The organism is Rhodococcoides fascians NBRC 12155 = LMG 3623, assembly GCF_001894785.1.
In the GTDB taxonomy this organism is placed as follows: Bacteria; Actinomycetota; Actinomycetes; order Mycobacteriales; family Mycobacteriaceae; genus Rhodococcoides; species Rhodococcoides fascians.
In genome coordinates, this window is record NZ_BCWW01000008.1 from 1 (window position 1) to 330,977 (window position 330,977).

316 protein-coding genes, 4 tRNA genes, 1 other RNA gene, 1 pseudogene and 1 riboswitch are annotated in these 330,977 nt (G+C 64.7%); of the genes and pseudogenes, 198 read left to right on the plus strand and 124 right to left on the minus strand.

Translation table 11 applies throughout. The annotated features are described in order from the left end of the window. The first annotated feature begins 162 nt into the window (after window positions 1-162). Window positions 163-1,170 (plus strand): NAD(P)H-dependent flavin oxidoreductase, encoded by a 1,008-nt coding sequence (locus RFA01S_RS16950; protein WP_032370235.1) that lies wholly within the window; start codon window positions 163-165, stop codon window positions 1,168-1,170. Between the two features lie 10 nt (window positions 1,171-1,180). Here the strand turns inward: RFA01S_RS16950 and RFA01S_RS16955 are convergent, their stop codons facing one another. Beyond that, the gene (locus tag RFA01S_RS16955) at window positions 1,181-3,226 is read right to left on the minus strand and encodes a glycoside hydrolase family 15 protein (protein WP_027497515.1); all 2,046 of its coding nucleotides are present in this window, start codon (window positions 3,224-3,226) and stop codon (window positions 1,181-1,183) included. Between the two features lie 94 nt (window positions 3,227-3,320). Here RFA01S_RS16955 and RFA01S_RS16960 point away from each other — a divergent pair, with 94 nt between their 5' ends. The 6 genes from RFA01S_RS16960 (at window position 3,321) to RFA01S_RS16980 (ending at window position 7,742) form a co-directional block, all read left to right on the plus strand. Then, entirely contained in the window at window positions 3,321-3,551 is a 231-nt protein-coding gene (locus RFA01S_RS16960; RefSeq protein ID WP_027497514.1) for a hypothetical protein, read from the plus strand. Between the two features lie 150 nt (window positions 3,552-3,701). Next, window positions 3,702-3,791: an Ms4533A family Cys-rich leader peptide gene (locus RFA01S_RS28550; RefSeq protein ID WP_310180897.1), complete on the plus strand. Its 90-nt coding sequence runs from the start codon at window positions 3,702-3,704 to the stop codon at window positions 3,789-3,791. A gap of 197 nt (window positions 3,792-3,988) precedes the next feature. Next, window positions 3,989-5,011, plus strand: a complete 1,023-nt coding sequence (locus RFA01S_RS16965; protein WP_032368180.1) for a sulfate ABC transporter substrate-binding protein — start codon at window positions 3,989-3,991, stop codon at window positions 5,009-5,011. Next, the gene (gene cysT, locus RFA01S_RS16970) at window positions 5,012-5,905 is read left to right on the plus strand and encodes a sulfate ABC transporter permease subunit CysT (RefSeq protein WP_027497512.1); all 894 of its coding nucleotides are present in this window, start codon (window positions 5,012-5,014) and stop codon (window positions 5,903-5,905) included. It abuts the gene before it with no gap. After that, a complete protein-coding gene (cysW, locus tag RFA01S_RS16975; protein ID WP_027497511.1) occupies window positions 5,902-6,702 on the plus strand; it encodes a sulfate ABC transporter permease subunit CysW in 801 nt (266 codons plus the stop codon). The genes cysT and cysW overlap by 4 nt, the downstream gene beginning before the upstream one ends. Continuing rightward, window positions 6,702-7,742 (plus strand): sulfate/molybdate ABC transporter ATP-binding protein, encoded by a 1,041-nt coding sequence (locus RFA01S_RS16980; RefSeq protein WP_032370236.1) that lies wholly within the window; start codon window positions 6,702-6,704, stop codon window positions 7,740-7,742. Before cysW ends, RFA01S_RS16980 begins: the two co-directional genes overlap by 1 nt. Before the next feature lie 23 nt (window positions 7,743-7,765). Here the strand turns inward: RFA01S_RS16980 and RFA01S_RS16985 are convergent, their stop codons facing one another. From RFA01S_RS16985 to RFA01S_RS17005, 5 genes are read right to left on the minus strand one after another with little or no spacing between them, the layout of a single operon-like run. Next, window positions 7,766-8,506 (minus strand): sirohydrochlorin chelatase, encoded by a 741-nt coding sequence (locus tag RFA01S_RS16985; RefSeq protein WP_032370237.1) that lies wholly within the window; start codon window positions 8,504-8,506, stop codon window positions 7,766-7,768. Next, complete coding sequence (locus RFA01S_RS16990; protein ID WP_052060562.1) at window positions 8,503-9,843, minus strand: sulfate adenylyltransferase subunit 1; 1,341 nt, start codon at window positions 9,841-9,843, stop codon at window positions 8,503-8,505. Before RFA01S_RS16990 ends, RFA01S_RS16985 begins: the two co-directional genes overlap by 4 nt. Continuing rightward, window positions 9,843-10,787 (minus strand): sulfate adenylyltransferase subunit CysD, encoded by a 945-nt coding sequence (cysD, locus tag RFA01S_RS16995; protein ID WP_032370238.1) that lies wholly within the window; start codon window positions 10,785-10,787, stop codon window positions 9,843-9,845. The genes RFA01S_RS16990 and cysD overlap by 1 nt, the downstream gene beginning before the upstream one ends. Further along, on the minus strand, window positions 10,784-11,494 hold the full coding sequence (locus RFA01S_RS17000; protein ID WP_032368442.1) for a phosphoadenylyl-sulfate reductase: 711 nt from the start codon (window positions 11,492-11,494) through the stop codon (window positions 10,784-10,786). Before RFA01S_RS17000 ends, cysD begins: the two co-directional genes overlap by 4 nt. Next, on the minus strand, window positions 11,491-13,209 hold the full coding sequence (locus RFA01S_RS17005; protein WP_032370388.1) for a nitrite/sulfite reductase: 1,719 nt from the start codon (window positions 13,207-13,209) through the stop codon (window positions 11,491-11,493). The genes RFA01S_RS17000 and RFA01S_RS17005 overlap by 4 nt, the downstream gene beginning before the upstream one ends. A gap of 368 nt (window positions 13,210-13,577) precedes the next feature. Here RFA01S_RS17005 and hemW point away from each other — a divergent pair, with 368 nt between their 5' ends. Continuing rightward, window positions 13,578-14,789, plus strand: a complete 1,212-nt coding sequence (gene hemW, locus RFA01S_RS17010; RefSeq protein WP_032370239.1) for a radical SAM family heme chaperone HemW — start codon at window positions 13,578-13,580, stop codon at window positions 14,787-14,789. Window positions 14,790-14,831: 42 nt separating this feature from the next. Here hemW and RFA01S_RS17015 read toward each other — a convergent pair whose 3' ends face one another. Beyond that, on the minus strand, window positions 14,832-15,137 hold the full coding sequence (locus RFA01S_RS17015) for a type II toxin-antitoxin system VapB family antitoxin (protein ID WP_027497503.1): 306 nt from the start codon (window positions 15,135-15,137) through the stop codon (window positions 14,832-14,834). Between the two features lie 133 nt (window positions 15,138-15,270). Here RFA01S_RS17015 and hrcA point away from each other — a divergent pair, with 133 nt between their 5' ends. The 8 genes from hrcA (at window position 15,271) to era (ending at window position 23,143) form a co-directional block, all read left to right on the plus strand. Then, on the plus strand, window positions 15,271-16,314 hold the full coding sequence (gene hrcA / locus RFA01S_RS17020) for a heat-inducible transcriptional repressor HrcA (RefSeq protein ID WP_027497502.1): 1,044 nt from the start codon (window positions 15,271-15,273) through the stop codon (window positions 16,312-16,314). Window positions 16,315-16,408: 94 nt separating this feature from the next. Beyond that, window positions 16,409-17,566 carry a molecular chaperone DnaJ gene (gene dnaJ / locus RFA01S_RS17025; protein ID WP_027497501.1) on the plus strand — a complete coding sequence of 386 codons (1,158 nt, stop codon included), beginning with the start codon at window positions 16,409-16,411 and terminating at the stop codon, window positions 17,564-17,566. Window positions 17,567-17,569: 3 nt separating this feature from the next. Then, on the plus strand, window positions 17,570-18,343 hold the full coding sequence (locus RFA01S_RS17030) for a 16S rRNA (uracil(1498)-N(3))-methyltransferase (protein WP_032370240.1): 774 nt from the start codon (window positions 17,570-17,572) through the stop codon (window positions 18,341-18,343). Further along, window positions 18,340-19,095, plus strand: a complete 756-nt coding sequence (locus tag RFA01S_RS17035; RefSeq protein WP_032370241.1) for an alpha/beta hydrolase family protein — start codon at window positions 18,340-18,342, stop codon at window positions 19,093-19,095. The genes RFA01S_RS17030 and RFA01S_RS17035 overlap by 4 nt, the downstream gene beginning before the upstream one ends. Before the next feature lie 114 nt (window positions 19,096-19,209). Then, on the plus strand, window positions 19,210-20,253 hold the full coding sequence (locus RFA01S_RS17040; RefSeq protein WP_032370242.1) for a PhoH family protein: 1,044 nt from the start codon (window positions 19,210-19,212) through the stop codon (window positions 20,251-20,253). Between the two features lie 53 nt (window positions 20,254-20,306). Continuing rightward, window positions 20,307-20,849, plus strand: coding sequence for an rRNA maturation RNase YbeY (gene ybeY, locus RFA01S_RS17045; protein ID WP_032368173.1), 543 nt, complete (start codon window positions 20,307-20,309; stop codon window positions 20,847-20,849). Between the two features lie 40 nt (window positions 20,850-20,889). After that, entirely contained in the window at window positions 20,890-22,212 is a 1,323-nt protein-coding gene (locus tag RFA01S_RS17050; protein ID WP_027497496.1) for a hemolysin family protein, read from the plus strand. A 16-nt stretch (window positions 22,213-22,228) separates the two neighbouring features. Then, complete coding sequence (gene era / locus RFA01S_RS17055) at window positions 22,229-23,143, plus strand: GTPase Era (RefSeq protein WP_032406753.1); 915 nt, start codon at window positions 22,229-22,231, stop codon at window positions 23,141-23,143. Between the two features lie 18 nt (window positions 23,144-23,161). On the opposite strand, the gene RFA01S_RS17060 is transcribed toward era, so the two are convergent. Then, window positions 23,162-24,583 (minus strand): amidase, encoded by a 1,422-nt coding sequence (locus RFA01S_RS17060; protein ID WP_032406752.1) that lies wholly within the window; start codon window positions 24,581-24,583, stop codon window positions 23,162-23,164. 72 nt (window positions 24,584-24,655) lie between these two features. On the opposite strand from RFA01S_RS17060, the gene recO reads away from it, so the two are divergent. From recO to RFA01S_RS17080, 4 genes are read left to right on the plus strand one after another with little or no spacing between them, the layout of a single operon-like run. Continuing rightward, the gene (recO, locus tag RFA01S_RS17065; RefSeq protein ID WP_032368171.1) at window positions 24,656-25,489 is read left to right on the plus strand and encodes a DNA repair protein RecO; all 834 of its coding nucleotides are present in this window, start codon (window positions 24,656-24,658) and stop codon (window positions 25,487-25,489) included. After that, a complete protein-coding gene (locus RFA01S_RS17070; RefSeq protein WP_045841262.1) occupies window positions 25,446-26,264 on the plus strand; it encodes an isoprenyl transferase in 819 nt (272 codons plus the stop codon). Before recO ends, RFA01S_RS17070 begins: the two co-directional genes overlap by 44 nt. Continuing rightward, window positions 26,257-26,661, plus strand: coding sequence for a hypothetical protein (locus RFA01S_RS17075; protein ID WP_032406751.1), 405 nt, complete (start codon window positions 26,257-26,259; stop codon window positions 26,659-26,661). The genes RFA01S_RS17070 and RFA01S_RS17075 overlap by 8 nt, the downstream gene beginning before the upstream one ends. 33 nt (window positions 26,662-26,694) lie before the next feature. Beyond that, window positions 26,695-27,702, plus strand: coding sequence for an iron-siderophore ABC transporter substrate-binding protein (locus RFA01S_RS17080; protein ID WP_230592967.1), 1,008 nt, complete (start codon window positions 26,695-26,697; stop codon window positions 27,700-27,702). A 7-nt stretch (window positions 27,703-27,709) separates the two neighbouring features. Here RFA01S_RS17080 and RFA01S_RS17085 read toward each other — a convergent pair whose 3' ends face one another. Both RFA01S_RS17085 and RFA01S_RS17090 read right to left on the minus strand, forming a co-directional pair. Next, window positions 27,710-28,150 (minus strand): Fur family transcriptional regulator, encoded by a 441-nt coding sequence (locus tag RFA01S_RS17085; protein ID WP_027497490.1) that lies wholly within the window; start codon window positions 28,148-28,150, stop codon window positions 27,710-27,712. Next, window positions 28,147-28,557, minus strand: a complete 411-nt coding sequence (locus RFA01S_RS17090; RefSeq protein WP_032368439.1) for an ArsR/SmtB family transcription factor — start codon at window positions 28,555-28,557, stop codon at window positions 28,147-28,149. The genes RFA01S_RS17085 and RFA01S_RS17090 overlap by 4 nt, the downstream gene beginning before the upstream one ends. A 245-nt stretch (window positions 28,558-28,802) precedes the next feature. On the opposite strand from RFA01S_RS17090, the gene RFA01S_RS17095 reads away from it, so the two are divergent. Continuing rightward, window positions 28,803-30,188: a glycine--tRNA ligase gene (locus RFA01S_RS17095; protein WP_032368169.1), complete on the plus strand. Its 1,386-nt coding sequence runs from the start codon at window positions 28,803-28,805 to the stop codon at window positions 30,186-30,188. 69 nt (window positions 30,189-30,257) lie between these two features. Here the strand turns inward: RFA01S_RS17095 and RFA01S_RS28405 are convergent, their stop codons facing one another. Continuing rightward, window positions 30,258-32,309, minus strand: coding sequence for a TPM domain-containing protein (locus RFA01S_RS28405; RefSeq protein WP_032370246.1), 2,052 nt, complete (start codon window positions 32,307-32,309; stop codon window positions 30,258-30,260). Window positions 32,310-32,431: 122 nt separating this feature from the next. Between RFA01S_RS28405 and RFA01S_RS17105 the strand changes: the two genes are divergently transcribed. The 7 genes from RFA01S_RS17105 to dnaG are packed head-to-tail and all read left to right on the plus strand — an operon-like array spanning window position 32,432 to window position 39,904. Continuing rightward, window positions 32,432-33,346 carry an ABC transporter ATP-binding protein gene (locus tag RFA01S_RS17105; protein ID WP_032406750.1) on the plus strand — a complete coding sequence of 305 codons (915 nt, stop codon included), beginning with the start codon at window positions 32,432-32,434 and terminating at the stop codon, window positions 33,344-33,346. Then, window positions 33,343-34,137 carry an ABC transporter permease gene (locus tag RFA01S_RS17110; RefSeq protein ID WP_032389212.1) on the plus strand — a complete coding sequence of 265 codons (795 nt, stop codon included), beginning with the start codon at window positions 33,343-33,345 and terminating at the stop codon, window positions 34,135-34,137. Before RFA01S_RS17105 ends, RFA01S_RS17110 begins: the two co-directional genes overlap by 4 nt. Window positions 34,138-34,183: 46 nt before the next feature. Next, window positions 34,184-35,293: a sensor histidine kinase gene (locus tag RFA01S_RS17115; protein ID WP_032382908.1), complete on the plus strand. Its 1,110-nt coding sequence runs from the start codon at window positions 34,184-34,186 to the stop codon at window positions 35,291-35,293. Further along, window positions 35,290-35,898, plus strand: coding sequence for a response regulator transcription factor (locus RFA01S_RS17120; protein WP_027497483.1), 609 nt, complete (start codon window positions 35,290-35,292; stop codon window positions 35,896-35,898). Before RFA01S_RS17115 ends, RFA01S_RS17120 begins: the two co-directional genes overlap by 4 nt. Before the next feature lie 55 nt (window positions 35,899-35,953). After that, window positions 35,954-36,670, plus strand: coding sequence for a YdcF family protein (locus RFA01S_RS17125; RefSeq protein ID WP_032382766.1), 717 nt, complete (start codon window positions 35,954-35,956; stop codon window positions 36,668-36,670). Continuing rightward, on the plus strand, window positions 36,671-37,945 hold the full coding sequence (locus tag RFA01S_RS17130; RefSeq protein WP_027497481.1) for a deoxyguanosinetriphosphate triphosphohydrolase: 1,275 nt from the start codon (window positions 36,671-36,673) through the stop codon (window positions 37,943-37,945). Between the two features lie 42 nt (window positions 37,946-37,987). After that, entirely contained in the window at window positions 37,988-39,904 is a 1,917-nt protein-coding gene (gene dnaG / locus RFA01S_RS17135; RefSeq protein WP_032384555.1) for a DNA primase, read from the plus strand. Here dnaG and RFA01S_RS17140 read toward each other — a convergent pair. Next, a complete protein-coding gene (locus RFA01S_RS17140) occupies window positions 39,901-40,146 on the minus strand; it encodes a hypothetical protein (RefSeq protein ID WP_027497479.1) in 246 nt (81 codons plus the stop codon). The two genes, dnaG and RFA01S_RS17140, sit on opposite strands and share 4 nt — an antisense overlap. Before the next feature lie 182 nt (window positions 40,147-40,328). On the opposite strand from RFA01S_RS17140, the gene RFA01S_RS17145 reads away from it, so the two are divergent. Then, window positions 40,329-40,401: transfer RNA gene (locus RFA01S_RS17145), tRNA-Asn, on the plus strand. Between the two features lie 273 nt (window positions 40,402-40,674). After that, window positions 40,675-41,589, plus strand: a complete 915-nt coding sequence (locus tag RFA01S_RS17150) for an AfsA-related hotdog domain-containing protein (protein ID WP_072692126.1) — start codon at window positions 40,675-40,677, stop codon at window positions 41,587-41,589. Here RFA01S_RS17150 and RFA01S_RS17155 read toward each other — a convergent pair. Next, window positions 41,567-42,208 carry a ScbR family autoregulator-binding transcription factor gene (locus RFA01S_RS17155; protein ID WP_027497477.1) on the minus strand — a complete coding sequence of 214 codons (642 nt, stop codon included), beginning with the start codon at window positions 42,206-42,208 and terminating at the stop codon, window positions 41,567-41,569. The genes RFA01S_RS17150 and RFA01S_RS17155 overlap by 23 nt on opposite strands. Window positions 42,209-42,370: 162 nt before the next feature. On the opposite strand from RFA01S_RS17155, the gene RFA01S_RS17160 reads away from it, so the two are divergent. From RFA01S_RS17160 to RFA01S_RS17165, 3 genes are all read left to right on the plus strand, one after another. Next, window positions 42,371-42,838: an NUDIX hydrolase gene (locus RFA01S_RS17160; RefSeq protein WP_032399938.1), complete on the plus strand. Its 468-nt coding sequence runs from the start codon at window positions 42,371-42,373 to the stop codon at window positions 42,836-42,838. Window positions 42,839-42,909: 71 nt separating this feature from the next. After that, window positions 42,910-43,062 (plus strand): hypothetical protein, encoded by a 153-nt coding sequence (locus RFA01S_RS27840; RefSeq protein ID WP_155288446.1) that lies wholly within the window; start codon window positions 42,910-42,912, stop codon window positions 43,060-43,062. Between the two features lie 55 nt (window positions 43,063-43,117). After that, window positions 43,118-44,584 carry an MFS transporter gene (locus RFA01S_RS17165; protein ID WP_027497475.1) on the plus strand — a complete coding sequence of 489 codons (1,467 nt, stop codon included), beginning with the start codon at window positions 43,118-43,120 and terminating at the stop codon, window positions 44,582-44,584. Window positions 44,585-44,595: 11 nt separating this feature from the next. On the opposite strand, the gene RFA01S_RS17170 is transcribed toward RFA01S_RS17165, so the two are convergent. Then, window positions 44,596-45,318, minus strand: coding sequence for a GAF and ANTAR domain-containing protein (locus RFA01S_RS17170; RefSeq protein ID WP_027497474.1), 723 nt, complete (start codon window positions 45,316-45,318; stop codon window positions 44,596-44,598). A 110-nt stretch (window positions 45,319-45,428) separates the two neighbouring features. Between RFA01S_RS17170 and RFA01S_RS17175 the strand changes: the two genes are divergently transcribed. Genes RFA01S_RS17175 through RFA01S_RS17190 form a run of 4 tightly spaced genes read left to right on the plus strand, consistent with a single transcriptional unit; the run spans window position 45,429 to window position 48,723 of the window. Beyond that, window positions 45,429-45,896 carry a universal stress protein gene (locus RFA01S_RS17175; RefSeq protein ID WP_027497473.1) on the plus strand — a complete coding sequence of 156 codons (468 nt, stop codon included), beginning with the start codon at window positions 45,429-45,431 and terminating at the stop codon, window positions 45,894-45,896. Between the two features lie 60 nt (window positions 45,897-45,956). Next, on the plus strand, window positions 45,957-47,795 hold the full coding sequence (locus tag RFA01S_RS17180) for a TIGR03767 family metallophosphoesterase (RefSeq protein ID WP_052060561.1): 1,839 nt from the start codon (window positions 45,957-45,959) through the stop codon (window positions 47,793-47,795). Beyond that, entirely contained in the window at window positions 47,792-48,142 is a 351-nt protein-coding gene (locus RFA01S_RS17185) for a hypothetical protein (RefSeq protein ID WP_027497472.1), read from the plus strand. The genes RFA01S_RS17180 and RFA01S_RS17185 overlap by 4 nt, the downstream gene beginning before the upstream one ends. Next, a complete protein-coding gene (locus RFA01S_RS17190; RefSeq protein ID WP_139278462.1) occupies window positions 48,139-48,723 on the plus strand; it encodes an EI24 domain-containing protein in 585 nt (194 codons plus the stop codon). Before RFA01S_RS17185 ends, RFA01S_RS17190 begins: the two co-directional genes overlap by 4 nt. A gap of 24 nt (window positions 48,724-48,747) precedes the next feature. Here the strand turns inward: RFA01S_RS17190 and RFA01S_RS17195 are convergent, their stop codons facing one another. The 3 genes from RFA01S_RS17195 to RFA01S_RS17205 all read right to left on the minus strand — a co-directional run bounded on the left by RFA01S_RS17195 (window position 48,748) and on the right by RFA01S_RS17205 (window position 51,770). Then, window positions 48,748-49,368, minus strand: a complete 621-nt coding sequence (locus tag RFA01S_RS17195) for a YdeI/OmpD-associated family protein (RefSeq protein WP_032406748.1) — start codon at window positions 49,366-49,368, stop codon at window positions 48,748-48,750. Between the two features lie 120 nt (window positions 49,369-49,488). Then, a tRNA-Ile gene (locus RFA01S_RS17200) sits at window positions 49,489-49,565 on the minus strand. A gap of 69 nt (window positions 49,566-49,634) precedes the next feature. Beyond that, the gene (locus RFA01S_RS17205) at window positions 49,635-51,770 is read right to left on the minus strand and encodes a molybdopterin-dependent oxidoreductase (protein WP_032406747.1); all 2,136 of its coding nucleotides are present in this window, start codon (window positions 51,768-51,770) and stop codon (window positions 49,635-49,637) included. Window positions 51,771-51,855: 85 nt separating this feature from the next. Here RFA01S_RS17205 and RFA01S_RS17210 point away from each other — a divergent pair, with 85 nt between their 5' ends. From RFA01S_RS17210 to RFA01S_RS17220, 3 genes are all read left to right on the plus strand, one after another. Next, on the plus strand, window positions 51,856-52,659 hold the full coding sequence (locus tag RFA01S_RS17210) for a serine hydrolase domain-containing protein (RefSeq protein WP_032406746.1): 804 nt from the start codon (window positions 51,856-51,858) through the stop codon (window positions 52,657-52,659). Window positions 52,660-52,803: 144 nt separating this feature from the next. Then, window positions 52,804-53,316 carry a DUF3145 domain-containing protein gene (locus tag RFA01S_RS17215; protein WP_032406745.1) on the plus strand — a complete coding sequence of 171 codons (513 nt, stop codon included), beginning with the start codon at window positions 52,804-52,806 and terminating at the stop codon, window positions 53,314-53,316. Between the two features lie 88 nt (window positions 53,317-53,404). Continuing rightward, window positions 53,405-53,854 carry a cold-shock protein gene (locus tag RFA01S_RS17220; RefSeq protein ID WP_032406744.1) on the plus strand — a complete coding sequence of 150 codons (450 nt, stop codon included), beginning with the start codon at window positions 53,405-53,407 and terminating at the stop codon, window positions 53,852-53,854. A gap of 178 nt (window positions 53,855-54,032) precedes the next feature. On the opposite strand, the gene RFA01S_RS17225 is transcribed toward RFA01S_RS17220, so the two are convergent. From RFA01S_RS17225 to aceE, 6 genes are all read right to left on the minus strand, one after another. Beyond that, window positions 54,033-55,466: an acyl-CoA carboxylase subunit beta gene (locus tag RFA01S_RS17225; protein ID WP_032406743.1), complete on the minus strand. Its 1,434-nt coding sequence runs from the start codon at window positions 55,464-55,466 to the stop codon at window positions 54,033-54,035. A gap of 132 nt (window positions 55,467-55,598) precedes the next feature. Then, window positions 55,599-56,849 (minus strand): KasA/KasB family beta-ketoacyl-ACP synthase, encoded by a 1,251-nt coding sequence (locus RFA01S_RS17230; protein WP_027497449.1) that lies wholly within the window; start codon window positions 56,847-56,849, stop codon window positions 55,599-55,601. An 8-nt stretch (window positions 56,850-56,857) separates the two neighbouring features. Continuing rightward, window positions 56,858-57,202: a meromycolate extension acyl carrier protein AcpM gene (gene acpM, locus RFA01S_RS17235; protein WP_045841363.1), complete on the minus strand. Its 345-nt coding sequence runs from the start codon at window positions 57,200-57,202 to the stop codon at window positions 56,858-56,860. 88 nt (window positions 57,203-57,290) lie between these two features. Further along, entirely contained in the window at window positions 57,291-58,199 is a 909-nt protein-coding gene (locus tag RFA01S_RS17240) for an ACP S-malonyltransferase (protein WP_032406742.1), read from the minus strand. A 128-nt stretch (window positions 58,200-58,327) separates the two neighbouring features. Beyond that, window positions 58,328-59,752 (minus strand): PucR family transcriptional regulator, encoded by a 1,425-nt coding sequence (locus RFA01S_RS17245; protein ID WP_238325069.1) that lies wholly within the window; start codon window positions 59,750-59,752, stop codon window positions 58,328-58,330. An 87-nt stretch (window positions 59,753-59,839) separates the two neighbouring features. After that, a complete protein-coding gene (gene aceE / locus RFA01S_RS17250) occupies window positions 59,840-62,674 on the minus strand; it encodes a pyruvate dehydrogenase (acetyl-transferring), homodimeric type (RefSeq protein WP_032374556.1) in 2,835 nt (944 codons plus the stop codon). A 256-nt stretch (window positions 62,675-62,930) separates the two neighbouring features. On the opposite strand from aceE, the gene RFA01S_RS17255 reads away from it, so the two are divergent. The 3 genes from RFA01S_RS17255 (at window position 62,931) to RFA01S_RS17265 (ending at window position 64,005) form a co-directional block, all read left to right on the plus strand. Beyond that, on the plus strand, window positions 62,931-63,353 hold the full coding sequence (locus RFA01S_RS17255; RefSeq protein ID WP_027497444.1) for a DUF3052 domain-containing protein: 423 nt from the start codon (window positions 62,931-62,933) through the stop codon (window positions 63,351-63,353). 31 nt (window positions 63,354-63,384) lie between these two features. Next, window positions 63,385-63,846, plus strand: a complete 462-nt coding sequence (locus RFA01S_RS17260) for a peroxiredoxin (RefSeq protein ID WP_027497443.1) — start codon at window positions 63,385-63,387, stop codon at window positions 63,844-63,846. Window positions 63,847-63,933: 87 nt separating this feature from the next. Next, a tRNA-Val gene (locus tag RFA01S_RS17265) sits at window positions 63,934-64,005 on the plus strand. A gap of 58 nt (window positions 64,006-64,063) precedes the next feature. On the opposite strand, the gene RFA01S_RS17270 is transcribed toward RFA01S_RS17265, so the two are convergent. Then, window positions 64,064-64,492: a tyrosine-type recombinase/integrase gene (locus RFA01S_RS17270; protein ID WP_081371359.1), complete on the minus strand. Its 429-nt coding sequence runs from the start codon at window positions 64,490-64,492 to the stop codon at window positions 64,064-64,066. A gap of 107 nt (window positions 64,493-64,599) precedes the next feature. Here RFA01S_RS17270 and RFA01S_RS17275 point away from each other — a divergent pair, with 107 nt between their 5' ends. Together RFA01S_RS17275 and RFA01S_RS17280 are read left to right on the plus strand one after the other, a co-directional pair. Next, the gene (locus tag RFA01S_RS17275; protein ID WP_139278463.1) at window positions 64,600-65,088 is read left to right on the plus strand and encodes a hypothetical protein; all 489 of its coding nucleotides are present in this window, start codon (window positions 64,600-64,602) and stop codon (window positions 65,086-65,088) included. 51 nt (window positions 65,089-65,139) lie between these two features. Next, the gene (locus RFA01S_RS17280) at window positions 65,140-65,796 is read left to right on the plus strand and encodes a hypothetical protein (protein ID WP_139278464.1); all 657 of its coding nucleotides are present in this window, start codon (window positions 65,140-65,142) and stop codon (window positions 65,794-65,796) included. A 332-nt stretch (window positions 65,797-66,128) separates the two neighbouring features. Here the strand turns inward: RFA01S_RS17280 and RFA01S_RS27845 are convergent, their stop codons facing one another. Further along, on the minus strand, window positions 66,129-66,296 hold the full coding sequence (locus tag RFA01S_RS27845) for a hypothetical protein (RefSeq protein ID WP_169879452.1): 168 nt from the start codon (window positions 66,294-66,296) through the stop codon (window positions 66,129-66,131). Between the two features lie 159 nt (window positions 66,297-66,455). Here RFA01S_RS27845 and RFA01S_RS17285 point away from each other — a divergent pair, with 159 nt between their 5' ends. The 4 genes from RFA01S_RS17285 to RFA01S_RS17300 all read left to right on the plus strand — a co-directional run bounded on the left by RFA01S_RS17285 (window position 66,456) and on the right by RFA01S_RS17300 (window position 69,262). Continuing rightward, window positions 66,456-67,655 (plus strand): hypothetical protein, encoded by a 1,200-nt coding sequence (locus RFA01S_RS17285; RefSeq protein WP_052060559.1) that lies wholly within the window; start codon window positions 66,456-66,458, stop codon window positions 67,653-67,655. A gap of 328 nt (window positions 67,656-67,983) precedes the next feature. Continuing rightward, entirely contained in the window at window positions 67,984-68,211 is a 228-nt protein-coding gene (locus RFA01S_RS17290; RefSeq protein ID WP_139278465.1) for a hypothetical protein, read from the plus strand. Between the two features lie 13 nt (window positions 68,212-68,224). After that, on the plus strand, window positions 68,225-68,968 hold the full coding sequence (locus RFA01S_RS17295; RefSeq protein WP_139278466.1) for a hypothetical protein: 744 nt from the start codon (window positions 68,225-68,227) through the stop codon (window positions 68,966-68,968). 54 nt (window positions 68,969-69,022) lie between these two features. After that, window positions 69,023-69,262 carry a hypothetical protein gene (locus RFA01S_RS17300; RefSeq protein ID WP_169879454.1) on the plus strand — a complete coding sequence of 80 codons (240 nt, stop codon included), beginning with the start codon at window positions 69,023-69,025 and terminating at the stop codon, window positions 69,260-69,262. Window positions 69,263-69,277: 15 nt separating this feature from the next. Here RFA01S_RS17300 and RFA01S_RS17305 read toward each other — a convergent pair whose 3' ends face one another. Together RFA01S_RS17305 and RFA01S_RS17310 are read right to left on the minus strand one after the other, a co-directional pair. Further along, window positions 69,278-70,012, minus strand: coding sequence for a hypothetical protein (locus RFA01S_RS17305; RefSeq protein ID WP_032406737.1), 735 nt, complete (start codon window positions 70,010-70,012; stop codon window positions 69,278-69,280). 283 nt (window positions 70,013-70,295) lie between these two features. Continuing rightward, window positions 70,296-70,482, minus strand: a pseudogene (locus tag RFA01S_RS17310) (5,10-methylene tetrahydromethanopterin reductase); the annotation flags it as partial. Between the two features lie 167 nt (window positions 70,483-70,649). Here RFA01S_RS17310 and RFA01S_RS17315 point away from each other — a divergent pair. The 4 genes from RFA01S_RS17315 to RFA01S_RS17330 all read left to right on the plus strand — a co-directional run bounded on the left by RFA01S_RS17315 (window position 70,650) and on the right by RFA01S_RS17330 (window position 74,040). Further along, the gene (locus RFA01S_RS17315) at window positions 70,650-71,657 is read left to right on the plus strand and encodes a methionine ABC transporter ATP-binding protein (protein ID WP_032406736.1); all 1,008 of its coding nucleotides are present in this window, start codon (window positions 70,650-70,652) and stop codon (window positions 71,655-71,657) included. Continuing rightward, window positions 71,654-72,358, plus strand: a complete 705-nt coding sequence (locus tag RFA01S_RS17320) for a methionine ABC transporter permease (RefSeq protein WP_032406735.1) — start codon at window positions 71,654-71,656, stop codon at window positions 72,356-72,358. Before RFA01S_RS17315 ends, RFA01S_RS17320 begins: the two co-directional genes overlap by 4 nt. A 26-nt stretch (window positions 72,359-72,384) precedes the next feature. Further along, window positions 72,385-73,272 carry a MetQ/NlpA family ABC transporter substrate-binding protein gene (locus RFA01S_RS17325; RefSeq protein ID WP_032406734.1) on the plus strand — a complete coding sequence of 296 codons (888 nt, stop codon included), beginning with the start codon at window positions 72,385-72,387 and terminating at the stop codon, window positions 73,270-73,272. A gap of 96 nt (window positions 73,273-73,368) precedes the next feature. Then, entirely contained in the window at window positions 73,369-74,040 is a 672-nt protein-coding gene (locus RFA01S_RS17330; protein ID WP_032406733.1) for a nitroreductase, read from the plus strand. A 12-nt stretch (window positions 74,041-74,052) separates the two neighbouring features. Here RFA01S_RS17330 and RFA01S_RS17335 read toward each other — a convergent pair whose 3' ends face one another. After that, on the minus strand, window positions 74,053-74,994 hold the full coding sequence (locus RFA01S_RS17335) for an NAD(P)/FAD-dependent oxidoreductase (RefSeq protein ID WP_032406732.1): 942 nt from the start codon (window positions 74,992-74,994) through the stop codon (window positions 74,053-74,055). A 113-nt stretch (window positions 74,995-75,107) separates the two neighbouring features. Here RFA01S_RS17335 and RFA01S_RS17340 point away from each other — a divergent pair, with 113 nt between their 5' ends. Then, window positions 75,108-76,517 (plus strand): amino acid permease, encoded by a 1,410-nt coding sequence (locus RFA01S_RS17340; protein ID WP_027497435.1) that lies wholly within the window; start codon window positions 75,108-75,110, stop codon window positions 76,515-76,517. Here the strand turns inward: RFA01S_RS17340 and RFA01S_RS17345 are convergent. Both RFA01S_RS17345 and RFA01S_RS17350 read right to left on the minus strand, forming a co-directional pair. Next, the gene (locus RFA01S_RS17345; RefSeq protein WP_032406731.1) at window positions 76,514-77,680 is read right to left on the minus strand and encodes an iron-containing alcohol dehydrogenase; all 1,167 of its coding nucleotides are present in this window, start codon (window positions 77,678-77,680) and stop codon (window positions 76,514-76,516) included. The two genes, RFA01S_RS17340 and RFA01S_RS17345, sit on opposite strands and share 4 nt — an antisense overlap. An 82-nt stretch (window positions 77,681-77,762) precedes the next feature. Beyond that, a complete protein-coding gene (locus tag RFA01S_RS17350) occupies window positions 77,763-79,292 on the minus strand; it encodes a CoA-acylating methylmalonate-semialdehyde dehydrogenase (protein ID WP_032406730.1) in 1,530 nt (509 codons plus the stop codon). A gap of 75 nt (window positions 79,293-79,367) precedes the next feature. Here RFA01S_RS17350 and RFA01S_RS17355 point away from each other — a divergent pair, with 75 nt between their 5' ends. From RFA01S_RS17355 to RFA01S_RS17360, 3 genes are all read left to right on the plus strand, one after another. Then, a complete protein-coding gene (locus RFA01S_RS17355; protein ID WP_032384613.1) occupies window positions 79,368-80,270 on the plus strand; it encodes a LysR family transcriptional regulator in 903 nt (300 codons plus the stop codon). Window positions 80,271-80,470: 200 nt separating this feature from the next. After that, window positions 80,471-80,596, plus strand: a complete 126-nt coding sequence (locus RFA01S_RS28200; protein ID WP_255032530.1) for a hypothetical protein — start codon at window positions 80,471-80,473, stop codon at window positions 80,594-80,596. 47 nt (window positions 80,597-80,643) lie between these two features. Next, window positions 80,644-81,612: a cobalamin biosynthesis protein gene (locus RFA01S_RS17360; RefSeq protein ID WP_032406729.1), complete on the plus strand. Its 969-nt coding sequence runs from the start codon at window positions 80,644-80,646 to the stop codon at window positions 81,610-81,612. Here the strand turns inward: RFA01S_RS17360 and RFA01S_RS17365 are convergent. Genes RFA01S_RS17365 through RFA01S_RS17375 form a run of 3 tightly spaced genes read right to left on the minus strand, consistent with a single transcriptional unit; the run spans window position 81,553 to window position 83,651 of the window. Next, on the minus strand, window positions 81,553-82,470 hold the full coding sequence (locus RFA01S_RS17365; protein WP_032406728.1) for an SURF1 family cytochrome oxidase biogenesis protein: 918 nt from the start codon (window positions 82,468-82,470) through the stop codon (window positions 81,553-81,555). The two genes, RFA01S_RS17360 and RFA01S_RS17365, sit on opposite strands and share 60 nt — an antisense overlap. A gap of 18 nt (window positions 82,471-82,488) precedes the next feature. Then, window positions 82,489-82,962, minus strand: coding sequence for a low molecular weight protein-tyrosine-phosphatase (locus RFA01S_RS17370; RefSeq protein ID WP_174557281.1), 474 nt, complete (start codon window positions 82,960-82,962; stop codon window positions 82,489-82,491). After that, window positions 82,959-83,651, minus strand: a complete 693-nt coding sequence (locus RFA01S_RS17375; RefSeq protein ID WP_032406727.1) for an HAD-IA family hydrolase — start codon at window positions 83,649-83,651, stop codon at window positions 82,959-82,961. Before RFA01S_RS17375 ends, RFA01S_RS17370 begins: the two co-directional genes overlap by 4 nt. A 42-nt stretch (window positions 83,652-83,693) precedes the next feature. Between RFA01S_RS17375 and cobC the strand changes: the two genes are divergently transcribed. From cobC to RFA01S_RS17395, 4 genes are all read left to right on the plus strand, one after another. Further along, window positions 83,694-84,731 (plus strand): Rv2231c family histidinol phosphate aminotransferase CobC, encoded by a 1,038-nt coding sequence (gene cobC, locus RFA01S_RS17380; protein WP_032406726.1) that lies wholly within the window; start codon window positions 83,694-83,696, stop codon window positions 84,729-84,731. A gap of 14 nt (window positions 84,732-84,745) precedes the next feature. Then, window positions 84,746-85,867 (plus strand): Nif3-like dinuclear metal center hexameric protein, encoded by a 1,122-nt coding sequence (locus tag RFA01S_RS17385; RefSeq protein ID WP_032406725.1) that lies wholly within the window; start codon window positions 84,746-84,748, stop codon window positions 85,865-85,867. A gap of 106 nt (window positions 85,868-85,973) precedes the next feature. After that, window positions 85,974-86,711: a zinc ribbon domain-containing protein gene (locus RFA01S_RS17390; protein ID WP_027497425.1), complete on the plus strand. Its 738-nt coding sequence runs from the start codon at window positions 85,974-85,976 to the stop codon at window positions 86,709-86,711. Next, window positions 86,708-87,820: a bifunctional RNase H/acid phosphatase gene (locus RFA01S_RS17395; protein ID WP_032406724.1), complete on the plus strand. Its 1,113-nt coding sequence runs from the start codon at window positions 86,708-86,710 to the stop codon at window positions 87,818-87,820. The genes RFA01S_RS17390 and RFA01S_RS17395 overlap by 4 nt, the downstream gene beginning before the upstream one ends. Window positions 87,821-87,839: 19 nt before the next feature. Here RFA01S_RS17395 and RFA01S_RS17400 read toward each other — a convergent pair whose 3' ends face one another. Continuing rightward, entirely contained in the window at window positions 87,840-89,090 is a 1,251-nt protein-coding gene (locus RFA01S_RS17400; RefSeq protein ID WP_032406723.1) for an SLC13 family permease, read from the minus strand. Next, entirely contained in the window at window positions 89,087-89,611 is a 525-nt protein-coding gene (locus RFA01S_RS17405; RefSeq protein WP_032406722.1) for a DUF1697 domain-containing protein, read from the minus strand. The genes RFA01S_RS17400 and RFA01S_RS17405 overlap by 4 nt, the downstream gene beginning before the upstream one ends. Window positions 89,612-89,682: 71 nt before the next feature. On the opposite strand from RFA01S_RS17405, the gene RFA01S_RS17410 reads away from it, so the two are divergent. The 5 genes from RFA01S_RS17410 (at window position 89,683) to RFA01S_RS17430 (ending at window position 93,816) form a co-directional block, all read left to right on the plus strand. Then, on the plus strand, window positions 89,683-90,261 hold the full coding sequence (locus RFA01S_RS17410) for a TetR/AcrR family transcriptional regulator (protein ID WP_238325068.1): 579 nt from the start codon (window positions 89,683-89,685) through the stop codon (window positions 90,259-90,261). 35 nt (window positions 90,262-90,296) lie between these two features. Beyond that, window positions 90,297-91,661: an MFS transporter gene (locus tag RFA01S_RS17415; protein WP_371829106.1), complete on the plus strand. Its 1,365-nt coding sequence runs from the start codon at window positions 90,297-90,299 to the stop codon at window positions 91,659-91,661. Window positions 91,662-91,686: 25 nt separating this feature from the next. Beyond that, window positions 91,687-92,126: RNase P RNA component class A (rnpB, locus tag RFA01S_RS17420), an RNA gene on the plus strand. A 59-nt stretch (window positions 92,127-92,185) separates the two neighbouring features. After that, window positions 92,186-92,368, plus strand: a complete 183-nt coding sequence (locus tag RFA01S_RS17425; RefSeq protein WP_027497419.1) for a hypothetical protein — start codon at window positions 92,186-92,188, stop codon at window positions 92,366-92,368. A gap of 2 nt (window positions 92,369-92,370) precedes the next feature. Continuing rightward, window positions 92,371-93,816: an RNB domain-containing ribonuclease gene (locus RFA01S_RS17430; protein ID WP_032406720.1), complete on the plus strand. Its 1,446-nt coding sequence runs from the start codon at window positions 92,371-92,373 to the stop codon at window positions 93,814-93,816. Here the strand turns inward: RFA01S_RS17430 and pip are convergent. The 4 genes from pip to RFA01S_RS17450 all read right to left on the minus strand — a co-directional run bounded on the left by pip (window position 93,806) and on the right by RFA01S_RS17450 (window position 97,974). Then, window positions 93,806-94,762, minus strand: a complete 957-nt coding sequence (pip, locus tag RFA01S_RS17435) for a prolyl aminopeptidase (RefSeq protein ID WP_032406719.1) — start codon at window positions 94,760-94,762, stop codon at window positions 93,806-93,808. The genes RFA01S_RS17430 and pip overlap by 11 nt on opposite strands. Before the next feature lies 1 nt (window position 94,763). Further along, a complete protein-coding gene (locus RFA01S_RS17440) occupies window positions 94,764-95,213 on the minus strand; it encodes a hypothetical protein (RefSeq protein ID WP_045841259.1) in 450 nt (149 codons plus the stop codon). A gap of 41 nt (window positions 95,214-95,254) precedes the next feature. Continuing rightward, window positions 95,255-96,106, minus strand: coding sequence for a 3-methyl-2-oxobutanoate hydroxymethyltransferase (gene panB / locus RFA01S_RS17445; RefSeq protein ID WP_032368131.1), 852 nt, complete (start codon window positions 96,104-96,106; stop codon window positions 95,255-95,257). 143 nt (window positions 96,107-96,249) lie between these two features. Continuing rightward, entirely contained in the window at window positions 96,250-97,974 is a 1,725-nt protein-coding gene (locus RFA01S_RS17450) for an NAD+ synthase (RefSeq protein ID WP_032406718.1), read from the minus strand. Between the two features lie 83 nt (window positions 97,975-98,057). On the opposite strand from RFA01S_RS17450, the gene RFA01S_RS17455 reads away from it, so the two are divergent. The 3 genes from RFA01S_RS17455 (at window position 98,058) to RFA01S_RS17465 (ending at window position 104,261) form a co-directional block, all read left to right on the plus strand. Next, a complete protein-coding gene (locus RFA01S_RS17455; RefSeq protein ID WP_032406835.1) occupies window positions 98,058-99,629 on the plus strand; it encodes an alpha/beta hydrolase in 1,572 nt (523 codons plus the stop codon). A gap of 101 nt (window positions 99,630-99,730) precedes the next feature. Then, entirely contained in the window at window positions 99,731-101,071 is a 1,341-nt protein-coding gene (gene glnA / locus RFA01S_RS17460) for a type I glutamate--ammonia ligase (RefSeq protein WP_027497412.1), read from the plus strand. 142 nt (window positions 101,072-101,213) lie between these two features. Continuing rightward, entirely contained in the window at window positions 101,214-104,261 is a 3,048-nt protein-coding gene (locus tag RFA01S_RS17465; protein WP_032406717.1) for a bifunctional [glutamine synthetase] adenylyltransferase/[glutamine synthetase]-adenylyl-L-tyrosine phosphorylase, read from the plus strand. Here the strand turns inward: RFA01S_RS17465 and RFA01S_RS17470 are convergent. From RFA01S_RS17470 to glnA (RFA01S_RS17490), 5 genes are all read right to left on the minus strand, one after another. Then, window positions 104,258-105,241, minus strand: coding sequence for a glycine betaine ABC transporter substrate-binding protein (locus RFA01S_RS17470; RefSeq protein ID WP_027497410.1), 984 nt, complete (start codon window positions 105,239-105,241; stop codon window positions 104,258-104,260). The genes RFA01S_RS17465 and RFA01S_RS17470 overlap by 4 nt on opposite strands. Next, window positions 105,241-106,026, minus strand: a complete 786-nt coding sequence (locus RFA01S_RS17475; RefSeq protein ID WP_027497409.1) for an ABC transporter permease — start codon at window positions 106,024-106,026, stop codon at window positions 105,241-105,243. Before RFA01S_RS17475 ends, RFA01S_RS17470 begins: the two co-directional genes overlap by 1 nt. Next, on the minus strand, window positions 106,023-107,219 hold the full coding sequence (locus RFA01S_RS17480) for an ABC transporter ATP-binding protein (protein ID WP_027497408.1): 1,197 nt from the start codon (window positions 107,217-107,219) through the stop codon (window positions 106,023-106,025). The genes RFA01S_RS17475 and RFA01S_RS17480 overlap by 4 nt, the downstream gene beginning before the upstream one ends. Continuing rightward, window positions 107,212-107,862: an ABC transporter permease gene (locus RFA01S_RS17485; RefSeq protein ID WP_027497407.1), complete on the minus strand. Its 651-nt coding sequence runs from the start codon at window positions 107,860-107,862 to the stop codon at window positions 107,212-107,214. The genes RFA01S_RS17480 and RFA01S_RS17485 overlap by 8 nt, the downstream gene beginning before the upstream one ends. Window positions 107,863-108,069: 207 nt before the next feature. After that, window positions 108,070-109,506 (minus strand): type I glutamate--ammonia ligase, encoded by a 1,437-nt coding sequence (gene glnA / locus RFA01S_RS17490; RefSeq protein ID WP_027497406.1) that lies wholly within the window; start codon window positions 109,504-109,506, stop codon window positions 108,070-108,072. A gap of 169 nt (window positions 109,507-109,675) precedes the next feature. Between glnA (RFA01S_RS17490) and RFA01S_RS17495 the strand changes: the two genes are divergently transcribed. Further along, on the plus strand, window positions 109,676-110,140 hold the full coding sequence (locus RFA01S_RS17495) for an RDD family protein (RefSeq protein ID WP_032406716.1): 465 nt from the start codon (window positions 109,676-109,678) through the stop codon (window positions 110,138-110,140). A gap of 37 nt (window positions 110,141-110,177) precedes the next feature. Here the strand turns inward: RFA01S_RS17495 and RFA01S_RS17500 are convergent, their stop codons facing one another. The 5 genes from RFA01S_RS17500 to sucB all read right to left on the minus strand — a co-directional run bounded on the left by RFA01S_RS17500 (window position 110,178) and on the right by sucB (window position 115,665). Further along, window positions 110,178-110,933, minus strand: a complete 756-nt coding sequence (locus RFA01S_RS17500) for a DUF4191 domain-containing protein (protein WP_027497404.1) — start codon at window positions 110,931-110,933, stop codon at window positions 110,178-110,180. A gap of 61 nt (window positions 110,934-110,994) precedes the next feature. Next, window positions 110,995-112,008: a lipoyl synthase gene (lipA, locus tag RFA01S_RS17505; RefSeq protein WP_174557282.1), complete on the minus strand. Its 1,014-nt coding sequence runs from the start codon at window positions 112,006-112,008 to the stop codon at window positions 110,995-110,997. Between the two features lie 10 nt (window positions 112,009-112,018). Further along, window positions 112,019-112,810 carry a lipoyl(octanoyl) transferase LipB gene (lipB, locus tag RFA01S_RS17510; protein WP_032370282.1) on the minus strand — a complete coding sequence of 264 codons (792 nt, stop codon included), beginning with the start codon at window positions 112,808-112,810 and terminating at the stop codon, window positions 112,019-112,021. A gap of 21 nt (window positions 112,811-112,831) precedes the next feature. Beyond that, window positions 112,832-113,722, minus strand: coding sequence for a TIGR01777 family oxidoreductase (locus RFA01S_RS17515; RefSeq protein ID WP_032406715.1), 891 nt, complete (start codon window positions 113,720-113,722; stop codon window positions 112,832-112,834). Window positions 113,723-113,871: 149 nt separating this feature from the next. Beyond that, complete coding sequence (sucB, locus tag RFA01S_RS17520) at window positions 113,872-115,665, minus strand: 2-oxoglutarate dehydrogenase, E2 component, dihydrolipoamide succinyltransferase (protein WP_032387845.1); 1,794 nt, start codon at window positions 115,663-115,665, stop codon at window positions 113,872-113,874. Window positions 115,666-116,043: 378 nt separating this feature from the next. On the opposite strand from sucB, the gene RFA01S_RS17525 reads away from it, so the two are divergent. After that, a complete protein-coding gene (locus tag RFA01S_RS17525) occupies window positions 116,044-116,385 on the plus strand; it encodes a hypothetical protein (protein WP_032368429.1) in 342 nt (113 codons plus the stop codon). A gap of 48 nt (window positions 116,386-116,433) precedes the next feature. On the opposite strand, the gene RFA01S_RS17530 is transcribed toward RFA01S_RS17525, so the two are convergent. After that, window positions 116,434-117,957: a leucyl aminopeptidase gene (locus RFA01S_RS17530; RefSeq protein WP_032368123.1), complete on the minus strand. Its 1,524-nt coding sequence runs from the start codon at window positions 117,955-117,957 to the stop codon at window positions 116,434-116,436. A gap of 129 nt (window positions 117,958-118,086) precedes the next feature. Here RFA01S_RS17530 and gcvT point away from each other — a divergent pair, with 129 nt between their 5' ends. Together gcvT and RFA01S_RS17540 are read left to right on the plus strand one after the other, a co-directional pair. Then, on the plus strand, window positions 118,087-119,187 hold the full coding sequence (gene gcvT / locus RFA01S_RS17535) for a glycine cleavage system aminomethyltransferase GcvT (protein WP_032406834.1): 1,101 nt from the start codon (window positions 118,087-118,089) through the stop codon (window positions 119,185-119,187). A 41-nt stretch (window positions 119,188-119,228) separates the two neighbouring features. Next, the gene (locus RFA01S_RS17540; RefSeq protein ID WP_027497396.1) at window positions 119,229-120,332 is read left to right on the plus strand and encodes a branched-chain amino acid aminotransferase; all 1,104 of its coding nucleotides are present in this window, start codon (window positions 119,229-119,231) and stop codon (window positions 120,330-120,332) included. Here RFA01S_RS17540 and RFA01S_RS17545 read toward each other — a convergent pair whose 3' ends face one another. From RFA01S_RS17545 to RFA01S_RS17560, 4 genes are read right to left on the minus strand one after another with little or no spacing between them, the layout of a single operon-like run. After that, complete coding sequence (locus tag RFA01S_RS17545; RefSeq protein WP_081371360.1) at window positions 120,333-121,094, minus strand: adenosylcobinamide-GDP ribazoletransferase; 762 nt, start codon at window positions 121,092-121,094, stop codon at window positions 120,333-120,335. Between the two features lie 2 nt (window positions 121,095-121,096). Then, window positions 121,097-122,131, minus strand: coding sequence for a nicotinate-nucleotide--dimethylbenzimidazole phosphoribosyltransferase (gene cobT / locus RFA01S_RS17550; protein WP_307718872.1), 1,035 nt, complete (start codon window positions 122,129-122,131; stop codon window positions 121,097-121,099). A gap of 44 nt (window positions 122,132-122,175) precedes the next feature. Next, window positions 122,176-122,745 (minus strand): bifunctional adenosylcobinamide kinase/adenosylcobinamide-phosphate guanylyltransferase, encoded by a 570-nt coding sequence (cobU, locus tag RFA01S_RS17555; RefSeq protein ID WP_032406713.1) that lies wholly within the window; start codon window positions 122,743-122,745, stop codon window positions 122,176-122,178. A gap of 5 nt (window positions 122,746-122,750) precedes the next feature. Beyond that, window positions 122,751-123,410, minus strand: a complete 660-nt coding sequence (locus RFA01S_RS17560) for a DUF3043 domain-containing protein (protein WP_027497392.1) — start codon at window positions 123,408-123,410, stop codon at window positions 122,751-122,753. A gap of 100 nt (window positions 123,411-123,510) precedes the next feature. On the opposite strand from RFA01S_RS17560, the gene RFA01S_RS17565 reads away from it, so the two are divergent. The 3 genes from RFA01S_RS17565 (at window position 123,511) to RFA01S_RS17575 (ending at window position 126,094) form a co-directional block, all read left to right on the plus strand. Then, complete coding sequence (locus tag RFA01S_RS17565) at window positions 123,511-124,590, plus strand: glycerate kinase family protein (protein ID WP_032406712.1); 1,080 nt, start codon at window positions 123,511-123,513, stop codon at window positions 124,588-124,590. Between the two features lie 60 nt (window positions 124,591-124,650). Further along, window positions 124,651-125,016, plus strand: a complete 366-nt coding sequence (locus RFA01S_RS17570; RefSeq protein WP_027497390.1) for a HesB/IscA family protein — start codon at window positions 124,651-124,653, stop codon at window positions 125,014-125,016. 103 nt (window positions 125,017-125,119) lie between these two features. Next, complete coding sequence (locus tag RFA01S_RS17575; protein ID WP_032406711.1) at window positions 125,120-126,094, plus strand: carbohydrate kinase family protein; 975 nt, start codon at window positions 125,120-125,122, stop codon at window positions 126,092-126,094. A 90-nt stretch (window positions 126,095-126,184) separates the two neighbouring features. On the opposite strand, the gene asnB is transcribed toward RFA01S_RS17575, so the two are convergent. After that, window positions 126,185-128,113, minus strand: a complete 1,929-nt coding sequence (gene asnB, locus RFA01S_RS17580) for an asparagine synthase (glutamine-hydrolyzing) (RefSeq protein ID WP_027497388.1) — start codon at window positions 128,111-128,113, stop codon at window positions 126,185-126,187. 222 nt (window positions 128,114-128,335) lie between these two features. On the opposite strand from asnB, the gene ctaC reads away from it, so the two are divergent. The 3 genes from ctaC to RFA01S_RS17595 all read left to right on the plus strand — a co-directional run bounded on the left by ctaC (window position 128,336) and on the right by RFA01S_RS17595 (window position 130,432). Further along, the gene (gene ctaC, locus RFA01S_RS17585) at window positions 128,336-129,415 is read left to right on the plus strand and encodes an aa3-type cytochrome oxidase subunit II (protein WP_027497387.1); all 1,080 of its coding nucleotides are present in this window, start codon (window positions 128,336-128,338) and stop codon (window positions 129,413-129,415) included. A gap of 18 nt (window positions 129,416-129,433) precedes the next feature. Then, on the plus strand, window positions 129,434-129,850 hold the full coding sequence (locus RFA01S_RS17590; protein WP_027497386.1) for a cytochrome c oxidase subunit 4: 417 nt from the start codon (window positions 129,434-129,436) through the stop codon (window positions 129,848-129,850). Between the two features lie 216 nt (window positions 129,851-130,066). After that, window positions 130,067-130,432 (plus strand): VOC family protein, encoded by a 366-nt coding sequence (locus RFA01S_RS17595; RefSeq protein ID WP_032387838.1) that lies wholly within the window; start codon window positions 130,067-130,069, stop codon window positions 130,430-130,432. A 114-nt stretch (window positions 130,433-130,546) separates the two neighbouring features. Here the strand turns inward: RFA01S_RS17595 and RFA01S_RS17600 are convergent, their stop codons facing one another. The 5 genes from RFA01S_RS17600 to ctaE form a co-directional block, all read right to left on the minus strand. Further along, window positions 130,547-130,822, minus strand: a complete 276-nt coding sequence (locus RFA01S_RS17600) for a helix-turn-helix domain-containing protein (RefSeq protein WP_032368116.1) — start codon at window positions 130,820-130,822, stop codon at window positions 130,547-130,549. A 306-nt stretch (window positions 130,823-131,128) separates the two neighbouring features. Next, window positions 131,129-132,919, minus strand: a complete 1,791-nt coding sequence (gene qcrB / locus RFA01S_RS17605; RefSeq protein WP_032368115.1) for a cytochrome bc1 complex cytochrome b subunit — start codon at window positions 132,917-132,919, stop codon at window positions 131,129-131,131. Further along, on the minus strand, window positions 132,916-134,109 hold the full coding sequence (gene qcrA, locus RFA01S_RS17610) for a cytochrome bc1 complex Rieske iron-sulfur subunit (protein WP_230074373.1): 1,194 nt from the start codon (window positions 134,107-134,109) through the stop codon (window positions 132,916-132,918). Before qcrA ends, qcrB begins: the two co-directional genes overlap by 4 nt. After that, complete coding sequence (gene qcrC, locus RFA01S_RS17615; protein ID WP_027497381.1) at window positions 134,106-134,954, minus strand: cytochrome bc1 complex diheme cytochrome c subunit; 849 nt, start codon at window positions 134,952-134,954, stop codon at window positions 134,106-134,108. The genes qcrA and qcrC overlap by 4 nt, the downstream gene beginning before the upstream one ends. Before the next feature lie 83 nt (window positions 134,955-135,037). Beyond that, window positions 135,038-135,649 carry an aa3-type cytochrome oxidase subunit III gene (gene ctaE, locus RFA01S_RS17620; RefSeq protein WP_027497380.1) on the minus strand — a complete coding sequence of 204 codons (612 nt, stop codon included), beginning with the start codon at window positions 135,647-135,649 and terminating at the stop codon, window positions 135,038-135,040. A gap of 151 nt (window positions 135,650-135,800) precedes the next feature. Here ctaE and RFA01S_RS17625 point away from each other — a divergent pair, with 151 nt between their 5' ends. Together RFA01S_RS17625 and trpD are read left to right on the plus strand one after the other, a co-directional pair. Continuing rightward, complete coding sequence (locus RFA01S_RS17625) at window positions 135,801-136,277, plus strand: hypothetical protein (protein ID WP_032370292.1); 477 nt, start codon at window positions 135,801-135,803, stop codon at window positions 136,275-136,277. A gap of 51 nt (window positions 136,278-136,328) precedes the next feature. Further along, the gene (gene trpD, locus RFA01S_RS17630) at window positions 136,329-137,390 is read left to right on the plus strand and encodes an anthranilate phosphoribosyltransferase (protein WP_032406710.1); all 1,062 of its coding nucleotides are present in this window, start codon (window positions 136,329-136,331) and stop codon (window positions 137,388-137,390) included. Between the two features lie 11 nt (window positions 137,391-137,401). On the opposite strand, the gene RFA01S_RS17635 is transcribed toward trpD, so the two are convergent. Both RFA01S_RS17635 and RFA01S_RS17640 read right to left on the minus strand, forming a co-directional pair. Continuing rightward, a complete protein-coding gene (locus RFA01S_RS17635; protein ID WP_032370294.1) occupies window positions 137,402-137,677 on the minus strand; it encodes an Lrp/AsnC family transcriptional regulator in 276 nt (91 codons plus the stop codon). A gap of 187 nt (window positions 137,678-137,864) precedes the next feature. Further along, window positions 137,865-139,580 carry a DEDD exonuclease domain-containing protein gene (locus RFA01S_RS17640; protein WP_032406709.1) on the minus strand — a complete coding sequence of 572 codons (1,716 nt, stop codon included), beginning with the start codon at window positions 139,578-139,580 and terminating at the stop codon, window positions 137,865-137,867. A 169-nt stretch (window positions 139,581-139,749) separates the two neighbouring features. On the opposite strand from RFA01S_RS17640, the gene RFA01S_RS17645 reads away from it, so the two are divergent. The 5 genes from RFA01S_RS17645 to RFA01S_RS17665 all read left to right on the plus strand — a co-directional run bounded on the left by RFA01S_RS17645 (window position 139,750) and on the right by RFA01S_RS17665 (window position 144,849). Then, window positions 139,750-140,031, plus strand: a complete 282-nt coding sequence (locus RFA01S_RS17645) for a hypothetical protein (protein WP_027497376.1) — start codon at window positions 139,750-139,752, stop codon at window positions 140,029-140,031. A gap of 115 nt (window positions 140,032-140,146) precedes the next feature. Beyond that, window positions 140,147-140,309, plus strand: a riboswitch (cyclic di-AMP (ydaO/yuaA leader). Window positions 140,310-140,325: 16 nt separating this feature from the next. Continuing rightward, window positions 140,326-140,880, plus strand: a complete 555-nt coding sequence (locus RFA01S_RS17650) for a C40 family peptidase (protein ID WP_027497375.1) — start codon at window positions 140,326-140,328, stop codon at window positions 140,878-140,880. A gap of 390 nt (window positions 140,881-141,270) precedes the next feature. Then, the gene (locus RFA01S_RS17655; RefSeq protein ID WP_081371364.1) at window positions 141,271-142,254 is read left to right on the plus strand and encodes a C40 family peptidase; all 984 of its coding nucleotides are present in this window, start codon (window positions 141,271-141,273) and stop codon (window positions 142,252-142,254) included. A gap of 29 nt (window positions 142,255-142,283) precedes the next feature. Beyond that, window positions 142,284-143,666, plus strand: a complete 1,383-nt coding sequence (locus RFA01S_RS17660; protein WP_052060555.1) for a hypothetical protein — start codon at window positions 142,284-142,286, stop codon at window positions 143,664-143,666. Window positions 143,667-143,724: 58 nt separating this feature from the next. Then, window positions 143,725-144,849 carry a glycosyltransferase family 4 protein gene (locus RFA01S_RS17665; protein WP_032406708.1) on the plus strand — a complete coding sequence of 375 codons (1,125 nt, stop codon included), beginning with the start codon at window positions 143,725-143,727 and terminating at the stop codon, window positions 144,847-144,849. Between the two features lie 39 nt (window positions 144,850-144,888). On the opposite strand, the gene RFA01S_RS17670 is transcribed toward RFA01S_RS17665, so the two are convergent. Continuing rightward, on the minus strand, window positions 144,889-146,694 hold the full coding sequence (locus tag RFA01S_RS17670; protein WP_032406707.1) for an AMP-dependent synthetase/ligase: 1,806 nt from the start codon (window positions 146,692-146,694) through the stop codon (window positions 144,889-144,891). A gap of 133 nt (window positions 146,695-146,827) precedes the next feature. Here RFA01S_RS17670 and RFA01S_RS17675 point away from each other — a divergent pair, with 133 nt between their 5' ends. From RFA01S_RS17675 to RFA01S_RS17700, 6 genes are all read left to right on the plus strand, one after another. Continuing rightward, complete coding sequence (locus tag RFA01S_RS17675) at window positions 146,828-147,220, plus strand: hypothetical protein (RefSeq protein ID WP_027497371.1); 393 nt, start codon at window positions 146,828-146,830, stop codon at window positions 147,218-147,220. Window positions 147,221-147,353: 133 nt separating this feature from the next. Beyond that, window positions 147,354-147,788, plus strand: a complete 435-nt coding sequence (locus RFA01S_RS17680; RefSeq protein WP_027497370.1) for an SRPBCC family protein — start codon at window positions 147,354-147,356, stop codon at window positions 147,786-147,788. Between the two features lie 41 nt (window positions 147,789-147,829). Next, complete coding sequence (locus RFA01S_RS17685; RefSeq protein WP_081371362.1) at window positions 147,830-149,044, plus strand: ArsA family ATPase; 1,215 nt, start codon at window positions 147,830-147,832, stop codon at window positions 149,042-149,044. A gap of 43 nt (window positions 149,045-149,087) precedes the next feature. Next, window positions 149,088-149,507: a hypothetical protein gene (locus RFA01S_RS17690; protein WP_032406705.1), complete on the plus strand. Its 420-nt coding sequence runs from the start codon at window positions 149,088-149,090 to the stop codon at window positions 149,505-149,507. 39 nt (window positions 149,508-149,546) lie between these two features. After that, the gene (locus RFA01S_RS17695) at window positions 149,547-150,521 is read left to right on the plus strand and encodes an ROK family protein (RefSeq protein ID WP_027497367.1); all 975 of its coding nucleotides are present in this window, start codon (window positions 149,547-149,549) and stop codon (window positions 150,519-150,521) included. Between the two features lie 177 nt (window positions 150,522-150,698). After that, on the plus strand, window positions 150,699-151,427 hold the full coding sequence (locus RFA01S_RS17700) for a lysophospholipid acyltransferase family protein (protein WP_032370300.1): 729 nt from the start codon (window positions 150,699-150,701) through the stop codon (window positions 151,425-151,427). A 9-nt stretch (window positions 151,428-151,436) separates the two neighbouring features. On the opposite strand, the gene RFA01S_RS17705 is transcribed toward RFA01S_RS17700, so the two are convergent. Beyond that, window positions 151,437-152,645: a glycosyltransferase 87 family protein gene (locus tag RFA01S_RS17705; protein WP_238325071.1), complete on the minus strand. Its 1,209-nt coding sequence runs from the start codon at window positions 152,643-152,645 to the stop codon at window positions 151,437-151,439. Window positions 152,646-152,809: 164 nt separating this feature from the next. Between RFA01S_RS17705 and RFA01S_RS17710 the strand changes: the two genes are divergently transcribed. Both RFA01S_RS17710 and RFA01S_RS17715 read left to right on the plus strand, forming a co-directional pair. Continuing rightward, window positions 152,810-153,301, plus strand: coding sequence for a polyadenylate-specific 3'-exoribonuclease AS (locus RFA01S_RS17710; RefSeq protein ID WP_032370301.1), 492 nt, complete (start codon window positions 152,810-152,812; stop codon window positions 153,299-153,301). Between the two features lie 45 nt (window positions 153,302-153,346). Continuing rightward, the gene (locus RFA01S_RS17715) at window positions 153,347-154,732 is read left to right on the plus strand and encodes a class II 3-deoxy-7-phosphoheptulonate synthase (RefSeq protein ID WP_032406704.1); all 1,386 of its coding nucleotides are present in this window, start codon (window positions 153,347-153,349) and stop codon (window positions 154,730-154,732) included. Between the two features lie 54 nt (window positions 154,733-154,786). On the opposite strand, the gene pknB is transcribed toward RFA01S_RS17715, so the two are convergent. Then, window positions 154,787-156,763: a Stk1 family PASTA domain-containing Ser/Thr kinase gene (gene pknB / locus RFA01S_RS17720; RefSeq protein ID WP_052060553.1), complete on the minus strand. Its 1,977-nt coding sequence runs from the start codon at window positions 156,761-156,763 to the stop codon at window positions 154,787-154,789. Window positions 156,764-156,947: 184 nt separating this feature from the next. Here pknB and RFA01S_RS17725 point away from each other — a divergent pair, with 184 nt between their 5' ends. Further along, window positions 156,948-157,319 (plus strand): Rv2175c family DNA-binding protein, encoded by a 372-nt coding sequence (locus RFA01S_RS17725; protein WP_027497362.1) that lies wholly within the window; start codon window positions 156,948-156,950, stop codon window positions 157,317-157,319. A gap of 18 nt (window positions 157,320-157,337) precedes the next feature. Here the strand turns inward: RFA01S_RS17725 and RFA01S_RS17730 are convergent, their stop codons facing one another. The 4 genes from RFA01S_RS17730 to RFA01S_RS17750 all read right to left on the minus strand — a co-directional run bounded on the left by RFA01S_RS17730 (window position 157,338) and on the right by RFA01S_RS17750 (window position 162,838). Further along, complete coding sequence (locus tag RFA01S_RS17730; protein WP_032368109.1) at window positions 157,338-158,318, minus strand: phytoene/squalene synthase family protein; 981 nt, start codon at window positions 158,316-158,318, stop codon at window positions 157,338-157,340. A gap of 11 nt (window positions 158,319-158,329) precedes the next feature. Further along, complete coding sequence (locus RFA01S_RS17735; protein WP_052053202.1) at window positions 158,330-159,907, minus strand: alpha-(1->6)-mannopyranosyltransferase A; 1,578 nt, start codon at window positions 159,905-159,907, stop codon at window positions 158,330-158,332. A gap of 223 nt (window positions 159,908-160,130) precedes the next feature. Beyond that, window positions 160,131-161,714 (minus strand): phytoene desaturase family protein, encoded by a 1,584-nt coding sequence (crtI, locus tag RFA01S_RS17745; protein ID WP_174557283.1) that lies wholly within the window; start codon window positions 161,712-161,714, stop codon window positions 160,131-160,133. 11 nt (window positions 161,715-161,725) lie between these two features. Further along, window positions 161,726-162,838: a polyprenyl synthetase family protein gene (locus RFA01S_RS17750; RefSeq protein WP_441344190.1), complete on the minus strand. Its 1,113-nt coding sequence runs from the start codon at window positions 162,836-162,838 to the stop codon at window positions 161,726-161,728. A 185-nt stretch (window positions 162,839-163,023) separates the two neighbouring features. On the opposite strand from RFA01S_RS17750, the gene metF reads away from it, so the two are divergent. Then, complete coding sequence (gene metF, locus RFA01S_RS17755; protein WP_032368108.1) at window positions 163,024-163,950, plus strand: methylenetetrahydrofolate reductase [NAD(P)H]; 927 nt, start codon at window positions 163,024-163,026, stop codon at window positions 163,948-163,950. A gap of 13 nt (window positions 163,951-163,963) precedes the next feature. Here metF and RFA01S_RS17760 read toward each other — a convergent pair whose 3' ends face one another. The 5 genes from RFA01S_RS17760 to RFA01S_RS17780 are packed head-to-tail and all read right to left on the minus strand — an operon-like array spanning window position 163,964 to window position 168,966. Continuing rightward, window positions 163,964-165,112: a glycosyltransferase family 2 protein gene (locus RFA01S_RS17760; protein ID WP_032406703.1), complete on the minus strand. Its 1,149-nt coding sequence runs from the start codon at window positions 165,110-165,112 to the stop codon at window positions 163,964-163,966. 37 nt (window positions 165,113-165,149) lie between these two features. Continuing rightward, the gene (locus RFA01S_RS17765) at window positions 165,150-165,884 is read right to left on the minus strand and encodes an LppM family (lipo)protein (protein ID WP_045841254.1); all 735 of its coding nucleotides are present in this window, start codon (window positions 165,882-165,884) and stop codon (window positions 165,150-165,152) included. A gap of 31 nt (window positions 165,885-165,915) precedes the next feature. Continuing rightward, on the minus strand, window positions 165,916-166,740 hold the full coding sequence (locus RFA01S_RS17770; RefSeq protein ID WP_032368106.1) for a carotenoid biosynthesis protein: 825 nt from the start codon (window positions 166,738-166,740) through the stop codon (window positions 165,916-165,918). Then, window positions 166,737-168,344: a phytoene desaturase family protein gene (locus tag RFA01S_RS17775; protein WP_072692129.1), complete on the minus strand. Its 1,608-nt coding sequence runs from the start codon at window positions 168,342-168,344 to the stop codon at window positions 166,737-166,739. Before RFA01S_RS17775 ends, RFA01S_RS17770 begins: the two co-directional genes overlap by 4 nt. 4 nt (window positions 168,345-168,348) lie before the next feature. After that, window positions 168,349-168,966, minus strand: coding sequence for a GNAT family N-acetyltransferase (locus RFA01S_RS17780; RefSeq protein ID WP_027497355.1), 618 nt, complete (start codon window positions 168,964-168,966; stop codon window positions 168,349-168,351). Between the two features lie 202 nt (window positions 168,967-169,168). Between RFA01S_RS17780 and RFA01S_RS17785 the strand changes: the two genes are divergently transcribed. The 25 genes from RFA01S_RS17785 to RFA01S_RS17900 all read left to right on the plus strand — a co-directional run bounded on the left by RFA01S_RS17785 (window position 169,169) and on the right by RFA01S_RS17900 (window position 197,598). Then, window positions 169,169-169,618, plus strand: coding sequence for an SAV_6107 family HEPN domain-containing protein (locus tag RFA01S_RS17785; protein WP_230074380.1), 450 nt, complete (start codon window positions 169,169-169,171; stop codon window positions 169,616-169,618). Between the two features lie 238 nt (window positions 169,619-169,856). Next, window positions 169,857-170,291 (plus strand): SCO2097 family morphological protein, encoded by a 435-nt coding sequence (locus RFA01S_RS17790; protein ID WP_027497353.1) that lies wholly within the window; start codon window positions 169,857-169,859, stop codon window positions 170,289-170,291. Window positions 170,292-170,832: 541 nt separating this feature from the next. Then, on the plus strand, window positions 170,833-171,264 hold the full coding sequence (gene mraZ / locus RFA01S_RS17795; RefSeq protein WP_027497352.1) for a division/cell wall cluster transcriptional repressor MraZ: 432 nt from the start codon (window positions 170,833-170,835) through the stop codon (window positions 171,262-171,264). 219 nt (window positions 171,265-171,483) lie between these two features. Beyond that, entirely contained in the window at window positions 171,484-172,524 is a 1,041-nt protein-coding gene (gene rsmH, locus RFA01S_RS17800) for a 16S rRNA (cytosine(1402)-N(4))-methyltransferase RsmH (protein ID WP_027497351.1), read from the plus strand. Beyond that, window positions 172,521-173,303, plus strand: coding sequence for a cell division protein FtsL (gene ftsL, locus RFA01S_RS17805; RefSeq protein WP_230074472.1), 783 nt, complete (start codon window positions 172,521-172,523; stop codon window positions 173,301-173,303). The genes rsmH and ftsL overlap by 4 nt, the downstream gene beginning before the upstream one ends. Continuing rightward, window positions 173,300-175,171 carry a peptidoglycan D,D-transpeptidase FtsI family protein gene (locus RFA01S_RS17810; protein ID WP_032368105.1) on the plus strand — a complete coding sequence of 624 codons (1,872 nt, stop codon included), beginning with the start codon at window positions 173,300-173,302 and terminating at the stop codon, window positions 175,169-175,171. The genes ftsL and RFA01S_RS17810 overlap by 4 nt, the downstream gene beginning before the upstream one ends. A 157-nt stretch (window positions 175,172-175,328) precedes the next feature. Continuing rightward, a complete protein-coding gene (locus tag RFA01S_RS17815; protein WP_032406827.1) occupies window positions 175,329-176,930 on the plus strand; it encodes a UDP-N-acetylmuramoyl-L-alanyl-D-glutamate--2,6-diaminopimelate ligase in 1,602 nt (533 codons plus the stop codon). Further along, the gene (locus tag RFA01S_RS17820) at window positions 176,927-178,450 is read left to right on the plus strand and encodes a UDP-N-acetylmuramoyl-tripeptide--D-alanyl-D-alanine ligase (RefSeq protein WP_032382815.1); all 1,524 of its coding nucleotides are present in this window, start codon (window positions 176,927-176,929) and stop codon (window positions 178,448-178,450) included. Before RFA01S_RS17815 ends, RFA01S_RS17820 begins: the two co-directional genes overlap by 4 nt. Beyond that, window positions 178,447-179,532 carry a phospho-N-acetylmuramoyl-pentapeptide-transferase gene (gene mraY, locus RFA01S_RS17825; protein WP_027497347.1) on the plus strand — a complete coding sequence of 362 codons (1,086 nt, stop codon included), beginning with the start codon at window positions 178,447-178,449 and terminating at the stop codon, window positions 179,530-179,532. The genes RFA01S_RS17820 and mraY overlap by 4 nt, the downstream gene beginning before the upstream one ends. A 3-nt stretch (window positions 179,533-179,535) precedes the next feature. After that, window positions 179,536-180,996: a UDP-N-acetylmuramoyl-L-alanine--D-glutamate ligase gene (gene murD, locus RFA01S_RS17830; RefSeq protein ID WP_032382816.1), complete on the plus strand. Its 1,461-nt coding sequence runs from the start codon at window positions 179,536-179,538 to the stop codon at window positions 180,994-180,996. Beyond that, window positions 180,993-182,573, plus strand: coding sequence for a putative lipid II flippase FtsW (gene ftsW / locus RFA01S_RS17835; protein ID WP_027497345.1), 1,581 nt, complete (start codon window positions 180,993-180,995; stop codon window positions 182,571-182,573). Before murD ends, ftsW begins: the two co-directional genes overlap by 4 nt. Beyond that, entirely contained in the window at window positions 182,570-183,712 is a 1,143-nt protein-coding gene (gene murG, locus RFA01S_RS17840; protein ID WP_027497344.1) for an undecaprenyldiphospho-muramoylpentapeptide beta-N-acetylglucosaminyltransferase, read from the plus strand. The genes ftsW and murG overlap by 4 nt, the downstream gene beginning before the upstream one ends. 65 nt (window positions 183,713-183,777) lie before the next feature. Beyond that, window positions 183,778-185,280, plus strand: coding sequence for a UDP-N-acetylmuramate--L-alanine ligase (gene murC, locus RFA01S_RS17845; protein ID WP_045841252.1), 1,503 nt, complete (start codon window positions 183,778-183,780; stop codon window positions 185,278-185,280). A gap of 122 nt (window positions 185,281-185,402) precedes the next feature. After that, on the plus strand, window positions 185,403-186,071 hold the full coding sequence (locus tag RFA01S_RS17850) for a cell division protein FtsQ/DivIB (protein ID WP_230593424.1): 669 nt from the start codon (window positions 185,403-185,405) through the stop codon (window positions 186,069-186,071). Between the two features lie 175 nt (window positions 186,072-186,246). Then, complete coding sequence (gene ftsZ / locus RFA01S_RS17855; RefSeq protein ID WP_027497341.1) at window positions 186,247-187,521, plus strand: cell division protein FtsZ; 1,275 nt, start codon at window positions 186,247-186,249, stop codon at window positions 187,519-187,521. Beyond that, window positions 187,518-188,279, plus strand: a complete 762-nt coding sequence (gene pgeF / locus RFA01S_RS17860) for a peptidoglycan editing factor PgeF (protein WP_052060552.1) — start codon at window positions 187,518-187,520, stop codon at window positions 188,277-188,279. Before ftsZ ends, pgeF begins: the two co-directional genes overlap by 4 nt. After that, complete coding sequence (locus RFA01S_RS17865) at window positions 188,276-189,013, plus strand: YggS family pyridoxal phosphate-dependent enzyme (protein WP_032368102.1); 738 nt, start codon at window positions 188,276-188,278, stop codon at window positions 189,011-189,013. Before pgeF ends, RFA01S_RS17865 begins: the two co-directional genes overlap by 4 nt. 81 nt (window positions 189,014-189,094) lie before the next feature. Then, window positions 189,095-189,745 carry a cell division protein SepF gene (locus tag RFA01S_RS17870; RefSeq protein ID WP_032368101.1) on the plus strand — a complete coding sequence of 217 codons (651 nt, stop codon included), beginning with the start codon at window positions 189,095-189,097 and terminating at the stop codon, window positions 189,743-189,745. An 82-nt stretch (window positions 189,746-189,827) separates the two neighbouring features. Beyond that, window positions 189,828-190,115 carry a YggT family protein gene (locus RFA01S_RS17875; protein ID WP_027497338.1) on the plus strand — a complete coding sequence of 96 codons (288 nt, stop codon included), beginning with the start codon at window positions 189,828-189,830 and terminating at the stop codon, window positions 190,113-190,115. Between the two features lie 160 nt (window positions 190,116-190,275). Further along, window positions 190,276-191,130: a DivIVA-like cell division protein Wag31 gene (gene wag31, locus RFA01S_RS17880; protein ID WP_032368100.1), complete on the plus strand. Its 855-nt coding sequence runs from the start codon at window positions 190,276-190,278 to the stop codon at window positions 191,128-191,130. Window positions 191,131-191,207: 77 nt separating this feature from the next. Next, on the plus strand, window positions 191,208-191,384 hold the full coding sequence (locus RFA01S_RS27850; protein WP_032368099.1) for a hypothetical protein: 177 nt from the start codon (window positions 191,208-191,210) through the stop codon (window positions 191,382-191,384). 326 nt (window positions 191,385-191,710) lie between these two features. Continuing rightward, on the plus strand, window positions 191,711-194,848 hold the full coding sequence (ileS, locus tag RFA01S_RS17885; RefSeq protein ID WP_032406825.1) for an isoleucine--tRNA ligase: 3,138 nt from the start codon (window positions 191,711-191,713) through the stop codon (window positions 194,846-194,848). A 10-nt stretch (window positions 194,849-194,858) separates the two neighbouring features. Next, window positions 194,859-195,551: a peptide deformylase gene (locus RFA01S_RS17890; RefSeq protein ID WP_080729221.1), complete on the plus strand. Its 693-nt coding sequence runs from the start codon at window positions 194,859-194,861 to the stop codon at window positions 195,549-195,551. Between the two features lie 2 nt (window positions 195,552-195,553). Beyond that, on the plus strand, window positions 195,554-196,915 hold the full coding sequence (locus RFA01S_RS17895; RefSeq protein WP_052060551.1) for a DNA polymerase IV: 1,362 nt from the start codon (window positions 195,554-195,556) through the stop codon (window positions 196,913-196,915). A 197-nt stretch (window positions 196,916-197,112) separates the two neighbouring features. Continuing rightward, entirely contained in the window at window positions 197,113-197,598 is a 486-nt protein-coding gene (locus tag RFA01S_RS17900) for a WKL family lipoprotein (protein WP_174557287.1), read from the plus strand. 94 nt (window positions 197,599-197,692) lie between these two features. On the opposite strand, the gene RFA01S_RS17905 is transcribed toward RFA01S_RS17900, so the two are convergent. Together RFA01S_RS17905 and RFA01S_RS17910 are read right to left on the minus strand one after the other, a co-directional pair. Then, the gene (locus RFA01S_RS17905) at window positions 197,693-198,433 is read right to left on the minus strand and encodes a hypothetical protein (protein ID WP_032368098.1); all 741 of its coding nucleotides are present in this window, start codon (window positions 198,431-198,433) and stop codon (window positions 197,693-197,695) included. Beyond that, entirely contained in the window at window positions 198,430-199,392 is a 963-nt protein-coding gene (locus tag RFA01S_RS17910; RefSeq protein WP_230592093.1) for a hypothetical protein, read from the minus strand. The genes RFA01S_RS17905 and RFA01S_RS17910 overlap by 4 nt, the downstream gene beginning before the upstream one ends. Before the next feature lie 92 nt (window positions 199,393-199,484). Here RFA01S_RS17910 and lspA point away from each other — a divergent pair, with 92 nt between their 5' ends. From lspA to dnaE, 4 genes are all read left to right on the plus strand, one after another. Further along, window positions 199,485-200,117, plus strand: a complete 633-nt coding sequence (gene lspA / locus RFA01S_RS17915) for a signal peptidase II (RefSeq protein WP_032368097.1) — start codon at window positions 199,485-199,487, stop codon at window positions 200,115-200,117. After that, complete coding sequence (locus RFA01S_RS17920) at window positions 200,114-201,040, plus strand: RluA family pseudouridine synthase (protein WP_027497328.1); 927 nt, start codon at window positions 200,114-200,116, stop codon at window positions 201,038-201,040. The genes lspA and RFA01S_RS17920 overlap by 4 nt, the downstream gene beginning before the upstream one ends. After that, entirely contained in the window at window positions 201,040-201,699 is a 660-nt protein-coding gene (locus RFA01S_RS17925; protein WP_032374345.1) for a hypothetical protein, read from the plus strand. Before RFA01S_RS17920 ends, RFA01S_RS17925 begins: the two co-directional genes overlap by 1 nt. A 145-nt stretch (window positions 201,700-201,844) precedes the next feature. Further along, window positions 201,845-205,381, plus strand: a complete 3,537-nt coding sequence (dnaE, locus tag RFA01S_RS17930; RefSeq protein WP_027497326.1) for a DNA polymerase III subunit alpha — start codon at window positions 201,845-201,847, stop codon at window positions 205,379-205,381. Here the strand turns inward: dnaE and RFA01S_RS17935 are convergent. Further along, on the minus strand, window positions 205,352-205,621 hold the full coding sequence (locus RFA01S_RS17935) for a hypothetical protein (protein WP_051365162.1): 270 nt from the start codon (window positions 205,619-205,621) through the stop codon (window positions 205,352-205,354). The genes dnaE and RFA01S_RS17935 overlap by 30 nt on opposite strands. A gap of 164 nt (window positions 205,622-205,785) precedes the next feature. Between RFA01S_RS17935 and RFA01S_RS17940 the strand changes: the two genes are divergently transcribed. Both RFA01S_RS17940 and ilvA read left to right on the plus strand, forming a co-directional pair. Further along, a complete protein-coding gene (locus RFA01S_RS17940; RefSeq protein ID WP_027497325.1) occupies window positions 205,786-206,220 on the plus strand; it encodes a nitroreductase family deazaflavin-dependent oxidoreductase in 435 nt (144 codons plus the stop codon). A gap of 69 nt (window positions 206,221-206,289) precedes the next feature. Next, window positions 206,290-207,645, plus strand: coding sequence for a threonine ammonia-lyase IlvA (gene ilvA, locus RFA01S_RS17945; RefSeq protein ID WP_027497324.1), 1,356 nt, complete (start codon window positions 206,290-206,292; stop codon window positions 207,643-207,645). A gap of 1 nt (window position 207,646) precedes the next feature. Here the strand turns inward: ilvA and RFA01S_RS17950 are convergent, their stop codons facing one another. Further along, window positions 207,647-208,171, minus strand: a complete 525-nt coding sequence (locus RFA01S_RS17950) for a TetR/AcrR family transcriptional regulator (protein WP_027497323.1) — start codon at window positions 208,169-208,171, stop codon at window positions 207,647-207,649. Between the two features lie 110 nt (window positions 208,172-208,281). Here RFA01S_RS17950 and RFA01S_RS17955 point away from each other — a divergent pair, with 110 nt between their 5' ends. After that, window positions 208,282-209,841 carry an MFS transporter gene (locus RFA01S_RS17955; protein ID WP_051365161.1) on the plus strand — a complete coding sequence of 520 codons (1,560 nt, stop codon included), beginning with the start codon at window positions 208,282-208,284 and terminating at the stop codon, window positions 209,839-209,841. Here the strand turns inward: RFA01S_RS17955 and treZ are convergent. The 6 genes from treZ to RFA01S_RS17985 form a co-directional block, all read right to left on the minus strand. Next, the gene (gene treZ, locus RFA01S_RS17960) at window positions 209,814-211,589 is read right to left on the minus strand and encodes a malto-oligosyltrehalose trehalohydrolase (protein WP_072692130.1); all 1,776 of its coding nucleotides are present in this window, start codon (window positions 211,587-211,589) and stop codon (window positions 209,814-209,816) included. The genes RFA01S_RS17955 and treZ overlap by 28 nt on opposite strands. Beyond that, the gene (gene treY / locus RFA01S_RS17965; RefSeq protein WP_032406700.1) at window positions 211,586-213,961 is read right to left on the minus strand and encodes a malto-oligosyltrehalose synthase; all 2,376 of its coding nucleotides are present in this window, start codon (window positions 213,959-213,961) and stop codon (window positions 211,586-211,588) included. The genes treZ and treY overlap by 4 nt, the downstream gene beginning before the upstream one ends. Window positions 213,962-213,964: 3 nt before the next feature. Continuing rightward, window positions 213,965-216,256 (minus strand): glycogen debranching protein GlgX, encoded by a 2,292-nt coding sequence (gene glgX / locus RFA01S_RS17970; protein ID WP_032374340.1) that lies wholly within the window; start codon window positions 216,254-216,256, stop codon window positions 213,965-213,967. A gap of 56 nt (window positions 216,257-216,312) precedes the next feature. After that, window positions 216,313-218,439, minus strand: a complete 2,127-nt coding sequence (locus tag RFA01S_RS17975) for an acyltransferase family protein (protein WP_032406699.1) — start codon at window positions 218,437-218,439, stop codon at window positions 216,313-216,315. 237 nt (window positions 218,440-218,676) lie between these two features. After that, window positions 218,677-219,276, minus strand: coding sequence for a hypothetical protein (locus RFA01S_RS17980; RefSeq protein ID WP_052060550.1), 600 nt, complete (start codon window positions 219,274-219,276; stop codon window positions 218,677-218,679). Next, window positions 219,273-220,073: a MerR family transcriptional regulator gene (locus RFA01S_RS17985; RefSeq protein WP_032406698.1), complete on the minus strand. Its 801-nt coding sequence runs from the start codon at window positions 220,071-220,073 to the stop codon at window positions 219,273-219,275. Before RFA01S_RS17985 ends, RFA01S_RS17980 begins: the two co-directional genes overlap by 4 nt. 101 nt (window positions 220,074-220,174) lie before the next feature. Here RFA01S_RS17985 and RFA01S_RS17990 point away from each other — a divergent pair, with 101 nt between their 5' ends. Next, window positions 220,175-221,083, plus strand: coding sequence for a sensor domain-containing diguanylate cyclase (locus RFA01S_RS17990; protein ID WP_139278467.1), 909 nt, complete (start codon window positions 220,175-220,177; stop codon window positions 221,081-221,083). A 6-nt stretch (window positions 221,084-221,089) separates the two neighbouring features. On the opposite strand, the gene RFA01S_RS17995 is transcribed toward RFA01S_RS17990, so the two are convergent. Then, window positions 221,090-221,686 (minus strand): CHAP domain-containing protein, encoded by a 597-nt coding sequence (locus RFA01S_RS17995; protein WP_032386934.1) that lies wholly within the window; start codon window positions 221,684-221,686, stop codon window positions 221,090-221,092. Between the two features lie 146 nt (window positions 221,687-221,832). Here RFA01S_RS17995 and RFA01S_RS18000 point away from each other — a divergent pair, with 146 nt between their 5' ends. Further along, window positions 221,833-222,537 carry an SIR2 family NAD-dependent protein deacylase gene (locus RFA01S_RS18000; protein ID WP_230074499.1) on the plus strand — a complete coding sequence of 235 codons (705 nt, stop codon included), beginning with the start codon at window positions 221,833-221,835 and terminating at the stop codon, window positions 222,535-222,537. A gap of 57 nt (window positions 222,538-222,594) precedes the next feature. Continuing rightward, window positions 222,595-222,879: a hypothetical protein gene (locus RFA01S_RS18005; RefSeq protein WP_032406696.1), complete on the plus strand. Its 285-nt coding sequence runs from the start codon at window positions 222,595-222,597 to the stop codon at window positions 222,877-222,879. Window positions 222,880-222,895: 16 nt separating this feature from the next. Here RFA01S_RS18005 and RFA01S_RS18010 read toward each other — a convergent pair whose 3' ends face one another. From RFA01S_RS18010 to RFA01S_RS18020, 3 genes are read right to left on the minus strand one after another with little or no spacing between them, the layout of a single operon-like run. Further along, a complete protein-coding gene (locus tag RFA01S_RS18010; RefSeq protein WP_032406695.1) occupies window positions 222,896-223,963 on the minus strand; it encodes an ABC transporter permease in 1,068 nt (355 codons plus the stop codon). After that, on the minus strand, window positions 223,963-224,820 hold the full coding sequence (locus RFA01S_RS18015) for an ABC transporter ATP-binding protein (RefSeq protein WP_032406694.1): 858 nt from the start codon (window positions 224,818-224,820) through the stop codon (window positions 223,963-223,965). The genes RFA01S_RS18010 and RFA01S_RS18015 overlap by 1 nt, the downstream gene beginning before the upstream one ends. Then, window positions 224,817-225,254, minus strand: a complete 438-nt coding sequence (locus RFA01S_RS18020; protein ID WP_238325067.1) for a GntR family transcriptional regulator — start codon at window positions 225,252-225,254, stop codon at window positions 224,817-224,819. The genes RFA01S_RS18015 and RFA01S_RS18020 overlap by 4 nt, the downstream gene beginning before the upstream one ends. Window positions 225,255-225,439: 185 nt before the next feature. On the opposite strand from RFA01S_RS18020, the gene secA2 reads away from it, so the two are divergent. Both secA2 and RFA01S_RS18030 read left to right on the plus strand, forming a co-directional pair. Continuing rightward, a complete protein-coding gene (gene secA2 / locus RFA01S_RS18025; RefSeq protein WP_032406693.1) occupies window positions 225,440-227,743 on the plus strand; it encodes an accessory Sec system translocase SecA2 in 2,304 nt (767 codons plus the stop codon). Then, window positions 227,736-228,143, plus strand: a complete 408-nt coding sequence (locus tag RFA01S_RS18030; RefSeq protein ID WP_052054876.1) for an META domain-containing protein — start codon at window positions 227,736-227,738, stop codon at window positions 228,141-228,143. Before secA2 ends, RFA01S_RS18030 begins: the two co-directional genes overlap by 8 nt. Here the strand turns inward: RFA01S_RS18030 and RFA01S_RS18035 are convergent. Continuing rightward, on the minus strand, window positions 228,130-228,726 hold the full coding sequence (locus RFA01S_RS18035) for a TetR/AcrR family transcriptional regulator C-terminal domain-containing protein (protein ID WP_027497309.1): 597 nt from the start codon (window positions 228,724-228,726) through the stop codon (window positions 228,130-228,132). The two genes, RFA01S_RS18030 and RFA01S_RS18035, sit on opposite strands and share 14 nt — an antisense overlap. A 125-nt stretch (window positions 228,727-228,851) precedes the next feature. Between RFA01S_RS18035 and bioB the strand changes: the two genes are divergently transcribed. From bioB to RFA01S_RS18050, 3 genes are read left to right on the plus strand one after another with little or no spacing between them, the layout of a single operon-like run. Further along, window positions 228,852-229,844 carry a biotin synthase BioB gene (gene bioB / locus RFA01S_RS18040; protein ID WP_032406692.1) on the plus strand — a complete coding sequence of 331 codons (993 nt, stop codon included), beginning with the start codon at window positions 228,852-228,854 and terminating at the stop codon, window positions 229,842-229,844. A 22-nt stretch (window positions 229,845-229,866) separates the two neighbouring features. Further along, the gene (bsaP, locus tag RFA01S_RS18045; RefSeq protein WP_032382834.1) at window positions 229,867-230,091 is read left to right on the plus strand and encodes a biotin synthase auxiliary protein BsaP; all 225 of its coding nucleotides are present in this window, start codon (window positions 229,867-229,869) and stop codon (window positions 230,089-230,091) included. Next, window positions 230,092-230,694: a DUF2567 domain-containing protein gene (locus tag RFA01S_RS18050; protein WP_032406691.1), complete on the plus strand. Its 603-nt coding sequence runs from the start codon at window positions 230,092-230,094 to the stop codon at window positions 230,692-230,694. 13 nt (window positions 230,695-230,707) lie between these two features. On the opposite strand, the gene RFA01S_RS18055 is transcribed toward RFA01S_RS18050, so the two are convergent. Next, window positions 230,708-231,406 carry an NUDIX hydrolase gene (locus tag RFA01S_RS18055; protein ID WP_032406822.1) on the minus strand — a complete coding sequence of 233 codons (699 nt, stop codon included), beginning with the start codon at window positions 231,404-231,406 and terminating at the stop codon, window positions 230,708-230,710. A 79-nt stretch (window positions 231,407-231,485) separates the two neighbouring features. Between RFA01S_RS18055 and nadA the strand changes: the two genes are divergently transcribed. From nadA to RFA01S_RS18075, 4 genes are read left to right on the plus strand one after another with little or no spacing between them, the layout of a single operon-like run. Continuing rightward, on the plus strand, window positions 231,486-232,544 hold the full coding sequence (gene nadA, locus RFA01S_RS18060; protein WP_048318691.1) for a quinolinate synthase NadA: 1,059 nt from the start codon (window positions 231,486-231,488) through the stop codon (window positions 232,542-232,544). Continuing rightward, window positions 232,541-234,109, plus strand: coding sequence for an L-aspartate oxidase (locus RFA01S_RS18065; protein ID WP_032406690.1), 1,569 nt, complete (start codon window positions 232,541-232,543; stop codon window positions 234,107-234,109). The genes nadA and RFA01S_RS18065 overlap by 4 nt, the downstream gene beginning before the upstream one ends. 1 nt (window position 234,110) lies before the next feature. After that, window positions 234,111-234,986: a carboxylating nicotinate-nucleotide diphosphorylase gene (gene nadC, locus RFA01S_RS18070; protein WP_032406689.1), complete on the plus strand. Its 876-nt coding sequence runs from the start codon at window positions 234,111-234,113 to the stop codon at window positions 234,984-234,986. Between the two features lie 33 nt (window positions 234,987-235,019). Next, the gene (locus tag RFA01S_RS18075; protein WP_032368080.1) at window positions 235,020-235,394 is read left to right on the plus strand and encodes an RNA-binding S4 domain-containing protein; all 375 of its coding nucleotides are present in this window, start codon (window positions 235,020-235,022) and stop codon (window positions 235,392-235,394) included. A gap of 23 nt (window positions 235,395-235,417) precedes the next feature. On the opposite strand, the gene RFA01S_RS18080 is transcribed toward RFA01S_RS18075, so the two are convergent. Beyond that, window positions 235,418-236,401 carry a LysR family transcriptional regulator gene (locus RFA01S_RS18080; protein WP_032370322.1) on the minus strand — a complete coding sequence of 328 codons (984 nt, stop codon included), beginning with the start codon at window positions 236,399-236,401 and terminating at the stop codon, window positions 235,418-235,420. 78 nt (window positions 236,402-236,479) lie between these two features. Between RFA01S_RS18080 and RFA01S_RS18085 the strand changes: the two genes are divergently transcribed. Further along, a complete protein-coding gene (locus RFA01S_RS18085) occupies window positions 236,480-236,896 on the plus strand; it encodes a DUF5997 family protein (RefSeq protein ID WP_081371363.1) in 417 nt (138 codons plus the stop codon). Here RFA01S_RS18085 and RFA01S_RS18090 read toward each other — a convergent pair. Genes RFA01S_RS18090 through rhtB form a run of 3 tightly spaced genes read right to left on the minus strand, consistent with a single transcriptional unit; the run spans window position 236,893 to window position 238,060 of the window. Continuing rightward, window positions 236,893-237,276 (minus strand): YchJ family protein, encoded by a 384-nt coding sequence (locus RFA01S_RS18090; protein WP_032370323.1) that lies wholly within the window; start codon window positions 237,274-237,276, stop codon window positions 236,893-236,895. The genes RFA01S_RS18085 and RFA01S_RS18090 overlap by 4 nt on opposite strands. After that, the gene (locus RFA01S_RS27855) at window positions 237,273-237,437 is read right to left on the minus strand and encodes a hypothetical protein (protein ID WP_169879459.1); all 165 of its coding nucleotides are present in this window, start codon (window positions 237,435-237,437) and stop codon (window positions 237,273-237,275) included. The genes RFA01S_RS18090 and RFA01S_RS27855 overlap by 4 nt, the downstream gene beginning before the upstream one ends. Beyond that, window positions 237,434-238,060: a homoserine/homoserine lactone efflux protein gene (gene rhtB, locus RFA01S_RS18095; RefSeq protein ID WP_027497297.1), complete on the minus strand. Its 627-nt coding sequence runs from the start codon at window positions 238,058-238,060 to the stop codon at window positions 237,434-237,436. Before rhtB ends, RFA01S_RS27855 begins: the two co-directional genes overlap by 4 nt. Before the next feature lie 83 nt (window positions 238,061-238,143). Here rhtB and RFA01S_RS18100 point away from each other — a divergent pair, with 83 nt between their 5' ends. From RFA01S_RS18100 to hisI, 12 genes are all read left to right on the plus strand, one after another. Then, on the plus strand, window positions 238,144-238,611 hold the full coding sequence (locus RFA01S_RS18100; protein WP_027497296.1) for an SRPBCC family protein: 468 nt from the start codon (window positions 238,144-238,146) through the stop codon (window positions 238,609-238,611). 49 nt (window positions 238,612-238,660) lie between these two features. Then, on the plus strand, window positions 238,661-239,179 hold the full coding sequence (locus RFA01S_RS18105; protein ID WP_032406820.1) for a DinB family protein: 519 nt from the start codon (window positions 238,661-238,663) through the stop codon (window positions 239,177-239,179). An 89-nt stretch (window positions 239,180-239,268) separates the two neighbouring features. Beyond that, on the plus strand, window positions 239,269-240,621 hold the full coding sequence (gene hisD / locus RFA01S_RS18110; protein WP_032374524.1) for a histidinol dehydrogenase: 1,353 nt from the start codon (window positions 239,269-239,271) through the stop codon (window positions 240,619-240,621). Continuing rightward, complete coding sequence (locus RFA01S_RS18115) at window positions 240,618-241,748, plus strand: histidinol-phosphate transaminase (RefSeq protein ID WP_032406688.1); 1,131 nt, start codon at window positions 240,618-240,620, stop codon at window positions 241,746-241,748. Before hisD ends, RFA01S_RS18115 begins: the two co-directional genes overlap by 4 nt. Further along, entirely contained in the window at window positions 241,745-242,368 is a 624-nt protein-coding gene (gene hisB, locus RFA01S_RS18120) for an imidazoleglycerol-phosphate dehydratase HisB (protein ID WP_027497292.1), read from the plus strand. The genes RFA01S_RS18115 and hisB overlap by 4 nt, the downstream gene beginning before the upstream one ends. 61 nt (window positions 242,369-242,429) lie before the next feature. Further along, window positions 242,430-243,536 carry an MFS transporter gene (locus RFA01S_RS18125; protein ID WP_032386917.1) on the plus strand — a complete coding sequence of 369 codons (1,107 nt, stop codon included), beginning with the start codon at window positions 242,430-242,432 and terminating at the stop codon, window positions 243,534-243,536. Window positions 243,537-243,545: 9 nt separating this feature from the next. Continuing rightward, the gene (hisH, locus tag RFA01S_RS18130; protein ID WP_032386916.1) at window positions 243,546-244,175 is read left to right on the plus strand and encodes an imidazole glycerol phosphate synthase subunit HisH; all 630 of its coding nucleotides are present in this window, start codon (window positions 243,546-243,548) and stop codon (window positions 244,173-244,175) included. Beyond that, window positions 244,172-244,387 (plus strand): hypothetical protein, encoded by a 216-nt coding sequence (locus tag RFA01S_RS18135; protein ID WP_027497289.1) that lies wholly within the window; start codon window positions 244,172-244,174, stop codon window positions 244,385-244,387. The genes hisH and RFA01S_RS18135 overlap by 4 nt, the downstream gene beginning before the upstream one ends. An 83-nt stretch (window positions 244,388-244,470) precedes the next feature. Continuing rightward, complete coding sequence (priA, locus tag RFA01S_RS18140; protein WP_032370327.1) at window positions 244,471-245,205, plus strand: bifunctional 1-(5-phosphoribosyl)-5-((5-phosphoribosylamino)methylideneamino)imidazole-4-carboxamide isomerase/phosphoribosylanthranilate isomerase PriA; 735 nt, start codon at window positions 244,471-244,473, stop codon at window positions 245,203-245,205. A 6-nt stretch (window positions 245,206-245,211) separates the two neighbouring features. Next, entirely contained in the window at window positions 245,212-246,042 is an 831-nt protein-coding gene (locus RFA01S_RS18145; protein ID WP_032406687.1) for an inositol monophosphatase family protein, read from the plus strand. After that, on the plus strand, window positions 246,039-246,812 hold the full coding sequence (hisF, locus tag RFA01S_RS18150) for an imidazole glycerol phosphate synthase subunit HisF (protein ID WP_027497286.1): 774 nt from the start codon (window positions 246,039-246,041) through the stop codon (window positions 246,810-246,812). Before RFA01S_RS18145 ends, hisF begins: the two co-directional genes overlap by 4 nt. A 14-nt stretch (window positions 246,813-246,826) precedes the next feature. Continuing rightward, window positions 246,827-247,180, plus strand: a complete 354-nt coding sequence (gene hisI, locus RFA01S_RS18155; protein WP_027497285.1) for a phosphoribosyl-AMP cyclohydrolase — start codon at window positions 246,827-246,829, stop codon at window positions 247,178-247,180. On the opposite strand, the gene RFA01S_RS18160 is transcribed toward hisI, so the two are convergent. Further along, the gene (locus RFA01S_RS18160) at window positions 247,171-247,677 is read right to left on the minus strand and encodes a MarR family winged helix-turn-helix transcriptional regulator (protein ID WP_052060595.1); all 507 of its coding nucleotides are present in this window, start codon (window positions 247,675-247,677) and stop codon (window positions 247,171-247,173) included. The two genes, hisI and RFA01S_RS18160, sit on opposite strands and share 10 nt — an antisense overlap. Before the next feature lie 88 nt (window positions 247,678-247,765). Further along, window positions 247,766-248,227, minus strand: a complete 462-nt coding sequence (locus RFA01S_RS18165) for a peroxiredoxin (protein ID WP_027497283.1) — start codon at window positions 248,225-248,227, stop codon at window positions 247,766-247,768. A gap of 104 nt (window positions 248,228-248,331) precedes the next feature. Between RFA01S_RS18165 and RFA01S_RS18170 the strand changes: the two genes are divergently transcribed. From RFA01S_RS18170 to RFA01S_RS18225, 12 genes are all read left to right on the plus strand, one after another. Beyond that, entirely contained in the window at window positions 248,332-249,888 is a 1,557-nt protein-coding gene (locus tag RFA01S_RS18170) for an anthranilate synthase component I (protein ID WP_228139413.1), read from the plus strand. After that, on the plus strand, window positions 249,885-250,550 hold the full coding sequence (locus RFA01S_RS18175) for a TIGR02234 family membrane protein (protein WP_027497281.1): 666 nt from the start codon (window positions 249,885-249,887) through the stop codon (window positions 250,548-250,550). The genes RFA01S_RS18170 and RFA01S_RS18175 overlap by 4 nt, the downstream gene beginning before the upstream one ends. A gap of 79 nt (window positions 250,551-250,629) precedes the next feature. Beyond that, a complete protein-coding gene (gene trpC, locus RFA01S_RS18180) occupies window positions 250,630-251,439 on the plus strand; it encodes an indole-3-glycerol phosphate synthase TrpC (RefSeq protein WP_027497280.1) in 810 nt (269 codons plus the stop codon). A 120-nt stretch (window positions 251,440-251,559) separates the two neighbouring features. Then, a complete protein-coding gene (gene trpB / locus RFA01S_RS18185; protein ID WP_045841352.1) occupies window positions 251,560-252,831 on the plus strand; it encodes a tryptophan synthase subunit beta in 1,272 nt (423 codons plus the stop codon). Then, window positions 252,828-253,631, plus strand: a complete 804-nt coding sequence (trpA, locus tag RFA01S_RS18190; protein WP_027497278.1) for a tryptophan synthase subunit alpha — start codon at window positions 252,828-252,830, stop codon at window positions 253,629-253,631. Before trpB ends, trpA begins: the two co-directional genes overlap by 4 nt. Then, window positions 253,628-254,614: a prolipoprotein diacylglyceryl transferase gene (lgt, locus tag RFA01S_RS18195; protein ID WP_032406686.1), complete on the plus strand. Its 987-nt coding sequence runs from the start codon at window positions 253,628-253,630 to the stop codon at window positions 254,612-254,614. The genes trpA and lgt overlap by 4 nt, the downstream gene beginning before the upstream one ends. Continuing rightward, the gene (locus RFA01S_RS18200; RefSeq protein WP_052060548.1) at window positions 254,607-255,500 is read left to right on the plus strand and encodes a TM2 domain-containing protein; all 894 of its coding nucleotides are present in this window, start codon (window positions 254,607-254,609) and stop codon (window positions 255,498-255,500) included. The genes lgt and RFA01S_RS18200 overlap by 8 nt, the downstream gene beginning before the upstream one ends. Window positions 255,501-255,537: 37 nt before the next feature. Next, window positions 255,538-256,170 (plus strand): TM2 domain-containing protein, encoded by a 633-nt coding sequence (locus tag RFA01S_RS28205; protein WP_052060547.1) that lies wholly within the window; start codon window positions 255,538-255,540, stop codon window positions 256,168-256,170. A 247-nt stretch (window positions 256,171-256,417) separates the two neighbouring features. After that, window positions 256,418-261,001: a glutamate synthase large subunit gene (gltB, locus tag RFA01S_RS18210; RefSeq protein ID WP_032406816.1), complete on the plus strand. Its 4,584-nt coding sequence runs from the start codon at window positions 256,418-256,420 to the stop codon at window positions 260,999-261,001. Continuing rightward, window positions 260,994-262,499, plus strand: coding sequence for a glutamate synthase subunit beta (locus tag RFA01S_RS18215; protein WP_032406685.1), 1,506 nt, complete (start codon window positions 260,994-260,996; stop codon window positions 262,497-262,499). Before gltB ends, RFA01S_RS18215 begins: the two co-directional genes overlap by 8 nt. Before the next feature lie 122 nt (window positions 262,500-262,621). Further along, window positions 262,622-264,040 (plus strand): pyruvate kinase, encoded by a 1,419-nt coding sequence (gene pyk, locus RFA01S_RS18220; RefSeq protein WP_072692131.1) that lies wholly within the window; start codon window positions 262,622-262,624, stop codon window positions 264,038-264,040. Continuing rightward, window positions 264,041-264,970: an acyl-CoA thioesterase gene (locus tag RFA01S_RS18225; protein WP_032370334.1), complete on the plus strand. Its 930-nt coding sequence runs from the start codon at window positions 264,041-264,043 to the stop codon at window positions 264,968-264,970. Here the strand turns inward: RFA01S_RS18225 and RFA01S_RS18230 are convergent. Continuing rightward, window positions 264,936-265,457, minus strand: coding sequence for a DNA-deoxyinosine glycosylase (locus RFA01S_RS18230; protein WP_032368067.1), 522 nt, complete (start codon window positions 265,455-265,457; stop codon window positions 264,936-264,938). The genes RFA01S_RS18225 and RFA01S_RS18230 overlap by 35 nt on opposite strands. A gap of 56 nt (window positions 265,458-265,513) precedes the next feature. Between RFA01S_RS18230 and RFA01S_RS18235 the strand changes: the two genes are divergently transcribed. Next, window positions 265,514-265,717 carry a hypothetical protein gene (locus RFA01S_RS18235; RefSeq protein ID WP_027497271.1) on the plus strand — a complete coding sequence of 68 codons (204 nt, stop codon included), beginning with the start codon at window positions 265,514-265,516 and terminating at the stop codon, window positions 265,715-265,717. On the opposite strand, the gene RFA01S_RS18240 is transcribed toward RFA01S_RS18235, so the two are convergent. Continuing rightward, complete coding sequence (locus RFA01S_RS18240; protein WP_027497270.1) at window positions 265,693-266,184, minus strand: anthrone oxygenase family protein; 492 nt, start codon at window positions 266,182-266,184, stop codon at window positions 265,693-265,695. The genes RFA01S_RS18235 and RFA01S_RS18240 overlap by 25 nt on opposite strands. A 122-nt stretch (window positions 266,185-266,306) precedes the next feature. On the opposite strand from RFA01S_RS18240, the gene RFA01S_RS18245 reads away from it, so the two are divergent. Then, window positions 266,307-267,296 (plus strand): AraC family transcriptional regulator, encoded by a 990-nt coding sequence (locus RFA01S_RS18245; RefSeq protein WP_032406683.1) that lies wholly within the window; start codon window positions 266,307-266,309, stop codon window positions 267,294-267,296. Here RFA01S_RS18245 and RFA01S_RS18250 read toward each other — a convergent pair. The 3 genes from RFA01S_RS18250 to RFA01S_RS18255 form a co-directional block, all read right to left on the minus strand. Further along, on the minus strand, window positions 267,281-268,012 hold the full coding sequence (locus RFA01S_RS18250; protein WP_032406682.1) for an AAA family ATPase: 732 nt from the start codon (window positions 268,010-268,012) through the stop codon (window positions 267,281-267,283). The two genes, RFA01S_RS18245 and RFA01S_RS18250, sit on opposite strands and share 16 nt — an antisense overlap. 3 nt (window positions 268,013-268,015) lie before the next feature. Further along, window positions 268,016-268,192, minus strand: coding sequence for a hypothetical protein (locus tag RFA01S_RS27860; protein ID WP_165430221.1), 177 nt, complete (start codon window positions 268,190-268,192; stop codon window positions 268,016-268,018). 247 nt (window positions 268,193-268,439) lie between these two features. Then, the gene (locus tag RFA01S_RS18255; RefSeq protein ID WP_032406681.1) at window positions 268,440-269,207 is read right to left on the minus strand and encodes a hypothetical protein; all 768 of its coding nucleotides are present in this window, start codon (window positions 269,205-269,207) and stop codon (window positions 268,440-268,442) included. Between the two features lie 187 nt (window positions 269,208-269,394). Between RFA01S_RS18255 and RFA01S_RS18260 the strand changes: the two genes are divergently transcribed. Together RFA01S_RS18260 and RFA01S_RS27475 are read left to right on the plus strand one after the other, a co-directional pair. Next, complete coding sequence (locus RFA01S_RS18260; RefSeq protein ID WP_052060546.1) at window positions 269,395-270,081, plus strand: hypothetical protein; 687 nt, start codon at window positions 269,395-269,397, stop codon at window positions 270,079-270,081. 304 nt (window positions 270,082-270,385) lie between these two features. After that, window positions 270,386-270,598, plus strand: coding sequence for a hypothetical protein (locus RFA01S_RS27475; RefSeq protein ID WP_139278468.1), 213 nt, complete (start codon window positions 270,386-270,388; stop codon window positions 270,596-270,598). Window positions 270,599-271,136: 538 nt separating this feature from the next. Here RFA01S_RS27475 and RFA01S_RS18270 read toward each other — a convergent pair. From RFA01S_RS18270 to RFA01S_RS18290, 5 genes are all read right to left on the minus strand, one after another. Next, a complete protein-coding gene (locus tag RFA01S_RS18270) occupies window positions 271,137-271,793 on the minus strand; it encodes a hypothetical protein (protein ID WP_139278469.1) in 657 nt (218 codons plus the stop codon). Between the two features lie 29 nt (window positions 271,794-271,822). Further along, on the minus strand, window positions 271,823-272,404 hold the full coding sequence (locus tag RFA01S_RS18275) for a hypothetical protein (protein ID WP_032406678.1): 582 nt from the start codon (window positions 272,402-272,404) through the stop codon (window positions 271,823-271,825). A gap of 60 nt (window positions 272,405-272,464) precedes the next feature. Continuing rightward, entirely contained in the window at window positions 272,465-272,965 is a 501-nt protein-coding gene (locus tag RFA01S_RS18280) for a hypothetical protein (protein WP_032406677.1), read from the minus strand. Beyond that, complete coding sequence (locus tag RFA01S_RS18285) at window positions 272,958-274,118, minus strand: hypothetical protein (protein ID WP_139278470.1); 1,161 nt, start codon at window positions 274,116-274,118, stop codon at window positions 272,958-272,960. The genes RFA01S_RS18280 and RFA01S_RS18285 overlap by 8 nt, the downstream gene beginning before the upstream one ends. A 259-nt stretch (window positions 274,119-274,377) precedes the next feature. Next, a tRNA-Leu gene (locus tag RFA01S_RS18290) sits at window positions 274,378-274,454 on the minus strand. 120 nt (window positions 274,455-274,574) lie between these two features. Here RFA01S_RS18290 and RFA01S_RS18295 point away from each other — a divergent pair. Together RFA01S_RS18295 and RFA01S_RS18300 are read left to right on the plus strand one after the other, a co-directional pair. Continuing rightward, window positions 274,575-275,207, plus strand: a complete 633-nt coding sequence (locus tag RFA01S_RS18295; RefSeq protein ID WP_027497267.1) for an ANTAR domain-containing response regulator — start codon at window positions 274,575-274,577, stop codon at window positions 275,205-275,207. 174 nt (window positions 275,208-275,381) lie between these two features. Beyond that, complete coding sequence (locus RFA01S_RS18300; protein WP_032374321.1) at window positions 275,382-276,716, plus strand: ABC transporter substrate-binding protein; 1,335 nt, start codon at window positions 275,382-275,384, stop codon at window positions 276,714-276,716. Between the two features lie 151 nt (window positions 276,717-276,867). Here the strand turns inward: RFA01S_RS18300 and RFA01S_RS18305 are convergent, their stop codons facing one another. From RFA01S_RS18305 to RFA01S_RS18320, 4 genes are read right to left on the minus strand one after another with little or no spacing between them, the layout of a single operon-like run. Further along, on the minus strand, window positions 276,868-277,671 hold the full coding sequence (locus RFA01S_RS18305) for an ABC transporter ATP-binding protein (protein ID WP_027497265.1): 804 nt from the start codon (window positions 277,669-277,671) through the stop codon (window positions 276,868-276,870). Beyond that, on the minus strand, window positions 277,671-278,765 hold the full coding sequence (locus RFA01S_RS18310) for an ABC transporter ATP-binding protein (protein WP_027497264.1): 1,095 nt from the start codon (window positions 278,763-278,765) through the stop codon (window positions 277,671-277,673). Before RFA01S_RS18310 ends, RFA01S_RS18305 begins: the two co-directional genes overlap by 1 nt. Continuing rightward, a complete protein-coding gene (locus RFA01S_RS18315) occupies window positions 278,758-279,747 on the minus strand; it encodes a branched-chain amino acid ABC transporter permease (RefSeq protein ID WP_027497263.1) in 990 nt (329 codons plus the stop codon). Before RFA01S_RS18315 ends, RFA01S_RS18310 begins: the two co-directional genes overlap by 8 nt. A gap of 7 nt (window positions 279,748-279,754) precedes the next feature. Next, complete coding sequence (locus RFA01S_RS18320; protein ID WP_051365155.1) at window positions 279,755-281,095, minus strand: branched-chain amino acid ABC transporter permease; 1,341 nt, start codon at window positions 281,093-281,095, stop codon at window positions 279,755-279,757. A 259-nt stretch (window positions 281,096-281,354) separates the two neighbouring features. Here RFA01S_RS18320 and polA point away from each other — a divergent pair, with 259 nt between their 5' ends. Further along, window positions 281,355-284,096, plus strand: coding sequence for a DNA polymerase I (gene polA / locus RFA01S_RS18325; RefSeq protein ID WP_032406675.1), 2,742 nt, complete (start codon window positions 281,355-281,357; stop codon window positions 284,094-284,096). Between the two features lie 73 nt (window positions 284,097-284,169). On the opposite strand, the gene trxA is transcribed toward polA, so the two are convergent. The 3 genes from trxA to RFA01S_RS18340 form a co-directional block, all read right to left on the minus strand. Next, window positions 284,170-284,541 carry a thioredoxin gene (gene trxA, locus RFA01S_RS18330; RefSeq protein WP_027497260.1) on the minus strand — a complete coding sequence of 124 codons (372 nt, stop codon included), beginning with the start codon at window positions 284,539-284,541 and terminating at the stop codon, window positions 284,170-284,172. 88 nt (window positions 284,542-284,629) lie between these two features. Next, window positions 284,630-285,628, minus strand: coding sequence for a helix-turn-helix domain-containing protein (locus RFA01S_RS18335; RefSeq protein ID WP_032406674.1), 999 nt, complete (start codon window positions 285,626-285,628; stop codon window positions 284,630-284,632). Between the two features lie 210 nt (window positions 285,629-285,838). Further along, window positions 285,839-286,345, minus strand: coding sequence for a 2'-5' RNA ligase family protein (locus tag RFA01S_RS18340; protein ID WP_027497258.1), 507 nt, complete (start codon window positions 286,343-286,345; stop codon window positions 285,839-285,841). Between the two features lie 9 nt (window positions 286,346-286,354). On the opposite strand from RFA01S_RS18340, the gene RFA01S_RS18345 reads away from it, so the two are divergent. After that, window positions 286,355-287,452: an isocitrate/isopropylmalate dehydrogenase family protein gene (locus RFA01S_RS18345; RefSeq protein ID WP_032406814.1), complete on the plus strand. Its 1,098-nt coding sequence runs from the start codon at window positions 286,355-286,357 to the stop codon at window positions 287,450-287,452. Window positions 287,453-287,464: 12 nt separating this feature from the next. On the opposite strand, the gene RFA01S_RS18350 is transcribed toward RFA01S_RS18345, so the two are convergent. Then, complete coding sequence (locus RFA01S_RS18350; RefSeq protein WP_032386905.1) at window positions 287,465-288,292, minus strand: class I SAM-dependent methyltransferase; 828 nt, start codon at window positions 288,290-288,292, stop codon at window positions 287,465-287,467. Between the two features lie 214 nt (window positions 288,293-288,506). Between RFA01S_RS18350 and rpsA the strand changes: the two genes are divergently transcribed. Beyond that, entirely contained in the window at window positions 288,507-289,985 is a 1,479-nt protein-coding gene (gene rpsA / locus RFA01S_RS18355; protein ID WP_027497255.1) for a 30S ribosomal protein S1, read from the plus strand. A 148-nt stretch (window positions 289,986-290,133) separates the two neighbouring features. Here the strand turns inward: rpsA and RFA01S_RS18360 are convergent, their stop codons facing one another. Then, the gene (locus tag RFA01S_RS18360; protein ID WP_027497254.1) at window positions 290,134-290,343 is read right to left on the minus strand and encodes a hypothetical protein; all 210 of its coding nucleotides are present in this window, start codon (window positions 290,341-290,343) and stop codon (window positions 290,134-290,136) included. 129 nt (window positions 290,344-290,472) lie between these two features. On the opposite strand from RFA01S_RS18360, the gene coaE reads away from it, so the two are divergent. Continuing rightward, window positions 290,473-291,690 carry a dephospho-CoA kinase gene (gene coaE, locus RFA01S_RS18365; RefSeq protein ID WP_032382944.1) on the plus strand — a complete coding sequence of 406 codons (1,218 nt, stop codon included), beginning with the start codon at window positions 290,473-290,475 and terminating at the stop codon, window positions 291,688-291,690. A 16-nt stretch (window positions 291,691-291,706) separates the two neighbouring features. On the opposite strand, the gene RFA01S_RS18370 is transcribed toward coaE, so the two are convergent. Next, entirely contained in the window at window positions 291,707-292,252 is a 546-nt protein-coding gene (locus RFA01S_RS18370; RefSeq protein ID WP_032365527.1) for a ribonuclease FAU-1 family protein, read from the minus strand. A 78-nt stretch (window positions 292,253-292,330) separates the two neighbouring features. Between RFA01S_RS18370 and uvrB the strand changes: the two genes are divergently transcribed. Continuing rightward, on the plus strand, window positions 292,331-294,493 hold the full coding sequence (gene uvrB, locus RFA01S_RS18375) for an excinuclease ABC subunit UvrB (protein ID WP_027497251.1): 2,163 nt from the start codon (window positions 292,331-292,333) through the stop codon (window positions 294,491-294,493). 64 nt (window positions 294,494-294,557) lie between these two features. Further along, entirely contained in the window at window positions 294,558-295,424 is an 867-nt protein-coding gene (locus RFA01S_RS18380; protein WP_032365526.1) for an SCO6745 family protein, read from the plus strand. Between the two features lie 6 nt (window positions 295,425-295,430). On the opposite strand, the gene RFA01S_RS18385 is transcribed toward RFA01S_RS18380, so the two are convergent. Continuing rightward, the gene (locus RFA01S_RS18385; protein WP_032365525.1) at window positions 295,431-296,288 is read right to left on the minus strand and encodes an ABC transporter permease; all 858 of its coding nucleotides are present in this window, start codon (window positions 296,286-296,288) and stop codon (window positions 295,431-295,433) included. Beyond that, entirely contained in the window at window positions 296,285-299,155 is a 2,871-nt protein-coding gene (locus tag RFA01S_RS18390) for an alpha/beta fold hydrolase (RefSeq protein ID WP_032406673.1), read from the minus strand. Before RFA01S_RS18390 ends, RFA01S_RS18385 begins: the two co-directional genes overlap by 4 nt. A gap of 182 nt (window positions 299,156-299,337) precedes the next feature. Between RFA01S_RS18390 and RFA01S_RS18395 the strand changes: the two genes are divergently transcribed. Next, a complete protein-coding gene (locus tag RFA01S_RS18395; protein WP_008715916.1) occupies window positions 299,338-299,790 on the plus strand; it encodes a universal stress protein in 453 nt (150 codons plus the stop codon). Between the two features lie 78 nt (window positions 299,791-299,868). Here RFA01S_RS18395 and RFA01S_RS18400 read toward each other — a convergent pair whose 3' ends face one another. The 3 genes from RFA01S_RS18400 to RFA01S_RS18410 all read right to left on the minus strand — a co-directional run bounded on the left by RFA01S_RS18400 (window position 299,869) and on the right by RFA01S_RS18410 (window position 304,357). Continuing rightward, window positions 299,869-302,190 (minus strand): HelD family protein, encoded by a 2,322-nt coding sequence (locus tag RFA01S_RS18400; RefSeq protein WP_032406672.1) that lies wholly within the window; start codon window positions 302,188-302,190, stop codon window positions 299,869-299,871. A 146-nt stretch (window positions 302,191-302,336) separates the two neighbouring features. Beyond that, on the minus strand, window positions 302,337-303,527 hold the full coding sequence (locus tag RFA01S_RS18405; protein ID WP_032406671.1) for a DoxX family protein: 1,191 nt from the start codon (window positions 303,525-303,527) through the stop codon (window positions 302,337-302,339). A 140-nt stretch (window positions 303,528-303,667) separates the two neighbouring features. Further along, window positions 303,668-304,357: an MBL fold metallo-hydrolase gene (locus tag RFA01S_RS18410; protein WP_032374317.1), complete on the minus strand. Its 690-nt coding sequence runs from the start codon at window positions 304,355-304,357 to the stop codon at window positions 303,668-303,670. Between the two features lie 258 nt (window positions 304,358-304,615). On the opposite strand from RFA01S_RS18410, the gene uvrA reads away from it, so the two are divergent. After that, window positions 304,616-307,540 (plus strand): excinuclease ABC subunit UvrA, encoded by a 2,925-nt coding sequence (uvrA, locus tag RFA01S_RS18415; protein WP_032406813.1) that lies wholly within the window; start codon window positions 304,616-304,618, stop codon window positions 307,538-307,540. A gap of 81 nt (window positions 307,541-307,621) precedes the next feature. Here the strand turns inward: uvrA and RFA01S_RS18420 are convergent, their stop codons facing one another. After that, window positions 307,622-308,002, minus strand: a complete 381-nt coding sequence (locus tag RFA01S_RS18420) for a DUF1844 domain-containing protein (RefSeq protein ID WP_032406670.1) — start codon at window positions 308,000-308,002, stop codon at window positions 307,622-307,624. Between the two features lie 379 nt (window positions 308,003-308,381). Between RFA01S_RS18420 and infC the strand changes: the two genes are divergently transcribed. The 17 genes from infC (at window position 308,382) to RFA01S_RS18505 (ending at window position 327,085) form a co-directional block, all read left to right on the plus strand. After that, window positions 308,382-309,122 carry a translation initiation factor IF-3 gene (infC, locus tag RFA01S_RS18425; protein ID WP_045841242.1) on the plus strand — a complete coding sequence of 247 codons (741 nt, stop codon included), beginning with the start codon at window positions 308,382-308,384 and terminating at the stop codon, window positions 309,120-309,122. Between the two features lie 116 nt (window positions 309,123-309,238). Further along, complete coding sequence (gene rpmI, locus RFA01S_RS18430; protein ID WP_008715923.1) at window positions 309,239-309,433, plus strand: 50S ribosomal protein L35; 195 nt, start codon at window positions 309,239-309,241, stop codon at window positions 309,431-309,433. 86 nt (window positions 309,434-309,519) lie between these two features. Continuing rightward, complete coding sequence (gene rplT / locus RFA01S_RS18435) at window positions 309,520-309,909, plus strand: 50S ribosomal protein L20 (RefSeq protein ID WP_008715924.1); 390 nt, start codon at window positions 309,520-309,522, stop codon at window positions 309,907-309,909. A 38-nt stretch (window positions 309,910-309,947) separates the two neighbouring features. After that, window positions 309,948-310,754: a TrmH family RNA methyltransferase gene (locus RFA01S_RS18440; RefSeq protein ID WP_032406669.1), complete on the plus strand. Its 807-nt coding sequence runs from the start codon at window positions 309,948-309,950 to the stop codon at window positions 310,752-310,754. A 70-nt stretch (window positions 310,755-310,824) separates the two neighbouring features. Then, a complete protein-coding gene (gene pheS / locus RFA01S_RS18445) occupies window positions 310,825-311,892 on the plus strand; it encodes a phenylalanine--tRNA ligase subunit alpha (protein ID WP_027497240.1) in 1,068 nt (355 codons plus the stop codon). Between the two features lie 55 nt (window positions 311,893-311,947). After that, window positions 311,948-314,434 (plus strand): phenylalanine--tRNA ligase subunit beta, encoded by a 2,487-nt coding sequence (gene pheT / locus RFA01S_RS18450; protein ID WP_032406668.1) that lies wholly within the window; start codon window positions 311,948-311,950, stop codon window positions 314,432-314,434. A gap of 69 nt (window positions 314,435-314,503) precedes the next feature. After that, window positions 314,504-315,058 (plus strand): hypothetical protein, encoded by a 555-nt coding sequence (locus RFA01S_RS18455; protein WP_032406667.1) that lies wholly within the window; start codon window positions 314,504-314,506, stop codon window positions 315,056-315,058. Between the two features lie 52 nt (window positions 315,059-315,110). Continuing rightward, window positions 315,111-316,166 (plus strand): N-acetyl-gamma-glutamyl-phosphate reductase, encoded by a 1,056-nt coding sequence (argC, locus tag RFA01S_RS18460; protein WP_032406666.1) that lies wholly within the window; start codon window positions 315,111-315,113, stop codon window positions 316,164-316,166. Then, on the plus strand, window positions 316,163-317,401 hold the full coding sequence (gene argJ, locus RFA01S_RS18465; RefSeq protein ID WP_048318716.1) for a bifunctional glutamate N-acetyltransferase/amino-acid acetyltransferase ArgJ: 1,239 nt from the start codon (window positions 316,163-316,165) through the stop codon (window positions 317,399-317,401). The genes argC and argJ overlap by 4 nt, the downstream gene beginning before the upstream one ends. After that, complete coding sequence (gene argB / locus RFA01S_RS18470; protein ID WP_032406665.1) at window positions 317,398-318,312, plus strand: acetylglutamate kinase; 915 nt, start codon at window positions 317,398-317,400, stop codon at window positions 318,310-318,312. The genes argJ and argB overlap by 4 nt, the downstream gene beginning before the upstream one ends. Further along, on the plus strand, window positions 318,309-319,514 hold the full coding sequence (locus RFA01S_RS18475) for an acetylornithine transaminase (protein ID WP_032406664.1): 1,206 nt from the start codon (window positions 318,309-318,311) through the stop codon (window positions 319,512-319,514). The genes argB and RFA01S_RS18475 overlap by 4 nt, the downstream gene beginning before the upstream one ends. Beyond that, entirely contained in the window at window positions 319,511-320,446 is a 936-nt protein-coding gene (gene argF, locus RFA01S_RS18480) for an ornithine carbamoyltransferase (RefSeq protein WP_032365513.1), read from the plus strand. The genes RFA01S_RS18475 and argF overlap by 4 nt, the downstream gene beginning before the upstream one ends. After that, window positions 320,443-320,958: an arginine repressor gene (locus RFA01S_RS18485; RefSeq protein WP_032365512.1), complete on the plus strand. Its 516-nt coding sequence runs from the start codon at window positions 320,443-320,445 to the stop codon at window positions 320,956-320,958. The genes argF and RFA01S_RS18485 overlap by 4 nt, the downstream gene beginning before the upstream one ends. Before the next feature lie 52 nt (window positions 320,959-321,010). Beyond that, entirely contained in the window at window positions 321,011-322,210 is a 1,200-nt protein-coding gene (locus RFA01S_RS18490) for an argininosuccinate synthase (RefSeq protein WP_032370344.1), read from the plus strand. Beyond that, window positions 322,207-323,655, plus strand: coding sequence for an argininosuccinate lyase (gene argH, locus RFA01S_RS18495; protein ID WP_027497230.1), 1,449 nt, complete (start codon window positions 322,207-322,209; stop codon window positions 323,653-323,655). The genes RFA01S_RS18490 and argH overlap by 4 nt, the downstream gene beginning before the upstream one ends. 101 nt (window positions 323,656-323,756) lie before the next feature. Continuing rightward, window positions 323,757-326,774: an AMP-binding protein gene (locus RFA01S_RS18500; RefSeq protein WP_032406812.1), complete on the plus strand. Its 3,018-nt coding sequence runs from the start codon at window positions 323,757-323,759 to the stop codon at window positions 326,772-326,774. 104 nt (window positions 326,775-326,878) lie between these two features. Further along, window positions 326,879-327,085 carry a Trm112 family protein gene (locus RFA01S_RS18505; RefSeq protein WP_027497228.1) on the plus strand — a complete coding sequence of 69 codons (207 nt, stop codon included), beginning with the start codon at window positions 326,879-326,881 and terminating at the stop codon, window positions 327,083-327,085. A 10-nt stretch (window positions 327,086-327,095) separates the two neighbouring features. On the opposite strand, the gene RFA01S_RS18510 is transcribed toward RFA01S_RS18505, so the two are convergent. Both RFA01S_RS18510 and RFA01S_RS18515 read right to left on the minus strand, forming a co-directional pair. Beyond that, window positions 327,096-327,851, minus strand: a complete 756-nt coding sequence (locus tag RFA01S_RS18510; protein WP_032406663.1) for an ABC transporter permease — start codon at window positions 327,849-327,851, stop codon at window positions 327,096-327,098. Beyond that, window positions 327,848-328,579 carry an ABC transporter ATP-binding protein gene (locus tag RFA01S_RS18515; RefSeq protein WP_032406811.1) on the minus strand — a complete coding sequence of 244 codons (732 nt, stop codon included), beginning with the start codon at window positions 328,577-328,579 and terminating at the stop codon, window positions 327,848-327,850. The genes RFA01S_RS18510 and RFA01S_RS18515 overlap by 4 nt, the downstream gene beginning before the upstream one ends. Before the next feature lie 73 nt (window positions 328,580-328,652). On the opposite strand from RFA01S_RS18515, the gene RFA01S_RS18520 reads away from it, so the two are divergent. Then, entirely contained in the window at window positions 328,653-329,306 is a 654-nt protein-coding gene (locus RFA01S_RS18520; RefSeq protein WP_032391054.1) for a DNA-3-methyladenine glycosylase, read from the plus strand. A gap of 38 nt (window positions 329,307-329,344) precedes the next feature. After that, window positions 329,345-330,619 carry a tyrosine--tRNA ligase gene (gene tyrS, locus RFA01S_RS18525; RefSeq protein ID WP_027497224.1) on the plus strand — a complete coding sequence of 425 codons (1,275 nt, stop codon included), beginning with the start codon at window positions 329,345-329,347 and terminating at the stop codon, window positions 330,617-330,619. The last annotated feature ends 358 nt before the right edge of the window (window positions 330,620-330,977 follow it).

The window sequence follows — 330,977 nt, forward strand, 5'->3', positions numbered from 1 at the left end:
CTCGCTCAGTTGCCAGATCTCCGTTGCCATGGACCAAGTGTATCGAACAAGTGTTCGACTGGCAACCATAGTGCAATCGAAAACTATTGCTGTGCAAAAGGATTCGGGAAGAGGAAGGTGTCGGTGGTCCGTGATATCGCTCGGAGAGTACATTTCGAATCTGTGACGACACCGATCCTGAAGAAATTGCGTGTTCCCGTTGTCGGTGCGCCCATGGCGGGCGGTCCGAGTACTCCCGAGCTCGCCCGGGCTGTGTCCGAGGCCGGCGGACTCGGAATGATCGCCGGCGCGTTGCTGACGCCGGATGCCCTTGCTGCGCAGGTGGATTCGATGCGTGGCCTGGTGTTCGGCGTCAATCTTTTTCTACCCGAGGAGCCGTCGGGCGCGGATGTCGACTCCTACGCCCAGCATCTGGCATCGTGGTTCGAGCGATTCGACGCCGAACCCGGCGTGCTGAAACGCCGCGATGATTACTACCCGGAGAAATTCGCCTGGCTGCTTGCCCATCCGGTGCCGGTGGTGTCGAGTACTTTCGCCACCTTCGATGCCGACGAGGTTGCCCAGCTGCATTCGGTGGGAACCGAAGTGTGGGCAACGGTAGCAACCGCCTCCGACGCGTCCATCGCCACCGCGAACGGTGTGGACGCGCTGGTGGTGCAGGGTCCCGAGGCGGGCGGACACCGAGGCACGTTCGACGGATCGGCCCCGGAAGAGCCGTTGACGGAGTTACTGGTCGCCGTACGTGAAATTTCGGATTTGCCCCGAATCGCGGCCGGCGGGCTCATGGACGGCAACGACATTGCGCCGCTGCTGGATTCGGGTGCCGCGCATGCAGCCCAGCTGGGTACCGCGTTTCTGAACACTCCCGAGGCAGGAACGAAGCCCGTGCACCGCGAGCAGCTGTCCAGTGCGTCGGGTACCGCCGTGACGAAGGCGTTTTCGGGCCGTCCTGCGCGGGGCTTGGTGAACGAGTTCATGCGCGAGAACTCCGACGCCGCTCCGCTGGCGTATCCCGATCTGCACTATCTGACCGCGCCGATGCGCGCGAAGGCCGCAGCTGCGGGTGACCCGTCGGGACTGTCGATGTGGGCCGGGACCGGCTATCGCCGCGCTCAGGCGAAACCGGCGGCCGAGCTGGTCGCCGAATGGGCGAGACAACTCGGCCGCTGAACCAGACCGCTCAGGGGTTGGCGTGGGCGGGCTGGAAGTGTCCCGATGCCTGCGCTTCCTCTGCTCGGATGACGTGCACCACGGCGTTGATCAACGCCAAGTGCGTGAATGCTTGCGGAAAGTTGCCGAGGTGACGGCCGGTGCGATGGTCGATCTCTTCGGCGTAGAGCTTGAGCGGGCTCGCGTAGGCAAGCAGGCGTTCGCACAGGTGCTTGGCGCGCGGGAGTTCGTCGATCTCGACCAGAGCGGACACGAGCCAGAACGAGCAGATCGTGAACGTGCCTTCCTCGCCGGACAAACCGTCGTCGGTGGTGTCGGTTCGATAGCGCAGAACCAAGCCGTCCTCGGTCAACTCGTCGGCGATGGCGAGCACTGTTGCACGAATGCGTTCGTCGTCGGCCGGCAGAAATCGCAGGAGCGGTGCGAGTAGCAACGACGCGTCCAGAGAGGGATCTCCGTACCGCTGCGTCAGCACGCCGCGCGAGTCCACGCCGTTGTCGAGGATGTCGGCCTTGATCTCGTCGGCGATTTCGTTCCACTTGGTCGAGTAGTCCTTCTCGCCGTGGATATCGGCGAGCTTCGCACCGCGATCGAGCGCAACCCAACACATCAGCTTCGAGGACGTGAAGTGCTGGGGCTCACCGCGGACCTCCCAGATGCCACGGTCGGGTTTGCGCCAGTTCGCGATCGCTTCCTCGACCTGCCGTTTGAGTAGAGGCCACAGGAACTCCGGGACGTGTTCACGCGACTTGACGTGTAAGTACACCGAGTCGAGCATGGTGCCCCAGATGTCGTGCTGCTCTTGGTCGTAGGCACCGTTGCCGATACGTACCGGTCGGGCACCGTCGTACCCGGACAAGTGCGGTAGCTCGGCCTCGTCGAGGGTCTTCTCACCGCCGATGCCGTACATCACCTGAAGCGGGTTGACCTCCCCGTCTGCACTGGTGGCTACATCGGACATGAAGGCGAAGAAGTCGTTGGCCTCACGGTCGAGCCCGAGCGTGTACAGACCCCACAAAGCGAATGTCGAGTCGCGGACCCAGGTGTAGCGATAGTCCCAATTGCGTTCCCCACCAGGTGTTTCGGGTAGCGACGTGGTCGACGCGGCGAGCAGTGCTCCCGTGGGTGCGTAGGTCAGTCCTTTGAGGGTCAGAGCGCTGCGCTGGAGGTAGCCGCGCCACGGATGATCGGGGAATCGGCCGATCGTGATCCACTGCCGCCAGCATTCGGAGGTCTGCCACATCTTGCTGGCCGCTTCCTCGAACGTCTGCGGTGCGGGAAGATCGGACCACGACAGCGCGACGAAGATGTTGTCGCCCTCCGTCATTCGTGTTCGCGCGCGTGCTTCGCGGCCCTCGATGCCGATCCGAAGATTGGTGGTCAATTTCAGGGTGGGCTGGTCGCCGTCGGCGCTCGCCTCGCAGGTCGCGGTGGTCTCCTCGTACACCTTGCCGGTGTACTCCCATGTCGCGGGTGCCCGATGGTAGTCGAAGGCGGGCTCGCAGCTCATCTCCAATTCGACTGTGCCGCTGACACATTTGATGGTCCGAAGCAAGATGTGCTCGGCATCCCAGTCGCTCGGTGCGCGCTTGTGAGTTCGAGAACGCTGGTCGGTGTTGTGCCAGGGGCCCATCACCAACGCGTCACGCACGATGAGCCACCCGGTCTCGGTCTGCCAGGTCGTCTCCACGATGAGGCCGCCGGGCAGGTATCGACGGGCGGCGGGTACCGACTGTCCGTACGGCCCGACGCGGAAGTGGCCCGCGCTTCGATCGAGGACGGCACCGAAAATACTGGGGGAGTCCGGCCGCGGTACACACATCCATTCGACGGAGCCGTTTCGGGCGATGAGGCACGTCGTCTCGCAGTCCGAGAGAAATGCGTAGTCGTCGATGGGCGGAAACGCGCTGCGGTAGGAGACCAACGTGGACACCGGCGCATCGGTGCTGCCCAACGCACCTTGGACTTCCGTTCCGCCCAGGCCTGGATGTCCTGAGCCCATGGCCGGCTCCTCGGCGACCGGGGGCACGGGCGAAACCTCATCGAATGCCGTCATGGCGTAATCATCGACCGATCCGTGGCAGCCGTCCACTGAGAGGCCGTACTCGGCGTGGCGCGGCTCAGGTGGAGCCCTGGTTTAAGCTGCGAGGATGGAATCGTTCGCGCGGTGGTGGGACGGCGTCGAGCTGTGGGTGACGGGCCTTCCGTTCGTTCCGCAGTCGGTGGTCGTCCTCGCAGTGCTCGTTCCGGTTGCGTTCGTCTCGGCTCGGGTGTTCGATCGCGTGCTGGCAGTGATCCTGCGCGTGTTGGGCCGTGACGCCAGCGCAGCACGCGAGGCCGAGCTCTCGGCCTCGACGTCTACGACGAAGGATGGACTGTAATGCCGCGGTCTCGGGTGACATGGGCTCTGATCGCGCTGCTGGCGTTGGTCGTCATCGCGTGGTTGATCACCCGCTGACACGCGCCCCGTCGTGCACATGCACGACTCCTCTGATTAGAGTCGGTCCGGAACCTCTGCTAGATTCCTGACCGTGTCTTCTGCCGCCGAGTACCGCGTCCGCCACCAGTTGGCGTTGATTGCTGTCGGCATGCTGGCAGTCGCCGATATCGACTGTTGTTGATTCTTTCCTTCGCGAATCGGTTTCGTCGATCCACTGTCGCCGCGTAGCGCAGTGTGTCCGCACGACGGACCGGAGTCCGTGCCGCCAGTTCGCTGCTTCGCCGGCCGGGTCCTGACTGCTACGGCGCTCAGCGCGAATCTCCTTGCGTGTCTTGTGTTCTTTCCTCATCGTCACACCACCATGAAAGGCCTTTCGCAATGAGGCATCGTTCTCGTTATCTGCTCACCACGTTCGCAGCTGTGGGAACTCTTCTGGTCACCGCCTGCGGCGGCGGTTCCAGCGATGTCGTCGGGGGCGGGTCGGACACTGCCAGTGGCCCGGCACTGACACTCGTCGGCTACGCAGTGCCGAAGAACGGCTGGGACGCAATCGGTCCGGCGTTCGCAGCCACCGAGGATGGAGAGGGTACGGCGATCAACGCCGATTACGGCGCATCGGGAAACCAGTCGCGCAAGGTCGCCGACGGCGCGCCTGCGGACATCGTCAACTTCTCCGTCGAGCCGGATGTCACTCGACTTGTCAAGGCGGGCAAGGTCGACGAGGACTGGAACCAGAACGCGTACGGCGGGGTGCCGTTCGGCTCGGTGGTGACCATCGTCGTCCGCGAGGGCAATCCGAAGAACATCCAGACGTGGGACGACCTGATCAAGCCCGACGTTCAGGTCATCAGCCCGAGCCCCCTCAGCTCCGGATCGGCGAAGTGGAACCTGCTCGCGCCGTACGCCGCCAAGAGCAACGGTGGCCAGGACAAGCAGGCCGGTCTCGACTTCGTTCGTACGCTCGTCGCCGATCACTTCCCTGTGCAGCCCGAATCCGGTCGCGCCGCAACCGAAGCGTTCCTGCAGGGACAGGGCGACGCGCTACTGAGCTACGAGAACGAGGCACTGCTCATCGAAGAGCAGGGACAGAAGGTGGAGCACGTGGACGTTCCCGTCACCTTCCGCATCGACAACCCGGTGGCAGTGATCAACAGCAGTGCGAACCTCGAGCGTGCGAATGCTCTGAACGATTTCGTCTACTCCGACGAAGGCCAGAAGATCTGGGCCGAGGCGGGTTTCCGGCCGACCAACCCGGAGATCGCCTCCGAATACTCGGACAAGTTCTTCACGCCCGAAAAGCTGTACACCATCGATGATCTCGGCGGCTGGACTCAGGTCGACGCCGACCTGTTCGGAGACAACGGCGCAATTGCGACGATCTACCAGGAAAGTACTCGGTAGATGTCGTCGTCGACCGGTGAACCCGCCGCCCCTGGTTCGATCGTCCCGCCCAGTGCGACACCTCGGTTTCGTGCTGGGCGGGAAGGTCGCAAGTTCCGGGGCCCCGGTTCGGTGGGTCCGCTGGGCCTCGGTGTCGCCGTTCTGTGGCTCAGTGTCATCGTGCTGCTGCCGTTGGCGGCGTTGACGGTTCAGTCGTTCGACGGCGGCCTCGGTGGTTTCTGGGATGCGGTCACCGAGACACGTGCCATCGCCACGTTCAAGGTGACTCTGCTGGTGTCGGTGGCCGCCGCCGTGATCAACCTCTTTCTCGGCACTCTGATCGCGTGGGTTCTGGTACGCGACGAGTTTCCCGGCAAGCGTTTCGTCAATGCCCTGATCGACCTGCCGTTCGCACTACCGACCATCGTGGCGAGCTTGGTGTTGCTGTCGCTGTACGGACCGTCGAGTCCGATCGGCATAGTCTTCAACGCCACCAAGCCTGCGGTCATCGTGGCGCTGCTGTTCGTCACGCTCCCGTTCGTGGTGCGTGCGGTGCAGCCGGTGCTGATAGAACTCGACAAGGACGTCGAAGAGGCGGCCGCATCGCTGGGTGCGAACAACTGGACCATCTTTCGGCGCATCGTGTTGCCGGTACTGCTTCCGGCTGTGCTCTCGGGCGGTGGGCTCGCGTTCGCCCGTGCCATCGGCGAATTCGGGTCGGTGGTGTTAATCGGCGGCAACATCCCCAACGACACGCAGGTCGCTTCGCAGTACATCCGTGAACTCATCGAGTACGACCGGCCGATCGACGCAGCCGCAATCTCTGTGGTGCTGTTGGCAATCGCCTTCGCTGTGCTGTTCGTGCTCCGCATCATCGGCAACAGGTTGGCCAGACGGGAAGAGCAGATCTCGTGAAAATCGGTCTCCCGATCAAACTGTCCCTGCGTGCCGTCGCACTGATCTATCTCGCTGTGCTCGTGCTGTTCCCCCTCGGTGCCATCCTGTTTCGCACGTTCGAGGACGGGGTGGTGGCGTTCTGGGAGCAGATCACCACTCCCGCCGCGCAATCCGCTCTCCAACTCTCGCTGTTGATCGTGGCGATCGTCGTTCCCATCAACGTCGTGTTCGGAATCGTCACAGCGTTGGCATTGGTACGCGGACGGTTCCGCGGCAAGGGGATACTCGAAGCGATCGTGGACCTGCCGTTCGCGGTGTCGCCGATCATCACCGGCGTCGCGCTCATCCTGCTGTGGGGTGCCAACGGATGGTTCGGTGGCATCGAAAGCCTCGGTTTCAAGGTCATCTTCGCGCTACCCGGCATGGTCATCGCGACGATATTCGTCACCTTGCCGTTCGTCGTTCGCGAAGTGGAACCGGTCCTGTACGAGATCGGTGAAGAGCAGGAAGAGGCTGCCTCGACCCTGGGTGCGAGTACCTGGCAGACGTTCTGGCGCATCACGTTGCCTGCCATCCGATGGGGACTGACCTACGGCGTGGTGCTCACCGTCGCACGTTCGCTCGGAGAATTCGGCGCCGTCATCATGGTCTCCACCAACCTGCCCGGCATTTCCCAGACGCTCACACTGCTGGTCAATTCACGGTACGAGGACTTCAATCAGCAGGGCGCATACGCGGCGTCCACCTTGCTCATGGCGATCGCCGTCATCGTGCTGCTGCTGATGACGGTTCTCGACAAGAAGAGGACGAAGTAATGACCGAGACATCTTCCGAGATCGAGATCTCCGTGGTCGGCGCGAACAAGCGCTACGGCGATTTCGCCGCCCTCGACGACGTCAGCATCGACATCCCGAAGGGCTCGTTGACGGCGCTGCTCGGACCCAGTGGCTCGGGCAAGTCCACGCTGCTTCGATCCATCGCAGGCCTCGAGCAGCTCGATACGGGCCGAGTGGTGCTGGCAGGCCAGGACGTCACCTGGGTGAGCCCGCAGCGTCGCGAGATCGGGTTCGTGTTTCAGCACTACGCCGCGTTCAAACACCTGACGGTGCGCGACAACGTGGCGTTCGGCTTACAGATCCGCAAGCGGCCCAAGGCCGAAATCGCCAAGAAGGTCGACGAACTGCTCGAGATCGTCGGTCTGGCGGGTTTCCAAAGCCGCTACCCGGCGCAGCTGTCCGGAGGACAGCGTCAACGCATGGCGCTGGCACGTGCACTCGCCGTCGACCCGCAGGTTCTCCTCCTCGACGAGCCCTTCGGTGCCCTCGATGCCAAGGTGCGCGCAGATCTACGGACGTGGCTGCGCCGATTGCACGACGAGGTGCACGTCACCACCGTGTTGGTGACCCACGACCAGGAAGAAGCGCTCGACGTCGCCGATCGAATCGCGGTGCTGAACAAGGGCAGAATCGAACAGGTCGGCACCCCGGAGGATCTCTACGATCGCCCTGCCAACAACTTCGTGATGTCGTTCCTCGGTCAGGTGGCCAGGCTGAACGGACTTCTGGTGCGCCCGCACGACATTCGTGTCGGACGCGACCCGTCGTTGGCACAGGCGCAGGCAAGCGGCACGGCAGAATCTGCCGGGGTGACGCGGGCCGTCGTCGAACGGGTCGTACGCCTCGGCTTCGAGGTGAAGGTCGAGCTCAAGAACGCGGCCACCGGCGAGTTGTTCGCGGCGCAGATCACGCGCGGCGACAGCGAGGCGCTGGGGCTGCACGAGGGCGAAACCGTCTACGTCCGCGCGACTCGGGTTCCGACGATCACGGATACGACCGAATCGGCTCCGGTGCACTGATCGGACGAGCAGTACCGTTCGTGCTACGCGATCGAGCGATCGTGCGCGAGAGCTGCGTCGTACCGCCGGGAGGCGAGCTCGGCGACTGCCGGATGAGGGCCCAGAACATCGGCGTACGTCACGTTCGGGACGCCGTCCAGCACCTGTGAGATGCGGTCGGTGAGCCTCCCGGGTGCCAGGAACCAGGGAGCCACCACGATCCGGGTGGCTCCCAGCGCCTGCAACTGCGCGACCGCGTCCAGTGGAGACGGATCGACGGACGTGGCGAAACAGGTGACAACTCCCGCCCAGCCGGTGCCGGACACCACTTCGTTCGCAACTCGACGGCTACGGTCGTTCGCCGAGAAATCGCTCGATCCGACGGCAGCCAAGGCGACTCCGACGGTCGAATCGCCGAGCACCGCGCCGGCGTCGAGGACACGGTCACGAACGGCGTCGACGAGAAGTGGGTCGTCGCCCAGCACTTCGGACTGACCGATCGATACGTGCGGATGCCGCACCCGCGCTGCACCCAACAGCGCGGGCAGGTCCACTTTCGCGTGAAAAGCTTTGCCCAACAACAGTGGAACCGCGACGATGCGGGCATGCCCGGCATCGGCCAAATCGTCGAGTGCCTGCTCGACACTGGGCTCACTGAGGTCGAGAAACGACACGCGGACATCGAGATCCGGACGCCGTCGACGCAGGACGTCGACGGCGCGGTGGATCGTCTCGCTCGAGCGGGGATCGCGGCTGCCGTGCGCTACCGCGAGCAGAGCCGTCACGTCGGAACTGCCGACCCCAGCTCGACGGCGGCCAGTGCGTTGCCCACCAGACCGGCAGCCAGTGTGTTGCCACCGGCCGGATCGATCAGCAAGAAGCTGCCGGTGTGCCTGTTGACGGCGTAGTCGTCGGCCACGATCGGCTCGGCAACGCGAACAGAGATGCGTCCGATTTCGTTGAGCTCCAACGATTCCGGGCCCTCGTGTGCAGTGAGGTCCTGTTCGTCGAACCGCTCGACGAGAGCCCCGACGATGGCCTGGGTGGTACGAGTGCCGTGTTTGAGCAGCAGACGAGCGCCCGGGCGAAGCGGCTTCTCGGCCAGCCAGCACACCGTGGCCTCGAAGTCGCTGATCGGTTCCGGTGCGTCCTGCGGGGAGGCGATGGTGTCGCCGCGCGAGACGTCGACATCGTCGGCGAGGACGAGGGTGACGCTACGGCCGGCATGCGCGGTACGCAGCTCGCCGTCCGCGGTGTCGATGCGCTCCACTGTCGTTCGGGTGCCCGAGGGCAGGATGACGACCTCGTCGCCGACGTCGACGGAGCCCGCTGCGACCTGGCCGGCATATCCGCGGTAGTCCGGGAATTCCGCTGTGCGCGGCCGGATCACGTACTGCACGGGGAATCGCAGACCGACCCGGTGAGGTTCGGCGTCCACCGGGACCGACTCGAGGTGCTCGATGAGGGTGGGCCCGTCGTAGTACGGGGTCTTGTCGGACTTCACTGCCACGTTGTCGCCGTGCAACGCCGAGACGGGGATTTCGATGACGTCCTCGGTGGACCAGCCGAGCGAGGAGGTCAGTGAATTGAATTCGGCCGAGATGTCGGCGAACACCGTCGCGGGGTCTTCGACCAGGTCGATCTTGTTGACGGCGAGCACCAGGCGCGGAACGCCGAGGAGGGCCAGAACCGCTGCATGCCTTCGGGTCTGAGTGATCACGCCTTTGCGGGCGTCGACGAGCAGGATGACCAACTGCGCCGTCGACGCGCCCGAGACGGTGTTGCGGGTGTACTGCACGTGGCCGGGGGTGTCGGCCAAAACGAAGGAGCGATTGGGCGTCGCGAAGTACCGGTAGGCAACGTCGATCGTGATGCCCTGTTCGCGCTCGGCACGCAGGCCGTCGACGAGCAGCGACAGATCGGGAGTGGACAATCCTTTGTCCACCGAGGCCCGAGTGACGGCGTCGATCTGGTCTGCCAGAACGGATTTGGTGTCGTACAACAGCCGTCCGACAAGAGTGGACTTGCCGTCGTCGACGCTGCCCGCGGTGGCGAGGCGAAGAAGCTGGGTGCCGCGAGTGGAGCCTGCGGAATGACCAGTGGATATGCCGGTGCTGCTCATCAGAAGTATCCTTCTCGTTTGCGATCTTCCATGGCAGCCTCGGAGACGCGGTCGTCGCCGCGGGTGGCTCCGCGTTCGGTCAGCCGTGACGCGGCCACCTCGGCAAGGATCGCCTGGTTGTCAGCGGCCTCGGACAGGACGGCGCCGGTGGTGGATCCGTCGCCGACGGTGCGGTAGCGCACCGACAAGGTCTGCAGTTCCTCGTTCTCGGCCGGTCCGCCCCACACTCCTGGCGTCATCCACATGCCGTCACGCTGGTAGACGGGACGCTGATGGGCGTAGTAGATGCTCGCCAGTTCCACGTCGTCACGGGCGATGTAACGCCAGATGTCGAGTTCGGTGAAGTTGCTGAGCGGGAACACGCGCACCTGCTCACCGGGGGAATGCTTGCCGTTGTACAGGTTCCACAGTTCCGGGCGCTGTTTCTTGGGCTCCCACTGTCCGAATGCATTGCGCAGCGAGAAGATTCGCTCCTTGGCGCGGGCGCGTTCCTCGTCGCGTCGGGCACCGCCGAACACGGCGTCGAACCGGTTCTCGGAGATCGCGTCGAGGAGAGGAACGGTCTGCAGAGGGTTGCGGATGCCGTCGGGGCGCTCGGTGAGACGTCCGTCGGCGAGGTACTCCTCGACGCTGGCCACGTGCAGGCGCAGGTTGTACTTCGCAACCACGTGGTCGCGGAAATCCAGCACCTCCTGCAGGTTGTGCCCGGTGTCGACGTGCAGAAGTGCGAACGGCAGGGGAGCGGGCCAGAACGCCTTGATGGCCAGATGCAGCAGAACCGTCGAGTCCTTGCCACCCGAGAACAGGATGACTGGGCGCTCGAATTCGCCGGCCACCTCTCGGAAGATGTGGATGGCTTCGGATTCGAGTGCGTCGAGGGTGTCGAACCGATCTGCATCGAGATGGGTGCGTCCGACGGTCGCCGTCGTGAGGTCGAGTGTCATGAGGCGTGCAACCCACATTCGGTCTTGGCCTTGCCGGCCCAACGACCGCTGCGCGGGTCGGCTCCGGGGGCAGGTTTGACGGTGCACGGTGCGCACCCGATGGACGGATATCCCTCGTCGACGAGAGGGTTGACCAGGATCGAATGTTCGTCGATGTAGGCCTGCATCTCCTCGTCCGACCACGGTGCGATCGGGTTGATCTTCACGAGGCCGAAGGCGTCGTCGAACGAGATCAACGGAGCGTTGGCGCGTGTCGGGGCCTCGACTCGCCGGATGCCGGTGACCCACGCGCTGTAGTTCGCCAGTTCCTTCTTCAGCGGCGCCACTTTGCGCATCGCGCAGCAGCGGTTCGGTTCGCGGGCGAACAGGTCCTTGCCGTCGATCGCATCCTGTTCTGCGACAGTCTTCTCGGCGCGGGCGTTGACGACGTGCACGCCGTAGACGGCCTCGACGGCATCGCGCGTTCCGATGGTCTCGGCAAAGTGGTAGCCGGTGTCGAGGAACAGGACGTCCACTCCGGGGTGAACCTGTGCGGCGAGGTGAACGAGAACCCCGTCCTGCATGTTGGAGGCGACGATGAAATCGCTACCGAAGGTGTCCTCGGTCCATTGCAACAACTCGAGCGGGCTTGCGCCGTCGAGTTCGCGGGCACCGCGCTCGGCGATGTCCTTCAGTTGGTCGACCGTCAAATTCAGTCTGGTACTCATCGCAAATCCGCCTCGTCTGCTCGCACGGCCCATTGAGCGAACCGTTCGCCGTCTTCGCGGTGCTTGTCGAAATTGCGCACCACTCTGTCGATGTAATCTCCCAGCTCGGAGCTGTTGACCTTGTGCTGACGCAACTTTCGGCCGAACGCACTGTCCAGGCCGAGGCTGCCTCCGAGGTGAACCTGGAAACCCTCGATCTGATTCCCGTCCCCGTCGTCGACCAACTGTCCCTTGAACCCGATGTCGGCGATCTGCGACCGCGCGCACGAGTTGGGGCAACCGTTGATGTTGATCGTGATCGGAACGTCGAGTCGACTGTTGATGTCGGACAAGCGCTCTTCGAGCTCGGGGACGAGAACCTGTGAGCGCTTGCGGGTTTCGGCGAACGAGAGCTTGCAGAACTCGATGCCACTGCACGCCATCAGATTCTTGCGCCAGTGCGAGGGGCGGGCAGGCAGGCCCAGCGCGTCGAGGTCCGAGATCAGCTGCTCGAGCGTCTCGTCCGGAACGTCGAGGACGATCAGCTTCTGGTACGGCGTGAATCGGACGCGATCCGACCCGGCCTTCTCGGCGGCGTCGGCCACCGCGGCGAGGATGGTGCCGGAGACGCGGCCCGCGATGGGGGCAACGCCGACGGCGTTGAGGCCGTTCTTGAGCTTCTGGATCCCGACATGATCACGGGGCCGAGCGGGCTTCTCGGGCGCCGGGCCGTCGATGAGCTTGCGGTGCAGGTACTCGTCCTCGAGGACCTGGCGGAACTTCTCGATGCCCCAGTCCTTGATGAGGAACTTCAGGCGCGCCTTGGTGCGAAGCCGACGGTAGCCGTAGTCGCGGAAGATCGAGACGACGCCCTCCCAGACGTCGGGGACGTCCGCGAGCGGAACCCAGACACCGACGCGCTGCGCGAGCATCGGGTTGGTGGACAGGCCGCCGCCGACCCACAGGTCGAGTCCTGGTCCGTGCTCGGGGTGGTTCACACCGATGAAGGCGACGTCGTTGATCTCGTGCACTACGTCCTGCAGACCCGAGATCGCGGTCTTGAACTTGCGTGGCAGGTTCGAGTACTCGGGCTTGCCGATGTACCGCTCGACGATCTCGTCGATGGCCGACGTCGGGTCGAGAATCTCGTCGACCGCTTCGCCCGCGAGCGGGGAACCGAGCACCACACGCGGGCAGTCTCCGCATGCCTCGGTCGTCTTCAGGCCGACTGCCTCGATTCGACGCCAGATCTCGGGGACGTTCTCGACCTCGATCCAGTGAAACTGGACGTTCTCGCGATCGGAGAGGTCCGCGGTGTCGCGGCCGAACTCCTTCGAGATCTGCGCCAGAGTGCGCAGCTGCTCCAGATTCAATGCACCGGCATCGCACCGGATGCGCATCATGAAGTACTTCGCCTCGAGCAGGTCGATGTTGTCGTCACCGGTGAAGGTGCCGTCGTAGCCCTGTTCACGCTGGGTGTAGAGACCCCACCAGCGGAACCGGCCGCGCAGATCGCCCTTGTCGATGCTGTCGAAACCCTGCTTCGAGTAGATGTTCTCGATGCGGGCGCGCACGTTGAGCGGGTTGTCGTCCTTCTTGGACTGCTCGTTGGCGTTGAGCGGCTCTCGATAGCCCAGAGCCCACTGGCCTTCGGCGCGACGCTTGGTCGGCCGCGGCGCTCGGTCTCGCGGTGTGGCGGAGGCAGCGTCGGTGGTCGCGTCGCTGGTCGACGACATGCATTGCTCCTGCATCTTTGTGCTGGCCGGTACCCGGGACCGAGGGCGCAGGCAATTGCGCTTTCGACGACGGTGGGAAACCGGTGGATCGAATGGACGTGCTCGAAGGAGGCTGGTCAGCAGCCGGTCGTGTGTCGACACGACGCGCTGCAGACACGGCCGAGATCGACATGGCGGCGCGCCACGAGTCGAATTCCTGAGTCGGTCACGGGTGCCATTGTGCCACGTCATCGACCGGGTGCCGACCGCGGCGGCCTATTTACCCCAAAATTCCGGTAAATGGGCTGGCCGGGTGCGAGTCGTGCGTGCACAGCGCCCTGGGCGGCGCGTGGATCGGGCCGCCGGTGAACTCTGGGACACTGGAGTCCGTGAATACCGTCGTCGATACCTCCTCAGTCTTCGAGCTGCCGTCCGGCGCATTCGACGGAGTGGGGGAACGTGCGTTCGGGATCTACGTGCATGTGCCCTTCTGCGCCACGCGATGCGGGTACTGCGACTTCAATACGTATACGGCCGGGGAGCTGGGCACGTCGGCGTCGCCGCAGTCCTGGTTGGAGGGTCTGCGCAGAGAACTCGACGCTGCGGCGAACCTGATCGGAACGGGCGCGGGTCGAGTACCGACAGCCGACACCGTCTTCGTCGGAGGTGGGACGCCGTCGTTGCTCGGAGGAGACGGCCTCGCGGACGTATTGGGCGCGGTCCGGTCGAGCTTCGGGCTGTCCGACGGGGCGGAAGTGACCACGGAGTCGAACCCGGAATCGACGTCGCCTGCATTCTTCGAGCGGCTGCGCGACGCCGGGTTCACGCGGGTGTCTTTGGGCATGCAGTCCGCGGCGCCGCACGTTCTGGTGGTTCTGGATCGCACCCACACTCCGGGGCGAGCGGTGGCCGCAGCGAAGGAAGCGTCCGCAGCCGGCTTCGAGCACGTGAACCTCGACCTCATCTACGGAACGCCGGGCGAGCGAGACAGCGATCTCGACCAGTCCCTCGCTGCGGTGCTCGACGCGGGTGTCGACCATGTCTCCGCGTACGCACTGATCGTCGAGGACGGCACCGCCATGGCGCGAAAGGTGCGTCGAGGTGAGTTGCCCGCACCCGACGACGACGTGTTGGCGAGCCGATACGAGCGCATCGACACGGCCATGAACGCAGCAGGCCTGTCCTGGTACGAGGTATCGAACTGGGCCGCCGATGCCGATGCGCGTTGCCGGCACAACATCGGCTACTGGGACGGCGGCGATTGGTGGGGTGCCGGGCCGGGAGCGCACAGCCACATCGGCGGCACGCGATTCTGGAACGTCAAACACCCGGCCACTTACGCAGATCGGCTCGCCGCGGGCGAGCTGCCGGTGCAGGGCAGTGAGCTGCTCACCGCGCAGGACCGTCATCTCGAAGAGCTGATGCTGACCGTGCGTCTGCGCTCAGGAGTGCCGATGAGTCTGCTTGGGCCGACCGAGCTCGCAGCCGCCGAGCAGACCGTGGCGGACGGGTTGATGGTGCAGCGAGGCGATCACCTCGTGCTGACCGACCGCGGCCGGTTGCTCGCCGACGCCGTGGTGCGCACCATCGCCGCGGCCTGAACGATCTGTTTGAGGCTGCAGTGTTCTCGGGCCTTCGAACCCTCAGGCACCCAGGGCGTCGTAGTCGAACACTCTGGCGTGCAACACCGTTCGACTGCGCAGCGCAGCCCGGACAGCGCGGTGCAGGCCGTCCTCGAGGTAGATGACGCCTCGGAACTGCACAGCGTGGGGGAACAGGTCGCCGTAAAAGGTGGAGTCCTCGGACAACAACCGGTCGAGTTCGAGCACCTTGGTGGTGGTGACGATCTCGTCCAAACGCAGTTGGCGTGGAGGAATTCTCGACCAGTCCCTGATGGACAGGCCGTGCTCCGGGTAGGGCTTTCCGTCTCGTACACCCTTGAAGATCATCGCGAGCCTCGAACCGCTGGACCGAATCGAAAGACAGTTTCCACTCGGACCACAGTAAGGCCTTGCACGAGCATGCGTTCCTCGGCTACTAGACTCGAGCGACGATTGGCAACGAGAACGGAGGTGGGCACCGATGTCGAGCACCGACGACAGGCGGTTCGAGGTTCTGCGAGCGATCGTGGCGGACTACGTGTCCACTCAGGAGCCCGTCGGATCGCGTGCTCTTGTCGAGCGTCACAACTTGGGTGTGTCGAGTGCGACCGTGCGCAACGACATGGCGGTCCTCGAGGCCGAGGGCTACATCGCCCAACCGCACACCAGCTCCGGGCGGGTGCCGACCGACAAGGGCTACCGCCAGTTCGTGGACCGGATCGCCGACGTCAAACCGTTGTCAGCGGCCGAGCGCCGCGCCATTCTGGAGTTTCTCGAGAACGGCGTCGACCTGGACGATGTGCTGCGCCGCGGGGTTCGACTGCTCGCTCAGCTGACCCGGCAGGTAGCCGTGGTTCAGTACCCGACGCTGTCGGCGTCCTCGGTTCGACATCTGGAGGTCGTCGCTCTCACACCGGCTCGGCTGCTGTTGGTGCTCATCACCGACTCCGGCCGGGTCGATCAACGCATCGTCGAACTCGGCGACGTCATCGACGACGAGAACTTGGCCCAGTTGCGGCGGTTGCTCGGCGGCGCACTGGAAGGCAAGCGGCTGGCGGCGGCGTCCGCAGCCGTGGCCGAGCTGGCCGAGAATGCACCTCCCGCCCTGCGTGACGCGATGATTCGTTCGGCCACGGTGCTGGTGGAATCGCTCGTCGAACATCCCGAGGAGCGGCTGGTTCTCGGCGGAACGGCCAATCTGACGCGCAACGCGGCGGACTTCGCGGGAGACGCAGGGTTTCCGGGATCGCTCCGAGCGGTACTCGAAGCGCTGGAAGAGCAAGTGGTGGTACTCAAGCTGCTCGCCGTGACGCAGGACACCCGCACCGTCACCGTGCGTATCGGCGAGGAGACGCAGGTCGAGGAGATGCGCGGAACATCGGTGATTTCCACCGGATACGGCTCTGCTGGCATGGTCCTGGGAGGGATGGGCGTTCTCGGCCCCACCCGAATGGACTATCCAGGAACAATCGCGTCGGTCGCGGCGGTTGCCAGGTACATCGGCGAGGTCCTGGCCGAGCGCTGACGCGAGCCGACGATCCATCGTCGGCCGCGGGGGCACAGCGGCCGTGACACAGCATCAACGAACGAGATCCATCTTCTAGGACGAAAGAGACGACGTGGCACGGGATTATTACGGGACTTTGGGCGTCGGCCAGCAGGCGACGGACCAGGAGATCAAACGCGCGTACCGCAAATTGGCGCGAGAGTTGCACCCGGACGTGAACCCGGACGAGGCCGCACAGGCCAGGTTCAAGGACATTTCCACCGCATACGAGGTGCTCTCCGATCCGGAGAAGCGTCGAATCGTCGACCTCGGCGGCGATCCTCTGCAGCAGGGCGGCGGTGGTGGAGGCGGCGGATTCGGTGGTGCCGGATTCGGCGGTGGCCTCGGCGACGTCTTCGAAGCGTTCTTCGGCGGCGGCGCAGGCGGTGGACAGCGCGGACCCAAGGGACGCGTACAACCCGGAGCCGATTCGCTGCTGCGAACCAAACTCACCCTCGACGAATGCGCCACCGGCGTCACCAAGCACATCACCGTCGACACGGCGATCCTGTGCGACCTGTGCACCGGCTCGGGCACCAACGGCGATTCCAAGCCCGTTCGGTGCGAGACCTGTGGCGGTGCCGGCGAAGTGCAGTCGGTGCAGCGCTCGTTCCTCGGCCAGGTCATGACCAGCCGTCCGTGCCCCACCTGCCGCGGTGCAGGCGAGACCATCCCGGACCCCTGCCGCAAGTGCGGCGGCGACGGCCGGGTGCGTTCGCGTCGGGACATCTCGGTGAAGGTGCCGGTCGGCGTCAGCAACGGCATGCGCATCAGGTTGGCCTCGCAGGGCGAGGTCGGGCCGGGTGGCGGCCCCGCAGGCGATCTCTACGTGGAAATCGTGGAGCAGCAGCACGAGGTGTTCGTCCGTGACGGCGACGATCTGCACTGCACCGTTCGCGTCCCGATGGTCGACGCGGCACTCGGTACGTCGGTGACGGTCGACGCCATCATCGACGGCCCGACCGAGATCTCGATCGAGCAAGGGACACAACCGAACTCGACGACGGTGCTGCGCGGGCACGGGATGCCCAAGCTCCGTTCCGGTATCCGCGGTGACCTGCACGCCCACCTCGAGGTCATCGTGCCGACCAAGCTGGACAGCAAGCAGACCCACCTGCTCGAACAGCTCAAGACCATGCGCGACCGCGATTCGGCGGAGGTCGTCACCACCGGTTCGGCACACAGCGGTGGCCTGTTCTCGCGGTTGCGGGAAGCCTTCAGCGGGCGCTGATTCATGGCCCCCACGGTCTTCTATCTCACGCCGCTGCCGGCCGTGGGAGAGCTCGCCGTGCTCGACGGCAAAGAAGGTCATCACGCCGCGACCGTGCGGCGGATCCGAGTCGGCGAGCGCCTGCTGCTCAGTGACGGTGCCGGCGGTCTGGCCGACACGGTCGTCGTCGGTGCCGAGAAGAACCGACTCGAACTGACGGTGCAGTCGCGCACGGACATGCCGCGAGCCACTCCCACGGTGACGCTGGTTCAGGCACTGCCGAAGGCGGACCGCTCCGAACTGGCGATCGAGCTGGCCACCGAGGCCGGGATCGACGCAGTGGTGCCATGGCAGTCGGCGCGATGCGTCGCTCGCTGGGAAGGGCCCAAGGCGACCAAGGGGGTCGCGCGCTGGCGCAGCACCGCCGCCGAGGCGGCCAAGCAATCGCGTCGCGCATACATCCCCGAGGTCTCCGAGTTGCACGATTCACGCTCGGTGTACGCACTCGTGCACCGGATCGTGGCGGGCGGCGGCATCGTCGCCGTCCTGCACGAAGCGGCCACCTCGGCATTCCGCGACCTGCCGTTCGATTCGGTGCCCGAGGTCGCGATCGTCGTCGGACCCGAGGGTGGCCTCGACGACAGAGAGATCGCGGCTCTGACCGAGGCAGGCGCGACCCCGGTGGTGCTGGGGCCGACGGTGCTGCGAACCTCGACGGCCGGAGCTGTTGCGTTGGGAGCTCTCGGCGTTCTGACGACGCGGTGGGCGCAACTTCCGCCCGATTTCCCGAACGCATGAGCGTTCGCATCAAGATCGCGTACGGCGCGCATCCGGAACAGTTCGGTCACCTCTATCTGCCGTCCGCGCCGATCACGCCCGCGACACCGGTGGTCGTGATCGTGCACGGTGGATTCTGGAGTGGGCAGTACGCGTCGAATCTGGGCACCCAGTTCGCCCGAGCTGTCGCCGGAGCCGGTGCGGTGGCTTGGAACATCGAGTACCGACGCGTCGGTGCGGGCGGGCACTGGCCGGAGATGCAGGCCGACGTGCGCGCCGCACTCGACGCCGTGGCCGGGGTGGTACAGCACCACGCCCCGGTCGGTGTCGACGATGTCCGCGTCATCGGGCACTCGGCGGGCGGCCACCTCGCAGTGTGGCTCGGCGGCGAAACCGACACGACGGTCCGGCCGTCGCGCATCGTCTCGCAGGCGGGTGTCCTCGATCTGGAGCCGCGCGGGGCGTCGGGACGTACCAATCCGGCGGTCGAGGCCCTGCTGCAGGCCCGCTACGAAGACGAGCCCGAGCTGTACCGGTCGGCCTCACCTCTGGCCCGACTACCCATCGGAATCCCGACGATCTGTCTGCACGGATCCGATGACCTTCAGGTCCCGGCTTCGCAGAGCTCGAGGTACGTCGAGGCCGCACGAGCCGCGGGCGACGACGCGGAGCCGGCGATCGTGCCGGGCGAGGACCACTTCGCCTTCCTGAACCCGGATTCGCGGTGCTGGGCGCTCTCGCTCGAGGCCGTCCTGGGCGAGCGCCGTGGGTAATAGGAATGCGCATCGATCCTGCGGCGTTAAACTTGGTCCGAGCGCGACCTGACGGACGCGTTCGAAAACATCAGCGTCACCGGTCGAAACAAGAGAGCAGGCCATAGCCACCACGTGAGTGAACACAGCGAATTTCCCGCCGAGCGCGACGTTCGGTCCACCTTGGAGCTCGCCCCCGAAGCAGTGATGCCGCTGCTGGGACAGTCCGACGAGAACCTCCGGGCGCTCGAGCAGATGCTGACGGCCGACATCCACGTACGAGGAAACGCCGTGACGCTCACCGGGAAGGTGCCCGATGTGGCGTTGGCCGAGCGGGTGATCACCGAATTGGCGGCATTGGCCAAACGTGCTCAGCCACTGACTCCCGACGCAGTGCGCCGGTCGATCGCCATGCTCACCGAGGGGGTGTCGGATTCTCCCGCCGAGGTGCTGAGCCTGGACATTCTGTCGCGTCGAGGCAAGACCATTCGGCCCAAGACGTTGAACCAGAAGCGCTACGTCGACGCGATCGATTCCAACACGATCGTGTTCGGAATCGGTCCTGCCGGAACGGGCAAGACCTACCTGGCCATGGCCAAGGCAGTGCAGGCATTGCAGACCAAGCAGGTCAGCCGCATCATCCTGACGCGGCCTGCGGTGGAGGCGGGTGAGCGTCTGGGCTTTCTGCCCGGAACCTTGCACGAGAAGATCGACCCGTATCTGCGTCCACTGCACGACGCCTTGCACGACATGATGGACGACGAGGCTATTCCCAAGCTGATGCAGGCCGGAGTCATCGAGGTCGCGCCGCTCGCCTACATGCGTGGCCGTACGCTCAACGACGCGTTCATCATTCTCGACGAGGCGCAGAACACCACGGCCGAACAGATGAAGATGTTCCTCACGCGTCTCGGATTCGGATCGAAGATCGTCGTCACCGGAGACGTGACGCAGGTCGACCTACCCGGCGGTGCCCGCTCGGGCCTTCGTGCGGCGTCGGAGATTCTCACCGATGTGGACGACATCCACTTCGCGCAACTGACCAGTAGTGACGTGGTGCGGCACCGGCTCGTTTCGGAAATCGTCGACGCCTACGAGCGCTTCGAGTCCGCATCGGAAGGCGTCATCGCGAACCGCGCGCAACGCCGTGCCGGTGGGCCGCGTTCGGCGAGAAGATGATTCAGGCGTACGGAAACGGTAATGCAGGCAACGAGAGCGTGGGTAGTGGCTAGATGAGTATCGAAGTGTCCAACGAGTCGGGGATGGACATCTCCGAGCCCGAACTGGTCTCGGTCGCACGGTTCGCGATCGCAGGCATGGACGTGCACCCCGCTGCGGAACTGTCCATGGTGCTGGTGGATTCGGCAACCATGGCAGATCTGCACATGCGCTGGATGGATCTGCCCGGCCCCACCGACGTGATGTCGTTTCCTATGGACGAGCTCGAACCGGGCGGTCGTCCCGATGCTCCCGAGCCCGGACCGGCGATGCTGGGAGACATCGTGCTGTGCCCGTCCTTCGCGGCGGATCAGGCCGCGGCAGCAGGACATTCGCTCGAACACGAGCTCGCGCTGCTCACCGTGCACGGCGTGCTGCACCTGCTCGGCTACGACCACGCCGAGCCGGACGAAGAGAAGGAAATGTTCGAGCTGCAGAACCGTCTGCTGGCCGAATGGTACGAGGACGCCAGGCGGGCGGAGCAGGCAGCCGAACAGGCCGTTCGAGACGCTCGGCTGCTCGGCAAGGCCGGCTTCGTCGACGGTCTCGACCGATGATGTGCGTGTTCGGACCAGCGGGAGTGCGGGGTCCTAGCGCGTGAGCAGTGCTGCCGCACTCATCGTCTTCGCCGTTCTGCTGGTTCCTCTCGGCGGCTTGTTCGCCGCAGTCGATTCGGCCCTGAACACCGTCTCGCGGGCGCGAATCGAAGACATGGTCAAGGACGAGCGACCGGGTGCCACCGGCCTCGTCGTCGTGGTTGCCGACCGCCCGCGGTACGTCAATCTCATGGTGCTGCTTCGTATTCTGTGCGAAATCGGCGGCACGGTGCTGCTCGCAGGCGGCCTGACCCAATTGATCGACTCGACCACCGCGCTCGTGATCACCGCTGTGGCAATGGTTTTGGTCAGTTACGTCGTGATCGGCGTCGGTCCGAGAACGCTGGGTAGGCAGAACGCGTACTCGATCGCGCTCGCCGCAGCGTTGCCGTTGCGCGCCCTTGGCTGGCTCCTCGGGCCGATCAGCAGGCTGCTCATCCTCATCGGTAACGCGATCACCCCGGGCAAGGGATTTCGCAACGGCCCGTTCGCATCCGAGATCGAGCTACGTGAGCTGGTCGACATGGCTCGCGAGCGCGGAGTCGTGGCCGACGACGAACGCCGAATGATTCAATCGGTGTTCGAGCTGGGCGATACCTCGGCCCGCGAGGTCATGGTGCCGCGGCCTGAGATGGTGTGGATCGAATCCGACAAGTCGGCGGGGCAGGCGACGTCGCTGGCCGTGCGCAGTGGGCACTCTCGCATCCCGGTGATCGGCGAGAACGTGGACGATATCGTCGGCGTGGTGTACCTCAAAGACCTTGTGCAGCAGACGTATTACTCCACCGACGGTGGGCGAGGCGTCCAGGTCTCCGAACTGATGCGTCCGGCGGTGTTCGTACCGGACTCCAAGCCGCTCGACAGTCTTCTCGCCGAGATGCAGCGAGACCGAAACCATATGGCGTTGTTGGTCGACGAGTACGGCGGCATCGCGGGCCTGGTGACCATCGAGGACGTCATCGAGGAGATCGTCGGCGAGATCGCCGACGAATACGACTCGGACGAGGTAGCACCCATCGAGCAACTCGAAGACGGACGGTTCCGGGTGTCCTCGCGGGTACCGCTCGAGGATCTGGGTGAAATCTTCGGTATCGACATCGAATCCGAGGAGGTCGATACCGTCGGCGGACTCCTCGGCTACGAGCTCGGCCGCGTGCCGCTGCCCGGTTCCGAAGTAACCACTCACGGGCTGTTGCTGCGCGGCGAGGGCGGAGCCGACCCGAAGGGCCGCGTCCGCATCACCACCGTGCTGGTCGAAAAGCTCGAACCCGACGAAGAATCCACCGAGGACGACGACTCGTCGGACGTCACTCACCAACACTGAAATCTGGAGGTGCTCGATGTCCGAGCAACACACCGAAGAGTTCCGATCCGGATTCGTCTGTTTCGTAGGCCGGCCCAACACCGGCAAGTCCACCCTGACCAATGCACTGGTGGGGTCGAAGATCGCCATCACGTCCTCGCGACCCCAAACCACGCGCCACACGATCCGCGGCATCGTGCACCGCGACCACGCGCAACTGATCCTCGTCGACACCCCGGGGCTGCACCGACCGAGAACGCTTCTGGGCCAACGCCTCAACGACCTGGTGCAGGACACCTACTCCGAGGTCGACGTCATCGGACTGTGCATCCCCGCCGACGAGAAGATCGGACCGGGCGACCGATGGATCCTCGAACAAGTGCGGCACATCGCGCCGAAGACCACCCTGATCGGCATCGTGACCAAGATCGACAAGGTCAAGAAGGAACGCGTCGTACATCAGTTGATGTCGTTGTCGAAGCTGCTGGGCGAGAATTCGCACGTCATCCCGGTATCGGCCGAATCCGGTGAGCAGATCGAGAAGCTCGTCGACCTCCTGGCCTCCGAATTGCCGCCGGGTCCCGCCTTCTATCCCGACGGGGAACTGACGGACGAGCCGGAGGAAATCCTCATGGCCGAGCTGATCCGCGAGGCAGCGCTCGAAGGTGTCCGCGACGAGCTCCCGCACTCGCTGGCAGTGGTCATCGAGGAGGTCGTGCCGCGCGAGGGCCACGACAACATGCTCGATGTGCACGCGATCCTGTACGTCGAACGGTCCAGCCAGAAGGCCATCATCATCGGCAAGGGCGGTTCGCGACTCAAAGAGGTCGGCACCGCGTCGCGACTGCAGATCGAGAAATTGCTCGGTACCCGCATCTACCTGGATCTGCACGTCAAGATCGCCAAAGACTGGCAGACCGACCCCAAGCAGATGGGCAAGCTCGGTTTCTGACGTGCCCTGACGAGCAGGCTACGAGGTGTCGCTCACCTGGGTCCACCACGGCTCGGGGCGTCGGCGATGCCACTGCAGTACGTTCTCGAGTTGAGCGGCCACCGAGACCAGCAGTGGCTCCGTGGACTCGTGACCCATCAGCTGCAGACCGATCGGTAGACCGGCTTTCGTCAGTCCCGCGGGGACGTTGACGCTCGGCCAACCGAGGACGTTCCACGGCCACGTGTACGGGCAGTGTTCGGTGATCACACGGTCGGTGTCGGCGTTGGAGATGCCGTCGATGGCGTCGACCCGCGGAGGCGGCGTGGCCGTCGTCGGGGCGAGCACGATGTCGTAGTCGTCGAAGAACTGGCCGATGCGGCGGGCAATCCGTGGCTCCGCCGCGCGGGCCGCCCGCAGTGGTGCGCCGGCGAGGGCTCGTCCGCTCCGGGCGTTGGCTCGGGTGCGGGGGTCGGCCAGAGACGGGTCGGGCAGGCGGTCGAGCCAGGCCGCGACCCCGGCCAACGACCGCGGTAAGAAGTTGAGCCCCAACAACATTCCGTACGCAGGATCGTCGACGACCACGCGGTGACCGAGCAACCGCAGCACGGCAGCCATCTCGTACGCCGCAGCCGTGATCTCGGGATCCAGTGCCGCGGGTGTCGGAATGAACGGCTTGCGCAGACTCAACGCGATGCGCAGGGAACCGGGGTCGCGGCCGACGGCGTCCGAGACGGTCAGCGGAGTGGGCCGGTGCAGATCGCCGTCGTGCCCACCGGAGACCACATCGAGAAGCAGGGCTGCGTCGGCCACCGTTCGGGCGAGTGGTCCGATGACGGTGATGCCGTTGAACGCCTCGGCATCGGGCCAGGTGGAAATTCGGCCGCGCTGCGGCTTGATGCCGACGAGGTTGGTCCACGACGCCGGGATGCGCACCGAACCGGCACCGTCGGAACCCAAAGCGGCGGAAACCAATTCGGCTGCTACCGCGGCAGAACTACCACCGGAGGAGCCCCCCGGAGTCCGGTCTCGATGCCACGGATTTCTCGTGTGGCCGAACGAGCCGCCCGTGAACGGCCATTGCCCGAGTTCGGGACTGTTGGTCTTTCCCACGATGATCGCCCCTGCCGCACGCAGTCGGCGGACCACCTCGGAGTCCTCGGTGGCAGGAGGAAACCGGCCCGCGCAGCCGAAGGCGGTCGGTTCGCCGACGATGTCGACGTCGTCCTTGACTGCGATAGGAACGCCGAGCAGGGGAGCGGACGAGCCCGCAGCGATCAGCCGATCGGCCTTGGCGGCTTCGGCGAGGGCGGCATCTCGTCGCACGATCCGGAACGCGTTGAGGGTGGGTTGACTGCGTTCTATGCGATCCAGCGCAGCGGTGACCACCTCGACCGAGGTGACGCGTCTCGACGCGAGTTCGGCAGCCTGAGCAACGAGTGTCGACCGATGGAAATCCACGTGTGCACAGTATCGACTCACCGTCAGCGCGGGAACGATCTTCGTCGACGCCCACGTGGGACACTGGAGAGCGTGAGGCCATACCGTGACAACGCAGTCGTCCTGCGCCAGCACAAGCTGGGTGAGGCCGATCGCATCGTCACGTTGCTGACCAGGGAGAACGGTATCGTTCGTGCGGTGGCCAAGGGGGTGCGCCGCACCAAGTCCAAGTTCGGCGCACGGCTGGAGCCGTTTGCGCACATCGACGTGCTGCTCTATCCGGGACGCAACCTCGACATCGTCACTCAGGTGCACACGGTGGACGCGTTCGGCGGGGACATCGTTGCCGATTACGGCCGGTACACGACCGGCTGCGCTGTCCTCGAAACCGCCGAGCGTCTGGCAGGCGAAGAACACGCCCCCGCGCAGCGCCTGCATCAGCTGACCGTCGGCGCGCTGCGTGCCCTTGCGCAGCACGTGCGGCCGCCCGAGTTGGTACTCGACGCGTATCTGCTGCGTGCGATGGGTTTCGCCGGATGGGCTCCCGCACTGACGGACTGCGCTCGATGCGCTGCGGTGGGGCCGCACCGTGCGTTCCACGTTGCCGCAGGTGGCGCTGTGTGCGTGCATTGCCGACCGCCGGGATCTGCGACGCCATCGAGCGGTGTTCTGGATTTGATGGTGGCCCTCGAACGAGGGGAGTGGGACTACACCGTCACCACCTCCGATGCGGTCCGAAAGCAGGCCAGTGGCCTGGTGGCGGCTCATTTGCAGTGGCATCTCGAACGCCAGCTCCGCACACTTCCGCTCATCGAGCGCTCGCATCCACACCAGGTGCCGCTGGCCCAACCTGACTCCGTGTTCGCCGACACCGTCGGGCAGGATGGGGACCGTGATTCGACGACGCGAGCCGCAACACCGGCCTGACGAACGGCCGGCGGTTCGCCCGCCGGACCCGCACCCCTCGGGTGCGCGGCCGCCAATCTTGCAGCCGGAGCTGATTCCTCGTCACGTCGCTCTGGTCATGGACGGTAACGGCCGGTGGGCTCAGGATCGTGGATTGCCGCGAACCGCAGGGCACGAGCAGGGCGAAGCAGTACTGATGGATGCCGTCTGTGGCTGCATCGAAATCGGTGTGCAGTGGTTGTCTGCGTACGCTTTCTCGACGGAGAACTGGAAGCGCAGTCCCGACGAGGTCAAGTTCTTGATGGGCTTCAATCGCGACGTGATCCGGCGTCGACGAGACGAGATGAACGAGATGGGTGTGCGGGTGCGCTGGGCAGGTCGGCGACCGCGACTGTGGGGCAGCGTCATCAAAGAACTCGAAGTGGCCGAGGAGCTGACGAAGCACAACACGGTGATGACGCTGACCATGTGTGTCAACTACGGCGGGCGAGCCGAAATTGCCGATGCCACAAGAGAAATCGCGCGTCAGGTTGCCGCCGGAAAGATCAACCCGGAAAAGATCACCGAGGCGACCGTTGCGAAGTACCTCGACGAGGCGGACATGCCCGACGTCGACCTGTTCCTGCGTCCCTCGGGGGAGCAGAGAACCTCCAATTTCCTGCTGTGGCAGTCGGCCTACGCGGAGTTCGTGTTCCAGAAGAAACTGTTCCCCGATTTCGATCGTCGAGATCTGTGGGAGGCCTGCATCGAATTCGCGTCGCGGGACCGACGATTCGGTGGAGTGAAATATGAGTGACGATGTATCTGGCCTCACCTTGCAGACGCGGGCTCAGTTGGCGCTGACGCAGTTCGCCACTGTCACTGTGGGGGAGGAAGGCTCTCTGGGGTTCGACTATGCAGGTGCGCTGTGCTCGCTACGCGCGGTGCAGCTCTCGCCGGAGCTCGAGGTGCTTTCGCTCACCGCGGTACTGGCCTGGGATCGACCGCTCAAGCCCGCACTGCACAAGAAGGTAGCCGACCGCAACGCCGATTCGCAGTTCGGCGCGATTTCGGTCAACACCCACGACAAGCTCGCAGATGTGTTGTTGCGCTACACCTTTCCGGCCAACGGGTTGGACGACGAAGCGATGTTGACGATGTTGATTCTGGTGCTCGCCGGGGTCGAGAAGGCCCGTGAGGGTTTGCTGCCCTGAACGGTCGTCTAAGGTAAGCCTTTACTTACTCACGTGAAGGCGGTAGCAATGGCGGTTCGAGTGTCCAGAATGCTGACGGCAGTGGTGGCGGTGATGGCCATCGGCGCGTCCGCAACTGCCTGCTCCACAGCAGAACCCGACAACAGCGCGGCCCAGTCTGCGGACGGTGTATTCCCGGTGGTCATCGACCACATCTACGGCAGCACGACCGTTCCGGAGAAGCCCACCCGCATAGTCACACTCGGAGTGTCCGACGCCGACGCCGTCATCGCGCTCGGAACCGTCCCGGTCGGAAACACCGGATACACCTTCTACGAGACCGGACTCGGTCCGTGGACCGACGAGTTGGTGGGCGACGCACCACTGACGCTGCTGGGCTCGGAGTCCGAACCGAACTTCGAGCTGATCGCTTCTCTGCAACCGGATCTGATCACCGGGCTGAACGCCGGCTTCGACGAGGCCACCTACGCGCAACTCAGCGATATCGCCCCGACCGTCGCTCGACCGGCCGGATCGGCGGCATACGCCGTCGATCGCGAGGTGGCCACCGACACCATCGCCCGGGCGATGGGCGAATCCGATCGTGGCAAGGAGCTGAACACCCAGACCACGGCTGCACTCGAACAGGTTCGAGCCGCACATCCGGAGTTCGCGGGTAAGACTGCCGCCGTGGTACTTCCGTACGACGGTCAGTTCGGCGCATATCTGCCGGGGGACGCGCGGGGGACGTTCGTCACGTCATTGGGCTTCGGGATTCCGGACCCGATCCTGGCCGAGGACAACGGCACCAACTTCTTCGTTCCGGTCTCGGCCGAGAACATTTCCACGCTCGACGCCGATGTGGTGCTCTATCTCGGCACCGGCGACGACATCGACGTCGTGGCCGAGAACCCGATCTTCGGAACACTGACAGCCGCCCGCAACGACGCGATCGTTCCGTTGTCCACCGATCAGCGTGGGGCGATCACGTACAACTCGGTGCTGTCCATTCCGTTCGCCATCGATTCGGTGGTGCCTCGCCTGGCGGGTGCGGTGGGGTGAGAGCTGTTCAGTGACCGGCCGTGCTGCACTGACTGCAGGTGCCGAATATCTCGATGGTGTGGCTCACGTCGCTGAAGCCGTTGGACTCGGCGACACTCTGCGACCACTTCTCGACGGTGGGACCCTCGACCTCGACGGTGAATCCGCATGCTCGGCACACCAGGTGGTGATGATGGCCCGAGGAGCAACGCCGGTAGACCGACTCGCCGTTGTCGGTACGCAGAACGTCGACCGTTCCTGCGTCGGCAAGGGTCTGCAGTGTGCGGTATACGGTTGTCAGGCCGATCCCCTCACCGCGCTTGCGCAGCTCGTCGTGCAGATCCTGCGCGGACTTGAACTCCTCGATGGTGTCGAGCAGATCCGAGATCGCACTGCGTTGCTTCGTGGCTCGTACTCCGACTACGACGGGTCGTCTCGGAGTGGCGGTATCGGTCGTCTTCTCGGTCACAGGTTTCGGCCTTCCTCGGCGTGAGCCACGGCGTCGACGACGATGTGGGAGAGATGGTCGTCGACCAGCCGGTACAGGACCTCGCGGCCGTTACGTTCTCCGCGGACCACGCCGGCCGCCTTGAGAACCCGCAGATGCTGGCTGATCAACGGCTGTGTCACACCGAGGGCGACGACGAGTTCGTGAACGCAGCGCTCGGATTCTCGGAGCTGCAGCACGATGGCGATCCGAACCGGTGCGGCCAGTGCACGCAGGATGTCACCGGCCGCGGCCAGGGTCTCCTTCGGCGGAAGTAACGCCGGGGGAGCGGCGGCGAACGGGTCGTCGTGCACCGGGCGTTCCGGATCCTGCAGATGCGCCGCCGTCTCCATGGACGAGTCGGTTCTGTGGGTGTGCACCGTGGACATGGCTGCGGCTCCTTCGGTCACCGGTCGGTTGTCGAATTCTCCCTGCACGGTCGACGTCATGAACTCAGGCTAGTGCAGTCATCGTTATTGCAAATCATATTCATTGTGATATGCACAGGTGCGCATGTCAATTTCGGTGCCCGACCGCTGTTCGGAATCGACGACCGAGCCAGATAGTCTGATCAGGGCGAAAACCGCCCACGTCACCTCTTACACGATGTAACCGAAGATGGAGAGCTCCGCCAGTGGCACCCAAGTCCAAGGTCGAAACCGTCGCCAACCTCGCCAAGCGCAGAGGTCTCGTCTACCCGTGCGGCGAAATCTACGGCGGTACGAAGTCGGCCTGGGACTACGGTCCGCTCGGCGTCGAGCTCAAGGAGAACATCAAGAAGCAGTGGTGGCGCAACATGGTCACCAGCCGCGACGACACCGTCGGGCTCGACTCGTCGGTGATTCTGCCGCGCCAGGTGTGGGAGGCCTCCGGCCACGTCGAGACGTTCTCCGATCCGCTCGTCGAGTCGCTGCACACCCACAAGCGCTACCGTGCCGATCACCTCATCGAGGCCTACGAGGAGAAGCACGGCCACCCGCCCGAGAACGGACTCGCCGATATCCGCGACCCGGAGACCGGTGAGCCCGGTTCGTGGACCGAGCCGCGCGCATTCTCCGGCCTGCTCAAGACCTTCCTCGGCCCGGTCGACAACGAAGAGGGGCTGCATTACCTTCGCCCCGAGACCGCCCAGGGCATCTTCGTCAACTTTGCCAACGTGCTGACGACCTCACGCAAGAAGCCGCCGTTCGGCATCGGCCAGATCGGCAAGAGCTTCCGCAACGAGATCACGCCGGGAAACTTCATCTTCCGCACTCGCGAGTTCGAGCAGATGGAGATGGAGTTCTTCGTCAAGCCCGGCGAGGACGACGAGTGGCATCAGTACTGGATCGACTACCGCATGAAGTGGTACACCGATCTCGGCATCGATCCGGAGAACCTGCGGCTGTACGAGCACGCCAAGGAAAAGCTGTCGCACTACTCCAAGCGCACCGTCGACATCGAGTACCGCTTCGGCTTCCAGGGCAGCGCCTGGGGTGAGCTCGAGGGCGTCGCGAACCGCACCGATTACGACCTGACGGTGCATTCGAAGGCGTCGGGCCAGGACCTGAGTTACTACGAGCAGGCCACCGATACCCGATACACCCCGTACGTCATCGAGCCGGCCGCCGGCTTGACTCGGTCGCTGATGGCGTTCCTCGTCGACGCGTACACAGAGGACGAGGCACCCAACGCCAAGGGCGGCGTCGACAAGCGTGTCGTGCTCAAGCTCGATCGTCGTCTTGCCCCGGTGAAGGTCGCGGTGCTTCCGCTCTCGCGTAACGCCGATCTGACGCCGAAGGCGAAAGATCTTGCGCAGCAACTGCGTCAGTACTGGAACGTGGAATTCGACGATGCCGGAGCCATCGGCCGTCGCTACCGTCGCCAGGACGAGATCGGTACCCCGTTCTGCATCACCGTCGACTTCGACACCCTCGACGACCACGCCGTCACCATTCGTGAGCGCGACACGATGGCACAGGAGCGCGTGGCTCTCGATCAGGTCGAGGGCTACATCGCCGCCCGTCTGATCGGCGCGTAGGGCTGTAGGCAATACACAGGGCCCGATCTCTCGGTGAGAGATCGGGCCCTGTCGCATGTCTGGGTCGAATCAGAAGCGGCCGCCGCCGCCACCGAAGCCGCCGCCTCCACCGCCGCCGAAGCCCCCGCCGCCGCCTCCACCGCCGCCGAAGCCCCCGCCGCCGAATCCACCACCGAATCCGCCTCCGCCTCCGCGCAGCACGCTGTTGATCAGGATTCCGCCGAGCACGGCGCCTGCTACGTTGCCGCCGCTACTGCCGCCGCGTGGGCCGTGCCGATTTTCCCAGTTCTGCACATCGGACTGGGCGATCTGCGATGCGCGCGAAGCCAATTGGCTGGCGGCATGCGCGTGCTTGAGAGCCTCGTCGGGATTGTCCGGCTCGAGCTGACGAGCTGCACCGAGATGCCGTTCGGCTTCGGACAAACGCGTTCGAGCATCGGCACCCACGCCGCCGCGGCGCGTCGAGATGTAGTCCGCGGCAGCAGTGATCTGCGCCTGAGCAGCCGCAATATCGCGTTCCAGACGCGCACGCAGCTGATCCTCGGCGGCCTTCTCCGCCGACGCTTCGTCGACGATCTTCTCGAGTTCGGAATCTGCTGCGGCAAGGGCGGTGTAACTACCGAGCGGATCGCTCGACTGTGCCGTCTCGGCGTTCTTCAATGCCGTCTGTGCCGCAGTCATCGCCGCCTGCAGTTCGGTGCCGCCGTGTTCGGCCAGTCCGCGAGCCTGCTCGATGTCCCGGCGGACGTCCGCGATGGCGTCGGGCAGGGTGGCTATTGCGTGCCGTATGTCGTCGCGGGCGTGGTCGACTCCGTCGAGCAGTGACTTCGCCTGATCGACGGCTCGTTCCGCGGTCCGAATCGCTGTGACGGCCGGGCCCTGCTTACCGGGCGGCAGTGCTGCGGCCTTGCGGCCGGCTTCGATGTTCTCCTCGGCCAGGGAAACTCGATCCTTGGCCATCGTGACGTTGTCGGCAATCGATTTCAATGCGGTCTCGGAGAATTCCGAATGCAGTTGAGCGAGTACGGCTTCGGACTGCGGAATGCGCACCGTCAAGCCGATGATGGCTTGGGTGAGCTCGTCGAGATGCGAACCGGCGTTCATGACGAGGTCGCGGAATCCGTCGAATTCCTCGACCCGAGAGTCGAGTTCGCGATCTGCCTGGCCGCACGAGGAGATGATTTCGACGAGCATCGCCCGTCGCTGATCGGGGGTTTCAGGAATGGCGTCGTCGAGCCGCTGACGGATCTCGAAGGCAGAGGCCAGAGCTTTCTTTGCGTTGTCGTACGCCGTGATGAAGGGAGCGGCTGCCGAATCGCCGAATTCGCCTCGGGCGAGGGTCAATTCCTCCTCGCTGGCTCGCACGGCGTTGTCGGTCTCGATCAGAATTTCCTTGGCGCGGGTGTCGAGAACGTCGATCGGGAATTGGGCCAATGCTGCCGGGTCGCTCGGGTCGATCTTCGCCACCGCTTCCACCTCGGCGGCCACTCGAGCCTTCTTGCGCCGTGAGGAGTAGACAACAGCTCCGCCGCCTGCGACGGCCAACACCCCGACACCGATCAGCAGCGGTGCCGACGACCCACCTCCGCCGCTCGACGCATAGGCCTCGCCGAGAGCGCCGGCCGCAGCTATGGCCGCTCCCGACCAATCCTCTTCGCCCAGCGCAGGTTCGACGTCGTTGACACGAATGTCGTCCTGCTCCGCCGTGGTGATCTGCGAGAGCCCGGTGTTGACGCCGAGGTAGTACGACCGATCGACGGTCGCCACTGCGAGCAGGACGTCACGCTGGCCGAGATCGCTCCGTTGGTATGTCTGTTCGGCCCAGTTCGCCGCCGACATGTTGTCGAAATCCGCAACGTAGGTGACCCACAGCCTGACCTGGCTGCCGCCGTACAGGTCGTCGATGGACGTCTGCACCTCGGCCAGCGAGTCGGGATCGAGTGCCTGCACGTTGTCGGTGATCTGGGTGGCGAGGCGCGACGGTGCCTCGGCGGAGGCGACGCCGGGGGCGAGGAGAACCGCAGCGAACAAGGTCAGAGCACCTGTTGCGGTGAGGCGACGGAATCGATGGACCGACCTACGGACTGTGGCGCTGGAGTGCCGCCGGTGCTGGACTGCCATGCGCTGAAATCTACCGGCTCCAGGGTGTCCGAAACGAGCAGGTCGATCCATGACAGTTGTCATCGTGCAATCGTGACGCTCGGTCGAGGTGGTCGGGCTCGGATCGCAGCAGAGTAACTGTCATGACCACAATGAAGGCAGTCGAACTGCGAGGCGTCACGAAGACATACGGATCGGTCCGTGCGGTGGACGGGATCGACCTGTCCATCGAGCCGGGCGAGGTAGTCGCTTTTCTCGGACCGAACGGTGCCGGGAAGACGACGACCATCGACATGATGCTCGGCCTGGCCACACCCACCACCGGGACGGTGTCGGTGTTCGGCGGAACTCCGGCCGACGCCATCGCTCAGGGGCGCATCTCGGCGGTGATGCAGACCGGCGGACTTCTTCGCGACCTGACCGTCCGCGAAACCGTCGAACTGACCGCGGCGCTGTTCGCCCGAACTCGGTCGGTGAAGGAAGTCCTGACTCGGGCCGGCATCGCCGACATCGGCGACCGGCGAGTGGCCAAGTGCTCCGGCGGCCAGCAACAGCGACTGCGATTCGCACTTGCACTGTTGCCCGACCCGGATCTGCTGGTGTTGGACGAGCCGACCACCGGCATGGACGTCGAGGGTCGACGTGACTTCTGGAACGCCATTCGCCAGGACGCGAGTACCGGCCGAACAGTGCTGTTCGCAACGCACTACCTCGACGAGGCCGATGCCTACGCCGACAGAATTGTCCTGGTGCGGCACGGCAAGATCGTCGCCGACGGCAGCGCCGCCGAGGTCAAGAACCTCGCGGCGGGACGCACGGTCACCGCCACTCTGCCCGGTGTCGACCGGTCAATGTTGCTCGCTCTTCCCGGAGTCGACCGGGTCGAGACGCGCGGCGACCGGGTGATCGTGCACGGACGCGACTCCGACTGCGTTGCCCGCTACCTGCTCAACGACGCGCACGCGACCGATCTCGAAATTGTCTCGCGGAACCTCGAGGACGCGTTCCTCGCTCTGACCACCGATGCCGACACCGAACTCGCCGGGAGTATCCGATGACCACGACCTCGCCCCGCCCCACCGCTGCCAGAGCCGTTGCGTACGGCGGATTTTCGCCCACGTTCCTCGGACTCGAAGTCCGTCGCCTGTTCCGGAACAAGCGCACGTTGGTCTTCACGTTGGTCATGCCGCCGGTGTTCTTCGTCATCTTCGGTACGCAGTCGGACTACCGGACCAACTATCCTTTCGCGCACGGCAATGTCACGGGCTACATCGCCATCAGCATGGCCGTCTACGGAGCGATGCTGGCCACCACCAGTGGGGGAGCGATGGTCTCCGTCGAACGCGCTCAGGGCTGGAGCAGGCAGCTGCGACTGACTCCGCTCAAACCTGTCGCTTACATCGTCACCAAGATGCTCGTCGCCATGACGATGGGTGCTGCAGCGATCGTCGTGGTGTTCGTCGTCGCGGCATTCTTCGGAGCCGACATGCCGATCTGGGTGTGGCTCGCGTGCGGAGTGATCGCGTGGCTCGGATCTGCGGTGTTCGCCGCATTCGGGTTGTTCATGGGGTACCTGCTGCCCTCGGAGAACGTCATGCAGATCCTCGGACCGGTACTGGCCTTCCTCGCCCTGGCCGGCGGATTGTTCGTCCCGCTCGGTGACAGCGGCTGGTTCCCGATGCTGGCGAAGTTCACCCCGCTGTACGGTCTGGCGACTGTGGCCCGGGCTCCGTTCACCTCGGCCGACGCAGGCATCCTCGCCGTCGCAGTGGTCAACCTGGTGGTGTGGGCGGTGGTGTTCATCGCAGGAGCGGCGCTGCTGTTCCGGAAAGACACCAAGCGTGCCTGACGCGGAAACCACCGATCGTGTCGCCCACGGAGATACCGTGGGCGACATGACCACGTTCACCGCCGACCTCCCCGAGGGCAGGGTTTGGCGGTACGGCTGGATGTTCGGAGCCATCTGGCTGATATACCTGATCTATCCGTTGAACGAGATTCTGTCGTTGGAATTTGTGGCGGCACGGGTCCTCGGTATTGCCGCGATCGTCGGGTTCGGAGTCGTGTTCACGGCCACCTTCTGGCGCTTTCGCAACGGTCACCGCCGCGGACACCCGCTGCCGGTACGGCAGGCCTGGATTGCGCTCGCGGCAATGCTGGCCCTGACCGCGGCGATGAGCGCGCTGATCGGAACCACCGGATTCGGTGCAACGATCTACATCGCGGTGCTGGCGATGATGACGCTGCCGGTTCGGCAGGCGTGGACGTTGGTCGCGGTGATGGTGGTGGCCATCGAAGTGGCACCGCGGGTCATCCCGTCCTGGGAGCCCGACAACTTTTTCGCGTTTCAGTTGCTGATCAGCTCGGCCGCCGCGTGGGGTATCACCCAGGTCTTCCAGCGCAACCACGAATTGGCCGTGGCGCGGCAGCAATTGGCGGATCTGGCCATCGTCGCCGAACGTGAGCGGATGAGCCGAGACGTGCACGACATTCTCGGGCATTCCCTGACCGTCATCACTGTCAAGAGTGAACTGGCCGGCAGATTGCTCGAGATCGATGCTGCCCGAGCAGCTGTCGAGATCGCCGAGGTGGAAACCCTTGCAAGGCAAGCACTCGCCGATGTGCGCAGCACTGTCGGCGGCATGCGGCAAATCGACATCGGCACCGAACTGGCAAGCGCACGAACAGCTCTGGTGGCCGCCGCCATCGACGTCGAGCTGCCCGCGGATGCCGACGTCGTTCCACTGCGACACCGCGAACTGTTCGGCTGGGTCCTGCGCGAAGCGGTGACCAACGTGGTGCGACACTCCCACGCACGCCACTGCCGAGTGATGCTGACGCCCTCGAGCATTTCCATCGTCGACGACGGATGCGGGCCGGCCGAGGAACACTGTGGAGGAAACGGGCTCCGCGGGTTGGGTGAACGCGTGAGCGCTGCCGGTGGTTCACTGACGGTCGCCCGGGTTCCGACCGGCGGATTCAAGGTGGAGGTCTCGGCACCATGAGTATCAGACTGTTGCTGGCCGACGACCAAGCGCTGGTGCGCGGTGCCCTCGCAGCATTGTTGGGGCTCGAACACGACCTCGACATCGTCGCCGAGGTGGGACGAGGCGACGAAGTGGTGGCGGCGGTTCTCGAACATCGACCCGACGTCGTGCTGCTCGACGTGGAAATGCCGGGCAAGAACGGCATCGACGTCACCGCCGAGCTGGCTCAGGTGGTACCGGAGTCGAGAGTGCTGATCGTCACGACGTTCGGCCGGCCCGGATATCTGCGCCGTGCGATCGATGCCGGAGCCTCCGGATTCGTCGTCAAGGACACTCCAGCCAAACAGTTGGCCGACGCCGTACGACGGGTCCACATGGGACTGCGCGTCGTCGATCCCGCGCTGGCGACCGAGACGCTCACCGAGGGCGTTTCCCCGCTGACCGCCCGTGAGCAGGAAGTTCTTCGCGCAGCGTCGAAGGGTGGAACGGCCGGTGCCATCGCGGCGCAGGTGCACCTGTCGGAGGGGACGGTGCGTAACCACCTGTCGTCGGCGATCGGAAAGACCGGCACCAGCACCCGGGCCGAAGCGGTCCGAGTCGCCGAGGACCGTGGGTGGCTCTGACCTCCCGAGGCGCGCCGTGAGCGCCGAAGATGCGCGGGCCTGGCAAACTCGAGGGGTGAATTCAACTCTCGACCGAGATTCGTACGGCGACCCGTACGACGACCGGTATGCCCCGGACCCCGGTCCCGAGCGGCTGGGCTTCTTCGGAACGCTCGGACGCTGGACGGGTCGGTTGGTCGCGGGAGTGATACTGATGGCCCTCGTCCTGGTGGCAGGTACCGCGGTGCGCGTGTGGCAGGTGGCTCGGATCGACGACCATACTGCGGCGGACGCCATCGTCGTACTCGGTGCTGCGCAGTACAGCGGTACGCCCTCGACGGTGTTCGAGGCACGCTTGGCGCAGGCCGCGTCGTTGTACGAGCAGGGCATCGCTCCCGAGATCGTCACCGTCGGCGGCAAGCAGGAAGGTGACCTGTTCACCGAGGCGGCGTCGGGTCGCAATTACCTGATAGATCAGGGCGTGCCTGCCGACGCGATCGTGGCCGTCGAAACCGGATCGGACACCCTCGAAAGCATCGAAGCCGTCAGCGCCACGCTACGAGATCAGGGCAAGACATCGGTGGTGCTGGTCAGCGATCCGTGGCACTCGCTGCGCACCCGAACCATGGCGCGCGACGCCGATCTCGATGCGTGGACCTCGCCCACCCGCACCGGGCCTGCCGTCTACACCCGCGAGTCGCAGGCGCACGGAATAGCCAGGGAGACAGGCGCTCTGCTGTGGTACCAGTTGACGCACTTCACCGCTGATTTCTCCTACACGGCAGGCCAGTAGATGACCGGCACATACTCCGAGCACGACGTCGAACGATTCGTTCCCGAACCGCCCAAGACCGCTGGGCTTCGATCCGGGGCGGACAACGCCTCGCATCGGAGTGCGTTCGCGCGAGATCGAGCGCGGGTCTTGCACTGTGCTGCCCTGCGTCGTCTTGCGGACAAGACCCAGGTGACCGGGCCCCGCGACGGCGACACCCCGCGCACCCGGTTGACGCATTCGCTCGAGGTCGCGCAGATCGGGCGCAGCATCGCGGAGGGGCTCGGCAGCGACCCCGATCTGGTCGATTTGGCGGGCTTGGCACACGACATCGGTCATCCTCCCTACGGACACAACGGCGAGCGAGCCCTCGACGAGGTGGCCCAGGACTGCGGCGGATTCGAGGGCAACGCGCAGAACCTGCGCATCCTGACCGGCCTCGAGCCCAAGATCCTCGACTCCGACGGCAACAGCGCGGGGCTCAACCTCACCCGCGCCGCCCTCGACGCCGCGATGAAGTATCCGTGGACCAGGCCCGCGCCGGGCGCGAAATTCGGTGCCTACGACGACGACTCGGCCATTCTCGGCTGGGTACGCGACGGTGCACCGGACAAGCACAAGTGCCTCGAAGCGCAGACCATGGATTGGTCCGACGACGTCGCCTACTCGGTGCACGACGTCGAGGACGGCGTCATCGACGCCAGAATCGACCTGCGTGCACTATCCGATCCGATCGAGCAGCGGGCACTGGCCGAACTCGGTGTCTCGGAGTTCCGCGGACTCGACGTCGACGAGTTGATCGAGGCGGCGAGCCGGCTGTCCAAGATGGACGTCGTCGTCGCGGTCGGCAGATACGACGGCACCCTCACCGCATCCGTGGCGCTCAAGCACATGACGAGCGAGCTGGTCGGGCGATTCGCCACGGCTGCCATCGACGGAACCCGCCAGAAGTACGGCACGGCAGCGTTGACGCGATACGACGCCGACCTCGTGGTGCCGTCGATCGTCGCGTCCGAAGTGGCTCTGCTCAAGACGATGGCACTGCGGTACGTCATGTCCGACGCCGGGCACAAGATTCGGCAGGAACGTCAACGTGACCGGATCCATCGCGTCGCCGAGTGGTTGATGCGCTCGGCGCCGGGCGAACTCGATCCCATCCTGGTGCCCGCGTGGCAACGCGCGAACAGCGACGCCGAACGGACTCGCGTCGTCGTGGATCAGATCGCGTCGTACACCGAGAGTCGACTCGAACTGGTGGACAAGCGGTCGCTCGGGGCTCAGGCCAGCTGGGGTTGATCGACGGGTGTCGGGCGTCTTGTTCGACGCTAGACTCCAGTCGTGGCCGGCCGAATTCCTGAACGTGACATTGCCGCCATTCGCGAACGCACACGGATCGAAGACATAGTCGGCGACTACGTCTCGCTCAAGCGCGCGGGCGGCGACTCCATGAAGGGGTTGTGCCCCTTCCACGACGAGAAGTCCCCGTCGTTCCATGTTCGGCCCAATCATGGCCATTACCACTGCTTCGGCTGCGGCGAAGGTGGTGATGCCTACTCCTTCCTCCAGAAGATCGAGCACATTTCGTTCGTCGAGGCCGTCGAGCAACTCGCCGATCGGCTGAACTACTCGATCTCCTACGAGGGCGGAGGGCCCTCGGTCCAACGTGATCGAGGGACCCGCGCGCGCCTGATCGCCGCGAACGCGGCGGCTCAGGAGTTCTACGCCGGCCGGCTCAGCGGGCCCGATGCCCAGGCCGCACGGGACTACCTGACCGAACGCAACTTCGACGGCCACGCCGCGCTGGCCTACGGCTGTGGATACGCACCCGACGGCTGGGACACCCTCACCAAACATCTGCTGGGCAAGGGCTTCGAAGCCAAGGAGATAGTCGACGCCGGCCTGGCAACCCCGGGCAAGCGCGGCACACCCATCGACCGATTCCGGCGCCGGTTGGTGTGGCCGATTCGCAGTCAGAGCGGCGACGTCATCGGCTTCGGCGCACGCAAGCTGTTCGACGACGACACGATGCCCGGAAAGTACATCAACACTCCGGAAACGATGCTGTACAAGAAGTCTCAGGTGTTGTTCGGGCTGGATCTCGCGCGCAAGGAGATCGCGAAGTCGCATCAGGCCGTCATCGTCGAGGGCTACACCGACGTCATGGCGATGCACCTCGCCGGCGTCAAGACCGCGGTGGCGTCCTGTGGCACCGCGTTCGGCGAAGACCACCTCGCGATGCTGCGCCGACTGATGATGGACGACAGCTACTTTCGCGGTGAGGTGATCTACACCTTCGACGGTGACGACGCCGGCCAGGCCGCGGCCATGAAGGCGTTCGAGGGGGATCAGAAGATCGCCGGGCAGACCTTCGTCGCCGTCGCACCCGACGGAATGGACCCGTGCGACCTGCGCCTGAAATCCGGTGACAACGCCGTTCGCGATCTCGTGGCCCGGCGGACCCCGATGTTTGCCTTCGTCGTCAAATCGCTGCTCCGAGAGCATGATCTGGACACGCCCGAGGGGCGCGTCGAAGCGCTCAAGCGCACTGTTCCGGTGGTCGCGCGAATCAAGGACGCCTCACTGCGGGACGAGTACGCCAGGCAGCTCGCCGGGTGGACCGGCTGGGACGACACTGCGATGGTGCTCGCCCGCGTGCGCGACGAGGCGAAGAAGGGTGCCCGAGGCGACACGAGCGGTAAACGCGTGCCCTTCGAGAAGCGTCAGGCAGCGCCGACGGAAGCCCCCACCGGGCCGCCGCGTCCGAACCCCACCGATCCGACGCTGTGGCCGCAACGAGAGGCCCTCAAGGCGGTGCTGCAGATGCCCGCGGTCGCCGGCACCGTCTTCGATTCGCTGCCACCCGAAAGCTTTCATCATCCGGCGTACGCCGCGGTGCGTGATGCCGTGGCCGCGGCCGGCGGCACTGCCGCGGGCCTGGGCGGTGGGGAGTGGGTCGACGCAGTGGCCAAGCAGGCCAAGGACGCCGTGGTGGTGTCGTTGGTGACGGAGTTGGCCGTCGATCCGATGCGCGTGGCCGACGACGCTCTCACGCGCTACATCTCCGGTGTGCTCGCCCGGCTTCAAGAGGTGTGGGTGGGCCAACAGGTCGCCGAACTGAAGTCCAAGCTGCAGCGCATGTCGCCTGCGGAGAAGCCGGACGACTACAACGCCCTGTTCGGTGATCTCATCGCCCTCGAGCAGTACCGCCGCAGCCTGCTCGAACTCGCCGTGGGAAGCGTCGCCGAGGTCGGTTAGCGCCGCAGCTGATCGCGCGGGACGAAAACCTGGTCTTCGTCGTCGACCGGCTTCATCGGCTCGAGTCTCGGCTGCGTGTTCAGAGAGTCGGACAACTTCTGACGGCCGACCTCGATTGCCTTCTTGGTGGCCGGGCTCGACGCGACGGCGCTGGCCGTCTTGCGAATCTGCTCGTAGCGGCCCCGTCCGGCCTTGGCTCCCAGTACATATGCAGCTCCAGCCGCCAGTACCAAACGAATCATCAGTGGGTCCTTCCGTAGAGCGTGCGGCCGTTCTTCCATCTTGCCCGACGAACCTCGAGCAGGGCGATTCGGTACACAGCGGAAGCTGTTCCGGCGCTCTCGTGGGCCCGATTTGGTACTCACAAGGGGGTGTGCGCTATTGTTTCCAACGGCTCGCACGAGAGTGTGACGCCGCAAGGTAATCCCCCATAGCTCAATTGGCAGAGCATTCGACTGTTAATCGAAGGGTTCCTGGTTCGAGTCCAGGTGGGGGAGCGCAGTCCCCGTCCGGCTTGTCCGGGCGGGGATTTTTGCTGTCCGGGGTCGCTCGCCCGTGACCGGGTCGGTCGGCGAGAACGTACCGCACATGTGGTACCGAGAGTCCCGGACAGCTATCAGATCGTGACCGAATCTTCTGTATATCGATCGAATGAATCAGGTCGACGGATGCCAGTTTTGTCGGTGTCTCGCGACATACTGTTCGTGCGATCCGGGACGCTCGGAAGTGCTGGAAAAAGACGGATCGGTCGGGTTCTAAGGGGCTTTGAAGTGAGTTTGAGTTACGCATCCACCGTTCCACGCCAGCTCGTGCATCGACGCTCTCCGGCGGACGTGCTGTTGACCGACTACGAGACGGTCGACGGTATGCATCGTGCGGCGGTACAGCTGCCGACGTCGCATCGCATGTTCGTGCCGGTACGTCGCACCCACGATTCGTTGATGATCGCCGAGGCGCTGCGGCAGGCAGTGAGCCTGTTCTGTCACGTCGAACACGACGTCCCGCTCGACCACGTGGTCTACATCGAGCACTTCCGGTTCGACATTCTCGACCTGCTGTCGGTCGACAACATCGACGATTCGCTTGTCGCCGAGTCGATCACGACCGACCGCACATTCGAGGACGAGTCGCTGGACAACCTGAAGCTGTCGGCTCGACTGCTCAACCGCGGTCAGGTCGTCGCCTCCGGAACGGCGTCCGTGCGTCCCATCGGACCGGACGTCTACTCCAAGGTCCGCAAGCCGACCATGGCCGACCCACACTTTCGGTACCTTCCCGCCGGAACCGAGGTGGCAGAACCGGCCGGAGTCGGCCGTCTCGACCCCTCAGATGTCGTACTGGCTCGTCATACCTCGGACGGGACGCTCGTGGTGGCTCCGGATCCGCGGAACCTGGCGATGTTCGATCATTCGGTGGAATACCTACCGGGCGTCACCATGCTCGAAGCCGCCCGTCAGGCGTTGCGTTTGGCCACCGGTTGCGTGGGACTGGACTTCACGTCCCTCGAGGTCAGGTTCTTGGGGTTCGCCGAATGGGCCAACCCGTGCACGGTCATCGTCGACAGCGACACGACCGACGGCATTCACCGCATTCAGTTCGAGCACGACGGGGTCGTGCTCTCGGCGATGTCCGTCACGGCGACACCCGAACCGTGGCTACCGCTCAGCGATCGTTCCAGTCGATGAGCGGTGCATCGGCTACCGCTCGTATCCGGGCCAGTCGCCGGCGAGGGGCGATCGACGGTAGCAACAGGTGCCACATCTCGGTCATCCGAAGCTGGAGGTCGGCGCGTCCGGTGAGCATCTCCGAGACGGTCTGAACTCCCGTGAACGATGCAACGATCATCCTGGCGAGTGCGGCCGTGTCCACGTCGTCGACGATGTCGCCTTCGGTCCGGGCGCGCTCGGTCAACTTCGCGATCATTCCGATCCAGTCGTCGAACGATTGCGCATTCGGATTCTGAGCCGTCGTCGATTCCAACGTCAACCGCATGCCGCCACGTGCGATGGGGTCGGTCTGCAGCTGACGCGCCAACTCCTTGGTGATTAGGATCAGGGCATCGATGGCCTTCGGTGTGCTTTCGATGATGGTGACGGTGGCAGCGGTGGCAAGAGCCATCTGTGCCTCGATCACGGCCTGCGCCAGATCTTCCTTCGACGAGAAGTGGAAGTACATCGCACCCTTGCTGACGCCGGCGTTGGCGATGATGGTGCTCAGACTGGCTGTGCCGTAGCCGAACTTGTCGAAGCTCGATGCGGCTCCCACGAGTACGGCCTGCCTGGTCGATTCTGCGCGCTCTTGCATCGGTAGACAATAGCTGGTACCCGCTTTCGCGGCACTCTCCGAGTCAAAAGACGGCAATTCAACGAAAATCGGTGTCGATGCCCAAGGGGCGAACCGTGCGCGCCTGCTCGAATGGTGATGGGGGATAACGGTGAGCGTGCAAATTGATGGCACGCTCATCACATGGTCAACAAGAGCGCGGGCATTCTGCTGTTTCGGGTGAACGCCGACGTGGTGGAGGTTCTGATCGCCCATCCCGGCGGCCCGTTCTGGGCGCGGAAGGACGACGGTGCGTGGTCGATAGTGAAGGGGGAGTTCACCGAGGCCGAAGACCCGTGGACCGCGGCTCAGCGCGAGTTCCGAGAGGAAGTCGGCATCGAGGTGCCTGCGGGCAACCCCATCGAGCTCGGCACCGCCACACAGCGCGGCGGGAAGATCGTCACCGCGTTCGGGATCGAGTCCGACCTCGATGTCTCCACTGCGATGAGCAACACATTCGAGATCGAATGGCCGCCGAAATCCGGAAAGATGCAATCGTTTCCCGAGGTAGACCGCATCGAATGGTTTTCGGTGCCGCTGGCGAGGACAAAGCTACTGGCCGCGCAGCACCCATTTCTCGACGCGGTGGAGGCCTTTGTGGAGTTGCGCTAGTTTCGGCGTCGAATCCGGGGGTATCCGGCGGCCGGAAACGACGGCCGCGGATGCAGGGTGGGAAGTGGAACATGACACCGATGGAGACGACCGACGCCGACACGGCTCGCGTGGAAACGGCTCTGCTGGAAGGTCAGTGGGCAGGTCGAATCGTGGCCTCGGGGTTCGTGGCTCTGGCCACCGGCCTGTCCTGGATGTTCGCCGCGTCCGCAATGATCGGCTAGCAATACCAGACCGTTCGGTCGATACTGCTCAGCGACTACTACGAAGGGCAGTGCAGTGACCGACGGTATTGCGTCAGCGACCCCACCGGCGATCGAGGTACCCAAGCGCGCCTGGCAAGCCCTGGTGGTTCTGTTGCTCGGCATGTTCATGGCCCTGCTCGACACCACCATCGTCAACGTCGCATTGCCGACGATCAGCACGACGCTGGAGGCATCGGAATCCGTTCTGTCGTGGATCATCTCGGGCTACGCGCTCGCGTTCGGTCTCGCCCTGATTCCGGCGGGCAAGGTCGGGGATCGGATCGGGCACAAGTGGGTGTTCTTCACCGGTCTCGCTCTGTTCACGGTGGCCAGCTTTGCCTGCGGACTCGCTCAGGACGATCTGCAGTTGGTGGTTGCCCGAGTGGTTCAGGGTCTGGCAGGCGGAATGTTCGTGCCCGCTGTCACAGCGTTCATTCAACTGCTGTTTCCAGGGCCTGTGCGCGGCAAGGCATTTGCGATCATGGGTGCGGTCATCGGAGTGTCGACTGCGTTGGGGCCGATCGTCGGCGGGTTGATCATCCAGGCTTTCGGTGAGGAGAACGGCTGGCGGTTGGTCTTCTGGGTCAACCTGCCGATCGGCATCGTCGGTCTGATCGCGGCGGCGGTTCTGCTGCCGAAGAAGGATGAATCCGAGCCGACTGCAAGGCCGGGCATCGACTGGCTCGGGTTGGTGCTGATCTCCGCCGGCCTCATCGCGCTGCTCGTACCGCTGATCGAAGGCCAGGAGCTCGGGTGGCCGTTGTGGACCTACGTGACCATTGCTGCAGGCGTGGGCCTGATTGCAGTGTTCGGCTGGTGGGAGGTGATCCACAGCGGTCGTGGACACAATCCGCTCGTGCCGCCGCGACTGTTCACCCGACCGGCATTCACCGGCGGTGTGATTCTCGCGCTGGTGTACTTCGCAGCGTTCACCAGCATCTTCTTCACCATCTCGTTGTTGTGGCAGACCGGGCTCGGCAATACGGCCCTCTCGTCCGGGTTGGTCTCGATACCGTTCGCGATCGGCAGCATCATCGCGTCCTCGCAGAGCAACAAGCTCACGATCCGACTCGGCCGCACCGTACTGATCCTCGGCGCATCGCTGGTGTCGATCGGCTTGATCTGGCTGTGGATCATCTTGGCGACCAGTTCCGCCGACACCATCTCCCATTGGACTCTGCTGGTCCCGCTGTTCATCGCGGGCTTGGGCAACGGCGCGTTCATCGCTCCCAACGCGCAGTTCATCGTCGCAACCGTCGACCGCGACGACGCAGGGGCCGCGAGCGGCGTCATCTCGACGATGCAGCGCGTCGGCTCCGCAATCGGTATCGCAGTCATCGGTAGTGTGCTGTTCGGCTCACTCACCATCACCGGCCCCGATACCGTGGGATCCGGCTTCCTGCACGGTGCCGCAATGGCCATGGCCGTCAGTGCCGCGTTCAGCGTCGTTGCGTTGGCGTTGGTGTTCGCTCTACCGAAGAAGGTGCAGAGCGGTCACTGATCTCGGCTCGTTCAGCTCGACAGGCCCTTGCCGTGCCGCTGGACGACCGTCGATGCGAGATCGGCGATCTTGACGTTGAGATCCTGCGACGATTTGCGGAGCAGTGCGAACGCTTCTTCGTCGGATACTTTGTGCAGCGCCATGATGAGGCCGATCGCCTTGCCGATCTCACGGTTACTCTCGAGGCCGTCGCGCAAGGTCGATGCCTCTTGGCCGTTCAGCATCGCCCCTACCGTCACAGAAGTGAATGCAGTCAGGATGACGGCTTTGTCGGCGGTGTCGGCATCGAAGGCACCTGCGGTGTCGGTGAACAGGTTGAGAGCACCCACCTTCTGCTCGTCGACCTTGAGGCGGAACCCCATCGCTCCCCGGACCGGCGTGCGGTTCAGGACACCCCGAGCCATTGCGGGCCACTGGGTGGGGCTGCTGAAATCCGGCTCGAGTTGGACGGCCTCGGTGGTCAGCGCATCCAAGCACGGTCCCTGACCAGTGGCGCGTTCGATGTCGTCGACGACGCGTGCCACGTCATCCGAGGCCGCGACGGTGACGGCCTTTCCGTGGCGCAACAACATGAGACTCGCGTGATCGCAGTGAGGGACAACCATCGTCGCGGCGTTGCAGATAGCGGTGTAGACCTCTTCTGCGCTACTGCCGCGATACACGATGTCGGCCAGAGCGGCGAATACAGTTGCCGGGTCGGTCGACGGAGCGTCGAACTGTTCGTCGTCGGTCATTGCTTCTCCCGTCGTGTGGCGCATGCCGGGCAAACCGGTTGCGCAGCACATCAACCGTACCGCCCTGCGCCGGGGTCCCTGCACCAATGGGCTGGCAGTAGCCTCATGTCGTGAGCAATGCGCAGGAATCTACGGGGTTCGAGTACGGCCACGACGGCCCGAAGTCCATCGTGGTGGGCGTCGACGGCTCGGATTCGTCCTGGCGGGCCGCCGCATACGCGGGAGGACTGGCCCGTAGGCAACAATCGCTTCTGGTGCTGGTCTACGTGCAGCCCATCGCCACCGCGTCGTGGGGCCAGGCGGGGATCTCGATGGTGGAAACGGGCCGACAGATCGCCGACGAACTCCTCGACTACATCAGAACCTCGGTGGCCCGCTTCGGGGAGCGAGAGCAGGTTCGCTGGGAATTCCGCACTGCGCAGGGTGATCCTTATAACGGACTCGTCGCGGTTGCCGATGGACTCCGCACCGACGCCGTCGTGGTGGGGGCCTCCGAACGCGCCGGGCACCGATTGGCGGGATCTGTGGCAGTGCGACTGGTCAAGGCGGGCCGCTGGCCGGTCACAGTGGTGCCATGAAGGCTCGAATTCCAACCAGTCCGCGGTTTTCCCTGTAAAAATTGGCAGTCACCTCGTCGGATGCGAGGCGCATGTGGTGCGGTTCTCGGATTCGGGGAGTTCTATGGCGGTCTGTCGCGTCGTCAATTCGTCACTCGGGTGGGCACCCTCGCCGCGGCATGGGGAATCGCACCGCAGGTTCTGGGCCACGTCCTTGTCGCTCGGGCGCAGCCGGCGTCAGGAGAGACCGATGTCGGCGGAACGCTGGCGCAGACCATCCTGAGATCGTCGACCGGCCCCGGTCGGTACCGGGTGCTCGCTGCGGGGCCGGGGGAGCCCTACGTCCCTCGCCTCGACATCCTCGGGCGGGCACCCAGCGCGTCTCGGGTGCAGGCCAGACGCTCGTTGCTCTACTTGGGGCACCTGTCGGACATGCATGTCATCGATGCGCAATCGCCCGGCCGGATCGAGCCCATGATCGTCTCCGACCATGCAGCGTGGGGCTCGGCCTTCCATCCGCAGGATCCGCTGACCGTGCACGTCACCGCCGCGATGGTGAAGGCATTTGCGGATGCGCGAATCAGTTCGGTCACCGGCGCTCCCATGGGAGCCGCGGTTGTCGCCGGTGACAGCGCCGACATGCATTCTCATCTCGAACTTCGTTGGTACATAGACGTTCTCGACGGCGTCGCGGTCCGGCCTACGAGTGGCGCATCCGACGTCTTCGAGGGCGTGCAAGCGTGGCCCGAGGCGCAGTGGGCGTATCGGCCGGGCGATCCGTCGGGAGGGTCGTTCGGGGACTACGGATTTCCGACGCTTCCCGATCTGTTGACGCAGGCGATGTCGGGGATCGTCGAATCGGTGGGGCTACCCGTCCCGTGGTATTCCGTCTACGGCAATCACGACACGTTGTTGCTCGGCACGTTCGATCTCTCCTCTCAGCTGCATGCCCTCGCGGTCGGCGGACGCAAGGCGTACACACTCGAAGCGACGGCCACCTCGGCATTGGCCGGGTACGCATCGACAGGTAGTCCGCTGCAGAGGATGCTCGATGCGCTCGGGGTCGGATCCGGTGCCCGGCCCGGGTTTCGAGCAGTGTCGGCAGATCCGGCTCGGTACCTCTTCGAGCAGCGTGAGTTCATGCAGGAGCACTTCGAGACGACTCCCACCCCAGGGCCGATCGGGCACGGTTTCACCCAGCACAACCTCGACTCGGGTGAAACCTGGTGGGCGGCGGACCCGACTCCGAACGTTCGCACGTTCGGACTCGACACCTGCAACGCCGTCGCCGGGCCCGACGGTGCGGTGCCCGAGGACCAGTTCGACTGGCTCACCCAGCAATTGGAGAAGGCGCAGGCCGAACGCAATCTCGTCCTGATCTACACCCACCACAACAGCCTGACCCTGGAGAACCGTGCACAGCGGCCGGGACAGTCGGTGAAGCTGTACGGCGCAGACGAATTCATCGATCTGCTTCTGAAATATCCTGTGGTGATCGGTTGGCTCAACGGTCACACCCACCAGAATCAGATCCTGGCGCATTCGCGAGACGGACGAGGGTTCTGGGAGATCACCACCGCGTCGTGCATCGACTTTCCGCAGCAACAGCAGGTGGTGGAGATCGTCGACAACAGAGACGGGACATTGTCGCTGTTCACGACCGTGCTCGATCACGCGTCGCCGATCACGCCCGGGAACAGCGGCAGCTACCTGGACCTCGCCTCGCATAGTCGTGAGTTGGCTGCGAACGACTGGGCCGAGAATCCGCTGATGCGACGAGGTTCGCGCCTCGACCGCAACACCGAACTCCTCCTGCCCGCGCCGTTCGACCTGAGCGCCATCACCGACGCTGCTCTGGAACAGCAACACCTCGACGAGCACGCCAGACTGATTGCGTACGAGACGAGGCAGGGACGATGAACGGTGTTCGTAGACAGCTCTTCACGGTGGCGGCAGTGCTGGCCTGCGCGGGGTGCTCGCAGACCGCCGCGCTCGCGCCGGTCGGGGGAGCCGAACTCGGGAATCTCCGCTACGCGGTGAACGACGTTCTGTTCGAGCAAGGAATCGAGATCCTGGTTGCGCCCGTGTGCTCGGGCACCGGGGCGGACATCGAATGTGCCGGGACGACAACCGGTAACGAGACGATTAACGGTACGGCCACGTCCGACGATGCCAGTACCGTCGAAGTGAAGGTCGGCGCAACCGTTCTCTACTCGGGTTCGGTGCAGGACGTACTCGACCGCAATTCGACGGTCGGTGCGCCGTGAGAGGGGTGCTACTGCTCGCATCGGTGGTTATCGTCTCGGCTCTGATTCAGGCGCTGACCGTGGTGGGGGATCCGGCTCCGACGTCCTCCCTGAGATTCGCTGCGCTGGTCGTCGGTTCCGCCGCAACGGTGGTGTGTGCGCTGTGGTTCACCGCCTCGATAGCACTCGACGTGGTGGACGGCAACGCGTCGGGTGCATTGAGCCGGACGTGGCGACGACCGCGGGTACTGGCCTGGTGCGTGGTGCTGACCGTGGCGGCCGTTGCGTTCGCAATTCTCTTCCCCCTGCTCCCGGCTGTCGTGATTGTCTTTGCGCTGCTGATACTTCCAGCGGCGGTCGACGGTCGCCGAAACCCTCTGCGCGCTGCACTACACACCGTGAAGCAATCCCCGTGGCGCTGTACCGCAGCGGCGGTCATCACGATCCTCGCCTACCTACTCGGCTGGGTGGTGGCACTCGTGCTGGGATTCTTCGTCACCGGCGTGGTGGCGGCATTCCTGACGTGGCTGTGGTTCGGGGCCACTGCTGCTGCACTGCTGGTGTATTGGTCGGCTTTGTATCGCAAGGTGGTAGGGACTTGATCGGCGCTCGCGAAACGGCTCCAGTCAGCCGCGGGCACGTCGACCGATCGCGGCGTCGGCCACGATCTGATCTATTCGACCTGCACGAGTGTCGTCTCGAACGGCGCTGACAATCCACCACAGCATCTGTTTACGGGCGCTGGGAGGGAAGTCGTCCCAGTTGTTACGAGCGTCTAGGTCACGGTCGAGTGCCGTCTTCAACTCGAGCGGTTCTTCGAGGTTCTCGACCGGATCGGAGATTGTCCACCACCCGTTCGACTGCGCGGCAGCAATGGCGTGGCGACCTGCGTCGGTCATGAGGCCGCGTTCTTCCATATCGGCTGCGCGTTCTCGGTTGAGTTTGGTCCAGGGGCTCTTGGGTCTGCGCGGTGTGAACAGCTGCAGGCCGCGGGCCTCGTCGAGAATGCTGCTGGTGGAGTCGATCCAACCGAAACAGATGGCTTCCTCGACAGCCGCGGGATATGGGCAACGGGGTCGGTCGGTGCCGGTCCGCCATGAACAGAGCCAGACGCCTCGGGTCGAGCTGTGATTGTGCGACAACCAGGATCGCCACTGCGCCCGCGTTTCGGCATGGATGATCGGGTAGTCGAACTTCCACGTCGGGGGATGGGCTGACGCGGGCGACGGCGATTCCGACGCAGTCATGCGCTCGCGCGATCGACTCGACCCGGTAATGCCTCGCTCTGGTTCCACATCGCTTCAGTGTCCCCACAATCGAGGACATCCGCTGTCCGCGATGGCTCGCACATTTCGACGGCCGGCTCGTGGTGGGGCGGGCGGGGCTCGAACCCGCGACCAATGGATTATGAGTCCACGGCTCTAACCGACTGAGCTACCGCCCCAATCCCGTACCAGGTACGAGCCAGCAGAATCGTACAGAATCACGCCGTCTCGTGGTTCCATCGGGGGCGCTACTTGGCCCTCACCTGCACCGGAACGCCGTTGAGAATCGCGTTCGCCGAGACCGCGTCGACTCGGGCGGGGTCGGTGATGTCGTTGACGCTCGGTCCGGTGACAGTGGTGGCGACCGAGAGCTGCACTCCGGGGCGCTGATGTCCGAATCCGTGCGGCATGCTCACCACCCCGGGCATCATCTTTTCGGACGCCGCGACCTCGATGTCGACGGTACCGGCCGCGGAGGTGACCGACACCATCGAACCGTCCTCGATCCCGCGCTGGAAGAGATCGTTCGGGTGGGCCAGAAGCTGATGTCGCGCTTTGCCTTTGGTGAGCCGAGCGGTGTTGTGCATCCACGAGTTGTTGCTACGTAGATGTCGTCGACCGATCAGCAGGAGCTCGTCGTCCTTGGGGACAACGCTCGAGTTCATCAGGTCCACCAGGGCAGGCAGTTCACCGACCACGACGTCCTGGATCAATTGAATGCGCTTGTCCTTGGTCTTCAGCTTCTGGGGAAAGCCCGGACGCAGCGGTCCCAGATCGATGCCGTGCGGGTTGGCTCGAAGCTTCCTCAGCGACAAACCTTTTCGTCGGCTACGGAGCAGGATATCCAGAGTACGAGCAGGAGACAGGCGTAGACGGGCCTCGCCGATGACGCTCTTCGGCGTCAATCGTGCCTTCAGGCGATCGACGGTGGAGCCTGCCATGCGGTTCTTGTAGCGCAGTGACAGGTCTCGGAAGATCTCCCAATCATGCTTGGCGTCAGCCTGTTTGGGTAGGACTGCGGGCATGTACTTGGCAGTGTTGTGTACCGCGAAAGAATTGAAGATCAGATCGTAGTGATCGCGTTCGAGGGACATCGTCGGCGGCAGAATTACGTGTGCGTGCCGCGAGGTCTCGTTGATGTAGAAGTCGAACGACACCATGAAATCGAGTCCCGCGAACGCGTCGTTCAGGGTAGTGCCGCCGGGCATCGACAGCACCGGATTGCCGGACAGGACGGCCATGGCACGAATCTGGTCCTTGCCCTCGGTGGTGATTTCGTCGACGAGCGTCGAACAGGGATACTCGCCGGCGAACTCGGGAAGATCGCGAACGCGGCTGCGCCACTTGTCGAAATGTCCACGACTGACGATGCCCTGCGAGATCAGATCGATCGCCGGATCGGTCACCATCGCACCGCCCGGGCGGTCGAGATTGCCCGTGATGATGTTGAGTACCTGGATCGCCCACTGGCACACCGTGCCGAACTGCTGCGTCGACACTCCCATCCTGCCGTACGCCACCGCAGACTTCGCCGCAGCAAAGTCCCGTGCGAGAGAAGAGATGTCGTCTGCCGACATGCCGACGATCGGTGCCACCGCCGTCGGCGTGAATTCGGCGACGAGATCGGCAAGTCGATCGGCACCATCGACGTAGTCGGCGACACGGACGGAGCCGTCGGCGACGATCGTGTGAATCATCGCCAGCAACAGCAGCGCGTCGCTGCCGGGACGAACGAAGAAGTGGGTGTCGGCAATATCCGCCGTTTCGGTCTTACGTGGATCGACCACTACCAGTCGGCCACCCCGCTTACGGAGTGCGCGTGCTCTTTTGGCGAAGTCGGGCACCGTCATCATGCTGCCGTTGGAGGCCATCGGATTGCCGCCGAGGACGAGGAAGAAATCGGTTCGATCGATATCCGGAATCGGCAGCAGGAGCTGGTGGCCGTACAGCAAATGGTCGACGAGCTGGTGCGGCAACTGATCCAAGGACGTCGCCGAGTACCGATTGCGGGTGCGCAGCAGCGACGTGAACGGAATGCCGTGGGTCATCGCGCCCATCGAATGCACGTTGGGATTGCCCTGATAGAGGCCGACCGCATTGGATCCGTACTTCTTCCGCGTCGAGACGAGGCCGTCGACGACGAGGTCGTACGCCTCCGCCCAACCGATGTTCTCCCACTTCTCACCCACCCGCTTGACCGGCGTGGTGAGCCGATCGGTGTCGGCATGAAGGTCGATCAACGACAGAGCCTTCGGGCAGATGTGGCCCCGGGAGAGTGGGTCCTTCTCGTCGCCGCGGATCGAGACCACCGCGTTGTTCTCCACCGTGAATTCGAGACCACAGATCGCCTCGCACAGATTGCACGATCCATACACAACCGACATCGCATTTCTCCCATTCCTGTCGTCCGAGACTAGCCCGGCAGGGGACCGATCCACGGGCATCGACAGACAATTAGGCTCTGGAGTCGTGACTACCCTCGATCTCACTGCCTCGTGGCCCGTCGACCATGTCAGTGCCGCCGTCGTCACCGACGCCGGAGTGCGGGAGGAGGTGGGGGACACCGCGCGCGTCTTCGAGCTGGCGTCGGTCACCAAATTGCTCACCGCCTACGCGGTGTTGGTTGCCGTGGAAGAAGGCGCTGTCGAGCTCGATCAGCCGGCAGGGCCGGAGGGGTCGACTGTGCGGCATCTGCTGGCGCACGCCTCGGGACTGGCGTTCGGCGAGCGAAAGGTGCAGGCACCTGCCGGCACCAAGCGGATCTACTCGAGCGCGGGATTCGAGGTCTTGGCCGAACTCATCGAAGCAGAGTCGGGAATTACCTTTCCCGACTACCTGGATGAGGCCGTCTGCGGACCGCTCGGGATGGTCGACACGTCGCTGCCCGGGTCGGCCGGTCACGGTGCCCGTTCGTCCGTTGCAGACCTGACCAAGTTCGCCGCAGAGCTGTTGGAACCGACTCTTCTCGCGTCGCAGACACTGTCTTCGGCCGTCGACGTGCAGTTTCCCGGCCTGAACGGAATCGTGCCCGGGTACGGATCGCACAAGCCCTGCGACTGGGGTCTGGGGTTCGAGCTGCGCGATGACAAGACCCCGCACTGGACTGGGAGTAACAACTCGAGGGCTACGTTCGGCCACTTCGGACAGTCCGGGACGTTCCTGTGGGTGGACCCGTCGGTGAGGATCGCGTGCGTGGTGCTGACCGATCGGAACTTCGGAGATTGGGCCAAACCGCTCTGGCCCGAGCTCTCCGACGCCGTCCTGGCCGGGTGAAACACCACCGTTCACAGATTGCACTGGCGCAACAGGGGCAACTCGGGGCACACTAGTACACACACGCGTTGAATCGCTGCAACCAGTTCGAGCATGTCGAGGTCGTTGGGGAAGACGTCCCTCGTCGAAGCTGGAGGTAGTGCAATGCGTGGATCGAACCAATTCGCAGATGCGACATCGGGTGTTGTGTACATCCACTCGTCGCCCGCTGCGCTGTGCCCGCATGTCGAATGGGCGTTGTCCGACGCCCTAGATTGCCGTGCCAATTTGAAGTGGTCCGCGCAGCCGGCCTCCGACGGACAGCTGCGTGCCACCACTGACTGGATCGGGCCCGTGGGCACCGGGGCGAAGCTCGCCCGCATCCTGCGGTCCTGGCAGATGCTGCGCTACGAGGTGACCGAGGATGCCAGCGAAGGCGTCGACGGCGAACGGTTCTCGCACGTACCCGGCCTGGGTCTGTGGCGCGGATCGACGAGTGCCAACGGGGACGTGGTGCTCGGCGAGATGCGACTGCGCGCGCTGATGGACAACAACCAAGGCAACCTCGCCGCCGCAGTGGAGCACGCGCTCGGCTCGGATTGGGATGCCGCACTCGAGCCGTTCCGCACCGGAGGCGCAGGAGCAGAAGTGACCTGGCTCAGCCGCAACGTCGGCTAGCAGCGGTTGCCGGGGATTCGTCGCGGCGGTAGTTTCGCGTTCGTGCCTGGGGTAGGCATGTGGGAACGACCGTGGAGTGGTGAGTTCGATGTTGTCGACCGGAAAAGTGATTCGATTCGACGAGTTCAAGGGGTACGGATTCGTAGCGCCGGACGAGGGCGGCGAGGACGTGTTCATCCACGTCAACGATCTGGACTTCGACAAACGACTGTTGGCACCGGGAGTACGCGTCGAATACGTTGCCGTAGACGGTGACCGTGGTCTGAAGGCCACCGAGGTCCAGATCATCGACGGGCCGACGTCCACCGCTCTGGTGACCCGGCACAAACCCGACGTCCCATTTCACAACACCGCACCCGTCAGTGGTCACCAGCGCCACGACGACGCAGGCGCGGACCTCCTGTCCGAGGCGGACTTCACCACAGAGCTGACCGAACAACTATTGACGTCGAACGGCACGCTGACGGCTGCGCAGATACTCGACGTGCGATCGGCCGTCGTTCGACTGGCCCACGATCACCGATGGATCCAGGGCTGACGGACCTCGATCGACCTCGTTTGCCCGTCCCCGGTGTGAATCAATGTGGCTTTCTTGCACATGGAGTGCCTGAAAGGCGCATTGATCCCAACCGGGGTGGGTTCCCAACCGGGGTGGGGTCTCGGGGTGGGGTCGCGGGGCAGGGCCGACGACCGCAGTAGGTAGTGGTCGGGGTCGATCAGAGCGGAATGTTCTTGTGATTTCCGCGAGCCGCCGGTGCTGCGGCGAGAGCCTTGGCAACCGTGCTGCGGGTCTTGCTGGGCTCGATGACCTCGTCGACGACGCCGATGGCCACGGCGCGATCGACACCGCCTGCGATGCTTTCGTGCTCGACGGTGAGGCGGTCGTGCAGTGCCTCTCGCTCTTCTTCGGGTGCGGCGGCGAGCGCCTTCTTGTGCAGGATGCCGACAGCCGCCTTCGCGCCCATCACGGCCACCTCGGAGCCGGGCCAGGCATAGACCGCAGTGGCACCGAGTGCGCGGGCATTCATGGCGATGTACGCGCCGCCGTAGATCTTGCGAGTGACCAGCGTGACGCGGGGGACGGTGGCCTCGGCGAACGCGTGCAGCAACTTCGCTCCGCGGCGAACGACGCCTTCCCATTCCATGCTGACGCCGGGCAGGTAGCCCGGCACGTCGACGACCACGATGAGCGGTATACCGAAGGCGTCGCACAGGCGAACGAATCGCGCTGCCTTCTCCGCACTTTCGGAGTTCAGGCAGCCGCCGAGGCGGATGGGGTTGTTGGCGATGACACCGACGGTGCGGCCGCTGATGCGGCCGAGCCCGATGACGATGCTGCGAGCCCAGCCGCCCTGGAACTCCTCGTACGTCGATTCGCCTTCGACGTTGTCGAGCAGTTCGTGAATGATCGGGTGCACGTCGTAGGCACGTCGGTTGGATTCGGGCATCAGTGCGCGTAGATCGGTGTCGCCGTGTTCTGCGGCGGCGATGTCGAACACGCCCTGCTCGCAGAACATCGACACCAGACGGCGGGCGCGGGTGAACGCGTCCATCTCGCTGTCGGCGACGATGTGGCAGACCCCGGACTTCTTGTGGTGCGTGTCGGGGCCGCCGAGCGACTCCATATCGACCTGTTCGCCGGTGACGCTGCGAACGACGTCGGGTCCGGTGACGAATACGCGTCCCTCGGGAGCCATGATGACGACGTCGGTCAAGGCGGGACCGTACGCTGCACCACCGGCTGCGAAACCGAGGACGACGGAAATCTGTGGGACGAGGCCGGACGCTCGGACCATGGCCTCGAACACGAGTCCGACGGCATGGAGAGCCTCGACGCCCTCGGCGAGGCGAGCACCACCCGAATGCCAGACGCCGACGATCGGGGCGCGCTGTTCGATGGCGGTGTCTATTGCGGCCACGATGTGCTTGCAACCGTCCACTCCCATGGCACCGCCCATGACGGTGGCGTCGGAGCAGTAGGCGATGGTGTGGACGCCGTCAATTTCGCCCGATGCGGCCAGAATTCCCGACTTGTCCCGATCATGCAGGGGAACAGTGGTTCCGGCGTCGAAGAGCTTCTCGAGGCGGGTGAGGGGGTCGCGCGGATCGGTGGAGGTGCCGGATCGTGTGACAGGGGCCAGAATGGTCATCGCGTTGTCCTTCTTCAGGGCCCCTGGCGGGGGCGAGGCCCGAGCCGGGACCGTCCGTCGAAAGAACGGCCCCAGCTCGGATCATGCACTGCGAGAGCGGGATTCGCTGAGTCGAGAAGTCGACTCAGTGGATCACGCCTTACCGAAGGCGAGCGCTACGTTGTGCCCACCGAATCCGAACGAGTTGTTGATCGCGTAGTCGATCTGTCCGACGCGGGGCTCGCCCTTGACGACATCGAGATCGATTTCGGGATCCTGGTTCTCCAAATTCAGTGTGGGAGGGATGATTCCCTCTCGCACTGCCAGCACCGTCAGTACCGACTCGAGGGCGCCGACGGCGCCGATCGAGTGGCCCAGAGCGGATTTCGGTGCGTACACCGCTGCGTGATTTCCGACTGCCTTGTTGATCGCCAGCGCTTCGGCGGTGTCTCCGATGGGAGTTGCCGTTGCGTGGGCGTTCACGTGGGTGATGTCGGACTTCTGCAGGCCTGCGGTCTCGATGGCGCGCTGCATCGCACGCGCGGCACCCTTGCCCTCGGGGTCGGGGGCCACGAGGTGGAACCCGTCCGAGGTGATTCCGGCACCGAGCAGGCGGGCGTGAATCGTTGCGCCGCGTGCCTTGGCGTGCTCCTCGGTCTCGATGACCATGAGCGCACCCGCTTCACCGAAGACGAAGCCGTCACGATCCTTGTCGAACGGACGTGACGCACCCTTCGGGTTGTCGTTGTTGGTGCTCATCGCCCGCATCATGGAGAAGCTGGCGATCGGAACCGCGTCGATGTATCCCTCGACGCCGCCGGTGACGACCATGTCCGCGTCGCCCATCACGATCATTCGCCATGCATGCGCAATGGCTTCCGATCCCGAGGAGCAGGCGGAGACGGGCGTGATGACGCCGGCTTGTGCTTTGAGCTCGAGCCCGACGACCGCTGCTGGGCCGTTCGGCATGACCATCTGAACGGCGAGCGGGGACACCTTGCGGTAGCCGCCGGCCTTCATCTTGTCGTTGGCGTCGATGAGAGAATCGCCGCCACCGAGTCCGGTGCCGATCGACACGCCGAGGCGAAGGGGATCGACGTCGGGCGAGCCGGCGTTCTTCCAGACCTCACGACCGAGCACCGTGGACAACTGCTCCACGTAGCTCAGGCGACGGATCTCGACCCGCGAGAGCAGACTCTGCGGGTTCACCGCGAGGTGTCCGCCGATCCGCACGGGCAGGTCGTACTCGGTGACGAAATCGTCTTCCAGAGTGCCGATTCCGCTTTCGCCGTTCAGCAGACCCTTCCACGTGGCATCGACGTCACCCGCGAGTGACGTGGTCGCAGCAAGGCTGGTGACGACGACACTGGGGAAGCGTCCGTTGGCGGTGGATGGGTTGGTCATGGGTCGTGTCACTCGCTCGCGGAGTCGTCGAGCTTGGCCTTGATAGCTTCTGCGGCTTCGGGGTTCTCCGCTTCGAGCTTCTGGATGTAGTTGACGGCGTCGCCGACGGTGCGCAGACCTGCGAGGTCTTCGTCGGGGATCTTCACGCCGTACTTGTCCTCGGTCTGCACTGCGATCTCGACCATGGAGAGCGAGTCGATATCGAGGTCGTCCACGAAGGACTTCTCGATGGTCACCTCGGACGGTTCGATGCCCGTGACCTCCTCGATGATCTCTGCAAGTCCGGCGATGAGGTCTTCCTGGCTGGCCACTGTTGTGGCTCCCTTCTCTTCTGTGTCGAACGCCGAAGTCATGTGCTTCGAGACGCGGTTGTGCATTTCTGCCACTCGGGGAGTGGAAGTCGATCCGCAGTACCGAGACTGCGGTGTGAAGGAGACCGAGCTATCCGAGCTCGGCCAATGCGGAGATGTCCGCCGGTGTCTTCAGGCCGAGGTTGGGCACGCCGCGCAGTTCACGCTTGGCGATGCCGACCAGTGCGCCTGCCGGGGGCAGCTCCGCAAGTCCGGTGACCTGCGCGGTACGCAGGTACGCGCTGCACAGGTCCCACCGCACGGGGCGTGTGACCTGGGCAGCAAGTTTGGTGAGCGCATCGGCACCCGATGCGACCGGCTGACCGTCCGAGTTGGACAGCAAGGTGTGCGTCGGCTCGGACGGAGTGATGGCGGCTGCGGCCGCGGCGACGGTGTCGCCTGCCGATGCCATGTACTTGGTGTGGAAAGCACCCGCGACCGGAAGTGCTCGGACCCGCGCCTTCGCGGGTGCGCTCTCGGCCAGTTCCGCCAACTTGGTCAGCAGACCTGCAGCAACGATCTGACCGGCAGCGTTGACGTTGGCCGGGGCGAGATCGAGTTCTTCCAGCCGGGCCAGTACTGCAGCTTCGTCGCCGCCGAGCACGGCGGACATGCCGGTCGGTTCGAGGGCGCAGGCCTTGGCCATCGCAGCACCGCGCACCGCTGCCAGAGATACCGCGTCGTCGGAGGAGATCACGCCGGCAATGGCAGCAGCCGCCAGCTCGCCGACCGAGTGGCCGGCCACGATGGCGTCGTCGGGGAACAGTCCACGCGAGGCGATTTCCTCGAAGGCCAGTAGGGCCGACGCCACGACCAGTGGCTGAGTCACCGCAGTGTCGGTGATTTCTTCAGCGGTGGCGGTGGTGCCGAGTCGCACGAGATCCAGGCCGGAGGCCTTGGACCACAGCGCCAACCGATCGGCCGCGCCCGGGATTTCGAGCCAAGGCAGCAGCATGCCGGGAGTCTGGGAGCCCTGACCGGGCGCAAGCAACGCAATCACAGGCTTAAGAAAACACTGTCGGGCCCCTCATCAGTGATGTCGCGCTCGATGAACTCTCGACAAGCAATTTGTGGGAACCCTACAAATTGCCTCGTGGAGACCCGCTATCGCCGGAAGGCGGTTCGGCGTTACGTAACCACTTCTCCAAATGTGACCTGTGTGACATATGGGGCTGGATATGTCGGTTCGTGATGCGTTCGAGCCAACCTACCTACCGTTGCCGCGACCCGAAGGATGTACGCATCGCGTGGGTGAGTGGGATCACGTCCGGTCACCTCGGCGATGCGCTTGAGCCGATACCGGACGGTATTTGGATGAACAAACAGCTGCCGAGCGCAGGTTTCCACGGCACCGCCGCAGTCGAGATACGCGTCGAGTGTGTCGGCCAAACCCGAACCTGCCGCGGCCAACGGCACGACGACATGATCGTTGAGAGCCGAGATAGCTGCCCCGTCGTTCAGCAACGCTCGTTCGGGCAGCAACTCGCCGGCGTGAACCGGCCGCGGTGCGCCCCGCCAGCCCGCCACGGCCTGCATGCCGGCAAAGGCCTCCACCGCGCTCGAGTGCGCTGCGCCCAAGGTGCGGGTGGTGGGACCGATGACGACCGGGCCGTCGGAGAAGTTCTGCAACATGTCGTCGATGAACGCGTGATGCGCCGCGGTGTCGTCGAGCTGGCCACTGACCACCATCACCAATCGGGTCCCCTGAACCACCGCCAACGCAGCTCGACCGTGCTTCTGAGCGACGGAGTGCACGGTGCCCACCACGGACACGCCGCGGTCTTCCGGGGGAGTCCCCACCAATACCGTCGCGGGCGCAGTGGCGTCCCAGTTCAACGTGGCAGCACGGGAGAGCATGTCCGATCCGGTATCGCCCCGGACGACGGCGTCGACGACGAGGGCTTCGAGGCGGGTGTCCCACGCCCCTCGTGACTCGGCTGCACTGGCGTACACGGACGCCGCGGCGAACCCCAGCTCGCGGCCGTACCGCAGCACGGCCTCGGTCAGCGCGACCAACTGCTGGTCGTTGCGCGCGAGCGCGGGGAGCCACTGCTCGAAGAACTCCATCGCCACCCGAACCATGTCGACGGTCTGACGCAGCGTGAGGCGTCGGGCAAGGTCTTGCGGGATCACCTGGAAGGCGTCGAGGCTGAATCGAATGTCGCTGTTCGGATTCTTGAGCCATTCGAGAAAGTTGTCGACGGCCGTCTGGATCAGCAGCTGGACGCTGGCCCGCTGGGCGGCGTCGAGGTCGCCGAAGAACGGCAACTGGCCCTGCATCGTGGTCACTGCCTCGGTCGACAGGCGGCCGGAGAACTGTTTGACGCGTCGCAACAGGGCGTCGGGCAAAGGGTCGCGCTTCTGGCGCGAAGGGGCCAACGAGTTGACCGGAAGGTGGACCTCGTTGTCGGTCGTGAGCGAATCACGGGTGGGGGAGTCACGGGCCGGGGAGTCACGAGCCAACGACTCACGCAACGCTTCACGGTAAGCGTCGCGCCGGGAGACATCACGCGCGGACGAACTGTCCGGTGAATCGGGTTTCGCATCGGACATAAGGAGAACCTACGCCCGACCCCCGCCCACCTCGCGCTGGACTCTCGTCGCGAGGTGGAACGGGGGTCGGCCGATCACGGCGAAGACCTACGCCGAGCCGGTATCGGCGTACGACGTCGGAGCTGCGGTGACGTCGTCGATCTTGTACTTCTCGGCAGCCTCGACGGCCTTGGACTTGTCGATCTCGCCCGATGCCGCGAGAGCGGACAGTGTGGCGACGACGATGGACTCGGCATCGACGTTGAACACCCGTCGTGCAGCCGGGCGGGTGTCGGAGAAGCCGAAGCCGTCGGTTCCGAGGGTGACGTAATCGCCCGGAACCCACTGGCGGATCTGATCCGGCACGGCGCGCATCCAGTCGGAGGACGCGATGACCGGGCCGTTGGCATCGGCCAGGGCCGAGGTGACGAACGGAACGCGCTTGTCGGCACCCGGGTTACGCAGCGACTCCTTCTCGGCTTCGACGCCGTCGCGGCGCAGTTCGCCCCACGAGGTGACGGACCACACGGCTGAACGAACGCCCCACTCCTCGAACAGCAACTCACGTGCCTTGCGGGCCGAGACGATGCCGACGCCGGACGCGAGCAGCTGTGCCTCTGGTCCGTCGCCCTCCTGCGGTTCTGCGAACCGGTAGATGCCCTTGAGCAGCCCCTCGACGTCGAGGTTCTCGGGCTCGGCCGGCTGTACGTACGGCTCGTTGTACAGGGTGATGTAGTAGAAGATGTTCTCGCCGCCGAAACCAGGCAGCAACTCTCCGTCTGGGCCCTTGGTGCCGCCGTACATGCGACGCAGACCGTCCTTGACGATGTGCGCGATCTCGTACGAGAACGCCGGGTCGTACGCCACGGCCGCGGGGTTGGTCGACGCCAGCAGCAGCGAGTGACCGTCGGCGTGCTGGAGACCCTCACCGGTCAGCGTGGTGCGACCTGCCGTGGCACCGAGCACGAACCCGCGGGCCATCTGGTCTGCTGCAGCCCAGAGACCGTCGCCGGTGCGCTGGAAGCCGAACATCGAGTAGAAGATGTACAGCGGGATCATGACCTCGCCGTGCGTCGCGTACGAGGTACCGACCGCGGTGAACGACGACGTCGAGCCTGCCTCGTTGATGCCCTCGTGCAGGATCTGACCGACCGAGCTCTCCTTGTAGGCGAGCATCAGTTCCGAGTCGACCGAGGTGTACAGCTGGCCGTTGCGGTTGTAGATCTTCAGCGACGGGAACCACGAGTCCATACCGAACGTGCGGGCCTCGTCGGGAATGATCGGCACGATTCGGTGGCCGATCTCCTTGTCTCGCAACAGCTCCTTCATGACGCGCACGAGTGCCATGGTGGTGGCGACTTCCTGCTTGCCCGAGCCCTTGCGGAGCGTCTTGTAGGTGTCGTCGCCGGGCTGCGGCAGTGGCTTGACGTCGACGCGGCGCTCGGGGACGAATCCGCCGAGCTTGCTGCGACGATCGAGCATGTACTGGATCTCGGGAGCGTCCGCACCGGGGTGGTAGTACGGCGGCATGTACGGATCCTTCTCGAGCTCCTCGTCCGAGATCGGGATGTGCTGAAGATCGCGGAACGTCTTGAGATCGTCGAGCGTCAGCTTCTTCATCTGGTGCGTGGCATTACGGCCCTCGAAGTGCTTGCCCAGGGTGTAGCCCTTGATGGTGTGCGCCAGGATGACCGTCGGCTGGCCCTTGTGCGACATCGCAGCCGCGTAGGCAGCGTGCACCTTGCGGTAGTCGTGGCCGCCGCGCTTGAGGTTCCAGATCTCGTCGTCCGAGAGATCCTTGACGAGCTCCTTCGTTCGCGGGTCGCGGCCGAAGAAGTGATCGCGGACGTAGCTGCCGTCGTTGGCCTTGTAGGTCTGGAAGTCGCCGTCGGGCGTGGTGTTCATGAGGTTCACCAGTGCGCCGTCGCGGTCCTTGTGCAGCAGCGAGTCCCACTCGCGGCCCCAGACGACCTTGATGACGTTCCAGCCGGCTCCGCGGAAGAACGACTCCAGTTCCTGGATGATCTTGCCGTTGCCGCGCACCGGGCCGTCGAGACGCTGCAGATTGCAGTTGACGACGAAGGTGAGGTTGTCGAGGCCCTCGGTGGCGGCCACGTGTGCGAGTCCACGCGATTCCGGCTCGTCCATCTCGCCGTCGCCGAGGTAAGCCCATACGTGCTGATCGGAGGTGTCCTTGATGCCGCGGTCGTTCAAGTAGTGGTTGAAGCGCGCCTGGTAGATGGCGTTCATCGGACCGAGGCCCATCGACACCGTCGGGAACTCCCAGAAGTCCTGCATCAAACGCGGGTGCGGGTAGGACGGCAGTCCGCCGCCCTCGTTCACATGGCTCGCTTCCTGACGGAAGCCGTCCATGCGCTCGGCCGGAATGCGGCCTTCGAGGAAGGCGCGGGCGTAGATGCCGGGGGAGGCGTGGCCCTGAATGAAGATGTGGTCGCCGCCGCCCGGGTGATCCTTGCCGCGGAAGAAGTGGTTGAAGCCGACCTCGTACAACGCAGCCGACGACGCGTAGGTCGAGATGTGGCCACCGACGCCGACGCCCGGACGCTGTGCGCGGTGCACCATGATCGCGGCATTCCAGCGGATCCAGGCTCGGTAGCGGCGTTCCATCGACTCGTCGCCGGGGAACCACGGCTCGTTCTCCGTGGGAATCGTGTTGACGTAGTCCGTCGATGTCAGCGACGGGAGCGCAACGCGGCGCTCACCGGCGCGCTCGAGCAACCTGAGCATCAGGTAGCGAGCGCGGTTGGGGCCGGACCTCTCCAGCAAGCCGTCGAACGACTCGATCCATTCGTTGGTCTCGTCGTTGTCGATATCGGGCAGGTACGACGCGACACCCTCACGGATGACGCGGACCCGGCCGTCCGAGCCCTTCTTGCCTGCAGACGATGTGTTCTGCCGTTCGCCGCTGTTCACTTCGGACAACGTGTGCACTCCTCAATGTGGCGGACGCTCGGTGTGGCGCCCGGTCCGGTAGCTCGCCCCTGTGACGGCGATCTACATTCCTCGTTCTCGTGATTCCTCCCCAATCCTGCCGCATCTCGTCGGTTCTGGTAGTACAGAGGTCCGATACCCACCAGTAGAAATTTATGTACGCAATTTCGGCGCGGTCAGCTTGCGCGAACGGCTTCGACCCTGTTCGCTTTGTCTACTGCACCCACAATTCAAGGAGGTCACCACCGTGGTCGCCGCGGCGGACGCTCAGAACTACGCTCAGAAACTTGGCATCACTCGCGACATGGTCGTTCAAGAGCTGGGCTGGGACGAGGACACCGACGATGATCTGCGCGCCGACGTAGAAGATGCGATCGGTGGCGAGACCCTCGACGAGGATTCCGACGAGGTGATCGATGTCGTACTGCTGTGGTGGCGCGACGGAGACGGTGACCTGGTCGATGCACTCATGGATGCCATCGGTCCGCTCTCGGACGATGGAATCGTGTGGGTCCTCAGCCCCAAGACCGGCATGTCCGGTCATGTGGAGCCCAGCGAGATTGCCGAGTCCGCTCCGACAGCCGGATTGACGCAGACCTCTGCGGCCAATCTCGGTGACTGGATCGGAAGTCGATTGGTTCAGCCCAAGACCCCTGCCAGCAAGCGGTAGGCCCATGCTCGACACAGGAAGACGGTTCTAGATGCCGATCGAGGTTGGCGCTGTTGCGCCCGACTTCACCCTCAAAGACCAGAACAACCAATTGGTCACGTTGTCGTCGTACCGGGACGTGAAGAACGTACTGCTCGTGTTCTATCCACTGGCCTTCACCGGAACGTGCCAGGGCGAGCTGTGCCGAGTGCGCGACGAGCTACCGACATTCGAGAACGACGACACCGCGATCCTGGCGATCTCGGTAGGTCCGCCTCCGACCCACAAGATCTGGGCAGCAGAGCAGGGTTACACCTTTCCGCTGCTGTCCGACTTCTGGCCACACGGTGAAGTGGCTCAGGCGTACGGCGTGTTCAACGACAGCGCAGGATTCGCCAATCGTGGAACCTTCGTGGTCGACAAGTCCGGAATCATCAGATTCGCCGAAATGAACGGTCCCGGGGAAGCCCGAGACAGTTCATCGTGGGCTGAGGCACTCGCACAGGTGAGTTGACCTGCGGAATTGTAGTTAGACAGCAGACACGATAAATTTCTCCAAGCGTTCCGGTGGCCCGGGGATGTCCCTAGGCCACCGGCACACGGGCGTATAGCTCAGCGGTAGAGCTCTGGTTTTACACACCAGCGGTCGGGGGTTCGAACCCCTCTGCGCCCACTCCATATTGCTGCAGGTCAGAGGTGTTATTTCACCTTCAAGTGTGTGTCACTCGTTGTCATACGGTCCGCAAATTGTCACGAGTTGTCACGTGTCGCGCGAAACTTTGCGCCGCCTCAAGGAGAGGTCCAGGTTGAGCATGTGCGTACGTCCGCATAGTGGAACCCGCATCTACGTGGCCTAACCACGCCGCAATAACCACAATCGGCACGCCCTGAAGGTGCATCAGAGTCGCGCACGTGTGTCGACCATCGTGCAGACGGAGCACAGGCACCCCAGCGCGAGCACATCCGCGCTTCCAGACCTTCGCGATTCGATTGGGCCGGTAGGGAGCGCCGCGTTCGTCAACGATGAGGTATCCGCTGTCGGAGTGATTGTCACGGTTTGTCACACGATCGAGAGACTGGGCTGCTCGTGCGTGCAGCAACGCTAAGTACACCGGATCGGGGATCGGCAGCACATGCGTCGAACGCGTCGTACGGAGCATCGACCTACGCAATCTCTGCTCAATGGAAGTACGCACGATATTAAGCCTGTTGGCGGACAGTGGTTGGTGATGGCAAATAACTAATGGGCATCCGCTACATGCAGCTCATGGTCATCGACACGGAGGCTTCCAGGCCATCCTCTGCTGACATAGGTCAGATCATCTACTGCGCTGACACCAAGATCAGTTTCGTCTGGGACGGCACTCAATGGCAGACCACGGACAAGGTGGTCGTGAAGCGAGCCATGGTCACGATCAACGGCAAGACACCAGGGACGACGCCGATCTACACGCTGGAACCGGGCACGCTGAACTTCCACCCAACACAGATCATCATGCGGCCAGTGTCCATCGTGAGTGCAACGCTCAAGCCGACAGTCTCGATCGGTTCCAATGCAACGGCCGACGACAACATAGCGACCGGCAGTCTGCTGAACAGTGTCCTGACCTTAACCGGGGCGACTACCTCACCGCAGAACGCGAGCACATCCCCAGCTTTGGCCGGCGGCACGGTGATCTACGCGAATGTCAGTCTGGGAGCGCTGGCCACGAGCTATACGTTCAAGGTTGATGTCATCGGGTTCTACGATGCGTAGTTCCCAGCCTGGTAGATTACCCAGTTCATGACTAGGTGTATCGGGTGTTTCATGTCTGAGGATGAGTCGGTTAGTAGCGGTGACGAGGCAGTGGAAGATGAGGCAGTTAAGAAAGAGCCCTATCCGTTAGCCGAGTTCAATGACTCGCGACTCGCCATCTATATGAATGAGATTGCTAGGCATGCCCAGGTCGCTCAGACTTCTATTGACTCACTAGATGAGACGTTGCAGTCGATGCCGGTGGACCAGAACAAGCTGTTTATGGGCGTACAAAGTTTACTGGCCTCGTCTGCAATGATCTCCAAGTTGGTGTGGCCTGACACAAAAAACGCGGAAGCGCGTGCCGAGGACCCGGTTGCGCAGTGGACGAAGGACCGCGGTACGAAGCTTAGGGCGGCTTTAAAGCTTGATAAAACCTCGGTTCTTTACTCGCGAAAACTCCGCAACACGCTGGAACATTACGATGAGAGGCTCGATCGTTTCGTATCGAAGTCATATAACACGTTCATGCTTGAGTGGACTGTCACTGCCAGTTCACATGTGGCCGAAGTCATGGGCGAAGAAGATCATGAAGACATGCCGATGGTCACCTGGATTGACCCAGACACGTTAGTCGTTCGTATCATGACGGTAAGGAACTCGCTCAGGGACATCAACGTCGAAGTTCAGCGTGTAGGAGCTATTGCGGCTGAGTGGCCTGGCTTCTAGTAATAATTCCTCGTGCTGACAATCTAGTCTTCGATTCTTAAATATCTGCGAGTCTCAGCTCGCAGAGCCACGCTGCATTCGTGGAGTTCGGCCATAGTGTCATTATCTGTGCCTGGGTAATGGGGACCAAGCTTGAAGGCTGCCGCCCTAGCCCTCGATGCGATCTCAGCCATCTTGCGTGGACCGATTAGCGAGAGTCTGTCCTGCGCCTTCTGCAATGCGAAGAAGGCTGTGTAATAAGCCTGGTTGTAAGCGTTGCCTTGCTCGGGATCGTCGTAATCGTCGTTATTGTTTTCATGGATGTCAGTGACCGCCCTATCAATCGCAACGCACTAATCCAAAATGTCCTGCTCGAAGCGACGCTTGTCTTCAATCTTCAAAGCTTGGCTTTCCCGGACGTGACTGAAGAAGTACGTTCCAACACTGCCGATTCCCAGAGTCGCGATTGGAACCCACCACGGCGATGTGTCTTGAGTTAGAAAGTCGGAGAAGGCGCTCATACAGCTCCTGGTTCGTTGGAGCCCAAATCTTACCGTTCATTCAAACGAATGATTGAGGCGTTGGACCGTTAATCCGTTTGAATGAAGCTGCTGCACCAGACAGCGAGAGGTGCATGTTGACCAGCTAGTTCTGTCGTAGCCGGGTGACATCATCACCTCATGATCAAGCAGACACGAGCGTCACGTTGGTTGCAGGTTCTTGAGACCGCACAGGTCATGTTGAGCCAGTCGCTGGTGTCCTTCTATGAACACCGGTCACGCAACATGGCCCTTTCCGTGCAGGCTCAGAACCTCATCATCGAGTACAGCAGTGAGCCCATCAAACTGATGACCGAGTCAGACCCACCGATTGAAGGGACAGATCTAGCTGTTCAGCTCAACGAGGTGATAGCTCTTGCGAAGGCCCTCAGGTCCGGAAGGAACTTCGACTCTGGTCTGATCGCACTAGTAGCTGCGTTCGATGAGGTCATACCCGTCCTGAAGGCGACGGAAGAAGACGAGATCGAGTCAGCCGAGACACTGTTGGAAGAGTTGGAACGTGGGTTCATGCTCTCGGTGATCCTGTCGATGTCTGCGCACGATGCGATCATGAAGCGGGTAGATGAGTGGGCCAAGCTGCGTCATCCATTCGTTATGGGCAAGAAGACGAACGACATTGGCCATTACTTTTCTGTGCACGTCACTAACTTGGAAGAGATGAAGGCGTCCCGCACCGGCTTTGGGCGTCCAGTTGAGTCCTCGTTCTACTCCGACGAACCCGGTCCCGGCAAGATTCACATGCAGCATCTGACTTTGGCGATCAACTCCGGTGCAAACGTCATGGTCTATGGGGGAGGAGGAATGCGTACGACGACCTACTACCCTGAAGCGCAGGGTATCGAGTACGCCCAGTGGTTCACTTACATGCATGCCTTGTGGGATGAACAGTTCAGGCCGCGCTTCGCGAAGTTCTACAATCGCGGCAAAGATCCGGCTGACCATCTTACAAAGAACGACATCAAGTCCGACTACTTTAACGACATTCGCAAGATTCGCACCGACTTCGTGCATCGCCAGGGCATCGTCGAAGATGCAGCCAACCTGAAGTTCTTTGACTGGGGTTTCGATGTAGGTTCTCGCTTGGAGATCAACATGGACCAAATGATTGAAGTAGTGGATAGATTTCCTGGCAAGAAGCTTTTGGAAGTTCCAAGTCCCCATCGGCAACAACGTAAATCGCTGCACGGGTCGTTCGACGTCGATCTGCTTTTCAAGTACAACGAACACATCGATGCTTCACCGACACTGGGTCTTAAGCGAGCTAACGACGAGATGATGCACGATTGGCTAGTCAAGAAGGGCATCATCTCATCTGACTAAGCTAGAACGGTATTGATTTATAGGCTCCTATATTTGTATCTTTAGAAATAGAGATATACCTATAAATAAAAAGACTAAACTATTTACAACCACCATCAAGTCAATCGATGAAGAAAAGAAGACTATACGCTTCAAAGTTGGTGACGTAACTAGCGACGCCAAATGCTCTCGCTCACGCTACAGACACGTTCCGCCACTTCTGGCTGGACTGCCTCACTAGCAACAGTGGGGTTGGGGGCCACCCAGCCACTCGAACATATGTTCCACTTCACCCGTGGCTCCATCGAATTAGTTCCGCCCCATCAAGCGTGTCCAGCCACCAGAACGCGTGCTCATCGACCTGCGAGTGCTGTACCCGTCTTCGCCGCACCATTCCGCCGACTACATCGCGGCAGGCATGAGGGTGCAGCAGATCGTCGAGGGAACGCTGAGTCAGTGGGGGAGCACGACGGAGGGGGAGAAGCTGGCCTACGTGAGCTACACGATCGAGTTCGCACGGGACAAGTCGACAGTGAGCCACTCGGTGCCGGTGGAGGTGTTGAGACCCGCCCGGTGAGAAGATGCCGGGCATGAAGAAGCGAATAGGTATCGGGGCTGGAGCGGTCGTCGCTGGGCTTCTGATCCCGCTTTGTATCGTCTGGTTTACTCCGGCGTCTAAGGATCAGGTGTTCGGGGACCTAGCGCACTGGCCGTTGAGAGCGGGTGCTTGGGGGACGGTTGGTCAATGGATAGCGTCGATCCTGACCGCAGGGTCGCTGCTTTTGGCTATATCGATCCTGCTCAGGGACAGCCGAAAAGACGAGAAGGACCACATCGTGAAGGTGACGTGCTGGATCGATGCTGGCAATCTGAACTTCATCAACAAGTCGGAGCTGCCAATAGTTAGACCGGTGGTTCACCTAGTGCCGAAGCCGAGGCGTGAGATTGACCGTCTGATAAAAAAGCTTGACCCGGTCGATCGGCCGGAAAATGTTGCCCGCGATTCCCAGATACCAATAAGCTTCTCATTCCAGAAAGATGGCGGGACTAAAACCTTTCAGCCTGAAGAGCAGGGGGAACGGGGTTGGTTCTATCCTAGAATGCACTTGTCTCTATATGACTGTGTGCTGGTTTTCGACGATGCTCTGGCAGTTACATGGGGTCGACGTGTGCCTGGCGGCGAGGTGCTCCGCGCTAGTGCTGTAGAGGAGTTGCTGGCCCGAAAAAGGAAACTCGCCGATGGATTTTTGGTCTCGAAAGAGTACGACGCGGAAGAGCTTGAGTTGAGACGGGACAAAACCAAAGAAATCGAAGAAGAAGTAGCTAGGGAGTAGCTTCAGGTCTAAACGTTTCGATCAATCTGTGCGTAAATAGTCCCATATATGTGGATGCAACAAGCTCAGGAGCGGAAACCAGATGCCGAGTCTGACTCCGGTGCAACTGACGAGGCCAAAGCGCAAGCCAAGGTCCTCATTGAGGACGCGGAGAAGAAGCTTGTCAAGGCCAAAGCTGACGCAGACAAAATCGTCAAAGCTGCTCAGGAAGCCGCTAAGAACGGTGCGCAGACCAAACCGTCTACTTCATCGAAGGAGGCGCTGGGCCGCAACATGACACACGAGACCGCCTGATGAGGGTGGTCTTTTCTATCGGCCGGTGCGAAGACCTGAGTTTCGGGACATTCCGCGAGACTCAGCGCGGAACGCGTCGACCTGTGCTTTCAGAGTCTTTAGATAACCGGCCTGTGCCTGCTCAGCGTCAGACTTTTCGTACACAGGCAGCCCCCGTTCAGTGCGGAAGATGTTGACGAACTGATCCAACTCGATGGCTGCCGCATCCATAGCTGCCTTTTTGGCAAGAACGTTTGTCACCGACTGTGCAACTGTCTGCATCGCGGTGTAGACCCGAACGGCTGAATCCATCAGTTCCTTCGAGGCAAACATCTTGAGGTTGGTGAGCGACAGGCCCAGCCGCTTCAACTCAGAGACTTGGGTCTGTGCAAACGCGATCTTCTCGATGGCATTGGGGTCAATCGCTCCCTGGTCGGTCAAGAATTGATCCCTGATCAGGTTGAAGATGCCTTTCTCGTCGATCGCGCTCACAAGGAGGTCAGTGACGGTGGAGGCGTAGTCCGTCGCAGCTTCGAACACGATGGCCTTGTTGCGCTCATCCTGCTCACGATCGGCCTTTTTCTGGTCCAGCTCGCGCTCGTGCTCTTCTTTGCGAGTTTGGATCGTCGTATCACTTGCCGCCTTACGTTCGTCACTCTTACGGAGCGACCTTTTGGCGATTAGGGGCGCGACTATCCCCGTCAACACACCGGAGATCACAACACCCCACCAAAAGCCCGGTTGACTGAGAAAGGTCCAGATTGCGTCCATGCCGGAACTATAACGGTCGGTACCGACAACCTCTGTCATCTCCGGATAGAACTGGGTCTACTACCCAACTTGCTGGTGATGTGTTTAATTAGAGACAGGAATGTTCGACTCACACGTAAATCTCTTGATCGGCACAGTCCAGATTCCTCCGTCCCCCTCGACCACGGGGGAGACCTTCATACCGATGCCGGGCGACGGCGCTGGCTTCGTCCCCAAGATGCCCGTGACGCTCTTCCCAGACACTGTCGACCTGCCTACTCACGACAACTCGGAGATCGGGTATGTAGGTGCCTAACACATCGGCGACGAACAAACCGTCGAACAGGCCGCGTTCCAACAGTTTCCAGGTCGGTCCAATAGCCGAGCTCCTTGTACCGCCACGACTGGTCGAGTGGATGACGCCACAAACCGGGGGACTGATGCGCAACGCAATTCATGTCGAAGGCATTGAAACGGATCTCGCGTGGCACTAGGAAACTCCTTCGGCAGGGCAGTCTTGACGAACATGCAGCGGTGCGACGCTACCGACGACCCGGGCCGGTGGGAACAGTTCGGATCGTGATGAGTCGATAGCTGGTCGGCAGCGCTCCGATACCTCAGTGTTGCGCAGTCACATCACTGAAAAGAGCGTCGGAGCATGATCGAAATAGCGCAATTGACCAAGACGTACGGGACGGGGGACAGTCGAACCGTCGTTCTCGACCGGCTGGATTTCACGGTGCAGTCCGGCGAAATTCTGGCTGTCGTCGGCCCGAGTGGTGCCGGCAAAAGCACGCTGGCCCAATGCATCAACCTGCTGACCCGTCCCACCTCTGGCTCGGTGATCGTCAACGGAGACGACCTGGCGCAGTTGAACGCCAAGCAGCTTCGGGTCGCGCGGCGCCGCATCGGCACGGTGTTTCAATCGTCGAGCCTGCTCTCGCGTCGAACGGTGGCGGAGAACGTCGCCCTGCCGCTGGAGTTCCTCGGGGCCACGAAGGCAGAGACGGCCAGGCGTGTGGGGGAGCTTCTCGACCGAGTAGATCTGTCCGACAAAGCAGGTCGGTATCCGTTTCAGCTCTCGGGCGGACAGCGTCAACGAGTGGGAATTGCGCGAGCGTTGGCCCTGCGGCCGTCGGTGCTGCTCTCCGACGAGGCCACCTCCGGCCTGGATCCACAGACGACCGAATCGGTGGTCGAGTTGCTGCGCGAACTTCGCCGCGACCTCGACCTCGCCATCGTGTTCATCACGCACGAGATGGATACCGTTCTGCGAGCTGCTGATTCGGTGGCGAGACTCGATCACGGACGCATCGTCGAATCGGGTCGGTTGGTCGACCTACTGACCGACCACACGTCGGCGCTCGGCAACGAGCTGCGCCCCAGGCGTGACGACGCACAAGCTGCAGCCGGAGACGTGCACTGGCACGTCACCTACGACTCGCCCGACGTTCCGCAGGACTGGATCACGCGGCTGGGCCAGGACCTGGGCGCACCGGTCGCGCTGCTCGGAGCATCGGTTCAGGTTGTCTCTGGAGTGACGGTCGGCAGCGCTTCGCTCGGGATCGGCGCACACCTGAGCGGACGCGTCCCCGGTGCACTGGAAGCGTTGGGGTTGTCCGGTTCGCCGCTCACCGAGCAGCCGATTCTCGAGGCTGCGTCGTGATCGCAATTCTGGCCGCTGGCAACAAAGTTCCCGTCGACGAGCTGCCTGCTCTGCTCCTGCCTGCGCTCGGCGACACACTGACCATGGTCGGCATCGTGATGTTCATCGTGGTGCTCGTCGGTGTGCCGCTCGGAGCGGTGCTGTTCAACCTCGGCCCCGGCGGACTGTTCGAAAACCCGGTGTTCCATGCGCCGATCAGCTGGATCGTCAGCATCGGGCGGTCGTTGCCGTTCCTGATCTTGATGGCTGCGTTGGTTCCGGTCACTCGTTGGATCACCGGAACCAACATCGGTATTGCAGCCGCGGTGGTACCGATGTCGTTGGCGGGCATCGCATTCTTCACCCGCATCGTCGAGAACTCTCTCCGCTCGGTCCCGACGTCGGTGGTCGACGTCGCCCGGGCGTCCGGCGGTTCCACGCTGCAGGTGACCACCACACAATTGTCCGAGGCCGTGCCGTCGATCATCGGAGGCCTGACCATCAACGTCATCGCCATGATCGAATACTCGGCCATCGCCGGCACCATCGGAGCGGGCGGAATCGGTTATGTCGCAGTCACATACGGATACCAAAGATTCGATCACACCGTCATGATCGCCACGATCGTCATCCTGATTCTCACTGTCGCCGTCGTGCAGCTCGTCGGCGATGCGCTCGTTCGCTTCACCACACCTCATCAGCGCGCATTGCGCACTGCTTGAACCACATTCGAAAGGTCTCATCCATCATGACAACGTCCACCGAAGCGCACGGCTTCGAGCTGAAGAACCGTCGGAAAGCGCCCTGGATCATCGGGGCCGTCGTGCTGCTGATCGCACTCGCCGTGGTTGTCCGCATCGCGTTCTTCGGCGACACGGCCTCGGCCAACGAAACCGAGGGCGCAACACTCGTCGTCGCCACTGCCGAAGGCAACGCATCCGAGCAGGCACTCGTCGAATTCGTCGCCGATCAGGTAGCTCCCAAGTACGGCATCACGGTTGCATTCCGCGGACTCGCCGACAGCAACACCATCAACCGCGCGGTGAGTGAGGGCGAGGTGGCCGCCACGGTGTACCAGCACAAGCTGTGGCTCGGACAGGTACTCGAATCCAACCCCGACTTCCAGGAAGAGGCCGCAACCCCGGTGTTCCGTTGGGGCTTCGGATTGTGGTCCGGCAAGTACTCCGACCCAGCGCAACTGCCGGACGGCGCAACGGTCTCGCTCTACTCGGATCCCGCCAACGAAGCGCAGGGTCTGTGGGTACTCGAGCGAGCCGGTCTGATCACCCTCGACCCCGCGGTCGACAAGTCGACGGCCACGCAGAAGGACATCGTCGGAAACCCGAAGAACCTGAAGTTCACGTTGCTGGACTTCGCCGCGCAATCGCGGGCATTGCCGGATCTCGATGCAGCAGTGGGCTATACGGAGTACTACCTCGCGGCCGGAATTCCCGTCGAGAAGCAGATCTTCGCACCACCGGCACCGGACGAGTTCGCCGGCCAGCTCACGATCGGTAGCCGGTGGGCGGGCAGCGACAACATCAAGAACCTCGTCGCCGCGTTCAAGGACCCTGCGGTCCAGGAGTTCCTCGCCACCGACCCGCGGGTGAAAGACATCCTCCTGCCACTTCAGTAACGGCCTCGCGCCCGACGGTCCGACAGCGGACCGTCGGGCGCAGCGGTGGTGCTACGTTCGATCCGCACCCGACAGCGATGACACGAGGCGGACGACGTGACCCGGTACGAAGCATTGACCGAACTCCTCGACGAGCGGTACTCATGCCGGCAGTTCCTGCCGAAGCAGGTATCACGGGACGTGCTCGAACAGTTGTTGGCGGCCGCCCAGCGCACTCCATCGTGGTCGAACACCCAGTCGTGGCAGATCATCGTCACCGAAGGTGATGCCACCCGGAAGTTCTCCGACGCCTTGGTGAAACATGTGGTATCCGGTGTGCCGCAACCGGACTTTCCGTTTCCGGCCAATTACAACGCCCTGCACCGCGCTCGGCGACGCGAATGTGGTGGAGCACTGTACGAGAGCATCGGTGTGGTCAAGTCCGACACCGAGGCGACGACGCGTCAGTTCATTCGCAATTTCGAGCTGTTCGACGCCCCACACGCGGCAATCATCACCACCGATGCGGACCTGGGTGTCTACGGTGCCGTCGACTGCGGGCTGTATCTGCAGACGTTCCTGCTGGGCGCGCAGAGTCTCGGGCTCGGCGCGATAGCTCAGGCCGCGCTCGCCGCGTACTCGCCGTTCGTCCACGAATGGTTCGATATCCCGGATACCCGCAGGGTGGTAGCCGGCATCTCGTTCGGCTACCCCGACGAGAGCCACCCGATCAACGGATTCCGCACCAGCCGTGCACCGTTGAGTGAGACGGTGACCTTCATCAGCTGAGGTGTGACGGCGTCAGCTCTGGAGCCGACCAACCAGTTCCGTACCCAGATCCGTGCCCGATCGCCATGCGCTTTCCACCCTGGGCGCGCCGGATTCACACCATTGATCGCCTGCGAATCCGACGAACCGTCCGCTGCGCTCGTCGAGCGCGAAGGTCGAATCATGTTGCGCCGCAGGCTTTGCGAACGTCCAGCGATGGGCATGCGTCCAGTTGGGTGCCGTGGAGATTACCGACAGTTCGCGTAGCGCGTCGAGGACCGGGGTGATCACTGCGTCGGGATCGGCGAGGTGTTGCTGTGCCCGCTCGGGGGTCGTGTGAACCACCAGCACGGGCGCACCGTCACCCCGCCGGGCACCGTCGTCGACGACGAACGCGATATCGGGATGGTCGTTGACGAAGGCCGCGTCGCGGAACGGCACATCCAACCCGTCGAATCCACATGCCACCGCGATGACCGGTTCGTACTCGACCGCATCGGCAACTGTCGTGATGCGCGCGGCTTGCGGATCGGGCATCGCAACCACGACGTGGCCCTCGGGTAGGTCGGTCAACTCGGAGGAGCCCTCGATATCGAAGTCTCCCAGCAAGTCTCGCACCAGAGAACGAAGCCCGTGTGGTGTCGCCCAACGGACCGGCCCGGTGGTGGTGCACGGTTCGGTGTCGGGCTTGAGGATGCCGAAGGTGTTTGCCCACTGGCGCGCAAGGCCCCTCGACTCCCAGTCCGACACCACCGTCGCGAAATCCTGATCGCGGACGGTGAAGTAACCGGCACCCAGATCGACGCGACGCCCGTGAAGCTCGGGGGAGGACATCCGTCCGCCCGGGGCACGTCCTCGATCGACGATGCGGAACGGGACGCCCGCCGCGTGCAGTACTCGGGCACAGGCGGCACCCGCGATGCCCGCGCCGACGATGGTGATCGAGTCCGTGGTGCGCCCAGCATCGACAGTCATGTCGTCAGTATGCCCGGCAGGGGCCGTGCGTAAGCCCGCCATTTGTACTACTGATTGTCTGGACAATTCGGTCACCTGCTGCGGAGGGCCCGACCTTGTGCTGAACTGTTGAAATGGCAATTACGGATAAGCCAGATACCGGAGAGCACGGACTGGGAACCAGTCTCAAACCGCGACACGTGACGATGATCTCGATAGCCGGAGTGATCGGTGCCGGACTGTTCGTCGGCTCTGCCAACGCCATCGCCACCGCGGGACCTGCGGTGTTGTTGGCCTACTTCTTCGCCGGACTCCTCGTCATCCTGGTGATGCGCATGCTCGGGGAAATGGCCACCGCCAACCCCGACACAGGTTCGTTCTCGACGTATGCGACCCGGGCACTGGGACATTGGGCCGGCTTCTCCGTCGGTTGGCTGTACTGGTGGTTCTGGGTATTGGTGATCCCCGTCGAGGCGACCGCCGCTGCCGCCATCCTCACCAACTGGCTGGGCGGTGCCCAATGGATGTGGGCCCTGATCATCGTCGTTGCGCTCACCGCGACCAACCTGATCAGCGTCGGCAATTACGGCGAGTTCGAGTTCTGGTTCGCGTTGGTGAAGGTCGTGGCCATCGTCGCGTTCATCGGTCTCGGCATCGCGGCCATCCTGGGCTGGCTACCGAACTCCGAAGTCAGTGGCGTGGACCAATTGTGGGCCTCCGGCGGCTTCATGCCGCTCGGCTTCGGCGCGGTGATCGCAGCCATGCTGACGACGATGTTCTCGTTCATGGGATCCGAGATCGTCACCATCGCTGCAGCCGAATCCAAGGACCCCGCAAAGGGGATCACCCGCGCCACCAACTCGGTGATCTGGCGTATCTCGATCTTCTACTTCGGATCGATCTTCGTCATCGTCGCGCTCGTCCCCTGGAACGAATTGGACCCGGCAACCGGCTCCTACCAGTATGTGTTGTCCAAGATGGGAATTCCTCACGCGGAGACCATCATGGACATCGTCATTCTGACCGCCGTGGCGTCGTGCCTGAATTCGGCGCTCTACACCGCGTCGCGCATGCTCTACTCGCTCGGCGATCGCGGCGATGCGCCGCGCTCAGTCAAGAAGATCACCGCCAACGGAGTGCCGTGGGTTGCCGTCATCGCCTCGATGGTGCTCGGCTTCCTCGCCGTCGTCGGAAACTACATTCTTCCGGAGAAGCTCTTCACCTACTTGCTCGCGACGACCGGTGCCGTGGCTCTGTTCGTCTACCTGGCCATCGCCAGCAGTCAACTGGTGCTGCGTCGCCAACTCGATCGCGACGGCGAGCGCCCGGCCGTTCTGATGTGGCTCTACCCGTGGCTGACCTACCTGGCTATTGGGTTCATCGTGTTCGTCCTCGTCATGATGGTCGTGCGACCCGAGCAACGATCGTCCATCCTGCTGTCGGCCGTGCTGGCAGCAGTGACGGTGATCGGCGGAATCATCGTTCAACGCCGAAACACGCGGCGCGACAAGGTTGCCGCCCGCGTGTCCGGTGACTCGGCCTAGATCCCGGCGTACACCTGGCGGTACAGATCGACGATCTGCTCTGCCGTCGGGACGACCGGATTGTTACCGGGGCTGCCCGAGGCTAGGGCCTGCTCGGCCATCAACGGCAACAGGTCGTCCCACGTCGACTTGTCGATGCCGAACGTCTCAGGAGTGGGAACTTCGACCTCACGGCACAGCGTGACGATGGCGTCCTGCAACTTGCCACCGGCAACCGCGTCCGAATCGGCTTCCGATGCCGCACCGAGGGCGCGGGCGCAGTCGGCGTAGCGGGCCTGGGCTCCGTCGATGGAGAAGGCTGTGACAGTGGGCAACAGCATCGCGTTGGACAGTCCGTGTGCGACGTGGAAATGCGCGCCGATGGGTCGACTCATCCCGTGGACCAGACAGACACTGGCGTTGGAGAACGCCATTCCCGCTTGGGTGGACGCATGCATCATTGCCTCGCGTGCCTGCCGGTCGTCTCCGTCTCGGTACGCCCGAAACAGCGACGTTCCGATGGTGCGAATCGCGCTGAGCGCCAAGCCGTCGGAGATGGGGTTGGCCTTCTTGCTGACGTATGCCTCGATGGCGTGTGTCAGAGCGTCGACGCCGGTATCGGCGGTCAGACGCGCCGGCATCGACATCGTCAGTTCGAAGTCGATGATCGACGCGATCGGCAGAAAGGACAGGCCGGGGCACAGCATCTTCTCGTCCGAGGCCACGTCGGTGATGATGGTGAACTGCGTTGCCTCCGAACCACTTCCCGCGGTCGTCGGAATGGCGATGATCGGAAGCGCCGGACCGGTGGAGAGCACCGGGGCCTTGAAGTCCCGCATAGTCCCGCCCTGAACAGCGAGAATGGCCAACGCCTTGGCCGTGTCCATCGGACTGCCGCCGCCGAACCCGATGATCGAATCGGCCGAATGCTGCTGCACCGCTTCGAGACCGGCGACCAGAGAATCCGTCGTCGGATCGGGCACGGTGCCCGAGAACAGAGCAGGCGACTTACCGGCCTCGGTCATGATCGTCATCAGTCGATCGGCCGAACCGTTGCCTGCCATGAACGCATCGGTGACGAGTAGGGGACGAGATACGGCCAGGTCGGTCAGTACCGTACCCAGCTCCTCGACAGCACCGCCGCCGAGTTTCAGAAAACGTGGGAAAGAGATATTGGCAACCATGGAGTGCTCCTTCGCGGTATCTCCATGTGCGTGGAACTTCGTAGTGGGCTACGAGTTTCCACGCACATGGGCTTTGTAGAACTCAGTTGTTTGCAGGAAAGCCGAGATCGATACCGCCGTGGCTGGGATCGAGCCAGCGACTGGTGACGGCTTTGCCTCGCGTGAAGAAGTGCACTCCTTCGGTGCCATGAGCGTGGCTGTCGCCGAACAAACTGCTCTTCCAGCCACCGAAACTGTAGTACGCCATGGGAACGGGGATCGGCACATTGACACCGACCATGCCGACCTCGACCTCGTTCTGGAAACGCCGCGCCGCCCCGCCGTCGTTGGTGAAGATCGCCGTGCCGTTGCCGTACGGATTGTCGTTGATCAGGGTGAGGGCTTCGTCGTAGGTCTCGACACGCACGACCGAGAGCACAGGACCGAAGATCTCGTCGGTGTAGATATTCATGTCCGGTGTCACATGGTCGATGAGCGTGGGGCCCAGCCAGAATCCGTCCGCAGCCCCGTCGGGTTGGACGGTGCGGCCGTCGACGACGATCGTGGCGCCGGACGCCTCGCCTGCGTCGACATAGGACGCAACCTTGTCGCGGTGTACCCGGGTGACGAGCGGGCCCATGTCGGCACCGCGGGTGCCGTCGCCGGTAACCAGTGGTGTGGTGCGTTCGGCGATCTTGGCGACGAGCTCGTCGGCGATCTTCCCGACGGCCACGAGAGCGGAGATGGCCATGCATCGCTCACCCGCCGAGCCGAAGCCGGCGTTGACCATGGCGTCCGCGGCCAGGTCGAGATCTGCATCGGGGAGGACGACGGCATGGTTCTTGGCACCGCCGAGGGCCTGAACACGCTTGCCGTTGGCGGTGCCTGTCGAGTAGACGTACTGGGCGATGGGCGTCGATCCGACGAAGGAGATCGACTTGATCTTCTTGTTCTCGAGCAGTTCGTCGACGGCCTCCTTGTCTCCCTGCAGCACGTTGAACACGCCGTCGGGCAGGCCTGCCTCGGCCCAGAGCCGCGCGAGCCAGATGCTGGCACTCGGGTCCTTCTCCGACGGCTTGAGCACGACGGTGTTACCGGCGGCGATGGCGATGGGGAAGAACCACATCGGCACCATGGCAGGGAAATTGAAGGGGGAGATGATGGCCACCGGCCCGAGCGGCTGACGAATGGAATAGACGTCCACTCCGGTGGACGCATTCTCGGTGTAGCTGCCCTTCAGTAGATGGGCTATGCCACAGGCGAATTCGACCACTTCCTGGCCGCGAGAAATCTCGCCGAGGGCGTCCGAGAGCACCTTGCCGTGCTCGGCCGTGATGATCTCGGCCAGCTCGTTCTTCTTCGCGTTGAGCAGTTCTCGGAAGGAGAAGAGGATCGAGGTGCGCTTGGCCAGGGAGGTGTCGCGCCACGCGGGAAAGGCAGCTGCGGCGGCGTCGATGACGGCGCGGGCATCGCTCCGATCGGCGAGCGTGAGCGTGCCGGTGACCTCCCCGGTGGCGGGGTTGGTGACCGGTGACGTCCGATCGGAAGATCCGGAAAAAGTCTTACCATCGAGCCAGTGTGAGATGACGTCGGTCAACGTTTGTTCCTTCCATCGGTGTGTCTCGAGTCTCATTCGAATAGATGCACATGTCAAAGGCCAAAATCGCAGATTGCCGTGCATAAATGCACAGGGGGATAGGCTGGGCGAGTGTTCAACCCAGACCACCTTCGTTATTTCCTCGAAGTGTCGAGAACGGGACGTCTGACCGATGCGTCTCGAACGCTCGGCGTGGACCACACCACGGTCGGTCGACGCATCACGGCACTCGAAAAGTCCGCAGGGCAACGTCTTTTCGACCGAACCCCGACGGGATGGCGATTGACCGAGGCGGGGCGAAGGCTGGTCGGGTACGCCGAAACCGTCGAGTCCACGCTGATCGCCGCCTTCGAAGATCAGACATCCGATACCGGATCGCTGCGAGGGACGGTACGCATCGCTGCCCCGGACGGATTCGGTGCCTTCGTTCTGACGCCGAAGCTGGGTGCGCTTCGTGACAAGCACCCCGATCTGGATATCGAACTCGTCACCGCCACCGAGCACAACTCGTTGGCCACCAGGGAATTCGACATTGCCATCACGTTGGAACGGCCGTCGCCCAGGTTGGTGGTGGCCCGGCAACTGGCGACCTACACCCTGGCGCTCTATGCCGCCGAGCGATATTTGGCTGCGCAGCCGACGATCGACTCGGTCGACGGTTTGCGTGGGCACACCCTGATCTCCTACGTGGATGCGCTGCTCGACGTTGCGCCGTTGCGCATCCTGGATTCGATTCTGCCCGACGGTCGGGCGCAGATTCAGACCAACAACATCACCGGCCAGTGGATCGCGGCGCGGTCCGGCGTGGGAATTGCGCCGTTGCCCAGCTACATCGGCGAACCGGACGACACGTTGATTCCGGTGTTGCCGGGCCTCGTCTCGGTCGAACGCACCTACTGGACGGTGATTCCGCGGGAGCTGACGGGGTTGGCGCGGGTGAAGGTGGTGGACGATTTCATCGGCTCGGTCGTGGCCGAGGAGCCGCACATGCATGCGGTGCCCGTCGGTCGATAGTCGCGGTCACTAAATGCACGAGATCGGCGGTGGCCGTTGAATTTTGGACGTTCTATGTGTCCGGCGTCTCGTGACGACAGACACACGTGACGCCGACCTCAAAGCAGTGGGAATCGCCCTACCGGCGGGTAACAATCTGTCACGGAACACGTCGGCCACGGCACCGCCGCGGCAGGCCCACAACGATTCTTGGGGGAATCATGACCATGTTCGTAGTAGCAGCAATCGGTTTCGTCGGTATGGCCATAGCCTTGCTCAACGACGGAAGCGACATCGACTTCAGAAGCCGTCAGCTCTCCGGCGCGTACAACCGGCGCTGGGCCTGACCCGTACCGATTCCGCACACCGGATGGCCGGTGGATAGATTCGTGCGATGTGGACACACCCCCGAGCGATCGGATTGCTGGTCGGTTACGTCCTGGATCGAGTGTTCACAGACCCACAGCGCTGGCATCCGGTAGCAGGATTCGGAACGGCTGCCCTTCGCGTCGAGGCTCGGCTCTACCGCGACAACAGGATTGCGGGTGTCATCCATACCGCCGTACTGGTCGGGGGCGTCACCGCACTCGGAATCGCGTCCACGCGAGCAGTGTCGCGTCTCGGCCCACCGGCCGAGGCCGCTCTGGTGGCTACCGCGACGTGGGCCGCGCTGGGCGGATCATCGCTGTCGGTAGTAGGTCGCGCGATGGCCGATCACCTCGACCGAGACGACCTGCCCGGCGCACGCGCATTGCTCCCGTCACTGTGCGGACGTGACCCGGCATTCCTCGACTCCGACGGGCTGGCACGCGCGGCACTCGAATCCATCGCCGAGAACACATCCGACGCAACAGTCGGTGTCGTGGTGTGGGGAGCCCTGGCCGGCGTACCGGGAATCCTGGCGTACCGAGCCAGCAACACACTCGATGCAATGGTGGGATACCGGTCTCCGAAATACCTACGTTTCGGATGGGCCGCCGCACGCCTCGACGACGCGCTGAACCTGGTGCCGGCACGAGTCACGGGTGCGGCGACTGTTCTCGCGGCACCGCTGGTGCAGGGTTCTGCTGCACACGCGCTACGGGTGTGGCGACGCGACGCGTCCCGTCATCCCAGCCCCAATGCCGGGGTGCCGGAAGCCGCGTCGGCGGGTGCGCTCGGACTACAACTCGGCGGGCGCACCCAGTACCGGCACGGCGTGGAGATCAGGCCGACACTCGGCGACGGGCGAGCGCCCACGGCACGGGACCTTCGGCGAGCAGTCGTCCTGTCGACGCGGGTGCAAGAGTTCGCGACGGCTGCGTCAGCGGTTCTTGCCGTATCGATCCGCCAGGCGAGGGTCCGTCGGCGTTCTCGCCTGTGATGCCGCGCGGGCCCTGGCCCGCTTCTCGCGTCGGGTCGGAAGAGTGAATTCTTCCTCGTCGTCCGACGCGGAATCGTCGTCGGACGTGGGGTCGGACTGATCGGACATCGCGTCGGCCATCTCGGTTCGAGACATGCGTCGCTCCCGCAGCTCGGCGCGGACGAAATACGCAAGACCCAACGGTGCCATGATGCCGAACGCCAGCCACTGCAGCCCGTAGGACAGATAGGGGCCCGCGTCGGTCTGCGGGAGCTCGATGAGGCCGAGGCCACCGGGTTGACCGTCGTCGAGCTGCAGGTACCCGTCGATCGCGTCGACGCCGACCGCTGCGCCGATCTGCTCCGGGTTGATGTTGTACACCTGCAGGCGGCCGTCCTCCTGGATCGGCTCACGTGATGTTCCTTCGGCCTGACGAACGCGGGCATCGAGAGTGACCGGGCCGGTTGGGGCTGCTGCGAACTCGGGCGGTCGCGTTCCCTCCACCGGGAGCACGTATCCGCGGTTGACGAGAACAGTAGGGCCACCGTCGATGACGAACGGAGTGATGACCTCGTACGCGGGCTGCTCACGAATGCTGCGCAGCCGCACCAGGGCGTCGGAATTCTCCACGTAACTGCCCTGCGCGATCACCCGCCGCCATTCGTCGTCGGCCGCGAATCCGTTCCCGGTGAGAACGTCGGTGATCGGCACCGGATCTGCCCCGACCGATCGGGTGATCAAGTCGTTGCGTGCAGAAGTCGAGGTGTTCTTGCCCAGCTGCCACGGAGCGAGCACGCTGAAGCACAAGAATGCGAACGCCAGCGCGACGGCAGCCAGCACCAACCACTTCGGACGTAGCAAGAACCGTAACTTCTCCACCCCACCACGGTAGCCGGGTCAGGCGGTCAGCCGAGACCGCGCCCAATCGATCAAGCCGGGCACGGCGTCCTCGATCTGTTCTCGCACCTCGGTGAACGCAGAATCCGACGAGTAGTAGGGATCTGCGACCGACGCATCGTCGGCGTCGGGATCGAACGAACGCAGCAGCTGCACCCGATCGGCCGGTGCACCCAACTGCAGTAGAGATCGAGCGTGGCCGGTGTCGAGAGCAACGATCAGATCGGCGGCGAGGTGGTCCGGTCCCACCTGGTTCGCTTCGTGCTCGCTCTCGTAGCCGTGCGCATCGAGTTCCGCGACCGTCCGCGGGTCTGCGCCGTCGCCGACATGCCACCCGTCGATTCCCGCGCTCGATACGCGGACTGCATCACTTAGGCCCGCCTCGGTCAGGTGGGCGGAGAACACCTTCTCGGCCATCGGTGATCGACAGATGTTTCCGGTGCACACGAACGTCACATGCAGTGGCTCGCTCACCGCGACGCCTCCGTGTTCTGCTCGAGCACGGCGGCCAGTTCGTCCATGTCCGACGCGGTGAACGCGGCGTCGTCGCTCTCACCGTCGATGCCGTAGCCCCATTCCACGTAGACCGCCGGAATTCCGAACCGGGCCGCGCCGTGCACATCGTGATCGCGGTCGCCGATCATGATCACCCCTGCGGTGCCGCCGTCCGAGGATTCGACGGGATCGATGCCGAGATTGGTCAGCGAGTGCGCGATGACGTCGGACTTCGCTCGCCGCGACCCGTCGTGGCTGGCACCGCCGATGAAGTCGAAGTACCGCGACAAGCCGAAGTGGTCGAGAATTCGGACGGCGAAGCGCTCCGACTTGGACGTCGCCACGCCCAGCCGAACACCGCGATCCCGCAATCGCGTCAGCACCGTCTCGATGCCGTCGAACGCGGTGTTCTCGGCCCAACCCCGCTCGTCGTAGCGGTCGAAGTAGGCGGCGAGCGCGCGCTGAGCTGCCTCCTCGTCCAGGCCCATCGAGCGCAGCGTGTCGATCAGCGGTGGACCGACGACGAGAGAGAGTTGCTGTTCGGTCGGTTCGGGAGCGCCGACCGAGGCCAGCGCGTGGCGAAATCCTGCGTGAATTCCCGGTGCGGAATCGGTCAACGTTCCGTCGAGATCGAACAGGACAACGGATGCGGGCAGAGCGGCAGACATGGCCTGAGCCTATCGGTGCACGTGACGGCTAGGCTCGTCGCGATGTCCGATACAGCGTCCGGCCCCGATGCATTTCTCCGTCATCACGGAGATCTCGAGGTCGGCTCGGGCCTCGTCGACTTCGCCGTCAACGTGCGCGGTGATGGCCCGCCCCCGTGGCTTCGTGATCGGCTCGCTGCAGCCCTGAACTCGCTCGGTTCGTATCCATCGGGGGCAGCCGAGCGGGCGGCTCGGGAGCAGGTCGCCGCACACCACGGACGCTCGCCGGACGAGGTACTGCTGCTCGGTGGCGGAGCCGAAGGATTCGCGATGCTGCCGCGGCTCGAGCCGGCCCTCGTGGCAACCGTGCACCCGTCGTTCACCGAGCCCGACTGGGTGCTCGAGCAGGCCGGCATTCCCGTGCATCGGGTGTTACTCCAGCCGCCGTTTCTGCTCGATCGGGGCCTGGTGCCCGAGGCCGCCGACATGGTGATCGTCGGCAATCCCACCAATCCGACGTCGGTGCTGCATCCCCGAGAAGTAGTACTCGGTCTGCGTAGGCCCGGCCGCACGGTCGTGGTCGACGAAGCATTCGCCGACGCAGTGACGGGAGCAGGAGAGTCGGTCTCCTCGGACAGCGTCGCGGACGTGCTGGTACTCCGAAGCCTGACGAAGACGTGGGCATTGGCGGGGTTGCGGTGCGGCTACGCTCTGGCCCATCCCGACGTACTCGAACGAATGCAGCGGGGCCGTGCGCACTGGCCCCTGGGCACTCTGCAGCTCGAAGCAATCCGCGCCTGTACCGAGCCGTTCGCTGTCGAGCAGGCCCGAGCCGAAGCGCTGCGTATCGACGCCGAACGTGACGCCATGATCGCGAGACTGACCGCACTCGGTCTCGACATTGCCGGACCGGCGCGAGCGCCGTTTCTTCTGGCGCGGGTCGACGGCGCCGACGGGATCCGAGAACGCCTGCGCACGAAGGGAATTGCGGTTCGGCGCGGCGACACGTTTCCCGGACTGGATCGCAACTACCTACGCGTCGCCGTACGGGACTCGGCACACGTCGACATACTGGTGCATGCGTTGAACACCGTTCTGTGAGGAGAGCAATCGACATGGCAGTGACTCTGGCGAACGTCATCGAGGTTCTCGACAAGGCATACCCGCCTCGATTGGCCGAGAGCTGGGACTCGGTGGGATTGGTATGCGGAGATCCGGAATCCGAAGTGCGACAAGTGCTCTACGCCGTCGACGTCACCCCGGCCGTCGTGGACGAGGCCATCTCCTGGGGTGCCGACCTCATCGTCGCCCATCACCCTCTGCTGCTCAAAGGAGTCGATTCGGTTGCGGCCGACACCGCCAAAGGCTCGGTGATCCACCGCCTGATCAAGGCCGACTGCGCGCTGTTCACCGCCCATACCAACGCCGACTCGGCCGATCCCGGTGTCTCCGACGCACTCGCGTCGGCCCTCGGTGTGATCGACACCAGGCCACTCGATCCCATTCCTGCTCCGGCGCACGACAAATGGGTCGTATTCGTGCCGTCCGCCGACACTGCGGCGGTGCGCCAGGCGCTGTTCGACGCCGGAGCCGGTGAGATCGGCGACTACAGCGAAGCGAGTTGGCACACCGAGGGGCTGGGCCAATTCCGGCCGCAGCCCGGTGCTCATCCGACGCTCGGTGTCGTCGGCGAAGTCCACACCGTGACCGAGGACCGAATCGAGGTGGTGGCATCTCGGGCCGACCGCGCGCGGATGCAGTCCGCGCTCAGACGTGCGCATCCGTACGAGGAGCCCGCGTTCGATGTCTTCGAGTCCGCGGCCCTACCGTCGTGCACCGGTCTGGGGCGGATCGGACGCTTGCCTGATCCGATGACCCTCGCCGAGTTCACCGATGTCGTCCGAGACGCTCTGCCGGCCACCAGCTGGGGAGTGCGAGCAGCGGGTGATCCGGACGCGACGGTGTCGATCGTCGCCCTGTGCGGGGGAGCAGGGGACTCGTTCCTCGCAACCGTCGCGCGGACCGACGCCGACGTTTATGTCACGTCCGATCTCAGGCATCATCCCGTCGACGAGCACCTGAGGGCGGGTGGGCCCGCGGTGATCGACACGGCCCACTGGGCGTCGGAGTTCCCGTGGTGTGCTCAGGCGAGGAGCATCGTGGACGCCGAATTCGGCGACACGGACGGCTGGAGCAGCAGGGTCAGCGATGTCCGTACCGACCCGTGGACGCTGTGACCGACGAACCCCGCGACCGGGGGACTGGACGGATCCGGCTCGGTACGTTCTGCGCAGCCGGTAGGGTAATCGGAATCAACTTCCATAGTCGCAGGAGTCATCAAGCGTGAACGTCGATCCCAAAGTCCAGGCCTCGCTACTCGAATTGGCCGGTGTGGATACCGAACTCTCGCAGATCGCCCATCGCCGAAAGACCCTCCCCGAGCAGCAGGAGGTCGACAAACTCGAGGCCGAGCGCATCACCCGCAAGGATGCTGCCGTCACGGTGCAGATCTCGATGGACGACCTCGATCGCGACATCCGCAAGCTCGAGGGCGAAGTCGATGCCGTTCGCCAGCGTGAGGCGCGCGACAAGAAGATGCTCGAGAGCGGCACGATTGCGCCCAAGCAGATGACCGAGCTGCAGCACGAGCTCGGCAGTCTCGAACGGCGGCAGAGCATCCTCGAGGAAGAACTGCTCGAAGTCATGGAACAGCGCGAGGCCAGCGAGCGCGATTACGAACACGCCGGAGCGCAGTTGACGCAGATCGAGGACGAAATGGTCGACGCCGGTCGTCGCCGCGACGACGCTGTCGCAGATCTGGACGTCGCCGAGAAGCGGAGCGCCGAGCGTCGCGAGGCATTGATCTCGGGTATGCCGGCCGATCTGCTGGCGCTGTACGAGAAGCAACGCGCACTGACCGGTCGAGGCGCAGCATTGCTGCAGGCCCGCCGATGCGGCGCATGCCGAATCGAGCTCGACCGCAACGAAATTGCGAGCATCGCCAACAAACCTGCCGACGCTCTGGTTCGTTGCTCGGAATGCAACGCAATCCTGGTGCGCACCAAGGAGTCCGGAATTTGAGTGCCGCGCAACGGGTCGTCGTCGAAGCCGACGGCGGCTCCCGCGGCAACCCGGGTCCCGCCGGATACGGAGCCGTGGTGTTCACAGCAGATCGCAGCGAGGTGTTGGCCGAACGCCGGGAGGCGCTGGGAATCGCAACGAACAACGTGGCCGAGTACAGGGGCCTCATCGCTGCGTTGACGGCGGCCGCGGACGTCGGTGCCCGTGAGGTCGACGTTCGGATGGACTCCAAACTCGTCGTCGAACAGATGTCGGGACGCTGGAAGGTCAAGCATCCCGACATGATTCCGCTCAATCGCCGAGCGGCGGAGCTTGTTCGGACGTTCGATCACGTCACCTTCCAATGGATTCCGCGGGAGCAGAACTCACACGCCGACGGTCTGGCGAACGAGGCGATGGATGCCGCGGCCAAGGGGATCGACCTCCCTGATCTGCCCGATTCCGAACCGGCCGCGAAGCAACCCGCGGCGGCCCCCGGGTGGACCGGTGCAGTGGGCGACCCCACCCGAATGTTGTTGTTGCGCCACGGCCAGACCGCGCTGTCGGTCGACCGGCGATACTCCGGCCGCGGAAATCCGGAACTGACCGAGCTGGGAGTTCGACAGGCCACCGCTGCAGCGGCAAGGCTCGGCGGACACGACGACATCGCAGCGATCGTCTCGTCCCCCCTCGGCCGCGCCCGACAGACTGCCGACGCCGCGGCAGGTGCACTCGGACTCGACGTGACCACCGTCGACGATCTGACCGAAACGGACTTCGGCGACTGGGAAGGTCTGACCTTCGCGGAGGCGAAAGACCGCTATCCTGAACAACATCGGGCCTGGCTGGGCGATACCTCGGTGACCCCGCCCAACGGCGAGAGTTTCGACGCAGTGCGCACTCGAATCGAAGCGGCACGCGATCGATTGATCGGAGAGTACGCGGGCAAGACGATCGTCGTCGTGACACACGTGACGCCGATCAAGACACTGCTGCAACTGGCACTGGACGTCGGACCGTCACTGCTCTACCGAATGCACCTGGACCTCGCGTCGCTGAGCATCGCCGAGTTCTACCCCGACGGCGGGGCATCGGTGAAATTGGTCAACGACACGTCTCACCTGACCTGATCCTGCGGAGGTGCGGGTCTCAGATCTGCAGCGCCAGCCATAGGCCCGCCACTGCTCCGACGATGGTCAACGGGGTCGTGATGACACCGAGCACGGTGAACGTTTTCAGATCCGCCGGCTCGTCGTTGGCCGATGCGACGCGTCGCCACAACATGATCGCCAGTGAACCGACGTAGGTCAGGTTAGGACCGAGGTTCACGCCGATCACCATGGCCAACAGCAGCGCCGGGGGAGCGTCCGCGCCGAAGGCCGCCAGCAGCAGCAATGTTGCGGGCAGGTTGTTGACGATGTTCGACGCCACCGCCGCGATGGCAGCTGCGGCCAACAGGGACGCGAAGGTGGTGTCGGACGGCAGGATTCGCGCCAGCCAGTCGCCGATCGGGCCCGTCGTCACGCCGAGCACGACGATGCCGAGAAGGAAGACGAAGCCACAGAAGGGCAGATCGGCACCGCGCAGGATCGCGCGAGGCGTGGTGTGGCGAGCGCGAAGCGCCGGGATTGCCAGTGCCACGGAGCCCACGGCAGCCACCCAGAACGGTTCGATATCGAACAGTCCTGCCACGGCGAAGCCGATCAATGTCGCGCCGAGGATGACGAGTGTGCTTCGCGGTGCTGGGACGTCGTCAGTGCTGTGTTCGGTCGCGGAGTCCGTCGGTGTCGCAGTGCGGGTCAGATCCTTGCGGAAGAAGATCAGGAACACCGCCAGTTCGATGGCGACCGCGAAAATCCACGGCAGTGCCATGAGCGCGGTGAAGTGCAGGAAGGTCAGGCCCGTCGCAGCGAAGGCCAGTAGGTTGGTCAGATTCGACACCGGCAGCAAGGTCGACGCCGAATTGGACAGGTGCGCAGTGGCGTAACTGTGTGGACGCGGCGACATCCCCAGGATACGAGCGGCACCGATGATGGCCGGTGTCAGCAGAACAACGGTCGCGTCGAGGCTCAGTACGGCTGTGGTGGCAGCGGCAGCGGCGAACACGAGGGCCAGCAGTCTGCGGGGGCTGCCCTTGGATCCGCGGCGTAGCTTCGCAGCGATCCAGGTGAACACACCGAGGGCATCCGACAGATGCGCCAGGATCAGGATGAACGCCAGAAAGACGACGGTGGGTGCGAGTTCGAGTACCTGCTCACGGGCGGCGTCGAGGCTGACGAGGCCGACGAGAAGAACAACTGCGGCCGCTGGAAGTGCAGCAACGATCTCCGGAAGACCGCGCGGGCGAACGATGGCGAAGACGAGAACGGCGGCGACCAATGCCGCAGCGAGAACGGTCACGCGAGAATCATCACGAGAGTGCGGACGTTCCGCGTGGTGGTCGTGGCCTTGTACTTCGCCTTCGCCGTGGCTTTTCCGAACGTACTGTCGGTGGTGTTGCCCTTGCGCACCTCCCAGTAGAGCACGCTGTTCCCCTCGGCAATCCTCTCGAGATCGGGCTCGAGTTCCACTGCAAGAGCGGACAATTCGGTCAAATGGCTATCGTCGTTACCGAACACCACATAAGGATGCCAGCCCTCCCGTTCGGCGTCGAACGGGTAGGACTCCACTATCGCCCTCAGTGTCGGGACGTCGAGTACGACAACCCAGGCTCGGTAGCCGAACGCCTCGGCGAGCGTGCTCTCCACCTGTGCTTTCAAGGCGGCGGCCGCCAGCGGAGACTGCAGCAGTACGTTGCCGGTCGCCAGAATCGTGCGGACATTCGTGAAGCCGGCCGAGGCCAGAGCTGCGCGGAGGTCGACCATCTTGATGTTGATGCCGCCGACGTTGATGCCGCGCAGCAGCACAACCCATTCACTCATGGGAGGAACTGTAGTGAAGCGCACGAGAACAACCATTGAAGTCAGCAGTTAGTAACCAGTAACTTAGCGGCATGGCACAGAGAGGACGGATGACAGGCCCGGAACGACGGCAGCAAATACTGCGGATAGCGGCAGACGAATTTGCATCGTCCGGACTGCACGGCGGTTCGACCGACAGGATCGCCCGCGAAGCAGGGATCACCCAGGCCTACATCTTTCGAATATTCGGAACCAAGAAGGCACTCTTCTCCGAGCTGGTGGTCGCGTCGTTCGACCGTGTGGCGGATGGGATGCGCGAGGCGGCAGGTACTGCCACCGGTCAGCAAGCCTTGGCCTCGATGGGGGAGTGCTATTACGCCATGCTCGAGGATCGAACCTCACTCCTGCTGCAGCTGCAGGGGATCGCCGCGTGTGGCGACGAACAGGTGCGCGACGCCGTTCGAGAGGCGTTCGGCCGGATGTGGAACACCGTCGTAGAGGTCACCGGTCTCGATGCGGTGACCGTCAAAGCGTTTCTGGCGTTCGGCATGCTGCTCAACAGTGGCGCGGCCTTGCAGATTCATGACGTCGACCAACCCTGGGCGAACGGAGTGGGTACTCGTATCCACGCCGGATTGTTCGACCACATCACGAGCGAGACGAACCGTTGATCTCCGGCTCCGAGCACGACGAATCACGAATGTTCGTGCCTTCTCTGTTGTTCGTCGGAGTCGTCGTCGCCGCTGTCGGTAGCCTCGGTGCCCCGCTGATCACCAGCGTCGCAACAACTTTCGCCGTCTCCCTCTCCAGTGCACAATGGACGTTGACGTTGGCTTTGTTGACCGGTGCCGTCACGACACCGGTTCTGGGCCGCCTCGGATCGGGTCCGCATCGACGGGCAGCAATCCTCGGGACACTGGGCGTCGTCTCGGCCGGAGGCATTCTGACCGCACTGCCGCTGTCCTTCTCCTGGCTGCTCCTCGGCCGCGGAGCCCAGGGAGTGGGACTGGCCCTGACTTCGATGCTGATGGGTGTGGTGCGAGATCATCTGTCCGACAAACGGTCCGGATCGACCATCGCTTTGTTGTCGGTCGCGTCTACTGCGGGTGTCGGTGTGGGCTATCCCTTGTCGGGGTTTCTGGCCGAGCACGGCGGTCTCCGGCTCGCATACGGATTCGGTGCTGCGATGACGGTCATGGCGTTTGCCGTTGCTCTGCGAGTTGTTCCTGCCTCGACGCGCACGCGCGCGACCCGGATCGACGTTCCGGGTGCGGTGCTGCTGGCGCTCCCTCTCACCCTGGTGTTCGTTCTCATCAGTGAGACCGCGCTGTGGAGGAGCCGCCCTTGGACGGCGGGGGTGCTGGCTGCAATCGCGGTCGTCGCTGCGGGCATATGGGTACGCGTCGAACTGAAAAGCTCGGCACCACTCGTCGATCTTCGGTTGTTTCGTCACAGGGCTGTGGTCGGAGCGAACGGCGCAATGTTGCTCGGCGGCATCGGAATGTATCTGCTGCTCACCCTCGCTACGCGCTACGCGCAGACGCCTTCCGGTGCCGGATACGGTTTCGGCCTCGACGTGTTCGCGGCGGGCCTCGTCCTGGTTCCGTTCTCGGTGTTCGGATTTCTCGCCGGCAAGCTGGTCCCCAGAGCGCTGCGTCGGGTGGGGGCAGCCAGCGCGCTGACGGTCAGCGCACTGATCGTTCTGGTGGCTCTCGCCTTGTTCGCCGGTACCCGCACCGGCATCGTTGAACTCTGTGCGGTGATGGCGATTCTGGGTTTCGGAGTCGGAAGCTTTTCGGCCGCGCTGCCGGCCGTCGTGCTGCCGGTGGTGCCCTCCGCGGAGACCTCGAGCGTCATGAGTATCAACCAGGTGGTGCGCAGTGTCGGATTCTCTTTCGGAAGCGCGGTCGGTGGTCTGGTACTCGCCGCCGGAACGAGTCCGGGATCCACCTTCCCCGGAGAGGATGCCTACACGTCCGCCGCCTGGGTGGGGGTGGTCGTCACCGCTGCCGCGGCCATCGTGAGTGCCTCTGTTCTTCATGGCCGGGCAATCGCCGGGCATCCGACGTGAGACGGGTAGAGTACGCAATCGCGAACGAGTTGGCCGGACGGCTGCGGCTCGGAGGACCGGCGGATCATGTCCGTCGCGCTTCGGGCCGAGGAAAGTCCGGACTCCACAGAGCAGGGCGGTTGTTAACGGCAACCCGAGGTGACTCGCGGGACAGTGCCACAGAAAACAGACCGCCTGCGGATCGGTTCTTCGGAATCGAGCTGCAGGTCAGGGTGAAACGGTGCGGTAAGAGCGCACCAGCATCTCAGGTGACTGGGATGGCTAGGTAAACCCCGCCCGGAGCAAGGTCGAAGGCTGCACCGCGCAAGCGGTGCAGCTGCGCAGGTGCTCGAGGGCTGCTCGCCCGAGCCTGCGGGTGGACTGCTCGAGGTACCCGGCAACGGTGTGCCCAGATGGATGGTCGTCTATTCGATCTCGCGAGAGCGGGTCGATGCACAGGATCCGGCTTACAGGCCGACTCGTTCGCACTCCAATTTCTCGCGCGGTACACCTGCGGCGTGGCTGTATGGGGCACACTGGAAGTCATGACCGACGACGACAGCTCCTGGTACTACGACATCAGCACCAAGCAGGTTGTGCAGGGCAAGGAGACCAATGCCCTCGACCGCATGGGTCCGTATCCGGACAAGGCCACCGCAGAGCAGGCGCTGAAGATCGCAGCCGCCCGCAACAAGGCCGCCGACTCCGACGACGACTGGAACAACTGACGGTGCTGCTCACCCGGCTGAGGGCTCCGAACTTCGATTTCGAGTCCATCAGATCCGAGTTCGGTCTGTCCGATGTCTTCGACGCAGACGTGATGCGCGACGCGATCGAAGCCCGAGACCTGCACGCCGACAGCAGAATCGACCGCACCGACATTCCTTTCGTCACCATCGACCCACCCGGCTCGAAGGACCTCGATCAAGCCGTACACATCGAGAAGACGGCCAACGGCTTGGTGGTGCACTACGCGATCGCCGACGTGGGTGCGCTGGTGATGCCGGGGGGAGCGCTCGACGTGGAAACCCGCCGACGCGGCCAGACGTACTATCTCCCCGACGGATCTGTTCCGTTGCACCCGCGTGAGTTGTCGGAGGGCTCGGGAAGCCTGTTGGAGGGACAGACTCGCTGCGCTGCATTGTGGACCATCGAACTCGACGACGTCGGTGAAGCCGCGGCGTGGACCGTCACTCGGGCGCTCGTGCGTTCGACCGCGCGTCTCGATTACACGGGAGTGCAAGCCGACTTCGACGCCGGCACACCGCACCCGTCGATCGCTGCCCTTGCCGAATTCGGACACCTACGGGCGGAGGCAGCGAGGCGTCGAGGAGCCATCGACATCACGCTCCCCGAGCAGGAAGTGGTTCCGGACGGGCACGGTTGGCGAATCGTTCTGCAACCGCGAACAGCAGTGGACGGCTGGAACGCCGAGGTGTCCTTGCTGACGGGCATGTGCGCAGCCAGAATCATGCTCGACGCCGGAATCGGCATCGTACGCACGCTTCCGCCCGCACCGCCCGAGGCCGTCGAGACCCTGAAGAAGACCGCGAACGCACTCGGAATCGAGTGGCCCGCCGGCGCGTCCGCCGGCGCGGTACTCGCCGGCCTGCCCACCGACGAACCGTCGACTCTGGCGATGATGACTCAGGCCACGGGATTGCTTCGGGGAGCGGACTATTCGGCGTTCGACAGTCGGACCCCGAACTCGACCATCGATGCACCCGGCACCGACGATTCCGTCGAACACTCGGGTATCGGAGCGCCGTACGCTCATGTGACGGCCCCGTTGCGACGGCTGTCGGATCGGTTCGCCACCGAGGTGTGTCTGGCCGTGGTCGCCGGTGTGCCCGTCCCCGAGTGGGCGGCGCAGGCGCTGCCGGAGCTACCGGCGATCATGCGTGGATCGGATTCTGCAGCATCGAAAGTGGACCGAGCCTGCATCGATCTGACCGAAGCGCACGTGCTCGAAGACCGCGTAGGTCATACGTTCGACGCAGTGGTGCTGCGCGGTGCCGAGGGCAAGCGTGACGCCGAGGTGCTCGTGTCCGAACCGATCGTCATGGGCAAGTGCGACGGCGAGCCGCCTGCGGGGGAGTCGGTGAAGGTCCGATTGACTCGGGCCGACACCGACTCGCGCACAGTCCGATTCGACTATCCGTCTGTCACGGCCTGAAGCGGTCGGTCGCCTCGACCAGGTGGTGGACGATGCCCGGCTCGGCCGCAGAATGGCCGGCATCGTCGACGATCACCAGATCTGCACTCGGCCAGGCCTTGTGCAATGCCCACGCGCTCGTGGCCGGGCACACCACGTCGTAGCGGCCCTGCACGATCACGCCAGGAATACCGTCGAGCAGGTGCGCGTCGCGTAACAACTGGTTCTCTTCGAGGAAGCACCCGTTGCAAAAGTAGTGGTTCTCGATTCCGGCGAAGGCGCGAGCGAAACGCGCATCCGAATTATGCTGTACAGCATCGGGTTTCGGGAGCAGGTAACTCGTCGCTGCCTCCCACGACGACCACGCCACCGCGGCCCGGGTCGCGGCAGCGTCGTCCTCGGACATCAACTGTCGGTGATATGCCTCGACCAGATCCCCGTCTCGTTCGCCTTCCGGAATGGGGGCGAGAAACTCCTCCCACAGGTCCGGGAAGATGTGTCCGGCACCGCCGCGATAGTACCAGTCGATCTCCGACGGCCGGACGAGGAAGATTCCTCGGAGCACGAGTCCTCGAACCCTCTCGCGATGCGTCTGTGCGTAGGCCAGCGACAACGTGGAGCCCCAGGATCCGCCGAACACCAACCAGGTGTCGATGTTCAGGTGCTCGCGGAGTTTTTCCATGTCGGAGATCAAGCGATCGGTGGTGTTGACCGACAGATCTGCCCCGTCGGCAATATGTGGGGTCGACAGCCCGCAGCCTCGCTGATCGAACAACACGATGCGGTAGACCTGCGGATCGAAGTAGCGACGCTGCAGCGGATTGGTGGCACCGCCGGGACCGCCGTGCACGAACACCACTGGTTCGCCATCGGGGTTGCCGGAGATCTCCCAGTAGATCTGCTGCCCTTCGCCGACGTCGAGGTGACCGGTCTCCACGGGCTCGATCTCCGGGTACAAGGTGCGCATCCTAGAAACCGACCAGACCGGAGGCCAGATCCGGGATGTCGAGGGAGCGGATGGCCTCGTCCCGCACGTCCGAGCACGTTTCCTTCGTGATGTCGTCGACGAGCGCGCGATTCTGCACCACCTGGAGATTGATGACGCCGCTCTGCGCAGCCCAGGTCTGCACCAGAATGTTCAGACCGCCGCGGCCGAGAGTGGGGCCCTGCACGCGCCAATTCGACAGCTGCGCCTCGAGATCGGTGCACAGCTGCTGCTTCTGGGCATCGGTGACAGCTGCTCCCGCAGGAGTCGTCGTCGCCACCGTCGTGCTCGGAGCGGTCGTTGTGGTCGACGACGAACCGGTATTGGTCGTGTCGGTGCTGCATGCCCCCACTACGGCGAGAAGCGCAGCCGCACCGACCAATGCGACTGCGCTTCGTCCTGCAATGGACGTCGTACCCCGTCTGATTGTCATGGCCCGAGTGTGCCATCCGAACCGGGATCAGACGACGACGGTCAGTAGCTGTGTTCGGGTCCGGGGAAGACTCCCGAGCGCACCTCGGACATGTACGTGGTGGCTGCGGTGCGCAGCGAATCGCCCACGTCGGCGAACTTCTTGACGAACTTGGCGGTCTTGCCGTTGGTGTATCCGGCCATGTCCTGCCACACGAGAACCTGAGCGTCGCATTCGTTGCCCGCTCCGATTCCGACCGTCGGGATCGTGAGCTTGCGGGTGACCTGGCCGGCGATGTCGGCGGGGACCATCTCCATGACGACGGCGAAGGCACCTGCCTCCTGTACGGCGATGGCGTCGGCGACGAGTTGTTCGGACGCGTCACCGCGACCCTGAACGCGGAATCCGCCGAGAGTGTTGACGCTCTGCGGGGTGAATCCCACATGAGCCATGACGGGGATACCGGCAGCGGTGATGGCGGCGATCTGCGGTGCGACCCGCTCGCCGCCCTCGAGCTTCACCGCGCCCGCGAGGCCTTCCTTCATGAAACGAACAGCGGTTTCGAGTGCCTGCTGCGGTGAGGCTTCGTAGGTACCGAAGGGCAGATCTGCGACGACGAGCGCGTGCGGTGCGCCGCGTACCACTCCACGTACGAGAGGAAGCAATTCGTCCACGGTGATCGGCACGGTGGTGTCGTAGCCGTACACGACGTTGGCCGCGGAGTCGCCGACGAGAAGCACAGGCACGCCGGCTTCCTCGAAGATGCGGGCACTGGAGTAGTCGTACGCCGTCAGCATTCCCCAACGCTCACCCTCTGCCTTCATCTGCAGCAGATGGTGGGTACGGGTCTTGCGGGTCAGCGCGGTCGCCGGAGATTCGGTTGAGGAACCGCCGTACACAGCATTTTCGGACATCTTTGTCCCTTTCTGGTCCTCGAGGCCCGCGCGGCGGGTCCCCGGGATGGGGTGTGATGACGTCCCCAGTCTGCCACCGCCCTTCCGTCGCAGGAATGCTGGTAGGGAGTGCAATTTGTCACAGTCGCGCCAACAGCTGATCGTCACTTCGGGGGCTCGTACGCGCCCCTCCCGACCGTGATCGGCATCCGGCGATCGCGCCCGAACGCCCGCGACGTGACCTTGGTGCCGATCGGATACTGCCGCCGCTTGTATTCCGCCATGTCCACCTTGCGCACGACGTCCGCCACGACGGACGCGTCGAAACCCGCCGCGACGATGTCTGCGACGCCCTGATCGTGGTCGACGTACCGAAACAGGATGGCGTCGAGGGTGTCGTAGTCGGGCAGTGAATCGGTATCGAGCTGACCCGGCCGAAGCTCGGCCGAGGGCGGCTTGTCGATGCTCGATTCGGGGATCGGCGGGACGTCTCCGCGGTCGATCGCGGACTCGTTGCGCCAGCGCGCCAATCCCCAGACCAGCGTCTTGGGCACGTCCTTGATCGGTGCGAAGCCGCCGACCGCGTCGCCGTAGATCGTCGAATAACCCACCGCCAGTTCGGACTTGTTCCCGGTGGCAAGGACCAGATGACCGAAGGTGTTGGACAGCGCCATCAACACGATTCCCCGGCATCTCGCCTGCACGTTCTCCTCGGCCACGCCGGTCAGGTGCAGCTGGTCGACGAAGCCGGCGACCAGCTGGGAAATCGGTTCGGTTCGAGAGTGAATGCCGGTGCGCGCGGCGAGATCCTCGGCATCGATGCGCGAATGCTCCGAGGAGAACTCCGAGGGCATCGACACTGCGTACACCGCGTCAGCGCCGAGGGCATCGACGGCGATGGCGGCGACGACCGCCGAATCGATTCCACCGGACAGACCGAGGGTGACCGCACGAAAGCCGTTCTTGTGCACGTAATCTCGTAGCCCGGTCACCAACGCGCCCCACACCTGTTCCTCGGTGCCGAGGGGCTGAGCCAGGGACGGCTCGGTACGCTGCCAGCCGCTGATCGCGACGTCGGCCAGAGCGACGCGATCGATCGTCCAGCCCGCCACCGCGGGGGAGTCCGCGACCGGATCCGCGGGGGCACCCACGTCGACGATCAACAGGTGCTCGACGAATTGCGGAGACCGGCCCCACGTCGAGCCGTCGGGACCGAGCACGAGACTTCCCCCGTCGAACACCAGCTCGTCCTGACCACCGACCGCGTTCACGTACGCGATGGGGGTCCCGATCTCGGTGGCTCGGCGCTGGACGACAGAGTGGCGAATCGTGTCCTTCCCCTGCTCGAAGGGACTCGCGTTGAGGCACAGTAGCAGATCGACTCCGGCCGAGGCGTAGGCGGCCACGGATCCGCCGGGTTGCCAGATGTCCTCGCACACAACGAGTCCGAGTCGCACGCCGTTGACCGTCACGATGCTCAACCGAGAGCCGGGCGCGAAATAACGTGCCTCGTCGAACACCCGGTAGGTGGGCAATGAATGCTTGTCGTACCGAGCTGCGACCCGGCCGTCGACGATCACCGCCGCGCTGTTTCTCGAGCCCTCGACATCGCGGTCGAGATACCCGACCACGACGATGCGGTCGCCGCACCCCGCTCGGTCCAGGGACTCCGCCAGCCCCGTCAGTGCCCGCGCCGATGCCGCGGCGAACGACGGATTCAGCGCCAAATCCTCGACCGGATACCCGGTCAGGGCCATCTCCGGAAACACGACCACGTTGGCACCGTCATGGGCGGCACGGACGGTCCATTCGACGATCGCCGCCGCATTCGCTTCGAGATCGCCGACGACGGGATTGATCTGGGCGAGGGCGAGTCTGAGGGCCTGCACCGTGTAGACGCTAGTGCTCGACGGCCGTCCCTGCCGGGCAGCGAGAATGGAGTGTGGCCGGAAAGACCTGGCACGATCGACTCATGAGAACGCGCACCACGACGTCGGTCGTGGCACTGTCCGCAGTCGCCCTCGTCCTCACCGGCTGCTCCGCGCCCGGGCCCGGGCCCGGTGCCGACCCCGATCCGTCCACCGCGTCCGACTCCACGTTCCCGGCTCCGGCCGGTCCTGTTCCTGCCGGGCTCGAGGCGTTCTACACCCAGAATCTGCAGTGGGAATCGTGCGAGTCCTACAACACGGATGGATCCGAACTCGGCGATGCGATCCAATGCGCCCGAGTGACCGTGCCACTCGACTACGCCGATCCGGGCGGCAAGACCATCGACATCGCGATCTCTCGCACACAGGCGACGGGGGAGAAGATCGGGTCGATCCTGATGAACCCGGGCGGTCCGGGATCGTCGGGGCTCTACCTCGCCGAGCAAGCCGACGGCACCCCGATCGCCGACCGGTTCGACCGCATCGGATTCGATCCACGTGGAATCGGGGCCTCCGAACCCGAAGTGCGCTGCCTGACGTCCGAGGGAGTCGACGAAGAGCGTCGGGAACCGGACGTCGACGTCAGCCCGGAAGGGATCGCCGCCACCGAAGCCGATCATCGTGATTACGCGGCGCAATGTGTCGAACGCACCGGGGCCGACGTGCTCGAACACGTCGGCACCCGTGAAGTCGTCCGCGACATGGATGTCATCCGCGCAGTGCTCGGCGACGAGAAGCTCACGTACGTCGGGTACTCGTACGGGACACGCATCGGTACCGCCTACGCCGAGGCGTTCCCGTCGAACGTCCGGGCCATGGTGCTCGACGGAGCACTCGATCCCGACCAATCGCCCGTCGACGAGGCCGTCGCCCAGGGTGCGGCGTTCCAGACCGCGTTCGACCAGTTCGCTGCGGACTGCACGCAGACGGATACCTGTCCGCTCGGAACCGATCCGTCCCAGGCCGTGGCGCAGTTCCGGACATTGGTCGACCCGCTGGTCGACACGCCCGCCGACACCACCGATCCGCGCGGACTGAGCTACGACGACGCGATCACCGGAGCACAACAGGCGCTGTACTCACCGCAGCTCTGGCGCTTGCTGCGAACTGGACTGAGCGAACTGCGAGAGGGCAGGGGAGACACACTGCTGCGCCTCGCCGACACCTACTCCGGGCGACTCGAAGACGGTAGCTACACCAACATCGACGACGCGTTCAACGCCGTCCGATGCGTCGACGGCCCGCCGACCACCGACCGGGGGGAGGCCGACGAGGCCGACGCCAGGTTCCGAGCGGCAGCGCCGTACCTCGACGACGGCCGCTCCACCGGGAACGCGCCGCTGGATCTGTGTGCGTTCTGGCCGGTGCCGAACACCAGCGAGCCCCACATCGTGGAGGCGGAGGGGCTGCCCACGCTGGTGGTGGTCTCGACGACGAACGATCCGGCGACGCCCTACCAGGCGGGCGTGGAACTGGCCGACCAGCTGCGCGGCGACCTGGTCACCTACAACGGCACTCAACACACGGTGGCGTTCTCGGGAGTGGAGTGCATCGACGATCCGCTGACGAACTACCTGGTGGACCTCGTCCCACCAGGCGAAGGGCTGGTCTGCTGACACCTACCTCACCGGGCGCGCGGTGAGCGGAGAGTTCCACGAAGTGAGACTGAATTCACGATGTAACACAGATTTAACTCCGTTTGCTTACTCTCGCGTTCATGGATCGTCAAAAGGAATTCGTGCTCCGGACTCTCGAAGAGCGCGACATTCGTTTCGTCCGCCTCTGGTTCACCGACGTCCTCGGGTACCTCAAATCGGTGGCCATCGCGCCCGCTGAACTCGAAGGTGCATTCGATGAGGGAATCGGCTTCGACGGCAGCGCCATCGAAGGATTCGCCCGCGTCTCCGAGGCCGACACCGTCGCCAAGCCGGATCCGTCGACGTTCCAGATTCTGCCGTGGTCGACCAGCAAGGGTCACCAGCACTCTGCCCGCATGTTCTGCGACATCGCCATGCCCGACGGCTCGCCGTCCTGGGCCGATTCGCGCCACGTGCTGCGTCGCCAGCTGAGCAAGGCTGCCGACCTCGGATTCAGCTGCTACGTGCACCCCGAGATCGAATTCTTCTTGCTCAAAGACGCTCCCCAGGACGGCTCACCGCCGACCCCGGCAGACAACGGCGGCTACTTCGACCAGGCCGTGCACGACTCGGCTCCGAACTTCCGCAGGCATGCCATCGACGCGCTCGAGTCGATGGGCATCTCGGTCGAGTTCAGCCACCACGAGGCAGCGCCGGGCCAGCAGGAGATCGATCTGCGGTACGCGGACGCACTGTCCATGGCCGACAACATCATGACCTTCCGCTACGTGGTCAAGGAAGTCGCCATCGAAGAGGGCGTGCGCGCGACGTTCATGCCCAAACCGTTCAGCGACCAGGCCGGCTCGGCGATGCACACGCACATGAGTTTGTTCGAGGGCGACGCCAACGCCTTCCACAACCCGGACGATCCGATGCAGCTGTCGGAAACCGGCAAGTCCTTCATCGCCGGCATCCTCGAGCACGCCAACGAGATCAGTGCCGTGACCAACCAGTGGGTCAACTCGTACAAGCGTCTCGTGCGTGGTGGCGAAGCCCCAACCGCTGCATCCTGGGGACCGGCCAACCGGTCGGCATTGATTCGTGTGCCCATGTACACCCCGAACAAGGCGTCGTCGCGACGCGTCGAGATTCGCAGCCCCGATTCGGCCTGCAACCCGTATCTCGCGTTCGCGGTGCTGCTCGCGGCAGGCCTGCGCGGAATCGAGAAGGGGTACACCCTTCCTCCCGAGGCCGAGGAAGACGTGTGGGCATTGACCTCCGCGGAGCGTCGCGCCATGGGCTACAAGGAACTGCCGGGCAACCTCGACCAAGCGCTCAACGCGATGGAGGGTTCCGAGCTGGTCGCAGAAGCACTGGGCGAGCACGTGTTCGATTTCTTCTTGCGCAACAAGCGTCGCGAGTGGGAGGAATACCGCAGCCACGTCACGCCGTACGAGCTGAGGGCATACCTCGGTTTGTAGAGCAGCGGGGTCTGTAACGACCCACCGCTGCCATGGGCTACGTTCTAGTCGATCCCGAATGTAGGTTCGATGCCGGCGTGGGCACCCTCGCGTCGCATTACTGACGACGAGGTATATCTGTGGCACCCCGAGGTGGATTCTGATGGTGCGTCCTCCCACGTCCAGGTCGGTCGTACCCGGACCTGGCCGCCTCGGTCTCGTCGAGGAGACTGCGCCGTCCGATCTGCGCACCCTGGGCTGGACGGGCGAAGAGAGTCTCGAGCTGCTGTGGTCGCTCTCGCGTGCCCCCAACGCCGATCTCGCACTGCGCACGCTGGTGCGCATGTACGAGATGCTCGGCAGTGGCTGGGCCGAATTCGACACCGCACTGCGTAACGACAAGGGATTCCGCGGCCGCCTCCTGGGACTCGTCGGCGCGTCCAGTGCACTCGCCGACCACCTCGTTGCCGACGACACCACCTGGCGGTTGTTACTGACCGCGGAAGGTCAGAGCAGCGGTGTGTCGGCGAAGATCCAGTTGCCCAGCAAGGCAACGCTGGTCGCGGAACTGCTCGAGGCCGTCGGGGCCGAGCTGGAGACCGGGCCCAATGCCGCACCCGATCTGTACCGGGCGTCCGTCACCGGCCCGCCCGCCGTGATCGCCCTGCGCAAGAAGTACCGCGACCAGATCATGGTGTTGGCCGCCTACGACCTCGCCGCGACCGTCGAGAACGAACCGGTCCTGCCGTACACGGTGGTGGGAGCCCAACTGTCCGACATGGCGGATGCGGCGCTCACTGCGGCTCTGGCGGTGGCGGTGGCGACCGTGTGTCCCGATGCCCCGTGTCCGACGCGGCTGGCCGTCATTGCCATGGGCAAATGCGGTGCGCGCGAACTCAATTACGTATCGGACGTCGATGTCGTGTTCGTCGCCGAGCCGGCGGACTCACAGGCGAGTCGGATCGCCGGCGAGATGATGCGCATCGGGTCCTCGGCGTTCTTCGAGGTCGACGCTGCGCTTCGCCCCGAAGGTAAGCGCGGCGAGCTGGTTCGCACGCTCGACTCGCACGTGGCCTACTACAAGCGCTGGGCCAAGACGTGGGAGTTCCAGGCCCTGCTCAAGGCTCGGCCGATGACCGGCGATATCGCCCTCGGCAACGATTACGTCGATGCCGTCAATCCGATGGTGTGGCTGGCCAGTCAGCGCGAGGACTTCGTGCCCGAGGTCCGCGCGATGCGGCGACGGGTCGAGGAGATGGTGCCGACCGAGCTTCGAGAACGGGAGATCAAACTCGGACGCGGCAGTCTGCGCGACGTCGAATTTGCCGTCCAGCTCCTGCAATTGGTGCACGGCCGAACAGACGAGTCGCTGCGCGTACTGGGCACGACCGATGCGCTGACGGCTCTGACCGAGGGCGGGTACGTCGGCCGTGACGACGCCGCGAATCTGACCGCGTCCTACGAATTCTTGCGATTGATCGAGCACCGACTGCAATTGCAGCGGATGCGCCGCACACACACCCTGCCTCCACCGGACGACGAGGAAGGTCTGCGGTGGCTCGCGCGTTCCGCGCACATGCGCCCCGACGGTAACCGTGATGCGCTCGGTGTGCTGAACGCCGAGATCAAGCGCAACGCGCAGCGCATCCGTCGGCTGCACGCCAAGCTCTTCTACCGACCGTTGCTCGACTCGGTGGTCAAGTTCGACTCGGAGACAGTGCGTTTGACCCCCGACGCGGCGACGCGTCAGCTTGCCGCGCTCGGGTACGCGACGCCGCAGAATGCGTTGGGCCACCTGCGAGCGCTGGTCGGTTCCGGTACCCGCCGCGGTCAGATTCAGGCCGTGCTGCTGCCGACGTTGCTCGAATGGCTCGCCGACACACCGGATCCCGACGCCGGACTGCTGAACTACCGACGGCTCTCGGAATCGGCCGGCGAGCAGACGTGGTTCCTGCGAGTGCTGCGCGACGAGGGTGCGGTGGCCCAGCGGCTGATGATCGTGCTCGGATCCTCGGCCTATGTGCCGGATCTGCTGATCAAGGCCCCCGAGGTCATCAGGTTGTTCGCCGACGGCCCCACCGGCCCGCGCCTGCTGGACGCCGAACCCGAAGAGACCTACCGCGCCATCCTGTCGTCCTCGGCTCGCTACGAGGACCCGGTTCGGGCGATCAACGCCGCCAGAGCGCTGCGCCGCCACGAACTGGCCCGGGTGGCCTCGGCCGACATACTCGGAATGCTCGACGTCCCTCAGGTCTGCCGGGCGTTGTCCTCGGTGTGGGCCGCAGTGATCAACGCGGCATTGGCGGCCGCTGTGCGGGCGAGTGAGAAGGAGCGTGGCGAACCGGCACCGGCGACGCTGGCCGTCATCGGCATGGGACGCCTCGGCGGCGGCGAACTCGGCTACGGAAGCGACGCCGACGTGCTGTTCGTCTGTGAACCGGTGGAGGGCGTCGACGAGACCGTCGCGGTCAAGTGGGCCAACACCATTGCCGATCGCATCCGGAAACTGCTCGGAGCGCCGAGCACCGACCCGCCTCTCGAGGTCGACACCGGCCTCCGCCCGGAAGGTCGCAACGGCCCGGTGGTGCGCACGCTGGCGTCCTACGCCGCGTACTACGCCCAGTGGGCTCAGGCCTGGGAGGTACAAGCTCTGCTGCGTGCGCATCAGGTGGCGGGAGATCAGGACCTGGGCATCCGCTTCCTGCTGATGGCCGACAAGGTTCGCTACCCCGAGGGTGGAGTGTCGGCCGACGCCGTCCGTGAAATTCGGCGTATCAAGGCGCGGATCGACTCCGAACGTCTCCCCAAGGGAGCCGACCCGGCCACCCACACCAAGCTCGGACGCGGGGGACTGGCGGACATCGAGTGGACCGTACAGCTCATCCAGCTCCGCTACGCACACAAGGTCGAGTCACTGCACAACACCTCGACGCTACAAACTCTCGACGCGATCGGCGCAGCCGAGCTGATGAGTGAGACCGACATCGAGCTGCTGCGCGAAGCGTGGATCCTGGCGACCAAAGCGCGCAACGCGCTCGTCCTGGTTCGCGGTAAGCCGACCGACCAACTGCCGAGACCGGGTGCCGTCCTGTCCGCCGTCGCACAGGTGGCGGGGTGGGAGAACGGCGACGCCGGGGCATTCCTCGACAACTATCTGCGCGTCACGCGTCGGGCCAAGGCGGTCGTGGAGAGGACGTTCGGCGGGCTCTAGTCGCTGCCCGCGGTGACGAAGCCCTGCTCGACCATCCAGTCGCGTGCCACGTCCGCGGGTTCCCGGCCGTCGATGTCGACCTGCTTGTTCAACTCCGAGATCGCTTCGTTGGTGAGCGCAGCGGAGATGGGCGCGGTGACCTCGGCTATCTCCGGATAGCGATCGGCGATCTCCTGCCGCACGACGACAGTCGCGTTGTACCGCGGGAAGAACGCCTTGTCGTCCTCGACCACGGTCAGGTTCAGGCCCTTGATTCGGCCGTCGGTGGTGAACACCTCACCGAAGCGGCACTGCGAACCGTCCGCAGTTGCCTGATAGATGACGCCGGTCTGCAGAATCTGCACCGAGATGGCGTTGGCGTCGAAACCGTACGTGGCGGCGAGGCCGGGGAGCCCGTCCTGGCGACTGTTGAACTCGGTCTCGACGCACAGCGACGCGGCGGCGGGATCTCGGTTCACCAGAGCGGCGTAGTCCGACAGCGTGCGCACGCCGGTTTCCTGTGCGACCTGCTGATTCATGGCCAGCGCGTAGGTGTTGTCCATCGGCGCGGGATTGACCCAGTCGATGCCGTTGGCCTTGTCGGCGTCGCGCACTGCCTCGAACTGTTCCGTGGCATCGGGAATGGGCTTCTCGTTGCCCAAGTAGTTGATCCACCCGGTTCCGGTGTACTCGTAGGCGAGGTCCACCTGGCCGTTCTGCATCGCGAGTCGAACGCTCTGCGAGCCCACGATGTTGGTGAGGTCTCGAACGTCGGCACCGGCTGCGCTCAGCGCGAATTCGAGGATGTAGCCGAGGATGATCTGCTCGGTGAAGTCCTTCGATCCGACGGTGAACTCGGCACCTTCGAGCCCCTCGAGCGGAGTGATGCTGCCGGCCTCGACCGACAACGGCATCGCGCCGCCGGACTGCAATCCGCACCCCGTCAGCGCGAGAACGGTGGTGGCGCACAGCGCTGCGAGTCGTCGGGTGGTGCGCCGCATCAGCGGAGTCCTTTCGGTCCGAGGTAGGCCTCGGCGAGTGCGCCCAGCCAATCCACCAACAGCGCGAGTGCTACCGCGAGAACGGCACCCACGACGAGAATGAGTGGTTGGTTGAGCTTGTAGCCGGTGTCGATCAGCACGCCGAGCCCGCCTGCTCCGACGAGAAAGCTCAGAGTTGCGGTGCCGACGGCGAGCACGAGCGAGGTGCGCAGACCCGCCAGGATGAACGGAACCGCGAGCGGAAATTCGATGCGGCGCAGAATGCCCATGTTCGACATGCCCTGTCCGCGAGCGGCATCGATGTAGTTCGGCTCGACTGTCTGAAAGCCCAACATGGTGTTGCGCAGAACGGGGAGCAACGAATAGAACGCGATCGGGAGAACGCCGGTCCAGAAACCCGTTGCGCCCGTCCACAGGAACAACAACACCAGCAAGCCGACGGCCGGTGCGGCCTGCCCGATGTTCGCGATACCGATGAACAGTGGTGCAGCTTTGCGATACCCGTTGCGAGTCAGCAGAATTCCCAGAGGCACGGCGATGACGAGCACCAACGCGGTGACGACGAAGGTGATCAGCACATGCTCGAGAACCCTGGTGGAGATCGTGCTGATGTTGATCGTCTCGGCCTGCGTCGCGGTGAGGTCTCTGGTCAACGCGTAGACCAACAGAATCGCCACGATCACCAGCACCAGGGCCGGCTGGATGAGAAGACGAATTCGCTCGGCGCGCTTGGCAGTACGCGCGGCGTCCTTGGTCTCGTCGCCGGTATCGGCGAGTGTCGTCACGACGGAGTCCCAGCAGCTTCGCGCGGCTCGTCGTGATCGTTCGCGTGTTGCGACCGCAACGACTTGATGGTGTCGATCAGCACGTCGATGGTCACGGTGCCGACGTACTCGCCGCGATTGCCGGTGACGGTCGCCGTCGCATTGCCCTCGGACAGTAGAGCTTCCAGAGCATCCTGCAGGGTCGACTGGGTCGACACCAGTTCTCCCATCGGCACCCCGACGTCACGGAGGCTCCCCACACCCGCGAGGTGGCGTCGATCCGTCCACCGAATCGGGCGTCTACGGGAATCGACGATGATTCCCCAGGCTTCGGGATCCGATCCCAGCGCGGAGTTCATCGACTCCACCGAGTCGTCCTCGCCGAACACCGGCACGTCGGACAGCTCGATGTCGCGTACTCGCATCAACGTCAGCTGCTTCAACGCGGCTCCGGCTCCGACGAACCCGGCCACGGTGTCGTCGGCCGGGTTGGCGAGCACCGCCTCGGGGGTGTCGTACTGGAGGATCGTGGACTGGTTACCGAGCACGGCGATGCGGTCACCGAGCTTGACCGCCTCGTCGAAATCGTGCGTGACGAAAACGATGGTCTTGCCCAATTCTGCTTGCAGACGCATCAATTCGTCCTGCAGCAACCCGCGGGTGATGGGGTCGACGGCACCGAACGGTTCGTCCATCAACAGCACCGGGGGATCGGCGGCAAGAGCGCGTGCGACTCCGACGCGTTGCTGCTGACCGCCGGAGAGCTGCCGCGGATAACGCTGGCGATAGACCGCCGGATCGAGGCCGACGAGGTCCAGCATCTCGTCCGTGCGGTCGTCGATTCGCTTCTTGTTCCACCCGATGAGACCCGGCACCATCCCGACGTTCTGCGCAATCGTCATGTGCGGGAACAGGCCTGCCTGCTGAATGGAATAACCGATGGTGCGGCGCAACTCGTTCGGATCGATCGACAGTGCGTCCTTGCCACCGATCGTGATGCGGCCCGATGTCGGCTCGATCAGACGGTTGATCATGCGCATCGTCGTCGTCTTGCCGCAACCGGACGGCCCGACGAGTACGACGACCTCGCCCGCGGGGATGGTCATCGACACGTTGTCGACGGCAGCGAGCTTCTGCCCCGGGTAGCTCTTGGTCACGTTCTCGAGCACGATTTCCGCGCCGGAGACATTCGATGTACGGGTCGAGTCACTCACGGATACCCCTCGAGGTGGTCAGTTTGCCGATCAACACGTAGATCCCATCGAGGATCAACGCCAGCAGGACGATCAGGACAGTGCCGGTCAGAGCCTGCGGTAGAGCTGTGGGGCTACCCACGCGGGCGAGGCCCGAGAAGAGGAGGTTGCCGAGTCCGGGACCCTTGGCGTACGCGGCGATGGCGAGAATGCCCATGGCCATCTGCGTACTGACGCGCATGCCGGTGAGGATCGACGGCCACGCGAGTGGGATCTCGATGCGGCGCAACACCAGAGCGCGGCTCATTCCGATTCCGCGAGCCGCGTCGGCAACGGCCGGATCGACGGCTGCCAAGCCCACCACGGTGTTGCGGATGATGGGGAGAAGCGAGTACAGAACGAGTGCTGTCACAGTGGGTTTGACGCCCAGACCCAGCACCGGAATGAGAACTCCGAGCAGTGCGAACGACGGGATGGTGAGAACCGTACTCGCCAGGGCCGTCGCGACTGCGGAGCCCGCAGGGCTTCGGTACACGAGCACACCGATCGCCACCCCGATGACGGTTGCAATGACGACACATTGAATGACGGCCGACACGTGGAGATACGAATCGATCGCCAACTGCCTTCGCCGCCCGACAATGAAGTCCCACAGAGCGTCCATGCAGTTGTAGTCCTCTGTTCGGCTGAGCGCGGATGCTTTTCTGTACCCCGTCGTTACCCATTCAAACGTCAGGTGAACCCTTTTGCAGCGAAACGACGAAATGGCTTCGGCGACAAGCCCATTCGAACCGCGAACGCCCGACCGGGTCAGCCCGGTCGGGCGTTCGTGGACTATCGACGGGTCACCGACGAAAGATGACCCGAGAACTCACACGTCGTAGTAGAGCGAGAACTCGTACGGGTGCGGACGCAGGTTGACCGGAGCGATCTCCTGCTCACGCTTGAGCGAGATCCACGTCTCGATGAGGTCGGTGGTGAAGACGCCACCCTCGGTGAGGTAGTCGTGGTCGGCCTCGAGACGGTCGATGACCGCGTTGAGCGAGGTGGGTGCCTGAGGAATGTTCTTGGCTTCCTCGGGCGGCAACTCGTAGAGGTCCTTGTCGACCGGAGCCATCGGCTCGATCTTGTTCTTGATTCCGTCCAGGCCCGCCATCATCTGAGCGGCGAAGTTCAGGTACGGGTTGCCCGAGGAGTCCGGCGCGCGGAACTCGAGGCGCTTGGCCTTCGGGTTGTTACCGGTGATCGGGATGCGCACTGCCGCAGAGCGGTTGCGCTGGCTGTAGACCAAGTTGATGGGGGCCTCGTAGCCCGGCACCAGGCGGTGGTACGAGTTGATCGTCGGGTTGGTGAAGGCCAACAGCGACGGAGCGTGGTGCAGAATGCCGCCGATGTAGTGACGTGCCAGATCGGACAGTCCGGCGTATCCGGCCTCGTCGTGGAAGAGGGGCTTGCCGTCTTTCCACAGCGACTGGTGCACGTGCATGCCCGAGCCGTTGTCTCCGAACAGGGGCTTCGGCATGAACGTCGCGGACTTGCCGTTCTTCCATGCGGTGTTCTTGACGATGTACTTGAAGAGCTGCAGATCGTCGGCCGCGCGGAGCAGCGTGTTGAACTTGTAGTTGATCTCCTGCTGACCGCCGGTGCCGACCTCGTGGTGGGCACGCTCAAGCTCGAAGCCTGCGTTCTGCAGGTTGGTCGAGATCTCGTCACGCAGGTCGACGTAGTGGTCGTACGGTGCGACGGGGAAGTAGCCACCCTTGTAGCGGACCTTGTAGCCAAGGTTCGGTCCGCCGTCGGCCTCGGTCTCGGCTCCGGTGTTCCACCAACCCGAGGACGAGTCGAGCTCGTAGAACGCGCCGTTGGCCTGCGAGTCGAAGCGCACGGAATCGAAGATGTAGAACTCGGCCTCGGCACCGAAGAACGCGGTGTCGGCGATGCCGGTGCTGGCCAAGTACTCCTCGGCCTTGCGCGCAACGTTGCGCGGGTCGCGGCTGTACGCCTCACGCGTGAACGGGTCGTGGACGAAGAAGTCCATGTTGAGGGTCTTCGCGTTGCGGAACGGGTCGATCTGAGCGGTGGCGTAGTCCGGCAGCAGAATCATGTCGGACTCGTGGATCGACTGGAAGCCGCGGACGGACGAGCCGTCGAACGCGAGGCCGTCTTCCAGTGTGTCGGCCGTGAACGCCTTGGCAGCGATGGAGAAGTGCTGCTGTGCACCCGGCAGATCCGTGAATCGGATGTCGACGTATTCGATTCCTTCATCTGCGATGAACTTGATGACCTCTTGGGCCGTGGAAAACGCCACGCTTTTGCTCCTTAGTTGAGAGTCCGTCGAACTGACGGTATGGACTCGGTGTTGCCCGCCCGTCAAGCTCGTGTTTCGCCCGTGTTACACGTCGTGGTTCACGGTTGGCACGAACAACAGTACGTCCACCCGTTTTTCCGCGCGCCCGACCGCGCCTATCCTGGGAATCATGGCACGAATGACAGGGTCCTGGTTGTCCGGACCGGCGGCCGCGAACCCACGACCGCCGCAGAACTTCCGTGGGGAACAACTCGGTCTGCCCGCACAGGGCATCGGCGCACTCGCCGGAACCGGTCGTAGAGTCCTGGCGTTGCTGCTGGACTGGACGATGGCCACCGGTGTGGCGTCGCTGATTCTCGGCGGTTACACCACCAGCGGGCTGATCTCGACGATCGTGCTGGCCGTGTGGTTCGTCGTAGGAATCGCGAGCGTCTCGCTGTTCTCGTTCACCCCGGGGCAGTTCATCGTGGGAGTGCAGGTGGGACGCATCGACGCCCATGCGCGAGTCGGTTTCGTCCGGGCATTGGTGCGGCAGCTCATTCTGCTGTTCGTCGTCCCGGCCGTGATCACCGACATGGACGGCCGGGGAATGCACGACCGCGCAACGGGAACAGCCCTGCTGCGGACCCGCTGAGGGGTCGACGCACCAGGGCTGTCGGTCGAAATACGGGTCAGCGACGCTTCATGGTCCGCTGAACGCCCTTCATCTTGGCCCCACCGGGAATCGGTCCCTTGGGCATTGCCGGGCCACCCTTGGTTCCCAACGCGGCCAGCCGGGACTCGATGGTGTCCATCCGCTTGCCGTCGATGTTCTTCGGCAGCTTCGACAGGTACTTCTGCAGACCCGACAGTGGAATCTGGTTCTCCCCGTTGCCGACGATGATGTCGTAGATCGGAGTATCGCCCACCAGCCGGGCGGTCTTCTTCTTCTCCTGGGCCAGCAGGGTCTTCACACGCTGCGGCGCACCCTCGGCCACGAGTATCACTCCGGGCTTCCCGATCACCCGGTGCACGGCGTCGAGATGAGTGGTGCCTGCGATCGCATTGGTGACACGCCACGATCCCTGAAGATTGTCCAGGGCCCACGCCGCAGCACCGGCCTGACCGTCGGCCTTCTTGTACACGGACTTCTGAACCCGCCGGCCGAAGATGATGAACGCGACCAGCACGCCCAACAGGAGACCGATGGGGAGAAGGAACCACTGGAAGCCGAAGGCCAGACCGATCAGGAAGCCGATCAGCCCGAGACCGACCACCGCTCCGATCATGAGCGGAAGGAGAGCCTTGTCGTCCTTACGCTGCATCTGGAACGCCTGCCACAACTGGCTGCGCCGTTCCTTCGATGCCTGCTTGCGGGCTGCCTTGGCAGCCGCCTTTGCTTCCTTGCTGGGCTTTGCCGCTTTGCCAGCTTTACTGCCGTTCGCCATACCTCACAGGATACGGCCTGTGCCGACGCTCACGTGCATCGCGCCACGTCGAGTGGAGCGATCAGCGAGGAGCCAGCCGAGCCATCAACGAGCTGGCCTCCTGAGAAGCTTCGCCGCCGTCGGTGAGGTGGCTCATGCTCTCGGGCAGTTCGCGACCGTGGTGTGCCATGGCCTGCGCGTAGAGGCGTCCGGCGCGGTACGAGGAGCGGACCAACGGGCCGGCCAGCACGCCGGCGAACCCGACATCGGTGGCGTAGTCGGAGTGCTCGACGAACTCCTCCGGCTTGACCCACCGCTCGACGGGGTGGTGCCGCGGTGACGGTCGCAGGTACTGGGTGATCGTCAGGATGTCGCAGCCCGCCTCGTGCAGGTCGCGAATCGCTTCCTGGACTTCCTCGGGAGTCTCGCCCATGCCGAGAATGAGATTCGACTTGGTGACCAGACCGTCGTCACGCGCTGCGGTGATGACGTCCATCGACCGCTGGTACCGGAATGCGGGACGGATGCGCTTGAAGATGCGCGGCACGGTCTCGACGTTGTGGGCCAACACCTCCGGGCGGGAGGAGAACACCTCGGCCAGCTGATCGGGCTTGGCGTTGAAGTCGGGGATCAGCAGCTCGACGCCGGTGTTGGGGTTGAGCTTCTTGATGTACCGGACGGTCTCTGCGTAGAGCCACGCACCACCGTCTTCGAGGTCGTCGCGGGCGACACCGGTGATCGTGGAGTAGCGCAGGCCCATGGCCTGCACACTCTCCGCCACGCGGCGAGGCTCGTCACGATCGAGATCCTCGGGCTTGCCGGTATCGATCTGGCAGAAATCGCATCGACGGGTGCATTGTTCGCCGCCGATGAGGAAGGTCGCCTCGCGATCTTCCCAGCATTCGTAGATATTCGGGCAGCCGGCTTCCTCGCACACCGTGTGCAGACCCTCACGCTTCACAAGACCTTTGAGCTCGGTGTATTCCGGGCCCATCTTGGCTTTGGTCTTGATCCAGCTGGGTTTGCGTTCGATGGGGGTCTCCGCATTTCGGATCTCGAGGCGGAGCAGCTTGCGTCCTTCTGGGGCCACAGTCACGCCAGCAATGCTACGCGCCGAACCGAACCGTGGTGAATTGCGGGTTCACCGTCGCGGTGGTGATCTCCGGGTGCTCGAGCTCGTGCTCTCTGACCGGCATCGATCCGTCCAACGCGGCCAGAACTGCCGTCGTGACCGACTCGAGTACCTCGGCGACCGGGACGTCTCGCCCCAGCTCGAGCGACAGCGACGTCACACCGGCGTCGGCGATTCCGCACGGCACGATCGCGTCGAAACCCGTCATCGCCGAATTGCAGTTGAGGGAGAAGCCGTGCAGGGTCACGCCGCGCTGAACTCGCACGCCGATGGCCGCGATCTTGCGTTCGGGTAGAAGCACGCCGTCGCGAACCTCGGACGCGAGCCACACCCCGGACCTGCCGTCCACCCGCCCGCACGCGATGCCGTGATCGGACACCACGGAAATCAGCGCTTCCTCGATCCGGCGGACGTACTTGACGACATCGATCGGCTGCGCCAGCGCGACGATGGGGTAGCCGACCAGTTGACCCGGCCCGTGCCAGGTGATCTTGCCGCCGCGGTCCACCTCGACCACGGGGGTACCGTCGCGCGGCATGTCTTCTTCCGAGGTGCGCCGCCCCGCGGTGTACACGGAAGGGTGCTCGAGCAACAGCAACGTGTCCGGGCCCCGATTGTCGGCGCGGGCGTCGGCCAGTTCCCGCTGGAGAGCCCACGCCTGGGTGTACTCGACGGTGCCCAGCTCTCGCACGACGACCGGTTCGCTGCTGGCCCGGGCCGAGTCGGTGCCGGTGGCCGGAATCGACGGGGCGTTCACGTCACTCATGAACCGAGACGCTACGCCGGGTCATGAGCCGACAGCCACCCGCAGTGCCTCGCCCACGGTGTTGTGCTCGAAGGTGTAGCCCGCGTCCTCGAGTGCCTTGGGAATGGCTCGCGGCCCGGTCAGGATCGCCTCCTCGGCGAATTCACCGATGACCGCTTTCAGGGCGAATCCGGGCACCACCCACGGGGCCGGACGATGCACCGCTCGCGACATCGCGCTGTTGAACTGGGCGTTGGTCACCGGAGTCGGCCCCACCATGTTGACCGGTCCGCGCAGCGAGTCGTTCTCGATACCGTGCACGATGGCACCGACTTCGTCTTCCAACGAAATCCACGGGAAGTACTGGCGGCCACTGCCCAATCGACCACCGAGCGCGAACAGGTACAGCGGGCGCAGCTTGCCCAGCATGCCGCCGCGCTGCGACAGCACCACACCGCTGCGCAACAGAATCGTGCGAACACCTGCCTCCGACGCCGCAGCCGTGGCGTTCTCCCAATCGCGGCACACCTCGGCGAGAAATCCGTCTCCTACCGGAGCGGTCTCGTCGACCACGCGGTCGCCGGTGTCACCGTAGAAATTGACGCCGCTGGCATTGATCAGGGTGGGGACACCCGCGTCGGCCGCAGCCGACGCGATCACCTCGGTAGGCGCTATGCGGCTGTCGCGCACCAGCTGCTTGTACGCACCGGACCATCTTTTGTCGCCGATACCGACACCACACAGATTGACGACCGCATCGGCACCGGCCAGCACAGCGGGGTCGATACTGCCGTGCGACGGGTCCCACTGCGACTCGTCCGGTCCCGCCGGTGAACGTCTGACCAGTCTGGTGACGTCGTGGCTGCGGCCGCGCAGAGCTGCAACGAGAGCTGTGCCGATCAAGCCTGATGAACCTGCAATGACTACGCGCATGTGAACGAAAGCCTCCTTGACGCACTCCGGGGCACCATTCGCGAACGAATGATGCCCCGGATGCTCTGTCCGTGCCCCTGGTGAACGAGACCCCGATGCGAATGTTTCGCGCTCCTACGAGAATACGTGGCGCGACACTCGCCGGTTGTCTACAGACCCAGATCGGCCTCGAACGATGCCACTTCGAGACGCTGCTTGATCGTCGTCAGGAAGCGTCCTGCGTCGGCTCCGTCCACCAACCGGTGGTCGTAGGTGAGCGGCAGGTAGCACATCGAGCGAACACCGATCGACTCGTTGCCCGAGTCGTCCTTGACGACGACGGGACGCTTGACGATCGCACCCGTACCCAGCATGGCCGCCTGCGGCGGAACCAGGATCGGGGTGTCGAACAGCGCGCCCTGGCTGCCGATGTTGGTGATCGTGAACGTGCCACCGGACAGCTCGTCGGGCTTGAGTCCACCCGAACGTGCGCGGGTGGCGATGTCGTTGATCGCCCGCGCGAGTCCGGCCAGCGACAGGTCGCCGGCGTTGTGGATGACGGGGGAGAGCAGGCCCTGCTCGGTGTCCACGGCGATGCCGAGGTGGACATCGGCGTGGTACGTGATCTCCTTGGCGTCCTCGTTGATGCTGGCGTTGACGTTCGGGTGAGCCTTGAGTGCTTCCACGACCGCCTTCGCGAAGAACGGCAGGTACGTCAGGTTGACGCCCTCGTTCTCGGCGAACTTCGCCTTCGCCTTGGTACGCAGGCCGGCGATCTTCGTCACGTCGACCTCGAAGGTCTGCGTCAGCTGAGCAGAAGTCTGCAGCGACTCACGCGTCTTCTTCGCGGTGATCTGACGAATTCGGTTGATCTTCTGCGTGGTGCCGCGCAGGTGTGCGAGCTCGGGACGAACTCCCGCGGTCGCCGGTGCTGCGGGCTTCGACGCTGCGGCGGGTGCCGCGGCCTCGGCCGGAGCAGCGGGAGCCTTCTTGGCCTCGGCTGCAGCGAGAACGTCCTGCTTGCGGATGCGTCCACCCACGCCGGTGCCCTTGACGGACGACAGATCGACGTCGTTGTCCGACGCCAACTTGCGGACCAGAGGAGTGACGTACGGGCTCGAATCGCCCGACGGTGCCGATTCCTTGGCGGGAGCGGCCTTGGGAGCCTCCTGCTTCGGTTCGGGCTTCGGCTCGGCCTTGGGAGCTTCCTTCTTGGGGGCTTCCTGCTTCGGCTCGGGCTTCGGCTCTTCCTTGGGCTCTTCGGCCTTCGGGGCCTCGGGCTCCGGAGTTGCCTCGGGCTCGGGGGCCTTCTCGGCGGGCGAGCCGGAGCCGATGACTGCGAGCTGGCCGCCGACGGCCACGGTGTCGTCTTCCTCGGCGGAGATCTCGAGCAGGGTGCCTGCGACCGGAGACGGAATCTCGGTGTCGACCTTGTCCGTGGACACCTCGAGAAGCGGCTCGTCCACTGCAACCTCGTCGCCGACGGCCTTGAGCCAGCGAGTCACGGTGCCCTCGGTGACGGACTCACCCAATTCGGGCATCGTCACCGGGGTGCCGGATCCGGACGAGTCCGAGGAGCTGGAAGAGGCACTTGCTGCGGGAGCTTCCTGCTCGGCCTGCGGCTCGGGCTCGGCTGCGGGAGTGGGCTCCTCGGCAGGCTCCTCCGGTGCCGACTCCTCGGCGGGAGCGGCGTCCTCGGCCGGCGCGTCGGACGAGGAAGACTCGTCCGCGTCACCGATCTGAGCGAGCTCGCCACCGATCTCGACGGTGTCGTCTTCCTGAGCGACGATCTTGGTGAGAACACCGGCAGCAGGCGACGGGATCTCGGTATCGACCTTGTCCGTGGAGACTTCGAGCAATGGCTCGTCGACTTCGACGGTGTCGCCTTCTTGTTTGAGCCACCTCGTGACAGTTCCCTCGGTGACACTCTCACCGAGAGCTGGCATCTGGACGGAGAAGGCCATGTCTGTTGACTCCTCGACAGTTGTATGCGGGTGATGTAGTTCTTACGACTTGTGGTCGCAGACCATTGTGCTGGCGGAACAGGGTTCATGGACGAGAGTTGGGTGATTCGGTTCGACGGAGGCACCGGTGCGATCGACACTCACCGAGCACGTTCGGCTCGATCCAGCGCCCACGTCGACACTCCCTCTCGGCAACTCACTTACTCACTTCACGAGCCTTGGTTCACAATCAAGAGAGCTGAACCCTCTAATGTCATCCTTCCATTGATGTCGCCTCGCCGTTCCCCTAGGGCGTGCAACACGCCTGTCGAACTGGTGGGTAACAAAGATCCGGCACCGAAACTCGGACTTCGCCGGCCGTACGAAAGAGGAGTTCGCGTGGGATTGTTCGATCGATTCAAGTCGAGCGGCGGGGGCGCGAAACGGGCACCCGAAGGCTCGGTTGCCCAGTACCTGGCCGATTGGACCTCGGCGCGAATCGGCGTCGAGGCCTATGTGGAACCGAAAACGACGGTCACGCCGCTGACGGTGGTTCTGGTCGCGAACGACGGTGAGTGGACGCGTCGACCGCTCGATGAAAAATATGTACGAAAGATCGGATCGGACCTGAAGATTCCGGTGTACGACGTCCGCAAGACGGGCTATCCGCAGCGGATGCGTGATCACGACGCTCGGCAGAAGATCGTTCGGCAGCGCGAACAACAGCAGCGCGACAGCTGACACCGTCCGTGCGCGAGGGCATGGGCCTCGCGCACGGACGGGAGACGATCAACCGTTGTCGGCGATGTCCTCGAGAACCGCGAACATGGTTCGGACCGGAACCCCGGTGCCGCCCTTGCCGGTGTAGCCGAACGGACCACCGGTGTTGTATGCCGGGCCGGCAACGTCGATGTGAGCCCATTCCACGCCGTCGGCGACGAATTCCTTCAAGAACAGAGCAGCGGCGAGCATGCCACCTGCTCGACCGTTGGTGACGTTCGCGAGATCTGCGATCTTGGAGTCGAGTTCGCGGCGAATCTCCTTCGGCAACGGCATGGCCCATCCGTTCTCGCCGATCGCCTGCGAGATTGCTGCGACGCGGTCGCGGAAGTCGTCGGTACCCATCACGCCGGGAGTCCTGTTGCCGAGTGCGACGACCTGAGCGCCCGTCAGCGTCGCGGTGTCGATCAGGTAGTCCGGATCGTCCTCGCAGGCCCGCACGATCGCGTCGGCGAGTACCAAGCGGCCCTCGGCGTCGGTATTGATCACCTCGACGGTGATGCCGCCGTACTGGGTGAGCACATCGCCGGGGCGCTGAGCGGTGCCCGACGGCATGTTCTCCGCCATCGGGACGGTGGCGATGACGTCGAGCGGCAGACCGACCTTGGCGGCGAGCACCACCGTGGCGATGACCGCTGCCGCACCGCCCATGTCCGAGGTCATGTTCTCCATGCCGGCAGCAGGCTTGATGGAGATGCCGCCGGTGTCGAACGTGATTCCCTTACCGACGAGGGCAACCTTCTTCGCGCCGCGCTTGCCTCCCGAGTGCGTCAGGCGCACGAGCCGAGGCAGTCGGGACGATCCCTTGCCCACTCCGTGAATGCCGCCGTAGCCACCCTTCTCGAGGGCTTTGTCGTCGAGAATCTCGACCTCGAGGCCGGCCGCCTTGCCCAGCGCCTTGGCCTGAGCCGCGAACTCCTCCGGGTAGAGATGGCTGGGCGGAGTGTTGACGAAATCCCTTGCGACAGCCACTGATTCGGCTATCGCGATCGACCTCTCCAATTCGCGCTTGGCATCCTTGGAGCGAGTGTCGGGCACCAACAACTCGATGCGAGTCACCGGAAGCGCAGACGGCTTCGGTGCCGAGAGAGCCGACTTGAACTCGGCGAACTGGTACGCGCCGAGGAAGAAGCCCTCGGCAGCCGCACCCAGATCGAGCGCCGAGAGCGTCGTGGCCGCCGTCTCGACACCGGACAGCGCGCGAGCCGCGGTGCCGGCCGAGTGACGAATGCGTTCACTGTCGATGTCGGCGGCGTTGCCGAGGCCCACGGCCAACACACTCGCCACGGCCAGACCGGCCGGAGCCGGAATACGCACTACTTCGTCGGCCTTGCCGGTGGCACCGACGGCTTCGAACGCGTCGAGCAATTCGGTGGCGATCGCATCGTCGGAAATGTCGTCGGTGATGGAGAGTTCGAGGCCGTCGTCACTCGTGCTCAATGCGACGACGAGTACGTCGACTTTCTTACCGAGCTTGCCCGCGAGAACCAGGTCGGGTCCGAGAGTGCGGGTGAGCGTCGAGGGGGAAGGCACGTGGCTGCTCCTGTAGGGGTTGACGTGTATGTCCCTCGATCCTAATGACGGTCGGCGGCGTCGACGATCGAGGGACGTACCGGGGCGACCGACCTGAGACGCTCCGCAAGGTGAGCTAGCGTGGCCGCCATGACCGACACCGAGTTGATCGAAGGACCACTCCACGCCGTGCACACCGAACTCGGCGCGACGTTCGCACCGTTCGGTGGATGGACCATGCCGGTCTCGTACGCCGGCGTCGTCGTCGAGCACACGGCAGTGCGTGAAACGGTGGGTCTGTTCGACGTCGGCCACCTCGGCAAGGCGTCGGTGACCGGCCCCGGGGCCGCCGCATTCGTGAACTCCGTCCTCACCAACGACCTGACCAGAATCGAACCGGGCAAAGCGCAATACACGCTGTGCTGCACAGAGTCCGGTGGCGTGGTCGACGACCTGATCGCCTACTTCGTCTCCGACGAGGACGTGTTTCTGGTACCCAATGCTGCGAACACGGCAGCTGTGGTCGATGCGATGGCTGCTGCTGCCCCCGCCGGGGTCTCGGTGGTGAACCGGCACCGCGAGTTCGGAGTGCTGGCCGTGCAGGGGCCCAAGGCGTCCGAGGTTCTGCAGGAACTGGGTCTACCGACCGATATGGACTACATGGCATTCGAGGACGCCACCTGGAACTCTCTGCCTGTCCGGGTCTGCCGCACGGGTTACACCGGCGAACAGGGCTACGAGCTGATCCCGTCTGCCGACGACGTGAAACCGTTGTTCCTGGCGCTGCTGGCCGCGGTGCGGTCTCGGGACGGTCAGGTGTGCGGGCTCGGAGCGCGCGACACGCTGCGCACCGAAATGGGGTACCCGCTGCACGGACACGAACTGGCGCAGGACATCTCGCCCCTCGAAGCACGATGCGGCTGGGCGATCGGGTGGAACAAGGACTCGTTCTGGGGCAAGGACGCATTGACCGCCCAGAAGGCAGACGGTCCGGCACGGATTCTGCGCGGGCTCAAAGCTCTCGATCGCGGCGTTCTACGCCCCGGTCTCACCGTGCGCGCGTCGGGACGCGATCTCGGAACGACGACCTCCGGCACTTTCTCGCCCACTCTCAAGGTCGGTATCGCCCTTGCACTCCTCGACGCGCAGTCCGCTCCCGCGGTGGGTTCGGAGGTCGAGGTCGACGTTCGAGGCCGCGCCCTGCGCTGCGAAGTGGTCGCACCGCCGTTCGTCGTCGCCAAGACCAGGTGACCGCGTGAGACCGCCACGAACCCCACGATAGGATTCCCGGCATGACAGGTGTTTCCGAATTCACGTATGTGCAGCATCCTTCGCCCGCAACCTCCGCGGCGCGTGACGCGGTACTTGCTGCGCCCGGATTCGGAAAGCACTTCACCGACCACATGGTCAGCATCGACTACACCCGCGACGGCGGCTGGCACGATGCGAGGATCACCCCGTACGGTCCGATCGAGCTCGACCCCGCGGCGATGGTCCTGCATTACGGCCAAGCGATCTTCGAGGGCCTGAAGGTCTACCGCCAGCCCAACGGCGATCTGTCCACGTTCCGGGTGCAGTCCAACGCCGAACGATTCCGTACCTCGGCCAAGCGGCTCGCCATGCCCGAGATGCCGGACGAGTTGTTCATCGGCTCTATCGAGAAGCTGCTCGAGCTCGATCACGAGTGGGTCCCGGCGGCGGGTGGCGAGGACGCGCTCTATCTACGGCCCTACATGTTCTCCACCGAAGCCGGTCTGGGTGTGCGCCCCGCCGACGCGTATCGCTACATGCTGATCGCCTCACCCGCAGGCGCGTACTTCCCACGTGGCGTCAAACCGGTGAGCGTGTGGTTGTCCACCGAATACGTCCGCGCAGCACCGGGCGGCACCGGTGCCGCGAAGTTCGCAGGCAACTACGCCGCCTCCCTCCTCGCGCAGGCGCAGGCCAGCGACGAGGGCTGCGATCAGGTGGTCTGGCTCGACGCCACCGAGCGCCGCTACGTCGAAGAGATGGGCGGCATGAACCTGTTCTTCGTCTTCGGCTCGGGTTCCGACGCCCGGTTGGTGACGCCCTCGCTGTCCGGGTCCTTGCTTCCCGGAATCACGCGCGACTCGCTGTTGGCCTTGGCGACGGACTCCGGCATCCCCGTCGAAGAACGACGGATCTCCACCGACGAGTGGCGCAAGGGTGCCGAAGCGGGCGAGATCACCGAGGTGTTCGCCTGTGGCACAGCAGCTGTCATCACCCCGGTGGGCAGCGTCAAATCCACCGACGGTTCTTTCGAGATCGCAGGCGGAGAACCCGGCGAGATCACGCTCGCACTGCGAGACACCCTCACCGGCATCCAGCGCGGCACCTTCGCCGATACCCACGGCTGGATGACCAAGCTCCGCTGATCAGCTGCCGATCAACAGGCCCACCGCGGCCGACGCCGTGGTGGTCTCGATTGCGGCACCGAGAACATCGCCCGAGATGCCACCGAAGCGTCGGACGCAGTGTCGAACGGCAAACACCGACAGTGTCAGGACCGCGACGACGACCAGCGGCCCTTGCCAGGGTCGATCGGGTTGCGCGAAGACCGACGCTGCTGCTGCCGCAATGACCCACAGCGTCAGGACGGCGTTGGACTGCGTTCCGGCCACGAGCGCGCCGAAGCCGCCCGACGTCGATGCGTCGATTCCCTTGCGGCAGGCCAGGACTGCCGCCACCCGGGCAGTCACCGCAACCACGACGACAGCCCACCACAGTCGCTCCTGCGCGAGTTGACCCAGACTCGCGGCCTGAATCGCCGACGTCAGAGCGATGGCCGCCACCCCGAACGGTCCGGCACTACCGGACTTCATGACCTCGCGCGCACGTTCGGGCGGGCCGTAACAGCCGAGCCCATCGGCGGTGTCGGCCAACCCGTCGATATGCATCCCGCGCGTCAGCAGCGCGGCGGCGGCAACGGCGATGAGGCCGCACAGGATTGCCGACAGCCCGGCAACCGTCGTCGCCCACAGCAGTGCCGAACACACGCACCCGAGGACGAGACCGACCAGGGGAGCGTGCGCTATCGCGCGACCGGCGCGGATCCTGTCGACCTGCGACGGGCCACGCACGGGCAGCACCGTCAACCACGAGAACGCGAGCACCAGACCCTCGGCCCGCAGCCTCACGGTCAGCGGGCTTCGGGGTCGCCGGTGCTGACGCCGGCGTCGGCGAACGTTGCCATCGAATTCAACGTGTCGACTCCCGCACGAACGAGCGGCAACGCCGTCAACGCGCCGGAGCCTTCACCGAGTCGCATCGACAGCTCCACCAACGGCTCGAGTCGCAAGTGCCGCAAGGCAAGTGAATGGGCAGGCTCGGCCGAACGATGCCCGGCGACCCACCACGCGCTGGCACCGGCCGCACCGTCCTCCGCCACCAGCGCTGCTGCTGTGACGACGAGACCGTCCAGGATCACCGGGGTACGCCGATGCGCCGCCTGCGCGAGGAAGCCGGCGAGGGCAGCGATGTCGGCGCCACCGGCCACCCGCAGCAGGTCGCCGGGATTCTTGGCGACCGGCCGAGCCCGCCGCATCGCGTCCCGGATCGCAGCGGTCTTCCTGATCCACCCGGCGTCGTCGATTCCGGTGCCGCGGCCGACGGCAGCGACCGGTTCGGTATCGGTGAGGGTGGCGATCAATACGGTTGCGGGCGTGGTGTTTCCGATGCCCATGTCGCCTGCGACGAGAAGGTCCGCACCGGCGTCGACCTCCTCGTCCGCGATGGCAGCGCCGGCGGCGACGGCGGCGCGCACCTCGTCCTCGCTCAGTGCGTCCTCGCGGTCGATGGAACCACTCGAGCGCCGAATCTTGAAGGCGGACACCGACGGATCGGTGTCGGCGTCGACAGCGATGTCGACCACCCGAACAGTGGCCCCGGCGATGGTCGCGAGGACGTTGACCGCAGCACCGCCCGCGCGAATGTTCTCGACCATCTGCGCCGTGACCTCGGGCGGGTAGGCGGACACTCCATGAGCGGCGACGCCGTGGTCCCCGGCGAAGACGACGACACGGACGCGCTCGAAGGACTTCGGCGGACTGACATCTTGGCAGGCGGCGATCCACTCGCCGAGCGTCTCGAGACGGCCGAGGCTACCGGCCGGCTTGGTCAACCGACCTTGCCGCTCGGCAGCTTCGTACCGCGCGGAATCGGACGGCGAAGGCACCGGTCGAAACGGTGAGGGTGCCGGAATCTCGTCCACAGGAGTTGTCACACTGGGCCTTTCGCGGTCAGGGAATCCGCCGGTGGTTCTTTGAGGGTCAGCGCGAGGCCCGCGACGACCAGCAGAACCCTGTCACACACGTGCGCGAGACGCGCATTGAGGACACCGAGCTCGTCACGGAACAGTCGACCCGACCGCGACTCGGGAACCACGGACATGCCGACCTCGGGGCTGACGATCACGAGAGTCGACCTGCAGTCCGAGACCGCCGCGACCAAGTCGTCCACGGCCGGAGCAATCGTCCCGCGAGGCAGGTCCCAGGCCGCTGCGTCGTCGAGCATTCCCGTCAACCAGGTGCCCAGATCGTCGACCATCGTGGTGCCGCCCCAGGGCTGAGCCACCACCGTCGCCAGCCCGGTGACGGTTTCGACCGTGGTCCACTCGGGCGGACGCGACGCACGATGGAGTTCGATGCGCTGCTGCCAGTCTTCGTCGGACGCATCGCGCTGTCCGGTCGCGACGTAACGGACCGGGCGGGTCGTGACCAACGATTCTGCGTGCGCGGACTTACCGGATCTGGCTCCGCCGAGGACGAGCGTTCGAGACGGCACGGCCACCGACGTCAGACAGCCTCGCCGGCGCTCACTCGCGGCTTGGGGGCACGCATCTTCCGAATCTGCGACGCCCGTACGAAGGCGTACCAGCCGATCTTGAAGCCGCCGTCGGGAGTGTCGGGGAACCGGACACGAATGCGGTTGTTGATCATCTTGCCGAGGTAGATGCCCTCGCCGACCATGAACAGCATCATCACGAACATGCCGAGAGTGACGTACTGCTGTACCTGCGGCTGCAGAAACAGCGCAAAGATGAGAATGAGAGCGAGCGGCATGAACAAGCCGACAAGATTGCGCCGCGCATCGACGATGTCGCGAACGTAGGCACGCACCGGGCCCTTGTCGCGAGGCAGCAGATACTTGTCGTCGCCCGCAAGCATGCGCGCCCGACGCTCTGCAGCTGCTGCACGCCGTTCGTTCGAGGCAGCCTTACGGTCTTCCTTGCTGCCCTTGTTCGCCTTGCGGCGCTCTCGAGCCTCTTTGCTCGTCAGGGGAGCCGGAGCGACCGGCCCGCGGCGGCGGGCCTCGGCGTCACGGCGCTTGGGGGTCGGTCGGCCTTTGCCGAGAGACACCGGCGAGGTCGCCTCGCCGGCGGACACAGTCGACTCGGGCTCGTTCGAGTCCTGTCCGTCCGAATTGTCAGAGTTTCCACGGCGTAGCAGCTTCACGCAACCAGAGTATGGGATGAGCGGAGGCACTCGAACACCGGCCAGGTCAGCGGCGCAGCACCGGATGCTGTTCGGGCACTGCGGTCCTACACTTCCGAGAATGCGAGTGATGATTGCGCCGGACTCCTTCGGGGACACCCTGACTGCCGCAGATGCAGCCGCCGCCATTGCCAGAGGATGGGCGGGTGTGCGGAGCGGTGACGAGCTGGAACTGGCACCCCAATCCGACGGTGGACCGGGGTTCGTCGAGGTACTGGCCTCGCGCATCGGCACAGTCCACGTCGCCGACGTGGACGGACCGCTCGGGACGCCGGTAAAGGCCCGCTGGCTGCTCGACGGCACGGTGGCGTACATCGAATCTGCTCAGGCCTGCGGGCTGCACCTCGTCGACGGTCCACTGACTCCGCAGTCGGCGCTGAAGGCGAACAGCTACGGCGTCGGACAGCTGCTGAGCGAGGCGTTGATCAGTGGCGCCACGTCGATCGTGGTCGGACTCGGCGGAAGCAGTTGCACCGACGGTGGACGAGCGATGATCCGCGCACTCGGCGGGCTGGGGTCGGCAATCGAACGCTTCTCGGGAATCGACCTCGTCGTCGCGTCGGACGTGGAGAACCCCCTGCTCGGCGATTCCGGTGCTGCTCGGGTGTTCGGGCCGCAGAAGGGTGCCGACACCGAGACGGTCGAGCGACTCGAAGAACTGAACGCCGACTGGGCTGCCGTTCTGTCGGCTGCGGGCCACGACGTGGCAGACCGTCCCGGTGCGGGTGCCGCGGGCGGGATGGGGGCGGCCCTGTTCGCGCTCGGTGGCAGGCAGGTGCCGGGTGCTGCCGTCGTGGCGGAACGAACCGGTCAGCGGGAACTCCTGGACTCCGTCGACCTGGTGTTGACCGGGGAGGGAAAGTTCGATTCGCAGTCGCTGCGAGGCAAGTTGGTGACCAGGATCGCCGCTGCAGGCGGTGCCACCGGAATCGAGACCGTGGTGCTCGCCGGCCAGGTGACGTTGAGCAAGGACGACTTGGCGTCGGCCGGTATCTCGGCCGCTCACTCGATCAGCGAGTTCGCCGGGTCTGTGGAGGTGGCCATGACCGATGCGGCCAATCAGCTCGAGAAGCTGGCCGCGCACGTGGCGAGCAGTGCTGTTGCCGGGCCCTCGAACAGGGGCGGCGCGCGCAAGGAATAGAGCAACCCGGAGTACGGTTGAGTTTGTTCACGGGTTTGGTACGACTGATAGGGAGAGCCCATGACCGTTTCGAATGAGACCACAACGACCGAAACCACGGCGCACAAGGTCACCATGACGGAGACCGCTTCGGCCAAGGCCAAGGCGTTGCTGGATCAAGAGGGCCGCGACGACCTCGCGCTGCGCATTGCTGTACAGCCCGGTGGGTGTGCAGGACTGCGCTATCAGCTCTTCTTCGACGATCGAAGCCTCGACGGCGACCTCGCGGTCGACTTCGGCGGCGTCACCCTCGCAGTCGACCGGATGAGCGCTCCCTACGTGGAGGGTGCATCCATCGACTTCGTGGACACGATCGAGAAGCAGGGCTTCACGATCGACAACCCGAACGCGACCGGATCGTGCGCGTGCGGCGACTCGTTCAACTGAGCTGACTCGCTCTCGACTGTGACCGATACACGTATTCGTGTATCGGTCACAGTCGTGTCTGCTCGTCGGTCATCCAGAACTTCACTCCGAAAGGCCCTTCTTCGTGACTCTCGCGGTATCCGGCTCGATTGCAACCGACCATCTGATGCGATTCCCCGGTCGGTTCGCCGAGCAGATCGTCGCCGATCAGCTCGCGAACATTTCGCTGAGCTTCCTGGTGGACGACCTGGTCATCCGTAAAGGGGGAGTGGGCGGAAACATCGCCTACGCACTCGGGGTCCTCGGCGGTTCTCCGCTCCTCGTCGGAGCCGTGGGGCCGGACTTCGCCGAGTATCGGACTTGGCTCGAAGAGCACGGAGTCGATTGCAGTGGCGTCAGCGTGTCTGCCACCGCGCACACGGCACGCTTCGTCTGCACCACCGACGAGGACATGGCGCAGATCGCGTCGTTTTATCCCGGTGCCATGAGCGAAGCCCGCGACATCTCCATCGATGCGCTGGCCGCGCAGCACAAGCTCGATCTCGTGCTGATCGGGGCCAACGATCCGGATGCGATGACCGCCCACACGGACCAGTGCCGCGCAGCAGGTGTTCCCTTTGCCGCCGACCCGTCCCAGCAACTCGCGCGACTCGACGCCGCACAGGCCACCGACCTGATCGACGGGGCGGCCTACCTGTTCACCAACGAATACGAATGGGCACTGCTCAAGCAGAAGACCGGGATGTCCGACGCCGATATCGCGGACAAGGTGGACCTGCGGGTCACCACGCTGGGCAAGCGGGGCGTGGACATCGTCGAAAAGGGCGGGAAGCACACCCACATCGGTGTCGTGCCCGAGACGAGCAAGGTCGATCCCACCGGAGTGGGCGACGGGTTCCGTGCCGGGTTCCTCACCGGCCACCTCGCCGGAGCGAGCATCGAACGAGCTGCTCAGCTCGGTTCTCTGGTTGCCGTGCTGGTCCTCGAGACCACCGGAACGCAGGAATGGAGTCTGAACCGCGACGACGCGATCAAACGCCTGAGCGCGGCGTACGGTGCCGAAGCCGGCGAGGAGATCGGCGCGTTGCTGCCCGTCTGAGATCGGCTCCCCGCAGCGGGATCAATGCGGCTTTGTTGCAATCTGAGCAACTGAAATCCACATTGATCCCGGGGGAGACGGGTGTACCAGTCAGATGTTGACCGGGTACTCCGGTTCGGCGATCTGCGGCACGATGCGCTTCTCCACGAAGATCCCGTGCCACACCATGAAGATGAGCAGCGTCCACAGGCGACGGCTGTGATCCGATTTGCCTGCCCGATGGTCGTCGAGCATGGCGACGATGGCTGCCTTGTTCAGAAGGTGATCGGTCTGTGACTCGGCGATCTGCTGGTGAGCCCAGTCGAAGAGTTCGGTACCGCGCAGCCAGTGGCGAAGTGGCACCGGAAAACCGAGCTTGGCGCGGTGCAGCACATGACCGGGAACGATGCCTTCCAGCGCCTGGCGCAGCGCGTATTTGGTAGTGCTCTTGGTGATCTTTTGCTCCAACGGCAATTTCTCTGCCACGCGATAGACCTCGGAATCGAGGAACGGGACGCGCAGCTCGAGCGAGTTCGCCATGGTGATCTTGTCGGCCTTGACCAGAATGTCGCCGCGAAGCCAGGTGAACAGATCCAGATGCTGCATACGAGCCACGGGATCCCACCCCTGCGACTGCGCGTAGATGGGCGCGGTGACGTCCTGATGCGTCCACTCCGAACGGAACTCACGCAGCACCGATCGCAACTGCGCGTCGTTGAAGCTGCGTGCGTTGCCGTAGTAGCGCTCCTCGAGGGTCATCGATCCTCGGTGCAGCAAGCTCTTGCCGCGCGTGCCTTCGGGAATGCGCTCGCTCAACGATCCGGCTGCGCGGCGTAGAAATGCGGGTAGAGACTCGAACGGCTTCAACGACAGCGGCTCGCGGTAGATGGTGTAGCCGCCGAACAGTTCGTCCGCACCCTCTCCGGACAGCACGACCTTGACGTGTTTGCGAGCTTCTTTGGCGACGAAGTAGAGCGGTACGAGCGCCGGATCGGCCACCGGGTCGTCCAGGTACCAGACGATCTCGGGAATGGACGCCGCGAACTCTTCCGGTCCGACCACTTTCACGATGTGCCGAGCACCTATCGCGGCTGCCGACTCCGCTGCAACGTCGACCTCGGAGTAACCCTCGCGCTCGAAGCCGGTCGTGAAGGTGATCAAGTTCGGATTGTGTCGAATCGCCAGTGCCGCGATGGCCGTGGAATCGATGCCGCCCGAGAGGAAGGAACCGACGGTCACGTCGGCTCGCATGTGCTTGGCGACCGAATCTTCGAGCGCCTCGGCAATCTCCTGGTAGCGAGCCTTCTCGCTGCCGGGAGCGAAAGGCTTCACCGGGAACGTCGGTGTGAAGTATCGGGTGATCTTCGGCGGCGTACCGGGGGAGAGGGTGGCGTAGCAACCCGACTCGAGCCGCCTGATCCCCGCGTGCAGCGTCTCCGGTTCCGGGACGTACTGAAGCACGGTGTAGTGCTCGATGGCCCGCGGGTCGAGGTCGAGATCGACGCCCAGCAGCTCCATCAGTTCGAGAACGCTCTTCTTCTCACTGCCGAACGCGGTTCCACCCGGGCCCGTGGCGTAGAACAACGGCTTGATGCCGAAGGGATCGCGCGCGATGAACATCTCGCGAGTCTCGGTGTCCCAGATGGCGAAGGCGAACATTCCTCGCAGACGTTGCACGGCGGAAGCGCCCCAGTAGTGAAATGCCGCGACGATCGACTCGCTGTCACCTTCGGTGGCGAATTCTGCACCGTGATCGCGCGCGAGCTCCGCACGCAACTCAAGGTAGTTGTAGATCTCGCCGTTGAACACCAACGCGTACCGGTCGGGTGAACCCGGAGGTCCCCACCGCATCGGCTGATGCGAGTGTTCGATGTCGATGAACGAGAGTCGATTGAAGCCGTATACGACGTCGTCGTCGTGCCAGGTGCCACCGGGCTCGTCCGGGCCTCGATGGCGCATGCAGTGAGTCGCCGAGCTCACCAGCTCGACGCCGGCGGCGGTCGTTCCGTGAGATGTCAGTACTCCGAGCAGTCCACACACAGCGTCTGCTACCTCTTCTCGCAGTTGGGGACAATGCCGGGGGCCGGATCTCCGCGTGTCGTCAGCGGGACGGTCGATCAGCAACCGAGTATGCCGCAGACACGCTCGAACCTAGGTAACGACCCAAGGGTGGCTCCGCGTCAGCTTTGGTCTACGCTGCGTAGTACTCGGGCATCTCCATGTGGAAGCCCTTATTCTTCAGTGGTGGGCAATCAGGAAGGCGTGAACGTGGCGCATAGTCGGATCCTTCGGCGAGCGGGGCTGACAGCATTTCTCGGTGTAGCCGCGTTGATGCTGTCGGGCTGTTCCATCAGCAGTGACAACGTACTCAATTTCGGTTTCGCCTCGGGCGTCACTCCGCAGGGACGACGCATCGGCGACCTGTGGACCTGGTCGGTCATCGCCGCCCTGGTCATGGGCATCGTCGTGTGGGTCTTGATCTTCTGGGTGGTGCTCTTCCACCGTAAGAAGAAGAGCTCCCCGGAGTTCCCGCGTCAGACCGCGTACAACGTTCCGCTCGAGCTGTTCTACACGGCGGTTCCGTTCGTGATCATCGCCGTGCTCTTCTACTTCACCGTCGTGGTGCAGAACTACGTCGACGAGAAGCAGGCAGATCCCGACGTCCAGGTCGACGTGACCGCATACCAGTGGAATTGGAAGTTCGGATACCGGACGATCGACCTCAAGGACGGTGCCGCCAAGTACGAGGGCACCGACGAAGAGGAGCAGGCCGCCGCAGAAGCCGCCGCAACTCCCGGCGAAGGCGCCGAGGGTAGCGAGGACGGCGAGTTCGTGCCCGGCGCGATCCACGGTGCCATTCCCCAGGATCTGTCCTACCTGCACTACAACAAGATCGAAACGGTCGGTTCCAGCGCCGAGATTCCGGTGCTCGTCCTTCCCACCGGAAAGCGCATCGAATTCGTGCTGGCATCCTCGGACGTCATCCACGGCTTCTGGGTTCCGGAGTTCTTGTTCAAGCGTGACGTTCTCCCCAACCCCGAGGAGAACCATTCCGACAACGTGTTCCAGATCAGCGAAATCGAGCGCGAAGGTTCGTTCGTCGGTCGATGCACGGAGATGTGCGGCACGTTCCACTCGATGATGAACTTCGAGGTTCGCGCCGTGTCCCCGGACAAGTTCGAGCAGTACATCGAGCTGCGCAAGCCGTTGTCCGAGGGTGGCGAAGCGCTGACCAACGCGCAGGCACTGGAAGCCATCGGCGAGAGCCCGCTCGCGACCAGCACCTCGCCGTTCGAGACCGATCGCACCGTCCGTACCGCCACCGTCGCCGAAGGCAACTGACCAAGGAAGCATGCTGATATGAAAATCGAAGCGAAGATCTTCGAGATCCTCACGGTCTTCTTCCTCCTGGTCGGCATCGTGTATGCGCTGTTCACAGGATTGAGCCGAACCGGCGTCGAGTGGGCAGGCGTCACGGCGATCTTCCTGTCGGTCGGCCTGACGCTGATCGTCGGAACGTACTTCCGATTCGTCGCGCGACGGCTCGACACTCGGCCCGAAGACTTCGACGACGCCGAGGTAAGTGACGGCGCAGGCGACCTGGGCTTTTTCAGCCCCGGCAGCTTCTGGCCGTTCGTGCTGGCCGTGGCGGCGTCGATCACCGCTCTGGGCTTTGCCTTCTTCCAGCCCTGGTTGATTGCTCTGGGCGTCGTGTGCGTCATCGCCTCGGCCGCTGGATTGGTCTTCGAGTACCACATCGGTGCCGAACGCCACTGACCTGTAGACACCCGAAAAGGGCCCCGATCGTTCACGAGAGCGATCGGGGCCCTTTTCTGTGCTGGAACGTGCACACCGGGGACATCGCTCGAGTGCAGGGGCATTCCGACCGGGTCAGCCGGCGGGGGTCGAGTGCTTTTCGGCCAGAACTGTGGCGAGCTGACCGATGCGTTCGCGAGCTGCGGCTGGTGTGAGTACTTCGATTAGGAACCCTCTATGCCTGCACCGAACCTGTTCTTGATCGGCGTCCGGGAGACCCAGGCCGCCACCGCCTTCTACAGCGACCTGTTCGAGATCGAACCGACTTTCACCAGTCCCCACTATGTTGCTTTCGACGTTGCCCCCGGTGTACTGCTCGCGTTGTGGACGGGCTACGCCGAGCACTCTGTACCGAGCACACCCCGCATGAGCGAGATCGGACTCATGGTGCCCGGCCCCTCGGAAGCAGTCGACGACATATTCACCGATTGGGTCGCGAAAGGAGTTGCCGTAGTGCAGAAGCCACACGACGCCGTCTTCGGCCGCACTTTCGTGATCGCGGACCCCGACGGCAACCTCATCAGGGTCTCGCCGATCGACTGAGAAGCACCACGCCTACCTACTGCGGGTCGGTGAGAGACCGGCCGCACCCCGGTCTTTCGTCATGGACTGGAACGCATGAACGTCCCGGAAGACCACGGCGCGGATCCGAACCAGTCAGGACGCGTCTGCCTCCCGCAGGGTCGACGACGCATCCGCCGTGGATTCGAGCAGTGCATCGAGTGAGATCTCCAACGCAGTGCACAGTGCGGCGACGGTAAAGAATGCCGGGGTTGCGATACGCCCGGTCTCGATTTTTCTGAGCGTTTCGACGGAGATGCCGGCGGCGTCGGAAACCTCGGTCATGGTCCGGCTACCCCGGAAACGGCGCAAAGCTGTGCCCAAGCGAGCACCACGCGCGAGTTCACCGGGACTGAGTGGGATACGGACCATACACCGATACTAATACCGGTCGAGGCCGACCGGGCCGATGCTCGTCACCGATGGGTCTGCAGGCTACCGGCAGGTGAGTGCCGACTCCGACTCGAGCATTACCGCGCTCTGAATCGGCAGTCCTCGGGCGGGGGAGGGGAGTGGAGCCTGTGAGAGTTGCGGCCTCCGTTCACAGGACTCCCGCGGACCGATGGAGATCCAGCCGGATCGTCTCCGGACATGTGTCGAGCGGGTAGCACCGCCACCACACGAAGAAGTGCGGCACCGTTGCCGGTGCCGCACTTCAGCGGAATGCGTTGTCAGGACTCAGTGATCGCGATCGCTGTCCTGACGACCCGAAGAAATCGAGGTGTCTTCGTGCCCGTTGGCATGGCCGTTGCCGTTGGCGTGGCCATTGGAATGACCGTTGCCGTTGGCGTGACCGTTGCCGTTCGTATGGCCGTTGCCGTTGGCGTGACCGTTGCCGTTCGAGTGGCCATTGCCCAGAATGCCCGCCTGGTAGTTGCGAAGCATTGCCAGCTGCTCGTGCTCGCCCTTGTGGAGTGCATCCTCGAGGGCCTTGCTCTGCGCAACGGGGTCCGGGGTGAACAGTGAACCCGAGCCGGGCTTGCCGGCAGAACCGAGCTTGTTCATCTTCTTGGGGACCGCTGCACCCTGGTAATCGAGCGGGATCGGGTGACCGTGATCGTCGACCGGTCCGAGCGGCTGGTGGATTTCCACGTACTGGCCGTGCGGGAGTCGCTTGATGATTCCGGTTTCGATGCCGTGCTCGAGAACTGCCCGGTCGCTGCGCTGTAGGCCGATGCAGAACCGGTACGCGACGAAGTATGCGATCGGCGGAGCAATGAGCACTCCGATTCGACCGATCCACGTCATCGCATTGAGCGAGATGTCGAACTTGTACGCGATCAGGTCGTTGACGCACGAGAGCGTCAGAACGACGTAGAAGGCGATGGACATTGCGCCGATTGCAGTACGGACCGGCACGTCGCGGGGACGCTGCAGCAGGTTGTGGTGTGCGTTGTCTCCGGTGAGACGCTTCTCGATCCACGGGTAGGCAATCATCACGGTGAAGACGAGGCCCATGATCACGGCCACCCAGAAGACTGCAGGAATCGTGTAGCGACCAGCGATGTAGATGTCCCATGCCGGCCACAGACGCGCCAGGCCGTCGGTCCACATCATGTAGAAGTCGGGCTGCGAACCTGCGGACACCTGAGACGGGTTGTACGGACCGAGCGCCCAGATCGGGTTGATCTGCAGCAGTCCGCCCATGGCGGCTATCACGCCGAACGTCACGGCGAAGAACGCGCCGGACTTGACGGCGAAGACCGGAAGGATACGAACGCCGACGACGTTGGTTTCCGTACGACCGGGTCCGGGGAACTGCGTGTGCTTCTGGTACCAGACCAAAGCCAGGTGAGCTGCGATCAGCGCCAGGATGATGGCCGGTAGCAGCAGCACGTGCGCCACGTACAGGCGAGGAATGATGATCGTGCCGGGGAAGTCCCCGTCGAAGATCAACCAGTGCATCCAGGTGCCGACGATCGGGATGCTCATCGTGATTCCGGAGAACGCGGCGCGGAGGCCGGTGCCCGAGAGCAGATCGTCGGGGAGCGAGTATCCGAAGAAGCCCTCGAACATCGCCAGGATCAGCAGCAGGCAGCCGATGACCCAGTTGGCCTCACGGGGACGACGGAACGCACCGGTGAAGAAGATGCGCATCATGTGCACGATGATCGACGCGGCGAACATCAGTGCTGCCCAGTGGTGGATCTGGCGCATGAACAGACCGCCGCGCACCTCGAACGAGATGTCGAGTGCTGTCGCGTAGGCACGTGACATGGTCACGCCGTTCAGCGGGGTGTACGCGCCCTGGTAGACGACCTCGCTGAGCGAAGGATCGAAGAACAGGGTGAGGAAGACGCCGGAGATCAGCAGGATCACGAAGCTGTACAGCGCGATCTCACCGAGCAGGAACGACCAGTGGGTGGGGAACACCTTGTTGATCTGGCGGCGCAAACCTGGTGCCAAGTGGTAACGACTGTCTACGTCGTCCGCCTGCTTGGCGGCGAGGGTTTGCAGTGAAGGACTCATGAATCACGCTCCGGTCGACGTTCCCAGAAGGCGGGACCCAGTGCTTCGTGGAAGTCGTGCTGTGCCACTAGGTAACCCTCCTCGTTGACTGTGATGGGAAGCTGAGGCAGCGCGCGCGCAGCCGGTCCGAAGATCGGCTTGCCGTACTCGAGCGCGTTGAACTGCGACTGATGGCAAGGGCAGAGAATGCGGTTGGTCTGCTGCTCGAACAACGATGTCGGGCAACCCAGGTGCGTGCAGATCTTGGAGTAGGCGTAGTAATCGCCGTAGTTGTAGCTCTCCTGGCCCTTGCGCTTGATGACCGTGCTTGCGTCGTCGGGACGCAAACGGATGAGCATGACCGCGTTACGGATACCGCGGAGTGACATGAGCAGGTCGTGCTCGCTCTCGCGGTCCGCCTCGCGGAACGGGAAGACAGTTTCCATGGCACCAGCGTCCAAGTCCTCGGGCCGTACGAGAACAACATCTTCCGGTCGCCCGGTGTCTCGTCGGAGGTAGATCGTCTCTCCATCGTAGCGAGGCGTCCAGCCGGATACCCACAACGGAGAATCTTCGCCCTTGGCCCACGGATTCTTGATGAGGCCGCCGAGGGGGAGCAGTGCCATCACGCCGAGAGCGCCGCCGCCGAACAGAAGCGAACGCTTGATGACCTTGCGTCGTCCGATGGTCGACGTGTCGAGCGAATCGCCCAGCTCGGCGACCAGCGTCTTGCGGTCCGTTTCCGACGAACTTCCGTCGTGGCGGTCCTGGATGGAGACCTCTTCGGGGATGAACTTCTTGGTGAACTGCACGGCACCGACGCCGACGGCGAGGATCGCAAGACCCATCGTTCCGCCGATCAGCGGCGTGTACAGCGAGTACAGGTTGTAGTTGTCGTCACCGATGCCTGCGTACTGCCAAGGCCAGAAGAGGTAGACGCCGATGAACGCGACTGCCGACAGGCCGGCGATGGCAAACCAGATCGCCACGCTGCGCTCTGCGCGCTTCTCGGCGCGAGTACCTTCCACAGCCCAGCGATTGCGACGGAATGCGACATCCACACCGTCGAGATTGGTGCCGAGTTCGACCAACTCGTCCCGGCTGAGCGCTGCCAACTCCTCGTCGGTGTACTTCTTGTCGGGATTCACACCCTCGGCATTGGTGCCGTCGGTGTTGTCGGCGTCCTTACGGCCGGAATCGCCGTCGCTCATGATCTAGCTCCGATCCACAATGTTGCGCCGACGACAGCGGCGATTCCGACAACCCACAGGGCGATCATCTCGGTACCGGGACCGAAGCCACCGAGACCCCAGCCGCCTGCAGCCTTGGTTTCCTGGGCCGACTTGACGTAGGCGATGATGTCCGACTTCTCCTCGATCGTCAGCTGACGGTCGGAGAACTTGGGCATGTTCTGCGGACCGGTGACCATCGCGGTGTAGATCTCCTGCTCGTTGGCAGGCCCGAGGTCCGGCGCGAACTTGCCCGACGACAGTGCGCCGCCCTGGCCGGTGAAGTTGTGGCAGGACGCGCAGTTCAAGCGGAACAGCTCGCTGCCTCGGGCGATGTCGTCGCCGCGAAGCGACTCCTGCGCCACCTCACCGTTCTCGTCGAGAATGACCGTCGGGCCGCCGCCGTTGGCCTGGATGTAAGCACCGAGCGCGTCGATCTGCTTGTCGTCGAACTTCGGCGGCTTGCGCAGTGCCTGTGCCTCGTTGCGAACAGCCGGCATACGGCCACTCGACACCTGGAAGTAGACGGCAGCTTCACCGACACCGATGAGACTCGGTCCGCGATCCTGAACACCCTGCAAATTGGCACCGTGGCATGTCACGCACGACGTGTCGTAGAGCTGCTTGCCTTCGCGGATCAGCGCCGCCGAATCGGTGTCGGCTGTTGCAACCTGGGGTGTAGGCGTCAGGGCCGACGCGAGGAAACCCGCGCTCAGAAGGCCCATCATCAGAACGAGTGCACCGGTGACGCGTCGACGCGTCTTACGCTTGCGTCGCGCCTTCGAGGCCGAAGTGTCGTCGGTTGCTGCTGGGGGAGATGTACTCATCTTCTATCCCTTGTCGTGTCGGGACGGGCCGAACGTCGGGGGCTGAATCCGTTCGCTCGATATCTGTGGCTTGCTGACTGTCACTAGCGGATGAAGTAGATCGTCGCGAAGAGGGCAATCCAGACGATGTCGACGAAGTGCCAGTAATACGAAACGACGATGGCGGCGGTGGCCTGCGCGGGCGTGAACTTGCTGACCAGGGTTCTGGTGATCAGGAAGACGAAGGCGATGAGTCCGCCGATCACGTGCAAACCGTGGAAGCCGGTCGTGATGTAGAAGACCGAGCCGTACACGCTGCTCGAGAGCGTCGTGCCCTCGTGGACCAGGTGGTAGTACTCGTATCCCTGACCGGCGACGAAGAACGCGCCCATTGCCAGGGTGACGATGTACCACCGACGAAGCCCGAACACGTCGCCACGCTCGGCAGCGAACACGCCCAGCTGGCAGGTGAACGAAGAAGCGATCAGCACGGCCGTCACCGGAACAGCCAGCCCGAGGTTCAGCTCGGTCGGCTCCGGCGGCCAGTTTCCATTCGCCTGCGCGCGTGCGACGAAGTACATCGCAAACAGCCCGGCGAAGAACATGAGTTCACTCGACAGCCACACGATCGTGCCGACGCTGACCATATTGGGACGGTTCAGCGAGTGCACGCGTTGGGTGATTGCCGATCCTTGAGTCCCTACAGCGCTCGTCACAGAAAGAAGTATGACCCGTCGTAGTACGGAAGGCATATCCGGGTCCGGTCTTGGCGCGTCGCGGAGGAACGATTCCGAGCGCGCCGTTGTTCCCGCGCTGGTGGAGGGGCCTGTACGGGCCGGTAGGGTCCAGTCGTGCAAGGCTGGCCTCATGGCAAAGAGCAGTGCAGGTGGGTGGTTTCGGCGGTTGTTCTCGCGGTCGACCGCGGAACGTCTGGACCCCACGCGCGAAGATCTGGTGGTAGTCGCGAGCTGCTTCGACGACGCGCGGGCGTGCTCCGCCGTTCTCGACGAGGCGGCGAACACGGAACCCACGTGGATCGAGTCCTCCGAGGTGCTGTTGCGGCATCACCTCGTGCTGCCCGCGCACGAAGTCGACGATGCGGCAGCCGTCGCGGCGCAGGATGCGTACGAGGTCGGTCCGCAGGTCGAACTACCGGACGACACCGGGTATCGGCCGCAAGTCGATGACGGTGTCGCTCTGGTCCTGCAGCGGGTACAGGTGCTCGACGCGTTGCACTGTTCGCAGGAGAGGTCTCGCATGGCGGGTCTCGCGCAACGGCGTGGGGGAGCGGTACTGGGGTGGGATGCGCTGCAGCCCGCCTCACCCGCCGACACGTCTGACTAAGCTTCCACCGCACCGCGCGCATCGACAGCAGAAGGGCACGGCACATCCACCATGACCGCAGGGACCAGTGACGAGCAGCCGCGAACGTGGCGTCGAATCCTCGGAGCGTTGACCACGCACGCCGACCTGTCGAGCGCCGATACCGGCTGGGTGATGGACGAGATCATGTCCGACAACGCCACAGCCGCTCAGATCGCTGCCTTCGGGGTGGCACTGAAGATGAAGGGCCCCACTCCCGCGGAACTGGAGGGTCTCGCCGACTCCATGCTCTCGCACGCATTTCTGGTCGAGACCGACCGTGACGCGGTGGACGTCGTCGGAACCGGCGGCGATGGTGCGGACACGGTGAACATCTCCACGATGGCCGCGATCGTCGTCGCTGCCAGCGGAATACGCGTCGTCAAACACGGTAACCGTGCAGCGTCGTCCAAGAGTGGTACGACCGATGTGCTCGAGGCGCTGGGCGTGCGGGTCACCCTGGGGCCCGCCGGGGTGGCGTCGAGCGTCGAGCAGGTTGGGATCGGGTTCTGCTTCGCGCCGATCCACCACCCCGCACTTCGGTTCTCCGGTCCGGCGCGCAAGGAGATCGGCATTCCGACGATCTTCAATGTGCTGGGCCCCTTGACCAACCCGGGCCGCCCACGCGCCGGACTGATCGGCTGCGCATTCGAGAATCTGGTGCCCGTCGTCGCCGGCGTGTTCGCTCGACGCGGTAGTTCGGTTCTCGTCGTCCGTGGTGACGACGGGCTCGACGAAATCACCCTGTCCACCACGACCACCGTGCACGTGGTGTCCGACGGGACCGTCACTGTCGACTCGATCGACCCTGCCGATTACGGAATCGCTCGGGCACCCATCGAGGCCCTCCGAGGCGGGGACGCGAAATTCAATGCAGCAGTGGCACATCGCGTGTTCGCAGGCGAACACGGACCCGTCCGTGACGCCGTGCTACTCAACGCCGCCGCGGCCATGGCCGCGCATCGAGGAGTCTCAAGAAACCTGCACGAGCAAATCGAAGCCGGATTGGCAACTGCGGCAACGGTTGTCGACAACGGTTCCGCGGCCCGCCTGCTTGCCGACTGGGCACGCTGCACCACCGCGCTGGCCGACTGAATCACACCGAACTACTCGCCGATCGAGAATCCTGCATCGACGTCGGCACTCGAATACGACTGAAACGCAATGTGAGTCGTCGTACTGCGAACACCACGAACACGATTGATGTGCTTGGTGATGACCTCGGCTATCGACGCATGATCACGCACCTTGACGATGGCAATCAGATCGACGTCGCCGGCGCACGAATACACCTCCGACACACCGTCCACATCGGCAACCGCCTGCGCCGTCTCCGGAATCAGATCGGCCTCGGCGTCGATCAAGACGATGGCATTGATCATCTGTGCTCCTCACGCATCTCCGGGCTCACACACGACGCGAGCTCGACCCAACCGAGACAACACTAGTTGCTCGGCCGACTCCACTCTCGCTTCATCGGTCGTTCCGCGGGCTCCACTCCTGCCTCATCGGTCGTTCCGCGGACTCCACTCCTGCCTCATCGGTCGTTCCGCGGACTCCACTCCTGCCTCATCGGTCGTTCCGCGGGCTCCACTCCTGCCGCGTTGCTTCTCGGGCCGTTCGACACCACTCCTCCCACGAACCCGCAGACCGAGCAGGGCTGCAGTAGCCACTGCTGGTGCGAACGATGCGCACTCCGTCCGTGTGGAGCCACGACACGATCAGGCCCACCTCTTCCGGAGGCGCACCGCGAAGTGGCGTCGCATCGGGCATCACCGTCTCGGCCGACGCCGTGATCGCATCGACGACGGGCATCGGGTGCACCCCTCTCGGCGCGACGGCTGCCCCGGCCAATCGGCCGAAGCGCACCACCATCAGCTCCCAGCCACCGTCGGCCGTCCGCCTGGCCGCCACGAGCTCTGCGATGGCCGCAACGGCGGCTGCTCGGTGCATCCTGCGGAGCACGTTCACCGTCACCGCGATTCGATCGCGGAGACGCGCGGCTGTCTCGAACAGTTCACGCTCCGCGAGTTCGGCGACGCGGCGTCGCATCGCGAACAGCAGCTCGTCGTCGTGTCCACACACGAACGCCAGAAATTTCGCCGGGGCACCCGAGTACTCCTCGGCCGTCAGGGGCCCGGAGAACGCCGCTGGGCAGCCACCGACGTCCGTCGCGGTGCACTCGTCACCGTGTCGAACTGCGCGGCCCAACCGGCGGGTGCATGTACGAAGTCGACAGAATTCTGCGGCGAGGGCGGAGGCCTCCGCCGCGTCCGCCCGAACAGCGAACGGTCCGAGGCTGTTGGGTGCGGGAGTGCGCACGATCGACAGACGCGGAAACGCTTCGTCGGTGAGGGTGACCCACCACCCTTTGCGGGGAAACTTCGATCGGCGGTTGTAAGGCGGGACGTGAGCCGAGAGCAGCCGTAATTCGCGGACTCCTGCCTCGAGTGCGTGCGCACATTCGACGTGGTCCACGCGAGTAGCGAGCGAGACCATCTCCTTCATTCGCCCACGTGTCTCGGAACCGGTGAAGTAGTTGCGCACCCGACGCTTGAGGTTGTTCGAGGTGCCTACGTACAGGACCTCGTCCGACGGTCCTCGGAAGAGGTAGACGCCGGGTGTATCGGGCAGGTGTGCGGCCAGGCCGCGTTTGGCTCGTTGCCCCGCCGACACCGCAGGGAGGTAGTCGACCAGTTCCGCGTAACTGTGTACGCCCTGGTTGCCCACTCGTTCGATCAGGCCGTGCAACACGTCCACCGTGGCACGCGCGTCGTCCAATGCTCGGTGAGTCGGCCGAGTGCTGGATCTGAACAACGTCGACAGGGCGGACAGTTTCACCGAGGGTGCCTCGTCGCGCGTGAGCACTCGCCGGGCGAGTTTGACCGTGCAGAGCACCTGGAAGCGGGGCCAGGAGATGTCGAGTCGACTCGCTGCAGCCTTGAGAAATCCCGTGTCGAACCCGGCGTTGTGTGCCACCAGTACCGATCCGCGAGCGAACTCGAGAAAGCCGGGGAGAACGCGTTCGATGCGGGGAGCCCCGATCAGCATCGCCGTCGTGATGCCGGTCAACTCGACGATGTAGGGCGGGATCGATCTGCCCGGGTCGACGAGGGTGGCGAATTCGCCGATGATCTCGCCGCCTCTGACCTTGACTGCCCCGATTTCGGTGATCGCCTCCGTGTCAGCGCTGCCACCAGTGGTTTCGAGGTCGACGACGACGAACGTGGTGGCGTGAAGCGGGGTGTCGAGTTCGTCGAACGTCAGCTGGATCGGCAGGCTCACTGCGACGACGTTAGGGCCGACCTCCGACAAGAACGCCGAACACGGCGTCGGAGGGCATCGTGTCGGTCGGTGCCGATTGTCGAGTCGCGGAACCTGTCGGTGGCTGGCGCTACCTTTCTTTCGATCGGCCGATTACACCGTCCGACGCGACAAAGAGACAAGGATCACAATGATCATCGACTGCAGTGACTGCCTGGTTCGTGACATCGCCTGCGCCGACTGCGTTGTGACGGTGCTTCTGGGGGCTCCCGGGATGCCCGCGAGATCGGATGGGCAATGGGTCGGTTCACCGTCTCGTATCACCCTCGAGCAGGAAGAACTCGGTGCCATGGGAGTACTCGCCGAGGTCGGTATGGTGCCCGCGCTCAAGCTCGTCGTGAACGACGACGGCACCGCGGATGTTCCCCTGTTATCGACTCGTGACACACCGGGCGATCAACGCGCCGGGTAGCGAGAACACGGCCGAATTCGGTCCGTTCGGCGCGTTGGGGTCGACACAGGGGTATGCCATTTCGTAACCTTCCTGAGACCTTGCGGAGTCTTGCCAGTCCAAACCGGAGTGGCGTCGCAAGTCACCGCCTAATCGATCACTCGCGAGAGTGTTCGTACCGGGAACCCGATATTTACTGGGGTGAATCCCGCCGAGTCACCGATGGTGGCCGGTGGGTAGGGCTGCTCTTCCCAGCCCGAACCCGTCAGCTAACTCGGTCGGCGGACGAGTGGAAGAAACGGAGCACCATCTTTCGTGGCGTCACAACTTTCCAACCGAACATTGCGGCGAGCTCTCGTAGCCGGAGCGCTCACGGCAGGCGTGGTGATTCTCCCCGCTGCACCGGCAATGGCGGCCCCAGTCACCATCCCCGGCGTCGGAACCTTCGAGATTCCTGACATCCCGGGTCTCCCTCCCCTCAACATTCCGGGCATGCCCGCTCCGGGTGCGCCCCTTGCCCCGCAGGTCACCCCGGCTGCCAAGGCCGTCCAGGCAGCGGAGTCCAAGATCGGCGCTCCGTACGTGTACGGCGCTTCGGGTCCGGATTCGTTCGACTGCTCGGGCCTGATCCAGTGGGCCTACAAGCAGGCCGGCGTCAGCCTGCCCCGTACGAGCTACGACCAGGCAGCCGCGGGCACTCCGGTCTCGCGTGACAGCCTGATGCCCGGCGACGTCGTCTCGTTCTACGGCGGCTCGCACTCGGGTATGTACATCGGCGACGGCAACGTCGTGCACGCATCCACGTCCGGCGTGCCGGTCAAGGTTGCTCCCGTGGACTCCATGCCGTTCGACGGTGCTCGACGCTACTGAGCCGAGCGCTCCGACCGGAGTTGTGTACCGACCGACAGGGTCGATCCGTTTCGACGGTTCGGCCCTGTTGTCGTTTCCAGGGACGGTTTCCGGGCGACACGCCGGTACGGTGGACAGCAGAGCGTCCAGTTCGTAATCTGATCGAGACCTCTCCGACGTTTGGTTTGTGATCTGTCACGTGCAGACTGCGTCGATTTCGGACCGTGTTCACGTCCGCGCCCAGCTGAGCATGGGTATCGTTCGGTTCCGGTCACTTTTTCCAACCGCCACTCCAGCTGGAATGGCATATGTCAGGACGGAGAGTCGCTTTCCGTGGCGATATCGAGAACCACCCGAGTTCTACGGCTAGTAGGTAGCTCGGTGACCACAGCCGTTGCGGCCGCGTGCATCATGGTGGTGCCGATCACGACGGCGACCGCCGATCCGGGCTTCGGCTCGGCTTCCGACGCGCAGGCGAAGCTGGCGGAGCTGTCCCGGGAGTCGGAACAGACCAACGAGTCGCTGCACAACGCGCAGATCGATCTCGACGCTCGGGCTCGCGAGCAGCTCGATGCGCAGACCGCCGTCGATGCCAGTCGGGCGGCCCTCGACGCCGCCCAGTCGCAGCTGGCGCAGCTCAAACCCGCCATGGACAAGGTGGCCAATGTCAACTACCAGGGCGCTCGCACCAACCGGTTGTTCGCGGTCATGGTCAGCGACTCCCCGCAACAGTTGCTCGACCAAATGTCGGCCCTCGATGTCATCTCCGCCGAGACAGCCGGTCAGGTAGCTCGGTTCCAACAGGCCAGCGCGGATGCATCCGCGGCAGAGCAGGCCGCCGCGATCGCCGCAGAACAGGCCAGAGTCGCCGCCGAGCAGGCCAAAGCGGTCAGCGACGATCTGCAGGCGAAGCAGAGTGAACTTCAGGGCCAGATCGCCGAAGTCATGGCCGCGTACAGCGCGCTTTCCTCGTCCGAGCAGCTGGCCCTCGCGGGATCGGCGCTTCCTGAAGGTTTCGACCCCTCCACGATTCTGAAGAACTTGACGCCGGGCTCCGGTTCCAGCGCGTTGCAAGCCGGTCTCACACAGATCGGCAAGCCGTACGTCTGGGGAGCGACCGGCCCCGACGGTTTCGACTGCTCCGGGTTGGTCGTCTGGGCCTACAAGCAGGTCGGAAAGACGTTGCCGCGGTCGAGTCAGGCTCAGGCTGCCGGCGGAACTCCCGTCGATCAGAAGGATCTGCAGCCGGGAGACGTCGTTCTGTTCTACCCGGACGCATCACACGTCGGTATCTACGCCGGTAACGGCAACGTTCTGCATGCCTCCACCTTCGGGGTACCGGTGAAGGTCCAGTCGATGGCGTCGTTCCCGTTCTACGGGGCCCGTCGATACTGACTGTGCCGCGAACGACGACTGACGCCTGAATGAGCGGTACGGAACGGCCGTCCGTTGTCCACGCTCTCACCGCGTCGGGGCGGGCGCGATGGGCGGCAGTCCTGGTCGTTCTGGCAGTGGCGTCGACGCTGCTGTTGGTTCATCGTCACGACGGTCCTGCATCGGGAGCGGCGACATCGAGCGCATCGACTTCGTCCGATCCGTCGGCCTCCCAGAATCCGCCGACCTACGACGAGCAGCGCCGCGCCGAAGTGACCGAGCTGCTCGAGCGCTGGGCGGCCGCCCTCCGTTCCGGCGACGAATCGGCGCTGCGTGGGTTGCTCGACCCCCTCGCGGATCCGACGTTCGTGGATGCGCAGGTTCGCCGGGCGACTGTCGTTCCGACGGTTCCTTTCTCGGACTTCGACTACGAGATCGGTGACGAACCCGAGACCCCCGTGCCGTCGTCGATTGCCGAGCAGCTGGATGCCACCGATGTGTGGGCTCCACCGGTGTACCTGCGATATGCCGTGCAGGGCCCGGATGCCTCGCCGACCCGCCGGCCGGTTTCGCTGGTGGTCGCCGAACGCGACGACCAGTGGCGACTGGTCGACGACGCCGACTTGCCGACCTATCGTCGCCACACCTGGCGCGGTCCGTGGGATTTCGGGCCCGTGACGGTGCGCTCGGTCGCCACTGCATCCGGCACGTCGGTGGTGTTGGGACATCCCGACCGTGAGCAGTTCGTGGCTGATGTGGCCGCCGAGCTGCCCGCGGCGACCGCTGCGGTCACCGACTTCTGGGGAGCCGACTGGGCCCGGGACGGACTGGTGTTCGTCAGTTCGACGGCCGAGGAGTTCGACGAATCGACGGGGTCCTCGCCCTCGACGGACGTGGCCGCAGTGACCGTGTCCGACGCCGTGGCCGGCGGGTCGCGTCCGACGGGTCAGCGCGTGGTGTTCGGTCCCGATGCCGCGTCGCGGCTGACTCCGTTCACTCTTCGTTCGGTGCTTCGGCACGAGTTGACGCATGTGGCGGCGCGGGCGAAGACGGCGGAAGGCACCGCGTTGTGGGTGGCGGAGGGTTTCGCCGACTACTCCGGGTATCGCAGTTCCGGTGCCGACTTCCGGCAGCTGGCACCTAATCTGGCATCGATCGTGGCTGCCGGTGGCCCGCCGACCGTGTTGCCGAAAGACGAGGATTTCGGTGCAGGCGGCACCCGCTCCAACGTGGCCTACGAGTCAGCATGGTCGGTCTTCGCGTTCGTGGCCGACCGGTACGGCGAGTCCACGTTGCGCAGGTTCTACGAGGCGCTGGCGTCCGGACCCGGGTCGGACGGAGTCGTCGACGCAGCGATCACCTCGGTCCTGAGTCTGAGCCGAACCCGGTTCGTCGCGGAGTGGGGCAACTGGGTGGCCGCTCGGTCACGCTGACCCGGACGTGCGCGTCGTCGACACGAGCTGTCCGATCGGGAGCGCTACGGTTGTTGTCATGCGTCGGACTCTTCTGGTGACGAACGACTTTCCGCCCCGGCCGGGCGGAATCCAGTCCTACTTGCACAGCTTCGCCTCGCAGTTGCCCGCCGACGAGCTCGTGGTCTACGCGCCGCGGTGGCGTGGTGATTCGCACGTGAAGTTCGATGCGAAACAACCCTTCGAGGTCATCAGGCATCCGACTACGTTGATGCTGCCGACTCCGTTGGTGGCTCGCCGCGCAGCGCGCATCGTGAAGACCCGAGGGTGCGACTCGGTGTGGTTCGGTGCCGCGGCCCCGTTGGCGGTGATGTCGTCACACCTGCGCAAAGCCGGGGCGGATCGCATCGTGGCAAGCACACACGGCCACGAGGTGGGGTGGTCGATGGTGCCCGGTGGTCGCGCGACGCTGCGCACCATCGGGGAGAACACCGATGTGGTGACCTACGTGAGCAAGTACACGCGGAGCCGATTCAGCTCGGCGTTCGGGGCGTCGGCGGCACTCGAGCATCTGCCGCCGGGGGTCGACATCGATCGCTTCGTGCCCGACGATGCCGCGAGGACGGAGTTACGTGCTCGGTACGGCCTCGGTGACCGACCGACGGTTCTGTGTCTGTCGCGGCTGGTGCCGCGCAAGGGCCAGGACTTTCTGATCCGGGCGCTACCGGAGATCCGGCGCGCGGTGGACGGGGCGGTTCTGGTGATCGTCGGCGGCGGTCCGTACGAGAACACGTTGCGCGAACTGGTTCGCTCCACCGGGATGGAGCAGCACGTGGTGTTCACCGGGACGGTGCCGTCTGCGGAACTGGCTGCCCATCACACGATTGCCGACGTGTTCGCGATGCCGAGCCGCACCCGAGGCGCGGGCCTCGACGTCGAGGGGCTCGGAATCGTCTACCTCGAGGCGTCGGCCTGTGGCGTTCCGGTGGTTGCCGGGATGTCGGGAGGCGCTCCGGAAGCTGTGCAGCACAACAAGACCGGGCTCGTCGTCGACGGGACGTCGGTGTCGTCCATCGCCGACGCGATTGTGACGATCCTGTCCGATCGAACACTGGCGACGCAGATGGGCAACGCCGGTCGGGCATGGGTCGACGCGGAATGGCGCTGGGACGTGCTGACGGAGAAACTGCGGTCGCTGATCTGACCGGGCGGTCCGCTCGCACCACGGCTCACGCCACGCGTGTCACCTCGCGTAGATTGCCTCGATCTCGTCGGCGTACGCCTTGGTGATGACATTGCGCTTGAGCTTCATCGTCGGCGTCAATTCGCCGCTCTCCTCCGAGAAGTCGTGGGGGAGCAGGCGGTACTTCTTGATGGATTCCGCGTGCGAGACCGACTTGTTGGCGTCGGCGACGGCGGCGTCGATCTCGGCGACGAGATCGGGGTCGGCCTGCAGATCCGCTGCGGTGGCGTCGGAGTCCTTGCCGTGTGCGGACTTCCACTTGTCGAACGCATCCGGATCGAGGGTGATGAGGGCACCGATGAAGGGCTTCTGGTCACCGACCACCACGGCCTGACTGATCAGTGCTCCGGCACGAAGGTGATCTTCGAGGCCCGCGGGGGAGACGTTCTTGCCGCCGGCGGTGACGATCAGTTCCTTCTTGCGGCCGGAGATCGTGATGTATCCCTCCTCGTCGACGGATCCGAGATCGCCGGTGCGGAACCACCCGTCGTCGAGGGATTCCGCGGTCGCCTTCTCGTTTCGCCAATATCCGTCGAACACAACGGGTCCGCGTAGTTGGATCTCACCGTCGCCGGCGATGCGGACGGTGTTCCCGGGTAGCGGGCGTCCGACGCTGCCCACACGTTGGAATCCGATGGTGTTCACCGCGAACGCCGCAGTGGTTTCGGTCAGGCCGTAGCCCTCGTAGATGGTCACGCCGATGCCGCGGTAGAAGTGACCGAGTCTCGCGCCCAGTGGTGCGCCGCCCGAGATGGCGAGTTCGCACTTGCCGCCGAGAGCGGTCCGCAGCTTCGAGTAGACCAGCTTGTCGAACACGAAATGCTTGGCGCGCAAGATGATCGACGGGCCACCGGAGTCCTGCGCCTGGCTCCATGCCACTGCGCACTCGGTCGCGAGATCGAAGATCTTGCCCTTGCCGTCGCTGTGTGCCTTCTGCTTCGCAGTGTTGAAGACCTTCTCGAACACGCGTGGCACGGACAGAATGAAGTCCGGTCGAAATGTCCCGAAGGTCGCGACCAGGTTGGGAATGTCGTTGGTGTGGCCGAGGGTGACTCCGGCATCGAACGACGCGATACTCACCGCGCGAGCGAGGACGTGCGCCATCGGAAGGAACATCAACGTACTGCGGCCCTGTGTCAGGAGAGCTTTCAACGACGTCTGGCGAATGCCGCGAGATTCCGCAAGGAGGTTCGCATGCGTCAATTGCACACCTTTGGGGCGGCCGGTAGTGCCCGAGGTGTAGATCAACGTGGCCGGATCGGACGAGCGAAGTGTCGAGACTCGTTCGTGCACAACGTCTTCGGGGACGTCCGCGCCGTTGTCGATCAGAGCCTGCACTGCGCCCGTGCCGGAAGAGGTCTCGATGACGAACGTTCGACGCACCGACGGCGCCGCAGCTACGACGGCTTCCGTCTCCCGTACGTGCGCGTCGTTCTCGAGGACCAACAGAACCGGCTCGGCGTCTTCGAGAATCCACTCGACCTGGCCCGCCGACGACGTCTCGTAGATCGGCACGGTCACTCCGCCCGCGGCCCAGATCGCGTAGTCGATGACCGACCACTCGAATCGCGTGGACGACATGAGCGCGACGCGATCGCCCTGCTCGATACCTGCTGCGACGAGGCCCCTGGCCACGTCGACGACCAGTCGCTCGAATTCTGCGGCACCGACATCGGTCCATCGGCCGTCGTCGAGCCGACGGAACACCACGGCATCCGGCGACGTCCGAGCGCGGGCGAAGACGCTGTCGACAGCCGAGTCGGTGTCCGCGATGTCGTACTCGGCGGAAACAGTGAACTCGCGCACGGGATTACCTCCGGATCGAACGGGTTGGAGAAAGTCGATAGCTCGGCTTCACAGATACTCTAGACCCGGGGCGCGCGGTCCCGAATGTGCCTCGGCGGTCCTGGTCTCGGACCCGATATGTGAAGCTCTGACGATGAGCAGTATTCAAGTTGCGGATCAGACATTCGTGGCAGCGCCCGGTGCGGCGGTGGCGCAGGCGTTCGTCTCGCCGGAGCGGTGGCGGCGGTGGTGGCCGGACCTGTCGCTGACCGTGACCGAGGATCGCGGCGAGAAGGGCATTCGGTGGTCGGTCCGCGGCGGCGTCGTCGGAACGATGGAGCTGTGGCTCGAGCCCGTACTCGACGGCGTGATCGTCCACTACTTCCTGCACGCCGAGCCGGCCTCACCAAGTGAGTCGGCCACCGAGCAGCATGCGCGTCGGGTGGCCGGCCGCGCCATGACCTTCGAGCTGAAGCGGGAGCTCGAGGCCGGGAGGTCAGCGGGCGAGGCACCCCACCACGTAGCGTCGAGTTCAGCTCCCGAATGAACCGCGCGGTACGGTCGGCCGGTTCGCGTTGTGCGTCGGCGGTTCGATCGTGTGAGATAGGCCTGCCGCGGGTTACACAGCAGGCAGCGAACGAAGCGGATCGAAGTACCCGAGAGGAAGCGGACCAGTAGTCATGGCGGAGAAAACCCAGAGGTCGATCGTCGTCGAAGCCCCACCGAGTCGGGTCATGGACGTCATCGCCGATTTCGACGCGTATCCCACGTGGGTGTCCGCCGCGAAGTCCGTCGAGGTCCTCGAAGTCGGTGCGGACGGACGGGGAAAGCGGGTCAAGTTCGTGCTCGACGCCGGAATGGTGAAAGACACGTACGAACTCGAGTACGACTGGGCGGCGGACGGCAATTCGGTGTCGTGGAATCTCGTCTCGGGCGAAATGCAGAAATCTCAGAACGGGTCGTACTCGCTGCGTGAGACCGGCAACGGCACCGATGTGACGTACGAGCTCACGGTCGATCTGAACATTCCGATGATCGGCCTGTTCAAGCGCAAAGCAGAGAAGGTCATCACCGACACTGCGCTCAAGGAATTGAAGAAGCGGGTCGAAGGCTGACCGACGCTCGCCCCGAACCCCGCACCACGGTATCGCTGTTCATCGGCAAAGGTGGCGCGGGGAAGACCACCCTGGCGTCTGCATCGGGTCTTGCGCTCGCGGCCTCGGGCCGGGAGGTGCTGATCGCCTCCCTCGACCAGGCACACTCGCTCCGCGACGCCCTCGGCGCAGACGGAGACACCGACGAGGACGCGGGCATCGGAGCGGTTGCTCCGAACCTGGACGTCGTCGAGATCGATACCTCGCGGCTGCTCGAAGAGCGGTACCGCGGTCTGGGTTCGATGCTGTCGGTGGCCTCGGCGGGCCACGAACACGGCGTGAGTTTCGGCGCGATCGAGCCGGAGGAGCTGATGGGGTTCCCGGGTATCGAGGAGCTGTTGGGATTGCACGAGGTGTCCCGGCTCGTCGACGAAAGTCGTTGGGACACAGTGATAGTCGATCTTCCGGCATCGGGGGATGCGCTGCGAACACTGCAGCTGCCCGGCACCGTCTCGTCCTACGTCGAGCGCGTGTGGCCGCGCCACGATCGCATGGTCGCCGGCACCGGAACCGACGTGCGGCTCACGCTCGTGGTGGCCATGATCGAGCGGATCCTCGGACAGATCGAATCGGTCCGGGCGCTGATCACCGATCCCGACCGGACCGGGGCAACCGTGGTCCTGACCCCCGAGCACCTGTCCATCGTCGACGCCGAACGCACGCTCTCCGCAGCGGCTCTGTTCGGCGTTCGCGTCGACCGACTGCTGGTGAACCGGATGCTCCCGGCTCTCAATTCCTCGTCGATCGGTCTGGTCGGAGCTCATCCTGCGGTGTTCTGGTTCGAGCGATGGCGGGCCACGCAGCTCGACGCCGTGGCCGAACTCCGAGGACGCGTCGGCTCGGTTCCGATCGTGGAGGTGGAGCACTGTGAAGTGGAACCGGTAGGGTTGGGCCCCTTGCAGGATGTGGCCGAGCACCTAGCACCGCACTCCCTCGAACGACGTGCGTCGAGCCCGGACGGTCGACCGTCGGTCGAACTCGAGTCGGGGAGCGGACTCGAATCCGTGTACGCGATGAGAATGCTTCTGCCGGTAGTCGATTCGACCACCTTGGGTCTGGGGCGAGTGGAGGACGACTTGATAGTGAGTGCCGACGGTAGGCGGCGACGCATCACGTTGGCGTCGGTGTTGCGTCGGTGTATCGCCGATTCTGCGGAACTCGACGGCCCGTTCCTGGTGGTGCGTTTCCGACCCGACCCCGATGTGTGGCCGCTGTGAGCGGCCGAGCCATGACCGTAAGAGCTGTGAGCGGAGAGACGCTGTGACGGCCGGGCATTCGGAGTTGGGCGCGGACCTGCTGGCGTTGGCCGACACCGTCCTGACACGTCTCGAGCCCATCCTGCGCCGAGTTGCCGAGACACAGCAGGACCGCGATCAGCAGGGCTGCAGCTGGTGCCCGGTGTGTGCGCTCGCGGCGTTGGTGCGCGGTGAACGGCACGATCTCGTCGAACTCGTTGCCTCGGAAGGGGCCGTCGTCGTCGCACTGCTGCGTCAGTTGTTGATCGACCACACCGCGCCGGGCACCGAACACGCCGCTGGGGGTAGCAGCGAGCCCGGCACCGAGTCGACAGCGTCCGCTGCCGACCGGGTCGACGCCGCCGCGGACGTGTCGGAGGACACCTCTGCGCCGTCCGTTCGTCGACCGGAGTTCGTACCGATTACCGTTCGGGTCAAGGAGTGACCATCGCCGTGGGGGGACGGCCGAGGAAGGCATGAACGAATGAAGCGTCATCATCAGCGATTGACGGTCGGGATCGACGTGGGCGGCACGAGCCTGCGCGCCTCGGTTGTCGACGCGGACGGTCAGGTGCTCGACTCGACCGCAGCACCCACGCCCCACACTGCTCGTGCACTCGAGCGGGGTCTCGACCGCGCCGTGCAGGAGCTGGCCGGCCGACACGACATCGCTGCCGTCGGTCTGGCGGTGGCGGGTTTCATCGATTCCGACCGCACGACGGTCCGGTTCGCCCCGCACCTGCCGTGGGTCGACACGCCGGTCGCAACCGAGATGAGCGAACGCATCGGACTACCGGTGCTGCTCGAACACGACGCCAACTCCGCCGCGTGGGCGGAATACCGATTCGGAGCGGCATCGGGTGGCCGCAACGTGGTGATGGTGGCTATCGGAACGGGAATCGGCGCGGCGCTGCTGATCGACGGCCGAATCTATCGAGGGAGCCACGGGGTGGCACCCGAACTCGGTCACATTCAGGTGGTGCCCGACGGACGAGCGTGTCCCTGCGGCAAACGCGGGTGCTGGGAACGGTATTGCAGCGGTACCGCACTGGTGGATACGGCGGTGGAGTTGTTGGCCGCAGACCCGTCGTCCTCGACGAGGTTGGCGCGCGAGGTCTTCCTCGATCCCGGCTCGTTGACCGGGCGTCGGATCGCGAGCGCCGCGCACGACGGCGACTCGATCGGCCGACGCACCATGGAGGATTTCGCACACTGGCTCGGCGTCGGACTCTCGATGGTCAGCGATGTGTACGACCCCGACCTGATCGTGTTGGCCGGCGGTGTGGCCACTTCGTCGAGCCAATTCCTCGCTCGTGCCACGGACAAGTACGCCGAGCTCGTCACCGGCGCGGGGCATCGCCCGCTGGCACGGATTCGCAGCACCGAACTGGGCGAGGCCGCGGGGATGATCGGTGCGGCCGAGCTCGCGCGAGCACAGTTCGTCACCACCGCACGATGACGGTCCGGACCCACCCCGTGTGATGTCGCACGACGACTCCTCGTCGATGTGGCTGGTGTCATAAACCCTGGGTACAGTTCACTACGCGGCACGGTTCGAGAACGCACGGCCGCAGTCGGTTCGCTCCGCGCGACCCGGCACACCATCGATTGCCGACCATGATCAGGGAGCACGTCAATGTGGTACTGGCTGTTCAAATTCGTCATCGTGGGGCCCCTGCTCATTGCCCTGGGTCGGCCCACGATCGAGGGTGCGGAGAACATTCCGACGCACGGCCCGGTGATCCTGGCCAGCAACCACAAAGCGGTTCTCGATTCGTTCTATCTTCCGCTCAAGACCCCGCGGCGCATCACCTTCCTCGCCAAGAGTGAGTACTTCACCGGCTCGGGTCTCAAGGGTGCGTTCCAGAAGTGGTTCTTCACCGCGGTGGGTCAGGTGCCCATCGACCGCACCGGAGCCGACGCGGCGCAGGACGCACTGAACGCCGGTGCCCGCGTGATCGAAGCCGGCAAGGTGCTCGGTATCTACCCCGAAGGCACCCGGTCGCCCGACGGCCGGCTCTACAAGGGCAAGACCGGAATGGCGCGCCTGGCATTGCAGACCGGCGTTCAGGTGGTGCCGGTCGCCATGATCGGCACCGAGAAGATGAACCCGATCGGTTCGCGCGTCTGGCGTCCGGCAAAGGTCACCATTCGCGTCGGCAAGCCCATCGACTTCTCCCGGTTCGAGGGAATGGCAGGCAACCGATTCGTCGAGCGCGCCGTCACCGACGAGGTGATGTACGACCTGATGCTGCTCTCGGGCCAGGAGTACGTCGACGTGTACGCGGCCTCGCTGAAGAAGGTTGCGACACCCGAAGATTCGGCTCCGTCCGCGCGCCGTATCCCCGATTCGAAGGCCAGCTGACGACGGCGGTCAGTGAACCGCGGTGTCGCTTTCCTTCGGGGTGACCCGAGGCGAGAGTTTCACGGCCGCGACGGCGACCACAGAGGCCAGCGCCCACCACACGTAGGCGGATGCGGCGAACTGATCGACCAACGGCCAGTCGAGTCCACTCCATCGACCTTCACCGAGTTTCCAGTGCGGTGCGTACACCATGATCGCCAGTCCGACGGCAACCAGAGCGAGTAGCAGTGCGCTTCGACGGCGGTATCCGACGGCGGCCAGCACCAACGCGAACGGTATTGCCCACACCCAGTGGTGTGACCAGGAGACCGGCGAGACCAACAGGCCGAACATCGCGTTCACGGTCAGCGCCAGGGCGATCTCACCGGCGGCGAATGCTTTGCGCATCGCGATTCCCGCAACGAGCAGTACTCCTACCGACAGCGCGATCCACAGAATCGAACGGGGGAGCTCGTCCATTCCGAGGCGGGCCAGTACACCTGTGATGGACTGATTCGCCGGGTACGCCGGGCCGCCGATCCGATCGGAATCGATGATCGTCTCGGTCCAGTACTTCACCGAGTCCGACCACGTGAGCGCAAACCCGATCGCCGTGAACACCGCGAAGCTCAGTGCCGATACCACTGCAGCGCGAAAGTCCTTGCGCAGCAAGAAGAACAAGACGAAAACTGCGGGAGTGAGTTTGACGGCGGCGACCAGGCCGATCAGCACACCCCGAGGCCACGGAGTCTTCTTCGGCAAGCAGTCGAGCGCGACGAACATCATCAGAACGATGTTGATCTGCCCGTAGTTCAACGTGGACGTGACCGGCTCCAGTACGAGGACGGACACCGCGAACACCGCGCCTGCACTCCACCATACGAGCGTGCGAGGGCGAACCCCCAACGAGATCAGCGTGAGCACAACGGTCGCCAGCAACGCGAGCATGGACAACGACGTCACCGTCATCGACGCGGCGTAGAGCGAGACCTTCGAGAGCGGGCTGAACAGAGCGGCAGCAATCGGGGGATACGTGAACGGCAACGTGGTACCGGTCGCGATGGGAGGAAGCTGGCCGTACAGATCCCCGCCCCGAGCGAACACCTCACCGCCGAGCCGGTAGACATCGAGATCCAGTCGGTAATGCTCACCCAACGTTCGCAGCCCGGGAAACCCGTTGAGATGGAAGAGCACACCGACCGCCGCGGCGACGACAACGACGACCCTGCTCGACGCCACCGCCCAACGCGGCCACCGGCGTCGCGTCGGGCCGGCAGGCTCCGACGCTTCGGCGACCGGACGGTTGGTGTCGGACGAAGTCACAACGTTCCCTTTCAGGGCTTGTTCGGCTCGGTTCTGCGGTGTGTGGGGGACGTGCCGGGGCACGCGCTAGGGTGAGCCGCGTGCGCTACTTCTACGACACAGAGTTCATCGAGGATGGTCGCACAATCGAGTTGGTCTCGATCGGTGTGGTGTCGGAGGACGGTCGCGAGTTCTACGCGGTGTCCTCCGAGTTCGACCCCGAGCGGGCGGGCCGGTGGGTCCGGCGGAACGTCTTACCCAAGCTGCCACCGTACTCGTCGCCGTTGTGGATGAGCCGATCCCGAATTCGCGACGAACTGCTCGAATTTCTCGTTCCGCACTACGGTGCCGAGGTCGAATTGTGGGCATGGGTGGCGGCGTACGACCACGTGGCGCTCTGCCAGCTGTGGGGATCGATGACCGAGTTGCCGCGTTCCCTGCCTCGATTCACCCGTGAGCTCCGTCAGCACTGGGAGGATCGCGGCAGTCCCGAGCTTCCCGCGGTGCCCGACGACGCCCACGATGCTCTGGCCGACGCGCGCCATAATCTGGCCAAGTTCCAGGCGATCGAGGAGTACTCGTACCGCGGTTGAACACCCGTTGTCCTGCGGTGACGGCGGTACGAATATCCTATAGCGGTGAACTGGACTGTCGACGTACCCATCGATCGCTTGCCCGACCTGCCGCCGCTGTCTCCGACGCTGCGCACTCGATTGGACGACGCGTTGGCCAAGCCGGCTGCGCAGCAGCCGCAGTGGGATCCCGAGCAGGCCGGCGAGATGCGCAAGGTGCTCGAGAGCGTTCCGCCGATCACCGTCGCAGGTGAGGTCGAGGCGCTGTCGGACAAGCTCGCTGCCGTCGCCCGCGGCGAGGCGTTCCTGCTTCAGGGTGGCGACTGCGCCGAGACGTTCGTCGACAACACCGAACCGCACATCAAGGGCAACATTCGCACGCTGCTGCAGATGGCCGTCGTACTCACGTACGGGGCGAGCATGCCGGTGGTCAAGGTCGCGCGCATCGCCGGCCAGTACGCCAAGCCTCGCTCGTCGAACATCGATGCGCTCGGACTGCAGTCCTACCGCGGCGACATGATCAACTCGCTGGTGGCCGACGAGAGCGTGCGCGGCCACGATCCGTCACGGCTGGTGCGCGCTTACGCCAACGCGAGTGCGGCCATGAACCTGGTTCGGGCACTGACCGGAGCCGGGATGGCCGACCTGCACAAGGTGCACGACTGGAACCGTGAATTCGTCGCGCAGTCACCTGCGGGAGCCCGCTACGAGGCGCTGGCCGGGGAGATCGACCGCGGCCTGCGGTTCATGGATGCCTGTGGTGTCTCCGACCCCAATCTGCACACCGCCCAGATCTTCGCGAGCCACGAAGCACTCGTCCTCGACTACGAGCGCGCGATGCTGCGGCTCGACAACACCGACGATCACCCCAAGCTCTACGATCTGTCGGCTCACTTCCTGTGGATCGGCGACCGCACTCGCCAGCTCGACGGCGCGCACATCGCGCTCGCCGAACTGATCTCGAACCCGATCGGGCTCAAGATCGGACCCACCACGACCCCCGAGATGGCCGTCGAATACGTCGAGCGCCTCGACCCGACCAACAAGCCGGGCCGCCTGACGCTGATCTCGCGCATGGGCAACGGCAAGGTTCGCGACATCCTGCCCGGCATCATCGAAAAGGTGCAGGCCACCGGACACCAGGTGATCTGGCAGTGCGACCCGATGCACGGCAACACCCACGAGGCGTCCACCGGATACAAGACACGGCATTTCGACCGCATCGTCGACGAGGTGCAGGGCTTCTTCGAGGTACACAACGGCCTCGGCACCCATCCGGGCGGAATCCACGTCGAACTGACCGGTGACGACGTCACCGAATGCCTCGGCGGAGCCCAGGACATCTCCGATCTCGACCTCGCCGGGCGCTACGAAACTGCCTGCGACCCGAGACTGAACACTCAGCAGAGCATCGAGCTGGCATTCCTCGTCGCCGAGATGCTCCGCGGCTGATCGCCGGCACCGCCCTGGTGGCTCAGGGCAGCCGGTGGTCAGGGCGGCCGGGGGTCAGGGCAGTGAGACGACCATGACCTCGGAGTCCGGTTCCACCCGTGAACCGGCTCCGGGGCTCTGGGAGATGACCAACGAGCCGTCCGTGTCGACCACCTGACGAACATCGATCGTCAGTCCCAGCGAGTCCAGAGTCGTGCGTGCGGATCCCACCGAACGGCCGAGGAGCGACGGCACGGTGACCGCGGTAGACACGTCGAGGACGGCGGTGGTGCCGGACTTGACGGTTTGGCCGGCCTTCGGGTTCGTGCCGATCGCTTTTCCGCCGTCGGTGTCCTCGTCGAACGTCTCGCGGACCTCGTCGACGGTGATACCGACCGATTCGAGAGTCGTCCGTGCCTGATCGACGCTCTGTCCGCGGACGTCGGGAACCTGCACCGGCGGTGCACCTTTGCTGCGCAGCACGGTGACTGCGGCACCGGTGTTCAACACCGTTCCCGGCGGGGGATCGAGCGCCGCGACGCCGCCGATCGGTGCGGTGGTGCTGAATGCCTCACCGCCGTCGACCGGGGTGAAGGTTCTGTCGCGCAATTGCTGCTGCATGTCTTCGACGGAGGCGTCGGAGTCGATGGAGGGGACGGTCGGGCTGCCCAGTGAGACGAGCAGGAAGACGGTGTCGCCCTTGGCGATTCGGGAACCACCGACGGGGTCGGTGCCGATGAGCAGATCGGTCGAGACGGTGTCGGAGTACGTTCCCCGAACCGTTGCTTCCAAGCCCGACGCTTCGATCGCGCTCGTGGCACCGGTGGTGTCGAGACCGTCGACCATCGGAACTGCGGTGTATCGGCCCGAGCCCATCCACCAGCCGCCGAAACCGACCAACACGGCCAGCAGTGCAACGACCACCAACCAGACGACGATGGCCCGCCGGGACCGTTGGCGATCGGCGGCGAAGTCGGGAAATTCGTAGTGTCGCCGGCCCAGGGGTGCCGCCGGCTGCGGGTCGTCCGGTTGCGGTTCGTACTCGATTTCGCGGGATGTCGGTGACGTGACCACTCGGGTGTGGTGCACGCCGTCGGGCGGTGGTACCGGGGGAGCGCTCTGCACCACCTGGGTGCGGGTGGGCGGCTGTCGATCGCCGGCGACTGTCGTCGGTGCGCCCGCAGCCGCCGAGCTCAGGTGCTGTGCCGAACGCTGGGGAGCGGGCACCCGGTACGCGGGAAGTGCCAGCGCCGACGCGGCGGTGCGCAGCGCGCGGGCCATGTCGTCGGCGTTGCGGTATCGGTGTTTCGGGTCGCGGACGGTGGCGTGTTGGACCACGTCGTCGAACTGTGGTGGCACGCCTGCGATGAGGGTCGACGGGAGCGGAACGTCGTTGTCGATGCGCTGGTAGGCGATGGACAGGGATGTGTCGCCGGTGAACGGGGTGCGTCCGGTGAGCAGCTCGAACAGTACGACTCCGACGCCGTAGACGTCGCTGCTCGCGGACGCGGAGCCGGTGGTGACCTGTTCGGGAGACAGATACGCGGCCGTGCCCAGAATCACACTGCTCGAGGTGACGGTGGAGGCGGCCACGGCTCGGACCAGCCCGAAGTCGGCGATCTTGACGTCTCCGTCGTCGCTGATCAGGATGTTCTCCGGTTTGATGTCTCGGTGCACCAGACCGGCGCGGTGTGCGACGGCGAGAGCTTCGAGCACAGGGCGAACCACGGCGACTGCGGCGTGCGGAGGCATGGGCCCGCGCTCCCGCAGCAGCTCGCGCAACGTTCCGCCCTCGACGAGCTCCATGACCAGGAATGCGTGATCGCCGTCCCGCCCGTGGTCGTACACGGCCACCAGACCGGGGTGGCTCAGCCTGGCCACCGCGCGTGCCTCGAACTCGAATCGCTGAACGAACTGCGGGTCCTCGGCGAACTTCGGATCCATGATCTTCACCGCGACAGGTCGGTCGAGCCTGGTGTCGAGTCCGCGGTAGACCGTCGACATTCCGCCCCGTGCGATCGGTGCGTCTATTCGATATCGACGATCGAGCATCGAACCCGGTATCACCGAACCTCCCCTCGTCGTCCTCGATGTGTCCGCGCGAAATCCGGACGCCTGACGACGATGGTATCGGCGCCGTGGGAGCTCACCGACGATCGTGGTTCGTGTCTTCGGTCTCCGTGGCGGGCCGCGTCACTTTTGAAGTCTGGACGCCGGACCCGTTAACGTTACCCGCGTGAGTGCCATTCCCTACGCCGACGACGTGCTCGATCCGTCGGTTTCTCTGCTGCAGTTCGCCGACGTCGCCAAGATCCTGGACGTCCCCAAGACGCGCGTCGAGCAGCTCGTGCGGGATCGTCAGCTGTTGGCTCTCAAGCGTTCCCGCGTCCCCGGCGTGCCCGAGCAGTTCTTCGACACGACCAAGGGCGAAATCGTCAAGGGTCTGCCCGGCCTGCTGGCGGTGCTGCACGACGGCGGCTACGAGGACGAAGAAATTCTGCGGTGGTTGTTCGCCGAGGACGACAGTCTGCCCGGCACCCCGGTCGCAGCGTTGCACGGTGACCTGATGCGCGAAGTGATCAGACGCGCTCAGGCAATGGCCTTCTAGCAGCTGGAACAGCGGTCGTCAGCGGACCGTGGCGCGCTTCCAGCCGGTGACGGCGAACTGCGGCAGCGCGACGCGTGCGCGAGTCCACTGCGGCACGGTCGCACGCTGGGAGAGCACCCGGTAGCCCTGCGCCTCGACCTCGTCGAGAATGCGGCCGTACAGAATGGACGCCGTTCGCATGGACGGACGCACTCGCGGATCCAACATGTCGATCCCGGCGTCCGACGTCCGGTAGATCGACCGGGTGACGGCGATCGAGTGGGCGAGGGCGCGGGTGACTCTGGCATCGACCGAGCCGGTGGTCCGGCACCACCGCAACAGATCCTCGTCGACCCCGAAGGCCGCCAGTTCGTCGGTCGGGAGATAGATGCGGTCGCGGTCGAGGTCCTCACCCATGTCGCGGATGAAGTTGGTCAGCTGAAACGCCTCGCCCAACGCCGCAGCCGACGGCTCCGCCTCGGCTCGCGGAACCACCGTTCCGAGAATCGGCAACATCTGCAGTCCGATGACTGCGGCCGATCCGTACATGTACTCGTTCAACTGCTCCATCGTTCGGTACCGCGAGACGAACATCGCGCTGCCCGGGATGTCCATGCGCATCGAATGCATGAACGCGAAAAAGTAATCGTGGGGAATCTCGTACCGAGCGACCGTGTCGCACAATGCGCTCAACACCTGATCGGATGTGCTGTCGGACAGCGGTTTTCCGGCCAAGGCGTCGCGCACCCGGGATTCGATGATGTCGAGTTCGACGATTCTGCGGGCGTTCAGTTCGTCCGAACCGACCGCGATGTCGGTGCCCTCGAGGTCGACGATGTCGTCGACCATCCGAGCGAAACCGTACAGAGCGTGCACGGCTGCGCGCTTGTCGACGGGCAACAGTCTGGTTGCCAGAAAATAGGTCTTGCCGTGCTGGGCGTTCAGTTCGCGGCAGATGCGATACGCCTCGTGCAGAGCAGGATCGATGTCGGTCAGTTCTCTCGATACGCGGGCACTCATGGCGCGGGACCTCACGGTGTGGCGTCGTCTTCGGTGGAGACGGGCGCGGTCTTGGGGGCGTTGGGTACGGCACGGTGTTCCCGGGAGCGGTCCGATCGCAAACGCAACGGGTCGACTCGGGTCAGCGCCAGCGCGGCAACGACACCAGCGAAAACTGCGAGGGCCACGTGCACGAACGTGTACAGGCCGATGGATCCGTCGGGTTGGAACACCAGCATCAGCCAGGTCGACAGGCCGGTGAGAACCATCAGAGTTCGGCGGGACAACGCAAAGCCGGCCGCGATCGCCAACGGCCACGAGTAGTACCAGGGCAGCGCGGCGGGGGAGAGAACGACAGTGGCGACAAGAGCGATCAGGATGCCCTTGACAGCGTCCCGCTCGGATCGGCGGCCCAACCACCACGCCCCGGCCAGGATGACCACCAAGGCGATCGCGCACAGCAACCGGGTGACGTCGAGAACCGGTCCGAGACGCAGATCGAGGAACCACGAGGTGCTGACGGTCACCAGATGCGCGAGGATCGTCGGCAGCGACAGCCAGTTGATGATCTTCGCCGAGCCGGACAACGCCGTGAGCCAGCCGATGCCGACTCCGGCGATCACAGACGCGACGGCGAACACCGCGACGAAAACGGACGCTCCGATGCCCGCGGTCTTCGTGAACGCCAGAATCGGTGCAGGCGGTGTGCGGCCTTCTTCGCGCGCCTTGTCGCGGAGGTGCAGCATCCAGATCCACACCAGGAACGGCAGAGCGAGACCGGCAGTTGCCTTGATGGCCACAGCGATCGCCACCAGCGCGATGCCGGCCACGTGGCGACGCTCGAGCGCGAGCACGATGCCCGCGGTCATCAGGCCGACCATGAGCAACTCGTTGTGCACTCCGCCGATGAGGTGGATCAGCACCAGGGGATTGAGCACGGCGAGCCACACCGCCGTCGTGGCGCGCCCGCCCAGATGGGTGGCCAGTCGCGGGACGGCCCACATCATCAGAGCGAGCCCGGGGAGCATGGTCAGGCGAAGCAGCATGGTTCCGGCGATCACATTGTCACCGGTCAGGCTCGTGATGCCGCGACCGAGGAGTAGGAACAGTGGCCCGTACGGGGCAGTGGTCGTGGTCCACACGTTGCTGACGTTGTCGAGCAGGATTCCCGGATTGGCCACGGGCCCAACGGCATACGGGTCGAAGCCGTCCCGTAGCAACGCACCTTGAGCGAGGTACGAGTAAGCGTCGCGGCTGAACATCGGCACCGACAGCAGCAGCGGTGCCGTCCATGCGGGCACGATCCACCGGAGCTCGCCCACCGTGGTGCGGCCGTGCAGCGTGGCTCGGCCGAGCCTGACCCAGGCGGTGATCATCAACAACACACCGGCCCAGACGATGACGGTCGACATCACGAAGCCGTGGCCGAATCGCAGCCACGACAGATGCATCTCTTCGAGCAGAGGGTCACGACGGCGCACGCTGCCCGCGCCGAATCCACCGAACATGATGCAGACCGCACCGAGAACCCCGAGGATCGCTGCTTTGCCCTCGGGGCTTCGCAGGAAGTTTCCGGTGGTCGTCAGTCTCGACGGATGCCGCGCAGGCATGGGTGCAGACCCGTCCGACGAGCGCCCTTCGGAGGTGGAGTGCGACGAAACCGAAGACATTGCCGCCTGCTCCTCCTCTGCTGCTGCGAGTCGTGTGTGTCGAGATGTGGCTCCGCGCCGACGCGTTCTCGCTGTCGGCCGAAGGATCATGGTCGCAGCAAAGATCGCGACCGGCAAACGATCGCGCTCAGCTTAGTTGGTCGACGCAGTCGGTCGGACGAACCTACCGCCCTTGCGGCCCTGTCACCCGTTCTGCCGCCAGTTTGCCTGAGACCAAGACGGTCGGCACGCCCACACCCGGAGTGGTTCCGGAGCCGGCGAGAACCACGTTGTCGAGGCCGGCGACCATGTTCTTTCTCCGGAACGGCCCGGTCTGCCGGAAGACGTGCGCGGACGAGAACGGCGAGCCCGACAACATGCCTTTGTCCGCCCACGTCTGCGGTGTGTCGATGTGATCGAGCACGAAAGCGTCGGCGAGTCCGGTGTATCCGCGGCCCTCCAGCGTCGCCAGAATCTCTCGGAGGTACGGCTGAGCCAGTTCGGCCCAGGCGAGGGGAGCGCTGTCGAGGTTGGGGCACGGGGCAAGGATCGAGACCGGCTCGCTGCGGACCCCGTCGCGCACGACCTCGAGGCCCGAATCGCTCACCGACGGCCGCGTGATCAGCAGTGACGGATCGGCCATCAGAGATCCTTTGCCGGAGCGGGCGGTGATCCGGCGGAAGGTCTCGGCCCATTCGTCGCCGAAGTCGATGGTGTGGTGCGCCCGCGCAGGCCACGACGCCGTGAGTTCGACCGGAACCGTTCCGTGGGCCACGACGGCGGACGGCGACACGACGCCGTACCCGTTGCGCCTGCCTTTCTTCGACACCGCGGCGCGATCGAGCAGGCGATCGACGACGGGCAAGTCGGCGGTGAGAATCAATGCGTCGCAAGCGATTCGACGTCCATCGGCAGTGAGGACGGCATCGGCACGGCCGCGGTCGACGGTGATGTCGACGATGTCGGTGCCCAGTTCGAGCGTGCCGCCCGCCGTCACGAACGCGTCGGCCATGGCCCGGCCGATAGCCGCCATGCCTCCCTCGGGGAAGAACACCCCGAGGGAGGTGTCCATGTGTGCGATCGCACCGTAGACGGCCAGCGCCTTCTGCGGTGCCATGCCGGCGTAGAGGGCCTGGAACGTGAACACTCGGCGCAGACGGGTGTCCTTCAGGAAACGATCGACCCGTGGCCCGAGGCGACCGAAGCCGCCCAGCTTCGTCAGCGTTGCGGTATCGGTGATCGCGGCCTTGGATCCCACGAGGTCCAGCGGCGAATCGAAGTTCGAGTCGATGAAGCGGTCGAATTCGGCGTCGAAGATGTCGGCGAGCCAGCGCCGAAGATCGCGGTAGCCCTGCGCCTCGGCCGTACCGCAGGTCCGCTCGACCTCGGCGGCCATTGCCTCCGGGTCCGAGTAGACGTCGATGGACGTGCCGTCGGCGTACCGCGTGTGGTACGACGGCGACAGGGACGTCAGCCGAATCGGCGGCGTCGTGGACTCGAAGTCGGCACCCACGGCGGCCAACGCTTCGAGCACCAGGTTCGGCATCGTGAGTACGCTCGCACCGTTGTCGATGTCGTAGAGATGCGTTCCGTCGGAGTCGGTCACCGGATACACCCCCACCCGGCCGCCCACGGTGTCGTCGCGCTCGACGATCGTGACCTTCTTGCCTGCGCCCAGCAGGTGGAGCCCCGCGGCCAGGCCGGCCAATCCAGCTCCCACGACGACGACCGAGTCGGTGCGGCCGGGAACGGTTCGGATCGTAGACATGACGCTCTCTTTCAGTACTGCCGTTGGATGGCGGCGGTGGCCATGGCACGAAGGTGTTCGGCGGCGATCGGATCGATGGAACTGTCGTCCAGCGCGGCAACGGCCCGGGTGCCCAGTTCGTCGATCTGCCGTTCGACGGCGTCGACGGCGCCCAGTTCGGTGAGTATCGATCGGATGTCGGCGACCTCGCTCTCGCTGAGCTCGGTACCGAGACTGGCTCGAATCCTCGCCGCGTGATCGGGACGGCTCGCATCCGCTTGCTGCAAGGCGACGGCGATGAGCACCGTGCGCTTGCCCTCGGTGATGTCGTCACCCGACGGTTTGCCGGTGATCTCCGGGTCGCCGAACACGCCGAGCAGGTCGTCGCGCAGCTGGAAGGCAATGCCGATGTCGGCACCGAAGCTGCGGTACGCCGCAGTCAGCGGTTCGCCGGCCCCGGCAAGAACGGCCCCGAGGTGCAGCGGGCGTTCGACTGTGTAGGCGGCGGTCTTGTACCGGTTGACGCGCATGGCTGCCGCGACGCTCTCGTCGGTCCCGGCTTCGGCCTCGATGTCGAGGAGTTGACCGCCGAGCACCTCGGTACGCATCGCGGACCACACGGGCTGCGCCCGCCGCGCCGCGTCCGTGTCGATACCCGACTCGCGCAGCATGTCGTCGGCCCAGCACAGCGCCAGGTCGCCGACGAGAACGGCAGCGGAGACACCGAAGTGATCTGCCGAGCCCGACCACCCCGCATCGCGATGTCGCTGAGCGAAGCCGACATGCACGGTCGGAAAGCCTCGGCGGGTGCGGGACGAGTCGATGATGTCGTCGTGGATCAATGCGCAGGCCTGGATCAACTCGAGTGCCGAGCACGCACGCAGTACTGCGTCGGCGCGGTCCCCGGTGGGCTCACCGCCCGCGCCGAGCCACGCGGTCCACGCGAAGGCTGGGCGCATGCGCTTGCCGCCGCGTAGTACGAACGCCTCGAGGTCGGCCACTGCGGCCGGGTAGCCACCGCCGACGCTGTCGACGACCGCACGACGCGAGGCGAAGAACTCCGCGAGCTTCGCATCGACGGAATCCCGTAGCGACGTCGCATTCACGGACACAGAGTTGGTGGGCGCGGACAGGTCTCCGGACAGGACGATCCTCCAAGGTCTTCGTGGGAAAGACGCGTTACAGTCCCACAGTAATAGGCACCCGAACCCGGCACCGACGAGCAGCGAACTACGCCGTCGGGGGATGCCCAGCGGGCCGGCGGCGCAGCGCAACCTATGATCTTCGGGTGAGCGAAGATTCCGTCAGGGGGCGGTCGAGCCGAGGATTCGTGACGAGGACGCCGTCGATCGTCGACCGATTGCGGACCGAACCCGAAGCGAGGATCCCGTTCTCGGTGGAGTTCTCGCCCCCGCGCGACGAGGCTGCCGAGGCCAGGTTGTGGCGAGCAGTGCGAGAGTTCGAGCAACTCCAGCCCGCGTTCGTGTCGATGACGTACGGCGCAGGTGGTTCCACCCGCGATCGAACGGTGCGCGTCACCGGTCAGATCGCCGAGGAGACGACTCTGCTGCCAGTGGCGCATCTCACTGCCGTGTCGCACAGTGTCGCCGAGTTGCGCTCGATGGTCGGGTCGTACGCCGACCGCGGCATCACCAACATCCTCGTTCTTCGCGGTGACCCCCCGGGCGATCCACTCGGCGAGTGGGAGAAGCATCCCGAGGGAGTCGAGTACGCGGAAGAGCTGGTGCGCATGGTCCGCGAACTGGGCGACTTTCACGTCGGAGTGGCGTCGTTCCCGGAAGGCCATCACCGCGCCGACGATCTCGAGCAGGACACCAGGTGCCTCGTCGGGAAGCTGCGTGCGGGAGCGGAGTATTCGATCACGCAGATGTTCTTCGACGTGGACGACTACCTGCGGCTGCGTGATCGCGTCAGCGCATACGACCCCGAGCAGGGTGCCAAGCCGATCATCCCCGAGATCATGCCCATCACCTCGCTGCGTTCGGTGCGCCGGATGCTCGAGCTCTCGGGCACGACATTGCCGTCGCATCTGGACGAGAAGTTCACTCGCGCAGCAGGATCCGGAGCCGAGGAAGACAAGGCCGCGGTTCGAGAGGTGGGTATCGAGCTCGCCACGAACATCGGCGAGCGGCTCATCGCGGAAGGTGCGCCCGGGCTGCACTTCATCACGTTGAATTTCGCGCGCGCGACACGTGAGGTCCTGAGCAACCTGGGGCTGGCAGCCGCGCGCGTCTGACTTGCGATCGGCGTTACGACGTCGGCATCGGACGCGACTTCCAACTCAGCGCGCCGCGGCGTCGTCGCACGTGGGATTCCGCAACGAGCCCCACGAAGGCGAGAATCGACAGCGGGTGCACCGCGGCGTCGACGACGTCGCGAGCGCCGAATCGGGGTCCCGACTCGCGCCGACGAGATGCCACGCGCGAGATGGTCCCGGCGAGGTAACCGACGACACCCAGTCGCCGCGTCGAACCGGAACCGAAGACTGCCGCGACCGGCGGCAACAGGTAGACCGTACTCAGCGCAAGGGCAGCCGTGGCCGAACCGACGGGCCCACCGAACTCGTTCCACAGCCACCGGCTGTAACCCGCCCGAACATCGGCGGCCGAGCGGTACATCCGGCACCGTACGAACCCGGCACCGGAGGCAACCGACGTCGAGAACCCGCGTCGACGCAGGACACGCGCGATGTCCAGATCCTCGGTGGCACTCGACGCGACGCAGCTGTGGCCGCCGACGACGCGATACGCGGCGGCATCGAACGCCATGAACTGCCCACAGGCGACGGCCATCGACGGCAGCAGCGTCGCATTGCCGACCGGCACGGGCAGCGTCGACATCCACGACCACGCGAGCAGCGGTTGAACGAGGCGTTCGGCGAGACCACCCGCCACCTGCTCGGGCCAGGGGCACATCAGAGCGTCGCCGCGGCGGCGCAACCTCCTCGCCGCGGCGGCGAGGGCCTCGGGTTCGAGCCGGACATCCGCGTCGACGAACATGACGATCGTCGTATCCACGTCGACCGAGTCGGCCAGTTCGGCGCACGCGGCGGCTTTACCCGTCCATCCGGGCGGCGGCGACGCGTGGGAGGTCACGACGCGGAATCGCGGATCGCCGTTCGCCGCGGTGACGGCAGCGGCTGCCGTTCCGTCGGTCGAATCGTCGTCGAGGACGACGACCTGCAGGTCGGTGCAGAATCGTTGACGCGTGAGATCGCCGATCAACGCAGGCAGCGTGTCGACTTCGTTGCGCGCGGGGATGCACACTGCGACCCGTTCGGTGACGTCACGGCTCGGTCGACGCAAACCCGGCACGAACAGCGCATTGAACACCGCGACGGCAGCGGAGGTGGAGGCGAGAACGGCAGTCGCCCGAGTCGCCCGGGTCAGGACCGTCATTCGGCGAGATCTGTCGTGCGGGACGAGATGGGGGCGATCACACCGACGTTCGGTCGTTCGACTCGCCCGTCTCGGCAGCGCGCTTACGACGGTTGCCCAACGGTGGGTTCCGCGACACCCAGGCCATGGCACCGACGATAGCGGCCACTCCGACGGTCACGCCGCCCACGATGCCCGCCCAGCCGGCGAAGCTACGAGTGTTGGGGTCCGGGTAGTTGACCTCGGCACGCACCGAGGTGACTTCGCCTGCCGGCAGCTTCCACGAGATCGAGTTGTCGCTCTCGCGAGTGCCGTTGGTGGTCCCGATACGGGCGGGAAATGCAATAGTGAACTGCACGTCGGACCCCTGGACCGGTACCGACGACAGGTCGGCGTTACCGGCGAGCGTCACGGTGTCGCCCGAACGCTGCAGGGTCAGCTGAAACGATCCGGCCGCGTTCTGGAAGATCGAACCGAGTGTCTGAACATCACCGAACGAGAGGTCGTCGAAGATGGCCTGCGACCCGACGTACCCGTCCTGGTTGTACGGCTCGACGCGGACCTTGTCCTCGATCGAGGAGGGCACCACGAGTTCGGGGCCGGTGTCGGTGTCGGAGGTGGGGACCGTCGCCGCGACGATCTGACCCGCCACCCGGTCGTTGGCCGACACACCCATCGTGACCTGGACCCGCAAGCAGCCGGCCAGCATCGGCGCGACCAGCAGCGTCAGGGCGAGCACCGAGAGAACTCGGCGTCGGCGGGTACGAGCGGATGTTCGTGATGTCGACTGCACAGCGACATCGTGCCAGGGCGTCGCGTCGGTGTCAGTCGGCAGGGGTTGCCATCGGTGCGTGTCGGCTACGTAGAGATCCGCGACGACGTGCGATCCACAGCAACGGGATTCCGACACTACCCATGACGACGAATCCGTAGACGGCCGAGAATCGTAGTTCGGGGCCGTCGAGGAACACCGCGTGCGCGAGCGCCGAACCCAGCCACGTCCACAGGAACAGCCCGAGGGGAACGACGTCGTCGGACGCGCGCGGGGCCACCACGCGGTTCACCGCTTCCATGACTGCGGCCATCAATGTCGCCACCAACAGCCAACCCGCGTAGTTGGTCAACGGGATCGACGACACACCCGGCAGTCCGACGGCACCGGACGTCCAGGTCCACTGGCCGTCGGTGACCATCTGAGGATCGAGATACAGGTCCCAGCCCACCATCCCGACGGCGACTGCGGCGATTCGGAATGCAGACGCTCGGAGCCGTGTCGCACCGAGATGGCCGACGATGAACGTGACCGCGCACCAGATCGGATAGAACCCCGCCGTCCAGGCGAGTGGAACCACCACGGGGACCTCGAACAGGCTGGGGCCGAGTCGATTCTGCGCGTAGAAGTACTCGCCGAAGGGAAACCCGGTGGCCGTGCCGACGAGCTCGGACACGAATCCCGTTCCTGCAGTCAGGATCACGAGAGCCGCCGCCCACAGCTTTCCGCGGTACAGCACGGCGTGCGCGATCGACGCCAGCGCGAGTAGCGCGACCACCGCGATGGTCACCGCGTCCCGCGTCGAACCCGATACGAGCGGATAGCAGATCTGGGCGGCGACGGCACCGATCGCGAAGACCGTCGGGGCAATCTTCATGCTCGTCTCCTGCTGAAGAATGCGCGACGACGCCCCGCGCGTGCGTCCGCGAGTGCGATTCTCGCCGCCGAACGGCCGCTGGCCGCTGTGACGCCGCCTCCCGGGTGAGTCGACGCGCCGGTGAGATAGAGACCGTCTGCTCCGGGAACGCGGTGGCCGGCCAGTTGGGGATGAGGACGCCACATCATCATCTGGTCCAGTGACATGTCCAGGTGCATGATGTTGCCTCCGATCAGTCCGAGTTCCTGCTCGATGTCCGGCGGCGACTGTACGTACCGATCGAGGACCGACGCGGCGAATCCAGGGGCGTAGCGATCGAGCTCGGCGACGATTCGATCACCCTCGACCTCGGCCAAAGAACGTTGCCCCGGTACGTTCGAGCGCCACCGGCGGCCATCGGCGAGAGTGTGCGGATGCCACTGCGACCACAGGGAGATCTGATGCTGACCCGGCGGCGCGATCGTCGGATCGAGGGCGCTGAACGACATGCCGAGAACAGCGGGTTTCGGCGGCAGCTCCCCGGCGAGAGCGTGCCCGTGAGCCAACCGCAATTGCGCGCGGTCGCGGACGAGCAGCGCGAGACCGTGGGTACCGTCCTCGATGCAGTCGGCGCTCGGGTACTGCGGCAGCGCGTCGGTGGCCAACCGAACCGCGGTACCGATCCCCGGACCCACCCGAATGGTGGAGCGCCACCGGGCCAGCTGCGCCGCGTCGTGTCCGCCCTCCGCCAGCAGGTCGAGCGTGGTCAGGATGTGACACCCGGCCACGACGATCGTGCTGTCGATCTCCCGTCCCGACGCGGTCCTCGTCGTCCAGCCGTGCGCGCGACGCGTCAGCGATACGGCGGCATCGCCGAGCGTCAGCGCTGCCCCGTCCCGGTGCAGCCGGGCGATCATCGCCTCGGTCAGTGCGCCGCTACCGCCGACGGCGCGGCCCGGTGGGAGCGTGTGCATCAGAGCCGCGAACCCGACCATCGGGGCGGTGCCGGGCTCGGACATCGGCGGGCCGGACTGCGCTCCGAACCATGCCAGCGCAGCCTTGAGTCGCTCGCTCGTGAACATTTCGTCCAGCAGGGAATCGCCGGTGGCAAGAAACTCGCGCGAGAGCGCGCTGCCGCCGTCGGGCGCACCGAGTCCCCAGAAGGATCGGAGCAGTTTGGACCCGGTGGGCGGCCCACCGAATGCGCGCATGGTGCGTTCGCTGCGCGGACCCCACACCGAGACGAAGGAACGGTAGGCGCGCGCATCGACGGGCCCGCAGGCGGCAGCGATGGACTCGCACGTTCGATCGAGGCTGCGATGGAAGACGATGGCGCGTTCGGCGGTGTCGACGTCGCCCGGGGCGAATGCCCACGGATCGCAGTCGATGTAGCGCAGCCCGAACTCCTCGAGTCCGAGCTCTTCGACGATCCCGGTGTGCCTGATCATGATGTGCGCGGACGAGCCGCGGTCGACTCGATGGCCGGGGAAGCGCTCCACCGTCGACACCGCACCGCCCGCGACGGTGTCGCGTTCGACGATCTCCACCGACATTCCGGCATCGGTCAGGTAGCAGGCAGAAGTCAGGGCATTGTGGCCGGAGCCCACCACCACAGCATCGATCACACCTTCAGGCTACGGGCCCGTCGAGCGGCAACCGGCGGCCCAGCACCGCGAAGGGGCGCCGGTCGCCGGCGAACGTGAAGTGCCGCAGTACGTCCTCGAAGCCGAGCCGTCGATACAACCGCCAGGCGCGGTTGTCCTCCTGCGCGACCTCGGGTGTGGACAACATCACAGAGTGCGCTCGAACACCGTCGAGCAGCCTGCGACAGAGACGCCCGCCGAGTCCGTGTCCTTGCGCGCTCGGTAGTACGTGCAATTCGGTCAGTTCGAAGTAGTCGCCGAGGGTGGCGTCGACGTGCTGTGTCGAGTGTCCGGCGCGGCGCAATCCGTCGCGGACCTGCTGATGCCACCACTGATGGTGCGCGCCGTGATACCCGTACGCAACGGCGACCAGCGTGTCCGGCTGCGTCTTGTCGGGATTGGGCACCATGGCTCCCACCGCTCGCCAGCCCGGCCGGTGCAGATGCTCCGTCCACATCGGTGCGCGGCTGTGCTCGGTTCCGCGGGGATATCCCATGGCCTCGACGTAGATCGCCAGAGCTTCGAACAAGCGCCGACGGAATTCCTGGGGCGTCAGATCGACCACGTAGGGGGTTGTCTGCGCATCGGTGACGACGGTTCTCACCCTTTCTTCGGCAACTTGTCGGTGGGCACAGCTATATTGAATGTGTCGAACGGGTGTTCGATGATCGGGGCCGAGCGCGCCGGTGGATCACCTCGACGAACGAGGCGGATTCTCCCGGAGTTCGACTGTAAGGCTTCATCACGGTTCCAGGCGTGTCGGTAGCGCGCCCGGAGATTCGAACTGGAGGTGTTCGAGTATGACGATGACGAAGACATTCGATGTCGGCGTGCGGTCGCCGGTGTCGCGTCAGGCGCAGGTCCTGCTCGGTCGAGCCGATGCGTTGCTGTCCGAATCCATCGGTGAGCGCGATGCGGGGGACCGCTTCCTCGGAAGCTACATCGCCGCACTCAAGGGTGCTGCCGCAGTCCTGGCATCGCTGCCCAATTCGATCGGCTCGCGGCCACGTTCACGCAACGCCTGGGTTCTGATGGCGAAGGCTGCGCCGGATCTGGCGATCTGGTCCGAGTACTTCTCGTCCTTCTCCGCAACCCGCGCGGCAGTCGAGGCGGGTGCCTCGTCCGCTGTCGGAGACGTCGACGCCGACGACTTCTATCGACACGTCAGTCGTTTTCTGAACGCGGTCGAGGACCGGTTGGGCGGTCAGTCGAGGTTCCAGCCCGTCGATCCGATGGCGGCACCGCTGTCCGCATAGCCCGCCGCGTCGATTCCTCGAGTTCGAACGGACGTGAACGGCCACGTCACACGGTGTTCGACAAGTGTTTCCGAGACGTCCGTCTCGAAAACTTGGTCGTTTCTCAGGAACACATAGTGCGAGTAGGTGGTAAGCGGCCGATTCAGCTCGTATCATCGTCAGTAGGTAGCCGCCAAGGTCAGCTTCCCGTCGCTTCTGAACCGAAACGACTCTCATTATCTGTGCAGGGGGAGGTACCGTGCCACTCTCCGAGCACGAGCAGCGCATGCTCGATCAAATCGAGAGCGCTCTCTACGCCGAGGATCCCAAATTCGCGTCCCATGTGAGGGGCGGTCGCGTTCGCGCGGCGTCGAGCAAGAGGCGTTTTCAGGCTGCCGCGTTGTTCGTCGTGGGACTCGTGTTGCTCGTCGCCGGTGTAGCACTGTCGACGAACAGTCTGGGTTTTCTCGTCGTCAGCCTCATCGGCTTTCTCTTCATGTTCGGTGCCGGGGCACTGTTCTTGTTCGGCGGCTCCAAGAAGGGAGCTGCCGCGACCGGCGAAGAAGGTAGCGCAAGCGACCGAGCCGGCACGCAAGGTCGTAGTGCTCAGCCGAAATCGAGTGGTGGCCGCAAGGGCGGCAGCTTCACCTCTCGAATGGAAGACCGTTTTCGTAAGCGGTTCGATCAGGAGTGATATGACTCCGCCGTCCGGATCTCCCTGGGCCTGACGGTCACCCACCACAACTTCACCGATTCGACAGCAGCACCTCACCCTCGGGTGAGGTGCTGCTGTCGTTCCACGGCTCTTCGATACGGCGAGCATTCCGTAGCCCCTGTCGCGCGGCGTGCTCGATCAAGTGCGCCCCAGCGACGACGCGGGGCGATCGTTCCCGTGCGGTGGTTCCCGGGTGGTGGTTCCGGGGCGAACTCCCCACTTCCCCCCACAGCCGCCATTGTCCCCACTTCACCCCACCCAGTCCCCACTTTCAGGGTCCAGCTGCGCTTGTCAGGCGGGTTGTCGCACAAAGTGCCTGCTCGCGACGCCGCGCGCCCCGGGGGATTGCGTCGGCCAGATCAGGGCCGACGTCGAACGCGGCAACCTGAACGGGCAATCTTCTTGCGTCTGAGCTGCGGATATGTGGTTGTCCACAAAGTTTTCGGGCTGTGAATGGTTCGAAGTGGGGGAGAGTGGGGTAAAGTGGTCCGCAGCGGAGAGTCGAGGCTGGAGGTGGCGAGTGTTTCTCGGTACCTACACGCCGAAGCTCGACGACAAGGGTCGACTCACGTTGCCGGCCAAGTTTCGGGACGCGCTTGCGGGAGGTGTCATGGTGAGCAAGGGGCAGGATTTCAGCCTTGCTGTCTACACCGCGGCAGACTTCGCAGAGCGTTCTCGAAAGTTGACGGCGGCCTCTCGTGCCAACCCCAAAGCCCGTGCCTATGTGCGCCAGTTCTTTTCGGGAACCGACGAACAGCGGCCGGACGGACAGGGCCGTATCACCATCAGTCCCGAGCACCGTCGGTATGCGGGACTCGAACGCAACTGCGTGGTGATCGGATCGATGGACTTCATCGAGATCTGGAACGACGAAGCCTGGGCCCGCTACTCCGCCGAGAACGAGCAGGATTTCTCCGACGCGTTCGACGAATCCCTCGGAGGGATCTTGTAGACCACCGAGGCCGGCTGCGAGTGCAGCGAGGCCTCTGCCCGATCAGAACCCTGACGTTCTTCCCCAACGCCAGGTTTCGCAGATCAGGACCCTGACGTTCTTCCCCAACGCCAGGTTCCCTATCGGACAGGGACCTCGAAGCATTCGCACCGGCCGCAATGGACGACCCGCAGGGCCCGGACCCGGGCGAGAAGTACGTATACGCAACCGGGAGGGACCATGACGGAGGGAGCCGGGCCGGACGAGAACGACGCGTCCGCCGACCGCACTCACCGTCGCTCCGGCGGCCCGATCCACGTCCCCGTTCGACTCGAGCGTGCCGACGAGCTTCTTGGGCCCGCAGTGGAATCGGCGGACGACCCCGACACGACTCGGGTCATGATCGACGCCACGCTCGGACTCGGCGGTCACGCCGAACACTTTCTACGGAAGTATCCCGGTCTGCACCTCATCGGACTCGATCGCGATCCTGACGCGCTCGACAAGGCGGGTGCCAGACTGGCCCCGTTCTCGGATCGAACGACTCTGGTGCACACCACATACGAGGGCATTGCCGCCGCCCTAGACGAGGCCGGACTTCCCGCGACCTATTCCGTTCACGCCATCCTGTTCGACCTCGGAGTGTCGTCGATGCAGCTGGACGAGTCGGACCGCGGCTTCGCGTATTCCGTCGATGCACCGCTGGACATGCGGATGAATCCGACGCAGGGCATCACGGCAGCCGACGTGCTCAATACGTACTCGCACGGCGATATCGCTCGCGTGCTCAGCACCTACGGAGAAGAGCGGTTCGCAGGCAAGATCGCGTCCGCAATTCTGCGGCGACGTGAGCACACGCCGTTCACGACGAGCGGCCCGTTGGTCGAATTGCTGTATGCCGCAATACCGGCCGCGACTCGCCGCACCGGTGGGCATCCGGCAAAGCGAACTTTCCAGGCGCTGCGTATCGAGGTCAACGGGGAGCTCGATTCGCTCAAAGCCGCGGTGCCGGCCGGACTCGACGCCTTGGCCGTCGGCGGCCGCGTCGTCTTCATGTCGTATCAGTCGCTCGAAGATCGAGTTGTCAAGCAGGAGTTGGCCCCTCGGATCAAGTCTCGAAGTCCCGAGGGGTTGCCGGTCGAACTTCCCGGGATGGGTCCGGAATTTCGGCTGTTGACCAGAGGTGCGGAACGCGCCTCGGACGAGGAAATCGAAGTCAACCCACGCTCGGCCCCGGTGAGGTTGCGCGCCGCCGAACGGATTGCAAGGAGAGCGGAATGACGGTTCCAGGCACAACTGTTGGAACACAACGCAATCGGGTTCCGGCTACTCGACCCGAGCGGGCCGGCCGCGGTGGTCGGTCCGGAGCCGCATTGCGCGCCTACGAGCGCAGGCAGCAGCGTGCCTCGATACATACGTCGGATTCTGCTCGCGGTTCAGCGGCCTCACTTCGTCCGACGCTCAACGGCAGTGCCATTGCGGCTCGAATCCCGTTCGTAGCCTTGGTCATCGGTCTGCTTGCCCTGGGGCTCGGCTTGACGTTGTTGTTGACGACGCGCTCGGCGGGCGACTCCTACGACCTCAGTGCCGCCAAGGCCGTCAACGCCGAGCTCGCACAACAGCGTGCCTCCTTGCAGCGTGACGTCGAGCTCGCGGAATCTGCGCCCGAGCTCGCGCGCAAAGCCGCCGCGATCGGAATGGTCCCCGCCAAGAACCCCGCCCGCCTCGTCGTAGCCCCCGAGGGCGGTGTGCAGGTCGTCGGCACGCCCGCTCCCGCCGACGGTGCGCCGGTTGCACCCCTCGATCCGCCTCCCGCCACCGGCTCGGGGGAGGGCTCGGTTCCGAGTGCGTCGACACAGAATCCCGCACGACAGTCGGCGCAGTCGCAGACTCCGAGGAGTGCGTCGCAGCCCACCAGGCCGACGGGCGCAGGTGACACCCGTGCCGCCACGCCGAGTGCGCCCAATGGTGCCGGAACTGCCGCGCTTGCTGAACAATTGGTTCCCATGAGCACCCCCTCGGCTCCCGCCCCCGGCGAATCCTCCGGTGACGAGCAGTGACCAGGCCGTCGCCTGCGTCACGTCCCCGGCCCGCAGATCGAGCGCGGCCGGGACGAAAGCGTTTGGACTCGTCCACATTTCGTTTTCGGCACGGTACGGGCCGCATCTTGATGTACGTGGCTTTGGCGGTCGTCGCGGCACAGTTGCTCTGGATTCAAGGATTCGATGCGCCGACACTGTCGGCCGAGTCCGCCTCGCAGCGCACCACCACCCTCGTCGATCCGGCGATGCGCGGCTCGATCCTCGATCGCAACGGAAACCCGATCGCTTTCACCATGGAAGCGAAAGCGCTGACGTTCCAGCCGGTCCGGGTTCGTAGAGAACTCGACGAGGCACGCGCGAAGGATCCGACGAAGCCGGAAACCGACAAGTACCTCGACGACATCGCCGAGCGGATCCACAGCGATCTCGGTGACGTCGTCAGCAAGAAGGATCTGCTCGCGAAACTGAAGAGCAACGACGAATTCACCTATCTGGCACGGGGTGTGGACGCCACCGTGGCGTCGAACATCAGCAAGGAATTCAAGCAGGTCGGGCTCGAACGTCAGGACATCCGCGAGTACCCGGGTGGCTCGCTCGCCGCGAACATCGTCGGGGCCACCGGGTGGGACGGACACGGCCTGCTCGGGCTCGAGGATTCGCTCGACGCCACGCTCGCCGGTACCGACGGATCGCAGACCTACGATCGCGGTTCCGACGGGGCCGTCATTCCCGGCAGCTGGCGCGACAAGCAGCCCGCGGTCAACGGCTCGAACGTGGAACTGACCATCGACGCGGACCTGCAGTACTACGTACAGCAGCAGGTGCAGCTGGCGAAAGATCTGTCCGGGGCCAAGAATGCGTCTGCCTACGTTCAGGATTCGCACACCGGCGAAGTGCTGGCCATGTCGAACGACAACACCTTCAACCCCGGAATCGGCGTCGGAAACAACGAACGGACCAAGGAGATGGGCAATCTGCCCGTCACGACGCCGTTCGAGCCCGGTTCGGTCAACAAGATCATCACTGCTGCAGCCGCTATCGAGTACGGGCTCACCACACCCGACGAGGTGCTGCAGGTACCGGGCAACATCTTCATGTCCGGTGTCTCGGTCCGGGACGCCTGGGAACACGGAGTTGCGCCGTACACCTCCACCGGAGTGTTCGGTAAGTCCTCCAACGTGGGGACTCTGATGCTGGCTCAACGTGTCGGCGAGGATCGGTATGCCGACATGCTGAACAAGTTCGGCCTGGGCCAGCGCAGCGACGTCGGCCTCCCCAACGAGAGCGCAGGCAGCGTGCCCAGCCGCGATCAGTGGTCGGGCGGTACCTTCGCCAACCTGCCGATCGGGCAGGGTCTGTCGATGACGCTCCTGCAGATGACCGGGATGTACCAGGCGATCGCCAACGACGGTGTGCGCATCCCGCCGCGGATCGTCGCGGCAACGGTGGACGCCAACGGCGAACGAACCGAGACGCCGCGACCCGACGGGGTGTACGTGGTCAGTCCCGATACGGCGAAGACGGTCCGCAACATGTTCCGGTCGGTCACCCAGGACGACACTGGAAATCAGCGCGGTACCGGAGTCGCCGCAGGTGTCGAGGGCTACCAGATCAGTGGTAAGACCGGCACGGCCCAGCAGGTCGATCCCGAGTGCAAGTGCTACTCGAACTCGAAGTACTGGATCACGTTCGCGGGTATCGCTCCGGCAGACGATCCTCGCTACGTGATCGGGATCATGCTGGACGCGCCGTCCCGCAGCGCCGACGGCTCGGGAGGGCAGTCGGCCGCACCGCTGTTCCACAACATCGCCAGCTGGCTGTTGCAGCGCGACAGTGTTCCGATGTCCGCAGACCCGGGCCCCAAGTTGGTTCTTCAGGCCGACTGAGGCCCGAATCTTCCAGTCTGGGAATCGGGGCGGCAGCATGCCGATCACGGTCGCCGGTAATCTGACACATCGGCTCGAGGCGTGTTCGTCGATCAGCCACCGCAGCGTGTTCGAGCTGACGCAGTGTGCGGTGGAAGTACAGAGGAAGGGAGCAGGAGTGACTGTGTCATCGGATTCACAACCCGCTCCGGGGTCTCGGCCGGCGAATCCGCCGCACACCGACGTATCCGACGTGGCGTCCGCTGTCGGTGCAACGATCGAGTGGGGACACCTCGACGGAGTGCAGGTCACCGGAATCGATCTGCGAGCGCAGTCCGTTCGTCCCGGCGATCTCTTCGCCGCGCTACCCGGATCCGCTCGGCACGGAGCCGAGTTCACCGCCGACGCGATCGAGCGGGGTGCAGCGGCGGTCTTCACCGACCCATCCGGTGCCGACGTCGTCCGCGGCGTCCTCGCCACCGCCGATCGCCATGTTCCTGTCCTCGTGCACGACCGACCACGCCAGGTGCTCGGAACCGTGTCCGCCCTCGTGTACGGCAATCCGTCGTCGAAGATGACGGTCGTCGGAATCACCGGCACGTCGGGCAAGACGACGACCGCGTACCTCGTGGAGGCCGGCCTGACAACCGCCGGCCGCCGCTGCGGACTGATCGGCACGATCGAGACCCGCGTAGTGGGCCAGCACGTACCGAGCGCTCTCACCACCCCCGAGGCTCCGCAGTTGCATGCGCTCTTCGCCGTCATGGTCGAGGCCGGAGTCGACACCGTGGTGATGGAAGTGTCCTCCCATGCGTTGTCCCTCGGCCGAGTCGACGGCACCGACTTCGCGGTCGGCGCGTTCACCAACCTGTCCCAGGATCATCTCGACTTCCACGACTCGCTCGAGGACTACTTTCTGGCCAAGAGCCGGCTGTTCGGGGTCGATTCGCCGGTACGGGCAGACACAGCGGTCGTGTGCGTCGACGATGCCTGGGGAGTGCGGATGGCCGATATCGCCCGGTCGGCCGGATCCACGGTCGTCACGGTGTCCACCGGTGCCGACTCGCAGTGGACCGTCTCCGAGTGGGCCAAGCACGACGACGGAACGCAGTCGTTCACCGTTGCCGATCCGAACGGAACGTCGTTGCCGGTGTCGGTGCGTCTGCCGGGTCGCTACAACGTCGCCAACGCCGTGCTCGCGCTCGCGACCTGCGAAGCGGCAGGCGTGGATGCCGCGACGGCGGCGCCCGGAATCGCGACCGTCGACGTGCCCGGTCGAGTGCAACGAATCGATCGTGGCCAGGACTTCCTCGCGGTGGTCGACTACGCCCACAAGCCCGCTGCGGTCGAAGCGGTGCTGGCGACTCTGCGAGAGTCGTCCCGTGGACGTATCGCCGTCGTGTTGGGTGCCGGCGGGGATCGAGACACCGCCAAGCGCCCTCTGATGGGTGCGGCCGGAGCGCGCGGTGCCGATCTGCTCGTGGTGACCGACGACAATCCGCGCAGTGAGGATCCGGCCGCGATACGGCATGCCGTCGAAGACGGTGCACTGTCGGTGCCCGACGACGCTCGTGGCGAAGTACGAAATGTCGAAGGCCGCGCAGCGGCGATAGAACAAGCCGTGGCGTGGGCACGTGAGGGGGACGTTGTGTTGATCGCAGGTAAAGGACACGAGACGGGCCAGGAGGTGGCGGGGGTGAAGTATCCGTTCGACGACCGAGTGGTACTCGCATCGGCCATCGACGCACGACTGGTCACCACGAGCGCAGGCGCACGGTGATACCGCTCTCGATCGCTCGCATCGCCGAGATCGTCGGCGGCGAACTGCACGACGTGGCGGACCCGACGGTGCTGGTCGCCGGGCCGGTGGAGTTCGACTCACGCAAGGTCACACCCGGCAGTGTCTTTCTCGCCCTGCCCGGTGCCAAGGTGGACGGCCACGAGCACGCGGCCGACGCCGTGGCCGCAGGCGCTTCTGTCGTTCTCGCGGCGCGTCCGGTGGGCGTCCCGGCTGTCGTCGTTCGGCCGGCGCCGCACGCGAGCCGTGCGATGGCACTCGAACACGACCCGGAGGGGGCCGGCGCTGCGGTGCTGACCGCGCTCGGTGCATTGGCCCGGGAATCGGTGCTCGAACTGACCGCGCACCACGACCTGACCGTGGTGGGCGTGACGGGGTCGTCGGGCAAGACGTCGACGAAGGATCTCATCTCGGCTGTGCTGCGTCCGCTCGGATCCGTGGTGGCCCCACCCGGATCGTTCAACAACGAACTCGGGCATCCATGGACTGCTCTGCGGGCCGACTCCGATACCGACTTCCTCGCCCTCGAGCTGTCCGCCCGGGGAATCGGCCACATCGCCGAACTCGCCAGGCTCGCGCCGCCCCGGATCGGGGTGGTTCTCAATGTCGGAACCGCGCACCTCGGCGAGTTCGGTTCACGTGCCGCCATCGCGCTGGCCAAGGGCGAACTGGTCGAGGCATTGCCCGCTGCTGCGGACGGCGGCGTGGCGATCCTCAACATCGACGATCGTCTGGTCGCCGAGATGGCGACACGCACGAAGGCGGCCGTCGTCACCGTCGGACTCAACGCGGACGCCGACGTCCGGGCTGTCGACGTCGTGGTCGACACCGATGCGCGGGCGTCGTTCACGCTCGTGTGTGCGGCAGGCTCGGCGCACATCACCCTGGCGGTGCACGGTGAACATCAGGTGGGCAACGCCCTGGCTGCCGCGGCCGTCGCGCTCGAGTGCGGGGCCGGCGTGGCCCAGGTTGCCGAAGCGCTCTCGACCGCGGTACCCACCTCGATCCGCCGGATGGATGTACGCACCCGCGCGGACGGCGTCACCGTCATCAACGACTCGTACAACGCGAATCCCGATTCGATGCGGGCCGCCCTCAAGGCGCTGGTGTCGATGTCGCGGCGTGATGACGGGCCGAAGCGGCGCAGTTGGGCGGTGCTGGGGGAGATGGGCGAGCTCGGCGGCGAATCGGTGGTGGAGCACGATGCGATCGGTCGGCTCGCCGTCCGCCTGGACGTCGATCGGTTGATCATCGTCGATTCGGGTCGGCCCACGCGTGCGCTGCATCAGGGCGCCGTCATGGAAGGGTCCTGGGGCGAGGAATCGATGCTCGTACCCGACCGCGAGACCGCCATCGCCGTGCTCGAGGACGAGGTTCGCGCCGGCGACATCGTTCTGGTCAAGGCCTCGCAGTCGGGCGCGATGTGGACCGTTGCCGACGCCCTGTTGGCCGAACCGTCGGCCGACGCCCTGTTGGCCGAACCGTCGGAGGGCGAGCAGTGAGACAGATCCTGTTCGCCGGAGGGATCGCACTTGCAGTCGCAATTCTGCTGACTCCCGTGCTCATCAAGACCTTCTCGAAACAGGGCTTCGGCCAGGAGATCCGGGTCGAGGGCCCGGCGAGCCATCAGTCCAAGCGCGGTACTCCCACCATGGGCGGCGTGGCGATCCTGGTCGGGATCTGGGCCGGCTACTTGGGCTCGCACCTGATCGGCATCGGATACGACGCCGAGGGGCCGTCGGCCTCGGCTCTACTCGTACTCGGCCTGACCACCGTGCTCGGCCTCGTCGGCTTTCTCGACGACTTCATCAAGATTCGTAAACAGCGCAACCTCGGTCTGAACGCCACCGGCAAATACGTCGGCCAGATCACCGCGGCGGTGCTGTTCGCCATCCTGGTCCTGCAGTTTCGCAGTGACGACGGATTGACTCCGGGCAGCACTCAACTGTCGTATGTGCGCGACATCGCAACGTGGTCGATGTCGGCTGCTGTCTTCGTGTTCTTCGTCTGTCTGCTGGTGATCGCGTGGTCCAACTCGGTCAATCTCACCGACGGCCTCGACGGCCTGGCGGCCGGGTCCATGACATTGGTCCTCGGGGCGTACACCGTCATCACCTTCTGGCAGTACCGGCAGGCGTGTGCAGGACCGGCCGGTCCTGCGCCGGGTTGCTACGACGTACGCGACCCTCTCGACCTGGCCCTGGTGTGCGCGTCGGCGGCCGGTGCCTGCATCGGTTTCCTGTGGTGGAACGCCGCGCCCGCCAAGATCTTCATGGGCGATACCGGATCCCTCGCTCTGGGCGGCCTGATCGCAGGACTGTCCGTGGTCACCAAGACCGAACTGATCATGGTGGTCATCGGCGCGTTGTTCGTCGCCGAAGCAGCGTCGGTCGTCATCCAGGTCGCAGTGTTCCGGTCGAGTCGGCGACGCGTGTTCCGAATGGCCCCGTTCCATCACCACTTCGAGTTGGCCGGTTGGGCCGAGACGACGGTCATCATCAGGTTCTGGTTGCTCGCCGCGATCGCGTCGGCCGTCGGCTTGGCACTGTTCTACAGCGAATACCTCGCGGCTGTGGGCGGTTAGGCAATGACCGAAGCCTCGACCCATCTGTCCTGGTTGCGCGATAGTTCGGTGCTGGTCACCGGTGCGCGCATCTCCGGGCTGGCCGTCGTACGCCCACTGCTGGACCTCGGCGCACTCGTGACCGTCACCGACTCGAACCGAGCTGCGCTCGACGAGGCGTCGGCGCTCGGTGCTGCCGTGGTGGTTCAGGACGATCTGCTCGCCGATCCGGACGCGATCGCGGCCTTTGCGCTCGTCGTCACCAGTCCCGGGTTCCGGCCGGACTCTCCGGTGCTGGCTGCGGCCGCCGACCACGCCGTCCCGGTGTGGGGCGACGTGGAGTTCTCGTGGCATCTCGACCGCGCCGAGGTGTACGGCCCGCGCGCTCGTTGGCTGGTTGTCACCGGTACGAACGGTAAGACGACCACCACCTCGATGCTCGCGTCGATCCTCGACGCTGCCGGAATCGACTCCGTCGCCTGCGGAAACATCGGCCTCCCCATCGCCGACGCGTTGCGCGGTACCCCGCATCCGCGCGTACTCGCGGTCGAGCTGTCGTCCTTCCAGTTGTTCTGGGCACCGTCGGTTCGTCCCGCGGCGGGGGTGGTGCTCAACATCGCCGAGGACCATCTGGACTGGCACGGGGGCATGGACGGGTACGTCCAGGCCAAGGCGCGCGCGTTGAGCGGGGACGTCGGGGTCGTCGGACTCGACGACGCGGTGGCGGCCGGTCTGCGGGCGGGGGCACCGGCAGCGACGGTCGTCGGTTTCCGCCTGAACGAACCCGCCGCGGGCGAGCTGGGAGTGCGGGCGGGAATGCTCGTCGACCGTGCGTTCGGGGACAACGTCGAGTTGCTCCGGGCCGACGAGGTGGAACCGAGTGGCCCGTCCGGTGTGCTCGACGCGTTGGCCGCGGCTGCGTTGGCGCGATCGATCGGTGTCGACGCCGAGGCCGTCCGAAACGGATTGCGGACGTACCGGGTGGGACCGCATCGGGCCGCAGTGGTGCGTGAGCTCGGTGGGGTGACGTTCGTCGACGATTCCAAGGCGACGAATCCGCATGCCGCGCGCTCGTCGATCCTCGCGCACGATCGGGTCGTGTGGATCGCGGGCGGGTTGTTGAAGGGTGCGGTGATCGACGATCTGGTCGTCGAGATCGCCGATCGGCTCGTGGCTGCGGTGGTGTTGGGCCGCGATGGGATGCAGATCGCAGAGGCTTTGGCGCGACACGCCCCCGATGTTCCGGTCGTCAGGCTCCCTTCGGGAGACGATGCTGGTGTGACTCATGAGGCTGAAGATGCAGATGCGGTGATGCGAGCGGCCGTCGACCACGCTGCGGGGTTCGCCGCCTCCGGCGATACCGTCCTGCTGGCCCCCGCGGCTGCGTCGTTGGACATGTTCGTCGATTACGGCCACCGCGGCCGAAGCTTCGCCGAGTCCGTCGAGCGCCTCGACATCGCCGCCCTCGGATCGCCGCGATCGTGACCACCGCAGCTCGACCGGCGCGTCCACCTCGTCGCACCACCACGCCGCGCACCCGAATCGGACTGTGGTTCGGTCGGCCGCTGGCGTCGTTCCACCTCATCGTCACGATCGCGGTGCTGCTCACCGTGCTGGGACTGGTCATGGTGCTGTCCGCGTCGTCGGCCGAATCGTTCGCAGCCGACGAGTCCGGCTACGCGCTGTTCACGCAACAGCTGATCGGTGTCGCACTGGGTGTGGTCGCGTTTTATGCGGCGCTTCGGCTGCCGGTGCGATACCTGCGCAAATTGTCGTTCCCGCTCTTCCTGGTCTCGATCACGATGTTGATGCTGGTGTTGATCCCCGGTATCGGTGCCGAGCGTCAGGGCGCACGGCGTTGGTTCGACTTCGGTGTCGTCTCGTTCCAGCCGTCCGAGCTGGCGAAGGTCGCGTTGGTTCTGTGGGGAGCGCACCTGCTGGCCTCCCGTCGCAGCGAGCACGGCAACATCAAGTCGCTGCTGGTGCCGTTGCTGCCTGCGGGCCTGCTCATGTGTCTGCTCGTCGTGCTCCAGCCCAACCTCAGTACCGCGATCGCCCTGGGCATCATTCTCGTCGCACTACTGTGGTTCGCCGGCCTCAACGCCCGGCTGTTCGGAGCAGTCCTGGTGACCGGTTTGGCTCTGGCGACCGTGCTCGCGTTCACCGCCGGCTACCGCTCGAACCGCGTCAAGGCCTGGCTCAACCCGGGGGAGGACACCCAGGGTCTGTCGTATCAGTCCACCCAGGCCAAGTACTCCTTGGCCGACGGCGGACTCTTCGGTCGCGGATTGGGACAGAGTCGCGCGAAATGGAGCTACCTCCCCAACGCGCACAACGACTTCATCTTCGCGATCATCGGCGAGGAGCTCGGAATGATCGGCTGCCTTGCCGTCATCGGATTGTTCGGTCTCTTCGTCTACACCGGCCTACGCATCGCGATGCGGTCGGTCGATCCGTTCCTGCGTCTGTTGACTGCAGGCGCAACGTGCTGGGTGTTCGGTCAGGCCATGATCAACATCGGCTATGTGGTCGGGCTGCTGCCGGTGACCGGTCTGCAGCTGCCGCTGGTGTCCTACGGCGGTACGTCCACGGCCATCACGCTGTTGATGTTCGGGATCATCGCCAGTGCGGCCCGACACGAACCGGAAGCCATCGCCGCGCTGCACGCCGGGCAAGAGGGTCGTATCGCCCGAGCTCTGAGATTGCCGCTGCCTGCTGTCTTCTCACCGAAGCGGGCCGCGATGGCACGCTCCAAATCCACCCGTCCCACGTTGGCGGCGCAGGATCGCACACGTCTCGAGTCCCGCAAGAACAAGGACGGCCGCGGGGCACGGTCACCCGAGCCCGGACGTACCCGGGTGTCGAGTTCACGGGTGGACACGGCCGGCCCCAACGGGTCGGCCAGGAACGCACCCCGTGGCCACGCCCGCCGTGCCGAGCCCCAACGCCGAGACACCGGCAGCGGGTACGCCGCCGGACCACGGTCGCCGTATCGGCCGCGTCCGGAACCGCAACCCGGTCGTCCGCCGGTCCGCTCGGGTGAGCGAGGATATCGACGGTGAAGCAGACATCGAGGCCGATATCCGTGGTGGTGGCCGGAGGCGGAACCGCCGGACACATCGAGCCCGCGCTCGCCGTGGCCGACGCCCTGCGCGAGCTCGACCCCACCGTCACCGTCACCGCCCTCGGCAGCAGCCGGGGGCTCGAAACGACACTGGTACCCGCCCGCGGCTACGCGCTGGAACTGATACCGCCCGTGCCGCTGCCTCGCAAGCCCACTCTCGACCTGGTGAAGTTACCGGTTCGGGTCGCACGGTCGGTGCGTCGAACCCGGGAGATCTTCGCTGCGGTCGAGGCCGATGTACTGGTCGGCTTCGGCGGTTACGTCGCGCTTCCTGCGTATCTCGCTGCCCGCGGTCGACTTCTCGGTCGCGGCGGCCGTATTCCGGTGATCATTCACGAGGCCAATGCCCGCGCCGGCATCGCGAACAAGGTCGGTGCACGCAGCGCCGAACGAGTCCTTGCCGCCGTCGCCGGATCTGGTATCTCTGCACCGGGGTCCGAGGATGCAGAAGTGATCGGAATTCCGGTGCGGCCCACCATCACCGGTCTCGATCGCGCAGCGATGCGGTCGCAGGCTCGCGCTCATTTCGGTCTGCCCGAACACGGGCCGGTGCTGCTGGTGTTCGGCGGTTCACAGGGCGCGCGTTCACTCAACGACGCAGTGTCCGGTGCCTCGGCCGCCCTTGCCGCCGCCGGCATCTCGGTTCTGCACGCACACGGTCCCAAGAACACACTGGACGTGGAGCAGAGCAATCCGGATGCTCCGTACGTCGCAGTGCCCTACATCGACCGGATGGACCTGGCCTACGCGGCGGCCGATCTCGCGATCTGCCGGTCCGGTGCCATGACGGTCGCCGAAGTCTCCGCGACCGGGCTTCCTGCCGTGTACGTGCCTCTACCGCACGGCAACGGTGAGCAGGAGCTCAATGCCCGTCCCGTCGTCGACGCCGGAGGTGGCATCCTGGTAGCCGACGCGACGCTGAGCGCGCAGTACGTGACCGACACGGTCGTCGCTTTGGTGGCCGACACCGAGCGCATCGCCGCGATGTCCCGTGCTGCGGCAGGAGCCGGTCACAAGGGTGCTGCGGCTGCCGTCGCGCAGATCGTGCTCGATACCGCGCACGCGGCGCGGCGCTGAACCGGGCGGCGGCGAGAATGCCACAGAACGAGGGAGACGTCCGCGTGACAACTGAGGGTGCGGCGATGTCGGAGTTGCCGGCAGAGCTCGAACGGGTGCACATGGTGGGAATCGGCGGTGCCGGGATGTCCGGGATCGCACGCATTCTGCTGGCGCGCGGTGGTCAGGTGTCCGGATCGGATGCCAAGGAATCGCGCGGGGTGTTGGCGCTGCGAGCCCGCGGTGCGCTGGTGCGAATCGGGCACGATGCAAGCGCGCTGGACATGATCGACGGCGGCCCCACCGTGGTCGTGACGACCCACGCGGCCATACCCAAGACCAACCCCGAACTCGTCGAGGCTCGCGATCGCGGGATTCCGGTGGTGTTGCGGCCCGCCGTCCTCGCGTCGTTGATGGAGGGGTACCGCACCCTGCTGGTGTCGGGCACGCACGGCAAGACGTCGACCACATCGATGTTGGTCGTCGCACTGCAGCACTGTGGGTTCGACCCGTCGTTCGCCGTCGGCGGTGAGCTCAACGAGGCCGGAACCAACGCGCATCACGGCAGTGGCGACGTCTTCGTCGCCGAGGCGGACGAGAGTGACGGTTCGCTGTTGCAGTACTCCGCGAACGTGATCATCGTGACGAACATCGAGGCCGATCATCTCGATTTCTTCGGTACGACCGAGGCCTACGTGAAGGTGTTCGACGATTTCGCCGCGCTGCTGCACCCGGGCGGTGTGCTGGTGGCATGCATGGACGATCCGGGTTCGGCAGCTCTGGCCCGCCGCGTGGTCGAGAAGAATCTCCCCGGAGTGACGGTGCTCGGCTACGGGTCGTCCGACGTCGACGCCGGACCGGTCGAGATGGCCGTTCGCCTGTTGGCCTGGGAGCCCGAGGACATCGGCGGCGTCGCGCAGTTGCAGATCGCCGGTGAGGACTCTGCCCGCACGGTTCGGCTGGGAGTACCGGGACGGCACACCGCCCTCAACGCCCTGGCGGCGTTCGTGGCTGCCCGCCAGGTGGGCGCGGGGGTCGAGGAGTTGCTGGCCGGGCTGACCGGATTCGGGGGAGTGCACCGGCGGTTCCAGTTCACCGGACGCGAGCACGGAGTACGAGTGTTCGACGACTACGCCCATCACCCCACCGAGGTGCGGGCCGTGCTGACCGCTGCGCAGGCGTTGGTCGCGGGTCAAGCACTTCCGGGCGAGCGGGGGCGGGTCGTGGTGGTGTTCCAACCGCATCTGTACTCACGTACTGCGACGTTCGCCGAGGAATTCGGTACCGCACTGTCGTTGGCCGACGAGATCGTGGTGCTCGACGTCTACGGCGCTCGCGAGGAACCCCTGCCCGGTGTGACCGGGGCCTTGGTCGCAGCGTCGGTGACCAAACCGGTGAACTACCAACCGGATCTGTCGTTGGTCGCCAAGCAGGTGGCCAATCTCAGCCGTCCCGGCGACGTGGTGATCACGATGGGTGCGGGCGACGTGACCATGCTCGGCGGTCCCATTCTCGACGCCCTTCGTTCCAAAACCGATTTCGGTGCCACGACCGGCCGCGCGGTACCGAAGGATCGGCCGTCGACGTGACTCGTCGGTCCGATCGAGACCGCGCTTCCAGATCGGAACCCGTTGCCGGGCAGGGTGATTCGACGTCGTCGGTCACAGACAGGCAAGCTCGCGCGCAGGCCAGGGAAGAAGAGCGCGCTCGCGTGAAACGGTCACGCCGTCGCGCGGTGCTTGCCGTCGTGGCGGTTGTCGCAGTGATCGTCGGGTCGGCAGTACTGGTCTACTTCACGCCGCTGCTGTCGGTTCGGACGATCTCGGTCGTGGGAGCCTCGTCGGTGTCCGAACAGGAGATCCTCGACCGACTCGAGGTGCCGACCGGCCTGCCGCTGGTCCGTGTCGACGCCGCGGCCGCGGCCCAGCGTGTTGCGTCGATACCGGAGCTGGCATCGGTTCGGGTACAACGGAAATACCCGTCCACCGTGCAGGTCACCGTCGAAGAACGTGTCCCGGTGGCGTTCGTCGATTCTCCCGACGGCACTCACTTGCTCGATGCGACCGGCGTGGACTTCGCCGTCGCACCGCCTCCGCCCGGGGTGGTCCGACTGGTGACCGACAATCCTGTCTTCGGCGATCCGGTGACGAAAGATGCACTGGCTGTACTCGATTCGCTGCCGCCGCTGATTCGAGGTCAGGTCGGCGAAGTGCGCGCGAGCACGCTGTCCGACATCTCGATCCTGCTGTTGGACGGGCGTACCGTCGTGTGGGGGAACAAGGACAACTCCGAGCGCAAGGGGGCGGTGGCCATCGCGCTGCTGTCGCAACCGGGTCAGATTTTCGACGTGTCCAGTCCCGATCTTCCGACCACGAAATAGCAACGGGTCCGAAAGGCTCATATTTTCGGCGCGGCATCGGCGCGCCTAATGGCGATCGTGGCCGTCGGTGAATAGCGTTCCGATCAGTCGAGTACTTGACATAACTCTAAGCCTGTGGTTTAGGTTGAGGGTTTTCCACATTTTTCGAGCAACAATCCACGGAAGGCGAGAGCCCATGACGCCCCCGCACAACTACCTCGCCGTAATCAAGGTCGTCGGCATCGGCGGCGGCGGCGTGAACGCGGTCAACCGGATGATCGAACAGGGACTCAAGGGAGTCGAGTTCATCGCCGTCAACACCGACGCTCAGGCCTTGCTGATGAGTGACGCCGACGTCAAGCTCGACGTCGGCCGTGAGCTGACTCGCGGACTCGGTGCCGGTGCCGACCCCGAGGTGGGTCGCCGCGCAGCGGACGACCACAAGGACGAGATCGAAGAGGTCCTCAAGGGTGCCGACATGGTCTTCGTCACCGCAGGTGAGGGTGGCGGAACCGGTACCGGCGGTGCTCCCGTCGTCGCCAACATCGCGCGCAAGCTCGGCGCGCTGACCGTCGGCGTCGTGACGCGTCCGTTCTCCTTCGAGGGCAAGCGCCGTGGTGGCCAGGCCGACACCGGTATCCAGCAGCTGCGTGAATCCTGCGACACGCTCATCGTCATCCCCAACGATCGTCTGCTTCAGCTCGGCGACGCAGCCGTCAGCCTCATGGATGCGTTCCGCAGTGCCGACGAGGTCCTGCTCAACGGCGTTCAGGGCATCACCGATCTGATCACCACCCCCGGGCTGATCAACGTCGACTTCGCCGACGTCAAGGGCGTCATGTCCGGCGCAGGCAGTGCGCTGATGGGCATCGGTTCCTCCCGCGGTGAAGGCCGCGCGATCAAGGCCGCGGAATCCGCGATCAACTCGCCGCTGCTGGAAGCGTCCATGGAAGGTGCCCGCGGAGTGCTGCTCTCCATCGCGGGTGGCTCGGATCTCGGCCTGTTCGAGATCAACGAGGCCGCCTCGCTGGTCCAGGAAGCTGCGCACATCGACGCCAACATCATCTTCGGAACCGTCATCGACGACTCTCTCGGCGACGAGGTTCGTGTCACCGTCATCGCCGCCGGGTTCGACGGAGGAACGCCCACGCGTCGTCCGGTCGAGGCAGCGGCATCCACCCGCGGCCCGATCGGATCGGCGCGCTCGGGGGAGGTCTCCTCACGCTCGAACGACAGCTCCGAGGGCGCTGTGTTCCGCGACCCGGTCGGCGCACCCAGCGGATCGAGCCTGCCCCCGCTGAACTCGTCCAGTTCGTCGAACCGCGAATCGTCCAGCCGCGAGTCCGCAGCCGGTCACGGCCGGGATTCCGGCGGTCAAGGCCGCGAGTCGGTCGGATCCGGACGCCGCGTTCCCGTCGCCGAGGACGACGGCGAAGACGAGGTCGACGTACCGTCCTTCATGCGGCGGTGAGTGACTCCTTTCGGGTCAGGCGGGTGTCGACGACGCGAGCAGGCGGCGTGTCGGCCCCGCCGTTCGACACCTTCAATCTCGGTGACCACGTAGGCGACGACCCGGCTGCTGTCGAGGCCAACCGTCGACGCCTCGGTGACCGTTTGGGTATGGGCATCGAACGCATGGTGTTCATGGAGCAGGTCCACGGCCGCACCGTCACGGTGGTGGACGGGCCGGTGTCCGAGCCCGTTCCCATGACCGATGCGTTGGTGACGACGCAACGCGATCTCGCGCTCGTGGTGTTGACGGCCGACTGTGTTCCGGTGTTGCTGTCCGACGAAGAGGCGGGCGTGATCGCCGCGGTGCACGCCGGCCGTGTCGGTGCCCGCATCGGCATCATTCCTCGAGTACTCGCGTCGATGGTCGAGCTGGGCGCGGTCCCGGAGAGGATCGGGGCCCTCCTCGGCCCGGCGGCCAGTGGGCGTCAGTACGAGGTACCCGCCCACATGCGCGCCGACGTCGACAAGCATCTTCCCGGAAGCGCGACGACGACGGTTCGGAACACCCCCGGTCTCGATATCCCGGCCGGTGTGCGCGCGCAGCTGATTGCCGCCGGCCTGCACGGAGTGGCTCAGGATCCCCGGTGCACCATCGAGGATCGCACCCTGTTCAGCCATCGCCGGGAGGGTTCGACCGGCCGTATCGCGAGCGTCGTGTGGATGGATTCCGCATCCGCAGACGAGGTTCCCGACTCCGGCCAGGAGAGGATGTCGTGAGCGAGCCCACCGACCGAGCTGCCGAGATCGCCGCCGCGTTGGCGTCGGTACGCGAACGATTGGCGCGAGCATGTGCGGACGCAGGTCGAGAAGACTCGACCGTGACTCTGCTGCCGGTGACGAAGTTCTTCCCCGCGTCCGACGTTCGGATCCTGTACGAGCTGGGCTGCCGTGAGTTCGGCGAGTCCAGAGAGCAGGATGCGTCGCCCAAAGTGGCCGAGACCGCAGAGGAGTTCCGCGTTGATCCGCCCCGATGGCACATGATCGGGCATCTCCAGCGAAACAAGGCGAAGTCCATCGCTGCGTGGGCGCACTCCATTCACTCGGTGGACAGCGCTCGGTTGGTCACCGCGTTGTCCAAGGCCACCGAGACAGCACTCGACGACGGCGCTCGGACGACGCCGCTCGACGTCCTCGTTCAGGTCAGTCTCGACGGCGATGTCCACCGCGGCGGCGTCGAACGCGGGGACCTGTACGAGTTGGCCGACGCGGTGTCGACCGCACCCGGCTTGCGTCTGGCCGGACTCATGGCCGTACCTCCGTTGGACGCCGATGCGGACGCTGCGTTCGGTGATCTCGAAGTGCTGCATCAGCGACTTCTGCGTGATCATCAAGATGCCCGCGAGTTGTCGGCCGGCATGACGGGGGACCTGGAAGCTGCTGTGCGACACGGATCGACGTGCGTGCGTGTCGGTACCGCAATACTCGGTGCGCGGCCGATAGCCTCCCAATAACAGTCCACGGATCACATCAGTCACAACAGACACTTGCGAACCTGGAGATGGACAGTAGACACGGCCACGGAAGGCAGAACGATGAGCACCCTGCACAAGTTCAAGGCGTACTTCGGCATGGTTCCGCTCGCGGACTACGAGGACGACTACCTCGACGATCCGGACACCCGCCGCAGTCCCCGTGGTGGCCGTGACGGTTACGACGACATCGACGATCGTGACTTCGTCAAGCCGTCGTTCGGTGGCTCGCGGCACGCGCAGGCCGAGGACGATTACGACGATTACGAGGCTCCTCGCCCCGCTGCGACGCTCGCTCCGATCGGTGGACGCGCACGCGGCACAGCAGGACCGTCGACCCGAGGCGCTGCCACCCGTGGCGCGCTGGCGATGGACACCCGCATGGACGTGCGGGCCGAGACGCGACGCAGCCCGATCGTCGACGACGGGGGCCCACTCTCGAAGATCACCACCCTGCGCCCGAGGGACTACAGCGAGGCGCGCACCATCGGTGAGCGTTTCCGTGACGGTACTCCGGTCATCATGGATCTCGTCGAAATGAGCAACGCCGACGCCAAGCGACTCGTGGACTTCGCTGCCGGATTGGCCTTCGCACTCCGAGGATCGTTCGACAAGGTGGCCACGAAGGTGTTCCTGCTTTCGCCCGCCGATGTCGATGTATCCCCGCAGGAGCGCAGGCGAATCGCGGAAACCGGCTTCTACAGCCAGCAGTGATCGTTTCTCCCCTTGGGGCGGCAAGTCGGAGCTGTGACCAGCGCACTTTGCTCAGCCCGGCGAAGTCAGGCAGAGTATAGCCGTGATCGTGTTCACGGTGATCAACATCGTATTGTTTCTTTTTTGGCTCCTTCTCATCGGTCGAATCATCGTCGAGTTCATCAGGACTTTCGCGAGAGATTGGCAACCGACCGGGCTGGTCGTCATCCTTCTGGAGGCGATCTTCACGGTCACCGACCCGCCCGTGAAGTTCCTGCGCAGGATAATTCCGCCGCTCAACCTCGGTGGTGTGCGACTGGACCTGTCGATCATGGTCTTGCTGTTCGTCGTGTTCATTCTGTGGAATGTGACCAGCAGCCTCGCGGCCTGAGGCCGAAGATGGAATGTTAGAACTCGGGACCCAGCGCAAGCTGCGTGTCCCGTGTGACAGAATGGACGCCAGTTACAGTTTGATTGTTCTGCACTCGCGCGGAATGGCATATAACTGAATGCTTGCTCTACCGCCCCAAGACGCGTGAAGGGATCCTTCCATGCCGCTGACTCCAGCTGATGTGCACAACGTTGCGTTCAGCAAGCCGCCCATCGGTAAGCGCGGTTACAACGAAGACGAGGTCGACGCATTTCTCGACCTCGTCGAGCAAGAGTTGTCCCGACTGATCGAAGAGAACGCCGACCTGCGCCAGCGCGTCGGTGAGCTCGACCAGGAGCTTACGGACGCCAAGAACTCTGCGCGCCAGAGCCCACAGTCGGCTCCGGTCGCCGCACCGAAAGCCGAGCCGCAGCGGCCGGTCGATCCCCCCAAGCCGCCACCGGTGGTTCAGCAGCCCGCGCCGGTCGCTCCCGTGGCCGCAGCACCGCAGCAGAGCGGCGACTCCAACATGCAGGCCGCGAAGATTCTCGGTCTCGCGCAGGAGATGGCGGACCGCCTCACCGGCGATGCGAAGACGGAGTCCGAGCAGCTGCTCGGTAATGCGCGCACCAACGCCGAACGTCTGGTGTCGGATGCCCGGGCTCGTTCGGAGTCGATGATGTCCGAAGCGCGGCAGAAGTCCGAGTCGCTGCTCACCGATGCACAGACTCGCTCCGAGACCCAGCTTCGCCAGGCCAAGGAGAAGGCCGACGCATTGCAGGCCGACGCCGAGCGCAAGCACACCGAGATCATGGCGACGATCAACCAGCAGCGGTCCGTGCTGGAAGGTCGCATCGAGCAGCTCAAGACGTTCGAGCGCGAATACCGGGTGCGCCTCAAGTCGTACCTCGAATCGCAGCTCGAAGAGCTCGAGAACCGTTCCTCGGCGCTGCCGGTGGACAACGGCCAGGACAACTTCAACCAGGACAACCAGACGTCCGGCTACAGCCAGTCGTACGCCAAGGGCAACAACTGACGCGATCGTTCTCCGACGCTGCCTCTCGGGGCAGCGTCGGGCTCGGTTGTAGCGTCGAGTGGTGAGCGAGGAATCCTGTGCTGATTCTGACCCTCGGCGCGGCGGCTGTCGGGTTCGGGTTCCTGGTGTTGGCCCTGATGACCGGATCGGTCGTCTGGGCCTGGGCCTGCATCGTGATCTGCATAGTCGGGGCGGTGCTGCTCCTGGTCGGGGCCCTGCTCGGGCGACGGCCACCGCCCGAGATCGACAAGTAGCATCTACGCGGTAGTGCATCAGGCGGGCAGTACATCAGTTCGACGGTTGTCAGACGAAAGAACAATCAGGCGTCGATCCGGCCATCACCGGGGAGCCTTCGGAAGAACGACAGTGACGATTCGGTCTGCAACGACCGAAATGGGCTGTTCAGTAGAACCGAACGGGTGAGCCCGTCACAGCTCGTGTGGAGAGGCTCGGTCCGACGGGTTCCATCGGTCCGAGCAAGCGGGGTGGTACCGCGGTACTCGGCGTCCCCATCGCCGAATGTCGTCCCCGTGCCAATCGATGTCGCGTCCTGTACGCGTCCGGCACGGAGGAGACAGATATGACAGATTCGAGCGCACGCACCGAGAACGCGTCGTACCCGCTGGTGGATCTGGCCGAAGGTCGATCGGGAAGCGTTCCGTTTCCCGATCTCGAGCGCATCGTGCTGCACGAATGGGCCGAGGACGGCACGTTCCGCGCCAGCATCGACAACCGCGCCGATGCCGAGGAATTCGTTTTCTACGACGGACCTCCGTTCGCCAACGGCTTGCCGCACTACGGCCATCTGCTCACCGGGTACGTCAAGGATCTCGTGCCCCGGTTCCAGACCATGCGCGGCAAGAAGGTCGAGCGTCGTTTCGGGTGGGACTGCCACGGCCTTCCCGCCGAATTGGAAGCGGAGAAGCAACTCGGCATCAAGGACAAGTCCGAGATCGACGAGATGGGCCTGGCGAAGTTCAACGCCTACTGCAAGCAATCGGTGTTGCAGTACACCGACGAGTGGCGGGATTACGTCACTCGGCAGGCGCGGTGGGTCGACTTCGACAACGACTACAAGACCCTCGACGTCGACTTCATGGAGTCCGTCATGTGGGCGTTCAAGACGCTCCACGACAAGGGCCTGATCTACCAGGGCTACCGAGTGCTGCCGTACAGCTGGTACGAGCAGACGCCGCTGTCCAACCAGGAGACCCGGCTCGACGACGCCTACAAGATGCGTCAGGACCCCGCGGTCACCGTCACCATGCCCCTGACGGCACCGGGCACACCCCTGGACGGCGCGAACGCACTGATCTGGACCACCACTCCGTGGACTCTGCCGTCGAACCTCGCGATCGCGGTGCATCCGGAGGTGCACTACGTTCAGGTCCGCGGTGCCGACGGTGAGCGTTACGTGCTCGCCTCTGCCCGACTCGCGCACTATGCGAAGGAACTGGGGGAGGAGCCGGAGGTGCTCTCGGAGCACACCGGCGCGGAGTTGGTCGGCCTCGCCTACGCACCGCCCTACGACTTCTTCCTCGGCCACGAGAATGCGCATCGCGTTCTGGAGGCCGATTACGTCACCACCGACTCAGGCACCGGAATCGTCCATCTCGCACCGGCATTCGGTGAGGAGGACATGGACGTCGCCACCGCGAACGGTATCGAGGTCGTGCAACCGCTCGATGCGGGCGGCAAATTCACGTCGTTGGTGCCGCCCTACGAGGGCCTGATGGTGTTCGACGCCAATCCGGTGATCATCAAGGATCTCAAGGCCTCGGGCCGCTTGCTGCGGCACGAGACCATCGAGCACTCGTACCCGCACAGTTGGCGTAGTGGTCAGCCGTTGATCTACATGGCGGTTCCGTCGTGGTTCGTCGCGGTCACCAAGTTCCGCGATCGGATGGTCGAGCTCAACCAGGAGATCACTTGGGTGCCCGAGCACATCAAGGACGGCCAGTTCGGCAAGTGGCTCGAAGGTGCCCGCGACTGGAACATCAGCCGAAACCGGTACTGGGGCAGCCCGATCCCGGCTTGGACGTCCGACGACCCCGCCTACCCTCGTCTCGACGTGTACGGCAGCCTGGACGAACTCGAGCGTGACTTCGGTGTGCGTCCCACCGATCTGCATCGGCCGTACATCGACGACCTGACGCGTCCCAACCCGGACGACCCGACCGGCAAGTCGACCATGCGTCGCGTTCCCGAGGTGCTGGACTGCTGGTTCGAATCGGGCTCGATGCCGTATGCGCAGGTGCACTTCCCGTTCGAGAACGAGGAGTGGTTCCAGACGCACAACCCGGGCGATTTCATCGTCGAATACAACGGTCAGACGCGCGGCTGGTTCTACACCCTGCACGTGCTCGCGACTGCACTGTTCGACCGGCCTGCCTTCAAAACCGTTGCCGCCCATGGCATCGTGCTCGGTGACGACGGTCTGAAGATGAGTAAGTCGAAGGGGAACTACCCGGACGTCAAGGAGGTCTTCGATCGCGACGGCTCGGATGCCATGCGGTGGTTCCTGATGTCGTCGCCGATTCTGCGCGGTGGCAACCTGATCGTCACCGAGCAGGGCATCCGCGAGGGAGTACGGCAGGCGCTGTTGCCGATCTGGAACGCGTGGAGCTTTCTGCAGCTCTACGCGTCGACGCCGGGGCAGTGGCGGACCGATTCTCCGCATGTGCTCGATCGATACGTGCTGGCCAAACTGTCCGCCACGCGGGATGCGATCACCGACGCGCTCGAAGGGAACGACATCGCCGGGGCGTGCGACGAACTGCGTACGTTCTGTGACGCACTGACCAATTGGTATGTGCGACGGTCACGTTCACGCTTCTGGGGCGAGGACGCCGACGCGATCGACACCCTGCACACGGTGCTCGAAGTGCTCACCCGCATCGCCGCTCCGTTGTTGCCGTTGATCAGTGAGGTGGTCTGGCGCGGGTTGGCCGGTGGCCGATCGGTGCACCTGACGGATTGGCCGACGGCCGACGAGTTGCCGTCCGACCCGGAGCTGGTCGACAGCATGGACGAGGTTCGTACCGTGTGCTCCACGGTGCTCGGTCTGCGTAAGGCACAGAATCTGCGCGTGCGGCTGCCGCTGCCCGAGGTGACCGTCGCGGCCGCCGACGCCGAGCGTCTGCGTCCGTTCCTCGACATCATCGCCGACGAGGTCAACGTCAAGAAGGTGGATCTGACCGAAGACGTTGCCGTGCACGGCAAATTCGAGCTCGTCGTGAACGCACGCGCTGCCGGGCCGCGAATCGGCAAGGATGTCCAGAAGGTCATCAAGGCAGTCAAGGCCGGTGACTGGTCCGAGGACGAAGACGGTGTCGTGAGCGCCGCAGGCATTGCGTTGCTGCCCGAGGAGTACACCCGCAGACTCGTTGCCGCGGAGCCGGAATCGACGGCACCGCTGCCCGGGAACGCAGGACTCGTGGTGCTCGATTCGGCGGTCACCGAAGAGCTGGAGGCCGAGGGTTGGGCCAAGGACCGCATCCGTGAGCTGCAGGATGCGCGTCGTAGCCACGGACTCGATGTGTCCGACCGTATCGACATCGTCATCGAGGTACCCGAACATCGACGGGCGTGGCTGGACGCTCATCGGGATCTGATCGCGCGCGAGGTACTCGCGTTGTCGCTGGTCGACGGCTCGGTCGGCGACGACGGCAGCGATCTCGGTGAGGGAGTTCGGGCAGCGATCACGAAGTCGTCGTGACCGAGGGCATATGAGCGAGGGGCACCGGGTCGTCGTGACCGAGGAGGAGGTGGTCGATGCCGTCCACGAGCGTCTCTCCGAGGCTCGCGGCGGCGTCGTTCCCATCGTCGCCGCCGGCCATCCGGTGCTGCGTGCCCCGGCGCTGCGCTACACCGGCCAGCTCGAGCGTGATGTGTTGACGGAGTTGATCGAGGTGATGCGTGCGACGATGCACGATGCGCCCGGTGTCGGCCTTGCTGCACCGCAGATCGGAATTCCGTTGCAGATCGCGGTGATCGAGGATCTCTTCGATGTCGCCGAGGGCGTCGCCCGGGTCCGGGAGCGCACCCCGTTGTCGTTCCGAGCGTTGATCAATCCTCGGTACACCCCGGTAGGGCGACGCACGGCCTCGTTCTACGAGGGCTGCCTCAGTGTGCCGGGGTATCAGGCCGTCGTCACCCGCGCCGCGGAAGTCCGGCTTCTGTGCACCGACGAGACCGGCCGAGAGATCGACGAGGTGGTGCGTGGCTGGCCCGCACGGATCGTGGCCCACGAGAGCGATCACCTCGCCGGCACGCTGTACATCGATCGTGCGCACACACGGTCGCTGACCACGACGGAGCAGTACTCCGCACGGTGGTCCGATCCCGGACCGGAGCGGGCCGCACGTGTGCTCGGCTTCGGTGCCGACGCCCCGTCCGAGCCGCCCGACGGCCGTCGTTGACCATGCCCGACAGTGTCGATCGGACTCTGCGGAGCCGGCGTTGGGTGTTGCATCTGGACATGGACGCGTTCTTCGCGTCTGCCGAGCAGCTGACTCGGCCGACGCTGCGGGGTCGGCCGGTGTTGGTCGGCGGTGCAGGCGGCAGAGGCGTGGTGGCCGGGTGCAGCTACCAGGCCCGGGCGTTCGGGGCTCGTTCGGCGATGCCGATGCATCAGGCCCGTCGACTCGTCGGTGCGAGCGCAGTGGTCCTGCCGCCGCGGTTCCCGCTGTACTCGGAGCTGAGCAGACGTGCCTTCGAGGCGCTTCGGGTGCGCATGCCCGTGCTGGAACAGCTCTCGATCGACGAGGCCTTCGGCGAGCCGCTCGAGCTGGCGGGCGCGACGGTGGCCGAGGTCGAGCGCTTCTGTGCCGATCTGCGGGCGCTGGTACTGGCAGAGACCGGGCTCGTCGCCTCCATCGGTGCCGGGTCCGGGAAACAGATCGCCAAGATCGCGTCGGGTCTGGCCAAACCCGATGGAATCACGGTGGTAGCGCCCGGCATCCAGGCCGAGTTGATGGCCGATCTGCCGGTGCGCAAGTTGTGGGGGATCGGCCCTGTTGCCGGAGAACGGTTGCACCGCTTGGGGATCGACACCATCGGCAAGTTCGTGGCTACGCCCGAGTCGGAAGTGGCGTCGATTCTCGGTGCGACCATGGGCCCGAGCCTGCATCAGCTGGCGCGCGGCATCGACAACCGGATGGTGGCCGAGCGGGCCGAGGCCAAGCAGGTCAGTGCCGAGACGACGTTCGCGAACGACCTGACGACTCTCGCTCAACTACGCCCGGCGATCGAGTCCATCGTCGAGTCGACTCATCGCCGGTTGCTGAAGGACGGCCGGGGGGCCCGCACGGTCGTGCTCAAGTTGCGTAAGTCCGACATGAGCATCATCACCAGATCGGCGACATTGCCCTACGCGACGGTGGACAAGCAGACGATCGTGGCCACTGCTCAGCGGTTGGCGGTCGATCCGGTGGATGTCGGACCGATCCGGCTCGTCGGTGTAGGGCTCGCCGGTTTGTCCGCGGTTCGGCAAGGATCGTTGTTCCCCGAACTCGAGTACGAGCCGGTTGCTCCGGTCCCGGACGAGCCGTTACCCGCGACGGAGGAGGCCGCGAATCTCGCCGTCGTCGAGGACGGTCCGCGGTGGCAACCGGGTATGGACGTTCGGCATGTTCGGTACGGTCACGGGTGGGTGCAGGGCGCGGGACACTCGGTGGTGACGGTCCGTTTCGAGACACGGACCACCGGTCCGGGAACGGCCCGCACCTTTGCAGAATCGGACACCGACCTGGTCGTGGCCGATGTTCTGGACAGCTTGGCGTGAGTTGTGGCGCGGCTGAGGAAACTCTGTGAGGTTTCACAGGTATGCCCTTCGCGTTGTGACTCGGGCGAGTCGAGCTGACATAGTGGACTCGGTCCGAGACGACCCCAATACAGACGACCGACGAGTCACAGAACGATCGATACGTGACTCAGAGTGAAAAGGACAAGCACTTGAAGCTTCGCAACACCCGACGGGCCATGGTTGCCGGTATCGCCATCGCCGGTGCACTGACGATGTCTGCCTGCAGCTCCGGTGGCGGCGACGAGCCGACGGCCACGACGACGACGGCTGCCACCACCACCGCCGCGCCACCCGCGGGCGGGGACTACCCGCCGGTGCCCACCGTCGAGCAGCTCAACACCGAGCTCAACCGCGGACTCGATCCCAACGTTCCGGTCGAGGAGAAGGCTGCTCTGATCCAGGGTGCGTCCGAGGATCCGGGTCTGATCAACCAGGTTGCCGCCGCTGCTGTGGCCAACAACGCACAGATCGAGATCACCAGCATCGACGATCTGGGCACCGGTGAGCTCAACGCCGGTATCACCATCACCCTCAACGGCCAGGCCAACCCCGGCACGTTCAAGTTCGTCCCCGAGGACGGTGTGTGGAAGCTCTCCAAGGAGAACGCCTGCGGCATCGTTTCTCTCGCGCAGCTGACCAGCCCGGCGTGCCCCGCACCCTGAGTCCTGCCGATCGTCTCTGACCAACCGCGAACTGCCGGTGACACCCTTTTTCGAGAGGGCGTCACCGGCAGTTCGTCTTGTGTAGGGACGGCGGTCAGGCGCTGGGCACGGCCGATCGAATGCGATCCGCTGCAGACCCCGCGACGGCGGTGACGGTCTCCGGTTCGAGTCCGCTCTGGTCGGAGACGACGATCTGCACCACGGTCGAGTCGACCACCGCCACCACGACGTCGGAGACCAGCGTGAAGCCCTCGCTCGTGGTGGTCAGTCGAATCGATGCGGACGCGTCGCCGATGGTCGTCTGGTCACGCCCCGCCACCGAGTAGTCGACGCCGATACCGTCCGCGTCGGTTCCGGTGAACGTCGAGCACTCGGCCCACGCTCGCTGAATGTTCGCGAAAGCCTCGGCGGCTCCCGGCACGGGATAGCTCGCCGCGTCCTCGTCGATCGACGAGAAATTCGGCCCGGAGAAGCGAACCACGGCGCTCGACGCGGCTCCGGCCTGCTGTTGCGATACCGGCGCGAGGACGGCGGCGCACTCGGCCGGGTCGGTGCTCGAGCGATCAGGCGAGTCGTACTCCGGTGCCGGATCCAATCCCAGATCACGAACCGGATCGGGAATCGAGGAGAAGCCGTCCGGCAGGTCTGCGAGTCCCAGCATCGCGGCAGTCAGCGCGGCCGGATCGGTGATGGGCGGACCGCGCAGCGGGTCGGGAGCCGCGACGGTGGTGACGGCAGGCGTGGCCGTTTCGGCAGGCTCGTTCGTGCTGCATCCGGTGGCAGCGATCCCGAGAATCGACAACGTCGCCAGTACTCGGGTGGCAGCGCGCGTCATCGGGCGGTCCAGGTGATCGAATCGCCGACGGTTTGCCGAAGCACCGTGGTGCTGTCGGGGTCGGTGTACATCTGCTCGCCGCCCGCGGTGATCGCACCTCCGACCGGAAGTGGTCGGGAGAGATCGACGTCGAGTGTTCCCGCGCCCGTGAAGGTGTAGGACGCGATGTTGAGCGTGCCCGCATTGTCGGGCAGATTCCACACCGACGATTCGGGCGTCTGGGTGATGGCCACGTCGAGGGTCGCGCGGTCGCCGTCGAGTGCACGCAAGGTGACCGTGGTGCGCTGGTTCAGTGTGATGCCGCTGAGCACTTGCTGATCGACGGTCCAGACCGCGCCGACCCCCACTTCCGCCTCGGGAAAGTCGATGGATCGGTACACGGCCGCGTTCAAGGAGCGTTCGATCGCGGCTCGGGCGGTATCGAGGGCATCGTCGGCCGGCGTGATGTGCAGAGCGGTGATCGCTCCGGAATCGGTCCTGGCCAATCGTGCAGTCGATCCATCGGATGCGGAGAGTGCGTCGGTCAGTCCAGCGTCCGGTGACGTCGCCGCCCCGATGGTCAGCTCGACGGAGGTCGTGGCCCCGCTCGACGCGTCCTCGTCCGGCACGGTGTCGGACGCCGAGGCAGTCAGCGGCACGGTCAGTTCCGGACTGGAGAAGTCCTGCGGCGCAGCAGCATTGATCTGTTGCTGCACGGTCGAGGTGGTGGTGAGGTCGACGCTCTGGTTCTGCGCGTCCGTGTCGGAGCTGTCGAAGGTGAGCGCGCGCCGTGGCTCGCTACCGGGATCGACGACGGTGGTGGTCGTGGGCGTCACCGCGATCGTGACCTCGTTCGAGGACGGGGTCTGCTCGGGTGCAGGATCTGGATCACCGCTCGAGCATCCGGCCAGTAGAGCCACTGCGCAGGATGCGGCCACGAAGCCGGAGCGGACGGTGCGGGTGCGTTCGGTCGACTTCACGGGCACCAGGCTACTGATGACACCGTGTGCGCAGACCGCTACCACGCGGCTCGGATGCGGACCGAAGGTTGTCGATGCGCCATGATGGACGGGTGAGTGACGACCGACCCGACGATCCGACCACCGAGACCAGTGCAACCCCCGAACCCAGCGAGGCTGCAGACGGGCAGGTGTCCGACGCCGGCAGTGCTGTGCTTCGGCCCGCCGCACCTTTGCGGACCCGACTCCTGGTGGCGATCGCTGCAGTGATTCTGCTGTTCGACCTGATCACGAAGATCGTGGTGGTGCACTTCGTGAAGCCTGGAAACCCGATCGAGATCATCGGCGACGTCGTGACACTGCGGCTGGTGCGCAATCCCGGAGCGGCGTTCTCCATGGCCACCGGAATGACGTGGTTGTTGACGCTGGTCGCCGTGGCCGTGGTGATCGGGGTCGTGAAGATCGGTCGAACGCTGCGTTCGCCGTGGTGGGCGCTGGGTCTGGGTCTGGTTCTCGGCGGCGCTCTGGGCAACCTGATCGACCGGTTCTTCCGCGCACCGGGCCCGTTCCAGGGTCACGTGGTCGATTTCGTATCGGTGGGATGGTGGCCGGTGTTCAATGTCGCCGACTCGTCCATCGTGTGCGGGGCCATCCTGCTCGTCGCGCTCAGCCTGTTCGGTTTCGAGCCCAACGGCGAACGGGTGACGAAGTCCACGTCCGATGCCCCGCAGAAGGCCGACTCGTGAGGGAATCGCGTTCCATGCCGGTGCCCGACGGTTTGGACGGCATGCGCGTCGACGCCGGCCTGGCGCGACTTCTCGGGCTCTCGCGCACGGTCGCCGCAGCCTTGGCCGAAGAGGGCTCGGTGCTGGTCGATCACAGTGCCGTCGGGAAGTCCGATCGCCTCTCGGGTGGGTCGTGGCTCGAAGTGACTCTGCCCGAACCTGCACGTGAGCTGACGATCGAGGCCGAGCCGGTCGAAGGTATGGAGATTCTCTACGCCGACGACGACGTCGTGGCCGTGGACAAGCCCGTGGGCGTCGCCGCGCACGCCAGTGTGGGCTGGACCGGGCCGACCGTCATCGGCGGCCTCGCGGCCGCCGGTTTCCGAATCTCCACGTCCGGCGCGCACGAGCGTCAGGGCATCGTGCACCGACTCGATGTGGGAACGTCCGGGGTGATGGTGGTCGCGACGTCCGAACGGGCATACACCGTGCTCAAGCGGGCGTTCAAGGCTCGTACGATCGACAAGCGTTATCACGCCCTGGTGCAGGGACATCCGGATCCGAGCAGTGGAACCATCGATGCTCCGATCGGACGGCACGGCAGCAACGACTGGAAGTTCGCCGTCCGCGCGGACGGCAAGCCCAGCGTCACCCACTACGACACGGTCGAGGCCTTCCAGGCCGCGAGCCTGCTGGACGTCCACCTGGAAACCGGTCGCACACACCAGATCCGCGTGCACTTCTCGGCGCTGCGGCACCCGTGTTGCGGCGACCTGACCTACGGGGCCGACCCGCGGTTGGCCGAACGGTTGGGCCTGGAACGTCAGTGGCTGCACGCGCGTTCGCTCGGCTTCGCGCACCCGTCCGACGGCCGCTGGGTCGAGATCGAGAGCAAGTACCCGGCAGACCTCGAACACGCTCTCGAGGTGCTCCGGAAGGCGTGATGCGCGGAGTCTCGGGTGTGGTCGGTGTCGTCGTCACGATCGCTCTGGTGGTCGGTGGCCTGGCCGTCGTCGGCCATCTGAACCCGCAACGGCAGCTGCGCGTGGGCACCGACCGGCTCGGCCCGGAGAGCGGCGAGCAGGTGACCGACTACCTGGCTCGCGCCGAGGCGAGTCTGCTCGGCAACGATGCCGAACCTCGCTGGGGATCGGTGTCGTTCGATCGCGAACTCACCGCCGAACAGGCCTACGCCGCCGCGAACGGCGTGCGCATCTCGATGGTGCTCTTTCGAGTACCGCTCGATCGCGTGCAAACTCCGATCCTCACAGTCGGTGTTCCCGGCAGTGAACGGTCGATACTGAATGCGACCGCGCGCGCTGCCGGCCAGATCCAGGAATCGTTCGGCGTGGAGGACCGGCAGGCTCAGATAGACGCTGTGTCGCAGCGCCGGTTGCTGAGCGGATGCGCATGCGTGGTGACGGTGGTCGTGCGGGGCACCGCGGCCGAGTTGAGCGAGGTGGCAGGCCGCGACGGGGTGCGGGCGGTGGAGGCACTTCCGCCCGACGCGGTGTCCGGGAAGTTCGCCGTCGAGCCGTTGCTTCCGGAGTACATCGACGTCGTCGGGCCGCTGCCGGACGACGGGCCGGTTCCCGCCGAATGAGGCAACTTCAGTCTCGTTCGTCACACCCGTCACGTCCTCCCAGGACACACCGTCGGCCTGAAAAATCTGTCGGTTCCACCGCCTAGAGTGGGTGCATTCGCGGCTCGTATTTTCGAAAACGCACGACCTTCAGGAGAGAACCTTCGTGGCCGATTCGTTCGTTCATCTGCACAACCACACCGAATATTCGATGCTCGACGGTGCCGCCAAGATCGGGGCCATGTTCGCGGAGGCGGCGCGGTTGGAGATGACGGCGGTCGGCATGACCGACCACGGCAACATGTACGGAGCCAGCGAGTTCTACAACGAGGCCAAGAAGGCCGGCATCAAGCCGATCATCGGTATCGAGGCCTACATCGCTCCCGAATCCCGATTCAACAAGAAGCGCGTGCTGTGGGGCGACCGAAGCCAGAAGTCCGACGACGTCTCCGGTAGCGGTGCGTACACGCACATGACGATGGTGGCGGAGAACGCGACCGGCGTGCGCAATCTGTTCAAGCTGTCCTCGCTGGCGTCCATCGAGGGTCAGCTCGGCAAGTGGGCCCGGATGGACGAGGAGATCATCGCTCAGCACGCCGAGGGCATCATCGCCACCACCGGCTGCCCGTCCGGTGAGGTTCAGACGCGCCTACGTCTGGGCCAGGACCGCGAAGCACTCGAGGCCGCGGCCAAGTGGCAGGAGATCTGGGGACCGGACAACTTCTTCCTCGAGTTGATGGACCACGGTCTGTCCATCGAGCGACGAGTCCGAGAGGGCCTGCTCGACATCGGCAAGAAGCTGTCCATTCCGCCGTTGGCCACCAACGACTGCCACTACGTCACCAAGGACGCCGCCGAGAACCACGAGGCTCTGCTGTGCATCCAGACCGGTAAGACGCTCAGCGATCCCACTCGCTTCAAGTTCGACGGCGACGGCTACTACCTCAAGTCCGCTGCCGAGATGCGTGCTCTCTGGGACGACGAGGTACCCGGTGCATGCGACAGCACGCTCCTCATCGCCGAGCGAGTCCAGCCCTACGACGAGGTGTGGGCGCACCGCGACCGGATGCCCATCTTCCCGGTTCCCGAGGGATACACGCAGGGAACGTGGCTGCGGCACGAGGTCATGACCGGACTCGAACGTCGGTTCCCCGACGGTCCGGCCGAGGATTACCTCGCGCGAGCGGAGTACGAGATCAAGGTGATCCTGGAGATGGGCTTCCCGGCCTACTTCCTCGTGGTCGGCGACCTCATCAACCACGCGAAAGCGGTCGGCATCCGCGTCGGACCGGGCCGTGGTTCCGCCGCCGGATCCCTGGTTGCCTACGCCATGGGCATCACCAACATCGATCCGCTCCCGCACGGATTGCTCTTCGAGCGATTCCTCAACCCCGAGCGTGTGTCGATGCCCGATATCGATATCGACTTCGACGATCGTCGTCGCGGTGAGATGGTGCGCTACGCCACGGAGAAGTGGGGTAGCGACCGGGTTGCGCAGGTCATCACCTTCGGCACCATCAAGACCAAGGCTGCCATCAAGGACTCCGCACGTGTGCAGTTCGGCCAGCCCGGTTTCGGCATCGCCGATCAGATCACCAAGGCTCTGCCGCCACCCATCATGGCCAAGGACATCTCGGTGGCCGGCATCACCGATCCGTCGCACGAGCGCTACAAGGAGGCCGTCGAGGTCCGAGCGCTCATCGACTCCAACCCCGACGTGGCCACGATCTACAAGACGGCCAAGGGCCTCGAAGGCCTGATCCGCAACGCGGGCGTGCACGCCTGCGCGGTCATCATGTCCTCGGAGCCGCTCACCGACGCAATCCCGGTGTGGAAGCGGGCCCAGGACGGCGCGATCATCACCGGCTGGGACTACCCGTCGTGCGAGGCCATCGGCCTGCTGAAGATGGACTTCCTCGGTCTGCGAAACCTCACGGTCATCGGCGACGCGATCGACAACATCAAGGCCAACCGCGGCATCGACATCGATCTCGACGCGTTGCCGCTCGACGATCCGGCGACCTTCGAATTGCTTTCTCGCGGAGACACTCTCGGTGTTTTCCAGCTCGACGGCAGCGCGATGCGCGACCTGCTGCGCCGCATGCAGCCCACCGGTTTCGAGGACATCGTCGCCGTGCTGGCGCTGTACCGCCCGGGTCCGATGGGCATGAACTCGCACAACGACTACGCCGACCGCAAGAACGGGCGGCAGGAGGTCAAGCCGATTCACCCTGAGCTCGAAGAGCCGCTCAAGGTGATTCTCGGCGAGACGTACGGCCTGGTGGTCTACCAGGAGCAGATCATGCAGCTCGCGCAGAAGGTCGCCGGGTACACCCTGGGCCAGGCCGACCTGCTGCGTCGTGCCATGGGAAAGAAGAAGCTCTCCGAGCTGGAGAAGGCGTACGCCGGATTCCGTCAGGGCATGTTGGACAACGGCTTCTCCGAGGCCGCGATCAAGGCGCTGTGGGACACCGTGCTCCCGTTCGCCGGCTACGCGTTCAACAAGTCGCACTCGGCCGGATACGGCCTGGTCTCGTACTGGACGGCGTACCTCAAGGCCAACTATCCGGCCGAGTACATGGCCGGCCTGCTCACCAGTGTCGGTGACGACAAGGACAAGGCCGCGATCTACCTGGCCGACTGCCGCAAGCTCGGCATCACGGTGCTGCCACCGGACGTCAACGAATCCGAGCTCAACTTCGCATCGGTGGGCAAGGACATCCGGTTCGGTCTCGGCGCGGTGCGCAACGTCGGCACGAACGTGGTCGCATCGATCATCAGAGCGCGGTCGGAGAAGTCCAAATACACGGACTTCTCGGACTACCTGGGCAAGATCGACGCGATCGCGTGCAGCAAGAAGGTCACCGAATCTCTCATCAAGGCAGGCGCTTTCGACTCTCTCGATCATCCGCGCAAGGGTCTGATGTTGATCCATGCCGACGCGATCGATGCGGTGATGGGCACCAAGAAGGCCGAGGCGATCGGACAGTTCGATCTGTTCGGCGGTGAGGACGCCGACGAGTCCATCTCCTCGGTGTTCAACGTCCGCGTGCCGGACGAGGAGTGGGAGTCCAAGCACCGTCTGGCCCTCGAGCGCGAGATGCTCGGTCTCTACGTCTCCGGCCACCCGCTGCTCGGTGTCGAGCACATGTTGGCCGCGAAGTCCGACTGCAACATCCCGACGATCCTCGAAGGGGACATCAAGGACGGCACTCAGGTCACCGTCGGCGGAATTCTGGCCTCGGTGAACCGGCGGATCAACAAGAACGGTCTGACGTGGGCGTCGGCTCAGCTCGAGGACCTTGCCGGCGGCATCGAGGTGCTGTTCTTCCCACAGGCCTACTCGGTGTTCGGTGCCGACGTCACCGAGGACTCGGTGGTGCTCGTCAAGGGTCGCGTGTCGGTGCGTGACGACCGGGTGTCGTTGATTGCGAACGATCTTGCGGTGCCGGATCTTTCGGCGATCGGTATCGACAAGCCGCTCGCGGTGAGTTTGCCGACGCGACTGTGCACGGCAGACAAGGTCGGCGCGCTCAAGCGGGTGTTGATCAGCCACCCAGGGACCTCGGACGTCCATCTACGTTTGGTCAGTGGCGACAAGATCACCACGATGAAGCTCGACGACAGTTTGCGGGTAACGCCGACGTCGGCGCTGATGGGAGACCTGAAGGCGCTACTGGGGCCCGGCTGCCTGACGGGGTGAGCCGGTCCGGGCGGGGTGGACCTCGGTCAATCGGAGAGTCCACCACGCGGCGACTGCGACTGCCGCGCCGCCGAGGACGGCTGCCTGCAGTGATCCGACCAGCGCGAGGGTGGCGACGAATACGACGAGCCCGATCGCCAATGACTCGAGCTTGTACAGAGGCCAATCGACTCCGGCGACATCGACCGTGCGCAGGGCGGGGACAGTTCGACGGCTCACCTGGTTGCTCGTGTAGGTCATCGCGTCCTCCTCGGGTACGCCCGTCCGGTTCGATGATTCGGGTGTCCGGCGGGTGAAGTTCAGACTATACCCACGCAAAGATTCGGTCCACCGAACTCATGGTTCCGAGCTGCGACGATCGAGATTCGGTGGCGTCTCGGCGGCCGTGGGTGTTGACTGAAACCATGCCATTGACAGGAGAATACGAACCGAGTTCATCCGACTGGGCCCGAAAGCAGGCCGAGCTGTACGAGAACTCCGGCGGAACCGAAGGCACGACGATGAACGGGATGCCGGTCGTGCTGCTGACCACCAAGGGAAACAAGAGCGGAAAGCTGCGCAAGTCGCCGTTGATGCGGGTGGAACACGATGGGGAGTACGCCATCGTGGCCTCCCTCGGTGGTGCGCCGAAGCACCCCGTCTGGTACTTCAACGTCAAGGCCGAGCCGCTGGTGGAGCTGCAGGACGGACCCGAAAAGCATGATTACGTCGCTCGGGAGGTAACCGGCGACGAGAAAGCCGTGTGGTGGGAGCGCTCGGTCGCGGTCTACCCCGATTACGCGGATTACCAGAAGAAGACCGACCGGGAGATCCCGGTGTTCGTCCTCGCGCGCGCCTGAGCGCGATCGGCCTGCCCGTGGAACGGTCCCGAGTGGGTGACCGTTCCACGCTGGTGGCAGCATGTGCTGGTGTCTTCATCACCTGAGCTCGCCTCCCAGCACCCCTCGTCGGTAGCCGTCACCGCGGCCGACATCGATGCAGCTGCGATGCGAATTTCCTCGGTGGTCGCCGCGACACCCCTGCAGTTGTGCGAGCGCCTGTCGGCAGAGACCGGAGCGACGGTCTACCTCAAACGCGAAGACCTGCAGATCGTCCGCTCGTACAAGATTCGCGGCGCGTACAACCTGATGGATCAGTTGACCGAGGCCGAGCGCAGCGTCGGCGTGGTCACGGCGAGTGCCGGGAACCACGCGCAGGGTGTGGCATTCGCCTGTCGGTCCATGCAGGTGCGAGGTCGGATCTACGTGCCGGCCAACACCCCCAAGCAGAAGCGTGACCGAATCAGGGTGCACGGAGGCGACTTCGTGGAGCTCATTGTCATCGGCGACACGTTCGACGCCGCAGCTGCCGCGGCTGCCGCAGACGTGGCCCGTACCGGTGCCACCATGGTCCCGCCGTTCGACGATCCACGAACGGTGGCGGGCCAAGGGACGATCGCCAAGGAAATCGTCGATCAGCTCGGCGGCGCACCCGATGTGGTGGTGATGCCCGTCGGCGGGGGCGGCTGCATCGCGGGTATCTCCAGTTATCTGCGTGAGCGCGCTCCGCAGACATCGTTGGTCGGCGTCGAACCATCCGGTGCTGCGTCGATGACCGCTGCGTTGATTGCTGGTGGGCCGGTGACGCTGTCGGATATCGATCCGTTCGTCGACGGGGCGGCGGTCCGGCGTATCGGCGATGTTCCGTACTCGGCGCTGCAGTCGTTGGGCGCGACGGTGGTGTCCCATGCATCGTTGCCCCTGATCACCGCGCCGGTGTTCGAAAGCTCCGGCCCCGGTGCGTTCCTGATCACCCAGATCGACGAGGGCGCGGTCTGTACCGCAATGCTCGAGCTGTACCAGAACGAAGGGGTCATCGCCGAGCCCGCAGGCGCATTGGCGGTCGCCGCGCTCGAGCATCTCGACATCGCACCGGGAAGTACCGTCGTGTGCCTGGTGTCCGGGGGAAACAACGACGTCTCACGGTACGGCGAGATTCTCGAACGATCGCTCGTCCACCTCGGCCTCAAGCACTACTTCCTCGTGGACTTTCCGCAGGAGCCCGGCGCACTGCGTCGGTTTCTCGACGAGGTACTCGGGCCCGAGGACGACATCACCCTGTTCGAGTACGTCAAGCGAAACAACCGGGAGACCGGTGCCGCGCTCGTCGGCATCCAACTCGGTGCGGCGCACGGCCTTTCGGCCCTCCTCGAACGTATGCGGTCCTCGCACCTTCAGGTGGAGCAGCTGGAGCCGGGTTCGCCGGTCTACCGCTACTTGACCTGAGTCACCGACCCAGCAGGCGGTCGACCACCCGCTTGTGCAGTTCGGGGTCGACGGCGGGCAGGTCGAGGACGGCTCCGAGGTATATCCCGTCGCCGACGAGTCGGATGATCTCGGCCTGCACCGGATCGTCGATCTCGGTACGTAAGCCCTCGTCCCACTGCTGCATCATGTCCGTGACGGCGTCCTGCACCTCACCGGAGTTGCCGTCGACGCTGCGCAGTGCCGCCAGCGTGGAGCGGTAGAGCGCGATTTCCTTCTCCGAGATGCAATCGGGTGGTTGCAGATACCACTCCGCTACGGAGGTGCCACCTGCGCCGGCGTCGGCTCTCTGCTGATCGGCCTGAACGGCGAGTCGTCGGACCATGGCAGCGACCAGCGCGTCCTTGGTCTTGAAGTGGTACAGCAAGCCGCCCTTCGATACCCCGGCGGCGGCAGCGACGCTGTCCAGGGTCACTTTGGTCATGCCGTGTTCGAGGAGCAACGTCTCGAGCGAATCCAGAATTCGGTCGCGTGTGTCAGATGACATGGAACTCACTTTACCGGCTGGACGGTTCGAGGTAGTCTTCAGAGCTGTACCGGCTGGACGGTTGGTATCGAAGATGTGCCGGTCGCGGACCGGGCGGGCGAAATGGAGTCATGGTGAGCGACGTGCGGACCGGTGCGGTGCACGAGATCGACGGCGGATCGGCCTCCAGAGCCACCGCGCGCGACTGGTTCGGGTTGGTGGTGCTCGCGTTTGCCGTCCTTCTCATCGCGGTCGACGGGACCGTGCTCGACCTCGCCCTGCCGTTCATCAGCGCCGATCTGGCACCGTCGAGCAATCAGCTGCTGTGGATCATCGACGTGTACTCGTTCGTACTGGCCGGCTTGCTCATCACGATGGGCACGCTCGGTGACCGGATCGGTCGGCGTCGCCTACTGCTGATCGGAGCAGCGGGCTTCGGAATCGCCTCTCTCGTTGCGGCTGTCTCGACCAGCCCGGAGATGCTCATCGCGGCGCGAGTTCTGCAGGGTATCTCCGGCGCGACCTTGATGCCCGCCACTCTCGGCTTGATTCGCACGATCTTCCTCGATCCGCGCCAACGGGTGACCGCTATCGGCGTCTGGGGCGCGATGGCGGGCGGCGGCGCGGCCGCCGGTCCGCTCGTGGGCGGGTGGTTGCTCGAGCACTTCTGGTGGGGCTCGGTGTTTCTCATCAACATTCCCGTCATGATCGCGCTGATCGCGCTGGGGCCGTTGGTCATTCCCGAGTCCAAGGATCCGAACCCGGGCCGTTTCGACCTACCCAGCTCGGCGTTGTCGATGCTCGCTATCGTTCCGATCGTGTTCGCGGTCAAGGAGATCGCAGCGCACGGCCTTCACCCGGCCTACGTGGTCTCCGCCGTCGTCGGCGTGATCGCCGGTGTGGTGTTCGTGCGGCGACAGCGGATTCTGGACGCCCCGATGATCGACATCCGGCTGTTCGCCAACCGTGCCTTCTCGACGGGTGTGGCGACGAACTTCCTGTCCGTGTTCGCACTCGCCGGCGTGCTGTTCTTCGGTTCGCAGTACCTGCAGCTCGTCCTGGGCAACAGCCCGCTCGAAGCCGGACTGCTGTTGCTGCCGGGCACGGCCGCCAGCATCGTGACCTCATTGCTCGCTGCGGTTCTGGTTCGGTACTTCACCGCAGGCACGGTCCTCGGCGCAGGCATGATCGCAGCTGCTGCGGGCGCGGGCATCCTGGTCGGTCTCGGTACCGACACCAGCCCGGCGTTGTTCATCGCCGGATTCGTCCTGGTGGGTGCAGGCGTCGGCTTCGCGCTCACTCTGACGTCCGACCTGGTGGTCAGCGCCGTCGAACCCGAGCGAGCCGGGGCTGCGTCCGCGGTGTCGGAAACCGCGTACGAGCTGGGCATCGCGCTGGGAGTGGCGATCCTCGGCACGGTCGTCATGGCCATCTTCCGACGCGGGATCGACACCTCGCAGCTCACACCCGAGCTCGGTGCCAGAGCAGCCGAAACGCTCGGCGGCGCAGACGCGGTGGCCCGTGAACTACCGGACTCGGTGGCGACGGTCCTCCTGGACTCCGCGCATGCCGCGTTCGTCTCGGGCATGCACGTTGCGGCCGTCGCCACCGCGGTGGTCCTTGCGGTCACCGCCGTGTTCGTGCTGGTGAACCTACGGGTTCGTCAGGATTCGAGCACCGCGAAGGAGTGACCGGGAACCGTGGTGGCAGACCCGGTGTCGTTCGAGGTCGTCGGCTCCCACTCGAGCAGTGTGGAGCCGCCGACCGGTACCGTCACCGCGGACTCGGACAGATTGCACACCACGCTGACGCGGCCGCGGCGAATCGCGATCCACTGGGCGTCCTCGTCGTACTCGACCTTCACGTGATCGAGCCACGGGTCGGTCAGTTCGGTCCGCTCGCGGCGCAGGGCCAGTAGGTCTCGATAGACGGCCAACAGTCGGGCATGGTCGCCGTCGCCCAGTTCCGACCAATTCAATTTGGATCGCGTGAACGTCTCGGGATCCTGTGGGTCGGGGATGTCGCTCTTGTCCCACCCGTGTGCGGCGAACTCGGCTTTGCGTCCTTCCGCCGTGGCCTTGCCGAGCTCGGGTTCGGGGTGGGAGGTGAAGAACTGGAACGGAGTCGACGCTCCCCATTCCTCGCCCATGAACAGCATCGGAGTGTAGGGCGAGGTGAGTACCAGAGCTGCCTTGATCGCGAGCTGTCCGGGGGAGAGGTAGAAGCCGGGGCGATCTCCGATCGCACGGTTACCGACCTGATCATGGGTGGTCGTGTAGGCCACCAGAGAGCTGGCGGGAATGCGGCGGGTGTCCAATGGTCGCCCGTGGATTCGGCCGCGGAAGCTGGAGTACGTTCCGGCATGAAAGAAGCCCTGCCGCACCGTGTTCGCCAGGCCCTGCAAGGACCCGAAGTCGCCGTAGTAGCCCTGCCGTTCGCCGGAGACCGCAGCATGGATCGCGTGGTGAATGTCGTCGTCCCACTGTGCGTCGAGTCCGTAGCCGCCACCCGACCGCGCCGTGATCAGCGACGGATCGTTGAGGTCGCTCTCGGCGATCAGGGTCAGTGGACGGCCGAGATGCGCTGACAGGGTGCGCGTTTCGATCGAGAGTTGCTCGAGGAGGTGCACAGCGGTGTGGTCGACGATGGCGTGCACCGCGTCGAGACGCAACGCGTCGATGTGGAACTCGGAGAACCAGCGCAACGCGTTGTCCAGGGCGTAGCGCCGCACCTCGCCCGAGTCTGCATCGGCATAGTTGATCGCCTGGCCCCAGCTGTTGGCCCCTTCGGTCATGTAGGGACCGAAGCGTTCCAGGTAGTTGCCGGACGGGCCGAGATGGTTGTAGACGACGTCGAGAACCACACCGATCCCGCGGCCGTGGCATGCATCGACCAAGCGCTGCAACCCTTCCGGGCCACCGTAGGCCTCGTGCACGGTGTACCAGAGGACGCCGTCGTAGCCCCAGTTGTGCACGCCGTTGAATCCGTTGACCGGCATGATCTCGACGAAGGACACGCCGAGGTCGACGAGGTGATCGAGCTTGTCGATCGCCGCGTCGAACGTTCCCTCGCGAGTGAAGGTGCCGATGTGGAGTTCGTAGATCGACGATCCGGGGAGTTGACGACCGGTCCATGCGGAATCGGTCCACAACGACGGATCGACCTCGAACACCTGGGACAATTCGTGCACACCGTCGGGTTGCCGAGGCGAGCGTGGATCCGGCAGCGCCTTCTCGGCGTCGTCGAGGAGGAATCCGTAGCGACTGTCCGCGGCGGCGGCCACCTCTGCTCGCCACCAGCCGTCCGAGGATTGCTCCATGTCGTGGACCGCGTCGTCCAGTTGCAGCCGTACTCGTTCCGGGGTCGGTGCCCATACTGCGAATTCACGGGTGGTGGCCGAAGATGTCGTGGCCGGGGATGTAGTGGTCGAGGATGTCATCGTGCTGACTCTCCTTCGTTGTTGCGCACCAGAAGTGCAACCGGCAGGGAGGCGAACAGCTCGGCGACCGCAACGGTCCCGCTGTGTTCGACGTCGGTGATGCGGTCGCGCCACCGACCGTCGGGCAGCGTCACGGTCGTCTCGCCCCACCCTTTCTCGGCCACACCGAGGGACAGCCTCGTGGCCAGCGCAACCACATCGGAGTTGCCGGGCAACGGACCTCGGGCAAATCCGACGACATGCTCGGCCGCGGCCCCGTCCGCGACGATCGGCGTGTAACTACCGCCGACGAAGCTCGCAGGCCGTTCGCGTCGTACCGTCAGCGCGGAACGAACCACGGCCAATTTCGCAGCACCGGTATCGACCGACGGCGCGGATCCGTTCAGTCCGGCCAGAACGGACCGGCGTACCGAGTAGTCGACGGGTCTGCGGTTGTCGGGGTCGACGAGCGAGTCCTCCCACAACTCGGTGCCCTGATACACATCCGGGATTCCGGGACCGACGAGTGTGAGCAACTTCTGCCCGAGTGCATCGGAGTGTCCATGGGGCGAAAGCTTTTCGACGAGCATCGTCATCGAACGCGCCACCGGACCGTCCATGATCGCGTCGAGCCACGTGTGTACGGCAGTCTCGAACTCCTCGTCCGGATCGGTCCACGTGGTACGGAGAGCGGCCTCGCGAATGGCCTTCTCGGCGTAGGCGTGTAGCCGTTCCCGCAGGGTCGAGGTGATCACCCCGTCGACCGGCCAGACACCGAAGACGTTCTGCCACAAGAACATCCCTGTGGTGCCGTCGGGGCTCGGGGCCAGCTCCTCCCAATCGGCGATCGACCGGGCCCACAGCTCCGGCGTCTGCGAGAGCACGCCGATACGCGCCCGCACGTCCTCACCGCGTTTGGTGTCGTGTGTGGACAGTGTCGTCATCGCGGCGGGCCAGCGCTTCGCGCGGTCGGCGTTCTTCAGATGGAAGTACGCTGGGCTGCAACCGAACCGAGCGGGATCGCCGCCGACCTCCTGCAGCGAGATCAACCGGTTGGCGCGGTAGAACAGGCAGTCCTCGACGCCCTTGGCCGTGACGGCACCGCACACCTGATCGAAACGCACGGGGGATTCGGTACCGGCGATCAGGGCGGTTGTCAGAGCGTCGAGACCGCCGGCCAGTTCCGGCTGCTCTTCACCGATGGCGGCGACGACACCCGGAAGCACACCGGCCAGCGGCGCGTAGTCGGTGCGGTACACCGGAACTGCGGCAACAACGGCGACGATGGCGTCGATCACCGATTCGAGCTCGATGGAGGTACCCGATTCACGAACCACGGCGCGGGCGAGGCGTCGCACCTCGGGGGACAGGTCGCCGCGCGCGACAGCGGTCTTGAGATCGAGTTCTGTCTCGTGCAACGTCTCGTCGTCGTAGGCGATGCCGGAGCGCACCTGGGACAGTGCGGTCAGTGCCGGCGCCCCTTCCGGGTCGACGAATATCCCGCCCACGGCCGCCAACGCGTCGTACCCTGTCGTGCCGTCGACGGGCAGCGACTCGTCCAACGGTTCGCCGTCGGCCAAGATCTTCTCGATCACCAGCCAGCGGTCGGGACCGAGCAGCCCGCGTAGTTCGGTCAGATATCCGGCAGGATCGGCCAAGCCGTCGGGGTGGTCGACGCGTAACCCGTCGATCAGCCCGTCCTCGATCCAGCTCGCCACCTGGCGATGTGAGTCGGTGAAGACGTCGAGGTCTTCCTGCCGGACACCGGCCAGGCCGTTCACCGAGAAGAAGCGGCGGTAACCGATCAACCCGGCGGACCAACTGACGAGGCGGTAGGCCTGACGGTCGTGCACGGCCTGGGCGTCGTCGCCGTCGGTACCGTCGGCGATGGGGAAGCGGTGCTCGTAGAACGCCAGCAGAGGCTCGTCCTCGGAGCGGTCGACGGTGAGCTCGGCGACATCGCTCGCGCTGCCGAGCACGGGGATGGCGATCTTGCCGTCCACTCCGTTGTCGGCTGCGAAGTCGATGTCGAAGTAGGTGGCGAACTCCGAGTCACGACCGCGCCGCAGAACGTCCCACCACCACGCGTTCTGTCGTGGATCCTCCACCCCGACGTGGTTGGGAACGATGTCGACGATGATCCCCATGCCCACCTCGGCAGCCCGAGAGTGCAAGCGAGTCAATGCATCTCGCCCGCCGAGGGCGGCGGAGACGGTCGAGGTGTCGGTGACGTCGTACCCGTGCGTCGAACCGTCGGTCGCGGTCAGTATCGGCGAGAGATAGAGATGGCTCACTCCGAGGTCGTGCAGGTAGTCGACCACGTCCGAGGCGTCGGCCAGGGTGAAGGCATCGCCCCGCAGTTGTAACCGGTATGTGCTGGTGGGCAGCGGCATGAGTCAGGCAGTCTTTCGTAGAACGAGTAGGGATCGAGCGGTGACCTCCACCGGTGTACCCGCTTCGATCGATTTCTCACCCGCTCCCGTGCGCGCTGCCGTATCGAGGGCGACCGTCCATTCCTTGGCGTAGTTTCCGTCCGGAGTGACGAATTCGATCGTCTCGTGATGTGCGTTGAAGCACAACAGGAACGAGTCGTCGACCACCCGCTCCCCGCGCTGATTCGGCTCGGGAATGCCCTCACCGTTGAGGAACACGGTGAGCGATTTGCCGAAACCGCTGTCCCAGTCCTCGGGAGTCATCTCCTCGCCTGCGGGGGTGAGCCAGGCGATGTCACGTGCCTGTTCGCCCGATCGGATGGGCCTGCCCTCGAAGAATCGGCGACGGCGAAACACCGGGTGCTCGTTGCGCAGCGCAATTGCGTTGCGGGTGAACTCGATCAGGTCGGCGTTGGTCTCGGCCAGGGACCAATCCATCCACGCCAGTTCCGAATCCTGGCAGTAGACGTTGTTGTTGCCCTGCTGAGTTCGGCCGAGTTCGTCGCCGTGCGCGATCATCGGCGTGCCTTGGCTGAGCAGCAGCGTGGCCATGATGTTGCGAATCTGGCGGGCCCGCAGATCGAGGATCTCGGGATCGTCGGTCGGACCCTCGACGCCGCAGTTCCACGACCGGTTGTGGCTCTCGCCGTCGTTGTTGTCCTCGCCGTTGGCCTCGTTGTGCTTGTCGTTGTACGAGACCAGGTCGTTGAGGGTGAAGCCGTCGTGCGCGATGACGAAGTTGATGCTGGCACCGGGGCGACGGCCCGTCGCCTCGTAGAGATCCGACGATCCGGTCAGGCGCGACGCGAACTCGCCCAGCGTCGCGGGCTCACCGCGCCAGTAGTCGCGAACGGTGTCACGGTACTTGCCGTTCCACTCGGTCCACAGACCGGGGAAGTTACCCACCTGGTATCCGCCCTCGCCGACATCCCACGGCTCGGCGATCAGCTTGACCTGGCTGACGACCGGGTCCTGTTGCACCAGATCGAAGAACGCGCTCAGCCGATCCACGTCGTGCAGTTCACGGGCCAGGGTGGATGCGAGGTCGAACCTGAATCCGTCGACGTGCATCTCGGTGACCCAGTAGCGCAGCGAGTCCATGATGAGCTGCAGCGTGTGTGGGTGTCGAGCATTGAGACTGTTGCCCGTCCCGGTGTAGTCCATGTAGTGCTCGAGATCGCCGTCGACCAGTCGGTAGTAGGCCGCGTTGTCGATGCCGCGGAAGCTGATGGTGGGGCCCATGTGGTTTCCCTCGGCGGTGTGGTTGTAGACCACGTCGAGGATCACCTCGATGCCGGCGGCGTGGAACGAACGGACCATCGCCTTGAATTCGGTCACCGCGGCACCGGGCGACTGATGCGAGGAATACTCCGCATGAGGCGCGAGGAATCCGAAGGTGTTGTAGCCCCAGTAGTTTCGCAGTCCCTTGTCCAGAAGTACCTGGTCCTGCATGAACTGGTGCACCGGCATCAGCTCGATCGCGGTGACGCCCAGGTGCTGCAGATGCTCGATGATCACCGGATGTGCCAGACCGGCATAGGTGCCGCGCTCGGCCTCGGGGATGTCCGGATGGGTGATCGTCATGCCCTTGACGTGGGCCTCGTAGATCACCGTCTCGTGATACGGCCTCTTCGGTGCGCGGTCGGCCTGCCAGTCGAAGAAGGGGTTGATCACCACGGTGGTCATCGTGTGCCCCAGCGAATCGTGCTGAGGGAAATCGTTGTTCGGCTCGTCGTCGTGGGCGATCGGTGCCTCGTCGACGATTTCGCCGTCCGGATCGGCAAGATCGGCCGCGTCCTCGAACCCGCCGTCGGCGTCGAGTGGATCCGCGGCTGCGGAGTCCGTGGACTCCACGGGCTCGGGTTCGGCGGCCGGGATGTCGATGTTGTAGGAGAAGAGCGATCGGTCTCCGTCGAACGACCCCTCGAATGCTTTTCCGTAAGGATCGACCAGCAACTTGCTGGGATCACAACGATGTCCGGCAGCCGGATCCCACGGCCCGTGGACGCGGTAGCCGTAGCGTTGTCCCGGCACCACCGTGGGCAGGTACGCGTGCCACACATAGCCGTCGGACTCCTCGAAACGAATACGAGTTTCGGTACCGTCCTCGGCGATCAGGCACAGGTCCACGGCCTCGGCGACCTCGGAGAACAAGGCGAAGTTGGTTCCTGCTCCGTCGTAGGTCGCTCCCAGTGGATAAGGGGATCCCGGCCATACGGCGATGGCGGGCGTGTCGTCGGAGGCGTCGTGCAGCATGGATCAACCCTACTGTGACCGGTGGGACCAGGCTTACCGAGCGCGAGCCGTTCCGCTCACGGTCCGGCCCACCAGCCGGTCGCAGATCCGAGCTGCCGGCCGAGCTCGGTGGTCAGGGTTCGCACGTAGGTGGCGGTCAGATGATGCTCGTCGCGATAGATCAGTACGTTCCCCTGCTCGACGCGACAGACGGTGTCGTCGCACACCGCGTCCGAGAGGTCGAGGGCGGAGAATCCGCTCAGCTGGAACGAGGACGCCAGAGCGGGGTTGACCGAGTCGAGCGCCTCGTCTCGCGGGATGCCGCACGAGGTGGCCGAGCCGCCGTCGGCCAGGCAGTCGATGGCTCGATACGCGAGCCACGGGGTGTCCCTGATACCGAGGACGCCGACACCGTCGGCGATCAACTGCTGCCAGACCGAGACGTACCAGGGCGGGGTGAAGTCGCCGGGGAAGTCGTCGCGGGGCCGGGTGGCCGTGGTGAACACGTATTCCGGTTGCATCGATGCGACGTCGTCGAGCACGGTCCGGGTCCAGTCCAGACAATCCGGGTACTCGTTCTGCCCGAGCATCGGCATCGTGTCCAGGCTGAGCGGGCACCCCATCTTCACGAACGTGACCACCTTGAAGCCGTGCCGCCGCCCCAGAGTGTCGAGAGCGGTCACCCAGTGCTCGGCGTGTGAGCTCCCCGCCAGCACGATCGTTCGGGCCGCATCGACGTCGCCGTAGGTACAGGACAGAGCGTCGCGAGTCTCGAAATCCGCGATGCAGCCCTCGAGGGTGGTGACGGGAAGATCCTCGGGAGCGGAGTACAGGGGAGGCGTCATCTCGGCCGGTTCGACGCGAATGCCGTCGGTCAGTTCCAGCGCCCCCGGGTGCGTGGCTTCGTCGACCGATTCGTCGGCCTGCACGGCCGAGATCGATCGTTCGATGTAGGCGTTCCAGCCGACCGAACCGGCTGTCACCGCCACGGCAGCAACGAGGGCGACGGCCGTGACTGCGATGCGGCCGGGAGTGAATGTGGCGGCCTGCGTGGGACGCTCCACGAAGCGGACGGTGAGCCACGCGAGTGCGACCGATGCACCGACGATGCCGAGTCCGCCGGGTATGTCCGCGTGGGTCCTGCCGGTGGCCGACAGGTAGAAGATCAACAGCGGCCAGTGCCATAGGTACAACGGAAACGCGATCGAGCCGACCCAGGCGAAGAACCGGTTGGACAACGTCGCGGCGACCACGGTGTTCGAGCCTGCGATGATCAGCGCCACAGTGGCCAGTACCGGAATCAGCGCCAGGGGACCGGGGAACGCGGTCACGCCGTCCACCACGAATCCACAGACGACGATGACGAACATCGCACCGGCGGCGAGCGCGCCCCGGGCGGTCGATCCCAGCCGACTCACGCGGGCATCGGCCCCGGTGTTTCTGCCGGCGAATGCCGCGAACGTGGCCGCGACCGCCGCACCGAGCATGATCTCCCAGAGTCGCGCGCCCGTGTCGTAGTAGTTCCACGCCTGATGGCGTCGAGCACCGTCCGCTGCATACACGAACGACAACACCGCGATGACGGCGAAGATCACGGCGAAGGTCTGTGGTCGCAGACTTCGCGGTCCCTCCGGTCGCATCGTGCGCAGAATCCACGCCAGACCGAACACGACGGCAATCGCGAGCAAATAGAACTGGAATTGCACCGCGACGGACCACAGGTGCTGGACCGGACTCACCGAGGGGTCGGCCGCCAGGTAGTCGTTGGCCGTCGTCGCCAACTGCCAGTTCACGAAGAAGAAGACGCCGGAGACGAGTTGGTCGCCCACGTCGGCCCAGCGGGTCCTCGGTAGCAGGAACACAGACGCGGCCGCTACCGCCAACAGGGTGAGCGCCAGAGGCGGTCCGAGTCTGCGGAGTACGCGAACGATGCGGGTGATCGGGTTCAGGCTCGCACCGGCCTCGGCCGATCGAAGCAACGACGCAGTGAAGAAGAAGCCGGACAGCGTGAGGAAGACATCGACTCCGCCCGACACCCGACCCATCCAGATGTGGAACACGACCACCAGAGCGATGGCGACACCACGCAGGCCGTTCAGATCCTGGCGCTGTGGCGGTCGCGGCACGACGGGAGCCGACACCGAACTCGGGGCCGCGGAATCGGTTGCCGATTCGTGATCGGTGCCGCTCGGGTGTACCTGCATGAAAGGGGAATGGCTCCGGCTGTCGATCGACCACTGGTCGGGCGGTCACGGTCGGTGGTGTTCGTCTCGGAAGCTGCTCGGCAGACGCCGAGGTTCGTCGCAAACAAGAAGACGTTCTGAGCAAACAATACGTGTACGCGCGGTGACGCACTCCTCGGAGTCCGTACTGCGGTGCCGGTCCCAGCTCGTCGCCGGTTTCTCACAGCGTGGTCTCACCGGTCCCGCAGCAGTTCGGGTTCACATCCCACCGTCGGCCGGAACCGAGGACAACGCGGCGACCAGGGCCACGGGATCGTCCACGTACACGCCGATGGACGTCGCGGTGCCCTCGACCCGCCACCGACGTAGGGGTGCGGGTACGACGACTGTGGTGCGGGTCGACAACGTGATGTCGACGTTCGTGCCGTCCTGGTTCGGTAACACGGCTCGGTCGTCGCGGACAGTGGGAGCCACCACGCCGAACCGGCGATGGAGTCGGGCCGAGACGATCGTCGATCTCTCCACCGTGGTGACGACCTCGCCGGAGGTGCGCAGGACGAGTGCTTCGGGTGTGAGGACATGGGGGTGCACCCGGCCGACGGCTAAAGCCGACGCCAGCAGAACGATCGATACGACCGAGAGCGCACCGAGCACGATATCGAGCCACAGCCACGGCACGAGGAGATGCACGACGACGATCTCGACGACAGAGGCCACACCGAACATCAACGGCATCGAACCCGTTCCGCGCACCGCGGTGAACTCGGCAGAGTCGGCCGCGATCGGTGCGTGGCGGCCGCGTGCCCACAACAGCAGTGCGTGCCATCTGCCGACCCGGGCACCCCGATCCGGGGTCACTGTGATGTTCCTGCCGGATGCTCACCGTCGAGCAGACGAGCTGTGGTGCGGAGGACGACGGCGCGTTGGGCCGCGTCGGGAACGATGTCCTCGATGTCGAGCAGCCCGGTCGATTCGCTCCCGAGCGCAGCGGACTCGGGCGCCTGAGCGAAGGACTCGACATCGAGTACGGACACCAACTCGTCGGCCAACGCGTCGATGTCGTCCTCGGATTCGGCGACGCTTCGGCCCTCGAGGGCACCGAAGCGTCGTAGCAACACCAGGTATCTCCGACGTAGGTCGTGATCGCCGAGCGCGGCGGACATCGTCTCGAAGAATGCCGCCGGGACGCGGCCCGAAATTGCCATCACTTCGAGTAGATCGCGTTCGCGGATCAGCGCGGGCCGGTCCCGTTCGTCCGCTGCATCGAGCAAGGACCCGAACGTTGCGGCAACATCTCGTGGGAGCGCGGTCAGAGGACGCCGTTCGACAGCGTCGTCGAGCAACGCCGACAAGCGACTGTGCTTGTGTGCCAATGCCGTCTGCTCGGTCTCGATGCCGGCCAGCAAGGCTCGCAGGTCCCCGACCACGTCGGGCTCGTCCGTCGCTTTTCCGTCGAGCACTGCCGCTATCGCGCCCAGCGGCATTCCGCACTCGGCCAACCATCGGATTCGCATCAGCCGAACGACGTCGTCGATCGTGTACTCGCGGTAGCCGTTGGACAGCCGCCGAGGCTCGGAGAGCAAGCCGAGTCGGTGGTAGTGGCGCACCGTCCGCGGGGTCGTTCCGGCGGCATCGGCGAGGGATCCGATTCTCATGCGTCCAGTGTGAACGTTGACGTAGCGTCAAGGTCAAGGCCGATCGCTCGATACTGTTCGGGTCCCCACGACGGCGTATCGTCGGTGTGTCGTGTGAATCGATGTGGCTCGCACCGTTCGAGGAAGTGAACCGGACAATCATGGTCGACGCCGATCGCTGGTATCGGGAGATGTTCGAGGCCAGCACGGTGGGAATGGCACTCGCCGACGAACACGGGCTGCTGTTACTCGCGAACGAGGCGTATGCGGCAATCGTGGGGTGCCCCAGGGACCTACTGTGGGGCCGATCCTCCCGTGAATTCACCCACCCCGACGACCTGGACCAACACGCGGCGATGGAACAGATGATGGACGACGCCGAGGCCCGTGGTGAATCCGTACACGTCGAGAAGCGATACCTGCACCCCGACGGCACGGTGCGGTGGGGTTGGGTGTCGGCCAGCGAGGTCCCCGGCCCGGACGGCCGACGATGGACCATGGCGGTGGTCCACGACGTCACCGATCGGCGGCGGTTGGAGGACGACCTACGGGAGGCTGCGCTGACCGATCCCTTGACCGGGCTGCTCAATCGGCGTGGATGGCGAGATCGGTTGTCTCAGTTGACGACTCCGCGCGGAGTCGACGTGTCGCTGGCGATGGCGATGATCGATTTCGATCGCTTCAAGTCGTTCAACGACAAGTATGGACACGGCCGCGGCGATCGCCTGTTGGTCCAGTTCTCCACTGCCGCAATGCAATTGCTTGCAGGGCGAGCGTATGTCGCCAGATGGGGCGGGGAGGAATTCGCCATCGCGATGCCCGATACCGGGTCGACGACGATGGCAACCGTGCTGACCGAACTCGCAGCCGTCGTCCCGGACGAGCAGACGTTCTCCGCCGGTTACACGACATTGCGTCCGGGGGAATCGCTCTACGACTGTTTCGACCGAGCAGACCTGTTGCTGTACAGAGCGAAGAGAGACGGAGGGGCGCGATCACTCGGCGACCGTTCCAGCACCCCGTCGCAATGACGGCCCTCAGGATGCCAAGCGGCCGAATCCGACTACACCCGAGTCGGATTCGTAATTCAGAGTGTGAATCCTGATCTTGCCGGCTTCGTTCCCGCCCACGGTGACGGCCTCGCTGCCGTCGACAGCCACGATGACGTTGGTGTGTTGGCCGACCCAACTGGAGTTGTCGTACAACACCACATCACCCACCGACGGCGTGTAGTTGCCGACGGTCTCGAACCGTCCCTGTTGCTGGTAGTACTCCTGCAGCGTGTAGACGCCGGGAATGCGCCACGAACCCGAGTTGGGATTCGACAACGGCATGCCCGCTTCCTTCATGATCCAGCTGACGAAGTCGGCGCACCAGGCCTCGTCCACGCCCTCTGCATAGAAGGTTCCCGGACGCTGCTTCTCGTGCTCGACTCGCAGCAGGTCCACCACACGGGCTTGGTCGACGGTCAACTCGGAGCTGTTCACCTCGGGGAACGATTCGGTGTCCCACGGTAGATAGCGACTCGGGGCGAGCCACAGAACACCGACGGCCACCACCACGACCACAGCGGTGACCGCTGCGGTCCACAGGGGCCAGCGTCGCCGCGTACGGGTATCGGTGTCGATGCTCATGCCCACACGGTAGCGCGTGAGCGAACACCGGTTGGCACAATAGCTGTGTGACCCATTCGCACGAGCAGACGGTCGACGCCGTTCCACAACCCATCGTGGACGCCGCACGAGCGGCGTCGCGCATCGTCGTTCTGACCGGGGCCGGCATGTCGGCCGAATCCGGAATTGCAACGTTTCGCGACGCCCGGACCGGTCTGTGGCAGGACTTCGATCCGAAGGACCTCGCCAGTCCCGAGGGCTGGCTCGCCGACAGCGACCTCGTGTGGGGTTGGTACCGGTGGCGCGCAGCACTCGTGCGTCGTTCCGAACCCAACGCCGGCCACCGCGCCGTCGCGCAATGGCAGCAGCATGCGCAGGTGGACATCGCCACGCAGAACGTCGACGATCTGCACGAACGAGCCGGATCCACAGTGCTCGCACACGTACACGGAAGCCTTTTCGAGCCGTACTGCAGCGAGTGTGGAGTGCGCGCGGAACTCGACGACCCCGACGTTCTGGGTAACGACATTCTGGACGACGACATTCCGATCGACGCAGATCAGCGTGTTCCGCCGCCGGACTGTCCCCGGTGCGGCGGACTCATCCGTCCCGGGGCCGTGTGGTTCGGCGAATCGCTGCCCGAACAGGCGTGGGAAGCAGCCGAGAATGCTGTGCGCGCTGCAGATCTGGTGCTCGTGGTCGGTACGTCGGGCGTGGTGTACCCGTTCGCCGGACTGCCCGCCGTCGCACGCAGTGCGGGCGCAACCGTGGTCGAGATCAACCCGGTCGAGACCGAGGTATCCGACATGGCCGACCACCGATGGCGCACAACGGCCGCGGTGGGTCTGCCACTGCTGGTCGCACAATTGTGAACGGACGGGCGGCACGCGAACTACCCTGATCACACCATCGACTTCGAGGAGGCCGAGATGGCGGAGTACTGGTTGCTCGTGTGCGCCCTCGCGTGTTCGTCCGTCGGTGCGTGGTGGGCAACCTCGGATCCGACATCCCGACGCGTTCGCCGAATCGAATTCTTCGCCTGGATCCTCGGCATCGTCGGCGCGGTCACCCTGGCCGATCAGCTGGGGGTGTGCAGGCCGTGGTCCACTGCTGCACTCGTAGTCGGAATCATGGTTCTGGTCCTCGGCCTCCCCGCCCTCGTGGCCACAGTGATCAGGAATCGGAAACCGCTCGGAATTCCAGCGCAGAGGTAGCTGCGGCAGACCTGCCCTAGGGACGCAGCCTGCGCAGCAGCAGGAGTGACACGCCCCCGAGAAGCCCGGCAACCACCAACGACAACGCCGACTCGATCGCCTGGAACCGCCAGAACGATCTGTCCTCGTGATAGCGCGTCTCGTAGGCCTCCGCGCCCTGATCCCGAATGCACTGGATCTCGATGTTGCGACGTTCCACGCTCTGGCGGTCGGAGTACTCCTCGTACTCGGCGACCGTCTCGAATTCGCTCAGATCCCTGTAGTTCTGGGTCCAATTGCAGTCCATCAAGTCGACGGGCACCGGACTGCCGTTGCTGTCGACGTAGTCGGCCGAGAATTCCCATCGTGGGAACAAGCTGATCGAGTCGCCTGGTCTGTAGTAGTCCGGAGTACCGCCGTACACGTCGTTCACCTTCTGTTCCACCGATACTCGGTCTGTCTGGGGAGTCGCATAGTGCTCGCGTAACTGCGTCGGCAGCAGTGCCAGGAATACAGTCGACACGATGACGGTCGTGATCATCGCAGCGATCGTGTTCCGCATCGCGAGTGCGCATGCCGAACCGACCATCAATCCGACGGCCGTGTACGCGCCTGCGACGAATCCCGTGGCTCCGAAGATGGGAAAGTCCAACCGCGATTCATTCGACCCCGCGAAGGACATGGCGAAGGTATCGGGTGCAGTGTTGTACTTGGCTGCGAACAGCACGCATCCGAGCACCGTCATCGCCCCGACGATCGGTGCGAACACGACGAGAATGCGCACGCTGTACCACCGTCGTCGGCTCACGGATTGACTCAGACCGAGTACATGGGTGCGACGTTCGAGATCGCGGGAGAAGACGGTCACCCCGACGAATGCCCCCAGGACGACGGGCAAGACGATCGCCGAAAGTATTGCTATCGTCTGCATGTTTCCGACGGTGCAGTCGGACGAATCGAAGGATCGGCAATTCTGCAGATACGGTGACGGAATCACACCGCCGCCGATCACCGTGACGGCAATGGTGATCGCAGCCAACAGAAGTGGCGTCAACACCCCGAACAGGATGGTCGCGCGAAATTGTCTCCAAGTCACCCAGATCATCAGCTGGTCTCCGTTCCGAGGTGGGCGAGTACGACGTCGTCGAGGGTGGCGTTCTCGACTGTCCACCCCGGTGGTGTCGTTCTCGGTTGTTTGCCCTGTACGACGAATGTTGTTGCCCCGGAACCGAACACCACGGACACGATGGTGCCGTCCTCGACCGACGGGTCGGCGTCGGAGCTGCCGGCGAGAAGGTAGTGGTCGGCGGTGATGGCGTCGAGGTCCCCGTCGAGTCGCATTCGCCCACCGCGTAGCAGCAACAGCCGGTCGGCGACGTCGACGAGCTCGGACAGCACGTGTGAGGACAGCACGATCGTCGTACCGTTCTCGGCTGCATCGCGCATCAGGGTGCGTGCCACCGCCCTGCGAGCGACCGGATCGAGATCGGCAAGCGGCTCGTCGAGCAGCAGTACTTCGGGTCGACGCCCGAGTGCCAGTGCGAGGGCAATCCGCGTGCGGTGGCCGGGGGAGAGGGACTTGACCCGAGCGGAGGTGGCGATTCCGGCGGCGTCGACGATTTCCTTCGCGTACGCATCGTCCCAGTGCGAGTTCGTGTTTCGGCCGAATCGCAGCAGTTCGGCGACGGTGAAGTGTGGGTAGAGGGGCTTGTGCTGCGCCAGATAGGACAGGCCGGGCGAGATTCCGCGTTGGGTAACGCCCTCACCCAGAACCCGAATGGTTCCGCTGTCCGGTGTCAGCAGGCCGACGGCCAGCGACAGCAGCGTCGACTTTCCGGCACCGTTGGAGCCGACCAACGCTGTGACGCTTCCTCTTTCGACTGCGAACGAGCATCCGTCGAGGACGGTCTTCCTGCGAAACGATTTGGCCACCTCGTCCATGGTGAGCACCGCGTCGGTCATGTTTCGTCTCTTTCGGTTCGGTCGAATTGCTTGTCGAGTGCGGCGGTGACGATGGCTTCGAGGTCAGGTCTGTCCAGTCCTGCGGCCGTGCAGTGTCGGATCCAGCGGTCGAGTTCGGTCTCGAGCGCCGATCGTTCGGCCATGCCGGGTTTTGCGAGCGAGGCGACGACGAACGTCCCGGAACCGGTTCGTGGTTGGACCAGCCCGTCGCGTTCGAGTTCTCGGTACGCCTTGAGGACGGTGTTGGGATTGATGGCCAGCGCCGTGACCACTTCTTTTGCTGTCGGCAGTCGGTCACCGACGGCGAGTGTTCCCAGTCGTAGGGCCTGTTTGGTCTGCAGTATCAGTTGGACATAGGTGGGAATGCCGGACTGACGATCGATACGGTAGGCGATCACCGCGTTGGCCGTGACGGCTGGGGGATGCGCCGCCATCTCCGACCCGCAGCAGACCCGAGACTTCTTCGCCCGGGGCCAGTCCTACTACCGCTCGCGCAGAATCGCAGTGGCTGTGCCGCTCGACATCGCAGTGACAACGCCGCTCGACGCGGGGTAGTGGGCAATCGGCACTCGGTACTGTGGGAAAGAAGATCACGTACTTTCTCGAGTAGGGATGACAGATGGCTGTGGGCTCCGACCGATTCTGGCGTGTACTCGGCCGCTCTGCGCAGAAGGCGCAGAGCGCGTCGCGTCGGCGCGTCGAGCAGGCCGGAGACCATGCGAGCTGGGCTTCGGGCTTGTCGGACGCCGAATTGGTCACCGAGGCCGCTGCGTTGCGGGCCCCGAGCGCATCGAAACTCGACGTTCCGCGGTGCCTGGCGTTGACGCGTGAGGCGAGCGACCGCACGCTCGGCATGCGACCGTTCGACGTACAACTTCTGGGAGCCGAGCGACTTCTCGCCGGTGACGTGGTGGAAATGGCGACCGGCGAAGGAAAAACGTTGTCCGGGGCCGTGGCTGCGGTGGGATACGTTCTGTCCGGTCGCAGGGTTCACGTCATCTCGGTCAACGACTTTCTCGCACAACGTGATGCGCGGTGGATGGCTCCGCTGTTCGAGGCTCTGGGTATCACCGTCGGTTCCATCGCCGAGTCGTCCTCCGCGCAGGAACGTCGTGATTCCTACGCGTGCGATATCACCTACGCGTCGGTCAATGAGGTCGGATTCGATGTTCTCCGTGACCATTTGGTCGACGATCGTGCCGATCTGGTGTCGCCCGTCCCGGATGTCGCACTGATCGACGAGGCCGACTCGGTGTTGGTCGACGAAGCGTTGGTGCCGTTGGTGTTGGCCGGCTCGGTATCGGGTGACGTGTCGACCTCGACGGTGATGGACGCAGTCCGCCTGTTGGACAAGGGGATCGACTTCGACACCGATGCCGAAGGACGCAATGTGTTCCTCACGGACGAGGGTGCGCTTCGGCTCGAGAAGGAACTCGGCGGAATCGATCTCTACTCCGAACAGCACGTCGGATCGACTCTCGTTGCGGTCAATGTAGCGCTGCACGCTCAAGTGCTGGTGCAACGCGATGTCGACTACATCGTGCGTGACGGACGTGTTCAGCTGATCAACGCTTCCCGTGGCCGAGTGGCTGACCTGCAGCGTTGGCCGGACGGGTTACAGGCGGCCGTGGAGATCAAGGAGGGGCTCGAGCCCACCGAGACCGGTGAAATTCTCGACACGATCACGGTGCAGGCGCTGATCAACCGGTATGCCACCGTATGTGGAATGACCGGCACGGCAATGGCGGCGGGGGAGCAGCTGCGTACGTTCTACGGGCTCGGCGTCTCGGTCATCGAGCCGAACGTGCCGACGGTGCGCGTCGACGAGGTCGACCGGGTGTACGACACGGTCGAGCACAAGAATGCCGCAATTGCGCAGCAGGTCAAGGAAATTCACGAGACCGGGCAACCGATACTCGTCGGAACCCACGATGTTGCGGAGTCGGAGACGCTGGCGACGATCCTCGCGGAATCCGGTGTGGACGCCGTCGTACTCAACGCCAAGAACGACGCCGAGGAGGCCGCGGTCATCGCTGCCGCCGGAGTGCACGGCGCGGTCACCGTCTCGACGCAGATCGCCGGGCGCGGAACCGACATCAAGCTCGGGGGACCGGAGGGGACCGACCGCGACCGCATCGCCGAGTTGGGTGGGCTGTTCGTCGTCGGTACCGGCCGCCACACCACCGAGCGGCTCGACAATCAATTGCGAGGACGTGCGGGCAGGCAGGGCGACCCGGGCCGTTCGGTGTTCTTCGGCAGTTGGGAGGACGACGTCGTCAAGAACAACATCGGTGACAAGGACGCGCCGAAAGGCGTCGACGACAGCGGCCTGTTCACCTCTGCCGCCGCAGCCGATCGAGTCGATCATGCCCAGCGCATCGCCGAAGGACAGATGCTCGAAATACACTCGCGTACCTGGCGCTACAACCAACTGACGGCGCAGCATCGGGAGATTCTGGACCGTCGTAGGGCAGCGTTGCTGGACACCGGAGAGGCGTTGGCTCTGCTCGAGGAGCAGTCGCCGACGCGATCGAAGGAACTTCGCGAGAACGTGTCGGAGGAGACCCTCGTGGTGGTCGCCCGCCGAATCGTTCTTCACCACCTCGACCGCGCGTGGTCGGACTACCTAGCGCACCTGGCCGACGTGCGCGAGAGCATCCACCTCCGTGCGCTGGGTCGCGAGAATCCACTCGACGAGTACCACCGAATTGCGGTCGAGGCCTTCAAGACTGTCTCCGCCAAGGCCATGGATCTGTCCCACGCGACATTCGAGTCGGCCGAGATCACCTCCGACGGAATCGATCTCGACAATGCCGGTATGCGCCGACCGACGTCGACGTGGACGTACATGGTGCACGACAACCCGTTTGCCTCCCGCGGAAATGCCGGTGCGGCCGGTCTGGGGCCGATCTTCGGTGGCTGACGCGCGCCGGGCACTGCTCGCTCTCGCCTGTGGCGTGAGCGTGTTGGCCTCGGGCTGCACCGATTCGTACGGGGAATTCCCGGCAGACAAGAATTACACCTCCGTCGATGCCGACGGTTCCTACACCCCGGTCTCGGGTACAACGATCCGGCTCGAGTTCGCCGACGACCGCATCTCGGCCGAAGCCGGATGCAACAGGTTGTTCGGCACCGTCGACACTTCGCTGGGGACGCTCACCGTCGATTCCCTGGGTGCCACGCGGATGGGGTGCCCGGCCGAGCTCATGGAGCAGGATCGGTGGCTGTCGGAGTTTCTGTCCTCGAAGCCGAAATGGTCCAGAGAAGACGACACGATGACTCTGGACAACGGACGCGACCGAATCGTGTTCACCGAATCCTGACGGAGCGTGGTTCGGACGCGGCGTGGCGCACGCCGTCCAGAAAGAGCCGGAGACCGAAGTCGAATTTGCTGGTGGGATCGGGGCGCTCGAACATCGGGGACGCGTCGGCGGTCAGCGCCCCGGCCGAGTCCATCTGGAGCCGAGCCTGTTCGTCCACGGTATGGCCGAGCACGTAGTACAGCAGCGTATCGGCGGTCAGTTCGGCGTCGACTCTGGGCAACCCGGCACGAATGCAGACCGCGGCGATGCGTTCACGGATGCGGTTGGTGGTGAGCCGCGAGGCGTAGGTGGAGGCGACCAGTTCGGCTCCGTCGCGCCGGGAGAGCAGCGCGTCGCGAAGTCGATGTGCGATCTGCGAGATCTGCGCGTCCCACAGTTCTTCCGTCGACGGTGCGTCGGCACCGGACAGTATGTGATCTGCGATCGCTCCCAGCAGCGTCTGCTTGTTGGGGAAGTGCCAGTACAGCGCTCCGGGTTGGACGTGCAGTGAGGTCGCCAGGCGGCGCATGGTCAGATCCGCGAGGCCGTACTCGTCGAGAATGGCTATTGCACCGTCCAGGACGTCCTGCCTGCGTAGCTGCACTTCCTACCCCTGCCGTTCGACGCGGTGTTTCGCTTTGACAGTAGCCGAGTGCGGTGCCTAACGTGAACGCCGTTCAACTTGAACGGTGTTCAATTCCGAGACCGTTCGACGACGAGGGGACCGGTATGGACATATTGCGTACGGCGCGCCTGCAGGTGCTCGACAACGGCATCGCGCTCGATCGATCCCAGGTGCTCGAGGTACTCGAGCTCGGAGAGGACCGTCTCGAAGAGACGATGCAACTGGCGCACGAGGTTCGGATGCGATGGTGCGGACCGGAAGTGGAGGTCGAGGGGATCGTCAGCCTCAAGACCGGAGGCTGCCCCGAGGACTGCCACTTCTGCTCGCAGTCGGGCCTGTTCGCCTCTCCGGTGCGGGCGGCCTGGCTCGATATTCCGGCGTTGGTCGAGGCGGCGAAACAGACCGCAAAGACCGGAGCCACGGAGTTCTGCATCGTGGCCGCAGTGCGGGGTCCGGACGCTCGACTGCTCGCGCAGGTCGCCGCAGGAATCGAGGCCATTCGCGGCGAGGTCGACATCGACATCGCTTGTTCGCTGGGCATGCTCGACCAGGATCAGGTCGACCAACTCGCCGCAATGGGTGTGCACCGCTACAACCACAACCTCGAGACCTCGCGGTCCTACTTTCCGAACGTGGTCACCACCCATACCTGGGAGGAACGCTGGAACACACTGCGGATGGTCCGCGAGGCCGGCATGGAGGTCTGTTGCGGAGGCATCCTCGGTATGGGCGAGACGCTGGAGCAGCGAGCCGAGTTCGCAGCCGATCTCGGCGCTCTCGAACCCGACGAGGTTCCCCTGAATTTCTTGAACCCACGTCCCGGAACGCCGTTCGGAGATCTGGACGTGCTGCCTGCATCGGATGCGTTGCGAGCCGTTGCCGCCTTCCGGCTGGCCCTGCCGCGGACGATTCTTCGATTCGCGGGCGGCCGCGAGATCACTCTCGGTGATCTCGGAGCTCAGCAGGGAATTCTGGGCGGCATCAACGCGATCATCGTCGGAAACTACTTGACGACGCTCGGTCGTCCCGCCGAGGAGGATCTCGATCTTCTCGGGGAACTGCAGATGCCGATCAAAGCGTTGAACTCGACGATCTGATGCGCGTATTAAGGTGGGTCGAATGACGAGCGAGAGCCGGTACGACCCGCACACCGGTCGGCCTGTCGAGGTCGGTACGGATGCGGGGGCACCGTCGTTCTCGGTTGCCGTCGGTCTCGGGCTGGAGCCGCCGAGGTACTGCGACCGGTGCGGTCGCAGGATGGTGGTGCAGATCGTGCCCGACGGATGGACGTCGGTGTGCTCGCGGCACGGCCTGATCGATTCCGCCGCGACGGGTAGACGTTAGGTGACGACCTCGTCTGCCGTCGAGACTCCGGAGCGGCGTCGAACGCTTCGCTTTGTGGCTCTGGTCGGCGGTGTGACGATCGCGCTGTCCGCCGTCGGCGGTCTGCTGTGGGGATTCCTGGCACCGAGCCAGCAGTTGCTCGTCGTCGCGCAGGACAGAGGAGCAACACTGACCGGGGAGAGTCTGCATCGATTCGACGCTCTCGCCCTGTTCGTCCTCGTCTCGTTCGCTCTCGGCATTCTCGTGCCGATCGGGTGGTGGCTGTGGATTTCCCAGCGGGGTCCACGGCTGTTCGTGGCCGTGTTCGTCGGGTCGTTCGTCGGCTCGATCGCAGCAGTGCTGGTGGGCAACGGCGTTGCGGCGCTGCGATTCCCGAGGGCGGACGAGCCGGCCGTCGGATCGATCGTCCGGGTTGCACCGAGTATCGACACGCCAACGGCACTGATCGTGCAGGCGCTGACGGCGTCGTTGGTGATACTGCTGCTCGCGGCGATGAATCCCGACGACGATCTGCAGCACCCCGATTCCGATCCCGAGCTCGACGAGATCGAATTCGACGTCGCTCCGCCGCCGCCGTCGTTCGACTCGCGGGTACCCGACTGACGGCGGATCTCGTTCATGCCTGTGGTGGCCGCAATGCCGCGAACTCGTCGGTGACGCGAATGCTGTTGTCGGCGAACCGGAACAATGCTGGAGGCCGTCCACCCGCTCGACCCGACGGTGCACGCCGTCCGGTGGGTTCGATGACGCCGCGGCGGCTCAGTACCCGTTGCAGATTGGTGGCGTCGACCTGATAGCCGAGGGCTGCGCCGTAGATTTCGCGAAGCGTCGAAATCGCGAATTCTGCAGGAGCGAGGGCGAATCCGATGTTGGTGTACGACAGTTTGGCGACCAGTCGATGCCGTGCGTGCTCGACGACCGTTCCGTGATCGAACGACATGGCGGGCAGCTCCGACACCGGGTACCAGGTCGTATCCGCGGGCAGGGTCGGCTCGGCCGCGATCGGTACGAGGCCCAGGAACGTCGACGCGATTCGGCGATCTCCCGGCACTCTGTCGGGCTCGCTGAAGATGGACAGCTGCTCGAGGTGTGCCACCTTGCGTACGTCGACCTTCTCGGCGAGCTGTCTCCGCGCGGACGTGGCCAGGTTCTCGTCGTCGCGCAGGGTGCCCCCGGGGAGTGACCAGGTGCCCGCCTCGGGGTCGAGTGCACGCTGCCACAACAGGACCGCCAGTTCAGGGGTGTCGGGGTCGGAAAAGACCCGAACTTGGAACACCGCAATGAGTACTTCGTGGACGGTGCTACGATGAATCATGTTTTCGATCATAAGTCGAAAACTCCCTCGGAGGAAATTCGGTCACCGACGACCGGATGATCGGTGAAGGAGAACCGTCATGACCAGCAGCGCTACCCAGGTGAACTTCCTGGACTCGGCTTTCGCCGGAGTCCGCGACATCGTCGATGGAGCCGGTGGTTACGGGGGAGTCGACGCGTCGGCTGAATGGGCCGCGGAAGTGCGACGGCTCGCCGATCTGCGAGGCGCGACCCTGCTGGCGCACAACTACCAGCTGCCTGCGATTCAGGACGTTGCCGATCACGTGGGTGATTCGCTCGCGCTCTCGCGTATGGCCGCCGAGGTATCCGAGGACACCATCGTGTTCTGCGGCGTGCACTTCATGGCCGAGACTGCCAAGATCCTGAGCCCGCAGAAGACGATCCTGATCCCGGACCAGCGTGCGGGTTGCTCGCTCGCCGACTCGATCACTGCCGAGCAGTTGCGCGAGTGGAAAGCAGACTTCCCGGATGCCGTCGTCGTCTCCTACGTCAACACGACCGCTGAGATCAAGGCGCTCACCGATATCTGCTGCACCTCGTCCAACGCGGTCGAGGTCGTGCAATCGATCGATCCGAGTCGCGACATCCTCTTCCTGCCCGACCAGTTCCTCGGGGCTCATGTCAAGCGCGTGACCGGGCGCGAGAATCTGCACATCTGGGCCGGTGAATGCCACGTCCACGCAGGCATCAACGGCGACGAGCTCGCCGAGAAGTCTCGGACCCACCCCGATGCGGAGCTGTACGTGCATCCCGAATGCGGTTGCGCCACCTCGGCTCTCTACCTCGCCGGCGAAGGATTCGTGCCCGCCGACAAGGTCAAGATCCTTTCCACCGGCGGCATGCTCGACGCGGCCCGCGCCACCGAATCCAAGCAGGTTCTGGTCGCCACCGAGATCGGGATGCTGCATCAACTCCGCAGGGCTGCACCCGATGTCGACTTCTTGGCCGTCAACGACCGCGCGTCGTGCGGATACATGAAGATGATCACGCCCGCCGCGCTGTTGCGCTGCCTCGTCGAAGGGCGCGACGAGGTCCACGTCGACCTCGAAACGGCGAACATCGCCAGCAAGTCGGTGCAACGCATGATCGAGATCGGCACACCCGGCGGCGGCGAGTGAACCCGTCGGTCGCCTGGGAAACCGCGGCCGACCTCGTCGTCGTCGGCGGCGGAATCGCCGGACTGACCGCGGCTCGCACGGCCGCCGCTCGCGGTCTGCGCGTGCTGACGGTCAGCAAGGGCAGTTCGGTCGACACCGCGACCAAGTATGCGCAGGGCGGAATCGCAGTCGTCGGCACCGATCTCGGCGACTCGATCGATGCGCACGTGTCGGATACCTGCGCAGCAGGCGCGGGCCTGTGCGACGAGGATGCGGTGCGTTCCATCGTGTCCGGCGGCCGTGCGGCGATCGCGTCGCTCGAAGTCGCCGGCGCACATTTCGATCGTGCGCCCGACGGTTCGGTTTCCCGCACCCGAGAGGGTGGCCACAGTGTGCGCCGAATCATCCATTCCGGCGGCGATGCCACCGGAGCGGAGGTACAACGCGCACTGGACTCCGCAGTGCCTTCGGTGGAATTCGACACCACGGCGCTGCGTGTACTGACCACCGACGGCGCGGTGGCCGGACTCCTCGTGCGCGGGCCTCGCGGTGTCGGCGTCGTTCGCACTCCGACGGTGTTGCTCGCGACAGGCGGCCTGGGACAACTGTTCTCGTGCAGTACCAACCCGGCCGGTGCCACGGCCGACGGCATTGCACTGGCCCTCGATGCGGGCGCACGGATCGCGGATCTGGAGTTCGTTCAGTTCCACCCGACCGTGCTGTTCGCCGCAGGGTCGACGGGCCGTCGCCCGTTGATCAGCGAAGCGGTGCGCGGAGAGGGTGCACGCTTGGTCGATGCCACCGGCCGCGCATTCATGGACGGTGTTCATCCCATGGGCGACCTCGCTCCACGCGACGTGGTCTCGCGTGCCATCGCCGAGTTGCTGTACCGCAGCGGCGACGACCACGTGTTGCTGGACGCCCGTCGCGTGGAGCACGTGCGTGAGCGTTTCCCGACCGTGACGGCATCGTGCCTGGACGCCGGCATCGATCCCGCAACGGATCTCATCCCCGTGGCACCCGCCGCGCACTACTCGTGCGGAGGGATCGTGACCGACACGTTCGGACGGACGTCCGTCTCGGGATTGCTTGCCGCGGGCGAGGTGGCGCGCACCGGGCTGCACGGTGCCAACCGGTTGGCGTCGAACAGTCTGCTCGAGGGTCTGGTGGTCGGCGAACGCGCTGCGCTCGTCGCCGCGGAGCGGGTCGGAACCACCGTCGCCGTGTCCGATACCGCACTGCCTGTCTACCGGCGGATCGATCGCGCGGTACTGCAGCGAACCATGACCACGCACGTCGGTGTCGTCCGCGATGCGTCCGGTCTTGCGGCGGCACAGAACGTGCTGGCACACGGCGTGGTGTCGGAACCGCCGGTCGACGGCGTAGCGGTCGAGGATGCCGCCCTGACGGCAGCGGCAGACGTGATCGTGCTGGCTGCGGCGCACCGCCGAGAGAGCCGAGGGTGTCACACCCGACGGGATTTCCCGGACAGCATGCCCGAGTACCGACGGAGCCTGTATGTCGAACGCGACGACGAGGGACGACTGACGATCGTGAACGATGACGTGATGACGGGAGCAAGCTGACATGACCGGTACTGCCGACGAAGTGAACCCGGGAGTCGACCGCGACGAGGTTCTCGCACTCATCCGCACCGCGCTCGACGAGGATCTCCGGTACGGGCCGGATATCACCACCATGGCAACGGTTCCCGAGGGCGCCGTGGCCACGGCGTCGGTGGTGTCTCGACAGTTCGGCACCCTCGCGGGCCTCGATGTCGGACTGCTGGTTCTCGACGAGGTGATCGGTTCGGGCGCGTACTCGATCCGCCACAGGACTGCCGACGGATCGAATGTCGAACCCGGACAGGCTGTTCTGACGGTCGATGCTCCCACCCGTGGCTTGCTCACCGCCGAGCGCACCATGCTCAATATCGTCTGTCACCTGTCGGGTATCGCAACCGCCACGGCCGGCTGGGTCGCCGAGGTCGCAGAGACCGAGTGTCGCATTCGAGACAGTCGAAAGACGTTGCCCGGACTGCGATCGCTGCAGAAGTACGCGGTACGGGCGGGCGGCGGGGTCAACCATCGTATGGGTCTCGGTGACGCCGCGCTGATCAAGGACAACCACGTCGCGGCGGCCGGCTCCGTCGTCGCTGCCCTGCGAGCCGTGCGTGCCGCTGCGCCGAACATCGCCTGCGAGGTAGAGGTCGACAGTCTCGAACAACTGGACGAGGTGCTCGCCGAGAACGTCGAACTCGTTCTGCTGGACAACTTCGCGCTGTGGCAGACGCAGATGGCAGTGCAGCGCCGCGACAAGTTCGCGCCGGACACCAAGTTGGAATCCTCGGGTGGACTGACCGTCGACGTGGCTCGGGATTACGCGCGTACGGGGGTCGACTTCCTGGCGGTGGGCGGTCTGACACACTCGGTGACAGTGCTCGACCTCGGCCTGGACATGTAGCCGAGCCTCACGATTCGAGGAAGACGTTCGAAGATGGAATTGCAGAGTGCCCGTCTGGACAGCTGGATCTGGGCGGTGCGACTGTTCAAGACGCGGTCTGCCGCGGCCGCAGCCTGTCGCGGTGGGCATGTCCGCGTCAACGGCACCCCCGCAAAGCCCGGCCAACGCGTCGGGCCGGACGACGAGATCCGGCTGCGCGTGGAGGGTGTGGAGAAGATCGTCGTCGTCGTTCGGGCCATCACCAAACGCGTCGGCGCGTCGGTGGTAGCCGAGTGCATGATCGATCGCAGTCCGCCGCCGCCACCGAAAGAGGTTCTGGCGTCGGTTCCCCGACGCGACCGCGGAACGGGCCGTCCGACCAAGCGGGATCGACGGGACATCGATCGGCTACGGCTGCGCCCCTCGTAGTCGTGAGCGAGGGCGATGCCCGGCTAGCGTCTCTTCCCGCTGCGGCGTGCGTTCGTTTTGGTCTTGACGACCGGTCGAGCCGGTTTGGAGGGCTGCGCCTTCTTCTTCTTGACGGGCGCGTCGTCGGACGATCCGCGTGAACTTCGCGTGGACCGGCCCCGCACGATGCCGATGAATTCTTCGATGCGGTCGTCTTCCCGCTCCGCCACCCAGGCCAGTGCGATCTGTGTCTGCTCGACGTCGGTGACCGGGCGGTACACGAGATCTTTGCGAGCGTTGAATCGCGCAACCGAGTGCGGGACGATCGCCACGCCCAGCCCAGCGGCCACGTACTCGAAAGTCTCCGCTGTGCTGGTCATCGGTGGCAGTGCGGGACGATCGCCGGTGCTCAGTTCTGTTGCAACAGCGGCCCATTCGGGCACCGTGGTCGGATCGGCGAGCAAGTGTTCGTCGGCGAGGTCGAGAGCTGTGACCGAGTCGAATGCTGCGACCGCATGGTCTTTGGGCACCACCACGACCTGGACTTCCTGGTACAGCCCGATGGCGTTCAGACCTTCACGATCGATCGGCGGCCTGACGAAGCCGACGTCGACCGTTCCATCACGCAGATGAGACACCTGCGTGTCCGGAGTCGTGGCCACGACGGACAAGGCGACATCGGGAAACCGATCGGCCCAGATTCGCGTCCACTTGGTCAGTGTTACGCCCTCGGCGTATCCGATGGTGAAACTGCGCGGCTCGCCGGCAGCAACCTGTGCAACCTCCGAACGCCGATCGTCCTCGGCGATCTCGACCAACGCGCGTTCGAGCAGATCGCGTCCGTCGGCGGTGAGTTCGGTGGGGGAGGCACCCGGCACGAACAGGTCGACGCCGAGCAACTCTTCGAGTTCCACCACGGTCTTGCTGAGGCGGATTCGGGAGATTCCGAGCGACTGAGCAGCGCGGGCGAAATGCAGTTGTTGCGCCACTGCCGCATACCAGCGCAGTGTCTGCACATCGATGTTCACGGAGTCGAGCCTATGGGACGGTGCACGAAGCGCGGGACGGTGGCGTCGGGACCGCCGATTGCCGGATAAGCTGGTCCGGTGAGCCCGGAGAACAAACAGCAGACCATGAAGCCATTGACCGCGGCGAACAAGCTCGGCATCTATCTACCCGCAGCGCCGGAAGAGTTCCAGAACTCGATGATCAGCAGATCCGACCTGGACGCCCTGCGCAGCGATCCGCCGCAGTGGCTGACCGACTTGCAGACCGACGGACCCTTCCCCCGCGACGTGATCGCGAAGAAGCTCGACGTGTCCATCGCCGGATTGGCACGCGGCGGAGTCACCGAAGCGTTGACCAGTGTGGAGATCGAGGAACTGATCGCCAGCCCACCGCAGTGGCTGGTACGCGAGCGTCGGACTCAGATCCAGGTTCGCAAGAATGCCGAGCGCATCAAGGAGAAGCAGGAAGCGCGTCGCACCGCGGGCAATCGGCCCACGAAACTACGCAACCTCTAGGGAGCGACGACTCCGTCGAGGTAGCGCCACCGGCCGTCGACCCGGACGAAACGGCTGATCTCCGACATCGTGCCGGCACCGTCGGGATGCTTGTACCGTGCCTCGAACTGCACGGTGCCGGTCTCGTCGAAAAGTCCGCCTGCGTCGGCAGCGAGGACGTCGAGCCGATACCACCGTTGGTCGGGGTCCAACTCCAGCTCAGCCGGAGCGGTGTCGGGATGCCAGGACGTCCGCAGGTAGGCGACGTCGCCGACGGCAAACGCGGTGAAGCGCGAGCGCATCAGCTTCTCCGCCGTCGGTGCATCGACGGGGCCCGTCAGGTACGGCTCGCAACACGCATCGAACGTGTCGCCGCTCGAACACGGACACCGTGTACTCACTCGTCGACCTCCACTTCGACTGTGTACGTGCCGAGTTCGTGCTCGTCCCGCTTACCCACGTCCTGAATCCAGGTGTTGGCTTCGAGCAGAGTGTCGAACAGCCCCAACGGAATCGGATCTCCGCCGAGCGCATTCTTCATGATCACGCGGTATTTCCTCATGGGGTCACCCTTCGTACCGTGGCCAGAAATGTTGCGGCGGCAAAGAACAGGCCGGCGAACGTGCGGTTCATGGTCTTCTGCTGACGGTGGGACCGCATCATGCGGAGGACTCGCGATGCCAGAGAGGTGTAACCGGTCATCACCAGCATGTCGACGACGACCATGGTCGCCGCGATGGCGAGATACTGGGTGATCAGCGGCCGCGCTGGGTCGAGAAACTGGGGCAGCACAGCGACCATGAACACGACGGCTTTCGGGTTGCTCGCGTTGACGAGAAATCCTCGCGCGAGCATCGTCGTGCCTCGATCCGCCACCGCGGGGGCGTCCGCTACTTCGGACGGAGCCGACCGCCACTGGCGAATGCCGAGGTAGACCAGATAGGCGACACCGAACCACTTGATCGCGGTGAAGGCCAGGGCCGAATTGGCCAGGACAGCACCGAGTCCGACTGCGACGATGCCGATCTGGACCAGCAGGCCGATCTGCAGCCCGAAGATGTTCCAGTAGCCGCGGCGCAGGCCGTAGCGCAGACCTGTGGACATCGACGCGATGGCTCCGGCTCCGGGAGACAGACTGATGACGATGCTCGCGCCGAGGAAGGCGAGCCACACTGACCAGGACATGTGTTCATTGAACTACGCCCGTCAATTCGCATTCTGCGCGGTGGCCGGGTGTCGATACGGTCATTGCGGGGTAGACGCTGCAGATGGCAGACATCAGAACCATCGACAGCGGTCCCCAGCAGGTCACGAGACAGACCGAGGTTCGGGCACCGGCAGCCGAACTGTTCGACATCGTGGCCGATCCCACCCGGCACGGCGAGCTGGACGGATCCGGCACAGTCAAGGACACCGTCCGTGGACCCGAGAGGCTGAGCAGCGGCGCGAAATTCTCCGTCGGCATGAAGCAGTACGGCGTGCCGTACAAGATCACCAGCACCGTGACCGAATTCGTGGATGCGGATCGACACAAGATCATCGAGTGGCAGCACCCGATGGGCCACAGCTGGCGCTGGGAATTCGAGGAGAAGCAGCCGGGCCTGACCACTGTCACCGAGAGCTTCGTCTACGGCACCGCCAAGGTTCCGAAAATGCTCGAGTTGTTCAAGATGCCGCAGAAGAATGCGCAGGGCATCACGAGCACACTGCACAATCTGGCTGCTCGTTACGCCTGACCTCTCGGACAGCCCGTGGCGGTACGGGCCCTGCTCTACAGTGACCCGCATGCCGATCGAACCCGATACCAAGAACTGGACGTGGGTCCTCGACAGTGCCTGCCCCGACTGCGGGTTCGACTCGAGCTCCGTCGAATACGACGCCGTACCCGCGTTGATCCGCGCTGACGTGGATCGGTGGATCGCAGTGCTCCGTCGCGAGGACGCGGCAGTGCGTCCCGACGATTCGACATGGTCGGCGCTCGAATACAGCGCACATGTTCGGGATGCACACCGCATATTCCGCACTCGGTTGGCGCTGCTGCTGACCGAGGACGACCCCGAGTTCGACAACTGGGACCAGGACGCCACGGCCGTGGCCGAGAACTACAACGCACAGAATCCGGCGACGGTGGCGTCGGAACTCGGGGAAGCGGCACATGCATTGGCCGACGCCTTCTCGGCTGTGCCGCCGGAAGACCGTGATCGCAGAGGGCGACGCAGCGACGGTTCCCACTTCACCGTCGAAACTCTGGCGGCCTACTACATTCACGATCCCATCCACCATCTGTGGGACGTGCGGGGCTGAGCCGAATTCGGTGGAACTATCCTGGTGGTTCGGACAACACTGATTCGACCGAACCCCGGCACCGAACCGACTCCACGAAGGGGCCCACTATGCCTGCCCGCATCGAGCTCGCCCGCGTCGATCTACGCGGACGAACTCCATCCACTGCCGAACTACGCGGCGCTCTTCCCCGAGGCGGAGTGGATGTCGATTCGGTGCTGCATCAGGTTCGTCCCGTCGTCGACGCAGTCAAGGACCGTGGGGCCGACGCGGCCCTCGAGTTCAGCGAGAAGTTCGACGGAGTCCGACCGGACCGCGTTCGGGTTCCGCAGCAGGAATTGGTTCGAGCTCTCGACGAGCTGGACCCGGCCGTCCGGGCCGCCCTCGAGGTCGCGATCGAGCGAACCCGACTGGTGCACTCGGATCAACGTCGCACCGACCACACCACCCAGGTGGTGCCCGGCGGCACGGTGACCGAGCGCTGGATTCCGGTCGATCGCGTGGGTCTCTACGTGCCCGGTGGCAACGCTGTGTACCCGTCGTCGGTCGTGATGAACGTGGTGCCTGCGCAGATCGCTGGCGTCGGTTCGCTGGTGGTGGCGTCGCCGCCGCAGAAGAACTTCGGTGGATTACCCCACCCGACGATCCTGGCGGCCGCGCAGCTCCTCGGAGTCGACGAGGTCTGGGCCGTCGGCGGCGGTCAGGGCATCGCCCTGCTGACGTACGGCGGTGTCGACACCGACGGCGAAGAACTGGCACCGGTCGATCTGATCACCGGCCCGGGCAACATCTACGTCACGGCGGCCAAGCGACTGTGTCGTTCGCTCATCGGAATCGACTCCGAGGCAGGCCCTACCGAGATCGCGATTCTCGCCGACGGCACCGCGGATCCGCTGCACGTCGCAGCAGACCTGATCAGTCAAGCCGAGCACGACGTGATGGCCGCGAGTGTGCTGGTGACCGACAGCCTCGAGCTCGCCGATGCCGTCGACGAAGCTGTCAATGCGCAGATGGCGTCCACCCGGCACGCGGAACGCGTCACCACGGCGCTGAGCGGCAGCCAGTCCGGAATCGTTCTGGTCGACGACGTCACACAGGGCCTGGCCGTGGTCAACGCCTACGCGGCCGAACACCTGGAGATTCAGACGAAGGACGCGTCCGACGTCGCCGCTCGCGTGCGCAGCGCCGGCGCTGTATTCGTGGGGGCGTGGTCACCGGTCAGCTTGGGTGATTACTGCGCCGGGTCGAATCACGTACTGCCGACGGCCGGGTGCGCTCGGCATTCGTCCGGCCTGAGTGTGCAGACGTTCCTGCGGGGGATCCACGTGGTGGACTACAGCGAGGCCGCACTGAAAGATGTTGCTGCGCACGTCATTGCGCTGGCCAACGCCGAAGATCTCCCGGCTCACGGTGAGGCCGTTCGGCTGCGTTTCGAGGGGTTGCGTACCGGTGGTACATCATGAGTGATGCTCTGGGGCAATCAATTTCGCTCGACGATCTGCCGTTGCGCGAGGTGCTGATCGGCAAGTCGCCGTACGGCGCGCCGCAGCTCACCGTGCCGGTTCAGTTGAACACCAACGAGAATCCACACCCGCCGACGCAGGCACTGATCGACGACGTTGCCGAATCGGTGCGCATCGCCGCGGCGCAGCTACACCGGTATCCGGATCGCGACGCAGACGACTTGCGAGCCGACCTGGCGCGTTATCTCACCGGGCAGACCGGCTTTGCGGTCGACACTGCCAACGTGTGGGCGGCCAACGGCTCCAACGAGATTCTGCAGCAACTCCTCCAGGCCTTCGGTGGGCCGGACCGTACCGCGCTGGGTTTCGTGCCGTCGTACTCGATGCACCCGATCATTTCGTCGGGGACTCAGACCGAGTGGATTCCGGCGCAGCGTCGGGCGGATTTCTCTCTCGACGTCGACTACGCCGTGCAGGCGATCGAGGAGCGTAAGCCGGACGTCGTGTTCGTGACCAGCCCCAACAATCCGACCGGGCACAGTATCGACGAGGCAGATCTACGTCGAATCCTCGACGCCGCACCGGGAATCGTCGTGGTCGACGAGGCGTACGCCGAATTCTCCTCGGCGGCAAGCGCAATCGGATTGATCGAGAGCTACCCCAGCAAGATCGTCGTCAGTCGGACCATGAGCAAGGCGTTCGCGTTCGCCGGCGGACGGCTGGGATACCTCGTTGCGGCCCCGGCCGTGATCGACGCAATGCTGTTGGTGCGCTTGCCCTATCACCTCTCGGTGGTCACACAAGCCTCCGCTCGGGCCGCGTTGCGGCATGCCGACGACACCCTCGCGAGCGTGGCCGAACTGTCGGCCGAACGCGATCGTGTTGCCGAAACACTCGCCGACCAGGGATACGACGTGATCCCGTCCGACGCCAACTTCCTGCTCTTCGGCCGATTCGCCGATGCCGCCCGGACGTGGCAGCGATATCTCGACGACGGCGTGCTCATCCGGGACGTCGGAATTCCCGGGTATCTGCGTGTCACCATCGGACTCGCTCACGAGAACGACCGATTCCTTACCGTCAGCTCGGAACTCGCATCGACCGAAAGAGCAGAGGCACTGCAGTGACCACACCCGCTCCCCGCATCGCCAAGATCGAGCGCACTACCAAGGAATCCGACATCTCCGTCGAGCTGAACCTCGACGGCACCGGCATCGTCGACATCTCCACCGGCGTGCCGTTCTACGACCACATGCTCACTGCCCTCGGCACCCATGCCCGCTTCGATCTCACCGTGCGGGCCAAGGGCGACATCGAGATCGAGGCGCATCACACGGTCGAGGACACTGCGATCGTGCTCGGGCAAGCGCTGGGACAAGCCCTCGGCGACAAGTCCGGCATCACCCGCTTCGGCGACTCGTTCATTCCGATGGACGAGACACTCGTGCATGCGGCGGTCGACGTGTCCGGCCGTCCCTACTGCGTGCACACCGGCGAGCCGGACTACATGGTGCACTCGGTGATCGGCGGCTACCCGGGTGTTCCGTACTCCACCGTGATCAACAAGCATGTGTTCGAGACCTTGGCGTCCAACGCTCGGATCGCGTTGCATGTCCGCGTCATCTACGGCCGCGACCAGCACCACATCACCGAGGCGGAGTTCAAGGCCGTCGCTCGGGCGCTGCGTCAGGCCACCGAATACGACCCTCGGGTCACCGGAATTCTCTCCACCAAGGGCAGTCTGTGATCGGTCGAGCGGTGCTCGTGCGTTGAGTGGTCTGAGTTCGATTCGTGGCCTCCCGGCCGCGATGGCCATGGGTGCGGCCGCGTTCGGCGGCTGGGGCCTGCTGCTCCCGGTGGTTCCGCTGGCGGTGTCGCAATCGGGTTCGTCCGACGCGGTGGCGGCAGCCAGCACCGCGATCTTCATGGCCACCACGGTCATCACCCAACTGTTCGTTCCCTCGATGCTGGTTCGCGTCGGCCATCGGCCCGTGCTCGCGGCCGGTTGCCTGCTTCTGGGTGTTCCCGCGTTGCTGTTCATCGTGTCGGTGCAGGCCGTACCGGCACTCGCCGTGTCGGCGCTACGGGGTACGGGTTTCGGAATGTTGACGGTCGCCGGGGCCGCCATCGTCGCCGAGTTGGCACCGACCCACTTGCTCGGCCGCGCGACGGGAGCACAGGGAATCGCGGTCGCGTTGTCGCAGATGGTGACGTTGCCGCTGGGCCTGGTGATCTTCGCGGCCAGTCCGACGGCGGTGTTCGTCCTGGGGGCTCTGGTTCCCGCTGCGGGCTTGATCGGGGTGGCTCTGTTGCCGCCGACCCGGCCTGCACCGCAACCGGCTCGGGTCGACCGGGTCCGCCTCGACGCCAGGCGATTCCTGGTGCCGTGCCTCGTCGTTGCGTCGGTGTCGGCGTCGTACGGCGGCATCACCAGTCTGCTGCCGATCGCCGAATCCGAGCGAGCCGCGATGATCGGTGTGGCCCTCGCCGTGGTCAGTGCCGCGATGTTGGTCGGTCGATATGCCGCCGGCTCGGTTGCCGATCGCATCGGAATCGGCCGGTCGGTGGTGCCTGCGCTCATCTCCGCGGCCCTGGGCGTCGGCCTGTTCGCCGTTGCCGCCGCGGGTGCCATGCCTGCCGCACTGTTCTTCGTTGCCGCGGTGTTGTTCGGAATCGGCTACGGCGCATGCCAGAACGACAGTCTGGTGATGGCCTTCGATGCGGCGGGGCCCGCTCGCTACAGCAGCGCCAGCGCGGTGTGGAACATCAGCTTCGATGCCGGTACCGGCGCAGGGGCGCTCGCCCTCGGTGTGGTCGCGACGAGTGTGGGCTACACCGCCGGGTTCACTGCAGGTGCAACCACCGTTGCCGTTGTCGCGGCGGTGGCACTGATCGCGCGTCCACGTCCCCGATAGACTCGTTCCATGACTTCTGTGGTGTTGCTCGACTACGGCTCGGGCAATCTGCACTCGGCGAAAAGGGCGTTGGCCCGCGTCGGTGCCGACGTGACGGTGACCTCCGACTTCGACGAAGCCCTGAATGCAGAAGCGCTGGTGGTTCCCGGGGTCGGTGCATTTGCCGCCTGTATGGAGGGTCTGACGGCCGTTCGAGGTGAGCGCATCATCGGGCGTCGTCTCGCGGGTGGCCGCCCGGTACTGGGAATCTGCGTCGGCATGCAGATCCTCTTCGATCGCGGTGTCGAGTTCGGCGTCGAGGCGGACGGGTGCGGCGAATGGCCGGGCACTGTCGAACGCCTGCAGGCGGACGTGCTCCCGCACATGGGTTGGAACACCGTCGAGGCTCCGGAGAACAGCGTGTTGTTCGACGGCATCGACCGCGAGACACGGTTCTATTTCGTCCATTCCTACGCCGCGCAGCAGTGGGAGCTCGAACCGAGCGAGACCATCGCCGCGCCGTTGCTCACGTGGGCCGATCACGGTGGCCGCTTCCTCGCTGCCGTGGAGAACGGCGCGCTCTCGGCCACACAGTTCCACCCGGAGAAGTCCGGCGACGCCGGTGCCGCGTTGCTCGAGAACTGGGTTCGATCGGTGTGAGCGAACGCGAGTTCTCGCTCGGCCGGTTGGCGTTTCGAGCGCTCGGGGCGGCAGTTGCGGTACTTGCCCTCGCGACCGTGTCGATTGCTGTGTGGCAGCCCACCGCCGGCGTTGCTCTGCTCATCGCGTTGGCCGGAGTTGTCGGGGCGATCACGGCCATGGGGGTCGTGTCCACGCGCATGACGCGCAAGGAACTCGGTCCCGACAGCTGACGGTCCGTCCCGGCGGCCTGCGGATCCGGGCAGTGCTGACCCGTTTTGAATTCGACGCGAGTCGGCCCGTAGCATAACCGCACGTGAGCCTGGTCTTATTGCCTGCTGTCGATGTCGCAGGCGGCGAAGCTGTCCGTCTCGTTCAAGGGGAAGCCGGTAGCGAAACGAAGTACGGTTCGCCCCGTGATGCCGCCCTGGCGTGGCAGAACGACGGCGCCGAGTGGGTCCATCTGGTGGATCTCGATGCCGCGTTCGGGCGCGGGTCCAACCGTGAACTGTTGGCCTCGGTGGTCGGTGAGCTCGATGTGAAGGTCGAGCTCTCGGGCGGAATTCGCGACGACGATTCCCTGCGCGCCGCCCTCGCAACCGGATGCGCACGCGTCAACCTGGGTACGGCGGCTCTGGAAGACCCCGAGTGGTGCGCTCGCGCGATCGGCGAATTCGGCGATCGTGTCGCGGTCGGCCTCGACGTGCTGATGGTGGACGGCGCGCCTCGTCTGCGTGGCCGCGGTTGGGTCAGCGACGGCGGTGGCCTGTGGGAGGTACTCGAGCGGCTCGAACGCGACGGCTGCTCGCGGTACGTCGTCACCGACGTCACCAAGGACGGCACCCTGACCGGCCCGAACCTCGAACTTCTCGCCGACGTGTGCGACAGGACCGACAAGCCGGTCATCGCGTCCGGCGGCGTGTCGACGATCGCCGACCTCGAAGCGATCGCCGGACTGGTCGACCGTGGCGTGGAGGGATCCATCGTCGGAAAAGCCTTGTACGCCGGGCGTTTCACACTGCCCGATGCCCTCTCGGCAGTGTCTCGGTAACGACGAATGACCCTTCCCGAGGAACCGAGTCGTCTGCTCGAGATCGCCGGTGGGTTGCTCGACGGCATCCATGATCGGTTCCTCGCGGGCGTCGGCGCACCGAGTACCGTGCAGAAGGGCCCCGACGACTTCGCCACCGCGGTGGATCTCGAACTCGAGCGTCGTCTGGGCGCGGAACTGTACGACGCCACCGGAATCGCCGTTCACGGTGAAGAGTTCGGCGGTCCCGATCTGAACTCCGGTCTCGTATGGGTACTCGACCCGATCGACGGCACATTCAACTACTCGTCCGGATTGCCCTCTGCCGGAACGTTGTTGGCGTTGCTCGATGACGGGGTGCCGGTCCTCGGGCTCACGTGGCTACCACTGGTGAATCAGCGATTCTCTGCCGTGGCGGACGGCCCGTTGCTTCTGAACGGGGCCCCGCTACCCGCACTGCAACCGAAGTCGTTGCGCGAGTCGATGATCGGGTTCGGTGCGTTCAACGTTGCCAGCCGTGGATCCATCCCCGGCCGCTTCCGGTTTCGCATTCTCGAAGAGTTGTCGATGCACTCCTCGCGGCTGCGCATGCACGGTGCCACCGGAGTCGATCTGGCGTACACCGCCAGCGGCGTACTGGGCGGCGCGGTGGTCTTCGGATACCGCGCCTGGGACAACGCTGCCGGGGCCCTGCTGGTTCGTGCTGCGGGCGGAATCGTCACCGATCTCGCAGGCCGACCGTGGACCATCGATTCGAAGTCGGTGCTCGCGGCCGGCCCCGGAGTACACGGCGAACTGCTGAAGGTGATCACCGAACTCGGTGCACCCGGCGACTATTTGGAAGGACCGGTGCGATGAGCGTTGCGGTCAGAGTGATCCCGTGCCTCGACGTCGATGCCGGACGTGTCGTCAAGGGCGTCAACTTCGAAAACCTCCGCGACGCAGGTGATCCCGTCGAGCTCGCGGCAGCGTACGACGCACAGGGAGCCGACGAACTGACGTTCCTCGACGTCACGGCGTCCACATCCGATCGAGGAACCATGCTCGACGTCGTCAGCCGCACCGCCGAGCAGGTGTTCATTCCCCTGACCGTCGGTGGGGGAGTACGCACTGTCGCCGACGTCGACCTACTGCTGCGGGCCGGTGCCGACAAGGTCAGCGTCAACACCGCAGCCATCGCTCGGCCGGAGTTGCTGCGCGAGCTCAGTGAGCGATTCGGGTCCCAGTGCATCGTCCTGTCGGTGGATGCACGCACCGTCCCGCAGGGACAGCAGGACACCCCGTCGGGCTGGGAAGTCACCACCCACGGCGGCAAGCGTGGAACCGGTATCGACGCCGTCGAATGGGCAGTACGCGGTGCCGAACTGGGAGTCGGTGAGATCCTTCTCAATTCGATGGATGCCGACGGCACGAAGGCCGGATTCGACCTGCCGATGATCGCGGCGGTCCGGTCCGCCGTGCACGTTCCCGTCATCGCCAGCGGAGGAGCAGGGCGCGTCGAACATTTCGCGCCCGCCGTCCACGCCGGAGCCGATGCCGTCCTCGCCGCAAGCGTGTTCCACTTCGGGGACCTCACCATCGGCCAGGTCAAAGAATCGATGCGCGCCGAGCGCATCGTCGTCCGCTAGCGAAGAGGTTTTCGATGACTCTCGACCCGACGCTGTCCGCCCGGCTCAAGCGAAACGAAGCCGGACTGTTCAGTGCTGTGGTGCAGGAGCGCTCGACCGGCCAGGTACTGATGGTTGCCTGGATGGACGACGAAGCGTTGTCGCGCACGCTCGCGACGCGCAAGGGCACCTACTACTCCAGGTCCAGGCAGCAGTACTGGGTCAAAGGCGAGACCTCGGGGCACACGCAGTACGTGCACGAGGTCCGGCTCGATTGTGACGGGGACACAGTGCTGTTGGTCGTCGACCAGATCGGCGCGGCATGCCACACCGGCACCCACACCTGCTTCGACTCCGACGTGCTGTTGGGGCCCGCGGCTCAGGCGTGACCGGTTCCTGCGGCAATTCCCTTGTCCAGCTGAGTGAGTAGCGTCGTGCTCAGAGTCGACAGTCGACCCACCTCCGCGTCGGACAATCCGTCGAATATCAGAGCCTGCACTGTCTCGACGTGTCCTGGCGCCGATGCCACGACCTTTTCCATGCCGGCGTCGGTCAGCACCGCATAGGAACCGCGGCTCCCCGGAATACTCTCGCGGCGAACCCATCCCGCTTTCTCGAGCTTGGTGACCACGTGCGACAGACGTGACAGTGACGCGTTGGCGTACTCCGCGAGATCGCGCAGTTGAATTCGTCGCTGTGGATTCTCGCTGACGACCGCGAGGACGAAGTAATCGAAGTGGGTCAACTGCGAATCGCGTTGCAGCTGGGCGTCCAATGCTGCGGGCAGTCGGGTGACCAGGGCGACGAGCGCGCGCCACGCGTCTTGCTGGCTCTCGGTGAGCCAGCGGGGATCCACCGCATCATTCGGTGTCGCCGACGTGTCCATCGCGGGTACCTCTCGATCGAGACAGTTGTGTTCTGCACATGATGCCTCGAGCATCCCCGGGCCCGAGGCATCGCGTCGAACAATCGGCCTAGCTGCGGTGCGCGCGCAGGTATTCCAGCGCCTTGTCCGCGTGGGCCTCGAATCGCAGCTCACTGGAGAAACTCTCGAGGACCTTGCGGTCGGTACCGATGACGAACGTCGCGCGCTTGACCGGGGAGAGCTTGGCGAGCAGGCCGCGCTTGACCCCGAATGCGGTCGCGACGGCACCGTCCTCGTCGGAGAGCAACGGATAGTCGAACGATTTGGCGGCGGCGAACTCGGCCTGCTTGGCGACCGCGTCGGCGCTGATGCCGACCCGGGTGGCACCCACCTCGGCGAATTCGCCTGCGAGATCGCGGAAATGGCAGGCTTCGGCGGTGCATCCGGGGGTGAATGCAGCCGGGTAGAAGAACAGCACTATCGGACCGTCGGTAAGCAATTCGGTCAGCGTTCGCAGCTTTCCGGTCTGGTCCGGCAGGGAAAAATCGGGAACGAGCTCGCCTGGTTTCATGGTCGGCAGGTTACCGCGCGCGAGGGTGTCGCCGCCGAACCTGGGAGGATGGGGTCATGCACGGCGAGACGACTCCCCACACGAGCCCCACCGAGACCGCATCCATGGACGCCGCACCCATCGACGCCCAACCCACCGATGCCGCGGACTCGACCACGTCCCGGGAGGTGTTCCGCCAGCTCGCCGCCGAGCATCGAGTGGTGCCGGTGACGCGAAAGGTGCTCGCCGACTCCGAAACTCCGTTGTCGGCGTACCGCAAGCTTGCCGCCGACCGACCCGGAACGTTCTTGCTCGAATCCGCGGAGAACGGACGGTCGTGGTCGAGATGGTCGTTCATCGGTGCGGGTGCGCCTGCGGCGCTGACGGTGGTCGACGGCGAGGCGGCGTGGCGCGGCAACGTGCCCGCAGGTGTCCCGAGCGGCGGTGACCCCCTCGACGTGTTGGCTCGAACCTTGGAGCTACTCCATTCCGAGCGCGTGCCGGGCCTGCCGCCGTTGACCGGCGGAATGGTCGGATATCTCGGATACGACTCGGTGCGGCGCATCGAGAAGCTGCCCGAACATGCGCAGGACGACCTCGGCATCCCCGAGATGGTCATGTTGCTGGCCACCGATCTGGCGGCCGTGGACCATCACGAAGGATCGATCACCCTGATCGCGAACGCGGTCAACTGGAACGGCACCGACGAGCACGTCGACCGGGCCTACGACGACGCGGTGAGTCGCCTGGACCGGATGTGCGCGGATCTGTCCGAGCCTGCTGCGTCGACGGTGTCGGTCTTCTCCAAGTCCGCGCCCCGTTTCCGCAGGCAGCGGACATCGGAGGGATTCGGTGCCGATGTCGAGCGGCTGGTCGAGGAGATCGAGGCCGGTGAAGCGTTTCAGGTGGTGCTCTCGCAGCGCTTCGAGATGGACACCGAGGCGTCTCCTCTCGACGTCTATCGCATGCTGCGGGCCTCGAATCCCAGCCCGTACATGTATCTGATGCACGTGCCGGGGGAGAACGACGAGACGGCGTTCTCGATCGTCGGATCCAGCCCCGAAGCTCTCGTGACGGTGAAGGACGGTCTCGCGACCACGCACCCGATCGCCGGTACGCGCTGGCGCGGTGCCTCCGAGGAGGACGACGTGCTGCTCGAGAAGGATCTGCTGGCCGACGAGAAGGAGAACGCGGAGCATCTGATGCTCGTCGATCTCGGTCGCAACGATCTCGGCCGAGTGTGTGCTCCCGGGACGGTGCGCGTGGGCGACTACCGCCATATCGAGCGCTACAGCCACGTCATGCACCTGGTGTCGACGGTGACGGGACGGCTCGCCGAGGGAAAGCGGGCTCTGGACGCAGTCAAGGCGTGCTTCCCCGCGGGCACGCTGTCGGGTGCACCCAAGGTGCGGGCAATGGAACTGATCGACGAGCTCGAGCCGACGCGGCGTGGCATCTACGGCGGCATCGTCGGCTATCTCGACTTCGCCGGGGACGCCGATACCGCAATCTCGATTCGCACCGCGCTCATCAAGGACGGCACGGCGTACGTGCAGGCCGGTGCCGGAGTCGTGGCCGACTCGGTAGCGGAATACGAGGACGACGAAGCGAGGAACAAGGCCATGGCCGTGCTGAGTGCCGTCGCAGCAGCCGAAACGCTGCGTGAGGTCGGTGGCCGATGACCGAACGCTCCGGCGGCCGCGGATCGGCCGTTCTGCCTGTCGTGCTGCTCGTGGTTGCGGCCGCATGCCTGTGGGGTGCGTCCAGAATGACGTGGGTGAGCGTGACGTCCTCCGACGGTCTCGGCGAGAGCCGGACCGACGATCTCGTCGGCAGTACCTGGGCCGCCGCGACGACTCCTCTCGCCTTGGTGCTTGTCGCTGCTGTGGCGGCCTCGTTCGCGGTGCGCGGGTGGGCATCTCGGGTTCTGGCGTTGCTCATCGCGGTGGTTGCGATTGCTGCGGCGATTCCGGCCGTTCGGCTACTCGCCGCGGGGGCTTCGGACTCGGAGGCGGCTGCGCTCGCCGAGCTCCCGGCTCGTGCCGAGGTGACGATGACGACGGCATCGACACTACCCGCGCTGATCACGCTCGCAGGGGCCCTGTGTGCGTTCGCGGCGGCTGCCCTGTCGATTCGGAAATCTTTTGGCCCACAGGTACTCTCGTCCAAGTACGCAGCTCCGGCTGTGCGGCGCGACGAAGTGGCTCGCCGGGCCGCTGGAACCACGTCCGCCGTGGGTGCACAGGACGAGGGTGAAGACCTGACCGAGCGCATGATGTGGGACGCGCTCGATGCCGGTGAAGACCCTACCGACGAGTCCGGTACCCGGCGTTCGTCGGATTGATTCGGCCCTCTACGCTAGGTTCCGACCTCGATGAGATTCCTCACATCGAATGTCGACGCTCAGAAAGGACTGGGGCACCATGACTGTTCTCGACTCGATTCTCGACGGTGTACGAGCCGACGTCGCCGCGCGCGAATCGGTGATCGATTTCGCTGCGGTGAAGGCAGCAGCGAAGCTGGCCCCGGCACCTCTCGACGCGGCGGCTGCCCTCCGCGAGGACGGCATCGGCGTCATTGCCGAGGTCAAGCGTGCGAGCCCGTCCAAGGGCGCGTTGGCCGACATCGGTGATCCTGCGGTGCTCGCGCGTGCCTACGAGCAGGGTGGCGCTCGCGTCATCAGCGTGTTGACCGAAGAGCGTCGATTCCGGGGATCGCTCGCCGATCTCGACGCGGTGCGAGCCGCAGTCTCGATTCCTGTGCTGCGCAAGGATTTCATCGTCGGTCCGTACCAGATCCACGAGGCCCGAGCCCACGGCGCGGACGTCATCCTGCTGATCGTCGCAGCCCTGGAGCAGGACGCACTCACGTCTCTTCTCGATCGCACGGAGTCACTCGGCATGACGGCACTCGTCGAGGTCCACACCGAGGCCGAGGCCGATCGCGCACTCGAGGCGGGTGCCAGCGTCATCGGTATCAACGCCCGCAACCTCAAGACCCTCGAGATCGATCGCGACAGTTTCGGCCGTATCGCGCCCGGTCTGCCCAGTGAGATCATTCGCGTTGCCGAGTCGGGAGTGCGGGGCACCGCCGACCTTCTCGCGTACGCCGGAGCCGGCGCCGACGCAGTGTTGGTCGGAGAAGGTCTGGTCACCGCGGGCGATCCGCGCACTGCGGTCTCGGACCTGGTGACGGCGGGCACGCACCCGTCGTGCCCGAAACCCGCACGCTGAACCGGCACCCCACCCGAACGCGGCGACGGTCCGCCGTTGGGGCACACTGGAGCGGTGAGCACCAGCCAAACTTCTTCCGCCGCGGACGCCCCTCAGGTAGTCCGCTTCAAGGGCGCTGATCTGCCGCAGAGCAGCATCGGCCTCACCGATCGCAGCGCGCACGAGCCCGATGTGGGCGGTCACTTCGGCGTGTACGGGGGCAGGTTCGTGCCCGAGGCGTTGATGGGTGTGATCGAGGAAGTCACCGCCGAGTACGAGAAAGTGCGCAGCGACAACGAGTTCCTCGGTGAGCTGGATCGGCTGCAGCGCGATTACACCGGTCGCCCATCTCCGGTGTTCGAGGCGACCCGGTTGTCCGAGCACGCCGGTGGCGCTCGGATCCTGCTCAAGCGAGAAGACCTGAATCACACCGGTTCTCACAAGATCAACAACGTGCTCGGGCAAGTTCTGCTCGCGAAGCGAATGGGCAAGACTCGTGTCATCGCAGAGACCGGTGCCGGTCAGCACGGCGTCGCGACCGCCACAGCCTGTGCCCTGATGGGTCTCGACTGCGTCGTCTACATGGGTGAGGTCGACACCGAGCGCCAGGCCCTCAACGTCGCCCGGATGCGTTTGCTCGGGTCGGAAGTCGTCGCAGTGAAGTCCGGTTCGCGCACTCTCAAGGATGCGATCAACGAGGCACTGCGAGACTGGGTCACCCACGCCGACAACACTTATTACTGCTTCGGAACCGTCGCGGGGCCGCATCCGTTCCCGGTGATGGTCCGCGATTTCCAGCGCATCATCGGCCTCGAAGCGCGGCAGCAGGTCCTCGCGTCCACCGGCCGCCTGCCCGATGCCATCGCGGCCTGCGTCGGCGGCGGGTCCAACGCCATCGGAATCTTCCACGCGTTCATCGACGACGCCGATGTCCGTCTCGTCGGGTTCGAGGCTGCCGGCGACGGAGTCGAGACCGGTCGTCACGCGGCGACCATCAGCGGTGGTACGCCTGGAGCCCTGCACGGTGCCTACTCGTACCTGCTGCAGAACGAGGACGGCCAGACCGTCGAATCCCATTCCATCTCAGCAGGATTGGACTATCCCGGGGTCGGACCCGAGCATTCGTACCTGCACGACATCGGGCGCGCCGAGTACCGCGGCGTGACGGACACCGAGGCGATGAACGCCTTCAAGCTGCTGTGCCGCACCGAGGGCATCATCCCGGCCATCGAATCGTCGCACGCCATCGCCGGCGCACTCACCCTCGGCAAGGAACTGGGTGAAGGTGCCATCATCCTGGTCAACCTGTCCGGTCGCGGCGACAAGGACGTCGACACCGCAGCCGAGTGGTTCGGTCTGATCGACGGAGACGGCGAAGCGAACGTGGACGACGAAGCAGGTATCAAGCCATGAGCAACAACGACTCTCGCCTCTCCGGGACGTTCGCCCAGTGCCGTGCCGAAGGGCGCGCTGCACTCGTCGGATACCTGCCCGCCGGCTTTCCGACCGTCCCCCGGTCGATCGAGGTCTTCAAGACCATGGTCGATGCCGGGTGCGACATCGTCGAGGTTGGCATCCCGTACTCCGATCCGGTGATGGACGGCCCCACGATCCAAGCTGCTGCAGACGTCGCGCTGCGAGCCGGTGCCCGGGTCAAGGACGTCTTCGCCGTCACCGAGCAGGTTGCCGCCGCTGGCGGCAAAGCGGTCGTCATGACCTACTGGAACCTGGTGCTCAAGTACGGCATCGAGAATTTCGCCCGGAGCCTCGCCGATGCGGGTGGACTCGGGATCATCACTCCTGACCTGATCCCCGATGAGGCTCAGGAATGGATCGAGGTGTCGGATCGGTACGGACTCGACCGAATCTTCCTCGTCGCACCGTCGACGACGGAGGAGCGACTCGTCAGCACCGTCGAAGCCAGCAGCGGCTTCGTCTACGCCGCCTCGACGATGGGCGTGACCGGTGCCCGCGACGCGGTGTCCTCGATGGCACCGGCGTTGGCGGCGCGTATCCGCGAGCATTCCGACATTCCGATCGGCGTCGGTCTCGGCGTTCGGTCGGGCGCACAGGCTGCCGAGATCGCGAAGTATGCCGACGCGGTCATCGTCGGGTCGGCTTTGGTGACCGCTGTCGACAACGGTCTCGACGCGGTTCGTGACCTGACGACCGAACTCGCCGAGGGTGTCCGCTCCGCTAACGTAGCGTCGTGACTTCGACCGCGTTCCTGGCCTACATTCCCAGTCCCGCGCAGGGGGTGTGGCACGTCGGACCGCTCGCGCTCCGTGCCTACGCCCTGTTCATCATCATCGGCATCGTGGTGGCCGTTGTGTGGGGAGATCGCCGGTGGGTCGCTCGCGGCGGAACCAAGGGCACAGTTCTCGACGTCGCTGTGTGGGCCGTGCCTTTCGGGCTTCTCGGTGGCCGGCTGTATCACGTGGCCACCGACTGGAAGACGTACTTCGGTGCCGGCGGTCGGCCGATCGAGGCGCTCTACGTGTGGAACGGCGGCCTCGGAATCTGGGGCGCGGTGTTCCTCGGCGGAGTCGGCGCGTGGATCGCGTGTCGTCGACGCGGCATCCCACTCCCGGCATTCGGTGACGCGGTAGGCCCGCCGATCCTGCTGGCCCAGGCAATCGGCCGCATCGGCAACTACTTCAACCAGGAGCTCTACGGTCGCGAAACCACGCAACCGTGGGGTCTCGAGATCTACGAGCGACTCGATGCGAACGGCCGGCTCGATCCGCTGAACGGCGTGTCCACCGGAATGGTCGAGAAGGTCGTCCATCCGACGTTTCTCTACGAACTGCTGTGGAGCGTCCTGATCGTCGTCCTCCTGGTACTCGTCGACCGGAAGTACACGATCGGCCACGGTCGACTGTTCGCGCTCTACGTGGCCGGATACTGCGTCGGTCGGTTCTGGGTGGAACTCATGCGAGACGACTTCGCGACGAAGATCGCCGGCATTCGCGTGAACTCGTTCACCTCGGCGATCATCTTCGTGCTCGCGGTCGCCTATTTCGTTCTCGCCACCAAGGGTCGCGAAGACCCGGCGGCACTGAAGTCGAACGACGACGACGGTCGCGACAGCGAAGACAAGACGGGTGGCGAGTCCGCCGACGGCGATCCGCAGGAAGGCACGGGCGAGACATCGTCCGAGAAGAAAGCCGAGGAAGAAGGCAGTACCCGTGGTTGATTTCGAGAAGAGGGCACACCCCGACCCTGCTGATTCGGGCGGCGGCACCGACAAGTCAGCCGGCTCTTTCGGTACACCGTTCGACTACGACGCAACGGCCGAGGCGTCGCTATCCGAGCCGCCCGCGACATCCGAGTCTGCACCCTCGCACGGTCCGGCCGGTTCTACCGGACCGGGCTGGGACACCTATTCGGGTATCGGCAACGGGCCCGGCTGGTCCAGTACTCCTAGCTATCCGGCCCCCAGCCCGGACGGCAGTATCGACAATTCGATCGGTGGCCTTCCGCCGTCCGCCGGTTACCCGACACCGGGATCCGAGTACCAGGGATACGGTCAGCCGGGATACGGCCAACAGTCGCCCTACGGTCCACCACAGGGGTACGGCCAGACCGGGGGATACGGCCAACAGGGGTATGGCCAGCAGGGGTACGGCCAGCACTCGGGCTACGGCCAGCAGTCGGGCTACGGCCAGCAAGGGTACGGCCAGCAGGGTTACGGCCAGCAGGGTTACGGCCAGCAGGGGTATGGCCAGCAGGCCTATGGCCAAGCACAGGGCTTTTCGGCCGGGCCCGGTTTCGGTGTCGGACCCGACGCGCCGTACGGGCGGGATCCGGTCACCGGTGAACCGTTGTCGGACAAATCGAAGATCGTCGGTGGACTACTTCAGCTGTTCCTCGGCTGGCTCGGCGTGGGTCGTTTCTACATCGGTAGCACCGGAATCGGCGTCGCGCAGTTGCTGCTGTTCTTCTTCGGCGTGCTGCTGACCGTGGTGTTCGGCCTCGGCCTGATTCTGTTGTTCGGACTGTTCGTGTGGCATGTCGTGGACGCCGTGCTGATTCTCGTCGGCAATGTTCCCGACAGTCGCGGGCTCAAGCTGCGAGACTGATCGGCCTACCCGTAGCGCGTCGTCGAGGGAGTTCGTTGTGAGTGATTCAGGTACATCGTCATCGGACGGATCGACACCGGGCGGATCGGCGGGAGACGGCTCGGGGTCGGAGCCCACCATCTCGTTCGAGAAGAACGCGGCACCGGGTCCGGTGTACGGCGCACCCGACCCCAGCTACGGTCCGCCGAATTGGGGCAGTGATCCGTACGACGCGTCCGGAAGTGACGACCGTAGCTCCGGTGCACCGGACGGTCCACCGCCCGGTGCGGGTTACCCGCCGCCCCCGTTCCCGGGCGGCGGTCCCCAATACGGCGGTCCCCAATACGGCGGTCCCCAGTACGGCGGTCCCCAGTACGGAGGACCCCACTACCCAGGCCCCCAGTACGCCGGTGCCCCTGGTTGGGTGGATCCGAGCGCTCCTTACGGACGGCATCCCGTCACCGGGGAACCGTTCTCGGACAAGCAGAAGCTCACTGCCGGGCTGCTGAACATCCTGCTGGGAGTTTTCGGCGCAGGACGCTTCTATTTGAATCAGCCGGGAATCGCGGTGGCGCAGATCGCGGTCACGTGGCTCACGTGCGGCATCGGCGGTATCTGGCCGCTGATCGACGGGATCATGATGCTCACGGGCAGCGTGCGCGATGAACACGGGCGCCCCCTGCGCGACTGAGCCCAGCGCCGTTCGCGATTGCATCGTTGCGATCGGCAACTGATACGATTTCGCCATCCGAGAGCGATCTCGGATTCTTCGCGGGCCAGAGCTGTCCCGGTGAATTCCCGATAGGCATCGAATTCGATCGATCCGGCACTCTATGTCGGTTCGGACGACCAGCCGGCGGGGTAGCCGAGGCTCACAGTGCAGCGTGTCGACACTGCGCCATCCGAAGCACCCACCGGTCTACGTGGAGGTGATCGTGGTGTTGTTTTCTCGGATGCCTGCCGAGCAAGGACTGTACGACCCGAGCGCGGAGAAGGACTCCTGCGGCGTCGCGATGATCGCCGACATCGCCGGACGACGTTCGCACTCGATCGTGTCCGACGGTGTACTGGCACTGGAGAACCTGGAACATCGTGGTGCTGCCGGTGCCGAGCCCAACAGTGGTGACGGCGCGGGCATTCTGATCCAGCTGCCCGTCGAACTTCTCGATTCGTTGTCGTCGTTCGAGTTACCGTCCGCCAACGGCGACGGCGAGAACACCTTCGCGGCGGGTGTCTGCTTTCTGCCGCAGGGCATCCGCGAGCGCGGGTCGGCCGTGCAGCGTGTCGAATCCATTGCAGCCGAAGAGGGTCTCGAGGTGCTGGGGTGGGTTCCGGTCGAGGTCGATCCCGATCGCGCCGACGTCGGACTGACCGCGCTCGGATGCATGCCGTACATGAGCTATCTCTTCGTCGCGGCCCCCGAGGTCGACGGTTCACGTCCGGCCGGTCTCGAACTCGACCGATTGGTGTACGGGCTGCGTAAGCGGTCGGAGCGCGTCACCCCGGAGATCGAGGCAGAAGGCTCGGGCCTGTTCTTCCCTTCGCTGTCCGCACGCACCATCGTCTACAAGGGCATGCTCACCACCATGCAGCTGCCCCTGTTCTTCCCGGAGCTGCGTAACCCGTTGTGTACGAGTGCAATTGCCATCGTGCACAGTCGCTTCTCCACCAATACCTTCCCCTCGTGGCCGTTGGCGCACCCGCACCGCTACGTCGCGCACAACGGAGAGATCAACACGGTCAAAGGCAACAGGAACCGGATGCGAGCTCGGGAAGCGATGCTGTCCAGCGATCTCATCCCCGGCGATCTGGAGCGGCTCTTCCCCATCTGCAATCCCGATGCATCCGATTCGGTGTCGCTCGACGAGGTGCTCGAACTGCTGCATCTGGGCGGCCGGAGCGTTCCCCACGTCGTGATGATGATGGTGCCGGAGCCGTGGGAGAACCATCGCACGATGGATCCGCGGGTACGGGCGTTCTATCAGTTCCACTCGTCGATGATGGAAGCGTGGGACGGTCCCGCCTGCGTCACGTTCACCGACGGTAGCTACGTCGGAGCCGTCCTCGATCGCAACGGTCTGCGACCCGGTCGGTGGTGGCAGACGGCCGACGGTCGGGTGATCCTCGCCAGCGAGGCAGGTGTCCTGGACGTGCCGCAATCTCAGGTCGTCGCCAAGGGTCGCCTCGAACCGGGCAAGATGTTTCTGGTCGACACCGTCGCCGGGCGTCTCGTTCCCGACGAGGAGATCAAACTGCAACTGGCGCAGGAACATCCGTACCAGGAATGGCTGCACGCCGGCTTGCTGGAAATCAAGAGCCTGCCCGAGCGCGCCCACATTCAGTACAACCACGAGTCCGTGATCCGCAGACAGATCGCCTTCGGCTACACCGAGGAAGATCTCCGCGTCGTGCTCACCCCGATGGCCGCCTCCGGGGGCGAGCCACTGGGATCGATGGGGACCGATACCCCGTCCGCGGTGATGTCCCAGCGATCTCGTCAGCTGTACGACTACTTCATCGAGCTGTTCGCGCAGGTCACGAACCCGCCACTCGACTCCATCCGAGAAGAGATAGTGACCTCGTTGTCGCGCGTGATGGGACCGGAGCAGAATCTGCTCGAGCCCACTGCCGCGTCGTGCAGACAGATCGTGTTGCCGTGGCCGGTGCTGGACAACGACGAACTCAACAAGATCATTCACATCGACGACGACGGTGATCATCCCGGTCTGTCGGCCATCGTGCTCCGCGCACTGTACGAGGTCGAGCGTGGTGGGGAAGGTCTGGCCGAGGCCATCGAGGAGCTGCGCTCGCGGGCATCGGAAGCCATCGCTGCCGGCTACCGCACGCTGATCATCTCCGATCGTGATTCGGACCACACTCGGGCACCGATTCCGTCCCTGCTGGCCACCTCTGCTGTGCATCACCATTTGGTGCGCACCAAGGAACGCACCAAGGTCGCCCTCGTCGTCGAGTCCGGCGATGCACGAGAAGTGCACCACCTGGCCCTGCTGATCGGATTCGGCGCGGCGGCGGTCAACCCGTACCTGGCCATGGAGTCGATCGAGGACCTGGTCGGCGAAGGCGAGCTCACCGGGGTCGAGCCCACTGTCGCGGTGCGCAACTACCTGTACGGGCTCGGCAAGGGCGTGCTCAAGGTCATGTCCAAGATGGGCATCTCGACCGTCGGGTCCTACACCGGCGCACAGGTTTTCGAGGCGGTCGGTCTCGATCGCGAGGTCGTGCGCGAGTACTTCAAGGGCACCGTCAGCAAGCTCGGCGGAGTCGGTCTCGACGTCCTCGCCGAAGAGGTCAAACTCCGTCACCGGAAGGCATACCCGGAGAATCCCACCGACCGTGTTCACCGCCGCCTCGAGATCGGCGGCGAGTACCAGTTCCGGCGTGAGGGCGAACTTCACCTGTTCACTCCCGAGACGGTGTTCCTGTTGCAGCACGCAACACGCACCGGTCGCTACGACGTGTTCCAGAAATACAGCGACGAAGTGAACCGGCTCGCCCGCGAAGGGGGTGCACTCCGGGGCCTGTTCGAGTTCAAAGACCATGTGCGGACGCCTGTTCCGCTCGACGAGGTGGAGCCGGTCGAGTCCATCGTCACTCGGTTCAACACCGGCGCGATGAGCTACGGATCCATCTCTGCCGAGGCGCACGAGACCATGGCCGTTGCGATGAACAATCTGGGTGGGCGCTCCAACTCCGGTGAGGGCGGAGAGGACGTCGACCGCCTCTACGATCCGAGCCGGCGCAGTGCGGTCAAGCAGGTCGCGAGTGGACGGTTCGGGGTGACCAGCGATTATCTGGTCAACGCCACCGACATTCAGATCAAGATGGCGCAGGGTGCCAAACCCGGTGAGGGCGGGCAGCTGCCCGGTTACAAGGTGTACCCGTGGGTGGCCAAGACTCGGCACTCGACGCCCGGGGTCGGCCTGATCTCCCCGCCTCCGCACCACGACATCTATTCCATCGAGGATCTCGCGCAGTTGATCCACGATCTCAAGAACGCCAACGAGAACGCGCGCGTCCACGTCAAACTCGTCAGCTCGGTAGGAGTGGGCACGGTGGCGACGGGAGTGAGCAAGGCGCACGCCGACGTCGTACTGATCTCGGGATACGACGGTGGCACGGGCGCGGCTCCGTTGACGTCTCTCAAGCATGCCGGTGCGCCCTGGGAAATCGGGCTGGCCGACGCCCAACAGACGTTGGTGCTCAACGGACTTCGCGATCGCATCACCGTCCAGTGCGACGGCGGAATGCGCACCGGCCGTGATGTGATCATCGCGGCGCTGCTCGGTGCCGAGGAATTCGGGTTCTCGACGGCACCTCTGATCGTCGCGGGATGCATCATGATGCGGGTCTGCCATCTCGACACCTGCCCAGTGGGTGTCGCGACTCAGAACCCCGAACTGCGCAAGCGATTCACCGGCAAGCCCGAGTTCCTCGAGGACTTCTTCAGGTTCGTCGCCGAGGATGTGCGAAAGTACCTCGCGCAGCTCGGGTTCCGCAGCATCGACGAGGCCGTCGGCCATGCCGACGTGCTCGAGACCGCTGCCGGCGTCGCACATTGGAAGAGCAAGGGACTCGACCTCGCACCCATCTTCGCGATGCCGGTGGATCGACACGGCGCGCCCATGACACAGCGTCGACGCCTACGCGATCAGGACCACGGCCTCGATTTCGCGCTGGATCGCACGCTGATCCAGCTGGCCGAGGGGGCATTGGAGGACGCACATCCGGTCACGCTGGAGCTGCCCGTGCGCAACGTCAACCGCACGGTCGGAACACTTCTGGGGTCCGAGGTCACGCGACGCTACGGCGCGGCCGGGCTACCCGACGACACGATTCGCGTGTCGTTCACCGGCTCTGCCGGGCAATCGCTCGGTGCATTCCTGCCGCCCGGAATTACGATCGATCTCGTCGGCGACGCGAACGACTATGTGGGCAAGGGCCTGTCGGGAGGACGCATCGTCGTCCGACCGGCCGAGGACGCACCCTTCGTTGCCGAGGACAACGTCATTGCCGGAAACACGATTCTCTACGGAGCCACGTCGGGGGAGGTGTACCTGCGTGGTAAGGCGGGGGAGCGGTTCGCCGTGCGCAACTCCGGAGCCGTTGCGGTCAACGAGGGCGTGGGAGATCACGCCTTCGAGTACATGACGGGCGGACGGGTTGTCGTGCTCGGGCCGACCGGACGCAACATGGCGGCCGGCATGTCGGGCGGTATCGCCTTCGTTCTGGGTCTCGACCCCGCGGACGTGAACACGGCAATGGTCGAGTTGCAGGTTCCCGATCCGGACGATCTGGTGTGGCTGCGCGAGACGGTCGAGAACCACGAGCGCTGGACCGGCTCCACCGTCGCGGCATCGCTGCTCGCCGACTGGCCCCGCCGATCCGCTCTGTTCACCAAAGTCATGCCCGTCGACTATCAGCGAGTGCTGGAGGCGACACGAATGGCGCGCGCCGAGGGGCGCGACGTCGACGCTGCGATCATGGAGGCTGCACGTGGCTGATCCACAGGGATTTCTGAAGGTCGTCAAGCGTGAGGCCGCCAAGCGTCCTATCGACGAACGGGTCAGGGACTGGAACGAGGTGTACTCGGATCAGCCCAGCAGCGAACGCGCAGCCGAGGTCTCGGAACAAGCGCGCCGCTGCATGGATTGCGGAATTCCGTTCTGCCACTCCGGAACTGCCGGATGCCCGCTGGGCAACCTGATTCCGGAATGGAACGATCTCGTGCGCCGCGATCGGTGGGACGCGGCCAGTGATCGGTTGCACGCCACCAACAACTTTCCGGAGTTCACCGGACGAGTGTGTCCGGCTCCGTGTGAATCTGCCTGTGTCCTGTCCATTTCCGAGGCCGCCACCGGCGGAAGTGTGACGATCAAGCGGGTCGAGCAGACCATCGCAGACCTGGCCTGGGAACAGGGCAGCGTCGTTCCCCAGCCTCCGACGATCACCACCGGTAAGCGAGTGGCCGTCGTGGGTTCGGGTCCGGCGGGGCTGGCTGCGGCGCAACAGCTCACCAGGGCCGGGCACGATGTCACCGTGTACGAGCGCGACGATCGGCTCGGTGGATTGCTTCGATACGGAATCCCCGAATTCAAGTTGGAGAAGTCGGTGCTCGATCAGCGGCTGATGCAGATGCGGGCCGAGGGCACGCATTTCGTCACCGAGTGCGAGGTCGGCATCGACTTCACCGTCGAGCAACTGCGCGCGAGCTTCGATGCGGTCGTGCTCGCCGTCGGCGCTCTGCGGGCTCGCGACAACACCGAGGTGATCGGCCGCGAACTCGACGGCATCCACCTGGCGATGGAGCATCTGGTGCCGTCGAACAAGGAATGCGAGGGCGACGGGCCGACGTCGATATCCGCTGCGGGCAAGCATGTGGTGATCATCGGCGGCGGAGACACCGGGGCCGATTGTCTGGGCACGGCTCACCGTCAGGGTGCCGCGTCGGTCACTCAGCTCGACTACAACCCTGCTCTTCCCGGTGCCCGTGACGACAGTCTTTCGCCATGGCCGTCGTGGCCGTTGGTGCTCCGGACGTCGCCCGCTCATGCGGAGGGTGGCGTCGTGCGTCATCAGGTCGCGGTGCAGCGATTCCTCGGCGACGAGCGCGGACATGTGCGCGCCATGGTGCTCGCCGAGGTCGAGGTGCAGCGCGACGCGGACGGGCGACGCATCGTGACGCCCATCGGTGAGGAGGTCGAATTGCCCTGTGATCTGGCATTGTTCGCCATCGGATTCGAGGGTGTCGAGCATGGACCGCTGCTCGACGACTACGGCCTGGCGCTGACGAAGCGCGGCGCGTTGTCGTGTGGTCCCGATTGGCAGACGACGGCCCCGGGTGTGTTCGTCTGTGGGGATGCCCACCGCGGTGCGTCGTTGGTCGTGTGGGCGATCGCCGAGGGGCGTTCGGCTGCCAACGGGGTCGACGCTTACCTCACCGGACACTCGGAATTGCCGTCCCCGGTACACCCCACGGCGCTGCCTCTGGCGGTGGTGTGACACTCGTCTCTGTACCGGTACAGGTGCTTTCAGCAGCGGCCCGGCGAGGCTACCCGTCGGTAGTATTCGGCCGGGTTCCTCTGCGATAGAGAACAAGGCGTCCAGCGGCTACGCTCGCAACCGTGAGCCGACGTACGAAGATTGTCTGCACCCTTGGACCCGCAACCGCAACCACAGAGCGCATCCGCGAACTCGTCGAGAGTGGAATGGATGTCGCACGACTGAACTTCAGCCATGGCGATCACCCCGATCACCAGGCCAACTACGAGAGAGTTCGCGCCGCATCGGACGCCACCGGCAAAGCCGTGGGCATCCTGGCCGACCTGCAGGGACCGAAGATCCGACTCGGCCGATTCGCCGAGGGCTCCACCACCTGGGCCGCCGGTGAACTCATCCGCATCACCGTCGAGGAGTGCGAGGGCACCCACGATCGTGTGTCGACCACGTACAAGGAGCTGGCTCAGGACGCCAAGGAAGGCGACCGCCTGCTCGTCGACGACGGCAAGGTCGGCCTCGTCGTCACCGGCGTCGAAGGCAACGACGTGCTGTGTCGGGTCACCGAGGGTGGTCCGGTCAGTAACAACAAGGGCGTCTCCCTCCCGGGCATGGACGTCTCCGTTCCTGCCATGAGCGAGAAGGACATTGCGGACCTCAAGTTCGCCCTCGCGCTCGGATGCGATTTCATCGCGCTCTCGTTCGTGCGCTCTCCCGCCGATGTCGAACTCGTCCACGCAGTCATGGACCGCGTCGGCCGCCGAGTTCCGGTCATTGCCAAGCTCGAGAAGCCCGAGGCCGTCGACAACCTCGAAGCCATCGTGCTCGCGTTCGATGCGATCATGGTCGCCCGCGGTGACCTCGGCGTAGAGTTGCCACTCGAGCAGGTGCCCCTGGTGCAGAAGCGCGCCATCCAGATCGCCCGCGCCAACGCCAAGCCCGTCATCGTTGCGACCCAGATGCTCGAATCGATGATCGAGAACTCCCGTCCCACCCGCGCCGAGGCGTCCGACGTCGCCAACGCAGTGCTCGACGGTACCGACGCGGTCATGCTGTCCGGCGAGACCTCGGTCGGCAAGTACGTCATGGAGACGGTGCGGACGATGGCTCGGATCGTCGAGACCGTGGAAACCGAAGGCGACAGCGTTCCTCCTCTGACTCACGTTCCTCGCACCAAGCGCGGTGTCATTTCCTACGCCGCCCGCGATATCGGCGAGCGTCTGGACGCGAAGGCCCTCGTGGCCTTCACCCAGTCGGGCGACACCGTGCGACGGTTGGCTCGCCTCCACACCAAACTGCCGTTGCTCGCATTCACCTCGATCTCCGAGGTCCGCAGTCAGCTGTCCCTGAGCTGGGGCACCGAGACGTTCCTGGTTCCCGACGTGGGCTCGACGGACGCGATGGTCAAAGAGGTCGACAAGGCGTTGCTCGAACTCGGTCGTTACAACCGAGGCGATCAGGTCGTGATCGTCGCCGGTGCCCCTCCCGGCACAGTAGGCTCGACCAACTTGATCCATGTGCACCGAATCGGAGAAGAGGACCGGTAAGTGGTCGAAGCGGGGGGAACCGGCGTCAGCGAGAGCGCGCCGAGCAGTACAGCAGTACGCGGAACCGATCTCGAAACCCTTCTCGGTCTCCTCGCCCTCGAGGAGACCGAGGAGGATGTGTTCATCGGACAGCATCCGGAGCAGGTGGGGAGCCGGACGTTCGGTGGGCAGCTCGTCGCTCAGGCGCTCATCGCCGCCGGCCGGACCGTATCCGGAACGTCCCGGGACGTTCATGCGATCAATGCGCACTTCATCCGCGGTGGTGACGTCAAGAAGCCCATCGAGTACCGGGTGAGTCGTCAGCGCGACGGCCGGGCGTTCGCCAACCGGCAGGTCACTGCGCTGCAGGACGGTAACGAGCTGTTCGTCATGCTCGCTGCTTTCCAGGATTTCGGTAAGGGCCTCGAGCACAGCGTCGAGGTGCCCGAGGTTCCGTATCCCGATGCTCTGCCGCCTCTCGGCGACCACTTCGTGGGGTTCGAGGACCGACTGCAGATGTTCGTCGATGCACTCAAACCGATCGACATGCGGTACGCGAACGATCCGGCGTGGATCATGCACGGCACCGGTGAGAAGCTCAACCACAATCGAGTGTGGATGAAAGCGGACGGCGATCTGCCGGACGAGTCGATTTTTCACGCCGCGACCATGGGCTACGCGTCGGACACCACGGTGCTCGATTCGATCATCACCACCCATGGACTGTCCTGGGGACTCGACCGCATCGTGGCGGCGACGGTCAACCACTCCATCTGGTTTCACCGACCGTTCCGATTCGACGAGTGGGCTCTGTATGCGACCGAATCGCCGGTCGCGGCCGGATCGCGGGGACTCGCCACCGGCCGATTCTTCTCGATGGACGGTCAGTTGCTCGCAACCGTCGTGCAGGAGGGCCTCATTCGCCACTTCCCGAAACGCGTTCGCGCCTGAGTGCTGCCGACCACAGTCGAGTCTTGGCTTCGAGGGTGAGTGAGGCGTGCGCTGGACTGGTGGACGGCAGACGGATGCACTCGACGTCCTGCTGCACCGCGTTCGCGACGTATCTGCGATAGCTGTCGGCAGCTTTTGCTCCGTTGAACAGCACGGTGTCGATGCCGGGGTGACCTGCGATGAGGTTCGCGACATCGTTTGCCACGATGGATGATTCGACTATGGCCGAGTCCAGGCTTCCGGTCCTGGTACACAGCTTCAGTACGTCCCACACAGCAATCCCGCTGCGCGCCAGTCGCTCTGTTCGCGCCTCGTACGGAAGTTCGGGACCGGCACCGAACAGCGCGCCCATGATCGGCCAGAACGCATTTCGGGGATGAGCGTAATACTGCTGAGCAGCAAGCGATGCGACACCGGGCATCGAACCGAGTATCAGCGTGTGAGCGTGCTCGTCGACTATCGGTTCGAAGCTGTGCACGACGTTCATGTCGCGATTACAGCAAACAGCGCGCGCAGGTACTCGGGTGGGACCACAATGGAGAGATGTTGGATCCACGCGTACTCGACAACAACGAACTCGAAGCCGAACTCGCCGCCTTGCGCAGAGGACGCGACGCCGCGATGGACGAAGGCGCGCGAGATGTGTCCACTGCCGATACCGATCATCTCATCGCCCGCTTCGAGGACGAGATTCGCAGGCGTCACCAGGACGGTGAGTCCGATCAGCCCAGCGCGGATCTGCCCTGACCGAGGATCAGCACGGCGCACGCCGCCGTCGACGAGATGATCCGGACGGTGTTCCACCGTGTCCAGTTCGACGTGAACGACTGCCACATGTCGGCTCCCGACGGACTCGCCGGATCCACCGCTGCCAATGCATCGTTGAGTGGGACGTTGAACGCCACCGTGACCACGAAGCAGCCCACCACGTAGAGCCCTGCTCCCGCGCCGACCCAGGTCGATCGCCCACCCTCCGTGGTGATCGCGAGAACGGTTGCGAGAGAACAGGTCAACGCCGTACCGACGAACAGCGTCAGAAACAGTGGGTTGAGGATCGCGGCGTTCGATCTCTGCATCGCGGCGATCGCGTCGGGCACCGGTAACGACGCCAGGCCAGGAAGAACACTGACCGAGAACGCGAGCATGACGCCCGCGACGAGGCCGCATCCGACTGCTGCGACCAGGGTGGCGATCGAGGAGATCTTGTCGATCATCGGTTTTCCTTCCCGGGGATTCGTCGTGCGCTTCCGACCTTTCCGCGTCACGGGTGGATGGACAATGCGCGCAGGGCTCGAATTCATGTCCGATCGTCCCGGCCGTGGGGGACAATTGTCCGGTGCGTGGAGCCGACCCCTGGAAGTCACCCGATCCGCTCGGTGAGGCTTTGCATTTCCTCCGAATGACCGGGTCCTTCTACGTGCGTTCCGAGATGAGTGGCTCGTGGGGGCTGGCCCTGCCCGCGATGGACGACGCTGTGTGGTTCCACACCGTGGTCGACGGGTCGTGTGTGCTGTCGGTCCCCGGGGAGTCGACGCGTGAGCTCGTTCCCGGCGACTTCGCGTTGGTTCCCCACGGGCGTGGGCACGTATTGGCGGCCGACATCGAGTCTGTCGGCGACGCGACCAGCGTGTACGAGGTGCCACACGATTACGTCAGCGACCGGTACGCGGTGATCGACCAGTGCGATGCGAGCGGACCCGACACCGTGTTGGTCTGCGGGGCCGTCCGGATGGATCATCCTGCGGCGCAGCAGCTTCTTCGGCTGCTACCGGCGGTGATCGTGATCGACGCAGACAGCGAACCACGGCGCGCACGTATGCAGAACATCCTCGCCATGGTGGCCGACGAGGCACGATCGCTCGAGCCCGGGGGAGAGGCAGTGATCACCAGGCTTTCCGACGTTCTGGTGATTCAGGCGTTGCGGTCATGGATTGTGGACACTCCGAGCGCGCAGTCCGGTTGGCTGGGAGCGTTGCAGGACGAGCGGATCGGAGGCGCGCTGGCTCGCATTCATCGAAATCCCGACGAGCGGTGGACCGTTGCGGCACTGGCGTCGAGTGCACACATGTCACGTTCGGCGTTCTCGGCTCGATTCACCGCATTGGTCGGCGATTCGGTGATGAGTTACCTGGCGACGTGGCGGATGCAGGTCGCGTACGACACATTGCGGTCCGAGGACGTGGTGCTGGCCGAATTGGCCAGGCGCAGTGGCTATTTGTCGGAGGCAGCATTCGGCAAAGCGTTCAAACGGGCGATGGGAGTCTCTCCGGGGAGTGTGCGTCGTCGTCGGGACGTGGCGTTGGTGCCGGTTCAGTCGAGTAGATGACGGAGATACACGTTCGGATCGTCGAGATATCGCCGCCAGTGCTGGACCAATTCGAGTTCGTCCCAGGTGCTTCGGCGCAGACCGTGTTCACCCACTTCGACGATGTCCGCACCGGGTGTCGAAGCCAGGATCGGTGAATGCGTGGCACAGACGAGCTGCGCCCCCTCCTCGCCCAAGTGGGACATCAGCGCGACCAGGTTCAGGCACGCGGTGAACGACAGGGCCGACTCCGGTTCGTCCAGCACATAGAAGCCCGGTTCGGCCAACATCGCACCGAACATGGTGAGAAAGCCCTCACCGTGGCTCATTTCGGCGGTGTTCTCGTCCCAGAAGCCCGGCATGCCGCCGAGGTTCTCGGCCATCTCGAATGCAGTCTCGGCGCGCAGGAAGAATCCCCGCTTCTGCTCCCGCGGACCCCGCAGCATGCGCGCACCTCGTGGTGTGGTCTCGAGCTCGAGAATCTCGCCGAGGACGCTCGTCACCTCGTCGACTCGACGAGACTTCTGCGCTGCCCGACCCCCGCGGGCGTCGATGCCGAATCGCTCTGCGATCGCCTCGACGAGAGTCGACTTACCGGACCCGTTGTCGCCCACCAGAATTGTGACCGGCGCGAGGAATTCGAGACCCTCACGCGCGAGGTCGGCAACTGCGGGAACGGTGAAGGGCCACTCCGATCCCGCATCGTCGGCGTGGACAAAGGCGCGTTCTACGAACATGATTCAGGCGGTGACCAGGCGGTCGACGTAACCGGTCTCGTGAGCGGAGTCCGCGCTGCAGGTGTAGTAGACCCACTGAGCGGATTGGTCCGCGGAATCTCCGAAACGGTGGTCGACCTTCTGCGCGCACAATTTGCCCGCGCTTGTGTCATGGCAACGAAGACTGCTGGGTATGTACATCACTCCACTGTAGGCGCGATCATGGGTGACCTTTACCGACATCGCGACTCGCGCGCATTGCTGTTGTGCCCTCGGTGAGACTCGAACTCTAATCCGGCGTTTCGCTGACATTGGCCTTAGTCGACAACACACGTGCTGACGTGCACTTTCGAGGCAACCCCGAGTGAGTCGGTGTGAGCACTAATTACTTCACGATGTGGTCAGAATGTGGTCACCGAGGGGTGAATCGAACGGTCGTTCTGGTGCATCAGAACTCGGGTCGCATCTCGGGTGGAAGCGACGCGTCGAACTCAGCTTTCGGGCGAATACGCAACTGCCGCATAGCGGGTGCAGTCCATCCCTCGTCGCGCAGTTGTGAACCCCACGCATCGACCCACCACGGCAGGATGGCGAGGACGTCCTTGACTGAACGATCGTCCGGCCACGTCGAAAACTCGACGCCGAACTTACGCAGCGCGAACAGACCACGATTCACGTACTGCAGACCGGCCAGCACCGCTCGTGCGTCTTGCTCGGTAATGGTGACGGTTCGTCGTTCGTGTCTCGCCCACCCACCGTCTGTTGACATCTCGTCGGGTTCTTTGTAGGCCACTCGCAGGATCGTCGCTGTCTGGTTGGGAGTTACGCCCTCCATCGACTTGAAATGGAGCATATGTCCGAGATCGTCTCGCATGGCCTTCGCGCGCTTGACCTCGTCGGTCCACATCGTGTCGTTGGGTAAGACCAGGTTGAGATTCTTTGCCATCCGGCGCATATCTCGTGCAACATTTTCACCATCCGGGTGTACGAACGGTGCGGTCGTCGGCGGTGTCTCGGCAGTCGCGTACCGCAGGAATCGGATCTCTTCAATGGCCGTCTCCCACGCGCCCGAAACCTGCCAGAGCAGTCTTTCGAACACGGGTGACGGGACGAAAAGTAGTTGCTCTGCTCGTTGGTTGGCTTCGATCGTCCGCCTCACCTCGTCAGCAGTCTTCAGCAGGCGCTCGTCACTGTCACCGTTGTCGGGGGCACTCATCAGACGAGTCAAGCACGCCGACTGGTCAGATGTAGGGCAGGTGCACGGCGAACGAGACCGTTCGCTGAGAGCGTCATATCGAGCCGCAGCTCGAAACATGCTGATACGCGAGGAGACACCTCGCCGACCGTGTGTGGCGTAGCGTCCAGTTGAAGTGCAAGGTACGCCCTCGAACTGGGGAGTTGGTATGCCAAAGATGGGCTTCACAGCAGGCGTGGCATCGCGCCACTATCTCGCGACTCAGCATCTGTGGACCGCGCAGCATGCCGCACGACTGTGCGGTGAGGTCGAGTTGTCGTTCCTGGACTCGGAAAGTGGTTATCCAGCAGAGCACCGAGCACATGCGCTGACAGCCGTGTTGTCGTCTGTGGCGTTCCTTGAATGCCTAGTGAATCAGGTTTTCCAGGACGTGGCAGACACTGCCCCAGACACTCCGAACTCTCGTATCGACGGCATTTCCGAGGCCGCGCGGGACACCATGCGAGTTCTATGGACAGAGGCGAAGCTAGACGAAAAGCTATCCGTCCTCGACAAGTACCAGCTTGCTCTGACGTGCACCGGAAAGCCGAGATTCTCCTCTGGTCGGGACCCGTTTCAGAGCGGTGATCTGCTGATCAAGCTGCGCAACAAACTGGTGCATTTCAAACCTGAGTGGCACGATCACGCGAACGAGCACAAGTTTGAGAAGCATCTGAAGGGCAGGTTTGCGGACTGCCAGCTACCGGGTGACCCGTGGTTCCCCAACAAGTGTCTTGGCGCTGGTTGCGCATCGTGGGCGTGCAACACTGCCGTCGCTCTCGCGGACGATTGGTGGAGCCAATTGGGTCTGTCATTTGACTACCGAGCAGATTTGGAAAGTTGGGGCAGGCCTTAGGGGATCAGTTGTAGGGCAGGTGCACGGCGATCGATCCCGGTGCATCACCGCATCGAATCGCGTCGCGGACCATCCGATCATGGCGTACGTCGCCGTCCATGCCGAGCTAGTCAAGCACGGCGTCGTGGCCCACCCTGCCGTCCACGAACAACTGTTTTGCAACCGAGGTCACCGAGGACCAGTAGGTTTCGAGTTCATGCTCGATCTCACGCGGCAATCCTCAATCACTCCAAACTACGTCGTCGCAGTCCGAGGCGTTCGATGCGAGCAGCGCCAGAACGTGCTGTAGCCGTGGTCTTTCCCCGTGTCGCCACCGCGACTCGGCCCATGGTCCGGCGTAGCTCACCTCACGGAGTCGGGCGCCGGGTACATCGACGTGCAGGCAATGGCCTGGCGTGTCGAGGTCGCCGTCGTTGATCTTGACTTCGACGATCCGACCTCCAGCGAGCACCGCCTGCACCGCGTGTCCGGCTTCGTGTATCGAGACCTCGATTCGGCGGTGTTCGGCGGGCGATAGATCACTGAGCTTCACGTGTGCTGTCCGTTCTGGAGAGTTGGGGTGAACGAGGGTGTCCGGCTCGGTCGGCCCACAGCCAGCACCGAGCCGGACATCCTCAGCGAGCAGCGAGACCCGGCGTTCCGCTGCTCTCGCAGTCAAGCTTTCGGCGCTTCTTACGCATCGAAGCGCGTCGATGCTTCGCCGTCTTTCCCGAGTAGTGCTGACAGGACGGGCAGCGCCATGGGTGCACGACGTTCGGGTCGCTGGTCGTTGCCGTGCAGCAGGTGCACGCGACCTCAACACGGCACCCGGCGCAGCGCCACTGACCCGGAACGGCGTCAGGATTCGAGGTGGCGGCACCGCAGCTCGTGCAGTCGGCAGCCATCACGCGCCCTCGGCCTCGATCAGGTTCGGGGACCAGCTCATTCGTCCACTTTGCGCCGCTCGGACTAATCCGCACCGAGTTTGGTCGTCGGAGCTGGCGTCGGATCGAGACCGAGCTGCGTCGGGCTCTGCCGAGCACGGTCGTAGGTTCCGAGGCTGCCGGATGCGTTTTTCACGACGTGACTCCAAGTTCTGCCAGTTGGTCCTCGACAGAGGGGGCCGGGACAGGCCGGGTGGAGTGGAACAGCTCGCGGTCGCCAGATCGGCGGTCTAGTCGGCGTTCGAGGCTCAGAGCGCGGCGGTCGACTTCTCGGAGCGCGGCCTCGACCGACTCGGACACCGACACGTCCACTTTCTCGGGTGGCAACGCGCGGCCCAGCAGTTCGGACAGCGGCCCAGATACGGGCGCTGCCAGCTCGACGAGTGCCTCGGCCCAGGCACCAGACGCCAGGTCTGCCTCGGTGATCTCGGGCCGCTGTCCGGCTCGGTGGCTGCGCAGCAGATCCAACGCTCGGCGTCGGTCTTGCTCGCTGAGGTGCGCGGTGCGGCGCTGGTCGTCGCCGTTACCGGTCAGATGGTCCAGTTCGCGAACGCATCCAAGCACCGCATCGGCCAGTTCGTCGACCATCTTGGCGTACGCCCTCGGAACCGGGTCGTGTGCGATCCGAGCTGTCAGCGGCGCAACGATTGCCGAGATTTCTTCACTCAGGCTGAACTCCGCACCGAGGACGTTCGGCAGCCATCGCCGACGCCGCAGGCGTTGCGCGTGCTGTTCGAGCTTCGGTCGCTCGGTGCTCAGTTCGAATCTACGTCGGCGAAACGGCTTCATCGGATGCTCAGGCCGCAATCTGCCCGGCATCATGTCTGGCGGAACTCAACACCGTCCCACTTTTCGGCGGTATCTGTGGGCCGAATCCATTCGATTGGCACCGTTCCCAAGACGGTTCTTTGCGCGCGGGAAGCCTGGATGTAATGGGCGTGAGCGGCCAACCATCTGCACTCGTGAATTCTCTTCTTCAACCCAGTCCGACTTACGATTTTTGGCTCGGTCGCAGGCTGTGATTCTGAAATGTGCGTTCGGCGGTTGACGGACAGGCGGTCGTCATCGACCGGATCAATGCTTGCCGCGTGCGCTAAGCGGTCACGCATGTCCTTGCACTTGGCGAATGTCGAAGCGTAGTTAGACAGCTGGGCGTCGACTCCCCAAGCCGCGGCGACCGCAGCAATCAATGGGGGTCTAGCGGCGTCCGTGATTCTGTTGGTCACGCCCCGCTGCTGCAACCAAAACATCACATCGGGTGTCTTCGTCTCGAAATAGCTCTTGACCGCCCAGTCGATGGCGTCTTGGGCCCGAGTGAACTCACGTATCAATTCCAGCGCGAGCGTACCGATCGGCGCTGTCTCGATATCGTAGTGGCTGCTCGCCGTGCGGTCGTCCATGCGTCGATCATTCCACAACCGTCGCAACGCTATTGCGCGCCGCAGTCGGCAGTCGAGCTTCTACGGCCTGTACTTCCATCCGTTCTGTTTGGCTTTGGCGAGAAGCGCTTTGGCGGCGAGTTCGTGTGCACCTTTGTCGGAGGGAGGTAGATCGTTGTAGTCGATGTGGCCGTGGTCATTCGCGCGGGAGTCGTTCATCGAGTCGTCCCAGACTGTCAAAGGGTTGCGAGCGGTCGCACCGCCTGCCGACTTGACTTCTACCGATTCGACTTCTCCGACAGTGACGCTCAAGACACCCACCGGTGCGATGAACGGCTTCCCGTTGTCGTCGCACCGTTGCTTGATCGACTCGGCGCGGGCGTTATACGCCTGCTCAGCGGTCACAACCTCTCCGCGTGACACTGAGAGCCTGTTCGCGTCGTTCTTGTCGGCTGTACTGAGTTTGAAAGCGTCTGGACCAACCACGTCATCGCGTACCCAATGTTGGATGATCGGCCTGAACAGTTCGTTTGAGTGCTCGACGATCCGCTCGCGTACGAACTCAGTCTCGGTTTCACTCATTAGCTGCGTCCTCGGAAAGCCATGAATCAAGTGACTCGGATAGGTCTGCGACATCGGCCGAGATAGTGCTCTCGTCAAAGGTGCCAGCCTCGATATCTGCTGAGTGGACGTAAATTGAGCCGCTCGGCTCTACCTCGATGGAAAGCTGGTTTTGGGCCTCCGGCCAGTAGAAGCGGATGCCCCCTTCCTCCGTTGGAAATATTGTGCGAGTGAAGTTTCCGATCGCAAGCATTGCGGCGATAACCGCATGCCCTCGTTCGATTACAGAGTCTGCAATTGCCTCACCGACTTCGCCGTCAACCCAACCCACTTCGAGATTTGCCAGAGCTTCGAGCGACTGCCGGGCAACGCGCGCATCCTCTGTGACGTCGACAATCTCAAGTGAATGAACGGTTGTGAGCTTTGTCAGCCTGCCATCGGCAGTAAATTCGCCTATGCCCTCGGCGTGGCATTCGAACAATTGCTTCTCGGAGTCGATGCTGGCTCTCAGGCCAGACTCCAGGTAGGGCACCGAAACGCCATGCTTGTGGGTGCGATCTTTGACAACGATCTTGCCTGCGGCGACATTGAACTCGACGACTTGTCCGTCCACTGCGACGGTCTGTGTGTACTCTCCCGTCAGTTCCACCAGCGCACTGCTACGTGTCCGTGGCGTGAACTGAATTACGTTGTCCCACAATGCGTGATCGTCGGAAGCGATCTGAATAGCCTCACCCTGTTGAAGGCTTTGACCGAATTTCTTGATCTTCGATACCGGTAGTCGTCGTATGTCGTTCGGAATCTCGCCGGTGTTGGTCTGTGCATAGGTGATGAACGCTTCTACAACGTCACGGGCGCGATCGAAGTCGTCCGTCAATTCGGATTCGCTGAAAAGATCGTCGATCTCGGGACCTGGGTCGTACTCCAGTAAGGGCACGGCGCAGCCTTCGCCAATCTTGCGCAGGCGGAGCGCGACGCGGTTGTTGTAGCCCTTTGGTGCCCGAACTCGATTCTTATTCCGGTCATGCCAGTAGAGTTTCACGAGCGATCGAAGGATGTCCTCAAGGGCTGCGACCTCGACCAGTGAGTCGGCGGGCATACCCGCGGCGTCGAATCGGTCTCCACTCAGGCGCATGGCTGCGACTACACGCGGCGCATGAACATCTTCGGACACAGCAACGAGGCTATCTGAACGTTCAAGACTTACTACACGGCACCCTTGACGGCAGCCGCGCTACTCATTCGTTCGGCTGACGCGCGCTTATAGATCCGGGCGACGGTGTTGGGGACCGCCTTGACGTTTGCGCCCGCCGACGCACACGATTCACGCGTTTCTGAGGGCGATGTGGTCAGAATGTGGTCACGAGCGACGTAGGCAGCCGACGTCCTGCGTGTTCTAAGTCGTTGACCAGCAACGACTTAGCGATACCGCGTGGTGCCCTCGGTGAGACTCGAACTCACACTGGACGGGTTTTGAATCCGTTTCCTCTGCCAATTGGGATACGAGGGCTGGCGTCTTTCAAGCAACGATTGACGAGTGTAGAAGATGCGCTTTCGGCCCCGTGCACCGGTACCCTTCAGTTGCTCGATGCCCCTGAGGGGCGACGACTGTCGAAGGAGACCGGTACAGATGAATGCTCCTGATACGCACGGTACTGGCAAGCCTGCGCTGCGGGTGGTGGTCGCGGAAGACGAATCCCTGATTCGTCTCGACCTGGTGGAGATGCTCCGCGAAGAGGGGTACGACGTGGTCGGTGAGGCCGCGGACGGTCAGCAGGCCGTGGAACTGGCTGTCGAACTTCGACCGGATCTGGTGATCATGGACGTGAAGATGCCGCGACGTGACGGCATCGACGCGGCCTCCGAGATCGCGGAGAAGCGGATCGCGCCGGTGGTGATTCTCACAGCGTTCAGTCAGCGAGAGCTCGTGGAGAAGGCGCGCGATGCGGGTGCGATGGCCTATCTGGTCAAACCGTTCACCAAGGCCGATCTGATGCCTGCAGTCGAGTTGGCCGCGAGCCGGTTCGGCGAGATCTCTGCGCTCGAATCGGAGATCGCCGATCTTCAGGATCGACTCGAGACCCGCAAGTTGATCGAGAAGGCCAAGGGCGTCCTGATGGAGTCGCAATCGCTGACGGAACCGCAGGCGTTCAAGTGGATTCAGCGTGCCGCGATGGACCGACGCACGACGATGAAGGCGGTAGCCGAGGTCGTGATCGAAACACTCGGTACTCCGGCGAACAACCCTGTGGCAGAGAGCTGATCGGCCCGCGGAAAGCTACGGCCACGTAAAACTTCGACCTCTTAGGTCACAGTCAGGTCACGAGCGTCGTTCTAGGCCTTGCGAACCGGTTTCGAGCATTAGCGTCTGGTTCACACGTGAGCCACATGTAACTCAGGTGAGCTTCAACGACGAGCAATTTCAAGGAGAACCTAGATGGCAATTCGGACCTATGTCCGCACGGCTGCAGTGCTGAGCGTCACCTCGCTCGCACTGTTCGGCTGTTCGTCGAGCGACGACTCGGGCTCGACCGACTCCACCAGTGCCAGCGGCGGCACGTCGGCCGCGGAAACGACCGTCTCCACCGACTGCACTCCTGAGCAGGCCACCGCCGGATCCACTCCCGACACGTCGCCGCTGGTGGTAGGAACCCTCCTTCCCGAGACCGGCACCCTGGCCTTCCTCGGACCACCCGAGGTCGCCGGTGTCCAGCTGGCCGTCAACGATGTCAACGGTGCGGGCGGCGTCCTCGACCAGCCCGTCACGCTCATCCCCGGTGACTCGGGCGACACCACCACCGACACCGCCAACACCACGGTCGACCGTCTGCTCGCCGGCGGCTCGAACGTCATCGTCGGTGCGGCGTCGTCCTCGGTGTCGCTCAAGGTCATCGACAAGATCGCCAGCGCGGGTGTCGTGCAGTTCTCGCCTGCCAACACCTCCGACCAGTTCGTCTGCTACCCGGACAAGGGCCAGTACTTCCGTACCGCGCCCACCGATGTGCTGCAGGCACAGGCACTCTCGCAGCTGATCGCCGAGGACGGCGCGCAGCGCGTGGCCATCCTGGCTCTCAACGACCCCTACGGAACGGGCCTGGCCAAGAACACCGCCGACAACCTCGAAGAGGCCGGCATCGCGGCAGACCAGATCCAGACCACGATCTACGACCCGAACGCACAGTCGTTCAACGCCGAGGTCGACGGCGTGAAGAACTTCAACCCGGATGCCGTCGCCATCATCGGCTTCGAGGAGTCCGCGAAGATCATCACCCGTATGCACGAGATCGGCATCGGACCGTCCGACGGCACGTTGGTCTACGGCGTCGACGGCAACATGGGCAACGCACTCGGTGAGTCGGTCGCTGCCGGCCTGCTCGACAAGATGCGCGGCACCACCCCGCTGACCGACGTCGGCACCGCGTTCCAGGACCGACTCAAGGGCGTGGATCCGGCATTGGTCGACTTCAACTACGCCGGTGAGTCCTACGACGCGGTCGTCATCTCGGCGCTCGCAGCCGAGCAGGCGAAGTCGACGGCAGGCACCGACATCGCTGCCAACATCAACAGCATCACCAAGGACGGCACGAAGTGCACGACCTTCGCCGAGTGCCTCCCACTCGTCAAGGCCGGCACCGATATCGACTACGACGGAGTCACCGGCGCGCTGAACTTCAGTGACGCAGGCGAGCCCGCCACCGGTTCCTACGGCAACCTGGTCTTCGGACCGGACAACAAGCTGACGACGGACGGATACATCGTCGTCGGTGAGTGATCTGTAGCTGCTGCACAGCCTCCGGGCCCGAGTCCTGACATCAGGACTCGGGCCCGGAGTCGTTCGAATACACCACGTTGGGTACCTATGGCGCAGGTACGAGAAAGCCCCGACTCGAACTATGTCGAGTCGGGGCTTCTTGTCGAGAGGGTCAGGCCTTCTTTTCTTTGCTTCCCGCGAGAGTGCCGAGGTAGAGCTCGATCACCTTGGGATCGTTCATCAACGCCGGCCCGGTATCGGTGTAGGCGTTGCGACCTTGATCTAGAACATAGCCGCGGTCGCAGATCTGCAGGCAGCGGCGGGCATTCTGCTCGACCATGATGATCGAGACGCCCGCCGCGTTGATCTTCTTGCAGCGGATGAAGACCTCGTCCTGGAACATCGGCGACAAGCCTGCCGACGGTTCGTCGAGCAGCAGCACCGACGGTTCCATCATCAGGGCCCGCCCCATCGCCACCATCTGGCGCTCACCGCCGGACAGTGCACCTGCCTTGACCTTCTTGCGTTCGCCGAGCAGTGGGAACAACTCGCTGACGAAGTCGAACCGCTCACCGAACTTCTTGGGCCGCAGATAGATTCCCATCTCGAGGTTTTCCTCGATCGTGAGCGATGGGAACACGTTCTGCGTCTGGGGCACGTATCCGACGCCCTTGGTCACCAGGACGTGCGCCTCGGCGGAGGTGATGTTGTCACCGCGCAGCTTCACACTGCCCTCGCGGACCGCCACGAGGCCGAACAAGGTCTTGAGCAGAGTCGACTTGCCGGCACCGTTGGGTCCGATGATGCCGACGATCTCACCGTCGTTCAGAAAGAAGTTGCACTCACTGAGGATGTTCACACCGGGGATGTACCCGGCAACCAGACCGTCGGCGCGCAGCAACGCTCCTTCGGCCAGACGCGCATGCTCGCCCGGCGTGGCCGCGAACTCGGCCGGCGTCAGAGTTTGTTCGCTCATCAGTTGTCCTCCTTGGCTCGGTGCGAGCCGCCCGCAGCAGTGTCGGTGGCTGCGGGGCTGACGAACTCCGGTTCCGAAAGATCGCCTCCTGCTTGCAGTTCCTCCACCTCGGCTTGCTTCAATGCCTCGGCCAGTTCGGCGGTAGCTCCGACGGGATTGCCGTCGGCATCGAATTCGAGTGCTTGATCGTGATGGCTACCGAGATAGGCATCGACGACGGCACCGTTGTTGGAGAGCTCTTCCGGGGTGGACTCGGCGATGATGCTGCCCTGAGCCATCACCACCACCCAGTCGCTGATGTCGCGGATGACATCCATGTCGTGTTCGACGAACACCACCGTCATGCCGTCGTCGCGCAGCGATTTGATGTGGCCCAGAAGCGATTGCGTCAGAGCGGGATTGACTCCGGCCATCGGCTCGTCGAGCATGACAACCGACGGATCGGTCATCAACGCTCGCGCCATCTCCAAGAGTTTGCGCTGACCACCGGACAACGAGCCGGCCAGATCGTCGGCTTTGGCGTCGAGTTTGAATCGCCCCAGCAGTTCGTAGGCGCGTTCGGTGATCTGACGCTCCTGTGCCTTCCACGTCCACGGCATGAACGTGTTGATCATGCGCTCGCCGCGTTGGCCCGTCGCGCCCAGTCGAACGTTGTCCAGCACAGTCAGTTTCGACAGTGCTTTCGTCAACTGGAAGGTGCGGACGACGCCTTTGCGTGCCACCTGATGAGGGTGCATCCGGCCGAGTTCCTGACCGTCCATCGACCACGTTCCGGTGTCGGGTCGGTCGAATCCGGTGAGCAGGTTGAACAGTGTGGTCTTACCCGCACCGTTCGGTCCGATCAGACCGGTGATGCATCCGCGCTGGATCTCGAGGTGCGCCACGTCGACGGCCTTGAGGCCGCCGAAGGTACGCGAGACCCCGTCGACCACCAATGTCGCGTCGGGCTTGGCTGCCCCGGGCTCGTTGGCGACGCCGGCGAACAGACTGGCACGCTGATCGCTCGACAGTGCTTTGGCCGCACGTGCTTCGAGTGTGCTGGCTTTCTTGCTCGGTGTCGCATCTGCGGCGGCACCGGTGCTCGGGTCAGGCATTGAGTTGAACCTCTCGCTTGTTGCCGAGAATGCCCTGGGGTCTGAACACCATCAGCACGGCGATCAGAATTCCCAGGAGTACGAATCGTGTGGCACCGACCTGGGCACCGGTGAGGTTGAGCACCGGATCGTCGCCCGAGATCAGTTGCCGCAGAATCGCGTCGGGAATGGACAGCAGGAACCAGAACAGCATTGCGCCGATCACGGGGCCGAACACCGTTGCGGCACCACCGAGAATGAGAGCGCCGAACGCGAAGAACGTCTGCGCGGTCGAATAGAAGTCTGGGTTGATCGACTGCGTCTGCAGTGCGTTGAACACCCCGCCCATACCGCCGATCACGCCGCCGAGAACGAGTGCCTGCATCTTGTAGACGAACACGTTCTTACCCAGCGACCGGGCAGCGTCCTCGTCTTCACGAACCGCCTTGAGAACACGACCCCACGGGCTGTGTGTCAGCAGGTATACGACCCCGCACAGCAGCAGTACCAACGTCCAGCCGACGAGCATGGCCCACAGGTCGTTACCCAGGAACCGAACGCCGATGAAGCTGTACGTCTTTCCACCCTCGAACGGGCTGAGGTTGGTGAACGGAGCTGCGAATCCGGTGATGCCGTTGGTGGACTTGGTCACCGAATCGGTTGCCGTGGAGCGGAATACCAGTCGCAGGATTTCCGATGCGGCGATCGTCACGATGGCGAGATAATCCGCTCGCAATCGCAGGGTCGGAATGCCGAGCACCAGAGCCAGCAGGCCGGCCGCAGCGAGACCGACCAGAATGCCGAGCCACAGTGGCTGCTCGTAGGTGATCGTGGTGATGCCGACGCCGTAGCCGCCGAGCAGGGCGAAGCCGATCTGGCCGAAGTTGAGCAGGCCGGCGTAGCCGAAGTGCAGGTTCAGGCCGATGGCGAGCAGTGCGTAGAAGATGGCCGACGGGCCGACCAGCTGAGCAAGAGAGATCTGAAGTGCGCCGATGATATCCATGTGCAGGTCACCCGATCCTTTGTCGCGAGCCGAGGATGCCCTGAGGACGGACGACGAGGATGAGAATCAAGACGAGCAACCCTCCGATGTATTTGAGGTCGGGATTGATGACCAACGTCGACCACTGCACGAGCAGACCCACGATGACGCAACCGAGGAATGCGCCGTAGGCCGTGCCGAGTCCTCCGAGCGTGATTCCGGCGAACATGAGCAGTAGGAGTTTGAAGCCCATCTCCCATTGCACGCGGCCGCCGAGTTCGGAGAGCCCGAACAGCACGCCGCCGAGGGCAGCCAGGCCGCCACCGAGGCACCAGACGAACGTCACGACGCGCTCGACGTTGATACCCGACGAGGCAGCCAGATCACGGTTGTCGGCCACCGCACGCATGGCTTTACCGATCTTGGTGCGCTGCAGCATCAGTGCGACGCCGATGAGGACGACGACGCTGATGACGATGCAGGCGAGGTTGACGTTGGTGATCGACAGTGGGCCCCAGTCGTTCTCGGTCTGAGCCTGGTAGTCGTCGAATGGCTCCGAGCGGTCGGAGAAGAAGATCAGGATGAGGTAGCGCAGCGCAATGGCGAGTCCGATCGTGACCACCAGCTGAGCGATCAGGCCGGTTCGACGTTTACGCAACGGCCGCCAGATCAGGGCGTTGTTGAGCCAGCCGATCGCGACTCCGACAATGATGGCCAGCACGGTGGCCGGGATCAGTTGTATCCCGAGGCTCACATTGAAGAACCACGCCGCGACGGCTCCGAGCGTCACGAGTTCGCCGTGTGCGAAGTTGGTCAAACCCGTCGTTCCGAAGATCAAGCTCAGACCGACCGCCGCGAGCGCGATGACCAGACCGAAGCGGAAGCCGTCGACCGTGGTGCGCACGAACTTCTCGTAGAACGGGGTGCTGGTCGCGGTCCTGGCCTCACCGAAGGAGAAGATGACGGTGTTCGAGCGACCGGCCTGCACGTCGCGCTCGACCTCGCCCTGCACGCTCACCCCGTCGGGGAGCGTTTCCTGGACCACCTGGAATGTGTATGTGCCAGGCGACAATTCGAGAGTCCAGCGTCCGCCGGTCTCGCTGGTGGTGCGGGCCACTTCGCTGCCCGACGCGTCGAGCGCCGCAACATCGACCCCTTCGAGGCGTTCTCCACCGTTGTTGAGCGATCCCGCGACGCTGACGGCGTCTGCGGGCGGTGCCTGTTCGGCACTGGTTCCCGGCGCCGCCGGGGGAGTGGGGGTAGGTTCCTGCGCCAACGCAGGCGCACTGAACAGCAGCGCCGCAATGGAACTCAGGATGGCGAGTAGGAGTGTTCGCTGGAATACGCGAACTGCAGATCTTGCGCGCAACCTCGGTGGTTGCACCTTTCTGGTCCATCGAACATTTGGAGCCACGCACGTCCTCCGGACGGTTGTCGTTGAGTCACGGGATGGGGATTTACTGCAATTGTCGGACTCTATCCGTTGAAACGACGCAAAATCGGCAACTGAGATTTCCGGAAAGTATCGGTTGTGTTTCGCGCTGCGGGAGATCGGTGCCGCGGCGATTGCGGCGCGGTGCCCGCATCCGGCTACGTGATGTCGGACCCGCTACCTAGACTGGTCAACCGTGAGCCCAGTAACCGACAAAAGTGCACCACCCGCAGCCCGGACCGATGCGAAGTCAGCCGAAGAGCGTCCGACGCTGCTCCTCATCGACGGTCACTCGATGGCCTTCCGTGCCTTCTTCGCGTTGCCGGCGGAAAATTTCAAGACCACGAGCGGTCAGTCCACCAATGCCGTGTACGGGTTCACCTCGATGCTGATCAACCTGTTGCGGGACGAGAAGCCGACGCACATCGCCGCCGCCTTCGACGTGTCACGGCAAACGTTCCGGGCCGAGCGCTTCCCCGAATACAAGGCGAACCGCAGCAAGACGCCGGACGAGTTCGCGGGCCAGGTGGACATCACCAAGGATGTGCTCGGTGCCATGGGCATTCCCGTGATGGCCGAGGCAGGGTTCGAAGCCGACGACATCATCGCCACTCTGGTCACGCAAGCCGAGGCGCTGGGCTATCGCGTCCTCGTGGTCACCGGCGATCGTGACGCACTGCAGCTGGTCACCGACAACGTCACGGTGCTCTATCCCCGCAAGGGTGTCTCGGACCTGACGCGATTCACCCCGGACGAGGTCGCCACCAAATACGGTCTGACGCCGTCGCAGTACCCGGACTTCGCAGCTCTGCGCGGAGATCCGAGCGACAACCTTCCCGGCATTCCCGGCGTCGGGGAGAAGACGGCGACCAAGTGGATCATCGAATACGGGTCGCTCACCGCCCTCGTCGACAATGTCGACAAGGTGAAGGGCAAGGTGGGCGACGCATTGCGGGCCAACCTGTCGAGTGTGGTGCTCAACCGCGAGCTCACCGAGATGGTGCGCGACGTGCCGTTGCCCTTCACGCCCGATCAACTCGAGCTGGCCCCGTGGGATCGCGAGAAGATCCACGCCCTGTTCGACGATCTGGAGTTTCGCATCCTGCGGGATCGACTGTTCGAGACACTCGCCTCGGTCGAGCCCGAGGCAGAAGAAGGGTTCGACGTTCGGGGCGGCATCGTCGCGCCAGGGGAGTTGGCGGCGTGGCTGGACGAGCACGCGTCCGACGGTCGGCGTAGCGGGGTATCCATCCTCGGACCGCGCAGGCCGTACGACAGCGATGCGACATCGGTGGCCATCGCGGCAGCAGACGGCGAGGGCGCCTTCGTCACCACGACGGCTCTCGACGAATCCGACGAACGCGCATTGGCCGCGTGGTTCGCCGATGCGGATCGACCCAAAGCTCTACACGAGGCGAAGTGGGCACTGCACGCGGTTCGTGGTCGGGGATGGACGCTCGGTGGGTTGACGACCGATACCGCGCTCGCGGCGTATCTCGTCCGGCCCGGTCAGCGGTCGTTCAACCTCGACGACTTGTCGCTGCGCTACCTCAAGCGCGAACTACGCGTCGAAGACGCGGGCGAGGGGCAGATGTCACTTCTCGACGCCGAGGACACCGCTGACGCGGCATTCGCCGAGGGCGAAATTCTCAAGGCGCGGGCGGTCATCGATCTCGCCGACGCTCTCGACGCGGAACTCGCAGCAATCGAGTCGACCACTCTGCTCTCGGAGATGGAACTGCCGCTGCTGACAGTGCTTGCCGATATCGAAGCCACGGGCATCGCAGTGGACGGCGATCACCTGCGCTCGCTGCAATTGGGTTTTGCTGCGCAGGTCGACGAGGCCGCGAATTCCGCGTACGGCGTGATCGACAAGCAGATAAATCTCGGATCGCCCAAACAGCTGCAGGTGGTGCTGTTCGAGGAACTCGACATGCCCAAGACCAAGAAAACCAAGACCGGGTACACCACCGACGCCGACGCACTTCAGGGGCTGTTCGAGAAGACCGAGCATCCGTTCCTCAAATTCCTGCTCGACCACCGTGATGCCACACGAATGAAGGTGACGGTGGACGGCCTGCTCAAGTCCGTCGCCGACGACGGCCGCATTCACACCACGTTCAATCAGACCGTCGCGGCCACCGGACGACTGTCGTCGACCGAACCGAACCTGCAAAACATCCCGGTGCGGAACGAGGCGGGTCGCCACATCCGCGACGGCTTTGTGGTCGGTGCCGGCTACGACACCCTGCTCACCGCCGATTACAGCCAGATCGAGATGCGCATCATGGCGCACGTATCCGGTGACGAGGGGCTGATCGAAGCGTTCAACACCGGTGAGGACCTGCACAGCTTCGTCGGTTCGCGCGCGTTCGGCGTACCGATCGACGAGGTCACCCCGGAACTACGCCGTCGAGTCAAGGCCATGTCGTACGGCCTCGCCTACGGACTCAGCGCGTTCGGCCTCGCCGCGCAGTTGAAGATCTCCACCGACGAAGCCAAGCAGCAGATGGAGGCGTACTTCGCTCGCTTCGGCGGCGTGCGCGACTACCTGCGCAACGCGGTCGAGGAAGCCCGAAAGGTGGGCTACACCTCGACGCTGTACGGCCGTCGTCGTTACCTCCCAGATCTCAACAGCGACAATCGTCAGCGTCGCGAGGTCGCCGAGCGCGCGGCACTCAACGCTCCGATTCAGGGCACTGCCGCAGACATCATCAAGGTAGCGATGATCGACGTGCACAAGTCTCTGGCGGAGTCGACCTTGAAGTCGCGCATGCTGTTGCAGGTGCACGACGAACTGGTACTCGAGGTCGTCGACTCCGAGCGCGAGGAAGTCGAGGCGTTGGTGCGTGACAAGATGTCGTCGGCCATCGAATTGTCGGTGCCCCTCGAGGTGTCGGTCGGTACCGGTCGCAGCTGGGATGCCGCAGCTCACTGAATCGGGCCATGGCACAGCGAAGGGCCGCTCACCGGATTCGGTGAGCGGCCCTTCGTTTTGTGCTGTGAGGGAACTACTCCGCTGCGGGTGCCTGCTCGGCGATCTGCTGACGGACGACGTCCATGTCGAGTGCCTTGATCTGGCCGACGAGGTCTTCGAGCGCCGGAGCGGGCAATGCGCCGGGCTGGGCGTAGACCAGGATGCCCTCGCGGAAGGCCATGATCGTCGGGATCGACTGGATCTGTGCGGCAGCGGCCAAGCCCTGTTCGGCTTCGGTGTCGACCTTGGCGTGCACGATGTCCGGGTGCGCGTCGGAAGACTTCTCGAACGTCGGCGCGAACTGGCGGCACGGACCGCACCAGGAGGCCCAGAAGTCGACCAATACCACGTCGTTGCTGGTGACGATCTCGTCGAAATTCTGCTGAGTCAAAGTCTGAGTGGCCACGCGTACCCTTTCGATTGATTGCGCTTCTTGTTCGTCTCAACGCAGAGGTTCTCCGGAATCTTCCCGGACCACTCCTCTCCGTGGTCCGTCACACGGGTTGCGGCGCGGCCCGGAATGTTCGGCGGTACGAGTTGGGCGTCGTGCAGCGAAGTCTGACGAAATGCTGGCGCAGGGCTGCGGCATTGCCGAAACCGACGACTTCGGCGATCGAATCCATCGGCAGGTCGGAGTTCTCGAGGAGCTGCTGCGCAGCCAGTACGCGTTGGTCGTTGAGCCACCGCGCGGGCGTCGTGCCGGTCTCGGCGGCGAACTTGCGGGCGAATGTACGAGCCGACATGTTCACCCGCGCAGCCAGTCGGCCGATCGTGAGTTCCGAATCGAGGTTCTCGGTCATCCAATCGAGCAACGGTGCCAACGTTTCGGTTCGGATCGCCGGTAGTGGACTGGTGACGAACTGCGCCTGGCCTCCGTCACGGTGTGGCGGAACGACCATTCTGCGCGCGATTCCGTTGGCCACGACACTGCCTTGGTATTTGCGGACGATGTGCAGGCACAGGTCGATACCGGCCGCGGTGCCCGCGCTGGTCAGTACATTCCCGTCGTCCACGTAGAGAACGTTCGGATCGACCTGCGCCAACGGGTATTTCGCGGCCAGGGAGGCCGAGTGTCGCCAGTGGGTCGTACACCGCCTGCCGTCGAGCAGGCCCGCCGCGCCGAGTACGAACGCGCCGTTGCACAGGCTGGCGACCAGCGCGCCTCGGTCCACCGCCGCACGGAGTTTGTCGAGTAGTGGCTCGATCGAGGGGCTGTACTCACTGCCGCACACGTAGCTTCCGTCGTCGGCCGATTCGGTGCCGCCGGCCGGAACGATGATCAGATCGGCGCTGTCGAGCCGGTCGAGATCGTGGGGCACATCGATCGTGTAACCCACCCGGGTGCGAATCGTGTCGGGGACCCCGGCGATCAACGAGAAGTCGTAGGTGGGCAGTCCCTCGTCGGAGCGGTCGAATCCGAACACCTCGCAGGCCACGCCGAGCTCGAACTGCTCGGTCAACGGCAGCAGTACTGCGACCACCTTCTTCAGCATGACAGCAGTATGGCAGAAAATCGACGATACATGTCGTTACTGCCACTCGTGTTGAGTCGGCGCAGGTAGGACGCTGGTGGCATGACAATTGTACTGGTGGTTGTGTTGATGTTTCTCGCCCTCGATGCGTGGGTCGCTGTCGGCCGCACGCCGGATACACATGCGGAGGTGACCCAGTTCGGAGACTTCCGGTTCTGACAGGCCCGGCGGTCAGCCGATGCGCCATTCGCACTTGTTGTCGCCGTCCCACCGACGCAAGGCAACGGCAGAGCCGATCAGGTCGTCCAGGTGCGGGCACAGCAGGCGCGTCGCCGCACCGGCTTCGTCGGGTGTCAACCGCCGGGCCAGCGTCACGTGCGGCGTCCAGTGCCCGATGGCGACGTTGTCGAACGAGCCCGGGCCCACGGCGGCATGCATCCGGGCATGCAGGTCGAGCAGCTCGACGCTCGGCACGACCAGACGGGCCAGGGTGGCGGTCCGGCCACCGAATACGACGAGGCCGCCGAGACGAACATCGAACGGGTCGAAACGCACGGCCGTACCGGAATCGACGGACGCGGGCATTGACGACGCCACCGAGACGGTGATGTGCGGTCGATTCGACTCGCCCCGATGACGGTTCTGGCTCGGCAGGCCGGCATCGGAGAGTGCCGCCCACTCGCGGCGAACCGCAGTATCGAGCCCCGAGTCGAGGAGGAGTTCGGCGGACTGCACCATGTAGTCATGATGGCGCAGACGGACGGACGAGATGCACCGACTTTACGAATTGGGGCCATGACCGGCGACGGCATCGGTCACGAGATCGTCCCTGCGACGATCCGGGTGGTGGACGCAGCTCTGGCCGCAGTGCACGGTCCCGTCGTCGACTGGCAGCACTTGCCGCTGGGGTTGGGTGCTCTCGACGAGCACGGAACGCCGATGCCCGAGCACACGTTGAACGAGCTCGGCAGGCTCGAGGCGTGGATTCTCGGGCCTCACGACAGCGCGTCGTACCCCGAGCCGTTCCGATCTCAGCTGACTCCTGGCGGACGAATTCGCAAGCATTTCGATCTGTTCGCCAACATCCGTCCGGCCAAGGCACTTCCTGGAGTGCGCGCGATGTCGCCGCAGATGGACCTGGTGGTGGTGCGGGAGAACACCGAGGGCTTCTACGCCGACCGCAACATGTTCGTCGGCAGTGGCGAGTTCATGCCCACGCCCGATGTAGCGCTCGCGGTGGGAGTGTTCACCCGTTCGGCGTGCGAACGCATCGCTCGTGAGGCCTTCTCGCTCGCAGACCGGCGGCGGAAGAAAGTGACGATCGTGCACAAGACCAACGTGCTGTCGTTGACGACGGGGTTGTTTCGCGATGCCTGCCGGTCCGTCGGCGAGGAGTTTTCGCAGGTAGACGTCACCGAAGAGCACGTGGACGCCCTCGCGGCGCATCTGGTTCGACGCGGTGAGGACTACGACGTCATCGTGGCCGAGAACATGTTCGGGGACATCCTCTCCGACCTGACCGGAGAGCTGTCCGGGTCACTCGGCACGGCACCGTCGATCAACTCTTCGCGTACCCAGGCCATGGCGCAGGCCTCCCATGGATCCGCCCCGGATATCGCAGGCAGGAATAGCGCCAACCCGACGGCACTGTTCCTGTCGGCCGCGATGCTGCTCGAGTGGCTCGCCGATCGGCACGGGGACGAACGGCTCGCCGCCGCAGCCGGCCGGATTCGGCACGCCGTGGACGACACCGTCGAATCCGGGGTCGCGACAGCAGACCTCGGCGGGCAGGCGTCTACCAGCGCCTTCACCGAGACCGTCGAAGCCAGGGTGCACCGGCGCTGATCGACTACGGACTCACCGCGGTTTTCGACTACTGAATATCGCGGTGCCGGGAAACAGCTGGCCGCGCAGTGGGCTCCACTGACCCCACTCGCGGTCGAGCCACTCCGGCCAATCCGGCTCGACGATGTCGCGAACCTCGAGACCTGCGGCGACCAGCTCGCGCACGCGGTCACCGATCGTGCGGTGATGCTCGACGTAGTTGGGGGTCCCGTCGGCGTCGTATTCGACGTACGGGGTTCGATCGAAGTACGGAATCGTCGCGGTCAGGCCGCCCACCCCGGGATCGTCGGGGAACACCCAGCGCATCGGATGGTTGACCGCGAACACCCAGATGCCGCCCGGCCGCAGTACCCGCGCCACTTCCTTCATCACGTTGGCGGAGTCCGCGACGAACGGAACCGCACCGAAGGCCGAGCACACGATGTCGAACCGCTCGTCGGCGAACGGTAGGGACTCGGCACTGGCCTGCACCAGCGGAACCGTCGACCCGCCCGCGGTCATCGCGTCGACGCCGCGCTGCAACATGCCCATCGAGATGTCGAGGCCGATGGCGCGCGCCCCCTGAGTCCCGAGCCAGCGGGCGCAGGGTGCGCTGCCGCAGCCCACTTCGAGAATGTCCTTGCCCGCGACGTCACCCAGCAGATGCACGTCGCCCTCGTGCAGTCCCTCCGGGCACCAGACGAACTCTCCGGATTCGGTCGACGCGCCCAGAAATGCGCCGTGCGTACGGTGATAGTTGTCGGCATCCGAATCCCACCAGGTTCGACTCGCGCGGTCGCTCGCGACCGAATCGATTCGGCCGCGGCCGGGGGTGGACAGCGGTGCGGAAGGATCGGTCACACGCCGACTCTAACCGGGTTTGTGCTGGTACTGCGGCATCGCGTACCCTGTTCAACGCGAGTGTGTTCATGCTGCGCCCAGGTCGGGTTCGCCCGGCGTCGACGCGTGCGGAGCCGGCAACGGATCCGCGGAAGAAGCTCGTGCTGCACACGTTTCACAAGTCCGACCGAACATCCATCAACCGATACCCAACCCGTCCGGAGCAACTCAACACATGCCCTCAACCACAACCTCACCGCAGGTAGCCGTCAACGATATCGGCTCCGCAGAGGATTTTCTCGCCGCCATCGACGCCACGATCAAGTACTTCAACGATGGTGACATCGTCGAGGGCACCATCGTCAAGGTCGATCGTGACGAGGTTCTACTCGACATCGGTTACAAGACCGAAGGCGTCATCCCTTCCCGCGAGCTCTCCATCAAGCACGATGTCGACCCCAACGAGGTCGTCTCCGTGGGAGATGAGATCGAAGCACTCGTCCTCACCAAGGAGGACAAGGAAGGCCGTCTGATCCTGTCCAAGAAGCGAGCTCAATACGAGCGCGCTTGGGGCACGATCGAGGAGCTCAAGGAGAAGGACGAGGCCGTCAAGGGCACCGTCATCGAGGTCGTCAAGGGTGGACTCATCCTCGACATCGGTCTCCGTGGCTTCCTCCCCGCCTCGCTCGTCGAGATGCGTCGCGTCCGCGACCTCCAGCCGTACGTCGGCAAGGAGATCGAGGCCAAGATCATCGAGCTCGACAAGAACCGCAACAACGTGGTCCTGTCGCGTCGCGCATGGCTCGAGCAGACCCAGTCCGAGGTCCGCAGCGAGTTCCTGCACCAGCTGCAGAAGGGCCAGGTCCGCAAGGGCGTCGTGTCCTCCATCGTCAACTTCGGTGCCTTCGTGGACCTGGGTGGCGTCGACGGCCTGGTGCACGTCTCCGAGCTGTCCTGGAAGCACATCGATCACCCGTCCGAGGTTGTCGAGGTCGGCACCGAGGTCACCGTCGAGGTTCTCGACGTCGACCTGGACCGCGAGCGTGTGTCGCTGTCGCTCAAGGCAACGCAGGAAGATCCGTGGCGCCAGTTCGCTCGCACCCACGCGATCGGCCAGATCGTGCCCGGCAAGGTCACCAAGCTCGTTCCGTTCGGTGCGTTCGTTCGCGTCGAAGAGGGCATCGAGGGCCTCGTGCACATCTCCGAGCTGGCCGAGCGCCACGTGGAGGTTCCGGACCAGGTCGTGGGTGTCGGCGACGACGCACTCGTCAAGGTCATCGACATCGATCTCGAGCGTCGCCGGATTTCGTTGAGCCTCAAGCAGGCCAACGAGGACTACGCAGAAGAGTTCGATCCGTCCAAGTACGGCATGGCCGACTCGTACGACGAGGGTGGCAACTACATCTTCCCCGAGGGCTTCGACTCCGAGACCAACGAATGGCTCGAAGGTTACGAGAAGCAGCGTGAAGAGTGGGAAGGTCGCTACGCCGAGGCCGAGCGTCGCCACAAGATGCACACCGCTCAGATGGAGAAGACGGCCAAGGACGAAGCTGCCGAAGCCGCCAACACCAACTACTCCTCCGAGTCGGGTCAGGCTCCCGCCGATGCAGAAGGCGATGCTCCCGCAGCGTCGGCTCCCGCCTCGACCGGTGGATCGCTGGCCAGCGATGCGCAGCTCGCTGCACTTCGCGAGAAGCTGTCGGGCAACGCCTGATAGAAGTAGTCCACCCGTGAGGGTGTGACCTCGGCCCCGGTTCTCCCTGTGAGAACCGGGGCTTTCTCGTTCGAATACGCAGGTGCAACGGGAACGACAATGGACCCGGTTCTGGTGAACCGGGTCCAAGGTTGAGAGGGAGTGCGAACTACGCGGCGGTGGCTGGACTCCACTGGCCGACGCTCGCCGTGCGCTTACGCATCGTGGCGAAGCTGTGGCGGGCAGGGGTCAGGAGGTTGGTGAACCAGTTACGCCGGTGGTCGGCCAGCGCCGAGGCAACTTCTGGAATGAGAATGCAATGAACGCCTGCATCCATGCCGAGGCGGTGCCGACCCGGTTGGATCTGATTGCTTTGCATGGGTGTCCTTTTCGCTGGCGGTGGGTCGGCACATCGAGGTCGCGCTCGTCGAAGATAACCGACAGGCTTGCAAAACCGGTGCATTTGGGGCTGGTGGGCTTCGGCGTGTTCGAGTGTCAGACTGGACGCATGCTGAGACTGGGACTGACCGGCGGAATTGGTGCCGGCAAATCGACCGTGGCGAAAGTGCTGACCGAACTTGGGGGAGTGCTCGTCGACTCGGACGTACTTGCCCGCGAAGTGGTGGAGCCGGGAACGCCTGGGCTGCAACAACTGACGGACACCTTCGGTACCGAGATACTGGCACCCGACGGGTCACTCGATCGGCCGGCCTTGGCCGCCAAGGCTTTCGGCGACGAGGAGTCGCGAAAGAAGCTCAACGCCATCGTGCATCCATTGGTCGGACAGCGCACTACCGAGATCATCGAGGGTGCGGCAGCGGATGCCGTGGTGGTGCAAGATATTCCACTTCTCGTCGAAGGCTCGATGGCTCCGTTCTTCCATCTGGTCGTCGTCGTCTGGGTCGACGCCGAGGAACGAGTACGTCGGCTGACCGGCCAACGAAACATGCCCGAGGCCGATGCCCGCGCGCGCATCGCCGCGCAGGCGACCGACGATGCGCGCCGAGCGGCGGCAGATGTGTGGATAGACAACACGGGTGCGCCCGGCAGCGTCGACGATCAGGTACGAAACTTGTGGAACGAGCGCGTGATTCCCTTCGAGCGCAACCTCAGAGAGGGCATTGTCGCCCGGACGCATCCGGAACTCGTGACTGCAGACCCGGCCTGGGAATCCCAGGCGCGGCGAATGATCGCGCGCCTTGCTCTCGCGTGTGGGGACAAGGCTGTTCGGATCGACCACGTCGGATCGACGGCGGTACCCGGACTCGACGCCAAGGACGTGCTCGACATCCAGATCACGGTGCGCTCGCTGGCCGACGCAGATTCCGTCGGCGAACAGTTGCGCGTCGCCGGGTTCCCCGGCGTCGAGTCCAGTGACTTCGACGATCCGAAGCCCGCTTACGGAGTGGGTGGTGAGGCCGATCCGGCCGTGTGGGGCAAGCGTTTTCACGGCAACGCAGACCCCGGGCGACCGGCCAACGTCCATGTTCGAGTCGACGGTTGGCCGAACCAGACGTTCGCGTTGTTGTTCCGCGACTGGCTCCGGGCGGACGCGGCTGTCGCGACGGAATACGCCGCTATCAAGCGGCGTGCGTCAGAAGCCGCCGCCGGAATCGCCGAATATCAACCGGCGATCGATGCCTACGTAGACGCGAAGGCACCGTGGTTCGACGTGGCGTATCGGCGGGCGTGGCAGTGGGCGGAGGAGACGAACTGGACTGCCTGAGGCAGAGCTGCGCGGTTCAGGCCGGTTTGCCGTTCCATTCCGTCGGCATGCCGACGGACGCGAGCCAGGCGTTCAGGTCGTAATCGTGCCGCGTCAGTCCTTCGATGGCCGCGATCGATCGGGACAGCGCCCGCTCGGCCGTCGGGGTGTCCAGATGCTGCGCCACGCGCGCGTCGAACAGCTCGTCGACGTCCAGCAGGTCGTAGTCGCGGCCGGTGCGAACACTGAGGTCGAGATAGTGATCGACCGAGGTCCATCGGCTGGCCCCGGCCGTGTACTCGCCGATGTCGACGTAGTAGTCCTGGTCTCTCGCGTGCGCGGGCAGGTAGTGGAACACCGAGGCCCGGAGCCCGAGAGCAGGCAGTAGCCAGGACTCCAGGTAGTCGAAGTGGGCATGGTCGGAAGGCCGGGCCATGTACAGCCCCCACGGCTCGACGCGGTATTCGTCGACCACGCGAACGAACCCCTTGGGGTCGACGTTGGTCTTCGCGACCAGGTCGAACGTTTCGTGTTTCGGGGCATGAACGACGGTGTGCGCACCGGCTGACGTGTGAGCGACCATGCCTGTAGAAGCTACCGGGAACAGACCTCCTGGGTCTCTCCGACGGAACTTGTCGGTGGTCGCGTCTACGCTTGTGTAATGGCGTTTGCATCCGAACATCCCGTTGTCGCGCACTCCGAACACCGTCCGGTGGGAGCGATCGAGCGCACCGGACCGGCGTTCGAGGTCGTCAGCGAACACGTTCCGGCCGGTGATCAGCCGACCGCCATCGCCGAACTCGAACGTCGGATCAAGGCGGACGAGAAGGACGTCGTGCTTCTCGGTGCCACCGGTACCGGTAAGTCGGCCACCACCGCCTGGCTGATCGAGAAACTGCAGCGCCCCACCCTGGTGATGGCACCGAACAAGACTCTCGCAGCGCAGTTGGCGAACGAGCTGCGAGACATGTTGCCCAACAACGCAGTCGAGTACTTCGTGTCGTACTACGACTACTACCAGCCCGAGGCGTACATCGCGCAGACCGATACGTACATCGAGAAGGACTCGTCCATCAACGACGACGTCGAGCGTCTGCGGCACTCGGCGACGGCATCCCTGCTCTCTCGCCGAGACGTGGTCGTGGTGGCGTCGGTGTCGTGCATCTACGGTCTCGGTACCCCGCAATCGTACGTCGATCGGTCGATCGAGCTCGAGGTCAACGTCGAGGTCCAGCGCGATGCGCTGCTCCGGCTTCTGGTCGACGTGCAGTACACGCGCAACGACATGGCGTTCACCCGCGGATCGTTCCGAGTCCGCGGCGATACCGTGGAGATCATTCCGTCGTACGAGGAGCTCGCTATTCGCATCGAGTTCTTCGGAGACGAGATCGAGGCGCTGTACTACCTGCATCCGCTGACGGGCGACATCGTTCGCCAAGTCGATTCGGTACGCATCTTCCCGGCCACCCATTACGTCGCCGGACCGGAGCGCATGGAACGGGCGGTCAAGGACATCGAGGCCGAGCTCGAGGCGCGCCTGGCGGAGCTCGAAGGCAAGGGAAAGCTGCTCGAGGCGCAGCGGCTTCGGATGCGCACGCAATACGACCTGGAAATGATCAAGCAGGTCGGCTTCTGCTCCGGCATCGAGAATTACTCGCGGCACATAGACGGTCGCGGGGCCGGCACCGCACCCGCGACCCTGATCGACTACTTCCCCGAGGACTTCTTACTCGTCATCGACGAATCCCACGTCACCGTCCCACAGATCGGCGCGATGTACGAGGGCGACATGTCGCGCAAGCGGAACCTGGTCGATTTCGGGTTCCGGTTGCCGTCTGCGACGGACAACCGGCCGCTGACGTGGGAAGAGTTCACACAGAGGATCGGCCAGACCGTCTACCTGTCCGCTACTCCCGGCAAGTACGAACTGGGGCAGACCGGCGGCGAATTCGTCGAGCAGGTCATCCGTCCTACCGGTCTCGTCGATCCGAAGGTCGTCATCAAACCGACCAAGGGGCAGATCGACGACCTCGTGCACCAAATTCGCGAGCGTGCCGAGAAGGACGAACGAGTTCTCGTCACCACTTTGACCAAGAAGATGTCGGAGGACCTGACCGACTATCTGCTCGAGCTGGGCATCCGCGTCCGGTACCTGCACTCCGACATCGATACCTTGCGCCGAGTCGAGCTGCTGCGGCAGCTTCGGCTGGGTGAGTACGACGTCCTGGTCGGCATCAACCTCCTCCGGGAGGGCCTCGACCTTCCCGAGGTGTCATTGGTCGCCATTCTCGACGCGGACAAGGAGGGATTCCTCCGCAGCGGCACCAGCCTCATTCAGACGATCGGCCGCGCCGCTCGAAACGTGTCCGGTGAAGTGCACATGTACGCCGACAAGATGACCGACTCCATGACGTACGCGATCGAGGAGACCGAACGTCGGCGCGAGAAGCAGATCGCCTACAACAAGGAGCGGGGAGTCGATCCGCAACCGCTGCGCAAGAAGATCGCCGACATTCTCGATCAGGTGTATCAGGAAGCAGAGGACACCGACACGGCCGTCGAAGTGGGTGGCTCGGGTCGGAACGCCAGCCGTGGTCGGCGAGCGCAGGGCGAAGCAGGCAGGTCGGTCAGCTCCGGCGTGTACGAGGGGCAGGATGTCTCGTCGATGCCGCGCGCCGAGTTGGCGGACCTGATCAAGAACATGACCGATCAGATGATGAACGCTGCCCGCGAGTTGAAGTTCGAGCTGGCCGGTCGACTGCGCGACGAGATCCAGGACCTGAAGAAGGAGCTCCGGGGCATGGACGCGGCCGGCCTCAAGTAGGTCGCGCGGGTGGTGCGAGTTGAGCCTGCGGAACGATCCGAAATGGTTCGGTTACGGTTCAGTGATGGACGCAACCACCGCCGGCCGCACCTCTCGTGCACTCGAACTGATCCACTCGATGACCTACTTCCTGCCGGAAACGCAGGACGCTCTCGTTGCTGCTGGGTTACCGCCACGGGCCTGCTATTTCGCCGGTCGTGCAGCACCTCTCGGGCCGGTCGGTGCAGGTGTCGTGACAGCCACGTTCTACAACTTCAACCGCGATCTGATCAGCCCGCTGATTCCGGCAGCCTGGGCCATCGCCTCTCCCGACGAGATCATGGCAATCCGTTACGCCACACTCGACACCGCATTCGAGCGTCTGTTGGGCTCCGAGACGTTGGCGTCCCCGGATATGGCCGAAGCTGCCGACCTCGCATCGATCGCTGCGCGTGGAATCCCAGGAGACGACGGTCGGCCGCTGTACGCCGCCTACGCCGAACTCGACTGGCCGCAAGCGCCGCACCTCGTGTTGTGGCACGCTCTCACCCTGATCCGCGAATACCGCGGCGACGGCCACATTGCCGCGCTGCAGACGGCGGGGTTGAACGGCCTGGACGCGCTGATCACCCACACCGCCACCGGGTACGGCTTCGAGAAGGAATTCGCGCGCAAGCGTCGTGGATGGTCGACCGAGCAGTGGAACGGAGCCGTGGCGTCCTTGGCCGATCGTGAATTGTTGACGGCCGACGGCGCTTTGACTCAGGACGGGAAAGATCTCCGCACGTTGGTCGAGGACATCACCAACGACCTCGCCGTCGCGCCGTGGGCCGCCCTCGGCGAGGACGGTGCAGCTCGGCTGGTTTCGCTCGCGACGCCGTGGCGTGAGTCGATCGTCGGCCAGGGCACCATTCCCGAGGGCGTCTTCGGGCCAGCGATCAAAAAGAAGTAGGCCGCCTCAGCTGGTGATGTCCTTGGTGGCGAATCGTCTCCACGCGATCAGCCCGAAGACCGCCGCGTAGGTGATGGCCGAGAACGATCCGACCACCATGTCGTTCCAGTCGATGTTCGTGCCGAAGGCGTCGATCCACGAGTTCGCGTAGTGCCCGGGCAGATAGTTGCGCAGCGACCCCAATGCCGTGATCTGATCGAGGATCTGCATCAGAATCGACGTCATCACCGCGCCGCCGACGGCCCCGAGAGGGGCGTCGGTGAGCACCGACAGCAACATCGCCAGACCTGCCACCCACAGCAGATTGACGCCGATGTAGGCGACCGCAATCAGTAGTCGCACCAGGGAAGTGCCGTACGACAGTCCCTCACCCAGCGGCGTGACCAATGATTCGGCACCGTACATCACCGTCCCGATCAGTAGGGACACTCCGACCAGCACCAGAATGGCGGCGCTGGACAGCGTGGCCGAGACGAGTGCCTTCTGGGTCAACAGTCGGCTTCGAGGAACTGGGATGGCGAGCAGGTAGCGCAGGCTCGACCACGAGGCCTCGCTCGCAACGGAGTCGCCGAAGAACAGCGCCACCACGACGATGAGCAGAAATCCGACGGACATGAACAGTGCGAAGACGGTGAAGTTCATGCCGCCTCGCGTGCCGAGCTCGATGAGCCCGCCGGCGTCGGAGTCGGCGCTGGAGCTGCCCACGGTGAAGGCGACGACAAGGATCACCGGTAGCAGGGCAAGGAAACCGATGGCGAGCTGAGTGCGTCGCCGGCCCAGCTGTCGACGCAGTTCGGTACGAAACGGCAGGGTGCGGCCGCCGCTGTAGCCCGCTGCGCGGCCGTCTGCGTGCGTTGTACTCATGAGCGATCCTCGCTGGAGTCGGTCTCGTGAACGACTGTGCCTGGGGTATCTCGATGAACGAGGTCGAGGAACACGTCCTCGAGTCGGGTGGACTGGGAGAAGCCGCGGACCGACACCCCCGCCGTGACGAGTTCTCTGATGACAACGGCGGAATCGGCGTCGGTCAGGTCGACGGTCACCGTGCCGTCGTCGACGATCACCGCGCCGTCATGGCCGGCGGCGTCGAGTACCGACTGGGCGCGGCCGGCGTCGTCGACCCTGATCTCGGTCTGCCCTCCGGCCGCTGTCAGCTCGCGGACGGTGCCCGAGCTGATCACGGAGCCACGGTTCATGACCACGACGTGCGTGCACGTCTGTTCCACTTCGGCGAGGAGGTGGCTCGAGACCAACACGGTGCGTCCCGTCTTCGCGTAGTTGATCAGCACGTCACGCATGGTTCGGATCTGTGGCGGGTCGAGGCCGTTGGTCGGTTCGTCCAACACCATGAGATCGGGTAGACCCAGCATGGCCTGTGCAATGGCGAGGCGCTGACGCATGCCTTGGCTGTAGGACTTGACCTTGCGTTCGATCGCTGCGCCGAGGTCTGCGATCTCGAGTGCCTCGTCGAGGTGAGCGTCTTCGATCGGTCGCCCTGTCGCCTCCCAGTACAGCCGCAGGTTCTGGGTGCCGGTCAGATGCGGAAGGAAGCCGGAACCCTCGACGAAGGAGCCGAGCCGCGACAACACCGGGGCACCGGGTGTGACCTTGTGACCGAAGACTCGGATGTCGCCGCCGGTGGGGGTGATCAGGCCCATCAGCATGCGCAACGTGGTGGTCTTTCCGGCACCGTTCGGTCCGAGCAGTCCGAGTACCTGCCCCTGTTTCACCTCGAAGCTGACGCCGTCCACGGCACGGAACCCGTTCGAGTACGTCTTGGCCAGGTCGGTGATCACCAGGGGAGTGTCGACCAGAGCCTCGTCGACTTCGGCCACCGTGCGGCGTCTGGTTCGCACGATCGTCGCCACGACGATGCATCCGACGACCAGGACGACCACGCCGATTCCGATCAGTGGAGCGACGGGTACCGTGCTGTTCGCGCTCGCCACCGCGGGAACCGTCGGTAACGCGACGGATGTGTTCGCCATGGTCACGCTGAATTGTGCGGGCTCCAGCGGGACGGCGTAGGCCTGATCGGTGGTGGAGACGCTCAGTTCGAGACGATGACCTTGCTGGACGGTATAGCTGATTCCCGGGAGGGCGACGGTGACGTCGACGGGATCGATGCTCCCGGTGTCGGGCAGTCGGATGGCCGACACTGCGCCGCCGGGAAGGGTCCGTGTGCCGTTCGGGGCGACGTCGTACAGTTTCGCGAACAGCACAGCCTGGCCGGGCCCGGCGAGGGACGCCACCCGGAGATCGACTCTCGGCGCGCCGGTGATGGTCAGTGACGAGTCGACGGGCTCGCTGGTGAAAATCGCGGACTGGCCCGGAAGGTCCGCAGTCAGCGCTGCACCGGCTCCGGTCGATCCGAGTGTCGACAACACCGAACCCAGACCGGGGACCGTCGAGATGGCGGACGGTGACGCGCCGGGCGGACGAATGATCGTCCCGTCGTCCGAGGCGGGGGTGAAGGTCACCGTATTCGTCTGTGTGGGTTCGGAGTTCGGGGTCAGGCCTGGGTAGTCGGGAGCCGTCATCCGACGATTGCGTTCTCCTCCTCGCTCATCGGCTGCGCGCTGCGTCGAATACACGAACGGCGCGCTCTCGGAGGTCGCGGGATCCGGGGTGCCGCGCAGCGTCCGGTCGAAGAAATCCGCGACGGCTCGATCCGACACTCCGTTCGTGCCACCGGCATCGTGCCCACCGTCGAACCACCGAACGGTCACGTCACCGCCTGCGTCTGCAATCTGCCGAGCCGTCGCGTCGGCTTGGTCGAGACCGAACAGAGTGTCTTGGGTGCCCTGTAGGAGAAGCGTCGGAGCCGTGATGTTCGACGCCACCGCAACGGGCGAGTGGGCAGTCAGCAGATCGAGCAGCGGCTGGCTGGGGATGCCGGTCACTGCGGATTGTGCGTATGCGTCGCAGAATTCCTGGGCGAATCTGCCGCATGCGGATGCGCCACCGCCATCGTTCCCACCACTGTTACCGTCCCCGGAACTACCGGGCTCAGCGCTGGAGGCCCCCGCTCCGAAGAAGACCCCGGCCCATCCACGTTTGAGGACGCCGGGTCCGCCGTATGCGGCACCGGCCGGGGAGTCGATGTTTCCGAGCGCTTCTCGACCTGCGGACGAGGTGACGCCGAAGTTGGGGAACAGGGCCTGGCCCAGGTCGTTCCAGGTGATGGCAGCGGCCACCGAGTCCACACGCGGGTCTGTTCCGCCTGCGCTGAGGGCCAGTGCCCCGCCGTACGATCCGCCTGCCACGCCGACGTGGGGATCACCAGGAGCGTCGAGCTGTACTTCGTGCTGTTCGGCCAGCCAGTCGATCAGGCCGCGGGCATCGGCGACCTCGCGATCGGGGTCGTTGATGGAGATGGAACCCGTGCTGTCTCCGAAGCCGCGCGCGGTGTAGGCGAGAACCACGTATCCGCGCGCGGCGAGATCACGAGCTTCGCCGTCGACCGAGTCCTTGCTGCCGCCGAAGCCGTGCGCGAGCAACACAGCCGGAGCGGGGGTGGACTCGGGAATGTAGAGCCGGGTGTCGAGGTCGACGGTCTCCGTCGAACCGGGGCTGTCCGGTAGCGTGATGCGCGCGTCACGCGTAGCAGTGTCGGCTTCGCGTCCCTGGGGGAGGAATGCGAATGCGAGGGCGGCCACGATCACGATCGAGATCGAGACGGCACCGAGAGCGAGGGCCCGTCTCGACAACGGCGGGCGGGGGATCGGCATGTAAACCAATGTATGTGAGTGGCGCGGATCGTGTTGTTCCCCAAGTTCACGTACCGATCGTCGACTTCCGGCTACTGTCAGCGCATCAGTCCCCGGACCACGTCTTTCGGTCCTGTGACTTGCACCAATCCAGATCGACCAGAAGTGTCACATCTGTGTGTGACCGACAAATGGAGGAATGAATGAGCGCCTACCGCACCGTCGTCGTCGGAACCGATGGCTCCGAATCGTCACTGCGGGCAGTGGAGAAGGCCGCGGCTCTGGCGGGAGATGCCGATGCCACCCTGGTGATCGCGTGTGCTTACTACCCGGCCGATCCGAAAGACACCTCTGCCGCCGCCGACGCACTCCGCGAGGACGCCTACCAGATCACCGGTTCGGCACCGACGCGCGAAATCCTGCGCACCGCCCGAGAGCACGCCACCAAGGCCGGCGCGAAGAACATCGAGGAGAAGCCGATCGTCGGAGCGCCCGTCGAGTCCCTCCTGGCACTCGTGGACGAGGTCAAGGGCGATCTACTCGTCGTCGGCAACCGTGGGCTGAACTCGCTGACCGGTCGCTTGCTCGGTTCGGTTCCGTCCGACGCGGCCCGCAAGTCGACCTGTGACGTCCTCATCGTCCATACCGTCCGCTGATTTTCTCGTAGTACGACAATCGGCCCGCCCCGTCGACGATGACGGGGCGGGCCGATTGTTCTTGTCAGACTGTTCTCGTCAGACCTCGGCGTCGAAGGACTGCAGGGCCCCGAGCTCCTGGGGCAGAGGATCCACATGGACGACTCCGAGTCGCTGGGTTGCTCGGGTCAGGGCCACGTAGAGGTCGTTCATACCCTTGACGGACTCCGCAACGATCGCGCTCGGCTCGACGATGAGCACCGAGTCGAACTCGAGCCCTTTCGCGTCCTTGACCGTCGACACGGTCACCACATCCGACGCCAGGTGCTGCAGTTGGGAGACAAGTTCGGAGGGAACGAGCACTGCGCTCAGGCCGGGACGAGGGTGGTCGGCCACTCGCTTCTCGACCGTCGTCACCAGATCTGCTGCGGCTACGCGTTGAGCCCACGGCTCGACGCCGGTGCTGCGAATGGATCGCGGTTCGGACTGCTCCGGATCGATCGCCGCGAGCACGTCGTGCGCCAGGGTCATGATCTCCGACGGCGTTCGGTAGTTGACCGTCAGTTCGGTGAGCTTCCAGCGTTGAGCCACATAGGGTTCGAGCACCGATCCCCAGGACGAGGTTCCGGCCGGATCACCGGTCTGCGCGGTGTCACCCACCAGTGTCATCCACCGATTGGGGATGCGCCGCATCACCATTCGCCACGCCATCGCCGACAGCTCTTGTGCCTCGTCCACGATAACGTGCCCGTAGGTCCAGGTACGGTCGCCGGCGGCGCGTTCGGCGGTGGTGAGTCGCTGACCCGAATTCTGGCGTCGCGCAAGCTGATCGGCGTCGATCAGGTCGTACGCCATCAGAATCTCCGGGTCCAGTTCGTCCTCGAGGTCCTGTGGTGCAGACCCGGTCAGGATGTCCAGTGCGCCCTGGGCATCGGCGATCTGGCCACGCCATTGACGCTGGGCCTGTTCACGTTCGGCAGCATCGTCGACGCCGAGCAGCTCGGCGAGCTCGTCGAGCAGCGGGGCATCCGCGGACGAGAAGCCGTGGCCGCGGCGCAGCAGCGACTCGCGCTCCGACTCGTCGAGCGCAGGTGCGGCCGATGCGATTTTCTCCGGCGATGCGAACAGGTCTCGAAGAACCTGCTGGGGTGACAGATCCGGCCACAACTCGTCTATCGCAGCCATCACGTCGTGGTCCTCGCGCATCTCGTCCCGCATGTCCGCGATGTCGTCGGCGCTGAGCAAGCTCGATCCGTCCACCACGTTCTGGCCGAGTTTCGCGGCCAGCTGATTGGCCAACTGGTCGATGACCGAGGATACGAACAGAGGTCGAGCCAAGTTGTGTGGTCGCCGGGAGGACCGGGCGCGGCCGCGGGCACGCGTGACTATCTTTCGATCGAGGGTGATGTCGTAGGTGTCGAATTTCAGCCGGCGCGGCTGTGCGGGCACCTCCTGGCGATCACGCACTGCCTGCGTCAGTACGTCGACCATCGACAGTTTGCCCTTGACCTCGGTGGCCAGAGCCGAATCCTCGCGCTGCGCACGGACTCCGGGGTACAGATCGCCGATCGTCGACAGCAGTACCCCGGTTTCGCCCAGCGACGGCAGCACCTGGCCGATGTAGTCGAGGAACGTGGCGTTGGGCCCGATGATCAGGACACCGCTCTTGCCGAGCTGTTGACGGTACGTGTACAGCAGATACGCTGCTCGGTGCAGTGCCACGGCCGTCTTGCCGGTGCCCGGTCCGCCCTGCACCACCAGCACACTGCGATGCTGTGAGCGGATGATCGCGTCCTGCTCGCTCTGGATCGTTTCGACGATGTCGTTCATCTGACCGGTTCGCGCCGCATCGAGCGCGGACAGCAGCGCACCCTCACTGGCGACGCCACCCGCGACAGCGGCATCGTTGGACGACTGCGCGGAATCGAGGTCCAGGAACTCGTCGGCGATGGCGGTCACCTTGCGTCCGCGGGTACGGATGTGCCTGCGGCGCAACACGTTTTCGGGAGCTGCCGGTGTCGCCAGATAGAACGGACGGGCCATGGGGGCTCGCCAGTCCAGCAGTAGTGTCTCGTAATCGTTCTTGTCGTCGAGGATGCCGACACGGCCGATGTAACGCTCGGGGCGGTCGTCGACTTTCGGATCGAGGGTGTCCGGGTCGAGGTCGATGCGTCCGAAGCAGAGCCCGTTCTCGGCTGCGTCGTACTTGGCGATGTCCTCGGTGTACATCTGGTTGAAGGATTCGCGCTCGCTTCGGGCCTGCGGTGTTCCGCCGGTCTCGAGCAGCACGGCGCGAAGTCGGTTTGCTGCATACTCGCGCAGCGAATCGAGCTGCGTGTACAAGCGCGTCAGGTGCGCCTGTTCGAGGTCTTCCTCGATGGGTGCACCGGGATCGTTCGATGTGTGGCCGTCGTCCGGCAAAGGTTCTCCTCGGGAGTTCGGCCGAGGCGACGATATCGCCTCGAAATCAGCCAGAGCAGTCTACGCCGCAGAACGGCCCTGCCGCAGAACCGCGAGTTCTGGGACAGGGCCGTGCGCGCGAACGACGCCGAGCGTCGCGGGTAGACCTACTTCGCGTACTGCTGGAGCTTCTTGTCCAAGTTCTTCTGCGCCTTGGCAACTCGCTTCTCGAGCTTGGCCCGAGCCTGCTCGGTTGCCTTCTCGAGTTCCTTGTTCTGCTTCTCGGCGCGCTTACGAGCGCGCTTGCCGAGCGTGTCTACCCGATCCGACGCCATGTCGGCCCACGTGGCACCGCGCTTCTGAGCTTCTTCGGCCAGAACGGATCCCTTCTCGGCAGCGAGATCGGCGAGCTTCGCTCCGCGCTCCTGTGCCACTTCGGCCAGTTCACTGCGACGGTCGGCAGCGACGTCGACCAATTTCGAGCCCCGCTTCTGAGCGAGCTCGGCCCAATCGGAGCTGCGGTGCGCGGCCTTGTCGGCGAGCTTCGAGCCACGCTTCTGCGCTTCTTCGGCCAGATCGCTTCCGCGGTCGGCAGCAAGCTCGGCCAGCTTCGAGCCCCGCTTCTGGGCTTCCTCGGCCAGCTCCGAACCCTTGTCGGCGGCGATGTGAGCCCACCGGTTCAGAGCGGGCTGCGCGACCTCGGCCAGCTCCGAGCTCTTCTCGCCGGCGATGTCGGCGAACTTGGCCAGCTTCGGCTGTGCGGCGTCGGCGAGCTTGGCCAGCTTCGGCTGTGCGGCGTCGGCAAGGTCGGCACCGCGGCTCGCTGCGATCGAGGCAATTTCCTTGACGCGTTCCCCGGTGTCGTGAGTGGTGTGACCGGGCAGCGCTGAGACCACAGATTCCTGTGCGCGGCGTGCCGCCCGCTTGCTGCGCCACGCGACGGAGGGCTTGCCCTCGGTGTCGACGGCCGCGATCAGCAGTCCGCCGAGGAGGCTGAGGTTCTTGAAGAAGTGGATGCGTTGCGCAGCCTTGGTCTCCGGGTCGGTTTCGTTCCAGAACGCGTGTCCGGCCAGCGTCGTCGGAACGAGGCTTCCAGCCAGAGCGAGCGATGCGATACGCGGTGCCTTGCCGGTGGCCAACAGAATGCCGCCGGCGACCTGGATTCCGCCGTTGATCCGAACCAACGTCTCGGGATCGGTCGGCACGTTCGCGGTGACCTCGTTGGGCAGAGCATCCTTGCTCTGCTCGATCAACGGAGCGGCTGCCTTCGCCCTGCCGGCGGGATTACGAAGTGCATCGACGCCCCCGGAGATGAAAATCGTAGACATCAGCGGACGGGCGATACGGCGGACCAGCATTGACAGCCTCCTGCGTAGTTTCTCGTGTCATGGCGGTTGTACGTGCGGACTCGCACCGAAAGTAGTTCGAAATCACCGGTGCGTGCACTTTTGTCACACTCTTCATACCCCGTGTTTCACGGTCTCAAGCACGTGCGGCGTCACCAGCCGCGTTCGCGCCATTCCGCCAGGTGCGGCCGCTCGTCACCGAGGGTGGTGTCCTTGCCGTGCCCGGGGTAGACGACGGTGTCGTCGGCGAAACGGTCGAACAATTTGGCGCTCACGTCGTCGAGCAGGTGGGTGAAGTCCTCGGGGCCGTTGGTTTTGCCGACGCCGCCGGGGAACAGGGAATCACCGGTGAAGAGGTGCGTCGTCTTGCCCTCGGCGTCGGTCAGCGCGAGCGCTATCGAGCCCGGAGTGTGACCGGTCAGATGCACCACATCGAACGTGAGCTCTCCCACCGACACCGTGTCGTGGTCGGCAAGAAAACGGTCCGGAGCTACCGGCAGCGGTTCTGCGTCCAGCTCGTGGGCCGCGGTGGGGGAGTCGGTGCCACCGGCGATATCGGCCAGCGCCTGCCAGTGGTCGGCATGCTGATGTGTGGTGACGATCAGAGACAGCGTCGGTGCGTTCTCGTCGAGAAGCAGTGAGATGCGGTCGGCCTCGTTGGCGGCGTCTATCAGCAAAGAATGGCCCGTTGCGGAACAGACGACCAGGTAGGTGTTGTTGTCCATGGGGCCGACCGACATCTTGGTGATCGTGGCTCCGGGGATCGTCCGCCGCTGCGGGGGTGAACCCTGTGCAACGACGCCGGTGTAATTGTCGTCGATGACCATGAGGTGCTCGTCCATTTCGAGGACGCTACCGTCGGCAGCAACGACGGGAGCGCCGGGGTCACGCTCGTGGAAAAGTGTGTCGGTACCTGGACCTACCATTGCTACGAGGTGAGGTTCGTCCCTCACCTCGACAGGTTTTCGACGTGGAGTCCTCGGCTACACGGCGTGTGATCGGTGCATCGGCACCACGCGTCATCATCGACTCGACGTCGGACAATGCTGCGTCGAGCAGCAACACGGCTCGACGTGCTCGTGAGAAAAGAAGGGAACACAGTGGCGGATCGCCTGATAGTGCGAGGTGCACGGGAGCACAACTTGAGGGGGGTCGATATCGACCTGCCCCGGGACGCGCTGATCGTGTTCACCGGTTTGTCCGGTTCGGGCAAGTCGTCTCTCGCCTTCGACACGATCTTCGCCGAAGGCCAGCGCCGCTACGTGGAGTCGCTGTCCGCATACGCACGGCAGTTCCTCGGGCAGATGGACAAGCCCGATGTCGACTTCATCGAAGGCCTTTCGCCCGCGGTCTCGATCGACCAGAAGTCGACCAACCGCAACCCACGCTCCACCGTGGGCACCATCACCGAGGTCTACGACTACCTACGGTTGCTCTACGCCAGGGCGGGCACTGCGCACTGCCCGGTGTGCGGGGAGCAGATCGCCAAGCAGACTCCACAGCAGATCGTCGATCAGGTTCTCGACATGGAGGAGGGCCTCAAATTCCAGGTCCTCGCGCCGGTGGTCCGAACCCGTAAGGGCGAGTTCGTCGACCTGTTCGACTCGCTCAACACTCAGGGCTACTCACGTGTGCGCGTCGACGGTGTCGTCCACCAGCTCAGCAGCCCGCCGGTGTTGAAGAAGCAGGAAAAGCACGACATCGAGGTCGTCGTCGACCGACTCACGGTCAAGTCCAGCTCGAAGCAGCGGCTCACCGACTCGGTGGAGACCGCACTGCGGCTCGCGGACGGCATCGTGGTTCTCGACTTCGTCGACCGTGAGGAGAACGCCCCCGATCGGGAGCGTCGTTTCTCGGAGAAGCTCGCGTGCCCCAACGGCCACCCGCTGTCCATCGACGACCTCGAACCGCGATCGTTCTCGTTCAACTCGCCTTACGGCGCCTGCCCCGACTGTGTCGGGCTCGGCGTGCGCAAGGAGGTCGATCCCGAGCTGGTGGTGCCCGACGGTGATCTGAGTCTGGCCGACGGTGCCATCGCGCCCTGGTCGATGGGCCAGACGTCGGAGTACTTCGGTCGCTTGCTGTCCGGACTCGCCGACGCCATGGGCTTCGATCTGCACGCTCCGTGGAACAAGCTGCCGGCGAAGGTCAAGCGAGCTGTCCTGGAGGGCAGCGACCACCAGGTGCACGTGAAGTACAAGAACCGGTACGGCCGCACCCGGTCGTACTACGCCGAGTTCGAGGGCGTCATGCCCTTCCTGCACCGCCGCCTCGAGCAGACCGAATCCGAACAGATGAAGGAACGCTACGACGGCTACATGCGCGACGTTCCGTGTCCTACCTGCAACGGAGCCAGGCTGCGTCCGGAAATTCTGTCGGTCACCATCGCGGCAGGTGATTTCGGGCCGAAGTCGATCGCCGAGGTGTGTGAACTGTCCATCGCCGACACGGCCGACTTCCTTAACAGCCTCACTCTGGGGCGACGCGAGGAAGCGATCGCGGGCCAGGTCCTCAAGGAGGTGCAGGCTCGACTCGGCTTCCTGCTGGACGTGGGTCTCGAATACCTGTCGTTGGCGCGCACCGCGGGCTCGCTGTCCGGCGGCGAGGCCCAACGTATCCGGCTCGCCACGCAGATCGGCTCCGGCCTCGTCGGCGTGCTCTACGTACTGGACGAGCCGTCCATCGGACTGCATCAACGGGACAACCGCCGGCTCATCGACACGCTGACGCGACTGCGCGATCTCGGCAACACGTTGATCGTCGTCGAGCACGACGAGGACACCATCCGTACCTCGGACTGGGTCGTCGATATCGGACCGCTGGCCGGTGAGCACGGCGGACGCGTCGTGCACAGCGGTTCCTACGCGGACCTGCTCACCAACGACGAATCGCTCACGGGTGCGTATCTGTCGGGTCGCATGGAGATCCCGTTGCCGGACACCCGTCGGGTGGTCGACAAGAAGCGACAGGTCACCGTCGTGGGTGCCCGTGAACACAACCTCCAGGGAATCGACGTCAGCTTCCCCCTCGGTGTTCTGACGTCGGTCACCGGTGTCTCCGGCTCGGGCAAGTCGACTCTGGTCAACGACATCCTGGCGACCGTGATGGCCAACAAGCTCAACGGTGCCCGGCAGGTTCCCGGTCGGCACACCCGGATCAACGGTCTGGACCAACTGGACAAGCTGGTTCGCGTCGACCAGTCACCGATCGGCCGCACGCCCCGGTCCAACGCCGCGACGTACACCGGGGTGTTCGACAAGATCCGTACGTTGTTCGCGGCCACCACCGAGGCCAAGGTTCGTGGGTATCAGCCCGGGCGATTCTCATTCAACGTCAAGGGCGGCCGGTGCGAGGCATGCTCGGGAGACGGCACGTTGAAGATCGAGATGAACTTCCTGCCCGACGTCTACGTCCCCTGCGAGGTGTGCGAAGGCGCTCGCTACAACCGCGAGACGCTCGAAGTGCACTACAAGGGCAAGACCATCGCCGAGGTCCTGGACATGCCGATCGAGGAGGCTGCCGACTTCTTCGAGGCCATCACGTCGATTCACCGGTACCTCAAGACACTTGTCGAGGTCGGCCTCGGTTACGTCCGCCTGGGGCAACCGGCGACGACACTGTCCGGCGGCGAAGCTCAGCGTGTGAAACTCGCAGCCGAGTTGCAGAAGCGATCGACCGGCCGCACCGTCTACATTCTCGACGAGCCGACCACGGGCCTGCATTTCGAGGACATCCGGAAGTTGCTCGGCGTGGTGAACGGACTCGTCGACAAGGGGAACACCGTGATTGTCATCGAGCACAATCTCGATGTCATCAAGGTCTCCGACTGGGTCATCGACATGGGGCCCGAAGGTGGTTCGGGCGGCGGAACGGTTGTGGCGCAGGGTAATCCGGAAGCCGTAGCAGCGGTGCCCGAAAGCTACACCGGAAAATTCCTGCAGGAGGCGCTCTCCCGCGAGGTAGTGGCGTCCACGCCGAAGGCGGCCCCGAAGAAGCGTCGGGCTCGTAAGGTCGTTGCGGTCTGACGCGAACACGTCGATGACGAAGCCGCATCCGGATTGCCGGATGCGGCTTCGTCGTCTGTGGGTGGGGTGGGGTGCGCTCGTTCAGTGCACCGGGCCGGTGTACTTCTCACCGGGGCCGAGTCCTGGCTCGTCCGGGTGTGCCGAGGCTTCCCGGAACGCGCGTTGCAGTGCCTGGAGGCCGTCGCGAATCGGTCCAGCGTGGGGACCGAGGTACTCGACCGACGCGGTGACCAAGCCGGCGAGTGCGGTGATGACGCGTCGGGCCTCGTCGAGATCGAGGTAGGGGCTCTCCGCGGGATCGGGCTCGGACAGACCCAGCTTCTCGGCCGCGGAACTCATCAGCATCACCGCTGCACGGCTGATGACCTCGACCGCGGGAACCTCGGCGAGTTCCCGGACTTCTTGCTCGATATCGGTGGGGTCGGAGCCTGCGGGATCGGCGGGCGTGGATGAACTGGTCATACTTACGAGAATCCCACGCCGCGGGTGCCGTCGGTCGGATCGGGTGTCGACTCGGCTTCATCGACCGGTGCGATTGTCGGTTTCGGCATTCTGCTGGTAGTCTGACTCGACGACCGTCTTCGGCGTGCGCTCCTCGATGGAGTTCACCGCATGAAGGCAGCAAGTGGAGCCCGACTCCCACCGGTATGTGATCCGAATGGATCGCTTCCGGTCCGGTCGCACGAAGGTCTCCCAATCGGGATTCCCCAGTGCTTCCTCCTCGTGAGGAGACTGTACGACGCGCTGTGTCGTACGGATCGACCGGTCGACATCGGGCCCTGCTGTCGGTACAGACCGGCTGCAGGGTTTTTTCGTTTTCGGTGTTGGTTCGCCGAGCGTGATGTCGAGGTTCGAGGGCGACGGGCTGTGTAAGTGGCAGGCGGTCGGGTTACACACCACACCGCACTACCTAGGAGGCCCCATCAGCACTGAGACCCGCATCAACGATCGCATCCGAGTTCCCGAGGTCCGTCTTGTCGGACCAGGCGGTGAACAGGTGGGGATCGTGCGTGTTGAAGATGCACTCCGCTTGGCTCTCGAAGCCGACCTCGATCTTGTCGAAGTAGCTCCCGACGCACGTCCGCCGGTCTGCAAGATCATGGACTACGGGAAGTTCAAGTACGAGGCTGCGCAGAAGGCGCGCGAATCGCGCAAGAACCAGACGCTCACCGTCATCAAGGAGCAGAAGCTCCGCCCCAAGATCGACGCGCACGACTACGAGACCAAGAAGCGCAACGTGGTTCGCTTCCTCGAAGCCGGCTCGAAGGTCAAGGTCACCATCATGTTCCGTGGTCGCGAGCAGTCGCGCCCCGAGCTGGGTTTCCGTTTGTTGCAGCGCCTGGGTGCCGACGTCGCGGAACTCGGTTTCGTGGAAACGTCGGCCAAGCAGGACGGCCGCAACATGACCATGGTCCTGGCTCCGCACAAGGGTGCCAAGACTCGCGTGAAGGCTCAGGAAAGCGCTGCCGCGCCGCCTGCGCAACGCGCACCGGCCCCCGCGCCGGAACAGCCCGCCGCAGCAGCTCCGGCTGCCGAGGCACCGGCCGCAGCAGCTCCGGCTACTCCGGCTCAGACCAACTGAGCTTCGCGCTCTACCAGTAAGACAGTCCCGCACCCGCCTCGGTGCGCAGTCCGTTCCGAGGCGCTGCGTGGCTGTGCCATGCACCACCGAAGAGCTAATACAGAACAGAGGATTTCATGCCCAAGCAGAAGACGCACAGTGGTGCCAAGAAGCGATTCAAGGTGTCCGGCAGCGGCAAGATCCTGCGCCAGAAGGCCGGCCGTCGCCACCTGCTCGAGCACAAGCCCACCAAGGTGACTCGTCGCCTCGATGGTGTCGCCGTTGTCAAGAAGGCCGACGTGCCTCGGATCAAGCGCCTGCTCGGCATCTGATCCGGCTCGCCGCCGACTGATTTCGGTCGGCTTCATCCCATTACCATTCGGGGTTTCACACGCCCCCAGATCGACAGGATTCACCAGTGGCACGCGTAAAAAGGGCCGTCAACGCCCAGAAGAAGCGCCGTTCGATTCTCGAAGCGTCCAAGGGCTACCGCGGACAGCGCTCACGTCTGTACACCAAGGCCAAGGAGCAGCAGCTCCACTCGCTCACCTACGCGTACCGAGACCGCCGCGCGCGCAAGGGTGACTTCCGCAAGCTGTGGATCACGCGTATCAACGCTGCAGCGCGGGCCAACGACATCACCTACAACCGCTTCGTCCAGGGCCTGAAGGCCGCGGGCGTCGAGGTGGACCGCAAGATCCTCGCCGAGCTCGCTGTGTCCGATGCCGAGGCATTCGCCGGCTTGGTCGCCATCGCCAAGGCTGCACTGCCTGCCGATGTCAACGCTCCTGCTGGAGAAGCAGCCTGAGCGAGTCGCCGCACGACGATTCAACTCCGAAACGACCCGTGGATTCGCTGACCGAGCGAACTCCGCGGGTCGTTTCGGCCGTCAAGCTCGCTCGCGCTGCAGAGCGCAAGAAGACGGGACTGTTCCTTGCCGAGGGCTTCAACGCTGTGTCCGAGGCTGCTCGGTTCGGTTCGGTCCGCGAGCTGTTCTTCACCGCGGATGCCCTCGACCGACACGAGAGCCTCATCGCCTCCATCGAGGCCGGTGGCGCACGGGTGTTTCCGATCACCGATCGTGCCGCGAAGGCATTGTCGGACACCGTCACCCCGCAGGGTCTGATCGCAGTCACCGAGTTGGTCGACGTCCCGATCGACCGTGCGTTGGCAGGAACACCGCGGCTGGTGGCCGTTCCGGTGCAAATGGCCGAGCCGGGTAATGCCGGCACGATCATTCGTGTTGCCGATGCCGCCGGGGCCGATTCGGTGGTCCTGCTCGGCGACTCCGTCGACCCGCACAACGGCAAATGCGTGCGGGCCTCGGCCGGCAGCGTCTTCCATCTTCCCATTGCGCGGGAGCGCTCGATCGAAGACGGTATCGACGCACTGCGCCGTGCCGGCCTGACGGTCGTGGCGACTGCCGCCGACGGCGAAGTCGACTTGGACGACGCAGACGAGCTGCTCCAGCAGCCGACTGCGTGGTTGTTCGGCAACGAGGCCCACGGTTTGTCCCTCCCCGTTGCCCAAGCTGCCGATCACCGGATCAGAATTCCCATCCACGGTCGGGCGGAGAGTCTGAACCTGGCGACCGCCGCGGCACTGTGCCTCTACGCGAGCGCCCGTGTTCGACGACGGTCGGCGACCCCGTGAATACGGTCGCCTAGGATCGTTACCACTCTGCTTCGTGCAGACCGACCATTATTCGAGGAGTGCATCTGTCGTGGCGAAGAAAGAGTCCGGGCCCGAGCCGGTAGATCCGAGCGTTCTCGAAGAGTCCGCACTCGACGCTGCGGTGGACTCGGCCGAGCAGGCGTTCGCCGACGCGTCGGACCTCGATGCGCTCACGAAGGTCAAAATCGATCACGTGGGTGGAAAGGCGCCACTGGCGTTGGCTCAGCGCGCCCTCGGAGCTCTACCCGGTGATCAGAAGGCGGACGCAGGCAAGCGCGTCAAGGTGGCACGAGACCGGGTGCAGAAATCCTTCGACGAGCGCCGCGCAGTGCTGTCGGCGGAGCGCGATGCAGCGATTCTCGTGGCCGAGACGATCGACGTGACGCTGCCGACCGACCGGGCACCCGTCGGAGCGCGCCATCCCATCACGATCATCTCGGAGCAGGTCGCCGATGTCTTCGTCGGTATGGGCTGGGAGGTCGAAGAAGGCCCCGAGGTGGAAACCGAGCACTTCAACTTCGACGCGTTGAACTTCCTGCCCGATCACCCGGCTCGCACGATGCAGGACACGTTCCATATCGCACCGGAGGGCTCGCGGCAGGTACTGCGTACGCACACGTCGCCGGTGCAGGTGCGGTCCATGCTCTCCCGCGACGTACCGATCTACGTCGTCTGCCCTGGCCGAACGTTCCGTACCGACGAGCTCGATACGACGCACACTCCGGTCTTTCATCAGGTCGAGGGGCTCGCGATCGACAAGGGCCTGACGATGGCGCATCTGCGCGGAACGTTGGACGCGTTCGCGCAGGCTCTGTTCGGCAGCGATACGCGCACTCGGATGCGGCCCAACTACTTTCCGTTCACCGAGCCCTCCGCCGAGGTCGATGTGTGGTTCCCGAAGAAGAAGGGTGGAGCCGGTTGGGTCGAATGGGGTGGCTGCGGAATGGTCAACCCGAAGGTGTTGCAGGCCAGCGGCATCGACCCGGAGGTGTACACCGGTTTCGCGTTCGGCATGGGTCTCGAGCGAACTCTGCAGTTCCGCAACGACATCCCGGACATGCGGGACATCGTCGAGGGGGATATCAGGTTCACTCTGCCCTTCGGTGTTCAGGCCTGACGCGGCCACTCTCCAGCCCCACTTCATCTCGGATACAAGAAAGAGCTGAGCACACGTGCGAGTCCCACATTCCTGGTTGACCGAGGTCCTGCACGCGGGTACTCCCGACTGGTCCGTCTCGCCCGACGAGCTCGACGCGGGTTTCGTACGCGTCGGTTTCGAGGTCGAGGAGCTGGTCTCGTTGGACAACGTGACGGGGCCCCTCGTGGTGGGTCGGGTCGAGTCGATCGAGGAACTGACCGAATTCAAGAAGCCCATTCGGTTCTGCCTCGTGAACGTGGGGGCCGACGAGCCGCAGGAGATCGTCTGCGGTGCACGCAATTTCGCCGAGGGGGACCTCATCGTCGCGGCGCTGCCCGGCAGCGTTCTGCCGGGCGGGTTCGCCATCGCGTCGCGCAAGACGTACGGCCGCAACTCCAACGGGATGATCTGCTCGACGCTCGAGCTCGGTCTCGGCCGGGACCACTCCGGCATCCTGGTGCTACCGGAAGGGACTGCGCAGCCCGGCGACGATGCCAAAGTCGTTCTGGGCCTCGATGATTCGGTGATCGAGCTGAACGTGACACCGGACCGCGGGTACGCCTTCTCGGTACGCGGCCTGGCTCGTGAGTTGGCGTGCAGCTTCGATCTTCCGTATGTGGATCCGGCGCGCACGATGCCCACCGAGGTCACCGGTGACGCCTGGCCCGTGACGGTCGAGCCTGAGTCCGGTACTTCTCGGTTCGCTCTGCGCAAGGTCGTCGGTATCGATCCCGCTGCCGTCACTCCCTGGTGGATGCAGCGGAGACTGCTGCTGGCCGGGGTGCGACCGATCTCGGCGGCGGTGGACGTGACCAACTACGTGCTCCACGAGCTCGGCCAGCCGTTGCATGCTTTCGACGCGAGCAAGCTCGACGGTGATCTCGTCGTGCGGCGCGCAAATGCGGGGGAGACGCTCACGACGCTCGACGGCGTCGAGCGGTCGCTCGATGCGGAAGACGTGGTCATCGCCGACGGAACGGGAGCCATCTCGTTGGCCGGCGTCATGGGCGGGGCGTCCACCGAGGTCGACGACTCGACCAGCGATGTCGTTCTCGAAGCAGCATCGTTCGATCCGCTCGCGGTGTTCCGAACCGGCCGTCGCCACAAGCTGTCGAGCGAGGCGAGCAAACGTTTCGAGCGGACTGTGGATTCGGCGCTCCCGGTTGCGGCGCTCGATCGGGCCGCACAGTTGCTCGTCGAGATCGCCGGTGGACGTATCGAACCGGTGCTGACCGACATCGGCGAGGCTGCCCGTTTCCCGTCGGTGACGATGGACTTCGACCTGCCCGATCGGATCGCGGGTGTGCAGTACCCCGACGGGACCGCTGCTCGACGGCTCACTCAGATCGGATGCACCGTCGAGGTGGATGTCGACGGTGGCGGCCACGGACAACTGGTCGTCGATCCTCCCTCGTGGCGACCCGACTTGGTGCAGCGCGCCGATCTGGTCGAAGAGGTGCTGCGGCTCGAAGGGCTCGAGAAGATCCCGTCGATTCTGCCGTCCGCTCCCGGTGGGCGCGGCCTCACCGCCGAGCAGAAGCGTCGGCGGGCAGTCGGCAAGGCCCTTGCGTTCGCCGGCTATGTCGAAGTTCTTCCGCCGGTGTTCCTGCCCAAGGGAATCTTCGACACGTGGGGCCTCGACGCGGACGACCCGCGCCGAGCGACGACGTCGGTGTTGAACCCTCTCGAGGCCGACCGCCCCGAGCTTGCGACGACCGTACTTCCCGGTCTGCTCGAAATGCTGAGCAGGAACATCGCGCGCGGTCAGCGGGACGTGTCGTTGTTCGGAATCGCCCAGGTCGTTCTCCGGCACGACGCGACCGCTGCGGTGGACGCGTTGCCGGTCGATCGGCGACCGACCGACGATCAGATCGCGATGCTCCGTGGGTCCCTCCCCGCACAGCCGGTACACGTGGGCGTGGTGCTCGCCGGTCAGCGTGAGCCGTCCGGGCCGTGGGGACCGGGCCGAGCAGCCGAGGCCGCAGACGCGTTCGCCGCTGTGCGCACGGTTGCCGCGGCGTCCGGCGTGCACGTCGATCTTCGTGCAGCACACCACCTTCCCTGGCATCCGGGCCGGTGCGCCGAGGTTCTTCTCGATGGTGAGGTCGTCGGGCACGCAGGCGAACTGCATCCGGCCGTGCTCGAGCGAGCCGGTTTGCCGCCGCGTACGTGTGCTGTGGAGCTGAGTTTGAGCGCTCTGCCCGTCGTCGAATCGCTTCCGGCCCCCGAGGTATCCCCATACCCGGCCGTGTTGCAGGACGTCGCTGTCGTGGTCGACGCGTCCGTGCCCGCTGCGTCCGTCGAGGCTGCGCTGACGATCGGCGGTGGAGAACTGCTCGAGTCCATCCGACTGTTCGACGTCTACGAGGGTGAGCAGGTCGGCGAGGGGCGTAAGTCGTTGGCGTTCGCCCTCAGGTTCCGCGGTTCGGACGGAACGCTGACCGAGGATCAGGCGACGGCGGCTCGCGACGCAGCCGTGGCTGCGGCGTCCACAGCGGTCGGTGCCCAGCTGCGTAGCTGAACCGTCGACGGCGCGGCCGGTGTGGTGCGTAGCGTGGTGTCATGACGGGCACGACGACGGGAGCAGCCGATGAGTGAATCCGACACGCAGGCCACGGCCTCGGATCTGCAGGTGTTGAACGAGGTTCTCGCGGCGGTGGCCGGCCGACCTCGGTTGGCTCCGGTGGCAGCGGCGGCATCTGCTCTGGCGGCCGAGTTGGGGACGGCGGAACCCGAGCCCGCCGGTCCGGATCGCAGCGTCCCGCCGGGAACCGTTCCCGATGTGGATGTTCCGCAGGTGACGAAACCTCGTATCGACCAGCCGCTCGGCGATCCACCACCGGGAGCTCCGTTGGGCGGAACGGTGCCGGGCGTCATCGATGCGGAATTGGTCGACGACCTTCCCGTCGGCGGGGGTGGGGGCTATGTCGGCGGTGCGACTACGGGCGAGTTCACCGACTCCGGGGTTCCGACCTGGGATGGGGTGCGAGAGAAGGTGGAGCATCGCTCGGGTACGGCTGTCGGGGCGGAGGAGCTGGACCGGGAATCGAGAGCCGGTCAGGACCTGGACAAACAGTGGAACGATCGGCAGGAAGCCGGCCGAAAGAAGCTCGACGAAATTCGTAGATCGATGGGTAGCAGCTAGCGTTTCCGGCCCGCCGATGAATGAGCTTGCATGATGCTGCATAATAAACCGTATGACTATTTCGGAGGCAACGCCGAAGCGCATCGCGGTGGCGGGTGCCAGTGGCTACGCCGGTGGTGAGATCCTTCGCCTGTTGCTCGGCCACCCAGCTGTACGCGACGGCTCGTTGGTCATCGGAGCGCTGACTGCGGGTGGCAACGCAGGCGCGACACTGGGTGAGTTCCATCCCCACCTGTTGCCGCTTGCCGACCGTGTGCTCGGCCCCACGACGGTCGACGAACTTGCCGGACACGACGTGATCTTCCTCGGGTTGCCGCACGGTAAATCCGCCGAACTCGCGCTCCAGTTGCCCGAATCCGTGGTGATCATCGACTGCGGTGCCGATTTCCGCCTCAACGACTCGGCAGCCTGGGAGAAGTACTACAAGTCCCCGCATGCGGGGACTTGGCCGTACGGGCTCCCGGAGCTACCGGGGCACCGCGAGCTCCTGGTCGGGGCCACGCGTATCGCCGTGCCCGGGTGCTATCCGACGGTGTCGAGCCTTGCCCTGGCCCCGGCAGTTGCCGCCGGAATCATCGAGCCACGGGTCAACATCGTTGCGGTCACCGGCACGTCCGGTGCGGGCCGGGCACCCAAGGCCGACCTGCTGGGCTCCGAGGTGATGGGCTCGGTTCGCGCATACGCGGTAGCAGGCGCGCACCGGCACACTCCCGAGATCGTGCAGAACCTGTCGGCTTTGGCCGGTACCGACGTGTCGGTGTCGTTCACTCCGGTACTCGCGCCGATGCCGCGTGGCATTCTGGCCACCTGTACGGCCGTGACCACCGCTACCGAGGCTCAGGCCGTCGAGGTGTACGAGAAGGCCTATGCCGCGGAGCCTTTCGTTCATGTTCTTCCGGCCGGGCGGCTGCCGCAGACCGGTTCGGTCATCGGATCGAACGCCGTGCAGATGAGTGTGTCCGTCGATGCAGACGCCGGCTTGCTGGTGGTCATCGCGGCCATCGACAACCTGGCCAAGGGAACAGCCGGTGCAGCAGTGCAATCGATGAATCTGGCGTTGGGAATCGACGAGACCGACGGTCTCTCTACCGTAGGAGTTGCTCCATGACCGGCCTGAAGAGCGAGACGGATACGGTCGCCTCGATCGCGGGGAAGCTCGTGCGTTCCCAGGGCGTGACGTCTCCTGCCGGATTCCGTGCGGCCGGGATTCCCGCGGGTATCAAGGCAAGTGGCAGGTCCGATCTGGCTCTGGTGTTCAACGAGGGCCCGGACTTCACGGCAGCGGGCGTCTTCACCCGCAACAAGGTCAAGGCCGCGCCGGTGCTGTGGTCGCAGCAGGTGCTCACCACCGGTCGGCTTCGCGCGGTGGTGTTGAACTCGGGCGGTGCCAACGCTTGTACCGGTGCACCCGGTTTCCAGGACGCGCATCGGACGGCCGAGGAGGTCGCGTCCGTGTTGAGCAACTGGGGTTCGGAAACAGGGGCCATCGAGGTTGCCGTGTGCTCGACAGGTCTCATCGGCGATCGGTTGCCGATGGACAAGCTGTTGCCGGGGGTGACCGAGGTGGTGCACGAACTGGCCGGCGGTATCTCCGGTGGCACCGATGCCGCTTACGCGATCATGACCACCGATACCGTTCCGAAGCAGGCCGCGATTCATCACGCAGACAAGTGGAATGTCGGTGGCATGGCCAAGGGCGCGGGCATGCTCGCACCCTCGCTGGCCACGATGCTCAGTGTCATCACCACCGACGCCGTCGCGACCGCGGAGCAGCTCGACACCGCGCTTCGTGCGGCCACCCGGTTGTCCTACGACCGACTCGACGTCGACGGCGCATCCTCCACGAACGACACGGTACTGCTGCTCTCCTCCGGGGCGAGCGGTGTGAGCCCGTCGCAGGAGGACCTCGACGCTGCTGTTCTGGCGGTATGCGACGACCTCGCCGATCAGATGATGGCCGATGCCGAGGGCGTCACGAAGCGAGTGAAGATCACCGTCTCCGGTGCAGTATCCGAGGACGAGGCTCTCGTCGGTGCGAGGACGGTCGCCAGGGACAGTCTCACCAAGACGGCCCTGTTCGGTTCGGACCCCAACTGGGGCCGTGTACTCGCGGCGATCGGTATTGCTCCGATCGAACTCGATCCGGATCGGATTGCTGTGTCGTTCAACGGCAATCCGGTGTGCATCGACGGCGTCGGCGCTCCGGGTGCGCGCGAGGTCGACCTGTCGGGAGTCGATATCGCCGTGACCATCGACCTCGGACTCGGGTCCGGTACGGCCACGATCAGAACGACGGATCTCTCCCACGCCTACGTCGAAGAGAACTCGGCGTACTCGTCATGACTGCTGCTGCAACGCAATTGACGGCAGCGCAGAAGGCGTTCACGCTCGCCGAGGCACTGCCCTGGCTCCAGCGCTTCTCGGGCAAGATCGTCGTGGTGAAGTACGGCGGGAACGCCATGATCGACGACGATCTCAAACGAGCGTTCGCCGCCGACATGGTGTTTCTACGCACCGTCGGAATTCACCCCGTCGTCGTGCACGGCGGCGGCCCGCAGATTTCGGCCATGCTCACCAGGCTGGGCCTGACGGGTGAGTTCCGCGGCGGATTCCGGGTCACCACACCGGAAGTCATGGACATCGTTCGGATGGTGCTGTTCGGGCAGGTCGGCCGTGAACTCGTCGGCTTGATCAACAGTCACGGGCCGTATGCCGTCGGAATCTCGGGGGAGGACGCGCACCTGTTCACCGCGACGCGTCGTTCGGTCCTGGTCGACGGCATCGATACCGATATCGGTCTGGTGGGCGACGTCACCTCGGTAGATCCGAAGGCGATCTTCGATCTGATTGCCGCAGGCCGCATTCCGGTGGTCTCCACCGTCGCACCCGACAGTGACGGCGTGGTGCACAACATCAACGCCGATACCGCTGCTGCCGCTCTCGCCAGTGCGATCGGGGCCGAGAAGTTGGTCGTGCTCACCGACGTCGAGGGTCTTTACACGGCGTGGCCCGATCGCAGTTCCCTGACCTCTCGAATCGACGCGTCGGAACTCGACGCCTTGCTGCCCACGCTCGATGCCGGGATGGTTCCGAAGATGGAAGCGTGCCTGCGGGCCGTTCGGGCCGGCGTGCCGTCGGCGCACGTCATCGACGGTCGCGTCGAACATTCGGTTCTGGTGGAGCTGTTCACCGGTGAGGGGATCGGCACCATGGTCACCCCCGATCAATTGTCTACGTCAGGAGTCACGTCATGACCGGCACGCAGTCCACGGTCGATCTACAGCAGCGGTGGTCCACGTCGCTGATGGACAACTACGGTGTGCCGCGCGTAGCGCTCGTTCGAGGCGAAGGCGCTGTGGTGACCGACGCCGACGGCAAGCAGTACCTCGACCTGCTGGCCGGTATCGCCGTCAATATCCTGGGCCACGCTCATCCTGCGGTGATCGAGGCGGTCACTGCTCAGCTCTCCACTCTGGGTCATACGTCGAATCTGTATGCGACGGAACCGGGTATCGAACTGGCCGAGCAATTGCTCGCACACCTGGGTGCGGGTACGACGGGACGAGTGTTCTTCTGCAACTCGGGTACCGAGGCCAACGAGGCGGCGTTCAAGATCGCGCGTCTGACCGGTCGTCCTCACATCATTGCCGCCGAGAAGGCCTTTCACGGACGGACGATGGGTGCACTGGCGCTCACCGGACAAGCCGACAAGCGAATTCCGTTCGAACCCATGCCTGCCGGTGTCCAGCACGTGCCCTACGGAGACATCGCCGCGCTCGAGGCAGCCGTCGATTCCGACACCGCCGCAGTGTTTCTCGAACCCATCATGGGGGAGGGCGGCGTGGTCGTTCCTCCCGACGGGTATCTTGTTGCCGCACGTGAGATCACGGCGAAGCACGGCGCGCTGTTGGTCCTCGACGAGGTGCAGACCGGTATCGGCCGCACGGGCTGGTTCTACGCCCACCAGTCGGTCGGCATCGTGCCCGACGTGATCACCTTGGCCAAAGGACTGGGCGGGGGTCTGCCCATCGGAGCCTGCATCGGTATCGGGGCGGCGGGGGAGTTGTTGCATCCGGGCAAGCACGGCACCACCTTCGGCGGCAACCCGGTCTGCGCCGCTGCTGCGTTGGCTGTGTTGCGGACCATTGCCGCCGACGACCTCGTGTCGCACGCCGACAGTCTCGGCAAGACCATCGCTCATTCCATCGAGGCTCTCGAACACCCTCTCGTCAGCCATGTTCGGGGCTCCGGGCTTCTGCTCGGAGTGGTGCTCACGGCCGCAGTTGCGCCTGCGGCCGAGGTGGCGGCCCGTGACGCAGGCTTCCTGATCAATGCAGCGCAACCAGACGTATTGCGGCTCGCACCGCCGCTGATCATCACCGAAGAGCAGGCCGCGTCGTTCGTCTCGGCACTACCGGCAATTCTCGACGCAGCACAGGAGGCCCACCAGCCATGACCGTTCAGCACTTCCTTCGCGACGACGACATCACCCCGCAGCAGCAGGGAGAAATCCTGGCGCTCGCGGCCGAGATCAAGCGGGCTCCGTTCTCCAAGCGGCCGCTCGAGGGGCCGAAGGGCGTCGGTGTGATCTTCGAGAAGAATTCCACCAGAACTCGGTTCTCGTTCGAGTTGGGCATTGCGCAGTTGGGCGGCCACGCCGTTGTGGTCACCGGAAGCGACACTCAACTGGGACGCGAGGAGACTCTGCAGGACACCGGCCGCGTGCTGTCCCGCTACGTCGAGGCGGTCGTCTGGCGTACGTTCGGCCAGAAGCGACTGGAGCAGATGGCAACGGGTGCAACGATTCCCATCGTCAATGCGCTGTCCAACGAATTCCATCCCTGCCAGGTCCTCGCCGATCTGCAGACGCTGATCGAGCACAAGGGAAACCTGACCGGGAGGACGCTGGCGTACTTCGGCGACGGTGCCAACAACATGGCACATTCGCTTCTCATCGGCGGAGTGACCGCGGGACTCGATGTCAGGATCGCCGCTCCGAAGGAATTCGCACCACTCGGTTACGTCCTCGATGCCGCACGTGCGCGCGCCGAGGAGACCGGAGCGTCCATCACGGTGACCGAAGACCCCGACGAGGCCGCCGACGGTGCCGACGCTCTCGTCACCGATACCTGGACATCGATGGGTCAGGAGAACGACGGACTCGATCGAGTCGCTCCGTTCCGGCCCTACCGCATCGACTCCGAGCTGCTGTCGAAGGCGAAATCCGATGCGGTCGTGCTGCATTGCCTTCCTGCCCACCGCGGCGAGGAAATCACCGACGAGGTGCTCGACGGTCCGCACAGTGTCGTCTGGGACGAGGCCGAGAACCGTCTGCACGCGCAGAAAGCACTGCTGGTCTGGCTCCTCGAGCAGGCTCGGCGACCGTGAGTGACGACGTCACTGCGGTTCCGCTGACCGCGTCGACCCGCGCGGGCAGACAGGCGCGGATCATCGCGTTGCTGGCCACGCATCAGGTGCGCAGTCAACCGCAGCTGGCGTCGTTGCTCGCCGCCGAGGGGATCGACACCACCCAGGCGACGCTGTCGCGTGACCTCGAAGAGTTGGGTGCGGTGAAGTTGCGCGCTCCCGACGGCGGCGTCGGGGTGTATGTGGTCCCCGAGGACGGCAGCCCGGTGCGGGGGGTGTCGGGCGGAACCGACCGTCTCCTGCGGCTGTTGGGGGAGCTGTTGGTGTCCACCGATCACAGCGGAAACCAGGCAGTTCTGCGGACACCGCCCGGAGCTGCGCATTACCTGGCCAGCGCCCTCGATCGTGCTGCATTGCCGGAAGTCGTGGGAACGATCGCCGGGGACGACACGATCCTGCTCATCGCTCGTGAACCGACCACCGGCGGCGAGATCGCCGACAAGATAGAAAAGCTCGCTCGACGCGGAAACTGAGATCCGGTCACTCCGCACTGCACCACACGAACCACGAAGGAGCGTCATCACCATGGCCGAACGCGTCATCCTCGCCTACTCCGGCGGACTCGACACCTCTGTCGCCATCAGCTGGATCGGACGGGAGACCGGCAAGGAGGTCGTCGCTGTTGCCATCGACCTCGGCCAGGGCGGTGAGGACATGAATGTCGTCCGCCAGCGCGCATTGGACTGCGGCGCAGTCGAATCGGTCGTCGTCGACGCCAGGGACGAGTTCGCCGACGAGTACTGCCTGCCGACGGTGCAATCCAACGCGCTGTACATGGACCGGTATCCGTTGGTTTCGGCCATCAGCCGCCCGCTGATCGTCAAGCATCTGGTGGAGAACGCACGTGCGCACGGCGGAACCGTCGTCGCCCACGGATGCACGGGCAAGGGCAACGATCAGGTCCGGTTCGAGGTCGGTTTCAACACGCTCGCTCCCGAGCTCGAAGTGCTGGCACCGGTACGCGATTACGCGTGGACCCGGGAGAAGGCGATCGCGTTCGCCGAGGAGAACGACATTCCGATCAACGTCACCACCAAGTCACCGTTCTCCATCGACCAGAACGTGTGGGGACGAGCAGTGGAGACCGGCTTCCTGGAAGATCTGTGGAACGCGCCGACGAAGGATGTGTACGACTACACCGAGGATCCGACGGTCAACTTCCAGGCACCCGACGAACTGATCCTCACGTTCGACAAGGGTCGCCCGGTCGCCATCGACGGCCGTCCGGTGTCGGTGCTCGGTGCGATTCAAGAACTCAACACCCGTGCGGGCGCTCAGGGTGTCGGCCGATTGGACGTCGTCGAGGATCGGCTCGTCGGCATCAAGAGCCGTGAAATCTACGAGGCTCCCGGTGCGATGGTCCTGATCCGTGCGCACGAAGAACTCGAGCACGTGACCCTCGAGCGCGAACTCGGCCGCTACAAGCGTCATACCGACCAGAAGTGGGCCGAGCTGGTCTACGACGGCCTGTGGTACTCGCCGCTCAAGGGTGCACTCGACACGTTCGTTCAGCACACGCAGGAACACGTCTCGGGCGACATCCGCTTGGTGCTGCACGCGGGCGGAATCATCGTCAACGGCCGTCGCAGCGGGGAGTCGTTGTACGACTTCAACCTCGCTACCTACGACGAGGGCGACACGTTCGACCAGTCGGCGGCCAAGGGATTCGTGCAGCTGCACGGGCTCTCCTCCAAGATCGCAGCGAAGCGGGACCTGGGCCTGTGACCACTTCGAGCAACGCACACGGAACCAACGAAGGCTCGCTGTGGGGCGGGCGCTTCGCCTCCGGCCCCGCGGCTGCCATGGCTGCCCTGAGCAAATCGACACACTTCGACTGGGTTCTCGCGCCCTACGACATCCGTGCGTCCATGGCGCACGCTCGGGTTCTGAACGGTGCCGGACTGCTGACCCCGCAGGACCTCGAGACCATGCTCGACGGTTTGCAGCGGCTGGCCGACGACGTGGCGTCCGGTGAGTTCGTCGCGGCCGAGTCGGACGAGGACGTGCACGGCGCCCTCGAACGCGGTTTGATCGACCGGGTCGGACCCGAGGTGGGTGGTCGCCTGCGCGCCGGCCGCTCACGCAACGATCAGGTCGCGACCCTGTTCCGGATGTGGTTGCGCGACGCCGTCCGTCGGGTGGCGGTCGGTGTTCTCGACGTCGTGGACGCATTGGCAACTCAGGCTGCGGCTCACCCCACCGCGGTCATGCCCGGCAAGACTCATTCACAGGCGGCGCAGCCGGTGTTGTTGGCGCATCATCTGCTCGCACATACCCATCCGCTGCTGCGTGATGTCCAGCGGTTCGCGGATTTCGACAGGCGAGCGGCGGTGTCGCCCTACGGTTCCGGCGCTCTGGCCGGCTCCTCGCTCGGTCTGAGCCCCGAGAAGATCGCCGCCGAACTCGGGTTCGATTCGTCCGCCGAGAACTCGATCGACGCCACGTCCTCGCGTGATTTCGCGGCGGAAGCCGCGTTCGTATTGGCGATGACGGCGGTGGACCTGTCTCGGTTCGCCGAGGAGGTCATCTCGTGGAGCACACCCGAATACGGTTACGTGACTCTTGCAGATGCATGGTCGACGGGCAGTTCGATCATGCCGCAGAAGAAGAATCCCGACGTCGCGGAGTTGACTCGTGGCAAGACGGGCCGCCTGATCGGAAATCTGACCGGCCTGTTGGCCACCCTCAAGGCACAACCCTTGGCGTACAACCGGGATCTTCAGGAAGACAAGGAGCCGGTCTTCGATTCGGTGGCTCAGCTCGAGTTGCTGCTCCCGGCACTCACCGGTTTGACGGCGACATTGGAGTTCCACACCGATCGCATGGCCGAACTCGCGCCGGCCGGGTTCACGCTCGCCACCGACATCGCCGAATGGATGGTGCGGCAAGGGATTGCGTTCCGGGTAGCTCACGAGGCAGCGGGAGCCTGCGTGCGCGCGGCGGAAGCGCGGGGCGTCGGGCTGGTGGATCTGACCGACGACGAGCTCGCGTCGATCGATCCGGCGCTCACTCCGGCGGTGCGCGAGGTGCTCACCGTGGAGGGCTCCATTTCCTCGCGTGATGCTCGCGGCGGCACCGCGGCGGTTCAGGTGGCGCACCAGCTCGGTGGTGTGCGGGCGACTGCGTCGACGTTGCGCGCGTGGGCCGAGGTGCCGGTGTTGCGGCACTAGTCGACATCCTCGCCGTATTCCACGAGTGTGATGTGAGAAGCTTTCGTCACGCGAAGACCGATGTCGGTCGTTCCGTCGGGGCCGAACGCAGGAGTGTATTTGTGGGACTGAATGCAGACGCGGTACGTGGTCCACTGCGGCGTGCTATCGCAACGGCCCAGAACGGCCTCGAGGTCATCCGGCTGGGTGGACTCGAGACCGAGGTCGATCCGTCGCCTTTCCGGGTGATGGACCGCGAGCCGATGTATCGGTTGCGGCGTTACTTCCCCGACGACGTTCCCGTGGACAGTCCTCCGGTGGTGCTGATTCCGCCGATGATGGTCTCCGCGGACGTGTACGACGTCACCACCGATCAAGGTGCGGCCGGAATTCTGCACTGCATGGGCATGGACCCGTGGGTGGTCGATTTCGGTTCGCCCGATACCGAAGAGGGCGGATGGAGCCGTACTCTGGCCGATCACGTCGTCGCCATCAGCGAGGTCGTGGACAAGGTGCACGAGCACACCGGCCGCGACGTTCACCTCGGAGGGTATTCGCAGGGCGGCATGTTCTGCTACCAGGCTGCCGCCTATCGAGGTGGACGAAACCTGGCCAGCCTCATCACGTTCGGGGCTCCGGTGGACACCTTGGCAGGCTTGCCGCTGGGTATCCCGGCCGGTGTCGCCACTCGGGGCGCGGAGTTTCTCGCCGACCACGTATTCACGCGCTTGGCCGTGTCGGGGTGGATGGCGCGGACAGGATTTCAGCTGCTCGACCCGGCGAAGACCGTGCGGTCTCGTTTGGATTTCCTGCGACAGTTGCACGACCGGGAAGCACTGTTGCCTCGGGAGCCGCAGCGCCGCTTCCTGGCGATGGACGGCTGGGTGGCGTGGTCCGGGCCCGCCGTGGCCGAGTTGCTCAAGCAGTTCGTCGTGCACAACCGCATGATGACCGGCGGTTTCGTCATCAAGGACAGGTTGTTGACGCTTGCCGAGTTGACGGTGCCGGTCTTGGCGTTCGTCGGCGAGGTGGACGACATCGGACAGCCGTTGGCGGTGCGCGGAATCCGGCGTGCCGCACCGCGTGCTCAGGTATTCGAAACGACCTTGCGTGCAGGCCATTTCGGTCTCGTGGTGGGTAGCACGGCAGCTGCGCAGACGTGGCCGACCACCGGAAACTGGATTCGGTGGCGCGAGAACCTCGGACCGAAGCCCGAGGCCGTGCGCGTGATGGAACACGAGGAGCACTCGGACAGCGACAGCGGAGTGTCGATCACCAACAGGCTGATTCATACCGCTGCCTCCATCGCCGAAGTGGGAGTCGGTGTAGGACGCGGATTGGCGTCGGCCGCGACCGGTGCCGTGCGCGGCACTCGTGAGATCTCGACCGAGGCCGTGCGCACCCTTCCGCGGCTGGCACGGCTGGGGCAGATGCAGCCGCACAGTCGGGTCTCGTTGGGCCGCTTGATCGCTGAGCAGGGAAGAAAGTCCCCGCTCGGCGAGTGCTTCCTCTTCGACGACCGAGTGCACACCTACGACGCCGTCAACGTGCGTATCGACAACGTGGTTCGAGGTCTGATCAGTGTCGGTGTACGGCCGGCATCGCGCATCGGTGTGCTGATGGAGACCAGGCCGAGTGCCCTCGCCGCCATCGCAGCTCTCTCGCGCATCGGCGCTGTTCCGGTGTTGCTGCAGCCGGGTAGCGACCTCACTGCCGCGTTACGCACCGTGGACGTCGACACCGTGATCGCCGATCCGGAAAATGCCGCGGCGGCGGTTCCGGTCGCGCCCAACGTACTGGTGCTCGGCGGCGGCGAGACGCGGCGGCTCGATGTTCCGGACGGCTACGAAGTGATCGACCTCGAAGCCATCGACCCCGACGCCGTCCGGCTACCGGCCTGGTTCGAGCCGGATCCCGGTCGCGCTCGCGAACTGGCGATGATTCTGTTCACCACCACCGACCGTGGCCTCGAACCGCGATACATCACCAACCATCGCTGGGCACTGTCCGCATTCGGTACCGCGACGACGGCCGCTCTCGGTCCCGGCGATACTGTGTATTGCCTTGCACCGCTCCATCATTCGGCGGGCATACTTGTGACCATCGGCGGCGCGCTTGCCGGCGGATCGAGGATCGCGCTCTCCCGTGGTCTCGATCCCGAGCGCTTCAGGGAAGAGGTGTACCGCTACGGCGTCACTGTCGTCAGCTACACCTGGACGATGATGCAGCAGATCGTCGACGACGGGCGCTTCCCGGTCGACACCGGTCACCCGGTTCGGCTGTTCATCGGCTCCGGGATGCCGGTGGGATTGTGGCGTCGCACCCTGGCGAAGTTCACCCCGGCGCGAGTGCTCGAGTTCTATGCCTCCACCGAGAACGACGTCATTCTGGCCAATGTCGCCGGGACGAAGATCGGCTCGAAGGGACGCCCTCTGCCCGGCAGTGCGCGAGTGGCTCTGGCGGCGTACGACCCGATCACCGGCCGACTCGAAGAGGACGACGACGGATTCGTGCGGCAGTGCCGCGACGACGAGATCGGGCTACTCCTGGGCCGCCCGAGCGGTGACGGTGAGGCGACCAGCCATGTCATGCGTGGGGTCTTCGAGCCCACCGACGCGTGGATACCCACCGAGAACCTGTTCCGGCGTGATTCGGACGGCGATTACTGGCTCATCGATCGTAAGGACACCGTGGTTCGCTCGGCGCGGGGTCCGGTGTACACCCAGCCGATCGTCGACGCCGTCGGCGATCTCGACCAGGTCGGTTCGGCCGTGGTCTACGGGGTTCGTGTTGCCGTCGACGGGCCACGGTCGATCCGCATGGAAGCGTCGGCCACCGAGGTTGCCGTGTGTGCTGTCTCCCTGCAGCCGGAAGCGGTGATCACCGCTCGCGCTCTCACCGATGCCCTGGGAGTCCTGCTTCCGGACGAGCGCCCGGCGATCGTCCACGTTGTGTCCGACATTCCGGTCGGTCGCGCCTATCGACCCAACGCGTCTGCATTGAAACAGGCAGGAATTCCTACTCCGAGCGCACGATCGTGGTACTACGATCCGGAGTCGAACAGCTACCGACGACTGACGAAAGCTGTTGTGGCAGAACGCTTCGTGGGACGTCAGGCCACCGTCGAGAAGTCTTCCTGACATGAAGGAACGGCCGGCGGCCCCGACGACGGAAACAATCGGCGTTCGGTAGCGTGAACGAAGACCATCACTCCGACTCGGTCGGAGCAGACAGAAGGACACCTGTGGCAATCGACTCGACACTGCTCTCCATCCTCGCGTGCCCTGTGGACAAGGGCCCGCTCCTGCTCGTCGAGGACGAATTGCTCTACAACCCGCGACTGCGTCGCGCATATCCGATAGAGAACGGCATTCCGGTGTTGCTCGCCGACGATGCGCGCGATGTCGACGACGCCGAGCACGAGTCGATTCTGGCGCGCGCCACGTCCTAGACCACCTCGTTCATGGTGTCCGCCGACGCAATGTCGCTGCCGCACCGGTCAGCGCTGCCACGGTGAACATCACGACCACGGCGATGTCGGCCCCCATGCGCCTCGTTGCATCGGCGTGGACGGATATCTCCTGCAGGGCGTCCACCAGGTAGCTCAGCGGCAGAAGGTTGCTGGCTGCACCGAGCCAACTCGGCATCTGATCGCGGGCCACCAGGAGCCCGCAGAGGAAGAGCTGCGGGATCACGACGACCGGCATGAACTGGACCGCTTGAAATTCGGTACGTGCAAAAGTGCTGCACAACAGCCCGATCGCCACTCCGAGCATCGCCCCGAGTACCGCGATCACCAGAACCCACCCGATCGACCCGTCGATGTCGAGCCCGAGCAGTCCGAATGCGAGTGCACACGCGAGCAGCGCCTGCCCTACAGCGGCGAGCGAGAACGCCGAGCCGTAACTCGCAAGCAGGTCCATCTTGGACATCGGTGTGGTCAGCAGGCGTTCGAGTGTTCCCGTGCTGCGTTCACGCTGCATCGAGATCGACGTGAGCAGAAACATGACGACGAACGGCAGAATGCCGAGCATCGTGATCGCAATTCGATCGAACGACGATTGTTGGTTCAGGGGAGCTGGGACGTCTCGGTACAGGAAATACAGCAGCACCATCAGTAGAGACGGCACGAGCAGGACCATGGCCACCGATCGGTGATCGGCTCTGAGCTGGCGCAGGATTCGACCGGTACCCGCGACGTAGATTCGTGCGTTCACGATGTCTGTTCCGTGGATCTGATGAGCGAGAGGAATGCGCGGTCGAGGTTCGTTTCCTTCGTCCGCGCCAGTAGCGCTTCGGGGCTCGATCGGTCCAGGACAGCACCGTCGCGCATCAGTACGAGCTGGCTGCAGTGTTCTGCCTCCTCCATCACGTGGCTCGAGACCAGCACTGTCGTACCTGCCGCAGCGATTGCGGCGAATCGTGACCACAGTTCCGAGCGAAGGACGGGATCCAACCCGACCGTCGGCTCGTCGAGGACGATGAGTTCGGGCTCGGCGACCAGCGCGCTGGCCAGGGAGACTCGGCTCAGTTGGCCACCGGAGAGCTCACCCGCCCTCGACGCCGCATGGTCGGTGAGTCCGACAGCCGCGATGGCGGACGCCACCTCGGAGTGGCGGCGACCGTACAGCGACCCGAAGTACTGCACGTTCTCGCGAACGGTGAGGTCTCGGTACACGCTCGGTGCCTGCGTCACGTACCCGACAGTGCGGCGCAGGGAGGCGGAGCCGGCTGGGCATCCGAGCACTGTCACGGTTCCGCCGGCAACGATCTGCGTGCCGACGATGGCGCGCATCAGCGTGGTCTTTCCGCAGCCCGATGGGCCGAGGAGGCCGGTGATGGCAGCCCGCGGGATCGTCAGGGACAGATTGTGCAGCACCGTTCGGTTGCCGCGGCGAACCGTCAACCCCGTGATCTCGACGGCATGTTGCCCGGCGAACGCCATGTCGGCCTCCAGACTCTCATCGATCGATGCAGTCATAGCCCCATCGATGCCTCGAGGTCAAGGGTTCAGCATCATGGGACGGGTGAACGCTGCTGACTTGGAAATGGGAGAGCCGGACGACGCAGCCCGACGTATCCTCGGGGCCACCGTCCATGCAGGCGCGGTGTCGGTACGCATTGTGGAGGTCGAGGCATACGGCGGTCCGGTCGACGGTCCGTGGCCCGATCCCGCTGCGCATTCTTTCCGTGGTCCGACACCCCGAAATGCCGTGATGTTCGGTCCGGCGGGTCGGCTGTACGTCTACCTGAGTTACGGCATGCACCTGTGCATGAACGTCAGTTGCGGGCCGGACGGGACGGCCGCTGCCGTCCTGCTTCGAGCCGGTCAGGTAGTTGCAGGTCACGACCTCGTCGACGGCAGGCGCGGTGGCGGAAAGTCGCGAACAGCGCGGGTCGAGGCCGGGTGGGCTCGAGGGCCCGGCAATCTCGGACGAGCACTCGGAGTGGGACTTGCCGACAACGGGACCGATCTGTTCGACGCGTCGTCACCGATCACCCTCGAGCTGCTCGAACATCCGCTGGGCGACGAGGCGTTGAAAGTCGGTCCACGCGTGGGTGTGAGCGTGGCAGCAGACAGACCGTGGCGTTTCTGGCTACCGGCCTCGCCTGCAGTGTCGAACTACCGGCGCAGTCCCCGGGCTCCCCAGCCCGGCTTGCGTGAGGGCTGAACGAGGCGGCGGCAAGTGCATGCGGGAAGATCGACGTCGTGAGCGAGAACATCATCGACGAATTGACCTGGCGCGGACTGATCGCGCAGTCCACCGACGTGGAAGCACTGAAGAAGGCCACCTCGGACGGGCCGATCACGTTGTACTCCGGTTTCGACCCGACCGGACCCTCGCTCCACGCCGGCCACCTCGTTCCACTGCTCGCCTTGAAGCGGTTCCAGCGGGCCGGTCATCGGCCGATCATTCTGGCGGGCGGCGCGACCGGACTGATCGGTGATCCTCGCGATGTGGGGGAGCGGACCATGAACTCCCGTGAGGTGGTCACCGAATGGGCGTCGCGTATCCGGGGGCAGCTCGAACGGTTCGTAGACCTGGACGACGGCCCTACCGGTGGCGTGGTGGTCAACAACCTGTCCTGGACAGGGGAGCTGTCCACCATCGACTTCCTCCGAGACGTCGGCAAACACTTCTCGATCAACGTCATGCTCGCGCGGGAGACGGTCAAGACTCGGCTCGAGGGCGACGGCATGTCGTACACCGAGTTCAGCTACATGCTGTTGCAGGCCAACGACTACGTCCAGCTGCGCCGGGAGTACGGCTGCAGTCTGCAGATCGGTGGCTCGGATCAGTGGGGCAACATCATCGCCGGCGTGGAACTGAACCGTCGGCAGGACGCCGAACAGGTTCACGCGCTGACCGTTCCCCTGGTCACGTCGTCGGACGGCAAGAAGTTCGGTAAGTCCACCGGTGGTGGCAGTCTCTGGTTGGACCCCGAGATGACCAGCCCGTACGCCTGGTACCAGTACTTCGTGAACACCGGTGACGCCGATGTGGTCAAGTACCTGCGCTGGTTCACCTTCCTGTCCCAGGACGAACTGGCCGAATTGGAGACAGCAACCGAGGAGCGACCGCACGCGCGAGAAGCTCAGAAGCGACTGGCAGCAGAGATGACGACTCTGGTTCACGGCGAAGAGGCGACTCGCTCGGTCGAACTCGCCAGCCAAGCACTGTTCGGGCGGGCCGAGCTCACCGACCTCGACGAGAGCACTCTGGCAGCGGCGTTGCACGAGGCATCTGTGGCCGACATCGAGGTGGGTGCTCCGAACACGATCGTCGACCTCCTTGTCGCGACAGGGTTGAGCGAGAGCAAGGGTGCTGCGCGACGGGCGGTCAAAGAGGGCGGGGCAGCGGTGAACAACGTCAAGATCGCCGACGAGAACTGGACACCGTCGAGCGACGACCTCTTGCACGGACAATGGTTGGTGGTCCGGCGCGGGAAGCGGAACTTTGCGGGAGCACGCGTGGCTCGCTGAATCCAGGATCGGCCAGTGGCCGGAGTCACATTGATGTAATTTGGTTTGGACATCCGCTCGAGGGGCAATCCATCGAGCGCGACCAGGCTGTTCACACCGATTGTGTCCGAACGACCTGGGGATTTGACGCGTTGTTATCCGGGGCGTAACTTTGTCCAAGTCAGAGCGACACGGACGCCAGCCCAGACCGCAAGGCCTGAGCGAAGCGGACGCGCTCTACACAATCTGGTTCGGAGATACTTCGGTTGTGTCTTAACCGCGGATCGAAGGCCAGTTTGACTGAGCCTGAACATCCGATCTAAGCTGGAACGGTTGCCCCGGACACCGACGAGATCATCTCGGACGTGAATGGTGTGTG

What these genes read in the sequence shown, in the direction of transcription:
- RFA01S_RS16955 (WP_027497515.1), bottom strand. Translation starts at nt 3,226, where the DNA reads ATGACGGCATTCGATGAGGTTTCGCCCGTGCCCCCGGTCGCCGAGGAG.
- RFA01S_RS16960 (WP_027497514.1), top strand. Translation starts at nt 3,321, where the DNA reads ATGGAATCGTTCGCGCGGTGGTGGGACGGCGTCGAGCTGTGGGTGACG.
- RFA01S_RS16965 (WP_032368180.1), top strand. Translation starts at nt 3,989, where the DNA reads ATGAGGCATCGTTCTCGTTATCTGCTCACCACGTTCGCAGCTGTGGGA.
- cysT (WP_027497512.1), top strand. Translation starts at nt 5,012, where the DNA reads ATGTCGTCGTCGACCGGTGAACCCGCCGCCCCTGGTTCGATCGTCCCG.
- RFA01S_RS16980 (WP_032370236.1), top strand. Translation starts at nt 6,702, where the DNA reads ATGACCGAGACATCTTCCGAGATCGAGATCTCCGTGGTCGGCGCGAAC.
- RFA01S_RS16990 (WP_052060562.1), bottom strand. Translation starts at nt 9,843, where the DNA reads ATGAGCAGCACCGGCATATCCACTGGTCATTCCGCAGGCTCCACTCGC.
- cysD (WP_032370238.1), bottom strand. Translation starts at nt 10,787, where the DNA reads ATGACACTCGACCTCACGACGGCGACCGTCGGACGCACCCATCTCGAT.
- RFA01S_RS17000 (WP_032368442.1), bottom strand. Translation starts at nt 11,494, where the DNA reads ATGAGTACCAGACTGAATTTGACGGTCGACCAACTGAAGGACATCGCC.
- RFA01S_RS17005 (WP_032370388.1), bottom strand. Translation starts at nt 13,209, where the DNA reads ATGTCGTCGACCAGCGACGCGACCACCGACGCTGCCTCCGCCACACCG.
- RFA01S_RS17015 (WP_027497503.1), bottom strand. Translation starts at nt 15,137, where the DNA reads ATGATCTTCAAGGGTGTACGAGACGGAAAGCCCTACCCGGAGCACGGC.
- hrcA (WP_027497502.1), top strand. Translation starts at nt 15,271, where the DNA reads ATGTCGAGCACCGACGACAGGCGGTTCGAGGTTCTGCGAGCGATCGTG.
- RFA01S_RS17030 (WP_032370240.1), top strand. Translation starts at nt 17,570, where the DNA reads ATGGCCCCCACGGTCTTCTATCTCACGCCGCTGCCGGCCGTGGGAGAG.
- RFA01S_RS17035 (WP_032370241.1), top strand. Translation starts at nt 18,340, where the DNA reads ATGAGCGTTCGCATCAAGATCGCGTACGGCGCGCATCCGGAACAGTTC.
- ybeY (WP_032368173.1), top strand. Translation starts at nt 20,307, where the DNA reads ATGAGTATCGAAGTGTCCAACGAGTCGGGGATGGACATCTCCGAGCCC.
- era (WP_032406753.1), top strand. Translation starts at nt 22,229, where the DNA reads ATGTCCGAGCAACACACCGAAGAGTTCCGATCCGGATTCGTCTGTTTC.
- RFA01S_RS17070 (WP_045841262.1), top strand. Translation starts at nt 25,446, where the DNA reads ATGGGGACCGTGATTCGACGACGCGAGCCGCAACACCGGCCTGACGAA.
- RFA01S_RS17075 (WP_032406751.1), top strand. Translation starts at nt 26,257, where the DNA reads ATGAGTGACGATGTATCTGGCCTCACCTTGCAGACGCGGGCTCAGTTG.
- RFA01S_RS17090 (WP_032368439.1), bottom strand. Translation starts at nt 28,557, where the DNA reads ATGTCCACGGTGCACACCCACAGAACCGACTCGTCCATGGAGACGGCG.
- RFA01S_RS28405 (WP_032370246.1), bottom strand. Translation starts at nt 32,309, where the DNA reads ATGGCAGTCCAGCACCGGCGGCACTCCAGCGCCACAGTCCGTAGGTCG.
- RFA01S_RS17105 (WP_032406750.1), top strand. Translation starts at nt 32,432, where the DNA reads ATGACCACAATGAAGGCAGTCGAACTGCGAGGCGTCACGAAGACATAC.
- RFA01S_RS17110 (WP_032389212.1), top strand. Translation starts at nt 33,343, where the DNA reads ATGACCACGACCTCGCCCCGCCCCACCGCTGCCAGAGCCGTTGCGTAC.
- RFA01S_RS17115 (WP_032382908.1), top strand. Translation starts at nt 34,184, where the DNA reads ATGACCACGTTCACCGCCGACCTCCCCGAGGGCAGGGTTTGGCGGTAC.
- RFA01S_RS17120 (WP_027497483.1), top strand. Translation starts at nt 35,290, where the DNA reads ATGAGTATCAGACTGTTGCTGGCCGACGACCAAGCGCTGGTGCGCGGT.
- RFA01S_RS17130 (WP_027497481.1), top strand. Translation starts at nt 36,671, where the DNA reads ATGACCGGCACATACTCCGAGCACGACGTCGAACGATTCGTTCCCGAA.
- RFA01S_RS17140 (WP_027497479.1), bottom strand. Translation starts at nt 40,146, where the DNA reads ATGATTCGTTTGGTACTGGCGGCTGGAGCTGCATATGTACTGGGAGCC.
- RFA01S_RS17155 (WP_027497477.1), bottom strand. Translation starts at nt 42,208, where the DNA reads ATGCAAGAGCGCGCAGAATCGACCAGGCAGGCCGTACTCGTGGGAGCC.
- RFA01S_RS17160 (WP_032399938.1), top strand. Translation starts at nt 42,371, where the DNA reads ATGGTCAACAAGAGCGCGGGCATTCTGCTGTTTCGGGTGAACGCCGAC.
- RFA01S_RS27840 (WP_155288446.1), top strand. Translation starts at nt 42,910, where the DNA reads ATGACACCGATGGAGACGACCGACGCCGACACGGCTCGCGTGGAAACG.
- RFA01S_RS17170 (WP_027497474.1), bottom strand. Translation starts at nt 45,318, where the DNA reads ATGACCGACGACGAACAGTTCGACGCTCCGTCGACCGACCCGGCAACT.
- RFA01S_RS17180 (WP_052060561.1), top strand. Translation starts at nt 45,957, where the DNA reads ATGCGAGGCGCATGTGGTGCGGTTCTCGGATTCGGGGAGTTCTATGGC.
- RFA01S_RS17185 (WP_027497472.1), top strand. Translation starts at nt 47,792, where the DNA reads ATGAACGGTGTTCGTAGACAGCTCTTCACGGTGGCGGCAGTGCTGGCC.
- RFA01S_RS17195 (WP_032406748.1), bottom strand. Translation starts at nt 49,368, where the DNA reads ATGACTGCGTCGGAATCGCCGTCGCCCGCGTCAGCCCATCCCCCGACG.
- RFA01S_RS17205 (WP_032406747.1), bottom strand. Translation starts at nt 51,770, where the DNA reads ATGTCGGTTGTGTATGGATCGTGCAATCTGTGCGAGGCGATCTGTGGT.
- RFA01S_RS17215 (WP_032406745.1), top strand. Translation starts at nt 52,804, where the DNA reads ATGCGTGGATCGAACCAATTCGCAGATGCGACATCGGGTGTTGTGTAC.
- RFA01S_RS17220 (WP_032406744.1), top strand. Translation starts at nt 53,405, where the DNA reads ATGTTGTCGACCGGAAAAGTGATTCGATTCGACGAGTTCAAGGGGTAC.
- RFA01S_RS17225 (WP_032406743.1), bottom strand. Translation starts at nt 55,466, where the DNA reads ATGACCATTCTGGCCCCTGTCACACGATCCGGCACCTCCACCGATCCG.
- RFA01S_RS17230 (WP_027497449.1), bottom strand. Translation starts at nt 56,849, where the DNA reads ATGACCAACCCATCCACCGCCAACGGACGCTTCCCCAGTGTCGTCGTC.
- acpM (WP_045841363.1), bottom strand. Translation starts at nt 57,202, where the DNA reads ATGACTTCGGCGTTCGACACAGAAGAGAAGGGAGCCACAACAGTGGCC.
- RFA01S_RS17245 (WP_238325069.1), bottom strand. Translation starts at nt 59,752, where the DNA reads ATGTCCGATGCGAAACCCGATTCACCGGACAGTTCGTCCGCGCGTGAT.
- RFA01S_RS17260 (WP_027497443.1), top strand. Translation starts at nt 63,385, where the DNA reads ATGCCGATCGAGGTTGGCGCTGTTGCGCCCGACTTCACCCTCAAAGAC.
- RFA01S_RS17270 (WP_081371359.1), bottom strand. Translation starts at nt 64,492, where the DNA reads ATGCTCCGTACGACGCGTTCGACGCATGTGCTGCCGATCCCCGATCCG.
- RFA01S_RS17275 (WP_139278463.1), top strand. Translation starts at nt 64,600, where the DNA reads ATGGTCATCGACACGGAGGCTTCCAGGCCATCCTCTGCTGACATAGGT.
- RFA01S_RS17280 (WP_139278464.1), top strand. Translation starts at nt 65,140, where the DNA reads ATGTCTGAGGATGAGTCGGTTAGTAGCGGTGACGAGGCAGTGGAAGAT.
- RFA01S_RS27845 (WP_169879452.1), bottom strand. Translation starts at nt 66,296, where the DNA reads ATGAGCGCCTTCTCCGACTTTCTAACTCAAGACACATCGCCGTGGTGG.
- RFA01S_RS17285 (WP_052060559.1), top strand. Translation starts at nt 66,456, where the DNA reads ATGATCAAGCAGACACGAGCGTCACGTTGGTTGCAGGTTCTTGAGACC.
- RFA01S_RS17295 (WP_139278466.1), top strand. Translation starts at nt 68,225, where the DNA reads ATGAAGAAGCGAATAGGTATCGGGGCTGGAGCGGTCGTCGCTGGGCTT.
- RFA01S_RS17300 (WP_169879454.1), top strand. Translation starts at nt 69,023, where the DNA reads ATGCAACAAGCTCAGGAGCGGAAACCAGATGCCGAGTCTGACTCCGGT.
- RFA01S_RS17305 (WP_032406737.1), bottom strand. Translation starts at nt 70,012, where the DNA reads ATGGACGCAATCTGGACCTTTCTCAGTCAACCGGGCTTTTGGTGGGGT.
- RFA01S_RS17315 (WP_032406736.1), top strand. Translation starts at nt 70,650, where the DNA reads ATGATCGAAATAGCGCAATTGACCAAGACGTACGGGACGGGGGACAGT.
- RFA01S_RS17325 (WP_032406734.1), top strand. Translation starts at nt 72,385, where the DNA reads ATGACAACGTCCACCGAAGCGCACGGCTTCGAGCTGAAGAACCGTCGG.
- RFA01S_RS17335 (WP_032406732.1), bottom strand. Translation starts at nt 74,994, where the DNA reads ATGACTGTCGATGCTGGGCGCACCACGGACTCGATCACCATCGTCGGC.
- RFA01S_RS17340 (WP_027497435.1), top strand. Translation starts at nt 75,108, where the DNA reads ATGGCAATTACGGATAAGCCAGATACCGGAGAGCACGGACTGGGAACC.
- RFA01S_RS17345 (WP_032406731.1), bottom strand. Translation starts at nt 77,680, where the DNA reads ATGGTTGCCAATATCTCTTTCCCACGTTTTCTGAAACTCGGCGGCGGT.
- RFA01S_RS17350 (WP_032406730.1), bottom strand. Translation starts at nt 79,292, where the DNA reads ATGAGACTCGAGACACACCGATGGAAGGAACAAACGTTGACCGACGTC.
- RFA01S_RS28200 (WP_255032530.1), top strand. Translation starts at nt 80,471, where the DNA reads ATGACCATGTTCGTAGTAGCAGCAATCGGTTTCGTCGGTATGGCCATA.
- RFA01S_RS17360 (WP_032406729.1), top strand. Translation starts at nt 80,644, where the DNA reads ATGTGGACACACCCCCGAGCGATCGGATTGCTGGTCGGTTACGTCCTG.
- RFA01S_RS17375 (WP_032406727.1), bottom strand. Translation starts at nt 83,651, where the DNA reads ATGTCTGCCGCTCTGCCCGCATCCGTTGTCCTGTTCGATCTCGACGGA.
- cobC (WP_032406726.1), top strand. Translation starts at nt 83,694, where the DNA reads ATGTCCGATACAGCGTCCGGCCCCGATGCATTTCTCCGTCATCACGGA.
- RFA01S_RS17385 (WP_032406725.1), top strand. Translation starts at nt 84,746, where the DNA reads ATGGCAGTGACTCTGGCGAACGTCATCGAGGTTCTCGACAAGGCATAC.
- RFA01S_RS17405 (WP_032406722.1), bottom strand. Translation starts at nt 89,611, where the DNA reads ATGAGTGAATGGGTTGTGCTGCTGCGCGGCATCAACGTCGGCGGCATC.
- RFA01S_RS17410 (WP_238325068.1), top strand. Translation starts at nt 89,683, where the DNA reads ATGGCACAGAGAGGACGGATGACAGGCCCGGAACGACGGCAGCAAATA.
- RFA01S_RS17425 (WP_027497419.1), top strand. Translation starts at nt 92,186, where the DNA reads ATGACCGACGACGACAGCTCCTGGTACTACGACATCAGCACCAAGCAG.
- pip (WP_032406719.1), bottom strand. Translation starts at nt 94,762, where the DNA reads ATGCGCACCTTGTACCCGGAGATCGAGCCCGTGGAGACCGGTCACCTC.
- RFA01S_RS17440 (WP_045841259.1), bottom strand. Translation starts at nt 95,213, where the DNA reads ATGACAATCAGACGGGGTACGACGTCCATTGCAGGACGAAGCGCAGTC.
- panB (WP_032368131.1), bottom strand. Translation starts at nt 96,106, where the DNA reads ATGTCCGAAAATGCTGTGTACGGCGGTTCCTCAACCGAATCTCCGGCG.
- RFA01S_RS17455 (WP_032406835.1), top strand. Translation starts at nt 98,058, where the DNA reads ATGAGAACGCGCACCACGACGTCGGTCGTGGCACTGTCCGCAGTCGCC.
- glnA (WP_027497412.1), top strand. Translation starts at nt 99,731, where the DNA reads ATGGATCGTCAAAAGGAATTCGTGCTCCGGACTCTCGAAGAGCGCGAC.
- RFA01S_RS17465 (WP_032406717.1), top strand. Translation starts at nt 101,214, where the DNA reads ATGGTGCGTCCTCCCACGTCCAGGTCGGTCGTACCCGGACCTGGCCGC.
- RFA01S_RS17470 (WP_027497410.1), bottom strand. Translation starts at nt 105,241, where the DNA reads ATGCGGCGCACCACCCGACGACTCGCAGCGCTGTGCGCCACCACCGTT.
- RFA01S_RS17485 (WP_027497407.1), bottom strand. Translation starts at nt 107,862, where the DNA reads ATGGACGCTCTGTGGGACTTCATTGTCGGGCGGCGAAGGCAGTTGGCG.
- RFA01S_RS17495 (WP_032406716.1), top strand. Translation starts at nt 109,676, where the DNA reads ATGGCACGAATGACAGGGTCCTGGTTGTCCGGACCGGCGGCCGCGAAC.
- RFA01S_RS17500 (WP_027497404.1), bottom strand. Translation starts at nt 110,933, where the DNA reads ATGGCGAACGGCAGTAAAGCTGGCAAAGCGGCAAAGCCCAGCAAGGAA.
- lipB (WP_032370282.1), bottom strand. Translation starts at nt 112,810, where the DNA reads ATGAGTGACGTGAACGCCCCGTCGATTCCGGCCACCGGCACCGACTCG.
- RFA01S_RS17515 (WP_032406715.1), bottom strand. Translation starts at nt 113,722, where the DNA reads ATGCGCGTAGTCATTGCAGGTTCATCAGGCTTGATCGGCACAGCTCTC.
- sucB (WP_032387845.1), bottom strand. Translation starts at nt 115,665, where the DNA reads ATGGCCTTCTCCGTCCAGATGCCAGCTCTCGGTGAGAGTGTCACCGAG.
- gcvT (WP_032406834.1), top strand. Translation starts at nt 118,087, where the DNA reads ATGACCGACACCGAGTTGATCGAAGGACCACTCCACGCCGTGCACACC.
- RFA01S_RS17540 (WP_027497396.1), top strand. Translation starts at nt 119,229, where the DNA reads ATGACAGGTGTTTCCGAATTCACGTATGTGCAGCATCCTTCGCCCGCA.
- RFA01S_RS17565 (WP_032406712.1), top strand. Translation starts at nt 123,511, where the DNA reads ATGCGAGTGATGATTGCGCCGGACTCCTTCGGGGACACCCTGACTGCC.
- RFA01S_RS17570 (WP_027497390.1), top strand. Translation starts at nt 124,651, where the DNA reads ATGACCGTTTCGAATGAGACCACAACGACCGAAACCACGGCGCACAAG.
- RFA01S_RS17590 (WP_027497386.1), top strand. Translation starts at nt 129,434, where the DNA reads ATGAAAATCGAAGCGAAGATCTTCGAGATCCTCACGGTCTTCTTCCTC.
- RFA01S_RS17595 (WP_032387838.1), top strand. Translation starts at nt 130,067, where the DNA reads ATGCCTGCACCGAACCTGTTCTTGATCGGCGTCCGGGAGACCCAGGCC.
- RFA01S_RS17600 (WP_032368116.1), bottom strand. Translation starts at nt 130,822, where the DNA reads ATGGTCCGTATCCCACTCAGTCCCGGTGAACTCGCGCGTGGTGCTCGC.
- qcrB (WP_032368115.1), bottom strand. Translation starts at nt 132,919, where the DNA reads ATGAGTCCTTCACTGCAAACCCTCGCCGCCAAGCAGGCGGACGACGTA.
- qcrA (WP_230074373.1), bottom strand. Translation starts at nt 134,109, where the DNA reads ATGAGCGACGGCGATTCCGGCCGTAAGGACGCCGACAACACCGACGGC.
- qcrC (WP_027497381.1), bottom strand. Translation starts at nt 134,954, where the DNA reads ATGAGTACATCTCCCCCAGCAGCAACCGACGACACTTCGGCCTCGAAG.
- RFA01S_RS17625 (WP_032370292.1), top strand. Translation starts at nt 135,801, where the DNA reads ATGGCAAAGAGCAGTGCAGGTGGGTGGTTTCGGCGGTTGTTCTCGCGG.
- trpD (WP_032406710.1), top strand. Translation starts at nt 136,329, where the DNA reads ATGACCGCAGGGACCAGTGACGAGCAGCCGCGAACGTGGCGTCGAATC.
- RFA01S_RS17635 (WP_032370294.1), bottom strand. Translation starts at nt 137,677, where the DNA reads ATGATCAATGCCATCGTCTTGATCGACGCCGAGGCCGATCTGATTCCG.
- RFA01S_RS17645 (WP_027497376.1), top strand. Translation starts at nt 139,750, where the DNA reads ATGATCATCGACTGCAGTGACTGCCTGGTTCGTGACATCGCCTGCGCC.
- RFA01S_RS17655 (WP_081371364.1), top strand. Translation starts at nt 141,271, where the DNA reads ATGGTGGTGCCGATCACGACGGCGACCGCCGATCCGGGCTTCGGCTCG.
- RFA01S_RS17660 (WP_052060555.1), top strand. Translation starts at nt 142,284, where the DNA reads ATGAGCGGTACGGAACGGCCGTCCGTTGTCCACGCTCTCACCGCGTCG.
- RFA01S_RS17665 (WP_032406708.1), top strand. Translation starts at nt 143,725, where the DNA reads ATGCGTCGGACTCTTCTGGTGACGAACGACTTTCCGCCCCGGCCGGGC.
- RFA01S_RS17675 (WP_027497371.1), top strand. Translation starts at nt 146,828, where the DNA reads ATGAGCAGTATTCAAGTTGCGGATCAGACATTCGTGGCAGCGCCCGGT.
- RFA01S_RS17680 (WP_027497370.1), top strand. Translation starts at nt 147,354, where the DNA reads ATGGCGGAGAAAACCCAGAGGTCGATCGTCGTCGAAGCCCCACCGAGT.
- RFA01S_RS17695 (WP_027497367.1), top strand. Translation starts at nt 149,547, where the DNA reads ATGAAGCGTCATCATCAGCGATTGACGGTCGGGATCGACGTGGGCGGC.
- RFA01S_RS17700 (WP_032370300.1), top strand. Translation starts at nt 150,699, where the DNA reads ATGTGGTACTGGCTGTTCAAATTCGTCATCGTGGGGCCCCTGCTCATT.
- pknB (WP_052060553.1), bottom strand. Translation starts at nt 156,763, where the DNA reads ATGCTCGATCGTCGATATCGAATAGACGCACCGATCGCACGGGGCGGA.
- RFA01S_RS17730 (WP_032368109.1), bottom strand. Translation starts at nt 158,318, where the DNA reads ATGAGTGCCCGCGTATCGAGAGAACTGACCGACATCGATCCTGCTCTG.
- RFA01S_RS17735 (WP_052053202.1), bottom strand. Translation starts at nt 159,907, where the DNA reads ATGCCTGCGCGGCATCCGTCGAGACTGACGACCACCGGAAACTTCCTG.
- crtI (WP_174557283.1), bottom strand. Translation starts at nt 161,714, where the DNA reads ATGTCTACGATCCGAACCGTTCCCGGCCGCACCGACTCGGTCGTCGTC.
- RFA01S_RS17760 (WP_032406703.1), bottom strand. Translation starts at nt 165,112, where the DNA reads ATGACGGTCCTGACCCGGGCGACTCGGGCGACTGCCGTTCTCGCCTCC.
- RFA01S_RS17770 (WP_032368106.1), bottom strand. Translation starts at nt 166,740, where the DNA reads ATGAAGATTGCCCCGACGGTCTTCGCGATCGGTGCCGTCGCCGCCCAG.
- RFA01S_RS17785 (WP_230074380.1), top strand. Translation starts at nt 169,169, where the DNA reads ATGACGAAGACATTCGATGTCGGCGTGCGGTCGCCGGTGTCGCGTCAG.
- rsmH (WP_027497351.1), top strand. Translation starts at nt 171,484, where the DNA reads ATGACGGAGGGAGCCGGGCCGGACGAGAACGACGCGTCCGCCGACCGC.
- ftsL (WP_230074472.1), top strand. Translation starts at nt 172,521, where the DNA reads ATGACGGTTCCAGGCACAACTGTTGGAACACAACGCAATCGGGTTCCG.
- murD (WP_032382816.1), top strand. Translation starts at nt 179,536, where the DNA reads ATGACCGAAGCCTCGACCCATCTGTCCTGGTTGCGCGATAGTTCGGTG.
- murC (WP_045841252.1), top strand. Translation starts at nt 183,778, where the DNA reads ATGTCGGAGTTGCCGGCAGAGCTCGAACGGGTGCACATGGTGGGAATC.
- ftsZ (WP_027497341.1), top strand. Translation starts at nt 186,247, where the DNA reads ATGACGCCCCCGCACAACTACCTCGCCGTAATCAAGGTCGTCGGCATC.
- RFA01S_RS17870 (WP_032368101.1), top strand. Translation starts at nt 189,095, where the DNA reads ATGAGCACCCTGCACAAGTTCAAGGCGTACTTCGGCATGGTTCCGCTC.
- wag31 (WP_032368100.1), top strand. Translation starts at nt 190,276, where the DNA reads ATGCCGCTGACTCCAGCTGATGTGCACAACGTTGCGTTCAGCAAGCCG.
- ileS (WP_032406825.1), top strand. Translation starts at nt 191,711, where the DNA reads ATGACAGATTCGAGCGCACGCACCGAGAACGCGTCGTACCCGCTGGTG.
- RFA01S_RS17890 (WP_080729221.1), top strand. Translation starts at nt 194,859, where the DNA reads ATGAGCGAGGGGCACCGGGTCGTCGTGACCGAGGAGGAGGTGGTCGAT.
- RFA01S_RS17895 (WP_052060551.1), top strand. Translation starts at nt 195,554, where the DNA reads ATGCCCGACAGTGTCGATCGGACTCTGCGGAGCCGGCGTTGGGTGTTG.
- RFA01S_RS17900 (WP_174557287.1), top strand. Translation starts at nt 197,113, where the DNA reads ATGGTTGCCGGTATCGCCATCGCCGGTGCACTGACGATGTCTGCCTGC.
- RFA01S_RS17905 (WP_032368098.1), bottom strand. Translation starts at nt 198,433, where the DNA reads ATGACGCGCGCTGCCACCCGAGTACTGGCGACGTTGTCGATTCTCGGG.
- RFA01S_RS17925 (WP_032374345.1), top strand. Translation starts at nt 201,040, where the DNA reads ATGCGCGGAGTCTCGGGTGTGGTCGGTGTCGTCGTCACGATCGCTCTG.
- RFA01S_RS17935 (WP_051365162.1), bottom strand. Translation starts at nt 205,621, where the DNA reads ATGACCTACACGAGCAACCAGGTGAGCCGTCGAACTGTCCCCGCCCTG.
- RFA01S_RS17940 (WP_027497325.1), top strand. Translation starts at nt 205,786, where the DNA reads ATGCCATTGACAGGAGAATACGAACCGAGTTCATCCGACTGGGCCCGA.
- RFA01S_RS17950 (WP_027497323.1), bottom strand. Translation starts at nt 208,171, where the DNA reads ATGTCATCTGACACACGCGACCGAATTCTGGATTCGCTCGAGACGTTG.
- RFA01S_RS17955 (WP_051365161.1), top strand. Translation starts at nt 208,282, where the DNA reads ATGGTGAGCGACGTGCGGACCGGTGCGGTGCACGAGATCGACGGCGGA.
- treZ (WP_072692130.1), bottom strand. Translation starts at nt 211,589, where the DNA reads ATGACATCCTCGACCACTACATCCCCGGCCACGACATCTTCGGCCACC.
- treY (WP_032406700.1), bottom strand. Translation starts at nt 213,961, where the DNA reads ATGCCGCTGCCCACCAGCACATACCGGTTACAACTGCGGGGCGATGCC.
- glgX (WP_032374340.1), bottom strand. Translation starts at nt 216,256, where the DNA reads ATGCTGCACGACGCCTCCGACGACACGCCCGCCATCGCCGTATGGCCG.
- RFA01S_RS17975 (WP_032406699.1), bottom strand. Translation starts at nt 218,439, where the DNA reads ATGCAGGTACACCCGAGCGGCACCGATCACGAATCGGCAACCGATTCC.
- RFA01S_RS17985 (WP_032406698.1), bottom strand. Translation starts at nt 220,073, where the DNA reads ATGAGAATCGGATCCCTCGCCGATGCCGCCGGAACGACCCCGCGGACG.
- RFA01S_RS17990 (WP_139278467.1), top strand. Translation starts at nt 220,175, where the DNA reads ATGTGGCTCGCACCGTTCGAGGAAGTGAACCGGACAATCATGGTCGAC.
- RFA01S_RS17995 (WP_032386934.1), bottom strand. Translation starts at nt 221,686, where the DNA reads ATGAGCATCGACACCGATACCCGTACGCGGCGACGCTGGCCCCTGTGG.
- RFA01S_RS18000 (WP_230074499.1), top strand. Translation starts at nt 221,833, where the DNA reads ATGTCGGCCGAATCCGGAATTGCAACGTTTCGCGACGCCCGGACCGGT.
- RFA01S_RS18005 (WP_032406696.1), top strand. Translation starts at nt 222,595, where the DNA reads ATGGCGGAGTACTGGTTGCTCGTGTGCGCCCTCGCGTGTTCGTCCGTC.
- RFA01S_RS18010 (WP_032406695.1), bottom strand. Translation starts at nt 223,963, where the DNA reads ATGATCTGGGTGACTTGGAGACAATTTCGCGCGACCATCCTGTTCGGG.
- RFA01S_RS18015 (WP_032406694.1), bottom strand. Translation starts at nt 224,820, where the DNA reads ATGACCGACGCGGTGCTCACCATGGACGAGGTGGCCAAATCGTTTCGC.
- RFA01S_RS18020 (WP_238325067.1), bottom strand. Translation starts at nt 225,254, where the DNA reads ATGGCGGCGCATCCCCCAGCCGTCACGGCCAACGCGGTGATCGCCTAC.
- secA2 (WP_032406693.1), top strand. Translation starts at nt 225,440, where the DNA reads ATGGCTGTGGGCTCCGACCGATTCTGGCGTGTACTCGGCCGCTCTGCG.
- bioB (WP_032406692.1), top strand. Translation starts at nt 228,852, where the DNA reads ATGGACATATTGCGTACGGCGCGCCTGCAGGTGCTCGACAACGGCATC.
- bsaP (WP_032382834.1), top strand. Translation starts at nt 229,867, where the DNA reads ATGACGAGCGAGAGCCGGTACGACCCGCACACCGGTCGGCCTGTCGAG.
- RFA01S_RS18055 (WP_032406822.1), bottom strand. Translation starts at nt 231,406, where the DNA reads ATGATTCATCGTAGCACCGTCCACGAAGTACTCATTGCGGTGTTCCAA.
- nadA (WP_048318691.1), top strand. Translation starts at nt 231,486, where the DNA reads ATGACCAGCAGCGCTACCCAGGTGAACTTCCTGGACTCGGCTTTCGCC.
- nadC (WP_032406689.1), top strand. Translation starts at nt 234,111, where the DNA reads ATGACCGGTACTGCCGACGAAGTGAACCCGGGAGTCGACCGCGACGAG.
- RFA01S_RS18075 (WP_032368080.1), top strand. Translation starts at nt 235,020, where the DNA reads ATGGAATTGCAGAGTGCCCGTCTGGACAGCTGGATCTGGGCGGTGCGA.
- RFA01S_RS27855 (WP_169879459.1), bottom strand. Translation starts at nt 237,437, where the DNA reads ATGAGGAAATACCGCGTGATCATGAAGAATGCGCTCGGCGGAGATCCG.
- rhtB (WP_027497297.1), bottom strand. Translation starts at nt 238,060, where the DNA reads ATGTCCTGGTCAGTGTGGCTCGCCTTCCTCGGCGCGAGCATCGTCATC.
- RFA01S_RS18100 (WP_027497296.1), top strand. Translation starts at nt 238,144, where the DNA reads ATGGCAGACATCAGAACCATCGACAGCGGTCCCCAGCAGGTCACGAGA.
- RFA01S_RS18105 (WP_032406820.1), top strand. Translation starts at nt 238,661, where the DNA reads ATGCCGATCGAACCCGATACCAAGAACTGGACGTGGGTCCTCGACAGT.
- hisD (WP_032374524.1), top strand. Translation starts at nt 239,269, where the DNA reads ATGCCTGCCCGCATCGAGCTCGCCCGCGTCGATCTACGCGGACGAACT.
- RFA01S_RS18115 (WP_032406688.1), top strand. Translation starts at nt 240,618, where the DNA reads ATGAGTGATGCTCTGGGGCAATCAATTTCGCTCGACGATCTGCCGTTG.
- RFA01S_RS18125 (WP_032386917.1), top strand. Translation starts at nt 242,430, where the DNA reads ATGGCCATGGGTGCGGCCGCGTTCGGCGGCTGGGGCCTGCTGCTCCCG.
- hisH (WP_032386916.1), top strand. Translation starts at nt 243,546, where the DNA reads ATGACTTCTGTGGTGTTGCTCGACTACGGCTCGGGCAATCTGCACTCG.
- RFA01S_RS18145 (WP_032406687.1), top strand. Translation starts at nt 245,212, where the DNA reads ATGACCCTTCCCGAGGAACCGAGTCGTCTGCTCGAGATCGCCGGTGGG.
- hisF (WP_027497286.1), top strand. Translation starts at nt 246,039, where the DNA reads ATGAGCGTTGCGGTCAGAGTGATCCCGTGCCTCGACGTCGATGCCGGA.
- hisI (WP_027497285.1), top strand. Translation starts at nt 246,827, where the DNA reads ATGACTCTCGACCCGACGCTGTCCGCCCGGCTCAAGCGAAACGAAGCC.
- RFA01S_RS18160 (WP_052060595.1), bottom strand. Translation starts at nt 247,677, where the DNA reads ATGGACACGTCGGCGACACCGAATGATGCGGTGGATCCCCGCTGGCTC.
- RFA01S_RS18165 (WP_027497283.1), bottom strand. Translation starts at nt 248,227, where the DNA reads ATGAAACCAGGCGAGCTCGTTCCCGATTTTTCCCTGCCGGACCAGACC.
- RFA01S_RS18170 (WP_228139413.1), top strand. Translation starts at nt 248,332, where the DNA reads ATGGACGCCGCACCCATCGACGCCCAACCCACCGATGCCGCGGACTCG.
- RFA01S_RS18175 (WP_027497281.1), top strand. Translation starts at nt 249,885, where the DNA reads ATGACCGAACGCTCCGGCGGCCGCGGATCGGCCGTTCTGCCTGTCGTG.
- trpC (WP_027497280.1), top strand. Translation starts at nt 250,630, where the DNA reads ATGACTGTTCTCGACTCGATTCTCGACGGTGTACGAGCCGACGTCGCC.
- trpA (WP_027497278.1), top strand. Translation starts at nt 252,828, where the DNA reads ATGAGCAACAACGACTCTCGCCTCTCCGGGACGTTCGCCCAGTGCCGT.
- RFA01S_RS18230 (WP_032368067.1), bottom strand. Translation starts at nt 265,457, where the DNA reads ATGAACGTCGTGCACAGCTTCGAACCGATAGTCGACGAGCACGCTCAC.
- RFA01S_RS18235 (WP_027497271.1), top strand. Translation starts at nt 265,514, where the DNA reads ATGTTGGATCCACGCGTACTCGACAACAACGAACTCGAAGCCGAACTC.
- RFA01S_RS18240 (WP_027497270.1), bottom strand. Translation starts at nt 266,184, where the DNA reads ATGATCGACAAGATCTCCTCGATCGCCACCCTGGTCGCAGCAGTCGGA.
- RFA01S_RS18250 (WP_032406682.1), bottom strand. Translation starts at nt 268,012, where the DNA reads ATGTTCGTAGAACGCGCCTTTGTCCACGCCGACGATGCGGGATCGGAG.
- RFA01S_RS27860 (WP_165430221.1), bottom strand. Translation starts at nt 268,192, where the DNA reads ATGTACATACCCAGCAGTCTTCGTTGCCATGACACAAGCGCGGGCAAA.
- RFA01S_RS18255 (WP_032406681.1), bottom strand. Translation starts at nt 269,207, where the DNA reads ATGAGTGCCCCCGACAACGGTGACAGTGACGAGCGCCTGCTGAAGACT.
- RFA01S_RS18260 (WP_052060546.1), top strand. Translation starts at nt 269,395, where the DNA reads ATGCCAAAGATGGGCTTCACAGCAGGCGTGGCATCGCGCCACTATCTC.
- RFA01S_RS18270 (WP_139278469.1), bottom strand. Translation starts at nt 271,793, where the DNA reads ATGAAGCCGTTTCGCCGACGTAGATTCGAACTGAGCACCGAGCGACCG.
- RFA01S_RS18275 (WP_032406678.1), bottom strand. Translation starts at nt 272,404, where the DNA reads ATGGACGACCGCACGGCGAGCAGCCACTACGATATCGAGACAGCGCCG.
- RFA01S_RS18280 (WP_032406677.1), bottom strand. Translation starts at nt 272,965, where the DNA reads ATGAGTGAAACCGAGACTGAGTTCGTACGCGAGCGGATCGTCGAGCAC.
- RFA01S_RS18295 (WP_027497267.1), top strand. Translation starts at nt 274,575, where the DNA reads ATGAATGCTCCTGATACGCACGGTACTGGCAAGCCTGCGCTGCGGGTG.
- RFA01S_RS18300 (WP_032374321.1), top strand. Translation starts at nt 275,382, where the DNA reads ATGGCAATTCGGACCTATGTCCGCACGGCTGCAGTGCTGAGCGTCACC.
- RFA01S_RS18305 (WP_027497265.1), bottom strand. Translation starts at nt 277,671, where the DNA reads ATGAGCGAACAAACTCTGACGCCGGCCGAGTTCGCGGCCACGCCGGGC.
- RFA01S_RS18310 (WP_027497264.1), bottom strand. Translation starts at nt 278,765, where the DNA reads ATGCCTGACCCGAGCACCGGTGCCGCCGCAGATGCGACACCGAGCAAG.
- RFA01S_RS18315 (WP_027497263.1), bottom strand. Translation starts at nt 279,747, where the DNA reads ATGGATATCATCGGCGCACTTCAGATCTCTCTTGCTCAGCTGGTCGGC.
- RFA01S_RS18335 (WP_032406674.1), bottom strand. Translation starts at nt 285,628, where the DNA reads ATGCTGAAGAAGGTGGTCGCAGTACTGCTGCCGTTGACCGAGCAGTTC.
- RFA01S_RS18340 (WP_027497258.1), bottom strand. Translation starts at nt 286,345, where the DNA reads ATGGTGCAGTCCGCCGAACTCCTCCTCGACTCGGGGCTCGATACTGCG.
- RFA01S_RS18345 (WP_032406814.1), top strand. Translation starts at nt 286,355, where the DNA reads ATGGCGCAGACGGACGGACGAGATGCACCGACTTTACGAATTGGGGCC.
- rpsA (WP_027497255.1), top strand. Translation starts at nt 288,507, where the DNA reads ATGCCCTCAACCACAACCTCACCGCAGGTAGCCGTCAACGATATCGGC.
- RFA01S_RS18360 (WP_027497254.1), bottom strand. Translation starts at nt 290,343, where the DNA reads ATGCAAAGCAATCAGATCCAACCGGGTCGGCACCGCCTCGGCATGGAT.
- coaE (WP_032382944.1), top strand. Translation starts at nt 290,473, where the DNA reads ATGCTGAGACTGGGACTGACCGGCGGAATTGGTGCCGGCAAATCGACC.
- RFA01S_RS18370 (WP_032365527.1), bottom strand. Translation starts at nt 292,252, where the DNA reads ATGGTCGCTCACACGTCAGCCGGTGCGCACACCGTCGTTCATGCCCCG.
- uvrB (WP_027497251.1), top strand. Translation starts at nt 292,331, where the DNA reads ATGGCGTTTGCATCCGAACATCCCGTTGTCGCGCACTCCGAACACCGT.
- RFA01S_RS18380 (WP_032365526.1), top strand. Translation starts at nt 294,558, where the DNA reads ATGGACGCAACCACCGCCGGCCGCACCTCTCGTGCACTCGAACTGATC.
- RFA01S_RS18385 (WP_032365525.1), bottom strand. Translation starts at nt 296,288, where the DNA reads ATGAGTACAACGCACGCAGACGGCCGCGCAGCGGGCTACAGCGGCGGC.
- RFA01S_RS18390 (WP_032406673.1), bottom strand. Translation starts at nt 299,155, where the DNA reads ATGCCGATCCCCCGCCCGCCGTTGTCGAGACGGGCCCTCGCTCTCGGT.
- RFA01S_RS18395 (WP_008715916.1), top strand. Translation starts at nt 299,338, where the DNA reads ATGAGCGCCTACCGCACCGTCGTCGTCGGAACCGATGGCTCCGAATCG.
- RFA01S_RS18405 (WP_032406671.1), bottom strand. Translation starts at nt 303,527, where the DNA reads ATGCTGGTCCGCCGTATCGCCCGTCCGCTGATGTCTACGATTTTCATC.
- RFA01S_RS18410 (WP_032374317.1), bottom strand. Translation starts at nt 304,357, where the DNA reads ATGGACGAGCACCTCATGGTCATCGACGACAATTACACCGGCGTCGTT.
- RFA01S_RS18420 (WP_032406670.1), bottom strand. Translation starts at nt 308,002, where the DNA reads ATGACCAGTTCATCCACGCCCGCCGATCCCGCAGGCTCCGACCCCACC.
- infC (WP_045841242.1), top strand. Translation starts at nt 308,382, where the DNA reads ATGTCGAGGTTCGAGGGCGACGGGCTGTGTAAGTGGCAGGCGGTCGGG.
- rpmI (WP_008715923.1), top strand. Translation starts at nt 309,239, where the DNA reads ATGCCCAAGCAGAAGACGCACAGTGGTGCCAAGAAGCGATTCAAGGTG.
- RFA01S_RS18455 (WP_032406667.1), top strand. Translation starts at nt 314,504, where the DNA reads ATGAGTGAATCCGACACGCAGGCCACGGCCTCGGATCTGCAGGTGTTG.
- argC (WP_032406666.1), top strand. Translation starts at nt 315,111, where the DNA reads ATGACTATTTCGGAGGCAACGCCGAAGCGCATCGCGGTGGCGGGTGCC.
- argJ (WP_048318716.1), top strand. Translation starts at nt 316,163, where the DNA reads ATGACCGGCCTGAAGAGCGAGACGGATACGGTCGCCTCGATCGCGGGG.
- argB (WP_032406665.1), top strand. Translation starts at nt 317,398, where the DNA reads ATGACTGCTGCTGCAACGCAATTGACGGCAGCGCAGAAGGCGTTCACG.
- RFA01S_RS18475 (WP_032406664.1), top strand. Translation starts at nt 318,309, where the DNA reads ATGACCGGCACGCAGTCCACGGTCGATCTACAGCAGCGGTGGTCCACG.
- argF (WP_032365513.1), top strand. Translation starts at nt 319,511, where the DNA reads ATGACCGTTCAGCACTTCCTTCGCGACGACGACATCACCCCGCAGCAG.
- RFA01S_RS18490 (WP_032370344.1), top strand. Translation starts at nt 321,011, where the DNA reads ATGGCCGAACGCGTCATCCTCGCCTACTCCGGCGGACTCGACACCTCT.
- RFA01S_RS18515 (WP_032406811.1), bottom strand. Translation starts at nt 328,579, where the DNA reads ATGGCGTTCGCCGGGCAACATGCCGTCGAGATCACGGGGTTGACGGTT.
- RFA01S_RS18520 (WP_032391054.1), top strand. Translation starts at nt 328,653, where the DNA reads ATGGGACGGGTGAACGCTGCTGACTTGGAAATGGGAGAGCCGGACGAC.